The organism is Streptomyces sp. TRM68416, from assembly GCF_014596915.1.
Lineage (GTDB): Bacteria > Actinomycetota > Actinomycetes > Streptomycetales > Streptomycetaceae > Streptomyces.
The window spans coordinates 113,167-568,670 of record NZ_JACVWU010000001.1; the positions used below are offsets into that span (position 1 = coordinate 113,167).

413 protein-coding genes, 4 tRNA genes, 1 other RNA gene, 10 pseudogenes and 1 riboswitch (2 of these 429 only partly in view) are annotated in these 455,504 nt (G+C 71.2%); of the genes and pseudogenes, 207 read left to right on the forward strand and 221 right to left on the reverse strand.

Annotation, left to right across the window (positions count from 1 at the left end; all coding sequences use genetic code 11):
• From ICC28_RS00520 to ICC28_RS00530, 3 genes are all read left to right on the forward strand, one after another.
• On the forward strand, nt 1-1,056 hold the 3' portion of the coding sequence (locus ICC28_RS00520; protein ID WP_223188170.1) for a sensor histidine kinase. Its footprint begins 201 nt before the window's first position; the window shows 1,056 of its 1,257 coding nt (coding positions 202-1,257); its start codon lies beyond the left edge, outside the window; it ends in the stop codon at nt 1,054-1,056.
• Nucleotides 1,041-1,697: a response regulator gene (locus ICC28_RS00525; RefSeq protein ID WP_188286325.1), complete on the forward strand. Its 657-nt coding sequence runs from the start codon at nt 1,041-1,043 to the stop codon at nt 1,695-1,697. Before ICC28_RS00520 ends, ICC28_RS00525 begins: the two co-directional genes overlap by 16 nt.
• 137 nt (nt 1,698-1,834) lie before the next feature.
• Entirely contained in the window at nt 1,835-3,367 is a 1,533-nt protein-coding gene (locus tag ICC28_RS00530) for a DUF1996 domain-containing protein (RefSeq protein WP_188286326.1), read from the forward strand.
• A gap of 59 nt (nt 3,368-3,426) precedes the next feature.
• Here the strand turns inward: ICC28_RS00530 and ICC28_RS00535 are convergent, their stop codons facing one another.
• Nucleotides 3,427-3,843 carry a hypothetical protein gene (locus tag ICC28_RS00535; protein WP_188286327.1) on the reverse strand — a complete coding sequence of 139 codons (417 nt, stop codon included), beginning with the start codon at nt 3,841-3,843 and terminating at the stop codon, nt 3,427-3,429.
• A 124-nt stretch (nt 3,844-3,967) separates the two neighbouring features.
• Here ICC28_RS00535 and ICC28_RS00540 point away from each other — a divergent pair, with 124 nt between their 5' ends.
• The 4 genes from ICC28_RS00540 (at nt 3,968) to ICC28_RS00555 (ending at nt 8,660) form a co-directional block, all read left to right on the forward strand.
• Nucleotides 3,968-5,890: a hypothetical protein gene (locus tag ICC28_RS00540; protein ID WP_188286328.1), complete on the forward strand. Its 1,923-nt coding sequence runs from the start codon at nt 3,968-3,970 to the stop codon at nt 5,888-5,890.
• A 65-nt stretch (nt 5,891-5,955) separates the two neighbouring features.
• Nucleotides 5,956-6,870, forward strand: a complete 915-nt coding sequence (locus ICC28_RS00545; RefSeq protein WP_188286329.1) for a metal-dependent hydrolase — start codon at nt 5,956-5,958, stop codon at nt 6,868-6,870.
• Nucleotides 6,870-7,913: a PDR/VanB family oxidoreductase gene (locus ICC28_RS00550; RefSeq protein ID WP_188286330.1), complete on the forward strand. Its 1,044-nt coding sequence runs from the start codon at nt 6,870-6,872 to the stop codon at nt 7,911-7,913. Before ICC28_RS00545 ends, ICC28_RS00550 begins: the two co-directional genes overlap by 1 nt.
• Before the next feature lie 57 nt (nt 7,914-7,970).
• Nucleotides 7,971-8,660 (forward strand): TetR/AcrR family transcriptional regulator, encoded by a 690-nt coding sequence (locus ICC28_RS00555; protein ID WP_188286331.1) that lies wholly within the window; start codon nt 7,971-7,973, stop codon nt 8,658-8,660.
• On the opposite strand, the gene ICC28_RS00560 is transcribed toward ICC28_RS00555, so the two are convergent.
• From ICC28_RS00560 to ICC28_RS00595, 8 genes are all read right to left on the reverse strand, one after another.
• On the reverse strand, nt 8,657-9,025 hold the full coding sequence (locus ICC28_RS00560) for a 5-carboxymethyl-2-hydroxymuconate Delta-isomerase (RefSeq protein ID WP_188286332.1): 369 nt from the start codon (nt 9,023-9,025) through the stop codon (nt 8,657-8,659). The genes ICC28_RS00555 and ICC28_RS00560 overlap by 4 nt on opposite strands.
• Nucleotides 9,026-9,055: 30 nt before the next feature.
• A complete protein-coding gene (locus tag ICC28_RS00565; RefSeq protein WP_188286333.1) occupies nt 9,056-10,672 on the reverse strand; it encodes a fused response regulator/phosphatase in 1,617 nt (538 codons plus the stop codon).
• A gap of 77 nt (nt 10,673-10,749) precedes the next feature.
• Nucleotides 10,750-16,143: a pullulanase-type alpha-1,6-glucosidase gene (gene pulA / locus ICC28_RS00570; protein WP_188286334.1), complete on the reverse strand. Its 5,394-nt coding sequence runs from the start codon at nt 16,141-16,143 to the stop codon at nt 10,750-10,752.
• Nucleotides 16,144-16,249: 106 nt separating this feature from the next.
• A complete protein-coding gene (locus ICC28_RS00575; protein ID WP_188286335.1) occupies nt 16,250-17,638 on the reverse strand; it encodes an alpha-amylase in 1,389 nt (462 codons plus the stop codon).
• A gap of 119 nt (nt 17,639-17,757) precedes the next feature.
• Complete coding sequence (locus tag ICC28_RS00580; protein ID WP_188286336.1) at nt 17,758-19,428, reverse strand: glycoside hydrolase family 13 protein; 1,671 nt, start codon at nt 19,426-19,428, stop codon at nt 17,758-17,760.
• Nucleotides 19,429-19,544: 116 nt separating this feature from the next.
• Complete coding sequence (locus ICC28_RS00585) at nt 19,545-20,453, reverse strand: sugar ABC transporter permease (RefSeq protein WP_188286337.1); 909 nt, start codon at nt 20,451-20,453, stop codon at nt 19,545-19,547.
• A 13-nt stretch (nt 20,454-20,466) separates the two neighbouring features.
• Nucleotides 20,467-21,471, reverse strand: coding sequence for a carbohydrate ABC transporter permease (locus ICC28_RS00590; protein WP_188286338.1), 1,005 nt, complete (start codon nt 21,469-21,471; stop codon nt 20,467-20,469).
• 98 nt (nt 21,472-21,569) lie between these two features.
• Entirely contained in the window at nt 21,570-22,838 is a 1,269-nt protein-coding gene (locus ICC28_RS00595) for an extracellular solute-binding protein (RefSeq protein WP_188286339.1), read from the reverse strand.
• 448 nt (nt 22,839-23,286) lie between these two features.
• Between ICC28_RS00595 and ICC28_RS00600 the strand changes: the two genes are divergently transcribed.
• Nucleotides 23,287-24,321, forward strand: a complete 1,035-nt coding sequence (locus tag ICC28_RS00600; RefSeq protein ID WP_282702232.1) for a LacI family DNA-binding transcriptional regulator — start codon at nt 23,287-23,289, stop codon at nt 24,319-24,321.
• Between the two features lie 130 nt (nt 24,322-24,451).
• The gene (locus tag ICC28_RS00605) at nt 24,452-25,321 is read left to right on the forward strand and encodes a phosphatase PAP2 family protein (RefSeq protein WP_188286341.1); all 870 of its coding nucleotides are present in this window, start codon (nt 24,452-24,454) and stop codon (nt 25,319-25,321) included.
• A gap of 121 nt (nt 25,322-25,442) precedes the next feature.
• On the opposite strand, the gene ICC28_RS00610 is transcribed toward ICC28_RS00605, so the two are convergent.
• Nucleotides 25,443-28,439 carry a bifunctional [glutamine synthetase] adenylyltransferase/[glutamine synthetase]-adenylyl-L-tyrosine phosphorylase gene (locus ICC28_RS00610; protein ID WP_188286342.1) on the reverse strand — a complete coding sequence of 999 codons (2,997 nt, stop codon included), beginning with the start codon at nt 28,437-28,439 and terminating at the stop codon, nt 25,443-25,445.
• Between the two features lie 517 nt (nt 28,440-28,956).
• Between ICC28_RS00610 and ICC28_RS00615 the strand changes: the two genes are divergently transcribed.
• The gene (locus ICC28_RS00615; protein WP_188286343.1) at nt 28,957-29,397 is read left to right on the forward strand and encodes a VOC family protein; all 441 of its coding nucleotides are present in this window, start codon (nt 28,957-28,959) and stop codon (nt 29,395-29,397) included.
• A gap of 55 nt (nt 29,398-29,452) precedes the next feature.
• Here ICC28_RS00615 and ICC28_RS00620 read toward each other — a convergent pair whose 3' ends face one another.
• Entirely contained in the window at nt 29,453-30,814 is a 1,362-nt protein-coding gene (locus tag ICC28_RS00620; protein ID WP_188286344.1) for a glutamine synthetase family protein, read from the reverse strand.
• A 342-nt stretch (nt 30,815-31,156) separates the two neighbouring features.
• Between ICC28_RS00620 and ICC28_RS00625 the strand changes: the two genes are divergently transcribed.
• Nucleotides 31,157-31,819, forward strand: a complete 663-nt coding sequence (locus ICC28_RS00625; RefSeq protein WP_188286345.1) for a DUF3105 domain-containing protein — start codon at nt 31,157-31,159, stop codon at nt 31,817-31,819.
• The gene (locus tag ICC28_RS00630; protein ID WP_188286346.1) at nt 31,816-32,433 is read left to right on the forward strand and encodes a DUF305 domain-containing protein; all 618 of its coding nucleotides are present in this window, start codon (nt 31,816-31,818) and stop codon (nt 32,431-32,433) included. Before ICC28_RS00625 ends, ICC28_RS00630 begins: the two co-directional genes overlap by 4 nt.
• A 168-nt stretch (nt 32,434-32,601) precedes the next feature.
• On the opposite strand, the gene ICC28_RS00635 is transcribed toward ICC28_RS00630, so the two are convergent.
• From ICC28_RS00635 to ICC28_RS00650, 4 genes are all read right to left on the reverse strand, one after another.
• Complete coding sequence (locus tag ICC28_RS00635; RefSeq protein ID WP_188286347.1) at nt 32,602-33,822, reverse strand: MFS transporter; 1,221 nt, start codon at nt 33,820-33,822, stop codon at nt 32,602-32,604.
• A 114-nt stretch (nt 33,823-33,936) separates the two neighbouring features.
• On the reverse strand, nt 33,937-34,989 hold the full coding sequence (locus tag ICC28_RS00640; protein WP_188286348.1) for an endonuclease/exonuclease/phosphatase family protein: 1,053 nt from the start codon (nt 34,987-34,989) through the stop codon (nt 33,937-33,939).
• A gap of 185 nt (nt 34,990-35,174) precedes the next feature.
• Nucleotides 35,175-35,819, reverse strand: coding sequence for a TetR/AcrR family transcriptional regulator (locus ICC28_RS00645; protein WP_188286349.1), 645 nt, complete (start codon nt 35,817-35,819; stop codon nt 35,175-35,177).
• Nucleotides 35,816-37,453 (reverse strand): MFS transporter, encoded by a 1,638-nt coding sequence (locus ICC28_RS00650; protein WP_188286350.1) that lies wholly within the window; start codon nt 37,451-37,453, stop codon nt 35,816-35,818. Before ICC28_RS00650 ends, ICC28_RS00645 begins: the two co-directional genes overlap by 4 nt.
• Before the next feature lie 242 nt (nt 37,454-37,695).
• Here ICC28_RS00650 and panB point away from each other — a divergent pair, with 242 nt between their 5' ends.
• Both panB and ICC28_RS00660 read left to right on the forward strand, forming a co-directional pair.
• The gene (gene panB, locus ICC28_RS00655) at nt 37,696-38,586 is read left to right on the forward strand and encodes a 3-methyl-2-oxobutanoate hydroxymethyltransferase (protein ID WP_188286351.1); all 891 of its coding nucleotides are present in this window, start codon (nt 37,696-37,698) and stop codon (nt 38,584-38,586) included.
• 308 nt (nt 38,587-38,894) lie between these two features.
• Nucleotides 38,895-42,146, forward strand: a complete 3,252-nt coding sequence (locus tag ICC28_RS00660; RefSeq protein ID WP_188286802.1) for a BTAD domain-containing putative transcriptional regulator — start codon at nt 38,895-38,897, stop codon at nt 42,144-42,146.
• Nucleotides 42,147-42,157: 11 nt separating this feature from the next.
• On the opposite strand, the gene ICC28_RS00665 is transcribed toward ICC28_RS00660, so the two are convergent.
• The gene (locus tag ICC28_RS00665) at nt 42,158-42,985 is read right to left on the reverse strand and encodes an ABC transporter permease (protein WP_282702226.1); all 828 of its coding nucleotides are present in this window, start codon (nt 42,983-42,985) and stop codon (nt 42,158-42,160) included.
• Nucleotides 42,982-44,010 (reverse strand): ATP-binding cassette domain-containing protein, encoded by a 1,029-nt coding sequence (locus ICC28_RS00670; protein WP_188286352.1) that lies wholly within the window; start codon nt 44,008-44,010, stop codon nt 42,982-42,984. The genes ICC28_RS00665 and ICC28_RS00670 overlap by 4 nt, the downstream gene beginning before the upstream one ends.
• A 242-nt stretch (nt 44,011-44,252) precedes the next feature.
• Here ICC28_RS00670 and ICC28_RS00675 point away from each other — a divergent pair, with 242 nt between their 5' ends.
• Together ICC28_RS00675 and ICC28_RS00680 are read left to right on the forward strand one after the other, a co-directional pair.
• On the forward strand, nt 44,253-45,668 hold the full coding sequence (locus ICC28_RS00675; protein WP_188286353.1) for a recombinase family protein: 1,416 nt from the start codon (nt 44,253-44,255) through the stop codon (nt 45,666-45,668).
• A gap of 72 nt (nt 45,669-45,740) precedes the next feature.
• On the forward strand, nt 45,741-46,538 hold the full coding sequence (locus ICC28_RS00680) for a site-2 protease family protein (protein ID WP_188286354.1): 798 nt from the start codon (nt 45,741-45,743) through the stop codon (nt 46,536-46,538).
• On the opposite strand, the gene ICC28_RS00685 is transcribed toward ICC28_RS00680, so the two are convergent.
• Together ICC28_RS00685 and npdG are read right to left on the reverse strand one after the other, a co-directional pair.
• Complete coding sequence (locus ICC28_RS00685; protein ID WP_188286355.1) at nt 46,528-46,710, reverse strand: hypothetical protein; 183 nt, start codon at nt 46,708-46,710, stop codon at nt 46,528-46,530. The genes ICC28_RS00680 and ICC28_RS00685 overlap by 11 nt on opposite strands.
• 54 nt (nt 46,711-46,764) lie before the next feature.
• The gene (gene npdG / locus ICC28_RS00690) at nt 46,765-47,472 is read right to left on the reverse strand and encodes an NADPH-dependent F420 reductase (RefSeq protein ID WP_188286356.1); all 708 of its coding nucleotides are present in this window, start codon (nt 47,470-47,472) and stop codon (nt 46,765-46,767) included.
• Nucleotides 47,473-47,616: 144 nt separating this feature from the next.
• On the opposite strand from npdG, the gene ICC28_RS00695 reads away from it, so the two are divergent.
• Together ICC28_RS00695 and ICC28_RS00700 are read left to right on the forward strand one after the other, a co-directional pair.
• Nucleotides 47,617-48,219: a hypothetical protein gene (locus ICC28_RS00695; protein WP_188286357.1), complete on the forward strand. Its 603-nt coding sequence runs from the start codon at nt 47,617-47,619 to the stop codon at nt 48,217-48,219.
• A gap of 370 nt (nt 48,220-48,589) precedes the next feature.
• Nucleotides 48,590-49,843 (forward strand): annotated as a pseudogene (locus ICC28_RS00700) (MFS transporter); the annotation flags it as partial.
• A 29-nt stretch (nt 49,844-49,872) separates the two neighbouring features.
• On the opposite strand, the gene ICC28_RS41210 reads toward ICC28_RS00700, so the two are convergent.
• A complete protein-coding gene (locus ICC28_RS41210) occupies nt 49,873-50,103 on the reverse strand; it encodes a hypothetical protein (protein ID WP_282702224.1) in 231 nt (76 codons plus the stop codon).
• Between the two features lie 58 nt (nt 50,104-50,161).
• Here ICC28_RS41210 and map point away from each other — a divergent pair, with 58 nt between their 5' ends.
• Together map and ICC28_RS00710 are read left to right on the forward strand one after the other, a co-directional pair.
• Nucleotides 50,162-51,019, forward strand: coding sequence for a type I methionyl aminopeptidase (gene map / locus ICC28_RS00705; protein ID WP_188286358.1), 858 nt, complete (start codon nt 50,162-50,164; stop codon nt 51,017-51,019).
• A 119-nt stretch (nt 51,020-51,138) separates the two neighbouring features.
• On the forward strand, nt 51,139-51,786 hold the full coding sequence (locus tag ICC28_RS00710; protein ID WP_188286359.1) for a heme oxygenase (biliverdin-producing): 648 nt from the start codon (nt 51,139-51,141) through the stop codon (nt 51,784-51,786).
• 82 nt (nt 51,787-51,868) lie between these two features.
• Here the strand turns inward: ICC28_RS00710 and ICC28_RS00715 are convergent, their stop codons facing one another.
• Nucleotides 51,869-52,552 (reverse strand): PhzF family phenazine biosynthesis protein, encoded by a 684-nt coding sequence (locus ICC28_RS00715; protein WP_188286360.1) that lies wholly within the window; start codon nt 52,550-52,552, stop codon nt 51,869-51,871.
• A 248-nt stretch (nt 52,553-52,800) separates the two neighbouring features.
• Here ICC28_RS00715 and ICC28_RS00720 point away from each other — a divergent pair, with 248 nt between their 5' ends.
• From ICC28_RS00720 to ICC28_RS00735, 4 genes and pseudogenes are all read left to right on the forward strand, one after another.
• Complete coding sequence (locus ICC28_RS00720; RefSeq protein ID WP_411158564.1) at nt 52,801-53,886, forward strand: FecCD family ABC transporter permease; 1,086 nt, start codon at nt 52,801-52,803, stop codon at nt 53,884-53,886.
• A gap of 393 nt (nt 53,887-54,279) precedes the next feature.
• Nucleotides 54,280-55,101: a heme ABC transporter ATP-binding protein gene (locus ICC28_RS00725; RefSeq protein ID WP_188286361.1), complete on the forward strand. Its 822-nt coding sequence runs from the start codon at nt 54,280-54,282 to the stop codon at nt 55,099-55,101.
• Nucleotides 55,102-55,137: 36 nt separating this feature from the next.
• Nucleotides 55,138-55,239 (forward strand): annotated as a pseudogene (locus ICC28_RS00730) (iron transporter); the annotation flags it as partial.
• 13 nt (nt 55,240-55,252) lie between these two features.
• On the forward strand, nt 55,253-56,233 hold the full coding sequence (locus ICC28_RS00735; RefSeq protein ID WP_188286362.1) for a hypothetical protein: 981 nt from the start codon (nt 55,253-55,255) through the stop codon (nt 56,231-56,233).
• An 87-nt stretch (nt 56,234-56,320) separates the two neighbouring features.
• Here the strand turns inward: ICC28_RS00735 and ICC28_RS00740 are convergent, their stop codons facing one another.
• Both ICC28_RS00740 and ICC28_RS00745 read right to left on the reverse strand, forming a co-directional pair.
• On the reverse strand, nt 56,321-57,055 hold the full coding sequence (locus tag ICC28_RS00740; RefSeq protein ID WP_188286363.1) for a bifunctional DNA primase/polymerase: 735 nt from the start codon (nt 57,053-57,055) through the stop codon (nt 56,321-56,323).
• Between the two features lie 204 nt (nt 57,056-57,259).
• Entirely contained in the window at nt 57,260-57,880 is a 621-nt protein-coding gene (locus ICC28_RS00745; protein ID WP_188286364.1) for a TetR/AcrR family transcriptional regulator, read from the reverse strand.
• Nucleotides 57,881-58,019: 139 nt separating this feature from the next.
• Here ICC28_RS00745 and ICC28_RS00750 point away from each other — a divergent pair, with 139 nt between their 5' ends.
• Nucleotides 58,020-58,202 (forward strand): DUF6243 family protein, encoded by a 183-nt coding sequence (locus ICC28_RS00750; protein WP_188286836.1) that lies wholly within the window; start codon nt 58,020-58,022, stop codon nt 58,200-58,202.
• Between the two features lie 7 nt (nt 58,203-58,209).
• Here ICC28_RS00750 and ICC28_RS00755 read toward each other — a convergent pair whose 3' ends face one another.
• From ICC28_RS00755 to ICC28_RS00765, 3 genes are all read right to left on the reverse strand, one after another.
• Nucleotides 58,210-59,220, reverse strand: a complete 1,011-nt coding sequence (locus ICC28_RS00755; RefSeq protein WP_188286365.1) for a small ribosomal subunit Rsm22 family protein — start codon at nt 59,218-59,220, stop codon at nt 58,210-58,212.
• Nucleotides 59,221-59,475: 255 nt separating this feature from the next.
• Complete coding sequence (locus ICC28_RS00760) at nt 59,476-60,645, reverse strand: serine hydrolase domain-containing protein (protein ID WP_188286366.1); 1,170 nt, start codon at nt 60,643-60,645, stop codon at nt 59,476-59,478.
• Entirely contained in the window at nt 60,603-61,907 is a 1,305-nt protein-coding gene (locus ICC28_RS00765) for a multidrug effflux MFS transporter (protein WP_188286367.1), read from the reverse strand. Before ICC28_RS00765 ends, ICC28_RS00760 begins: the two co-directional genes overlap by 43 nt.
• Nucleotides 61,908-61,994: 87 nt before the next feature.
• Here ICC28_RS00765 and ICC28_RS00770 point away from each other — a divergent pair, with 87 nt between their 5' ends.
• Both ICC28_RS00770 and ICC28_RS00775 read left to right on the forward strand, forming a co-directional pair.
• On the forward strand, nt 61,995-63,011 hold the full coding sequence (locus ICC28_RS00770; RefSeq protein WP_188286368.1) for a Gfo/Idh/MocA family protein: 1,017 nt from the start codon (nt 61,995-61,997) through the stop codon (nt 63,009-63,011).
• A gap of 132 nt (nt 63,012-63,143) precedes the next feature.
• The gene (locus ICC28_RS00775; RefSeq protein WP_223188171.1) at nt 63,144-63,902 is read left to right on the forward strand and encodes an SDR family oxidoreductase; all 759 of its coding nucleotides are present in this window, start codon (nt 63,144-63,146) and stop codon (nt 63,900-63,902) included.
• Nucleotides 63,903-64,185: 283 nt separating this feature from the next.
• On the opposite strand, the gene ICC28_RS00780 is transcribed toward ICC28_RS00775, so the two are convergent.
• Complete coding sequence (locus ICC28_RS00780; RefSeq protein ID WP_188286370.1) at nt 64,186-64,512, reverse strand: nuclear transport factor 2 family protein; 327 nt, start codon at nt 64,510-64,512, stop codon at nt 64,186-64,188.
• Between the two features lie 132 nt (nt 64,513-64,644).
• Here ICC28_RS00780 and ICC28_RS00785 point away from each other — a divergent pair, with 132 nt between their 5' ends.
• The 3 genes from ICC28_RS00785 to ICC28_RS00795 all read left to right on the forward strand — a co-directional run bounded on the left by ICC28_RS00785 (nt 64,645) and on the right by ICC28_RS00795 (nt 67,251).
• Nucleotides 64,645-65,202 carry a DoxX family membrane protein gene (locus tag ICC28_RS00785; RefSeq protein ID WP_188286371.1) on the forward strand — a complete coding sequence of 186 codons (558 nt, stop codon included), beginning with the start codon at nt 64,645-64,647 and terminating at the stop codon, nt 65,200-65,202.
• Between the two features lie 97 nt (nt 65,203-65,299).
• Nucleotides 65,300-65,641: a MazG-like family protein gene (locus ICC28_RS00790; RefSeq protein WP_188286372.1), complete on the forward strand. Its 342-nt coding sequence runs from the start codon at nt 65,300-65,302 to the stop codon at nt 65,639-65,641.
• Between the two features lie 101 nt (nt 65,642-65,742).
• Complete coding sequence (locus tag ICC28_RS00795; protein WP_188286373.1) at nt 65,743-67,251, forward strand: DUF4246 domain-containing protein; 1,509 nt, start codon at nt 65,743-65,745, stop codon at nt 67,249-67,251.
• A 53-nt stretch (nt 67,252-67,304) separates the two neighbouring features.
• On the opposite strand, the gene ICC28_RS00800 is transcribed toward ICC28_RS00795, so the two are convergent.
• The 3 genes from ICC28_RS00800 to ICC28_RS41425 all read right to left on the reverse strand — a co-directional run bounded on the left by ICC28_RS00800 (nt 67,305) and on the right by ICC28_RS41425 (nt 69,511).
• Complete coding sequence (locus ICC28_RS00800; protein ID WP_188286374.1) at nt 67,305-67,715, reverse strand: four-helix bundle copper-binding protein; 411 nt, start codon at nt 67,713-67,715, stop codon at nt 67,305-67,307.
• Between the two features lie 139 nt (nt 67,716-67,854).
• The gene (locus ICC28_RS00805) at nt 67,855-68,934 is read right to left on the reverse strand and encodes an FUSC family protein (RefSeq protein WP_188286375.1); all 1,080 of its coding nucleotides are present in this window, start codon (nt 68,932-68,934) and stop codon (nt 67,855-67,857) included.
• Nucleotides 68,935-69,076: 142 nt separating this feature from the next.
• Nucleotides 69,077-69,511, reverse strand: coding sequence for an ATP-binding protein (locus tag ICC28_RS41425; protein ID WP_411158558.1), 435 nt, complete (start codon nt 69,509-69,511; stop codon nt 69,077-69,079).
• Nucleotides 69,512-69,727: 216 nt separating this feature from the next.
• Here ICC28_RS41425 and ICC28_RS00810 point away from each other — a divergent pair.
• The 9 genes and pseudogenes from ICC28_RS00810 to ICC28_RS00850 form a co-directional block, all read left to right on the forward strand.
• A pseudogene (locus ICC28_RS00810) lies at nt 69,728-70,045 on the forward strand (helix-turn-helix domain-containing protein); the annotation flags it as partial.
• Between the two features lie 725 nt (nt 70,046-70,770).
• Nucleotides 70,771-77,079 (forward strand): protein kinase domain-containing protein, encoded by a 6,309-nt coding sequence (locus ICC28_RS00815; protein WP_188286376.1) that lies wholly within the window; start codon nt 70,771-70,773, stop codon nt 77,077-77,079.
• 35 nt (nt 77,080-77,114) lie between these two features.
• Entirely contained in the window at nt 77,115-80,051 is a 2,937-nt protein-coding gene (locus ICC28_RS00820; protein ID WP_188286377.1) for a helicase-related protein, read from the forward strand.
• Nucleotides 80,051-84,196 carry an Eco57I restriction-modification methylase domain-containing protein gene (locus ICC28_RS00825; protein ID WP_188286378.1) on the forward strand — a complete coding sequence of 1,382 codons (4,146 nt, stop codon included), beginning with the start codon at nt 80,051-80,053 and terminating at the stop codon, nt 84,194-84,196. The genes ICC28_RS00820 and ICC28_RS00825 overlap by 1 nt, the downstream gene beginning before the upstream one ends.
• Nucleotides 84,193-85,848, forward strand: coding sequence for a hypothetical protein (locus ICC28_RS00830; protein WP_188286379.1), 1,656 nt, complete (start codon nt 84,193-84,195; stop codon nt 85,846-85,848). Before ICC28_RS00825 ends, ICC28_RS00830 begins: the two co-directional genes overlap by 4 nt.
• 5 nt (nt 85,849-85,853) lie before the next feature.
• A complete protein-coding gene (locus ICC28_RS00835; RefSeq protein ID WP_188286380.1) occupies nt 85,854-86,456 on the forward strand; it encodes a hypothetical protein in 603 nt (200 codons plus the stop codon).
• Entirely contained in the window at nt 86,453-88,570 is a 2,118-nt protein-coding gene (locus tag ICC28_RS00840; RefSeq protein WP_188286381.1) for an Hsp70 family protein, read from the forward strand. Before ICC28_RS00835 ends, ICC28_RS00840 begins: the two co-directional genes overlap by 4 nt.
• 2 nt (nt 88,571-88,572) lie before the next feature.
• Nucleotides 88,573-91,524 carry a GTPase gene (locus tag ICC28_RS00845; RefSeq protein ID WP_188286382.1) on the forward strand — a complete coding sequence of 984 codons (2,952 nt, stop codon included), beginning with the start codon at nt 88,573-88,575 and terminating at the stop codon, nt 91,522-91,524.
• The gene (locus tag ICC28_RS00850) at nt 91,499-93,211 is read left to right on the forward strand and encodes a GTPase (protein ID WP_188286383.1); all 1,713 of its coding nucleotides are present in this window, start codon (nt 91,499-91,501) and stop codon (nt 93,209-93,211) included. Before ICC28_RS00845 ends, ICC28_RS00850 begins: the two co-directional genes overlap by 26 nt.
• A gap of 62 nt (nt 93,212-93,273) precedes the next feature.
• Here the strand turns inward: ICC28_RS00850 and ICC28_RS00855 are convergent, their stop codons facing one another.
• The 8 genes from ICC28_RS00855 to ICC28_RS40240 all read right to left on the reverse strand — a co-directional run bounded on the left by ICC28_RS00855 (nt 93,274) and on the right by ICC28_RS40240 (nt 98,034).
• Nucleotides 93,274-93,459 (reverse strand): DUF397 domain-containing protein, encoded by a 186-nt coding sequence (locus ICC28_RS00855; protein WP_188286384.1) that lies wholly within the window; start codon nt 93,457-93,459, stop codon nt 93,274-93,276.
• A complete protein-coding gene (locus tag ICC28_RS00860; RefSeq protein WP_188286385.1) occupies nt 93,456-94,343 on the reverse strand; it encodes a helix-turn-helix domain-containing protein in 888 nt (295 codons plus the stop codon). Before ICC28_RS00860 ends, ICC28_RS00855 begins: the two co-directional genes overlap by 4 nt.
• A 293-nt stretch (nt 94,344-94,636) precedes the next feature.
• Nucleotides 94,637-95,080 (reverse strand): NUDIX hydrolase, encoded by a 444-nt coding sequence (locus tag ICC28_RS00865; protein ID WP_188286386.1) that lies wholly within the window; start codon nt 95,078-95,080, stop codon nt 94,637-94,639.
• A 19-nt stretch (nt 95,081-95,099) separates the two neighbouring features.
• Nucleotides 95,100-95,894 (reverse strand): STM4013/SEN3800 family hydrolase, encoded by a 795-nt coding sequence (locus ICC28_RS00870; protein ID WP_188286387.1) that lies wholly within the window; start codon nt 95,892-95,894, stop codon nt 95,100-95,102.
• Nucleotides 95,891-96,388, reverse strand: coding sequence for a hypothetical protein (locus ICC28_RS41215; RefSeq protein WP_188286388.1), 498 nt, complete (start codon nt 96,386-96,388; stop codon nt 95,891-95,893). Before ICC28_RS41215 ends, ICC28_RS00870 begins: the two co-directional genes overlap by 4 nt.
• Nucleotides 96,366-97,019, reverse strand: coding sequence for a dTMP kinase (locus ICC28_RS00880; RefSeq protein WP_188286389.1), 654 nt, complete (start codon nt 97,017-97,019; stop codon nt 96,366-96,368). The genes ICC28_RS41215 and ICC28_RS00880 overlap by 23 nt, the downstream gene beginning before the upstream one ends.
• Nucleotides 97,016-97,624 carry a hypothetical protein gene (locus tag ICC28_RS40235; RefSeq protein ID WP_223188172.1) on the reverse strand — a complete coding sequence of 203 codons (609 nt, stop codon included), beginning with the start codon at nt 97,622-97,624 and terminating at the stop codon, nt 97,016-97,018. Before ICC28_RS40235 ends, ICC28_RS00880 begins: the two co-directional genes overlap by 4 nt.
• Nucleotides 97,621-98,034 carry a radical SAM protein gene (locus ICC28_RS40240; RefSeq protein WP_223188173.1) on the reverse strand — a complete coding sequence of 138 codons (414 nt, stop codon included), beginning with the start codon at nt 98,032-98,034 and terminating at the stop codon, nt 97,621-97,623. Before ICC28_RS40240 ends, ICC28_RS40235 begins: the two co-directional genes overlap by 4 nt.
• Before the next feature lie 206 nt (nt 98,035-98,240).
• Here ICC28_RS40240 and ICC28_RS00890 point away from each other — a divergent pair, with 206 nt between their 5' ends.
• From ICC28_RS00890 to ICC28_RS00900, 3 genes are all read left to right on the forward strand, one after another.
• A complete protein-coding gene (locus ICC28_RS00890; protein WP_188286390.1) occupies nt 98,241-98,999 on the forward strand; it encodes a DUF6879 family protein in 759 nt (252 codons plus the stop codon).
• A gap of 15 nt (nt 99,000-99,014) precedes the next feature.
• The gene (locus ICC28_RS00895; RefSeq protein WP_188286391.1) at nt 99,015-99,860 is read left to right on the forward strand and encodes a helix-turn-helix domain-containing protein; all 846 of its coding nucleotides are present in this window, start codon (nt 99,015-99,017) and stop codon (nt 99,858-99,860) included.
• Nucleotides 99,861-100,272: 412 nt separating this feature from the next.
• Complete coding sequence (locus ICC28_RS00900; protein ID WP_223188174.1) at nt 100,273-101,091, forward strand: phosphotransferase family protein; 819 nt, start codon at nt 100,273-100,275, stop codon at nt 101,089-101,091.
• 75 nt (nt 101,092-101,166) lie between these two features.
• Here ICC28_RS00900 and ICC28_RS00905 read toward each other — a convergent pair whose 3' ends face one another.
• Nucleotides 101,167-101,304, reverse strand: coding sequence for a hypothetical protein (locus ICC28_RS00905; protein WP_188286393.1), 138 nt, complete (start codon nt 101,302-101,304; stop codon nt 101,167-101,169).
• Between the two features lie 338 nt (nt 101,305-101,642).
• Here ICC28_RS00905 and ICC28_RS00910 point away from each other — a divergent pair, with 338 nt between their 5' ends.
• Together ICC28_RS00910 and ICC28_RS00915 are read left to right on the forward strand one after the other, a co-directional pair.
• A complete protein-coding gene (locus tag ICC28_RS00910; protein ID WP_188286394.1) occupies nt 101,643-105,029 on the forward strand; it encodes a type ISP restriction/modification enzyme in 3,387 nt (1,128 codons plus the stop codon).
• Nucleotides 105,030-105,127: 98 nt separating this feature from the next.
• Nucleotides 105,128-105,391, forward strand: a complete 264-nt coding sequence (locus ICC28_RS00915) for a hypothetical protein (protein WP_188286395.1) — start codon at nt 105,128-105,130, stop codon at nt 105,389-105,391.
• 30 nt (nt 105,392-105,421) lie between these two features.
• Here the strand turns inward: ICC28_RS00915 and ICC28_RS00920 are convergent, their stop codons facing one another.
• The 3 genes from ICC28_RS00920 to ICC28_RS00930 all read right to left on the reverse strand — a co-directional run bounded on the left by ICC28_RS00920 (nt 105,422) and on the right by ICC28_RS00930 (nt 107,504).
• Complete coding sequence (locus ICC28_RS00920; protein WP_188286396.1) at nt 105,422-105,649, reverse strand: hypothetical protein; 228 nt, start codon at nt 105,647-105,649, stop codon at nt 105,422-105,424.
• Between the two features lie 167 nt (nt 105,650-105,816).
• Nucleotides 105,817-106,362 carry a hypothetical protein gene (locus ICC28_RS00925; RefSeq protein WP_188286397.1) on the reverse strand — a complete coding sequence of 182 codons (546 nt, stop codon included), beginning with the start codon at nt 106,360-106,362 and terminating at the stop codon, nt 105,817-105,819.
• A complete protein-coding gene (locus ICC28_RS00930; protein ID WP_223188175.1) occupies nt 106,359-107,504 on the reverse strand; it encodes a helix-turn-helix domain-containing protein in 1,146 nt (381 codons plus the stop codon). Before ICC28_RS00930 ends, ICC28_RS00925 begins: the two co-directional genes overlap by 4 nt.
• Nucleotides 107,505-107,661: 157 nt before the next feature.
• Between ICC28_RS00930 and ICC28_RS00935 the strand changes: the two genes are divergently transcribed.
• From ICC28_RS00935 to ICC28_RS00965, 7 genes are all read left to right on the forward strand, one after another.
• Nucleotides 107,662-108,141 carry a hypothetical protein gene (locus ICC28_RS00935; protein WP_188286398.1) on the forward strand — a complete coding sequence of 160 codons (480 nt, stop codon included), beginning with the start codon at nt 107,662-107,664 and terminating at the stop codon, nt 108,139-108,141.
• Nucleotides 108,138-108,497, forward strand: coding sequence for a hypothetical protein (locus ICC28_RS00940; protein WP_188286399.1), 360 nt, complete (start codon nt 108,138-108,140; stop codon nt 108,495-108,497). The genes ICC28_RS00935 and ICC28_RS00940 overlap by 4 nt, the downstream gene beginning before the upstream one ends.
• A 645-nt stretch (nt 108,498-109,142) precedes the next feature.
• Nucleotides 109,143-111,560 (forward strand): AAA family ATPase, encoded by a 2,418-nt coding sequence (locus ICC28_RS00945; protein WP_188286400.1) that lies wholly within the window; start codon nt 109,143-109,145, stop codon nt 111,558-111,560.
• Nucleotides 111,557-111,934, forward strand: a complete 378-nt coding sequence (locus ICC28_RS00950) for a hypothetical protein (RefSeq protein WP_188286401.1) — start codon at nt 111,557-111,559, stop codon at nt 111,932-111,934. The genes ICC28_RS00945 and ICC28_RS00950 overlap by 4 nt, the downstream gene beginning before the upstream one ends.
• Before the next feature lie 90 nt (nt 111,935-112,024).
• Nucleotides 112,025-113,842, forward strand: coding sequence for a DUF4357 domain-containing protein (locus ICC28_RS00955; RefSeq protein WP_188286402.1), 1,818 nt, complete (start codon nt 112,025-112,027; stop codon nt 113,840-113,842).
• Nucleotides 113,839-115,050, forward strand: coding sequence for an McrC family protein (locus tag ICC28_RS00960; RefSeq protein WP_188286403.1), 1,212 nt, complete (start codon nt 113,839-113,841; stop codon nt 115,048-115,050). The genes ICC28_RS00955 and ICC28_RS00960 overlap by 4 nt, the downstream gene beginning before the upstream one ends.
• Nucleotides 115,051-115,090: 40 nt before the next feature.
• Entirely contained in the window at nt 115,091-117,226 is a 2,136-nt protein-coding gene (locus ICC28_RS00965) for a UvrD-helicase domain-containing protein (protein WP_188286404.1), read from the forward strand.
• A 33-nt stretch (nt 117,227-117,259) separates the two neighbouring features.
• Here the strand turns inward: ICC28_RS00965 and ICC28_RS00970 are convergent, their stop codons facing one another.
• The 5 genes and pseudogenes from ICC28_RS00970 to ICC28_RS00990 form a co-directional block, all read right to left on the reverse strand.
• Nucleotides 117,260-118,921: an N-6 DNA methylase gene (locus ICC28_RS00970; RefSeq protein WP_188286405.1), complete on the reverse strand. Its 1,662-nt coding sequence runs from the start codon at nt 118,919-118,921 to the stop codon at nt 117,260-117,262.
• 435 nt (nt 118,922-119,356) lie between these two features.
• Nucleotides 119,357-119,759, reverse strand: an RNA gene (rnpB, locus tag ICC28_RS00975) — RNase P RNA component class A.
• 103 nt (nt 119,760-119,862) lie between these two features.
• Nucleotides 119,863-120,645, reverse strand: a pseudogene (locus ICC28_RS41430) (DMT family transporter); the annotation flags it as partial.
• Nucleotides 120,646-120,664: 19 nt separating this feature from the next.
• Nucleotides 120,665-121,480 (reverse strand): AraC family transcriptional regulator, encoded by an 816-nt coding sequence (locus ICC28_RS00985; protein WP_188286406.1) that lies wholly within the window; start codon nt 121,478-121,480, stop codon nt 120,665-120,667.
• Between the two features lie 70 nt (nt 121,481-121,550).
• Nucleotides 121,551-122,990, reverse strand: a complete 1,440-nt coding sequence (locus tag ICC28_RS00990; protein ID WP_188286407.1) for an RNB domain-containing ribonuclease — start codon at nt 122,988-122,990, stop codon at nt 121,551-121,553.
• Nucleotides 122,991-123,066: 76 nt separating this feature from the next.
• Between ICC28_RS00990 and yaaA the strand changes: the two genes are divergently transcribed.
• Together yaaA and eda are read left to right on the forward strand one after the other, a co-directional pair.
• On the forward strand, nt 123,067-123,849 hold the full coding sequence (gene yaaA / locus ICC28_RS00995) for a peroxide stress protein YaaA (RefSeq protein WP_188286408.1): 783 nt from the start codon (nt 123,067-123,069) through the stop codon (nt 123,847-123,849).
• A 62-nt stretch (nt 123,850-123,911) separates the two neighbouring features.
• Nucleotides 123,912-124,544, forward strand: coding sequence for a bifunctional 4-hydroxy-2-oxoglutarate aldolase/2-dehydro-3-deoxy-phosphogluconate aldolase (gene eda / locus ICC28_RS01000; protein ID WP_188286409.1), 633 nt, complete (start codon nt 123,912-123,914; stop codon nt 124,542-124,544).
• Here the strand turns inward: eda and ICC28_RS01005 are convergent.
• From ICC28_RS01005 to ICC28_RS01015, 3 genes are read right to left on the reverse strand one after another with little or no spacing between them, the layout of a single operon-like run.
• Nucleotides 124,519-126,012 carry a bifunctional RNase H/acid phosphatase gene (locus ICC28_RS01005; RefSeq protein WP_188286410.1) on the reverse strand — a complete coding sequence of 498 codons (1,494 nt, stop codon included), beginning with the start codon at nt 126,010-126,012 and terminating at the stop codon, nt 124,519-124,521. The two genes, eda and ICC28_RS01005, sit on opposite strands and share 26 nt — an antisense overlap.
• Nucleotides 126,013-126,023: 11 nt before the next feature.
• Nucleotides 126,024-126,767, reverse strand: a complete 744-nt coding sequence (locus ICC28_RS01010; protein WP_188286806.1) for a zinc ribbon domain-containing protein — start codon at nt 126,765-126,767, stop codon at nt 126,024-126,026.
• Nucleotides 126,764-127,603: a Nif3-like dinuclear metal center hexameric protein gene (locus ICC28_RS01015; protein WP_188286411.1), complete on the reverse strand. Its 840-nt coding sequence runs from the start codon at nt 127,601-127,603 to the stop codon at nt 126,764-126,766. Before ICC28_RS01015 ends, ICC28_RS01010 begins: the two co-directional genes overlap by 4 nt.
• A gap of 188 nt (nt 127,604-127,791) precedes the next feature.
• On the opposite strand from ICC28_RS01015, the gene ICC28_RS01020 reads away from it, so the two are divergent.
• Together ICC28_RS01020 and ICC28_RS01025 are read left to right on the forward strand one after the other, a co-directional pair.
• Nucleotides 127,792-129,201 (forward strand): hypothetical protein, encoded by a 1,410-nt coding sequence (locus ICC28_RS01020; RefSeq protein ID WP_188286807.1) that lies wholly within the window; start codon nt 127,792-127,794, stop codon nt 129,199-129,201.
• 97 nt (nt 129,202-129,298) lie between these two features.
• The gene (locus ICC28_RS01025) at nt 129,299-129,454 is read left to right on the forward strand and encodes a hypothetical protein (protein ID WP_188286412.1); all 156 of its coding nucleotides are present in this window, start codon (nt 129,299-129,301) and stop codon (nt 129,452-129,454) included.
• Nucleotides 129,455-129,540: 86 nt separating this feature from the next.
• On the opposite strand, the gene ICC28_RS01030 is transcribed toward ICC28_RS01025, so the two are convergent.
• The 3 genes from ICC28_RS01030 to ICC28_RS01040 are packed head-to-tail and all read right to left on the reverse strand — an operon-like array spanning nt 129,541 to nt 132,461.
• On the reverse strand, nt 129,541-130,485 hold the full coding sequence (locus tag ICC28_RS01030; RefSeq protein ID WP_188286413.1) for a 3-oxoacyl-ACP reductase: 945 nt from the start codon (nt 130,483-130,485) through the stop codon (nt 129,541-129,543).
• 8 nt (nt 130,486-130,493) lie between these two features.
• On the reverse strand, nt 130,494-131,570 hold the full coding sequence (locus ICC28_RS01035) for a Zn-dependent alcohol dehydrogenase (protein WP_188286414.1): 1,077 nt from the start codon (nt 131,568-131,570) through the stop codon (nt 130,494-130,496).
• Between the two features lie 30 nt (nt 131,571-131,600).
• Nucleotides 131,601-132,461 (reverse strand): MaoC/PaaZ C-terminal domain-containing protein, encoded by an 861-nt coding sequence (locus ICC28_RS01040; protein ID WP_188286415.1) that lies wholly within the window; start codon nt 132,459-132,461, stop codon nt 131,601-131,603.
• A gap of 252 nt (nt 132,462-132,713) precedes the next feature.
• Here ICC28_RS01040 and ICC28_RS01045 point away from each other — a divergent pair.
• Nucleotides 132,714-133,124 (forward strand): annotated as a pseudogene (locus ICC28_RS01045) (response regulator); the annotation flags it as partial.
• Between the two features lie 19 nt (nt 133,125-133,143).
• Here ICC28_RS01045 and ICC28_RS01050 read toward each other — a convergent pair.
• The 3 genes from ICC28_RS01050 to ICC28_RS01060 are packed head-to-tail and all read right to left on the reverse strand — an operon-like array spanning nt 133,144 to nt 135,968.
• Complete coding sequence (locus ICC28_RS01050; RefSeq protein WP_223188176.1) at nt 133,144-133,920, reverse strand: hypothetical protein; 777 nt, start codon at nt 133,918-133,920, stop codon at nt 133,144-133,146.
• 29 nt (nt 133,921-133,949) lie between these two features.
• Nucleotides 133,950-134,489: a SigE family RNA polymerase sigma factor gene (locus ICC28_RS01055; RefSeq protein WP_188286417.1), complete on the reverse strand. Its 540-nt coding sequence runs from the start codon at nt 134,487-134,489 to the stop codon at nt 133,950-133,952.
• Between the two features lie 51 nt (nt 134,490-134,540).
• The gene (locus ICC28_RS01060) at nt 134,541-135,968 is read right to left on the reverse strand and encodes an MFS transporter (protein ID WP_188286418.1); all 1,428 of its coding nucleotides are present in this window, start codon (nt 135,966-135,968) and stop codon (nt 134,541-134,543) included.
• Between the two features lie 143 nt (nt 135,969-136,111).
• Here ICC28_RS01060 and ICC28_RS01065 point away from each other — a divergent pair.
• From ICC28_RS01065 to ICC28_RS01085, 5 genes and pseudogenes are all read left to right on the forward strand, one after another.
• Nucleotides 136,112-137,839 (forward strand): annotated as a pseudogene (locus ICC28_RS01065) (MFS transporter).
• Nucleotides 137,836-138,486, forward strand: coding sequence for a class I SAM-dependent methyltransferase (locus ICC28_RS01070; protein WP_188286419.1), 651 nt, complete (start codon nt 137,836-137,838; stop codon nt 138,484-138,486). Before ICC28_RS01065 ends, ICC28_RS01070 begins: the two are co-directional and overlap by 4 nt.
• Nucleotides 138,487-138,508: 22 nt before the next feature.
• A complete protein-coding gene (locus ICC28_RS01075; protein ID WP_188286420.1) occupies nt 138,509-139,468 on the forward strand; it encodes an N-acetylmuramoyl-L-alanine amidase in 960 nt (319 codons plus the stop codon).
• Between the two features lie 159 nt (nt 139,469-139,627).
• On the forward strand, nt 139,628-140,470 hold the full coding sequence (locus ICC28_RS01080) for a DUF5336 domain-containing protein (RefSeq protein ID WP_188286421.1): 843 nt from the start codon (nt 139,628-139,630) through the stop codon (nt 140,468-140,470).
• A 99-nt stretch (nt 140,471-140,569) separates the two neighbouring features.
• Nucleotides 140,570-141,574, forward strand: coding sequence for an LLM class F420-dependent oxidoreductase (locus ICC28_RS01085; protein ID WP_188286422.1), 1,005 nt, complete (start codon nt 140,570-140,572; stop codon nt 141,572-141,574).
• A gap of 4 nt (nt 141,575-141,578) precedes the next feature.
• Here ICC28_RS01085 and ICC28_RS01090 read toward each other — a convergent pair.
• Nucleotides 141,579-141,869: pseudogene (locus tag ICC28_RS01090) on the reverse strand (hypothetical protein); the annotation flags it as partial.
• Nucleotides 141,870-141,872: 3 nt separating this feature from the next.
• Here ICC28_RS01090 and ICC28_RS01095 point away from each other — a divergent pair.
• Nucleotides 141,873-142,070: pseudogene (locus tag ICC28_RS01095) on the forward strand (hypothetical protein); the annotation flags it as partial.
• Nucleotide 142,071: 1 nt separating this feature from the next.
• On the opposite strand, the gene ICC28_RS01100 reads toward ICC28_RS01095, so the two are convergent.
• Genes ICC28_RS01100 through ICC28_RS01110 form a run of 3 tightly spaced genes read right to left on the reverse strand, consistent with a single transcriptional unit; the run spans nt 142,072 to nt 145,279 of the window.
• Nucleotides 142,072-143,142 (reverse strand): prenyltransferase/squalene oxidase repeat-containing protein, encoded by a 1,071-nt coding sequence (locus ICC28_RS01100; RefSeq protein WP_188286423.1) that lies wholly within the window; start codon nt 143,140-143,142, stop codon nt 142,072-142,074.
• Entirely contained in the window at nt 143,139-143,882 is a 744-nt protein-coding gene (locus ICC28_RS01105; protein WP_188286424.1) for a class I SAM-dependent methyltransferase, read from the reverse strand. Before ICC28_RS01105 ends, ICC28_RS01100 begins: the two co-directional genes overlap by 4 nt.
• Nucleotides 143,876-145,279: a glycosyltransferase family 4 protein gene (locus ICC28_RS01110; RefSeq protein ID WP_188286425.1), complete on the reverse strand. Its 1,404-nt coding sequence runs from the start codon at nt 145,277-145,279 to the stop codon at nt 143,876-143,878. Before ICC28_RS01110 ends, ICC28_RS01105 begins: the two co-directional genes overlap by 7 nt.
• Nucleotides 145,280-145,488: 209 nt before the next feature.
• Here ICC28_RS01110 and ICC28_RS01115 point away from each other — a divergent pair, with 209 nt between their 5' ends.
• On the forward strand, nt 145,489-146,112 hold the full coding sequence (locus tag ICC28_RS01115) for a TetR family transcriptional regulator (RefSeq protein WP_188286426.1): 624 nt from the start codon (nt 145,489-145,491) through the stop codon (nt 146,110-146,112).
• Nucleotides 146,113-146,255: 143 nt separating this feature from the next.
• Here ICC28_RS01115 and ICC28_RS01120 read toward each other — a convergent pair whose 3' ends face one another.
• From ICC28_RS01120 to ICC28_RS01180, 13 genes are all read right to left on the reverse strand, one after another.
• Nucleotides 146,256-146,489, reverse strand: coding sequence for a ferredoxin (locus tag ICC28_RS01120; protein ID WP_188286427.1), 234 nt, complete (start codon nt 146,487-146,489; stop codon nt 146,256-146,258).
• A gap of 5 nt (nt 146,490-146,494) precedes the next feature.
• Nucleotides 146,495-147,952, reverse strand: coding sequence for an aldehyde dehydrogenase (locus ICC28_RS01125; protein WP_188286428.1), 1,458 nt, complete (start codon nt 147,950-147,952; stop codon nt 146,495-146,497).
• A 229-nt stretch (nt 147,953-148,181) separates the two neighbouring features.
• The gene (locus ICC28_RS01130) at nt 148,182-149,429 is read right to left on the reverse strand and encodes a tyrosine-type recombinase/integrase (protein WP_188286429.1); all 1,248 of its coding nucleotides are present in this window, start codon (nt 149,427-149,429) and stop codon (nt 148,182-148,184) included.
• Nucleotides 149,429-149,626, reverse strand: a complete 198-nt coding sequence (locus ICC28_RS01135) for a helix-turn-helix transcriptional regulator (protein ID WP_188286430.1) — start codon at nt 149,624-149,626, stop codon at nt 149,429-149,431. The genes ICC28_RS01130 and ICC28_RS01135 overlap by 1 nt, the downstream gene beginning before the upstream one ends.
• Entirely contained in the window at nt 149,623-151,014 is a 1,392-nt protein-coding gene (repSA, locus tag ICC28_RS01140) for a replication initiator protein RepSA (protein ID WP_188286431.1), read from the reverse strand. Before repSA ends, ICC28_RS01135 begins: the two co-directional genes overlap by 4 nt.
• The gene (locus ICC28_RS01145) at nt 151,011-151,709 is read right to left on the reverse strand and encodes a DNA cytosine methyltransferase (protein ID WP_188286432.1); all 699 of its coding nucleotides are present in this window, start codon (nt 151,707-151,709) and stop codon (nt 151,011-151,013) included. The genes repSA and ICC28_RS01145 overlap by 4 nt, the downstream gene beginning before the upstream one ends.
• Complete coding sequence (locus ICC28_RS01150; protein ID WP_317453943.1) at nt 151,706-151,954, reverse strand: hypothetical protein; 249 nt, start codon at nt 151,952-151,954, stop codon at nt 151,706-151,708. The genes ICC28_RS01145 and ICC28_RS01150 overlap by 4 nt, the downstream gene beginning before the upstream one ends.
• Nucleotides 151,955-152,232: 278 nt before the next feature.
• Nucleotides 152,233-152,607 (reverse strand): hypothetical protein, encoded by a 375-nt coding sequence (locus ICC28_RS01155; protein ID WP_223188179.1) that lies wholly within the window; start codon nt 152,605-152,607, stop codon nt 152,233-152,235.
• Between the two features lie 17 nt (nt 152,608-152,624).
• Nucleotides 152,625-152,810, reverse strand: coding sequence for a mobile element transfer protein (locus tag ICC28_RS01160; RefSeq protein WP_188286434.1), 186 nt, complete (start codon nt 152,808-152,810; stop codon nt 152,625-152,627).
• 20 nt (nt 152,811-152,830) lie between these two features.
• Complete coding sequence (locus ICC28_RS01165; RefSeq protein WP_188286435.1) at nt 152,831-153,475, reverse strand: DUF2637 domain-containing protein; 645 nt, start codon at nt 153,473-153,475, stop codon at nt 152,831-152,833.
• Between the two features lie 76 nt (nt 153,476-153,551).
• Nucleotides 153,552-153,728 carry a hypothetical protein gene (locus ICC28_RS01170; RefSeq protein ID WP_188286436.1) on the reverse strand — a complete coding sequence of 59 codons (177 nt, stop codon included), beginning with the start codon at nt 153,726-153,728 and terminating at the stop codon, nt 153,552-153,554.
• A 23-nt stretch (nt 153,729-153,751) separates the two neighbouring features.
• The gene (locus ICC28_RS01175) at nt 153,752-155,089 is read right to left on the reverse strand and encodes an FtsK/SpoIIIE domain-containing protein (protein ID WP_188286437.1); all 1,338 of its coding nucleotides are present in this window, start codon (nt 155,087-155,089) and stop codon (nt 153,752-153,754) included.
• Between the two features lie 2 nt (nt 155,090-155,091).
• A complete protein-coding gene (locus ICC28_RS01180) occupies nt 155,092-155,421 on the reverse strand; it encodes a hypothetical protein (RefSeq protein ID WP_188286438.1) in 330 nt (109 codons plus the stop codon).
• 228 nt (nt 155,422-155,649) lie between these two features.
• On the opposite strand from ICC28_RS01180, the gene ICC28_RS01185 reads away from it, so the two are divergent.
• The 3 genes from ICC28_RS01185 (at nt 155,650) to ICC28_RS01195 (ending at nt 159,478) form a co-directional block, all read left to right on the forward strand.
• Entirely contained in the window at nt 155,650-156,387 is a 738-nt protein-coding gene (locus ICC28_RS01185) for a GntR family transcriptional regulator (protein WP_188286439.1), read from the forward strand.
• Between the two features lie 935 nt (nt 156,388-157,322).
• Complete coding sequence (locus ICC28_RS01190) at nt 157,323-157,673, forward strand: hypothetical protein (RefSeq protein WP_188286440.1); 351 nt, start codon at nt 157,323-157,325, stop codon at nt 157,671-157,673.
• 779 nt (nt 157,674-158,452) lie between these two features.
• The gene (locus ICC28_RS01195) at nt 158,453-159,478 is read left to right on the forward strand and encodes an MBL fold metallo-hydrolase (protein WP_188286441.1); all 1,026 of its coding nucleotides are present in this window, start codon (nt 158,453-158,455) and stop codon (nt 159,476-159,478) included.
• A 7-nt stretch (nt 159,479-159,485) separates the two neighbouring features.
• On the opposite strand, the gene ICC28_RS01200 is transcribed toward ICC28_RS01195, so the two are convergent.
• On the reverse strand, nt 159,486-161,930 hold the full coding sequence (locus ICC28_RS01200; protein ID WP_188286442.1) for an ATP-binding protein: 2,445 nt from the start codon (nt 161,928-161,930) through the stop codon (nt 159,486-159,488).
• 184 nt (nt 161,931-162,114) lie between these two features.
• Here ICC28_RS01200 and ICC28_RS01205 point away from each other — a divergent pair, with 184 nt between their 5' ends.
• Nucleotides 162,115-163,134, forward strand: coding sequence for a PP2C family protein-serine/threonine phosphatase (locus tag ICC28_RS01205; RefSeq protein WP_188286443.1), 1,020 nt, complete (start codon nt 162,115-162,117; stop codon nt 163,132-163,134).
• Here the strand turns inward: ICC28_RS01205 and ICC28_RS01210 are convergent.
• Nucleotides 163,131-163,793 carry a phosphotransferase gene (locus ICC28_RS01210; RefSeq protein ID WP_188286444.1) on the reverse strand — a complete coding sequence of 221 codons (663 nt, stop codon included), beginning with the start codon at nt 163,791-163,793 and terminating at the stop codon, nt 163,131-163,133. The genes ICC28_RS01205 and ICC28_RS01210 overlap by 4 nt on opposite strands.
• A 29-nt stretch (nt 163,794-163,822) precedes the next feature.
• Nucleotides 163,823-163,958: riboswitch (cobalamin riboswitch) on the forward strand.
• Nucleotides 163,959-164,073: 115 nt separating this feature from the next.
• Here ICC28_RS01210 and ICC28_RS01215 point away from each other — a divergent pair.
• The 6 genes from ICC28_RS01215 to ICC28_RS01240 all read left to right on the forward strand — a co-directional run bounded on the left by ICC28_RS01215 (nt 164,074) and on the right by ICC28_RS01240 (nt 170,589).
• Nucleotides 164,074-165,279 carry a prenyltransferase/squalene oxidase repeat-containing protein gene (locus ICC28_RS01215; RefSeq protein WP_188286445.1) on the forward strand — a complete coding sequence of 402 codons (1,206 nt, stop codon included), beginning with the start codon at nt 164,074-164,076 and terminating at the stop codon, nt 165,277-165,279.
• A complete protein-coding gene (locus ICC28_RS01220) occupies nt 165,276-165,914 on the forward strand; it encodes an SCO2322 family protein (RefSeq protein WP_188286446.1) in 639 nt (212 codons plus the stop codon). Before ICC28_RS01215 ends, ICC28_RS01220 begins: the two co-directional genes overlap by 4 nt.
• Nucleotides 165,915-166,005: 91 nt before the next feature.
• Nucleotides 166,006-167,163 carry an energy-coupling factor transporter transmembrane component T gene (locus tag ICC28_RS01225; protein ID WP_188286447.1) on the forward strand — a complete coding sequence of 386 codons (1,158 nt, stop codon included), beginning with the start codon at nt 166,006-166,008 and terminating at the stop codon, nt 167,161-167,163.
• Nucleotides 167,160-168,992: an ABC transporter ATP-binding protein gene (locus ICC28_RS01230; protein WP_188286448.1), complete on the forward strand. Its 1,833-nt coding sequence runs from the start codon at nt 167,160-167,162 to the stop codon at nt 168,990-168,992. The genes ICC28_RS01225 and ICC28_RS01230 overlap by 4 nt, the downstream gene beginning before the upstream one ends.
• Nucleotides 168,989-169,837, forward strand: a complete 849-nt coding sequence (locus ICC28_RS01235; RefSeq protein WP_188286449.1) for an ECF transporter S component — start codon at nt 168,989-168,991, stop codon at nt 169,835-169,837. The genes ICC28_RS01230 and ICC28_RS01235 overlap by 4 nt, the downstream gene beginning before the upstream one ends.
• Before the next feature lie 335 nt (nt 169,838-170,172).
• On the forward strand, nt 170,173-170,589 hold the full coding sequence (locus ICC28_RS01240) for a transglycosylase SLT domain-containing protein (RefSeq protein ID WP_188286450.1): 417 nt from the start codon (nt 170,173-170,175) through the stop codon (nt 170,587-170,589).
• Between the two features lie 100 nt (nt 170,590-170,689).
• On the opposite strand, the gene ICC28_RS01245 is transcribed toward ICC28_RS01240, so the two are convergent.
• A complete protein-coding gene (locus ICC28_RS01245; protein WP_188286451.1) occupies nt 170,690-171,067 on the reverse strand; it encodes a hypothetical protein in 378 nt (125 codons plus the stop codon).
• Between the two features lie 302 nt (nt 171,068-171,369).
• Here ICC28_RS01245 and ICC28_RS40250 point away from each other — a divergent pair.
• Together ICC28_RS40250 and ICC28_RS01250 are read left to right on the forward strand one after the other, a co-directional pair.
• Nucleotides 171,370-171,474, forward strand: a pseudogene (locus ICC28_RS40250) (lytic transglycosylase domain-containing protein); the annotation flags it as partial.
• Nucleotides 171,475-171,656: 182 nt separating this feature from the next.
• Nucleotides 171,657-172,052: an RICIN domain-containing protein gene (locus tag ICC28_RS01250; RefSeq protein WP_188286452.1), complete on the forward strand. Its 396-nt coding sequence runs from the start codon at nt 171,657-171,659 to the stop codon at nt 172,050-172,052.
• Nucleotides 172,053-172,199: 147 nt separating this feature from the next.
• On the opposite strand, the gene ICC28_RS01255 is transcribed toward ICC28_RS01250, so the two are convergent.
• Nucleotides 172,200-172,568, reverse strand: a complete 369-nt coding sequence (locus ICC28_RS01255) for an ATP-binding protein (RefSeq protein WP_188286809.1) — start codon at nt 172,566-172,568, stop codon at nt 172,200-172,202.
• Nucleotides 172,569-172,669: 101 nt separating this feature from the next.
• Between ICC28_RS01255 and ICC28_RS01260 the strand changes: the two genes are divergently transcribed.
• Both ICC28_RS01260 and ICC28_RS01265 read left to right on the forward strand, forming a co-directional pair.
• Complete coding sequence (locus ICC28_RS01260; RefSeq protein WP_188286453.1) at nt 172,670-173,497, forward strand: Scr1 family TA system antitoxin-like transcriptional regulator; 828 nt, start codon at nt 172,670-172,672, stop codon at nt 173,495-173,497.
• Nucleotides 173,478-173,657: a DUF397 domain-containing protein gene (locus ICC28_RS01265; protein WP_188286454.1), complete on the forward strand. Its 180-nt coding sequence runs from the start codon at nt 173,478-173,480 to the stop codon at nt 173,655-173,657. The genes ICC28_RS01260 and ICC28_RS01265 overlap by 20 nt, the downstream gene beginning before the upstream one ends.
• On the opposite strand, the gene ICC28_RS01270 is transcribed toward ICC28_RS01265, so the two are convergent.
• Nucleotides 173,641-174,810 carry a steroid 3-ketoacyl-CoA thiolase gene (locus ICC28_RS01270; protein WP_188286455.1) on the reverse strand — a complete coding sequence of 390 codons (1,170 nt, stop codon included), beginning with the start codon at nt 174,808-174,810 and terminating at the stop codon, nt 173,641-173,643. The two genes, ICC28_RS01265 and ICC28_RS01270, sit on opposite strands and share 17 nt — an antisense overlap.
• A gap of 201 nt (nt 174,811-175,011) precedes the next feature.
• Here ICC28_RS01270 and ICC28_RS01275 point away from each other — a divergent pair, with 201 nt between their 5' ends.
• Both ICC28_RS01275 and ICC28_RS01280 read left to right on the forward strand, forming a co-directional pair.
• Nucleotides 175,012-176,247, forward strand: a complete 1,236-nt coding sequence (locus ICC28_RS01275; RefSeq protein ID WP_188286456.1) for a cytochrome P450 — start codon at nt 175,012-175,014, stop codon at nt 176,245-176,247.
• 173 nt (nt 176,248-176,420) lie between these two features.
• Nucleotides 176,421-178,025 (forward strand): hypothetical protein, encoded by a 1,605-nt coding sequence (locus ICC28_RS01280; protein WP_188286457.1) that lies wholly within the window; start codon nt 176,421-176,423, stop codon nt 178,023-178,025.
• On the opposite strand, the gene ICC28_RS01285 is transcribed toward ICC28_RS01280, so the two are convergent.
• Nucleotides 177,982-180,027 carry a bifunctional glycosyltransferase 87/phosphatase PAP2 family protein gene (locus ICC28_RS01285; RefSeq protein ID WP_188286458.1) on the reverse strand — a complete coding sequence of 682 codons (2,046 nt, stop codon included), beginning with the start codon at nt 180,025-180,027 and terminating at the stop codon, nt 177,982-177,984. The two genes, ICC28_RS01280 and ICC28_RS01285, sit on opposite strands and share 44 nt — an antisense overlap.
• Before the next feature lie 244 nt (nt 180,028-180,271).
• Between ICC28_RS01285 and ICC28_RS01290 the strand changes: the two genes are divergently transcribed.
• The gene (locus ICC28_RS01290) at nt 180,272-180,943 is read left to right on the forward strand and encodes an O-methyltransferase (protein ID WP_188286459.1); all 672 of its coding nucleotides are present in this window, start codon (nt 180,272-180,274) and stop codon (nt 180,941-180,943) included.
• 18 nt (nt 180,944-180,961) lie between these two features.
• Here the strand turns inward: ICC28_RS01290 and ICC28_RS01295 are convergent, their stop codons facing one another.
• Entirely contained in the window at nt 180,962-181,354 is a 393-nt protein-coding gene (locus ICC28_RS01295; protein WP_188286460.1) for an FHA domain-containing protein, read from the reverse strand.
• Nucleotides 181,355-181,456: 102 nt separating this feature from the next.
• Here ICC28_RS01295 and ICC28_RS01300 point away from each other — a divergent pair, with 102 nt between their 5' ends.
• On the forward strand, nt 181,457-181,876 hold the full coding sequence (locus ICC28_RS01300) for a DUF1992 domain-containing protein (RefSeq protein WP_188286461.1): 420 nt from the start codon (nt 181,457-181,459) through the stop codon (nt 181,874-181,876).
• Here ICC28_RS01300 and ICC28_RS01305 read toward each other — a convergent pair.
• Both ICC28_RS01305 and ICC28_RS01310 read right to left on the reverse strand, forming a co-directional pair.
• Complete coding sequence (locus ICC28_RS01305) at nt 181,865-182,293, reverse strand: hypothetical protein (protein ID WP_188286462.1); 429 nt, start codon at nt 182,291-182,293, stop codon at nt 181,865-181,867. The two genes, ICC28_RS01300 and ICC28_RS01305, sit on opposite strands and share 12 nt — an antisense overlap.
• A 5-nt stretch (nt 182,294-182,298) precedes the next feature.
• Complete coding sequence (locus tag ICC28_RS01310; protein ID WP_188286463.1) at nt 182,299-182,988, reverse strand: hypothetical protein; 690 nt, start codon at nt 182,986-182,988, stop codon at nt 182,299-182,301.
• Nucleotides 182,989-183,111: 123 nt separating this feature from the next.
• On the opposite strand from ICC28_RS01310, the gene ICC28_RS01315 reads away from it, so the two are divergent.
• Nucleotides 183,112-183,618: a GNAT family N-acetyltransferase gene (locus ICC28_RS01315; protein WP_188286464.1), complete on the forward strand. Its 507-nt coding sequence runs from the start codon at nt 183,112-183,114 to the stop codon at nt 183,616-183,618.
• Here ICC28_RS01315 and ICC28_RS01320 read toward each other — a convergent pair.
• Nucleotides 183,611-185,647 carry an MDR family MFS transporter gene (locus ICC28_RS01320; protein ID WP_188286465.1) on the reverse strand — a complete coding sequence of 679 codons (2,037 nt, stop codon included), beginning with the start codon at nt 185,645-185,647 and terminating at the stop codon, nt 183,611-183,613. The genes ICC28_RS01315 and ICC28_RS01320 overlap by 8 nt on opposite strands.
• Nucleotides 185,648-185,903: 256 nt before the next feature.
• Here ICC28_RS01320 and ICC28_RS01325 point away from each other — a divergent pair, with 256 nt between their 5' ends.
• Nucleotides 185,904-186,809, forward strand: a complete 906-nt coding sequence (locus ICC28_RS01325) for a peptidoglycan-binding domain-containing protein (RefSeq protein WP_188286466.1) — start codon at nt 185,904-185,906, stop codon at nt 186,807-186,809.
• Between the two features lie 133 nt (nt 186,810-186,942).
• On the opposite strand, the gene ICC28_RS01330 is transcribed toward ICC28_RS01325, so the two are convergent.
• Both ICC28_RS01330 and ICC28_RS01335 read right to left on the reverse strand, forming a co-directional pair.
• Nucleotides 186,943-187,611, reverse strand: a complete 669-nt coding sequence (locus ICC28_RS01330; RefSeq protein WP_188286467.1) for an HAD family hydrolase — start codon at nt 187,609-187,611, stop codon at nt 186,943-186,945.
• A gap of 149 nt (nt 187,612-187,760) precedes the next feature.
• The gene (locus tag ICC28_RS01335) at nt 187,761-188,324 is read right to left on the reverse strand and encodes a TMEM165/GDT1 family protein (protein WP_411158559.1); all 564 of its coding nucleotides are present in this window, start codon (nt 188,322-188,324) and stop codon (nt 187,761-187,763) included.
• 480 nt (nt 188,325-188,804) lie between these two features.
• On the opposite strand from ICC28_RS01335, the gene ICC28_RS01340 reads away from it, so the two are divergent.
• Complete coding sequence (locus ICC28_RS01340; protein ID WP_188286469.1) at nt 188,805-189,041, forward strand: helix-turn-helix domain-containing protein; 237 nt, start codon at nt 188,805-188,807, stop codon at nt 189,039-189,041.
• A gap of 120 nt (nt 189,042-189,161) precedes the next feature.
• On the opposite strand, the gene ICC28_RS01345 is transcribed toward ICC28_RS01340, so the two are convergent.
• Nucleotides 189,162-189,323, reverse strand: a complete 162-nt coding sequence (locus ICC28_RS01345) for a hypothetical protein (protein WP_188286470.1) — start codon at nt 189,321-189,323, stop codon at nt 189,162-189,164.
• A 187-nt stretch (nt 189,324-189,510) separates the two neighbouring features.
• Nucleotides 189,511-189,912, reverse strand: coding sequence for a hypothetical protein (locus ICC28_RS01350; protein WP_188286471.1), 402 nt, complete (start codon nt 189,910-189,912; stop codon nt 189,511-189,513).
• A 190-nt stretch (nt 189,913-190,102) separates the two neighbouring features.
• On the opposite strand from ICC28_RS01350, the gene ICC28_RS01355 reads away from it, so the two are divergent.
• Entirely contained in the window at nt 190,103-191,329 is a 1,227-nt protein-coding gene (locus ICC28_RS01355) for a helix-turn-helix transcriptional regulator (protein ID WP_188286472.1), read from the forward strand.
• Here the strand turns inward: ICC28_RS01355 and ICC28_RS01360 are convergent.
• The 48 genes from ICC28_RS01360 to ICC28_RS01590 all read right to left on the reverse strand — a co-directional run bounded on the left by ICC28_RS01360 (nt 191,310) and on the right by ICC28_RS01590 (nt 224,863).
• Complete coding sequence (locus ICC28_RS01360; protein ID WP_188286473.1) at nt 191,310-191,972, reverse strand: HAD family hydrolase; 663 nt, start codon at nt 191,970-191,972, stop codon at nt 191,310-191,312. The two genes, ICC28_RS01355 and ICC28_RS01360, sit on opposite strands and share 20 nt — an antisense overlap.
• Before the next feature lie 77 nt (nt 191,973-192,049).
• Nucleotides 192,050-192,364: a hypothetical protein gene (locus ICC28_RS01365; RefSeq protein WP_188286474.1), complete on the reverse strand. Its 315-nt coding sequence runs from the start codon at nt 192,362-192,364 to the stop codon at nt 192,050-192,052.
• On the reverse strand, nt 192,361-192,729 hold the full coding sequence (locus ICC28_RS01370) for a hypothetical protein (RefSeq protein WP_188286475.1): 369 nt from the start codon (nt 192,727-192,729) through the stop codon (nt 192,361-192,363). Before ICC28_RS01370 ends, ICC28_RS01365 begins: the two co-directional genes overlap by 4 nt.
• Nucleotides 192,729-193,646, reverse strand: coding sequence for an N-acetylmuramoyl-L-alanine amidase (locus tag ICC28_RS01375; protein ID WP_188286476.1), 918 nt, complete (start codon nt 193,644-193,646; stop codon nt 192,729-192,731). The genes ICC28_RS01370 and ICC28_RS01375 overlap by 1 nt, the downstream gene beginning before the upstream one ends.
• On the reverse strand, nt 193,639-193,875 hold the full coding sequence (locus ICC28_RS01380) for a hypothetical protein (RefSeq protein ID WP_188286477.1): 237 nt from the start codon (nt 193,873-193,875) through the stop codon (nt 193,639-193,641). Before ICC28_RS01380 ends, ICC28_RS01375 begins: the two co-directional genes overlap by 8 nt.
• Before the next feature lie 71 nt (nt 193,876-193,946).
• Nucleotides 193,947-195,749, reverse strand: coding sequence for a right-handed parallel beta-helix repeat-containing protein (locus tag ICC28_RS41045; RefSeq protein WP_188286478.1), 1,803 nt, complete (start codon nt 195,747-195,749; stop codon nt 193,947-193,949).
• A 3-nt stretch (nt 195,750-195,752) separates the two neighbouring features.
• Nucleotides 195,753-196,691, reverse strand: coding sequence for a hypothetical protein (locus ICC28_RS01390; protein ID WP_188286479.1), 939 nt, complete (start codon nt 196,689-196,691; stop codon nt 195,753-195,755).
• A gap of 5 nt (nt 196,692-196,696) precedes the next feature.
• On the reverse strand, nt 196,697-197,860 hold the full coding sequence (locus ICC28_RS01395; RefSeq protein ID WP_188286480.1) for a siphovirus ReqiPepy6 Gp37-like family protein: 1,164 nt from the start codon (nt 197,858-197,860) through the stop codon (nt 196,697-196,699).
• Nucleotides 197,861-197,872: 12 nt separating this feature from the next.
• The gene (locus ICC28_RS01400) at nt 197,873-198,835 is read right to left on the reverse strand and encodes a phage tail domain-containing protein (RefSeq protein WP_188286481.1); all 963 of its coding nucleotides are present in this window, start codon (nt 198,833-198,835) and stop codon (nt 197,873-197,875) included.
• Nucleotides 198,836-201,652, reverse strand: coding sequence for a hypothetical protein (locus ICC28_RS01405; RefSeq protein ID WP_188286482.1), 2,817 nt, complete (start codon nt 201,650-201,652; stop codon nt 198,836-198,838).
• 139 nt (nt 201,653-201,791) lie between these two features.
• The gene (locus ICC28_RS01410; protein ID WP_188286483.1) at nt 201,792-202,238 is read right to left on the reverse strand and encodes a hypothetical protein; all 447 of its coding nucleotides are present in this window, start codon (nt 202,236-202,238) and stop codon (nt 201,792-201,794) included.
• Nucleotides 202,239-202,250: 12 nt separating this feature from the next.
• A complete protein-coding gene (locus tag ICC28_RS01415) occupies nt 202,251-202,757 on the reverse strand; it encodes a hypothetical protein (RefSeq protein ID WP_188286484.1) in 507 nt (168 codons plus the stop codon).
• Nucleotides 202,758-202,773: 16 nt separating this feature from the next.
• The gene (locus tag ICC28_RS01420; protein ID WP_188286485.1) at nt 202,774-203,253 is read right to left on the reverse strand and encodes a hypothetical protein; all 480 of its coding nucleotides are present in this window, start codon (nt 203,251-203,253) and stop codon (nt 202,774-202,776) included.
• A complete protein-coding gene (locus tag ICC28_RS01425; RefSeq protein ID WP_188286486.1) occupies nt 203,253-203,417 on the reverse strand; it encodes a hypothetical protein in 165 nt (54 codons plus the stop codon). The genes ICC28_RS01420 and ICC28_RS01425 overlap by 1 nt, the downstream gene beginning before the upstream one ends.
• Nucleotides 203,414-203,746: a hypothetical protein gene (locus ICC28_RS01430; protein ID WP_188286487.1), complete on the reverse strand. Its 333-nt coding sequence runs from the start codon at nt 203,744-203,746 to the stop codon at nt 203,414-203,416. The genes ICC28_RS01425 and ICC28_RS01430 overlap by 4 nt, the downstream gene beginning before the upstream one ends.
• A gap of 14 nt (nt 203,747-203,760) precedes the next feature.
• Nucleotides 203,761-204,219 (reverse strand): hypothetical protein, encoded by a 459-nt coding sequence (locus ICC28_RS01435; protein WP_188286488.1) that lies wholly within the window; start codon nt 204,217-204,219, stop codon nt 203,761-203,763.
• Complete coding sequence (locus ICC28_RS01440; RefSeq protein WP_188286489.1) at nt 204,220-205,047, reverse strand: hypothetical protein; 828 nt, start codon at nt 205,045-205,047, stop codon at nt 204,220-204,222.
• Between the two features lie 16 nt (nt 205,048-205,063).
• Nucleotides 205,064-205,639, reverse strand: coding sequence for a hypothetical protein (locus ICC28_RS01445; protein ID WP_188286490.1), 576 nt, complete (start codon nt 205,637-205,639; stop codon nt 205,064-205,066).
• The gene (locus ICC28_RS01450; RefSeq protein WP_188286491.1) at nt 205,639-206,049 is read right to left on the reverse strand and encodes a hypothetical protein; all 411 of its coding nucleotides are present in this window, start codon (nt 206,047-206,049) and stop codon (nt 205,639-205,641) included. The genes ICC28_RS01445 and ICC28_RS01450 overlap by 1 nt, the downstream gene beginning before the upstream one ends.
• A gap of 91 nt (nt 206,050-206,140) precedes the next feature.
• Nucleotides 206,141-207,394, reverse strand: coding sequence for a phage major capsid protein (locus ICC28_RS01455; RefSeq protein ID WP_188286492.1), 1,254 nt, complete (start codon nt 207,392-207,394; stop codon nt 206,141-206,143).
• Between the two features lie 68 nt (nt 207,395-207,462).
• Complete coding sequence (locus ICC28_RS01460) at nt 207,463-208,248, reverse strand: HK97 family phage prohead protease (RefSeq protein ID WP_188286493.1); 786 nt, start codon at nt 208,246-208,248, stop codon at nt 207,463-207,465.
• Entirely contained in the window at nt 208,220-209,566 is a 1,347-nt protein-coding gene (locus ICC28_RS01465; RefSeq protein ID WP_188286494.1) for a phage portal protein, read from the reverse strand. The genes ICC28_RS01460 and ICC28_RS01465 overlap by 29 nt, the downstream gene beginning before the upstream one ends.
• Nucleotides 209,563-209,760, reverse strand: coding sequence for a hypothetical protein (locus ICC28_RS01470; protein WP_188286495.1), 198 nt, complete (start codon nt 209,758-209,760; stop codon nt 209,563-209,565). Before ICC28_RS01470 ends, ICC28_RS01465 begins: the two co-directional genes overlap by 4 nt.
• The gene (locus tag ICC28_RS01475) at nt 209,754-211,307 is read right to left on the reverse strand and encodes a terminase (RefSeq protein ID WP_188286496.1); all 1,554 of its coding nucleotides are present in this window, start codon (nt 211,305-211,307) and stop codon (nt 209,754-209,756) included. The genes ICC28_RS01470 and ICC28_RS01475 overlap by 7 nt, the downstream gene beginning before the upstream one ends.
• The gene (locus tag ICC28_RS01480) at nt 211,304-211,609 is read right to left on the reverse strand and encodes a hypothetical protein (protein ID WP_188286497.1); all 306 of its coding nucleotides are present in this window, start codon (nt 211,607-211,609) and stop codon (nt 211,304-211,306) included. The genes ICC28_RS01475 and ICC28_RS01480 overlap by 4 nt, the downstream gene beginning before the upstream one ends.
• Nucleotides 211,610-211,907: 298 nt before the next feature.
• Nucleotides 211,908-212,348, reverse strand: coding sequence for an AAA family ATPase (locus tag ICC28_RS01485; RefSeq protein WP_188286498.1), 441 nt, complete (start codon nt 212,346-212,348; stop codon nt 211,908-211,910).
• A 23-nt stretch (nt 212,349-212,371) separates the two neighbouring features.
• Entirely contained in the window at nt 212,372-212,686 is a 315-nt protein-coding gene (locus ICC28_RS01490) for a hypothetical protein (protein WP_188286499.1), read from the reverse strand.
• A gap of 4 nt (nt 212,687-212,690) precedes the next feature.
• Nucleotides 212,691-212,975, reverse strand: coding sequence for an HNH endonuclease (locus ICC28_RS01495; protein ID WP_188286500.1), 285 nt, complete (start codon nt 212,973-212,975; stop codon nt 212,691-212,693).
• 15 nt (nt 212,976-212,990) lie between these two features.
• Entirely contained in the window at nt 212,991-213,245 is a 255-nt protein-coding gene (locus tag ICC28_RS01500) for a hypothetical protein (RefSeq protein WP_188286501.1), read from the reverse strand.
• A gap of 167 nt (nt 213,246-213,412) precedes the next feature.
• On the reverse strand, nt 213,413-213,658 hold the full coding sequence (locus ICC28_RS01505) for a MerR family transcriptional regulator (RefSeq protein WP_188286502.1): 246 nt from the start codon (nt 213,656-213,658) through the stop codon (nt 213,413-213,415).
• 257 nt (nt 213,659-213,915) lie between these two features.
• A complete protein-coding gene (locus tag ICC28_RS01510) occupies nt 213,916-214,638 on the reverse strand; it encodes a DNA-methyltransferase (RefSeq protein WP_188286810.1) in 723 nt (240 codons plus the stop codon).
• 113 nt (nt 214,639-214,751) lie between these two features.
• A complete protein-coding gene (locus ICC28_RS01515; RefSeq protein ID WP_188286503.1) occupies nt 214,752-215,477 on the reverse strand; it encodes a hypothetical protein in 726 nt (241 codons plus the stop codon).
• Between the two features lie 88 nt (nt 215,478-215,565).
• Nucleotides 215,566-215,868 carry a hypothetical protein gene (locus ICC28_RS01520; RefSeq protein WP_188286504.1) on the reverse strand — a complete coding sequence of 101 codons (303 nt, stop codon included), beginning with the start codon at nt 215,866-215,868 and terminating at the stop codon, nt 215,566-215,568.
• 100 nt (nt 215,869-215,968) lie between these two features.
• A complete protein-coding gene (locus ICC28_RS01525) occupies nt 215,969-216,586 on the reverse strand; it encodes a Trp family transcriptional regulator (protein ID WP_188286505.1) in 618 nt (205 codons plus the stop codon).
• A complete protein-coding gene (locus tag ICC28_RS01530) occupies nt 216,583-216,930 on the reverse strand; it encodes a hypothetical protein (RefSeq protein ID WP_188286506.1) in 348 nt (115 codons plus the stop codon). The genes ICC28_RS01525 and ICC28_RS01530 overlap by 4 nt, the downstream gene beginning before the upstream one ends.
• Before the next feature lie 25 nt (nt 216,931-216,955).
• Nucleotides 216,956-218,311, reverse strand: coding sequence for a hypothetical protein (locus ICC28_RS01535; RefSeq protein WP_188286507.1), 1,356 nt, complete (start codon nt 218,309-218,311; stop codon nt 216,956-216,958).
• Between the two features lie 137 nt (nt 218,312-218,448).
• A complete protein-coding gene (locus ICC28_RS01540; RefSeq protein ID WP_188286508.1) occupies nt 218,449-218,877 on the reverse strand; it encodes a hypothetical protein in 429 nt (142 codons plus the stop codon).
• Between the two features lie 199 nt (nt 218,878-219,076).
• Nucleotides 219,077-219,211, reverse strand: a complete 135-nt coding sequence (locus ICC28_RS41050; RefSeq protein ID WP_262928450.1) for a hypothetical protein — start codon at nt 219,209-219,211, stop codon at nt 219,077-219,079.
• An 81-nt stretch (nt 219,212-219,292) separates the two neighbouring features.
• The gene (locus tag ICC28_RS01545) at nt 219,293-219,775 is read right to left on the reverse strand and encodes a hypothetical protein (RefSeq protein ID WP_188286509.1); all 483 of its coding nucleotides are present in this window, start codon (nt 219,773-219,775) and stop codon (nt 219,293-219,295) included.
• On the reverse strand, nt 219,772-220,971 hold the full coding sequence (locus ICC28_RS01550; protein ID WP_188286510.1) for a hypothetical protein: 1,200 nt from the start codon (nt 220,969-220,971) through the stop codon (nt 219,772-219,774). Before ICC28_RS01550 ends, ICC28_RS01545 begins: the two co-directional genes overlap by 4 nt.
• A gap of 82 nt (nt 220,972-221,053) precedes the next feature.
• The gene (locus ICC28_RS01555) at nt 221,054-221,434 is read right to left on the reverse strand and encodes a hypothetical protein (protein WP_188286511.1); all 381 of its coding nucleotides are present in this window, start codon (nt 221,432-221,434) and stop codon (nt 221,054-221,056) included.
• The gene (locus tag ICC28_RS01560; RefSeq protein WP_188286512.1) at nt 221,431-221,646 is read right to left on the reverse strand and encodes a hypothetical protein; all 216 of its coding nucleotides are present in this window, start codon (nt 221,644-221,646) and stop codon (nt 221,431-221,433) included. Before ICC28_RS01560 ends, ICC28_RS01555 begins: the two co-directional genes overlap by 4 nt.
• A complete protein-coding gene (locus ICC28_RS01565; RefSeq protein ID WP_188286513.1) occupies nt 221,643-222,131 on the reverse strand; it encodes a helix-turn-helix transcriptional regulator in 489 nt (162 codons plus the stop codon). Before ICC28_RS01565 ends, ICC28_RS01560 begins: the two co-directional genes overlap by 4 nt.
• On the reverse strand, nt 222,128-222,646 hold the full coding sequence (locus tag ICC28_RS01570; RefSeq protein ID WP_188286514.1) for a hypothetical protein: 519 nt from the start codon (nt 222,644-222,646) through the stop codon (nt 222,128-222,130). The genes ICC28_RS01565 and ICC28_RS01570 overlap by 4 nt, the downstream gene beginning before the upstream one ends.
• Nucleotides 222,643-223,275: a hypothetical protein gene (locus tag ICC28_RS01575; protein ID WP_188286515.1), complete on the reverse strand. Its 633-nt coding sequence runs from the start codon at nt 223,273-223,275 to the stop codon at nt 222,643-222,645. The genes ICC28_RS01570 and ICC28_RS01575 overlap by 4 nt, the downstream gene beginning before the upstream one ends.
• Nucleotides 223,272-224,333 carry a hypothetical protein gene (locus ICC28_RS01580; protein ID WP_188286516.1) on the reverse strand — a complete coding sequence of 354 codons (1,062 nt, stop codon included), beginning with the start codon at nt 224,331-224,333 and terminating at the stop codon, nt 223,272-223,274. The genes ICC28_RS01575 and ICC28_RS01580 overlap by 4 nt, the downstream gene beginning before the upstream one ends.
• A 90-nt stretch (nt 224,334-224,423) precedes the next feature.
• On the reverse strand, nt 224,424-224,615 hold the full coding sequence (locus tag ICC28_RS01585; RefSeq protein ID WP_188286517.1) for a hypothetical protein: 192 nt from the start codon (nt 224,613-224,615) through the stop codon (nt 224,424-224,426).
• The gene (locus tag ICC28_RS01590) at nt 224,612-224,863 is read right to left on the reverse strand and encodes a helix-turn-helix transcriptional regulator (RefSeq protein WP_188286518.1); all 252 of its coding nucleotides are present in this window, start codon (nt 224,861-224,863) and stop codon (nt 224,612-224,614) included. The genes ICC28_RS01585 and ICC28_RS01590 overlap by 4 nt, the downstream gene beginning before the upstream one ends.
• Nucleotides 224,864-224,991: 128 nt before the next feature.
• On the opposite strand from ICC28_RS01590, the gene ICC28_RS01595 reads away from it, so the two are divergent.
• Nucleotides 224,992-225,828: a helix-turn-helix domain-containing protein gene (locus ICC28_RS01595; protein WP_188286519.1), complete on the forward strand. Its 837-nt coding sequence runs from the start codon at nt 224,992-224,994 to the stop codon at nt 225,826-225,828.
• Nucleotides 225,829-226,037: 209 nt separating this feature from the next.
• On the forward strand, nt 226,038-226,532 hold the full coding sequence (locus tag ICC28_RS01600) for a hypothetical protein (RefSeq protein WP_188286520.1): 495 nt from the start codon (nt 226,038-226,040) through the stop codon (nt 226,530-226,532).
• A gap of 3 nt (nt 226,533-226,535) precedes the next feature.
• On the opposite strand, the gene ICC28_RS01605 is transcribed toward ICC28_RS01600, so the two are convergent.
• Nucleotides 226,536-228,059, reverse strand: coding sequence for a recombinase family protein (locus ICC28_RS01605; protein WP_188286521.1), 1,524 nt, complete (start codon nt 228,057-228,059; stop codon nt 226,536-226,538).
• Nucleotides 228,060-228,303: 244 nt separating this feature from the next.
• Here ICC28_RS01605 and ICC28_RS01610 point away from each other — a divergent pair, with 244 nt between their 5' ends.
• The 3 genes from ICC28_RS01610 to ICC28_RS01620 all read left to right on the forward strand — a co-directional run bounded on the left by ICC28_RS01610 (nt 228,304) and on the right by ICC28_RS01620 (nt 231,362).
• Nucleotides 228,304-228,948: an HNH endonuclease family protein gene (locus ICC28_RS01610; protein WP_188286522.1), complete on the forward strand. Its 645-nt coding sequence runs from the start codon at nt 228,304-228,306 to the stop codon at nt 228,946-228,948.
• 77 nt (nt 228,949-229,025) lie between these two features.
• The gene (locus tag ICC28_RS01615) at nt 229,026-230,666 is read left to right on the forward strand and encodes an alkaline phosphatase D family protein (protein ID WP_188286523.1); all 1,641 of its coding nucleotides are present in this window, start codon (nt 229,026-229,028) and stop codon (nt 230,664-230,666) included.
• Between the two features lie 258 nt (nt 230,667-230,924).
• On the forward strand, nt 230,925-231,362 hold the full coding sequence (locus ICC28_RS01620) for a DoxX family protein (protein ID WP_188286524.1): 438 nt from the start codon (nt 230,925-230,927) through the stop codon (nt 231,360-231,362).
• A 4-nt stretch (nt 231,363-231,366) separates the two neighbouring features.
• On the opposite strand, the gene ICC28_RS01625 is transcribed toward ICC28_RS01620, so the two are convergent.
• On the reverse strand, nt 231,367-231,906 hold the full coding sequence (locus ICC28_RS01625; RefSeq protein ID WP_188286525.1) for a superoxide dismutase family protein: 540 nt from the start codon (nt 231,904-231,906) through the stop codon (nt 231,367-231,369).
• A gap of 182 nt (nt 231,907-232,088) precedes the next feature.
• On the opposite strand from ICC28_RS01625, the gene ICC28_RS01630 reads away from it, so the two are divergent.
• Nucleotides 232,089-232,691, forward strand: coding sequence for a DedA family protein (locus ICC28_RS01630; protein WP_188286526.1), 603 nt, complete (start codon nt 232,089-232,091; stop codon nt 232,689-232,691).
• A gap of 11 nt (nt 232,692-232,702) precedes the next feature.
• Here ICC28_RS01630 and ICC28_RS01635 read toward each other — a convergent pair whose 3' ends face one another.
• The gene (locus ICC28_RS01635; protein ID WP_188286527.1) at nt 232,703-233,029 is read right to left on the reverse strand and encodes a hypothetical protein; all 327 of its coding nucleotides are present in this window, start codon (nt 233,027-233,029) and stop codon (nt 232,703-232,705) included.
• Between the two features lie 65 nt (nt 233,030-233,094).
• Between ICC28_RS01635 and ICC28_RS40260 the strand changes: the two genes are divergently transcribed.
• The gene (locus tag ICC28_RS40260; protein ID WP_223188181.1) at nt 233,095-233,283 is read left to right on the forward strand and encodes a hypothetical protein; all 189 of its coding nucleotides are present in this window, start codon (nt 233,095-233,097) and stop codon (nt 233,281-233,283) included.
• 140 nt (nt 233,284-233,423) lie between these two features.
• On the opposite strand, the gene ICC28_RS01640 is transcribed toward ICC28_RS40260, so the two are convergent.
• Nucleotides 233,424-234,344 (reverse strand): ketopantoate reductase family protein, encoded by a 921-nt coding sequence (locus ICC28_RS01640; protein ID WP_188286528.1) that lies wholly within the window; start codon nt 234,342-234,344, stop codon nt 233,424-233,426.
• Between the two features lie 115 nt (nt 234,345-234,459).
• Between ICC28_RS01640 and ICC28_RS01645 the strand changes: the two genes are divergently transcribed.
• Nucleotides 234,460-234,690, forward strand: coding sequence for a DUF2277 domain-containing protein (locus tag ICC28_RS01645; RefSeq protein ID WP_188286529.1), 231 nt, complete (start codon nt 234,460-234,462; stop codon nt 234,688-234,690).
• A gap of 220 nt (nt 234,691-234,910) precedes the next feature.
• A complete protein-coding gene (locus tag ICC28_RS40265) occupies nt 234,911-235,354 on the forward strand; it encodes a PASTA domain-containing protein (protein WP_223188182.1) in 444 nt (147 codons plus the stop codon).
• A 42-nt stretch (nt 235,355-235,396) separates the two neighbouring features.
• On the opposite strand, the gene ICC28_RS01655 is transcribed toward ICC28_RS40265, so the two are convergent.
• The gene (locus ICC28_RS01655; RefSeq protein ID WP_188286530.1) at nt 235,397-236,380 is read right to left on the reverse strand and encodes a phosphotransferase family protein; all 984 of its coding nucleotides are present in this window, start codon (nt 236,378-236,380) and stop codon (nt 235,397-235,399) included.
• Nucleotides 236,381-236,427: 47 nt separating this feature from the next.
• Nucleotides 236,428-236,499, reverse strand: a tRNA-Val gene (locus ICC28_RS01660).
• 187 nt (nt 236,500-236,686) lie between these two features.
• On the opposite strand from ICC28_RS01660, the gene ICC28_RS01665 reads away from it, so the two are divergent.
• From ICC28_RS01665 to ICC28_RS01675, 3 genes are all read left to right on the forward strand, one after another.
• Nucleotides 236,687-237,454, forward strand: a complete 768-nt coding sequence (locus ICC28_RS01665; protein ID WP_188286531.1) for a DUF4097 family beta strand repeat-containing protein — start codon at nt 236,687-236,689, stop codon at nt 237,452-237,454.
• Nucleotides 237,455-237,526: 72 nt separating this feature from the next.
• Nucleotides 237,527-238,903, forward strand: a complete 1,377-nt coding sequence (locus ICC28_RS01670; RefSeq protein ID WP_188286532.1) for a hypothetical protein — start codon at nt 237,527-237,529, stop codon at nt 238,901-238,903.
• A gap of 146 nt (nt 238,904-239,049) precedes the next feature.
• Complete coding sequence (locus ICC28_RS01675) at nt 239,050-239,265, forward strand: FmdB family zinc ribbon protein (RefSeq protein WP_188286533.1); 216 nt, start codon at nt 239,050-239,052, stop codon at nt 239,263-239,265.
• A 12-nt stretch (nt 239,266-239,277) separates the two neighbouring features.
• On the opposite strand, the gene ICC28_RS01680 is transcribed toward ICC28_RS01675, so the two are convergent.
• The 3 genes from ICC28_RS01680 to ICC28_RS01690 are packed head-to-tail and all read right to left on the reverse strand — an operon-like array spanning nt 239,278 to nt 243,762.
• On the reverse strand, nt 239,278-240,090 hold the full coding sequence (locus ICC28_RS01680) for an HAD family hydrolase (RefSeq protein WP_188286534.1): 813 nt from the start codon (nt 240,088-240,090) through the stop codon (nt 239,278-239,280).
• On the reverse strand, nt 240,090-242,573 hold the full coding sequence (locus tag ICC28_RS01685) for a phosphoribosyltransferase (protein WP_188286535.1): 2,484 nt from the start codon (nt 242,571-242,573) through the stop codon (nt 240,090-240,092). Before ICC28_RS01685 ends, ICC28_RS01680 begins: the two co-directional genes overlap by 1 nt.
• 22 nt (nt 242,574-242,595) lie before the next feature.
• Complete coding sequence (locus ICC28_RS01690) at nt 242,596-243,762, reverse strand: HpcH/HpaI aldolase/citrate lyase family protein (RefSeq protein WP_188286536.1); 1,167 nt, start codon at nt 243,760-243,762, stop codon at nt 242,596-242,598.
• Nucleotides 243,763-243,946: 184 nt separating this feature from the next.
• On the opposite strand from ICC28_RS01690, the gene ICC28_RS01695 reads away from it, so the two are divergent.
• Complete coding sequence (locus ICC28_RS01695) at nt 243,947-244,762, forward strand: TerD family protein (protein ID WP_188286537.1); 816 nt, start codon at nt 243,947-243,949, stop codon at nt 244,760-244,762.
• A gap of 21 nt (nt 244,763-244,783) precedes the next feature.
• Here ICC28_RS01695 and ICC28_RS01700 read toward each other — a convergent pair whose 3' ends face one another.
• The 6 genes from ICC28_RS01700 to ICC28_RS01725 all read right to left on the reverse strand — a co-directional run bounded on the left by ICC28_RS01700 (nt 244,784) and on the right by ICC28_RS01725 (nt 249,347).
• Nucleotides 244,784-245,524: a Tellurium resistance gene (locus tag ICC28_RS01700; RefSeq protein ID WP_188286538.1), complete on the reverse strand. Its 741-nt coding sequence runs from the start codon at nt 245,522-245,524 to the stop codon at nt 244,784-244,786.
• A gap of 86 nt (nt 245,525-245,610) precedes the next feature.
• Nucleotides 245,611-246,756 carry a DUF475 domain-containing protein gene (locus ICC28_RS01705; RefSeq protein WP_188286539.1) on the reverse strand — a complete coding sequence of 382 codons (1,146 nt, stop codon included), beginning with the start codon at nt 246,754-246,756 and terminating at the stop codon, nt 245,611-245,613.
• Nucleotides 246,757-246,881: 125 nt separating this feature from the next.
• Complete coding sequence (locus tag ICC28_RS01710; protein WP_188286540.1) at nt 246,882-247,457, reverse strand: TerD family protein; 576 nt, start codon at nt 247,455-247,457, stop codon at nt 246,882-246,884.
• A 169-nt stretch (nt 247,458-247,626) separates the two neighbouring features.
• Nucleotides 247,627-248,202, reverse strand: a complete 576-nt coding sequence (locus tag ICC28_RS01715) for a calcium homeostasis/redox stress adaptation protein (protein ID WP_188286541.1) — start codon at nt 248,200-248,202, stop codon at nt 247,627-247,629.
• A 113-nt stretch (nt 248,203-248,315) separates the two neighbouring features.
• Entirely contained in the window at nt 248,316-248,774 is a 459-nt protein-coding gene (locus tag ICC28_RS01720) for a peroxiredoxin (RefSeq protein ID WP_188286542.1), read from the reverse strand.
• 132 nt (nt 248,775-248,906) lie between these two features.
• A complete protein-coding gene (locus tag ICC28_RS01725; protein ID WP_188286543.1) occupies nt 248,907-249,347 on the reverse strand; it encodes a DUF3052 domain-containing protein in 441 nt (146 codons plus the stop codon).
• Nucleotides 249,348-249,719: 372 nt separating this feature from the next.
• Here ICC28_RS01725 and aceE point away from each other — a divergent pair, with 372 nt between their 5' ends.
• Together aceE and ICC28_RS01735 are read left to right on the forward strand one after the other, a co-directional pair.
• Nucleotides 249,720-252,467, forward strand: a complete 2,748-nt coding sequence (gene aceE, locus ICC28_RS01730; RefSeq protein ID WP_188286544.1) for a pyruvate dehydrogenase (acetyl-transferring), homodimeric type — start codon at nt 249,720-249,722, stop codon at nt 252,465-252,467.
• An 86-nt stretch (nt 252,468-252,553) separates the two neighbouring features.
• Nucleotides 252,554-253,318 (forward strand): potassium channel family protein, encoded by a 765-nt coding sequence (locus ICC28_RS01735; RefSeq protein WP_188286545.1) that lies wholly within the window; start codon nt 252,554-252,556, stop codon nt 253,316-253,318.
• 231 nt (nt 253,319-253,549) lie between these two features.
• Here the strand turns inward: ICC28_RS01735 and ICC28_RS01740 are convergent, their stop codons facing one another.
• Both ICC28_RS01740 and ICC28_RS01745 read right to left on the reverse strand, forming a co-directional pair.
• Entirely contained in the window at nt 253,550-253,852 is a 303-nt protein-coding gene (locus ICC28_RS01740) for a small hydrophobic protein (protein WP_188286546.1), read from the reverse strand.
• A 260-nt stretch (nt 253,853-254,112) separates the two neighbouring features.
• Nucleotides 254,113-255,732 carry an MFS transporter gene (locus ICC28_RS01745; RefSeq protein ID WP_188286547.1) on the reverse strand — a complete coding sequence of 540 codons (1,620 nt, stop codon included), beginning with the start codon at nt 255,730-255,732 and terminating at the stop codon, nt 254,113-254,115.
• 92 nt (nt 255,733-255,824) lie between these two features.
• Here ICC28_RS01745 and ICC28_RS01750 point away from each other — a divergent pair, with 92 nt between their 5' ends.
• The 3 genes from ICC28_RS01750 (at nt 255,825) to ICC28_RS01760 (ending at nt 258,656) form a co-directional block, all read left to right on the forward strand.
• A complete protein-coding gene (locus tag ICC28_RS01750; RefSeq protein WP_188286548.1) occupies nt 255,825-256,454 on the forward strand; it encodes a TetR family transcriptional regulator in 630 nt (209 codons plus the stop codon).
• Nucleotides 256,455-256,531: 77 nt separating this feature from the next.
• Nucleotides 256,532-257,749 (forward strand): alpha/beta hydrolase, encoded by a 1,218-nt coding sequence (locus ICC28_RS01755; protein WP_188286549.1) that lies wholly within the window; start codon nt 256,532-256,534, stop codon nt 257,747-257,749.
• Nucleotides 257,750-257,807: 58 nt separating this feature from the next.
• Nucleotides 257,808-258,656 carry a DUF4429 domain-containing protein gene (locus tag ICC28_RS01760; RefSeq protein ID WP_188286812.1) on the forward strand — a complete coding sequence of 283 codons (849 nt, stop codon included), beginning with the start codon at nt 257,808-257,810 and terminating at the stop codon, nt 258,654-258,656.
• 3 nt (nt 258,657-258,659) lie between these two features.
• Here the strand turns inward: ICC28_RS01760 and ICC28_RS01765 are convergent, their stop codons facing one another.
• Complete coding sequence (locus ICC28_RS01765; RefSeq protein ID WP_188286550.1) at nt 258,660-259,676, reverse strand: aldo/keto reductase; 1,017 nt, start codon at nt 259,674-259,676, stop codon at nt 258,660-258,662.
• Entirely contained in the window at nt 259,673-260,137 is a 465-nt protein-coding gene (locus tag ICC28_RS01770) for a MerR family transcriptional regulator (RefSeq protein WP_188286551.1), read from the reverse strand. Before ICC28_RS01770 ends, ICC28_RS01765 begins: the two co-directional genes overlap by 4 nt.
• Before the next feature lie 97 nt (nt 260,138-260,234).
• On the opposite strand from ICC28_RS01770, the gene ICC28_RS01775 reads away from it, so the two are divergent.
• Together ICC28_RS01775 and ICC28_RS01780 are read left to right on the forward strand one after the other, a co-directional pair.
• Nucleotides 260,235-260,705: a GNAT family N-acetyltransferase gene (locus tag ICC28_RS01775; RefSeq protein WP_188286552.1), complete on the forward strand. Its 471-nt coding sequence runs from the start codon at nt 260,235-260,237 to the stop codon at nt 260,703-260,705.
• Between the two features lie 19 nt (nt 260,706-260,724).
• A complete protein-coding gene (locus tag ICC28_RS01780) occupies nt 260,725-261,534 on the forward strand; it encodes a serine hydrolase domain-containing protein (RefSeq protein WP_188286553.1) in 810 nt (269 codons plus the stop codon).
• Nucleotides 261,535-261,752: 218 nt separating this feature from the next.
• Here the strand turns inward: ICC28_RS01780 and ICC28_RS01785 are convergent, their stop codons facing one another.
• Nucleotides 261,753-262,403: a pirin family protein gene (locus ICC28_RS01785; protein ID WP_188286813.1), complete on the reverse strand. Its 651-nt coding sequence runs from the start codon at nt 262,401-262,403 to the stop codon at nt 261,753-261,755.
• A gap of 63 nt (nt 262,404-262,466) precedes the next feature.
• Between ICC28_RS01785 and fasR the strand changes: the two genes are divergently transcribed.
• The 5 genes from fasR to fabF all read left to right on the forward strand — a co-directional run bounded on the left by fasR (nt 262,467) and on the right by fabF (nt 267,375).
• Nucleotides 262,467-263,672 carry a fatty acid biosynthesis transcriptional regulator FasR gene (gene fasR / locus ICC28_RS01790; RefSeq protein WP_188286554.1) on the forward strand — a complete coding sequence of 402 codons (1,206 nt, stop codon included), beginning with the start codon at nt 262,467-262,469 and terminating at the stop codon, nt 263,670-263,672.
• A gap of 89 nt (nt 263,673-263,761) precedes the next feature.
• A complete protein-coding gene (locus ICC28_RS01795) occupies nt 263,762-264,676 on the forward strand; it encodes an ACP S-malonyltransferase (RefSeq protein WP_188286814.1) in 915 nt (304 codons plus the stop codon).
• A gap of 16 nt (nt 264,677-264,692) precedes the next feature.
• The gene (locus tag ICC28_RS01800) at nt 264,693-265,694 is read left to right on the forward strand and encodes a ketoacyl-ACP synthase III (protein WP_188286555.1); all 1,002 of its coding nucleotides are present in this window, start codon (nt 264,693-264,695) and stop codon (nt 265,692-265,694) included.
• Between the two features lie 74 nt (nt 265,695-265,768).
• Complete coding sequence (locus tag ICC28_RS01805) at nt 265,769-266,017, forward strand: acyl carrier protein (protein ID WP_015660680.1); 249 nt, start codon at nt 265,769-265,771, stop codon at nt 266,015-266,017.
• 86 nt (nt 266,018-266,103) lie between these two features.
• A complete protein-coding gene (gene fabF, locus ICC28_RS01810) occupies nt 266,104-267,375 on the forward strand; it encodes a beta-ketoacyl-ACP synthase II (protein WP_188286556.1) in 1,272 nt (423 codons plus the stop codon).
• Nucleotides 267,376-267,441: 66 nt separating this feature from the next.
• Here the strand turns inward: fabF and ICC28_RS01815 are convergent, their stop codons facing one another.
• Nucleotides 267,442-267,936, reverse strand: a complete 495-nt coding sequence (locus tag ICC28_RS01815) for a DUF3145 domain-containing protein (RefSeq protein ID WP_037704450.1) — start codon at nt 267,934-267,936, stop codon at nt 267,442-267,444.
• 257 nt (nt 267,937-268,193) lie between these two features.
• Here ICC28_RS01815 and ICC28_RS01820 point away from each other — a divergent pair, with 257 nt between their 5' ends.
• From ICC28_RS01820 to ICC28_RS01830, 3 genes are all read left to right on the forward strand, one after another.
• Nucleotides 268,194-269,093, forward strand: a complete 900-nt coding sequence (locus ICC28_RS01820) for an SGNH/GDSL hydrolase family protein (protein ID WP_188286557.1) — start codon at nt 268,194-268,196, stop codon at nt 269,091-269,093.
• A 46-nt stretch (nt 269,094-269,139) separates the two neighbouring features.
• The gene (locus tag ICC28_RS01825; RefSeq protein ID WP_188286558.1) at nt 269,140-270,108 is read left to right on the forward strand and encodes an aldose epimerase family protein; all 969 of its coding nucleotides are present in this window, start codon (nt 269,140-269,142) and stop codon (nt 270,106-270,108) included.
• Between the two features lie 266 nt (nt 270,109-270,374).
• Nucleotides 270,375-271,616 carry a pyroglutamyl peptidase gene (locus tag ICC28_RS01830; RefSeq protein ID WP_188286559.1) on the forward strand — a complete coding sequence of 414 codons (1,242 nt, stop codon included), beginning with the start codon at nt 270,375-270,377 and terminating at the stop codon, nt 271,614-271,616.
• On the opposite strand, the gene ICC28_RS01835 is transcribed toward ICC28_RS01830, so the two are convergent.
• Nucleotides 271,606-272,418: an EI24 domain-containing protein gene (locus tag ICC28_RS01835; RefSeq protein WP_188286560.1), complete on the reverse strand. Its 813-nt coding sequence runs from the start codon at nt 272,416-272,418 to the stop codon at nt 271,606-271,608. The genes ICC28_RS01830 and ICC28_RS01835 overlap by 11 nt on opposite strands.
• A 256-nt stretch (nt 272,419-272,674) precedes the next feature.
• Nucleotides 272,675-273,538 carry a hypothetical protein gene (locus ICC28_RS01840; RefSeq protein ID WP_188286561.1) on the reverse strand — a complete coding sequence of 288 codons (864 nt, stop codon included), beginning with the start codon at nt 273,536-273,538 and terminating at the stop codon, nt 272,675-272,677.
• Between the two features lie 170 nt (nt 273,539-273,708).
• Here ICC28_RS01840 and ICC28_RS01845 point away from each other — a divergent pair, with 170 nt between their 5' ends.
• Complete coding sequence (locus ICC28_RS01845; protein ID WP_188286562.1) at nt 273,709-276,258, forward strand: M14 family zinc carboxypeptidase; 2,550 nt, start codon at nt 273,709-273,711, stop codon at nt 276,256-276,258.
• A 15-nt stretch (nt 276,259-276,273) separates the two neighbouring features.
• Nucleotides 276,274-277,443 (forward strand): serine hydrolase domain-containing protein, encoded by a 1,170-nt coding sequence (locus tag ICC28_RS01850; RefSeq protein ID WP_188286563.1) that lies wholly within the window; start codon nt 276,274-276,276, stop codon nt 277,441-277,443.
• Between the two features lie 124 nt (nt 277,444-277,567).
• On the opposite strand, the gene ICC28_RS01855 is transcribed toward ICC28_RS01850, so the two are convergent.
• A complete protein-coding gene (locus ICC28_RS01855) occupies nt 277,568-277,987 on the reverse strand; it encodes an organic hydroperoxide resistance protein (RefSeq protein WP_188286564.1) in 420 nt (139 codons plus the stop codon).
• Between the two features lie 104 nt (nt 277,988-278,091).
• Nucleotides 278,092-279,102 (reverse strand): NADP-dependent oxidoreductase, encoded by a 1,011-nt coding sequence (locus tag ICC28_RS01860; protein WP_188286565.1) that lies wholly within the window; start codon nt 279,100-279,102, stop codon nt 278,092-278,094.
• 105 nt (nt 279,103-279,207) lie between these two features.
• On the opposite strand from ICC28_RS01860, the gene ICC28_RS01865 reads away from it, so the two are divergent.
• Nucleotides 279,208-279,642 carry a MarR family winged helix-turn-helix transcriptional regulator gene (locus tag ICC28_RS01865; protein ID WP_188286566.1) on the forward strand — a complete coding sequence of 145 codons (435 nt, stop codon included), beginning with the start codon at nt 279,208-279,210 and terminating at the stop codon, nt 279,640-279,642.
• Nucleotides 279,643-279,784: 142 nt separating this feature from the next.
• On the opposite strand, the gene ICC28_RS01870 is transcribed toward ICC28_RS01865, so the two are convergent.
• The gene (locus tag ICC28_RS01870) at nt 279,785-280,570 is read right to left on the reverse strand and encodes a hypothetical protein (RefSeq protein ID WP_188286567.1); all 786 of its coding nucleotides are present in this window, start codon (nt 280,568-280,570) and stop codon (nt 279,785-279,787) included.
• A 277-nt stretch (nt 280,571-280,847) separates the two neighbouring features.
• Between ICC28_RS01870 and ICC28_RS01875 the strand changes: the two genes are divergently transcribed.
• From ICC28_RS01875 to ICC28_RS01910, 8 genes are all read left to right on the forward strand, one after another.
• On the forward strand, nt 280,848-282,011 hold the full coding sequence (locus ICC28_RS01875; protein WP_188286568.1) for a mandelate racemase/muconate lactonizing enzyme family protein: 1,164 nt from the start codon (nt 280,848-280,850) through the stop codon (nt 282,009-282,011).
• Nucleotides 282,008-283,012 carry a zinc-dependent alcohol dehydrogenase gene (locus ICC28_RS01880; protein WP_188286569.1) on the forward strand — a complete coding sequence of 335 codons (1,005 nt, stop codon included), beginning with the start codon at nt 282,008-282,010 and terminating at the stop codon, nt 283,010-283,012. The genes ICC28_RS01875 and ICC28_RS01880 overlap by 4 nt, the downstream gene beginning before the upstream one ends.
• Before the next feature lie 133 nt (nt 283,013-283,145).
• The gene (locus ICC28_RS01885; protein ID WP_188286570.1) at nt 283,146-284,108 is read left to right on the forward strand and encodes a hypothetical protein; all 963 of its coding nucleotides are present in this window, start codon (nt 283,146-283,148) and stop codon (nt 284,106-284,108) included.
• A 142-nt stretch (nt 284,109-284,250) separates the two neighbouring features.
• Nucleotides 284,251-285,363, forward strand: a complete 1,113-nt coding sequence (chvE, locus tag ICC28_RS01890) for a multiple monosaccharide ABC transporter substrate-binding protein (protein WP_188286571.1) — start codon at nt 284,251-284,253, stop codon at nt 285,361-285,363.
• A 39-nt stretch (nt 285,364-285,402) separates the two neighbouring features.
• Complete coding sequence (gene mmsA, locus ICC28_RS01895; protein WP_188286572.1) at nt 285,403-286,953, forward strand: multiple monosaccharide ABC transporter ATP-binding protein; 1,551 nt, start codon at nt 285,403-285,405, stop codon at nt 286,951-286,953.
• On the forward strand, nt 286,950-288,194 hold the full coding sequence (gene mmsB / locus ICC28_RS01900; RefSeq protein ID WP_188286573.1) for a multiple monosaccharide ABC transporter permease: 1,245 nt from the start codon (nt 286,950-286,952) through the stop codon (nt 288,192-288,194). The genes mmsA and mmsB overlap by 4 nt, the downstream gene beginning before the upstream one ends.
• 54 nt (nt 288,195-288,248) lie before the next feature.
• Nucleotides 288,249-289,394: an aldose epimerase family protein gene (locus tag ICC28_RS01905; protein ID WP_188286574.1), complete on the forward strand. Its 1,146-nt coding sequence runs from the start codon at nt 288,249-288,251 to the stop codon at nt 289,392-289,394.
• Nucleotides 289,395-289,531: 137 nt separating this feature from the next.
• Nucleotides 289,532-291,172 (forward strand): pyridoxal phosphate-dependent aminotransferase, encoded by a 1,641-nt coding sequence (locus tag ICC28_RS01910; RefSeq protein ID WP_188286575.1) that lies wholly within the window; start codon nt 289,532-289,534, stop codon nt 291,170-291,172.
• An 18-nt stretch (nt 291,173-291,190) separates the two neighbouring features.
• Here ICC28_RS01910 and ICC28_RS01915 read toward each other — a convergent pair whose 3' ends face one another.
• Nucleotides 291,191-291,646 (reverse strand): ATP-binding protein, encoded by a 456-nt coding sequence (locus tag ICC28_RS01915; RefSeq protein WP_188286576.1) that lies wholly within the window; start codon nt 291,644-291,646, stop codon nt 291,191-291,193.
• Nucleotides 291,647-291,787: 141 nt separating this feature from the next.
• Between ICC28_RS01915 and ICC28_RS01920 the strand changes: the two genes are divergently transcribed.
• Nucleotides 291,788-292,603: a helix-turn-helix domain-containing protein gene (locus ICC28_RS01920; RefSeq protein ID WP_188286815.1), complete on the forward strand. Its 816-nt coding sequence runs from the start codon at nt 291,788-291,790 to the stop codon at nt 292,601-292,603.
• A 14-nt stretch (nt 292,604-292,617) separates the two neighbouring features.
• A complete protein-coding gene (locus ICC28_RS01925) occupies nt 292,618-292,827 on the forward strand; it encodes a DUF397 domain-containing protein (protein WP_411158565.1) in 210 nt (69 codons plus the stop codon).
• On the opposite strand, the gene ICC28_RS01930 is transcribed toward ICC28_RS01925, so the two are convergent.
• A complete protein-coding gene (locus tag ICC28_RS01930; RefSeq protein ID WP_188286578.1) occupies nt 292,778-293,431 on the reverse strand; it encodes a DUF4360 domain-containing protein in 654 nt (217 codons plus the stop codon). The two genes, ICC28_RS01925 and ICC28_RS01930, sit on opposite strands and share 50 nt — an antisense overlap.
• A 194-nt stretch (nt 293,432-293,625) precedes the next feature.
• Here ICC28_RS01930 and ICC28_RS01935 point away from each other — a divergent pair, with 194 nt between their 5' ends.
• Nucleotides 293,626-294,153: a hypothetical protein gene (locus ICC28_RS01935; protein WP_188286579.1), complete on the forward strand. Its 528-nt coding sequence runs from the start codon at nt 293,626-293,628 to the stop codon at nt 294,151-294,153.
• A gap of 25 nt (nt 294,154-294,178) precedes the next feature.
• Here ICC28_RS01935 and ICC28_RS01940 read toward each other — a convergent pair whose 3' ends face one another.
• Nucleotides 294,179-295,069: a hypothetical protein gene (locus ICC28_RS01940; RefSeq protein ID WP_188286580.1), complete on the reverse strand. Its 891-nt coding sequence runs from the start codon at nt 295,067-295,069 to the stop codon at nt 294,179-294,181.
• Between the two features lie 184 nt (nt 295,070-295,253).
• On the opposite strand from ICC28_RS01940, the gene ICC28_RS01945 reads away from it, so the two are divergent.
• Nucleotides 295,254-295,652 (forward strand): effector-associated constant component EACC1, encoded by a 399-nt coding sequence (locus tag ICC28_RS01945; protein WP_188286581.1) that lies wholly within the window; start codon nt 295,254-295,256, stop codon nt 295,650-295,652.
• On the forward strand, nt 295,649-297,556 hold the full coding sequence (locus tag ICC28_RS01950) for a caspase, EACC1-associated type (RefSeq protein ID WP_188286582.1): 1,908 nt from the start codon (nt 295,649-295,651) through the stop codon (nt 297,554-297,556). The genes ICC28_RS01945 and ICC28_RS01950 overlap by 4 nt, the downstream gene beginning before the upstream one ends.
• 39 nt (nt 297,557-297,595) lie before the next feature.
• Here ICC28_RS01950 and ICC28_RS01955 read toward each other — a convergent pair whose 3' ends face one another.
• Both ICC28_RS01955 and ICC28_RS01960 read right to left on the reverse strand, forming a co-directional pair.
• Nucleotides 297,596-298,054, reverse strand: coding sequence for an RrF2 family transcriptional regulator (locus tag ICC28_RS01955; RefSeq protein WP_188286583.1), 459 nt, complete (start codon nt 298,052-298,054; stop codon nt 297,596-297,598).
• Between the two features lie 35 nt (nt 298,055-298,089).
• Complete coding sequence (locus tag ICC28_RS01960; protein WP_188286584.1) at nt 298,090-299,595, reverse strand: alpha-N-arabinofuranosidase; 1,506 nt, start codon at nt 299,593-299,595, stop codon at nt 298,090-298,092.
• A 263-nt stretch (nt 299,596-299,858) separates the two neighbouring features.
• On the opposite strand from ICC28_RS01960, the gene ICC28_RS01965 reads away from it, so the two are divergent.
• Genes ICC28_RS01965 through ICC28_RS01975 form a run of 3 tightly spaced genes read left to right on the forward strand, consistent with a single transcriptional unit; the run spans nt 299,859 to nt 303,116 of the window.
• The gene (locus ICC28_RS01965; protein ID WP_188286585.1) at nt 299,859-300,473 is read left to right on the forward strand and encodes a toxin-antitoxin system, toxin component family protein; all 615 of its coding nucleotides are present in this window, start codon (nt 299,859-299,861) and stop codon (nt 300,471-300,473) included.
• Complete coding sequence (locus ICC28_RS01970) at nt 300,470-301,729, forward strand: MAB_1171c family putative transporter (RefSeq protein ID WP_188286586.1); 1,260 nt, start codon at nt 300,470-300,472, stop codon at nt 301,727-301,729. Before ICC28_RS01965 ends, ICC28_RS01970 begins: the two co-directional genes overlap by 4 nt.
• On the forward strand, nt 301,722-303,116 hold the full coding sequence (locus ICC28_RS01975) for an FAD-dependent oxidoreductase (RefSeq protein ID WP_188286587.1): 1,395 nt from the start codon (nt 301,722-301,724) through the stop codon (nt 303,114-303,116). Before ICC28_RS01970 ends, ICC28_RS01975 begins: the two co-directional genes overlap by 8 nt.
• Here ICC28_RS01975 and ICC28_RS01980 read toward each other — a convergent pair whose 3' ends face one another.
• The 3 genes from ICC28_RS01980 to ICC28_RS01990 all read right to left on the reverse strand — a co-directional run bounded on the left by ICC28_RS01980 (nt 303,117) and on the right by ICC28_RS01990 (nt 305,502).
• A complete protein-coding gene (locus ICC28_RS01980) occupies nt 303,117-303,962 on the reverse strand; it encodes an SMP-30/gluconolactonase/LRE family protein (RefSeq protein WP_411158566.1) in 846 nt (281 codons plus the stop codon).
• Between the two features lie 11 nt (nt 303,963-303,973).
• Nucleotides 303,974-304,747, reverse strand: coding sequence for an IclR family transcriptional regulator (locus tag ICC28_RS01985; protein ID WP_188286589.1), 774 nt, complete (start codon nt 304,745-304,747; stop codon nt 303,974-303,976).
• Nucleotides 304,748-304,881: 134 nt separating this feature from the next.
• Nucleotides 304,882-305,502, reverse strand: a complete 621-nt coding sequence (locus tag ICC28_RS01990) for a TetR/AcrR family transcriptional regulator (RefSeq protein ID WP_188286590.1) — start codon at nt 305,500-305,502, stop codon at nt 304,882-304,884.
• A 74-nt stretch (nt 305,503-305,576) separates the two neighbouring features.
• Here ICC28_RS01990 and ICC28_RS01995 point away from each other — a divergent pair, with 74 nt between their 5' ends.
• The 12 genes from ICC28_RS01995 to ICC28_RS02050 all read left to right on the forward strand — a co-directional run bounded on the left by ICC28_RS01995 (nt 305,577) and on the right by ICC28_RS02050 (nt 319,815).
• Nucleotides 305,577-306,302: a DUF2993 domain-containing protein gene (locus ICC28_RS01995; RefSeq protein WP_188286591.1), complete on the forward strand. Its 726-nt coding sequence runs from the start codon at nt 305,577-305,579 to the stop codon at nt 306,300-306,302.
• Nucleotides 306,303-306,370: 68 nt separating this feature from the next.
• Nucleotides 306,371-308,593: an MMPL family transporter gene (locus ICC28_RS02000; protein WP_188286592.1), complete on the forward strand. Its 2,223-nt coding sequence runs from the start codon at nt 306,371-306,373 to the stop codon at nt 308,591-308,593.
• Between the two features lie 379 nt (nt 308,594-308,972).
• A complete protein-coding gene (locus tag ICC28_RS02005; RefSeq protein WP_188286593.1) occupies nt 308,973-310,058 on the forward strand; it encodes a type III polyketide synthase in 1,086 nt (361 codons plus the stop codon).
• Nucleotides 310,059-310,194: 136 nt separating this feature from the next.
• On the forward strand, nt 310,195-311,307 hold the full coding sequence (locus tag ICC28_RS02010) for a sulfotransferase family protein (RefSeq protein WP_188286594.1): 1,113 nt from the start codon (nt 310,195-310,197) through the stop codon (nt 311,305-311,307).
• Nucleotides 311,304-311,852: an adenylyl-sulfate kinase gene (cysC, locus tag ICC28_RS02015; protein ID WP_188286595.1), complete on the forward strand. Its 549-nt coding sequence runs from the start codon at nt 311,304-311,306 to the stop codon at nt 311,850-311,852. The genes ICC28_RS02010 and cysC overlap by 4 nt, the downstream gene beginning before the upstream one ends.
• On the forward strand, nt 311,849-312,757 hold the full coding sequence (gene cysD, locus ICC28_RS02020; RefSeq protein WP_188286596.1) for a sulfate adenylyltransferase subunit CysD: 909 nt from the start codon (nt 311,849-311,851) through the stop codon (nt 312,755-312,757). Before cysC ends, cysD begins: the two co-directional genes overlap by 4 nt.
• Before the next feature lie 133 nt (nt 312,758-312,890).
• Nucleotides 312,891-314,144, forward strand: a complete 1,254-nt coding sequence (locus ICC28_RS02025; protein WP_188286816.1) for a sulfate adenylyltransferase subunit 1 — start codon at nt 312,891-312,893, stop codon at nt 314,142-314,144.
• Nucleotides 314,131-315,300 carry an ABC transporter substrate-binding protein gene (locus ICC28_RS02030; RefSeq protein ID WP_188286597.1) on the forward strand — a complete coding sequence of 390 codons (1,170 nt, stop codon included), beginning with the start codon at nt 314,131-314,133 and terminating at the stop codon, nt 315,298-315,300. The genes ICC28_RS02025 and ICC28_RS02030 overlap by 14 nt, the downstream gene beginning before the upstream one ends.
• Nucleotides 315,301-315,319: 19 nt before the next feature.
• The gene (locus ICC28_RS02035; protein WP_188286598.1) at nt 315,320-316,108 is read left to right on the forward strand and encodes an ABC transporter ATP-binding protein; all 789 of its coding nucleotides are present in this window, start codon (nt 315,320-315,322) and stop codon (nt 316,106-316,108) included.
• Nucleotides 316,095-316,988, forward strand: coding sequence for an ABC transporter permease (locus ICC28_RS02040; protein ID WP_188286599.1), 894 nt, complete (start codon nt 316,095-316,097; stop codon nt 316,986-316,988). The genes ICC28_RS02035 and ICC28_RS02040 overlap by 14 nt, the downstream gene beginning before the upstream one ends.
• A gap of 233 nt (nt 316,989-317,221) precedes the next feature.
• On the forward strand, nt 317,222-318,505 hold the full coding sequence (locus tag ICC28_RS02045) for a PucR family transcriptional regulator (RefSeq protein ID WP_282699561.1): 1,284 nt from the start codon (nt 317,222-317,224) through the stop codon (nt 318,503-318,505).
• 206 nt (nt 318,506-318,711) lie between these two features.
• The gene (locus tag ICC28_RS02050; RefSeq protein WP_188286601.1) at nt 318,712-319,815 is read left to right on the forward strand and encodes an MBL fold metallo-hydrolase; all 1,104 of its coding nucleotides are present in this window, start codon (nt 318,712-318,714) and stop codon (nt 319,813-319,815) included.
• 20 nt (nt 319,816-319,835) lie between these two features.
• On the opposite strand, the gene ICC28_RS02055 is transcribed toward ICC28_RS02050, so the two are convergent.
• Both ICC28_RS02055 and ICC28_RS02060 read right to left on the reverse strand, forming a co-directional pair.
• The gene (locus tag ICC28_RS02055; RefSeq protein WP_188286602.1) at nt 319,836-321,077 is read right to left on the reverse strand and encodes a PucR family transcriptional regulator; all 1,242 of its coding nucleotides are present in this window, start codon (nt 321,075-321,077) and stop codon (nt 319,836-319,838) included.
• Nucleotides 321,078-321,080: 3 nt separating this feature from the next.
• Nucleotides 321,081-321,233, reverse strand: coding sequence for a hypothetical protein (locus ICC28_RS02060; protein WP_188286603.1), 153 nt, complete (start codon nt 321,231-321,233; stop codon nt 321,081-321,083).
• Nucleotides 321,234-321,410: 177 nt separating this feature from the next.
• Between ICC28_RS02060 and ICC28_RS02065 the strand changes: the two genes are divergently transcribed.
• From ICC28_RS02065 to ICC28_RS02115, 11 genes are all read left to right on the forward strand, one after another.
• Nucleotides 321,411-322,388 (forward strand): DUF3068 domain-containing protein, encoded by a 978-nt coding sequence (locus ICC28_RS02065; RefSeq protein ID WP_188286604.1) that lies wholly within the window; start codon nt 321,411-321,413, stop codon nt 322,386-322,388.
• A 223-nt stretch (nt 322,389-322,611) separates the two neighbouring features.
• The gene (locus tag ICC28_RS02070; protein WP_188286605.1) at nt 322,612-323,763 is read left to right on the forward strand and encodes a glycosyltransferase family 4 protein; all 1,152 of its coding nucleotides are present in this window, start codon (nt 322,612-322,614) and stop codon (nt 323,761-323,763) included.
• Complete coding sequence (locus ICC28_RS02075; protein ID WP_188286606.1) at nt 323,760-324,494, forward strand: class I SAM-dependent methyltransferase; 735 nt, start codon at nt 323,760-323,762, stop codon at nt 324,492-324,494. Before ICC28_RS02070 ends, ICC28_RS02075 begins: the two co-directional genes overlap by 4 nt.
• Nucleotides 324,491-328,855, forward strand: a complete 4,365-nt coding sequence (locus tag ICC28_RS02080) for an alpha-(1->3)-arabinofuranosyltransferase family protein (RefSeq protein ID WP_188286817.1) — start codon at nt 324,491-324,493, stop codon at nt 328,853-328,855. Before ICC28_RS02075 ends, ICC28_RS02080 begins: the two co-directional genes overlap by 4 nt.
• Entirely contained in the window at nt 328,852-330,357 is a 1,506-nt protein-coding gene (locus ICC28_RS02085; RefSeq protein WP_223188183.1) for a condensation protein, read from the forward strand. The genes ICC28_RS02080 and ICC28_RS02085 overlap by 4 nt, the downstream gene beginning before the upstream one ends.
• A 5-nt stretch (nt 330,358-330,362) precedes the next feature.
• Nucleotides 330,363-331,091: a class I SAM-dependent methyltransferase gene (locus tag ICC28_RS02090; RefSeq protein WP_188286607.1), complete on the forward strand. Its 729-nt coding sequence runs from the start codon at nt 330,363-330,365 to the stop codon at nt 331,089-331,091.
• Nucleotides 331,092-331,120: 29 nt separating this feature from the next.
• Complete coding sequence (locus tag ICC28_RS02095) at nt 331,121-332,032, forward strand: hypothetical protein (RefSeq protein WP_188286818.1); 912 nt, start codon at nt 331,121-331,123, stop codon at nt 332,030-332,032.
• On the forward strand, nt 332,029-332,256 hold the full coding sequence (locus ICC28_RS02100; protein ID WP_188286608.1) for a Trm112 family protein: 228 nt from the start codon (nt 332,029-332,031) through the stop codon (nt 332,254-332,256). Before ICC28_RS02095 ends, ICC28_RS02100 begins: the two co-directional genes overlap by 4 nt.
• Nucleotides 332,253-333,056, forward strand: a complete 804-nt coding sequence (locus ICC28_RS02105; protein WP_188286609.1) for an FkbM family methyltransferase — start codon at nt 332,253-332,255, stop codon at nt 333,054-333,056. The genes ICC28_RS02100 and ICC28_RS02105 overlap by 4 nt, the downstream gene beginning before the upstream one ends.
• Complete coding sequence (locus ICC28_RS02110; protein WP_188286610.1) at nt 333,034-333,624, forward strand: hypothetical protein; 591 nt, start codon at nt 333,034-333,036, stop codon at nt 333,622-333,624. The genes ICC28_RS02105 and ICC28_RS02110 overlap by 23 nt, the downstream gene beginning before the upstream one ends.
• Nucleotides 333,625-333,811: 187 nt before the next feature.
• Nucleotides 333,812-334,732 (forward strand): MEDS domain-containing protein, encoded by a 921-nt coding sequence (locus ICC28_RS02115; RefSeq protein WP_188286611.1) that lies wholly within the window; start codon nt 333,812-333,814, stop codon nt 334,730-334,732.
• A 188-nt stretch (nt 334,733-334,920) separates the two neighbouring features.
• On the opposite strand, the gene ICC28_RS02120 is transcribed toward ICC28_RS02115, so the two are convergent.
• Nucleotides 334,921-337,200 (reverse strand): ATP-binding protein, encoded by a 2,280-nt coding sequence (locus tag ICC28_RS02120; protein ID WP_188286612.1) that lies wholly within the window; start codon nt 337,198-337,200, stop codon nt 334,921-334,923.
• 175 nt (nt 337,201-337,375) lie between these two features.
• Entirely contained in the window at nt 337,376-338,257 is an 882-nt protein-coding gene (locus tag ICC28_RS02125) for a RimK family alpha-L-glutamate ligase (protein ID WP_188286613.1), read from the reverse strand.
• Nucleotides 338,258-338,513: 256 nt separating this feature from the next.
• Here ICC28_RS02125 and ICC28_RS02130 point away from each other — a divergent pair, with 256 nt between their 5' ends.
• From ICC28_RS02130 to ICC28_RS02145, 4 genes are all read left to right on the forward strand, one after another.
• Nucleotides 338,514-340,154, forward strand: coding sequence for an acyl-CoA synthetase (locus ICC28_RS02130; protein ID WP_223188272.1), 1,641 nt, complete (start codon nt 338,514-338,516; stop codon nt 340,152-340,154).
• The gene (locus ICC28_RS02135; RefSeq protein ID WP_188286615.1) at nt 340,147-341,514 is read left to right on the forward strand and encodes a carboxyl transferase domain-containing protein; all 1,368 of its coding nucleotides are present in this window, start codon (nt 340,147-340,149) and stop codon (nt 341,512-341,514) included. Before ICC28_RS02130 ends, ICC28_RS02135 begins: the two co-directional genes overlap by 8 nt.
• Before the next feature lie 303 nt (nt 341,515-341,817).
• Nucleotides 341,818-342,855: a rod shape-determining protein gene (locus ICC28_RS02140; RefSeq protein WP_188286616.1), complete on the forward strand. Its 1,038-nt coding sequence runs from the start codon at nt 341,818-341,820 to the stop codon at nt 342,853-342,855.
• A 7-nt stretch (nt 342,856-342,862) separates the two neighbouring features.
• Nucleotides 342,863-344,317: a GAF domain-containing protein gene (locus tag ICC28_RS02145; RefSeq protein WP_317453944.1), complete on the forward strand. Its 1,455-nt coding sequence runs from the start codon at nt 342,863-342,865 to the stop codon at nt 344,315-344,317.
• Nucleotides 344,318-344,337: 20 nt separating this feature from the next.
• On the opposite strand, the gene ICC28_RS02150 is transcribed toward ICC28_RS02145, so the two are convergent.
• Together ICC28_RS02150 and ICC28_RS02155 are read right to left on the reverse strand one after the other, a co-directional pair.
• Nucleotides 344,338-354,960, reverse strand: a complete 10,623-nt coding sequence (locus ICC28_RS02150; RefSeq protein WP_188286617.1) for a non-ribosomal peptide synthetase/type I polyketide synthase — start codon at nt 354,958-354,960, stop codon at nt 344,338-344,340.
• A gap of 8 nt (nt 354,961-354,968) precedes the next feature.
• Nucleotides 354,969-356,297: an MFS transporter gene (locus ICC28_RS02155; RefSeq protein ID WP_317453945.1), complete on the reverse strand. Its 1,329-nt coding sequence runs from the start codon at nt 356,295-356,297 to the stop codon at nt 354,969-354,971.
• 205 nt (nt 356,298-356,502) lie between these two features.
• Here ICC28_RS02155 and ICC28_RS02160 point away from each other — a divergent pair, with 205 nt between their 5' ends.
• From ICC28_RS02160 to ICC28_RS02175, 4 genes are all read left to right on the forward strand, one after another.
• Nucleotides 356,503-357,783, forward strand: a complete 1,281-nt coding sequence (locus ICC28_RS02160) for a deoxyguanosinetriphosphate triphosphohydrolase (RefSeq protein WP_188286618.1) — start codon at nt 356,503-356,505, stop codon at nt 357,781-357,783.
• Between the two features lie 146 nt (nt 357,784-357,929).
• Nucleotides 357,930-359,195 (forward strand): NAD(P)/FAD-dependent oxidoreductase, encoded by a 1,266-nt coding sequence (locus tag ICC28_RS02165; RefSeq protein ID WP_188286619.1) that lies wholly within the window; start codon nt 357,930-357,932, stop codon nt 359,193-359,195.
• A 29-nt stretch (nt 359,196-359,224) separates the two neighbouring features.
• Nucleotides 359,225-361,126 carry a DNA primase gene (gene dnaG, locus ICC28_RS02170; protein ID WP_188286620.1) on the forward strand — a complete coding sequence of 634 codons (1,902 nt, stop codon included), beginning with the start codon at nt 359,225-359,227 and terminating at the stop codon, nt 361,124-361,126.
• Nucleotides 361,127-361,229: 103 nt separating this feature from the next.
• On the forward strand, nt 361,230-362,522 hold the full coding sequence (locus ICC28_RS02175) for an RNA polymerase sigma factor (RefSeq protein ID WP_188286621.1): 1,293 nt from the start codon (nt 361,230-361,232) through the stop codon (nt 362,520-362,522).
• A gap of 233 nt (nt 362,523-362,755) precedes the next feature.
• On the opposite strand, the gene ICC28_RS02180 is transcribed toward ICC28_RS02175, so the two are convergent.
• The 4 genes from ICC28_RS02180 to ICC28_RS02195 all read right to left on the reverse strand — a co-directional run bounded on the left by ICC28_RS02180 (nt 362,756) and on the right by ICC28_RS02195 (nt 368,419).
• Nucleotides 362,756-364,684, reverse strand: coding sequence for an ABC transporter ATP-binding protein (locus ICC28_RS02180; RefSeq protein WP_188286622.1), 1,929 nt, complete (start codon nt 364,682-364,684; stop codon nt 362,756-362,758).
• Nucleotides 364,684-366,417 (reverse strand): ABC transporter ATP-binding protein, encoded by a 1,734-nt coding sequence (locus ICC28_RS02185; protein WP_188286623.1) that lies wholly within the window; start codon nt 366,415-366,417, stop codon nt 364,684-364,686. Before ICC28_RS02185 ends, ICC28_RS02180 begins: the two co-directional genes overlap by 1 nt.
• Nucleotides 366,418-366,633: 216 nt before the next feature.
• Nucleotides 366,634-368,073: an FGGY family carbohydrate kinase gene (locus tag ICC28_RS02190; protein ID WP_188286624.1), complete on the reverse strand. Its 1,440-nt coding sequence runs from the start codon at nt 368,071-368,073 to the stop codon at nt 366,634-366,636.
• 40 nt (nt 368,074-368,113) lie between these two features.
• Nucleotides 368,114-368,419: a YtxH domain-containing protein gene (locus ICC28_RS02195; RefSeq protein WP_188286625.1), complete on the reverse strand. Its 306-nt coding sequence runs from the start codon at nt 368,417-368,419 to the stop codon at nt 368,114-368,116.
• A gap of 140 nt (nt 368,420-368,559) precedes the next feature.
• Here ICC28_RS02195 and ICC28_RS02200 point away from each other — a divergent pair.
• The 3 genes from ICC28_RS02200 (at nt 368,560) to ICC28_RS02210 (ending at nt 368,954) form a co-directional block, all read left to right on the forward strand.
• Nucleotides 368,560-368,632 (forward strand) — tRNA-Asn (locus ICC28_RS02200).
• A gap of 5 nt (nt 368,633-368,637) precedes the next feature.
• Nucleotides 368,638-368,710, forward strand: a tRNA-Asn gene (locus ICC28_RS02205).
• Nucleotides 368,711-368,877: 167 nt separating this feature from the next.
• Nucleotides 368,878-368,954, forward strand: a tRNA-Ile gene (locus ICC28_RS02210).
• Nucleotides 368,955-369,133: 179 nt separating this feature from the next.
• Here the strand turns inward: ICC28_RS02210 and ICC28_RS02215 are convergent.
• Complete coding sequence (locus tag ICC28_RS02215; RefSeq protein WP_188286626.1) at nt 369,134-369,787, reverse strand: class I SAM-dependent methyltransferase; 654 nt, start codon at nt 369,785-369,787, stop codon at nt 369,134-369,136.
• A 78-nt stretch (nt 369,788-369,865) separates the two neighbouring features.
• On the reverse strand, nt 369,866-370,366 hold the full coding sequence (locus tag ICC28_RS02220; RefSeq protein ID WP_188286627.1) for a hypothetical protein: 501 nt from the start codon (nt 370,364-370,366) through the stop codon (nt 369,866-369,868).
• Between the two features lie 61 nt (nt 370,367-370,427).
• Between ICC28_RS02220 and ICC28_RS02225 the strand changes: the two genes are divergently transcribed.
• From ICC28_RS02225 to cyaB, 3 genes are all read left to right on the forward strand, one after another.
• Complete coding sequence (locus ICC28_RS02225) at nt 370,428-370,619, forward strand: hypothetical protein (protein ID WP_188286628.1); 192 nt, start codon at nt 370,428-370,430, stop codon at nt 370,617-370,619.
• Between the two features lie 409 nt (nt 370,620-371,028).
• Entirely contained in the window at nt 371,029-371,880 is an 852-nt protein-coding gene (locus ICC28_RS02230) for a helix-turn-helix domain-containing protein (RefSeq protein ID WP_188286629.1), read from the forward strand.
• Nucleotides 371,881-371,896: 16 nt separating this feature from the next.
• On the forward strand, nt 371,897-372,451 hold the full coding sequence (gene cyaB, locus ICC28_RS02235; RefSeq protein WP_188286630.1) for a class IV adenylate cyclase: 555 nt from the start codon (nt 371,897-371,899) through the stop codon (nt 372,449-372,451).
• A gap of 64 nt (nt 372,452-372,515) precedes the next feature.
• Here cyaB and ICC28_RS02240 read toward each other — a convergent pair whose 3' ends face one another.
• From ICC28_RS02240 to ICC28_RS02250, 3 genes are all read right to left on the reverse strand, one after another.
• On the reverse strand, nt 372,516-373,196 hold the full coding sequence (locus ICC28_RS02240) for a DUF4352 domain-containing protein (RefSeq protein ID WP_188286631.1): 681 nt from the start codon (nt 373,194-373,196) through the stop codon (nt 372,516-372,518).
• Between the two features lie 288 nt (nt 373,197-373,484).
• Entirely contained in the window at nt 373,485-373,652 is a 168-nt protein-coding gene (locus ICC28_RS02245) for a hypothetical protein (RefSeq protein WP_188286632.1), read from the reverse strand.
• A gap of 55 nt (nt 373,653-373,707) precedes the next feature.
• A complete protein-coding gene (locus tag ICC28_RS02250; RefSeq protein WP_188286633.1) occupies nt 373,708-374,577 on the reverse strand; it encodes a sirohydrochlorin chelatase in 870 nt (289 codons plus the stop codon).
• Nucleotides 374,578-374,778: 201 nt separating this feature from the next.
• Here ICC28_RS02250 and ICC28_RS02255 point away from each other — a divergent pair, with 201 nt between their 5' ends.
• On the forward strand, nt 374,779-375,456 hold the full coding sequence (locus ICC28_RS02255) for a vancomycin high temperature exclusion protein (RefSeq protein ID WP_188286634.1): 678 nt from the start codon (nt 374,779-374,781) through the stop codon (nt 375,454-375,456).
• Here the strand turns inward: ICC28_RS02255 and ICC28_RS02260 are convergent.
• Genes ICC28_RS02260 through ICC28_RS02270 form a run of 3 tightly spaced genes read right to left on the reverse strand, consistent with a single transcriptional unit; the run spans nt 375,443 to nt 378,972 of the window.
• Nucleotides 375,443-376,210, reverse strand: coding sequence for an enoyl-CoA hydratase-related protein (locus ICC28_RS02260; RefSeq protein WP_188286635.1), 768 nt, complete (start codon nt 376,208-376,210; stop codon nt 375,443-375,445). The two genes, ICC28_RS02255 and ICC28_RS02260, sit on opposite strands and share 14 nt — an antisense overlap.
• Nucleotides 376,211-376,222: 12 nt before the next feature.
• The gene (locus ICC28_RS02265; RefSeq protein ID WP_188286636.1) at nt 376,223-377,470 is read right to left on the reverse strand and encodes a hypothetical protein; all 1,248 of its coding nucleotides are present in this window, start codon (nt 377,468-377,470) and stop codon (nt 376,223-376,225) included.
• On the reverse strand, nt 377,467-378,972 hold the full coding sequence (locus ICC28_RS02270) for an amino acid adenylation domain-containing protein (RefSeq protein WP_188286637.1): 1,506 nt from the start codon (nt 378,970-378,972) through the stop codon (nt 377,467-377,469). The genes ICC28_RS02265 and ICC28_RS02270 overlap by 4 nt, the downstream gene beginning before the upstream one ends.
• A 414-nt stretch (nt 378,973-379,386) precedes the next feature.
• On the opposite strand from ICC28_RS02270, the gene ICC28_RS02275 reads away from it, so the two are divergent.
• Nucleotides 379,387-381,561: a molybdopterin oxidoreductase family protein gene (locus tag ICC28_RS02275; protein WP_188286638.1), complete on the forward strand. Its 2,175-nt coding sequence runs from the start codon at nt 379,387-379,389 to the stop codon at nt 381,559-381,561.
• On the opposite strand, the gene ICC28_RS02280 is transcribed toward ICC28_RS02275, so the two are convergent.
• The gene (locus ICC28_RS02280; RefSeq protein ID WP_188286639.1) at nt 381,491-381,949 is read right to left on the reverse strand and encodes a gamma-glutamylcyclotransferase family protein; all 459 of its coding nucleotides are present in this window, start codon (nt 381,947-381,949) and stop codon (nt 381,491-381,493) included. The two genes, ICC28_RS02275 and ICC28_RS02280, sit on opposite strands and share 71 nt — an antisense overlap.
• 107 nt (nt 381,950-382,056) lie before the next feature.
• Between ICC28_RS02280 and ICC28_RS02285 the strand changes: the two genes are divergently transcribed.
• A complete protein-coding gene (locus ICC28_RS02285) occupies nt 382,057-383,790 on the forward strand; it encodes a M4 family metallopeptidase (protein WP_188286640.1) in 1,734 nt (577 codons plus the stop codon).
• 39 nt (nt 383,791-383,829) lie between these two features.
• On the opposite strand, the gene ICC28_RS02290 is transcribed toward ICC28_RS02285, so the two are convergent.
• A complete protein-coding gene (locus ICC28_RS02290; RefSeq protein WP_188286641.1) occupies nt 383,830-384,423 on the reverse strand; it encodes an NADPH-dependent FMN reductase in 594 nt (197 codons plus the stop codon).
• A gap of 259 nt (nt 384,424-384,682) precedes the next feature.
• Between ICC28_RS02290 and ICC28_RS02295 the strand changes: the two genes are divergently transcribed.
• On the forward strand, nt 384,683-385,198 hold the full coding sequence (locus ICC28_RS02295) for a hypothetical protein (RefSeq protein WP_188286642.1): 516 nt from the start codon (nt 384,683-384,685) through the stop codon (nt 385,196-385,198).
• Between the two features lie 111 nt (nt 385,199-385,309).
• Nucleotides 385,310-385,933, forward strand: coding sequence for a class F sortase (locus ICC28_RS02300; protein ID WP_188286643.1), 624 nt, complete (start codon nt 385,310-385,312; stop codon nt 385,931-385,933).
• Here the strand turns inward: ICC28_RS02300 and ICC28_RS02305 are convergent.
• Entirely contained in the window at nt 385,871-386,260 is a 390-nt protein-coding gene (locus tag ICC28_RS02305) for a winged helix-turn-helix transcriptional regulator (RefSeq protein ID WP_188286644.1), read from the reverse strand. The two genes, ICC28_RS02300 and ICC28_RS02305, sit on opposite strands and share 63 nt — an antisense overlap.
• A 105-nt stretch (nt 386,261-386,365) precedes the next feature.
• Between ICC28_RS02305 and ICC28_RS02310 the strand changes: the two genes are divergently transcribed.
• Nucleotides 386,366-387,259, forward strand: a complete 894-nt coding sequence (locus tag ICC28_RS02310) for an NAD(P)-dependent oxidoreductase (protein WP_188286645.1) — start codon at nt 386,366-386,368, stop codon at nt 387,257-387,259.
• A gap of 15 nt (nt 387,260-387,274) precedes the next feature.
• Here ICC28_RS02310 and ICC28_RS02315 read toward each other — a convergent pair.
• A pseudogene (locus ICC28_RS02315) lies at nt 387,275-388,047 on the reverse strand (sulfite exporter TauE/SafE family protein).
• Between the two features lie 315 nt (nt 388,048-388,362).
• Here ICC28_RS02315 and ICC28_RS02320 point away from each other — a divergent pair.
• The 5 genes from ICC28_RS02320 to ICC28_RS02340 all read left to right on the forward strand — a co-directional run bounded on the left by ICC28_RS02320 (nt 388,363) and on the right by ICC28_RS02340 (nt 394,251).
• Nucleotides 388,363-389,592, forward strand: a complete 1,230-nt coding sequence (locus ICC28_RS02320; RefSeq protein ID WP_188286646.1) for an NAD(P)/FAD-dependent oxidoreductase — start codon at nt 388,363-388,365, stop codon at nt 389,590-389,592.
• On the forward strand, nt 389,592-392,195 hold the full coding sequence (gene nirB, locus ICC28_RS02325) for a nitrite reductase large subunit NirB (RefSeq protein ID WP_188286647.1): 2,604 nt from the start codon (nt 389,592-389,594) through the stop codon (nt 392,193-392,195). The genes ICC28_RS02320 and nirB overlap by 1 nt, the downstream gene beginning before the upstream one ends.
• Nucleotides 392,192-392,542, forward strand: a complete 351-nt coding sequence (gene nirD / locus ICC28_RS02330) for a nitrite reductase small subunit NirD (protein ID WP_188286648.1) — start codon at nt 392,192-392,194, stop codon at nt 392,540-392,542. The genes nirB and nirD overlap by 4 nt, the downstream gene beginning before the upstream one ends.
• A 202-nt stretch (nt 392,543-392,744) precedes the next feature.
• Entirely contained in the window at nt 392,745-393,386 is a 642-nt protein-coding gene (locus tag ICC28_RS02335; protein WP_188286649.1) for a LysE family translocator, read from the forward strand.
• A gap of 97 nt (nt 393,387-393,483) precedes the next feature.
• Nucleotides 393,484-394,251, forward strand: coding sequence for a calcium-binding protein (locus ICC28_RS02340; protein ID WP_188286650.1), 768 nt, complete (start codon nt 393,484-393,486; stop codon nt 394,249-394,251).
• 53 nt (nt 394,252-394,304) lie between these two features.
• Here the strand turns inward: ICC28_RS02340 and ICC28_RS02345 are convergent, their stop codons facing one another.
• The gene (locus ICC28_RS02345; RefSeq protein ID WP_188286651.1) at nt 394,305-395,465 is read right to left on the reverse strand and encodes an alkaline phosphatase PhoX; all 1,161 of its coding nucleotides are present in this window, start codon (nt 395,463-395,465) and stop codon (nt 394,305-394,307) included.
• A gap of 191 nt (nt 395,466-395,656) precedes the next feature.
• Between ICC28_RS02345 and ICC28_RS02350 the strand changes: the two genes are divergently transcribed.
• Together ICC28_RS02350 and ICC28_RS02355 are read left to right on the forward strand one after the other, a co-directional pair.
• Nucleotides 395,657-396,184, forward strand: a complete 528-nt coding sequence (locus ICC28_RS02350; protein WP_188286652.1) for a hypothetical protein — start codon at nt 395,657-395,659, stop codon at nt 396,182-396,184.
• 225 nt (nt 396,185-396,409) lie between these two features.
• The gene (locus ICC28_RS02355; RefSeq protein WP_188286653.1) at nt 396,410-396,817 is read left to right on the forward strand and encodes an excalibur calcium-binding domain-containing protein; all 408 of its coding nucleotides are present in this window, start codon (nt 396,410-396,412) and stop codon (nt 396,815-396,817) included.
• Between the two features lie 109 nt (nt 396,818-396,926).
• Here ICC28_RS02355 and ppdK read toward each other — a convergent pair whose 3' ends face one another.
• A complete protein-coding gene (gene ppdK, locus ICC28_RS02360; RefSeq protein WP_188286654.1) occupies nt 396,927-399,647 on the reverse strand; it encodes a pyruvate, phosphate dikinase in 2,721 nt (906 codons plus the stop codon).
• A gap of 431 nt (nt 399,648-400,078) precedes the next feature.
• Nucleotides 400,079-401,275 (reverse strand): ROK family protein, encoded by a 1,197-nt coding sequence (locus tag ICC28_RS02365; protein WP_188286655.1) that lies wholly within the window; start codon nt 401,273-401,275, stop codon nt 400,079-400,081.
• A 120-nt stretch (nt 401,276-401,395) separates the two neighbouring features.
• Here ICC28_RS02365 and ICC28_RS02370 point away from each other — a divergent pair, with 120 nt between their 5' ends.
• From ICC28_RS02370 to ICC28_RS02380, 3 genes are all read left to right on the forward strand, one after another.
• Nucleotides 401,396-402,811 carry an MGH1-like glycoside hydrolase domain-containing protein gene (locus tag ICC28_RS02370; RefSeq protein ID WP_188286656.1) on the forward strand — a complete coding sequence of 472 codons (1,416 nt, stop codon included), beginning with the start codon at nt 401,396-401,398 and terminating at the stop codon, nt 402,809-402,811.
• 94 nt (nt 402,812-402,905) lie between these two features.
• Nucleotides 402,906-404,843, forward strand: a complete 1,938-nt coding sequence (locus ICC28_RS02375; RefSeq protein WP_188286657.1) for a glycogen debranching N-terminal domain-containing protein — start codon at nt 402,906-402,908, stop codon at nt 404,841-404,843.
• 133 nt (nt 404,844-404,976) lie between these two features.
• The gene (locus ICC28_RS02380) at nt 404,977-406,704 is read left to right on the forward strand and encodes a CDP-alcohol phosphatidyltransferase (protein ID WP_188286658.1); all 1,728 of its coding nucleotides are present in this window, start codon (nt 404,977-404,979) and stop codon (nt 406,702-406,704) included.
• 512 nt (nt 406,705-407,216) lie between these two features.
• Here the strand turns inward: ICC28_RS02380 and dusB are convergent.
• Nucleotides 407,217-408,356, reverse strand: coding sequence for a tRNA dihydrouridine synthase DusB (gene dusB, locus ICC28_RS02385; RefSeq protein WP_188286659.1), 1,140 nt, complete (start codon nt 408,354-408,356; stop codon nt 407,217-407,219).
• Nucleotides 408,357-408,427: 71 nt separating this feature from the next.
• Between dusB and ICC28_RS02390 the strand changes: the two genes are divergently transcribed.
• Nucleotides 408,428-408,634 (forward strand): hypothetical protein, encoded by a 207-nt coding sequence (locus ICC28_RS02390; protein WP_188286660.1) that lies wholly within the window; start codon nt 408,428-408,430, stop codon nt 408,632-408,634.
• 47 nt (nt 408,635-408,681) lie between these two features.
• A complete protein-coding gene (locus ICC28_RS02395; protein WP_188286661.1) occupies nt 408,682-409,305 on the forward strand; it encodes a GNAT family N-acetyltransferase in 624 nt (207 codons plus the stop codon).
• A 4-nt stretch (nt 409,306-409,309) separates the two neighbouring features.
• On the opposite strand, the gene ICC28_RS02400 is transcribed toward ICC28_RS02395, so the two are convergent.
• The 4 genes from ICC28_RS02400 to ICC28_RS02415 all read right to left on the reverse strand — a co-directional run bounded on the left by ICC28_RS02400 (nt 409,310) and on the right by ICC28_RS02415 (nt 413,159).
• On the reverse strand, nt 409,310-409,900 hold the full coding sequence (locus ICC28_RS02400; RefSeq protein WP_188286662.1) for a TetR family transcriptional regulator: 591 nt from the start codon (nt 409,898-409,900) through the stop codon (nt 409,310-409,312).
• A gap of 29 nt (nt 409,901-409,929) precedes the next feature.
• The gene (locus tag ICC28_RS02405) at nt 409,930-410,937 is read right to left on the reverse strand and encodes an aldo/keto reductase (RefSeq protein ID WP_188286663.1); all 1,008 of its coding nucleotides are present in this window, start codon (nt 410,935-410,937) and stop codon (nt 409,930-409,932) included.
• A gap of 122 nt (nt 410,938-411,059) precedes the next feature.
• Nucleotides 411,060-411,671, reverse strand: coding sequence for a LysE family translocator (locus tag ICC28_RS02410; RefSeq protein ID WP_188286664.1), 612 nt, complete (start codon nt 411,669-411,671; stop codon nt 411,060-411,062).
• Nucleotides 411,672-411,776: 105 nt separating this feature from the next.
• The gene (locus ICC28_RS02415; RefSeq protein ID WP_188286665.1) at nt 411,777-413,159 is read right to left on the reverse strand and encodes a glycine--tRNA ligase; all 1,383 of its coding nucleotides are present in this window, start codon (nt 413,157-413,159) and stop codon (nt 411,777-411,779) included.
• A 230-nt stretch (nt 413,160-413,389) separates the two neighbouring features.
• Here ICC28_RS02415 and ICC28_RS02420 point away from each other — a divergent pair, with 230 nt between their 5' ends.
• The 4 genes from ICC28_RS02420 (at nt 413,390) to ICC28_RS02435 (ending at nt 416,535) form a co-directional block, all read left to right on the forward strand.
• Nucleotides 413,390-414,361 (forward strand): metal ABC transporter substrate-binding protein, encoded by a 972-nt coding sequence (locus ICC28_RS02420; RefSeq protein ID WP_188286666.1) that lies wholly within the window; start codon nt 413,390-413,392, stop codon nt 414,359-414,361.
• 25 nt (nt 414,362-414,386) lie between these two features.
• Entirely contained in the window at nt 414,387-415,154 is a 768-nt protein-coding gene (locus tag ICC28_RS02425; RefSeq protein ID WP_188286667.1) for a metal ABC transporter ATP-binding protein, read from the forward strand.
• Nucleotides 415,154-416,056, forward strand: coding sequence for a metal ABC transporter permease (locus tag ICC28_RS02430; RefSeq protein ID WP_188286668.1), 903 nt, complete (start codon nt 415,154-415,156; stop codon nt 416,054-416,056). Before ICC28_RS02425 ends, ICC28_RS02430 begins: the two co-directional genes overlap by 1 nt.
• A gap of 68 nt (nt 416,057-416,124) precedes the next feature.
• Nucleotides 416,125-416,535, forward strand: coding sequence for a Fur family transcriptional regulator (locus ICC28_RS02435; RefSeq protein WP_188286669.1), 411 nt, complete (start codon nt 416,125-416,127; stop codon nt 416,533-416,535).
• A gap of 55 nt (nt 416,536-416,590) precedes the next feature.
• Here ICC28_RS02435 and ICC28_RS02440 read toward each other — a convergent pair whose 3' ends face one another.
• The 8 genes from ICC28_RS02440 to ICC28_RS02475 all read right to left on the reverse strand — a co-directional run bounded on the left by ICC28_RS02440 (nt 416,591) and on the right by ICC28_RS02475 (nt 425,006).
• Nucleotides 416,591-417,424 carry an isoprenyl transferase gene (locus ICC28_RS02440; protein WP_188286670.1) on the reverse strand — a complete coding sequence of 278 codons (834 nt, stop codon included), beginning with the start codon at nt 417,422-417,424 and terminating at the stop codon, nt 416,591-416,593.
• 16 nt (nt 417,425-417,440) lie between these two features.
• Nucleotides 417,441-418,187, reverse strand: a complete 747-nt coding sequence (gene recO / locus ICC28_RS02445) for a DNA repair protein RecO (RefSeq protein ID WP_188286671.1) — start codon at nt 418,185-418,187, stop codon at nt 417,441-417,443.
• 38 nt (nt 418,188-418,225) lie between these two features.
• On the reverse strand, nt 418,226-419,287 hold the full coding sequence (locus ICC28_RS02450; protein ID WP_188286672.1) for a DUF6879 family protein: 1,062 nt from the start codon (nt 419,285-419,287) through the stop codon (nt 418,226-418,228).
• Nucleotides 419,288-419,321: 34 nt separating this feature from the next.
• Nucleotides 419,322-420,293: an SCO2521 family protein gene (locus tag ICC28_RS02455; RefSeq protein ID WP_188286673.1), complete on the reverse strand. Its 972-nt coding sequence runs from the start codon at nt 420,291-420,293 to the stop codon at nt 419,322-419,324.
• Nucleotide 420,294: 1 nt separating this feature from the next.
• Nucleotides 420,295-421,275 carry an SCO2522 family protein gene (locus ICC28_RS02460; protein WP_188286674.1) on the reverse strand — a complete coding sequence of 327 codons (981 nt, stop codon included), beginning with the start codon at nt 421,273-421,275 and terminating at the stop codon, nt 420,295-420,297.
• Nucleotides 421,272-422,189 (reverse strand): SCO2523 family variant P-loop protein, encoded by a 918-nt coding sequence (locus tag ICC28_RS02465; RefSeq protein ID WP_188286675.1) that lies wholly within the window; start codon nt 422,187-422,189, stop codon nt 421,272-421,274. Before ICC28_RS02465 ends, ICC28_RS02460 begins: the two co-directional genes overlap by 4 nt.
• Before the next feature lie 2 nt (nt 422,190-422,191).
• Nucleotides 422,192-424,042 carry an SCO2524 family protein gene (locus tag ICC28_RS02470; protein WP_188286676.1) on the reverse strand — a complete coding sequence of 617 codons (1,851 nt, stop codon included), beginning with the start codon at nt 424,040-424,042 and terminating at the stop codon, nt 422,192-422,194.
• A gap of 169 nt (nt 424,043-424,211) precedes the next feature.
• Complete coding sequence (locus tag ICC28_RS02475) at nt 424,212-425,006, reverse strand: SCO2525 family SAM-dependent methyltransferase (protein WP_188286677.1); 795 nt, start codon at nt 425,004-425,006, stop codon at nt 424,212-424,214.
• 260 nt (nt 425,007-425,266) lie between these two features.
• Here ICC28_RS02475 and ICC28_RS02480 point away from each other — a divergent pair, with 260 nt between their 5' ends.
• From ICC28_RS02480 to bla, 3 genes are all read left to right on the forward strand, one after another.
• Complete coding sequence (locus ICC28_RS02480) at nt 425,267-425,800, forward strand: GNAT family N-acetyltransferase (RefSeq protein WP_188286678.1); 534 nt, start codon at nt 425,267-425,269, stop codon at nt 425,798-425,800.
• Between the two features lie 129 nt (nt 425,801-425,929).
• A complete protein-coding gene (locus ICC28_RS02485; protein WP_188286679.1) occupies nt 425,930-427,411 on the forward strand; it encodes an alpha/beta hydrolase in 1,482 nt (493 codons plus the stop codon).
• Nucleotides 427,412-427,533: 122 nt separating this feature from the next.
• The gene (bla, locus tag ICC28_RS02490) at nt 427,534-428,412 is read left to right on the forward strand and encodes a class A beta-lactamase (RefSeq protein WP_188286680.1); all 879 of its coding nucleotides are present in this window, start codon (nt 427,534-427,536) and stop codon (nt 428,410-428,412) included.
• On the opposite strand, the gene ICC28_RS02495 is transcribed toward bla, so the two are convergent.
• Complete coding sequence (locus tag ICC28_RS02495; RefSeq protein WP_188286681.1) at nt 428,405-428,842, reverse strand: protein-tyrosine phosphatase family protein; 438 nt, start codon at nt 428,840-428,842, stop codon at nt 428,405-428,407. The genes bla and ICC28_RS02495 overlap by 8 nt on opposite strands.
• Nucleotides 428,843-428,923: 81 nt before the next feature.
• Here ICC28_RS02495 and ICC28_RS02500 point away from each other — a divergent pair, with 81 nt between their 5' ends.
• The 3 genes from ICC28_RS02500 to ICC28_RS02510 all read left to right on the forward strand — a co-directional run bounded on the left by ICC28_RS02500 (nt 428,924) and on the right by ICC28_RS02510 (nt 432,097).
• Complete coding sequence (locus ICC28_RS02500; RefSeq protein ID WP_188286682.1) at nt 428,924-429,469, forward strand: SigE family RNA polymerase sigma factor; 546 nt, start codon at nt 428,924-428,926, stop codon at nt 429,467-429,469.
• A complete protein-coding gene (locus ICC28_RS02505) occupies nt 429,466-430,386 on the forward strand; it encodes a hypothetical protein (protein WP_188286683.1) in 921 nt (306 codons plus the stop codon). Before ICC28_RS02500 ends, ICC28_RS02505 begins: the two co-directional genes overlap by 4 nt.
• A gap of 205 nt (nt 430,387-430,591) precedes the next feature.
• Entirely contained in the window at nt 430,592-432,097 is a 1,506-nt protein-coding gene (locus tag ICC28_RS02510) for an FG-GAP-like repeat-containing protein (RefSeq protein ID WP_188286684.1), read from the forward strand.
• A gap of 30 nt (nt 432,098-432,127) precedes the next feature.
• Here the strand turns inward: ICC28_RS02510 and ICC28_RS02515 are convergent, their stop codons facing one another.
• The 5 genes from ICC28_RS02515 to leuA all read right to left on the reverse strand — a co-directional run bounded on the left by ICC28_RS02515 (nt 432,128) and on the right by leuA (nt 438,973).
• A complete protein-coding gene (locus ICC28_RS02515; protein WP_188286685.1) occupies nt 432,128-432,793 on the reverse strand; it encodes a response regulator transcription factor in 666 nt (221 codons plus the stop codon).
• Nucleotides 432,790-434,019, reverse strand: a complete 1,230-nt coding sequence (locus tag ICC28_RS02520; protein WP_223188189.1) for a sensor histidine kinase — start codon at nt 434,017-434,019, stop codon at nt 432,790-432,792. The genes ICC28_RS02515 and ICC28_RS02520 overlap by 4 nt, the downstream gene beginning before the upstream one ends.
• 62 nt (nt 434,020-434,081) lie before the next feature.
• Nucleotides 434,082-436,169 (reverse strand): MMPL family transporter, encoded by a 2,088-nt coding sequence (locus ICC28_RS02525; RefSeq protein WP_188286687.1) that lies wholly within the window; start codon nt 436,167-436,169, stop codon nt 434,082-434,084.
• Between the two features lie 148 nt (nt 436,170-436,317).
• Entirely contained in the window at nt 436,318-437,013 is a 696-nt protein-coding gene (locus ICC28_RS02530; RefSeq protein ID WP_188286688.1) for a TerB family tellurite resistance protein, read from the reverse strand.
• A gap of 229 nt (nt 437,014-437,242) precedes the next feature.
• Nucleotides 437,243-438,973: a 2-isopropylmalate synthase gene (leuA, locus tag ICC28_RS02535; RefSeq protein WP_188286689.1), complete on the reverse strand. Its 1,731-nt coding sequence runs from the start codon at nt 438,971-438,973 to the stop codon at nt 437,243-437,245.
• A gap of 348 nt (nt 438,974-439,321) precedes the next feature.
• On the opposite strand from leuA, the gene ICC28_RS02540 reads away from it, so the two are divergent.
• From ICC28_RS02540 to ICC28_RS02580, 9 genes are all read left to right on the forward strand, one after another.
• The gene (locus ICC28_RS02540) at nt 439,322-440,395 is read left to right on the forward strand and encodes a M4 family metallopeptidase (protein WP_188286690.1); all 1,074 of its coding nucleotides are present in this window, start codon (nt 439,322-439,324) and stop codon (nt 440,393-440,395) included.
• 21 nt (nt 440,396-440,416) lie between these two features.
• On the forward strand, nt 440,417-440,683 hold the full coding sequence (locus ICC28_RS02545; protein ID WP_188286691.1) for a protealysin inhibitor emfourin: 267 nt from the start codon (nt 440,417-440,419) through the stop codon (nt 440,681-440,683).
• A gap of 71 nt (nt 440,684-440,754) precedes the next feature.
• A complete protein-coding gene (locus ICC28_RS02550) occupies nt 440,755-442,062 on the forward strand; it encodes a GH1 family beta-glucosidase (RefSeq protein ID WP_223188190.1) in 1,308 nt (435 codons plus the stop codon).
• Between the two features lie 802 nt (nt 442,063-442,864).
• Complete coding sequence (locus ICC28_RS02555; RefSeq protein ID WP_188286693.1) at nt 442,865-443,932, forward strand: PhoH family protein; 1,068 nt, start codon at nt 442,865-442,867, stop codon at nt 443,930-443,932.
• A 14-nt stretch (nt 443,933-443,946) separates the two neighbouring features.
• Nucleotides 443,947-444,444, forward strand: a complete 498-nt coding sequence (gene ybeY, locus ICC28_RS02560) for an rRNA maturation RNase YbeY (protein WP_188286694.1) — start codon at nt 443,947-443,949, stop codon at nt 444,442-444,444.
• Complete coding sequence (locus ICC28_RS02565; RefSeq protein WP_188286695.1) at nt 444,441-445,739, forward strand: hemolysin family protein; 1,299 nt, start codon at nt 444,441-444,443, stop codon at nt 445,737-445,739. The genes ybeY and ICC28_RS02565 overlap by 4 nt, the downstream gene beginning before the upstream one ends.
• On the forward strand, nt 445,736-446,095 hold the full coding sequence (locus tag ICC28_RS02570; protein ID WP_188286696.1) for an MmcQ/YjbR family DNA-binding protein: 360 nt from the start codon (nt 445,736-445,738) through the stop codon (nt 446,093-446,095). Before ICC28_RS02565 ends, ICC28_RS02570 begins: the two co-directional genes overlap by 4 nt.
• Before the next feature lie 23 nt (nt 446,096-446,118).
• The gene (locus tag ICC28_RS02575; protein ID WP_188286697.1) at nt 446,119-446,472 is read left to right on the forward strand and encodes a cytidine deaminase; all 354 of its coding nucleotides are present in this window, start codon (nt 446,119-446,121) and stop codon (nt 446,470-446,472) included.
• Between the two features lie 154 nt (nt 446,473-446,626).
• Nucleotides 446,627-447,103, forward strand: a complete 477-nt coding sequence (locus tag ICC28_RS02580; RefSeq protein ID WP_188286698.1) for a hypothetical protein — start codon at nt 446,627-446,629, stop codon at nt 447,101-447,103.
• 30 nt (nt 447,104-447,133) lie between these two features.
• Here ICC28_RS02580 and ICC28_RS02585 read toward each other — a convergent pair whose 3' ends face one another.
• A complete protein-coding gene (locus ICC28_RS02585) occupies nt 447,134-447,472 on the reverse strand; it encodes a P-II family nitrogen regulator (protein ID WP_188286699.1) in 339 nt (112 codons plus the stop codon).
• A 132-nt stretch (nt 447,473-447,604) separates the two neighbouring features.
• Between ICC28_RS02585 and era the strand changes: the two genes are divergently transcribed.
• Nucleotides 447,605-448,558 (forward strand): GTPase Era, encoded by a 954-nt coding sequence (gene era, locus ICC28_RS02590; protein WP_188286700.1) that lies wholly within the window; start codon nt 447,605-447,607, stop codon nt 448,556-448,558.
• 37 nt (nt 448,559-448,595) lie between these two features.
• Here era and ICC28_RS02595 read toward each other — a convergent pair whose 3' ends face one another.
• The 7 genes from ICC28_RS02595 to ICC28_RS02625 form a co-directional block, all read right to left on the reverse strand.
• A complete protein-coding gene (locus ICC28_RS02595; protein WP_188286701.1) occupies nt 448,596-449,741 on the reverse strand; it encodes a carbohydrate kinase family protein in 1,146 nt (381 codons plus the stop codon).
• A 128-nt stretch (nt 449,742-449,869) separates the two neighbouring features.
• Nucleotides 449,870-451,159 carry a glucarate dehydratase family protein gene (locus ICC28_RS02600; protein WP_188286702.1) on the reverse strand — a complete coding sequence of 430 codons (1,290 nt, stop codon included), beginning with the start codon at nt 451,157-451,159 and terminating at the stop codon, nt 449,870-449,872.
• Complete coding sequence (locus ICC28_RS02605) at nt 451,156-452,052, reverse strand: 5-dehydro-4-deoxyglucarate dehydratase (protein ID WP_223188291.1); 897 nt, start codon at nt 452,050-452,052, stop codon at nt 451,156-451,158. Before ICC28_RS02605 ends, ICC28_RS02600 begins: the two co-directional genes overlap by 4 nt.
• Nucleotides 452,053-452,202: 150 nt before the next feature.
• Complete coding sequence (locus ICC28_RS02610; protein WP_188286704.1) at nt 452,203-453,192, reverse strand: adenosine deaminase; 990 nt, start codon at nt 453,190-453,192, stop codon at nt 452,203-452,205.
• Between the two features lie 20 nt (nt 453,193-453,212).
• The gene (locus ICC28_RS02615; RefSeq protein ID WP_188286705.1) at nt 453,213-454,118 is read right to left on the reverse strand and encodes a ribonuclease Z; all 906 of its coding nucleotides are present in this window, start codon (nt 454,116-454,118) and stop codon (nt 453,213-453,215) included.
• A gap of 6 nt (nt 454,119-454,124) precedes the next feature.
• Nucleotides 454,125-454,478 (reverse strand): histidine triad nucleotide-binding protein, encoded by a 354-nt coding sequence (locus tag ICC28_RS02620; RefSeq protein WP_188286706.1) that lies wholly within the window; start codon nt 454,476-454,478, stop codon nt 454,125-454,127.
• A 52-nt stretch (nt 454,479-454,530) separates the two neighbouring features.
• A protein-coding gene (locus ICC28_RS02625) for a S41 family peptidase (protein ID WP_188286707.1) crosses the window boundary here: on the reverse strand, nt 454,531-455,504 show its 3' portion. It continues 2,245 nt past the right edge of the window; only the last 974 of its 3,219 coding nucleotides appear in the window; the start codon falls outside the window, past its right edge — the gene reads right to left on this strand; it ends in the stop codon at nt 454,531-454,533.

Genomic DNA, 455,504 nt, shown 5'->3' on the forward strand with positions numbered 1-455,504 from the left:
TGGCGGCGGATGCTCGCCGCCGAGTGGGCCGGGGTGCGGATTCCGTCGGCGTACCGGCCGATGCCCGAGGGCGCCAACCCCTGGGCGCGCACCTTCGCGATGCTGCGCGACCCGGCGACCTGGCGGGATCTCAGGTGGCTGCCGGTGGACATGACGGCCGGGTTCGTCACGGCGCTGCTGCCCGCGGTGCTGGTGCTGTATCCGCTGGAGGGGTTCGCGCTGGCGGTGGGGCTGTGGCGGGTGTTCCCCGACGAGTACTGGTACGGGTTCGTGCCGATCAGCGACCAGGCGTCCGCGCTCGGGGCGGGCGTGCTGGCCGCCGTGTTCCTGCTGCTCGCCCACCTCTACAGCACCCGGCTGCTGCACGCCCACTTCGCGCTCACCCGCGCCCTCCTCACCCCCAGCCAGGCCGAACTCGCCGAGCGCGTCCGTGTGTTGACCGAGACCCGGCGCGACGCCGTCGACACCTCCGCCGCGGAACTGCGCCGCATCGAGCGCGACCTGCACGACGGGGCGCAGGCCCGGCTGGTGGCGATGGGCATGGACCTCGGCACCATCGAGATGCTCCTGGACAAGGACCCGGAGCAGGCGAAGCGGCTCCTCGCGCAGGCCCGCAAGTCCTCCGTCGACGCGCTCGCCGAACTGCGCGACCTGGTGCGCGGCATCCACCCGCCGGTGCTGGCCGAACGCGGACTCGGCGACGCCGTCAGGGCGTTGGCACTGCGGCTGCCCGTGGCCACCGAGGTGAGCGTGGAGCTGCCGGGCCGCGCGGAGGCGCCGGTGGAGTCGGCCGCGTACTTCGCCGTCAGCGAGGTCCTCACCAACGCGGTCAAGCACTCGGGCGCCGACCGGATCTGGATCGACCTGCACCACGGCGACGGCATGCTGCGGGCGACGGTCACCGACAACGGCAAGGGCGGCGCGGTGATCGGTGCCGGCTCGGGGCTGGCCGGGGTCGAACGCCGGCTGGGTACATTCGACGGCGTCCTGGCCGTCAGCAGCCCCGCGGGCGGTCCCACCATGGTCACCATGGAGATCCCTTGCGCGTTGTCCTAGCCGAAGACCTGTTCCTGCTGCGCGACGGCCTCGTCCGGCTCCTCGAGGCCTACGACTTCGAGATCGCCGCGGCCGTGGAGAGCGGCCCCGAGCTGGCCGAGGCCCTGTCCGCACAGCGGCCCGACGTGGCGGTGGTGGACGTACGCCTGCCGCCGACGCACACCGACGAAGGGCTCCAGTGCGCGCTGCGGGCCCGCCGGGAGAGACCCGGGCTCCCGGTGCTGGTGCTGTCGCAGCACGTGGAGCAGTTGTACGCGCGCGAGCTGCTCGCCGACGGCGAGGGCGGGGTGGGCTATCTGCTCAAGGACCGGGTGTTCGACGCGGAGCAGTTCGTGGACGCCGTACGGCGGGTGGCGGCCGGCGGCACCGCGATGGACCCGCAGGTGATCCAGCAGTTGCTGAGCCGGCGGGCGGCGGACGACCGGCGGCCGCTGGCCCGGCTGACGCCGCGGGAGCTGGAGGTGCTGGACCTGATGGCGCAGGGCCGGTCCAACGCGGCCATCGCGGGCCAGCTCGTGGTGACGGAACGGGCGATTGCCAAACACACCTCCAACATCTTCGCCAAACTGGATCTGGAGGTCTCGGACGACGACAATCGCCGCGTCCTGGCAGTTCTCGCCTATCTGGACCAGGACCGCTGAAATGACAAGCCCCGAACGGCAGTTGCCGCGAAAATTCTGAGACGGCTGAACACCCGTGGGACTCCGCCCGTATGGAAGGGAGCCGCTTCAATCCTGTCGGGCGCCTCGATGCCCCGCAAGGAAGCCAGAGGAGTTCCATGGGACGCAACACAAGAAAACGCCGTATGCCGCTGGCCACCAAGGCCGTAGCCGCGTCGGCTGCCCTAGCGCTCGGTGGGGGCGGGCTGATCTGGGCAAACTTCTACGCATCCGCGCATGAATCGAGCTCGGACCAGAACCGGACGAAGGCCACGGCGAACCAGATCGCCACGATCCAGTGTCCGGACGTCGGCCAGCAGCTCACCGACGTACCGGACGGCGCCCGTTCGGGTGTCGACCGGGAGCTGGCGAACCTCGACAAGCAGATCACCGAGGCCTACGCCCGGCTCGCGTCCACGCGCCAGGCCCAGTCCGGTGACGCGGGCTTCGTCCAGAACGCGATCCTCGGCCCGCTGAAGGACAAGCGGGTCGCGACGATCGACCGGATCCGCATCAACATCCAGCGGTCCGGGGGCACCTTCGCCGAGTCGCTGAAGCAGAGCGCACCCTGCGCCGGGGTCCCGGCCGAGCAGCCGCAGATCAACGACGGCGAGGCCGACCAGAACGGCGACGGCCAACAGGACGGAGGCCAGCAGGACAACGGCGGGGAGCAGGGCCAGGACCCGGGGCAGGACCAGGGTCAGGGCCAGGACAACGGCAACGGCGCCGCGGGTCCGTTCGCCGACGACTTCGTCAACATCAACGACGTCCAGCCCAACTCCCGCGATCTGCAGAACGGTCTGGCCGCCAACGGGAACTCCGGCTCCCGCGGGTCGTTCGTCACGAAGTGCGGTGTCAACGAGAACAACCTGTTCAACAGCGACAACATCATCGTCGCCCCGGGTGTCGACAACGGTGCGCACCACACGCACGACTACGTCGGCAACCAGAACAACACCGCGTTCGCGAGCGACCAGGACCTGGCCAACGCCGCCACCACCTGCCGTAACCAGGCGGACAAGTCCACCTACTACTGGCCGGTGCTCCGTCTCCAGGACGGTACGCAGGAGTTCGACGCGAACGAGCTCGGCGGTGGCGCCGAGGGCAACGTCGGCAAGATCCTGAAGGCCCGGCAGGCGGAGATCAAGTTCGTCGGCAACAAGGCGGGCCCGGTCGTGGCGATGCCGAAGTTCCTGCGCATCATCACCGGTGACGCCAAGGCCTTCACCAACGGCCTCGCCAACGCCAACACCTCGTTCAGCTGCACCGGCTTCGAGGACCGGCAGGTGACGGACAAGTACGTGATCTGCCCCCAGGGCAGCTCGGTGGTACGCACGTCCAACTTCCAGAGCTGCTGGGACGGACAGAACATCGACAGCGCCAACCACCGTGACCACGTGGCGTACGTCCAGGCCGACGGCTCCTGCCCCAACGGCTTCAAGGCGATCCCGCAGCTCCAGGTCCGCCTGGTCTACGACGTACCCGCCCCGACCATCGAGAACGGTCAGGTGCGCAACCCCTACGCCGTGGACGGCTTCCCGGAGCAGCTGCACAAGCCGATCACCGACCACAACGACTTCATCAACGTCATGAGCAACCGACTGATGAACAAGGTGGTCAACTGCATCAACTCCGGTAACAACTGCCGGTGACCCCGTGCGAAGGCCGGCGGTGAGGAGCCCTCACCGCCGGCCTTCGGCTGTCCGGGGTGTCAGTGACCGGAGTGCGTGGCGTCGTCGCCGGAGTGCGTGGCGTGGTTGAGGCCCACCTCGATGTCGCCGCCGAGGGTGGTGCGCAGGGTGGTGAGCACGTCCTCGTGGCCGACCGCGACCCACTTGCGGCCGACGAGGTAGTAACCGCCGTAGTCCTTGGCCGTGTTGATCCACTCCCGCTGGCCCCGGTCGGTGGAGAAGGTGGCGAGGACGTACTTCCCCTTGCCCTTGCCGCACAGGGCCTGGCGGATGGTGTCGGCGTCCGTCTGCATGTCCGGCCTGCACTTCGCCTCCGCCGCCAGTTGCTCCAGGCTGCCGGTCGCCGTGTCCGGTACGGCGTCCTCGGCGCCGCCGGATCCGCACCCCGCGAGCACCAGTGCCGCGGCCACGGCGAGCATCGGTCGGGTCAGCTTCATCTCTTCCTCCTGCCAGGGGCCTCCCGGTGGATACGGCTCCCGCGCGCGCGGCGCTCAAATGCCGCGCGCGCCCGCGTCACCCGGGCGGGGGTGACCAACCAACGGCCGGCTCGTTTGGCTGGACGTGCAGTCACAGGATGTCGCCCCGCGCCCCCCAGCCGCCTCCGCCGCCGACCCTGTCGTGGACGTCGAGCAGGCCGAGGCCGCACTCGTCGAGCACTATCCCCGGCTGGTCCGGCTCGCCTATCTGGTGCTGCCGCCGGGGCTCGGCCGCAACCGGCGCGTCCTGAGCGCCCACGCCCTCGTCCAGCGCGCCCTGCCACGGGGCCGGACGTCCACGCCGGTGATCCCGGCGCAGGCGGCCGGGCACGAGGGCGACCCGGGGTACGCGCTGGTCCGGCTCCGGGTGGTGCGCTCGGCACTGGAGGCGGCGCTGCCGCTGCGGCGGAGGGCCTGGCCCAAGCGGTCCCAGTTGCCGCCGCTGCTGCCCCAGGTGTGGGGGCTGCGGCTCTTCCCGCGCTCGGGCGGCGCCGACGAACTCGCCCTGGACCAGCGGCTGTCGGCGCTCTCCGGCCCGGCGCGGGCGGCGTACGTGCTGCGCGGCCTGGAGAAGCTGCCCGACGGCGACGTGCGCAAGGTCCTGGCGGCGGCCGAGGTGACCACGGTGGACGCGGCGCTGAAGGAGGCCGACGGGCTCGCCGCGCAGTACGCGCTCCTGGACTCCCCCGAGTTCGACCCCTGTTCGCTCCAGGCCCGGCCCACCGATCTGATGCGGCGCCGTCAGCACACCAGGGCCGCGCTCGTGGCCGGGGCCGCGCTGGTGGTGTGCGGGGCGCTGCTCGGGCTGCCCGGGGAGGGGTGGGCGCCGGACGGGGCGGCGGCACCGCCGTACGCGCAGAACCCGGCGGCGCAGGCGGCGCTCGACCCGAGCAGGCTGACGAAGGTCGCCCCCGCCGCCTGGGAGGCCGCCTCGCGCCGCGACTTCTCCGTCTGGCCCGCGCGCGGCGAACTCACCTCCGACCGGGCCCTGTTGCGGCGCGCGCTCGCGGTGTGGGCGCGCCCCGGCGAGACGGTCCGCGTCTCGGCCACCCCCGGCACCCCGTCCGGCGGCCCCTCCGGCCCACCCCAGCTGCTGTACGCGGGGGTCGTCGACAACGCCCGCCTGGTGATCCTCTACGACGGTCTGCGCATCGCCCGCTACGCCGAGCCGAAGGACGGCACGGCCGGGGCCGCGCTGGACTTCGCGCGGGTCGACGGCGCGACCGGCGCCGAGGCGAGCGCGGTGGTGCTGGGCCGGGCGGACGGCAACGTCCGTTATCTGATGGCTCCGTGGGTGAAGAAGGCGGCCGAGCGCGACCTGATGAAGCCGGCCTCGGGGGCGATGGCCCTGACGCTGACCGACGGGGTGGCCTCGCCGCTGTCCGGTCCGGCCGCCCAGCAGTCGGGCTGCACCTCGTGGAACGTCCTTCAGGTGTCGGACGGCACGGGCACGCGGCTGCTGTCGGACCTCGGCGAGCTGGTCCCGGCCCGGCTGACCCTCGGCCGCCCCGGCTCGGTCCGGGACGCCTCCGGCGCGAAGGAACTGCGCGCCTGGTCGCCGTACGCCTGCTCGCTGGCCGCCATGCGCGGGCAGGGTGTGCGGACGGTGAACGCCTGGCAGTACGCGCGGCAGCCGCTGCCCGGGGCGAGCGGGTCGGCGGACTGGGTGTGCACGCGCGCCGAGACCTGGCGCGGCGGCGGCACCCGGGTGCTGGCGCAGTTCCACACCCCGGGCGGGGTCTACGGGGCGGTCACGGCGCAGGCGGAGAACGTCCCGGCGTGCGGTCCCCGTGATCCGCATGTGCTGGCCGGGGTGTTGTGGAAGTCGGAGGCGGGGTCCTGGTACCTGCTGGCGGCCGGCAGCAAGGACACGGCGTCGATCCGGACGACGGGCGGGGTGAAGGCCTCGGGCGAGGGCCCCCTGCTGACCGCACCGGCCGAGCAGGGCGCGCAGGCCGAGCTGAGCGGGACGCTGGAGAGCGGGCGGGTGATCGACGGACTGCGTTAGAAAGGTCGTCAACAAGTGCGCGCACGGGGGTTCACGCGGGACTTACCCATCAGTACATTGACGCCATGTCTAACAAGCAGGCCCGGGGGGCCCTACCCGTCGAGGACGAGCGGATACCGCTCAAGGCGCGCAAGGTGTCCTTCTCGTGGGAGGACACCCCGTTGCACTGGGTGCCGGGTGATCCCTTCACCACGCACACCATCAACGTGCTGCATCTGCTGCTGCCCGCCGGCGAGCGCTGGTTCGTGCACGTCTACCAGCAGGTCCTGCCGTACATCCGGGACGATCGGCTGCGCGCGGACGTCATCGGGTTCATCGGGCAGGAGGCGATGCACTCCCAGGCCCATGACGAGGTGCTGCCGCACCTGAAGGAACTGGGACTCGATCCGACGCCGTACACCGCACAGGTGGACTGGCTCTTCGAGAAGCTGCTCGGGGACCGGACCCTGCCGCCGGGGCGGGCGCGCCGGTGGTGGCTGATGGAACGGGTGGCGCTGATCGCGGCCATCGAGCACTACACCGCCTTCCTCGGCGACTGGGTACTCAACGCCGAGGAGCTGGACCGGCGCGGCGCCGACCCCACCATGCTGGACCTGCTGCGCTGGCACGGCGCCGAGGAGGTCGAGCACCGGTCCGTCGCCTTCGACCTGTTCCTGCACGTCGACGGCGGCTACCGGCGGCGGGTGCGGACCTGGGCGACCGCGTTCACGGCACTGGTGTTCCTGTGGCAGCGCGGGGTGCGGTTCTTCATGGAGAACGACCCGACCCTCCTCGACGGCAAGGCGAGCTTCCGCGCCTTCTACGAGCGGGGCCGGCGCGGGGTGCTGCCCTCGACCGGGCAGACGCTGCGGTCCGTCCCGACGTACCTGAGCCGTACGTACCACCCCTCCCAGGAGGGCTCCACCGAGCAGGCGGTCGCCTATCTGGCCTCCTCCCCCGCCGCGATCGCCGCCCTCGCCGCGGAGAAGGGAGCCAGGTGATGGCCCGCTTGAGGACGGTCGCGGTCGTCGCGGGGGCCGCGCTGCTCGTGCGGCGGGCCCTGCGGCGGCGGATCCAGGCCGCGCCGCTGTGGCCGCTGCCCGCGCTGGACGAGCCGGTCTCCGGGCGGCCCCGGTCGCGGGCGCTGCGGCTGCTGGTGACCGCGCACGAGGAGGTCGCCGACGGGGTCGTACGGCTGCGGCTCGAAGGACACGACCTGCCGCGGTGGGAGCCCGGCGCGCATCTGGACCTGGCGCTGCCCTCGGGGCTGGTCCGGCAGTACTCGCTGTGCGGGGACCCTGCGGACACCTCGTCGTACACCGTGGCCACGCGGCTGGTCGAGGACGGGCGGGGCGGCTCGCGCGAGGTCCACGAGCAGGTGCGGGAGGGGATGGAACTGGAGGTGCGCGGGCCCCGGAACCGCTTCCCGCTCGTCGAGGCCCCCGCATACGTCTTCGTGGCGGGCGGCATCGGCATCACGCCGGTGCTGCCGATGCTGCGGGCGCTGCCCGAGGGCGCGGACTGGCGGCTGCTGTACGGCGGGCGGACGCGGGCCTCGATGCCGTTCCTGGAGGACGTCGAGAAGCTCGACGCCGGGCGGGGGCGGGTGACCGTGGTCGCCGAGGACGAGGACGGACGGCCCGATCTGGACGCCCTGTTCGCGGACCTGCCCGAGGACACGGCCGTCTACTGCTGCGGGCCGGAGGGGCTCATGGCCGCGGTGGAGGAGCGGGTGCCGCGGGTCCGTCTGGAGCGGTTCGCGCCACGCGCCTCGGCCGAGGGCGGCGCCTTCGAGGTCGAACTGCGGCGCAGCGGGCGGGTGTTGGCGGTACCGGCCGACTCCAGCGTGCTGGCCGCCGTACGCAAGGAGCTGCCCGACACCCTGTACTCCTGTGAGCAGGGGTTCTGCGGGACCTGCCAACAGCGGGTACTGGAGGGCGAGGTGGATCACCGGGACGAGCTGCTGACGGACGCGGAGCGTGACGACTCCATGCTGATCTGTGTTTCGCGGGCGCGAGGTGATCGTCTGGTGTTGGACATGTGAACACCCATGGCCGGTCCGGCCCGTTCGAGGGCCGGATCCGATCGGTAAGGTGTTCGCATGAGTACCGGGGTACGCCGCAGGATGGGCGTCGAGGAGCGACGGCAGCAGCTGATCGGCGTCGCCCTCGAACTCTTCAGCCGCCGCTCGCCCGACGAGGTCTCCATCGACGAGATAGCGTCGGCCGCCGGCATCTCACGCCCGCTGGTCTACCACTACTTCCCCGGCAAACTCAGCCTGTACGAAGCCGCGTTGAAGCGCGCCTCGGACGATCTGGCGTCCCGGTTCGCGGAGCCGCACGAGGGTCCGCTGGGCGGGCGGCTGCTGCGGGTGATGCGCCGGTACTTCGACTTCGTCGACGAGCACGGCCCCGGTTTCTCGGCGCTGATGCGGGGCGGCCCTGCGGTCGGCTCCTCCACCACCAACGCCCTCATCGACTCCGTACGGCAGGCCGCCTACGAGCAGATCCTCTCCCACCTGGGCGTGCAGAACCCGCCCGCGCGGCTGGAACTGGTCGTCCGCTCCTGGATCTCCCTCGCCGAGTCGACGGCACTGATCTGGCTGGACGGCCGGCGCATCCCGCGCGCCGAGCTGGAAGTGCAGCTGGTCCACGACTTCGCCGCCCTGGCCGCCGTGAGCGCCGCCTACGACGAGGAGATGACGGCGCTGCTGCGGCACATGGTCAGGGACGAGCCCTCCGACGGCCCGTTCAGCGACCTGGTGGCCCGGCTGATCTCGCTGGCGTCCTAGATATCGGCCTTGCGGTAGGAGGCGTCGAGGTCGCGGACCTCGGCCGACAGGTGCAGGGTGAGGTGGTCGGCGGGGCCGACGTACTTGGGGAGGAGTGCGAGCACGGCCTCCGTGAGCTTCGCCTTCGTCTCCTCGGTGCGTCCGGCGAGGAGGCCGACGGTCACGTGCACGATGGCGTGCGGGAGGTTCTCCATGTCCTCGTAGGCGTAGGCGCCGTACGCCTCCCGGAACAGGGTCTTGCAGGCCTCCGGCCTGGCCGCCGCGATCTCCACGACCGCCTCGTGCAGCGCCCGCGCGAGGCCCTGCGCGTCGAAGGCGTCCGCGAAGTCCAGCGAGTTGGTGTAGTCGACGGTGATCTGCGGCATGGGCACTCCTGTTCGGGATGGCAACACGGGTCACCCTAGCTTCAGGGCCAGCATCGCGATGTCGTCCTCCCGGTCGTGGCCGAAGCAGCCGAGGAGCGTGTCGCACAGGGACGCCAGGTCCGGCGGGGTGTCGGCGGCGGCCGCGCGCAGTTGTTCCAGGGAGACGGCGAGGTCGGTGCCGCGGGTCTCGATCAGCCCGTCGGTGACCATGAGCAGACGGTCGGTGGGCGCCAGGAACAGCTCGGTGGGCTCGGACCGCTCCAGGCCGAGGCCGAGCAGCGGGCCGTTCGCCTTCACGTACTCGGCGTGGTTCCCTTCCCGCACGATCAGCGGCGGGATGTGGCCGGCGTTCGCGATCCTGGTGTGCCCGGTGTCCGGGCCGACCAGGGCCAGGCAGACGGTCGCCGTGACGTCGGGGTGGTAGTGCTGGAGCATCCGGTCCAGCCGCTCGGCGAGCACCCCGGGGTCGCTCTCGTGCACGCAGTAGGCGCGCAGCGCGTGCCGGATCTCGACCATGACGGTGGCCGCCTCCAGCGAGTGCCCGACCACGTCCCCGACCGCCACGAGCGTGCCGCCCCCGGTGCGCAGGGCGGCGTAGAAGTCCCCGCCGATCTCGGTCTGCCGGGAGGCGGGCACGTACCGCACGGCCAGGTCGACGCCGGGCAGGTGGGGCAGGCTCTGCGGCTGGGGCAGGAAGCTGTGCTGGAGGGTGAGCGCGATGTGCCGCTCCACCTGGTACATCAGCAGCGGTTCGGCGGCGAGCGCGGTGGCCTGGGCGAGCCGGACGACGGGTTCGTCCGCCGCCCGGCCGATCTGCGGGGTGCCGCGCACCGGCGTGGCGATGCACACCGGCGTCCGGCCCTCCTGGGTGAACGCCAGCACCACGCGCGCGTCGTCCGCCCGGCCGGGCCGGAAGAACCCGGCCGGCCACAGCGGCGCGGGAACGACCGTGGTGTGCACGCCGGTCCGCCCCTGCCCGATCCGGGTGATCAGCCGGGTCACCTCCTCGTGCGCACCGGCGTCCGGCAGCGCGAGCCGGCTCCTGGACGTGCCCACGCTCAGCTCGCCGTCCGGGCCGAGTACGAAGACGGCGGCGGGGCCGCCGGTGAGCCGGGCCGCGCCCTTGGCGGCCGCGTCGGCCAGCTCCTGCGTGCAGCGGGCGGCCTGCACCGTGACGATCGCCTCGGACAGCAGGTTCAGCCGGTGCGCCAGGGTCTCGGCGTCGGCGCCGCGCCGGGCCGCGCGCACCGCCGCCCGTACCACGGCCTGGATCTCCCGGGGTTCGGCGGGCACGGTCAGATAGGCGTCCCCGCCCGCGTCGAGTCCCTGGCACCGCTCCGCCGCCCCGCGGGGCGCGGCGGAGAAGTGCACGACGGGCAGCGCCGCGGTGGAGGGCTGGGCCCTGACCCGGCGGCACAGTTCGTAGCCGCTCATGTCCGGCAGCCCGACGTCCACGAGCGCCACGTCGGGCAGCACGCCGCCGTGCAGCCGTGTGTCGAGCTCCACGAGGGCCTCGCCGCCGCTGGCGACCGGGACGACCCGGTGTCCGGCGCGGCGCAGCACGGCGCCCATGGCGTAGCGGTTCGCCGCCACGTCGTCGACGACCATCACCGTCGTCGCAGCCGTGTCCTGGTCGTAGCCGTCCATCTCCGACAGTCCCTCGGGGTGAACACAAGGATGGAGCGGACCCGGGACCGGGTCCGCTCCATCAAGGTAATGCCGTATCAGGCAGTTCGGGAGAACACTGCGACAGTGCGCCCCGGAACGGCGAACGTGCCCGATACCCGCTCGTAGGACGAGGACCGGACGATAGAGTCCGCCCCCGAGGCCTGCACCTCGTGCAGTCGGTACCCCTGGCCTGCGAGAGAAACGATCCGCTGCTCCTGGGTGTCCGGCGTCGCGTTGAAGACGACCACCAGGTCCCCGAGCGTCATGGTGATCACGCCGGGCGTCTCGTCCTTCCCGGACAGCGGGAACGCCAGCCGCGACTGCACCCGGTCCGCGGTGCCGAGCGAGAAGACGCTCTCCGTCGTACGGATCCGCAGCAGGTCCCGGTACGCGGCCGAGGCCCCGTCGATCTGCTCGCAGCCCACCTTCACCGCGCCCAGCAGGGGCTTGGCGTACGGCCACTTGGACTGGTTGTCGGCGGCGATGGGCAGGCCGCGGCCGAAGCCGTTGCCGTCGGCGCAGTTCCAGTGGATGGCGTTGAACCAGTCACCGCTGTCGTAGGAGTTGCGGTCCAGCGACTTGGAGCGCAGCAGGTCGGTGCCGGCCTGGGAGAGCGCCGGGCCCTGCGAGAGGGTCGCGGTCGCCATGGCCAGGACCTGCATACGGGCCCGGTCGTCCGCGCTCACCGACGTGGGCAGCTTGAAGGCGAGCGCGTCGAACAGCGACTCGTTGTCGTGCGCGTCGGCGTAGGCGAGGGCGTCGCCGGGGGCGGCCGCGTAGCCGGCCGGTGCGCCGTTGTAGTCGACCTCGGCGCCCCTGACCTCCTTTCCGCTGGTGTCGGTGAAGCGGTAGTCGGCGAGGTTGCCGGACAGGCCCACCTTGATCAGGTCCTGGTAGTGCAGGAGGCGGGCCTTCTGCTCGGCCTCGGTGCCGTTGTTCTCCGAGGAGTTGGGCTCGGTGTACAGCCCGGACGCGAAGCCCTGGACGCCGGGGTCCTCGTCGAAGGGGCCGCCGCCGCGCACCGCGTCACGGGCGCGGTCGGAGAAGGTGGCGATGCCGGTGCCGGCCATGTTCTCTTGTGTGGCCTGCACGAACCGGGCGTCGTCGGCGACCTCGCCGAAGTTCCAGCCCTCGCCGTAGAGGATGATCTTCTTGCCGTCGACGCCGTCCTTGCGGAGGGTGAGCGCGTCGAGGGCCTTGCGGACGGCCAGGATGTTGGCCTTCGGGTGGTGGCCCATCAGGTCGAAGCGGAAGCCGTCGACCTTGTACTCCTTGGCCCAGGTGACGACCGAGTCCACGACGAGCTTGCCCATCATGGCGTTCTCGGTGGCCGTGTTGGCGCAGCAGGTGCTGTTGGCCACGGAGCCGTCGGCGAGGAGGCGCTGGTAGTAGCCGGGCACGATCCGGTCCAGGACGGAGGTGTCCGCCTGGCCGCTGGCCGCGGTGTGGTTGTAGACGACGTCCATGACGACCCGCAGGCCGCCCTCGTTGAGCGCCTTGACCATCTCACGGAACTCGACCGTACGGGCGGTGCCGTCGGGGTCGGTGGCGTAGGAGCCCTCCGGGACCGTGTAGTGGTACGGGTCGTAGCCCCAGTTGTAGGCGTCCTTCGCGGCGACCTTCGCCACGCACTCCTGCTGCTTGTCGGAGTCGGCCGGGAAGGCGGCGAGGTCGCAGTCGACGGTCGCCTGGTCGGACTTCCGCTCGGGGATGGTGGCGATGTCGAACGCGGGCAGCAGATGCACGTACGAGGTGCCCGCCTCCGCCAGCTTCCGCAGGTGCTTGGAGCCGTCGCTGAGCTTGTCGGTGAAGGCCCGGTAGGTGCCCGGGTGCGAGGCGGTGGCGTCCTCGACGGAGAAGTCCCGGACGTGCAGCTCCTGGATCTGCGCGTCCTTCAGCGGGACGGCCTTCGGCTTGGTGTACGTCGACCAGCCCGCCGGGGCCAGGGACTTGTCGCCCAGGTCGACGACGAGGCTGCGCTCGGAGTCCGCGGTCAGGGCGAGCGCGTAGGGGTCGGTGACCTTGTTGGTGACGACCTTGCGCACGCTGGGCGCCCACACCTTCACGACGTACCGGTAGGGCTTGCCCTTCCACGACTTCGGGCCGGTCACGGACCAGACGCCGGTGGCGGGGTCGCGCTTCATGGCGGCGGTGGAGCCACCGATCTCCAGCTTGACCGACTGCGCGGTCGGCGCCCAGACGGCCAGCGTCGGACGGCCCTTGTGGAAGGTCGGTCCGAGGTCGGCCTTCGTCCCGTCGTACAGGTCGTCGAGCACGCCCGCGATCTGCACGCCGGTCGCGGCGAGGACCGCCCCGTTGGCCGCGCGCTGGGAGGCGACGACCTGGCCGCGCAGGGCCTCGCGGACCCGGTCGCGGTCACGGGGGTCGACGGACCAGGCGGTGTACTCCTTCAGGTGCGGGAACTTCGCCTTCTGGGCGTCGGTGAGGGAGGCCCTCGACAGCCGCAGCCAGCGCTGGTCGGCACCGGTCAGGGCGCCGTCCGCGACGGCGATCGAGCCGGTGCGCGAGTACAGCAGCTGGGTGGAGGCCGCCGTGTCGGAGCCGTTCCAGGCGACGGTGTTCCGGTCGATCCAGACCGCCTTGGAGGTGGTCAGGTCGAGGGCGGCCGCGCTGCCCGCGGGCTGCGGCAGCAGGTACTTCTCCTGGCCGTTCAACAGCCACACCTCGTGGCCGTTCGCCCGGAGATCGAGCGACTGGTCGGACGGCAGGTCCTTCTCGTCGCCCTTGTGGATGATGTAGCTGAGGCTGGTGGCACCCTCGGTGAGCGGCACCTCGAAGACCGCGCCATAGGCATCAGTGTCCACCGGCTTCAGGGGGTTCGACCACTCGGTGGGGTTCGCGGCGCCGGTCCAGACGTGCAGGCCCCAGCCGTCGTAGTCGCCGTCGGCGCGGTGGTAGTGCAGGACGGCCTTGCTCTTGTCCTGCGCGGGGTACTCGGGCCGCTCGGTGAGCACGTCCTCCTTGCCCTGCTCGATCCAGATCTCGCCGGCCCTGGTGACGTCGATCGTGCGGTCGGCGGAGACGTCCTTGTTGCCGTCCTTGTCGATGACGAGGAAGCCGACGTCCGAGGCGCCGGGCTTCAACTTGACGTAGGCGAAGGCGCCGTAGGCGTCACGGCCGATGAACGGGTGGCTGTCCGGCCACTCCGTCGCCTCACCCTCGGCGAGGTCGCCCCAGGCGTACAGGCCCCAGTTCGCGTAGTCGCCGTCGGTGCGCTTGTAGTGGACGATCGCGTAGTCCCGGGCGGAGGCGGTGGGCGTCTCCTCGGCGGGCGGGGTGCCGGTGGCGGACGCCGCGGTGGCCGAGGCGGTCCGTCCGGCGGAGTCGATCACGACGGCCTTGTAGCGCAGGGCGGTGCCGGGCGGTACGTCCTTGCCGATGAACTGCGTGACCTTGTAGGGGGCGTGGTCGGCGGAGCCGAGGGTGCGCCACTTGCCGTTGCCGGTCTGGGCCGCGAAGACGACCCGGTTGAGCTGGCCGCCGTCGACGTCGGCGGAGATCTCCACCGTGCCGGTGGCACCGGTGTCCGGGGCCTTGAGGGTGATCGTCGGCTTGGCGGCGGGGGCGGCGAGCCTGCCGTCGGCCTTGAGGACGATCGCGGAACGGGCCGGGACGGTGACGGTGATCTTCTTGTCGGCGCCGGACTTCAGGTAGCGGTCGGTTCCATAGATGCCGTCGAAGCCCATGCGTGCGGAACCGGTCGCGAAGGTCGCCGTCTTCGCCTCGGCGGCGTTGTTGAAGGCGACGACGTACTCGGTGCGCGTCTTGGCGTCGGTGCGGGAGAAGGCGTAGACGCCGGCGCCGTCCTCGGCGTAGCGCTCGGTCTGGATGCCGTCGGTCAGGGCCGGGTGGGCCTTGCGGAGCTTGGCGAGAGCGCTGATCTGCCGGTAGAGCGGTGCGCTCGGGTCGTAGGCGTCGCTCGCGTGGGTGCGGTCGGTGCCGATCTGGTCGTCGTCCAGGTAGTCGGCGGTCTTGGAGGCGAACAGCGTCTGGCGGGCGTCCTTGTCGCCGCCGGAGCCGGTGAAGCCCTGCTCGTCGCCGTAGTAGACGACCGGGTTGCCGCGGCTGAGGAACATCAGCTCGTTGGCTAGCTTCGCCTTCTTCAGCAGCCGGGCGTCGGTGGCGCCCTTGTCGTCCTGGTTCAGGAAGTAGCCGATGCGGCCCATGTCGTGGTTGCCGAGGAAGGTGACCTGCTCGTACGCGTTGGCCGTGCCGGTCGTGTACTTGTAGTCGTCGGCGAAGACGTCCGCGAGCCGCTGCGCGCTGCCGCCCTGGGAGGCGTACTGGCGGGCCGCCTCCTGGAAGGGGAAGTCCAGCGTGGCGTCGAGGCCGCCCCGGGTGACGTACGGGGAGGTGATGTCGGTGTCGGCGGAGTAGACCTCGCCGAACATGAAGAAGTCGTCCCGGCCCCGCTTGGCCGCGTAGGCGTCCAGGGCGGTGGCCCACTGGGTCCAGAACTCCATGTTGACGTGCTTGACGGTGTCGACGCGGAAGCCGTCGATGTCGAAGTCCTTGACCCACCGCTGGTAGATCTTCTGCATTCCTCGCACGACCTCGGGACGCTCGGTCCACAGGTCGTCGAGGCCGGAGAAGTCGCCGTGCTCGGAGCTCTCGCCGGCGAAGGTGGAGTCACCCCGGTTGTGGTACATCGTCGGGTCGTTGAGCCACGACGGGACCTTGTTGTTCCTGGTGGCCTTCGGGGTGCGGGGGAAGGAGTCGGCGTCGACGGCCGGGAACCCGGACTTCCCGTCCGCGTAGTCGGCGTCGTCGAAGGGCTCGCCGTCCTTGGTCAGGTACGGGAAGGCGCCCTGGGAGAGGTAGTCGTAGGACTTCTCCGCGTAGTCGACGACGTCGGCGGTGTGGTTGGTGATGACGTCGAAGTAGACCTTCATGCCCTTGGCGTGCGCCTTGGAGATGAGGGTCTTCAGGTCCTTGTTGGTGCCGAAGTGCGGGTCGACCTGGGTGAAGTCGGTGATCCAGTAGCCGTGGTAGCCGGCCGAGGCGTCGGCCCCGGTGCCCTGCACGGGCTGGTTCTTGAAGATCGGCGCCATCCAGATGGAGGTGGTGCCGAGGCCCTTGATGTAGTCGAGCTTCTTGGTCAGGCCCTTGAGGTCGCCACCCTGGTAGAAGCCCTTGTCGGTGGGGTCGTAGCCGGTGGACAGCCGCGAACCGGTGAGGCCGCCCCTGTCGTTGGACTTGTCCCCGTTGGCGAAACGGTCCGGCAGGACGAAGTAGAACTGCTCACGCGTGGCATCGTGCCGGGCGGGCTCCGAGGCGAGCTTCGCGTCGGAGGGGGGCGCCGGCGGAGTGGCTGCCCCGGCGGCGAGGGGCTGGACGAGCGCTGCGGCCAGCGCGGTCGCGGTGACCGCGGCGACCCGTCCAGCTCTGATGGTGCGGCGCCTGAAGGGCGCGGGCCCTCTCGGTATCACGGACGTGGACTCCTTGCGACGACGGCTCTCTTGGGTCCGACCCCGCGCGACCGTATCGCCGCCGAAAGGATTACAGCAAGAGTCCTGAAACGATTAGCAAGAAGTTTCAGCAGCCCGTTTTGCCGGTGTAGATCGCCAGGGCGGTGCGGGCGCCCAGAGTGGCGGTGAACTGGCCGCCGGCGTTCACGGTCACCGGCGTGTTGTTCTGCACGTTGCAGTACGTACCGGCGGGCAGCGACGTCTGGAAGGTGCGGGTCAGCGAGCCGGACTCGTGGTTGATGGCCACGTAGCCCTTGTTGCCCCGACCGAAGGCGATGGCGTTGTTGCCGTTGTCCCACCAGTTGGTGACCGACTCACCGCGCGTGGCGTTGCGGAAGGCGACCATGCGCTGGATCTCCGGCCAGGCGTGCTGGCACTTCCAGCCGTCCTGCCAGCAGGCGTTGACGGTACCGCCGTTGGGCGGTCCTGCGTCGTGGTCGGTGAACTCGTAGCCGGAGTTGATGTCCGGGGCGCCGTAGGGCCAGGCCAGCATGAAGACGTTGGCCAGCGTGTAGGTGGCGCCGTCCTTGTAGTTGAGGGTGGAGCCGTTGCGCTCGGTGTCGTGGTTGTCGACGAAGACGCCGGCGACGCCGCTGTTCAGGTAGCCCCAGCCCTCGCCGTAGTTCTTCAGGTAGGCGAGCTTCTCGTTGTGGAAGACGCGCTTGAGGTCGTAGGCGTAGCGGAACTCCTGGACGTCGCCGTTGCCGGTGTACTCGGTGGGCTGGACGGCCTCTCCGCTGCCGTAGATGACCTCCTGCTTCCAGTACGCCGACGGGTTGCTCAGCCGGGACTTGATGTCGGCGAGGTCGGCGGCGTCCATGTGCTTGGCGGCGTCGATGCGGAAGCCGTCGACGCCGAGCGAGAGGAGGTCGTTCAGGTACCCGGCGATGGCGCCGCGGACGTACGGCTCGCCGGTGTCCAGGTCGGCCAGGCCCACCAGTTCGCAGCGCTGGACGTTCCAGCGGTCCTGGTAGTTGGTTATCTGGCTGGTGCAGTCGTCGAAGTCGAACGACGAGTACAGGCCCGGGTAGTTGTACTTCGTGTACGACGAACCGCCGGTGCCGGTGCCGTTGCCCGCGGACATGTGGTTGATGACGGCGTCGACGACGACCTTCACGCCGGCCGCGTGGCAGGTGTTCACCATGTTCCGGAAGGCGGCGCGGTCACCGAGACGTCCGGCGATCTTGTAGCTGACGGGCTGGTACGAGGTCCACCACTGCGCGCCCTGTATGTGCTCGGCAGGCGGGGAAACCTGCACGTAGCCGTAGCCGGCGGGGCCCAGGCGGTTGGTGCACTCGGCGGCGACGGAGGCGAACTTCCACTCGAAGAGCACCGCGGTGACGTCCTTGGTGCCGGGCGGGGAGGCCTGGGCGGTGCCGGGGGCGAGGACGGCGGCCGTGGCGGCGAGCGCGAGTGCGGCGGCGCCCGAGAGAGCTCTGGTTCTGGTTCTGGCCATGTGGGGTTCCTTCATCTTTGAAGGGGATGGTTGAAATCTTGCAGAAACCTTGCGGTGGCCAGATGTTAAAGGCCCGCTGCCCAAAAGGGCAGCGGGCCGTGGGAAGTTGCTGCAAGAAGTTACACGCCCGTGCTGAACCAGACGGTCGTGTCCGCCGGAACCTTCGTCTCGCCGTCCGCCTCGGTGACCTCGTCGCTGGCGAGCAGCACGCGGCCGTGGGCGGGGGTCGTCACCGACTCGCCGCTGGTGTTGGCCACGCAGACGAACTCCCCGCGCCGGAAGGCGAGAACGCCCTCGGGGGCCTTCAGCCACTCCACCTCGTCGCCGGCGCCCAGGTCGGGGTGGTCACGGCGGGCGGCCAGGGCGGAGCGGTACAGCTCCAGGGTCGAGCCCGCGACGCCGGTCTGGGCCTCCACGCTCAGGTCCGCCCAGTCCGCCGGCTGCGGGAGCCAGCTGCCGCCCGTGCCGAAGCCGTAGGAGGAGCCCTCGCGGGTCCACGGGATCGGGACGCGGCAGCCGTCACGGAAGCCGTCCTGGCCCGCGCCGCGGAAGTAGGCGGGGTCCTGGCGGACCTCGTCGGGCAGGTCGACGACGTCCGGCAGGCCGAGTTCCTCGCCCTGGTAGACGTACGCCGAACCCGGCAGCGCCAGCATCAGGAGCGTGGCGGCGCGGGCGCGGCGCAGGCCCAGGGCGCGGTCGCCCGCGGTGCGGATCTGGGTGCCCAGGCCCGGCGGGTTGGCGAAGCGGGTCGCGTGCCGGGTCACGTCGTGGTTGGACAGGACCCAGGTGGCGGGGGCGCCGACCGGGCGCATGGCGTCCAGCGTGCGGTCGATGACCGTGCGCAGCTCCTCGGCGTCCCATTCGGTGCCCAGGTACTGGAAGTTGAAGGCCTGGTGCAGCTCGTCGGGGCGGACGTAGTTGGCGGTGCGCTCGACGGTGGGGGTCCATGCCTCGGCGACGAAGATGCGCTCGCCCGCGTACTCGTCGAGGATGGTGCGCCACTGCCGGTAGATGGCGTGCACGCCGTCCTGGTCGAAGAACGGCATGACATCGTTGCCCAGCAGCTTGAGCTGATCGCCGGCCCCGCCGATGTCCGGCAGGCCCTCCGCCTTCACCATGCCGTGGGCCACGTCGATGCGGAAGCCGTCGACGCCCATGTCCAGCCAGAAGCGCAGGATGGAGCGGAACTCGTCGCCGACCGCCGGGTGTTCCCAGTTGAAGTCGGGCTGCTCGGGGGCGAAGAGGTGCAGGTACCACTCGCCGTCCTCGACCCGGGTCCAGGCGGGGCCGCCGAAGATGGACTCCCAGTCGTTGGGCGGCAGTTCGCCGTTCTCGCCCTTGCCGGGGCGGAAGTGGTAGCGGGCGCGGGCCGGCGAGCCGGGGCCCTCGCGCAGGGCGCGCTGGAACCACTCGTGCTGGTCGGAGGAGTGGTTGGGGACCAGGTCGACGATGATCCGGAGACCGAGCTCGTGGGCGTCGCGGATCAGCGCGTCGGCGTCCAGCAGGTTGCCGAACATCGGGTCCACGGCCCGGTAGTCGGCGACGTCGTAGCCGGCGTCGGCCTGTGGGGAGGCGTAGAACGGGCTGAGCCACACGGCGTCCACGCCGAGGTCGCGCAGGTACGGGAGTCGGGAGCGTACGCCTTCCAGGTCGCCCATGCCGTCGCCGTTGCTGTCGGCGAAGCTGCGCGGATAGACCTGGTAGATCACCGCGTCTCTCCACCAGTCGCGGCGGTGGGCGACGGTGGCGACGGCGGAGTTCTGGGCCGGGTCGGCGGAGTGCTGGCTCATGGCTTCCTTGATGCGTAAAGGAGTCATCGGGTGGGGGTTCGGGGGCGGCTGGCGAGGCGGCCGCGATGACAGCGGGGTCGGATGGACACCGCGGCCGCCTCGGGTCGTGGGGGCGTCTAGCCCTTGGTGCCGCCGGCGGTCAGGCCGGTCACCAGGTTCTTCTGCACGACGTAGAAGAACGCGGTGACGGGTATGGCGACGAGTACCGCGGTGGCGGCCATGAGATGACGCTGGGCGTCGTGCTCGCTGACGAAGGTCTGCAGGGCGACGGCGAAGGTGTACTTCGTGTCGGACAGCATGAACGTCGAGGCGAAGGCGACCTCGCCGAACGCGGTGATGAAGCTGTAGAAGCCGGCGACCGCCAGGCCCGGCTTGGCGAGCGGCAGGATCAGCCGGACGAACGTGCCGAAGGGCGACAGTCCGTCGACGCGGCCGGCCTCGTCGATCTCGAACGGAATGGTGTCGAAGTAGCCCTTGAGCAGCCAGGCGCAGTACGGCACCGCGGTCGAGCAGTAGACCAGGATCAGACCGAGGTAGCTGTCGACCAGCTGGAGTTCGGAGAGGATCTGGTACATCGGCACGATGAGGACGGCGATCGGGAACATCTGGGTGACCAGGAGGACCCACATGAACCTCTTGTAGCCCGGGAACCGCATCCGGGAGACCGCGTAGCCGGTGGTGGCGGCGATGATGACGCCGATGACCGTGGTGCCGAGCGAGACGACGAGCGTGCTCCACAGCCAGTGGAAGAAGTTCGTCTCCGTCAGGACGAAGGAGTAGTTGTCCAGGGTCATCTTCCCCCAGATGCCGCCCGGGTGGAGGTAGTCGTCCTTGTCCGGGCCGAGCGAGAGGAAGATCAGCCAGGCGATCGGGAAGAGGGCGGCGAGGCTCGCGACGGTCAGGATGCCGTGGGAGAGCAGCGAGGCTGCCGGGCTGCGCTCGCCGCGGCGGCGCACCTTGCCCTGCGGTTCCATCGGGCGCTCCTCGGGCGCGTGGGCGGAGGTCTCAACGGTAGTGGTGCTCATGGGAACTCCTGCCTCAGATCGCGAGCTGCTGGTCATTGCGGTTCAGCCAGCGGCGGTAGAAGGAGGTGAAGACGACCAGGATGGCGAGCAGCAGCATGCCGTAGGCGGCCGACTGGGCGAAGTCGCGCGGCTGCTGGCCGAAGCCGAGGTAGTAGGCCCAGGTGACCAGGATCTGGGCGTCGGGCGCGGTGTCGCCGAACAGCAGGAAGATGATGGCGAACTGGTTGAAGGTCCAGATGATGCCGAGCAGGACCACCGTGGAGCTGACCGAGCGCAGGCCGGGCAGGGTGACGTAGCGGAACTGCTGCCACTTGCTCGCGCCGTCCATCTCGGCGGCCTCGTAGAGCGTGGAGTCGATGGACTGCAGTCCGCCGAGCAGCGAGAGCATCATGAACGGCACACCGCACCAGGTGTTGACCATGATCGCGGCGAACCGCTGCCAGAAGGTGTCCTCCAGCCACAGTGGGGTCGGCAGGTGGAGGGTCTCCAGGAAGGAGTTGATGACGCCGCCGTCGGCGAGCATGAAGCGCCAGCCGAAGACGGTGACGAAGGTCGGCACGGCCCACGGCAGGATGAGGATCAGCCGGTACAGGGTGCGGCCGCGCAGCTTCTGGTTGAGCAGCAGCGCGAGGCCGAGGCCGATGGAGTAGTGCAGGGCGACACAGGCGGCCGTCCAGAAGATCGTCCAGAGGAAGTGCGACCAGAAGCGTTCGTAGGCGGTCTCGCCCCACAGGATGTCGGCGTAGTTGTCGAGGCCGATGAACTTGTAGGTCGCCTCGATCTCGTTGGCGCCGATGGTGCGCGCGGTGTTGAGGCTGTTGGCGTCCGTGAGCGTGAGGTAGAAGCCGTACGCCAGGGGGTACAGCACCAGGACGCCGAGCACGACGACCACGGGCGTGATCATCGCGTAGGCGTACCAGTGCTTCTGGTAGGCACGCTTCAGACGCTGGCCCGTCCCGGGCCGCGGCGCACGGTCACCGCGGCGCTTGCCGGTGGCGCGGTCGATGGCGACTGTCATGGTTCTCGACACCTTCTGGAAGATCTGGGTGGGCCTGCGCAGGCCGGCGGCCGCCGGGTCCCGTCCCCACCTTCAGCGGGACCCGGCGGCCACTGGCATTACTTGCTGAAGTCCGGCACCAGCTTGGCGATGGACGTCTCAGCGCTGCTCAGGCCCTTGTCCAGGGACTTCTTGCCGCCGGCGACGGCGAGCAGCTCGGAGTCCAGCGGGCCCCACAGGGAGCTGTACTCGGGCAGGGCCGGGCGCGGCTGGGCCACGGACAGGACGTCCTGGTAGCCGGCGATGCCCGGGTCGGCGACGACCTTGACGGTGTAGGCGTCGTCACGCGTGGGCAGCGTGTTGTTCTTCAGCGCGATGGTCTCCTGGGCGTGCGCGGAGGTCATGAAGTTGACGAACTTCAGGGCCGCCTCCTGGTGCGCGGCGTCGGAGCCGGCGTAGACCGACAGGTTGTGGCCGCCCGTCGGGGCGCCCTGACCGGCCGAGCCGCCCGGAACCTTGGCGATGCCGAGGTTGTTCTTGTCCTTGAAGGCCGAGCCCTTGTAGAAGTTGGTGATCTCCCACGGGCCCTGGATGATCGCGGCGACCTTGCCGCTGACGAACGCCTCCTGGATGTGGGCGTAGGCGTCGGCGGTGGTGTCGGCCTTGTGCAGGCCCTTGCCGTCGAAGAGCTCCAGCCAGGTGCCGTACGCCTTCTTGGCCTCCGGGGAGTTCACGGTGATCTTCTTGGCGTCGGCGTCGACGGTGTCGGTGCCCTCGCCGTGCAGGAAGGACTGGGCGTAGTAGGCCTGGGTGGAGCCCCAGTAGCCGTCGACGCCGGTCTTGTCCTTGATCGTGGCGGCGGCCTTCTTCAGGTCGTCCCAGGTCTCGGGGGCCTTGACACCGGCCTTGGCGAAGAGCTCCTTGTTGTAGACGAGCGCCAGGGTGTCCGTGGTGAACGGCACGCCGTAGGTCTTGCCCTCGTACTTGGCCTGCTCCAGCAGGTTGGGCTTGAACTTGCTCTCGTCCTTGAGCGCCTCCGTGCCGTCCAGCGGCAGGAAGAAGCCCTTCTTGGCGAAGGCGGGGGTCCAGCCGACCTCGGAGCGCAGGATGTCCGGGGCACCCTTGGAACCGGCGGCGGTGTCGAACTTGTTCTGCGCCTGGTCGAAGGGGACGTTGACGTACTTGACCTTGATGTTCTTGTTGGCGGCCTCGAACTCCTTGACCAGGGCCTTGTACGTCGGCGCCTCGTTGGTGGCGTTGGAGGTGTCCCACCAGGTGAGGGTGACCGGACCGCCGGCCTTGTCGCCGCTGTCGCTGTCTCCGCCGCAGGCCGTCGCCGCGAGGGCGAGGGACGCCACCAGCGCGGTGGCCGCTATGCCACGCCGCATGAGTTCTCCTTGAGGGTGAAAGCCCGTGTGGTGCAGGGTCCGGACCCGTCGTCCCGTCCCTGCTGTGCAGGATCCGGACCCGTCGTTCCGTACCCGCTGTGCAGGGGGCGGTCCCGTCGTCCGTCCCTGCGACTTGCCGACTGCGCCGTTGCGGCCGCCGGGCGACGTGAACGTAACAGCGATGTAAGCGTTGCGAAAGACCTTGCAGAAAAAAAGTGCAAGGCGTCTCAGAAGTTACTCGGGCGTGACCTCTCGTCGACCGCCGTGAGACCGTTGTTCCGCGGGGTTGAGCGGCGGCGGCGACTGCTGTGCAAGACTCTGCAAGCTCTTGCCATCCGTTTCACGAGGGGACGCCATGACGCAGCAAGGCGCACCGCGCCGGTCAACCGCCCGCACCCGGCGTCCGATTGGTGTGCAAGGCGCGATACGACCGGTACAGTCCGGTGCCGTGACCACACGGCTTGCTGACATCGCTGCGCAAGCGGGGGTGAGCGAAGCGACAGTCAGCCGGGTGCTGAACGGAAAGCCGGGCGTCGCCGCCACCACCCGCCAGTCCGTGCTCGCCGCACTCGACGTGCTGGGCTACGAACGCCCCGTCCGGCTGCGGCAGCGCAGCGAGGGCCTGGTGGGCCTGATCACCCCGGAGCTGGAGAACCCGATATTCCCGGCCCTCGCCCAGGTCATCGGCCAGGCGCTGACCCGGCAGGGCTACACCCCGGTGCTCGCCACCCAGACCCCGGGCGGCTCCACCGAGGACGAGCTGACCGAGATGCTGGTGGACCGCGGGGTCGCGGGCATCATCTACGTCTCCGGACTGCACGCGGACACCACCGCCGACATGCAGCGCTACGAGCGGCTGCGCGCCCAGGGCGTCCCGTTCGTGCTGGTGGACGGCTTCTCCCCCAAGGTGCAGGCGCCGTTCATCTCCCCCGACGACCGGGCCGCGATGACCCTGGCCGTCACACACCTCGCCTCCCTCGGCCACACCCGGATCGGCCTGGCCCTCGGCCCCAAGCGATTCGTGCCGGTCCAGCGCAAGATCGAGGGCTTCGTGCGCGCGATGCAGGACCAGGTGAGCCTCGCCGCGGAGGTCATAGAGACCGAACTCGTCCAGCACTCCCTGTACACCCTGGAGGGCGGCCAGGCAGCCGCCACGGCGCTCATCGACCGCGACTGCACCGCGGTGGTCTGCGCGAGCGACATGATGGCCCTCGGCGCGATACGGGCGGCCCGGCAGCGGGGCCTCGAGGTACCCACGGACTTCTCCGTCGTCGGCTTCGACGACTCCCCCCTGATCGCCTTCACCGACCCGCCCCTGACGACCGTCCGCAAGCCGGTCCCCGCGATGGGCCAGGCCGCGGTGCGCACGTTGCTGGAGGAGATCGGCGGGACTCCCGCACCGCACAGTGAATTCGTGTTCATGCCGGAGCTGGTGGTGCGCGGTTCGACCGCTTCGGCCCCTGGGGACCGAAATCGTCCCTAGGGCGGAGAATGATCGGCCGCCGCCGGTACAGCCGTAGGAGAGGCGGACGTCCCGCCGTCGTAGGACGTGCGAGGAGAACCCGACCAGGGGACGATCGAGGGGTAAGGCATTTCTGGCAGACTCTGTGCCTATGGGTGAAGCGACCGTGACCGAGTTGGGAGACCGCACACAGGCGGCCGTTCCGCACTCCGTCACGGACCCGGACAGGCCGGGCCTGCGGGACCGGCTGCGCACCCCGCGCCGCCCCCGGCTGTGGTTCGAGATCCTGCTGATCGCGGTGAGTTACTGGACGTACTCACTGATCCGCAACGCCGTCCCCGAGCAGCGGGCCGAGGCGCTGCGCAACGCCGACTGGATCTGGCAGGCGGAACGCACCCTCGGGCTCGCCGTCGAGCAGTCGTTCAACCACGCGGTGAACTCGGTGACCTGGCTCATCGTGGCCATGAACTACTACTACGCCACGCTGCACTTCGTGGTGACACTGGGTGTCCTGGTGTGGCTCTACCGCAGCCATCCCGGACGCTACGCGGCGACCCGCACCGTCCTCTTCGCGACCACCGGCGTCGCCCTCCTCGGCTACTACCTGTATCCGCTGGCGCCGCCCCGGCTGATGACCGGCGAGCACTTCATCGACACCGTCATGGTCCACGAGACCTGGGGCTCGATGGCCTCCGGCGACCTGAAGAACATGTCGAACCAGTACGCCGCGATGCCGTCCATGCACATCGGCTGGTCCCTGTGGTGCGGCCTGACGATCTTCGCGCTCGCCTCCGTGCCCTGGGCGAAGGTCCTCGGCCTGCTCTACCCGGCGGCCACCCTCGTCGTGATCGTCGCCACGGCCAACCACTTCTGGCTGGACGCGGTGGGCGGCGTCCTGTGCCTGGGCTTCGGGTACGCCGTGGCGCGGGCCTGGTACGGGGCGCTGCCGCATGCGCTGCCGCGGCTGGTGCCGGGCGACGGCCGGGGCGAACCTGCGGCGTCCGGGGCTCACGCGCCGTAGAGCAGGTCGGCTGGTGTTGGGGGGCGGGGGCTCGCGTCTTGTGGGACGGGTCGGCTGGTGTTGGGGGGCCGGGGCTCGCGTCTTGTAGAACGGGTCGGCTGGGGTCCGGGGGGGCCGAGGCTCACGCGCTGTAGAACAGCTCGTCCACCACGTTCCGTGCCCGTCGTGCGGTGCGTCGGTAGTCGTCCAGCATGTCCCCCACGTGTCCGGGGCCGTACCCGAGGTAGCGGCCTACGGCGGCCAGTTCGCGCGCGTCGGACGGGAAGGTGTCCCCGGCCCGGCCGCGCACCAGCATCACCGCGTTGCGCACGCGGGTGGCCAGCACCCAGGCCTCGTCGAGGATCGCGGCGTCCTCGGCGGTGACGAGCCCCGCCGCGCGGGCGGCGGCGAGGGCCTCGCGGGTCCGGGTGGTGCGCAGGCCCGGCTCGGTCGCGCCGTGGCGCATCTGCAGGAGCTGCACCGTCCACTCGACGTCGGACAGGCCCCCGGGGCCGAGCTTGGTGTGCAGCTTCGGGTCGGCGCCGCGCGGGAGGCGCTCGGTCTCCATACGGGCCTTCAGGCGCCGGATCTCGCGCGCCGCGTCCTCGCCGAGTCCGGCCGCCGGGTAGCGCAGCGGGTCGATCAGCTCGACGAACCTGCGGCCCAAATCCTCGTCCCCGGCGACCGGCTCGGCCCGCAGCAGCGCCTGCGCCTCCCACACCAGCGACCAGCGGCGGTAGTAGGCCTCGTAGGAGTTCAGCGTGCGCACCAGCGGACCCGACTTGCCCTCCGGGCGCAGGTCGGCGTCGATCAGCAGGGGCGGGTCGGCGCTGGGAAGCTGGAGCAGGCGTCGCATCTCGGCGACGACGCGGTTCGCCGCCTGCGCCGCCTCGTGGTCGTCGACGCCCTCTCGGGGCTCGTGCACGAACAGCACGTCGGCGTCGGAGCCGTAGCCCAGCTCGTGGCCGCCGAAGCGGCCCATGCCGATGATCGCGAACCGGGCGGGCAGCTCCTCGCCCCAGCCCTCGCGCACGACCGCCCGCAGGGTGCCGGCGAGGGTCGCGGCGGTGAGGTCGGACACCGCGCCGCCGACCCGGTCCACCAGCGCGCCCTGGTCGGCCTCGGCGGGCCGGGTCTCGGTGCCGTAGGAGCCGACGATGTCGGCGGCGGCCGTACGGAACAGTTCGCGGCGGCGGACGCCGCGGGCGGCGGTGACCGCCTGGACGGCGCCGTCGGCGCGGCCGACCGCGGCGAGGATCTCCTGTTCCAGGTGGGCGTGGGAGCGCGGAGCGAGGCCGCCGCCGTCCCCCTCGCCGAGCAGCGCCACCGCCTCCGGCGCGCGCATCAGCAGGTCCGGGGCGAGCCGGCCGGCCGACAGCACGCGCGCGAGGTTCTCGGCGGCGGCGCCCTCGTCCCGCAGCAACCGCAGGTACCAAGGCGTCTTGCCGAGCGCGTCGGACACCTTGCGGAAGTTCAGCAGACCGGCGTCCGGGTCGGCCGAGTCCGCGAACCAGCCCAGCAGGACCGGCAGCAGCGTGCGCTGGATCGCCGCCTTGCGGGTGACGCCGGAGGCCAGCGCCTCCAGGTGGCGCAGGGCGGCGGCCGGGTCGGCGTAGCCGAGGGCCACCAGCCGTTCGCGGGCCGCCTCGGTGCTCAGGCGGGCCTCGCCGGGGGCGAGCTGGGCGACCGCGTCGAGCAGCGGGCGGTAGAAGAGCTTCTCGTGCAGACGGCGTACGACGCCGGCGTGCCGCTTCCACTCGCGGTTCAGCTCGGCGACCGGGTCGCTGCGCAGGCCCAGCGAGCGGCCGATGCGGCGCAGGTCGGCCTCGTCCTCGGGGACGAGGTGGGTGCGGCGCAGCCGGTACAGCTGGATGCGGTGCTCCATGGAGCGCAGAAAGCGGTAGGCGGCGTCGAGCTGGGCGGCGTCGGCGCGGCCCACGTAGCCGCCGGCGGCGAGCGCCTGGAGGGCGTGCAGCGTGGTGCCGCTGCGCAGTGAGGCGTCGGCCCGTCCGTGCACCAGCTGCAGGAGCTGTACGGCGAACTCGACGTCCCGGAGTCCGCCGGGGCCGAGCTTGAGCTGGCGGTCGAGCTCGGCGACCGGGATGTTCTCGACGACCCGGCGGCGCATCTTCTGTACGTCCGCGACGAAGTTCTCCCGCTCGGCGGCCTTCCAGACCAGGGGTTCGAGGGCGGCGACGTACTCTTCGCCGAGCCCGATGTCGCCGGCCACCGGACGGGCCTTGAGCAGGGCCTGGAACTCCCAGGTCTTGGCCCAGCGCTGGTAGTAGGCGAGGTGGCTGGAGAGCGTGCGCACGAGCGGGCCGTTGCGGCCCTCGGGGCGCAGGTTGGCGTCCACCGGCCAGATCGAGCCCTCTACGGTGGTCTCGGAGCAGATCCGCATCATGTGCGAGGCGAGTCGGGTGGCCGCCCTGATGGCCTTGGTCTCGTCGGCGCCGTCCGTCGCCTCGCCGACGAAGATGACGTCGACGTCGGAGACGTAGTTGAGCTCGTGGCCCCCGCACTTGCCCATCGCGATCACCGCGAGCCGGCACAGGGCCGCGTCCTCGGGGGCTGCGGCGCGGGCGAGGGCGAGCGCGGCGCGCAGGGTGGCGGTGGCGAGGTCGGCGAGTTCGGCGGCGGACTCGGCGACGTCCGTGGTGCCGCACACGTCCCGGGCGGCGATGGACAGCAGGCAGCGGCGGTAGGCGATGCGCAGCGAGACGGGGTCGGTGGCCGCGGCCAGGCCCCGCTCGAACTCCTCCACGCCCGGGTGCAGGTCCCGCGGCTCGTAGGTGACGAGGGCCTGCCAGTCGGCGGAATGGCGGGCCAGGTGGTCGGCGAGCGCGGCGGAGGCGCCGAGGACGCCGAGCAGGCGGTCGCGCAGGGGCTTGGCCGCTATCACCGTGTCGAGCAGCTCGCGGCGCGCCGTGTCGGTGGGCTGCGCCTCCAGCAGCCGTACGAGTCCGTGCAGCGCCAGGTCGGGGTCCGCGGTCGCGCCCAGCGCCTCCAGGAGCACCGGGTCGTCGCGTACGGCGGTCAGTTCCGGGCTCTGCAGGAGGCGCTCGGCGGCGGAGGGGTCGGTGAAGCCGTGCCGCAGCAGCCGCGTGAAGGTACTGCTTCTGCGCCCCGGCGCCGTCATCCTGGGCCTCCTGTCCGACTGTCCGATCAAGGTCGTACCGGGTCGAGCCTAGCCGCTGGGCTGGGCCTGGGCGGGATGCCTGCGGCGGCCCGTTGCGGTGGGGCGGGGTGCGCGTGGCGCCCTCGGTGGGGTGCGTGGGGCGGGGCCGCGCCGGGGGGTGTCCGTCCTCGGTCCGCCGGTCCGGTTGTTTGGCGGGTGCCGTTTCTCGGCGCCGTCCGCTGCGGGCGGACACCCCCCGACACGTCCCCTTCCCGCCGTGGGCGGCTGCGGCGCCGCGGGGGTGCGGCCGTGGCCGGTGCGGCGCCTCGGGGGTGCGGCCGTGGCCGGTGCGGCGCCTCGGGGGTGCGGCCGTGTCTGGTGCGGCGCCTCGGGGGTAGGGCGGTGGCTGGTGCGGCGCCTCGGGGGGGGTGCGTTCCTTGCGGTCGTCCGTGGCGGAACCCTGCCTTCTGGTGGCGGTGGGGGGCGTTTTCGGCTTCGGTGAGGGGGGACCACCATCCGCTGACTTGGAGGACCATCGATGGACTTCACACTCGAAGTGATTCCGCTGCCGGTGAGCGACATCGACCGGGCCCGGGACTTCTACCGGGACAAGGTCGGCTTCCACGTCGACATCGACACCGAGGTGATGCCCGGCATGCGGATCGTCCAGCTGACCCCGCCGGGCTCCGGCTGCTCGATCGCGCTCGGCGACTCCATCTGGGAGATGGCCGGGGACGACCGTCCGGCGCCGGGCTCCTACCAGGGACTCCAGCTGTGCGTCTCCGACATCAAGGCGGCCCACGCGGAGCTGGTCGAGCGGGGGCTGGAGGTCTCGGAGCCGGTGCAGTACACGCCGGAGGACGGCGCGACGTTCATGTACTTCAAGGATCCGGACGGCAACGGCTGGTCCATCCAGGAGTACCGGCGCAGGGAGGCGGAGCCGCTGCACAAGGTGCTGACGGACCTGGCCCGGGAGTAACGGGCGCGGCGGGGGCGGCGGTCCGTGACCGTCGGCCCCGCCGCGGAGTCGGCGGCTACAGCACCGGCAGGTTCTTGCGCAGTTCGAAGGCCGTGACCTCGCTGCGGTACTCCTCCCACTCCTGGCGCTTGTTGCGGAGGAAGAAGTCGAAGACGTGTTCGCCGAGGGTTTCGGCTACCAGGTCGCTGCGCTCCATCAGGGTCAGGGCCTCGCCGAGGTTCTGCGGGAGGGGCTCGATACCCATCGCGCGGCGCTCGGCGTCGGAGAGGGCCCAGACGTCGTCCTCGGCGCCCGGGGGCAGTTCGTAGCCCTCTTCGATGCCCTTGAGGCCGGCGGCGAGGAGGACGGCGTAGGCCAGGTACGGGTTGGCGCCGGAGTCGATGGAGCGGACCTCGATGCGGGCCGAGCCGGTCTTGCCGGGCTTGTACATCGGGACGCGGACCAGGGCGGAGCGGTTGTTGTGGCCCCAGCAGATGTAGGAGGGGGCCTCGCCGCCGGCGCCCGCCGTGCGCTCCGAGCCGCCCCAGATGCGCTTGTAGGAGTTGACCCACTGGTTGGTGACGGCGGACAGCTCGGCGGAGTGCTTGAGCAGACCGGCGATGAAGGAGCGGCCGACCTTGGAGAGCTGGTACTCGGCGCCCGACTCGTAGAACGCGTTGCGGTCGCCCTCGAAGAGGGAGAGGTGGGTGTGCATGCCCGAGCCGGGGTATTCGGAGAACGGCTTCGGCATGAACGTCGCCTGGACGCCCTGTTCCAGCGCCACCTGCTTCATGACCAGGCGGAAGGTCATGATGTTGTCGGCCGTGGAGAGGGCGTCGGCGTAGCGGAGGTCGATCTCCTGCTGGCCGGGGGCGCCCTCGTGGTGGGAGAACTCGACCGAGATGCCCATCGACTCCAGCATGGTGATCGCCTGGCGGCGGAAGTCCATGCCGATGTTCTGCGGGGTGTGGTCGAAGTAGCCGGAGTTGTCGGCGGGGGTGGGGCGTGAGCCGTCGAGCGGCTTGTCCTTCAGGAGGAAGAACTCGATCTCGGGGTGGGTGTAGAAGGTGAAGCCCAGGTCGGAGGTGCGGGCGAGGGCGCGCTTGAGGACGTAGCGCGGGTCCGCGAAGGACGGGGAGCCGTCCGGCATGAGGATGTCGCAGAACATGCGGGCCGTGCCCGGGGCCTCGGCGCGCCAGGGCAGGATCTGGAAGGTGGACGGATCCGGCTTGGCGATCATGTCGGACTCGTAGACGCGGGCGAAGCCCTCGATGGCCGAGCCGTCGAAGCCGATGCCCTCGTCGAAGGCCTGTTCCAGTTCGGCCGGGGCCACGGCCACGGACTTGAGGAAGCCCAGTACGTCCGTGAACCACAGGCGCACGAACCGGATGTCGCGCTCCTCCAACGTACGGAGCACGAACTCCTGCTGCTTGTCCATCTTCCGCTTCCCCATCCTTGCTGGTCAGGCCGCCTTCCCCTCGCGCCACGGGAGGCGGTCGGGCACCTGAGCATCCCACCACAACACCATTTCGTGCGCGTTGCCGACCTTGATCGGCGGACCGACCTCGGCCTGAACGGCTCGCGACCGGCGGGTGTACGGCTCTGGTGCCCATCTTGCCTGCTCGGACTGACATCCGTAATGCCCGGCCCTCGCCGTCCGGCGCACCTGTCGATTCCGTACCGATCCGGCCCTTTCCCGTGACCTCTCTTCGAACTGCCGCTCACTCCCCATTACGATCAGCGGACTCGACCGTCCCTTTCCCCAGAAGGACATCACGCCATGGGATCCGCCAAGAAGAACTCCGCGGCGCGCAAGGCCCGCATAGAAGAGATGCGGCGCGCCGAGCAGGCTCGTGAGCGCCGCAACCGGATCCTCACGATCGGCGCCAGCGTGGTGGTCGTCGTCGGCCTGGTCGTCGGCGGTGTGGTGCTGGTCCAGTCGCAGGACGACGACAGTGACTCGGTGGCCGACTCCAAGACCACCGGCTCCCTCGTCGCGGGCGCGGACGGGGTGAGCACGTGGCAGGGCGGCAAGCTCTCCCAGACCCACGTCTCCAAGAAGGTGAAGTACCCGGTCGAGCCGCCGGTCGGCGGGGACCACAACGCGGTCTGGGCGAACTGCAACGGCGACGTCTACACCGAGCCCGTGCAGAACGAGAACGCCGTGCACTCCCTGGAGCACGGCGCGGTCTGGGTGACGTACACCAGCAAGGCCTCCGAGGCCGATGTGAAGGCGCTGGCGGCGAAGGTGAAGAAGACGCCGTACACGCTGATGAGCCCGTACGAGAACCAGAAGGACCCGATCATGCTGTCGGCGTGGGGTGCGCAGCGCACGGTGACCGGCGCGGACGACCCGGACCTCGACAAGTTCTTCGAGAAGTACGTCCAGGGCGAGCAGACGCCCGAGCCGGGTGCCGCGTGCACCGGCGGGGCGATGAAGTGAGGAAGCACGTCGGCTGGATCGCCGGGACCGCGGCGGCGGTGCTCGTCGCGGGCGGCGCGATCACCTACGCCGTCGCCGAGGACGGGGGGTCGGACCAGGTCCCCGCCGCCGACTCGGCGGACGCCGGCTTCGCGCGCGACATGGCCGTCCACCATCAGCAGGCCGTGGAGATGTCGTACATCGTGCGCGACCGCACCGACGACACCGAGGTGCGGCGCCTGGCCTACGACATCGCGCAGACCCAGGCCAACCAGCGCGGCATGATGCTGGGCTGGCTGGACCTGTGGAAGCTGCCGAAGGTGTCGTCCGAGGCGCCGATGGCCTGGATGGGCATGAGCGGCATGGCCTCCGGCGAGGACGGCGCCCTGATGCCCGGCATGGCCACCAACGCCGACATGAAGAAGCTGGAGAGCCTCGACGGCAAGGCCGCCGAGGTCTTCTTCCTCCAGCTCATGACCGAGCACCACAAGGGCGGCATCCACATGGCCGAGGGCTGTGTCGAGCGGTGCACGGTGGAGGTGGAGAAGCGGCTCGCGCAGGGCATGGTCGACGGGCAGGAGTCCGAGATCCGGCTCATGGCGGACATGCTGCGGGCCCGGGGCGCGAAGCCGTAACCCTCCGGGTGGCGGCGGTTCCGGGCACTTCGGGCACTTTTAGTGCTTCGGGCGGGGGCTCCGGGCACCAAGGGTGCACCCCCAGTCCTTCCGGGCCCTCACCACCAGCCGCGCGTCCCGGCCCCGGCGTCGCCGACCGCCGGGGCCCGGCTTCGGTGCCGGCCGTCGTCAGCCCCGTACCGGCTCCGCCTCCTGCGGTACGTGACCCGTGACCAGTAGTTCCCGGCCGGTCCGCGGGGCGGTGCCGCGGCGGTCCACGGCGTACGCCGCCGTGGCGACCGCCAGGCCGAGTACGGCCAGGGCGGCGCCGGCGACCGCCGGGGAGGTGACGCCGAAGCCGGCCGCCAGGGCGAGGCCGCCGATCCAGGCGCCGCCGGCGTTGGCGAGGTTGAAGGCGGCCTGGTTGGCGGAGGAGGCCAGGGAGGGGGCCGTGGAGGCCTTCTCCATGACCATCAGCTGGAGGGGGGAGCCGGTGACGAAGGCCGCGGTGCCGAGGAGGACGACCGCGAGGGCTGCGCTCCAGGCCGTCTGCATCAGCAGCGGGAACAGGGCGAGGATCAGCGCCAGTGAGGCCAGGCCGGAGAAGAGCGTGGCCCGCATGGCGTGGTCGGCGAGGCGGCCGCCGAGCAGGTTGCCCGCCGTGGCGCCGACGCCGAACAGCGCGAGGAGCAGGGTCACGCTGGCGTCGGCGTAGCCGGCGGCGTCGGTGAGCATCGGGGTGATGTAGCTGTACGCGGCGAAGAGCGCGCCGAAGCCGGCCACCGTGGTGCCGAGGGCCAGCCAGACCGGGAGGGACCGGAGGGCGGCGAGTTCGCCGCGCAGGCCGGTGGCCGGGGTGTGGGTGTCGTCGTGCGGGATCAGCAAGGTGAGCGAGGCGATCGCGGCGACGCCGATGGCGCTGACGGCGAGGAAGGTGGCACGCCAGCCCAGGTGCTGGCCCATGAGCGTGGCGGCGGGGACGCCGATGACGTTGGCGACGGTCAGGCCGAGGAACATCAGGGAGACCGAGCGGGCCTTGCGCTCCGGCGGGACCATGCTCGTGGCGACGACCGCGCCGACGCCGAAGAAGGCGCCGTGCGGCAGGCCGCTGAGGAAGCGGGCGGCGAGCAGCCAGCCGTGGTCGGGGGCGAGGGCCGACAGGGCGTTGCCGGCCACGAACAGCGCCATCAGGGCGATCAGGACCCGGCGGCGGGGCAGCCGGGCCGTGACGGCCGCGAGGAGGGGGGCGCCGATGACGACGCCGAGGGCGTAGGCCGAGACCAGGTGGCCGGCGGTCGGGATCGAGATGCCGAGGTCGTCGGCGACGTCGGGCAGCAGGCCCATCATCACGAACTCGGTGGTGCCGATGCCGAAGGCGCCGACGGCCAGGGCGAGCAGGGCCAGGGGCATGGAGGGGGCCTGTGCCTTTCGAGGAGCGGAGTTCCGTACATCTTATGTTCACGTACGGAACAAAGCCTCTCAGGTGCAGTATTCCCCGAGGTTAAGAGCGGGTTGCCAGGGGCTTTACGACGCCGATGTGTCGACTTTCACACGCGCGGCGAGCGGCAGATGGTCGCTCCCGGTCTCCGGCAGCGTCCACGAGCTCACCGGCTCGATGCCCTTCACCAGGATCTGGTCGATCCGCGCCATCGGGAACGACGCCGGCCAGCTGAACCCGAACCCGCTGCCCGCCGCGCCCTGCGTGGAGCGCATCTGGGAGGTGACGGCGTTCAGCGCGCGGTCGTTCATCGTGCCGTTCAGGTCGCCGAGCAGCACGCTGTGCGGCAGCTTCTCGTCGGCGATGGCCTCACCGAGGGCGTCGGCGCTCTTGTCGCGCTGCCGGGCGGTGAACCCGGCCTCCATCTTCACCCGCACCGACGGCAGGTGGGCGACGTACACCGCGACCTGCCCGGCCGGCGTGGCCACCGCCGCGCGCATGGCCCGGGTCCAGCCCAGCTCGATGTCGACGGCCCTGACCCCGCTGAGCGGGTACTTGCTCCACAGCCCGACCGTGCCCTGCACCGAGTGGTACTTGTACGTCGACGCCAGCGCCCGCTCGTACACCGGCACCGCCGACGCGGTCAGCTCCTCCAGCGCCAGCACGTCCGCGCCGGAGGCGGCCACGTCACGGGCGGTGCCGGCCGGGTCCGGGTTCTCGGCGTTGACGTTGTGCGTGGCGACCGTGAGGTCGCCGCCCGGGGCGGTCTTGTCGCTGACGAGCCCGCCGAAGAGGTTCAGCCACACCGTCGCCGGCAGCAGCACCGCGATCAGCGCGGTCGCGGACCTGCGGACCAGGGCCAGCAGGAGCAGCAGCGGGATGAAGGCGCCCAGCCAGGGCAGGAAGGTCTCGGTGAGGCTGCCGAGGTTGCCGATCCGGTTCGGGATCTGCGCGTGCAGCAGCATCACCAGGGCGAGGACCACCGCGAGCGCGGCGACGACGATCCCCCGGCGCCAGATTCTCGGATCCCCGCGCCAGCCCGCGACCAGCCGCTCCAGCAGGCGCCGGAAGCGGTTTCCCCGACGCTCGGACCCCGAGCCGCCGTTGTCCGTCTCCGTCATGTACGCCTGCTGCGCCATACCGTCGCCTCACTGCCTGCCGTGCACACCATCGTCCCCCCGAGGCCTACGACCCTAGGGGATGATCGGTTCTCTTCCTGCCGCCCCATGGCGGCCGTACTGGCACGAGGACGAACAAGTCGGCTTTGCGAGTTCCGGATACGGGGTCGGAAAGCGCCCTCTGTGACGAAACGCGCACATGAACGCTACGGGGGCGGAGAACTGACGGACGGTGAGCTGACGGGTCGTAGGCCCGCGAGCACCGTGTCGACGATCTGTTCGGCCAGGTCCTCGGGGAGGTCGATGTCCGGGCGCATGACGGCACGCAGCAGCATGGGGCCCACGAACAGGTCGTTGACCAGTTCGAGGTCGACGTCCGGGCGCAGTTCGCCGTTCTCCCGGCCGCGGCGCAGGACGTCCAGGCTGAGCCGCCTACGGGGTGCGACGACGCTGCTGTGGTACGCGGCCCAGAGCTTCGGGCTGCTCTTCATCTGGACGTAGACGTTGTGCAGCATCGCCGACGAACGGCTGGCCAGTCCGCGCCTGCGCAGCGACTCCAGGAGCACCACGAGGTCGTCGCGCATCGAGGTGCCGGGGAGTTCGGGGTCGTCCGGTTCGGTGCTGCGGACGATGTCGACGAAGAGTTCCTCCTTGCCGCTCCAGCGGCGGTAGATGGTGGCCTTGCCGACGCCGGCGGTGCGGGCGATGCGCTCGATGGAGAGCTCGGCGAGGGGGACGCCGTCCTCCAGGAGTTTCATGACGCCCTCGACGATGGCACGCTCCACGGCCTCGCTGCGGGGGCGGCCCCTCGGGGGGCCCTCTGTCTTCTCGGGTGCGTCGGCGAGGTTCACGTGTCCTTCGGTCCTTCTGTGGGCTGAGGCGATTGTCCACGTCCGCGGGCCGGTGGGGCTTGCTCGGACCGTTCCCCCTGCTCCTGGCGGGGCGCCTGTCTGCCCGGCAGGAACAGGGCTACGACCACGGCGCCGACGACCGCCGTGCCCGCCCCCCACAGGGCCGTCATGTGCATGGCGTGCAGGAAGGCGTCGTCGGCCGCGGCGATGAGGGGACGGCCGGTCGGACCGAGCTTCTCGGCGATGCCGAGAGTGGCTTCGATGGATTCGCCGGCGGTGTGGCGGAGGTCCGGGGGCAGGGCGGTGAGGTCGTCCTCGATCGCCCCGCGGTACGCCGTCGACAGGACCGAGCCGAGGACCGCGACCCCCAGCGCCCCGCCGACCTGGCGGAAGGTGTTGCTGAGGGCGGAGGCGGAACCGGCCTTCTCCCGGGGCAGGGACTGCATGATGACGACGCTGACCGGGGTCATGATGTGCGCCATGGCGGTGCCCATCAGGAAGAAGATCACTTCCAGGAGCCAGATCGGGGTGTCCGTGTCGAGCCCGGCGAAGGCGGCCAGCGTGGCGGCGAGGAGCAGCATGCCGACGGTGGTGGTGGCGCGGTTGCCGAAACGGTCGACGAGCAGGCGGGCACGCGGGGCGAAGATCATCTGGGCGGCGGCGAGCGGGAGCATCAGCAGGCCGGTCTCCAGGGGCGAGTAGCCGCGCACGCTCTGGGTGTAGAAGACCGAGAAGAACGTCACGCCCATCAGCGCGAAGAAGACCAGCGCGATGGCGGCGATCGCGGCCGAGAAGACCTTGTCGCGGAAGTACCTCACGTCGACGGAGGGGTGGTCGCTGCGCTTCTCGAAGAGGACGAAGGCGACGAGGACGGCCAGTCCGGCGGCGATCGCCGCGACCACGGTGACGTCCGTGAAGTCGGCCAGTTCGCCGCCCCGGATGATGCCGTAGACCAGCAGGACGAGGCCCACGACGGACAGGACCACGCCGACGGGGTCGACCCGGCCGGGGTTGGGGTCGCGGGAGTCGGGCACCAGCCACAGCATCAGCACGAGGGCGAGGGCGACGATCGGGACGTTGATGAGGAAGACGGAGCCCCACCAGAAGTGGTCGAGGAGGACACCGCCGGTGACCGGGCCGATGGCGATGGCGAGGCCGACGCCGCCGGCCCAGATGCCGATGGCCTTGGGCTGTTCGTCGCGCTCGAAGACGTGCATGAGGACGGCGAGGGTGGCGGGCATCACGAAGGCGCCGCCCAGGCCCATGACGGCACGGAAGGCGATGAGCTCGCCCGGCGAACCGGCGAAGGCGGCCAGCGCGGAGCCGATGCCGAAGACGACGAGACCGCCGAGCAGGGCCTTCTTGCGGCCGAGCCGGTCGCCGAGGAGGCCGGCGCTGAGCAGCAGGCCGGCGAAGACGAGGGTGTAGGAGTTGATCGCCCACTCCAGCTCGCTCTGCGTGGCGCCGAGGCCGGTCGGGGCGGGGGTCGAGATCGTCTTGATGGCGACGTTCAGGATCGAGTTGTCCAGGACGATGATCAGCAGGCTGAGCATCAGGACACCGAGGATGGCCCAGCGGCGGCGGTGCACCGCCTCGGGTATCCGGGGAGCGGGCGGGGCGGAGGTGGAAGCCATGCGGGCAAGCGTAGGCAATTTACGATACGAGACCGACTCGTATCGTAATTCTTTACCGGGCTCTTACGTCCGGATTGTGCTGCCGCCTCTTGCGTCCGGATTCTGCTGCCGGCTCGTACGTCCGCTCGGGTTCCGCTCGACGTGACGGGGGTCCTCTGGCCTCGGCTGGCACGAGGTGCCACCATGGAGGGGATCCGGGGACGCCGTCAGGGCGCCTCGAGATGACGTAAGGAGCCGTTGCCATGACGCAGCTTTCGGCTGCCCAGAGCCCGCAGGACGCCCAGGCGAAGCAGACCACCTCCGACGGCAGCAAGGCGCTGTACGGGGGGAAGGGCACCCGCCGCATCACCGTTCGCGACATCGCCGCCGCCAAGGAGCGGGGCGAGAAGTGGCCCATGCTCACCGCGTACGACGCGATGACCGCGTCCGTCTTCGACGAGGCCGGGATCCCGGTCATGCTCGTCGGCGACTCGGCGGGCAACTGCCACCTCGGGTACGAGTCGACCGTGCCCGTCACCCTCGACCAGATGACCATGCTGTCCGCGGCCGTCGTACGGGGCACCTCGCGCGCCCTGATCGTCGGCGACCTGCCCTTCGGGTCCTACCAGGAGGGTCCCGTGCAGGCGCTGCGGTCGGCGACCCGGCTGGTGAAGGAGGCCGGGGTGCAGGCCGTGAAGCTGGAGGGCGGCGAGCGGTCGTACGACCAGATCCGGCTGCTGGTGGAGTCCGGGATCCCGGTGATGGCCCACATCGGGCTGACGCCGCAGTCCGTGAACGCGATGGGGTACCGCGTGCAGGGGCGTGGCGAGGAGGCGGCCGCGCAGTTGCTGCGGGACGCGAAGGCGGTCCAGGACGCGGGGGCGTTCGCGGTCGTCCTGGAGCTGGTTCCGGCGGAGCTGGCGGCCGAGGTGACGCGGGTGCTGCACATTCCCACGGTGGGGATCGGGGCCGGGGCCGCCACGGATGCGCAGGTCCTGGTCTGGACGGACATGCTCGGGCTGACCGGGGGGCGGGTGCCGAAGTTCGTGAAGCAGTACGCCGATCTCCGTGCCGTCATGGGCGACGCGGCGAAGGCGTTTGCGGAGGATGTCGTCGGCGGAACGTTCCCTCTTGAGGAGCACTCCGTCCACTAGAGCCAATGCGGCACAGAGGCAGCCCGCCGATTTCCCCCGTCGGCGGGCTGCCGTTGTTCTTCCCTCGCCCCCGCCGCCCCTACCCGTCCCGTCCCTGGGGGCTCCGCCCCCGGGCCCCCGGCCTTTGCCCACCCACCGCCCGACTCGGTGGGGTGAAGGGTTCACCTCTTGGCCGACCGTAAACGGGTGGTGGGTGGGCAACGTCGGTGGGCTGGGAGCTTCACCTCTTGGCCGACCGGCAACGGGTGGCGGGTAGACAGAGGTCGGAGTCCGGGGGCGTGTGCCTCCGGGGTGGGGGGCGGGTGAGAATGGACCCCGTGCGCTATCGCATCCTCGGCACCACACAGGCGTTCCGGACCGACGGCGCCCCCGTCCCGGTCGGCGGGGCGCGCCTGCGTGCTCTGCTGACCGTGCTCGCCCTGCGGCCCGGCCGTACCGTCCTCGCGCAGACGCTCGTGGACGAGGTCTGGGACGGTGATCCGCCCGCCGACGCGCCGGGCGCGCTGCAGGCGCTCGTGGGCAGGCTGCGCAGGGCTCTCGGAGCGGAGGCGGTCGAATCCGTGGACGGCGGTTACCGTCTCGCCGCCGTCCCCGACGCCGTGGACCTGCACCGCTTCGAGCGGCTCACCGCCGACGGCACCCGCGCCCTCGCCGACGCAGACCCCGCCAAGGCCGCCGGTGTCCTCGACGACGCGCTGTCCCTGTGGCACGGTCCCGCCCTCGCCGATCTCCCCGACCGCACCGCCGAGGCGGCCCGCTGGGAGGCCCGGCGTCTGGACGCGCTGCGCGCCCGGCACGCCGCCGCCCTCGCCCTCGGCCAGGCCGAACGGGCGCTGCCGGAGCTGGCCGCCCTGTGCGACGCCCATCCCCTGGACGAACCGCTCCAGGTCCTGCGGTTGCGCGCCCTGCGCGACGCGGGCCGCCCGGCCGAGGCACTGGCCGCCTACGACGCCGTACGACGCCTGCTCGCCGACCGGCTCGGCTCCGACCCGGGGCCCGAACTGCGGGCACTGCACGGCGAGTTGCTGGAGCCGAAGGAGCGCAGACCCGCCCCGGCCGCCGCGCCGCCGGGCAACCTCCGCGCCCGTCTCACCTCCTTCGTCGGCCGGAAGGCGGACATCGAGGCCATCCGCGGTGACCTCGCCGCGGCCCGGCTGGTGACGCTGCTCGGACCGGGCGGGGCCGGGAAGACCCGGCTGTCGCAGGAGGCCGCCGAGGCGGTGCGGGACACCGCTCCGGACGGGATCTGGCTGGCCGAACTCGCCCCCGTCGACGGCCCGGACGCCGTACCGGAGGCGGTGCTCACCGCCGTCGGTGGACGCGAGACCGTCCTCTACGGCGCCGGAGCCGAGCAGGTGCGCAGTGTCGGCGACCGCAACGACGACCCCGTCGACCGCCTCGTCGAGCACTGCGGCCGACGCCGCATGCTGATCGTCCTCGACAACTGCGAGCACGTCGTCGAGGCCGCCGCCCGCCTCGCCGAGGAACTGCTCGCCCGCTGCCCCGACGTCACCGTGCTCGCGACCAGCCGCGAACCCCTCGGCGTGCCGGGGGAGGTACTGCGGCCCGTGGAACCACTGCCGCAGCCGTACGCGCTGCTGCTGCTCGCCGACCGCGGGGCCGCCGCCCGGCCCGGCTTCCGCACCGACGACGACCCCGAGGCGTGCGCGGAGATCTGCCGCCGCCTCGACGGCCTGCCCCTGGCCATCGAACTGGCCGCCGCCCGGCTGCGCATGCTCACGCCCCGGCAGATCGCCGACCGGCTCGACGACCGCTTCCGCCTCCTCACCTCCGGCAGCCGTACCGTCCTGCCCCGCCAGCAGACGCTGCGGGCCGTCGTGGACTGGTCCTGGGGCCTGCTCGACGAGGACGAACGCGAGGTGCTGAGCCGGCTGTCGGTGTTCGCGGGCGGCTGCGACCTCACCGCCGCCGAGGCCGTGTGCGGGCCCGCCGCCCTGGAAGCGCTCGGCTCCCTCGTCGACAAGTCCCTTGTCGTGGCCGCCCCTTCGGGCGACGGCGAGATGCGCTACCGGCTGCTGGAGACCGTCGCCGAGTACGCGGGCGAACGGCTCGACGAGTCCGGGCAGCGCCCCGGGACCGAGCGCGCGCATCTGACGTACTACCGCGAACTCGCCCGCACCACCGACCCGTTACTGCGCGGCCCCGGCCAACTCGCCGCCGTGGAACGGTTCCAGCGCGAGTACGAGAACCTGCGCACCGCCCTCCGGCACGCCCTCGCCGCACGCGACGAGCAGGAGGCGCTGGCCCTGGTGCTCTCCCTGGGCTGGTACGGGCAGCTGCGGGCCCTGCGCATCGACTGCCGCAACTGGTGCAAGGAGGTCATGGCACTCGGCCCCGACCCCTTCACCGAGCCCGTCGTCCCGGCCGGGCCGGTCTGGCAGCGCTGCACCGAGGAGCCGCCCCCGTACACCGGCGAGGTGCTGCGGGAGGCGCGGCGGGGCGTCCACCTGCTGCACATGTCCTGCATGGACACCGAAATGGAGGCCTGGCAGACCCCGGAGGCCCAGCGGAAACTGCGCGTCATCACCGAGGTGTACGAACCGGGACTCCCGCAGACCTGCCGCAGCCCCGGCATGCTCGCTCTCTACGCCGTCATGCTGTCCGGCGCGATGGACCGGTTGGACACGATGATGGACGCCGCCGTGAAGACCTGCCGGCAGGCCCCGGACGGCTTCGAGTGGGAGCTGGCCGCCACCCTCCAGATGCGCGCCAACCTCATGTCCAACCGGCCCGACCTTGCGGACGACACCTTCCGGGACGCCGACGAGTCCCTGGAGATCTACCGGCGTCTCGGTGACTTGTGGGGAACCGCCGAAGCGCTCTCCGCACGCGCCGAGTCCTACGAGCGCAAGGGCGCCTACCTCAAGGCCGCCGCCGACTACGAGGCGGCCATCGAACACGCCAAGCAGCTCGACGCCCGCGCCCACCAGGCCGTCCTGTCCGCGCGGCTGGCCTCCGCGCTGCTGGAGGCCGGCGAGGAGGAGCGGGGCGAGCGGCTGCTGCGCGAGGTGCTCGCCAGCCTGGACGGCGGCCACAACGAGGCGATGCCGTTCTGCCGGATGATCCTCGCCGGATGGCTCGGCCTCACCGGCCGCATCGCCGAGGCGCGCGAGCACCTCCGGCTGCTACGCCGGGACTTCACGATCGCCTACTTCGTCGTCTTCGACGCGTTCATCCTCTCGGGGGAGGCCTGGCTGGACACCTGCGAGGGTCTGCACGCGGAGGCCCGGGAGAAGATCCGGCGCGGCATGGTGCATGCCGACGACCCGCTGACCCGGGCCATGGCACCGCAACTGGCCTCGTCGTTCCTGGTGATCGCCGCGCTGGCCCTGGTCGGTAGCGACGCCCGCGACGCCGCCCGCTGCCTCGGGGCCGCCGACGCGGCCCTGCCCCCGGCGCATCTGCGCTCGCGCCTGGAGCGCGAGGGACGCCGACGGGCGGTGGCCGCGGTGCGCGCCGAACTCGACGACGAGGCCTACGAGTCCGCCTACGCCGAGGGCGGCCGCCTCACCACGAAGGAGGCGGCCGCCCTGGTGTGACCGCACGGGGGTCAGCTCTTGGTGCGGAACTTGTGGATCGCGATCGGCCCCATCACCGCCGTGAGCCCCACCGACCAGGCGAGCGTCACCCACAGGTCGTGCGCGACCGGGCCGCCCGCCATCAGCCCGCGCGCGGCGTCCGCCAGCGAGGACAGCGGGTTGTAGTCGGTGAAGCTCTGCAGCCAGCCCGGCATCGCGTCGGTCGGCGCGAAGATCGACGAGCCGAACTGCAGCGGCATCAGCACCAGGAAGCCCATGGCCTGCACGGACTGGGCGTTCTGCAGCACCACGCCGAGAGTGAGGAACACCCACATCAGGGCCGAACCGAACACGGCGGCCAGCGCCACGGCCGCCAGCAGGCCGCCCCAGTCGGTGATGTCGAAGCCGACCAGGACACCGACGACCAGCATGATCACGATCGCCACCAGCATGCGCAGCAGCTCCACCGAGATCTTCGCGAAGAGCACCGAGCCGCGGCCGATCGGCAGGGAGCGGAAGCGGTCCATGACACCGGAGTTGAAGTCCTGGTTGAAGCCGGTCCCGACCGCCATGGCCATGCTCATGCCCATCATGGCCATCATGCCCGGCACGACGTACTGGACGTACTCGTCCTGTCCACCGCCCAGCGCCTGACCGATCGAGCCGCCGAAGACGTACACGAACAGCAGGGTGAAGACGATCGGCATCAGGATGGCGTCGAACATCGACTCCGGGTTCTGCCGGACCCACAGGAGGTTGCGGCGGACGAGCGCCCCGGTGTGCCGCAGGTGCGACCGCAGCGGAATACGGACGTCGGTGGGGGTGGGGGTGGGGGTGGCGGTTGTCGTCGCGGTGCTCACGCGGCGACCTCCTCGCGGGTGTCGGCGGGCGCGGTGTCCTGCGGGGCACTGGCACGGTGGCCGGTGAGGGACAGGAACACCTCGTCCAGGCTGGGGAGTTCGGTGGTGACGGAGGACAGGGTGACGCCGCGCGTGGTGATCGCGGCGACGACGGCCGTGAGCTGCTCGTCGCTGAGGACCGGCACCAGCAGGGAGTCCCGTTCGGTGTCCACGGTGGTGGCGGCGAGACCGGTGATGCCGAGGTCGTCGAGGAAGGCGGCGAGCGGGCGCAGCTGAAGCGGATCGGCCGGCCGTACGCGCAGGGTCCGTCCGCCCACCTTCCCCTTCAGCTCGTCGATGCCGCCCTTGGCGATGACCTGGCCGCGGTCCACCACGGTCAGCTCGGAGGCGAGCTGCTCGGCCTCCTCCATGTACTGGGTGGTGAGCAGGACGGTGACTCCGCCGCCGACCATGGTCTTGACCTCGGCCCACACCTCGTTGCGGGTGCGCGGGTCGAGGCCGGTGGTGGGCTCGTCGAGGAAGAGGACGGCGGGGCGGCCGATCATCGAGGCGGCGAGGTCGAGCCGGCGCCGCATGCCGCCGGAGTACGTGCCCGCCGGCCGCTTGGCGGCGTCGGTGAGCGAGAACCGCTCCAGCAGCTCGTCGGCGCGGGCCCGGGCGTCCTTCCTCGACAGGTCGAGGAGCCGTCCGATGAGGTACAGGTTCTCCCAGCCGGGGAGCTTCTCGTCCACGGAGGCGTACTGGCCGGTCAGCCCGATCACCCGGCGCAGGTGCCGGGGCTGCCGGACGACGTCGTACCCGGCGACGACCGCCTCGCCGGCGTCCGGGGTGAGCAGGGTGGACAGAATCCGGACGAGGGTGGTCTTCCCGGCCCCGTTCGGTCCGAGCACCCCCATCACGGTGCCCTCCCGTACGTCCAGATCGACGCCGTCCAGCGCCTTGGTCTCGCCGTAGTGCTTGACCAGCCCCCGCACGGTGACGGCGCTGCCCGCGCCGGCCCTGGGGTTCATGTCGATTCGCGTCATGTCCCCGACGGTTCCATTCCCGACCGACAAACCACCGACAGCCGTCCGACAGCCGCCGACAGGTTGCCGACAGGGGGGCGTACAAGGGTTGTCCTCGCCCGGCCGCCCCTGCCCGTGCCCTCCTCCAGAGGCTGCTGCCCCTTCGACCCCGCCCAAAGGGCTCCGCACCTGTAGCCGACGAGATATCACATGGGTTTACCTAACTCTCAATTTGTTAGATACAAACACGCTACCGTCGGATCATGGAACGACCGTCGCGGGCCCTCATCACCATCCGATTGACCGTCCAGACCGACTCGACGACCAGCCCTGAGCGGCAACTCGAAGCGTGCAAGTCGTTCTGCGAGCAGCGCGGTTGGGAGATCGTCGGTGTTGCCGCAGATGTCTCAGTCTCGGCCACCGCGGTGCCGCCGTGGGAGCGTCCAGAACTGTCCCGGTGGCTCGATGACCGTGCACCGGACTTCGATGTCATCGTCTTCTGGCGACTCGATCGGTTCGTTCGCCGAGTCGGTGACCTGCACCGGATGATCCAGTGGGCTCAGAGTCACGGTGGCAAAGCGCTGGTTTCCGCCACCGAACCGTTCGATCTCACGAGTCCGACAGGGAGGGGGACGGCCACCATGATCGCCACATTCGCGCAGATGGAATCCCGCGCCGCCGCGGAAAGAGTCGCGTCATCGCGCGCACACCTGCTCACGTCCACACGATGGGGTGGCGGTTCACCACCTTTCGGATATCGCACCTACGCGAAGGAGGGTGCACGCTACCTGGAGATCAATCCGGAGACGGCAGACGTCGTCCGTGAAGCCGCTCGACGCGTCATCGACGGCGAGCCGGTCAATGCCATATGCCGAGACTTCGAAGAACGAGGGCTCCCGTCTCCCGCGGACACGTATCAACGGAACAAGTCCGGAAAGGACTTCGTCTGGTACCCCCGCACGCTGAAGGGAATCCTCACCTCGCCCACCCTGCTGGGCTGGAAGACGCGCAGTGAGGACGTCCCGGGCAAGAAGTACAGGCGGCGCGTCCTGGTGCACGACGCCAGCGGGGCCCCTGTGCGTGTAGCCGAAGCAGTGCTGGATCAAGATGTCTTCGACACCCTTCAGGATGCCCTGACCCGTTCCGCCTCCCCGGTCGGCAAGCGCTCCACAACACCGAGGACCCCGCTTCTCGGCGTGATCAAGTGCGGAGGCTGCGGCAAGAACCTTCAGCTCCACACGACCCGGAAGCGACGTAAGGACGGGACGTACCGGGTCACCGAGAAGGTCCGCTGCCTTGCACGAATCGGCTCCCCCGCGTGCCCCGGCTATGTGTTCCTGCCCGACGAGGAAATCGTCACCCCCGTGCTGCGTCGGCTGGTCGAGGCAGTCGGCGATCTACCTGTCACTCGTCGTGTGTACGTCCAAAGCGCCCGCGAGGAGCCCGCTCCGAACACTCCTTCATGTGATGCCAACGGGGATCACTGGCGGTTCGAGCCGCTTGGGACCACCTTCGCCGAACGGTGGACGAGTATGGAAGTCACTGCGCTCGGCGAGGATCTGATCCACGCCGGCGTCACAGCCAGATGTCACCCCCGAGACCGCGGCGGTCCCCTTCTGGAAATCCCCGAAGACTTCCGGGAGCGCCTTGCGAAGTCGCTCGGACAGTCGCGGCTTTGAGATGTCGTCCGTACGCTGACCATCACGCCGAAGCCCCCGGCTGGGCCGCTATGCACCAGGAGAACCTCACCCATGACCACCGCCTCTCGAACGAGCGAACAGCGGATCAGCCCTGTCTTCCTCGGGATCACTGCCATCGCGGCGGTCACCGGGTGGGCGGTGTGGACAGACTTCGCATCATCCCCCGGGCTTGCCGTGTTCCTCTTCGTCACCTCGGCCTGGGTGATCTCCCTGTGCCTGCACGAGTACGCGCACGCGCGCACGGCCCTGCACAGCGGAGACATCTCCATCGGCGCGAAGGGTTACTTGAGCCTCAATCCTCTCGCTTATACCCATGCGCTGCTGAGCATCGTGCTCCCGGTGCTCTTCGTGATCATGGGCGGGATCGGTCTGCCCGGTGGTGCCGTGTTCATCGAGCGCGGGCGGATCCAGGGGCGGTGGAAGCACAGTCTGATCTCGGCGGCCGGTCCGCTCACGAACGTGCTGTTCGCGATCGTGTGCACCGCGCCGTTCTGGCTCGACGCGCTCGACGGCGTCCCCGCGCACTTCCGGTTCGCGCTCGCCTTCCTCGCCCTGCTCCAGGTCACGGCGGCGATCCTGAACTTCCTGCCGGTGCCCGGCCTGGACGGCTACGGCGTGGTCGAGCCCTGGCTGTCGTACAGCGTCCGGCGCCAGGTGGAGCCGTTCGCGCCGTTCGGCCTGCTGTTCGTGTTCGCGCTGCTGTGGCTGCCGGCGGTGAACGGTGTCTTCTTCGACATGGTCGACGCGATCCTGCGCGGCCTCGGGATCAGCGAGGCGGAGACGTACTGCGGCTACGACCTCTTTCGCTTCTGGCGCGAGGCCGACTCCTACTGCTCGGTCAGCCCGTGACGGACGACCGGCGCATCTTCTCGCGCTTCACGTAGTACCAGCACATGTTGGACGACAGCCCCGCGAGCAGCACCCAGACGATCCCCAGCAGGCTGCCCTGCGCGAAGGAGACGACGGCGGCCGCGACGGCGAGGACGCAGACGACGAGGGCGTAGAGGGCGAGGCGCGGCATGGGGACTTTCTCCTGTCGGGGGACACTGGTGCCTTCCCAGTGTCCCCCATCCCCTCATACGTCCGTGATGCGGAGTCCCGCGTGCGCCTTGTAGCGGCGGTTCACCGAGATCAGGTTGGCGACCAGGGACTCGACCTGGTGGGCGTTGCGCAGCCGGCCGGCGAAGATGCCGCGCATGCCGGGGATACGTCCGGCGAGCGCCTGGACGATCTCGACGTCGGCGCGAACCTCGCCGAGGACCATCACGTCGGTGTCGATCTCGTCGATCTCCGGGTCCTGGAGCAGCACCGCGGACAGGTGGTGGAAGGCGGCGGTGACCCGGGAGTCCGGGAGCAGGGCCGCCGCCTGCTCGGCCGCGCTGCCCTCCTCCGGCTTGAGGGCGTAGGCGCCCTTCTTGTCGAAGCCGAGCGGGTTGACGCAGTCGACGACGAGCTTCCCGGCCAGTTCCTCGCGCAGCGACTCCAGCGTCTTGCCGTGGCCCTCCCACGGTACGGCGACGATGACGATGTCGCTGCGGCGGGCGGTCTCGGCGTTGTCGGCGCCCTCGACTCCGTGGCCGAGTTCCTCGGCAGCGGCCTGCGCGCGGTCCGCGGCCCGCGAGCCGATGATCACCTTCTGGCCGGCCTTGGCGAGCCGGTAGGCCAGGCCCTTGCCCTGCGGGCCGGTCCCGCCGAGCACGCCGACGACGAGCCCGGAGACGTCGGGGAGGTCCCAGGGGTCCTTGGCGGGGGCCTTCTGTGCAGCACTGTCGCTAGAGGTCATGGGCCGACTGTACGTCCGCCCCGCCCACCCCTGCCGGTCGGGGGACGGTCCGCCCACGGGTGCCGGGGCGGCGGTTGCCCAGGTCGGGCGAATTCAGGCTGAACCGCCCGCTCCGGGTGACGGATTGCGGCAGGATGCGGTCGCATGGATGCCGTACGGGTGGCGTTGCTGCGTGAAGTGCTGGCCGGGACCGAGTGGTTGGGGGCCACGCGGCGGTTCGCGGGTGCCCTGCGGGGCTCGGTGGTCGCGCACGGCGGCGGCCTGCTGCTCGTCGGCACCGCCGACTACGAGCCGTGGCATCTCGCGGCGCATCTGGTGGACGAGGCCGCGTGGTCGGGGACGCCGGAGCTGGTCCCGACGCTGGTCCGGCACGACGCGCGGGCCTCCGATCCGGCCCATCTGGCGGTCGGGCCGGGGCGGTTGGCGGCGGCGCGGCGGGGCGAGACGCTGCTGGTGGTCTCACCGGAGGCGACGGAGGCGCGTCTGCTGGAGCGGGTGCACGACGCCCGGCGGGCCGGAGTGACGGTCCTGGCACTCGGCCCCGGCGAGGGCGAGCTGGCGGCGATGGCCCACGACTCACTGCCGGTACCGGAGGGCACGGACCTCGACCTCGACACCGTGCAGCACCTGGTGAGCGCGGCGGCCGGGGAGAACTCGGTTCCCTCCCCGCGGGCGCCCCGCCGCTTCCGCGACCGCCTGTCGGCCCTGGCCGACCACCTGACGGCACCACCACCGCCACGCTGGTGACCTTCGCGCGCCGACCCCCGAACACCGTCGACTGCCACGCACTCGGCCGCCACACGCCACCGGCCGCCACACGCCTCAGACCTCTGCGCACCTCCGGCCGCCACACGCCTCAGACCTCTGCGCACCTCCGGCCGCCACACGCCTCGGCCCCCGCGTGCCCCCGTCCGCCACGCACCTCGGCCCCGCGCCCCTCCGTCCGCCGCGCACCTCGGCCCCCGCGTGCCTCCGGCCCCCGCGTGCCTCCGGCCTCAGCGCACCTCCGACCCCCGCCCGCCTAGGGCGCTGCCCCAGCCGCCCGGCCCGCGGGATCTCCCCTCCCCACCGAAAAGCAGTTGCCCCGAGCTCCCGCCTCTGTCGACCATGGCTGCTCGTGACTCCCCGTGGCCTGCTTCCCGACCTCACGCCCTGGCGGGCCTCCGCCGACTTCCGGCGGCTGTGGCTGTCGGGGCTGATCTCCAACTTCGGCAGCTTCCTGACGTTCGTGGCGCTGCCGGTGCAGATCAAGGAGCTGACCGGCTCCGCGGCGGCCGTCGGGGCGATCGGCGCGGTGGAGCTGCTGCCGCTGATCGTCTTCGGGCTGTACGGCGGTGCCCTCGCCGACGCGCTCGACAAGCGCGCGCTGATCGTGTGGACGGAGGCGGGGCAGGGGCTGCTGAGCGCGGCGCTGCTGGTGAACGCGCTGCTGCCGAACCCGGCCGTGTGGCCGCTGTACGTGGTCGCCGCCCTGTCCTCGGCGCTCGTCTCGGTGCAGCGCCCGGCGCTCGACTCACTCTGGCCGCGGATCGTCGCCCACGAGCACCTGCCGGCCGCGGCCTCCCTGAACAGCTTCCGCTGGACGCTCGGCGGGGTGGCGGGCCCGGCCGTGGCGGGCCTGGTGGTGGCGTACGCGGGACTCGGCTGGGCGTATGCGGCCGACCTGCTCACCTTCGTCCTCTCGGTCGTCCTGATCCTGCCCATCGCCTCCTCGCCCGCCGCTCACGAGGCGGCGAAGCCGTCGCTGAGGGCGATCGCCGAGGGCGCGAAGTACGCCTGGGGCCGCAAGGAGCTGCTCGGCACCTACGCCGTGGACCTCGCGGCGATGTTCCTGGCGATGCCGCTGGCGCTGCTGCCGTTCCTGGCGGACGAGATGGACGCTGAGTGGTCGCTGGGCCTGATGTACGCGGCGATTCCGCTGGGGTCGCTCCTGGTGAGCGTGACCAGCGGCTGGACGGCGCGGGTCCACCGGCACGGGCGGATGGTGGTGCTGGCGGCGGCGCTGTGGGGCGCGGCGATCGCGGCCGCGGGGGTCGTCGGCGACGTGTGGCTGGTGCTGCTGTTCCTGACCGTGGCCGGGGGCTGCGACATGGTGAGCGGGATCTTCCGCGGGATCATGTGGAACCAGACGATCCCGGACGAGCTGCGCGGCCGGCTCGCCGGGATCGAGCTGCTGTCGTACTCGGTCGGCCCGACCCTCGGCCAGGTCAGGTCGGGCGGTTTCGCCGCCTGGTGGGGGGTGCGGGCGTCGGTGTGGTCGGGCGGGCTGTTGTGCGTCGGCGCGGTGGGGCTGCTGGCGCTGTGCCTGCCGAAGCTGATGACGTACGACGCCCGGACGAGCGAGCACGCGAAGAGTGTCCGGGCCCAGCGCGATCGGCCCGGACGTCGTCACCGGCCTGATCAGTCGTCGTCCCTGGTCGTCGTCGGCGCGTCGTGCCACTTGGGGTCGTTCTCCCACTGGAGGTTGCGCTCGCGGGCGGTCTCCATCGCCTGCTCGGCCTCCCGGCGGGAGGCGTACGGGCCGAAGCGGTCCTTGCCGGGGCAGTCCGGACCCTCCTCGACCTTCTTGTGTTCCAGGCAGTAGTACCACTCGCCCGGCTTGCCGACCGTGCGCTTCTTGAACAAGGCCATGACCTGCTCCTCTCGCCACCGACATGTTCCCCTACGCCCGCTGGTTAGACTCGCTGGCATGTCTGGCCAGTCGCTGCTCGTACCAGGGGAGCTGTCTCCCACCCGTTCCGTGCCCGGAAACATCCGTCGTCCCGAGTACGTCGGCAAGCCCGCGCCGACGCCGTACACCGGTCCGGAGGTGCAGACCCCGGAGACCGTGGAGGCGATGCGCGTCGCGGGCCGTATCGCGGCCCGGGCGATGGCGGAGGCCGCGAAGCTGATCGCGCCGGGCGTCACGACCGACGAGCTGGACAAGGTGGCGCACGAGTACATGTGCGACCACGGCGCCTACCCCTCGACGCTCGGCTACCGCGGCTTCCCCAAGTCCCTGTGCACGAGTGTCAACGAGGTGATCTGCCACGGCATCCCGGACTCGACGGTGCTCCGGGACGGCGACATCGTCAACCTCGACGTGACGGCGTACATCGGCGGCGTGCACGGCGACAACAACGCCACGTACCTGGTCGGGGACGTCGACGAGGAGAGCCGGCTGCTGGTGGAGCGCACCCGCGAGTCGCTCGCCCGCGCGATCAAGGCGGTCAAGCCGGGCCGGCAGATCAATGTCATCGGCCGCGTCATCGAGTCGTACGCCAAGCGCTTCGGTTACGGCGTCGTCCGTGACTTCACGGGACACGGCATCAACTCGTCGTTCCACTCGGGCCTGATCATCCCGCACTACGACAGCCCGCACGCGACGACGGTGATCCAGCCCGGCATGACGTTCACCATCGAGCCGATGCTGACGCTCGGCACGCACGAGTACGACATGTGGGACGACGGCTGGACGGTGGTGACCAAGGACCGCAAGCGGACGGCCCAGTTCGAGCACACGCTGGTGGTGACGGAGTCGGGAGCGGAGATTCTGACGCTGCCGTAGCGCCCTCACTCGTGCGACCCGCCCCCTGCTGGGGGCGGGTCTTTTCTTGTACGCTTTTACCGACAGAGCGTCGGGAAACCTATTGACTTAGGTAAGCCTTACCTTAAAGGATGTGCTGCATGGACTCCTTCTCGACAGTCATCCGCACCGCGTCCCACGAGCAGCACATGGAGGCGGAGACCTCGACGTTCATGAGCGACCTGCTCGGCGGCCGACTCGGCGTCGACGCGTACGCGCGCTACACCGAGCAACTGTGGTTCGTCTACGAGGCTCTTGAGACCGGGGTCGAGCGGCTGGCGTCAGATCCGGTGGCGGGGCCGTTCATCCGGCCCGAGCTGTTCCGGCTGCGCGCGCTGGAGGCGGATCTGGCGCACCTGCGCGGGCCCGGGTGGCGGGCGGGCGTCACCGCGCTGCCGGCGACACGGGCGTACGCGGACCGGGTGCGGGAGTGCGCGGAGCAGTGGCCGGCGGGGTACATCGCCCACCACTACACCCGTTACCTCGGCGACCTGTCCGGCGGTCAGATCATCCGCGACAAGGCGGAGAAGACCTGGGGGTTCGAGAAGAAGGGCGACGGCGTCCGCTTCTACGTCTTCGAGGAGATCACCAACCCGGCGGCCTTCAAGCGGAGTTACCGCGAACTGCTGGACGCGGTGCGCGCGGACGACCTGGAGAAGAAGCGGATCGTGAGCGAGTGCAAGAAGGCGTTCGCCCTGAACACGGGCGTCTTCCATGCCCTGGGCGAAGAGTTCCCCCTGTCGGCGTGACCGCCACTGGGGGCTACCGCCCTCAGACCCCCGCTCCGGCCTGAACGGCCTTGCCCTCAAACGCCGGACGGGCTGGATGATGTCAGCGCTCCAGGAACACCCTGCCGCCGACCTCCACCCAACCCCCCGGCTGCGGTGCCGTCAGGATCTGCGAACCCGCGCCCTGCGTGATGTTCAGGGCGCGGCCCAGTCGGTCGGTCAGCAGCAGCGCCGCCGCCCCCGTCGCCTCGTCCTCGTCGACGCCGTCACCCCGGCCCGGAAAGCCGCGCGCCCTGATCCGGCCCGCCGGCTCGTCCTCCCAGGCCCAGGCGTACACCCTCCCCCAGACTTCGTCCGGGGGGACCCCCATCTCGCTTCGCTCGCCCGGCGGCGGTACGGCCAGGTCGTCGACCTCCGCGGCCGTCGCGTACTGGCGGAACGTCATCGGCGGCGCCCACTCCGCCCGCGCCTCGATCCAGCTGAACTCCCCGTCCTGCCGCGCCCCGACCACACCGGCCTGCGTGACCAGTTCGGGCACGTCGAGCAGCCAGGCGGCGCCGACGCAGGGGGAACCGGCGAACGGCAGCCGCACGCTGGGCGTGTAGATGTCGATGACCCCGCGCTCGGGGTCGTCCACGAACACGGTCTCGCTGAACCCCAGCTTCGCGGCGAACTCCTGCCGGTCCGCGCGCTCGGGCATGACCGATCCCTCGCGGACGACGCCGAGTTCGTTGCCGTAGCCGCCGTTCGCTCCGCAGAAGACGCGGAGCACGTCGTAGTCACTCACGGGGGCATTGAAGCATCATGCGCGCGGCGCCTGCGTACGCCGCCTCCTAGCCAAGCAAGGTAAGGCTAACCTAAACTTCGGCGAGCCACTGGGTGGGCCAGGGCGTGAACCCAACCCACGCACAAGGAGAAGCGCACGTCAGACGGGCGCGGAGAGGAACGGCCGACCGTGCGACGCTTGCGCACACGACGGGCGGGAGCGCTGCCGGCTGTGCTCGCCCCGCTCCATGAGGGCGGTGCCGCGTGACGGTGTTGGAGAAGGCCGCGCGGGACGCACCCGCCACGGAGACCCCCGTACGCGGGCCTCGCCGCACCACCCCCTGGCTGCTGACCGCCGGACTGGTCGTCGCGCTGCTCGTGCTGGTGCCGGTCGCGGCGGGCATCGGCGCCTATCCGGTGCCGGTCGGTGACGTACTCGCCTCCGTGCAGCACCGGATCGGGCCGGGCGGGCGGGAGTTGGACCGGGTCGCGGAGTCGGTGCTCTGGAACGTCCGCTTCCCGCGTATCGTCCTCGCGCTGCTCATCGGCGCCTCGCTGGGGTGTGCCGGGGCGCTCATGCAGGGCGTGTTCGGCAATCCGCTCGCCGAGCCCGGCGTCATCGGCATCTCCTCCGGCGCGGCGGTGGGCGCGGTCGCCTCCATCGCGCTCGGCCTCAACTTCCTCGGGAACTGGACGGTTTCGGTCGCCGCGTTCGTCTCCGGCCTGGCGACGGTGCTGCTCGTGTACGTGATGTCACGGTCCGGCGGCCGTACGGAGGTCGTGACGCTGATCCTCACCGGCATCGCCGTGAACGCCTTCGCGGGCGCGCTGATCGGGCTGTTCCTGTTCTTCGCGGACGCCGCCGCCATCCAGCAGATCACCTTCTGGCAGCTCGGTTCGCTCTCCCAGGCGACCTGGCCGAAGGTGCTGGCGGTACTGCCGTGCGCGGCGATCGGGCTCACCGTGGCGCCGCTCTACGCCCGCCGCCTGGACCTGCTGGCGCTCGGCGAACGGCCCGCCCGGCACCTGGGCGTGGAGGTCGAGCGCCTCCGCGTCACGCTCGTGTTCGTCATCGCCCTCCTCACCGCGGCCGCCGTGAGCGTCTCCGGCATCATCAGCTTCGTCGGCCTGGTCGTCCCGCACCTGCTCCGGATGGCGGCGGGGCCGGGGCACCGCTTCCTGGTGCCGGGTGCTGCGCTGCTCGGGGCGGTCTGCCTCCTGGCGGCGGACCTCGCCTCCCGCACGCTGGCCGCGCCGGCGGAGCTGCCCCTGGGCGTCCTCACGGCACTGCTGGGCAGCCCGTTCTTCTTCTGGCTGCTGCGGCGGACGCGGCGGCGGCAAGGGGGGTGGGCGTAAGGGGTGGTATGCGGCCTGGGGGTGCGTATGCGGACTGCGGGTGCGGACTGCGGACTGCGGACTGCGGGTGCGTATGCCGTCTGCGGGTGCGTGGGGGCTGGTCGCGCAGTTCCCCGCGCCCCTAACTCCGTTGCCCTCGCCGCCGATTACATCGCGCCCTGCCCCTGTCCGCCCTCTCCTCTCCGCCCCGCCTCCTTCCTCCGCCGCCCCTTCTCTCTCCGCCACCCGCTTCCTTCCTCCGCCCCCCTCTCTCCTCCACCCGCCTCCCTCTCCCCTCCACCCGCCTCCCTCCTCCGCCGCCCCCTTCCCTCTCCGCCGCAACGGTGCTCCGCCGCCGCGGTGCTGGTCGGCGGTGGCGAACTGTCCTCAGCCTTCCGCCTCAAGGACCCCGTCATGAGACTTCTCCGGCCCCGTCCCACTCCCCCGCCTCCCGCCGCGCCCGGAGAGGTGCTGGCCGCGGCCGAAGGGCTCCGTGTCCGGCTCGGTGGGCGAGACGTTCTGCGCGGGGTGGACGTCGATGTCCGTGCAGGTGAGGTGCTCGCGCTCGTCGGGCCCAACGGCGCCGGCAAGTCCACGCTCCTCGGCGCCCTCGCCGCCGACATCCCGGCCGCCGAGGGAGTCGTACGGATTCATGGGCGGCCCGCGCCGCAGTGGTCCGCGCCCGAACTCGCCCTGCGGCGGGCGGTGTTGCCGCAGGCCGCCGCGCTCTCCTTCCCCTTCTCGGTGGAGGAGGTCGTCAGGATGGGCCGCGCGCCCTGGGCGGCTCTGGGGATGGAGGACGACGACGACGCCGTTGCCGGGGCGATGGCCGCCACCGAGGTGGGCGGGTTCGCGGCGCGCCCGTTCTCCGCGCTCAGCGGCGGCGAGCGGGCCCGGGTCGCGCTGGCCCGGGTGCTCGCCCAGCGGGCCCCGCTGCTGCTGCTCGACGAGCCGACCGCCGCCCTGGACCTCAAGCACCAGGAGCTGGTGCTGCGACTGTGCCGGGAGCGGGCGCGGGCCGGGGACGCGGTGGTGGTCGTCCTGCACGACCTGGGGCTCGCGGCGGCCTACGCGCACCGCGTCGCGATCCTGCGAGTCGGCCGGATCTCGGCCGACGGACCGCCGGCCGAGGTGTTCTCCGAGGAACTGCTGTCGGAGGTGTACGACCAGCCGGTCGACGTGCTGCCGCATCCGCGGGCGGACACGATCCTGGTGACCCCCCGCCGGAACCTCTGACCACCATGCGACCTGCCGGTGCCCCGGGTCGGCCTCCCCGTGACGACCGTCCGCCAGGTCACGGTGTGGCCGCTGTACCCGGTCCCGGCGCTCGCGCTGTTCCTCTCCCCGGTAGGGTTCGCCTCCGGGAAGGGGTAGGTGAAGGGACCCGATGAGCAGGGATCGCAGACTCCGCAGGCTTGACCGGAGGGTGCTGATAGCGGCCTCAGTGACCGCTTTGTCGTTGACGGCGAGCGGATGCGTGGTGGTGCACGGGGAACGGGAGTTGATCCCCGCGACCACCCGGGCCGAGGCCGCCGAGGCCCTGAAGGAGTTCACGGCCGCGTACAACGCCGCCGACAAGGCCTACGACAGCTCCCTGGACGCCGACCATGTCACCGGCGCGCTCGGTGACATCGACGAGGCGCGCCTGAAGGCGGGCCGGGCCAACAGCCCGGAGGGCAACGCGGCGCACAGCCCGCTGGAGTTCACCGACGCCGAGTTCACCATCCCCAAGAAGGCGGGCTGGCCGCGCTGGTTCCTGGCCGACGCCCAGGGCAACCGGGGCGGCGACTCGCGCTGGCTGCTGGTGTTCACCCGAGACGGGCTCGCCGAGCCCTGGGAGGCGGCGTACCTGACGCTGGTGGCGCCGGACGACCTGCCGGAGTTCCGCAAGGACGAGGACGGCTGGGCCGAGGCCGTAGACCCGAACTCCTCCGAACTGGCCGTCCCTCCGGCCGACTTGAGCAAGGACTACACGAGCTATCTCCAGGACGGCTCGGAGGTTTTCGCGGACGGCAGCCACACCTCCGGCTGGCGGGAGAAGCGCGCGAAGAACGCCAAGAAGCCGGGCCTGGTCACCCAGTACATCGACGAGCCGCTCACCGAGGGCGACTACGCGCCGGTGGCACTGCGCACCGCGGACGGCGGAGCGCTGGTCTTCTTCACCACCCGCCACTTCCAGAAGCAGACCGCGGCGGCGGGCACGTCCGTGCCCACGCCGAACTCCTCGGTGCGGGCCCTGACGAAGGGCGAGATCAAGCAGTCGCTGACGATGGAGTTCGTGTCGAACGAGGTGGCGCTGAACCCGGTGCGGGGGCAGGTGTCGATCCTGGGCCGGATCGAGGGTCTGACCGGCGCGAAGGGCGAGTAAGCGTCCCGAAGGGGAAGGGGCGCGGGGAACTGCGCGACAAGCCACGACGAACCCGCAGAAGCACTACGCCGAACCCACGGCCACGCACTAGCGACGCAAAGGCCAACCCGAGTGCGCCCCGTCGGGCTCCTGACCGGCGTAGCGGCCGCAGGCGTCCGTGAGGATCTCCAGCAACGTCAGCGGATCCGGCAGCGGATGCTCAAGTCCGCGTACCCAGTGCACGGTCTGCCCGTCGTCGCCGGGCAGGCGGGCGGGCGGGACGAGGACGTACGAGCCGCGGCAGTGCCAGCGCAGCCCCGGATGCTCGTCCATCGTCTCGGGGTGGCAGTCCAGTTCGCACGGCCACCACTCGTCCTCGTCCTCGGGGGTACCGCGGGTGAGGGTGAAGAAGAGGAGCCGCCCGTCGTCGCTCTCGGCGACGGGCCCGACGTCGATCCCGGCGGCGAGCAGCCGCTCCAGGGCCTCCCGCCCGGCCTCAAGGGGCACGTCGAGGACGTCGTGCACCATGCCGGTCGCGGTGATGAAATTGGCCTGCGGCTGGTGCCGGGCCCAGCGCTCGATCTGCCCGCGGTCGGTGGTGGACTGCGTCTGCCAGGCGAAGGACACCGGATGCCGGGCGGGCGTGGGGCAGCCGACGCGATCGCAGGAACAGCGGTACCCGGCGGCGGGGTGGGCGGCGGGCGCGAGCGGCAGTCCCGCGGCCGCGGCGGCGAGCAGCAGGTCTTCGCGGCCGCCGTCGTCGGCGGTCTGCCGGGGGCGGCGTCCACGCAGCCACCGGGAGAGTCTGCCCTGCAGGCCTTGGTCGCCGAACTCCGCGCTCATCTATCCCCTCGCCTCGCTGTCGTGCGGAACAGCATGCCTCATGGTCCCACCATCCTGCGCTCCGGGGGGCCGGAGCCGACAACAGGGGCAGGTGGGACGAGCCACAGCGCGCACCCGGATCAGGGGTCATTGCATGCTTTAGCGGGATATACCCACCTGGTCGGGGTGGCCATGGTCACGTGGAACGGACCACCGGACGGCTGCTCAGCGGGGAGCGAGGCCGTGGAGGGCGTAGTCGACGAGGGTGTCGGTGTAGTCGTAGGAGATGGGGCCCGTGTACTGGAGCCAGCGCTGGGCGAGGGGTGAGACGAAGAGTTCGAGGGCGATGCGCGGGTCGACCTCGGGGCGTACGTCGCCGGCGTCCTGGGCGGCGCGCAGCCGGTCGACGTAGAGCTGGAGCGAGGGCTCCATGAGCTGGGCCACGAACCGCCGCCCGAGTTCCTCGTTGACCAGGCCCTCGGCGGCCAGCGCCCGGGAAGGGACTTCGAACTTGGGATCGCACATCTGGTCGACGGTGGCCCGCAGCACGCCCTTGATATCGGCGGCAAGGTCCCCGGTGTCGGGGATGGCGTACGGCATCTCCTGCCCCGTCGCCCTGCTGGCCTGCTCGCTCAGGTCGAGGAACGCCTCCAGCAGGACGTCCGCCTTCGACGGCCACCACCGGTAGATCGTCTGCTTGCCGACGCCGGCACGGGCGGCGATGCCCTCGATGGTGGTCTTGGGGTAGCCGACCTCTCCGACGAGCGCGAGGGCGGCGTCGTAGATGGCGCGGCGGGACTTCTCGCTGCGGCGGGCGGTGTCGGGGGCGGTCCTCTGAGCGGTCATGTACCGAATTTACCAGGTTGACAAGACGGTGCGTCTCGCCGGAGAGTGGAGGGGAGCGAGGACGAGACGATACGTCTCGTACCGAGAATGTCGATGCCCGAACCGACCCATCCCCCGGAACCGGAACAGGAGAACCCCCATGGCCCGAAGCGGATCAGGAAACATGCTCGGAGTCGGCGGCACCCGCCAGAACCTCGGCCGCCAGGCGATCCGAGGCGGCAGGCGCGGCGGCCGGATCGGCGGCGGCGCGGACGCGCAGGCCCAGAAGCGGGAGCTGCTGCGCAGGCTCCAGGAGAAGCGCGGCGGGCCGGCGGCGGATTGAGGCAGGACTACGGCCGGGCCGGCCAGGCCGGATTCTGCGCCGGCGGCCAGGCGTCGCCCCAGTCCGCGTCGCGGGCCGCCTTGTACAGGTCGCCGTGGCGCTTGGTGACCGTGGTGCGGGTGAGGGCCGGGTCCGTCTCGCAGAGGTCGAGGAGGACCTGGCCCTTGCGGATCTGGGGCTTGCGTACGACGCGGGAGGGGGCGGGGTCGACCGGCAGGCGGGTGGCGGCGACGTAGGCGAACTTCTCGTCCTCGTAGGCGAGGGAGCCGCCCTTGACCTGGCGGTGCAGCGAGGAACGGCTGACCCGCGCCGAGAAGTGGCACCAGTCCTGGCCCGGGACGATGGGGCAGGCGGCGCTGTGCGGGCAGGGGGCGGCGACGTGGAAGCCGGTGGTGATCAGGCGGTCGCGGGCCTCGATGATCCGGGCGTAGCCGTCGGGGGTGCCGGGTTCGACGATCACGACGGCCTGCGCGGCGGACGCGACGGCGTCGACGAGGGCGGTGCGGTCGGGGACGGTCAGCTCGTTGAGGACGTACGAGACCGTCACGAGATCGGCGCTCTCGATGGTGAGCGCCGCTCCGATCCGAGAACGCTGCCAGCGGACGTCGCGCAGGGCGGGGTTGGCGGCGGCGATCTCCCGGCCGAGGGCGAGGGCGGGTTCCGCCCAGTCGAGCACGGTGACCTTCCGAGGACCCGGCCAAGTGGCGCCGACCGCCCAGGTCGCGGCGCCGGTGCCGCCGCCGACGTCGACATGGCTCTCCGGCACCCACCCCGGGGCGGCGTCCGCGAACGCCTCCAGCGCGGCGTGCACGGCCTCGAAGGTCGCCGGCATGCGGTAGGCGGCGTACGCGGCGACGTCCGCGCGGTCGCGCAGAATGGGCGCGTCGGTCGGGGTCGCCCCGCGGTAGTTGGCGATCAGCCGGTCCACGGCCGCCGCGGCCTGCCGGGGCGGAAGCCCGTCGAGAAGACCGGCAAGCCTGCGCCGAAGGGTTTCCGCCGGGGATACGGGGTCGTTCACCCGGCGATTCTACGTTCGCGAAGTCCCTACCCGTCCCGTCCCCTGGGGGCTCCGCCCCCAGACCCCCGGGCCTTTGCCCACCCACCACCCGACTCGGTGAGTTGAGAGGTTCACTTTTCAGCCCACTGGAAACGGGTGGTTGGGTGGGCAAAGGCCCAGGGGTCCAGGGGGCAGAGCCCCCTGGGCGGGGCCGAAGGGGCAGCAGCCCCTGGGGACGGGAAGGGAAGGGGCGGCGGGGGCGAAACCAACCCCCCGTCACATCCCCCGCACCGCCCGCGCCACCCGCGACCCCGCCGCAGCCCTCGGCCGACTGTCCGCCGCCCGCCGCCGCGGATGCACCGTATTCGCCAGCAGCACCAGAAACGTGTCCGTCGCCCGGTCGAGCACCAGCATCGTCCCGGTGAACCCCGTATGCCCCGCAGCCCCCCGCCCCGCCAACTCCCCCATGAACCACTCCTGGTCCAGCGCGAACCCCAACCCCGGCGGCGTCAGCAGCAGTTCCACGAAGTCCGGCCCGAGAATCCGCGCCGGCCCGTACGAGCCCCCCGCCAGCAGCGTCCGGCAGAACACCGCCAGATCCCGCGCCGTGGAGAACAGCCCCGCATGCCCGGCCACCCCACCCAACGCCCACGCGTTCTCGTCGTGCACCACCCCCCGCAGCATCCCCCGGTCCGCCTTCGCCCACGGCCGCCGCTGATCCTCCGTGGCCGCCGCCCCCGGACAGGGCCCGAAGCGGGTCGCGGCCATCCCGAGCGGCCGGGTGATGCCGTCCCGCACCAGGACGTCGAGCCCCCGCCCCGTGATCCGCTCCAGCACATGCTGAAGCACCAGCGGATTCAGGTCCGAGTAGCAGTACGTGCCGGGCACCCCCAACGGCACCTCCGCCCGCAGCCGCGCCACCCGCTCGGTGTCGTCGGCGCAGTCGTACAGAGGCAACTCCGGCCGCAGCCCCGAGGTGTGGGTGAGCAGTTGCCGTACCGTCACCCCGTACCGCGCCGCCCCGCGGAAGTCCGGCAGATACGCCCCGACCTCGGCGTCGATACCGAGTGTGCCGCGCTCGATCTGCTGCACGGCGGCGACGGCCGTGAACAGCTTCGTCAGGGAGGCGAGGTCGAAGGGGGTGCCCACGGTCATCGGCACACGCTCCGACGCCGGCAGCTCCACCCCCGTGTCACGCGCCGCGTCGTAGGAGGCGTACCGCACGGCCCACCCGGCCGCCTCCTCGACGGCCACACAGGGGCCGCGCCCGGCGATCACGACGGTGCCCGCCGCCCAGGGGCGCTCGCCGGTGGTGAGATCGTGGACCTCACGGGTCAGCCGCCGGAGTTCCTCCGGGTCGAGCCCGGCCCGTTCGGGTGTGCCGCTGCGCAGTCTCGGCGCGCTCAGTTCTCCGCTCCCTCCGCATGTTTGTGCCAGGGACGGCACATTCCCACGAAGCAGGCCGAGGCCACCAGTACGGCGGCCAGTTGGACCACGGCCATGGGAACGGCGGTGTCCTCTCCGGCGACCCCGACCAGCGGCGAGGCGACCGCGCCGATCAGGAAGGACGACGTGCCGAGCAGCGCGGACGCCGATCCGGCCGCCCGCTTGGTGCGCAGCAGGGCGAGGGTCTGGGTGTTGGGCAGGATGATGCCCATCGCGGACATCAGGACGAACAGCGCGGCGGCCACCGGCACCAGACCGACCTCGCCGAAGACCCCCAGGGACATCAGCAGCAGCGCACCCGCGGCCAGCACGACCACCCCGAGACCCACCGCGAGCACTGCGTCCAGACGGGCCCGCCCGACCAGTACCTTGCCGTTGATCTGACCGACCAGGACCAGGCCGACGGAGTTCAGGCCGAACAGCAGGCTGAAGGCCTGCGGGGAGGCACCGTAGATCTCCTGGATCACGAACGGCGAGGCCGCGACGTAGGCGAACAGCGTGGCGAAGGCGAAGCCGCCGGTGAGCATGTAGCCGGAGAAGGCGCGGTCGGCGAGCAGGCCGCGCATCGAGCGCAGGGCCTGCCCCACCCCGCCGTCGTGCCGGTCGGCGGGCGGGAGTGTCTCCGGGAGCTTCGCCCACACGACCCCGGCGAGCAGCAGCCCAATGGCCGTCAGGACGACGAACACGCCCCGCCAGTCCGTCACCCGCAGGACCTGTCCGCCGATGAGGGGCGCGACGATCGGTGCGGCCCCGGAGATCAGCATGAGGGTGGAGAAGAAGCGGGCCATGGCCACGCCGTCGTACAGGTCGCGGACGACGGCCCGGGCGATCGCGATGCCGGCCGCGCCGGAGAGGCCCTGCGCGAGGCGGAAGGCGACGAGTGCCTCGACGGTGGGTGCGAACGCGCACAGGGCGGTGGCGACGACGTAGACGGCGAGGCCGATGAGCAGCGGGCGGCGGCGGCCCCACTTGTCGCTCATCGGGCCGACGACGAGCTGGCCGAGGGCCATGCCGGCGAGGCAGGCGGTGAGGGTGAGCTGGACGGTCGCGGCGGGGGCGTGCAGGGACTCGGTGACCTGCGGCAGGGAGGGCAGGTACATGTCCATCGCCAGCGGGGGCGTGGCGGTCAGGCCGCCGAGGATGAGGGTGACGAGGAGGCTGGTGCGGCGCAGGGAACGGGCGGCCGGTTCCGTTCCCGGTGCGGCCGCCCGCGCCTCGCTCGTGTTCGATATGGATGCCCTGGACGCCCCGCTGTCGGGCATGTGCCCCTCCCTCTCCTCGCGCTTCGGCCCCTATGCTCTCAGCCCGAACAGACTGCCGAAGGTCACTGGAACGAGGGTGGGGCCGGGATGACGGAGAAGAAGGTGCGCTGGGGGATCCTGGCGACCGGTGGGATCGCGGCCGCGTTCACGGCCGATCTGGTGGACCTGCCGGACGCGGAGGTCGTGGCGGTGGCCTCGCGCTCGCAGGAGTCGGCGGACGCGTTCGCGGAGCGGTTCGGGATCGGGCGGGCGTACGGCGAGTGGGGTGCGCTGGCCGCGGACGAGGACATCGATGTCGTCTACGTCGCCACCCCGCACTCGGCGCACCGGGCGGCCGCCGGTCTGTGCCTGGAGGCCGGGCGGAACGTGCTGTGCGAGAAGGCGTTCACGCTGAACGCGCGCGAGGCGGAGGAGCTGGTCGCGCTGGCGAAGGGGCGCGGGAGCTTCCTGATGGAAGCGATGTGGATGTACTGCAACCCCGTGATCAGGAAGCTCAAGGGGCTGGTGGCGGACGGGGCGATCGGCGAGGTGCGCAGCGTCCAGGCGGACTTCGGACTCGCGGGGCCCTTCCCGCCCGCGCACCGGCTGCGCGACCCGCTCCAGGGCGGGGGCGCGCTGCTGGACCTCGGCGTCTACCCGGTGTCCTTCGCCCACCTCCTGCTCGGCGAGCCCTCCGACCTCACCGCGAGAGCGGTGCTCTCGGACGAGGGCGTCGATCTCCAGACGGGAGCGCTGCTCTCCTGGGAGAGCGGCGCACTCGCTTCGGTGCACTGCTCCATCATCGGCGGTACGGCGACCTCGGCGTCCGTCACCGGTTCGCTCGGCCGGATCGACCTCCCGTCCGGCTTCTTCCACCCGGACCACTTCGTCCTGCACCGGGACGGCCGCGACCCCGAGAAGTTCCTCGCCGACCCCGCCGACGGCCCGCGCAGCACCCTGCGCCACGAGGCCACCGAGGTGATGCGCGCCCTGCGGGCCGGCGAGACCGAGTCCCCGCTGGTCCCGTTGGACGGCACGCTCGCGGTGATGCGGACGCTGGACGCGATCCGCGAGCGGGTCGGGGTCCGCTATCCGATGGAGGCCGCGTCGGAGGACCACACCTGAGAGCACCCCTGACACCGCACCTGACACCACCCCTGACAGCGCACTTGACACCGCACCTGAGACCACACCGGTCGTCCAGATACCGGACGTTTGAGTTCCACGGACTGGATGGCCCCCGTACGCTGCGGTCCCATGACTGACAGTGGATCGAAGATCGCGGTCGTGACCGGTGCCGGTTCCGGGATCGGACGGGCGGTCGCCGTGGAACTGCTGCGGGCCGGCTGGTCCGTGGCGCTGGCCGGGCGCCGCCCCGAGACCCTGGAGGAGACGGCGGCGCTCGTACCGCAGAGCGCCTTTCTCACCGTACGGACGGACGTGTCGAAGCCGGAGGACGTGGCCGCGCTGTTCGCCGCGACCGTGGACCGCTTCGGCCGACTGGACCTGCTGTTCAACAACGCGGGGACGTTCGGCCCCGGCGGGGTGCCGGTGGAGGAACTGCCCTACGACGCCTGGCGGCACGTGGTGGACACCAACCTCAACGGGGCGTTCCTGTGCGCGCAGGCGGCGTACCGGCAGATGAAGGAGCAGGATCCGCAGGGCGGCCGGATCATCAACAACGGGTCCATCTCCGCCCATACGCCCCGCCCGCACTCCGTCGCCTACACGGCGACCAAGCACGCACTGACCGGCCTGACCAAGTCGCTGTCGCTGGACGGGCGGCCGTACGGCATCGCGGTCGGGCAGATCGACATCGGCAACGCGGCCACCGACATGACCGCGCGCATGCAGACCGGTGCGCTCCAGGCCAACGGGGCAGTCGCCCCGGAACCGGTGATGGACGTGGCGGACGTGGCACGCACGGTCCGGCACATGGCGGAGCTGCCGCTGGAGGCGAACGTGCAGTTCGCGACGGTGTTGGCGACGGCGATGCCGTACGTGGGGCGCGGCTGAGCGTCCCCACGAGGCCCGCGCTCCACAACTTGCACAACCGGAATTTAACCGTCCGCTCCATTGCGGCCGGTCGGCGGCTTATGCTCAACTCTCCTCCACAAGAACTTCACAGTCGGAGTGGAGGACTTCGGGCTACGAGGCTTCGGACTTCGGACTTCGGACCAAACCGAGGGGGGAGACGGCAGCCGTCCACGACACCGGGTGGGGGTGGGCCTCGCGTGGGACCGCGGGGCACGCACCGGGACGTGGGCGGCTGCCGTACATGCACGTGAGGCGTGCGGGCCTACGCCTGTCCCGTCTCGAACCGGGAGATGCGGCCGTCGTCCTCGACCTCGAAGTGCCAGCGGGTGCGCATCTCGCCCCAGGTGTCGTTGCGGTAGCGGGCGAGGAGGTCGCGGCCGCCGCGGGACTCGTTGTCGACCTCCAGGTGGCCGTTGGAGGAGAAGATCTCCCGGTCGATCCAGTCGGTGAGGTCACGGTCGGAGCCGTCGTCCGACATCGTCGCGCCGGGCACCAGCAGGCTCATGAAGGCCTCGCGGTCATGGGCGTTGACGGCGCTGACGAATGCCCGGACGGCCGGATCGCTGAGTTTGGCGGTCTGAATCGTCATGTCCGCCAGACTCACACCGCTCCCGGACCCCCGCCACCCGAACGGCCGCGCGGGGAGCCCGGCCGGGTGTCGACAGTGCGACGGTGGAAACGCGGGAGGGGACTGTTCCTGCTGTCAGTTACGGGAGACACCGTGAGCGCTTACGACCGACGTGATCTGGGCCTGCTCCTGCTCCGGCTGGGTACCGGCGGGGTACTCGCCGCGCACGGCGCGCAGAAGCTGTTCGGCTGGTTCGGCGGCGGAGGCATCGAGGGCACCGGCCAGTTCATGGAGTCCGTCGGCTACCGCCCCGGTCGCACCAACGCGACGATGGCCGGCCTGGCGGAGGCGGGCGGCGGCACCCTGCTGGCCCTCGGCCTCGCCACCCCCGCCGCGGGCGCGGCCGCGGCGGGCGCGATGACCGGCGCGACCGCGGTCCACACCCCGAACGGCTTCTTCAACCAGAGCGGCGGCTACGAGTACGCCGCCACGCTCGCCCTCGCCGCCACCGGCCTGGCCGTCGCCGGTCCCGGCCGCCTCTCCCTCGACCACGCCCTCGGCCACGTCTTCGACCGCGGCTGGATGGTCCCGGCAGCCCTGGCGGCCACCGCGGCCGGCACGGCAGTCGTCGTAGGAACCCGCAACAAGCGACTGCGGGAGGAACGGGAGGGCGAGCAGGAGGCGCTGTTCGAGGAGGAGTTCGCGAGGTAGGCAAGTCCCTGGGGAGCCGTGGGCGCCGTGCGGGCCGTGCGGGCCGTGCGGGCCGTGCGGGCCGTGCGGGCCGTGCGGGCCGTGAAAGGCTGCCCCCATGACGGATCAGGCCACCTCCCCCGACACCCTATGGACCGACATCGACGCCCTGTGGGCCTGGCTGGAGGCCAACGCCCCGGTCACCGGCCACGACGCCCTCCTCCTCCGCATCCTGAAACTCTCCGAGGAGGTCGGCGAGGTCTCCGAGGCGGTGATCGGCGTGACCGGCCAGAACCTCCGCAAGGGCATCACCCACTCCTGGGACGACGTCCAGGCCGAACTCTGCGACGTGGTCATCACCGCCCTGATCGCCCTGCGCACCCTCACTCCCGACGCCCGCGAGGTCTTCGCCCGCCATCTGGCGCGGGTGGCGGAGCGGTCGCTGGGGACGGGGACCTGACGTGTGAGGCGCACGCCGCAGCATCGCGCGCCCCGGAGCCACTGTCAGTCCGCTGACGTATCCTTCCCGCCGCCGCACACCGACTGGAAGGATCAAGAGAATTGACTGGCCTGCCCGCTTTCCCGCTGCCGTTTCAAGCTTCCCCTTCCCTGCCGTTCGCAACGCCCCGGACGCTGCGGGAACTTCAGATGATGCAGTGCAGCGCCCATATACGGGCGAAGCCGCGGTGGTTCGACAAGTTGAAGGACGCCGACATCGTCGCCAGGTGGACGCGGGAGGCGGTCGACCAGGGCCTCACCGAGGCGCAGGTCAGGTATGTGATGGCCGAACTCACGCACTACGCCGCGCTGCGAGACGGGCGAACAGGCATCGAGGTGTCGGCAGTTGACGGAGTGTGGCAGTCGGACACCCTGATCGACGACGAGCTCGGATCCCGGTTGCGTGAGGCGGTTCGGGTTCTGGAGGAGGTCCCGGAGGCGGAACAGGACTGGCACCCCGGATCGGACGGCCAGGTACTGGACCTGGTCCACCCCTCACTGTTCTGCCTGGTGCGCGAGGTGAGCGGCGGCCCCGAGCGGGCTTGGCAGAACCCGACGAACAGCTACTCGCGGTACGAGTTCTCGGAGAGGTTCCAGTGGCTGCCCACGGACGTCGACGTCAGCGAGGACGGCGAGGTCGCCTTCCGTTCGTACGTCAACAACGTCCACCCCGACAGGCACCGCGAACTGGCCGCCGTACTCCCGGAGTTGTTCGCCCGCATGCGCCCGCTGCTGGAGAACGTACTCACCGACCTGCACCACCCGCGCCCCCTGCGGATCGAGGCCGACCCCTACGGCTGGTACGACTCGAAGCCGGAGCACCCGGACAGGGCTTCCTACAGCGACGACGAGGCCTACGCGGAAGCCGTCCGCACCTGGGGAACGGCCTCGGACGACTGGTGGGAGAACCGCCGCCCGGTCATCCCGGACGCCCCGGCCTTCACCCCGCCCGAGCTGCCCGACGAGTCCGCCCGGGTCGACCTGCGCGGCCGCCGTCTCCAGGTCATCGTCAAACTCGCCACCATCCACCTCACCCCGGACAAGCCCGAATACCCCGGCGGTTCCTGGCACGTCGAGGGCATGCTGAACGAGCGGATCGTCTCGACCGGCATCTACTACTGGGACAGCGAGAACATCACCGAGAGCCACCTGAGCTTCCGGACGGCGCTGGACGATCCCGACTACGAGCAGAACGACGACAACGGCATGCGCCACGTCTACGGCCTGGAGGACGAGGACGCGCTGAACCAGGTACTGGGATCCGCCCCGACCCCGGCGGGCCGCTGCCTGGCGTTCCCGAACATCCTGCAGCACCGCGTCAGCCCATTCCGCCTCACGGACGACACCCGCCCGGGCTACCGCAAGATCCTCGCGTTCTTCCTGGTCGACCCCTCGGAAACGATCGTCTCGACCTCCGACGTACCCCCGCAGCAGCCCTGGTCCGACACCACGACCATGACGCTGAACCAAGCCAAGAAGTACCGCGAAGAACTCATGCAGGAACGCAAGTTCTTCGTCGACGAACACAACGAGCAGCTCTACGAACGGGAATTCTCCCTCTGCGAGCACTGAAGTGCGTTCTGGAACGTGAGCACTGGGATGTGCCCCGAGAAGGGCCGCCGCCGTCAGCCGAGCGAGCCGATTAGGTCATGGCACGCCTCCTCGCAGCGACGGCACGCCTCGGCGCAGACCCGGCAGTGCTCGTGCCGCTCGGCATGGCGTCGGCACTCGTCACCGCAGGCCTTGCAGACGGTCGCGCAGGCTTGGAGGATCGCTCGGGTGACATTGGCGTCGTAACCGGTGTGCCGGGAGAGAACGGCGGCGGTGGCGTTGCAGATGTCGGCGCAGTCGGCGTCGGTCCGCATGCACTTGGTCAGCTCGCTGACCATCTCCTCCGACATGCAGGCGTCGGCGCACGCGGTGCAGGCCTGTGCGCAGGCGACGCATTCCTCGATGCAGCGGGCGAGCTTGTCGCGGTCGACCCGGCCCAGGTCGGCGGGGTAGGTGGCGAGCATGTCCTTCACGGCTGTGGTCATGGAAGCCTCCAGGTCATGGTGGAGCCCGGGGCGTACGGGCATCCGAACGTCCCGTAACGGGTAACACCGGGACCTGCGCGGGAAACCCGGCAGGCAGCCGCCGTCGGCGAACGGACAGCGCCCCTGCCGCCCCCTCGGATCAACGGGCCGGCTCCTGGGGACCGTGCGGTTGCGGGGGCTCGGGCAGCAGCTGGTCGGCGAGCCGTCGTGCGTCGGTCAGCAGCGCCCCGTTCAGGGCCACCCATTCCGCGTCCCCACCGTCCGTGTCGAGAAGCGCCTGCCGCAGGCGGTCATGGGCCAGCCGGACACCGTGGACTCTCCGGTCGAGACACGCGCGCGCGGCGGCCGGATCGTCCCCCGTGACGGCCTGGCCGTAGGCGTCGACGGCCGCGGCGATCTCCCGTAGGAAGCGCGCGTACGAGGCGAGGGTGTCGCTGCCGGGTCGCGGAGGGGCGAAGTCGTCGTCGGCCACTTCCGCGAACGTACGGGCCAGGTCGGCGACGTAGTCCGTCAGCTGCTCCAGCACAGAGACAACGTGCCGATAGGGCTCACGGATCCGCCGCAGATGATCACGCCGACGACGGTCGGGGTTCCACCGCGCACTCTCCGTGCCGTGCTCCAGCGCGGCCCGCGCCTGATCGATCAGGCGGAACAGCCTCCGGGCCTGCTGCTGCCAGTTCCGAGCCTGGTGCCGGTCCCAGGAGTCCTCCAGTCCGTCCGCGATGGCGCGGAGCGTCCGCCCGGCCTCCTCGACGACCTGCCGGACGGTGGCCTCGGCGTCACGCAGATGCACCGGAGGAAAAACGAGCATGTTCACCCCGACCCCGACCGCCGCCCCCAGCAGCGACTCCAGCACCCTGGCCACGGCCGCGTCGAGGTCCGGCTCACCGGCGGTCAGCACGAAGAGCGCCGCGGTCGCACCGTAGACGCCCTGATCCCCCAGCCTGGGCCAGTTCCCCACCAGCAGCACCAGCGGCAGGACCACCGCCATGGCCAGGGCCGGAACACCCAGAGCCATGCCGCACGCGGTGGCCACCACGGTCCCCAAGGCGATCGCACCCATCTGCTGGATCGCCTGCGCCAAGGACCGGTACACCGTGGACCGCACCAGAACCACCGCCACCCACGGCGCGATGAACGCCATCGGAGCCCGCAGCACCTGGTCAGCGACCACCCAAGCCACCACAGCGGCCAGCGCCGACTTGAACGCCTGCAGCACAAGATCCCGTTCCCGCCCCGGCCCCGCCCAGACCCGCCGAACGGCCCCACCCACCGCCACGACCTCGTCCCGCACCACCGCACTCCCACGAATCCGCCACACCATGCCGGACCAAGTGCCACGTCCCGCGACCACTCACGCATCAACGACCGATATCGACGACCTGGGGGGGACAGACAGCCCCACTAGGACATGCCTGTTCGCCCCACCAGCTCGCACTCCGCCCACACCGTCTTGCCAGGTCCGTCCGTGCGCGGGTGTCGGTGACCTCTACGCGGACGGTGCGGCCGTCGGCCAGTGCCTGCACGCGGAGACGGAAGTCCCTGCCGGGGACGTGTCCATGACGTACGGCATTCGCAGCGAGCTCAGCGACGACCAGCGCGATTCCGTCGTGGGGTTCGGTGCCGTACAGGGTGCCCCACGCGTCCAGGCGAAGGCCTGCCAGGCGGCGGGCCAGGCGCGCCCCTCTGGGAGTAGAGGTGAAACGCATCTCGAAGCTTCGGAGGGCGGTGCCCAAGGGCTCAGCGAGGGTGGCGGGTTGGCTGGTGCCGGTGGGGCCCGCGGGTTGAGTCGTCATACCGACAACGGTGTCCCCGGTCGCGTAGCGTGACCAGCGGTGACGCACCGACGCGGACCGGCTGTACGCGCGGTGTCGGTACGGGTACGAGGCGCGCGGCGTTACGGCGTCCGGCGGACGGGCGTTGGGCTGGGGAGGCGGTGGTCGGTGTCGGAGCATACGGCGGGTACGGCGACGGACGACGGGGCGGTCCCGCACACCGAGGGCGGCCGGGTCGTGAGGCTCGGAGACGGGTGGGAGAACGACGCCGAAGGCGGACCGCGACCGGAGGACGGCGCCGGGAAGGGCCTCGTCGTCGCCTTCGGGCAAACCCTGAAGGCCCTGCGGTTACGGGCGGGGATGGACCGGGAGGACTTCGGGCGGCGGATCGGCTACTCGGCGTCGACGGTGGCGTCGTTCGAGCAGGGGCGGAGGATCCCGTCACCGAGGACGATCGACCGGGCGGACGAAGTGGTGGGCGCGGAAGGGTTGTTGAGCGTATGGAAGGAGGAGGTGGAGAGGGCTCAGTATCCGGTCTCCTTTCAGGGGATGGCGGCCCATGTGAGACGTGATCCTCAGTTCACCGGGCGGCACCCTGATCGATCCCTCCGCGTCGGACTCCCGCCTCAAGGAAACGGTTCCCCGGACAACAGAAACGATCCCCCCCCCGGCACGGCCAGCGCCGCGACCAGGGCGGCTCAGGCCTTCAACCCAGCCACCTGCCGTGTGCCGAGTCGCCCCAGCCAGGCGACGCCGTCCACCGCTCTGGGTCATGTATCCGCCGATGTCCACGTAGCCCGGCAGCAGCGCTTGCGCCACGACAGCACCGAGGAACACACTTCCTCACCAATACGTGCAACCTTTTCCATATCCGGAGGGTCTGCGTCTACATGCACATGCACGTCCTGGTCATGCAGACCCAACCAGGCCGACTTGTATCGCAGCCGGCCCCACTCGACCTCGCCGAACCTCACGGGCTGCAGGATCTGCACATGGACCAACTCAGGCACGACACCGTTCACGGCGGCCCGCCTCAAGCCGGGCACAGTCGCGTCACCGGCGGTTCGAACTCGCACGCCACCCCACTCCGCTCACAACGAGACTGAAGAAGACGCGTTGACGATGTCAACAAACATAAGCCTATAAAGTCTGAGTCAATTCGTGTACGGTAACGGCTGCCTCACTGTCCGTTCTGACACGATGGGCCGTGCGGCAGCAGATCAGGGGGCGCGTTCCGGTTCGAAACCGCGAGAACGCGAGTAGTAGGCAGAGGAGCGGCAGTGAGCCACGAGCTCGTCGACGGCAGATTCCGCATCGGGCGCGTCATCGGCAGGGGCAACATGGGGGAGGTCCACCAGGCCGAGGACCTGCGCGCTCCCGAGGGCTCGCCGGAGCGCACCGTCGCCGTGAAGACGATCCTGCGCCGCCGCACCGGGGGCCGGATCAACACCGGCGGCGACACCAAAGCCGTGGAGCGCTTCGCCCGCGAAGTGGGCATCATGCGGCACCTGGACCACCACCCCAACCTCGCCCGGCTCATCGAGGGCGGCATCGCCTCGGACCGTGACGATCTGCCCTACCTCGCCATGGAGTTGCTGGACGGCGAGTCGCTGCGCGACCTCATCGAGGAGGAACCGCAGCTCCCGATCCCGTGGGTCGCCGCCATCGGCGCGCAGATCGCCGCCGGCCTCGCCGCAGCGCACGCGAAGGGCGTGGTCCACCGGGACCTGAAGCCCGCCAACGTCATGCTTACGCAGGGCGGCACCGTCAAGGTGCTCGACTTCGGCATGGGCAGCATCGTCGACGACCCGGACCAGACCCGCCTGACCAGCACGGGCGTCAGCGTGGGCACGGCCCGCTACATGGCGCCGGAGCAGTGCCAAGCCAAGCAGGTGACCCAGGCCGCCGACCTGTACGCCCTGGGTTGCGTGCTGTACGAGATGCTCGTCGGCGTCCCCCCGTTCACGAGCGAGTCGGCGTACGAACTCGCCGAGCGCCACGTCCACCAGGAGCCCAGCCCGGTCCGCGCGATCCGCAGCGAGACCCCCGCCGAGCTCGCCCGTCTCGTCGACCGCCTGTTGGCCAAGGACCCGGCGAACCGCCCGGCAGACGCCGTGACCGTACGGGACGCCCTGCTCCCCCTCGCCGTACCGTCGGACGACACCAGCCTCGTCCCCACCTGGAGCGGACAGGACCCGACGCTCCCCCTGCGCGAAGCCACCCCGGCCCCGGCACCCGTCGCCCCTGAGCAGCCCGCCCTGGTGACCGGCTCCGGCGCCGGCATGGACGTCTTCGGCGTCCACCAGGCGCTGATCCGCGACTACCGCTCCTTCACCGAGGGCGGCACCGTCATCCGCGACGAACGCATCAAGGCGTACGTCGAGAAGGACCTCGACGACAAGTCTCAGTGGCCGAACCCCTGGCTGTCGCTCAACCCGTTCTTCCAGGGCGGCGGCACCGTGGTCGAGCTCGCCCAGCAGAAGGTGCTGCACCCCGAGTGCGCCCGTATCTTCCAGGCGAAGAAGACCGAGGGCGGCACCGTCTGCGACGGCCGGCCGCTGCTCCTTCACCGGCACCAGCGGGACGCCATCGACGCTGCCGCCTCCGGGGCGTCGTACGTCCTGACGACCGGCACCGGCTCCGGCAAGTCGCTCTCCTACATCGTCCCGATCGTCGACAAAGTGCTGCGCCAGCGAGACGAGGAGGGCCCGAACGCCGCGAAGCGGGTGCGGGCGATCATCGTGTATCCGATGAACGCGCTCGCCAACAGCCAGCTGCGCGAACTGGAGAAGTACCTGCGCGACGGCTACGGCGCGGGCCGTGAGCCGGTCACCTTCGCCCGTTACACGGGCCAGGAGGACGACGCGAAGCGCAAGGAGATCCGCGACAACCCGCCGGACATCCTGCTCACCAACTACGTGATGCTGGAGCTGATGCTGACCCGCCCGGCCGACCGGGCGAGCCTCATCAAGATGGCGCGGGGCCTGGAGTTCCTCGTCTTCGACGAACTCCACACCTACCGCGGCCGTCAGGGCGCCGACGTGGCCCTGCTGATCCGCCGGGTCCGCGAGGCCTGCCAGGCGGAGGACCTCCAGTGCATCGGCACCTCGGCCACCATGTCCACGGAGGGCACGCTGGAGGACCAGCGGCAGGTGGTCGCCGGAGTGGCGAGCACACTGTTCGGTACGACGGTCCGGCCCGAGCACGTCATCGGCGAGACCCTGGTCCGGGCGACCGGCGAGGCGCCCGCCACCGTACCCGCCGAGCGCCTCACCTCACCCGCCCCGCGCGCCTACGACGACCTGGCACAGGACCCCCTGGCCCGCTGGATCGAGGACCGCTTCGGCCTCGTCGAGGACGACGCCACGGGCCGCCTCGTACGCCGGCCTCCGACGCAGATCGAGGTCGCGGCACGCAAGTTGCACGAGACGTCGGGCGTCGCGGAGGAGCTGTGCGCGGAGGCGATCCGCGCCACCCTGGAGGCCGGCTCCCAGGCACTCAACCCGCGCAACGAACGGCCGCTCTTCGCGTTCCGCCTGCACCAGTTCCTCTCCAAGGGCGACACGGTCTACGTCACCCTGGAGAACAAGTCCTCCCGCCACCTCACCCGTTCCTACCAGCTCGAACAGCCGGGCAGCGGCGGCAAGTTGCTGATGCCGCTCGCCTTCTGCCGGGAGTGCGGCCAGGAGTACCTGACGGTGTGGCGCACCGAGAAGGACGGCGAGGTGCGCTACGAGGCCCGCCGTGACACCTCGGCGACCGGCGGCAGGCAGGGCGACGGCTATCTGTACGTGGACCATGAGCGCGAGTGGCCGTCCAACGTCCAGTACGCCGTCGACGACCGCCGACTGCCCGAGTCCTGGCTGGAGTTGGACGACAAGGGACAGGAGGTCGTCAAGCGCGCGTACCGCGACCGCGTCCCGAAGTCCGTCACCGTCGACCCGTTCGGCCGAGAAGGCCGGGGCGGCCAGGGCGGCGGGCTGAAGGCCGCGTTCATCCCCTCTCCCTTCCTCTTCTGTCTGCACTGTGGCGTGGCGTACGAGCAGACGCGCGGCCGGGACTTCGCCAAGCTGGCCACGCTGGACCAGGAGGGCCGTTCGTCGGCGACCTCCCTGGTCTCGGCGTCGATCGTGCGCTCGCTGAAGTCGGTGCCGGAGGAGGCCCTGGACAAGGAGGCGCGCAAGCTCCTCACGTTCGTCGACAACCGGCAGGACGCCTCCCTCCAGGCGGGCCACTTCAACGACTTCGTGCAGATCACCCAGTTGCGCGGCGCCCTGTACCGGGCGGCCCTGGACGTCGGTGAGGACGGCCTGCACCACGAGGAGCTGGCCTCCGCCGTGACCAACGCGCTCGCCGTCTCCCCCGTCGACTACACCGGCGAGTCCGACCTGCCCCCGTCCCTGGCCCGCAACGCCGCCCGCACCCTGCGGGACGTGATCGCCTTCCGGCTCTACCTCGACCTGGAGCGCGGCTGGCGCATCACCATGCCCAACCTGGAGCAGACCGGCCTGCTGGAGATCGACTACGAGGACCTGGACTGGATCGCCGCCAAGCAGGACCGCTGGGAGGGCACCCACCAGGCGCTGCGGGACGCCGACCCGGCACTGCGGGCCGAGGTGATGAGGGCGCTGCTGGACGAGATGCGCCGCTCGCTTGCCATCGACGTGTCGTACTTCCGCGACGACACCTTCGAATCCCTCCAGCGGGCGAGCGAGGAGCGGCTCGTGGACCCGTGGATCCTGTCCGCCGCCGACAAGCCCCGCGTCGGCACCGCCTACCCGCACCCCTCCCGTCCGGGCATGGACCGCGCCGGCCTGTTCCTGTCCGCGCGCGGCAAGTACGGCAAGTACCTCAGGCGCGCCGACCGCACCTTCCGGGACCTCGACCAGGACGACCTCCAGCTAATCATCACGGAGCTGCTGAAGGTGCTGACCAAGGCGGGCCTGGTGAAGGAGGTGGAGGCGGCGCCGCAGCGGGCCGGCCGCTTCCGCCGGACGTCGTCCGTCACCACGACCGGGTACCGGGTGGCCGCCCAGTCGCTGGTGTGGCGCGCCGGCAAGGGCGAGTCGGGCGCGCACGACCCGCTGACCCGCACCTACCAGAGCGGCGACGGCCCGCGCATCAACACGTTCTTCCTCAAGCTGTACCGGGAGACCGCCGACGCCCTGTCCGGCCTGTACGCCCGCGAGCACACCGCGCAGGTGTCCCCGGAGGACCGTGAGGCACGTGAAGAGGCCTTCCGCAAGGCCGAGTTGAAGCTGCTGTACTGCTCCCCCACCATGGAGCTGGGCGTCGACATCTCCTCGCTCAACGCGGTGATGATGCGCAACGTGCCGCCCACGCCCGCCAATTACGCCCAGCGTTCGGGCCGCGCGGGCCGCAGCGGTCAGCCTGCCCTGGTGACGACGTACTGCGCGACCGGCAACAGCCACGACCAGTACTACTTCCGCCGCTCCGAGCGCATGGTGGCGGGCGCGGTCGCCCCGCCCCGCCTGGACCTCGCCAACGAGGACCTGGTTCTCTCCCACCTCCAGGGCATCTGGATCGCCGAGGCCGGCCTGCGCCTGGGCCGCTCCCTGCCCGAGGTGCTCGACGTGTCGTACCCGGACACGGGCGACCGCCCGAACCCCGCCCTGCACCTGCTGCCCGACATCAGGGACGCGGCCCACGACGACGGCGCCCAGCGGCGCACGGTCGCCGCGGCCCTGCGGGTCCTCGGCCCGCTGTTCAGGGACTTCACCGAGACCACGTGGTGGCACGACGACTGGATCGACGACAAGGTCCGCACCGTCGCCGAGCGCTTCGACCGCGCCTTCGACCGCTGGCGCAGCCTGTTCCGCGCCGCGCTCGACGACCAGTACGTCCAGAACAAGCGGCGCCTGGACTACAGCCTCACCGAGGGCGACCGCAACCGGGCCAACGCGCGCCGCCGCGAGGCGGAGACCCAGCTCAACCTGCTGATGAACGAGAGCGTCGACAGCAAGTCGGTCCTCTCCGACTTCAACCCGTACCGCTACCTGGCCTCCGAGGGCTTCCTGCCCGGCTACAGCTTCCCGCGCCTGCCGCTGGCCGCGTACATCCCGACGATCGGCCGCCGCCGCGGAGACGGCGACTACCTCCAGCGCCCCCGTTTCCTCGCCATCCGCGAGTTCGGCCCCGGTTCGCTGATCTACCACGAGGGCGCCCGCTACCAGGTGACCCGCATCCAGCTGCCCCCGGACTCGTCCGGCGAGCTGACCACGGGCGAGGCGCGCCGCTGCGCGAACTGCGGCTACCACCACGAGCCCAAGGAGCGCGAGGACCGCTGCGGTTTCTGCGACGAGACGCTGGGCGCGGCGACGTATGGCCTCCTCCACCTGCACACCGTGTACACCACGCGCCGGGAGCGGATCTCCTCGGACGAGGAGGAGCGGCGCCGGGCCGGTTTCCGGCTGGAGACGTCGTACCGCTTCCACGACCACGGTGTCCGCAAGGGCCGCCTGAACGCCACGGTCGCCGACGCGGCGGGACAGCTCGCGCAGATCGCGTACGGCGACTCCGCGACCGTCCGCATCACCAACACCGGCCGGGTACGCGCCCGTACGGACGAGCCGCCGGGCTACTGGCTGGACCTGGCCGACGGCCGCTGGATGAACGACAAGGACGCGTCCGAGGCGTCCGGCGACTCCAGCGAGCTGCCGATCGTGGACGCGGACGGTAACGAGCGGCGCCGCAAGAAGCGGGTCATCCCGTTCGTGGAGGACCGCCGCAACATCCTCGTCGTCACCCTCGACGAGGCGCTGCCCGAGCCGGTCGCGCTCACGCTGATGTACGCCCTGGAGCGGGGCATCGAGGCGGAGTTCGAGCTGGAGGACGCCGAACTGTCCAGCGAGCTGCTGCCGCCGGACGAGGGCCCGAGGCGCCGCATCCTGTTCATGGAGGCCGCGGAGGGCGGCGCCGGCGTACTGCGCCGCCTCCAGGCGGAGGACGACGCCCTCGCCAAGGCGGCCCGCCGCGCCCTGGAGATCTGCCACTTCTCCGCGGACGGCAAGGACGAGGGCGGCGAGGCACACCGCCCGGGACGCGCCTGCGCGCTCGGCTGCTACGACTGCCTCCTCACGTACGGCAACCAGCTCGACCACGCCCAGATCAACCGGCACACGGTGGCGGGCCTACTGGTGCGGTTCGCGTCGGCGGCGGCGAGCCGTGAGGCGCGGGGCGAATCCCGCTCGGAGCAGTTCCGGCGACTGGTGGCCGAAACCCCCGCCGATCCCACGCCGGTTGAGGCGACGGCGTCCGAACTCGCCGCGCAGGGCGACTTCCTGAGCTGGGTGAAGGCATGCGGGCTGCGCCTCCCGGACGAGAAGGACGTCTTCCTGACGGAGGCGAACGCGGCACCGGACTTCGTGTACCGGCTGCCGGGCGCCAACGTCGCCGTGTTCGTCGACGGCCCCTCCGGCGCGGAGGAGAACGCGCTGCGTGACGCCGACGCGGAGGAGCGGCTGTTCGACGCCACCTGGGACGTGGTCCGCTTCCCGCACGGCGCCGACTGGGCTGCCATCGCCGCCGCCCATTCCCGCTACTTCGGCTCTCCCGCCAAGACCAACTGACGCACCGGCCGGACGAAGAGGATTTGACGATCGATATGGCATTCACGTTCTCCGCCGGATCCCTGGTGAAGGCCCGTGGCCGCGAGTGGGTGGTGCTCCCCGAGAGCGAGCCCGACCTGCTCGTCCTGCGCCCGCTGGGTGGCTCGGACGACGACATCGCGGCGGTGTTCCCGTTCGAGCCGGTGGAGGAGGCCCGTTTCGCGCCGCCGGAGCCGACGGACCTCGGCGACCAGCGGGCGGCAGGGCTGTTGCGTACGGCGCTGCGGGTCGGCTTCCGCTCCGGGGCGGGCCCGTTCCGCTCCCTTGCCGGGATCGCGGTGGAGCCGCGCGCGTACCAGCTCGTACCGCTGCTGATGGCGCTGCGCCAGAGGACGGTCCGCATGCTGATCTCGGACGACGTCGGTATCGGCAAGACGATCGAGGCAGGCCTGATCGCGAGCGAGATGCTGGCGCAGGGCGAGGCGAGCGGCCTGGCGGTGCTCTGCTCCCCGGCCCTGGCCGAGCAGTGGCAGCAGGAGCTGCGCGGCAAGTTCGGCATCGACGCGGAGCTGGTGCTGGCGTCGACGGTGTCACGGCTGGAGCGCGGCCTGGACCTCGGCCAGTCGCTCTTCGACAAGTACCCGAACGTGATCGTCTCGACGGACTTCATCAAGTCCCCGCGCCACCGCGACGACTTCGTGCGCCACTGCCCCGACCTGGTGATCGTCGACGAGGCGCACACCTGCGTGGCGGCCGACGACACGTCGACGAGCGCGCAGAGCCAGCTGCGGTACGAGCTGCTGCGCCGGGTGGCGGAGGACGCGGAACGGCATCTGCTGCTGGTCACGGCGACCCCGCACAGCGGCAAGGAGTCGGCGTTCCGGAACCTGCTCGGGCTGGTCAAGCCGGAGTTGGCGCACGTGAACCTGGAGTCGGAGGCGGGCAGGAAGCTGCTCGCCCAGCACTTCGTGGCCCGCAAGCGGGCGGACGTACGCCAGTACCTGACGAAGGAGGACGGCCTGGCGGACGACTCCCTCGCCGAGCGCACAGCCTTCCCTTCGGACCGCTTCTTCAAGGACGAGACGTACAAGCTGTCCCCCGAGTACCGGGCCCTGCTGGACGACGCGATCGCGTACGCGAGTGAGCGGGTCGAGGAGGCCGGCAGCCAGGGCAGGCGGGAGGCCCGTATCGCCTGGTGGTCGGCGATCGCGCTGCTGCGTTCGCTGGTGTCGTCGCCGAGGGCGGCTGCCCAGACCCTGACGACGCGCTCGGCGGCGGCCATCGCGGCTTCGGCGGAGGAGGCCGACAAGCTGGGCGCCCCGCTGAACAGCGACGCGGCGGACAGCGACGCCATGGAGGGCATGGACGTGGCGCCGGGGGCGGAGACGACGGCGGGCTCCCCGCTGGCCGAACTCGCGGAGCTGGCCTCGCAGTTGGAGGACCCGGAGAAGGACCTCAAGCTGAAGGCGCTGATCAAGCACCTCAAGGCGCTGCTGGCGGACGGCTACAACCCGATCGTCTTCTGCCGCTACATCCCGACGGCGAAGTACCTGGCCGAGCATCTGGCGAACGACCCGGAGACGAAGAAACGCGGCCCGCTGGGCGCGAAGACGGTGGTGAAGGCGGTGACGGGCGAACTGTCCCCGCAGCAACGCATCGAGCGCATCGAGGAGTTGGCCACGGAGGCCGGCGAGGACGCGGCGGCCCGCCGGGTCCTGATCGCGACGGACTGCCTGTCGGAGGGCGTCAACCTCCAGCACTACTTCGACGCCGTCGTCCACTACGACCTCGCCTGGAACCCCACCCGCCACGACCAGCGCGAGGGCCGCGTCGACCGCTACGGCCAGCGCCGCGACGAGGTCCGCGTCATCACCCTCTACGGCGACGACAACGGCATCGACGGCAAGGTCCTGGAGGTGCTGATCAAGAAGCACCGCCAGATCAAGAAGGACCTCGGCATCTCGGTCTCCGTCCCCGACGAACTGTCGACGGGCGTGACGGACGCCATCGTGGAGTGGCTGCTGATGCGCGGCCGGGAGAACGAGGACGCCCTCTTCAGCGCGGACGCGTTCAGGGTGAGCACCGAGAAGCTGGACAGCGACTGGAACTCGGCGGCGGAGCGCGAGCGGGCGTCCCGTTCCCGTTTCGCGCAGCGCTCGATCCACCCGGAGGAGGTGGCCCGGGAGGTCACCTCGATCCGGGAGGCGCTGGGCGGAGCGGGCGAGATCAGGACGTTCGTACGGGAGTCGCTGGGCGCCCTGAACGCGGTGCTGCGCGGCGCCGACGGCGAGTCCGGGGACTTCACGGCCCAGGTGGGCGGCACACCGGCGGGCCTGCGGGACGCGCTCGCGCCGGTGGTGGGCGCGGAGGTCGTCGAGAAGGACCGGGAGATCCCGTTCCGCAGCGATCCGGCGGTGGCGCGGGGCGAGGCAGCCCTGGTCCGTACGGACCCGGTGGTGGGCGCGCTGGCGTCCCATGTGCTCAACGCCGCGCTGGATACGCAGGCGGAGGGTGCGCGCCCGGCGCGTCGCTGCGGTGTCATTACGACGGACGCGGTGACTACGAGGACGACGTTGCTGTTGGTCCGGTACCGCTTCCACCTCACGCTGCCGTCGCGGAGTGGTGAGCGGCAGTTGGTGGCGGAGGACGCGCGGCTGCTGGCCTTCGAGGGGGCGCCGCGGAGTGCGGTGTGGCTGCCGCCGGAGCGGGCGGTGGGCCTGCTGGACGCGACGGCGTCGGGGAACACTGACCCGCACTTCGGGGAGCGGACGATGACGCGAATCCTGGACCAGCTTCCGGATGTGAACGACCACTTGGAGACGTACGGCGACGAGCTGGCGGCCGAGCTGGACGCGGCCCACCGCCGGGTGCGGGCCGCGTCCGGCGAGATCGTCCGCGGTCTGTCGGTGACGGCCCAGAAGCCGGCCGACATCCTGGGCGCCTACGTCTACCTGCCCGCTACCGCTTCCGTCCCTGCCGGAGTGTCCGCCTGATGTCCGCCACCACTCGCAACCAGGTGTTCACCGCCGTCCACACGGTGGGGGGGCTGCTGCCGGCCGACATGCTGGTACGGATCTCCGAGGGCAAGGTCACCAAGGACCTCAAGGGCCTCGCCCCCGCCGACTACCGCATCCCCGGTTCCCGTTCCGTGCGGGACGAGGCAGAGCGGCACTGGGACAACCTCAAGTCGCTCTGGCGCGAGCTGCGCGAGAAACTGCCCGCCGCCCCTGAGGCGTCCGTGCCGCCCGACAGCACCGGCTACGCCCAGGCCAACTGGGTGGAGCCGCTGTTCGAGGCGCTCGGCTTCGGTCACCTCACCGCGGTCGGCGCGGCGGGCATCGCGGCGGACGACGGCACGAAGACGTTCCCCGTCAGCCACCGCCGCGACGACACCCTCGTCCACGTCACCGCGTGGAACGCCTCGCTCAACAAGCACCAGGGCGCCGGCTCCCCCGCCCCGCAGTCCCTGCTTCAGGAGGCCCTCAACCGCACCGACGCCCACCTGTGGGCCCTGCTCACCAACGGCCGCCAGCTGCGGCTGCTGCGCGACTCCAACGCGCTGGCCACGGCCTCGTACGTCGAGTTCGATCTGGAAGCGATCTTCGACGGTGAGCTGTTCAGCGAGTTCGTGATCATGTACCGGCTGCTGCACGCCTCTCGGTTCGAGGCCCGTGACGGCGGCACCCAGTGGACGTGCTGGCTGGAGGTGTGGCGGGACGCCGCGCTGCGCCTGGGCGCCCGCTTCCTCGACGACATCGGGGAGGGCGTACGCCTCGCGATCAGGGAGCTGGGCACGGGCTTCCTCCGGCACCCCGCCAACACGGCCCTCCGCGAGAACTTCGACCGCCACACCTACCACGCGGCGCTGCTCCGCCTGGTCTACCGCCTGCTGTTCGTCTTCGTCGCCGAGGACCGCGACGCCCTCCACCCGCCGACCGCGACCCCGGAGGCACGCGACCGATACGCCAAGTACTTCTCGACGGCCCGGCTCCGCGAACAGTCCCGCCGCCGCCGAGGCACCTCGCACGCGGACCGCTGGGAGGCCCTCCGCCTGGTCCTGTCCGCCCTGGGCGACGAGGCCGGCCGGCCGGAGCTGGGCCTGCCCGGACTCGGCGGCCTCTTCGACGCCACGGAGGCCGACGAGCCACTGCGCGGCCTCACCCTCTCGAACGAGCACCTCATGGCCGCCATACGGCACCTCGCGGTCGTCCGCGACACCGAGGCCAAGCGCTGGCGGACCGTCGACTACCGCACCCTGGACGCCGAGGAACTCGGTGCCATCTACGAGTCGCTGCTCGCCCTCGTCCCCGAGTACAGCGCGACGGACCGCACCTTCGAGCTCGCGATCCGCGCGGGCAACGAACGCAAGAAGACCGGTTCGTACTACACCCCGAGCTCCCTGGTCGACGTGCTGCTCGATTCCACGCTCGACCCGGTGATCGACGAGGCGCAGCGGCGCGGTGAGCGGGCGGCTGCCGAGGCGGGACGGTCCGACGCCCGGGAAGACATCGTCTCCGAGCTGCTGTCGCTGACCGTGTGCGACCCGGCCTGCGGTTCCGGCCACTTCCTGGTGGCCGCCGCACGTCGTATCGCCAAGCGGGTGGCCGCGGTACGGGAGCGCACACCTGAGCCCCCGCCGGAGAAGGTCCGGCACGCGCTGCACGAGGTCATCGCCCGCTGCGTGTACGGGGTGGACCTGAACCCGATGGCTGTCGAGCTGGCCAAGGTGTCGCTGTGGATGGAGGCGCTGGAGCCGGGGAAGGCACTGGGCTTCCTGGACGCCCATGTGAAGCTGGGCAACGGTCTAATCGGGGCCACGCCCGCACTGCTTCGGGGCGGAATTCCGGAGCAGGCGTTCAAGGTCGTCGAGGGTGACGACAAGTCGGTGGCCAACGACTGGCTCAAGCGCAACAAGCTGGAGCACGAGGGCGTCTACACGCTGGACGCGGCCCTCGACGACCAGGTGAGCGTCACCAACGACACGTTCGCGGCCGAGTTGCGTGACGTCGTGGAGAAGGACGAGGACCCCACGGCGAAGCTGGGCCGGGTGCGGGCGCTCGCCGAGCGGTACAGGACGTGGCAGGAGTCCCCCGCGTACCTCAACGCCCTGCACATCGCGGATGCGTGGTGTGCCGCGTTCATGTGGGAGAAAACGGAGGACGCGCCCGCGCCGGTGACACAGCGCGTCTTCCTGTCGCTGCAGAGTGCCGAAAGCGAGGGGGCGCTGCAGGAGACCCACCAGGAGATCGTGCGGCTCAGCCGGGAGTACCGGTTCTTCCACTGGCATCTGGAGTTTCCGGATGTGTTCAGCGTGCCTGACCATCCGTCGGCGGCGGTGGGGGTTGATCCGGTTACCGGGTGGGCCGGGGGGTTCGATTGTGTGTTGGGGAATCCGCCATGGGACAAGGTCGACTTCGAGGACAAGAAGTACTTCAGTGTGGTCGAGCCGTCGCTGGCGGAGATCTCGGGCACGGCTCGGCGTACGGCAATCGCGAAGTGGGCTTCCGAGCATCCCGAGGACGGGGCACGGTATCAGGCGGCTCGGCGGAGGGTGAAGTCGTCGTTCCTGTTCCTGGGGTCTTCGGGAGCTTATCCGCACCTGCGTAAGGGACTGTCCATCAAGGGCGTCAACTCCCTCCAAACCGACCAACTGTTCACCGAGCGGTTCGTGTCCATCACGGCGCCAGAGGGGCGATGCGGCACGGTCGTACCGACGCAGATCGCCACGGGTGCGGGAGCACAGTTCCTGTTCCAGGACCTGACACAGCGCGGCGCGGTGAAGCACCTGTACGACTTCGAGAACGGCAGGCGGGAGAAGCTGTTCCCGGCAGTGGACTCCCGCTACTCGTTCTCGCTGATCTCCCTCGTTGGGCGCGACCTGACGGAGCCCGCCGCACAGTTTGCGTTCTTCCTCGGTCATCCCGATGAACTCGCCGACGGGCAGGCCGTGTTCGCGCTGTCCCCCGAGGAGATCGCACTGATCAACCCGAATACGGGGACGCTGCCGGTGTTCCGGAGGCGGAAGGATGCCGACCTTACGGTTGCCATTCAGCGGCGGGTCCCGGTCCTTGTCACAGAGGGACGCGTGGGTGGTGATCCGTGGAACATCACCTTCAAGAACTTCTTCAACGTGACTGATGACTCCGACCTGTTCCATGACCACGGAAGGCTGGAAGCCGCAGGATGGGAGCTTGAGGGGAACGTCTTCGTACGGGACGGGGAGCGGATGCTGCCGCTCTACGAAGGCAAGATGGCTCACATCTTCGACCACCGATGGAACCGCTACTACGACCTCGGCAACGACGACTACGAGCGCGTTCCGCTGGAAGACAAGAAGGACGCTCACGGCGTGACGCTGCCGCGCCAGTGGATCAAGGAGAGCGGCCGCATTCCGACGGTACGCAAGGGCAAGGAGGTCGCGATCGCGGGCGTCGACCTCCGCCTGCAGGAGCTGGAATGGGAGAGAGACTGGCTGCTGGGTTGGCGTGATGTCGCCCGGACGACGGATGAACGGACCGCGATCCCGGCGTTTCTACCGAAGGTCGCCGTGGGCCACACCTTCCCGCTCATGTTCCCAGAAGTCCCCGTGGAGCTGGTAGCCGCCATGGTCGCCGCACAAAGCTCCCTGGTCTTCGACTTCGTCGCCCGCCAAAAGGTCGGGGGCATCCACATGGCCCTCATGACCTGGAAGCAACTCCCTGTCCCCCACCCTGACGACCTCGCCCACCACACACCATTCCTCACGCCCCGCACACTCGAACTCGTCTACACCGCCTGGGACATGGAGCCCCTCGCCAAGGACCTCGGCGACACCGGCGCCCCCTTCACCTGGAACGAGGACCGCCGAGCCCAGCTCCGCGCCGAACTGGACGCGTACTTCCTCCGCCTGTACGGGGTGAGCCGAGAGGACGCCGACTACATCCTGGAGTCCTTCCAGACCGAGAACGGTGGCCTCAAGAACAACGAGATCGCCAAGTACGGCGAGTACCGCACCAAGCGCCTGGTCCTCGCCGAGTACGACCGCATGGCCACGGCCGGACTCACCATGGAGAACCCCCTCGTGGACGGCGAAACCTACACGTCCACGCTCACGCCACCCCCGGGCCACGGCCCCCGCCACGAAAGAGCCGGAGAGTGACGAGTCCGCCGCCGGCCGGCGGGCCGGGGCAGCCGGTGTCGGGACCGCGGGCCGCGGCGGTCGCACGGGAGCGGGAGCGGCTGAGGGCGCTCAGGGAGCGCCGGGACGCCCAGAGCACGGACGCGGGGGTCGACGGGTTCACCGTACGCAGGTGGCGGAAGGTGGGAGTCTTCGGTGCCGAGGCGGTACTGCAGGCTCTCGCTCTGCTCCAGCAGCTCGCCTCCCTCGCACAGGACGCGACGCACGACGCCCTGGCCGACGCCCTGCGCAACGAACCGGACGACCGGCTACTGCCTGCTGTGCGGACCGTCCTCGAACGGGCAGACCCAGCCACGATCGCCGTGACGCTCACGGCGATCCACGCGGGCGGCTTCCTGTGGCTGTCCGAGGTCGGGGAGCAACGGCTCGCCGCCCTGGCAGAGGGCGACACGCTCGCCGTCTCTGGGAGCGAGGACCCCTACGGTGCTTTCGCCCTCCTCGGTGCGTTCGCGACGGATGGTACGGCCGTCTTCCCCCCTCGGATGCTGCCGCGTGTGCTTCCCTGGGTACCGCTGAGCATCCTCGACGACCTCATCGACGCCGGGGTGGTCGGCCCCGAGCACCAGCCCTGGCAGTACCGGGCCGAGGAGACGGAGCACGCGTACCTCATAGCCCGGTTGGTACCCGAGCAGGTGACCACCGAGCAGGCAGCTGCACTGGAGTGGACGGCCCCGCAGCGACGACGCGCGTTCCTCGCTGGAGGCGAGCCCCTGCCCTCCGTCGGCGACATCTACGACCTCTTGGAGCGAGTTGCCGACGGTGACGCCTCGGTGGTGAAGGAACTCGAAGGGATGCTGCCCCGCGATCTGGTGCTCCGGCTGCGCCGGCTCCTGGACGGGGTCGATGTCGGCAACTGGGACCGTGACCTTTGGGAAGACAAGGGGTTGTGGCGACTCATATTCTCTCTGTGGGAGCCCAAGGCAGCCGTCAATCCGTCGCGTTCGCCCCTGCATGCGCTCATGGCCCTGCGTCAGGCCTACGACCTGCTGTGCCTAAACGACCTCACCCGTGCGTCGTCCCAGATAGACAAGTTGGTGTCGTTCGAGACCGCTGCCCCGGCCTACCGAGCAGAGGCCCTCAACTTCCATGCGTACACGCTGTTGCTCCGGGAGGAACTGAACGCGGCGGCCGTCGTCCTGAAGGGGATCAGCGGATCGCACGAGCTGGCCGAGTCCAACCTCCGCATGGTCGAGCAGCGTCGGGCGGTTCCCCGTAATGGCAGACCGGCAGCGTCCAACCCCTATCTGGATCTCGGACTGCCGCACGGCGCGCCGAGCTGGGAGACCCGGTACCGGGACCTCCGCCGGGAGCATGTGCACGACGTGGACATGAGTGCGCGGCTCAACAGCGCGATGAAACGCATCAGAGACGCCGAGCGAGACGAGGACTGGTCCGGCTTCTTCGTGCTACCGCTCGATCTGGACGTGTTCGAGCTTCCGAACGAGGTGCCCGTCACGCTGGTCCCGCCCTTGGCCCCGCTGACCAGACGAACGACGCCTCGCTCCCCCGCCAGTCTGGCGCTCGTACGGCAGCGGGCGGTGGCGGATCTGCTGCCCCACCTGCTCAACGCGCCCCGGCGCCCCGATCGCAACGCAAGGATGCACACACAGTGAAAAAGGTGCCCCGCAGCCAGCGGAAGACCACGGCGGCCCCCAAGCGGGTCACCCCCAAGGGGAACAACGGTCTCAAACATCGTCGGGAGAAGCGGCGGGCGGCGGCCGACGTCCCCAAGGACTCCCCGCGCACCTACCGCCCCGAGGAACTGCTCAGCCCTCCCATGCTCCTCTCCCGTTTCACCGAGCGGGCGACCGACCTTCTGAATGCTCTTCCAGAAGAGGGGCGACCCACTCAAGCCGCTGTTACGGCTGCCTTGCGCCAGGCCGTTCTGGAGGCATTTCGCTCGCGGGAGGAGTACGTGGCCCGGATGGTCGAGGTCGACCTGCTCGCCGGCGCGCCCAACCAGAGTGCCAGTTCACTTCGGAAGGGCATCCGTACCGCCTTGCTGGACCAGGGCGTGCGGTGCGTGGACGCGCCAGACGGCGAACGCGAGCTCTTCGTGGTGGTGGAAGGCGACGGTGAGGCGTTCGAGGTGTTGCGTCCGGCCTACGTCGACCAGGCCACCGGCAAGCTGGTGCTCTCCGGACAGCTGCGTCGCCTGCCCGGGTCAGACGGAGGAAACCACTCTGCCGGGGACGAGGCGACGAACGGGGAGGGCATGTGACCGCCACCGGGATCGACTTCGGGACCACCAACTCCGTGGTGGCCCAGTGGCTGGGCAATGAGGCTGACGTACTGCTGCTGGACGCCCACCACATCGACGCCGACTGGCGCCATCCCGGCTTCGAATACCTCTTCCCGTCGGTGGTGGGCATGAGTTCGCTGCGCCGGGGAGCGTTGTTCGGCTGGGAGGCCAAGCTCCGCTCCGAAGAGGCGGCCGAGGCCTGCAAGCGACTCCTCAAGAGCGACGAGTACGTCACGATCCAGGACCGCAGATTCGCGGCCACGGCGGTGGCCGCCGGTGTTTTCCAGGCCATGCGGAAGGGCGCGGAGCACAACCTCACCGCCATCGACCAGGCCGTGATCACCGTCCCCGCGAACGCTACGGGAGCCGCGCGCTATCGCACCCGCGCCGCCGCGCAGTTCGCGGGCATCAGTGTCCTGGCGCTGCTCAACGAGCCGACGGCAGCCGCGATCTCGTACGCGCACGATCTACGAAATGACCTGCATGAGCTGAAGAAGGACCCCACCATCCTGGTCTTCGACTGGGGCGGCGGAACGATCGACGTCACCGTGCTCGATTACCAGGACGGGTTCTTCGAGGAGCTTGCGTCACGGGGTGTGACCGAGCTGGGCGGTCTGGAGATCGACCGCCGTCTGCGTGACCTCGTCCTCGAACGGGCTCCGGCACGATCGGCGTGGACGCCCGCGCAGGAGCGACAGTTCAAGCTGGACGTGGAGCGCAGCAAGATCCGTCTGTCCTCCGAGGACTCCGTCACCATCATGACTCCGGACGGCGACACCGTCGAAGTGTGGCAGGAGGAGCTGGAGGACGCCATCACCGACCTCGTGGACCGCGCTCTCGCACCGCTCCAGCAGTGTCTCACCGACCTGCACATGGCGCCTCTGGACGTGGACGCGGTGCTGATGATCGGCGGTACGAGCCAGATCCCGAGCGTCCGGGCGGCGGTCGCCGAGGTCATGCAGCAGCAGCCCGTCGAGGTCGATCTCTGCGATCCCATGACGGCGGTCGCCCGCGGCGCTTCCATCGCGGCGGCAGTGCTGTCGGGGGAGGTTGACGGCGTGATCCAGGTGGCGACGAGCCATGCCTTGGGCACAGTCGTCAAGGATGACGCCGGACAGAAGAAGTTCAGTGAGATCATTCCGCGCAACTCGCCACTGCCGTGGAAGGAGCGCAAGAGCTACACGCCACGCGAGGACAACGCACGCAGTCTCACCGTGGAGATCTGGGAGGGTGACCCGGACCGGCCCCTGGACCACCCCGACAACGTGAAGCTGACAGACCTCCCGCTCACCTATCAGGACCCCCGTGCTCGTGAGGACTCCCGCTTCCTGCTGGAGTACACGTACGACACGAACGGGCTCCTGCATGTCAAGGCGACCCTTGAACGCACCGGCGAGGAGGTGCTGAACGAGGAGATCAAGAGTTTCAGTTCTGGTGGTCCGACGCCGGCAGTGCGCAAGGAACTCGGTGATCTGCTCGCAGGCAACACGGTCACCAGGCCGCTGGCGGCGCAGCCCCGGAAGCAAGCCACGGGTTCAGCACCCGCAGTGCTCGTGGTGGACGGCTCCAACCTGGCGTGGATCGGCAGGTCACCGCGGCGACCTGGTGTGTACGACAGCGACGACCGGCCGTCCTTCGCCCAACTGCTGTCCGCCCGTGACGCCCTGACATCGCGGTATCCCGACGCCGTACTCCACGTTGTCGTCGACGCCACTTTCAGACACAAGGTCGTGGAGGAAGAACGCGCAGCAGTGGACTCGGCGCTCAGCAAAGGGGACCTCATCCAGCCTCCAGCTGGAACCGAGGGCAAGGGCGACGCTCTTGTCACAGCGATCGCGGAGGACACCGGCGGGACCGTCGTCACCAACGACAACTATGTCGAGTTGCAGAACAGATATCCCTGGCTGCGGGACAAGGAACGGGTCCTCGGGGTCACCTTGTCGAAAGGCATGTGGGTTTTCACACCGCGCACCTGCGTGCCGCCTCGCCACCAGGTCGTACGAGCGGAGGTTCCTCCGCAGTCGAGGGCTCTGATTCCCCCGAGCTCCGGCCCCCTCCCCGAGTTCAGATACCACCGCCCTCACGAGGAGTAGTGGTGAATGACACGGCACTGAATGACACGGGGAGTCTCAGAGCTGAGGTGCTTGCCCTCCTGCTCGAACCATTGGGCGTCGACGCCACGGGCGGGTCCGCACCACTCCAGCGGCTGGCCAAGGGCGTGGAGGCGGTTGCCCAAGCATGTGGGTGTCCCGGTCAGCCACCGTCCGGGACCACCCTCCCGTGGATATCCGACGCCGTGGCGGCGTGCGCCGAGGAACAGGAATTGGTCCGTCTGGCAACGGCTCAGGGGCGGACTCTGACGCCGAGCGAGGCCAGAGCCCTCCGAGAGTTGATGCGGCTCGAAGGACTGCGTTCTCATCTCCAGGCGCTCGAGGGCGTGACGACGGAGGCGCTCAGGGCAGACCTTGCGGCTGTGGCGCTCGCGGAACGGACACTGCCTGGAGTCCTTGAGCAGTGTCGTCGTGCGGATCAGGGGTGGCCCGAGGAGATCTGGCGTTCGATCTTTGAGATCGACATCGATCGCGCGGTGACCGACTTGAGTCGCCGCCGACGTAGTCGGCAGGCGTCAGGCGCACGTGAGCTCGTGCTCAAACACAGTGTCTCCACAGCGCGGGATCTGCGGAACCAGGATCTGGTGACACGGCTTGAGAAGGTGCAGGACTTCATCGCCGCGAGTGAGTCGTACGAGGCGGTTTTGTCCGTGCAACCGGAATGGTGGCGCTGGCTCGGGCCGGACGTGCCGTTCAAGTTCAGAGCGGATCGGCGTGATGCCCTGGTCTGGGCGATCGGGGCTCGTGACACCGGCGTCGTTTCGGAAGGCACTCTGGAAATGCTCGCGGACGGCCGCGCGCGGGCAGTGATCGAGCATGGGCTCTCGACGGCGCTCGTGAGCCCGACCGCTTCCCTCGAAGCGCCGGCCACGAGTTCGGCCGCGCGGCTCGCGACGGGGCTACTGGCGGTCGCCTCCCAGACCGACATCGACAAGCTGCGTGCTCTTGAGTCCTGGTACACGGAGAACGTGGAGTCGTTCGACCGCGTGGCCGCCGCGATGGACGCGCGACGAACCGAACCGGGTCTCGGCGAGGCCCTGAAGTCCCTGGTCGGCGAGCTCGCGCTTCCGCCCGGGGCGGTGGACGTGAGTCGCTCGGCCTACCGTAATGTCCAGTCCATCCTCCGGGCCAAGGTCGAAGCCGGCCTTCAGCGGACGTCGTACTCCCCGTACGCGATCGAGAGCGAGGATCTCGTCCGGTCCATCAGCCGTATCGGCTCGCTCGAACGCGAACTGCACGATGCCGTGCGGACCGTGCCCGCGGTGGGTGGCAGACTGCTTGTGGCCATCGCCGGAAGAACCAAGTCCGGGAAGACCACGCTCCGCAAGGCCCTCATGGGCGATGCGGACCGAACCGGGATCGGGCGAGGCGCACACCGCACCACACGGAAGACCTCCGCGTTCGATGTCGGCTCCGTGACCTACCTCGACACACCCGGCGTCGCCGCGAAGGACGACGACTTCGACGCCCAGCATGCCCGAGACGCGTGCGATGGCGCCGACGCCGTCATATGGAACTACGCCGACACGCTGCGCGACGAGGATTCCGCCGAACTCCAGCGACTTCTCCTCTCGGGGAAACCTCTGCTGGCTGTCGTCAATGTGAAGGGGCTGGTCAACACACCTGTCCGTCTTGAGCTCTTCGCCGATCACCCGAACAGAGAGTTCAAGTCAGCGCCGGAGCACGCCGTCCGGATCGAACAGGTCGCCAGAGCGGTCGGGGTCGCGCCGCCCATCATCCTCGCGGTCCACTCCGGCGCCGCGCACGAGGCGCTGTCCACGGAGGATCGCGAGCTGGGAGACAAGGCCCTTCGGGCGAGCAGGCTGCCCGAGCTGGAGCGGTCCCTCCAACAGCTCCTGGCCGAGCGCGCGATTCCCCTTCGCGCTGTCCGGCTGGCCGAAAACGTACGGGGGCCGCTCGCCGCGATCCACGACCGGCTGACCGTGGAACTCCCCCGGATCGACCTCGCGCTTGGCGAACTCGAACGCTCGGCGCCGAGTGAACGGGCCGCGTTGCTCGAAGCTTTTCAGACCGCGGGCCGGAACACGCGCGACCGGCTCGAAGCGGAGCGGCACCGTGCCAAAGAGCGGTTGCCGGGTGTGGTTCGGGAGCTGGGCGGCGCGGATCACGCGCAGCGGTGGAGCGACTTCGTCACCGGTCTCGAATTGGAGGCACTTGTCTCAGGTATCGAAAGCGAGCTCGATCAGGAGACGCGGAAACGGGGGAAGGTTCTGCGCGCGCGGGCACACGGCCCAGAGTCGCAGGACGACGAGCAGTTGGAAGTGCGGCCGCGTCCTAACGCGAAGCCCGGCAGTGTGAGCACGGCTGCTGCCAAGGGGGCGGCGACAGCCCTCATGGGCTCCGTCGCCGCCAAGGGAATCCCCAAGAAGCTCGCTCCCCCTCCCGTGGTGGTGGCGGACTACGTACTGACGCCTCTGGCCGGAGCGGCGAAAGCAGTGAGCGGCGAAGTTGATCGCCTGCGACGGGCGCGGGACGAGTGGACCGGCGAGATCACGGCCGCAGCCGAGGCCAGGCTCGATGAGCTGTTCGACGGGCGCGAAGCGCAGGTGGCTCGTGTCGTCGACGACACAACGGCTCAAATCAATGCTCAGTTCGAAGCTCAGTCCGCAGACATCGGTCGCACGCGGGAGCGGTTCGAGCAGCTCCGCCGACTGAGGTCGGCCGTGCGCTCCGCCCTTGACGCGATCGACCTCGTACTGGTGCGCCGGCTCCTGGCCCTTGCGGGCGGTGACCCGGCGACCGTCCGCTCGGCACGTCGAACGCCAGGAGTCGAACTTCGCGTCTGGACCGACGCGTCCAGCGTCGCGGACGTGCGGGCGTGCTTGCAGGAGCGAATCGTGGACGTCCTCACCGAGCGGATCGAGATCTGCTCTGATTCTATGAGCGGAGATGGAGATGGGACCGCGCATGACTGACGGGAGGCTGGACGCCCGCGTCCTCGCGCTGAGTGCACAGGCGAAGGAGATCCTGAACGCTCACCCTCGTACCCGAGGCCTGACAGCGAGTCTGCCCCAGGCGGACACAAGCCCGCTGCGGATCGCCCTCCTGGGGCCGTACAGCGCCGGGAAGTCGATGCTCATCGCGGCACTGCGTCGACTTCCGGCGGCCGAGGTCGAAAAGCTCGTCGACGCGGCACCCAAGACGCAGGAGGCGACGCCGTATCCGTGGAACGGGGTGATGCTGGTCGACCTACCGGGAACACTGTCCGGCAACGACGAGCACTCCGCGGCAGCCCGGCGTGGAGTGCGCGGCGCGGACGCGCTGATGATCGTGACAACGAGCGAGCTGCCGGGCGAGGCGGAGACCGAGGCGATCTTGCAGGCGCTCGATGCCGACGGGTTCGCTGACCGCAGTGTCGTCGTCGTCAACAAGATGAGCGCCGAGAACAGCGACCGCGGGGTCATCCTTGACGAGATCCGCAAACGGCTCGGGCCCTTCGCCGATCGTGTCCCGGTCGTCCCGACTGACGCGCGCGACTATGTCGACGCGGGCAACGAACCCGAGCTCACTGATGAACACCGTAAGTTGCTCGTGGCGGAGAGTGGCATCGACGCCCTCACCGCCGAGTTGCGGAGAATCACGGCACCTGGTGTCGAGGGAATGCGGCCCAAGGCGCAGGCGCACGAACTCATCCGGGTTCTGGAGGACGCCGAGCAGCGGTGGGAACTGGACGAAGAGGAACTCGACGCAGCGCGGACCACGAAGAAGGCCGAGGAGTCGATCTCCCGAGCGAAGGCGGCGGTGCTGGACACCCTGGAGCGGGAGAGCGAGATCGTCGCCTCCAGGGTCAGAACGGCGGGAGGCAGAGCCGCCGACGGCGTCTCCGAGAAGAACGGCGCCGTCCCCGTCGACATCGCTACTGCCGTCACCGGGGAACTGATCGATGCCCGCACCGACTTCGACGTCAGGTTCTCCTCGTCGGTGAGGGCGGCGTTCGATGCGCTGGTCGCCGAGTACGGCGATGCCGTACCCGAGCCCGAGGTCTGGGTGAACGAAGTCGACGCCCCCGAGGCGACACTCGCCGCGCCCACGCAGTCACCGTACGAACGAGCCATCAGGGAAGCCGCCGAAAAGGCCGAGAAGGCGGGCGCCAAGAAACTGCACGCGTTGATCGAGAAGGTCGCAGGAGAGCCGGAAGCGGCAGCCAAGATCGCGAACTGGCTCAACAAGACCCGCGCGGGCCAGAAGGTGCTCGACGCCGGCGGGAAGATCACCAACGGCGTCGACAAGTTCAAGCCGTGGGGCAGGATCAAAGCAACCAAGAAGGTCGCCGGTGCGGCCGGAAAGGTGCAGTGGGCTGTGGCGGTCATGGGCCCGTTGATGGACGTGAAGAGCATCGCGCAGGACCAGAGCAGGTGGAAGGCGATCAAGAAACGCCGACAGGCGCTCCGGGATCACTTCGCCGACGTGGCGCTCAGACAGCGGACCGACCTCAATGACACCGGTGAGCAGCACCTCAGCGAGTGGATCGCCGAGGTGGAGCAGTCGCTCAGCGGTCTCACGAAGCAGGGTGCGGAGATCAGCGCTGCGCGTGAAACAGCGCTGGAAGGAATCAGGAGCCTCCGCGACGAGGCAGAGAAGCTTGTCAGGGCGGGCGACTGAGACGGCGGCGGGCCGATGTCCCGGCGGTGGTTGTCATCACGCGACCGCCGGGACGAACGTACTCAGGCCCCTGCCGCGAACTCCACGAACCGCGACCAGCCATCCCGGCCGACGGCGAAGTGGGGGCGGGTCACGTCCTTGGAGTCCCTGACGCATACGGCCCGTTCGGTGGTGGCGACCTCAACGCAGTCGTCGCCCTGAGTACCGCTGTAGCTGGACTTGAACCAGGCGAGTTCCGATGTGCTCATAGCTCTCCTCGCAGTCGCTCCAGCAGACCCCGTGAGTCTTTGGGGTTCAGGGCCTGCGAGCGCAGTGTGTCATAGCGCTGATAGAGGAGGCTCGCCTCATTCGGGTCGGAGATCAGGCGCCCGTTCTGCTGCCCTTCGGAGTACCCAAGCCGATGCCGCTTCGGCGTTTCCAGAAGTCGCACCGGACCGTCCAAGCAGGCATGGAACTCCGTATCCACCGGCATGATCTGCAACGTCACGTTGCGCGGCGCGGTCAGCTCCAGTACGTGGTCGTACAGGCCCCGCATCACATCCGATCCGCCGAGCCGACGCCGGAAGACGTGCTCCTCGACGATGAAGCTGAAGGGGACGTTCGGCCGCTCACGCAACAGCCTCTGCCGATCGAGACGCGCGACGAGCTGGTCCTCCAACTCCTGGTCCGACAGCAAGGGGATGCTGTTGTCGAACACCGCACGCGCATACCCCTCCGACTGCAGCAACCCCGGCACCAGCCTGCACTCATACGTGCACAGAGTCACCGCCACCCGCTCCAGCCGAGCCCACTGCCGAAACCAGGCCGCGAGCCCCACATCCCCCCGCCCCCGCGTCACGTACTTCGACGACTTCCGCAGCGCCCCGGTGTTCCCGAGGAGTTCCTCCGACCGCACCACGTACGACTCGTCGGGCATCCGCCGCCCCAGCTCCACCGACTCCACGGTGTGCTTGGAGAAGCGCACTAGGTCCGCGAACTCGGCCCTGCTGTACCCCGCGTGCTCGCGCAGCGCCTGCTGGACGGCTCCCCAGGTCCGCAGACTGTCGGAGGGGTCGGGCTCACGATCCGGCTCACCGCCGACGGCCTCCCCGTCGCCGCAGCCCTCGGCCATGATGTCGATGCCGCCCGTCATACGCGGCCACCTCCCCGTTCCGTACACGTGACACGAACTGTCCGTCGCTCCACACCCGACAGCACCCAGCGTGACGGAGGACCCGGCGTACCGTCCACGGAATGTGTCCGTACGCTGACGCACCGTACGGGCGTCACTCCTGGAACACGCCCCCGCACGCCCGCCACATTGGCCCCATGAACGCAGCCACCCTCGAAGACGGCAAGGAGCTGTCCGACACCGACTCCGTGAAGGTCGCCTGGGTCGAGCGCATGGCCCTCGCCAACCGACCCGTCGCCCGGGATCGGCTCCTCTCAGGTGGCGATGGCCTGATGGGCCAGCAGCAGCGCGAGCGGTCCCCCCTGAAGCAGGAAGCGTCCCTCGGTGGCGGCGTGGATCGCTTCAGGCATGGGCCACCACATGAGCTTGAAGCCCTCTTCGCTGGGCGTGAGCTGCTGCGGGCCGCAGGTGAGACGTTCGGCCAGGAACAGGTGGATGCGGGCGGTGGAGTTCAGGGTGATGGCGTACGAGCCGAGTGGCCGCCAGGTCTGGGCGATGACGCCGGCTTCCTCACGTAGCTCGCGCCGCGCGCACTCTTCCGGTGTCTCGCCGTCCTCCCGGCGTCCTCCGGGCAGAAACACGTACTCGCCGCCGTGCCGGGGAAATTCGGCGGTCAGGACGGCAACCATGCCTTCCGTTTCTCGGGCCACGATGACGGAGGCGTCGTGCTCTGTCCCTCGCCGGGATGTGTCGCTCATGGCCGGGGAGCGTAGCCGCCTACTCCGACAGCCAGGCCGCGAACGGCACGTTCAGCACGGTCGGGTGGGCGATGCCACGGCCGCGGTAGCCGTCCTCGCCGAAGGCGTCGCCGTGGTCGGCGCACATGATGATCAGCCATCTCTGCTTGTCCGTGAGCCCGTCGACCAGGCGGCCGAGGTGTTCGTCGGTGTACGCGAGTGCTGCGGCCTGGGACTGCCAGGAGTCGCCGCTGTCGCCGGTGTAGTGGCCGTGAGGGACGTGGGTGGCGGAGACGTTGACGAACAGGAACAGCGGCCGGTCGGCGTACTGCTCGGCGACGGTCAGGGCGTGGTCGACCTGGTGGCGGGTGGAGTCGGGCTCCGGGGAACAGAACTCGGGCCGCCAGTGGTCCTCGTCGAACATGTCGGGCAGCACCGACCCGAGCGGTGTCTCCCGCGAGAAGTAGGTCACGCCGCCGATACACACGGTGCGGTAGCCGTGCTGGGCGAGCCCGGTGAGGAAGTTCGACGCGTCGAAGACGAACGTGCCCGCGTCGACCGTCTTGAACGCGGGCGGGCGGCACTCCCACAGCCGCGGCGGCTGTGCGGGCTGCGGGAGCTTGGGCAGGAAGCCGGAGAAGAACGCGATGTGCGCGGGGAGGGTGAACGTGCCGGGGGTGCGGCGTTCCTCCCACGCCCCGCCCGGCAGGATTTTCGCCAGGCACGGGGTCTGCCCGGCGTGCAGAACCGCACGGGCGACGTCGTAGCGCAGGGAGTCCAGGGTGACGAACAGGATGCTGGTGCCGCTGCGGATGACCTCTGCCGCGTCAATCACAACTCCTCCACCAGATCGGCGCGTTCGGTGATACTGCCCTTCGCCTGGTCGTTCACAGGGATGGGCACCCGATCGGAGGCGATCATCTGCCGCAGTCCGGCCAGGCCGGTGTCCTCGGTGACCGGCTGGCCGTCCACGTCGTAGAGGCGGATCGTGACGGTCTGCCGCCCACCGCCGTCGGTCGTGGTCAGCAGGGCACCGGGGACGCCCCCGAGTTGTTTCATGGCGTGCAGGAGCTGGGATTCGTCGGCCGTGCCGAAGGTGGAGACCTGGCAGCCGAAGTGCTCGGCGTTGATGGCCCCGCGGCAGAACCGCTGGTGAAACTCGGTCGTGGTGGGGTGGTCATCGTGGGCCACGGCCATCTGCCGGGCACGGCTGATCACGACGAAGCAGGCGGCGACCCACCAGGCGACGCCCTCGTGAATCTCGTCCGGGAACACGCCGGCGACACGGCCGTCACGGATGACGGCATCAGTATCGATCGGGCTGAGCACGCATGCCCTCCAGATGCTTGACGATGATGTCGGCCAGATCGTCTGGGCTGCGGCCGTCGGTGGGGAGCATGACCATGCTCAGATCGGTCTCCGCGACGGACTGGAAGTTCTCCCGGAGCCGGGCGAGGCGTCCGGGGACGTCGAACAGGTCGGTGTCGTCCCGCCTCACGTCCGTCTTGCTGCTCATCCGCTGCTTCAGCGAGCTGTCGGAACTGATGAGGCAGAAGGTGGCGTCCGGCGCCACGAGATAGGGCAGGAACGGGGCGATCAGCTCTCGCACCCGGTCCAGGCCCACTTGATTGACTGCGGCATGGCATGCCATGACCGAGGAGATGTACCGATCCGCGACCACCGGCCCCGCGCAAAGGTGCTGCCGTACGACGTCGGAGACGTGCAGGAGGCCGGAGAGGTAGAAGGCGAACTGCGGAAGCGGTCGAAGCTCCCGGTTGACCGTGTCGGACCAACCGGTGTGCGGATCGGTGAGGGTGTGGATCTCCGTGGCGTCGAGCCGCTCGGCAAGCAGACGGGCGAGCGTCGACTTCCCGACCCCTGAGACGCCTTCCAGGACGACGAACGGCCCCAGGCGGCCTTCGTCCGTCCCGGGCGTGTACGGGGACAACAGGGCGCTCACAGCATGCCCTCGGTGAAGGCGGACACGTGCTGGGCCACGGCCGCGGGGATCTGCTCCGGATCGGCCAGCAGGGGCCGGATGTCCATGCGGAGGTCGTCCCGCAACAGGCAGGGCTGGACTCCGCCCGCGTGGTCCAAGCGCAGGGCCCAGAAGCCCTCCACGCACTTGGCCTTCACTGGGCAAGTGCCGCACTGGCCGACGTGGTGGCGCCCGAGTTGGCGTTGGATGACGTCGATCTCGATGCCGTCGATACGGAAGATCCGTCGCCCCTGCCCCGTGCCGGAGACTTCTGTCTCCTCTTCGCTGGTAAGGGTGCGCAGGTGGTCGACGATGCCACGTGCCCCGACGGCTGAGGACTTCCGGTCGGCGTTGAAGTCGGTGTCCACCAACTCGATGAACTGCAACGGCAGCCTGCGCTCCAGGGCGAAGGCGAGGATGTCGTGCAGCTCGTGCTCGTTCTCACGCTGGATGAGCGTGTTCAGCTCCACCCGCTCGAACATCTCGCGGGCGGCCTCGATGCCGTCCAGGACGGTTGCGATGCCGGCGCGGGTCTGGGCAATGATCCGGAAGGAGTCGTCGGAGAAGTAGTGCAGGGAGACCTTCACCTTGTCCAGAGGCCGGTCGTGGCAAACCAGTCCTGATGTGTGCGCACCAGCAGACCGTTCGTGATCAGCGTGTAGGACACGTCTGGACCGTGGACGGGAAGCCGAGTGAGGACCGGCCGTGCCAGCTTCGACGCCAGCGGCTCGCCGCCCGTGAAGTAGACCCGTTTCAGACCGGCGCCGATCAGCTCGCGCAGGAGATTCACGTAGTCATCGGCGGTCAGTTCGCGGGCCCGGGGCCTGGCGTCCCGGTGCAGGTGAGTGAACGGCGGCGGCACGTCCCCCTCGTTATGGCAGAACCAGCACTTCAGATTGCAGACGGGGGTCAACGAGACCCTGAGCTGCCTTCGCAGTGCCGCGAAGTTCCGCAGCGCGGTCCAGTCCACGTCGGTTTTCGGGAGCGGAACGGTCAAGACCTACTCCTTTCGCCTGGTGAGCTCCAGCCGTGAACGCGACGGTAGGGATCAGGTGTTGTGAGGAGCCAGGAGAGTTGCGCGAAGTTGCGCTATCACTCGACGAGGTTGCGTAAAGTTGCTGATTGAGGCTGCCCAGAACCCGGCGCCAGGGCTTGGTTTCGTGGACGCTTGGGAGATCGGTCCCCAAGGCAAAGGACGTGATCATGAGCCGACGACTGCGTTTCAATGGCACGGGCAGCGGCGTCAACGGGTGCCCGTCCATTCATGAAGACCTCGACACGGGTGAGGTCATCGTGCACGGCCCCGCCCTGACCGACCCCGACGACATCGCCCGGCTTCAGCACCTGAACAAGGGCGAGGTGCCCATCGTGGTGCCGCGCGAACTGCTGGTCGACTTCGGCCCGAAGGAGGTCGTCCGAGTGCCGGACATCATCGGGCTGGACGAGTTCGACCGACTCTTCACACAGTTCGAGCACACGGCGTGGCGTCTGGAGACGCGCCGCCGATACGCGTCGGACGAGCGCACCGACACTTACGCCCAGTTCACGCGTGGCGAGCCCGTCAACTGGCAAGGCGTCGACGCGGAGTGGTGTGCCGAGCGCCGCGAGCAGAGCGCGCTCGGCAAGCGGTTCGAACGTGTCCGCATCGTCGACAACCCGCCTACAGCAGGCCAGCTGTATCTACTCGACAACGCGCGTCGCAACAGCGCCGTCGGCGAGAAGATCCTCAATCTGTCGCGCGAGGATGCCGACCGCCTCAGCCTGCCTGCGGAAGATTTCTGGATCTTCGACTCCCGGCTGGTCGCGCTACTCAACTTCGACGACGCCGACAATCTGGTCAGCGTCGAGCTGATCACCGAGCCTGCCGCAGTACTGCGGTACGTCATGGCACGGGACGCGGCGCTGCATCATGCCATCCCGTACGAGGAGTTCGCGGCCCGGTTGACCGCGCAAGAGGATTGAGGCAGGTGTACTCCGGTGAGCACGGACTACCAGCAGGCACGGGAAGCACTCGGGGTACGGCTGCGCGAACTCCGGCTCTCCGCCCCTGACGGCCGGCTCACCGGTACACAGCTCGCCGAGCAGTCCGGGTGGAACAAGTCCAAGGTCAGCAGACTGGAGAACGGCAGGCAGACGCCCACACCCGATGACCTGCGCAGGTGGACGGAGGCAACCGGCCGCCCCGAAGCGTATGACGAACTACTCGCGCGCCTGAGGGGCTTCGAGTCGCACATCCGCTCATGGCGGCGTCAACTGGCTTCGGGACACAAGGCGGTCCAGGACACTCACCTGAGCGCCCACGCCGACGCCTCCGTGTTCCGTGGCTGGGAGTCCTCCATGGTCTTCGGGATCCTCCAGACTCCGGACTACGCGCGGTCGGTCTTCACGAGATACGCGGAGCTTCAACGATCGCCGCGCGACACCGAGGAGGCTGTCCGGTCCCGCATGAAGCGGCAGGAGGCGCTGTACGACTCGTCGAAGCGATTCCACCTCATCCTTTGGGAAGCCGCACTTCACGCCCTGGTCTGTCCGCCGTCCGTACTCACCGCACAGCTCGATCGCCTCGCAGGAGCAATCGACCTGGACACGGTGGAGTTGGGGATCATCCCCCTGTCCGCTTCGCTCAAAATCCCCCCGGCCACCGCCTTCTGGATCTACGACGACCGCCAGGTGATCGTCGAGAACTGGCACGCGGAGTTGTGGATCGACGACGGACCCAGCGTGGACACGCATCTGCGCACCTGGAAGACGCTCCGGGAGTCCGCCGTGTACGACATTGACGCCCACCGTCTCATCCGTGCGGCACAACGGGCGCTGCACTGATCCGTCGGAACGACAGGCCACGCTTCATGTCGCGTCGCCCGCCCCCCCAGAAACCCTGCCGGAGCTCAATCCCGGCGTGGGACGGCGGAGTGAGACTCCGGCCCCTACGCAGGCTCACCGCCACCCGCTCCAACCGAGCCCACTGCCGAAACCAAGCCGCCGGCCGCCTCCCCGTCGCCGCAGCCCTCGGCCATGATGTCGATGCCGCCCGTCATACGCGGCCCCCTCCCGTTCCGTACCCGCACCACGCGCTGTCCGTCACTCCACACCCGACAGCATCCAGCGTGACCCTGATGAGGCTTCCTGAATCCGGCCAGAGATGCTCCTGCTCCTCGCTTGATTCGGTTTTGGACAGTGTGGGGAGTGTGGGGAACAAGAGCGCGAGTGGCATGGCCTGGCAGGATTACTTCCCATGAGCTCTGGCCGGTGGGGCACCCATGGGATCGAGATGACCGCGGACCGCGTGATCAAGCGGTTCGCCTCGGGGGACGATGGCCGTGCCGAGCGTGAGTGGCGGGGGCTGACGCTGCTGTCTGCTCACGCTCCGGGGCTGGTGCCTGAGCCGTGCGAAGCAGATTTTGCAGTTGAAGGTCCTGTGGTGGCGATGTCTCGCCTCGTGGGGGTCCCCCTGCGTGGAACTGCTTTGGGCAAGAGAGAACTTGAGGCACTGGTTGAGGCCCTGGCCGCGCTGTATGCGGCCGTGCCATCTGATGTGGTTCGTAAGGTTCCGCTCAGACCCGGACGGCCGAGCGAGCTCGTCGGCCATCTCGGCATGTGGGCGGTGGAGATGCGGCCCCGGGCCGGAGGGCTGGTGAGGCGGGCCATGGATGCCGGGCTGGGCTGGGTAGCTCATTCCGGGCTTGAAGCCGACGCCTCGCAGGAGGTGCCCGAGGTGTTCGGCCCGGGCGATGGCAATCTTGCCAACTATCTGTGGGACGGAACCAGGGTCCAAGTTGTGGACTTCGAGGATTCAGGCCGCAGTGATCGTGCCTTTGAGCTGGCGGAGATCACCGAGCATGTGGGCAGTTGGGTCGAGCACCCGTTGGATGTCCCGGCGTTCTTGGGGCAGTTCGACCTTTCTCCTGCGGAGACGGCGCGGTTGCACGAGTGCAGGAGACTGCTGGCTCTGGTCTGGCTGTTCCTGCTCGCGAGAGATGATCCGGAGCATCCCCGAAACCCTCCCGGCACTGCGGAGAAACAGGCTGGCCGCCTGCTGGAACTGCTGGAATGAACGACGAGGCCCGCCGCCGGAGGGAATCCTGCCGGCCGCGGGCTCATATCGGTTCGGTGCCCGCTCAGGAACGCGTCAGGGCAGTCTGCGCATCGGGATGACATCCGGACCGGTGGGCATGGCGGGTCTGGCGGCTTCTGGGGTGGCCAGCAGGGCGACGATGGTCACTGGCTGCTGGCAGTGCGGGCAGTTGCGGGTCGCTGTGGGCTCCAACGGGTCGCGTTCTGCGGTGATTTGGCGGCCGGTGCCGCGTCGGTGCGGGGGTTTGGGCGGTGGCGGAAGCTCGGGCAGTGCAGGCGGTGTCTCGCCGAGGCGGCGGGCTCGTGCCTCGTCGCGTTCCTGTTCTCGTTGCCGCTCGGCGTGCCGGCGGCAGACCGGCGAGCAGTAGATCCGTGTTAGCGCTCCGCCGCATACCGCCCTAGTGCCCCCTACGTGCCGGGGTTCAGGGCATGCCTCCTATCAGCCCACATGTATCTGTGTTTGCCGCTTGCCATGTCATGGGCATTCTGTATGGGTCTGATCACCTGCGTGGGTGCGGCCTTGGGGGGCGGATGTCACGAGGGGACGTCTCGACGGGAAAAGGCACCACCAGATCGGTCGCAGACCTCGTCGCGCAGTTCGGGCAGGAGGTCAGAGCAAAGCGGCAAGGTCCGGCAGGGGCGGACAGCGGCAAAGAGGAGAGCCTCACCGCACCGGTGGAGCATCTGCTGCGCGGCATGGCCTTGCGGCAACGGCTCAAACTCATCGCCCACGGTCAGACTCGCGTCAAGAAGCTCAGGATCCGCCCTGACTTCGCCATCAGCTGCGGCGGCAGGACTATCGGGCACGTCGAGCTGAAGCAGCCGGGGAGAGGGGTCGACCCGGAGAAGTGGTCCGCGAAGAGCCACGACCGTAAGCAGTGGGGGAAGATCAAGGCCCTCCACAACGTCCTGTACACCGACGGATATCAGTGGGCGGTCTACCGCTTCGGCGAGCGAGTCGGCCCTGTCGGACGCCTCGTCGGAGATCTGGAGTCCGGGAGTCGGAGTCGGCAACTCGTCGTCGCGGACTCCGGGTTCGAGCGCGCCCTCACGCACTTCTTCTTACCGGCGCCCATCGTCCACGGCAGCATCGACGAACTGGTCAAGCGCATCGCGGGAATCTGCGCCCTGCTGCGCGACGAGGTCACCGAACGTCTCACCCGCGAGGAAAGTGGAGAGGCCGATGCGGCGTTCTCGATCCTGGCCGGGAACTGGAAGGATCTGCTCTTTCCCGACGCCCGTCCAGAGGAGTTCGCGGACCATTACAGCCAGACGCTCACCTTCGCCGTCCTGCTGGCCCGCCTCCATCACATCGACCTGGACAAGCTCTCCCTCCCCGATGTCGCGACCCGATTGGGTAAACGCCACTCCCTGATGGGCAAGGCGCTGGCGGTACTGACGGACGACGCCCTCGACGACCTACGAGGGATCATCGATCCGCTGATCGACGTGATGTCCGCCGTCGACCCCGAGATGTTCAAGGACGAGACAGGAGACGCCTACCTCCACCTGTACGAGGGCTTTCTCAGCGCCTACGACCCGGAACTGCGGCGGCGGACGGGGACGTACTACACACCCGGCGAAGCCGTCCGTTTCATGGTGCGGTTCACCGACGAGGTGCTGCGTGACCGACTCGGCCAGGAAGACGGGTACGGAAGCCAGGACGTCACCGTGGTCGATCCGGCCATGGGTACCGGAACCTTCCTCATCAACATCATCGACCACGTGGCCAAGAACTTCGCGCTGAAGCACGGCAGGCACCTCAAACCCGGACTTCTGCGGGAACTCTCGAAGCGGATCGTCGGGCTGGAGAAACAGACCGGGCCGTATGCGGTGGCCGAACTCCGTGTGCACCATGCCTTCCAGGCCCACGAGACCGATGTGACACGTCACCCACCAAGGCTTCTGGTTGCCGACACGCTCGACGATCCAGCCGTCGAGCACCACTTGGGGCTGATGTACGAGGCGATCGCCCGACACCGCCGTATGGCCAACAAGGTCAAAGCGGACGAGAAAGTCATGGTGGTCATCGGAAACCCGCCCTATCTGCGGGGCGCGAAGCAGTCAGGTGTCGGACGGTGGGTCACCGAAGGCAATCCGAACGACCAAGGCCCGATCCTCGCGCGCTTCCACCCGGAGGACAACGGCCGCATCGGCTACGCCCTGGACAACCTCTACGTGTATTTCTGGGCGTGGTCCACCTGGAAGGTCTTCGACCAGGTGACAGCTTCGGGCACGCCGAAAGCGCCGAGCGGAATCGTCGCCCTCATCACCAACTCCGGCTTTCTGGACAGTAAGGGCGCGGCCGGCATGCGCCACTACTTACGCGAGGCGGCCGACGAGGGCTGGGTCATCGGCCTCTCCCCCGAGGGTCCTTACCCCGACCCACGGACCCGTGTCTTCCAGGACGTGAAGCGCGAGGTCTGTATCGCCGTATTCGTCCGCCGGGGGTCGCCGGACCCGCAGCATCCGGCACGCATATGGCGACTCGACGTACCGGCGGGAACACGGGAGGAGAAGTTCGACTGGCTGGAGGAACTGGGGATCGAGGGCCATCACGAGGGCACTCCCTGGCAGCTGTGTCCGACGCAGTGGACTGCTCCCTTTCAGATCACTGCGGGTGCTGAGTGGGCGGCCATGCCCACCGTGGACGTGTTGCTTCCGTGGATGACGTCCGGCAACAAGAACAACCGCAGTTGGCCCGTCTCGCCCAGCCAGGACGTACTGCGAATGCGTTGGCGCGTGCTCGTGCAAGCTCGGGCAGCGGACAAAGCGGCTCTGCTGAAACAGACCCGAGACCGCCGACCGGACAAACCGGAACCACCACTGCCGGGCCAGCAGGAAAGGGGCAGTCTTGCCGAGGAAAAGGAAACGGAGCCGACCATCGTCCCGTACGGACGGATGACCCTCGACCGGCAGCACCTCATCGCGGACCGCAGGGTGATCGACTATCCGCGACCAGCCTTGTGGTTCGCCCACAACGACCGCCGTCAGATCTATCTGTCCGAACTGCACACGGAGTCAGGCCGCTCCGGACCGGCAGTGAGCTTCACCGCCCTCATACCCGACATGCATCATTTCAAGGGCACGGAAGGCGGCCGCATCGCACCCCTCTACCGCCACCCCCACCTCCCCGAACCGAACGTGACACCCGGACTGCTACAACTGCTCACCAAAATGCATGGAGTGCCGGTTACCGCCGAAGACCTCTTCGCGTACATCGCAGGGATAGCCGGCCACAGCGGCTACACCCGCCGTTTCGCCACGTACCTGGCCGAACGGGGCGCCCGCATCCCCCTGACGCGTGACTCGGCGTTATGGGCAGATGTGGTGGAAGTCGGTCGTCGCACGATATGGATCCACACCTACGGCCGACGCTTCGCTTCTCACCACCGCGACAGCGCATCCGATTCGACTCCGAGACTGCCCCTGGCAGAGCGACCCGAATGTGACCGCGAGATCGGAGAGGACGCCGGGCTGCCGGACAGCATCTCCTACGACGTGACGACGCGAATTCTCACCGTGGGCACCGGCTCCATACGCAATGTGGCGCCGGAAGTCTGGGAGTACCGGATCGGCGGCGTGCAGGTGATCCGCAAGTGGTTCAGTTTCCGCAAGCTCAAACCGGATGTGGAACGGCAGACCCCGTTGAACGACATCCTGCCCCCGACCTGGACTTCCCAATGGACCGTCGACCTGCTGGACCTCATCAACGCGCTCGGGCTCCTCGTAGCTCTTGAGCCCCGACAGGCCCGGCTCCTGGACTCGGTGAGCAACGGCCCGCTCATCACCACCGACGACCTCCGCCACGAGGGCATCCTGCCCGTGCCCACCTACGCGACGAAGGAACCGAGGCCGCCGCGGCAGTCTCGACGCACCCCCGGCCCTGGTCAAGAGGCCCTCGACTTCCCGAACTGACCAACCAGCTCAGGACCCGAGGCGGCGGGGCGGGTGTTCATGCGGGCATCGGACGGCACGTAAGCGGCCCGCGAAGCCACGTTGTTACTCTCCCCGCCATGCCTCATACAGCAGCACGGGAGATGCGCTCTCCGATCCTGTCGATCCACCCGTACGTGCCGGCCGTTGAACAACAGGGGGATGTGATCTGCTCGATGGCGTCGCGCGGCGAGTGCGACCACAAGCTCGTCGCGGAAGTACGCCCCGAGTTCAGCGATGGCACCTCTCCCCGCTGGCGGGTGTGCGGCGAGTGGCTGACCAGCCACCCGTCAGCCATCGCCCACATCACCACGAACGGCTTCCAGGAGCCCGTCGTCCCCTGACCGGCCGGTGCCGCACCGCTGCGACGGCGACTACGCCGGCCGATACACGGCCTGATCCGGGTCCGGCCGCACGATCAGACCGTCCTTGGCAAGCTCGCGCAGGTTGTGGCGGGCTTCCTTACCCGCGGCTTCGTCGCTCACCGGCTGATACCCGGCAACTCGTAGAGCCAGTACGGCACGTTCCGTGTCCCAGGTGCCACCCAGCGCCTGGATCACCGCGGCGAGCGCCTGCTTGTGCGTCAGCGGCTTCTCAGTCATCTCACCCTCCCCTTCGAAGACCGCCACAGCATGGCACGCAACGGCAGGGCTCCTGCCGGGCGGTCCGACTCTGAGAACGAACCGGGCCTCACCGGCGATCTGACCTGCTGAACGTCACTGCGCGCGGGTCGCCGTGCAGGGGCTCGGGGATCACGCGCGTACCCCCCTCAGCACAGCAGATCCCCCGCTCGGCGTGGAATGCCCCGTAGGTGGCGCCCGGCTTGCTCCATGCCCAGGAGGAGACGATGGCCGTCCTCGGCCGTGACCAGACCGCCTACGGCGGCTTCACGCATCATGTCGACGCTGTCCTTCACACAGATGCCCTTGCGGTGCGCGTACCGGCCCGCTTCGCCGTCGTCCGTGATCCACACCGAGTCGGCGAAACCGCTGCGATGCTCGATGACGACCAGGGTCTCTGCCTCGCCCAGGTGTTGCAGCGGACGGGTCGGGGAGCCCGCGAAGACGACTCGGCGGACACGGTCGACCAAGGCGGTTTCGGCGGGATCGTCGATCTCGATGGGATCACCGAGCCAGCCATCGACCGGCACCTGGTGCAGCTTCGGCCAGAACCGCGCAGACTGCTCGGCCTCGGCGGCCACGGCCTGTGTCCAACGGCCCCGACCGTCAAGCACCTTCTCCAGGAGACTCAGCCGGTCGACCGAGGCGAAGTTGCACAGCACGGTGTTGTCGGGGAACCAGCAGTGGCGCGTCATGGCTGGAAGACCAGGTCCCCTTCGTCCATGTCACTGCCGGACGGCACATCCTCCGGCGGAGCCGGTTCGGGTTCCAGCAATTCCCGCATTCTGTCCACGTCCTGGCCCGTGTAGGCGGCCAGCGGGCGCAGTGTCGTGTCCCCCGCGAGGTAGGCCTCGTAGAGCAACTGAGCGGGACGGAAAGGCAGTCGTCTGGCCAGCGACCACGTCTTGCGAGCCTCGAACAGATCGCTCTGTCCGGTCAGCCAATGACAGTCCTGCGTCGTGAGTCCGCGCAGCCTGTCCGCTGTCTCCGAGGTGATCAGGCCCAACTGCGTGAGCCGTGCCGCGAGAGCACTGGGGGACACCTGGAAGTGCACGACCATTGAGGTGAGCTGCTCGTCGGTGATGCCCTTCTCCCCTGTCCACGAAGCGATCTCACTGCGCGGCATCAGGAAGTGAGCGGCGAACACATTGGCCCGCACCTCGGTCAGGTCTTTCTGGCGTCCGGGCGACAGATGGGTCTCTGTCAGCAGATCCTGGGCGTCCCTGGCAAGGATGTGACCGAACTCGTGGGCGAGGGTGAAGCGCTGGCGGGTCGGCACCTTCGTCCGGGCGATCATGATGAGCCGGAACCCGTCCGCCTGCCAGGCCGCGCCGTCGATTCCGTCCGGCAGCCCGAGCTTCGCGACGTCGATGCCGAAGGCACGCTCCAAAGCGTGCACCAGATCGGCCGTGCCCAGATCGCTGACGGTCGGTGAGCCTGCGGCGGCGAGTGCGGCAAGGGCGTCCTCCGCGAGAGCCGCACCCTGGTCGACGTAACGCTTCAAGTCCGCGCGGACGCCAGGCAGTTCGGGCAGTCGCGGCGAAAGACCCAGTAGGTCGATCACTTCGTGCGCCGTGGTGAACCTCTCGACGAGATCCTTGAGCTGACTGCGCCCCCGCTCGTCCACCGACGAGGCGCTGGTGCGGGCCGCGACGTCGGGGCGCAACGGTTCGCGACCGGTCAGCAGCCAGTCGACCGTGGTGCCGCCGAAATCCGCGATCCGGGCGAGGTCGTACGAGGTGAACCTGCGGACGCCACTGAGAGATTTCGACAGCTTGTCAGGCGACAACCCGACGACCTCGGCGAACGCCGCTTGGCTGATCGAGGCCGCCGTCATGACCTTGCGTACACGATCGATTACGGACTCACTCATAGGTTCACAGTAGGGGTGAGTTGCGAAAATCGCAACGCGCAGGGCGGTGATCGGTTCACCACGCCGCGTCCCTACTTCTGGGCGATGGCGCCAGGGCGAGTTTCGAAGTAGTTTCAAAGTCATGAGTGCCGAGAGTGCAGCCGTGAACTTCTCCGAGCTGGTGAACAAGAACAAGCAGACGCTTGCCCGGCTCCAGGAATCGCCGAGACTGCTCCTGCACCGCAGAGACGGTGAGGATCTGGTCCTCACTACTGCCGCCCGGGCCGAGCAGGACCAGACCGTGGTGTCGGCAGCCACCCGGATGCTGGCCGCGATGGCTCGCCGGGAGCCCGGCAGCATGGAACTGCTCCTCGACATACTGCCGGACGCGTTCCCCTGGGTCCGCTTCCTGCCCGAGCCCGATCTCCACGCCTTCGCCGTCGAACTCGTCGACACCATGCGAGCCGCCGACTCCGTCGGCAACAGTGCGTCCATCGCCCAGCTGCTCATCGCCTGGCAGCACACCGCCGAGGTCTACTCCGACCCCGAACTGCTGGCCGCGCTGACCAGGGATCACGGCGAGGACTACGGCCCGGCACCAGACCCTCGGGACGTCACATGACCGCGGGCCGCGGCGACCGCGCCGCACCTCCAGCACCGGACGGCCACTGGGAAGTCCGCTTCTCCGACGCGGCCTCGGCCAAGGGCTGGGAGAGCCTCGCTCAGCAGGCCCGCGAGAACACCTACCGCGCCTGGATCACTATGCGCACCGCCCCCAGACCGGCCACCGAGACACCCCGGCACCACCGTCTCAAGGGCGGCCTGGCGCATGGCACCCACCGCGGGCAGACCTGCGAGCAGTGGCAGATCGAGGTGACCGGCGCCGGCCGAATCTGGTACCTCCTCGACACCGTCCGGGAGACTTGCTGGATCACCTTCGCAAGTACGGGGCACCCGCGAGCCACAGACCGACGCTGACCCGGGACAGCCGGGTGGGGGCGGAACAGGACGGCGAGGAGCGACCTCCTTGTTCCGCCCCTTGGCCGTTCAACGTGGCCGGTACACCGATATGACGAACTCCTGCGGTTCGAGGTTCTTGTTCACAGCCCCTCGTTCCCCGGATCTGGTTCGTCATCCGGCACGGCAGCCGAGGCATCCCGTGTATCCACGGCCTGTTCCGCGGAATCCGCCGCCCCCAGCAGGGCGGTGAGGCGCTGCCGCATGCGTGTATGGCGGGCCTCGCAGAACTCCGGGAAACCGGTCACATCCTCGGGCAGGCCGGTGGCGTCGTACTCCCTCAGCCAACTCTCGCGCGGGGCATCCGAGGCGAAGTGCTTCCGAAGCCAGGCAGCGGGCAGGTCGGCCTGCTTCGCGATGTTCTCGGGTCCCCTCAGCAGTTGCAGGTTCGCCGCCCTGTCGACGCGGTCCTCGACGAGCGACAGCGCATCCCGCGGGCTGGGTCGACCGGTCCGACATCTCCAGTGCGTACACAGTTTCGAATATCGGGAATCTTAAATATACGTTGACAGTGCTAACAAGATGTCGCCATGCTGAAAGCGCCAACAAGACGCATCATCAGTCCGCGTGGCCCCTTCTCCCACGCCCCGACAACGGGAACAGACCATGACCGATCAGCCCCCTGCCTCCCTCCGCACCCTCCTCCTCGACCGACTGCGCCACTCGGACCTCGCGCCTCAGGTGCAGGAGCTGCTGCGCGAGCTGGTCCCCGACGAACCGGCCACGAGCAGTGGAGGGCGCGCCGGGCCCGTGCAGCTCCGGTCCATCACAGCGGCCGGCTGGCGCGGTGTCGGTCCGCGGACCACTCTCGAACTGCCGCCCGGGCCCGGGCTGGTCGTCGTCGCGGGTCCCAACGGCTCCGGGAAGTCGAGCTTCGCCGAGGCCGCCGAGACCGCGCTGACGGGACGCAACTCCCGGTGGGACGGGCGACGGGCCACCGACTGGCAGAAGGGTTGGCGCAACCTGCACAGTCCCGACGTCACCCCCGAGGTCTGCGTCGAGCTGGCCGTCGGCGAGCGGGGCGAGGCGGTCACCGTGCGGCGGACCTGGCACGGGCTCAAGGTCGACGAGGCGCGCACCAAGGTCGAGGGACCGGACGGCTCGGAGCGGAAGCTGGAGGAGGTCGTCGACGCCGAGGCGCTGGACCTCGCCCGGCCGTTCCTGCCGTACAGCGAACTCGGGTCGATGATCAACGGCACGCTCGGCGGCCTGCACGACGCCTTCTTCAAGCTTCTCGGGCTCGAACTGCTCGCCGAGTTCGACGGCCGGGTCAAGGACACGGCAGGCGAGTGCGAGCAGGCGATCAAGCACGCGGACGCCCTCACCGCGCAACTCCTCGACGCGCTGGGCACGCTCGACGACCCCAGGTCCCGCGAGGCCACCCAGGCGCTGTCGGGAGCCAAGCGCGACCTCGGCCGGGTGCGTGCGCTGCTGGGGAGCCGTACCCCGGCCGCCGAGGCCGAGCTGGCCCGGCTGCGACAGCACGCGAGCCTCGCCGGGCCGGATCTGGCGGAGGTCGGCGGGGCTGTCGGAAGGCTGCGGGAGGCCGCCGCCGCTGCAGAGGAGGCCCGGTACGGCAGTGCCGAGGAGGCGCGCCGCCTGGCCCGGCTGCTGGAGGCGGCGATCGAGCACCAGCGGCGCTCGGGGAGCGCGGACTGCCCGGTCTGCGGCGCCGAGCAGCGGCTGGACCGGGCGTGGGCCGAGCAGGCGCGGACGGAGGTGGAACGGCTCCAGACGGAGGCAGCCGAGGCCGAGGCCGCCCGGCAGGAGGTGGCGGTGGCCGTGCGGGCCGTGCACGACCTCGTACAGCCGGTTCCGGTGTGGCTGCGCGGCGAGAACTCCCCGCTCACGGTGGTGTGGCAGGAGTGGGTCCAGTGCCGGGATGTCATCCACCCCCGCGAGCTGGCGGACCGCGTCGAGCGTGCCGCGGCGACCCTGGACGACGCCTGCCGGCAGGTACGGGAGGAAGCCGTTCAGCGGCTCTCCGCGCATGACGTCGCCTGGCAGCCGTTCGCCGTACGGCTGGCCGAGTGGCTCGGTGCCGAGGAAGCGGCCGAGGTCGCGCGCGAGCGCCGCAAGCACGCGCGCAAGGCACGGGCCTGGCTGCGGCCGATCATCGACGAGCTGCGCGACGAGCGCCTGCGGCCGTTCGCCCAGCGGTCGCAGGAGGTGTGGCAGAAGCTGTGCGAGCACAGCAGTGTCACGCTCGGATCCGTCACTCTCGCGGGCACTCCCGGTCGTGGCAAGGTCGAGCTCGACGTCTCCGTGGACGACATGTCCGCCCCCGCCTACAGCGTGATGAGCCAGGGCGAGCTGCACTCACTCGCGCTCTCGCTCTTCCTGCCCCGTGCCACGCACGCGGACAGTCCGTTCGGGTTCCTCGTCATCGACGACCCCGTGCAGTCCATGGACCCCGAGAAGGTCGAGGGTCTGGCCCGGGTGCTCGACGTGTACGCCCAGGACCGGCAGGTGATCGTCTTCACCCATGACACCCGGCTCCAGCAGGCCGTCGCACACCTCGGCATCAGCGCGACCGTCCTGCGCGTGAGCCGCCAGACCGACTCCGTGGTGGGCGTGGAGACGCTCACCGACCCGGTGGAACAGGCTCTCGCGGAGGCGCGGGCCGTCTCTCTGGACCGCGGCCTGCCGCAGGACGTGGCCGACCATGTGCTCCCCGCCATGTGCAGGGTGGCGGTGGAAGCCGCCTGTCTGGAGACGGCACGGCGCAGGCTCCGCGACGAGGAGGGGCTCGGGCTTCGGGCCGTGGAGGAGCGCGTGGAGTCCCTCGATCGCACCAAGTCGTACGTGTCGCTCGCCCTCCTCGGCGACGAGCAGCAGCCTGCCCGTGCAGCCGTCGAGCGGATCTGTCCCGGTGGCTGGGCGCTGATCGAGGCCTTCAACTCGGGTGCCCACACGCCCCTGCCGACCGTGGACGACCGTAAGGATCTCGTCCGCCGCACCAAGGCGCTCGCGGCGGCGATCCGGAACAATGCTGGGACCCAGAGCACCGGGGGCGCCCGATGAGCGCGTCCGCAGAGGGCCTGGTGACCGCCGCCGCCCGCCTCCTCCTGCCCGCCCCCGGCACCGTGACCACCCTGCCTCCCGGCCTCCGCGCCCGTGCCGCCGCGGTCCTGCTCCGCATGGCGCTCGACCAGGCCCTGGACGCCTACTGGCGGCGGGTCACACCCTCGATGACGCGGGTCGGCAAGCACCGCATGCTGTGCCTGGAGTGGTACGCGGGCCACGACACCGCCCGCCGATGCCGCACCACCTGGTCGGCGCTGAGCGCGGCATGCCACTACCGCACGTACGAGCTGCCGCCACGTCCGGAGGAGATCCACGGGCGACTGCGGGAGGTCACCAGCCTCCTGACGGTCCTCCGTGCCACAGGCAGCTGAGCCGAAAATCTCCCGGCATTTCCTGCGGGGCTGTCGGTGCCGGCCCGTACGCTGCAATCAAGATCGCACCAGCTGTGCAAGGGGGAACCCATGGCCGACGACGGCCCGCAGTACCCGGAGTTCCGGCTCCGGTTGCCCAACGGCGGCCCCGAGGCCCGGGGGCGGCTGCTGACCGAGAAGGGGACGAACGGAAGTCAGAAGTTCGTCGTCCTGGCCGGTTCTCCCGGCCGGTCCGAGGTGGTGCCGTCGTTCCCCGTGCGCATGCCCTCGTCCTATCGGCTGAGGCAGCGGCTGATCGACGAAGGGGTCCTTACCCAATCAGCCAAGTGGCCGGGCTGGTTGGAGACGATGCGGGACGTCGAGTGCAACTCGCCGTCTGCCGCCGCCGAGATCCTGGTCGGTCGCAGTGCCAATGGCTGGCTGGAGTGGAAGACGGACGACGGCCATCCGCTCTCCGACTATCTCGACCAGGTGTGGTGGGGGCCCAACCGGGCCTGGCTGGTACGCGGCTCCAATGTCTCGGGCCTCGACCTTGTCCGGCGTCTGTGGCTGTCCGAGGGGTTGGTGACCCTGCGCGCACGCCACTTGCGGCAAGGTGTCGAGCAGGGCGTCAGCAAGGACCGGCTGCGCACCGCCGTCGAGGAGGACTACGCCTCCACCGCGACGTACAACCAGAAGGTGCAGCTGGTGGAGGAACTGCACATGTTCCTCTCCCGGATGAGGCCCGGCGACACCATGTGCACCATCTCGGGCGGTCGTCTGTACGTCGGCAAGATCACGGGCGACGCAGAGCAGCTCGCTTCCGAGGACGGCCGGTCGGATCTGCGCCGGCCCGTGGACTGGGCGGACGACGGGCACGCGTACGAGGGCCTGCCCGAGGCACTCCAGCAGAAGCTTTCCGCGCAGCATGACGTCGTCGACCTGACCGCGGTGAAGGACCTTATCGACGGCCTGGGGATAAGCGACGAGGACCTGATCGAGGAGGCCGAGGCCGCCGATCGGGACCCGAGCGCGGAGATCCCCGCGCTCACCGCCCGGCGTGAGCTGGAGCTGCCCGAACCTACGGACGAGTTGGCCGAGGAGCTCCTCGTACACGACACGGACTGGCTGCGTGAGGTCCGTGATCTGCTGTGGGACGAACGGCAGTTGGTGCTGTACGGTCCGCCCGGGACCGGTAAGACGTATCTCGCCCTGAAGCTCGCCGAATTCCTCGGCGGCGGGCCCGAGCAGGTCAAGCTCGTCCAGTTCCATCCGTCGTACGCGTACGAGGACTTCTTCGAGGGCTTCCGGCCCCAGGAGGATCCGCAGACCCGTGAGGTCGCCTTCCGGCTCACCGCCGGTCCACTGCGCGAACTCGCCGATCTGGCCTCCCGCGAGGGCAACCGGCACATCCCGCACTTCCTGATCATCGACGAGATCAACCGCGCCAACCTGGCCAAGGTCTTCGGTGAGTTGTACTTCCTGCTGGAGTACCGCAACAAGTCGGTCCGGCTGACGTACTCCGGCGACGACTTCGCTCTGCCGCCCAACCTCTTCGTGATCGGCACGATGAACACCGCCGACCGGTCGATCGCCCTCGTCGACGCAGCGATGCGCCGCCGCTTCGCCTTCGTCGAACTGTCCCCGCGCACCGAGCCGACCAGCGGACTGCTGCGCCGCTGGCTCACCCGCGAGGGCCACGACGCCGAGCCGGCCGACCTGCTCGACGCGCTCAACTCCCGTATCGACGACGCCGACTTCCGTATCGGGCCCTCGTATCTGATGAAGCGGGGCGTCTATCGGGAGGGTGGTCTCGAACGGACCTGGCGGACCAAGATCCTGCCGCTGTTGGAGGAGTACCACTACGGGGAGGGCGTGGACGTCGAGAAGCGGTACGGGCTCGCCGCCCTGCGGGAGTCGTCGAGGTGACCCGTGTCGTCGAACTCGTCGAGCACGCGGCGGCCGTAGGCGTCACCCTGCCGGACGCGGTCGGGCGAGCTCTGGCGGCCGGGGACATCGTGGACGCGACTCCTGACCCGTATGTCCCGGGGCACTGGTCCCTGCGAGCCGGCAGCAAGGTCGGCGCGGTGGCGGTCGCGGTGCCGGGGGACGACGAGCCGGTCACCGTACGCGTCACCCCCAAAGTTCCCATCGCCCGCCTCTTCTTCCTCCTCGGGTACGGCCTCGACCCGAAGGGCGGTTGGCGGGACGGGGACGTCAATGTCACCGGGCACCGCGATCTGCTGCCCGCCCTCGCCCATGCCGTGGAGCGGCAGATCGACCGCGCCCTGCGGCAGGGGCTCCTCCAGGGATATCGGGCGACCGAGGAGACGTCCCTGGTCGTCCGGGGCCGCATCCGGGAAGCCGAGCAGATACGGCGTCGGTTCGGCGCGACGCTGCCGGTGGAGGTGGAGTACGACGAGTTCACCACCGACATCGCGGAGAACCGCCTGCTGCGCGCCGCCGTCGAGCGCCTCCTGCGGCTGTCCGGCGTACCCCACGACGTGCGTCGCGGGTTGCTCCACCAACGTGCCCGCCTGGCCGAGGTCACGGTGATCGTGCCGGGTCAGCCGCTGCCTGCCTGGCAGCCGAGCCGGCTCAACTCGCGCTACCAGCACGCCCTGCACCTGGCCCGGGTCGTCCTGGACAACGCCTCCGTCGAGCACCCGCCCGGTGAACTGCGCATCGACGGCTTCCTGTTCGACATGAACAAGCTCTTCGAGGACTTCGTGACGGTGGCACTGCGCGAGGCGTGCCGTGGCCTCGGGCACTCGGCGCGGCTCCAGGATCCGCATCACCTCGACGAGGCGTCCGCGATCCGCATGAAGCCCGACTTCGTGCTCTACGGGCCGCACGGCGCCCCATGCGCCGTCGTGGACGCCAAGTACAAGGCCGAGAAGCGGGAAGGTTTTCCGGACGCCGACCTCTACCAGATGCTGGCGTACTGCACCGCCCTCGGTCTGCGCGAAGGTCACCTGGTGTACGCCAAGGGCAACGCCCCACACGAGGCCCACGTGGTCCGGCACGCGGGCATCGTCATCCACCAGCACGCCCTCGACCTCGACCAGGAACCCTCCGGGCTGCTCTCGGACGTGGCGAGAGTGGCCGACCGGCTGGTGAGCACCCCGCGCGTATGATCGACTGCGGAGTGTCCGTTCAGGGTGGGGAGTGCGCCTCATGCCGCAGCTCGCGTTCGCCAACAGCTTCTGGGAGAGCTACGACGTCCTGGAACGGCCCGTCAAAGCCGGTGTGCGCAAGGCGATGCAGAAGTTCCAGCAGCTCACCGTGCCCGAACTGCACGCGGACAAGGGCCTGCACCTGGAGTCCGTGGAGAACGCGCGCGACCCCCGCATGCGGACCATCCGCATCAACGACTTCTGGCGCGGCGTCGTCCTCGCCCCCGACGACGGCAGTGATGTCTTCCTGCTCGTCAACGTCGTCCCGCACGACGACGCCTACACCTGGGCCGCGAAGCGGCTGTACACCACGAACTCCGCGACCCGGGCGCTGGAGGTCCGCAACGTCGCGGCGATCGAGCAGCTGACCCCGGCCCTGGAGAAGGCCGCCGCGACCGCCGACGCGCTGCTCTTCGCGACGTACTCGGACACGGTCCTGCGCGAACTCGGCATCGACGACCAGGTGCTCAGGGCCGTGCGGACCATCGTCGACAGGGCGCAGCTGCGGGCCTTCGAGACACTGCTGCCGGAGGACCAGTGCGAGGTGCTGCAGTACCTCGCCGAGGGCTTCAGCCCCGAAGAGGTCTACCGGGACGTGGTCGCCGTTCGGCGGCCTGTCGACGCGGGGCCCGACCCGGACGAGAGCCTGGCCGTCGTCATCGCCAACACCCAGAGCCGCATCACCCTGGTCACCGGCCCGGAGGAACTCGCCGACATCCTGGAGAAGCCGTTCACGGCCTGGCGGGTGTTCCTGCACCCCTCCCAGCGCCGCATCGCATACCGGACGTCGTACGGCGGCCCGGTGCAGGTCTCCGGCGGCCCGGGGACCGGCAAGACGGTCGCGGCACTGCACCGGGTCAAGCACCTGCTCACCCGCTCCCCGGACACCCGCGTGCTGCTCACCACGTTCACCAACGCGCTGGCCGGGTCGTTGCGGGAGAACCTGGCCGTCCTCCTGGACGACGACGAGTCGCTGCTCCGCCGCGTCGAGGTGACCACGGTCAACGCCTACGCGCACGGCATCGTGACTCGTCTGGACGGCCGGGCGCCCTCCCCGATCGGCGACCGGGAGGAGAGGCAGGTGTGGCAGCGGATCGTCAAAAGGCTCGGCCTGCCCTGGACGGAGCAGTTCCTGGCCCAAGAGTACCGCCACGTCGTCCTCGCCCAGGATCTGCGCACCCTGGACGACTACCGCGCGGCCTCGCGCCGCGGTCGCGGCAGCGCGCTCTCGCCGACCAGGCGGGAGCAACTGTGGCCCGCCGTCGAGCTGTTCGAGTCCATGCTGCGCGACCAGAAGGCCACGACCCACCTCAGGGTGTGCGCCCGCGCGGCCGAGCTCCTGGCCGCTTCCGCCCCCACGCACGACCACGTCGTGGTCGACGAGGCACAGGACCTGCACCCGGCCCAGTGGCGCGTCCTGCGCGGTGCGGTGCCGGCCGGCAGCGACGACCTGTTCATCACCGGAGACCCGCACCAGCGGATCTACGACTCGAAGGTCTCCCTCGGTTCGCTCGGCATCTCGGTGACTGGACGCACTCACCGCCTGCGCATCAACTACCGCAGCACGGAGGAGATCCTCGCCTGGTCGACGGGCATCCTCAGCCCGGTGTCGGTCGACGATCTGGGCGGCGAGGGCTGCGACACCCTGGCGGGTTACCGGTCGCTCCTGCACGGTCGTAGACCGCACGTGGACGGGTACGGCTCGGAACAGGCGGAGATCGCGGCGCTGGTCGAGCGCGTCGAGGGCTGGATCGCGCAGGGCATCCGCCCGTCGGAGATCGGCGTCTGTGCCCGCTTCAACGTGCTGCTCGACAAGGCGTACGACAAACTGGCCGCAGCCCGGGTGCCGGTGGTGCGGGTCAGAGACAATCCGGGGCCGGACACGGACGGCGTACGGCTGGCCACCATGCACGCCATGAAGGGACTGGAGTTCCGGTGTGTCGCCGTCCTCGGAGCGACGGCGAGCGCGCTGCCCTTCGCCCGCGAAGTGACGCCGGCGTCCGTGGACGCGCTGCAGCACGACTCCGACCTGCTCCGGGAGCGGTGTCTGCTGTTCGTGGCGTGCACCCGGGCGCGGGAGGCGTTGGCGGTGTCGTGGAGCGGATCGCCCAGTGCGTTCGTTCCGCAGGCGGGGTGACGTACAGCTCTTCCTTTGTGATGTGCCTGCCCGTCAATCTCCTGGCGCGAGCGCCCCGTTGCCGAGTCCGTCCCGGGCCAGCGCCGACGCCTGCTTACCGAGTTCGGCCACCCTCCGCACCCGCTCCTCGAACTCCTGCAGTGCGCGGAATGCTGCCCCGTATCGACGCTGCTCGGAGATGTCCATCTGTGGGATACGGGCACCTTTGCCGTCGAGCCGGTAGGTGCCGCTGGCGCTGGTGGAGCGACGGGTGTTGGCCGCGCTGCGCAGGAAGCCCTGGAGGTAGTCGGTGTCGAGTTGATCGCTCACCGACACCGGCTCTGGATCGCCGTACTCGACCAGCCCGGCCCGCGCGAGGTCGGCAACGCTGACGGACGGCCCATCCAAAGCGCTGGGGCCGTCGCCTCCCGTCAAGGTCGGCAGCAGGTCGGCCAGCACACGCACCTGTTCGGCCATCTCCTGTCGCAGCGCCCGGTATTCGGTCGCGTAGTCGCGGTGGGACTCCTCGACGTGGCGGCCGGGAGTCAGATCCACGGTGTCGTCGAGGAGTTCGATCAGGGGTACGTCCGCCATCTGGTCGGGCCCTGGCTCCAACGGGCCGTCGGGATTGTTCGCCGTCAGATCGACCATGCGCACCCTGGTGACGGCGTCATCCGGGGATTGCGGGCGGCGCAGATGCCAGAGGTGCACGGGGAGCGCGTGCGACACAGCGCTTCCAGGTGGGAGGGCGATGATGTCCGTGAGGAGGCCGCGCCGGACGAGCTCGGCCCTGATACGGCGACCGGCCTTGCGGTAGGCGACCGAAGCAGGCATGACCATGAGGACGCGCCCACCCGGCGCGGTGTGTGCGTAAGCGTGTTGCAGCCAGGCAAGTTCAGCTTCGGCACGTGACGGTGTACCGAGTTCCCACCGAGGGTCGAGCAACAGATCCTCGCGGCCCCAGTCCGTGGCGCCGACGGGCGGATCACAGACGACGAGATCGGCCTTGAGGTTGGGCCAGTGGTCGTCGCGCAAGGAATCTCCGGTACGGATGTCGACGCCGGTGCGTCCTGTGAGATCGGCCCGCAACTGCGCAAATCGAGCACTGCGGGTGTCGACCTCCTGACCACACCGCTGGGGGCCGACCTCGGGTCCAACCGCCAAGAGCAGCGTTCCGATTCCACAAGCCGGATCGAAGAGGGTCGTATCGCTGCGTACCTCGCCGGCGAAGTGCCGCACCGCGTTGACAATGCGGGGTGAGGTGACCTGGTCGGACCCGGCCCGGCGCACCGAGTCGGTGAAGCGCTCGGTAAGCGCGCTCACCACGTCGCCGGGTGATCCACCGTCGCTGAGTTGCCGCGCCAGTCGGATGGCGCCTGTCGGCAGACCTTCCGGGGCCTCGTCCTCGGCACCGGCGAACAGCTGGGCCACGTCGGCGAGCCCGCCGATCATGTCGTCACCGTAGGCCGCTCGCAGGGCCTGCCACAGCTGCACCTCCACCGAGACGTCCTGGCCCTTGCGCTGATTGTCCAGCCATGCCTGCACCGCGGCAAGGTCGAACAACGGGCTGTTCGCGCCGCCACCTGCGGGCGCGGGGAAATCCTCGTACCGGCGCCTCCAGTTGGAGACGGCGGCACGCGTGACGCCTGCAAGCCGAGCGATCTCGGAGCCGGTGACAAGCGGTCCGCCGACTGGCGGAGCGGGATGGTCTGCCATGGGCGCCACCGTACACGTACACCATTACTCCATCAACGAATAGAGCATGTTGACGTCGTACACACATATCTGTTGCCGCAGCGGGTACACCTCATGGAGCGGCCGCACATCAGGAACTCGCCGACCAAGGATTCGTTACTCACCCCGAGAGCGTCGGCATCAATTAGGTCTCGGCGGTTGTATGTAGAGGTCACAGGCCGCTGCCTGCCTCACGGCCGGGCCGAGGATAAGTGACTGTACTGGGACGAGTTGAGCCATCCAGATCTGTCCTAGGACCACGGCGGCTGTGCGGACTAGTTCCAACCTCACACGCCATGGCTACGTACGTAGCCGGGCAGCCCCATTTTGATCGGTACAAAGCGGGGTTTATTCCGGCCCTCAGCCAGAGGAGAAGGGAGTATCCGAGCAGCACCCGATAGCCAAAGCCCTTAGCGGCAGACGAGTCGGGCTGTACGCCGGGTTCTGTTCCCCGGTTCCCTCGCGGGAGCCGGGGTGACGGCCATCCATCTAGGACCGGTGTTGCCACCGGCCTCGTGCGGTCTACCCGCGGACTTGGGCGGGCAGCCCTCGAACGTCCGCGCAGAAACACCGGAGTGTTTCCTCTTGACCTTGCTCCGGGTGGGGTTTACCTAGCTGCTCAGGTCGCCCTGGGCACTGGTGGTCTCTTACACCACCGTTTCACCCTTACCGGGGACCGAGGTCCCCGGCGGTTTGCTTTCTGTGGCACTGTCCCGCGGGTCACCCCGGGTGGCCGTTAGCCATCACCCTGCCCTGTGGAGCCCGGACGTTCCTCGGGAAGCCCCCTAGGGGGACTCCACGCGGCCGTCCGCCCGGCTCGTCTGCCGTGGCGACCATGTTACCGGCCTGCGCGGGGCCGCGGTCGCCAGGACCGAGCCCGCGAGGATCAGGGCGAAGGCCGCCGCGATGGTGGGGGTGAGCGGCTCGTTCAGGAACACCGCTCCCGCCGCCACTGCGATGGCCGGGTTGACGTACGTGATCACCGTGGCGCGGGTGGGGCCCGCCTCCTTGATCAGTTCCAGGAAGGCGACAAAAGCGACTGCCGTGCAGATCACGCCCAAAGCCGCAAGCGCCATCAGGACCGAGGTGGGTGGGAGGGAAGGAGGCCACGTCGCGGCCGCCCCCGGCGCGTAGACCAGCGCCGCCAGCGCCAGGCACGGGGCCGTCAGGTGCAGGGACGGGACGTCCCTGAGCCAACGCGCCGCGATCAAGGGTGCCGTGGCGTAGCCCAGTACCGTCAGCAGGACCTCGGCCAGCGACTTCGCGTCGCCGCCGGTCAGGTGCGGGACCGTGAGGGTGCCGACGCCGGCGAGGCCCAGGGCCAGGCCGGTCATCCGCCGTATGCCCAGCCGCTCCGTGTCGCCGAAGAAGCGGGCCAGGGCGACGCCGACGATGGGGACGCCCGCGATCAGCAGGCCGGCGGTGGAGCTGGAGAGGTGGCGTTCGGCGTCCGTCAGTGTGTACCAGGGGCCGATGATCTCGATCACCGCGAAGGCCAGCATGGGGCGCCAGTGCGTCCGTACGGTCCGGGGCAGGCCGCCCTGGCGCAGGGCGAACGGCAGCAGGAGCGCGGCGCCGAGGGCGCAGCGTACGAACACCACCACGGAGGCGGACAGCGGGGCGTCCACCGCCACCTTGATCAGCAGGTAGGGGATGCCCCAGACCACTCCCATCAGGGAGAACAGGAACCAGCCACGTGCACTCATGCGGCGAGTCTCGGCCGGGTCAGCGCCGCCCGTCTTGAACGCTGTTGCGGTACGCCGCCGGTGTCACCCCCAGCACCCGCCGGAACCAGCGGGTCAGATGCGCCTGGTCGGCGAAGCCGACGCGTGCGGCGACCTCGGCCGGGCGCAGTCCGCGCTCCAGCAGGCCGCGCGCCCGCTGCACCCGGTGCTGGGCTAGCCAGGCGTACGGCGGCACCCCGGTCGCCGTACGGAAGGCGCGCAGGAGCTGGTAGCGGGACAGGCCCAGGTCGGCGGCGAGGGCGGCGAGGGAGGGCGGGTCGGTGAGTTCGTCGGCCAGGCGGTCGCGGACCGTGCGGGCGATGCGGTCGGCGCCGGGGACCGGGGTGGTGACCAGGCGGGCCGTGGAGTGGCGGTGGGTCAGGGCCGCCAGCAGCCAGGGGAGGCGGGACTCGGTCTCCAGGGGGTCGGGGCAGGCGCTCAGCTCGGTGTGCGTGACGCGCAGGGCGGCGGCCAGTTCGGGGTCGTCGAGGAGGGGCTCGCGGAAGTGGGGCAGGCCGCAGCCGTCGGCCAGCAGCGAGGGCTCGGCGTACAGGGCGCGGTAGGCGTAGCCGTCGGTGGGGCTGCCGGGGCCGCCCGTGTGCATCTCGCCCGGGGCCAGCACGACGACGGAACCGGGTCCCGTACGGATGTGGCCGCCGCGGTAGTCGATGACCTCCGAGCCGCCCACGCACACGCCGATCGTGTACTCCTCGTGTGCGTGCGGGGCGTAGACGTGCTTGTCGAAGCGGGCGGTGAGCAGGTCGAGCGGGGGGCCGCAGCGGCCCACCCGTGCTCTGGTCCACAGTGCCTGTTCCATGCCCCCGCCGCCCTCTGTCCGTCGTCGTCAGGGTGCAACACCCGGCGGCCCGGAGAAAGTCCGGCCGCGATCACGCCGGCACGAAGCGCACCTTCGCCGTTCCCGGGTCCGCCTGGGTCAGGCGGACGCGCAGGCGCTCGCCCAGCGGGAGCGGGGCGGTGTCGCCGTCGATGCGGCCGATCACCGCCGGGGTGTCCAACTGCACGGTTCCGACGGTCGGTTGCTGGTCCCGTACGTCCACCACGCAGCCGTCGAACTCCGCCCCCACGCTGTCCTTCAGCAGCGCCGCCTCGACGATGTCGACGCATTCGCGTTCGACGGTTCCGGCGCGGCGGCCGCCCTCCGCCATCTCCTCCGGCAGGGCGTCCAGGGCGGCGAGGACCCAGTCGGGCGGGGGTTCCTCCGCCACGGCGGCCATGCACAACTCCGAGGTGTAGCGGTCGGCGAGGCGGCGGAGGGGGGCGGTGCAGTGGGCGTAGGGGGCGGCCACCGCCGAGTGGGTGGTGATCTCCGGGAGGCGGCCGTCCCTGAACACCGTGTAGCGCGCGCCGCGCAGCAGCGTCGTGCACTCCTGGAGGAAGGCCGCGTGGCGCGGGAGCCCCGGGTCCAGGGAACGCACGAGTGCCGCGTACGAGACGTGGTGCGGCCAGTCGATGTGCAGGGCGCGGGCGGTGCGGCGCAGGCGGCCGACGGCGCCGTCGGGGGCTGCGGGGAGGGTACGGAGGACGCCGGTGCCGTAGGCGAGCATCAGGTCCGCCGCGGCCATGCCGGTCAGCAGGGAGATCTGGGCGTTCCAGCCGTCGGCGGGGAGCGGGGCGCGGTACGACAGCTCGTACGTGCCGTTCCGCTCGGTGATCTCCTGCTCGGGGACGTTGAGGGAGATGCCGCCGCGGTCCGCCTCCAGGGCCTCCCGCAGGCGGCCGATCTCCGCCAGCAGGGCCAGCGGTTCCTCGGCCGTCTTCGTGTCGATCTCCCGCTGTACGCCCGCGTAGTCGAGCTTGGCCCGGCTGCGGACCAGGGCGCGGCGGACATCGACGGCGAGCGGGTTGCCGTCCGTGTCGAGGTCGATCGTCCACAGGGCGGCCGGGCGGGTCTGGCCCGGGAGCAGGCTCGCGGCGCCCTCGCCGAGGACGGCCGGGTGCAGGGGCGTGCGCTCGTCCGGGAAGTACAGGGTGAGCACGCGCCGGTGGGTCTCGGCGTCCAGCACGGATTCCGGTACGACGAAGGCGGCGACGTCGGCGATGGCGTACCGGACGCGGTAGCCGGTGCCCAGCCGGGACAGGTGCATCGCCTGGTCGAGGTCGGTGGAGGTGGGCGGGTCGACGGTGAACAGGGGGATGTCGGTGGCGTCGGTCGGCGGGAGGGCGGGGTCGCGGGCGGCTCGTTCGGCCTCCGCGAGCACCTCGGGCGGGAAGGTCGCGGCGATGCCGAGTTCGGTGCGCAGGGCGGTGAGGGCGGCCCGGAGGGGGGCTTCGGGGGCGCCGGTCACGCGGATGTGGCGGCGGGGCATACAGCGAGCGTAGGGCGGGGGCCGTCCGGTGGCACGCCGTACGCTGTGGCCGAGCTCTACCGAAGGAGATCCGCACGTGCTTGTCCTGCTGCCGCCGTCCGAAGGCAAGGCCTCCTCCGGCCGTGGCGCCCCGCTGAAGCCGGAGTCGCTGTCACTGCCGGGGCTGACCGCCGCCCGCGAGGCCGTCCTCGGCGAACTCGTGGAGCTGTGCGCCGGTGACGAGGACAAGGCGCGCGAGGTGCTCGGGCTGAGCGAGGGACTGCGCGGCGAGGTCGCGAAGAACGCCGCGCTGCTGACCGCCGGGGCGCGGCCCGCCGGGGAGATCTACACGGGTGTCCTCTACGACGCCCTCGGCCTGGCCACCCTGGACGCCGCCGCGAAGAGGCGGGCCGCCCGGTCGCTGCTGGTGTTCTCCGGGCTGTGGGGCGCGGTCCGGGTGACCGACAGGATCCCCTCGTACCGCTGCTCGATGGGGGTGAAGCTGCCGGGGCTCGGGGCGCTGGGCGCGCACTGGCGTACGCCGATGGCGGCCGTGATGCCCGAGGTGGCCGGGGACGGGCTGGTGCTGGACCTGCGGTCGGCGGCGTACGCGGCGGCGTGGAAGCCGAAGGGCGAGGTCGCCGGGCGCACGGCGAGCGTGCGGGTGCTGCACGCGCCGACGCGGAAGGTGGTCAGCCACTTCAACAAGGCGACGAAGGGGCGGATCGTACGCGCCCTGCTGTCGTCCGGGGTGGCTCCGGCGGGGCCTGCCGAGCTGGTGGAGGCGCTGCGGGACCTCGGGTACGCGGTGGAGGCCGAGGCGCCGCGGAAGGCGGGGGCGGCCTGGTCGCTGGATGTGCTGGTGGACGAGATCCACTAGCGCGCATTGCACTCTGCGCAACAGCCTTTGTGCAGGGTGCACAGCGGCGGCAGGATGTCCGCATGACCTCCGTGCTGGACCTGGCTCCCGTCGTCCCCGTCGTCGTGATCGAGGATCCGGCCGACGCCGTGCCGCTGGCGCGGGCGCTGGTCGCGGGCGGGCTGCCCGCGATCGAGGTGACCCTGCGGACGCCCGGTGCGCTCGACGCGATCCGGGCGGTCGGCGAGGAGGTGCCGGGCGCGGTGGTCGGTGCGGGGACGGTGATCGCGCCGGAGCAGGTGACGGCGTCGGTCGGGGCCGGGGCGCGGTTCCTCGTCAGTCCGGGGTGGACGGACGTACTGCTGGCGGCGATGCGGGCGTCGGGGGTGCCGTTCCTGCCGGGGGTGTCGACGACGTCGGAGGTCGTGGCGCTGCTGGAACGCGGGGTGCGGGAGATGAAGTTCTTCCCGGCGCAGGCCGCGGGCGGGACGGCGTATCTGCGGTCCCTGTCGGGGCCGTTGCCGCAGGCGCGGTTCTGTCCGACCGGGGGGATCGGGCCGGACTCCGCGCCGGAGTATCTGGCGTTGCCCAACGTGGGCTGTGTGGGCGGCAGTTGGATGCTGCCCGCGGAGGCGGTCGCCGCCCGCGACTGGGCCCGGATCGAGGCCCTGGCCCGGGCGGCGGCCGGGCTCAGCGCAGGTGCGAGGTGTCGTTGAACAGCCGTACACTCGCGTTGCCGTCGGCGTAGTACGCCACCGCCGACAGGGAGGCCGCCGACAGTTCCATGCGGAACAGGGACTCGGCCGGGGCGCCCAGGGCGAGCCGTACGAACGTCTTGATCGGCGTGACATGGCTGACCAGCAGGACCGTCCGGCCCGCGTACGTGGCGACCAGCTTGTCGCGGGTCGCGGCGATGCGGGCGGCCGTCTCGGCGAAGCTCTCGCCGCCGCCGGTGGGACGGGCCTCGGGGTCGGCCAGCCAGGCGTTCAGGTCGTCCGGGTAGCGCTCGCGGACCTCACCGAAGGTGAGGCCCTCCCAGGCGCCGAAGTCGGTCTCGCGCAGACCTTCGTCGGTGGCCACCTCAAGACCCAGGCGGGCCGCCACGGCGGCGGCGGTCTCGCGGGTACGGGCGAGCGGCGACGCCACGATCGCCTGGATCGTCCCGCGCCTGGCCAGCGCCTCCGCCACCCGCTCCGCCTGCTCCCGGCCGATCTCCGAGAGAGACGGATCGTTGCTGCCGCCGCTTCCGGAGAACCGCTTCTGCGGGGTGAGCGGCGTCTCCCCGTGCCGCAGCAGCACGAAGGTCGCGGGCGCGCCCATGTCGGGGGCGCCCCAACCCGGGGTCGCGACTACTCGGGCGGCCCGGACGTCAGCTTCGGCCTTGGCAGCCGCGCTGTCCTGGGGGGTGGTGGGGGTGGGGGTGGGGGTGGGAGCGCAGGTGGAGGCGGGGGCGGGAGAAGAGGCGGGGGTGGAGGTGGAGGCGGGCGCGACGGATGCGGCCCGCTCCGCGGATGAGGCGGGCGTGGTTGAAGCAGTCCGCTCCGCGGAGGAGGCCGGCGTGGCTGAAGCAGCCCGCCCCGCGGAAGAAGCCGACGTGGCTGACGCAGCCCGCCCCGCGGGCGAGGTCGACGCCGCTCCGCGGCTCGCCGCCGCGTCCGGCCCCGCCGTAGAGACCACCGCGTCCGGCCCCGCCGTAGAAACCACCGCGTCCGCCGCCGCTCCGGAAACCTCCGCGTCCAGCTCCGCCGTAGAAGCCGAAGGCTCCCACGGTTCGCCTCGGGCGCCCGCGTCCATGGCCTCGTTGGCGAGGCGGTCCGCGTGCTTGTTCTGCTCGCGGGGGATCCACTCGTACGTCACGCGGTCGGGCGGGAAGATGCCCGATGCCTGCAGGGCGAGCGGCTTCATGTCAGGGTGCTTGATCTTCCAGCGGCCCGACATCTGCTCGACGACCAGCTTGGAGTCCATGCGGACGTGGACCGAGGCGGCCGGGTCCAGTTCGTGGGCGGCGCGCAGGCCCGCCAGCAGGCCCCGGTACTCGGCGACGTTGTTGGTGACGACGCCGAGGTACTCGGCCCGCTCCGCCAGCGTCTGTCCCGTCGCCGCGTCGATCACCACGGCCCCGTAGCCCGCGGGCCCCGGGTTGCCCCGCGACCCGCCGTCGGCCTCGACGATGAACTCCCTCACCGCGAGAACCCCTACAGGCCCGACTCGGCCGTACGCACCAGGATGCGGCGGCAGTTCTCGCAGCGGACCACCGTGTCGGGGGCCGCCGAGCGGACCTCGTTGAGCTCGGTGATCGCCAGTTCCTGGCGGCAGCCCTGGCAGGTGCGCGCGTACAGCTTGGCCGCGCCGATGCCGCCCTGCTGCTCGCGCAGCTTGTCGTAGAGCTTCAGCAGGTCCGCGGGTACGGCCCCGGCGACCACCTCGCGCTCCTTCGTCACCGAGGCCGCCTCGCGGTCGATCTCCTCGAACGCGGCGTCCCGGCGCCCGGTCGCGTCGTCGATCTTCGCCTGCACGGAGCCGACCCGCTCGGTCAGCTCGGCGACCCGCTCCTGCACGGACTCGCGGCGCTCCATGACCTCCAGGACGATGTCCTCCAGGTCGCCCTGCCGCTTGGCGAGGGAGGCGATCTCGCGCTGGAGGTTCTCCAGGTCCTTGGGGGAGGTGATGGCACCGGAGTCCAGGCGCTGCTGGTCGCGGGTGGCGCGCTGGCGCACCTGGTCGACGTCCTGCTCGGCCTTGGTCTGCTCGCGGGCGGTGTCGCTCTCCTCGGTCTGCGCGGCCACGAGCAGGTCGCGCAGCTGGGTGAGGTCCTTGGTCAGCGACTCGATCTCGGCGTGCTCGGGCAGCGAGCGGCGCTTGTGCGCGAGCTGCTGGAGGCGGACGTCGAGGGCCTGGACGTCGAGAAGTCGGATCTGGTCGGCGGGCGCGGCGTTCAGTTGGGGGCTCCAGGTGAAGGGGAGTGACTGGTCCAGGGGTCGGTGACCGTCTTCGAGACGTGGACGCGCAGGTCCCATCCGTGTCGGTCGGAGATCTCGTCGAGCTGGGCGGCGGCCTGCTCGCACCAGGGCCACTCGGTGGCCCAGTGCGCCGCGTCGAGCAGCGCGAGGGGACTGTGGGCGCGGGCCTCGGACGCCGGGTGGTGGCGCAGGTCCGCGGTGAGGAAGGCGTCGACCCCGGCCGCACGGACCTGGTCGAACAGGCTGTCGCCGGAGCCGCCGCTCACGGCGACCGTGCGGACGACCGCCTCGGGGTCGCCGGCGACGCGGATGCCCTGCGCGGTGGCGGGCAGGCGCTCGGCGGCCCGCCGGGCGAGCTCGCGGACGGTCCGCGGGTGGTCCAGCTCGCAGATCCTGCCGAGACCGCGGCGCCCGGACGGGTCCGTCGGGTCCGGCACCAGCGGCCGTACGACTCTCAGGTCCAGCGCGCCGGCGAGGGCGTCGCTGACGCCGGGGTCGGCGGTGTCCGCGTTCGTGTGGGCCACGTGCAGCGCGATGTCGTTCTTGATCAGGGTGTGCACGACCCGGCCCTTGAAGTGCGAGGCCGCGACCGTCGTCGTGCCGCGCAGGTAGAGCGGGTGGTGGGTGACCAGCAGGTCGGCGCCCAGCTTCAGCGCCTCGTCGACGATCTCCTGGACCGGGTCGACGGCGAACAGGACCCGGGTGACCTCCTGGTCGGGGTCGCCCACGACCGTGCCGACCGCGTCCCAGGACTCGGCCCGCTCGGCGGGCCACAGGTTCTCCAGCGCGGCGATGACTTCAGACAGACGGGGCACGGGGAAAAGGCTACCTGGCCGTTCTCTTCCGCTGAACCGTCCCGGTGCCCGGCCCTCCCGCTCAGCACAGCGACCCCTGTTTCCTCAGACGAATCGTTCCTGGGCCACCCTTATGTGTGAAGCGGAAGCCTCCCGGTCCCCCGTCTGTGCGTGCGAAAACTAGCTTCGTGGCCGGAGGTGACCAGACGATGACGGCCTGTGCCATCGAAACGGCGGCGGGAGACTCGGACGGAGCCCCGACGGAAGCGGACGCGGTCGCGGGGGCGGGCGGGGACGCGGGGGGCGGCGAAGGTGCCGGGACCGGCGGGGACACACGCGCCGGCGAGGGCGCGAAGGCCGGCGAAGGCGCCGGGACCAGCGGAGACACAGGGGCCGGCGAAAGCGCCGGGACCGGCGGAGGCGCGAAGGCCGGCGGAGGCGCCGTAGCCCCGTCCCCGCACCGGTCGTGCAGCATCACCGCCGACGGCGTCTACGCCGCCCGGCTCGCGTCGGCCGGTGACTGCTGGTTCCCGGAGCGCTGGACGCTGGACGGCCCGGAGCCCTACGCGGTGCCGCTGCCCGGCAACCAGCCCGAGGAGCCCGGCACCGAGCTGCAGCCCATGGGCGACGGCCGGGTCCTGATCCGCCGGCCCACCGCCGGACGGCATGTCTTCTCGCTGCTCTACCCGTCGGGACCCGGCACCGGCGAGCTGCTGCTGGGCGCGGTCGAGTGCCCCGACGCCGACACCCGGCTGCGGCTGCTGCCGCCCGCGCCGTGCGGGCAGAAGGCGTACGCCCTCGCCGTCGGCCCGCACTTCAGCACGGTGTGGCTGGTGGCGGGCGGCGCCTTCGGGCCCGAGCACATCGGGGAGATCCCCGGGCGGTGCTCGGGCGGGGTGTGGCTGGACCGCACGGGGCGGATGCTGGTCCTGGACCGGGAGGTCGGCGGCCGGACCAAGGCGGTCGTGGTGGATCTGGAGCGCGGCTGCGAGGTGTCGCCGCTGCTGCAGATCACGGCGGAGAGCGACGACCGGCTGCTGCTCGCGGACCCGGACAGCGGGCTGCTGCTGATCGGCTCGGACGCGCCGTCGCCGGGGCGGGAACGGCTGGGCTGGGGGGTGCTGGGCAGCACGCTGCCGGTGCGGTTCCCGGAGTGCCTGAAGGTGCCGGGCTGCACGGTGACGCCGTTCGCGATCCAGCCGGGGCAGGTGCTGATGCCGGAGAGCTGCGGGGTGGCGCTGCGGGTGGACGGTCCGCTCGGCAGCTGGGTCGGCGTGTGGCGGCCCGCCGACCGGCAGATGCATCACCTGCCGGCGCCGGCGGGCTGGTTGGCGGGGGCCGGGCTGTGGACACGGGACGGGGTGCTGCAACTGCCGTACTCCACCGCGGAGATGCCCTGTGGAGTGGCTCGGGTGGCGGCGGCCTCGGGGGCGGCGGGGCAGGGAGGCGCAGGGGACACGGATGCCTCGGGCGACGCGGCTTCGGGGGCGGACGCCACGGCGGTCGCCGACACCGCGGCGGCGGCGGAACCAGCCGCGGAGACGGACCCCCCGGCGCCCGCCGTGGCACGTCCGGTGCCGTTGCAGCAAGCGCCGTTGGGACGTCTTGTAACGAACTAGTGGCAGTTGGCGTGTGCGGCTGGATTCGGCCCGCGGTACGACGGTTAAACTCGCCCGGCTGTATGAAAGATCATGTTGACGGGGTGAATTTCTTCCGATGAGCGACGCCACTACGACCCAGCAGCCCGCTGAGGCCCAGGAGCACGCCGGTCACGGCAGGCACCGCGGTCCGGTCTCGTCCCACGACGGTGAAGGGGCCCCGCGCGGCCGTCACCGCAAGCCGGTGGAGCAGACCGAGACGGCGGCGGCCTGAACGACGGAAAAGCGGCCCTGCTCCTCGCGCGAAGGCGAGGAGCAGGGCCGCTTTTCCGTGTCGATGCCCGCTTCGGCTTCGCGTGCCTACGCCCGCCTGAGCCCCAGCACCTCCGCCGCCGCGAACGTCTCCCCCGCCGGCCGGTCCGCGTAGTGCGGGCCGAGCAGGGCGTCCAGCTCGTCGTAGGTGAAGGTGTCCTGCTTGCTGTCGAACTGGGCCCGCACTCGGGGTCGTTCGACGACCGCCACCATGCCGCCGTGCACGACGAACAGTTGGCCGTTGATGCGCGCGGCGGCGGGCGAGGCCAGATAGCCGACGAGCGGGGCGACATGCTCGGGGGCGAGCGGGTCGAGCCCTCCGTGTGATCCGTCGGCGGGGCGGTCGGGGAACACGTCCTCCGTCATCCGGGTGCGGGCGCGCGGGCAGATGGCGTTCGCCGTCACGCCGTACTTGGCGAGCGCGAGGGCCGTGGAGGTGGTCAGGCCGACGATTCCGCCTTTCGCGGCCGCGTAGTTGGGCTGTCCGGCGGAACCGGCGAGGAACGCCTCCGAGGAGGTGTTCACGATCCTCCCGTACACCGGCCCGCCCGCGGCCTTGGCCCGCTCGCGCCAGTGCGCGGCCGCGAAGCGGATGGTGTTGAAGTGACCCTTGAGGTGGACGCGGATCACCGAGTCCCACTCGCCCTCGGTCATGGAGAAGACCATGCGGTCGCGCAGGATGCCGGCGTTGTTGACCAGGATGTCCAGTCTGCCGAACTCCGACACGGCCGACTCGACGAGTTCGGAGGCCTGTTGGAAGTCCCCGACGTCCCCGGCGTGGGCGAGCGCCCGGCCGCCCGCCGCCCGGATCTCGGCGACGACCTGCTCGGCGGGTCCGGCGGAGGACTCGCCCGAGCCGTCGCGGCCGGACTGTCCGTGGTCGTTGACGACGACGGCCGCGCCGAGCCGGGCCAGCTCCAGCGCCTCGGCCCGGCCGAGCCCGCGTCCGGCGCCGGTGACGATCGCGGTGAGCCCCTCAAGTGGCGTGGTCATGGACGACCTCAGATCTCTATGCACGTGCGCAGCGCTGTGCCCGTGCGCATCTGGTCGAGCGCCTCGTTGATCCCGGTCAGGGGGACCCGGTGGGTGATCAGGCCGTCCAGGTCGATGCGGCCCGCCCGCCACAGGGCGACGGTCCGCTCGTAGGAGCGCAGGACGTCTCCCCCGCCGTACATCGACGGCAGGATCCGCTTCTCGTCGAAGAACAGCTCGAACATGTTGAGTTGCAGGAAGTCGTCCATGGCTCCGGCGCCGACGATGACGAGGGTGCCGCCGCGGCGGGTGTTCTCGTAGGCCGTGCGGGCGGTGGCGGACTTGCCGACCACCTCGAAGACGTAGTCGAAGCCCTCGCCGCCGGTGACCGTCTGTTTGGCGTCCGCCAGTTCCTCGGGCGAGACGGCCCTGGTGGCACCGAACTTGAGCGCGGACTCGCGGCGCGATACGACGGGGTCGACGGCGACGATCTCCGCGGCCCCCTTGAGCCGGGCGCCCTGGATCGCGGAGATGCCGACGCCGCCGCAGCCGATGACCGCGACCGACGAACCGGCCTCCACGTCCGCGGTGTTGAGCGCGGCGCCCAGGCCGGTGGTGACACCGCAGCCGATGAGCGCGGCAATGTCGAAGGGCACGTCGTCGGGGACCGGCACCGCGCAGCCGGCGTCGACGACGACCTCCTCGGCGAAGGTGCCGGTGCCGGCGAAGCCGAACACATCGCCGCCGGGGCGCCTGAAGTTGGGGGTGCCGGCGTTCATGAAACCGGCCAGGCACAGTTGGGTCTGGCCGCGCTTGCAGGCGGGGCAGGCGCCGCAGGCGGGCAGCCAGCACACGACGACCCGGTCGCCGGGCTTGAGGGCGCTGACGCCTTCGCCGACTTCGAGGATCTCCCCCGCGCCCTCGTGGCCGGGCACGAACGGCGTCGGCTGCGGCAGTACGCCGCTCATCGCGGACAGGTCCGAGTGGCACAGCCCGGTGGCGCGCACCCGGACCCTGACCCGGCCGGGGCCGAAGCCCACCGCCTCGACGTCGTCGAGGACCTCCAGCTTGTCCTGGCCGGTCTCCTGCAGTACGGCTGCGCGCATGGTGCGGCTCCCCTCGGACGTCGGTCTGGCTCAGGAGTGTTGGACGACGGTGTCGGTGAGGACGGGTGCGTCGTCCCTCTCGACGGCGCTGACGGCTGCCCGGACCTCGGTGCCGGAGGTCCGCCACAGCCGGATGCGCAGGGTCTCGCCCGGGTACACGACCCCGGCGAACCGCGTGGTGTAGGAGCGCACCCGGCCCACCTCGCCGTCGAGCAGGGTGTCGACGACGGCCTTCAGGGTCATGCCGTAGGTGCACAGTCCGTGCAGGATGGGCCGGTCGAAGCCGGCCTTCGCGGCGAACTCGGGGTCGGCGTGCAGCGGGTTCCAGTCGCCGGACAGCCGGTAGAGCAGGGCCTGGTCCTCACGGACGGGCCGCTCGACGGTCTTGTCCGGCTCGCCCGTCGGCGGTTCCGGGCGGGCGGACGGGCCCCGGTCGCCGCCCCAGCCGCCTTCTCCGCGTACGAAGATCTGGGCGTCGTTGGTCCACAACGGCCCGTCCGCGTCGGCGACTTCGGTGCGCAGGACGAGGACGGCGGCCTTGCCCTTGTCGTAGACGGCGGCGACGCGGGAGGTGGCGGTCGCCGTGCCCTCGGTGGGGAGGGGGCGGTGGATCTCCAGGCTCTGGCCGCCGTGCAGGACGCGGGCGAGGTCGACCTCGATGCCGGGCATGGACAGGCCACTGATCACGCCGGGGGATCCGGCGCCGGCGACGGTGGCGAAGCTGGGCAGGACGTGCAGCCGGGACTCCAGGGTGTAGCGCAGCTCGTGCGGGTCGGTCGCCGGGGTGCCCGCGCCGATGCCGAGGTGGTAGAGCTGCACGTCCTTGGAGGTCCAGGTGATCTCGCCGGTCCGGGGTGCGGCCGCGAGGGCCTTGGCTGCGTCGATGGGCATGGGGCTCCTGACGGGGCGGGGGCGGGGGCAGGGGCAGGACAGGGGGGCCGAGACCCCGGTGCGGCCGTCCGCACCGTCGGTCGCACCAGGGTCGTCACGGGGCCGCGGAACCCGCCCGTTCTAGAACGCGTTCCAGTACGGCGACCCTCTGTATAGCCCAGCCCGGATGACTTGTGAAGACTCCTGACGGCATGTCAGAAATGTGGACGGGCGGACCCCGACCACCGGACCTACGCTTGCCCCGTGAACGAGATGCCCCGGGACCACCGGCCCGCCAAGTCCATCAGGGTGCTGCTCGCCGGGGACCGAGCGATGACGCACGGAACGCTCGCGGTCCTGCTGGGGATGGAGCCGGACCTCCAGGTCGTGGCACGCGTGGGGACGAGGGAGGCGATCGTGGACGCCGCGCTCACCCACCGGCCGGACGTCGCCCTCCTCGACGTCGACTCCCTGGACGCCGCCGCCGAGCTGCGCGAGCAGGCGCCCGACTGCCGGGTACTGGTCCTGGCCACCTCCGCCCGGCCCGGTCACCTGCGCCGGGCCATGGCGGCGGGGGCCGCGGGCTTCCTGGTGAAGGACGGCCCCGTGGCCGAGCTGACCGCCGCGATCCGCCGGGTGCTGACCGGGGAGACGGTGATCGATCCGGCGCTGGCGCCGCCCGCCGCAGAAGGTTCGTGAGCGCCTACCGCGTCACCTCCGCGTTCCGGAACTCCGTCCCCTTGGGCGCCAGGCAGACGAACCAGTCGAAGGGGGAGCCCTCGGCAGGCCGGATCGCCAGATGGTCCGTGCCGGTCACCGTGCCGGCCGGGTCCCTCTGCACCACGGTCCGCGTGCCGTCCTTCCAGGCGCAGCCGACACGCTGGGCGCTCTTGGCGACGCTGCCGATGGCAAGGCGGACGGGCCCGTCCTCGCGGGGCTCCAGCGTGACCGCACCGCCGACGAGGTCCCTCCCGGAGTGGGTCTCCGACTCGGGAACCGTGTTCTCCATCACCGTCGTCTGCTCGTCGCCGTAGCGGCGGTGCACGAAGTACGTGATCCTGCCGATCAGCTCCGAGGGCACCTTGGCCTCCGGGGGGTGCTGGCCGAAGTCCGCCATCGCATTCCACACGGTGTCCGCCTCCGCCTCGTTGCGCGGCGCCGGCCACACGTCCACCATCACCCTCCACCCCTTCCCGTCCTCCGTCCCGGTCGCCAGTGTGGTGCGCTCCGGAAACGACAGGTTCCGCCGCTCCGGCGAAGGCTCGGTGGCCACTTGTCCCGGCTCCCCGCCGCCCGGCAGCCCCGCCACCGCCACCGCCCCGCTCGTCCCCGCGATCACCAGTGCCGTGGCCGTCGCCACCGCCCAGCGGCGGGCCCTGCGGCGGCGGCCGCCTCTCAGGACGGCCTGGGTGGGGGCTATGCCGATCTCGACCTCGTCCGCGGCGTCGGCCAGCAGGAGGGCGATGTCCCTGTGTGTCATGTCGACGTCTGTCTCCCGGTCCGCGCTCATCACTTCCGCCCTCCGTGTGTCACCGTCTCGGCCAGACCCGGTATGGCGCGCAGTTTCGCGATCCCCTTGGCCGCGTTGCTCTTCACCGTGCCGACGGAACAGCCCATCGCCTCCGCCGCCTGGGCCTCGGTGAGGTCCTCCCAGTAGCGCAGGACCACCGCCTCCCGCTGGCGGGGCGGGAGTTGGGCCAGGGCCGTCAGCAGGACGCCCCGGTCGTCGGCCTGGGCGATGCGGTCACCGGCGTCGGCCACCTCCCGCACCAGGCCCGAGTCGTCCTTGGGCGCCAGGAACTCCTTGAGCCGTCTGCGGTGCTTGCGCGCATGCGCGTTGATCATCACGCGCCGTACGTACGCGTCCGGTTCGTCGGCAGCGCCGACCTTGCGCCAGGCCACGTAGACCTGTTCCAGCGTCGACTGGACCAGGTCCTCCGCGGCGTGCTGCTCCCCCGTGAGGAGAAATGCCGTGCGCATCAGCCGCGGCCAGCGGCCGGTGACGAAGTGCTGGAACTCCTCGTCCCGAGCCCGTGTCCGTTCCCCCATGGGCACCTCCTAGATGAAAGAAGGAGTCCACGAGCCGCCCGAACCGTTGCCTCACTCCGCAGGAATTCTCCGCGGCAGCCACACCAGCATCAGCACCACCCCCGCCACCAGCACCCCGGTCCCCACCCGGAACACCAGCGCGTACCCCTCGGTCAGCGCCTGCGGCGTCGGGCTTCCCCCGGTCCGCGACGCCGCGACGGTCGACATGGCGGCGAGTCCGAGCGAGCCGCCCATGGTGCGGGAGGTGTTGACCAGGCCGGACAGCAGGCCCGCCTCCTGCGGGGGCGCTCCCGCCGTGGCGAGGGCGGCCAGCGGGGTCGCCGTCAGGCCCGCGCCCAGCATCATCAGGATCCCCGGGAACAGGATCGCCGTGAGATAGCCGCCGTCCGCCGTCATCGTCGACTGCCAGCCGAAGCCGACGGCCGCCACCAGGGTGCCGAGCGCCGCCAGCCGACGGGCCCCGAGCAGCGGCATGAACCGGGGCGCGAGCTTGGAGCCGACGACGACGGCCAGCGAGCTCGGCACCAGGGCGAGCCCGGCCTCCGTCGGCGTGTAGCCGAGCACGTTCTGGGCGTACAGGGTCATGAAGAACCACATGCAGAACATCGCGGACCCGCACAGGAACATCGCCACGTTCGCCGAGGCCACCGGCCGCCGCGCGAGCAGTCCGAGCGGCATCAGCGGCGCCGCCGTACGCGCCTCCACCGCGACGAAGCCCGCCAGCAGCAGGAGCCCGGCGCCCAGCGGCACCAGCGCGGCCGCGGCCGTCCACCCCTCGGCCTCGCTCTGCGAGATGCCGTAGGCGAGGGTCGCGAGACCCGCCGTGACCAGCACCGCGCCCGGCAGATCGAGCCTGCGCCGGTCCCCGTTCCGGCTCTCGGCCAGGTAACGGGCCGCCCCGAACAGGACTACGGCGCCGATGGGCACGTTGATCAGCAGCACCCACCGCCAGGACAGCAGGTCGACCAGTACGCCGCCGACGAAGCCGCCGGCCGCGCCGCCGCCCGCGCCCACGGCGGTCCAGGTGGCGATGGCCCGCGCCCGGGCGGCGCCCTCCGGCACGGCCGAGGTGAGGATGGTCAGCGTGGACGGCGCCAGCACGGCGGCGCCCAGACCCTGCACGGCCCGCGCGAGCAGCAGCTGCCAGTCGTCCTGGGCCAGTCCGCCGCCCAGCGAGGCCAGCGTGAACAGGCCGAGCCCGACCAGGAACATGCGCTTGCGCCCGTAGAGGTCACCGGCCCGGCCGCCCAGCAGCATGAACCCGGCGAAGGCGATCGCGTAGGCGTTCACCACCCACTGCAGCCCCTGCTCGCTCAGGCCGAGGCCGGTGCGCATGGACGGCAGGGCCACGTTCACGACGGACACGTCGAGCACGACCAGGAACTGCCCGGCGCAGGCGAGCGCCACCACCAGCCAGGTGGGCGGCGCGGTACGGCGGGGCAGATCGGTGGTGTCGGCGGCTCGCAGCATGCCTGTCATGCTCTCAACCGCCGGACGCTCCTGGCATCGGAATTTGGGACTAGGCCGGCCGCCTAGGCCCGTTGTTCAAGACCAGGTCAAGAAATAGTTAGCTGGCCAAAGCATCGGAATAGTTGCCCCGGCGCACCGAGTTCAAGTTGCACATGACACGAACGACCACCGACCGGCCCGCCCTCGTCCCCGTCCTCGCCTTCGCGGGCATCGTGGTCGCGGTGATGCAGACCCTGCTCGTCCCGGTCATCAAGGACCTGCCGCGGCTGCTGGACACCTCCCCCTCCAACGCCACCTGGGTCCTCACCTCCACCCTGCTCTCCGGCGCCGTGGCCACCCCGATCATGGGCCGCCTCGGCGACCTGTACGGCAAGCGGCGCATGCTGGTCCTCAGCCTCGCCGTGATGGTGGTCGGCGCGCTGGTCAGCGCCGTCACCAGCGCACTGCTCCCGATGATCACCGGCCGTACGCTCCAGGGCTTCGCGATGGGTGCCATCCCGCTGGGCATCGGCCTGATGCGCGACTTGCTGCCCCGCGAGCGGCTCGGCTCGGCGATGGCCCTGATGAGCTCCTCGATCGGCGTCGGCGGCGGACTCGCGCTGCCCGCGGCGGCCCTGGTCGCCCAGCACACCGACTGGCACGCCCTCTTCTACGGCGCGGCCGGCCTCGGCGTCCTCGCCATCGCCCTCACCCTCCTCGTCGTACCGGAGTCCGAGACCCGCGCCGAGGGCTCCTTCGACCTGCCCGGCGCGCTCGGCCTCTCCGCCGGCCTGGTCCTCTTCCTCCTGCCCATCACCAAGGGCAGCGACTGGGGCTGGACCTCGGCCACCACGCTCGGCCTGTTCGCCGCCTCCGCCGCGGTCCTGCTCCTCTGGGGCCTGTACGAGCTGCGCGTCGCCGCCCCGCTGGTCGACCTGCGCACCACGGCGCGCCCCGCCGTCCTCTTCACCAACCTCGCCTCGATCATGGTCGGCGTCTCCTTCTACGTCGTCTCCCTGGTCCTCCCCCAGCTCCTCCAGCTGCCCACCGCCACCGGCTACGGCCTCGGCCAGTCGATGGTCACCGCCGGTCTGCTCGTCGCGCCGCTCGGCCTGACGATGATGCTCACGGCACCCGTCTACGCCCGCCTGTCGGCGAAGTACGGCCCCAAGTCCACCCTGATCCTCGGCCTGCTGATCATCGCCATCGGCTACGGCGCCGGCCTCGGCCTGATGAGCGCCGCCTGGCAGAGCCTGGTCATCGCGGTGCTGCTCGGTGCGGGCATCGGGCTGGCGTACTCCTCGCTGCCCGCCCTGATCGTCGGCGCGGTCCCGGCCTCGGAGACGGGCGCGGCCAACGGCCTCAACACCCTGATGCGGTCCATCGGTACGTCCGTCTCCAGCGCCGTCGTCGGCATGGTGCTGGCCAACACGGCGAACACCGTGAACGGCGTGGCGATCCCGACCATGCACGGCTTCCGCGTCTCCTTCCTCATCGCCACGGCCGCGGTCGCCGTGGGCCTGGTCCTGGCCCTGTTCCTGCCCGGCCGCCGCCCGTCCGCCCACCTCCAGTTGCGCGCCAGCAGCGAGGAGGACGCCCACCTGGTCCGCGCGTAAGCGCTCCGCTGGAAGTGCGGCGATGGAGCGTCAGTCGTCTGCGGCGTCGCGGTGGCTGGTCGCGCAGTTCCCCGCGCCCCTTCACGGCCCGCTGACGGCCACGGCCCGCACGCCTCCTCCGCGACCCACGCGGGCGACGACGGTGCGGTCGACACGGACCTCACCCTCCCGGCCACCAGGCCCACCCCGGCCCGACCCCACCCCCCCGGTCGCCCGGCGGACCGGGGGTGTGGTGCACCATGGGGCGCCGACACGTCCGTACGACCGGAAGGCCCCGCTCCATGACACCGGCCCCCAAGCCCGAGATCCTGGCCGCGTTCGAGGCGGCGAAGGGGTTCATGCCGGCCGGTGAGGGGCTGGCCCTGTACGCGGCGGCCGTGGAGGCGGGCAGGCTGGGCCTGCCTCTCCTGGAGGTCGGTACCTACTGCGGCCGTTCCACGATCCTGCTCGCCGACGCGGCCCGCGCCGCCGGCGTGACGGTCCTCACCGTCGACCACCACCGCGGCAGCGAGGAGCAGCAGCCGGGCTGGGAGTACCACGACCCGGAGACGGTCGACCCCGAGTTGGGCCTGATGGACACGCTGCCCACCTTCCGGCGCACCCTGCACCGGGCGGGCCTGGAGGAGCACGTCATCGCCCTCGTCGGCCGTTCCCCGCAGGTGGCGCGGATCTGGGGCGCCCCGCTCGGCCTGGTCTTCGTCGACGGCGGCCACACCGACGAGCACGCCACCGCCGACTACGAGGGCTGGGCCCCCCATGTGGCGCCGGGCGGCCTGCTCGTCATCCACGACGTCTTCCCGGACCCGGTGGACGAGTTCACCGGCCAGGCCCCGTACCGCATCTACCGCAGGGCCCTCGCGTCCGGCGCCTTCACCGAGGTCTCCGCGACCGACTCACTGCGCGTCCTGCGGCGAACGGGGCCGGGGGTCTGAGGCCCCGGTTAGAGTCGCAGACGTGTCGTACACAGGCCCCGACCTCGATCCGCCCCGCCGCCCCAGGCGCCGCCCCCTGACCGTGGCGCTCGCCGCGCTCGTGCCGGGCGCGCTGCTCGGATGGGGGGTGTACGCGGCGACCGGCGGCCCGGGTGACGGGTCCGGGCCGGAGACGGCGGCGGTGCGAACGCCGTCGGACACCACGGCGAGCACCCCGCCGGCCACGTCCGCCACGCCCCCCACGTCCGCCCCGGCCGACGACGAGAAGACCGGCCCGAGCCCCACGGCCTCCGCCCCGGCCGCCGCCGGTCCGCTCAAGGGCAAGGTCGTCGTCATCGACCCCGGCCACAACCCCAGCAACTTCCAGCACACCGCCGAGATCAACCGCAAGGTGAACATCGGCACCGCCTGGAAGGAGTGCGACACCACCGGCACGGCCACGAACTCCGGTGACACCGAGGCCGCGTTCACCCTGGACGTCGCCCACCGCCTGCGCGCGCTGCTGGAGGAGCAGGGCGCCACGGTGAAGCTGACCCAGGACGGCGACCGCGCCTACGGCCCCTGCATCGACGAGCGGGCCCGGATCGGCAACGAGGCGAACGCCGACGCGGTCGTCTCGGTGCACGCCGACGGCTCGGGCGCCGGCAACCGCGGCTTCCACGTCATCCTCCCCGGCCCGGTCAACTCCGGCGCCGCCGACACCCGCCCGATCGTCGCCCCCTCCCGCGACCTCGGCGAGCGCATCGCGGGCAGCTTCGTCCGCGTCACCGGCAGCGCCCCCTCCAACTACGTCGGCGACGGCACCGGCCTCGTCACGCGGAAGGATCTCGGCGGTCTCAATCTGTCAACGGTTCCCAAGGTGTTCATCGAGTGCGGCAACATGCGCGATACGAAGGACGCGGCACTGCTCACCAGCGGTGCGTGGCGGCAGAAAGCGGCGCGAGGGATCTCTGAGGGAATCGTGAGTTTCCTGCGCGGGTAGCGATCAGCGCGCGGATCCCGGCGGACACCCTGTCGGGGCGGACGATAGTGTCGTCCCTACGATGAGGGGCCACCCCCGCGCTTCGCACCGGGGCCTGACGGCGACACGGTGACAGCGGCGCCTCCCACGATGACGAGACGACCTACGAAGGACCTTGAAGTGAATATCCGCTCCCTCACTAGAGGCGACGGCGTGGTGATCGGAGCAGCGGTGTTGCTCTTCATCGCGTCGTTCCTCGATCTGTACTCGATCGATGATGTTCCCGACAGCTTCGACCTCCCCAACCTGTGGGAGAGCGGGCCGGTCCTGTTCGGGGTCGTCCTGGCGGGCATCATCGGCGCCGCGCTCGTTGTCATCGCTCGGGGTATGCCGCAGGTTCCGAAGGTCGCCGGGCTCGACCTCGGCCAGTTCGGTGTCGCCTTCACGGTGTTCGCCGCGTGGTGCGCCCTGGGCAACATCTTCGACGTGCCCGGCGGCTTCGACAACTTCGGCGGCTCGAACGACGGTGCCCCCACCGCCGGTATGGGCCTGATCCTCGCGCTGGTCGCCACCCTGCTCATGGCGGCCGCCGCCGTGGCCACCCCGCTGGTCCCCGCCCTCCAGGCCGGTCTCCTCCCGGCCGCGCGCCCCGCCGCCCCCCAGCCCTACGGCGGTCAGCCGCAGGGCGGTTACGGCTACCCGGGCGCCCAGCAGCCGCAGCCGGGCCAGCCGCAGCCGTACGGTGGTCAGCCGCAGGCCGGGCAGCCGTTCGGCGGGCAGCCGCAGCCGGGGCAGCCGCAGGCGCCCGCGCCGCAGCCGGCCGGGGACTTCTCCCCGTTCTGGTTCGCCGTTCCGGTGCCGCGTCCGCTGTTCGCGGAGGACGGTTCGCCGACGCCGATCGCCGAACTGGCGCCGGGCACCTGGTACCTGGCCGTGGAGCAGCGCGGCGCGCAGCTCGTCGCGCAGACGCAGGACGGGCGTCGCGGTGTGCTCCAGGACACGAGCGGCATCCAGCGCGGCTGACCCCGCCTGGGAGTCACGGCCCCTCGCCCTTCCGGGCGGGGGGCCGTTGTCGTACAGTCACAGCCCCCCCGTTAACTGACGTACCGTCAGGAGGCAGGTATGCGGCTCGGTCTCGCGCTCGGCTACTGGGGCCGCGGCCCCAACCCCGGCCATCTGCCGCTGGCCCGGGAGGCGGAGCGGCTCGGGTACGACTCGGTGTGGACGGCCGAGAGCTGGGGCTCGGACGCCTTCACCCCGCTCACCTGGATCGCCGCGCACACCTCACGGATCAGGCTCGGTACGGCGGTCGCGCAGATGGCCGCCCGGTCGCCGACCACGACCGCCATGCACGCCCTCACCCTCGACCACCTCTCCGGCGGGCGCGTGCTGCTGGGCCTCGGGCTGTCCGGGCCGCAGGTGGTGGAGGGCTGGTACGGCCGCCCGTTCCCGAAGTCGCCGCTGACCGCGACGCGGGAGTACGTCGACGTCGTGCGGCAGGTGCTCCGGCGGGAGGCGCCCGTCGCGCTGGACGGCCGCTTCCACCCCCTGCCCTACGACGGGCCGGACGCCACCGGCCTCGGCAAACCCCTCAAGTCCATCACCCACCCCCTCCGCGCCGACCTCCCCGTCCTCCTCGGCGCCGAGGGCCCGAAGAACGTCGCCCAGACCACCCGTATCGCCGACGGCTGGCTGCCGTTGTACTGGTCCCCCACCCGCCCGGACGCGTACGCGCTCCCCGACCTCCCGCCCGGGTTCCTCGTCGCCCCGATGGCCCAGGTGCGGGTCTGCGACGACGTCACCGAGGGGCTCCTGCCGGTGAAGGCCATGCTCGGCTTCTACATCGGCGGCATGGGCCACGCGTCCCGCAACTTCCACGCCGACCTGATGGCCCGCATGGGCTACGAGGAGGAGGCCCGCCGTATCCAGCGCCTGTTCCTCGAAGGCCGCCGCGAGGAGGCGGTGCTCGCCGTGCCGGACGCCTTCGCCGACGAGATCTCCCTCGTCGGCCCGCGCGAACGCATCGCGGAACGGCTGGAGTTGTGGCGCAAGGGCCCGGTGACGGACCTGCTGGCCCTGGCCCCGGACCCGCCCACCCTCCGGGTGCTGGCCGAGCTGAACTCATAGCGCCCTACGGCGCCCGCATCAGACGCAGATCCTCACCCCAGGCGTCCAGCACCGCACCGTGCCCGGCCCGCCGGGCCACCGCCTCGACCCGGACGAAGAGCCGCCGCTGCGCGCTCACGTCGCCCGTGCCCGCGATGTGACCCACGGCGTCGAGCAGCGCGGCGGTGTCCCAGCCGGGCAGCGGGAACCGGGCCAACTCCCACTCCAGGTACTTGTTGTAGGGGCGGGGCCGGCGGTCCAGGGCGAAGAGCGTCTCCAGCAGGAACCCGATGGCGTCGGCGGCGTCGAGCCGGGCCGGGACTTCGTGCGGTTCATCCATGACGCGGCCCGCCGGCCGGCGGGCTGGTCCCACGATCACGGGGGTGCGGGGGTGTCTTCCGCAGAACGCAGCACGTTCGACGAGGAGTGGGCGCGGGTCGTGGCCGGGTACGGGTCGGCGGCCGTGGTGCACCTGTTCGTCGGGCACGCCATCACGGACCGGGTGCACCGCCACTGAGTCAGTCGCAGCAGTCGGGGTCCAGGCCGGTCGGCAGGTGCTCTCCGCCGAACACCTGGCACGTCGCCTCGTGGCCGCCCAGCGCGGCGACGGCCAGCAGCACCGACCCCGCCGTCCAGGTGGTCAGCTCGCGCGGCCAGATCGCGTCGTCCTCGAAGACGTATCCCGTCCAGTACAGCCCGCTCTCCGGGTCCCGCAGGTGCTGGATGGACTGGAGGATCTCCAGCGCCCGGTCGGACTCGCCCACCGCCCACAGGGCCAGGGCGAGTTCGGCCGACTCCCCGCCCGTCACCCACGGGTTGGGGACGACGCAGCGCACGCCGAGGCCGGGGACGACGAAGGCGTCCCAGGACTCCTCGATCCGCGCCTTCGCCTCGGCGCCGGTGAGCGCTCCGCCGAGCACCGGGTAGTACCAGTCCATCGAGTAGCGGTCCTTGTCCAGGAACCGCTCGGGGTGCCGCCGGATCGCGTGCCGCAGGGCGCCCGCCGCCAACTCCCAGTCCGGCTGCGGCTCTTCGCGCTGCTCGGCGATGGCGAGCGCGCACCGCAGCGCGTGGTGGATCGAGGACGACCCGGTCAGCAGCGCGTCCGCCGTCGCCGTACCGTCGTCGTCCTGCCGCCAGCCGATCTGCCCGCCGGGCTGCTGGAGCCGCAGCACGAACTCGGTCGCCGCGTACACGGTCGGCCACATCCGGTCCAGGAACACGTCGTCCCCGGTGGACAGGTAGTGGTGCCACACGCCCACGGCCGCGTAGGCGACGAAGTTCGTCTCCCGGCCCCGGTCGGTGACGTCGTCGAACGCGCCGTCCCGGTACGCCGCGTACCAGGAGCCGTCCTCGTTCTGGTGCCGGGCCAGCCAGTCGTAGGCCCGCTCGGCGGCGTCGTGCTCGCCGGCCGCGTCCAGGCCCATGGCGGCCTCGACGTGGTCCCACGGGTCGAGGTGGTGGCCCCGGAACCACGGGATCGCGCCGTCCTCGCGCTGCACGGCGAGCAGTCCGGCGACGGTGGCGGCGGCCTGCTCGGCGGTGAGGACCCCGGGCAGGACGAGGTGTTCCGTCCGCGGGGTGGTCACCGGGCGTCCGCCTCGGGGAGCTTGGGCAGGTGGGGCTTGGTCGCGTAGGCCACGAAGCTCTTGCCGATCAGCGGGTTCAGGGCCTGCTCGGCGACCCGGGTGGCCAGCGGCTTCTTCATGATGTCCCAGACCAGCAGCTTGTGGTACGCCCGCACCGGCAGCGCCTTGTCGTTGTCGACGCCGAACGCGCACTTCAGCCACCAGTACGGGGAGTGCAGCGCGTGGGCGTGGTGCGTGCCGTACGGCTTGAGGCCGGCCTCGCGGATCTTCGCGAGCAGTTCGTCCGCCTTGTAGATGCGGATGTGGCCGCCCTCGACCTCGTGGTAGGCGTCGGACAGCGTCCAGCACACCTTCTCGGGGCCGTAGCGGGGGACGGTGATGGCGATCCGGCCGCCGGGCCTGAGCACGCGGACCATCTCGGCGAGGACGCCCTTGTCGTCCGGGATGTGCTCCATGACCTCGGAGATGATCACGACGTCGAAGGACTCGTCGGGGAACGGCAGGGCCAGGGCGTCGCCCTCCATCGCGGTGGCCGTGGCGCCCTCGGGGGCCTCGCCGGCCTCCTTCATCGCCGCGAACCACTTGGCGACCTCGCGGATCTCCTCGCCGTTCTGGTCGAGGGCCACGACCTGGGCGCCGCGCCGGTAGCACTCGAAGGCGTGCCGGCCGGCTCCGCAGCCGAGATCGAGGACTCGGTCGCCCGGGGCGAGCGGGAACCGGGAGAAGTCGACGGTCAGCACGTGGCCCTGCTTTCGCGATCGGATACATCGGGTTCAACGTCAACAACTTCTGGAGCACCCGCGGCGGCGGGCGCGCCCCCCGTAGGAGCCGCGGCCGCGCCTCCCGTCGAACGGGCGACGGCCTCGCGGTAGTGGGCCACCGTGCCCTCCGCCGCCCGCGCCCAGGTGAAGTGCCGCAGGACCCGCTCGCGCCCGGCGGAGCCCAGTCGCAGCCGCAGGTCCGGGTCGCCGAGGAGCCGACTCAGGCCGGCGGCCAGCGCGCCCGCGTCCCCCGGCGGGACCGCCAGGCACGTCTCCCCGTCCCGCCCGGCGACCTCCGGGATCGCCCCGCCGGTCGTGGCGAGCAGCGGCGTTCCCGTGGCCATGGCCTCGGCGGCGGGGAGGGAGAAGCCCTCGTAGAGGGAGGGCACGCAGGCGACCTCGGCCGAGCGGATCAGGTCGACGAGTTCGCCGTCGGAGATGCCCTTGACGAAGCGGACGGCGCCTTCGAGGCCGTAGCGCTCGACGGTCTGGGCGACCGGGCCCTCGGTGGGCCGCTTGCCGACGACGACGAGGTGGGCGTCGGGGTGCTCGGTGCGCGTCTTGGCGAGGGCCTCGACGAGGAAGACCAGGCCCTTGAGCGGCACGTCCGCGCTGGAGGTCGTCACGATCCGGCCCGGCACCACCGGCACCGACGGATCCGGCTTGAACAGGTCCGTGTCGGCGCCGATGTGGACGACGTGGACGCGGTCCTCGCGGACGCCGAGGTGGTCGACGATCTCCGCGCGCGAGGTGCCGGAGACGGTGAGCACGGAGGGCAGCCGCCGGGCGACGCGCTTCTGCATCCGGGTGAAGGCGTACCAGCGGCGTACGGAGTAGCCGCGCCGCCATCCCTCGGCGGCGTCCAGCTCCAACTGCCGGTCCACGGTGATGGGGTGGTGGATGGTGGTGACCAGGGGGGCGCCGATGTCGCCCAACAGGCCGTAGCCGAGGGTCTGGTTGTCGTGCACGACGTCGAACCGGCCGCGCAGGGCGCGCAGATGGCGGCGGGCGCGCAGCGAGAAGGTGAGCGGTTCGGGGAAGCCGCCGGTCCACATCGTCGCCACTTCGAGGGCGTCGATCCAGTCGCGGTACTCGTCCCTCTTCGGGGTGCGGAAGGGGTCGGGCGAGCGGTACAGGTCGAGGCTGGGCAACTCGACCAGCGGGACCCCTTCGTCGAGCACGGGGTAGGGCTGGGCGCCGATGACCTCGACCCGGTGGCCGAGGCGGGCCAGCTCGCGGGAGAGGTGGCGGACGTAGACGCCCTGGCCGCCGCAGAACGGGTTCCCTTTGTAGGTGAGAAGCGCGATGTCGAGCGGTCGCCCGCCGTCCGCGGCGGGGCCCTCGGGGGAACCCGCCTGACTGGCCTCAGCGGTCACTCCGGGCCCCCTTCTCCCTGCACTGTCCCGCGAGATTACGCCGGGACGCTAATCTAGAACAAGTTACAGACTTGATCGTTCAAGAGGCTCTGAATCTACCGGCAGGTAGCGGCGCTGGGAGCGGTGGATCGGGTGATTCACGCCACGGCCGAGGCCTGGCATGCTCTGTGTGATCACCAGGCCTCACCGACTGTCACGGAACGGGATCCATGCCTGCGGAAGCAAGTAGCGCACGCCCCGCCACTCCGCCGCTCACCGAGCGGCAGGAGGCGCGCCGCCGCCGCATCCTGCACGCGAGCGCGCAGCTCGCCAGCCGGGGTGGTTTCGACGCCGTGCAGATGCGCGAGGTGGCCGAGTCCTCCCAGGTGGCCCTCGGTACGCTCTACCGCTACTTCCCGTCCAAGATCCATCTGCTGGTCGCCACGATGCAGGACCAGCTGGAGCACATGCACGGCACGCTGCGCAAGAAGCCGCCAGCCGGGGACACGGCCGCGCAGCGGGTGGCGGAGACGCTGATGCGGGCCTTCCGGGCACTGCAGCGCGAGCCGCACCTCGCGGACGCCATGGTCCGCGCCCTGACCTTCGCGGACCGCAGCGTCTCCCCCGAGGTGGACCAGGTATCCCGGCAGACGACCGCGATCATCCTGGACGCGATGGGCCAGGAGAACCCGACACCGCAGCAGCTCTCCGCGGTCCGCGTCATCGAGCACACCTGGCACTCGGCGCTGATCACCTGGTTGTCGGGGCGGGCCTCGATCGCCCAGGTGAAGATCGACATCGAGACGGTGTGCCGCCTGATCGACCTGACGGCCCCCGAGGGCCGGGACATGTGAAGGACCTACGAGACGGGTTTCCGGACCGTCGACGTCGACATCGACGTCGGCATCGGCATCGGCATCGGCATCGGCATCGGCATCGGCATGCTGGGATTTCTCCGGACAAAATCCGGATAGACCGGAACGGATCGAGACGAAGGCTATTCCTCCGGCGGGAACACCGGTTCCCCGCTCCCCAGCAGACTGATCACGATCGCCTCCACGGGGCAGTTCTCCGCCGCCGCCAGGATCCGCTCGTTCGCGTCGGTCTCCGCCTCGACCGGGTGGGACTGCCGGCCGGTGTCGAGGCGGAAGCCGTCGGGGGCGTGGTGGACGCACTGGGCCGAGCCGATGCACACCGACCGGTCGACCTTGACGTGCCAGCGGTCTCCCATCCTCCCTACCCTTCCCAGCCCGCCGGGAGATGGATCATCTTGTGCTCCAGGTACTCGCCGTACCCCTCCGGCCCGAACTCCCGCCCCAGCCCGGAGTCCTTGTAGCCGCCGAACGGGCCGAGCATGTCGAGGCTGAAGGTGTTGACCGAGTAGGTGCCGGTACGGACCCGGCGGGCGACCTCGATGCCGCGCTCGACGTCGGCCGTCCACACGCTGCCGCTGAGCCCGTAGTCGGAGTCGTTGGCGATCTTCACGGCCTCGGTCTCGTCGCCGTAGGGCAGCAGGCAGATGACCGGGCCGAAGATCTCCTCGCGGGCGATCCGCATGGAGTTGTCGACGTCGCCGAAGAGGGTCGGTTCGACGTACCAGCCCTTCTCCAGGCCCGGCGGGCGTCCGCCGCCCGTGAGGATCTTCGCGCCCTCCTCCTGGCCGATGCGGATGTAGTCGAGGTTCCTGCGCTGCTGGCGCCGCGCCACCAGCGGGCCGACCTGCGTCGCCGGGTCCAGCGGGTCGCCGACCACCAGGGCGCCCGCCGCCGCGGCGAAGGCCTCGGCGAACTCGTCGTAGCGCGAGCGCGGCAGCAGGATGCGCGTCTGGGCCACGCACGCCTGTCCGTTGTTCATCCAGGCGGCCGGTACGACCCCGGCGACCGTCGACTCGACGTCCGCGTCCGGCAGGACGACCGCGGCCGACTTGCCGCCCAACTCCAGCGTCACCCGGGTGAGATGGCGGGCGGCCACCTCCATGACCCGCTTCCCCGCCGCCACCGACCCGGTGAAGGAGACCTTGTCGACACCCGGGTGCCCGACCAGGTACTCGCTGACCTCACGGTCCGCCGGGAGGATCGACAGCACGCCCTCGGGCAGCCCCGCGTCCTGCGCGATCTCGGCGAGCAGGTAGGCGTCCAGCGGCGACTCGGGGGACGGCTTGAGCACGACCGTGCAGCCGGTGAGCAGCGCGGGCGCGAGCTTGGCGGCGGCGATGAACTGCGGGACGTTCCAGGGCACTACGGCCGCCACGACCCCGACCGGCTCGCGGCGCACGAGGATCTTCCCGAGGACTCCGTCGCGCTGCTCCTCGTAGGTGAAGTTCCGTGCGACCGTGATCGCCGCGTCCCACACCATCATCGCGCCGAGCGCCTGGGCGAGGACGCTCCAGGAGTACGGGGAGCCGTTCTCGGCGGAGATGACGCGGGCGATCTCCTCGTGGCGGGCGAGGATGCCGTCCTTGATGCGGGTGACGACCTCGATGCGCTCGTCGAGGCTCGCGTGCGGCCAGGGCCCCTCGTCGAACGCCCGGCGCGCCGCCGCGACCGCCCGGTCCACGTCCGCGGGCGAGGCGTGCGGGACGCGCCCGATGACCTCCTCGGTGTGCGGGGAGATCACCTCGATGACGTCCGTGCCGAGGGGGTCGGTCAACTCCCCGCCGATGAACAGCTGTCCGTGTTCCACGAGCTCGGTCATGCCCGACGCCTCCTGCGGAGCTGGAGCGGGTTTCTTGATCTGCCTGGTTCTGCTTGGTTCCTGGTTCTACTTGGTTCCTGGCCCTGCTTGGTTCCTGTCGCCGCTTTGGTTTCTGACGTTGTTTCAGAACTGATACCAGTTCTAGTTAAAGTAGTCCACGGATGGGACGAGAATGCCCCTGACCAGCGGTTTCCCGGTGATCAGGGGCAGGCTCAGCACGCGTGGGCCGTCAGGGGGCCGTCGGGGGCTTTCGGGCCGTGCGGTACATCGCGTCGACAGCCTTCCGCGTGCGCGTCTCGCTGGTCGGCATGAGGTGGGTGTAGGTCCGGAGCGTGAAGCCGGCGTCCGCGTGACCGAGGTACGCGCTCAGGGCCTTGATGCTCTCCCCCGCGTCGAGGAGAACCGAGGCGTAGAAGTGCCGCAGCGCGTGCATGCCGTCTTCGCGGGCTTCCTTGTACCGCTCCCCCGGTCCGGGCTTGGGGATCACTCCCGCAGCGGCAAGGGCAGGCTTCCAGGCGTGCGCGTTGAAGGCGTTGCGCCAGACTGCCCCGCCCTCAACGCCTGTGAAGTACAACAGCTTGGTCACCGGCTCTCCGTCGGGGCGCATCCACGGAAGCGTGACCTCTGCCGGTGGGAAGGCCGTCATGTGTTCTGCGAGCGCGAAGGCGACCGAGTCCGGCAACGGCACGTCACGGAGCTTGCCGTTCTTCGGCGGAGCGAAGACCAACTTCCGGTCCACGATCTTGACCTGTTGGGTCACGTGCAGGATCCCGGACAACGGGTCCGCCTCGTCAACGGGCAGCCCGAAGATCTCCCCTTGCCGAAGGCCGCAGCCGGCGCCGACGTCGACCATCACCCGGAACCGGTCAGGCAGCCCCCGCCGCACAGTGAACACACGGTCAGCAGACCAAGGAGTGACACGCCCCGGCGAGGGCTTCGGACGCCGGACCGAGCCCGCTCGGCAGGGATTGCGCGCGAGACGGCCGTCATCAACGGCGGCTGAGAGCACCGCCGATACGTTTCCGAAGATCACGCGCCGAGACGAGCCGGCGCTTCCCGCATCCTCCAGCTTGCGCACCCAGGCCCGAATGTCAGACGGCTGGAGCGAGGAGAGCGGACGATTTCCGAGGTACGGGAAGGCATGCAGCCGAAGGCGACGCTCCGTGTGCTCACGAGTCGTCGGGTCGGTTGTCTGCCCCGTCAGCCACTCGGTGGCGTACTGCTGAAACGTGACCTTCCCGGCCACGGGGTCGACGTACTGACCGCGCGACATGTCGGACTCGATGTTGGTGAGCCACGTCTCGGCAAGCCGCTTCTTGCCATCGGGGAAGCTCTTGGACTTCTCACTCCCGTCGGGGGCGACGTAGCGCGCGCGGTAGCGCATACCGGTTCCATGGCGCTCGGTCTTGACCTTGGCCGACTTGCCGTTAGGCCCGGTCTCGGTCTTGTACCAGCGGTCTTGGATGTGTCCGGCCATCAGGCAGCCCCTTCCGTCCGGGACTCGACCCAGGCCCGTACGACCTCGGGGTCGAAGCGGAGGTAGCGGCCGACGCGGAAGCCTCGCGGCCCGATGCCCTTGCGGCGCCACTGGTAGACGGTCTCGACGCTGGGCAGGCGGAACAGGGTCACGAGATCTTCCGGCATCAGGTACTTATCAGGCAGCGATCCCTTCATGCGGCCACCTCCCGCTCGTCCAGGTCTGCGAGGGCTTCACGGGCGGCCTCGCGGTTGAGTTGGATCTCGCGGCGGATGTTGGCGGCGAGCCAGGATTCGCCGGGGGTGTGGCCGTGGCCGGCGTAGGCCCAATGGGCGAGGGTCAGCGTGGTCGCCTCGGTCTCGTCGTCGGGGTCGGGCAGGCCGAGGGCCTCGCGTTGCTGCTGCGCGCGGTAGTCGGCGCGGACCTGGCGCAGCGCGCCCAGGGTGGTGGAGTAGCGGCGGGACTTGGTGGAGAAGTGGCCCCGGAAGCCGAGCATGTGAGCCCAGTCCAGGAGCTTGCGATCCGGATAGAGGGAGTGCAGGTCCAAGCACGCTTCGATGAGCCGGCGGGGGTGATCCGGGACGCCCAGCAGGATCAGGGCTTCCTTGTTGCCGACCCGGCGGTCCACCGTGCCCGTGGTCTCCGCTGCCTTGGTGGCGTACTTGGCCACGTAGGAGGCGACGGCCTGTTCGGTGATCTCCTCGCCGTGACCGAAGGCGCCGATCGGCTGTACGTCAAGCTGGGTGCCCCAGCGCAGAACGCGGGCCGGTTGGTCCCTGGCCGGGGGGACGTCGACCGCGACACGGGCGGCGGCGGCACGGATGGCGTCGGTGAGCAGGTCGAGGGTGGCCCAGGCCGGCGGGGGTGAGTCGGGCCCGTCCGGTCCGTCGAAGCGGATCACGGCATGGAAGTGCACGGCCCCGCGCTTCTGGTACTCGGCGACCTTGCCGAAGGAGACGCGGGACTGTTCCCGGGCGTCCTTCTGCGTGAGCCCGGCTCTCTTGGCGATCTCGCGGCGCAGGTAGATCGTGAAGTAGCGCCACAGCTCGGAGGCGTGGTTGTTCCACAGCACCGCGCCCGCGTAGTCGTAGGAGGCGGGGTCGAGCGGGGTGCCGAGTTCGGGGGCGTCCTCGCGGTGCTTCTGGCCGCAGCGGCAGGGCCGGTTGCCGGGGCGGTTGTGGACGGGGCCGAAGCTCGGTGCGGTGAGGGTGGCGAAGACGCGGGGGTGGTCCCGGATCGTGTGCGGGGTGCCCTTGTCCGGGTCTCCGACCAGGCCGGCGCGGATGAGGTGGTAGGTGTCGCCGGCGTAGGTCCAGGCGCACGAGGGGCAGCGGGAGGCACGCCGGTTACCGCAGGCCAGGCGGAGCCGGCCGCCGGGTTCGGTGTCGGTGCTGTAGGCGTGCAGGATCTGTCCGGTGGCCCGGTCGCGGGTGACGGTCGAGCCGGTGAGGTGGATCGGGTCGGAGCAGCCGCCGGTGCGGCGGATCTGTTCCTGGATGCGGTCGAAGCCGGGAGACCCGGCCAGCCTCAGCACGTCGGTGAGGGTGGCCGGGTCCAGGCCCGCCAGGGTGGCGGTGTCGGTCACGCGAACACCTCCTGACGGGAGGTCAGGAAGGCCGTGCCGATCCACTTGGTGTAGGCGGGCGGGATCGCCTCGGTCAGCTCCTCGGGGACGTCGGTCCAGGTGATGCCCATGGCGGCCTGCATCTCCGGCACGGTGGCCTTGCCGCCGCCATCGCCGTACGCGGCCACATAGGGGCCGTCACGGTAGACGCCGTGGCGCCAGCCACGCACGTAGCCCCGATGCCGGGGGTGGGCCGGCTGCACGGCACCCCAGCCGCCGAGTTCGAAGTTGCGGTGGCGCAGCACGCCGAGGCCGAACATCTCACCGCACAGGGTCAGGTCTTTGCGGATCTCGGCACGACCGTTGGGCTGTTCGATCACATACGGCAGGCCCGTTCGGTCGAGCAGGGCCCGGGTGGGGGCGACGAGGTCGGTGTGCGTGCCGCCCCAGCCTTGAGAGGCGTTGGTGCCCACGGTCAGGGCGCATCCGGCCTGACAGGGCGGGGAGGCGTGCACGAGCGTGTACCGGTCGATCTCGCCGGTGGTGATCAGGTGGACGAGGTATGCGAGGGCGTCACCCCGGTGGTACGGGAACGGGTAGCGGGGACGGTCAACGATGTCGCAGCCGTCGACCGCGAACCCAGCGCGGTGGTAGCCCATCCCAGCCCCGCCGGCGCAGGAGAACAGGTCGAGAACTCGGCCCACTACGGCGGTCATCGGGCACCCCCCTTGCGCTTCTTCGCGCTGGGGATGTCGGAGTGGAAGCGACTGGTACCGAGGTCATGCCCCTTGTGCTCGAACCGGGGGGCGTTCGGGTTGCGGTCGTTCCACGCTTCCGCGCACACCTTGTGGACGGGTTCGCCAGCGTGGGAGCGCAGCGGGGTGGGCTTGCCGCACTGCGTGCAGCGGCAGTTCTCTCCGTGTTCGAAGTGCTCGCCGGAGCGCCAGTTCAGAAGTCCCACGGCCGTCACCTCCCGGCCTGAGCAGAGGTGACGGGGAGGGACCGGCCGGTGCCCTGGCAGGCGTGACAGACGACGCGGAGCAAGACGCGGGAGCCGTCGCGGCGGCGGTCGCTGATAGCGATCGAGACGACCGAGAAGCCCTTGCAGTTGCGGCACTTCGGACGGTTCGAGGCGTGAACGTGCATGATGGTGTCTCCCTTTCGGGTCCGTTGGATCAGGAAGGTGAAAGGCCGTCCGGGGCGGCGGATACTTGGCGGTAGAGGCCGCCCCGGAGGGCGCTACTTGCGGTAGCGGGGCTTGGACCGGACGGTCCGAGAGCGCAGCGCGTGCGGCGAGCGGGAGCGCCGGCGGGTGGCCGCGCGGGCTAACTCCCGCTTCTTCTTCGACGTGCGGTTGATCGTGTAGCCCACACCGCAGGTCGCGGACAGCACCGCGACGGCCGCACTCGCGATCATCTGGACGACGAAGGCAATCACCAGCAGCACCGCGACCGATCCCGCGATGACCAGCAGAGTCAGCACGATGGGGCCGGTGTAGGAGCGCGGGGCTTCCTGGACGATGACGACCTTGCGCAGGTCCGCGTCGGGCGGGATCTGCCGGTAGAGGTCGGCGGGGATGTGACCGGCGCGGAGCTGGTCTCCGGGTAACTGCACGGGACTGTCCTTCCTGGTCAGGCGGTGCAGCGGTGGGTGCGGGCGGTGAGTTCAGCGGCCGACCGGTCGCTGTGTTCGGTGGAGAACCCGCACTTCGGGGCGGTGCAGGCGGCGGTGTGCCGGATCTGTCCCCGGCCGTTGTTGAACGTGCCGACCTTGACCGGGCCGATGCGGATCACGTTGTAGAAGCGGTTCGGTCGCACGGGTGGAACCTCCTTGCCTGTCAGGCGAGTTGGGCGACGATCGCGCCGGCGAGGTCTTCCGGGATGCCGAGGCGGACGCGCAGTGTGGCGGTGTCGATGTCGGTGCCGGTGCGGGTGCGGTGTTCGGTGGCGACCTTGCGGGCGTGGTCGACCAGCGCCGGCGGCACGTTCACCGCCGGAGCGGTCGCTTCGGGCAGCGCCGGGGCCGGATCCGGTCGGGTGATCTCCGGGGCCGGGGCGGGCGGTTCGGGGCGGTCGACCACGGGCGTAGGCCGGGGCTCCGGGGCCGCCGGGGCGGGCGTAGAAGTGGCTGGTTGGTGGGCGAGCAGGGTGCCGCCGAGGAAGGCCAGCGCGGGCCAGCCGGCGACGACGATGCGCAGCCAGGCCGGGACGTTCTCCAGGTCGAGCAGTCCGGCGGTGGCGACGTTCGCGCCGAGCGAGGCCACCAGAGCGACCAGGAACCAGAACCAGGCCAGCCCAGATGCTTCGGTGCGCAGTCGACGCCACACGGCGACCAACAGCAGGTCGACGGAGATCGGGTAGGCCCAGGCCTTCCAACCGGTCTGCCCGGCCGCCTCGGCAAGGTCGTGCAGGTGGGCAAAGGACAGCGCACCGGCGATCACGGCCTGAACGAGCACGGCGTCAATCCGGAACGAGCGGGACATGTCCTCACCTCCTTCGGGGAGTTGAGCCAGGACCCGAGCGGGGAGCGTGGTCCGGCCGCCCGGCCCCGGCGGGCGTTCAGCCGTCGCCGGTGGTCTCGCCGGTGCCCCAGCAGGTGAGGCACACGGCGGACTGTTGGTGATCGGTGGCACGGCCCTTGCGAGGCCCGACGCGGACGGTTTCGGTGATCTCGCCCTTGCCGTCGCAGTCCGGGCACTTGATGACCTTGGGCTTTGCGGTCTTGCGCGGAGCCATGAGCGATCTCCTTCCGGCCCGGCCTACGGCTGCGACTGCACGAGCGGCGGCACCGCGGGCATCGGCGGCACGGCCATCTGGCCGACCGGGCGGAACGGGGCCAGGAACGGCAACTGCGGGGTCAGGTGCGCGAATTCACGGCAGACCGTCATCACCTGAGCCGGAGTGATCTCGGGGGTGCGGATGCGGGACCAGTAGCCGGAGGCGTCGCCGGCCACGGCCACCCCGGGACGGTCGGCGCGGATCCCAAGCACGGACACCACCGCGTCCGGGGCGACATCGCCCAGGCCCATGTCGGCGGTCTGCTTGTCGTTGACGCGGTGCACCACCCGGCCGGTGAGCTGGGCACGCAGGGCGGTCGCGCCCTTGCCCAGATCGGAGCCGAAGCGCTGCCCGCACACCTCCAGATAGATCCCGATCGCACGGGCCATCTGGCCCAGCCGGACCAGTTGCATGACCGTGTGGTCCCGGGCCGGCTCATCCTTCTTCGAGGTGACCAGGAACAGTTCCGCCACCTCGTCGATCAACACGACCAAGGGCACCGGCCGCAGCTCAGCAGGCAGTTCCCACAGGTCGGAGACGCCGTAGAGGGCGAGCAGGTCGAAGCGGTCTTCCATCTCCGTGACCAACGCGTCGATCAACTGCCCGGCCAGAGCCGGAGTCGTGGCCAGGGCCGACAGCCGGGGCGCGTAGCGGCTGTGCTCCACCCCGCGCTTGCAGTCGATCCCGACCAACCCCACCGGCAGCTTCGCGAGCCCCTTGATCAGGTTGCGCTGATACATCGACTTGCCGGAGGAATTCGCCCCCAGCGTCAGCGCCATCGGGATCTTGCGGTAGTCCCGCTCAAAGACCGAACCGTCCTCCCGCAGCGCGACCGGAACAACCAGATCACGCGGTACCGCCCTGCGCGGCATCCGCACCCGGCGCAGCACGTCGTAGCCGGTCATCCGCAGCTCGACATAGCCGGGCTTGGTCTCCCGCACCGTCACCGACTGCACACCCCACGCATGGCGCAGGCGCTCGGAGGACGCGCCGAGGTCGGCGGGCTCCAGGCCGGCGGGAAGCCGGAGCGTGACGCGCAGACCGGTCGAGGTCGGACGGACCCGACGCACCTTCGGCGGCACCGGCCGCACCTCACGGCGAGCGACGCTCCGGGTCACGAAGGCGCGCAGGCCGGACGGCTGAACCGTCAGCCCGCACACCTCCATCGTCGAGGAGTAGGTGCAAGTGAACCGGCCCCAAGTGACCGGCAGGCCCACCAGCGACCAATACACGCGGGGCGCCCGGTACTTCGCGTAGCCGAGCCCACCGGCGCCGGCCGCAGCACTCCCCGCCTCTAACCAGGTGGCCAGGTCGGTCATGGTCAGGCCCCTGCCGTGACCGCGACCGCGCGGAACGAGATCCCGTGCCGCTTCTGACCGTTGAACTCGTTCTCCCAGTCACGCGCCTTGAGCCCGACCACCCGCACCGGCATGCCCGGCGCCAGACCGTCGGGGATCCCGGTCTCGGGAACGGTGACCTGGTAGAGGTTGCCCTCTCCCTCGTCCGAGATCAGCAGACCCAGCGTCGACAGGCCGGCGCCGGTCTCCCGGTCCATGGCCCGCTCCCCGGTCTGCTTGTTGGCGAGCTTCGGCGTCGGCGCGGTCGCCACGAACACCACAGCGGTCGACAGGTCGATCTTGAAAGACGGCATCTCAGCCTCTTCTCGTAGACGGAGTGTGCTAGGTCGCGCTTCGAGAGCGCGTACTAGCTTGCATTGATAGTGCGCGTGCTAGTACGCGATTGTCAAGGGGTCCGTCTTGGCAGGTCGACCGACAACTGACTGAGCGAGCAAGGGCGCTGCGGCCTACCATGGAGTTGCGAGCTAGAACGCGGCGAAATCGGGAACTAGCACGCTGACAAGGAAGGTGAGGGAGACACCATGACGCCGAAGGTGCAGCGAGCCGCACCGCCGTTCCTGCAAATCGCGGATCACTTCCGCACGAAGATCAACGAAGGTGTCCTGCCGCAAGACTCGAAGCTTCCTTCGATCGCAGACATCGCGCGAGACTGGGGAGTCGCCACCGCAACAGCAGCCAAGGCGATCAAGCAGCTTCAAGACGAGAGCTATGTTCGGTCCTCGTCGCAGGGAACCTTCGTCGATCTCGGCAAGAAGCTAACCAGCGGCCCAGATCGACTTCAGATGCTCCGAGCGACTGGAAGCGGATTCCGCCGTGGCGAGCGGGTGGACATCCTGAGTGCCGAGCTCATCCCGGCCCCCGAGGATGTCGCGATGGGGCTGGAGATCAACGAAGGCGACGAAGTGGTTCAGCGGCGACGGGTCTACCGCGACGATCAAGGCGTAGTAGCCGTGTCTACGTCGTACCTGACTGGTCAGCTTGCTGTCGCTGCACCTGAGCTACTCGAAGTCGGCCCCCTGCCCAAGATGACCTTTGGTTTGGTAGAGGAGCGAACAGGCCGACGAGCGGTCCGCCGGCGGGACGTAGTCGCCATGCGCCCGGTTCCGGAGGACATTGCCGACGTACTCGGAGTAGAAGCCGGAACGATGGCACTGACCGTGACCAACCAGTACCGGGACCAGAACGGCGACCCGACCGAGTACGCCCGAGACTACCTCGGGACCGATCGTGAACTCTCCGCCGAGTACGCGCTTGACTGATCAACGCGGCATCCCGGAAGCCCTGTTACAGGTTTCTCTACCTCATCAAGCCCCGCCGTTCCGGCGGGGACGGGTGATCCCTGGGACCACGGCCCGCATGGTCCAACGAAGCCCAAGCCGTCGCGCACCTTGGAATAACAGGACTCGACAGCTCACCCCGGGAACCTCAGCTCTCCCATGCTTCACGGACCCCCAGGGCTTCATCCTCCATCCCCGGCGGACACGGGCCCACGGCGCCATGGTCCATGGTCGGGGGGCTCTTGCCTTCGGCATCCGGTCGCGCTGACCCTACCGGCGTCCGGCCGTCGCTGCGTAGATCACACCCCACCGGCCCCCACGGGGGCCGGCGCGGGCTCGGGGCTCGGGGCTTCGCTCCTGCCTTCGGCCCGCGCCGCCCCGGCCCCGGCCCCGCGCCACTCACGATGCCCCGGGGTGATCACGCTTCACGCTCTGTCCACGCCAATGGGTCGATGCACCTGACCGATCCTGATTCCCCTTCCTGACCCACACCGCCAGGCCCGCCCCTGGGGGAAGACGGCATTGCCCACAGGTCCGCACGCAAGGTGCCTCCACGGACCCAAAAGACGCTTTGTGCTCCACAAGCAGGTGCGCGACGGCTTGGGCTTCGTTGGACCATGCGGGCCGTGGTCGGGGGGACCGTGGGGGCTGAGGCGATCAACTCCGCGACTTTAGCCAGCCACTTTGGGGGGAGCCTCGAAGATCATGGCCCCAACGTCGTGCTTTAACGGGCAGGTCCACAGACTGCCCGACGCGCCGGAAGCTTACGGGGCCATGATCACTCCCCCCAAAGCAGCTCCCGGCCAAAGTCGCTCCGTTGATCGTGTGGACGAGTGCACCAACAGGCAAGCGCCACAAGAAGGCCCCCGGAGTCGGAAGCCGCCGCGAGTAACGAGCAGTTCCGGCATCCTGCTGATGTGGATGCGACTAGATGGCCTCAGTTCAAACGGCCCGAGCAGTTTCACGAGCTCTTAGCTGAGATCGGCGAAGAGCACCGCAAGATCAGAGAGGCCGAACTGAAGCTCAAGGCGGAAGCCGAACAGGTGGTCGTACGGGCAATCCAGCTTGGAGTGCCTCAAGAAGAAGCCGCCCGGCTCACCGGCTACAGCGCGGGGACCCTGGGGAAATGGGTGGATTCGTCCGCTGCTCGGCGAGCTCACGAAATCGCCCAACAGGTGCGCGACGAGGCCAAAGCACGAGCTCGCGAGAAGCGACTAAAAGCACAAAAGATCAAAAAAGACCCATCCATTAAGCCCGAGCAGATGTGATCTGCACCACGTATATACTGGTTCGCGCGCGCGCCCGGGCGGGAGCGGGAAGACATGAACTGGTGTGGCTATCTGTCCCGATTTGCTCCCCCGGTGCGGCGCAATTCGCGTGCCTCATCCACGGCCGGCGAAGGTCTACGGTTTTCAGCGTGTCGACACGCCAACCACCAACGACCAAGCCCTCAAGGGGGATTGATGACAGCCTGGATGAATGTGATCCGCTGGAACGTGACCGTGAACGTTCGTCAGGGTCATGCGCACGCAATTGGTGGGGACCCATGGGGCGGGGATCGCTACCCGATCCTGTGGGCACTCATTGCGGCGGTTCTGGGGGGAGTCGCCTCCGGAGCATCCGAGATGGCCGCTGGCGTACTGCTCGGCCGTTGACATGACGAGGGCCCTCGCCAACCCATGCGGCGAGGGCCCTCGTCCACCATGGCACATCAGTGCGCCACGACAGGTAACGCAAGGCAGCCCAGGGCATCTGCGCCGGCCACAAAGCCGGGGTGGCCGGATGTCGCAACGGGAAACCTTCAACGACTCAGTCAAGTCGATGGTGCGCCGCCCATCAGTCAATCTAGTGCCGCACGGCGGAATGGCACCGCTCGAACGACTGGGCCGTCCCTGGGCCGTCCGACAGTGACCAACGTCGACAGGCGATGACGACCAGCGAGCACATCAGCGCAGGTCACCTCAACTCCCCGCAGCGTCAGTCGACTTGGGCGCCCACTGCAACCAGTTCTAGTTATAGTGGGCAATGGCCGGGAGGCGGAGGGCAGATGACGGAGACGTACGATCACGGCGGGGGCGTACGGTCGGTGCGGGTTCCCATCCCGGACAACCCCCTGGGGCACACGCTGGTGTACGTGGTCGACACCGATCGCGGCCCGGTGCTGGTGGACACCGGCTGGGACGATCCGGCCTCCTGGGACACACTCGCCGAGGGGCTGCGGGCCTGCGGCACCTCACCCGGTGAGGTCCATGGTGTGGTGATCACCCACCATCACCCCGACCACCACGGGCTGTCGGGCCGGGTGCGCGAGGCGTCCGGGGCGTGGATCGCGATGCACGAGGCGGACCTGTCGATCGTGCGCAGGACACGTGCGACCCGGCCCGAGCGCTGGTTCACGTACATGGCGGACAAGCTGGCCGCGGCCGGCGCCCCCGAGGAGCACGTCTCGCCCCTGCGCACGGCCCGCCGCCGTACGCTGCCCGGCCTGTCCCCCGCCCTGCCGGACCGCGAGATCGTCCCCGGCGAACTCCTCGACCTGCCGGGCCGCCGCCTGCGGGCGATCTGGACCCCGGGCCACACGCCCGGCCATGTCTGTCTGCACCTGGAGGAGGATCATCCGGGCCGACTGCCGGGCCGCGGGCGCCTGTTCTCCGGTGACCATCTGCTCCCCGGGATCACCCCGCACATCGGCCTGTACGAGGACCCGGACGACACCACCGTCACCGATCCCCTCGGCGACTACCTCGACTCCCTGGAGCGGATCGGCCGACTCGCCCCCGCCGAGATCCTCCCGGCCCACCAGCACGCCTTCACCGACGCCCCCGCGCGCGTACGGGAGTTGCTCGACCACCACGAGGACCGCCTCACCGGGCTGCTCGCGCTCCTCGCCGAGCCCCTCACCCCCTGGCAGCTCGCCGAGCGCATGGAGTGGAACCGGCCCTGGGCCGACATCCCCTACGGCTCACGGAACATCGCCATCGCGGAGGCCGAGTCCCATCTGCGCCGCCTGGTGAAGCTGGGGCGGGCCGAGGCGGTGACGGGGAGCGAGCCGGTGGCGTACGTGGCCGTCTGACCGCAGGTCACGTCCCGCCCGTCGCGTACCGCAGCGCCTCCTCGTACGGCAGGGTGCGGCCCTCGGCGTACTCCTTGTCGTAGGCAGCGTCGCCGATCGCGCCGCGGGCGCCGAGTTCGCAGGCGCGGCGGGCGGCGATCAGGTCGGGGGAGCTCATCTGTTCGCCGCCGGTCAGGTCCCAGATCCGGTGGGCGATGCCGTGCAGGCGTGCGGCGCGCGTGCCGTCCCCGAGGGCGACGGACGCGGCGGCCAGCGTGTCGAGGGCAGTGGCGAGACCGACGGCGTTGTGCATGAGGTCGTGCTTGCGGATCGCGGTGCGCAGGCCCCGGGCGGCGGCGTGCGCGTCACCCTGGGCCAGGTCGATCTGGGCGATCACGTAGTCGGCGAAGGCCCCCGCCCAGCACTCGCCGCGCTGCGCGCAGGCGTCACGCAGCCGCACGGCCGCGGCGCGGGCGGCCTCCGGCGCGCCGAGCATCAGGTGCGCGTAGGACAGCACGAGCCACGTCTGGAGCTGAGCGGTCCCGAACCCGTCCTCGCGCAGCGCCGGCCACGGCTCGGCGGCGAGCACCGGAACCGCCTCCGCCGGCCGCCCGCACAACACCAGCCACCCCCCTTCCAGATACCGAACTCCCATCCGCGCCGCCGGATCTCCCTGCTCCCGAGCCGAGTCCGCCGCGAGGCCCGCGCACGCGGCCAACGTCTCCAGGTCCCCCTGGAACAACGCCGTCGCCCCCAGGGCCCACAGGGCCCGGGTACGGGCCTCACCGGGCGGCACGTCACCGGCCGACGCACGGGTACGGGGCTCGCCGGGCGGCACGTCACCGGTCTTCGCAGGGATACGGGCCTCACCGGGCAGCACGTCACCGGTCTTCGCAGGGGTACTGGCCTCACCGGGCGGCGCATCCCCCGCCGGCCCCCGGGAACCGGCCTCACCCGACGACACACCCCCCGCCATCCCCCGCGCCCGACCGTCGCCAGACGACGCATCCCCCGCCACCCCCCGGGAACCGGCCTCACCCGGGGGCGGATCCCCCGCCAGCCCCCGCACACGCCCCTCACCAGGCGGCGCACCCCCCACCACCCCCCGGCCGCCGCCTCCACCAGACGGCATCTCCCCCGCCAGCGCCCGTTCGAGGACGTGGCGGGCGTCGCGCAGGGGGCCGCAGTGGCGCCACAGGAAGCCGGCGTTGGCTGCCATTTCCAGGGCGAGGGGGCGGTCGGTGCCGTCGAGGGCGTGGTGGACGGCGGCGCGGACGTTGGCGTGTTCGGACAGGAGGCGTTCGCACCAGGTCACTTGGCGGCCGGTGTTCCACTCCGCCCAGGCCTGCCGGAGCAGCCGCCGGTAATGGTCGCGGTGGCGTTGCCGTACGGCTTCCTCCTCGCCCAGCTCGCGCAGCCAGTCGGCGCCGTACTCGCGGACCGTGTCGAGCATCCGGAAGCGGGTGGGGTCGGCGCGGCCGGGCTGCACGATCGAGCAGGCCACCAGCCGGTCCAGGCCTTCGCCCACCTGGTCGGCGGGCAGCGGGCCGCCCGCGCAGACCCAGGTCGCGGCCTCCGGGGTGAAGCTTCCCGCGAAGACGGACAGCCGGGCCCACAGCAGGCGTTCCAGCGGGGCGCACAGCTCATGGCTCCAGCCGATCGTGGTCCGCAGGGCGTGATGGCGTGACAGGTTCTCGTCGTCATCGCCGTCGGCGGTCAGCAGGTCCAGCCGGGCGGAACGGGCGCCGAGGCGGGACTCCAGTTCGCCGAGGGTGAGCCCGGAGAGCCGGGCGGCGGCGAGTTCGATCGCGAGCGGCATGCCGTCGAGGCTGCGGCAGACGGCGGCGACCTGCCGCCGGGTGGCGGCGTCGAGGGCGAAGCCGGGTACGACGGCCGCGGCCCGCTCGGCGAACAGGGCGTCCGCGTCGCCCGGTTGCCCGGTCTCCGGATCACTCACCGGCAGCGGCTCGACGGTCAGCGTGCGCTCCCCCGGCAGCCCCGGCCGCACCCGGCTGGTGGCGAGGACGCGCACCCCGGGCGCGGCCGCCGTGAGGTCGGCGACCAGGTCGGCGCAGCCCGCGAGCAGGTGTTCGCAGGAGTCGAGGATCAGCAGCAGCCGCTTGTCGCGCGCCCAGGCGAGAACGGCCGCGGTGGCAGGGCCCGTGGTGCGGTCGGCGAGCCCGAGCGCCTCCATGACGGCGAGCGGTACGAGCCCGTCGGCGCGCAGCGCGGACAGCTCCACCAGCCAGACGCCGTCCGGGTACGCCTCCCGCGCACGGCCCGCGGCGCGCAGCGCGAGGCCCGTCTTGCCGACCCCGCCGGCGCCCACGAGACTCAGCGGCCGCCCTTCCCCTCCGGACGACAACTCCGCTGTCAGCCAGGTGAGTTCGGCGGAGCGCCCGATGAATCGGCGCGTCTCCGGCGGCAGGTTCCCCGGCCTCGGTTCCCACTGTTCCCTCTGCTTCCCCGACACCCCGGACAGTCTGTCGCCCGCCAGGGCCCGGTTGGCGCGTTGTGCGTGAACCGGAAGCAAGCGGCACGAAAGACGGCAGGCCCGTACCCATTCGATCGATGACGGTCAAGTCACTCTCCGTGAGGGGCGGATGGGGGATATTCGGTCAACGCGTGCGGGGCGAGAGGGAGCGAAGGAACAGCCAATGGGTGCCAGTGCCAGTGCCAGTGCCATGGACACGGGATCGGGTGTGCACGTGTTCACCCTGGTCGCGCTGCTGCTGATCGGCCCGCTGCTGGCCTGCGCGTGGCTCAGCGTCCGGCAGACCGCCCTCGTCTCCTGCGCCGCGCTGGCCCTCGCGGTGGCGGCGAGCCTCGGTCACGGTGTGCCGCCGGGCGCCGACACCGCGCTGCGCCTCGGCGGACTCCTGCTGGGCTGCGCGCTCACCGTCTACGCTGCGCACCGCCGCACCAGCCTCGAATCGGCGCTCGACAGCGCCCGCGAGGTCGCCCGGATCACCCAGCGGGTCATCATGCGCCCCATCTCCCGCGACCTGTCCGGCACACACGTGTGCACGCGCTACGTGAGCGCCGCCCCCGAGTCGACGCTGGGCGGGGATCTCTACGACGTCGCCATGACGCCGTTCGGCCTCCGGATCCTCGTCGGGGACGTCCGCGGCCACGACCTTGAGGCGCTGCGGCTGACCGCGGCGACCCTCACGGCGTTCCGCGAGGTGGCCTACACGGCACCCGACCTGCCCGCGGTCGTCACCGGCCTGGACAAGCGGCTGGCCCCGGAACTAGGCCCGGAGGACTTCGTGACGGCCCTGCTCGCCGAGTTCGCCCCGGGCGAGGTCCGCCTGGTCAACTGCGGCCACCCGGCGCCCGTACGGTCCGGGCGGCGCGCCGAGCTGCTCGAACCGGCCGTGCCGAGCCCGCCGTTGGGACTCCACCCCGACCCGCCCCAGTACCGCGTACGCCTCCAGCCCGGCGACCGGCTCCTGCTGCACACCGACGGCCTGACCGAGGCCCGTGCCCCCGACGGCACCCCGTTCCCCCTCCTCCCCGAGGTGACCCGGGCCCTGCGCGAGCCCCTCCCCGACGACGCCCTCCACCGCCTGCACACCAGCGTCCTCGCCCACACCACCGGCGGCGCCCCCTACGACGACCTCACCCTGGTCCTCTGCCAGGCGACGGAGGTCACGTCCCCGGTGCCGGTGTCCTAGGGGAGGAACGCGCGGATCAGGTCCTCCGCCGCCCCGAGGACCTCAACCTCCCGCGCGCTCATCGTCGGGTTCACGGCACGTCGGCGCCGCGCCTCGGCCAGCCCCTCCTCGGTAAGCGCGCAGGGGTCGGCGAGCAGTCCGGCGAGGCCCGCGCGGGCGACTCCGGCGAACTCCTCGTCACCGACGGCGACCTGGGCCAGGATCACCGCGGACGTGCCCCAGTCCAGGCCGGGGTCGCCCTCCTCGGTGTTGCTCCAGTCGATCACCCGGGGGCCGTCGGGGGTCAGCATGACGTTGTCGGGATGGAGGTCCAGGTGCAGGATCCGGCCGCGGCCCGACTGCCGGGGCGGAACCGCGTGCAGCTTCCGCAGCAGCCCGGCCAGCAGCTCCCCCGCCTCGCGCGGAGCGATCAGCCCCTCACCGACCGCCTGGAGCATCGTCGGCCCCGACAGCCGCTCCATCACCAGTTCCGTACGCGAGGAGTCCGCGAGCCGCACCCGCGGCACCGGGTAGTCGTGCGCCCGTACGTGCTCCATCACGGCGCCTTCCGCGAGCGCGTCGCCCCACCCCTCGCGGTCGCGGCGCAGCACCCACGCCCCGTCGATCTCGTACACGTCCGCCGCGCGCCCCGAGCCGAGCAGTCTCCCCGTGATCGCCATGGGCACGAACCTAACCGCCCCACAGCCGCTTCCCTACGGGCCGGTAGAGTGGCCGCGTCGTCATCACGCCCGTACGGGGGGAAGCCGGTGCAAATCCGGCGCTGACCCGCAACCGTGAGCAGATCCCGTCTGCCAAGCCGGACTGCCCTGTACGGATCGTGAAGGGCTCACGTGCGCCGGCATCCGTCGGCGCGCGGCACCGTCGAGGTCTACGGAGCCGAGCCGCCCGGGGTGTGTCCCGTGCTGCCCGGCTCCCATCAGGGAGAGGCATCCGCCGATCATGAACGTCCGCCGCAGCGCCGCGGTCCTGGCCGCCACCGTCGTGATCGGCACGGCCACGCCCGCCATGGCCGCCGACTCGTCCCCGTCGCCGTCACCGTCCGTGGCGCTCCCGTCCGGTCTGTACGGCGACTCCGACCCCACGTACGACGGGGTCTGGCGCCAGTCCCTCGCGCTGATCGCGCAGCACCGCACGAAGGTGAAGCCCGCCGACAAGGCCGTCGACTGGCTGCTGGGGCAGCAGTGCAAGAACGGGGCGTTCGCCGCGTTCCGGGCCGAGCCCGCCAAGGCCTGCGACGCCGAGGTCATGGTCGACACCAACAGCACGGCGGTCGCGGCCCAGGCCCTGTCGGTGCTGGACGACGACCGGCACATGGACCGGGCCGTCAAGGCCGCGGACTGGCTGAAGAGCGTCCAGAACAAGGACGGCGGGTGGGGCTACACCCCCGGCAGCCCCACCGACGCCAACTCGACCTCCCTCGTCGTCGGCGCCCTCGCCGCCGTCGGCCAGGACCCCGGCACGGTGGTGACCGGCGGCAAGTCGCCCCTCGACGCCCTGGGGAAGCTGGACATCCCCTGCGCCGACGGCGGCGGCTTCGCCTACCAGCCGGACAAGAAGGGCAAGTTGACGGCCAACGGAGACGCGACGGCGGCGGCCGTGGTCGGTGTCCTGGGCCTGAGCATGGTCTCGGCGCAGGCCGACGACAAGGCGGGCACCGGCTGCGACGACGCGGCCCCCGCCGCCAACGGCGCCTCCTACCTCGCCGCGACGCTGAAGAAGGACGGCCACCTGAAGTCCGCCCTCGCCGGTTCCGAGGACCAGCCCGACTACGGCAACACCGCCGACGCGGTCGTCGCGCTCGCCGTGACGGGCGGGAAGAAGGCGGCGCAGAAGCCGCTGACCTGGCTGGAGCAGAACTCCGCGGACTGGGCGAAGGCGAACGGCCCGGCCGCCTACGCCCAGCTCGTCCTCGCGGCCGAGGCGGCGGGCGCCGACCCGCGCGCCTTCGGCGGCACCGACCTGGTGAAGCAGCTGAACGCGACGGGCCCGGCCCCGAAGACGGAGACGAAGGCCGCCGCCGAGGAGAAGAAGAAGGACGACGAGGACGGCGGCGTCAGCGTCTGGTGGATCATCGGCGTCGGCCTCGTCGGCGGCATCGGCGTCGGCTTCCTGATCAGCGGCCGCAACAAGGGGCGGCAGGCGTGATCCGGCGCGGCTGCGCACTGCTCCTGGCCACGCTCGTCCTCTGGGCGGGCGCGGCCGAGGCGCAGGCCGTCGGCTACCGCTACTGGTCCTTCTGGGACCGCGACGGCGACCGGTGGACGTACGCCAGTCAGGGCCCGTCCACCGCCGTACCCTCCGACGGCGATGTCCAGGGCTTCCGTTTCGCGGTGAGCGAGGACTCCGCCGACGCGACCCAACCGCGCGGTACGGCGACCTTCGCGACGATCTGCGCCAGGACCCCGGCGCGGGAGGACCGCAAGCGGGTGGCCCTCGTCATCGACTTCGGCACGCCCAAGGACGCCCCGTCCGGCGAGACCCCGCCGCCGCAGCGCACGGCCTGCGCCACGGTCGCCCCCGACGCGACGACGGCGGAGGCGCTGGCCTCGGTCGCCAAACCCCTGCGCTACGACACCAACGCCCTGCTCTGCGCCATCTCGGGGTACCCGAGGAAGGGCTGCGGAGAACCCGTCTCCACGCAGGAGAAGCCCTCCAAGGGGAACAACACCGACGAGGAGGACAGCGGCGGCCCCTCGGTGGGCCTGTGGGCGGGAGCAGCAGGAGTGGCGGCACTAGGAGCGGCGGCAGTCTGGCAGTCCCGCCGACGCAGGCATGGATAGCCCACCCCCTGCACCGGCCGCCGCGAACACCCCGACCGCCCCGGCCGGCCGCCAACCCGCCGCAGCTGCGGGCAGTCGCGCCGCTGGGGCGATGGGGGTCCCCCCGCGCGAGCGAAGCCGAGCGTGGGGGAGGGCGGGCGCAGCGGCACCCGGTCGCGCCGGGCTGCGCACCCACTCCCACGGCCACACCCCTCTCCACCCCGGCGCCTGGTGGCTCTGGTCCCTCGCCCTCGGCACCGCGGCCACCCGCACCACCAACCCCCTCCTCCTCGCCCTCCTCATCGCCACGTCCGCCTACGTCGTGGCCGCCTGCCGCCGCCCCACCCCCTGGTCCCGCTCCTACGGCGCCTTCGCCAAGCTCGCCCTCGCCGTCCTCCTCATCCGCCTGGCCTTCGCGGTCGTCCTCGGCTCCCCCGTCCCCGGCACGCACGTGGTCGTGACCCTTCCGGAAGTCCCCCTCCCCGACTGGGCCCAGGGCATCCGCCTGGGCGGCAAGGTCACCGCAGAGGGCCTCCTCTTCGCGTTCTACGACGCCCTGAAACTGGCCACCCTCCTGATCTGCGTGGGCGCCGCGAACGCCCTCGCCAACCCCTCCCGCCTCCTGAAGTCCCTGCCCGGCGCCCTCTACGAGATGGGTGTGGCCGTGGTCGTGGCGCTCACCTTCGCCCCCCACCTCATCGCCGACGTCCAGCGCCTGCGCGCCGCCCGCCGTCTGCGGGGCCGCCCGGACCGCGGCATCCGCGGCCTGCTGCACGTGGGGCTCCCGGCCCTGGAGGGCGCCCTGGAGCGCTCGGTCTCCCTCGCCGCCGCGATGGACGCCCGCGGCTACGGCCGTACCGCCGAGGTTCCCGCCCGCGTCCGCCGTACGACCGCCGCCCTCACCCTCGGCGGCCTGCTCGGCGTCTGCGCGGGCACGTACGGACTGCTGACGGCGGAGGGCGGCACGTACGGCATGCCGGTACTCCTCGTCGGCGTCGCCGCGGCCCTCGCCGGCCTGCGCCTGGGCGGCCGACGCACCCCGCGCACCCGCTACCGCCCCGACCCCTGGGACCTGCGCGCGTGGCTGGTCACGGCGTCCGGCGCCGCGGTGGCCGCACTCCTCGCCCTCGCCTCCTCCCTCGACCCCGAGGCGCTGCACCCGGGCGTGATCCCGCTGGTCGCCCCCACCCTCCCCCTCTGGCCCGCGGCGGCGATCCTGCTGGGCCTGCTCCCCGCGTTCCTCGTCCCCGCCCCCAAGGAGCCGTCGTGATCCGCTTCGAGAACGTCTCCGTGACGTACGACGGTGCCGCCGAACCCACCGTCCAGGGCGTGGACTTCGAGGTCCCGGAAGGCGAACTCGTCCTCCTCGTCGGCCCGTCCGGTGTCGGCAAGTCCACGATCCTCGGCGCGGTCAGCGGCCTCGTCCCGCACTTCACCGGCGGCACCCTGCGCGGCCGCGTCACGGTGGCCGGCCGCGACACCCGCACCCACAAGCCGCGTGAACTGGCCGACGTGGTGGGCACGGTGGGCCAGGACCCGCTCGCCCACTTCGTGACGGACACCGTCGAGGACGAACTCGCCTACGGCATGGAGTCGTTGGGCCTGGCCCCGGCCGTGATGCGCCGCCGCGTGGAGGAGACCCTGGACCTGCTCGGCCTCGCCGACCTGCGCGGCCGCCCCATCGCCACCCTCTCCGGCGGCCAGCAGCAGCGGGTGGCGATCGGCTCGGTCCTCACCCCGCACCCCAAGGTCCTGGTCCTCGACGAACCGACGTCGGCCCTGGACCCGGCGGCCGCGGAGGAGGTCCTGGCGGTCCTCCAACGCCTGGTCCACGACCTCGGCACCACCGTCCTCATGGCAGAACACCGCCTGGAACGCGTCATCCAGTACGCCGACCAGGTCGCCCTCCTCCCATCCCCCGGCACACCCCCCACCCTCGACACCCCGGCATCCATCATGGCCGTCTCCCCGGTCTACCCCCCGGTCGTAGCCCTGGGCCGCCTGGCCTCCTGGACCCCCCTCCCCCTAACAATCCGAGACGCCCGCCGCCAGGCAGCCCCCCTCCGAACCCGCCTGGCAGCCCTGAACCCGCCAACCCCAACACAACCTGCGCAGCCTGCGGGCAGTCGTGCCGCTGGGGCGATGGGGGTCCCCCCGCGCGAGCGAAGTCGAGCGTGGGGGAGGGTGGGCGCAGGCGGCACCCCGCAAGCGCGGGCAAGCGCACCCACCCCCGGCCAGCCCCAGCCCACGGCACAGGAACACACCACCCCCCGCCGCCGACCGTTCCTCCGCCGCACGCAGTCCCCGGACCCCACCACCCCCACCACACCCACCACACCCCCCACCCCCCACACCGCAGAACTCCGCTCCCTGGCCGTCCGCCGCGACACCGTCCAGGCCCTCCGCCACGTCGACCTCACCCTCACCCCCGGCGAAACGGTCGCCCTCATGGGCCGCAACGGCGCCGGAAAGTCCACGCTGCTCGCCTCCCTCGTAGGCCTCGTACAACCGTCCGCCGGCGCCGTACGCGTAGGCGACGCCGTACCGCACAGAACAGCCCCCCGAGACCTCGTCCGCAGAGTCGGCCTAGTCCCGCAGGACCCCCGCGACCTCCTCTACACCGACACGGTCGCCGCCGAGTGCACCGCCGCCGACCGCGACGCCCACGCGGAACCCGGCACCTGCCGCCACCTGGTCTCCGAACTGCTCCCGGGCGTCGCCGACGACACCCACCCCCGCGACCTCTCCGAGGGCCAGCGCCTCGCCCTCGCCCTGGCGGTCGTCCTCACGGCCCGCCCGCCCCTGCTCCTCCTCGACGAACCCACCCGCGGCCTGGACTACGCGGCGAAGGCCCGCCTGGTCACCCACCTGCGCGCACTGGCCGCCGAGGGCCACACCGTCCTCCTGGCCACCCACGACGTGGAACTCGCCGCCGAGCTGGCCGACCGCGTGGTGCTCCTGGCCGACGGAGAGGTGATCGCCGACGGCCCGGCCGCGGACGTAGTGGTGACGTCCCCCTCCTACGCCCCCCAGGTCAGCAAGATCCTCGCCCCCCAGAAGTGGCTGACGGTCGCCCAGGTCAGAGAGGCCCTGGCATGACGAGGCCCCCCACAACACCCTCGAAGGCCGACCGCGCCGTCCACGCCATCCGCCTCGGCCCGCGTTCCGTCGCCGCCCTCGCCCTGGTCAGCACCGTGGGCGTCGTGGCGTTCGGCTGGCCCTTCCTCGCCCCGCCCACCTCCACCCTCGGCACCCACACCCAGGACGCCCCGTGGCTCTTCGCGGGCCTGCTGATCCTGCTGGTCGCCGTCGTCGCCGCGGCGATCTCGGAGTCCGGACTCGGCCCGAAGGCGGTCGCCATGCTGGGGGTGCTCGCCGCGACGGGGGCCGCCCTGCGCCCGATCGGCGGGGGGACGGCGGGCATCGAGCCGATGTTTTTCCTGATGGTGCTCAGCGGCCGGGTGCTCGGTCCGGGCTTCGGCTTCGCCCTGGGCAACGTCACGATGTTCGCGTCCGCGCTGCTCACCGGCGGGGTCGGCCCTTGGATGCCGTTCCAGATGCTGGCGATGGGCTGGTTCACGATGGGCGCGGGCCTGCTCCCGGGGGCCGCCCGGCTGCGCGGCCGCGCCGAGGCCTGGCTGCTGGCGGCGTACGGCTTCGCGGCCGCGTTCGCCTACGGCACCGCGATGAACATGGCGGGCTGGCCCTTCATGGGCGCCCTCGCCTCGAACATCGCCTTCGACCCGGAGGCCGGCGTGCCCGCGAACCTGGCCCGTTTCGTCGCGTACTGCCTGGCCACCTCCCTCGGCTGGGACCTGGGCCGGGCGGTGGTCACGGTCGTCCTCACGCTCGTCGTCGGTCCGACGCTCCTGCGGGGTCTGCGCCGGGCCACCCGCCGGGCGGCCTTCGAGGCGCCGGTCACCTTCGACGCACCCTCTGCGTAAGGCGGCACGCACAGCCCGTAAGGATCATGGTGAACCACCCCACATGACCCACATCACCTACGATCCCCCTTAGTTGGACAAATCGGACGCCATGTCCACGCCATAACGGCTCCTGACCTGCACTTTGAGAGCCAGATCACACAAAACACGTGTACCCCACATACGACCACAACTAGCAAAAGGGGTCATTGCGGACCCCTCCCCGACCTGTTTCTCTGGATGACGTCGCACGGCGCCGACGTGCCCCACGGGCCTCGGCGCCGACGCATGTCCCCGCCACGCACCGCGTGGTCACGGCACGCAGCGACCTACTGTCCCCGACGAAAGGTCACCCCTTGTCCGCCGCTTCCTTCCTCCGCCGCATCGCCTCCCCGAAGAAGGCCCTCGCCGGTGCCGCCGTGGCCACCGCCGCCGTCGGCTCGATCGTCGCCGCGGCGCCCGCACAGGCCGCCACGACCGGGGCCTCCGAGGCGCAGGCGATCGCGAAGAAGATGGTCGGCGACTCGGCCCAGTACCAGTGCTTCGCGAAGATCGTCGACCACGAGAGCGACTGGAACGTGAACGCCACCAACGCCTCCTCCGGCGCCTACGGCCTCGTCCAGGCCCTCCCGGGCTCGAAGATGGCCTCCGCCGGCTCCGACTGGCAGACCAACGCCGCCACCCAGATCGAGTGGGGCCTGGACTACATGAAGGACCGCTACGGCAGCGCCTGCGGCGCCTGGAACTTCTGGCAGTCCAACGGCTGGTACTGAGCCGAGCCACGACCAACGAAGACGCACCCGTGTCCGCACGGGTGCGTCTTCGTTTCCGCAAACGTCTCTCCAGGACCGCTGCAGCGCGTCAAAAGGCAGCTCATCCGGCTGAATCCAGGAGAAGCGAGATCCTGATCCACTCCACTCCCGGAATACTCATGGTCGCGCTGCGATGATCCGCAATGGCGACGAACTCCCACCCCGGCACATACGGCTCCCCCACACTCAGCACCGTCCACGGGCCGCCCAACGACCAGGCGGCGGCCAAAAGTCGGCACATCATGCCTTCGGGGCTCAGCCCTTCCTCCAGCAGCACCGGGAATCTCACATCCCGCAGCCCCTCGTCCTTCCAGTACTCGCGACTCTTGGCCTCATCGAGCTCCAGAGGAGTCTCGCGAAGGATCCTAGAGGTCAGGCGCCCCAGGCTCCTCTCGTTCGAAACACGAAGCATGGCTTGAAATTCCGCCGCGCCGCGCATGCGTCTTCCAGAATCGCCAGTTCTCAGGATCTATGCCTTTCCGGAGTTGTTCTCGATCCGTTCCCGTGCTACTTCTCGGACAGCGCTCCACTCGTCCGAGCGGAGCTCTTCAAGCACAGACCTCGGAACCCGCTGGTGCCGAGCAACAGCCATCCTGACCGTATCGTCAGTGTCTGCCGCAAGTCGCGCGAGGATTTCCAGCGGGACCGATTTATTGCTCGCAACCCAGAAGCGAAGATCCGGGCATCGCCGCTTCCTTCCTCCGCCGCATCGCCTCCCCGAAAAAGGCCCTCGCCGGTGCCACCAACGCCGCCACCCAGATCGAGTGGGGCCTGGACTACATGAAGGACCGCTACGGCAGCGCCTGCGGCGCCTGGAACTTCTGGCAGTCCAACGGCTGGTACTGAGCCGAGCCACGCCCCCTGTGACTCACCTCACGCACCGAACCGTGAACCCGTAGGCCACCCCCTCAGTCTCCTTCACCGAATTCCCTCTCGCGCCACTCAGCTACCGAGAAACCGGAGCAAGCGTGAAGCAGACAATCAAGCGATCCTTACAAGCCATCACAGTGACGCTCACGGCCTCCGCCGTGAGCGTCGGGCTTTCCGCACCGAACGCCTTCGCGGCCGAGAACACCTGGATCAAGAACCTGTCGAGCGGGAACTGTGTCACCGCCCGCAGCGACGGCAACGTAATGGCCCTGAGCTGCAACTTCGGTGATCTGACGCAGCTGTGGGACCGGCGGGACGACAGAACCATCCGCCGGGCCTACTCGAACCAGTGCCTCGACAGCAATTCCTCCGGCGACGTCTACTGGCTGGAATGCAACGGCGGAAATTACCAGAAGTGGCTCTACGAGGGCCGCAAGGTCAAGAACCTGGCCACGGGCCGGTACCTCGCCCATCGACCGGGCTACTACTGGGTCGTCACCAGCAGTAGCAGCAGCGCCAACCGGTCGGACTGGGAGTTCTTCGGCGGCTCGTAAGCGGTAAGCCGCAAGCCGCAAGCCGGACGCCGGAATTGGCAGATTTGGGCCACCCGGACCCGCCCGAGCCCCAGTCACAAGGGCTCTCCACGGCCCAAATCTGCCAATCACCCCGCCTGCAACCGCCCACACCCAGCACCGGGAAGATCACGCAGACGTGCCGCACTCGAACCACACCGTCTTCCCACCCCCGCTCCGCCGGTCCACCCCCCACTTCGAGGCCACCGCATCCAGCAACACCAGCCCGCGCCCACCCTCGGCCTCCGCCGCCAACCCGAGCCCCAGGAGCGGCGGTTGATCCACCCCGTCCGCCACCTCCACCCGCACCCCCGCACCCTGCCGCAGCACCAGCACCCGGCAGCGGCGGTCCGGAACGTGGCGCACGACGTTGGAGACCAGCTCCGTCACCCCGAGCGCCGCAGCGTCGTACAGCTCCGGCAGTTCCCACGAGTCGAGCAGCGAGCGGACGATACGGCGGATGTGCCGCGCGGAGTGCTCACCGACCGTGAGCTGCATGCCGTACTGGCGAATGTATTCGTTCACGGTACGAGGCTGACCTTGCGCAACTACTCTGGGCTACGGGTTGAACACAACACGCTCCGGAGTGGAGGCAGTTCGTGACCAACATCAACACCCTGGATCCAGGCGCCTCGCCGCTCGACTACTACGGCTACGAGCTGCGCCGGTACCGGGAAACCGCCGGGCTGACCCAGAAGCAGCTCGGGGACATCGTCAACTACACCGCCTCGCTGGTGGGGCAGATCGAGACGGCGAGAAAGATCCCGACGCCGGAGTTCAGCGAACGCGTGGACGCGGCGCTGGGGACGGGCGGGTTACTGTCCCGGCTGGTCGATCTGGTGCTGCGGAGCCAGCTTCCGGCCTGGTTCCAGCAGGTGGCGGAGCTGGAGGTGCGGGCGGCCGAGATCTGCACGTTCCAGATGGGCATGGTTCACGGGCTGTTGCAGACGCCCGCGTACGTCCGTGCCGTGCTCGGCGCGCTGGACGACACCGACCTCGACGACCGCAGTGCCGTACGCCTGGCCCGTCAGCGCATCTTCGAGAAGGAGCAGCCGCCGGTGTTCTGGCTGGTCCTCAGCGAGGCGGCGCTGCGGCAGGAAATCGGCGGCCCCGAGGTCATGCGCGGACAACTGGCCCACCTGACGAGCTTCGAGAACAACCCCCGGATCAACATCCAGGTGCTGCCTTACACGGCCGGGGCGCACGCGGGACTGACCGGCTCATTCAACCTCTACCGCTTCACGGGTGATCCCACCATCGTCTACACCGAGGGATACGGCAGCGGCCACCCGACCGCAAACCCGGACACGGTCAAGGACTGTTCACTCCGTTACGATCATCTCCGGGCCGCCGCACTCTCACTGAGGGACTCGGCGGAGCTGATCCGGCGTGTGATGGAGGACCGCTATGGAGAGCAACTGGCGTAAGTCCAGCTACAGCAGCGACCAGGGCGGCGATTGCGTCGAAGTCGCGGAGAGCACCACCATCGCCATCCGCGACTCGAAGAACCCGGCGGGGCCGATCCTCACCATCGACCCCGCCACCTTCACCACGTTCCTCAACTGGGCCGCTACAGACGCTGAATGATCGTGCCGGTGGCCAGTCCGCCACCGGCGCACATCGTCACCAGCGCGAACTCCTTGTCGGCGCGCTCCAGTTCATGCAGAGCCGTCGTGATCAGGCGTGCCCCCGTCGCCCCCACCGGGTGCCCGAGCGCAATCGCGCCGCCGTTCACATTCACCTTCGCCAGGTCCTGTTCGAAGACCTGCGCCCAGCTCAACACCACGGACGCGAACGCCTCGTTGATCTCGACGACGTCGATGTCCTTCATCGACATCCCCGCCTTGCCGAGCACCGCCTTGGTCGCGTCGATGGGGCCGTCGAGGTGGAAGTGCGGGTCGGACCCGACCAGCGCCTGGGCGACGATCCGTGCCCGCGGCCGTAGCTTCAGCGCGCGTGCCATGCGCTTCGAGGCCCACATGAGCGCCGCCGAACCGTCGCTGATCTGGGACGAGTTGCCCGCCGTATGGACAGCGGTCGGCATGATCGGCTTCAGGCCGGCCAGCGCGTCCATGGAGGTGTCGCGCAGGCCCTCGTCGCGGTCGACGAGGCGCCACATGCCCTGGCCCGCCCGCTGCTCGTCCTCCGTGGTGGGCACCTGTACCGCGAACGTCTCGCGCTTGAAGCGTTCCTCGGCCCAGGCGACGGCCGCCCGCTCCTGGGAGAGGAGGCCGAGAGCGTCGACGTTCTCGCGCGTCAGACCCCGGTGCCGTGCGATGCGTTCGGCCGCCTCGAACTGGTTGGGGAGGTCCACGTTCCATTCGTCGGGGAACGGCTTTCCCGGCCCGTGCTTCGAACCCGCCCCCAGCGGCACCCGGGACATCGCCTCGACGCCGGAGGAGATGCCGACGTCGATCACGCCCGAGGCAATCATGTTCGCGACCATGTGGGCCGCCTGCTGCGAGGAGCCGCACTGGCAGTTGACGGTGGTCGCAGCCGTCTCGTAGGGCAGGCCCATGGCGAGCCAGGCCGTGCGCGCGGGGTTGGCGGACTGTTCGCCGGCCTGGGTCACCGTGCCGCTGACGATCTGTTCCACGCAGTCGGCCGGGATGCCGGTGCGGCCGAGGAGTTCTCGGTAGGTCTCACCCAGGAGGTAGGCGGGGTGCAGGTTGGCCAGCGCGCCACCGCGCTTGCCGATCGGGGTGCGGACGGCTTCGACGATCACGGGTTCGGCGGCCATGGGGGATGGTCCTCTCGTCCAGAACCAGCTGACCTGACAACTAGTACGTGTTCTAGTTCTGCTTGCAGTCTGCGGACGTGACGCCCATCACCGCAAGGGTCTTGCAGTCTTCGGGACCCCCCGTTACTTTGCGCAATAACTGATGGTCCGTCAGATAGCCGTTCAGACAGCCCGCAAAGATGGCCGACTGCTGGAGCCGCCATGCCCTGCCCAGCGCTTCCCGACGGATTCGACTTCACCGACCCCGACCTGCTGCAACACCGCGTCCCGCTGCCGGAGTTCGCCGAGCTGCGCCGGGCCGAACCGGTCCGCTGGATCCCCCAGTCGGGCAACGTCGCCGGTTTCCGGGACGAGGGGTACTGGGCCGTCACGCGCCACGCGGACGTCAAGTACGTCTCCACGCACCCCGAGCTCTACTCCTCCACCCTCAACACCGCCATCATCCGCTTCAACGAGCACATCGAGCGCGACGCCATCGACGCCCAGCGGCTGATCCTGCTCAACATGGACCCGCCGGAACACACGCGGGTCCGGCAGATCGTGCAGCGGATCTTCACCCCGCGCGCGATACGGGCGCTGGAGGAGCGGCTGCGCAACCGCGCCCGGAAGATCACCGAGGAGGCCCGTGCCCACCCCGGCCCCTTCGACTTCGTCACGCAGGTCGCCTGCGAACTGCCGCTCCAGGCCATCGCCGAGCTGATCGGCATCCCGCAGGACGACCGCGCCAAGATCTTCGACTGGTCCAACAAGATGATCTCGTACGACGACCCGGAGTACGCGATCACCGAGGAGGTCGGGCAGCAGTCCGCCGTCGAACTCATCGCCTACGCGATGAACATGGCCGCCGACCGCAAGCAGTGCCCGGCCAAGGACATCGTCACCACGCTGGTCGCCGCCGAGGACGAAGGCAACCTGAACTCCGACGAGTTCGGCTTCTTCGTGCTGATGCTGGCCGTCGCGGGCAACGAGACCACCCGCAACGCCATCACCCACGGCATGCACGCCTTCCTCACCCATCCCGAGCAGTGGGAGCTGTACAAGAGGGAGCGGCCGCGGACGGCGGCGGAGGAGATCGTCCGCTGGGCCACCCCGGTCAACGCCTTCCAGCGCACCGCCACCCAGGACACCGAGCTGGGCGGCAAACTGATCCGCAAGGGCGACCGGGTCGGCGTCTTCTACGCCGCCGCCAACCACGACCCGGAGGTCTTCACCGACCCCGACGCCTTCGACATCCTCCGCGACCCCAATCCGCACCTCGGCTTCGGCGGCGGAGGCCCGCACTACTGCCTGGGCAAGTCCCTGGCCGTGCTGGAGATCGACCTCATCTTCAACGCCATCGCGGACGCGATGCCGGACCTGCGGCTCGCCGGCGACCCGGACCGGCTGCGCTCCGCCTGGATCAACGGCGTCAAGCACCTCCAGGTCAGCCTGGGCTGACAGGACTGACAGGACTGACAGGACTGACAGGACCGACAGACCCGGGGGAGGCAGGGGCACCCCCATCCCTGCGCCCCGCTCCTGCCTCCCCCGTGACCGCCGACGAACGCGCAGGCGCGATGAACCCGCGGGCGCGATGAACGCGAGGGCGCGGTACGGCGTCTTCGCTCGTGATGCTGCTGCCTGCCGGGACGACCGCCACCCGACCCGAAGCCCGTGCGCCCGTCTCGCGGAGCAGCCCCTTCCGCCTCCCGCTGCTCGCCACCCTGCCCCTGCTGCCCCTGTACGCCCTGTGGTGGTTCGCCCTCGCCACCGGCGGCGGCGATCTCGCGGCGCAGGAGGCCTGGGCGGACTTCGCCTCCCGGCACGGCGGATCGGCGTACGGCCTGTTCTGGTACGGCGGGACGCACACCGCGAACTACAGCCTGATCTCGCCGTACCTGATGGCGGCGCTCGGGGTGCGCACAGTCACCGTGGTGTCCGGGATCGCCGCGTCCTGGCTGGCCGCCGTCCTCATCGGCCGCGCGGGCGTGCGCCGACCGCTCGGTCCGGCGCTGCTGGCGTCCCTCGCCCTGTGGTGCAACGTCGCCTCCGGCCGGACGACCTTCGCGCTCGGTGTCGCCTTCGGCCTCGCGGCCTGTCTGCTGCTCACCCGTGAGCGGCGGATCGCCCCGGCGGTGGCGTACGCGGCGCTGGCGACGGCGGCGAGCCCGGTGGCGGGTCTGTTCCTGGCGGTCGTGGGCGGCGCCCTGCTCCTCGTACGGGACTGGGCGCGGGCGTCCGCGCTGCTGCTGCCGCCGGTCGCCGTCGTCGGGGCGACGACGCTGCTCTTCCCGTACACCGGGGAGCAGTTGATGCCGCCGGCCCGCGTGTGGCCGCCCGTGGTGCTGGGGCTCGCCGTGACCGTGCTGGCCCCGCGCGCCTGGCGCGTGGCCCGGTGGAGCGGTGCGGTGTACGCGGCCGGGACGGTCCTGACGTATCTGGTGCCCTCGCCGGTCGGCACGAACGTGGAGCGGTTCGCGGAGCTGTTCGCGCCGGCGGTCCTGCTGGCGGCGCTGCTCGGCACCACGCGAACCGTGCGCCGGGCCCTGCTGGTCGTGGCGCTGGTGTTCTCCGTCGCCTGGGTCGGCGAGAAGACCGCCGACGATCTGAGGGTGTCCACCGTCGTGCCCGCCTGGGCGGCGGAGACGCGCGGGGTGGTACGGGCCCTGGAGGGCCTCGGCGCCGACCGCACCCGGGTCGAGGTGGTCCCGGCCCGCAACCACCGCGAGGCCACCGCACTCGCCCCGCACGTCAACATGGCCCGCGGCTGGAACCGCCAGCTCGACATGGAACGCGCCCGCCTGTTCTACGACGGCACCTTCTCCGCCGCCACCTACCGGGCCTGGCTGGACCGCTGGGCCGTGGGCCTGGTCGTCCTGCCCCTCGGCAAGCCCGACGGCTACGCCGAGGAAGAGGCCCGCCTGATCAGAGAGCGGCGGCCCGACTGGCTGGAGCCGGTGTGGCAGGACCGGCACTGGCGGATCTTCCGGGTGCGGGATGCCGTACCGCTGGTGTCACCGCCCGCGGACGTCGTCCGTACGACCGGCGCCGAGCTCGTCGTCCGCATGCCGCGCGCGGGCACAGTGACCGTGCGGGTGGTGTACTCCCCGTGGCTGCGGGCGGAGCGCGGATGCCTGTCCCGCCAGGGCGAGTTCACCCGCCTCACGGTCACCGCCCCCGGCACGTACCGGATCAGCTCGGAGTACGGTCCTTCACGGGCTCCGGCTCGCTGCTGACCGCCGCTTCCTCGGTCGGGCGGGCGCGGGGGCCCTGGAGCAGGTACGTCAGTCCGAAGCCGGCCGCGACGACGGCCGCGCCACCGACCGCGTCCAGGATCCAGTGGTTGCCGGTGACGACGATCGCGGTGAGCGTGAAGAACGGGTGCAGCAGGCCGAGGCACTTCATCCACGCCTTCGGCGCGACGATCGCGATGACCAGACCGCACCACAGCGACCAGCCGAAGTGCAGCGAGGGCATCGCCGCGTACTGGTTGGTCAGCGCGGTCAGGGTGCCGTAGTCCGGCTTGGAGAAGTCCTGCACGCCGTGCACGGTGTCGATGATGCCGAGGCCGGGCATCAGGCGCGGTGGGGCCAGCGGGTAGAGCCAGAAGCCGACCAGGGCGAGCAGGGTGGCGAAGCCGAGGGCGGAACGGGCCCAGCGGTAGTCGACCGGCCGGCGCCAGTACAGCACGCCGAGCACGGTCAGCGGGACGGCGAAGTGGAAGGACGTGTAGTAGAAGTCGAAGAAGTTCCGCAGGAAGTCGACCTTGACCACGGCGTGGTTGAGGGCGTACTCGATGTCGAGGTGCAGGAAGCGTTCGAGGTCGAGGATCTGCTGTCCGTGCGCCTCGGCCCGCGCCCGCCCGGCCGAGTTGCTGCCCCCGGTCGCCGCGAGCCGGACCTTCTGGTAGGCGGCGTAGGTGACCCGGATGAGGAGCAGCTCCAGCAGCAGGTTCGGGCGGGTCAGCACCCGGCGCAGGAACGGCACCAGCGGCACGTGCTTGAAGCGGGCGGGCACGGGCGCCGCGTACTGCGTGGGGACCGGCGACCGGTAGTACGGCGAGGTGCGCGACAGGAACGGTACGAAGGTGGCGGCGGCGAGCGCGGCCAGCAGCACCGTGTTGTCCCGCAGCGGGTACAGGAGCGTCATGTTCGGCAGCAGCATCTTCGCCGGGAGCGTCATCACCAGGACGACGGCGACCGGCCACACGTACCGGTCGGAGGCCTTCCGGCCGACCCGGCCGACGACCGCGAGCAGCACCCACAGCAGCTGGTGCTGCCAGGCCGTGGGCGTCACGACGATGGCGGTGCAGCCGGTGACGGCCACCGCGAGCAGCAGCTGGCCGTCACGGGCGTAGCGCACGGCCCGGCGGACGCCGAGCACGGCGACGGCCGCGGACAGCACCAGGAAGAGGGCGATCTCCGGCGGCCCGTCCACGCCCAGCCGCAGCAGAGCGCCGTGCAGGGACTGGTTGGCGAGGTCGTCGGCGCGCCCGCCGAGCCCGGCGCCCGCCATGTGGTGCACCCAGTAGGTGTACGAGTCGTGCGGCATCGCCGCCCAGGCCAGCAGTGTGGCTCCGGCGAACGTGACGCCGGTCGCGGCGGCTGCCCGTCTGCGGCCGGTGAACCACAGCAGCGGCGCGAACAGCAGCAGCGGCGGCTGGAGCGCGGCGGCGACGCCGATGAGCGCGCCGCTGCCGCGCTGCCCGCGCACGGCGAAGCAGCCCAGCAGGACGAGCAGGACCGGGATGATGCTGGTCTGGCCGAGCCAGAAGCTGTTGCGCACCGGCAGCGACAGCATCAGCAGGCTGACCGCGACCGGCGCGGCCAGCAGGGAGGTCCGCCGGCTCACCGGCTGCGGCAGGGCGCGGGCGGCGACCAGGCCGAGGGCGACGACGAGCAGCAGCGTGCCGAAGGTCCAGCCCCAGCCGAGGGCCTGTTCGGCGGACTTGGTCAGGGGTTTGAGCACCAGTCCCCCGAAAGGGGTGCCCGTGAACCGCGTCGAGTCGTACAGCGAGCCGTTCACATGCAGGACGCCCTCGGGGCCGACCCAGGTCTCCAGGTCCGTCAGCCGCTCTCCGCTGGGCGTGCGGAGGGGTACGGCCACCTGCCGGACGGCGAGGACGGCGGCGATCAGCCACAGCCCGACACGGGCCGCGCGCAGGCGTGCCCCGGCCGCGCCGACGGCCGTCGCTCCGAATGCATCCGCCGGTCGCCCGCTGTGCTCTGCATTCGCCACGCCTCGTAGGCCTCCCGCCCCGTCCGGCCCACGCGTCCCCGCGTGGGGCTCTTCCAGAACCCTATGGGGCTCGCACCGCCCCGGACAGAGACGCAGGCAACCCCCGCTTCACCTGACGTCTGCTCTCCTTTTGTCCGAATGACGATAGTCGGGTGAGGAGCCCGATGGCCCGCGCACCGCGCGGAGTATGTTTCATAGCGCAGCTATCAGGGTCTCCGACCAGCCGTACGGAAGGCACAGGTGGATGAGCGACTCGCGGACCTGGGACGACGTCGACGCCTACTTCACGACCCATCTCTCCCCCGAGGACGACGCGCTGCGAGCGGCCGTCCGCGACAGTGAGGCGGCCGGACTCCCGTCCATCGCCGTCACCGCACCGCAGGGCAAGCTCCTGCACCTCCTCGCCCTGATCCAGGGCGCCCGCACCATTCTGGAGATCGGCACCCTCGGCGGCTACAGCACCATCTGGCTGGCCCGCGCCCTGCCTGCCGACGGCCGGATGATCTCCCTGGAGTACAGCCCGAAGCACGCCGAGGTCGCCGCCCGTAACCTCGCCCGCGCGGGTCTGGACAAGCAGGTCGAGATCAGGGTGGGCCCGGCCCTCGACTCCCTGCCCCGGCTCGCCGCCGAGCACCCGGCCCCCTTCGACCTCGTCTTCATCGACGCCGACAAGGCCAACAACCCGCACTACGTCGAGTGGGCGCTGAAGCTCACCGCCGAGGGCAGCCTGATCATCGTCGACAACGTGGTCCGCGGCGGCCGGGTGGCCGACCCCGGCAGCACGGACCCCGACGTGCGGGGCACGAGGGCCGCGATCGAGCTGATCGGCAGCCACCCGCGCCTCGCCGCCACGGCGATCCAGACGGTCGGGGCAAAGAGCTACGACGGCTTCGCGCTGGCGCGGGTGGTGCGCTAGGCCCGTCGGCCTGTCGGCCTAAACCTCGTGGTAGAAGCCCACGTTGACGCTGCGCGGCGCGGAGCGGTCCTGGACGACGACCTCTCCGCTGCTGCCGCGCGGCAGCGGCATCGTGCCGCCGTAGGCGAGGGCCTGCGCGTACTCGCCGATGGCGATCCGCACGTCGGAGGAGGGCTCGGCCTGGGAGCCCCGCAGCCAGGTGATCTGCCAGGTGCCCTCGGGCCCGCACAGGAACTCCAGGTGCACCCGGGAGACGAACAGCCAGTCGTCGGGCGTCACAAGCCGGCACACGGACTTGTCGCGGCCCACCCGCAGCACCGCCCCCGGCTCGCTGGGCGCGTCGGCCATGAGCATGCCGGCCGTGGCACCCTCCTCCGCCGAGGTGACGGCGGCCATGGTGAGTTCGAGCACGTGCGGTCCTCCTGAAATGGGCTTACTCAGCGGCTGAAATGGGCTTACTCAGCGGCCGCATGATAGAGCGCCCGGCCCCGCCGCGTCCGGCACAATGGACGCATGACCGAGCGAAAGCCACCAGGTGTTCCGTTCGAGTCCTGGGTGGACCAGCAGATCCGCGACGCCGAGCGGCGCGGCGAGTTCGCCCGACTCGCGGGCGCGGGAAAGCCGTTGCCGCCCGGGACCGACACCACCTACGACGAACTGTGGTGGGTCAGACAGAAGATGGCCCGCGAGGGCCTGGCCGTGCTGCCGCCGACGCTCGCGCTGCGCAAGGAGGCGGAGGACACGCTCGCCGCGGCCCTGGAGGCGCCCTCGGAGCGGATCGTCCGCAAGCTCCTGACGGACGTCAACGCCAAGATCCGCGACATGATGTTCAAGCCGCCGCCCGGCCCTCCGCTGGGCATGAAGCCGTACGACGTCGAGGACGTCGTACGGCAGTGGCGGGAGCGCCGGGCGGCCGGCGGATCAGACGCGTAGCAGCCGTTCGGCCAGCTCGCGGTAGTCCCGCAGGGCCAGGCGGAGTTGCTCGGTGTCGGTGGTCGAGGCGGGCTTGTCCTCGCCCGTCTCAGCCTCCTGCCAGGAGCCGCGCAGGGTGCGCCGGCGTCGGCTGACGGCCTCCGTGAACCGTCCGGCGACCTCCTCCAGGACGCGGTCGGCCTCCTCCACGGCGGCGCGCGGACCGTCGACGAAGCCGGACAGGGCGTGCTGGAGACGCGTCTCCAGCTTGTCGCACTCGTCGCGCGGGAGGAGCGGGGTGGTGGTGCCGGTGGTGGCGGTGGTGCCGGTGCGGCCGGTGTCCGCCGTACGCTCGCCTGCCGCCGTACGCTCCCCGGTCGCCGCGCGCTCCGCCGCCGCCCCGGCGCCGGTGCCCATGCCTGGCGTGGCTTCGGTCATGTCACTCAACTCCCCTTTGCGTGACGTCGGTTGAACGCCCACGGGGTGTGGTGGGCGCGGCTCTCCGCGGGCTTCCCGGACTGGTCGGGCTGCTGGTCGCGCCCCGCCCGGTGCCGGTGCCGTTCGGCCGGGCCCACCAGCTCCTCGAAGAGCTGCCGGGCCTCGATCATGGCCTCGCGCATCTCCTCGGTGCCGGGCCCGCCGTTCTGCCCGGCGGTCGTCCCCGCGACGCTGTCCGCGTGGGCGGCGCGGTGCACGCGCCGGTAGCCGTCCACGTGACCCGCGTGGTGGACGGAGAGCGCGGCGAGCTGCTCCTCGTAGCGGCCGCCGTCGGGGAAGCCGCGGGCGCCGGCCAGCTCCGCGAGCAGCCGGTCCGCCTCGACGACGGCCTCCCGCGGCGATTCGACGAAGCGTTCCTGGGCCGCCGTCCAGCGTGTCTCGTACTGTTGGCGCTGCGCGGGCTCCAGCGGGCGTTCCCGCAGCGATCCGTGGCGCTCCACGCGCTCGGCGAGCTCCCGCTCGGCCGCCTTGGTGTCACCGTCGTGCCGGGCCACGGCCCGGTCGTATTCGGGCCCGAAGCGGCGGCGCAGGCTCCGGCCCTTCTGCGGGCCGCGGGTGCGCAGGGCGAGAACGGCGGCGATGACGAGTACGGCCGCCGCTATGACGATCAGAGCGATGATCAGGCCTGTGGACATGAGTGCCTTCCCGGGTTCTCCGAACCGGTACGGGGGTCGGGTAGCCGCGGGCAGGCAGTTCAAACGGCTACGGCACGGGGGCGCGGCTCCCCGGGCTTCTGCGGGGCCGCCACAATGGGGCCCATGATCTGGAACGTCGCCCCGGAACCCGCCGACTCGGCCGTCGCCGCCGCCCTGTGGCGGGACTACTACACAGAGGTCAGCGACCGCTACTACCTGCTCCACGAGGGGCGCCGGACCGACCCGGACGAGTTGGAGCGGGAGATCGGGGCCGCGACGGGCGACGATCTCGCGCCGCCGAAGGGCCGGCTGCTGGTGGCGTGGTGTGCGGGCGAGCCCGGCGGCAGTGCCGGGGTGCGGCTGCTGGACGCCGACACCGCCGAGCTGACGCGGGTGTTCGTGCGGGAGCCGCTGCGCGGCAAGGGCGCGGCCCCGCTCCTCGTCCGGGCCGCCGAGGACGCCGCCCGCGCGATGGGTGCCGTACGGATGATCCTCGACACCCGGAACGACCTGGTGGAGGCGAGGGCCTTGTACGCGCGGCTCGGGTACGCGGAGACCGAGCCGCACAACGACGACGTGTACGCCGAGCACTGGTTCGCGAAGGACCTGCGCAGCGGCGACCTCAACTGATCCTTTTCGCAGACCCGTTGTGGGGCTGCTCGCGGACCGAGCCGCACAGTTCGCCGTTGAGTTCCCGGACCAGTTGCACCAGGTCGGTCGGGCGGTCCGGGCCCCACCAGTCGCCGAGGAGTTCGGCCAGGGACTCCTCGCGGGCCTGGGCGAGGCGGTCGGCCATGGTGCGTCCCTCGTCGGTGAGGACGAGGTCGAGGCCCTCGCGCACGGCGAGCCGCCGCTCCTCGACCTGCCGGGCGGCGGCGAGGATCACCGGCAGCGGCACCGCGCTGCGCTCCGCGAGCTGTCCGGGCTCCACCCACCCGTACTTCCTGATCCGCAGGAGCAGCCAACTGGCCCCGGGCAGCAGGTCGTACCCGGCCCGCTCGGTGATCTTCCGGTAGATCTCGCGCCGCCCCTCCCGCGTGCCGAGCACGGACAGCGCCCGGCACACCTCGTCGTACGACGAGCGTTCCACGGGGTTGCTGGCGAGGGTCTCGGTGACGTCGGGCGCGGTGACGGACGCGCGCAGCCGGTCCTCCTTCAGGAACCAGGCCAGCACGAAGCCGACGAGGGCGACGGGGACGGCGTAGAGGAAGACGTCGGTGATGGCGGTGGCGTACGCGTGCAGGGCCGGGGGCTGCAGTGCGTCGGGCAGTTCGGCGATGCCGCGCGGGTCGGCCTCCAGGGCCCGCGGCGAGAGGCCGGCGGGGAGTTCGGTGCCCCGGAAGGCGTCGGTGAGCTGGTCGCCCAGGCGGTTCGCGAAGATCGTGCCGAAGACGGCGACGCCGAACGAGGCGCCGATGGACCGGAAGAAGGTCGCCCCCGAGGTGGCGACGCCGAGATCCTCGTAGGGCACGGCGTTCTGCACGATCAGCACGAGGACCTGCATGACGAGGCCGAGGCCGAGGCCGAAGACGAAGAAGAAGCTGCTCATCACGGCGGTGGAGCTGTGCTCGTCGAGCTGGTGCAGGAGCAGCAGTCCGAGGGCGGTCACGCCGGTGCCGAGGACGGGGAACACCTTCCAGCGGCCGGTGCGGCTGACGATCTGCCCGGAGACGGTGGAGGACAGCAGCAGCCCGAGCACCATCGGCAGCATGTGCACCCCGGACATGGTCGGGCTGACGCCCTGCACGACCTGGAGGAACGTCGGCAGGTAGGTCATCGCGCCGAACATCGCGAAGCCGACGACGAAGCTGATGACGGCCGACAGCGTGAAGGTGCGGACGCGGAACAGCTTCAGCGGCAGTACGGGCTCGGCGGCCCTGCGCTCCACGGCCACGAAGGCGACGACGAGGACCGCGGCGAGGACCGCGAGCCCGACGATCTGCGGGGAGCCCCAGGCCCACGTGGTGCCGCCGAGCGAGGCGACCAGGACCAGGCAGGTGGCGACGGAGGCGATGAGGAAGGTGCCGAGGTAGTCGATGACGTGGTGCGCGGTCCGCCGCGGGATGTGCAGGGCGGCGGCGATCACCGCGAGCGCGACGACTCCGACGGGGAGGTTGACGTAGAACACCCAACGCCAGCTGAGGTGTTCGGTGAACAGACCGCCCAACAGGGGTCCGAGGACACTGGTCGCGCCGAACACGGCGCCGAACAGCCCTTGGTAGCGCCCGCGTTCGCGGGGCGACACGAGGTCGCCCACGATCGCCATGGACAGCACGATCAGCCCGCCGCCGCCGAGGCCCTGCAGCGCGCGGAAGGCGATGAGCTGGGTCATGTCCTGTGCCATGCCGCACAGGGCCGACCCGACGAGGAAGATGACGATCGCGATCTGGAAGAGCCGCTTGCGCCCGTACTGGTCGCCGAGTTTGCCCCACAGCGGGGTGGCGGCGGTGGACGCCAGCAGATACGCGGTGACCACCCACGACAGATGCTCCATGCCGCCCAGTTCGCTGACGATGGTGGGCAGCGCGGTCGACACGATGGTCTGGTCGAGGGCCGCGAGCAGCATCCCGAGCAGCAGGGCCCCGATCGGGACCAGGACGTTGCCCGGCACGTTCTCCCGGACGGCGGTGCCGTGCCGGGCGCGGGTGTCATCGGCCATGGGACCTCCCGGACGTCTCGTATTCGCCCATGCCATCTTCCATCGTGATCGGTGTGACCGGTTATGGCCTGTTGAGTCCCCCGGGAAGCCGGTATTCAGGGGGCTGCCGGAGAGAGTGTGAAGAAGATCTGCATAATCTCTGGAGTCTTGGACTTCTGAGGTCCTGGAGTTCCGGAGTCCTGGAGTTCCGGAGTCCTGGAGTTCCGGAGTTCCGGAGTCCTGAAGTTCCGGAGTTCGCGAGGGGAGGGACGAACCCATGACGGACCCGAAGGGCCATACGTGCCCGGAGTGCGGCGCACCACGAGGTGCGGACAACACCCCGTCCTGCGACTGCACCCAGCGGGCGTCCGAGGCCCTGCGCGACGCCCGTACGGCGGAGGCGGCAGCGGCGGAGGACTTCGACCCGCTGCGCATACGGCCGTACGTGGAGCTGGAGGGCACCGCACCGGAGGACACGACGCGGCCCCTCGCCGTGGCGCCGGACCTCAACCTGTTCGAAACGCCGGGTGCCCCTGAGCCAGGGCCGAAACCGGAACCCGAAGGGAACGAGGAGCCCCCTGCCCCCCGGGGAAGCCGCCGCCGCAGGTTGGTCCTGGCGAGCGCAGCGGCCGCCGTCGCGATACTCGGGGCGGCCGGGATGGCGAGCGGCCTGTTCGACTACGACACCCCGACCCGGAACACGGCCCTCCCGGAGGACGTACGGGCGGGCGTGCCGGACACGACCACATCGCCCCCCGCGTCGAAGCAGCCCTCGCCCACCGCGAGCGCCTCAACGCCGCTGCCTCCTTCCCCCGCCCCCACGTCCGCGCCCCCGCCCACGTCGGCGCTCCCCACCCCCGCGTCCCCCTCGGCCTCCGGCACCCCCTCCCCCGCCCAGTCGGCACCCACAGCCCGAGCCTCGGACCCCCAGGCCCCGCAGACCGGCGCCCCGTCCACACCCCCCGTCCTGCGCCGAGGCGACCGCGGCCCCGAGGTAACCGAACTCCAACTCCGCCTGAACCAGCTCTACCTGTACTTCGGCGACGCCCACGGCACCTTCGACAATCAGGTCGAGGACGCGCTGAAGAACTACCAGTGGACCCGCGGGGTGGGCGTCGACGAACTCGGTGTGTACAACGCCGAGACGCGGACGAGCCTGGAGTCCGAGACGTCCGAGCCGTAGGGCCCGCCCGGCCCGGCCGTCACCTGATCGGGGCGGGCCCGCATCGCTTCGGCCCCGTCCGGCGTTCGAGGACGGGGCCGTTCAGGCCGACGGCGGTGCGGGGACCACGAGGGCGAGCACTGCGGCCGGCATGTCAACCGACGTGCACGCGCACTCCCCCGTCCGCCTCCTCCACCCGCACCTCGCTCAGATCCCGCACCACCACGTCCGGCCCGTGGAACCCGGCCCGCGGCCCGATCCCCACGACCCGCATCCCGGCCGCGCGCCCCGCCTGGATCCCGGCCGCCGAGTCCTCGAAGACGAGGCAGTCGGCGGGGGCGATGCCGAGCTCTGCGGCGCCCTTCAGGAAACCCTCCGGGTCGGGCTTGCTGGCGCCGACCGACTCCGCGGTGACGCGGACGTCCGGCAGGGCGAGCCCCGCCGCGGCCATCCGGGCCGTGGAGAGGGCGACGTCCGCGGAGGTGACCAGGGCGTGCGGGACGCCCATGCGCACCAGGGAGGCGAGGAACTCCGCCGCCCCCGGGATCGCCACGACGCCGTCCATGTCCGCCGTCTCCTCGGCGAGCATGCGGGCGTTGTCCGCGTGGTTCTGCTCCATCGGCCGCCCGGGCAGCAGCATCGCCATCGAGGCGTACCCCTGCCGCCCGTGGACGATCTTCATGACCTCGTCCCCGTCGAGACCGTGCCGGTCGGCCCAGCGGCGCCAGATGCGTTCGACGACGGCGTCCGAGTTGACGAGGGTGCCGTCCATGTCCAGGAGGAGGGCACGGGCGGTGAGCACGGTGGTGGCGGTGGCCGTCATCGGCAGCAGCTCCAAACACGGGAGGAAAGACCAAGGTGGCCCCGCCCGCCGGTCAGGGAAAACGGGCGGGAGCCACTTTGTTCCTCCACGGTACAAAACAGAACCATGATCACGCCACCGTCACGGCCACCGTTCACCCGGCGTTCAGCTCAGCCGGTGACCGCCTCCCAGAGGCTCCAGACCCCAAGACCCAGCATCAGCAGTGCCGCGACCTGCGTGATCAACCCCAACGGCACCCGCTTCATCAGCGCCTTCCCGCCGACGATCCCGAGCCCCGCCACGGCCCACAGCGCCAGCACGGCTCCCAGTCCCACCGACAGCGGATCGTCGTACCGGGCCGCGAGATTCGCCGTCATGATCTGCGTGAGATCACCGAACTCGGCGACGAGGATCAGCATGAACCCGGCCCCGGAGACCTTCCAGAACGACTGGTTCTCCGGCCTGCGGACCTCCTCCTCGTCCTCGCCCTTCTTCAGCAGCAGCATCGCCGCACCCCCGAGGAACAGCACCCCGGTCAGCGCGTGCACGATCTGCTGCGGCAGCAGCGTCAGCACACTGCCGGCCGCCACGGCGAGCGTGACATGCAGCGCGAACGCGGCGGCGACACCGGCGAAGACGTACGAGGCGCGATAGCGCGTACCGAGGACGAGCCCGGCGAGTGCCGTCTTGTCGGGCAGCTCGGCCAGGAAGACGACGCCGAACGTGAGCGCCATAACGCTGAAGGTGATCAAGATTCCTCAATCGGTCGGGGCTGCCCCACCGAGAGTTCCTACCGTTGCACGGCGACACCTCGGCACGGCAGCACACGGTCAGTGCACTGCTTGGCCGAAGGTCTCGCTGGCCGACCCGAGTCGTACGGGCCTGCCTCCGGGCGCCGGCTCAGACGAGCTGAGCAGTATGTCGACGGTCCGGCGAGAACCTCACGTACCCACTGACGTGACCCCCCGGCTGGCACCTACAGCATGCATGCCTGGAGAGATGGGATGGATGTGGGCCCATCTTCTCGCACAGAACAGCGCCCCCAGTCCGAGAACCAGGGGCGCTGCGACCCTGCCCCACCGCGTGGCAGCTGGTATTGGGGCGGGTCGTCCATGGGGTGGCGAGCTCCGTCCAGATGCCCACTCCTCTTCAAGATCACACAAATTAGGGTTGGCCCTAATCACTATTGATCATGAGGTCGGGAACTTGGACGGGTGCCACGCCCCACTCAGCCCGACGACCGGGTCATCGCCCGCCGCCGACGAGTGGGTGAACAGGTTCGCCGCGTCCGCGAGCACCACAACCTCACCCAGCTCGATGTGTGCGGGCGGTCGGGCGTCGACGTCGCCACGTATAGCCGCATCGAGCAAGGCCACTCGTCGCCCAAGCTGGACACGCTCATCCGCATCGCTGATGCCATCGGCTGCGAACTCGTCGACTTCTTTCGGTGACCTGCCGCTGGCGCGAGGTCCCGGCGCCGTCAGCGGGTTGGCGGCCGCCCCAACGGGGGCGTAGGAGCGGCCGCTCCTCCACCGCTGGTGCCATCGCCGTCAACAGCGACCAGCGGAGGTTTAGTGGCGCCTGGGGACCGGCGCGGTCTGGGTCGGCACCGGCTGGCAAGGGGCGACATGCCGGTAGTCCGTCCGGCCGGCGCCGGAGGCCGAGTGGATGTCGTGCGTGGTGTATTCCTCGTCGGGCTTGATCTGCTTGCCGCAGCGTCCGCAGAACTTCATGACGCAGCCTTCTTGCACGCGTTGCTCCAGGCCTGCCGCAGATCCTTCGCTGTCGGGCATTGCCGGGAGGGATCGTCGGCGGTGGTCCGGCACTGCGAGCACCTGGTGCAGTGATCCATCAGCTTCCGGTAGGCCGCACCCGCCTTGCCCACCAGCGCTTGCTCTGCTCTGTGCACCATGCCACCGTTCACGACGCACTCTCCGCGGCGTGCTCCGTGCCGGTGCGGGGGCTGAGCACGTCCTGGATCGCGGCGCGCAGCGCGGCGGGATCGGTGATCCAGCGGTCCTCACCGGGGCACATGCGCCAGTGGGGGCCCGGTCCCTCGGTACGCCTGGCCGGCGGTATGGCCACGGTGGAACCGGCGCCGAGCGCGCGCGTGTTCCCCACACCCCACTCCTCGACGGTCCCGGTTGGCACGAAGAAGTAGAGGACAGCGCTCAGAGCGTCATCGACAACCGCACCGCACCGCGCGCCGAGGATCTCCATGGCGGCAAGGCCGATGCTGCGCGGTACGCGGATGGCGTCCCATTCGTGTCCGGCGTCGTGCAGGGTGCAGCCCGCGGCGGACGGTAAAGAAGGAGTGGGCATGTAGGGCTCCTCGGGTGCCTGTCGTGATCAGGTGCGTAACAGAGTGGCCCTATTGAGGGCTTCATCCGAGGACTTCCAGAGGTCTCTTCGCGGACGAAAAGGGGACTTTCGTTGGGTCGTGCGGGTGATGACTGGTCACCGGCAGGGCTTGCGGCGACACTTGCCGCAGTGCTCGACATGGAGGTGCGAAGTGGCACGGCCCGCAGGCAACACCCGCCTCAAGTCCGCCCGCGTGGCGGCTGGATATCACTCTCAGCAGGCTCTCGCGGATGCCCTGGACGTCGGCGTACGGCAGGTCCGAAGGTGGGAGTCCGACACCCCGCCGTGGCCCCACCCCGAGATCGGACAGGCTCTCACACAACTCCTCGGCCAAGACCTCGCTTCGCTGGGCTTCACCCCGCCCGCAGGAGCCAGCCCGGACCGAGGCCGCCGCTCCGTGCTCGCAGCGACCGCCGCCGCCGTCGGCCTTGCCACCGTGCCCACCCAGGCAGTGGCCATGCAGCCCGCCACCGCCGCCGAGGACTACATGTCCGTCACCAGGTCGCACCGCCGCCTGTACTGGTCCGTCGCCCCTGCCACCCTGCACCCGGCCGCGCTCGCACACGCCACACTCGGCTGCGAGCTGCTCCCGGAAACCGCCGGCCAGACGCGGAAGCGGATCGCGGCCGCCCTTGCCGAGACATGGCTTCTCGCCGGGCGCATCGAATTCTTCGACCTGCGCGACGCCGACCGTGCTCAGCAGACCCTGCTTCGAGCGCTCCAGGCCGCCGGCGAGGCTGACGATTCGCTGCTCGGTGCTGCAGTTCTCGCGCACACCGCGTTCATCCCGGGTTGGGCAGGTGACCGGGAAGCCGCGGTCGAGAGGATGGTGGCCGCGCGCACCTACGCCCGCCGGGGCCCGGCGTCGGCTGAACTGTTCGCGTGGCTGGACGCGGTCGAGGCAGAGTGCGAGACCCGGTGTGGGCACACACGTACGGCGCTGCACCTGATCGGGCACGCCGAGGATGTGCTGGCGGTCGGCAGTGACCACGCCACCCCGGAGTGGCTCGACTGGTTCAGCGCCGTCCGGCTCGCTGCGTTCAAGGGCAACACCCAGCTGAAGGCGGGACACCTTCCGCAGGCGCGCGAGACCTTGCGCGATGTGCTCGATGCGCTCGGCCCGGCTGACGAGAAACAGGTCACGGTCGTCCTCGGCGACCTGGCCGCCGTCGAGGCCGCGGCCGGCGACCCCGAGGCCGCCTGCAGGTATGCGGTGCGCGCGCTCGACCAGCTGGAGCGCACCTGGTACGCGATGGGCATGGACCGGGTGCGGGAGGTGCGGCGCAATCTGGCGCCGCACCAGCACGAGCGGTGTGTACGAGAGCTGGACGATCGACTGTACGGGTGGTCGACGACGGTCAGCGCTCTTGCTCGTTGAACCGCTTGATCCGCGGGGACAGGTCGAGGAGGCTCTCGACCCTGAAGGTCGGGAGCTTCTCCGCTTCCTCGGTACGCCACTGGATCGTCGCCCACGGCCCGCGATGGACGAGCGCAGTGTGCATACCCGCGGCGACGGCCGGGCGGATGTCGTTGTCGACGCGGTCACCGACGTACAGCATCTCGTCCGCCTCGGCCGGGACAACCTCGGCGACGCGGTCGAAGAAGGCACGGTCCGGCTTGCTGGCACCCCAGTCGTCGGAGGTACCGATCAGATCCACGTCCGCGGAGAAGAGCTCGCGCAGGATCCGGCCCGCGCGCACGGTCTGGTTCCCGGCGATGCCCAGCCACAGACCGTCCGCCCGAAGCGTGGCGAGCGCGTCGCGGACGTCCGGATACAGGTCGTCCTCTCCGAAGTGCTCCGGCTTCCCCGCCTCTGCACGCTTATCGCGCTCGGCGTACAGGTCGAAACCCGGCCGGAACTCCTGGAAGGTCTCTCGGTAGTCGCGGCCCTGGGCAATGACCGCGCCGAACATGGCGTGGAAGGTGTGACGGGGTACGCCAAGCCAGTCTGCCCAGGTGCCGTACTCGGTTGTCTCGTCTACGAGGCACTCGCCAACGTCGAAGATCACAGCGCGAATCATGCGGCCGAGCGTACCCGGGCATGACGAAACGCCCCCTTGCACAGCCCGTGGTGGGCCGTGCAAGGGGGCTTGGTGGTTCAGGGGCTGGTGTCGGGAATCCGGGTTTCGACTCGTGTGATGCGCTGCTCGTGGTCGTCCAGGCGGTGGTCGTGGTCGTCCAGGCGGTGGTCATGGTCGCCGAGGCGGGACATAACGCCGGGACGTGCCGGGACACCTGGGCGGCCCTCCGATCCCGCCCAGTCCTCCCAGGCCTCGTCAACCCGGTCAGCGATCCGCAGCACCGCCCGCAGCACCCTCCACAGCAAGGCTCCAAGCCCCGAGAGCGCAGCGATGGCCACCGACCAGGCCACCATGGAATCGACGGCACCCATGCCGGTCGCTCCCGCACTCATCTCGGCTCCTGGCCGTCGAGCTTCTCGCCCAGGCGCCGCACGAACTCGTCCATGTCCGCCCGCATCGCAGCCTTGTCCAGCTTCAACCGGACCGGCACCTGCACCGGCTCCTCATACGCCGGCGGCCGCGCCCACCCCAGCAGCACCCCCGCAGCGGTCTGCAGGGGCTGCCAGGCCAGCCGCTGCGCCACCCACTCCAGACCGCGGAAGGCAAGGTAGTAGGCGCCGGCCAGGACGAAGTACACGACGATCACGGCTGTCTCGCTGTCGGCGGGGATCCCCAGCCGCCCGGACAGGGACAGCACCGCGCCGGCCCCCAACGGCACGAGCGTGCGCATCGCGGAAACGAACAGGTTGCTCTGCATCAGTCCACCACCTTGAATCCGGCCTTCAGGCCGAGCCGTCTGAGGGAGTCGCGGCCGGGGATGCCGTCCGCATCGCTGCCGCGGTAGCCGCCGCCGGCCTTGGAGCGCTGCCAGCCCGCATACGCGCGCACGGTCGCGGTACCGAAGTGCCCGTCCAGGTAGGGCTTGGCGAGCAGGCCGCGGTCGACCAGGGCCGCCTCGACGGTCTTCGTCCCGCCGTACGACACCGGGGTGCCTGGCTTCTTCGGGTCGCTCACCGCGGCCGCACGCAGTCGCTTCAGGCTCACGGTCGGCGTCGACGGCGCCGGCGTCGACCTCGGCGGCGGCGTGCCGAGCCGCTCGGCGATCCGGGCCCGCATCGCCTTCCAGTCGATGCCCCGCGGGTCGACCTTGCCGGGCTGCCAGTCCAGGTGCCGGATCACGGACGCGGCCGTCCAGCCGTGGTGCCGGCAGATCGCCGCGGCCGCCCGCTCGATCGCCTCCAGCTGCGCCTCGGGCCACGGGTCGACCCCGTCGCCGAGGTTCTCGCACTCGAAGCCGTAGAAGTGCCGGTTGCCGTCGACGCTCGCCTCGTCGTCGACCGGCAGCGCGCGCTCGGCGATGACGGCCTGGAGCACGTCGCCGTCGCCGAGGCCGGCATGGTTGGCGCGGCCGTAGCCGACGAGGTGGATCCGGCCGTCCTTGGTGATGACGCCGTGGCACAGCGGCCCGGGCAGACCCGCGTAGCCGTCGCGGCAGATCCTCACCGTGGCGGCCGATCCCTTGGTGACGGTGTGGTGGATCATCACCCCGTGCACCGGCCCCCACGGACCCATGTGGTTGCGGTTGTGGTGCTCCCAGCCGCCGACCTCGACAACCGTCGCGCCCTCCGCCCTCAGCGCGGCCAGCATCTTCGCCGGGCTCATCGGGTCAGCCATCGCCGCGCACCCCCTCGGTCGCGGCCAGGAGGACGGCGCAGTCCTTGGCCTCGCGCAGCTTCCGCAGAGCCATGGTGAGTTCGGGGTCGTCGGGCAGCAGCGTGAGGAGCTCGGCCGCAGTGTCGTAGAAGACGCGGGCCACGGGCTGCAGCTCGGCGGGCAGGTGCTTGTAGGAGAAGCCACGGCAGGCCTGCACGGTACTGACGTGACGTCCAACGGTGGCATCCATGAAGGCCTCCAAGGGCATGAAGAAGCCCCGGGCCAGGGTGGCGCGGGGCGTACGGGGTGAAACGGCTCTGCTCAGGCGGGTTCGACGATCAGGTACTCCACGGTGGAGGTGTCGCCCGCGTCGGAGCTGGTGATGGTGAAGCCCACGCCCGGATCGCGGGTGTAGGACAGGTGGCCGAGGGTTCCGCCAGGCGCCTGGCGGGTGAGGAAGACCCGGCTGGTGGCCGTGATCGAGGTGTTGGCGATCGTGGCTGTGCCGGCTGCGAGCGTCGCGGCGCCCAGGCGTGCGTCTGTGCCCTCGGCGATCGCGATCCCTCCGCCGGGGGTGCCGAGTCTGAGGGCGTCGGCGGTGCCGTCGAAGATGTTCCATGCGCCGTTGGACTGTCCGGCATCGGTGACGAAGTAGCCGCTGAAAGTGGCGTTGCCCGCAGCCGCCCAGGGCTGTGCGAAGGCGTCGACGGGGGCGGCGGTGGTGCCGGTGCGCTCGCCGATGTTCGGGCCGCGGCGCAGGATCGTGTTGCCGCCGCCGTCGGACCAGCCCGCGTCGTTGGCGTGCAGGAACCCGGACGTCACGGACACGTAGGTGCAGCCGGTGAAGCGGGCCCCGTACTGGGGGCTGTTGGTCTGGGTGCCGTCGTCATCGACGCCGGGGTAGCAGGTGACCATGCCGACCAGCACGGGCATCGTGGCGCCGTTGCAGTGCAGGCCTGCGTATCCGCCGCCGCCGGCGCCGTTGTTGCGGCCGTCGCGGCGGGTGTGGAGGTTCTCGATCTGGATCGGCGGGTTGCCGGTGGCGTCGACGAGGACGCCGTTGTGGCCGTTGCGGTCGGTGGAGCAGTCGCCCAGGAGCATGCCGCCGGAGCCGGTGCCGGTGGCCCAGTCGCCGGTGATGTGGATGCCGTTGTTGTCGTTCCACTCGGCGCGGCAGCCGATCATCTGCGAGTTCGCGGCATTGTTGATCTCGAACCCGTTGGCGCCGTTGCCGATGGCCTGGCAGTCGACCATGGTGATGTCGGTCATCACCTGCACGGCGAAGCCGTGCCAGCCACAGTTGTCGATCATCACCCGGTGCAGGCGCCAGCTGTAGGGGAAGAACCCGGCGTTGAACTGGGTGTTGAGGCCGGCGCCGGTGACCCGGCGGATGGTGACGTCGCGCAGGCCGACGTTCTGGATGTTGCCCTTGGCCAGGATGCCGTCGATGCCCGGGTCGACGAGGTCGGACCCGTCGATCATCACGTTGAGGATGCGGTGCTCGGCGGAGATGGTGGAGTAGCCGCCCTCGGCCTGGTCGAGGAACGTGATGACGGAGGCGCCGGCGAACGATGCCAGCGGCTTGATGTAGCAGGGCGGATCGACGAGGCCGACCACCGCCATCAGGTTGGTGTGCGTGCCCATCAGCGTGACGGCGGGCGGGATCGTCAGCGGAGCCGAGGTGCGGTAGGCGCCGGCGGGCAGGTAGACGATGCCGCCCATCGGGCAGGCGGCGAGCGCGGCCTGGATCGCCGCGGTGTCGTCGGTGACGTTGTCGCCCACGGCCCCGTAGTCGCGGACGTTGAGCCAGTCCCGCACGGACACGGTGACCTGCTCGCCGCTGGTCACGCTGCGCGCCTCGATCCAGGCCCGCGTGTCCGCGCCGGCGTCCGCCCACATCCCGGTCACCCCGTCCGGGCCCTGGAACTCAGGGATCGCCCCGTACTCGTCCGCGGTGATCTGGGTGGCGGGCAGGCCCTGGGCGTCGAGGAGATCGGTGTACTGGGTGCCGGTGTCGGGGTCGTCCCAGAAGGTGATGGTGGCGCCGGAGGCCACGGCCCACAGGCCGTCGGAGGGCTGCACCACGTAGTCGGCCAGCGACGCGCCGAACGTCGAGCGTGCCATCAGCTAGCTCACCACCCAACTCGTGCTGGTGCCCAGAATCAACTGCCCGGTCGGCACGGTCCCGTGCTGGGTCAGCCACACCTGCCCGGCCTTGGACGAGTTCGCGGGGTAGATCGTGCAGCGCCCGACTGCGGAGCCGCTGATGTAGAAGAGCCCGAAGTAGTGGTGGCTGGGGTGCCGGTAGGTGCTCGGGATCAGCACCGGCAGCCGGCTGTCGGTGCCTGCCGACAGGTTCCCGGCCTTCCGCTCGAAGGACCCCAGCCTGAAGTGCACGTTCCCGCCGCGCTCCTCGATGACCGGGTTGGTCTCGACGGCCCATGCCGACAGCGGCGAGTCGACGTTCACGACCCCGGAGTTGGAGTGGACGACGCTCCAGGCGCTGCCGTCCCACTGCCGGGTGATGCCGGTGTTCGTCTCGAACGCCAGCTCACCCGGGACGGGGAGCGGGTTGCGGGTCGTCGACGTCGCCGGCCGCACACGGGACCCGACATACAGCTCCTTGCGGACCACCGTCACCGACCCCGCGCCGGACAGGACGGTGACCTCGGCGAGCGGGATCTCGTACGTGCCGGTGTCCCCCGTCGACTGCGACAGCGAGGGGACGCCCGAGCCGGGGGTTCCCTGCTTGACGGCCGCGCGGACGTCCCAGGTGGAGCGGTCCAGGCGCAGCACCACTCGGTCCACTCGCGTCTGCCCGGAGGCGTTGGCGGTGACGGCGAGGGTGTCGCCGGAGGTGCCGGAGGTCCAGGCGTGCCCGCGCACGGAGGCGTACACGTCCGCGCGCACGGTGACGGACAGGCCGACCCCGGCCGATACGACCGCGGTGTCGGCGGGGGTGCCGTACACCCCGTCGTCGGAGAAGCGGGCGGCCAGCTTCTCGTACTCCAGGTCGGTGACGTTGCGGGAGTTGTAGTTGGGCGACGGCCAGGAGTTCTGAGCCACGCGCGTTACCTCGCTTCCAGTCGGCCCAGCCGTCGGCCGAGCTCGCGGACCAGCCGCACCATCTGCGGATCGCTGGTGGCTTCCGGTGAGCCGACCAGGCTCGTGACGTACTCGCCGCTGTCGGGGGTTGCCTGCAGGTGGATGGAGCGGACCAGGTCGGCCACCTCCAGCCCGGTCGGCAGGGCGACCGTGACGCGGTCGCCGAGGCCGTAGTCCCGGCCCGCTTTGAGGTCGCTGGTGTCGACGGTGACCGTGGCGAGCTCCACCGGTGCGGCCCCTTCGGCGAGGGCCTCGGTGCCGTCCTGGGTGAGTTCGCCGTTGGTGTCGTCATCGGCGGTGCCGCTGACGAGCTGCTCGACGCGCCACCAGGCGGCGGCCGCCCCGGGGTCGGCGGCCTCCACGAAGACGCGGCTCGCCGGCGCCTCGACCTCCGAGCCCTGCACCAGGGCGTGGGTGACGGTCGGCGCCGACCGCTTGTAGGTCAGGGCCCGCAGGTTTCCCAGGCCCGCGCTGAAGCGGGCCGTCGCGGTCAGATCGGCGGGCGCGTACACCTCGAACTCGATCTGGGACGCGGTCTGACGGGTGCGGAAGCCGAGGCCTCCGCCGTCGATCGCCACCCTGCGGCAGGCGGCGAGGAGCCCCTCGAAGCGGGTGGTGACGCTCGTCGTCGTGCCGACTCCCGTGACGGCGGCGAGGGCGAAGTTCGGGATCTGACGGTCGGCCAGGGCGCCGGGCCCGCAGTTGACGTTCACCAGGGTGCGGATGATCGTCTCGGCGTTCGTGCTCGTGAGCGAGTACGAGGCGGTGTCGGGCTGGTTGGTCCAGGTGACGGCCGGGTCGGCGAAGGTGATGTAGCCGGCGGGTACGGCCAGGTCGTCGCTGAAGTTCACCCGCACCCGGCCCGGCGGGGCCTCGCCCTCGCCGCCGATGCCCCAGGAGAAGTCCTGGCTGATCTCCATGGGGCCGGCCATCCAGATGTCGTCGTCGCGGATGACGACCAGGCGGTTGCCGGGCTGCAGCTGCGCGATGACGTACGGGTGGGCGACCAGGTCCACGCTGCCGGATCCGGGCTCGTTGAACCGCATGGTGGCGTCCAGCGACGTCCAGTCGGCGAGCGGGTCACCCTGCACCGTGAGGTTCTCGTCGGTGACGAGGAGCTGGATCGTCAACGCCCCACCCCCTCACGCGGTCTCGTAGCGGGGGTTGAAGGTGAGGTCTACGGCCGATCCCGGGCCGCTGCCGTCGAGCTGGAAGGTGACCGGGGTGTCGCCCGGGTCCAGGCCCCACAGGGTCGCGTCGGGCCAGTTGAGGGCGCCGACCCAGTTGTCACCGTTCTGGTAGCGCACCTGCGGCGGGTCGGTGCGGACGGTGACCTGCTGCCCGGGCAGCAGGCTGCCGTGCCCGATCGACGGATCGTTGGGGTCCAGCACGAAGGACTCGCCCGTATCGGTGCGGGTGAAGGTGACCAGTGATGCCGGGCCGGTGATCGTCCATGCGGGCCACACCACCACATCACCGGGGTTGGTGACCGTGGTCGCGCCGAGCACCTGCGACGAGCTCACGGACGGGTAGGGCTGCAGGAAGTCCTCTCCGCTGCCCTGCTCGCGGTGGACCATGACCGTCTCGGCGTCCACCCAGTACGGGTCCTCGCACCACAGCGTGACGACCGCACTGTCCCAGGTGATGCCGGTCGCCACCCGGCCGCGCCCGTCCCACCCGTCCTGGTAGTGGACGGCGATGGTGCGCCGGGTGCCGTCCGGCCGGGCCACTTCCAGCAACCCGGGCCCGTCCCGCAGGGTGCGGGTGAACGCCCTCGCCAAGGCTCGCCAGTTCGCCGTGAACGCCAGATGATCGGCGCCCTTCACCAGCACCGGCCACACGATCGTGCGCGGCTGCGGCTGCACGTGCCTGAGCCTGGCCCCGCCGCGCGGATGCGGGTCCGACGTCAGCGTGTAAGGCGCCGCCCCGAGGCCGGACACCCCCTCGGCGAGGGCGTACCAGTCGGCGGCCAGGTCGGTCATCGGCCACCGGGTCCCGGCGGGGTCGACGTACGTGATCGACGCGTAGCCGATCTCGGGCAGGTCGACCGGCGGCGGTGTCTCGGGCTGTGGCGGGGTGAGGACCGGTGCTGTGATCAGGGGCATCTACCGGGGCCTCCCCACGCGCTGCCGCGCCTCTTCCTGCCGCTGCAGCAGCCGCAGGTCCTCCACGCTGATCACCGACCGGCGCGGGTAGACGTTGTACGTGACCCGAGGTGCCCCATCGCTGCCGGCCGTCGACGCGGCCGCAGGGGCAAGACGTCCCGAGGCCGCTGCCCGGGCTGTGGGCAGGGGAAGCATCTTGGCGTTGAGGGCGTCGAAGAGTGCTTCGCCGTAGTGCTCGACGGCCGCCGCCTTGATCATGTACTCGCCGGTCGATCCCCACAGCAGGATGGAGTCCGACGTGGGGGTGCCCGGGCCCCGCAGCAGTCCGCCGTCGGGGAAGCCCGGGATGGGGCCGCCGTGCGCACGGCGGATCGGGCCGCCCTGCGCCCTGAACATGTTGGCCTGCTGCTCCAGCAGGTTCGCGGTCGTGGACGGCGCCGACCCGATGGTCTGGAACACCGACGTGTACGTCACGGTCACCGAGGCCGAGGCGCTCTTGCCGTCGAACTTCTTCAGCCGCGCCTCGGCGTCCGCGATCTTCTTCTTCAGGTCCTCGATCTCGCCCTTGAGGTACGCCTTCTTCTCCGAGGGCGCCTTCCTCAGCCGTTCCTTGGCCTCGGCCAGCTTCTGCTTGAGGTCTTCCAGGTTTCCCTTGAGCTTGGCCGTCTTGTCGGGGGTCTTGAGGATCTGGTCTGCCAGCGCCCTGGCCTCTTCGCGGTTGAGGCCCATCTGCATGGCGTTGGCGATGAGCTGCTGGCGGCCGCGCTCGTAGATGCCGTTGACCGTCTCCCACGACTCGCCCGACTCGCGTGCTGCCGCGGCGGCCTCGTCGGTCTTCGCCGCAAGGTCGGTCAGGGAACTCGCTGCGGCCCGCTGCTTTTCGGTGTTGAGGACGAGTTTCCCGCGCTGCATGTCGAGGACGCCGGCGTTCTCCTGCGCCGCCTTTGATGCGGCGTCGATGGCGGCCTCGAAGCCGATCATCCCCGACAGGCCGGCGCGGTTGACGTCGTTGAGGGCGACGAGGCTCTGACGCAGCCCGTCGGCGCTGGCCTTCTGCGCGTCGAGCTGGCCCTGCACCTTCTGGGCCTGCTCGCCGAACAGGCCCATGCTCTGCGCCGCCAGCTCCTGCTCCAGGCGCTGCCCGGCCAGGGCGTCCTCGTAGTCGTCGAGCTTCTCGCGCAGCCCGTCGGTGCTCTTGCCCTGCGCCTCCAGCTGCTTGATGGTGCGTTCCAGCGCGGCCGCGGCCAGGTCGGCGTTGCCGTTGGACACCATGGACGCGAGCGCCTTGTCGAACGCGTCCAGGTCCTTCTTCGCGTTCTTGACTGGCGTGGAGTCCATGCCGAAGAACGACACGATGGACTGCTGCACCTGGTCCAGGCCCTCGGGGTCGACAACCTTCTGCAGGCTGTCGCCGAGCCCGGCCAGGTCCTTGCCGTAGACGCGCAGAGCCTCGCCGCTGACCTTGCCGGACTGGGCGAGCTCCGTGAGCGAGGTGGACAGTTTGTCGACGTCCGGCTTGGGTTTCTCGCTCTTGGACGCCAGGGAGTCCAGGCCGATGAGCAGCAGGCCCAGGCCGGTGCCGGCCATGGCGAGTTTCGCGGTGCGGGACAGGCCGCTGATGGCCGCGCCGACCCCGGCGAGCGCGCCGGGTGTGCCGGCGGCGGCCGCGCGCATGGCGCCGATCTGGACGCCGAGTGCGGCCATCGCGGCGCGGGCGGCGTCGGCGCCTGCGGCGGCGAGCTTGACGGCCTTGATGGCGATGGCCAGCTGCAGGAGCGTGGCGATTGCCTCGGGCGGTACGGCCGCCGCGATCCCCGACAGGCCGTTGACGACCTCCAGCATGCTGACGCCGACCCCGGATCCGGCCTCCAGGACGTGCAGCAGCGCATCGGCGACGTTCTCCAGTGTGTCGAACACGACCGGCCCGGCCTGCTGGGTGTAGTCCCACCACTGGCTCAGCTCGGAGTTGTCGAACTCGCCGGACTCCAGCTTGGCCAGGAACACGGTCAGCCGGTCGATGCCGTGGTCGAGGGTCTGGTTCGTGAACCGCTCGAACCGGCCGGTCATCGCGTCGAACCCGGGGGTGCTGATGGCGCCGCCGACCAGGGTGATCAGCCGGTCGAACTGGGCCGAGGTGCCTTTCACCAGGCCCGTGGTGTGCGGCAGCAGGGCGTTGGTGACGGCGATGCCCTTGGTGAACGGGGCCATCACGTCGTCGGCCAGGGCGTCGGACCACTCCTGGTAGTTGTCCTTCAGGATGCCGACGGCGACCGCTGCTTCCCGCGTGGCCGGGGGGAGTTTCTCCAGCTGCCGCTGGTACTCCGCTTGCGCCTTGACAGCCTCCTGCGAGCCGGCGCCCGAGGACCTGACGGCCTCCTCGTACTTCTCCTGGGCGTCGACGGCCTCGCCGATGGCGGAGATCTGCGGGCCCAGGGCGAGCGCGTAGGCGCCGGCCGCCACGGCGACGGCGCCGAGCTGCCCGGCGACCGCGGCCGCCGATCCCGCCAGGCCCGCGGCCGCCGGGATCGCCGCCGGCAGCAGGCTGATCAGGTTCGCCTTGAGGGACTCGCCGAGCCGGTCGGAGGCGTCCGAGAGATCGCCCATGCTGCGCCGGACGATGGAGGTCCGGTCGTCGACGAGACGCTGGGCGTCGGCCAGGGTGAGGAACCGGCCCTGCAGGTCCCGCAGGCTTCCGTCGGCGCCCGCGGCGATGCCGGCCAGCCGCAGCCTGAGCCGGTCCGCCGAGTCGGCGGTGCCGTCCATGACCCGGCTCAGCTCATCGCGCCCGGCAAGGGTGAAGGTAAGGCGCTCCGCCACCGGTCACCCCCTCTTCACCGTGCAGCGATGTGATGCTGCAGCCAGACGACCGCCGACTCGAACTCCTCGACGGACAGCCGCCGGATCTCCCAGGGCCTGATGTGCAGGTAGTGCGCGAGCAGCCACCGGTACTCGTGGATCAGTCCGCGGAGGTTTTCCGCCGGCGCACCAAGTGGCCTTTTCCCAGCGCGTCGAGCGCGGCGTCGACGTCGGCGGGGTCCTGCGCGAGCTTGCGCAGGTGCGGGGTGAGCACGTCGATCGTGCTGTCCTCGTTCTTGGCGAGGGCCTCGCGCATCACGTTGGTCAGCGCCTCGTCGATCTCGGCGCGCTCGATGCGTGCCCGCAGGCGGCGGCGCCAGCCGGGGACGTCGAACGTGGCGAAGTCGAGGCCGGGTTCGTCGCGGCGGCGGAACGCCCACATGACGGCGCGCATGGCGGTGGGGTCCTGGTTCTGCAGCCGCGCCTCGACTCCCCGCCAGGGGACGTCGCCCATGGCCTCCTCGATCGCGGCCGCCTCCAGGGCCGACAGATCGTCGGTCGACACCCGCTGCTCGGTGCCGTCGTCCTGCACGTGAGTAATGATCATGGTTGCCCTTTCTTACTGAAGATCCCGGCGGACGTCGTCGAGGATCCGTGCGACCTCGGCACGCATCCGCGGCGTGCCGGCCTGCACGGTGCGCGACCACCAGCCGGTGGGCCGGGCCCACTGCGTCACCCACCGCTTGCGGTTGCCGAACACCGGATGCCGCACCCGCCCGTTCTCGATCACCCACGGCATGTTCCGCAGGTCCTCGGGCAAGCGGGAGCGGTCCAGCCACACCCGGGCGCCCGGCGCGGTGCCCTGGCGGACGCTGATTCGCACCGCGCCCGCCAGCGTGGCGCGCAGCGGCCTGGTGGTTGGCGACGGGCCGCCGCGGACCTTGCGGCCCGGGCCCGGCAGCTGCACGCCGCGGATGGCCGTCTGCAGGTCTTTCTGCAGGGGTTCGGCCGCCCGCCGGATCCGGCGGGACATGTTGCGACGCACGCGCGGGCCGCCCGCCCTGCGCAGGCGGCGGGACAGCTCCACCAGCTGGCCCGTGCCGGTGATCTGGACCGAGCTCGGCATCGTCCCTCCCTCGGGCTCAGGCGGGGATGGTGACGTTCTCGGCGGGCTCGCTGGTGATGGCGAACTGGGCCATGATCTGCGCCGCCTGGTCGAGTTCGCGGACCTTGGCCTGCGAGGTGACCGTGACGGGGTAGACGTCCATCGTCTGCCCCGCGACGTCGCCCTCGTCCATCCACACGATGAACCCCGTGGCCTCACGCACCAGGAGGGTGCGCACGTCGTCGCCGTCCTTGGACGCCCAGAACGTCAGAGACGAGTCGGCGGCGGTGATCTCTCCGCCCACGACCGGCGTGAACCTGCTGCCGAGGGCGGGGGTGGGCACAGTGCCGGAGGTGGTCTGCCAGCCCGCCATGGCGCCGGTCTCGCCCTCCAGCGCCGTGCCCGCGTTGATCTCGGAGCGGGTCGGCGCGCTCTTGTTGGCGACCGCCGGCAGCCACAGCACCTTCGTGATGCCGCGCCGGTAGTAGCGGGTGGACGCGTTGATCGGAGTGGACATCAGCCCTCACTTCCCTTCCGCCGACGGCCCTTCGCCGCGGCCGTCGTCGTCTTGTCCTGCCGGCTGGTGACCTGCCAGCCGGACGCCTGGTAGTGAGGCACCGACACCTCCTCCACCTCGATCTGCTGGTCTACCTCGGGATGCGTCATCGTCACGCGGCTCATGAGACGGGCACCCGGATCACGGCGACGTCGAGGGACGTGACGGCGTCGTAGGTGATGGACGCCCGGCCCGTGGCGGGATCCCGGTAGTCGTTGGTGACGGGGATCGCCTCCACAGCGCCCGCCGCCACCGGCACCGGGCGGTCGGCGATCGCCAGACCGTTCACCGTGCCCGGGGTTACCAGCGTCACCGTGTGGGAGCTGGCGTCGCCGTTACGCACCAGCAGCACCACACCTGCCCCGGTCTGGCAGTCGTCTCCGCCTGCCGCTGCCGGACCGTACGGCACTTCTGCGCCCGCCAGTCCCACCACAGTTGTGGTCAGTGCACCCATGCGCTTGGTCCTCTCTACGTGAAGGCGCGGCCGGCCACCGTCAGCAGCAGCAGTGCCTGTACGCCGTCGTCGGTCTGGTCCTGCGTGAGCTGGCTCGCCTCGATCGCCGCCTCCAGCTCCGGCAGGCCGAGGGTCGGGTCCTTGCTCAGCCACGCCTCCACCCGCGCGCCGATCTCGTACGCGCGTTTGCGGGCGGCCGGCACGTCGCCGTCGCCCCGGGCGGCGATCGCCGCGACGGTGATCTGGAACTGTTCCTCGCGGCGGGTGCCCAGTCCGCTCCAGCCGCCGAGGGTCTGGGCAGCCTGCATGTCGCCGGCCGGGTCGCCGTCGAAGCCGATGATCAGCCAGTCCGGCGCGTCGTCGTCAGTGACCTCCGGGCCGTCCGCCACCACGACACCCGCCAGCTCGGCCTTGGTCTCCGCGTTGCCCAGCACCACCAGGGCGTCGATCACATCAGGTACTCGGGATCCCATCTATGCCATCCCTGGGGGTAGTTGGTCGGGCGCCAGGAGCTCCAGGGCCCGGTTGGGTACGGCGTAGCCGAGGCCGGGGATCGGCTCCGTCACGCTGTAGTCGTCGCCGCCGCCGGCCACGCCGCCGCGGCGGCCGGGACGCTGTGTGCGCCACAGGTGCTGCAGGATGATCCGCGCACCGCCGGTGATGTTCTCCTCGACGACCGGACGCCCGGCGGTGTAGGCGGCCCGCAGCGGACCGCACAGCAGGCCGCCGTCCTTGCGGCGGACGATGCCGGTCTCACCGTCCAGGTCCAGATCGGTGACGTCGTAGGTGGTGCCGCCGTCCAGGACCGGCGTCACGCTGGTCAGTGAGCGGGCCGGGGTCTGGCGCAGCGCGAGCAGCTCCACCGGGCCGACGTCGTGGTCCTCCGTCACCGGCCGCACCACGACCGGGCCCACGTAGTACTCCACCGCCCGCGTGGTGACGTTGTTCCAGTACCGGACCTCGTCGTCGTCCCGGTCGCTGTCCTTGATGTTGAGGTGGGCCTTGGCGTCGGCCAGCGACAGGATCGCCGGCGGTGCCTCGGGCCAGACGTCGAAGACGTCCGTGTAGGCGTGCACCGGGCCGGTGAACAGCCAGCGCACCGTGTGACGGCCGGGCTGCGTGGTGACGTAGTCGGCCAGATACCGGCCGGTGGTTGCGGGCGGGTTGGTCACGGCCGGGGTGGCGGTGGTGCCGTCCGGCAGGGTGATGGTGACGGCCGCCGTGTCGGCGTCGGTGAGGGTGCCGCCGGGGTCCCGGCACGGCGCGGTCAGGCGGGCGGTGGTTCCGAGGTCGTACGGCACGGCTCACCTCCCGCGCTCAGCGGGTCTCCATGCCGTCGCCGCGGCCGCCGCCACGCGAGGCCTCGGCCGCCTTCTCGGCGCGCTCCCGGTCGTTCGCCCGGGCCCGTTCGAGGATCTCCTGCCGCTGGCCGGTGATGCCCTTGCGCGGGGTCTCGGCGCCGTCCTCCAGGTGCAGCACGCGCATCGCTTCCTCCTCGCCGGCGTCCTGCAGGTATGCGAGGACGTCCTTGATTGGGTGCTGGCTCGGGTCGTACGGCCCGTCGTCGGCGGCGGGGGGCGTGAACGGGGGCAGGCGTACGGTGACCTGCCACCGCACCCACCGGCCGGCGTCCTCGGCGCCGGCGGGCGGCTCGATGTCCTCGACGGTCGCGGCGAGGACCTCAAGCTCCTGGCCGTCCTCGCCGACGACCTGGGGCTGCTGGTGCACGACCGACGGCGCGGCCTGCGCGCCCGGCTCTTCGTCGTCGACGAGCTCGGCGCGTTCGCCGTCCACCCACACGGCGGCCTCGTCGTCGGGGAGGTCGACGAGCTCGCCGGGCGCCCAGGAGAACGCGGCGCCGCTGATGCCCTGCAGGACACGGATGCGGGCCATCAGGCGCGCACCACCGGGGCACGGCGCGGGTTGGACAGCACGACGGCCGCGCCGTAGACACCGCCGGTCGCCGGACCGCCGGTCACGGTGACCGCCACGCGGACGTAGCGCTTGGCGCCGAGGTAGCCGATCTCGTAGACGGTGTCGTCGTTGGCGGCCGTGACCGCGGGCTCCGCGCCCTGCAGGTCCTCATCGGCGGCCGCCGACCAGGACGCGCCGTCGTCGGACTCCTGGACCTCGAAGGTGTGGGTGCCGTCGGTGACAACGCCGGCGTCGATGACGACCAGGGCGTCCTGGAACATGGCGTCGTCCTCGGCGCGGTCGACGGTCGTTCCGTTCGCGGACGCGGTCCGCGCGGCCGGTGCCAGCGACCGCTTGGCCAGCAGGTTGTTGTACGGGTTGGGGTGCATGACGCTTCCCTTTCCGGGGGCTTGCGAGGGACGGGGGACGTCCGGGGCCGCGGCGTGGGGCGGGCGGCCCCGGACGGATCAGCAGCCAGCTTTAGGCGGCGGCGTGCTGGTAGGCGGCGAGCGCGGAGCCGTCGTCGACCATCCCGTCGATGCGGGAGTAGCCGAAGAACCCGGTCTGCAGCCGGTCGGCGTAGCGCTCGTTGAGGCGGATCGACTGCACGCCGCGGACCTGGCGCACGATGTAGCCGGCCGTGAAGTCCCCGAACACGATGGTCTTGTTGGAAGCGCCGGGCTCCGGCATGGAGTTGTCGACGGTGTACGCCCAGCCGTTGACGGTCGCCGGGAACCCGGGCGCGGGGACCGGCACCCACAGCGGGCGGCCGTCGCCGTCCTTCAGCTTCCGGATCACCTTCAGCGTCTGGTCGTGCCACAGGTACCGGCAGTTCGGCCCGCGGTAGGCGGGGTCGACGCTGTGCTCCAGGTCGATGAGGTCGTCGTAGACGACCGATGTGGTCTGCCCGCCGGCGCCCTGCTTGCCCACCCGCACCGCGGTCGTCAGGCCCTCCGGCTGCTTCACGCCCGTGCCGGTGCACACGTAGCGGGCGACCGCACGGCCGATCCGCTCGCCGAGCTTCCTGGGCAGCCACGCCTCGACGTCGAAGGCGGCGTCCTGCAGCAGCTGCCAGTTCACCCGCACCAGCTTCGAGGTGAACGTGTACGCGCCGAGCTCACGCTCGCCGACCGTCAGGTCCTGCTCGGGGACCTGCACTGCCTCCGACAGCAGGTCGCCCTCGTTGGAGGTGTCGTCGTTGGTGGGCCAGCTCAGGTCGGCGCCGGTGTCGGTGGTGATGACGTTGCAGATGTTCAGCAGTCCGCCGAACGCCTTCATCGTCTCCGTCATGGTGTTGCGGAAGGCGTCCGGCACCAGGTACCCGGCAGCGGAGTCCGGGGCGGTGCCCAGCGCGCGGGTCTGTCCCGCCTGCAGCTGGCTCCAGCCGCCGCGCAGAATCTGCCGGTCCTCGCTCTCCAGGCCCTCCATGCCGTAGCGCATGTACCGGTGGAAGGCTTCGGCGTACCGCTGTGCCTCGGCGTCCGGGTCGTCGCCGCGGTCGGAGGTGGTGATGATCTGGCTGCGGTCGACGCTGCCGAGCTGGGCCATGCGCTCCAGCCGCTCCAGGTCGCCGGAGATCCGCGTCAGGTCGGCCTCGGCCGCGTCCCAGTTGGTCCGCTCCTCGTCGGTGAGGTCGCGGCCCTCCGAGCCGGTCATGATCTCCTGCATGCGGTGCCAGATGGTGTTCTGCTCGTCGACCAGGCGCTGTCGCCGGGCCAGGGTCTCTGTGGTCATGTGGGGCTCCTCGCGGGCATGCCGAGCACTCCCGGACCGCGAGGGTCGGGGGTCGGCGGGTGAGTGGGTCAGCGGGCCAGCCGGTAACGCGCGGCCAGGGCCTGCATCCTGCGGTCGACCGAGGTGCGTGACAGCCGAGTGACGTCCGTCGGCTCGGTGTCGGTGTCGGTGCCGCGAGTGGACTCACCCGGCTCGCGGTCGATCGTCTGCAGCAGGTCGAGCAGCTCGGGCCGGTACTGGGCCCGCTGCTCGATGGCGGCCTTGTCGCCGCGGCGTACGAGCGCGGCCGCGACGGCACGCAGGCCTGCCTCGGTGTCCTCGTACGCGGGGAAGGTGACGGCGGAGACCTCGAACAGCTTGACCTCGCGCAGGATCCGCAGCTCGGCCTGGACGGTGTCACCGCCCTTGGTCTCGACGTCGATCAGCTGCCAGTCGTCCTTGACGACCTGGAAGCCGAAGCTCATGCCGGTGATGTTCTTGTTGCGGATGTTGGCCTTCAGGTCGTTCACGTACGACAGGGCCGGGTCCAGGGCCGAGTCGACGGGCAGGCCCTTGTCGTCCTCGGCCAGTTCGAGCGTGCCGGCCGAGACGCGGGAGACGACGTAGTAGGAGTCGTGGTCGATCAGGAACCGTGCGTCGCCCTCGTCCAGGGTCTTGGTGAAGGCGCCGTCGGCGACTTCCTCGTAGAAGCCCCAGCGCAGCGGGTTGCCGATGCTGGTGCGGGAGTTGAACTTGGCGGCGTAGCCGACGAACCGCTCCGCGCCGTTGTCTCCGTCGGCGCGGATGGCGAGGCCTGCCGTGGACAGCGGCAGGCGACGGCGCTCCTCAGTCGTTGTCCTCGTCAGGATCCCCATCGGTGCCTTCCTCGGGTGCAGGGGCGGGTGTCAGCTGCCGCGGCTCCTCGGCCGGGGCCAGCAGCCGCTGGGCCTCGGCGAGCAGCGCGGCCGCGCGTACGGGCGCCGGAACCTCGTCCGGCGCGAGCGGGTTGGTGCCCAGCGGCGCCATGTAGGTGGGCTGCAGGTAGACGTCGCCCTCGGGGCCGATGGGCGGCAGGTCCTCCAGGGCGCGGATGTCGTTGCCGCTGAAGGCGCCGACGTCGCGCATCGCCCGGTAGAACGTGGCCCTGGCCGAGCTGTCGCCGCGCAGCAGGCCCTGCACGGCGTACTTGCTGTACTGGCTGGCAGGCAGCAGCTCCTTGTTGATGCGCTGCTCGGTCGGCGTCAGCCACGTCGGGGCGAGGTCGAAGGTGATCCAGCCCTGCGCCTGCTGCTCCAGCCCGGTCCCCCACGACGTGCTCTTCTCCGTGGACATCAGCAGGAACTGCGGCACCCCGAACATGCGGGCGATCTCGACGACCTGGAACTCCCTCGACTCCAGGAACTGGGCGTCCTTGTAGGGCATCGTGACGGGCTTGAAGGCGGCGCCGGCGTCCAGGACGGCGATCTCCTGGCTGTTGCGGAAGCCGCCCATCTTCGCCCGCCACTGGGCTTTGAGCTTGTTGGCCTGGTCCGGGTTCAGGCGCTGCTCGGTCTGCAGCACGCCGGACATGATGTTGCCCTTGCCGAACTGGCGGGCCGCTGTCTTCTCCGCGGCCTGGGCCAGGCCGATGCCCTCGGCGGCGAGCCGCACCGGGGAGCAGCCGGTCACGCCGTCGTAGCCGAGGCCGGGGATGTGCAGGATCTCCCGCGAGGTGAGCGCGTGCACGGTGCCCCAGTCGTCGGTGACCTCGAACACCTTCCCCGAGGGCAGCAGTTCGTCGGGCTGGACCTTGCCCACGCGGACACGGTCCGGCATCAGCGGGTGCAGCTCGGCGATGACGCCGGCGCGGTTGCGGATCTTCTGCTGGTAGCCGTTGCCCCACAGCACCCGGTGCACATACGCCAGCCGCCACAGCTCCAGCGGCGTCAGCTCCGGGTGCGGGTTAGCCAGCAGCGGGGATGTGGTGCGGTCCTTGGTGCCCGTGAAGTAGGTGTGCAGCGGCAGCGCCGAGGACACCCCGGAGATCAGCGCGACCGACCGCCACACCGCCGGCATGTGCAGCGAGGACCGCTCCGTGACCGGCATCCCCGACTCGTTGGGCACCGCGCCGAGGTACTCGGCCACTGCCTCCGCCGTCAGCGGCTGCGCGGGGTTCTCCAGGCTGCGTCGCTCGTACAGACCGAACAGGCTCACGTCTCACGCCCCTTCCCGCGCGCCTGGGCGGGCGTGTGCCGGGCCATCTGCCGCTCGACGACGACGACCCCCAGCACGCCGCCGAGGATCAGCGCAGCAGGCACGTAGACCATTCCGACCCCGGCCAGGAACACGAGCACGAACGCGACCTCGACCGCCAGCAGCACCTGCGGCACCTTCGCGATCTTCACCATACGTTCGGCGCCCCCTCGTCCTCGTCGTCGTGGTGCATCTCCCACCCCCACACCGCGTACGTCCCCGCCACCAGCGGGCTCACGTCGACGCCGTCCGACCTGCGCGTCCACAGCCACGCGTCACCCACCTCCCGCTTGCGCGCCCCGGCGAGCGCAACCGTCACGTTCGCCTGGCCGAGATGGGCGAGCGTGCCCTCTTCGACGCGGTCGTAGAACTGCCCGCAGGCCTGCGTGAGCTCCCGCACCTTCGGGCAGAACACCAGCTCAGAGCGGTCCTCGCGGTCCTCGTCGTCCTCGTACTCCAGTGCCTTGCGCAGGCCAGGCACCAGAGAGCCGGCCGGGCCGCCTTCGTCGATCACCCACGCACACGGCGACCACTTCATGTCGAGCTCCTTGGCCCGCTCGATCACCCAGTCCGTCCCCGGCCGGTGGTCGACGACCTCGAAGTGCACGCCTTCACCGGATGCTCCGGCCACGGAGATCGACGACCAGGTCCGCTCGGGGTTGGTGTCGATGGCGAAGCCCACCGGGTCCGCGGGCTTGGAGGAGGCGTCCTCGAGGGCCTCCCACTTGTCCTTGGCGATGACCTGCCAGGTCTCGTCGGTGACCTCGGGGTAGTCGCCCACGCCCAGGCGCTCGCGGTCGAACAGGTCCGGGCGCATGCTGCGCATCTCCCGCTCGACATACGCGGGCCGGATCCGGATACCCAGCGCGGGGTTGGCCCGGGCCCAGGACCGTACGACCTCGCGGTTGTCGTGCAGCTCGCACACGATCCGGCCGTCGGCGTCCGTTGGGCACTCCTTGACGTGCTGGTCGATCGAGTACTCGAGGTACGTGAGCGAGGGGTCCGGGTCGCCCTCGGCCAGGGCCCGGGCCCGCAGCAGCGCCAGTTGCTCACTCTCGTCGCCAAGACCGGCGCTGCCGGTGAACACGAGCTGCGGGTTGGGGCGGGCGGAGAGGACCGGCATGAGGGCGCCGATGGGCGCCGCCCGCAGCTTCATCGCCTCGTCCATCAGGACCAGGTCGCCGGAGAAGCCGCGGCCGGAGTCCCCGCCGCGGGCCAGGAACCGGATCCGGGCCCCGTTGAAGAACTCGAACCCCTCCTCGCCGTGGGAGCGGCGTACGCGCTTGACGCGACGGCTGAGCGCGTACGAGCCCTCGATGACCTGGTCCAGGCGCAGGAACGACTCCTGCGCGGTGTTGAACTGGTGGGCGGTGTGGATGACCAGCTTCCCGCCGAACAGGATGACCTCGCCCAGCTGGCGGGCCTCCAGGAAGCCGCCCTTGCCGTTCTGCCGGGCGACGTTGAGGACAACGTCCAGGGACGCCCACCGGCCCTCGTCGTCCTCGACGAGGGAGTGGTGCAGGGCGAGTTGCTGCCACGGGTCCAGGTAGAGGCCGGCGTCCTCGGCGAGCTCGATGCACTCCTGGCCTGCGGGCGACCGGAAGTCGAGCGCTTCCTGGTCTTCGGTGCCGTCCCACCGGCCGGTGTCGACGCGCCGGCGCCACGGCACGGACAGGATCCGCGGGGTCTGGCAGCCGATCACCCGGCACCCTTACCGGCCCGAGGAGAGAGGCGCCTCTCACGCCGCGCGGCGATCTCGTCGACCTTGTCGCCACGCTCCTTCGGGGGAGCGGCCGCGCGCACCACCTGCATGGCCTGGCGCAGTTCGCGAGCGGCGGTGGCGGCTGCTTTCGGGTCGGGGGCGGAGTCGAGCTCGGCGGCCAGGCGCAGCGCGGCCGCGGCCTGAGCATTCGCCGCAGGATCGACGCCGAGCTCGGCGAGCTCGGCCGTGGTCGCGGCCGCGACGGCGCCGCGGCGCAGGCGCCGCTTCGGGGCATCACCCATTCGGACATCACCCCCCGTAACAAGACAGACAGTGACTATCCGTAACAAGCACTTAGTAACGGAACGTAATCACCTGTATGGTGACAGAGCGTTACTAATTCACTGGAGTGCGGTTCGGCGGATCAGGGAGCGCCGCGGCGGGGAGAGAAGCGGGCGACAAGGGCTTTTGGGTCGCCCGCCTGCGTTCTGAACTTTGGACCCACTCCTCCGCCCTCGCGCACGATCGCACTGCCTGCGCAGCGCTTCCGAAGATCGTTTTACGACGTTTCGTCACGCTCGTCGCTGGTGTGGCGCTGCGTCACCAGTCGCGGGACGTCTGGGCGGTGACGGGGCGTGACCCACCCTTCCGGTACGCCCCGTACCAGCGGGTGACCACGCGGTCCATGCCGTCGGAGCGCATCGCCTTCACGCGCTCACGCACGACCGCTTCGCCGGGATCGACCACGACGATGCGCGCGCCGAGCCGCTTGTACTTGGCCCGGGCCTTGGGGCTGGGCATGGTGTGGATCAGGTAGACGTCCACGTCGTCGAGGTGCTTCACGGCCTCGTCGATGGCGGCGAACCGTGCGCGCTGGGCGACGCGCTGCACGAGCGGGTCGTGGTTCCACTGCGGTGCGCCCGGGCCGGTGAGCGCCGTGGCGATGCGGTCCAGGTCGATGACGATGTCACGTGCTGTGGCGTGCGCCTGAATCCACGTGGACTTGCCCGCGGCGGGTGGACCGGTGATGACGTACAGCACGCTGCGTCACCTCCGCTGTGGCGTCACTCCGGGTGAGCGTGGGCCAGCTCCGGTTGGTCTGCGTCGGCCAGGGCGTGGGCGACGCGTGCCCACATCTCGGCGAGCTTGAGGGCTTCGGTGGACCGTACGCCGTGGAACTGGGCGAGCTGGCGTTCCTCGGTCGCGCGGTCGTGCTGCCATCCGACGTCGGTCCGGGCGCGGGCGCGGTCCTCGTACCGGATGGCCTGGCCGTATTCGGCGCTCGCGCGCTCGGCCCAGGCGAAGGCGTGGGCCTGGGCGCGGTGTTGCTGCTCGGCGCGCCATGCTCCGTAGTCCTGCTCGTCGTTGCTCACCGTCACGCTGTCACCATCTCCTTGACGCTCGGGGCTGCGGCTGGTGGGTGCGGTTGCCGCGCTGGCTGTTGCAGCGGCGGTGTGCGCTGCGGGCGTTGGCGGGGTCGAGGAGGTCGCCGCCGCGGCTGAGCGGTAGGGCGTGGTCGAGGGTGAAGGCCCAGGGGCTGCGCTGGGCTGCGTAGCCGGTGAGGGTGTAGTCGATGTCGTGGCCGCACCACCAGCAGGGCAGGCGCTTGGCGCGCTGCTGCTTGCAGAGGGTGCGGTAGGGGCGCCCGTTGCGGGGGTTGCCGGCCACGGGCGCCTCCTGCGATTACACGTCGTCGCCGAGGACTGTCCGGCGCTTGGCTGCGGCCTTGCGGTTCAGGGCGTTGGTCATCCGTATGGCGGTGAAGGTGAGCAGGAGGAAGAGGACGACGAGCAGTACTTGGGTGATGACGCTGACGATGTGGACGTTCTGCGTGGCACGGGCGATGAGGAGCATGATCACGTTTCCGGTCAGCCAGGCGAACCAGATGCGGAACTTCTCGACTCTCACGGCCGACTGGATGTCTCTGTACTCGCTCACGGTCCCCCCAAGGACTGTTGACGCTGACGGGACATCATTGCCCGGCGTGCTGGCCGCGTGTCGGGGGTGTGGCTGTTCTGTGACGCATGGGCGGCGGCGCGGCCCGGTTCCTTCCCGGGACGCTGACGGTGTTGCCCGTCCTCCGCGCCGCCGCCGGTTCGGCGAGGTTACCGGGTGCTGATGCCGACGAGGCGGAGGGCACGGGCGCGGGTGGCCTTCTCGGCGCGGGCGAGGGCGGTGCGGGCGTACAGGGGGCGGCGGTTGTGGTCGAGGCCTGCTGGGGGGAGGTGGCCTCGGTGGGCCCAGGAGCGGATGGTGTTGGGGGTGACGGCGGCGGCGCCGGCGGAGACCAGGCGGCGCCAGGTGGTGGCGAGGGCGGCGGCTTCGTCGGCGGTGTAGAGGGGATCGGTCACGCCTGCCACCTCCCTGGGATGCGCCGCAGCCCCAGAGCGCGTCCGGGGCTGCGGCTTCATGTGGGTCGGGGTGACAGGGGCCGGTCTTCAGGCTTGCGGCAGCCTCGCCGACTCAAAGGGGCCCGTGGGCCCGGGTCGGCTCCCATCCCTGTGTGTCACCCCTGATGTGGGAATCCTGGGGGTGGGCACACGTGTGCCGTTGGCACGAGTGTTGCGCTAAGTGAGGGATCTTGTCCAGCAGGAACGCCGCGGCCCAGTCAGGCGACGGCCGCGGAGAGCCGGGTGCAGGCGGTGTCGGCGATCGGGGCGGACTGTTCGATGCCGATGAACGACCGTCCGGAGGCGAGGGCGGCGACGCCGGTGGAGCCGGAGCCGGTGAACGGGTCCAGAACAGTGCCCTCGGGGACGCAGACTTTGACGAGTTCGGCCATGAGCTCGTCGGGCTTCTGGGTGATGTGGTGCCGCTTGGAGCCGCGGGGCTGGCTGGCGGAGTACAGGCCGGGCAGGCAGACGGGGTTGCGGGCGGCGTCGACGGGGCCCTTGGTGGCCCACAGGATGTATTCGCAAGCCCGGTTGAAGCCGCCCTTGAAGGGGCGGGAGATGGGCTTGTGCCAGGGCACGATGCCGCGCCAGGTCCAGCCGGCGGCCTGCAGGGCGTCGGAGGTGGCGGGGAGCTGGCGGAAGTCGGTGAAGACCAGGAGCGGGCCGCCGCGTTCGGTGATGCGGTAGCACTCGGTGAGGATCAGGGTGAGCCACAGGGTGTAGCTGCGCTGGTCGCGGTTGTCGCCGTCGAAGTCGGGGAGCTGGTGCTGGGCGTCGCCGCTGACGTACTTGCCGCGGGCGGTGTCGCTGGTGCGGGCCGTGGTGGTGGTGCCGCCGGAGTTGTAGGGCGGGTCGGTGATCGTCGCGCTGGCCGAGGCGTCGGGGAGCGCGCGCAGGAGGGTGAGGGCGTCTCCTCGGTGGAGCGTCCAGGTGGGCATGGTGGCCTCGTTTCCGTGCGGGTCGCGTACGCCGCTGGGTGCGGCGAGCAAGTCGGTGCACTGTCCACCGAGTGTCTGATGGGAACGAACGTTCGTACAGGGGGTATTGGGGCCTACGCGGCGGCCCCGTCGGCGGCGGCCCCCTCCTGGTAGGCGCGCAGGAGGCGTGCGGCGTGTTCGTCGTACGCGTCGAGGGTGAGGTGATGCCCGCAGTCCTGGCAGGTGACGCCGTCCTGCCCGTCGGTGCGGGCGAGATCGAACTCGCCGCACCCGGGGCAGGGCGCGGTCATGTAGTGGCGGCGGGGCACCGCGTGGGTGAGGTCGCGGACGTGGTCGATGAGGTCGCCGAGCTGGCGGTGGAAGTCCGCGATGAGCGGGAGGGTGAGGGCGTACGGCAGGTAGGCGAGCAGCCAGTTGCACCAGCCGGTGATGGTCTCGCCTCCTCGTCTGGGCCAGGCCTGGGCGCAGGGCACGGTGTGGGCGGTGCCGTAGGGGTCGCGGGTGGCGGCCGGGTAGTGGTAAGCGATGTGGCCGGCCCAGGCGCCGAGTCTGGCGGCGATGGGGGGCTGGCCGTCGTCGTCGCTGCCGGGGACGGGCTCGTAGTGGCCGGGGCCGACGAGGAGGTTGAGGACGCGGAGGTCGACGGGGACGGGTGCGGTGGCGCGGCCGGTACCGCCGAGGCGTCCGGCGTGAGGGCGTGAGGCGGGCGCCAGGAACAGGCTCAGCAGCTTCTCCTGCCGGGGCAGTTCGGTGAGCCAGGCGCGGAGTTCGGCGGCGTGCCGCGGGCAGGCGTGCTGTCCGTCGTCGGCGCTACGGGGGCAGATGCTGCAGGTGCTCATGGTGGGGCGTCCTTCTGGTGGGTGTGGTGGTTTCGCGCGCGTGCCTGCGGTTACCGCGCACGCGTTCGCAGGCGCGCGCGTGAGGCGGTCACGCTTCCTTGCGGGTGTGGTGGGGGCAGGTGGGGTCGTGGTGGAAGCCGCAGGAGGTCCACCAGGCCTCGCAGCAGGCCTCATTGAGGGCGACGGTGACGGCGTCCTCGATGGCGGTGTCGGCGGCGGTGCGGGCGTGGGTGTGGCGGGCGCGTGCGGCTTGGCGTGCGCGGCGGTCGGTGCGGGTGTCCAGGGCGCGGCAGACGGCGTTGTAGGCGGTGGCGGCGAGGATGACGAGGACCAGGAGCGCGCCGAGGACGAGGGCGATGTTCAGGCTGGTGACGGTGCGGTCGAAGGTCATCGGCGGTTCCGTATGCGGTGCAGGGCGACGTACGTGGTGAGGGCGAGGGCGGCGATCAGGTAGAGGGCTGGGAGGAGGAGGCCGGGGAGGCGGTCGGGGTTCATGCGTCTGTTCCGAAGATGTGGGGGAAGGCCTTGTCGGCGCGTTTGTGGGCCTGGCGGATGAGTGCGTCGGTGTGGTGGGCGCCGGCGATGCAGTCGGGCTGGTTGCAGGTGCGCCAGACGCGGCCTTGGGGTTCGCGTCCGTGGTGCTTGTGGAAGGCGATGTGGCGGGCGTTGTGTTTGCGGCCGGAGGCGATGAGGTCGAGGCCGCGGCCGCTGCGGGGGCCGGTCCACAGCAGGTGTCCGCCGCTGGCGGTGGGGCGGGTGTGGAGGGTGAAGGCTTCGTCGATGGTGCGGCGCTGGCCGGCCCAGACGTCCCGGTGGGGGACAGGGATGTGGTGCTGTTTACGCAGGTGGCAGATGCGGTTGGGGCTGATGCGGAGGGTGCTGCGGATCTCCTGGGTGGTGGCGCCCGCGCGGAGCAGGACGAGGGCCTGGGCGTCGATGGCGGCGCGTTCGGCGGGGGTGTGCTTGGCGCGGCCGGGCGGGAGCGGGATGTCGAGGGTGCGCCGGGTACGGATGATCGTGTGGTTGCTGACGCCGAGCTCGCGCATGATCTGCCGGTAGGTGTGGCCCGCGTGGAGCAGGGCGGCGACGTCGTCGCGTACGGCGGTCATGAGCGGCCCCACAGGGGTGCCTGGACGGTGGGGCGGCGCCGGGCGGGCCGTGACCGTGGCGGTGCGGGCGGGGCCTGCTGCTCGCTGCCGGTGCAGGAGTCCCAGTGCGCGACGGCCTTCCATTCCAGGAGTTCGGGGTTCGGACGGTCCGCGTCGAGTTCGCGCACGACCAGGCCGCCGAGGCCGGTGGTGTGGGCGGCGAGCCCGCCCGCTGGGGAGGGCAGCGCGTTGAGCGGGACGCGCCGGCCCTTGTTGTAGCCGGAGGTGCAGGTGGCCCAGCGGATACGGGCGCCGCACCGGGTGCAGGTGGTGACGCCTTGGGTGGGGTGCGGGACGGTGGGCATCGGGTGACTCCTCTCAGGGGCCGGGTCAGGCGGGCCTGCAGGTGGCGCAGAGGCCGTGTGGGAGGGGCTGGCGGGACGGCGCGTAGCAGTGGGCGCACTCGTGCCGGAACGCTGAGGGCGGGTGAGCGGCCCGGATCCGCTCAGTGGTGAGTTCGGCGCAGGCCTTGCAGGGGGTGCCGGTGAAGCGCTGGTAGCCGTAGTGGCAGTCGGTGGTGCCGCAGTGGCCGGGGCGGTCGGGCAGGGCGGCGCCGAGGATCCACCGGCCGGGGTCTCGGATGGTGTCGGTGGGGGTCCAGGCGCGGAGGCGGGTGAGCTGGTCGCGGATGTCCTCGGCGAACACGCCCTGGTCGAGCTGGCGCCCGACCTCACGGGCGATGCGCCGGACGGTGAACGGTGTGCAGGCGGGCAGGAGATCCGCCACGGGGGCCAGGACGTGCCAGACGCGGGGGCTGAGGGTCAGCGGCGGTCCGGCGTACGCGGGGCGCTGTGGGGGGCGCACGGCGCCCCGGAGGGCCGGGGGCACATCGACCTCGTTACCTGCGGTATCCACAGGATCGGGCCCGTAACTACGGTGATCTCGCCTACGGCGGAAGGAACCACGCTCGGGCGTGCTTCCCCGGTCGTTCAGTTGTAGGTCTTCCTTATACGCGGGGGATCCGTCATCAAGATCGGGACCCGATCCGTCACCAGGATGAGGAGTCGGCGTCTCCTCGGTGGCGGGGTGGACGGGGTCGTCGTGGACGGTGATGAGGTGGCGGCCGCGGTAGCCGGCGCGCTTGTCGAGGCTGATCCAGCCGAGCGCGGCCAGGCGGTCCAGGAGGCGGGCGACGGAGGCCTCAGCGAGCGGCTGTCCGGTGAGCTTGCCGCCGTGGTGGCGCAGCAGCCGGGCGAGTTCGGTGAGGGTGGGCTGGTGGCCCTTGACGAGGATGGCGTAGCGCAGGCCGAGGTAGAGGCGGTGCTCGATGCCGCGGAGGGTGTCCGCGGCCCGTACCGGCCCGCACACGTACGGCTCGCCCGCGTCGAGGTCGCGGCACCAGCGCTCGGCGGTCTGCCCCGTGCCGGTGATCTTGTGGGTCTGGCGCTTGGTGAAAAGTTCCTGCACGCCGTCCGTCGGCGCCGGTCGCCCCAGGCGGCGCGCCGCGCGCTCTCCACTGGACTTCGAGACGCCCAGGTAGTCGGCGATCTTCTCCATGGACGCCGTGGCCCGGCGCCCCTTCGACAGGGCCTTGACCTTGCCGTAGAAGTTCGTGTCACCCGGCGCGTACGCATCCGCGTCGACGACCACGCGCAGCGGGTAGCGGACCCACTGCCCGCGGCCCGCGCCACCGGCCCCGCCGCGGGTGCGGCGGGGCTCGGCAGGGGACGCGGGCAGGTGGGTCACGGAGTCCTAGCTGGTGTCGTCGGCGACCTGGTCGCCTGCGGGAGTGGTGGAGGTGGCGCCGCAGGGGCCGCGGCGGATGCCGGGCCCGTCAGGGCGGGACGGGTTGGCGGGTAGCGGGGGTAACCGCTCCGGGCCGTTCACCGGGCCTGGCCGGTACTGGGCGGCACCCGGCGCGCGGCGGCCGCCGGGAGGGTGAGGGTGATCGGGCGCGTGAGGCCGTCCGCCTGCCAGGTGTGGACGTCCGGGCGCCGGATCAGTCCGGCGGCCTCGAGCTGCACCAGGGACAGCCGGATCTGCTTGGGGCTCAGGCGCAGCGTGCGGGCCAGATGCCCCTTCTCCTGGGGGCCGAGGTGTCCGGTGGTGCCGGCGACGTGGGCCAGGCCCCAGCCGAGCATGCGGGCGGCGTGGTGCGGCAGCGGGGTGGCGATCAGGGCCTGCTCCCACCGGTGCCGGTCGAACGGCGAGGCCGGGGCGGCCGGGGCCGGTGCGGGTGCCGCGCCAGGGCGGCGCAGGGCGGTGGCGAGGTCGCGCGGGGTGGGCACCGCTCCGGTCGATGGCTGCGTCATCAGGTCTCTCCTGTCGGGGTGGTGGGTGTGCGGCGCGCGGGCCAGCCGGGGCCGGGCTCGGGCGCCTCCTGGCCGGCTATGGCCCAGGGGCTGTGGCGGTCGCAGCGCCAGCCGCACGGATACGGGCGGGCGCGGGTCAGGGCGTGCGGCAGCCACGGCACATCGCACGGCCTGCGCCCGCGCGGGCCCGGCCCGGGCATCACGGCCGCCCGGCGATCGGGGCCGGGTTGGGGCCCGGACGGGGAACGGCCCCCGAGGACGGGCCGCCGCAGCCGGCCGCCCACAGCAGCGCGGCAAGCGCGGCCGCGGCCAGCACGCCCCAGACACGGATCAACAACACGGCCACCTCCAAGGGAGTCGTACGGGGAGTGGGCCGCCCGCCCTGCCTCCAACTACGGGGCGGACGGCCCGGTCATCAGGCGGCCCGGCCGGCCGTGGCCGGTGTGGCGGGCCGGATACGGGTCTGCACCTCGTACGGCTGGCCGGGGACCAGCTCGCCGCGGATGACGGCCTGGTGGTAGGCGCGGGCGAACGCGCGCACAGCGACGTCTACGGCCACCGGCGCCCGCATCCCCAGCTGCAGCAGCGTCGCCAGGGCGCGCCACAGCCGCGGCCGCTGCGACAGGTTCAGCCGCAGCCACGGCCCCGGCGGCCGGGTGTCCAGGCCGTCGGCCACCACCCCGGCCGGCGGGAGCGCGGCGGCCGCCGGATCGCCGGGCGGCTCAGCCAGCGGCCGCTCGCCCGCAGCCACCTCGGCCACCGGCTCAGCCAGTGGCCGCTTCAGCAACTGCTCGGCCGCGTACCGGCTCACCCCGAGCTCGGCCGCGATCCGGCGCGCGCCCCAGCCCAGCTCCCTCTTCAGCCGGTGCGCCTCCACGTGCGGGTCGACGGCGCTCACTCGTCCACGTCCCGGAAGTCGTCGGCGTAGTCCTCCGCGGTCAGGGCCGTGGCCATGCCCTCGGCCGCCCACTCGTCCTCCGCGCGCGGGTCGGGCAGCACCGACAGCGGCACCACGACCGCCAACTGCACACCAGTCGCGGCGAGCTCGTGCTGGGCGGGGAGAGTGAGGATCGTCTCGCCGGGCAGGCCGGGCGCGGGCTGCACGTACCGCTCGGTGTGTGCCTGGTCGTAGCCGGCGTACCCGGTGCAGTGGTCGACGGCCGCCTCGCGGTCCTCGTACAGGCCGGCGAAGTGGACGTCGGTGACCTTCGCGCCGATGGTGACGACGGCGTGCAGCTGCTCGGGCAGGGCCGGGCACGCGTGCGGCGGCTCGACGTACGCGGGATTGTCGCTGCAGGCGCCGCGGTGGCCGCGCGGCCGCGCACAGTCCGGCTGGCCCGCGGTGAAGCCCGGGGCGCCGCACGCGGGCAGCGGCCCGGGCGACTTCAGCCGGGCGAGGGCGAGTTCCGGTTCCCCGCGCCGCAGGTAGTCCTCCGCCTGGTTGACGGCCGCGGCCAGAGCCCTGGCCGCCGTGCGCGCGCCCGCGGCCGCCGTGCTGCCGCGGGGGCCGTCGTGCACGACCTGCCCGTCCCGGACGATGGTCAGCCGGTGCGGGCCTGCCTCCATCCACATCTCCACCAACGGGTCGGGGTCGTCGGCGCAGGCGAACACGCCCGCCGAGCCCTCGAAGTCCTCGCCCTCGGGGTGGCTGTGGGCGAGCAGGCGCAGGTTGAAGCAGCCGTCGTGCTCGCCGCGTTCGACCACGTACGTCTGGCCCATCGCGGCCTCGCTGCCCGCGCGCTCGTAGTGGAGGTGGACGACGTCGCCGTGACGTGCCGGGTACCAGGGGGCGGACTTGAGCGCGGTGTAGCCGGAGTTGAGGGCCTCCACCTCGCCGACCAGGTCCCGGCGGCGCTTGGCATCCCCGGCCTGGGCGAGCGGGCTGAGCTGCTCACCGTCCTGCGGGCGGCCGTACAGACGGGTGAAGACGTGCACGGCCAGGTCGTGGATGTCGGCGGCCCACACGTTGCCTTGAGCGCCCTGGTCCATGGTGGCGCTGCTGCTGCGCCCCCAAATCCGATGGGCGCGGCGGTTGTTGCCGGGCCCGGTCTGCAGGGCCTCGGTGATGGTCCTCAGTCGCGAGTCGCGACGCATAAGCGTGGTCCTTCGGTGTGGTGCCCGGGCGGGCGGGACGGTTGTCAGGGCACGTCCCGCCCGCCCGGAGATTCGGATGGGGTCAGGCGCTCGCGCGGGCGTGGGCGGGGCTGATGTGGCGCTCCCAGGGCACGGCGAGCGCGTCCAGCGCCGCGCCGGGGCGGACGCGGCCCACGGGCCTGCCGCACTGGCACACGCCGACCAGGTCCGCGCCCTGGTACTGGATGACCAGGGCGTGCCCGGCCGCCACGGTCCCCGCCGAGGCCGCCGCGGTGATGACGTCGTGCACGGTCAGCGCGGTGTCGAGGGCGTCGGCGAGCTGCGGCACGGTCGCCGTCCACTCCGCGGCCGTCGACCCCGCGCCGAGCCCCTGCACCAGGCGCTCGCGCAGCTCGCGCCCGAGGACGGGCCGGTCAAGGACGGGATGGTGCAGGACGCCGGCGATGATCTCCGCGCGGGTCACAGGCGGCCTCCGGGGCGGTGGGTGCGGGCAGGGCCGGACCGGGCGCGGGCCAGGTTGCCGCGCGCCCGGGAGGGCAGCGGCGGCACCGCGTGGCGTACGGGCTGGCCGATGCGCGCCGGCGGGCGGCGGGCGGCCCGGTGGTCGGCGATCCCGAGGACCGCCCAGGCCACCGCCCAGGCCGCGGCCATGCAGATGATCAGGTGCAGGATCACGGCGTGGCACCTCCCTCCGTCTGCGCGGCGGTGATCCATCCCGCGGCGGTGCACACCTCGACCGCCTGCTCGATGTCCCGCGCGTCGAGCCGCTTCATCGCACGCTGGCGGTGCGAGCGGACCGTCTCGAACGACAGGGACAGCCGGCGCGCGGTGGCGTGCACGGACTCCCCGGCGGCCGCGGCCTCGATCGCCTTCAGCTGGGCCGGGGCCAGCGGGCACGCCTTCAGCCGCTCCGCCTCCCGGGCCGCGGCCGCCAGCTGCTCCGCGCGCGAGGGCACTGTCGCCTGCTGCCGGAGCTGGCCGATCTCCTCCAGGAGCAGCAGGCAGTTCCGGTACAGGCGCTGCGCCTCGCCGAGCAGGTGGTGCTCGGCCGGGGTACGCGGTGTCCACGGCTGCCCCGGGACAGTGGTGCGGGGCAGGCGCAGGCCCGCACGCCGCACCTGGACCAGGTCCACGCCCTTCGTCGTCGGTGGCTTCGTCATCGGTTCACCTCCCGCTCAGCGAAGGCGTCCAGCGCCGCATCGAGGCCGTCGGCGTGCACCCAGCGGCCGCCGACCGGGGGCACCCATGGGACGTGCAGGCCGTGGACAGCGAGATGGAGGACGGCGTCGGCGATGAGCACCGGGGGCGCAAGGTCGTCCAGGTCGTCATCGAGGGTGCGGACGGTGTCGCCGTCGTGGGTGGACCAGCCGGTCAGATGCGACCAGGCCAGGGTCAGCCCGTCCGGCCACACCTCACGGTCGAGGTCGGCGTGCCCGGGCGACCAGGAGACGGTCAGGAACAGCTCCCGCGTGCACCCCGGCTCGCGGCGTACCCCAGCCTCGACCACGTCGGGCTCCAGCCCGGACGCGGTGAGCTCGGCGTGCACCGCGTCCCCGTACGGCAGGTGCGGCAGGGCCAGGTCCGGGTGAACGCCGCCGGCAGACGGCTGGAGGCCGCCGCCGGTGTCCTTCCCGACCCCCTGCGCCTGGCGCACGCTGCTCTCGCGGGCGCTCACCGGCCCTCACCCGCCGACTCCGCCGGGGGGAGCTGCGCGGCAATCCACTTGGCGGCCGCGGTCACCGATCGCAGCGTGGCGTCGTCGCCACTGCGCCGGGACCAGTCGATCCGGCCCCGCGAGTACTTGCTGTCGCGCGGGCCAGCGGCCGCCGACCACGTGACGGCGTGGCGCTTGCCGCGGGACTGCATGATCACACCGACGACGTCCGCGCGGGTAACACGGGTGATGCCGGGGCGGGTGACGAGGAAGTCGTACGGCTCGTCACTGCTCAGGCGCCCGAAGTCGAGGAACGGCTCGCCCGGCCACAGCCACAGACCGGCCACCTTCCGAGGCGGCAGACCGTAGCCGTACGTGGTGTTCGCCGTCATCCCCCGGCTGGTGCCGCAGTCCTCGCCGCGGACGACGACGGCGGCCTGGCACGACGGGCACACGATGCGGACCGTGGTGCGCGGGTACCGGTCACGGTGACCGCACTCGTCGTTGGGGCAGGAGTGCGCGTCACCGCCGAACCGCTCGCGGAACTCGTCCTCGTCCGTGCGGAAGTCGACGTTCCACGCGGGCCGCTTGCAGCCCGCGAGATGCGCCGGCTCCTCCCAGCCCAGATAGGTGTCCTGAACCGTCGTCACCAGGCACCACCCGGCATCGCCTCGGGCGCGTCCGTCACGAGCCGGTAGGGCACCTGCTGGTCGGGGTCGGTCGCGGCCAGCTGGTCGGCGGCCGCGAGCTCGGCGCGGGCCGCGGCGAGCGCGGCCGACGAGCACCAGGGGCTGCACCACCAGCGCGGTCCGCTGTCGGTACCGGCGACGTCGAGGAGAATCCAGCCGGACACCGTCGGGTCCGAGGCGTCGAGGTCCTCACCCGCCATGCCGCACCCCGGGGTCGTGCAGGTCTCGGCGGGCTGCAGGTGGTTCAGCAGGTGCTCGCCGAGGCGGAGACGCTCGCCGTCGTCCAGGACCAGGACGGCGCGGCCGCCGCGCGCGGTCGTGCACGCGACCAGGGTCACCTCCCCCGGACCGTCACCGGCCGGGTCGGACACCGCGCCGTTGTCCCACGTGAGCGTGAGCGGCAGCGCGGCGGGGGTGCGGCCGTCGACGGCCGCCAGGACCTCGCCCACCCTCAGCGTGTCGTCCAGGGCGCGGTCGTCGCACAGGCGGCCGACCGCCCGGCACCGCTCGTGGAACCAGGCCAGGGCCTCGCGGTCCTGCGACGCACCGACGAGCTCGGCGCGGAACTCTGCGCGGGCCTGCTCACGCTCGGCGGTCCGTACGGCCTCGATGCGCTTGGCGTCGAACGCGACGCCGGCGGTGAGTTCCGCGGCCGCGATGTCGCGCGGGGTGACGGGCTCGTCCTTGGCCATCTCCGCCGCGACGACCGCGGCGACGGCCTCCTCGGGCGTGGCGTCGGGGACGCAGGTGCCGCAGAACACGACCGGCGTGCCGGAGGCGTAGCGGCGGCCCGACGAGTCCGGGTAGAGGTGGCCCGGGCGGCCACAGCTGAAGCACTCCGGCAGCGGCCGCTCGGGCACGTCGACGACCAGGCCCCCGGGCACAGCCGGGCCCACCGGTGCCCCCTCGGGCGCGGGGAACACCGTGGCGTACGAGGCGACGGCCGCCTGCAACGGACGCGGGTCTTGCTGGGGCTCGGGGGGCCAGGGGCCCATGGGGGTCTGAGATGATGCGGTCAAGGTGATCCACTCCTGGATTGGGTTTGGGTGTGGATGTGCCGAGGGGTCGTGCTCCGGGTGAGGCCGGGGCCGGCCCCGTTCTTGTGCGGGCTAAGCCGCGGTGGCCGCCTCGATAGCGGCGTCTTCGGCCGCCAGGGCTGCGGCGGCAGGGGCGAGGATCGGCCGCAGCGCGTCGATCAACTCGGGTGGGATGCCGACCGTGTTCAGCGCGCGTTCGGCCTGGGCGCGGGCATCCGCGATCTCAGCCGGGCTGAGGATCCGGTACCGCTCCTCGCGCGTCACGCCGCACTCCCGGACATCTCGATGTCCGGCTGGCGAATCTGCTCGAAGTCGTCGATGTCGAGCTCCAGAAGCTCGGCCAGGACGGCTCGAAGACGTGGACGCGGCATGAAGATGCCGCGCTCAATCCGGCTGATTTGCGACTCATCTACGGACACGCCGGCCTGTGCGCACTTATCGGCCAGATCCTGCTGGGTCATGCCGCGCCGGAGCCGCTGCTGCTTCACTCGACTTGTCACTTCGCTTGGCATGCCCCACAAGCTAACGCAAGTAAGCACAACTGAGCAAGCAAGTGGCAGCAGGTAGACACAAACAACGTCGGCTGACGCATTGCGTTAAGTTGCGCTAGCCTGTGTTTTGCTGGTCAGAAGGGGTGCCAATGCCGGAACCGCACGAGCGGTTGGACGAGGCGATGAATCAGCGCCGCCTCGAACTCCGCCTGAATTGGCGCGACGTCGCGAAGGGTGCAGGCATCTCGTACGAGGCGCTGCGAGCAATCCGTCGCGGCGATTCCAAGCCAACGGAGCTCACCGCGCGGGCTCTCGACGAGATCCTCCGTTGGATGCCCGGCAGCGTGTACGCGGTACTGAACGGCGGCATGCCGACCACGGTTGAGGCCTGGGAGGCCGAGCACGAGTCGCCATCCGCCGAGGCGATCTCACCCAGCGAGGCCTTGCGGCGCATGGTGCGCGCCTCGGCGAAGGAGCTGGGGATGAAACCCGACGACGTGAACGAGGCAATGCGGCTCGTGCGTCAGGACCTCGACGCCGAGCGGCCGTTCGAGAGCGAGCAGCCCTCGCCGAATGCGGGTAGCACACCCCGCGCCAGATCGCGCCGCACGGACCTCTCCGACCTGGTTCGCTTGGGCCGCGCCGAAGCTGGGTTGAGTTTGGAGGCGGTGGCGGCCGCGACGGTCGACGCCAAGGGAGAGCGCCTGGTCGAGGCGGACTGGCTGGATCGCCTGGAGCGGGCGGCGCTAGCGCCGGACGAGCACCCGGAGTACCCCCAGTTGGATGCGCTGGTCGCCGTTCTGCATCTGGATCCGAACCAGGCACAGGAAGCGGCCGGCGTTCAGTTCACGGACGTTCACACGGTATGGAGTGGCGACGGTCAGGTCCGGGGCCTGATGGAGGGCGACCCCAGCGCCGAGGACGCCGCGAAGATGCAGGAGCTAATGCGCCTGTACCGCAAGTCTCCGCAGCGACGGGATGGCTGAAAATCTTCGCAGCTCCCAACTCGTCACCGCATCAACGCAGTTGAGGGCACCTCCATAACAGAGCGTGAAGAAATTGTGGCCAAAAGTGTTCGCCCTGTGCATGATGGTGCCCCGCGTGGCAGCGGAAGGATTGATTCCCGCGCTGCCGCACGCCTTGCGGCAGCGCGGCGCACATGGGGGGACGAATGTCCTACAGGCCACACATACAGGTGAGCTACCGGACCGCGGCGCGCGGTGAGATTCCGGACGGTTGCGTCGCTGACATCCGGGACCTGCCAGGCAATCAAGCCGAGGTCCTGTTCGCGCCCGGGCACGGCAGCCGAAGGCTTGTCGCCGGGATCACGCGGCTGGCCAGTCACCAGGTCGTTCACGGCTCCTGGCGGCAAAGATGGACCGGTAGTAACCAGGCGCGGCGCCCGGCTCAAGGGCTCATGAAGGCTGTCTCGCGCTGGGAACGCGTCCCAGGTCACATGTTGCCCTCGGGCCGGGTCGTCGTCTGCATCGAGGAGGACGGCAGTTGCGTCATGCTCGTCGACGAGGACGCATGCACCCCGCAGCTGCAGAACGCCATGAACGATCTCCACCTCAGACTGGCCGGAGACGGACTCTGGATCCAGTGCTGGTTCAATCGCCGGCCCATGCCGACCGCCACCAGTCCGGCGCCGGTCCTCACCATGCCGGGAAGCCCGCTGGCGGCGGCGTAACGGTCATGCCCGGCTTCTCGCCGCCGGCTTGAAGCCGGGCTCGCCGAAGAACGACAGCGTGATCCGGCCCGGCTCGATCGTCCGCACACCGCGGCGGCTCGCTTTGAACAATCGGACGGTCACGACGAGCCGAAGGATCATGCGGCGCTGCGGCAGCGTGAGCTTGAGGTTCCAGGCGCGGTCGACGTCGGGCCGCGGCTTGCCGATCAGCTCCCGGAGGATCTCGGGTACGTGCGCCGGCTGGGATGCGGTCCGCGCCTTCTCGATCTGAGGAGTGAGTTCGGCTTCGAGTTCGGCCAGGGAGTCGATGGACAGCAGCATCCCCTTCCCGTCCTCGCGCAGGGTCCGGGCCTTCTTGCGTGCGTCCTTCAGCTGGCCCTCAAGGGCCTTCAGCCGGATCCGGGCTCTGCGGGCCTTTTCGTCGTCACCGGCATCGTCGAAAGCAGCTACAGCCCGTTCGGAGCTGAGCCAGGTAATGACGGACTCCTCGACATAGGCGTCCATGCGGTCCTCGCGCAGCGCGACGTCGTAGCGGGCCGAGCAGTTGTAGTTGGTGCGGCCGCGGATGGTGACGGAGCGCAGCGGCGGTTCCTCGGGGCATTCGCCGCACAAAGCGATGCTCGTCTGCAGGTGCCGCGCTTGGGGGCCGGGGGACAACTGGCGGCCGGGTAGCGCCAGGATCTCCTGGACCGTCCGGAACGTCTCCGGGAAGTCCTTGTCGTCGCAGATGGGTGCCCACAGGCCTTTGCCGGTGTCGACGCCCAGGTGGCGGCGGTGCCCGATGTAGGCGGGGTTACGCAGGATGGCGTGCAGGTGGTGACGCGCCCAGGGCTTGCCCCGGTGAGTCGTTTCACCTCTCTCGTTGAGGTCGCGGCAGATGGCGGCCAGCGGTTCCGCGGCCGCGGCGCGCTGGAAGATCTCGGTGATCAGCGCGGCCCGTTCGGGGTGGGGTACCTGGTCGATGAGGTCCCCGGAGTCCGGGTCGTAGCGGCGCTTGTAGCCGTCGGGGACCGGCCCATGCACTCCGCCACGCTTGGCGTTCTGGCGGGTGGTGCGCAGGTTGCGTTCGCGGATGTCGTCAGCTTCGCCTTCCGCGGCGACCGCGTCACGGGCAGTGGCCTTGCGGTCGGCCCCCTTGGACAGGTCGTAGACCTCGCCGTTGTAGCAGAGCAGTACGCCGGTCTCCTTGCAAACACGGCGCAGGCGTACGTACGCCTCAAGGTCGCGGTAGTAGCGGGAGGCCTCGAAGGCTACGAGGATGCGGCACTCGCCCTTCTCGATGCCCTCGATCATCTCCTCGAATTCGTCGCGTTTCCTGCGCGCGTAAGCAGAGGCCGAGCGGTCGACGTCCTTGAACTCGCCGGCGATGGGCCAGTTGTTGTCGAGGCAGAGGGTGCGGCCTTCTTCGAGCTGGGACTTGACGCTGCGCCCCTTGCGCTTCGGGTCGCGGGAGGCGCGACCGTACAGGTAGGCGGGGAACTCCTGGTCCGGATAGGCGAGGTGCAGGAACTCGGGCGCGATGGGCATGGCGCGACGGTAGCCGAGAACAGTGGTAAACGAAAGTTGTCGGGCGAAGAGCTACTCCCCTTCACGCGTCATCCATCGTACGTGATCGTTTCACGCAGACTTTGTCATGAACCTTGTCATCAGCCTTGGCATGTCATGTCCGCGTCATTAACTTCTCACGCGACGCATACCTCCCCGCAATACGGCGTGGCGAGCATGTCCATGCCCCTCACGCCCAACACCCCCACCGCTCAAGGGAGTTCGCATGCCCAGGTTCTACGCGCGTCAACGGCTGAGCATACTCGCGGCCCTGACCGGCCTCATAGCCTCCGTCGGGCTCTTCAACGGCCCGACCGCCTCCGCCGCCCTGCCCACCCCGGTCAGCGCCGCCACCGCCCGCGGCTACCTCGCCTCGCTCACCGTGGCGACCGAGAACCGCACCGGTTACAGCCGCGACCTCTTCCCGCACTGGATCACCATCAGCGGCACCTGCAACACCCGCGAGACGGTTCTCGTGCGCGACGGCTCCAATGTCGTCACCGACTCGGAGTGCCGTTCCGTCAGCGGCAGTTGGTACTCCCCCTTCGAGGGAGCCACCCAGACCGCCGCCTCGGACATCGACATCGACCACCTCGTCCCGCTCGCCGAGGCCTGGGACTCCGGCGCCGGCGCCTGGACCACCACACAGCGCCGGGCCTTCGGCAACGACCTCACCCGCCCCCAGCTCATCGCCGTCACCGACAGGGTGAACCAGGCCAAGGGCGACAAGGACCCGGCCGAGTGGATGCCGTCCCGCACGGCCTACCACTGCACCTACGTCCGCGCCTGGGTCCAGGTGAAGTACTACTACGGCCTCTCGGTCGACTCCGCCGAGAAGAGCGCGCTCACCGGCTACCTCAACGCCTGCTGATCCCGCCCGTCCCGGAACCTCCCCACCGGCCTCCGTCGTTCCGTACCGTACGGGGCGACGGAGTGAGGGGGATCACCATGGCCGATCTGCGCCTGGGACCGCTGCTGAGATACGCCGACCACTCGTCCGCCACCGTGTGGGTCGAGGCGAGCCGCCCGTGCACCGCCGAGGTACGCGGCGCGCACGGCGCCCACGGCACGTCCCGCACCTTCCAGATCGCCGGCCATCACTACGCGCTGATCGAGGTGACCGGCCTCGCACCGGGCACCTCGCAGGCGTACGAGGTGTTCCTGGACGGCACGCGCGCGTGGCCGCCGCCCGACTCCCGTTTCCCGCCCTCCGAGATCCGCACGCCGGCCGTGGACGCCCCGGTCCGCGTCACCTTCGGCTCGTGCCACTGGGCCGCCTCGCCGGACGGCGGGGAGGACCCGGTGGGACCCGACGCCCTGGCCACCCTGGCGGCCCGTATGACGGCCGACCCGGATGCCCCCCGCCCGGACGTCCTGCTGCTGCTCGGCGACCAGGTGTACGCCGACGAGGTCTCCGAGGCCACCCGCCGCTGGCTCGCCGCCCGCCGCGACCTGCGCGACCCGCCGGGCGACGAGGTGGCGGACTACGAGGAGTACACCCGCCTCTACTACGAGTCCTGGCTCGCCCCCGGCGTCCGCTGGCTGCTGTCCACCGTGCCCAGTTGCATGATCTTCGACGACCACGACGTGATCGACGACTGGAACACCTCCGCCGCCTGGCTCGCCGACATGCGGGCCACCCCGTGGTGGCGCGAGCGGCTGCTGAGCGGCCTGATGTCGTACTGGGTCCACCAGCACCTGGGGAACCTCTCCCCGGCCGAGCTGGCCGCCGACCCCCTCTACGCCGCCGTACGCCGGAGCCCGGACGGCACCGACGCGCTGCGCGCCTTCGCCTGCCGGGCCGACGCCGACCCGGCCTCCGTCCGCTGGAGCTACCGCCGCGACTTCGGGCGCGTACGGCTGCTGATGGTGGACACCCGGGCGGCCCGCGTCCTCGACGAGGAGCGACGGGCGATGCTCGACCCGGCCGAGGCCGCGTGGCTGCGCACACAGACGCTGACGGGAGCCGGTTCCTACGACCATCTCCTCGTCGGCACCTCGCTGCCCTGGCTGCTGCCGCATCTGGTGCACGACGCCGAGGCGTGGGACGCGGCGCTGTGCCGGGGTGAACGGGGCGCGCGCTGGGCGCGGTTCGGGGAGGATCTGCGGCGTCGGGCGGACCTGGAGCACTGGGCCGCGTTTCCGGCGTCGTTCGACGCGCTCGCGGAGCTGGTCCGCGAGGCGGGGTCGGGTCCCGGGGCGCCGGCGACGGTGTGCGTGCTGTCGGGCGACGTCCATCACGCCTACGTGGCGGAGCCGACGTGGTCCGAGGGGGTGCCCGACGCCCGGGTCGTGCAGCTCACCTGCTCTCCCGTGCACAACTCCGTGCCGCTGTGGATCCGGCTCGGCTTCCGCTTCGGCTGGAGCGCGCCGGCGCGGGCGCTGGGCCGCTGGATCGCCGGGCACGGCGGGGTGCAGCGCCCGGCCGTCGAGTGGCGGCGCACGGGCGGACCGTGGTTCGGCAACCAACTGATGACGCTGACGCTGCGCGGACGTTCGGCGTCGCTGCGGCTGGAGCGGGCCAGGGCGCGGCGGGGCGGCGCGGGGCCGCGGCTGCGGACGGTCATGGAGTCCGAACTCGCCCCGTGATCCGGCCGGTTCGTCCGGCCGCCCCACCGGGTGCCGGGCTCCGACCAGCGTGGATTTCGGACACACTTTCGGTCGTCGATGTGCCGGTGAGAACCGCTCCACGTGCGGCGATGACCACGAGGGCGCCGTAGTCCGGGGCTCATTCGCGACCGAATGTTGAACTAGCAAGCATCGGTGGGGCCTGCCTAGCGTGGAGGGCCCCACCAGGAACGTCCCTCCCCACGTCCCCCGTTCCTACGTCCCCAAGGAGCCCTCCACATGACCGGACGCCTCAACAGCGCCCAGCCGTACGCCCTCGGGCTGTTCCGCATCGTCGTCGGCCTGCTCTTCGCCTGCCACGGCGCGTCCAAGCTCTTCGGTGCGTTCGGCGGCCGGACCGTCGACGCGGGTGCCTGGCCCAACTGGTACGCGGCGGTCATCGAGTTGGTCGGTGGCAGCCTCGTCCTGCTCGGCCTGGGCACCCGCGCCGCCGCGTTCATCTCCTCCGGCGCGATGGCCTACGCCTACTTCAAGGTTCACCAGCCGAGCGCCCTGTGGCCGATCGAGAACAGCGGTGAGGGTGCCGCGATGTACTGCTGGGCGATGTTCCTGCTGATCTTCACCGGCTCCGGCGCGTTCGGCCTGGACCGCCTGTTCGCGAAGCGCCGGACGCCGGTGCGGCGGGAGGAGCGGGCGGCGGAACCCGTGGCGGCCTGACGCGTCAGGCGACCCAGCCGAAGGGCACCGTGAAGCAGCCCACGCGTGTGCCCTTGCCGCCCGGCTCGTCGTGGAGGACGACGGAGGCGGCCTCGCCCTGCCGGAAGCCCCATCCGTGCCGGGCGCGGGCCGCACCCGCGCCGTGCTCGTCGGCGGTGAAGTCGAGCCAGACCTCGTTCTCGGGGTTGACGTGGTCGGCGTGCGAGGAGATCACGTGCTGGTAGTGGCCGCCGGCGGCGGCCGGGTCGGCGCCGCAGGGGTGGGTGTGCACATGGACGCCGTACGCGTGTCCGGGCTTCATGCCCGTGACCCGCAGCCCGACGGTCGTCGCACCGCCGACCGGCGCCATGTGCTGCCTCACCTCGATCCACGAGGCGGCCGGGACGAGCTCCATGTCGTACGTCACCGCCGCCGACGGAACGAAGGCGCCGGGCGGCGCGAACCGGGCGTCCGTCCGCATCGAGTACCCGCCGGTGCCGCCGTTGTCGGCACCGGCGGCGAGCACGGCCGCGACCAGGGCGCCCGCGCATATGCCTGCCACCATGATGAGTTCCTCACGTCTGTGTGCGCCCCCTGCTCCCGTGCTACGGGAGAGTCGCGGCCCGCGCTCCCCGGGGACCGGCAGCCGGGTGAACATCACGTGTTGAACACACGGGCCCCCCATGAACCATCCGTCACTCCCGTACGGCGTACGCTGTACAGCCGCGGGGGAAACGGGGAGTCGGGGTGCTGGAAAGTTTCGAAAGTGTTGGATCACTGGCCACAAGCCCATGGATCTATGGGTTGGTGGCCCTGTCGATCCTGCTGGACGTGTTCCTGCCCGTCCTGCCGAGCGGCGTCCTGGTGATCATGGCCGCGACGGCGGCGGCAGCGGGTACGGGGGCGGAGGTCCCCGACATCCTGGCGCTGACGCTCTGCGCGGCCACGGCATCCGTCCTCGGCGACCTGGTGGCCTACCGCCTCGCCTGGCACGGCGGCGCCCACGCCATCGCCCGCTCCCGGCGGGTCAGATCCGCGCAGGAACGTCTCGGCGCGGCCCTCGCCCGCGGTGGCGGCGCCCTCGTCGTGGTGGCCCGCTTCGCCCCGGCCGGCCGCTCGGTGGTCTCCCTCTGCGCGGGCGCCGCCCATCGCCGCGCCCGCGACTTCCTGCCCTGGTCCGCCCTAGCGGGCCTCTCCTGGGCCACGTACAGCGTGGCGCTGGGCTACTTCGGCGCCCAGTGGATGGGCAAGGGCTGGCTGGCCACGGCGGTGTCGGTGGGCGCGCTGGCCGTCGCGGGCGCGGGGGCTACGTACGTGGTCCGGCGGCGTCCGGCCCAGCCCCAGCCGTAGCCGCCCCTCCGTCAGCTCTCGTGCGCGTGCTTGAGCCGCGTACGGGCCTCCACGCGCTCGGCCGCGGCGACCTCCGCCCAGAACCTGTGTCCGCTCACGAACACCGCCAGCTCGTGCTCGCGCCGCCGCAGCTTCTCCACCTCGGCCTGCTCGTCGGCCGTCCACCCGGGTGAGGCGGGACGCTCGACCTTGCGCCAGCCGTTGTCGTCACTGAAACCGTCCAGCGGCTCGACCGACCAGGGCAGCCGCTTCAACAGGGCCGACAACTCGGCCCGAACCTGATGCAGCTCCTCCTGACCGGCGAGGAGGTCACTCGGAAAGTCATAGGTCGTAGCCACGCCGCAATGCTACGTCTGTTCGATTTCGAGAGGCGAGCCGCTTCGAGTGGTTCACGCGTACGGGTGTGACCGAGCGCCGCCCCTTGGTCCCGACGGCCCGGCGGGCCTTCCGCGATGTGCGCAGCCGGCGGGGTTCTCCGGCGGCGCGCGCCATGCTGTTCGTGCTGCTCGCGCCGCTGGTCTTCCCCGGTCCGGTGCTGTTCGGACGACTGAACTCCCGCGACGACGTCGGCCACAGCGGCTTTCGGCCGTAGGCGGCCACGGTCTCGTTCTCCTTCACCGTCCGGATCGCCCTGTTGGGCGGGGCCTCAAGGCGATCCGGGGGCTTCCCTCCTCGTGGCGGCAACGGCGACGGTGGTGGCTGCCGTCGCTCGTGCACCGCCGGGCGCCGGGGTCAGTGCCCGGCGGCCCGCAGCTCCCGCACCAGGCGGGTGGTGACCGGCACGGCGACGCCGTGGCGCTCGGCCGCGCGCAGCAACGCGCCGCCGATCGCGTCCAGTTCGAGCGGGCGCCCCGCCTCGGCGTCGCGCTGCATGGAGGACTTGGTCTGCGGCGGGAAGGCGTCGTAGCGGGCGAGGGCCTGGGCCGGGTCGGCCGGTCCGCCGCACGCGCGGCTCACCGCCGCCGTCTCCTCCACCAGGGCCGTCAGCTCCTCGCGGTGCCGGGTGCGCACGTCGCCCAGCGGCAGCGCATGACGGGTCGTCAGCAGGGCGAGGGGCGCGAGGAACGACATCTTCGCCCACAGTGCCGCCGTCTCGTCCTCCAGGACGCGCGTGGTCGGACCGGCCGCCCCCAGGGCTGCGGCCAGCGCGTCGAGCCGCGCGCGGGGGACCCCGTCACCGGTCAGGTCGATCTCCGCGAAGGGGCTGGGGTGCTCGATCACGCCGGGGGCGACCCGGTGCGACTCGGCGCGGATGACCGCCGGGGCCACCAGGTCGCCGCGGTGGTGGGCGCGCAGGGCGGCGGGGTGTTCGACGCCGTTGAGGAACGGTACGAGGAGGGCGTCGCCCAGCGCCTCGGCCGGTACGCGTTCCAGCGCCGCGTCCAGGGCCGTGTGCTTGACGGCGACCAGACATGCGTCCACGGGCTCCCGCAGCTCCGTGTCCGCCTCGACGCCCGCCCGGAAGTCCCCGTAGAGCCCACTGCGCACCCGCACCCCGTCCGCGCGCAGGGTAAGGACCGTCTCCTCGCCGGCCAGGCAGATCACCCGGTGGCCGGACCGCGAGAGGAGTCCGGCGAGGAGCCCTCCGATGCCGCCGGGCCCGAGAATCGCCACGGTGAGGTTCTTGCCGTCCAGGTTCTTGCCTTCGGACATGGTTGTCCATCCCTTCGTCGGTCGACCCCGGTTCGGTGGCCGCCTCGAAGCGATCATGACAGAGGCCGGCGGCGGCCGGGAGCGGATTGTCAGACCCGGGGTCCAGACTGAAGACATGTGCCGCAGCATCAAGACACTCCGCCCGCCCGCCCTGCCCGAAGAGGCCACGGATGACGAGATCCGCGCCGCCGCCCTGCAGTACGTACGCAAGGTCTCCGGCTTCCGGGCCCCCGCCGCCCACAACCAGGAGGTCTTCGACCACGCCGTCGACACCATCGCCCAGGCCACCGCGGAACTGCTCTCCGGCCTGGAGATACGCGGCCGGACACCCCGCAACGCGGGCTAGCGGGACGCACGGAAGGCCCCGGCCGCCGCCACGGCGTCCGGATCCACCCGGCCGCACCTCCGGCGTACCCGGCCCCAGAACCCTCGAAGGCCCGCCACCGTGCGGATGTTCGCCTCCTTCGACACTCATTCGTGTCACAGGGGCGCCACTCCATCCGCACGCGATCCGCACACGGCCCATGCTGGCCCCATAGGTCACACACCGTCCGTGGGGGGACACCATGCGCATCCGCACCATCGCCGCCGCACTCGCCGCAGCAGCACTGCTCGCACTCACCGCCTGCGCGAGCACCGACGAGGGTCCCAGCAAGCCGGAGACCACCGCCGAGGACACCAGCGCCGAGGACACCAGCGGCCGGACCGAGCAGGACGGCGGCGCCACCGGGACCGACACGGAAGCCCCCTCGGACGCCCCCGGCACCGACGAGACCGAGGCGGACACCGCGACGCTGCCCAACCTCGTCGGCATGGACCTCCAGGCCGCGCAGGACGAAGCACAGGCCGCCGGTTTCTACGCCCTCGACGACCAGGACGCCAGCGGCCAGGGCCGCCTCCAGGTCCTCGACCGCAACTGGACCGTGTGCAGCCAGGACCCCGAGCCCGGCAACCACCCCACGGACACGCTCGTAACCCTGTACGCGGTCAAGGACACCGAGACCTGCTGAACCACTGCGGGATCATCCCGACCAACCCGCAGCTACGGCCCTTCAGGCGTAGCGGCTGAAAAGGGAGGCGATGTATCCCTCCAGCCGTTGAGCCAGGACACCGGCTGTCAGATCGAGGCGGCCCAGTTCCCGCCAGGGGACAGCGACCTTCTCCGCGTCCGGCGCGAAACCCAGCGCATCCAGCAGCCGCCAGTAGAGATGCGCGGTGCCGTCTTCGGCCAGGGTTCCTCCCGCGGCGACGTAGCGATCGGCGAAGCTCATCCCCGCGGGAACCCCGTGCAGCAGGGCGAGAGCCGTCGAGCAATGAGCCACGTCCAAGTCGGCCGGCCCCCAGGAAGTCTCGACCCAGTCGACGACCCCGCTGATCCGAGGATCGTCGTCGGTGCCGGTGAAGAGGACATTGCCGGGATGGAAGTCCCGGTGCAGGAAGCACCCCTGATAGGCCGGGGGTTCGCGGCGGATGACGTGGACGGCCCGCTGCCAGAGCTCAGGCCGTTCGGTGGCGGCGGGCGGAGTCACTCGCTCGGGAGAGGCCCAAGCCTGGTAGGTGCGAGGCCGTTGTTGCGTGGTCACCGGCAGCCGGTGGATACGCACCAGCTGCCGCGCCAGCAGCTCAGCACGTTCATCGGCACCCGCATCGCCCAAGCGCACGGTCCCCGGCAGAAGAGACATCAGCAAGGAGGGGTGGTCGCAGTACTGCGCCGTCGCGTCCACCGCCACGAGTGCGGCCGCGGGCACGTCCGTGTCACCGAGCAAGCGCAGAATGGTCGCCTCACGGGTCAGCAGGCCCTCCGCATGCCGAACGAAGAACGGCTTGACGAAGGATCGCAGGACGAGTGAGCGTCGGCCAGCCGGGCCACGGAGGTCCAAGCGGCGCATCTGCGACGTCCAGCCGCCGCGCAACAGCACGACCTTCTCGATGTGCTCGGCCTCGGACAGCCCCTTCTCCACCCAGGAGCGCGTGGCACCCCAGTCCTGCCGGTCAAGATCCGTGCCGGTGTCCTCGGCCCTCTCGCGCGAACCCACGGAGGGCCTCCCCTGATGAGGGCCTTTGACCTGCTGTTCGGTGTCTGTGGGCGCGGACGGTTTCGAACCGCCGACATCCTGCTTGTAAGGCAGGCGCTCTACCCCTGAGCTACGCACCCGTGGCCCGGGCTGTGTGCCCAGGACGAGTCGACAGCCTACATTGCCGGGGGCGCTGTCCGGCAAACCCGTTCTCGGGGATCGACCTGGGGTTAGCCCCACCCTTGTTCCGGGAGCGTCCCGGATGCCCTCGGGCTCGCCGGGTCCATACGGTCGGAGTACCGCCGCAGCCATCAGGGGGAGACCGTCATGACCCGTACCGTTCCTGCCCGTGCCGTCGCCGTCACCGGGGTCGTCGCGCTGCTCTTCGTCGGGCTCGCCGCCTGTTCGAGCGCCGAGGACGACAAGCATCCCGATCGCCGCGGCTTCGCCCTGGAGGGTCGTACGCTCACGGTCGACGCCGACGACTCGGCGGTGGAGATCGTCGCCGTGGCGGACGCCCCGGAGGGGAAGGTCGAGGTCACCCGCTGGTTCAAGGGCAAGGTGATCGCCGGCGACGAGCCGGGGGTGAGCTGGAAGATGGCGGACGACCGGCTGACGCTGCGCATGAACTGCTCCGGTGTGATCGCCGACTGCTCCGCCAGGCACCGGATCGAGGTGCCGCGCGGCATCGCCGTCACCGTGCGGAGCGACGACGGCAGCGTGCGGGCGTCCGGCTTCGAGGACGCGCTGAGCATCCACACCAAGGACGGTTCCGTACGGGTCGCCGACTCCAGCGGGCCGCTGGACCTGCGCAGCGACGACGGTTCCGTCCGCGCCGCCGTCGACTCGCGCGAGGTGCGCGCCCGCAGCGGTGACGGCTCGGTCCACCTCGAACTGGGCGTCGTACCGGACCTGGTGGAGTCCCGCAGCAACGACGGTTCCGTGACCGTCGAGCTGCCGCGCGCGGCCTACCGGGTGACCGCCACGACGGACGACGGCGCGGTCGATGTGTCCGTTCCGCGGGACGAGAACAGTGCCCATGTGGTGAGCGCGCGTTCCGCCGACGGGAAAGTCACCGTCAGAACCGCGAACTAACAGGCCCGTGTGTTCGTCCTAAACCGGTGGGAGAATGAACCGGCAGGGCTGACCACAGCACGGGAGAGGGATGTGACGGCGACACCTTCGCAGTCGGACTCGCCGTTGGTGCCGCGCGCACGCCTCCGGGTGCTCGGTGATGCCGTCGCCCTCGTCGCCCTCCCCCTCCTGGCCGCCCTCGCGCTGCCCGCCGCGTTCGCCGGCGGCGGCACCCGGCGCTGGTTCGGCGGACGGGCGGAGAACCAGCGGGCGGAGGCTCAGGCCGCGAAGGACGCCGCCGCGGCCGCGTTCTACGAACTCGACACCGCCCAGCGCGATCTGCGGATCTCGATAGAGACCATCACGGCCGTCGACGACTCCCCCGCCGCCCGCCGCGCGGTCAGCGACTTCCAGGCGATCAGCGGGCGGATCGACGAGGCCAGCCACCAGTACATCCAGGCGGTCGACGCCCACGACCTCGACCGTGACGACCTGGACGCCTCGGCCGCCGCGCAGGCGCGGACCGCGCTGAGCCGGGCCAAGGAGGAGCTGAGCCGGGTCAAGCAGGAGCTGGACCGCTTCGCCGACGGGCTCGGGCCGCTGCTGGGCAAGGCCGAGACGCAGCTGGCCCGGCTGGCGCCCGCGGTGGAGCGCGCCCGGCAGGGCCTGCTGGCCGCCTCCGACGCCCTGGACGCCGTACGCGGCTCGGGGCTGAAGGCGGACGACCTCGCCGCCCGGCTCGCCGCGCTCGGGCCGGAGCTGACCAAGCTGAACCAGGGCGCGGGGCAGCACGGCGTGCCGCAGACCCTGGAGCGCGCCGAGCGGGTCGCGCGGGAGGCCGGGGCGGTCCGCGCGGAGGCCGAGCGGCTGCCGGAGCGGGCCGCGGAGATCGACCACCGGCTGGTCTCCCTGCGCACCCGCGCCCAGGCCCTGACCACCCGGTCCGAGCAGGTCGAGCCGGTGCTGAGCGAGCTGCGCCGGCGGTTCACGGCGGCCTGCTGGCAGGACCTCCAGTCGGTGCCGGACCATGCCGCCGAGAACGTCCGGCAGGCGGAGCTGAAGCTGAGGGAGGCGCAGGCCGCGCGGGACGAGCAGCGCTGGCCGGACGCCACCGCCCTGCTGTCGACGGTCCGGGCGCTGCTGAACGCCACCGACGAATCGGTGTCGGCCGCGGGCGACCGGCTCCAGCGGCTGAACGCCGTGCAGAAGGATCCGCAGCAGGAGATCGACCGGACCCGGTTCGCGATCCGCGACGCGCAGCGGCTGGCCATGGCCGGACGGCATACCCCGGATCCCCGGCACGCCCGGCCGCTGGACGACTCGGTGGCCCGCCTGGAGCGCGCGATCGGCACGCTGGAGGGCCGCCACCCGGACTACTGGCACTTCCTGACCGAGACGGAAGCGGTACGCCGGACGGTGGCCCGGGTGGTCGCGCAGATCCGCGAGGAGCGGGGGGCCTCCGGCGGCTAGGCGGACCGGCGAAGCAGTCGACTGCGGTTCGGCAGCGCTCCCATAGGGGCGCGGGGAACTGCGCGACCAGCCACGACGCGCCCGCAGCCGAACGACGACACATCACGGCACCTCCAGCGAAGCGCCAGGCGGTTAACCTGTTCGGCATGCCTCGCTATGAGTTTCGCTGCCGAAGCTGCGGTGACACGTTCGAAGTCAGTCGGCCGATGGCTCGGTCGTCCGAGCCCGCGGTGTGTCCTGCCGGGCATGAGGACACGGTGAAGTTGTTGTCGGCGGTGGCGGTGGGCGGGACGGCCGCGGGCCCCGCCGCGCCCGCACCCCAGGCGGGTGGCGGGTGTTGCGGCGGGGGCTGCTGCGGCTGATCGGGGTCGGTCCTACGTGGGCGTCCTCGACGCCCTGAGAAACTCCCGCAGGATCCTCTCCCCCGCCAGTACCCCCCGCTCCGGCAGTGCCGTGATCGCCGGGGCCGTCCAGCCGTCGTCGGCCAGTTCGCCGTGACCCGGGCGCCAGCCGCGGTCCGCCGCCAGGAGCAGGTCGGCGTCGAGGAGGGAGTCGCCGGCGGCCAGCGTGAGGTCGGCTCCGGTCCGCCGCGCGACCTCGCGCATGGCCGCGCTCTTGGTCAGCGGCTTGGGGACGGCGTAGAGCTTGCGGCCCTGGAGTGAGACCGTCCAGCCGCGGTTCTCCGCCCACACCGCGAGCTCCTTCACCCAGTCCCCGGGCAGCAGTTCGCGCTCGACGACGAGGTAGGCGAAGAGGTCCTCGGCGACCCGGTGCTTGCGCACCCACATCGGGTCGGCCGTCGCCATCAGGTGGTCGCGCACCTCCGCCAGCGGCGCGCACTCCTCGGCGAGGCGCGCCTGCACGCGCGCGTGCCAGTCGGCGTCCGAGACACCGTCCACCAGCAGGTGCCCGCCGTTGGCGCAGATCGCGTAAGTCGGCGCGGGACCGGGCAGGTTGATGCGCTGGTACTGCTTACGGGTCCGGGTCGTCGTCGGCACGAACACGGCCGCGTCCCCCAGTTCCGTGAGCAGCCCGGCGGCCGTCTCGGTCATGTACGACAGCGGCTTGCTCTCGTGCACCTCGACGCAGAGCAGCCGGGGCGCCCGCGCGTCCGGCATGGTCAGCGCGAGGGCCGCCGAGGAGTAGATGAGCGTACGGTCGAGGTCGCTCGCCACCAGCACCGGCATCAGACCATCACCGCCCTGCCGTCGGCGCCCGTCGCGCCCCGCGTGTACTTGGGGTGGATCAACCCCACGCAGGTGTACGGCAGTTCGGCCACCTCTTCCACCGGAACCCCTCTCTGTTCGGCCAGCAGGCGTACGTGGTCCAGGTCGGCGCCCGCTCCGGCGCGCGCCAGGATCTTCCACGGGACGCGGCGCAGCAGGACCCGGGTGGTCTCGCCGACGCCGGGCTTGACGAGGTTCACGTCGTGGATGCCGTACTCCTCGCTGATGCGCTCGACGGCCGCCCAGCCCTCCCAGGTCGGGGTGCGGTCGGCGGAGAGCAGCTCCTTGGCCTGTGCGTCCACCGCGTCGGCGACCTCGGTGAAGCGGGCGGAGACGGCGTCGAGGAAGTCGACCGACACATCGGCGCCGGCGAGTTCGCGGTAGAACTTGGCGCCGTGGAAGTCGTGCGGGCCGACCAGGTCCGCGCGCAGGACCGTGCGGGAAATCAGGCCGGAGACGGTGGAGTTGAGGCAGGCGGAGGGGATGAGGTAGTCCTCGCGGGTGCCGTACGTGCGCACGCAGGAGCCCGGGTCGGCGAGCACCGCGATCTCGGGGTCGAAGCCGGTGACGCCCTCGGCGGCCTCGAACTCCTCGATGGCCGCGGCCAGTTCGCGGGTGATGGCGCCCTTGCCGGTCCAGCCGTCGACGAAGACGACGTCGCGGGGGTCGTGGTGGGCGGCCAGCCAGCGCAGGGCGTTGGCGTCGATGCCGCGGCCGCGCACGATGGACACCGCGTAGTGCGGCAGGTCCAGGCCGTGGCGGTGCTCGGCCCAGCGGCGCATCAGCACGCCGACCGGCGTGCCGGCGCGGGCCAGCGAGACCAGCACCGGGTGCGGGGACCGCTCGGCGAGGACGACCTCGGTGACCGCGCCGACGGCCTGGGCGAGGCGGGCCGCGGACGCCTCCAGCGCCGCCTGGAACAGCTCCTGGTACTGCGCGCTCGGCTGGTATTCCACCGGCAGCGACTCGGCGTAGTGCGCGCCGCCGCTCTGGATGGCCTCCTCGCGCTCCTCGGTGGGCGCCTCCAGGGTCACCTCCGAGAGGTCCTGGAGCAGCCAGCCGACCTCCTCGGGCGGGTACGAGGAGAAGGCGGGGCCGCGGAGGGGCTCGGGCAGCATCGAGGGCCTTTCGGGTACGTACGAGGGGACGACCGCGAGGACGACCCGGGGGGTGTGCGCCGCGAGCTGCGCGAGCAGGCCGTCGGGGGCGTGCAGGTGCGGGGTGTCGGCGGCCGAGTCGACCACGGCGACCACGGCGTCGAAGCCGGCGCCGGCGACGTTGTAGGCGTAGCGGTCGCCGGGGCCGTCGGCCGGGTCGTCGTGGGCGGGGAAGACGAGGCGGCTGCGGATCGCGTAGCCGGGGTCGTCGACCGCGAGGACGGGTGAGCGGGTGGTGGTGGAGTAGGTGACCTCGGCGTCGGTGATCTGCTCCAGCTCGCGGGCGAGGCGGAGGGGGGCGTACATCAGCTCTTCGAAGCCCAGGATGTGCACTCGGTGCGCATTTTTGGGGAGTGCCTCTGCGAGGCGGGCTGTCATGGTGGGGAGGGCGGTTTCCAGGCGTATTCGGTGGTGTGGGGTGAAGCCGTGGCGGCCGCCGTCCGGTAGGCCGGGGGGCCAGCGGAGGTCTACTCGCATGGTCGTTGGCTGCGGGCCGGTGGGGGCTTGTCGCGCCCGCGCGGCGGTAGCCGCAGATTCAACACAGCCCCGCGCCCCTGGGCGGGACATGTCCTCGTACTCCGCAACGAGCCGTTGGCCCTTCTCCAGGACCCCCTCCGGCAGCCGTACCGTCCCCCTCGCCGCCGCCACCAGGTCCACCCTCGCGCCGATCTCCCGCGCGAAGTCCTCCAGCCGGCCCGCGTCCGCCGCCGAGCGCATGTCCACGAGGGCGACCACGACGTACCGGCGTCGCGGGTACCGCTCGTGCAGGTCCCGGATGGTGTTGAGGACCGTGTTGCCGGTCGAGAACTCGTCGTCGACCAGGACGAGGGGGCCGTCACCGGCCAGCAGGGTGGGGTCCTCGGGCAGCAGCAGGTGGGAGGTGGCGTGGCTGTGGGACTCCTCGAAGCCGCCCGCCTGGGGCACGCCCGCCACCGGGCGGCGGGTGGAGTGCAGGTAGGGGGCGAGAGCGAGGCCGTCGGCGACGGAGTGGCCGAGGCCGGTGGCGGTCTCCGCGTAGCCGAGGACGACCGCCGAGGCCGCCGCGCGGTCGCCCAGCAGGTCGCGCACGCGTCGGCCGAGGGTGAATCCGTAGCCGTAGACCACGGAGGGTGACTGCGGTACGTGTTTGCCGAGGACGTGGGAGACGAGCAGGTGGGCCCGCTTGGGGTTGCGGCGCAGCGCGAGTCCCAGCAGGTCCGTCAGCTGTTCGTCGCCGTCGAGTGCGACGCCGAGTCGCTCGGCGACCCAGCTGCCGGACCAGACCCCGTTGTTCACTGCCTTGTTCATGCGTCCCTTGGGTTGTCGGGTGTCAGTCGGCGATGCCGGCGGCGAGCAGCTCGACGAATCCGACGTCCTCGTTGGCCACACCGAAGACCTCGGCGCGGAGCATGGTGCGCTCGGCCCAGGCGCGGTGCGGCTTCACCTCGTTCATCTTGTTGGTGTACTGCGAGCGCAGGACGCCTCCGCCGCCCTGCTCGGGCCGCAGGATGTCCTGCGCGTCGCTGAACTCCTCGTGGCTGACCACGGACAGCGCGTGCACGGGCAGTACGTGGGAGGGGTGGATGCAGGTCTTGCCGGTCAGGCCGTTGGCCTGGTCGAGGGCGATCTCGCGGAGCAGGCCGTCCATGGCGTGCTCGATGAGGGCCTCGCGCAGTTCCTCCGCCTGGCCCTCGAGGAAGGGGCTGCGGCGCAGCTGGGGCTTGAACATGCGCTCCTGGACGCGGAAGTACTCCCACACCGGTCCGGTGACGGTGAAGCCGGTGCCGTCGGCGCGGCCGAGCATGTTGACCACGTCGGCGATGACGGAGGCGACGATCTGGACGTCGTAGGCCGTCATGTCGGGGGCGCGGCGCAGGCCGTAGGAGGAGCAGAAGTCGGTGACGCCGAGCCGGAGCGCGAGCACTCTCTCACGGTACTTGTCGACGGCCCGGAAGATCCCCTCCAGGGTCTCCACGCGGGACTCGCGGTAGAGCAGCTCGGGGGACTCCAGCACGGGCATGGCGAACAGGCGCCGTCCGCTCGCCGTCTCGGCGGCCGTCAGCGCCTCCAGGAAGGGGATGCCGCGTTCCTCGGTGAACTTCGGCAGCACGAACCCGGACAGCAGCCGGACCGCGGGGCCGAGACGTCGTGCGAGGTCGGGTATCTGTTCGGGGTGGCGGACCCGGATGAACAGCAGGGGCAGCTCGTCCCGGTCGCGGCCGGCGAGGTCGGTGAACTGGCGGACGAGGTTCTCCTCGCCGGCCGGCACGTCCTGGTCGCCGATGGAGTCCTCCAGGCACAGCACCATCGAGACCACGCCTCGGTCGGCCTGCTTGAGGATGTCGTCCGCCAGCCGCGGCCGGGTGGCGGGGCTGTAGAGGGTGGCACCCAGGGCGGTGGAGAGCAGGCGGGCCGGGGAGTCCGCGTCGAAGACGCAGGGCTCCTGGTGGAAGAGGCGCTGCCGCACCCCAGGGGCGATGTGCCCGAAATGACGCATAAGACTCCCCCGTGGCGGCTGAGTGATTCCTGTGATCCGTTCACAGGTGGCCGGTAATAGTACGTAGAGACCCGTGTCAGGGGTTCCCGCAGGGCATGAATTCCTGGTAACGCGGTTGCGGACAGTCAGGTGATCATGTACCCCCGCGTTGTCGTGATCACTACCGAGAGGGCAGGATGACGGCATGACGCACGCCATGTTGAAAGGGTCGAACGTCCCGCTCGAAGCCGCGGCCGTACGGGCCGTGCTGCGCTGGACGCCCGGGCAGGGGGTCCCGGAGGTCGACGCCTCGGCGCTGCTCCTCGGCCCCGACGGACGTGTGCGCTCCGACGAGGACTTCGTCTTCTACAACCAGCCCCGGCATCCCTCCGGGCAGGTACGGCGGCTCGGCATGAAGCGGGACGCCGAAGGCCCCACCGATACGATCCAGACAGATCTGGCCGGTGTCGAGCCCGACGTCAGCCAGATTCTGCTGGTCGCTTCGGCGGAGGACGTCACCTTCGACCGCGTACCCGGGCTGCGCATCCTGCTGTACGACGCGGCCGTCGCCGACGGCGAGCCGCTGGCCTACTTCGACATCAAGCCGGAGACGGGCGAGGAGACCGCCCTGATCTGCGGCGAGCTGTACCGGCGTGGGGAGGGCTGGAAGTTCCGGGCCCTGGGCGAGGGCTACTCGAACGGTCTGAAGGGCCTGGCGACCGATTTCGGCATCTCGGTGGACGAGTCGGAGACGGCGGCCCAGGAGGAGGAGCCCCTGTCGCAGCCGCTCCCTCCGGAGGCGCCGACGACGGCCGTCCCGTCCCAGCCCGCCTACGGCTATCCGCAGGCCCCGCAGGCCCCGCAAACCCCGCCGACGGCCCAGCCCGCCTACGGCTACCCCCAGCCCACCGGGCAGCCCGCCTACGGCGGCTACGGCTACCCGCCCGCCGCGGCCCCGGCCGCTGCCCCGGCGGGCGACTTCCGGATGCCGCCGCAGGGGCCGCAGTTCATCGGGCGGTAGAGGGGCGCGTCGGGGGCGGGGTCAGCGGTCCGCCTTCGTCTTGTAGCCGCGCCCCCACTGCAGTCCCCATCCGTAGAGGCGGTCCAGCTCCGCCTGGAATCCGTACACGAACTTCACCTCGCGCCGGACGAGGATCTCGCCCTTCACGTTCTCGATCATCACCACGGCGCAGGAGCGGGCCTGCGGCTGCCGCTCGTCCAGGCCGATCTCGATGCGCGGCCCGTTGCTCGGGTACAGGGTGACGATCGCGTGTGTGCGATCGAACGCCGGTGTCTGGTCGTAGATGTACACGAAGACCAGCAGGCGCTTGATGCTCTCCCGCTGGTCGAGGTTGACGTACATGGTCTCGCCGGACGCCGACCCGAACCGGTCGTCCCCGCTGAGCTTCACGTACGGCGGTGAGTTGATGTCCCCCAGGAGGCCGCCGAGCGGCTGGACGACGCCCTTCGTGCCGTCGGCCAGCTCGTACAGGCAGCCGAGGTCCAGGTCGACGTTGACCATGCTCTGGCTGTGTCCGACGACCTCCGGCGGCTTCAGCGCCTTGAACGGGTGCCGCAGCAGACTCTCCCGCTGCGGCCCGCCTATGTCGGAGCTGCGCATCCGCCAGTTGAGGTTGACCCGGAGGTGGCCGGTGGCCGCGTCCTGCTTGGTGAGGGAGACCTGGCCGTGCCGCTTGGTCAGTTCGATCGCGTTGGTCGACGCGCTGCCCGAGTCGAACTGGGCGGCGCGCCCGCTCCAGAGCAGTCCGTCCAACAAGCCCATTCCCGCCCCCACGTTCCCTTGGAAAACCGGCGGGGCGGCCAGAGGCCCGGCCGCCCCGCACAGAGCGTTCCTCACTCGGAGGGCTGTCACACCCCGGACGACACCTCGGTCTTCTCGTCCGAGGTCTCAGCTTTTCCCTCGGCCGCCGCGATCGCGCGGTTGCGGCGCACGGAGGACCAGAAGGAGGCGCCGATCAGGAAGACGCCGATGAGGCCGGTGATGACCTCGTGGATCTCGTACTGGATGGTGATCAGCAGGAGCGCGGCGAGGGCGCCGATGGCGTAGTGCGCGCCGTGCTCCAGGTAGACGTAGTCGTCGAGGGTGCCCTGGCGGACCAGGTAGACCGTCAGCGAACGGACGTACATGGCGCCGATGCCGAGGCCGAGCGCCATCAGCACGATGTCGTTGGTGATGGCGAAGGCGCCGATGACTCCGTCGAAGGAGAAGGACGCGTCCAGGACCTCGAGGTAGAGGAACATGAAGAACGCGGCCTTGCCGGCGAGGGCGACGGCCGAGCGCGGCTTGCCGGAGCGGGCGGCCTCTTCCTCCTCCTCGTGCTCGCGCTCCTCCTCTTCCTCCAGCTTGTCCTCGAAGTAGCCGGAGAGACCGCCGACGATCATGTACGTGATGAGACCGGCGATACCGGAGAGGAGAACCGTCTCTGCCTTGTCGGCGGGGCCGGCGTGCAGGTGGGCGTGGGTCGCGAAGGTCATCGACGTGATCAGCAGGACGATCAGCGCGACGCAGACCGACAGCATGTCGACCTTGCCGAGCTTGGACAGCGGCCGCTCCAGCCAGCCGAGCCACTTGATGTCCCGGTCCTCGAAGATGAAGTCGAGGAAGATCATCAGCAGGAACATGCCACCGAAGGCCGCGATGGACGGGTGGGCGTCGGTGACGAGCTGCTCGTACCGGTCCTTGTCGGTGAGCGCGAGGTCGACGGCCTCGATCGGGCCCATCGAGGCCGTGACGGCGACGATGACGACGGGGAAGACCAGTCGCATGCCGAAGACGGCGATCAGGATGCCGATGGTGAGGAAGATCTTCTGCCAGAAGGCATTCATCTTCTTCAGGATCCCGGCGTTGACCACCGCGTTGTCGAAGGACAGCGAGATTTCGAGGATGGAGAGGATCGCCACGACACCGAAGGCGGTCCACCCCCCGAAGAGGAACGCGGCGACGAGGCCGAGCGCGGTGACCGCGAACGACCAGCCGAACGTTTTCAGAACCACTGGCTACCCAATCCTGTGTGTACGGGTATCCCCCGTGCCGTACTCGGCTTTACGAACTTTTGAAGCCGGAGTCTAGTCGGCCCCGCCGCCCGTCCCGCCGGGTACCTGCTTTTGCTCATAACGCGTTATGAGACGTTGACCCCGAAGTCCAGGGCGATGCCCCTCAGCCCGGACGCGTATCCCTGCCCCACGGCGCGGAACTTCCACTCGCCCTGGTAGCGGTAGACCTCACCGAAGATCATCGCCGTCTCGGTGGAGGCGTCCTCGCTGAGGTCGTAGCGGGCGAGCTCCTGGCCGTCGGCCTGGTTCACCACCCGGATGAAGGCGTTGCTGACCTGCCCGAAGGTCTGGCCGCGCTCGTCGGCCATATGGATGGAGACCGGGAAGACGATCTTGTCGCACTGGGCGGGCACCTTGGAGAGGTCGATCAGCAGCGACTCGTCGTCGCCGTCGCCCTCGCCGGTGAGGTTGTCGCCGGTGTGCTCCACCGAGCCGTCCGGGCTCTTGAGCTGGTTGTAGAACACGAACCACTCGTCCCCCATCACCCGCCCGCCGTTGCACATCAGGGCGCTGGCGTCGAGGTCGAAGGGGGCTCCGGTGGTGGAGCGCGCGTCCCAGCCGAGCCCGATCATCACCTGAGTGAGGTTCGGTGCGGCCTTGGAGAGGGAGACATTGCCTCCCTTGGCGAGCGTGACGCCCATGATGCTGGTCCTCCCCGGTGATGCTTCTTTGGTTGTTTCCCTGTACGGCCCACAGCGCGCGCAAACCAGGTGGTCCCCGTACGGTCCGCAGCGCACGCGAACCGTCCGGCCCCCTGCGCGTCCGGCGCCGCACGCGTACCGTGCGGCGCCGGGCGGTGGGTGTGGTGGCTCAGACGTTGACGCCGAAGTCCTGGGCGATGCCGCGCAGGCCCGAGGCGTAGCCCTGGCCGATGGCGCGGAACTTCCACTCCGCGCCGTGGCGGTAGAGCTCGCCGAAGACCATGGCGGTCTCCGTGGAGGCGTCCTCGGAGAGGTCGTAGCGGGCGATCTCGGCGCCGCCGGCCTGGTTGGCGACGCGGATGAACGCGTTGCGCACCTGGCCGAAGGACTGCTGGCGGTTCTCGGCGTCGTAGATCGAGACCGGGAAGACGATCTTCTCGACGTCGGCCGGGACGGACGCCAGGTCGACCTTGATCTGCTCGTCGTCGCCCTCGCCCTCACCGGTGAGGTTGTCGCCGGTGTGCTCCACCGAGCCGTCGGGGCTCTTGAGGTTGTTGAAGAAGATGAAGTGCGCGTCGCTGGCGACCTTGCCGGACGAGTTCAGCAGCAGTGCGCTGGCGTCCAGGTCGAAGTCGGTGCCGGTGGTGGTGCGGATGTCCCACCCCAGACCGACGATGACCGCGGTCAGGCCCGGGGCCTCCTTGGTCAGCGATACGTTGCCGCCCTTGCTGAGGCTGACTCCCACGAGTCCTCCATTGGTGTCCAGGGGCGGGGAGCCCCGCCGTGCTTGTGATACCGGATCAACGTCTCGATCCTAGTAACGGGTTCCCGAAGCTCGCAGGCCTTGGTACCGAAGAATCACAGGGTGTCGAGTGCCGTGACGTACTCGTTCGGGTCACGCGCGTCCGGCATGCCGTTGACGACCGTCCAGCGCACGATGCCCTCTTTGTCGATGACGAAGGTCCCACGGACCGCGCACCCCTTGTCCTCGGCGAAGACGCCGTAGGCGCGGGAGGCCTCGCCGTGCGGCCAGAAGTCGCTCAGCAGCGGGAACTCCAGGCCCTCCTGCTCGCCGAAGACGCGCAGGGTGGGCACGGAGTCGTTGGAGACGGCGAGGACCTGCGTGTCGCGGTCGGAGAACTTCGGCAGGTTCTCCCGCAGCTCGCCCAGCTCGCCGGTGCAGACACCGGTGAAGGCGAACGGGTAGAAGACCAGCAGGACGTTCTTCCGGCCGCGGAAGTCGGACAGCTTCACGGTCGCGCCGTGGTTGTCCCTGAGCTCGAAGTCGGGGGCCTTGTCGCCGACCTGGATGGCCATCTCCGGCAGATCCCTTCGGTGGAGGCTGTTCGGGTGGTCGGGACCACCCTACGCAGCGTCCACCGAGGGACCACGGACGGGCCGACGGAAGCCGGCCCGTCCCGTGGTTCGGCGGAGGTCACCCCTTGAGGGTCACTTCTTGGCGGACTTGGCCCCCTTCGGCGTCACCAGCCGGCTGCCGCTCCAGTCCTTGCCGACGCTGACGCTCTTGGACGCCGACAGTCCGGCCGTCGTGGCGGCTTCGGAGATGTCGCTCGGCTCGACGTAGCCGTCACGGCCCGTCTTCGGCGTCAGAAGCAGGATCGAGCCGCCCTCTTCGATGTACGTGGTGGCGTCCACCAGCGCATCCGTCAGGTCGCCGTCCTCGTCGCGGAACCACAGCACCACGGCATCGGCGACGTCGTCGTACTCCTCGTCCATCAGCTCGTTGCCGATGACTTCTTCAATCGCCTCGCGGAGTTCCTGGTCGACGTCGTCGTCGTAGCCGATCTCCTGGACCACCTGCTCGGGCTGGAACCCCAGCCTTGCGGCAGGGTTCGTCCGCTCCTCCGCGTGGTCCGCGGTCGCGCTCACGGGTTGCCTCCTGATCATGTATTTGGGAATAACTCAGCCACGCGCGTGCGCGAAGCATTGGCCGTAGTCCACACGGGCGGGGCGGATCGCGCAAGTACCCGGCCGTTCAGACCGCCGAAACGGTGACGTTCCGGGCCGTGTCACCGCAACTGCCGTCATGGCGCCATGTCCCAAGGTGACACACGCCACACCGTTCTGCCCTCTTTGCGCTTTTGAGAACCCTCCTGGGGCAGCACGCTTGGATTACCTCGCAGTAGACACGCAGTAGAGATGACGTTTGCCGTCCCGCGGTACACGATGGGGAGCGGCGCAGGCAACAGCGGACCTCGACACCCAGCCCGAAAACCAGCCCTCTGACAGGTAAGGACCAGCGTGGCTTCCGGATCCGATCGCAATCCGATCATCATTGGCGGCCTTCCGAGTCAGGTTCCTGACTTCGACCCCGAGGAAACCCAGGAGTGGCTCGACTCCCTCGACGCCGCAGTGGACGAGCGCGGCCGCGAGCGGGCCCGCTACCTGATGCTCCGGCTGATCGAGCGGGCCCGCGAGAAGCGCGTGGCCGTGCCCGAGATGCGCAGCACGGACTACGTCAACACGATCGCGACCAAGGACGAGCCGTTCTTCCCCGGCAACGAGGAGATCGAGCGCAAGGTCCTCAACGCGACCCGGTGGAACGCCGCCGTCATGGTCTCCAGGGCGCAGCGGCCCGGCATCGGCGTGGGCGGCCACATCGCCACCTTCGCCTCCTCCGCCTCCCTCTACGACGTCGGCTTCAACCACTTCTTCCGCGGCAAGGACGAGGGCGACGGCGGCGACCAGGTCTTCTTCCAGGGCCATGCCTCGCCGGGCATCTACGCGCGCGCGTTCCTGCTGGACCGGCTCAGCGAGCAGAACCTGGACGCGTTCCGCCAGGAGAAGTCGAAGGCGCCGTACGGGCTGTCGTCGTACCCGCACCCGCGGCTCATGCCGGACTTCTGGGAGTTCCCGACCGTGTCGATGGGGCTCGGCCCGATCGGCGCGATCTACCAGGCGCGGATGAACCGCTACATGCACGCGCGCGGGATCGCCGACACCTCCAAGTCGCATGTGTGGGCGTTCCTCGGCGACGGCGAGATGGACGAGCCGGAGTCGCTCGGCCAGCTGTCCATCGCCGCCCGTGAGGGCCTGGACAACCTCACCTTCGTGGTGAACTGCAACCTGCAGCGGCTGGACGGCCCGGTGCGCGGCAACGGCAAGATCATCCAGGAGCTGGAGTCGATCTTCCGGGGCGCCGGGTGGAACGTGATCAAGCTGGTCTGGGACCGCTCCTGGGACCCGCTGCTGGCCCAGGACCGGGACGGCGTGCTGGTCAACAAGATGAACACGACCCCGGACGGCCAGTTCCAGACATACGCCACCGAGACCGGCGCGTACATCCGGGACCACTTCTTCGGGGACGACCACCGGCTGCGCGCGATGGTCGAGAACATGACCGACGACCAGATCCTGCACCTGGGCCGCGGTGGTCACGACCACAAGAAGATCTTCGCGGCCTTCTCGGCGGCCAAGGCGCACAAGGGCCAGCCGACGGTGATCCTGGCCAAGACGATCAAGGGCTGGACGCTGGGTCCGAACTTCGAGGGCCGCAACGCCACGCACCAGATGAAGAAGCTGACGGTCGACGACCTCAAGCGCTTCCGCGACCGGCTGCACCTGCCGATCTCCGACAAGGAGCTGGAGTCCGGCGCGCCGCCGTACTACCACCCCGGGCGGGACTCGGAGGAGATCCAGTACATGCACGACCGCCGCCAGGGGCTCGGCGGGTACGTCCCGACGCGTGTCGTGCGCGCCAAGCCGCTTCCGCTGCCGGACGACAAGACGTACGCGACCGTGAAGAAGGGCTCGGGTCAGCAGTCGATCGCCACCACCATGGCGTTCGTACGGCTGCTCAAGGACCTCATGCGGGACAAGGAGATCGGCAAGCGGTTCGTACTGATCGCGCCGGACGAGTACCGCACGTTCGGCATGGACTCGTTCTTCCCGAGCGCGAAGATCTACAACCCGCTCGGGCAGCAGTACGAGGCCGTGGACCGCGATCTGCTGCTGGCCTACAAGGAGGCGCCGAACGGGCAGATGCTGCACGACGGCATCTCCGAGGCCGGCTGCACGGCCTCGCTGATCGCGGCGGGCTCGGCCTACGCCACGCACGGCGAGCCGCTCATCCCGGTCTACGTCTTCTACTCGATGTTCGGTTTCCAGCGCACCGGTGACCAGTTCTGGCAGATGGCCGATCAGCTCTCGCGCGGCTTCGTGCTCGGTGCGACCGCCGGGCGCACGACCCTGACCGGCGAGGGGCTCCAGCACGCGGACGGCCACTCGCAGCTGCTGGCCTCCACCAACCCGGGCTGTGTGGCGTACGACCCGGCGTTCGGCTTCGAGATCGCGCACATCGTGCAGGACGGTCTGCGCCGGATGTACGGGCCCACGGCGGACGGCAGGCCCGGCGAGGACGTCTTCTACTACCTGACCGTCTACAACGAGCCGATCCAGCACCCCGCCGAGCCGGAGAACGTCGACGTCGAGGGCATCCTCAAGGGCGTCTACCGGTTCAGCGAGGGGACGGCGGGCTCGATCCCGGCGCAGATCATCGCGTCGGGCGTGGCGGTGCCGTGGGCGGTGGAGGCGCAGAGGATCCTCGCCGAGGAGTGGAACGTCAGGGCCGACGTGTGGTCGGCGACCTCCTTCAACGAGCTGCGGCGCGAGGCCGTGGCGTGCGAGGAGCACAACCTGCTGCACCCCGAGGAGGAGCAGCGCGTGCCGTACGTCACACGCAAGCTGACCGGGGCGCAGGGTCCGTTCGTGGCCGTGTCCGACTGGATGCGATCGGTTCCGGACCAGATCGCGCGGTGGGTGCCGGGGACGTACCAGTCGCTGGGCGCGGACGGCTTCGGCTTCGCGGACACGCGCGGTGCGGCGCGGCGGTTCTTCCACATCGACGCGCAGTCGATCGTGGTGGGCGTGCTGACCGAGCTGGCCAAGGAGGGCAAGGTCGACCGTTCGGCGCTGAAGCAGGCGATCGACCGGTACCAGCTGCTCGACGTCGCGGCGGCCGACCCGGGCGCCGCGGGCGGCGACGCGTAGCGCTCCGCGGGCGGCCGGAGGCGACATCGACGGAGGGCTGAGGGGCCCGGCTCCTCGGCCCTCCGGCGTTTTTCTACGATGCGGGCATGAAGCGACAATCCGTGCAGGTCCGTTGGGAGCACTACACGCAGCGGCCTCTGCTGGTGCTGGCCGTGCTGTTCGCCGTCGCCTACGCCGTGCCGATCCTGGACACCTCGGCGAGCAAGGCGCTGACGCGGGCCTGCGCGATCGTCGAGTGGGTGGTGTGGGCGGCCTTCGCCACGGACTATCTGGTGCGGCTGGGGCTGGCGGAGCGCCGGTGGGAGTTCGTACGGCGGCACTGGCTGGACCTGTTCGCGGTGCTGCTGCCGTTGATCCAGCCGTTGCGGCTGCTGCGGCTGGTCTCCACGTTGATGCTGGCGGGGCGGCGGGCGCGGATGGCGTCGCAGGTGCGGCTGACCACGTATGTGGTGGGGTCGGTGGCCGGTCTGCTGATGTTCGGTTCGCTGGCGGTCCTGTCCGTGGAGCGGGACGCGCCGGATGGGAACATCAAGACGCTGGGTGACGCGGTGTGGTGGTCCTTCACGACGATGACGACCGTGGGGTACGGCGACCACTCCCCCACGACCGGGCTGGGGCGGTTGCTCGCGGTGGGGCTGATGCTGTCCGGGATCGCGCTGCTCGGTGTCGTGACCGCGAACATCGCGGCCTGGTTCATCTCCCGGTTCGAGATGGACGACCGCGTCGAGCGTCGGCAGACGGAAGCGATCCATCTCCTCACGGAGGAGGTCCGCATGCTCCGCGCGGAGGTGGCGTCCCTGTCCTCGTCCCGGGCCCCGATCCCGAACCCGGCAACCGAGGAACGGGCCTAGCGGGGCACCGCGGGTTGCGCTGGCCGGGGGTGGGTCGCGCGGCCCGGCGCCACCGGGGTGCCGCCTGCGCCCACCCGTGCCGCCCCAGGCGGCACGCATGCCCGCAGGGTGGCGCTACTCAGCCCGTCCGGCGTTTGAGGACGAGGCCGTTCAGGCCGATGCGGGGGGCTGGGGGCGGCAGCCCCCAGGGATGGGACGGGTAGGGGCGGCGGGGGCGAAGGGAACGACGCGTCAGAGGAAGCCGTTGCCCGCCGTCGCGTTGGTGAGCCAGATCAGGGCCAGCAACGTGTCGATCGCGCCGAGGACGATCGCCACCAGCGCCGTGACCGGGCGAGCACCGGACCAGGTGCGCCCCATGGCCAGCCATCCGCAGACGATCGCCACCGGCCCCAGGATGATCCCGAGGACGAAGAAGCCGGCGACCGCACAGATGACACCGATGATGCCGAGCGACGCGCGATCCGGCCCGGTACCTGACCACGTCCGGCCACGTGAACGGGGGTGCCTGCGCGTGCCGTGTCCGAAGCCCGCCATGGTGGAACTCAACTCCCTTAAACCGTCAGTCGGTTCAACGGACGAGTACCCGGCGGGCACGGAGTATGCGTGCGGGCTGCCGGCGCGCTGCCCCCCTCCGGCAGCGCGCCGCAGCACCGTCCCCCCTCCCATGCCGTACGAACGTGCCCGAGGAACATGCCGTACGGAGGGCTTGACCCACTGTGACCTGCGGCGCCTGCCGAGGACGAGGAATCTTTAGCGAAGTCACCCTGATAGGGGAAATCGCCGCTGGCCCACGGTCAGATGTGGGCCGCCCCCGCCCCCGCCTCCGCGTTGGCCCCCCGCTTGGTGAGGAACGCGACGCCGATCGCCACCGCGGCCACCCCCGCCGCCACCAGCGAGGCCAGGCTCATGCCCGAGAGGAAGGTGTCGTGGGCCACGCCAGTGATCTTCGCGGCGATCTCCTCCGGCGTGCCCTTGGCCACCGGCGCCACACCGACCTGCACCGCCTCGGAGGCCTGGGCCTGCTGCTCTGCGGTGAGCGCCGGAAGCCCCGCGTCCGTCCAGTTGCCCGCCAGGTCGCGGTCAACCTTGGAGGCCATCACGGCGCCCAGCACGGCCGTACCGAGGCTGCCGCCGATCTGCATCGCGGCCTGCTGCAGACCACCGGCGACACCGGACAGCTCCATGGGCGCGTTGCCCACGATGACCTCGGTGGCGCCGACCATGACGGGCGCGAGGCCGAGGCCGAGCAGGGCGAACCAGAGGGACATCACGCCGCTGCCGGTGTCCGTCTCAAGCGTGGACATGCCGTACATGGCGAGCGCGGTGCACGCCATACCGCCGGCCAGCGGGATGCGCGGACCCACCTTGGTGATCACCGCGCCCGCCAGCGGGGAGCCGACGATCATCATGCCGGTGAGGGGCAGCAGGTGCAGACCGGCGTCGACGGGGCTCATGCCGTGCACGTTCTGGAGGTAGAACGTGACGAAGAACAGCCCGCCCATGAAGGCGATGGCCATCAGGACCATCAGCACCACACCCGCCGACAGCGGGACCGAGCGGAACAGGCCCAGCGGGATCAGCGGCTCCTTGACCTTCGTCTCCCAGAACGCGAAGCCCGCGAAGAGCGCCACCGACACGAGGATGAACAGCCACGTCTGTCCGTCGCCCCAGCCCCATTCCGGGGCCTTGATGAGCGCCCACACCAGGCAGAACATCGCGCTCGACAGCAGGGCGATGCCGAGGAGGTCGAAGGAGCGCGGGGCGTTCTCCGCCCGGTGGTCGAGCAGGATCAGCGCGCCGAGCCCGAGGGCGAGGATGCCGACCGGCACGTTGATGAAGAACACCGACTGCCAGTTGACGTGCTCGACGAGGACACCGCCGAGGATCGGGCCGCCGGCGGTGGAGGCGCCGATGACCATGCCCCAGATGCCGATGGCCATGTTCAGCTTCTCGGCCGGGAAGGTCGCCCGCAGCAGGCCGAGCGCGGCCGGCATCAGCAGCGCGCCGAACAGACCCTGGAAGACCCGGAAGGTGATGACCATCCCGATGCTGCTCGACAGGCCGATCGCGCCGGAGGCGGCGGCGAAGCCCACCACGCCGATCAGGAAGGTCTGGCGGTGGCCGAACCGGTCGCCGAGCTTGCCCGCGGTGATCAGGGAGACCGCGAGGGCCAGGAAGTAGGAGTTGGTGATCCACTGCACCTGGGCGAAGGTGGCCCCCAGGTCGTCGGCGATGGCCGGGTTGGCGATGGCCACGATGGTGCCGTCGAGGGCCACCATCATGACGCCGACGGCCACGGTGATGAGGGTGAGCCAGGGGTGGCCGCGCAGGCCCGAGCCGGCGGGCCGGTCCGACGGGGTTGCCGGGACCTTGTCCCCGGGCCCTGTCGTGTCGATGGTGGTCTGACTAGTCATACGCGCGAGGCTAATGACAGCCACTGACAATTGACAATCCGATTCATACGCCGGTAACTGACGGATACCGAACGACACGGATACTGAACCGCATGGAAACTCTGCGCGAGCGCAAGAAGCAGCGGACCCGCGAGGCGCTGCTGCGGGCCGCGCTCGAACTGTTCACCACCCGCGGCTACGAGCAGACGACGGTCGACGACATCGTCGCGGCCGTCGAGGTCTCCCAGCGGACCTTCTTCCGCTACTTCGCCAGCAAGGAGGAGGTGGCGTTCGGCGTCCAGGAGATGGCCGAGGCCTACTTCGTCGAGGCCGTGCGCCGACGGCCCGCGGACGAGGCCCCGCTGGAGGCGCTGCGCCGGTCGGTCCTGGAGGGCTGGGACGGACTCGGCGAGATCATCGAGTCCGTCGTGCCGATCGAGCTGCATCTGCGCATGTACCAGCAGATCGAGTCGGTGCCGGTGCTGCTCGCCGCGCATCTGCGGCGCTCCGCGGAGACGGAGGAGGCCATCGCGCGCGTACTCGCCGAACGCGAGGGGCTCGACGTGGACGCCGACCCCCGGCCGCGGCTGGCCGTGGCCGTCTTCGGCGGGGTGATGCGGGTGACGGAACGGCAGTGGAGCCTGCGCGAGGACTTCAGCCTGGAGGCGATCCGCGCGCTCACCGTCGCCTACCTGGAACAGGTGGGACCGGCACTGACGGAGAGCTGGCGCGACGCTCGGTGACCGGCGCCCGCCTCGAAACGTGATACGCGTCACTCGGTTAACGCGAGACCCGTTCGTTCTCCTAGTGTGTCCTCCCAGTGACTTCCTTCGATACCTCCCCCCAACTGAACGTCTGGCGCGCACTGCTCGCGCTGGCCGTGGTGTTCGTGATGCTCGCGACCACCGGCTGGACCGCCCTGCGCAACCAGCGGACCACCCCGGCGCTGCAGGCCTCGCTCTCCGCCTGGGAGCACGGCCGGTTCGCCGGCCGGCCGCTGCCCGACCCGGACGCCTCCCCGGCGCGCCTGGCGTACTTCTTCGCCACGCTCAACGCCCAGCAGCAGCTCTCCCTGGCGCGCCGCTACCCGCTCGCGGTCGGCAACATGAACGGCGCCCCCGTCGAGCTGCGCTACCGCGCCAACCGCGTCGCGCTGGGGCAGGCCCGCAAGGTCGAGCGGAAACGCATGCACGACACCCGGCTCACGCCGGAGGGGCAGCGGGAGGCGGAGCGCCGTATGCACCGCTACGAGTCGCTGATGAGGCACGACCGGAAGATCCTCGCCTTCGACCCGGAGGGCTCGGGCCGGGTGGCCGAGGTGTTCGGCAACCTCGGCCGGGCCGAGCGGGTCTCGGTGATCGTCCCCGGCGTCGACACCGACGTCCTCACCTTCCAGCGCACGGCCCGCAAGTACACGGCCCCCGTCGGCATGGCGAAGGCCCTGTACGCGGCGGAGCGTGCGGTGAGCCCGTCGACGCCCACGGCCGTGATCGCCTGGGCCGACTACACCGCGCCCGGCGGCCTCGGCCTCGACTCGGCCACCGCCATGCGCGCCCGCGACGGTGCCGTCCGGCTGGACGCGCTGGTGCGCGCGCTGCCCGGCGACTCGGCCGTCTCCCTCTTCTGCCACAGCTACGGCTCGGTGGTGTGCGGAGTCGCCGCGGACCGGCTCCCGGAGCGGGTCGCCGACATCGCGGTGGCGGGCAGCCCCGGCATGCGGGTCGCCAAGGCCTCGCACCTGGGGACCTCGGCGCACGTGTGGGCGATGCGGGACGCGGACGACTGGATCCAGGACGTGCCGTACCTGGAGCTGGGCGGGCTGGGGCACGGAGCCGATCCGGTGTCGTCCGGGTTCGGGGCGCGCGTGCTGTCGGCGCGGGACGCGAAGGGGCACGGCGGTTACTTCGAACCGGGCACGGACAGTCTGCTGAACTTCGCGGGGATCGGGGTTGGCGCGTACCGCTCGGTGCGGTGCGCGGGAGAGGACGCGGCATGCCGGGAGGGTTTGTCCGGCACCGCCACGGCCGGACGCGCGTAGAGACCAGAAGAAGCGCGGGCTGCGCAGGGAGGCGACGGAGGAACTCGTGCCGCATACGATGAGCCGCATGGGTGACGTACTGGCCGGATTTCATGCCGCCTGGGAGTTCGAGTCCGACTCCGTGCTCATCCGATACGAGCGGGGGATTCGAACACCCAAACTCCATCAGGCGCTGGGGGAACGGCGTATCCCCCTGGCCGCGATCTCCGCGGTGACCCTCACCCCGGGCAAGCGCGGGACCGTGGTGCTGCGGCTGGAGCCGCGACCGGGCGCCGATCCGCTGATGGAGGCGGCCGCGGGACAGCTGAAGGAGAGCGGCGACCCGTACCGGCTGGTGCTGCCCGCCGACCGGGAGACGCTGGCGGAGTACTACGCCGACGAACTGCGGGCGCACCTGACGGAGTCCGGTCCCGCGGACCGGTTCCTGGTGGCCGCGCCCGAGGCGCCGTTGCAGTTCAAGGCCTACGACGCCAAGGCGTCCTTCGACGGGCGGACCGTGCGCTTCCGCTGGTTCTGGACGGGTGCGTCGTCCACGAAGTGGAAGGCCGGGGACCAGTCCTTCCAGGTGGGTGACCTGAGCGGGGTGGAGTGGCGCTCGCCCGAGGTCTTCGAGGGGCATCTACGGCTGCTGCGGCGCGGGGAGGACGCGCCGGCGCAGGCCGACCAGGATCCGGCGGCCGTGGTGTTCGGGCTGGGGTACGGGCCGGTGCACGAGTCGCTGCCGTTCGCCGCGGCGGTCCTGACGGCCGTACGGGAGTCGGGGCCGGCGCAGGTCGCGGCGGCACCGCGCCGCGACCCGGCCGACATCGCCGAGCGGATCCGCCATCTCGGGGAGCTGCATCAGGCCGGGCTGGTCACCGATGAGGAGTTCTCGTCCAAGAAGGCGGAGTTGCTGGCGGAGCTGTGAGCCCTACTCCCGGCCCGCCGACGTGAACGTCATGTCCGCGTACCGGTCCCCCGCCACCTTCCCCGCGATCGGCTCCAGCAGGTCCAGTTGCTCCTGCGTCAGCTCGATGCGGGTGGCGGCCGTGTTCTCCTCGACGCGGCCCGGCTTGCGGGTGCCCGGGATGGGGACGACGGGGAGGCCGTGGACGGTGGCCCGCTGCTGGGCCCAGGCCAGGGCGATCTGGCCGAGGGAGGCGCCGTGGGCGTCGGCGACCGTGCGGACCGGGTCCAGCAGGGCCGTGTTGGCCGCCGCGTTCTCGCCGGTGAAGCGGGGCTGCCGGCGGCGGAAGTCGTCGGCCGTCAGGTCCTCGGCCTTCGCGAAGGAGCCGGTGAGGAAGCCCCGGCCGAGCGGCGAGTACGGCACGAGCGTCACGCCCAGGTCGCGGGCGGCGGGCACCACGTGCGCCTCGATGTCGCGGCTGAACAGCGACCACTCCGACTGTACGGCGGCGATGGGGTGGACGGCGTGCGCGGCCCGCAGCTCGGCGGCCGTGACCTCGCTCAGGCCCAACTGCTTCACCTTGCCCTCGCGGACCAGGTCGGCCATGACGCCGACGGTCTCCTCGATGGGGATGTTCACGTCCCGGCGGTGCATGTAATAGAGGTCGATCACATCGACGTCCAGGCGCTTCAGGCTCGCCTCGACGCACGCGCGGATGTAGGGCGCGTCGTTGCGGATGATCCGCTTCGTCGGGTCCTCGGGGTGGATCGCCAGGGCGAACTTGGTGGCGATCACCAGCTCGTCCCGGTGCTGCTTGAAGAACGGCGACAGGAAGCGCTCGTTCTCCCCCGCGCCGTAGGCGTCCGCGGTGTCGTACAGCGTGACGCCCAGTTCCAGGGCCCGCTCCAGGGTCGCCCGGGACTCCGTGGCGTCCGAGGGGCCGTAGGCGAAGCTCATGCCCATGCAGCCGAGGCCCTGGACGCCCACTTCGGGCCCGCCCTCGCCCAGTCGTGCGGTCCGGATCCTGCCGTTGTCGGTCATCGGGGCCTTTCCGACGCCAGGGCGTGCCCGGCGTCACCGTAGAAAGCGATCTTGCGGTCGAGCACGGCGAGCGTGTCCTGGAGTTCCGCGATCCGGGCCAGGACGTCCCGGCGGGTCGTCTCCAGGAGTGCGTAGCGCTCGCCGTAGGTGTGGTCGCCCGCACGCACCATCTCTGCGTACCGCACCATGTCGGCGACCGGCATGCCGGTGAGCCGCAGCTTGCCGACGAGGTCGAGCCAGTCGAGGTCGCGGTTGCTGTAGCGGCGCTGGCCGGTGTGCGAGCGGTCGATGTGCGGCATCAGGCCGATGCGCTCGTACCAGCGCAGCGTGTGCGCGGTCAGGCCGGTGAAGGCGGCGACCTCGCTGATCGTGTAGCTGTCCTGGCCGTCCGGCCGCCGGTCGGGCCGGGGCGGTCCGGCACAGGTGTCGGTCCTGGTGGTGGTGGTCTCCGTCACCGTCATGACCTCAACGCTATGACCTTCGAGCGCACTCCAAGCAAGCGGAACCGGTAAGAAATCCACGGGACATGACGTGATCGCCGTGGTTAGCGTGCGGGGCATGAGTCTCGTACGTCGTGCCACGGTCGAGGATGCCCGAGAGGTGATCCGGCTGCGTCAGGTGATGCTCGATGCGATCCCGGGGGGCGACCCGTCCACCGAGTGGCAGGCGGCCGGTCTGCCACGTCTGGGGGCGCGGCTGGCGGAGCCGGACGGGGACTTCGCGGCCTTCGTCGTGGACCACCCGGACCGGCCGGAGGCGCTGGCCGCGCTGGCGGTGGGGACGGTGGAGTACCGGATCGGCAAGGCGGCCAATCCGGGCGGGCTCGCCGGGTACGTCTTCAGCGTGGCGACCGATCCGGACGCGCGGCGCCGTGGGTACGCGCGCGCGTGCATGGAGTCGCTGCTGGAGTGGTTCCGGGAGCGGGGCGTCGGCCAGGTCGACCTCACGGCGTCTCCCGAGGCCGAGCCGCTGTACGCCTCGCTGGGCTTCGCGCGCACGCCGGTACCCTTCATGCGGCTGCCCCTGTGAGCACCTTTAGGCTCGTGCCATGAACAGCCTCGCGTTGATCGAGAACTGGCCGGTTCCCACCGCCGCGGCGGCCGTCGTACGAGCCGACGGCACGGTCCTCGGAACCCACGGGCCGGTCGACCACCGCTTCCCGCTCGCCTCCGTCACCAAGCCGCTCGCGGCCTACGCGGCGCTCGTCGCCTACGAGGAGGGCGCGATCGAGCTCGACGAGCCGGCGGGGCCGCCCGGGGCGACGGTCCGCCATCTCCTCGCCCACACCTCGGGGCTGGCCTTCGACGAGCACCGGGTGACCGCGGCGCCCGGGGAGCGGCGGCTGTACTCAAACGCCGGGTTCGAGCAGCTCGGGGACCATATCGCCAAGGCCGCGGACATGTCGTTCGCGGAGTATCTGCGGCAGGGGGTGCTGGAGCCGCTGGGGATGACGTCGACGTCCCTGGAGGGGTCCCCCGCGAAGGACGGCGTCTCGACGGTGGCGGACCTGGTGCGGTTCGCGGCGGAGGTGCAGGCGCCGCGGCTGCTGGATCCGCGGACGGTGGCGGAGGCGATGACGGTGCAGTACCCGGGTACGAAGGGGGTGCTTCCGGGGTACGGCCACCAGAACCCCAACGACTGGGGGCTCGGCTTCGAGATCCGCGACTCCAAGTCACCCCACTGGACCGGGGCTTCCTCCTCCCCGCGTACCTTCGGCCACTTCGGCCAGTCCGGTACGTTCCTGTGGATCGACCCGGCCGCGGGGCTGGCCTGCGTCGCCCTGACGGACCGGGCGTTCGGGCCCTGGGCGGTGGAGGCTTGGCCGGTGTTCACGGACGCGGTGCTGGCGGAGGCGTAGGGGCACCGCGGGGTGGGACGCGCAGCCCGGCGCGACCGGGTTGCCGCCTCTCTTTGGCAGCGGGCGCCGCCCCAGCGGCACGACTGCCCGCAGCCTGAGCGCCCCAAAGGGGCGCGGGGAACTGCGCGACCAGCCCCCGCCCACCCGCAGACAAACCACAGCAGGCAGCACCCCAAGGGGCGCGGGGAACTGCGCGATCAACCCCCACCCACCCGCGGCTAAGTCATCTCCCACAGCAGCAGTTCCGTCTCGGTGGAGGCCACTGCCTCCAGGTCCCCGGGGTGGGTGAGGCGGGCCGCGTCGCCGGGGCCCAGGTGCTCGGCACCGAGGGTCAGCTCGCCGCGTACGACGTGGACGTACACGTACCGCCCGTCCGGCAACGCCGTTCGCTCGCCCGCGGCCAGCCGCCGTACGTGCAGCAGCGCGCCCGCCTCCGGGATGGCGTACGGGGTGGAGTCCGCGATGCCGTGGACGATCTCGTAGGCGGGGTCGCCGCCGGGGGTCAGCGGGGCCAGCCAGGTCTGGACGAAGGTGAGGGGGACGGTCGCGTCGTTGCGTTCGACGTGACGGACGCCCGCCGCCGAGCTGAGGCGCTGGACGTCACCGGGGCGGACGACCGTTTCGTGGCCGGTGGAGTCGCGGTGGGTCAGTTCGCCCTCGACCACCCAGGTCACGATCTCCGTGTGGCTGTGCGGATGTTCGTCGAAGCCGGCGCCGGGGGCGAGACGCTCCTCGTTGCAGGCGATCATCGCGCCGAAGCGGAGGTTGTCGGGGTCGTAGTGGGGGCCGAAGGAAAAGGCGTGCCGGGTCTCGATGCCCGCCGCCGCGTCGCCCCCCGGGTAGCGCTCGTCGGCGCGCCGTACATCCATCACGGATCCCACCGTAGACCCCGACGGCACACGCTCCCGTCCGGATAAGGCAGTCTTGTCCCCGTGCCCGAACCCGAAACCGGCAATGCCGAAGCCCCAGCGCATGACCTCCACCCGCACTCCGCGACCCTGAAGCGGCTGGAGAAGTCCTCCGGCAGCCTCGCCGCGCAGGCCATCGCGCGGATGGACGAGACGCTGCCGTGGTACCGGGCCATGCCCCCGGAGAACCGTTCCTGGATCGGCCTCGTCGCCCAGGCCGGTATCGCCGCCTTCACCGAGTGGTTCCGGCACCCGGACGCCCCGCAGGCCATCTCCACCGACGTCTTCGGCACCGCTCCGCGCGAGCTGACCCGGGCCATCACGCTGCGGCAGACCGTCGAGATGGTGCGGACCACCATCGAGGTCATGGAGTCCGCCATCGACGAGGTGGCGGCCCCCGGCGACGAGTCCGTGCTGCGCGAGGCCCTGCTCGTCTACGCCCGCGAGATCGCCTTCGCCACCGCCCAGGTCTACGCCCAGGCCGCCGAGGCACGCGGTGCCTGGGACGCGCGGCTCGAGTCGCTGGTGGTGAACGCCGTGCTCAGCGGGGAGGCCGACGAGGGGGCCGTCAGCCGGGCCGCCGCGCTCGGCTGGAACTCCCCCGAGCACGTGTGCGTGGTGCTCGGGACCGCGCCGAACGGTGACTCCGAGTTGACCGTCGAGGCCATCCGGCGGGCCGCCCGGCACGCCAAGCTCCAGGTGCTCACCGGTGTCCTCGGGGACCGGCTCGTCGTGATCGCGGGCGGCAGCGACAACCCGCTGGCGGTGGCCAAGTCGCTGATCGGGCCCTACGCCGCCGGGCCCGTCGTGGCCGGTCCGATCGTGCCGGACCTGCTCGCCGCCACCCGCTCCGCACAGGCCGCCGCGGCCGGTCTGAAGGCGTGTTCTGCCTGGCAGGACGCCCCCCGGCCGGTGCTGGCGGACGATCTGCTTCCGGAGCGCGCGATCGCGGGTGACCCCAGCGCGCGCGAGCAGTTGGTGGAGGAGATCTACAGACCGCTGGAGGAGGCCGGCTCCGCGCTCCTGGAGACGCTGTCGGTCTATCTCGAACAGGCGAGCAGTCTGGAGGGCGCGGCCCGGATGCTCTTCGTGCATCCCAACACCGTGCGCTACCGGCTCCGACGTGTGACTGACGTCACCGGCTGGTCGCCGTCCGATGTACGCTCCGCGTTCACGCTCCGGATCGCGCTGATCCTGGGGCGTCTGGTCGACGGCGATCCCCAGCCGTAGGGTTTTGTCGGGGGCCCACAAAACCCCCTCGTGTTCTTCGTCCCTGTCCCCACGGGCGGCCGTGGCCGTCCCCAAGAGAGAGTGTGAGAGTGCTCGTACTCGTCGCTCCCGGCCAGGGCGCCCAGACGCCCGGCTTCCTGACTCCCTGGCTCGACCTGCCCGGTGCCGCGGACCGCGTCGCCGCGTGGTCGGACGCCATCGGACTGGACCTCGCCCACTGCGGCACCAAGGCCGACGCGGACGAGATCCGCGACACCTCGGTGGCGCAGCCGCTGCTGGTCGCCGCCGGGATCCTCTCGGCCGCGGCACTCGGTGACGTGGCACCCGGTGCCGTCGCGGGACACAGCGTCGGTGAGATCACCGCCGCCGCCTTCGCGGGCGTCCTCGACGACACCGCCGCGCTGACCCTCGTACGCAAGCGGGGTCTGGCGATGGCCGAGGCCGCCGCGATCACCGAGACCGGTATGTCGGCGCTGCTCGGCGGCGACCCGGAGACCTCCGTGGCGCACCTGGAGAAGCTCGGTCTGACCCCGGCCAACATCAACGGCGCCGGTCAGATCGTCGCCGCGGGCACGCTGGAGCAGCTCGCCGCGCTGAACGAGGACAAGCCCGAGGGCGTGCGCAAGGTCGTCCCGCTGAAGGTCGCGGGCGCCTTCCACACGCACCACATGGGTCCCGCCGTCGAGAGGCTGGCCGAGGCCGCCGAGTCGATCGCGCCCGCCGACCCCACGGTCACCTACGTCTCCAACAAGGACGGCAAGGCCGTGGCCACCGGCACCGAGGTGCTCGACCGGCTGGTCGGCCAGGTCGCCAACCCGGTCCGCTGGGACCTGTGCATGGAGACCTTCAAGGAACTCGGCGTCACCGCGCTGCTGGAGGTGTGCCCCGGCGGCACGCTGACCGGCCTCGCCAAGCGTGCGCTGCCCGGCGTGAAGACGCTGGCCCTGAAGACACCCGACGACCTCGACGCGGCTCGCGAGCTCATCGCCGAGCACACCGCCTGACAAGGAGCCCTGGAGCATGGCGAAGCTGAAGCCCAGCAAGGGCGCCCCGTACGCGCGCATCCTCGGCGTCGGCGGCTACCGTCCGACCCGGGTGGTGCCCAACGAGGTGATCCTGGAGACGATCGACTCGTCCGACGAATGGATCCGCTCGCGCTCCGGCATCGAGACCCGGCACTGGGCGAACGACGAGGAGACCGTCGCCGCGATGTCGATCGAGGCGTCCGGCAAGGCGATCGCCGACGCCGGGATCTCCGCCGAGCAGATCGGCGGTGTGATCGTCTCGACGGTCTCGCACTTCAAGCAGACGCCTGCCGTGGCCACCGAGATCGCCGACAAGCTCGGCACGGCCAAGGCCGCCGCCTTCGACATCTCGGCCGGCTGCGCGGGCTTCGGCTACGGCCTCACCCTCGCCAAGGGCATGATCGTCGAGGGCAGCGCGGAGTACGTCCTCGTCATCGGCGTGGAGCGGCTCAGCGACCTGACCGACCTGGAGGACCGGGCGACGGCCTTCCTGTTCGGCGACGGCGCCGGCGCGGTCGTGGTCGGACCGTCCCAGGAACCCGCGATCGGCCCGACCGTGTGGGGTTCCGAGGGCGACAAGTCCGAGACCATCAAGCAGACCGTGCCGTGGACGGACTACCGCGAGGGCGCGGTCGACAAGTTCCCTGCGATCACGCAGGAGGGCCAGGCGGTGTTCCGCTGGGCCGTGTTCGAGATGGCGAAGGTCGCCCAGCAGGCGCTGGACGCGGCCGGGATCACCCCGGACGACCTGGACGTCTTCATTCCCCACCAGGCCAACGAGCGGATCATCGACTCGATGGTGAAGACGCTGAAACTGCCGGAGCACGTCACGGTCGCCCGCGATGTGCGCACCACCGGCAACACATCGGCCGCCTCGATTCCGCTCGCGATGGAGCGGCTTCTGGCGACCGGCGAGGCGAAGAGCGGCGACACCGCGCTCGTCATCGGCTTCGGGGCGGGTCTCGTTTACGCCGCCACGGTCGTTACCCTCCCCTAGGCACTCCGTGCCGGATCCCCGGATCCGACGCGGGACAGCCAAACCCTCTGGATTACTACGAAGGAGCGCCTGACATGGCCGCCACTCAGGAAGAGATCGTCGCCGGTCTCGCCGACATCGTGAACGAGATCGCCGGCATCCCGGTCGAGGACGTCCAGCTGGACAAGTCCTTCACCGACGACCTGGACGTCGACTCCCTGTCCATGGTCGAGGTCGTCGTCGCCGCCGAAGAGCGCTTCGACGTCAAGATCCCGGACGAGGACGTGAAGAACCTCAAGACGGTCGGCGACGCGACCGACTACATCCTCAAGCACCAGGCCTGAGTTCCCGCTTAGGCCGGATGTGCCCGGCCCCGCCACCCGGCGGTGGCGCCGCTGAATCCTCGTATCCCGTTGGAGAAAGAATTCCCGTGAGCTCGACCAATCGCACCGTGGTCGTCACCGGTATCGGCGCAACCACACCGCTGGGTGGCGACGCGGCCTCTACCTGGGAGGGCCTCGTCGCCGGACGTTCCGGCGTCAAGCCCCTGGAGCAGGAATGGGCCGCCGAACAGGCGGTCCGCATCGCCGCGCCGGTCGCCGTGGAGCCGACCGAGGTGATCCCGCGCCCGCAGGCCCGCCGGCTGGACCGCTCGGCGCAGTTCGCGCTGATCGCGGCTCAGGAGGCGTGGAAGGACGCCGGCTTCGAGGCGAAGGCCGGGGAGGACCCGAGCGTCGACCCGGACCGGCTCGGTGCGGTCATCGCCTCCGGCATCGGTGGCGTGACGACCCTGCTGGACCAGTACGACGTGCTGAAGGAGAAGGGCGTCCGCCGCGTCTCCCCGCACACCGTTCCGATGCTGATGCCGAACAGCCCCTCCGCGAACGTGGGTCTGGCCGTGGGCGCCCGTGCGGGTGTGCACACGCCGGTCTCCGCCTGCGCGTCGGGCGCCGAGGCCATCGGCTACGCCATCGAGATGATCCGTACCGGCCGCGCCGACATCGTCGTCGCCGGTGGCACGGAGGCGGCGATCCACCCGCTGCCCATCGCCGCGTTCGGCAACATGATGGCGATGTCCAAGAACAACGACGACCCGCAGGGCGCGTCCCGCCCGTACGACCAGGGCCGTGACGGCTTCGTCCTGGGCGAGGGCGCCGGCGTGATCGTCCTGGAGTCCGCCGAGCACGCCGCCAAGCGCGGTGCGCGGGTGTACGCCGAGGCGGTCGGCCAGGGCATCTCCGCCGACAGCCACGACATCGTGCAGCCGGAGCCGGAGGGCCGCGGCATCGCGCACGCCCTGCAGAACCTGCTGGACCGCACCGACCTGAACCCGGCGGAGATCGTGCACGTGAACGCGCACGCGACCTCCACGCCGGCCGGTGACATCGCCGAGCTGAAGGCGCTGCGGAAGGTGTTCGGCGACGACACCGACCACATGGCGGTGTCCGCGACCAAGTCCATGACCGGGCATCTGCTCGGTGGCGCCGGTGGTGTCGAGACGGTCGCGACCGTGCTCGCGCTGTACCACCGGGTGGCGCCGCCGACCATCAACGTCGAGAACATCGACCCGGAGGCCGAGGCCAACGCCGACGTCGTCCGCGGCGAGGCGCGCAAGCTGCCCGTCGAGGGACGGATCGCGGCGCTGAACGACTCGTTCGGGTTCGGTGGGCACAACGTGGTTCTGGCATTCCGTACGGTCTGAGAAGCGTCTGTACGTACGTGAAGGGGCCCCCACCTCGATGGTGGGGGCCCCTTCGCGCGTCCGTCGTCAGACCACCTGGTGCAGCCAGCGGACCGGGGCTCCCTCGCCCGCGTACCGGAACGGCTCCAGTTCGTCGTCCCAGGGCTTGCCGAGGAGCTTGGCGATCTCGGCCTCCAGGTCGGTCTCGCCGCGCTGGGAGCGGGTCAGGGCGGCGCGCAGGCGGTCCTCGGGGATGAGGATGTCGCCGTGGATGCCGGTGACGGCGTGGAAGATGCCGAGGTCGGGGGTGCAGCTGTAGCGCTCGCCCTCGGCGGTGGCGCAGGGCTCGGCGGTCACCTCGAAGCGCAGCAGGTGCCAGCCGCGCAGGGCGGAGGCGAGTTTGGAGGCCGTACCGGCCTGGCCCTGCCAGGAGAACTCCGAGCGCCAGGTGCCGGGGGCGGCGGGCTGCCGGATCCAGTCGAGGTTGACGCGTGTGCCGAGCACCCCGGCGACGGCCCACTCGACGTGCGGGCACAGCGCGCGCGGCGCGGAGTGCACGTACAGAACTCCACGTGTCGTCACCGGGACCTCCGGGCAGAGCGGGACATCTTGCGAACTGGCGGACGGCCGTGGCGGGGCAGCCACGTTGATGGCGAGGCTACCGTGCGGCGGCGCAAGGAGTGTGACGTACCGTCGGTCCCAGTGCCGTGAAACGCCCGCCATTCACCCGGCAGGACGCCTGTACGGGTGGGAAGCGTTGCATCGTGCGCGGTCGGGAACTCCCGCACGTTGTCATGGAAGGGGGAGTTCTGTCCGGCGACCGAGGGGATCAGCTGCGGATGCGGAAGCCAAGCCATCGCTCGACGGCCGTTGTCGCTGCCCTGTCCGCGGCCGTCCTGGGCGTCGCCGGCTGTGATGCCACCGGCGGCAACGCGCCGGGGCCCGGCGGGACGGGCGCCATGAGTGCGAAGCCGTCGCCGAGCCCGACTCCGGTGTGGAACAGCAGCCCGGGGTCCCTGGCGGCCGTGGGCGACTCGATCACGCGCGGCTTCGACGCCTGCTCGGTGCTGGAGGACTGCCCCGAGGTGTCGTGGGCGACGGGCAGCAGCAAGGAGGTGGACAGTCTCGCCGTACGGCTGCTGGGCGAGGCGAGGGCCGGGCAGCGGAGCTGGAACTACGCGGTGACCGGGGCGCGGATGGCGGACCTGCCCGGTCAGATGGCGCAGGCGGTGACGCGGAAGCCGGAGCTGGTGGCGGTGATGGCGGGGGCGAACGACGCCTGCCGGGCCTCCACCTCGACGATGACGCCGGTGGCGGACTTCCGCGCCCAGTTCGAGGACGCTATGAGCACGCTGCGCGAGGCGCTGCCCAAGGCGCAGGTGTACGTGGCGAGCGTGCCGAACCTGAAGCGGCTGTGGTCGGAGGGGCGGACCAATCCGCTGGGCAAGCAGGTGTGGAAGCTGGGCATCTGCCCGTCGATGCTCGGTGACCCGGACGCCCTGGACGCGGCGGCGACGCTGCGCCGGGACACGGTGCAGAAGCGGGTGGAGGACTACAACAAGGCCCTGGAGGAGGTCTGCGCCAAGGACAAGCGGTGCCGGTTCGACGGCGGCGCGGTCTACGAGTTCCGGTTCGGCACGGACCACCTCAGCCGCTGGGACTGGTTCCATCCGAGCGTGGACGGGCAGGCGCGGCTGGCGGAGATCGCCTACCGGACGGTGACCGCGAAGACGGGGTGACCGGGCCGCGGGCGGGTGACTTAGGGTTTCGCCCATGGTTTCGCACATGAACGAACTCTTCGGAACACTTTCCGACGGCACCCCGGTGCACCGCTGGACCCTGGAGCGGGCGGGCGTGCGGGTGCGGGTCCTGACGTACGGCGGGATCGTTCAGTCGGTGGAGGTCCCGGACCGCGAGGGCGTCGCCGGGAACGTGGTGCTGGGGTTCGCGGAACTGACCGGCTACCTCGCGCATCCGGGGCCGTACCTCGGCGCCCTGGTCGGCCGGTTCGCCAACCGGATCGCCGGTGGCCGCTTCCCGCTGGACGGCCGGACGTACGCGCTCGCGCGGAACAACGGCCCCAACTGTCTGCACGGCGGCGAGCGCGGCTTCGACAAGCGCGTGTGGGACGCGGAGCCGGTCGAGCACGGGGTGCGCCTGTCCCGGGTGGCCCCGCACGGCGAGGAGGGCTTCCCGGGCCGTCTGGAGGTCTCGGCGACGTACACACTGGACGCGTCCGGCGCGCTGCGGATCGCCTACGAGGCGGTGACCGACGCGCCGACCGTGGTGAACCTGACCAACCACAGCTACTTCAACCTCGCGGGCTCGGGGCACGCGGGCGGGCACGAACTGCGGCTGGACGCCTCGCGGTACACCCCGGTCGACGCGGATCTGATCCCGACCGGTGTCGAGTCCGTCCACGGAACGGATGTCGACTTCCGGGCGGCGCGCAAGGTCGGATCGGGGTACGACCACAACTTCGCGCTCGACAAGGGCGTGACCGAGGCGCCGGTCGAGGTCGCCGAGCTGTACGACCCGTCGACCGGGCGGGTGCTGACGGTGGCGACCACCGAACCGGGCCTCCAGCTGTACACCGCCGACCACTTGGAGGAGCCGTTCGCGCCCGGCGAGGGCATCGCCCTGGAGACCCAGCACTTCCCCGACTCCCCCAACCGGCCGGACTTCCCGAGCACGGTCCTGCGGCGGGGCGGGGTCTTCCGCTCGCAGACCGTGTACGGCTTCACCACCCGCTGACCAGCAAGCCCCGGTCCAGGGGTCAGGTCCCGGACCGGGGCTGTCCATGGGGAACGCGTCCCGGCCCAGACGGTAACCGCCCCGGTGAACCCGCGACCGGCGATCGGCCGACTTGCCTGAACCCCGTACGAACCCTTCACAAACGGCCATGAGCGCCTCCTCTTGGCCCGGGGCCCGGCCGGCGGGCACGCGGCCACGGAGGTTCCGGTGCCCCGAAGCGGGGTATCACCACGCTTCTCCCCCGCAACGGAAGGACCGGAACTCCCTTGAACCTCATACGTGTTCGGATCGGCGTGCTCGGACTCGCGCTGGCGGCGGGACTGGCGTCCCCCACGGCCGCGACCGCCGACGAGGCGGCCCCCTCGCCCACCGTCGAGGAGCAGCGCCTGGACCGGGCGGTCCCCCAGGAGATCCTGAAGCGATCCGGATTCGACACCGTGACACCGCGGTTCGTGCGCGCGCTCGGCTCGGCGCAGTCCTACGCGCAGGCCCGCGCCGTCGTCGTACGCGAAGGGTCCGCGCTGTGGCGGCGGGCCGTGGAGCGGGCGCAGGGGCGGGGGCCCGCGGGCGGGGAGCTGAGCCGGGACGACGACCGGCCGCTGTACTGGGCGCGGCTGGGGATGACGCGGGAGGTGCGGACCTGGGAGCCGGGGTTCGGTCTGACCGAGGGGCAGCGGTCGGCGCTCATCGGCGCGTTGGAGCGGACCTCGCGCGGGCAGAGCGCCGTCCGCTATCCGCACGGGAAGGGCGTGAAGCGGATCCTGCTCACCGGGTTCGATCCGTTCACGCTCGACCGGGACGTGCGGATCTCCAACCCGTCCGGGGCCACCGCGCTCGCGCTCGACGGCACGGTGATCGAGACCGCGGACGGTCCGGCGCGGATCGAGACCGTCGTGTTCCCGGTGCGCTGGCAGGACTTCACCGACGGCACGGTGGAGCGGACGCTGCGGCCGCACCTGCCCCACGTGGACCTGCTGACCACGGTGAGCCAGGGCCGGGTCGGGCGGTTCGACATCGAGCGGACCAACGGGGCCTGGCGGGGCGGCTTCCCGGACAACGACAACATCGGCAGGACCGGGACCGTCCCGGTCGGCGACCCGGCCTCGCAGCCGCAGTGGACGACGACGACCCTGCCGTACGAGGAGATCGTGGCGGCGGGCGGCGGGCGGTTCCCGGTGTACGACAACACGAGTGTGACCGAGATTCCGGCGGGCGGCACCGAGCCCGTCGTACGGCCCGAGGGGCCCACGCCGGGGTCGGCCGCGCGGGCCGGGGGCGGTGGGGACTACCTCTCCAACGAGGTCGCCTACCGGGCGACGCTGCTGCGGGACCGGCTCGGGCTGCACGACGTGCTGCCGGCCGGGCATGTGCACACGCCCGTGCTCCAGTTCGGGGCCGGGAACACCACCGAGGTCTCCGACCCCGAGTTCGTGCGCAACCGGCTGGACATCGTCGCCCAGGTGCGGGCGATTCTGACGGTCGCGGGCGGCGGCCCGGTCACCGGGTGATGTGGTCGGTCTTCTTCGCGCCGTCCTCGGCGTTTTCCTCGGCGTTTTCCTCGGCGTTTTCCTCGTCGAGCATGGCGCGGGTCATGAGGGTGGCGCCCGCGACCGCGCCCGGCATGAGGAACACCGCGACGAACGGGACCAGGAAGGCCACGGCGAGGGGGGCGCCGAAGCCCCAGGCGAGGGGCTTGCGGGAGCGCAGGAGGGTGAGGCGGTCGCGGAGTTCGACGCCGCGGCGCTGCATCGCCACCGCGGTCAGCTCCTCGGCGAGGAAGAAGCCGGTGACGAGGAAGCCGAGGACCGGGACGACCGTCTGGCCGACGACCGGGATGAAGCCGAGGCCGAAGAGCAGCACGCCCCACAGCCCGGCGCGGACCAGGATGCGGAGGCTGTCGCGGGCCGAGATCCACAGGTCCCGCCAGAGCGGCAGGTCGGACTCGGGGGCCGTGCCGTCCGGCGAGACGTCACGGTCGACCTTCTCGGAGAGGCTCTCGTAGAAGGGCTGGCCGATCAGGAGTGTGACCGCGGTGAAGGTGAGGACGGCCAGGAGCAGCGCGAGCGCGAACAGCACGACGGTGAGGAAGCCGCGGAAGAGGCCGGCCCAGGGGTTCGACCAGTCGTCGGCGAAGGGGGTGGCCCAGGCCACGAAGTCCTCGCCCCACAGGGCCAGGGCGACGAGCGCCGCGACATAGAGGACGAGTGTGATCAGGCCCGGGACAAGTCCGAAGCCGTACTGCTTGCCGTGCCGGGCCACCCACCGCTGGCCCTTCAGTAGGTACTGGAACCCCACCCCGAGATCGCGCATGGCGGAAACCCTATCGGGCTTGCGTGATCACTCCGCTCGGGCCCGCACGGTTGCCTCGGTCGGGCCCGGGGGGATCGCCTCGATCGGGCCTGCGCGATCACCCCGATCGGGCCCGGGGGCGCCTCGGTTGGGCCCGCGCGATCACCCCGGTCGGGCCCGGGTGGTCACCCCGACCGACCTGAGTGGTCACCCCGACGCCCCGGTGGTCACCCCGACCCGCCCCGCACGATCACCCCGGTCACCCCGGTCACCCCGGTCACCCCGGTGCCACCGTCACCACCACGCCCGGCTCCGCCGCGGGTGACACCGCCGCCTGTACCCGTACGGCTGCCGCGCGGGCGACGCGGCCGGTGCGGGAGGCCGTGGCCAGGAGGAGGGGTTGGAGGCGTTCCAGGCCGGAGACCAGCAGCTCCTCCCCGGCGACGAGCGCCGGGCGGGCCGCCTTCGTGGTGGCCGCGGCCGCCTCCGTGAGGTCGGCCAGCGGGGGCAGCGTGGCGCGTACGACGTTGGCGCCGGCGACGGCCGCGCGCTCGGCCAGGGCCACCTGGAGCGGCATCAGCGGGGCGAGCGCGGCCGTCAGCGCGTCGGCGATGCGCCGGAGTTCGGGGGTGCCCTCGCGCAGCACCTCGGCCGCCGAGCGCAGGAACGGGGTGAGGGCGAGCAGCACGCCCGCGACGAGCCCGGCACCGGCCGGCAGCAGCGGGGACGTCGCCTCGACCAGCTCGCCGAGGGCCGTGGCGAACTCCTCCACCGCCGGTTCCACCGCGTCCAGCACCGGCAGCAGACTGTCGCCGAGGGCCGTCAGCAGGGCCTGGGCCGGCTCGCTGACCGGGTGCACGGCGAGCGGGGCGCCGCTGGTGCCGAGGCGGGTGAGCGTGTCGACGATGCGGTAGAAGGCCTCCTGGGCCTGCGGGGAGGCGCTGGCCTCGGCGAGTTCGGCCGTGGTCTGGCGCAGGACACGCAGCACCTCCGCGCCCGAACCGTCCCTGGGGTCGAAGGTGTTGATGGCGATTCTGGTGAGGTTTCCGGCCGTGTCCAGCAGCTGGCCGGTGATGTCCGTCGTGTTGCGTGCCATGCGCAGTACGTCGTCCCTGCTGGGCAGCGGAGGGATCGTTGCCATGGGCTCTCCACCCTTGTCCGTCGGGCACCCGGTGGACTCAGGATGCCCTCTCCCGGCCCCCGGAGGTACGCCATCCGGGGCATCGGTGACACGAACTCCCTCTTGTTGCAGTTGAGTCGAACAGGTACACCTCGCCGTACCGATCTCAGGAAGCCCCGGAGGAGGTACGCGTGCGCACCACAAGGACCGTTCCCGCGAGACCCGTTCCGTTCGTCGCCCTCACCTTCGTCCTCACCCTCGCCACGGCGGGGTCCCTGTTCCTCGCCCCGCAACCGGCCGGCGCGGATCCGCAGCCGCCGACCCGGGAGCGCGCGGCACCCGGCGACCGCGCCGCCCGCGCGCCGGAGAGCGCCGCCCGGCGGGCCCTGACCGCCGACGCCACCCTGTCCGACGCCGTCCGCGGCTACCCGCGCGAGCAGACGCTCGCCCCCGACCCGGAGAACCCCGCCGACAAGTCGATCAAGCTGGGGCTCACCCCGTACCACGCGATCGCCCCGAAGCTGAACCGACTCCAGAAGCTCGGCGACCGGGTGAGCGTGGAGGTCGCGGGCCGGTCGGCCGGCGGGCACCGCCTCTTCCTCGTCACCGTCACCGCGCCGGAGACCGACCGCCAGGCGCGCGACCAGGAACGGATGCGCGCGCTCATCGAGAACGCGCCCGCGAAGGCCGCCAAGTCACCTCACATAAAGAAGAGTTACAAGACACCCGTCTTCTTCAACAACAACATCCACGGCAACGAGTGGGAGGGCACCGACGCCTCCCTGGAGCTGATCGAGCGGCTCGCCACCGCGAACGACGCGAGGACGAAGAGCCTGCTGGCCCGCAGCCGCCTGTACTTCAACATCACCGCCAACCCGGACGGCCGGATCGCCGGCACCCGCGCCAACGCCAACGGCTTCGACATGAACCGGGACTTCGTCACCGCCTCGCAGCCCGAGGTGAGGGTGATGCGGCAGATCATGGCCGACAAGCAGCCCGCGGTCATGCTCGACCTGCACGGGTACGTCAACGGCACCCTCATCGAGCCCACCACTCCCCCGCACGGGGAGAACTACGAGTACGACCTGTTCCTGAAGAACACCTACGCCAACGCCCTCGGCATGGAGGCCGCCGTCAACGGCCTCGGCTACACGCCGGCGAAGGACGGCGTCGAGCCCGTGCAGATCCCGTTCCGCGACCAGGAGGAGGGCTGGGACGACTGGCCGCCGATCTTCACCCCGCAGTACGCGGCCTTCCACGGCACGGTCGCCGCGCACACCGTGGAGATCCCGCTGCGGGTGAACAACGCGGCCTACGACACCCTGCCCGTCGCCGAGCTGCGGCGCCGGGCGGCGGTCAACACGGACGTGGCCGGTGCCGCGTTGCGCGCCACCCTCGACTTCGTGGCGGAGCGCGGGAGTTCGCTGGTCGCCGACCAGATCGAGGTGTTCCGGCGCGGGGCCGCGGGCGCGGCACAGGTGCCGGTGTCGGCGGAGACCGTGCCGGGGGTGCCGGGCATCGGCCCCGAGGACGTCTACACCACCACCTTCCCGCGCGCCTACGTCATCACAGGCGGTACTACTGCCGCGGCCCGCCTCGTCGACCATCTGATCGCCAACGACGTCCGCGTCAGCCGCGCGGGCCACGCCTTCCGGCTGGGCGGGAGGACGTACCCGAAGGGCAGTTACGTCGTCGACATGCGCCAGGCCAAGCGCGGGATGGCGAACGTGCTGCTGGCCGACGGGCGGGACATCAGCGACAGGGTGTCGGTGATGTACGACATCTCGGGCTGGAGCCTGGGGCGGCTGTGGGGCGCCACGGTGGAGTCCGTGCCGCGCGGCAGCCTGGCCGGGCTGCCGCTGCGCCGGGTCTCCGAGGCCGCGCCCGCCGGTTACGTCGCCCCGCGCGGCGACCTGCGGCTGCGGCTGACCGACCCGAACGAGGTGGCCGCCCTCAACTCGCTGCTGGCCAAGGGAGTTGCGGTTCGGCGGGCCGCGGACGGCAGTGCGCTCGTGCCGGGTTCGGCGCGGGCCGCGGCGGCGGTCGCGGCACGGACGTACGACGTCGCCTTCGACGCGACCCGGCTCACCGGTGGCAGCGAGCTGCGCCGGGTGCGGGTGGCGGCGGCGGTGACGCCGGGCGAACTGTTCGCGCTGCGGGAGATGAACTTCGACGTCACTCCGGTGTCCACGGCGGTGTTGAACGCGGGCTTCGACTGGTCGACGGCGGATGTGCTGTTCGTGTCGGCGGGACTGCGGTACGAGGGCCTGTCCCCGGCCGCGCGGACCGCGCTGGACGCCTTCCTCGGCGAGCGCGGTCTCGTCGGGCGGGGGGCCGCGGGCGCGTCGGTGAGCTCGGCGGCCGGGCTGCTGGCGGCCAAGGCCGTCGAGGGCAACGGGGACGCCAACGGCGTGGTCCGGGTGGTCAACGTGGGCGGTGCCGTCACCGGCGGCGCCCCGGACCACTCCTTCGTCTACGCGCCGGTGTGGTTCACCGACCTGGGTCCCGGGGTGCGGGTGGAGCAGTCGTACGCGACCGGCAACCCGCTCGTCTCCGGGCACTGGCGGCCCGCGCGGGACGGTTCGGGCGGACCGGCTGACGCGGCGGGACAGGCCTCCGTGGTCAGCGGCGCGCACGCGGTGCTGTTCGGCACCGAGCCGCTTTTCAGAGATCATCCGAAGGGAGAATTCGCCCAGGTGGCACGGGCGTTGTTCACCATGGCACACGCGCACAGCGGTTAGTAACGAGGAGAGCGGATGACGACGCTGGAGATCCACGGCACCGTCGCGGACGGGTTCGAGGCGGTACGTGAGGAGTTCGCCGCCTTCGTGGCGCAGGAACGGCCCGACTACGAAGGCCAGTTGTGCGCGTACGTGCACGGGCGCAGGGTCGTCGACCTGTGGGCGGGGGACGGCGCCGACGCGGAGTCGCTGTACGGCGTGTTCTCGTCGACCAAGGGCGCCGCCCACCTCGTCGTCGCCCTGCTGGTCCAGGACGGCACCCTGGAGCTGGACCGCAGGGTGACGTACTACTGGCCGGAGTTCGGGGCCGAGGGCAAGGGCGCGCTGACCCTGCGCGACCTGCTCGCGCACCGGGCCGGTCTGGTGGGGCTGGACGCCGGGTTCTCCGCGGAGGAGCTGGCCGACGACCGGCTGATCGCCGAACGGCTCGCGGACCAGCGGCCGTTCTGGCGGCCGGGCACGGCGTTCGGCTACCACGCGCTGGTCATCGGCGCGCTCACGGGCGAGGTGGTGCGCCGGGCCACCGGCCGCACCCTCCAGGAGGTCTACGAGGATCGGATTCGCGCCCCGTACAGCCTGGACTTCTTCCTGGGGCTGCCCGAGGCGCTGGAGCCGCGGTTCCGTTCGGTGCTGCCGATGGTGCCGACGCCGAAGCAGCAGGCGCTGCTGGACGCGAACCCGACCGGCCCGCACACGCTCTCCTCGATCGCGTTCAACACGCATGTGCCGAACCCGGGTGAGCTGGTGGACCACGCCAACTCCCGTCTGGTGCGGGCCAAGGGTCCGGCGTCGGCGGGCGGGGTGGCCGCCGCGCGCGGGCTCGCCGGGATGTATGCGGCGGCGATCAGTGACGTGGCGGACCGGCCGCCGCTGCTGAAGCCGGACACGATCGCCGAGTTCGGGCAGATCCACTCGGTCGGCTACGACCTGGTGGCGCGGGCGCACAAGGCGTTCGGGCTCGGCTTCCAGGCGACGGCGGACGTCTGGTACCCGTTCCTGGGCGCCGGCACCATCGGCCACAGCGGCGCGGGCGGCTCGCAGGCCTTCGCCGACCCGCGCAGCGGACTGGCGTACGGGTACACCCGGCGGCGGTGTGCGTTCCCTGGCGGGGCGGCGCCGGAGAACGTGGGGTTGGTGCGGGCGGTTCATGGGGCGGCGCTGGCCTTTGCCGGGTCCGCCCAGTAGCTCGGGGGATCGGTTATGGCGCGGGTGCGGGTTGGTGGGGGCTTGTCCCGCAGTTCCCCGCGCCCCTAAAGGCGGGTGGGCCGCACCCCTGTTCATCGGGGGTGCGGCCCTTGTCGTACTGCGCTCAGGCCAACGTGACCGTGATGTTGCCCCTGGTGGCCTTCGAGTACGGGCAGACCTCATGGGCCTTCTTGAGCAGGGTGCGGGCCGATTCCGCGTCGAGGTTCGGGATCGTTGCCGAGATCTCGACGATGAGGCCGAAACCGTCGTCGTTCTTGCCGATGCCGACCTTCGCGGTGACGGTCGAGCCGGTGATGTCGGCGTTCTCCTGGCGGGCCACGACGCCGAGGGCGCCCTGGAAGCAGGCGCTGTAGCCGGCGGCGAAGAGCTGCTCCGGGTTGGTGCCGGTGCCGCTGCCGCCCAGTTCCACGGGCGGGTTGACGACGACGTCGAGCTTGCCGTCGTCGGTGGCCACGCGGCCGTCGCGGCCGTTCTCGGCGGTGGCGACGGCGGTGTACAGGACGTCGGACTGTTGAATGGGCATGCGGTTGTCTTCCTCCTCGGTCCGCCGTGACTCGCGCCCACGATCGACGGCGGATTTCGGAAAGAAGTTACCGCATGCCGGAAATCCCAGAAAGTCCGTAGCGCTCAGAGCTTGACGATCATCTTGCCGGTGTTGTCGCCGCGCAGGACGCCGAGGAACGCCTCCAGGTTGTTCTCGATGCCCTCGACGACCGTCTCGCGGTACTTCAGCTCCCCCGAGGCGACCCAGGGGCCGACCTCCTGGACGAACTGCGACTGGAGGTCGTAGTGGTCGCCGACCAGGAAGCCCTCGATACGGCCGCGGGTCTGGATGAGGCGGGCGAGGTTCCGCGGGCCGGGGGCGGGCTCGGTGTTGTTGTAGACGGAGATCATTCCGCAGACCGCGATACGGCCGCCGCGGTTGAGGCGGCCGATGGCGGCCTCCAGGTGGTCGCCGCCGACGTTGTCGAAGTACACGTCGATGCCGTCGGGGGCGGCCTCCTTCAGCTGCCGGCTCACCGGGCCGTTCTTGTAGTTGAAGGCCGCGTCGAAGCCGTACTCCTCGACGAGGAGCTTGACCTTGTCGTCGGAGCCGGCCGAGCCGATGACCCGGGAGGCGCCCTTGAGCCGGGCGATCTGGCCGACCTGGCTGCCCACGGCACCGGCCGCGCCGGAGACGAAGACCGCGTCGCCCTCCTGGAAGGCGGCGGTGCGCAGGAGGCCGGCGTAGGCGGTGAGGCCGGTCATGCCGAGGACGCCGAGGTACGTGGAGAGGGGGGCGGCGTCCGGGTCGACCTTGACGGCGGTCTTCGCGTCGACCGCGGCGTACTCGCGCCAGCCGAGGAAGTGCAGGACGTGGTCGCCGGGGTTCAGGCCCTCGGCGTTGGAGGCGATGACCTCGCCGACCGCGCCGCCCTGCATGACCTTGCCGAGTTCGAAGGGGGCGACGTAGGACTTCGCGTCGCTCATACGGCCGCGCATGTACGGGTCGACGGAGAGGTACTTGTTCCGGACCAGGACCTGACCCTCGCCCGGGGTCGGGGCCTCGGCCTCCACCAGGGCGAAGTCCTCGGGCTTCGGCCAGCCGACGGGACGGCTGAGCAGGTGCCACTCGCGGTTGGTCGTGGGGGATGCCATCAGGGGTCCTTCCGGTTCTTCGTTTACTTCAGGTTACTTCAGTACCTGAAACAACCATGCTCCTGAATATTTCAGGTTGTCAAGTAATGGCGGTAGAATGGGGGCATGTCCACTCCCCAGAAGCCCCGGCCCGACGAGCTGACGATGGAGGTCGTCGATCTCATCGGGTCGGTGGTGGCGCGGTATCACGAGGAGTACGAGGAGGCCGCGGGCGAGCATGCGTTGACCGGGGCGCAGGCGCGGTTGCTCGGGTTGTTGTCGCTGGAGCCGTTGCCGATGCGGAAGCTGGCGCAGCGGTTGAAGTGCGAGCCGTCGAACGTGACCGGGATCGTGGATCGGCTGGAGGCGCGGGGGCTGGTGGAGCGGCGGCCGGATCCTGCGGATCGGCGAGTGAAGGTCGCGGCGGCTACGGAGGAGGGGCGGCGGGTGGCTCGGGGGTTGCGGGAGTCGCTGCGGTTTGCCCGGGAGCCGTTGGCCGGGCTGTCGGAGACGGAGCGGTTGGCTTTGCGGGATTTGCTGCGGCGGATGCTGTCCGCGTAGGCGGGGCACGGCCCTTTTTTCGCCCCCGCCGCCCCTACCCGTCCCGTCCCTGGGGGCTGCCGCCCCCAGACCCCCGCTTCGGCCTGAACGGCCTCGTCCTCAAACGCCGGACGGGCTGAGTAGCGCCACCCTGCGCGAGCCCCTACGTGCACCACCACAAGAAGCGGTTGCAGGTTTCCGAGGGGGTCGGGTCCGGGGTCGGGGGGTCCGTGGTGGGGTCGTCGTCCGTGGGATCCGGGGTGGGAGGTGCCGGGGTCGGGGCCGGGGCGGCAGTCGTGTCCGGGGTCGTTCCGTCGGCCTCGGAGGCCTGGGCCTCCTGGGTCGGCGTTTCGCTCGGGTCCTTGGACTTCTTGTCCTTCGGAGACTTCGACGCCGAGGGGGACGTCGAGGCATCCGGGAACTTGGCGTCCTTCGTCGGGGGTGTCGCCGCGGTCACGGGCTCCGTCGACTCGTCGCCCGTCTCCTCCGTTCCCGCGCCGTTCGCCGAGGACTTGCCCGCGGCCGCCGGGGGCGTGGAGGAGCCAGGCACGGCGTCCATGCCGAGTTCGGCCAGGCTGAGGCCGCCGGCCGCCAGGATGAAGCCCGCCGTGATCAGCAGGGCGCGGCGACGCCTGCGCCGGTGTGCGGCGGCCTTGCGATCGCGACGGCTGAGACCCGCCGCCGAGTCAGCCGGATCAACCTGATTGGCCGGATCAGCCGGTTCCGAGGCCTGTTCGACGTCGTCGTGGGTGTGGTCCTCCACCCCGCGTCTCCGCCTCCGCGCCGCCCTGCCCTCCGTGGGCGCGATCTCCGGCGCCTCCGGCGCGGCCGCCTCCTCGCCGCCCTCGAGCGGGGGCTCGTACGCGCGGAGTTCTTCGATCGCGGCGCCGCAGCCCGGGCAGGCGAGGGCGCCATTGAGGTGCCGTCGGCACGGGTGGCAGTAGTCCATGACGCGGGAAGACTAGGTTCCGCACAGGTGGCGTTCATAGACACGGCCGTGAAAGTTTTGTGTAGAACTATCTGTTCCCGCCCGCCGAGTCGAGGCGTACGCCCCGTAGCCGCCCATGGCACCGAAAGCCGTATCGAAAGCCCCATCGAAACTGTTATGTGTTCGACCCATTGACACTCCGCCCGCCCCCTCCTTACTGTCACGCCAGCATTTCGAACGTGTGACGAAATTTCGAACACACACTTATGAGCCGACGACGCAGCAAGGGGCAACCGCCGTGCGCATCACCGGAATCAGCACACACGTGGTCGGAACGCCGTGGCGCAACCTGACCTATGTCCAGGTGCACACCGACGAGGGGATCACGGGAGTCGGCGAGACCCGGATGCTGGGTCACACCGACGCGCTGATCGGCTATCTGCGAGAGGCCGAGACCAATCACATTCTCGGTTCCGACCCGTTCGCCGTGGAAGACCTCGTGCGCCGGATGAAGTACGGCGACTACGGCCGCGCGGGTGAGATCGTCATGTCCGGCATCGCCGTGATCGAGATGGCCTGCTGGGACATCAAGGGCAAGGCGCTGGGCGTGCCGGTCTGGCAGCTCCTCGGCGGGAAGGTGACCGACAAGGTCAAGGCCTACGCCAACGGCTGGTACACCACCGAGCGGACGCCCGAGGCGTACCACAAGGCCGCCCAGGGGGTCATGGAGCGCGGGTACAAGGCTCTCAAGATCGACCCCTTCGGGACCGGGCACTTCGAACTCGACCACGAGCAGACGCTGTACGCCGTCTCCCTCATCGAGGCCGTGCGCGACGCCATCGGCCCCGAGGCCGAGCTGATGCTGGAGATGCACGGGCGGTTCTCGCCCGCCACCGCCGTCCGGCTCGCCCACGAACTCGCCCCCTTCAAGCCGGCCTGGCTGGAGGAGCCCTGCCCGCCCGAGAACCTCAAGGCGCTGGAGAAGGTCGCCGCCAAGGTCGACATGCCGATCGCCACGGGCGAGCGGATCCACGACCGGATCGAGTTCCGCGAGCTGTTCGAGAGCCAGGCCGTCGACATCATCCAGCCGGACGTCGGCCACATCGGCGGCATCTGGGAGACGCGGAAGCTGGCCGCCACCGCGGAGACGCACTACATGCTCGTCGCCCCGCACAACGTCGGCGGCCCGGTGCTGACCGCCGCCTCCCTCCAGGTCGGCTTCACCTCCCCCAACTTCAAGATCCTTGAACACTTCAACGATTTCGCCGACGCGGAGATCAAGAAGGTCGTCAAGGGTGCGCCGCAGGTGGATCCGGAGGACGGGTGCTTCCACCTGTCCGACGCGCCCGGTCTCGGGGTCGAGCTGGACGTCGACGCCGCCGCCGAGTTCCCGCAGCAGCAGGCCCGCTTCGACCTGTGGGCCGAGGGCTGGGAACAGCGGAAGCCGAAGGGCAGCAAGTGAGCACCGCCGTCGTCGTCGAGGCGCCCGGCGAGCACCGGCTCGCCGCGCACACGCCTCGGGAGCCCGGCCCGGGCGAGGCCCTCGTACGGGTGCACGCGGTGGGCATCTGCGGCAGCGACCGCGAGGTCTACCAGGGCAACCGGCCCGAGGGGTACGTGCGTTACCCGCTCACGCCGGGCCACGAGTGGTCCGGGACCGTGCGGGCGGTCGGTGCCGGGGTGCCGGAGTCCCTCGTCGGCCGCAAGGTCGTCGGTGAGGGCTTCCGCAACTGCCAGGTGTGCGACCGCTGCCACGCCGGCGAGACCACGCTGTGCACGGCCGGGTACGAGGAGACCGGGTTCACCCAGCCGGGCGCGATGGCGACCACGCTCACCCTGCCGGCCCGGCTGCTGCACGTCCTGCCGGAGGACTGCGACCTGACCGCGGCCGCCCTGCTGGAGCCGGCCGCCTGCATCGCCGCCGCGGCGATCAAGGCGAACGCGCGGCCCGGCGAGCGGGTGGCCGTCGTGGGCACCGGGACGCTCGGCATGTTCGCGGTGCAGTTCCTGCGGGCCGGGTCGCCGGGCGAGCTGCTGGTCGTGGGCACCCGGCCGGACCGGGCGGAGCTGTCCCGGGACTTCGGCGCCACCGACTTCCGTACGAAGGACGAGGAACTCCCGGACGACTTCGACGTCGTCATCGAGACCGCCGGATCCGCGTCCGCCGCGCGCACGGCCGCCTCGCTGCTCCGGCGCGGCGGACGCCTGGTCCTTACGGGGATCCCGGCACCGGGCGCCGACGGTCTCGACCCCACCGACCTGGTCGTACGGCAGTTGGAGGTGCACACCGTCTTCGGTGCGCCGCCGGACGCCTGGGCGCACACGGTGCGGGTGTTCGCGGCCGGGCTGCTGGATCCGCTGCCGCTGGTCACGCACGAGCTGCCGCTCGACGGGTTCCCGCGCGCCATCGAGCTGGTCGGGTCCGGTGATCCCAAGGTCGGCAAGGTCCTCCTCCGGCCATAACCGCCCCCAGCCGTACTCAGTCGTACGCCGGTACGGGGGTTACCTGACGAGCTCCCGTACCGGCGTACCACCAGAGCCCCCCGCACCCTGAGCCGCGAACCTCGTCCGAAATATCGAACACGAAGGACAGCTTGTGACCGACGCTTCAGCAGCCCGGCGACCCGGCGAGCCCGCTCTCGCCGCCCTCGGCCTGGGCGCACCCGACCCCTCCCCCGCCGACGCCTCGCCCCACTCCTTCCCGGGCGGCGGCCGCTGGCGCACCGAGATCCCCTCGTGCGAGGGCCCCGAAGCGCTGGCCGTCGTCCTGAAGGAAGCCTCGCGCCTGGACGTGCCGATCCACCGGATCAGCCAGGGCAGCGGCGTGTGGATGCTCACCGACGCCGAGATCACCGAGATGGTCGAGGCCACCGGTGAACGCGACATCGAGCTCTGCCTGTTCACCGGACCGCGCGGCACCTGGGACATCGGCGGCTCGACGCGCACCGACTCGCGGGGGGCCGGACTGCGCGCCCGGGGCCACGACTCCGTCGCCGGCTGTGTCGAAGACGCCGTACGGGCCACGGAGTTGGGCGTGAAGTGCCTGCTCGTCGCCGACGAGGGCGTGCTGTGGACGCTGCACCGGGCACGGGCCGCGGGGATCATCCCGGCCGACACCACGCTCAAGGTGAGCGCGCTCATCGGCCCGGTGAACCCGGCCGCGTACGCCGTCTACGAGCAGCTCGGCGCCGACTCGATCAACGTGCCCAGCGATCTGACGCTGGATCACCTCACCGAGATCCGGCGGGTGTCGGCCGCCCCCATGGACATGTACATCGAGGCCCCCGACGACCTCGGCGGCTATGTGCGGATGTACGAGGTGGCCGAGCTGATCCGGCGCGGCGCGCCGCTCTACCTGAAGTTCGGCCTGTCGAAGACGCCCGGGATCTACCCGTACGGCCACCACTTGCGCGAACTGACCCTGTCCACGGCCAAGGAGCGGGTGCGGCGCGGCCGGCTCGCCCTCGATCTGCTGGCGCGGCACGGAGCGGACGGCGACATGGCGCCGCTCGGCACCCGACTGCCCGGCGAACTCCGTCGCTTCGGAACGCCCTCATAACGTTCCGGACAACGCCCCTTCACAGAAGTCGACGCAGCCCCACACAATCCGACACACCTGCTCTCGGTCGAACGTGGCCAGCCTCTCGCTCCACCAGCAACTCCCAAGACCGAGCCCGGCCCCAACATCAAGGATGATGATCATGCGCACTCGCCGAGCCGCACTCGCCGCCATAGCGACCGCCGCCTCCCTCGCCCTCACCCTGACCGCCTGCGGCCAGGACTCCGAGGGCGGCAGCGAGGAGAAGAAGGGCAGCACCGAGGGGGCCACCATCGGCATCGCGATGCCGACCAAGTCCTCCGAGCGGTGGATCGCCGACGGCAACAACGTCGTCAAGGACCTGGAGTCCAAGGGCTACAAGACCCGGCTGGTCTACGGCGAGGACGACCCCGACCAGCAGGTCTCGCAGATCGAGAACCTGATCACGCAGGGCGTGAAGGCCCTGATCGTCGCGGCCATCGACAACAAGTCGATGAACAACGTGCTCCAGCAGGCCAAGGACGCCGACATCCCGGTCATCTCCTACGACCGCCTGATCCTCGGCACCGAGAACGTCGACTACTACGCCTCCTTCGACAACGAGAAGGTCGGCGAGCTCCAGGGCACCTACATCGTCGAGAAGCTCGGCCTGAAGGACGGCTCCAAGAAGGGCCCCTTCAACATCGAGCTGTTCGCGGGCTCCAACGACGACAACAACACCCGCTACTTCTTCCAGGGCGCGATGAACGTCCTGCAGCCCTACATCGACAAGAAGCAGCTCGTCGTCCGCTCCGGCCAGACCAACCTCACCCAGGTCACCACCCTGCGCTGGGACGGCGGCACCGCCCAGAAGCGCATGGACGACATCCTGACCTCCTCGTACAAGCGCGAGCGGGTCGACGCGGTGCTCTCGCCGTACGACGGCATCTCCATCGGCATCCTCTCGGCGCTGAAGTCGGACGACTACGGCTCCAAGAACAAGCCGCTGCCGATCGTCACCGGCCAGGACGCCGAGGTCGCCTCGGTGAAGTCGATCATCGCCGACGAGCAGTCGATGACCGTCTACAAGGACACCCGCGAACTCGCCAAGGTGGCCTCGAACATGGTCGACGCGGTGCTCAACGACAAGAAGCCCGAGGTCAACGACGAGAAGACCTACGACAACGGCTCCAAGGTCGTCCCCGCCTACCTGCTCACGCCGGTCAGCGTCGACAAGACCAACTACAAGGAGACGGTCGTCGACTCCGGCTACATCAAGGAAAGCGACCTCAACTAACCCCCACCGCCGTCACCCTAGGGATTGGAAGGCACGACCATGGCGGGACCCGTCCTGGAAATGCGCTCGATCGTCAAGACCTTTCCCGGCGTCAAGGCGCTGTCGGACGTCACGCTGACCGTCCGCCAGGGCGAGGTCCACGCCATCTGCGGCGAGAACGGCGCCGGCAAGTCGACCCTCATGAAGGTCCTCTCCGGCGTCCACCCGCACGGCACCTACGAAGGGGAGATCCTCTTCGAGGGGGAGGTCTGCCAGTTCAAGGACATCAGGGCCAGTGAGCATCACGGCATCGTGATCATCCATCAGGAACTGGCCCTGATCCCCTACCTCTCCATCGCGGAGAACATCTTCCTCGGCAACGAGCACGCCACCCGGGGGGTCATCAGCTGGACCGAGACGCTGCGGCACGCCACCGAGCTGCTGCGGCGGGTCGGCCTCGGCGACCACCCGGACACCCGCGTGGCCGACATCGGCGTGGGCAAGCAGCAGCTGGTCGAGATCGCCAAGGCGCTGTCGAAGAAGGTGAAGCTGCTCATCCTCGACGAGCCGACCGCCGCCCTGAACGACGAGGACAGCGGCAAACTCCTGGATCTGATCCTGGAGTTGAAGAAGCAGGGCATCACCTCGATCATCATCTCGCACAAGCTGAACGAGATCCGCAAGGTCGCCGACTCGGTGACCATCCTGCGCGACGGGCGGACCATCGAGACGCTGGACGTGAAGGCCGAGGAAACGACCGAGGACCGGATCATCAGCGGGATGGTCGGCCGCGACCTGGAGCACCGCTTCCCGGAGCGGACCCCGCACCACCCGGAGGAGGGCGCGGCCCCGGCCCTGGAGATCCGCAACTGGACCGTGCACCACCCGATCGACCAGCAGCGCAAGGTCGTCGACGATGTGTCGATCGAGGTGCGGCGCGGCGAGATCGTCGGTATCGCGGGCCTGATGGGCGCCGGCCGCACCGAACTCGCGATGAGCGTCTTCGGCCGCACCTACGGCCGGTACGCGGGCGGCACGGTCCTGAAGGACGGCAAGGAGATCCGCACCAAGTCCGTTCCGGAGGCGGTCGGGCACGGCATCGCCTACGTCACCGAGGACCGCAAGCACTACGGCCTGAACCTCATCGACACCATCAACCGCAACATCTCGCTCAGCGCGCTGGGCAAGGTCGCCAAGCGGGGCGTGGTGGACGAGCACGAGGAGCGGCAGGTCGCCGAGGGCTTCCGCAAGTCCATGAACATCAAGGCCCCGACCGTCTTCGAACCGGTCGGCAAGCTCTCCGGCGGCAACCAGCAGAAGGTCGTCCTCAGCAAGTGGATCTTCGCGGGTCCCGATGTGCTGATCCTGGACGAGCCGACGCGCGGTATCGACGTCGGCGCCAAGTACGAGATCTACACCGTCATCGACCAGCTGGCCGCCGAGGGCAAGGCGGTCGTCTTCATCTCCTCCGAGCTGCCCGAGCTGCTCGGCATGTGTGACCGCATCTACACGATGGCCGCCGGGCGGCTGACCGGCGAGTTCTCCCGGGAAGAGGCCTCGCAGGAATCGCTGATGCGCCAGATGACCAAGGACAAAGAGGTATCCCGATGAGCACGGATGTGACCGCCAAGACGCCGGCCCCGGCGCCGCCCGGCAAGGGCGGTGCGGGCACCGGGGACGGACTGCTCCAGCTGGTGATCGACGGCATGCGCCGCAACATGCGCCAGTACGGCATGCTGATCGCCCTCGGTCTGATCGTGGCGCTGTTCGCCGTGTGGACCGACGGCGACCTGCTGCTGCCGCGCAACGTCTCCAACCTGGTCCTGCAGAACAGCTACATCCTGATCCTCGCGATCGGCATGATGCTCGTCATCATCGCGGGCCACATCGACCTCTCGGTCGGCTCGCTGACGGCGTTCATCGGCTCGATGGCCGCCGTGTTCATGGTGAAGAACGATCTGCCCTGGCCGGTCGCGGTCATCCTCTGTCTCGCCATGGGCGCGGTCGCGGGCGCGGTACAAGGGTTCTTCATCGCCTACGGAGGCATGCCCTCGTTCATCGTCACCCTCGCGGGCATGCTGATCTTCCGCGGTCTGACGGAGATCTTCCTGGAGGGCCAGACCCTCGGCCCGTTCCCGGAGGGCCTGCAGAAGGTGTCCAACGGCTTCATGCCCGAGGTCGGCCCGGACACCAACTACCACAATCTCACCCTGCTGCTCGGGTTCGGGCTGATCGCGTTCGTGGTCTTCCAGGAGTTCCGTGACCGGCGCCGCCAGCAGGAGTTCGCGCTGGAGGTCCCGCCGCTCAACCTCTTCCTGCTGAAGCTGGTCGCGATCGGCGCGGCGATCCTCACGGTGACGATGCTGCTCGCCAGCTACAAGGGCGCCCCGTACGTCCTGCTGGTCCTCGGTGTGCTGCTGGTCGGCTTCGGCTACGTCATGCGCAACGTGGTCATCGGCCGCCACATCTACGCCATCGGCGGCAATCTTCCCGCGGCCAAGCTGTCGGGTGTGAAGGACAAGAAGGTCACCTTCCTGGTCTTCATGAACATGGGCATGCTCGCGGCCCTGGCGGGTCTGGTCTTCGCCGCCCGCTTCAACGCGGCCTCGCCCAAGGCCGGCCTCAACTTCGAACTGGAGGCGATCGCGGCCTCGTTCATCGGCGGCGCGTCGATGAGCGGCGGTGTCGGCACCGTCCTCGGTGCGATCATCGGCGGTCTGGTCCTGGGTGTGCTGAACAACGGTATGAACCTCGTCGGCATCGGCACCGACTGGCAGCAGGTCATCAAGGGCATGGTGCTGCTGGCCGCGGTCGGGTTCGACGTGTGGAACAAGCGCAAGGTCGGTTCATAAGTCGCTCGGGCCCCGCCAGAAGGCGGGGCCCGCTTCCTTTGCAGGAGCCGCAACATGGAACTGAGCAGACGTACCGTCATGGCCGGGGCCGCCGCCGCCGGTGTCACCGCCGCCGTCAGCGGCACCGCCCACGCGACGGGAGGCAAGAAGCCGGTGAAGTCGCTCTTCGGCAAACTCGCCGACGGCACCAAGATCTACCGCTGGTCCCTGGAGAACGGCGGCACTCGCCTGAAGGTCCTCTCCTACGGCGGAATCGTCCAGTCCCTGGAGATCCCCGACCGGCGCGGCCGGTACGCGAACGTCTCCCTGGGCTTCGACAACATCGAGGACTACGTCGCGAACAGCCCGTACTTCGGGGCGCTGATCGGCCGCTTCGGCAACCGGATCGCCAACGGCCGCTTCACCCTCGACGGCAAGACCTACCAACTGTCCGTGAACGACGGCGAGAACAGCCTGCACGGCGGCGCCCAGGGCTTCGACAAGCGGGTCTGGGACATCGAGCCGTTCACCAAGGGCTCGGACGTCGGCCTGCACCTGTACTACACGAGCGTCGACGGCGAGATGGGCTACCCCGGCACGCTGCGCACCAAGGTCACCTACACCCTGACCCGGCACGGCGACTGGCGCATCGACTACGCGGCCACCACCGACAAGGCCACCGTCGTCAACCTCACCAGCCACGTCTACTGGAACCTGGCCGGCGAGTCCAGCGGCACGATCTACGACCACGAGCTGTCCATCGCCGGATCCCGCTACACGCCCGTCGACTCGGGCCTGATCCCCACCGGCGAGCTGGCCAAGGTGGCGGGCACCCCCTTCGACTTCCGCAGCACCAAGACCGTCGGCAAGGACATCCGGGTCGCCCACCAGCAACTGCTGTACGGCAAGGGCATCGACCACAACTGGGTGCTCGACAAGGGGATCACCCGCAAGCCGGAGTGGGTGTCGACCCTGCGCGACCCGTCCTCCGGCCGCACCATGAAGATCGCGACCACCGAGCCGGGCCTGCAGTTCTACTCGGGCAACTTCCTCGACGGCACCCTCGTCGGCACGGGCGGCACGATCTACCGGCAGGGCGACGCCCTGTGCCTGGAGACCCAGCACTACCCGGACTCCCCCAACCAGCCGTCGTTCCCCTCGACCGTGCTGCGGCCGGGGCAGACGTACCGTTCCACGACGGTTCACTCGTTCCGCGCGTGACCCGAGTGTGATCAACCCTCACAGCGGGTACACAACTTCTCAACATTTTCACAGAGGTTGAACGGCGACCCAAAGCCGTCCGTATGTACGGGTGGCCCGCGCTCCCCCGCGCGGGCCACCCACAGACGGAGGTTGCCTTGGCTGAGAACGTCACCTCGCTGTTCCGCAGCACGGCGGCGCACAGCCCCTCGATGGCCGCGCTGACCCGCGAGGGCGGTGACGGATCCGGGCCGATCGACTTCTGCATCCCGTGCAACCCGTACTTCCCCACGCCCGCCATGTTCGACGACATGGCGGGCCGGTTGCGCGACATCATCACGTACTACCCCAGCAGCGCGGACACGATCACGGCCGAGCTGTGCAACCTCCTCCAACTCCCGCCGCAGGCCGTGGCGATGGGCAACGGCTCGACCGAACTGATCACCTGGATCGACCACCTGCTCGTCCGCGAGTCCCTCGCCGTCCCCGTCCCCACCTTCGGCCGCTGGACCGACCAGCCCATGGAGACCGGCAAGCGGGTCGACATGTTCCCGCTCCAGGAGTCCAGCGGCTTCGCCCTCGACCTCGCCCAGTACGCCGAGTTCATCCGCGCCAGGGGCACCCGGGTCGCGGTGATCTGCAACCCGAACAACCCCGACGGCGGCTTCCTGCACAAGCATGCCCTCGTGCAGTTCATGGACGCCATGGCCGACCTCGACCTGGTCGTCATCGACGAGTCCTTCCTGGAGTTCGCCGACGCGGAGGCCGAGCCGTCGGTGGTCCAGGAGGCCATGCTGCGTCCCAACGTGATCGTGCTGCGCAGCCTGGGCAAGAACTTCGGCCTGCACGGCATACGGTTCGGCTACCTCGTCGCCAACCCGGCACTCGCGGGCCGGGTCCGCTCGATGCTGCCCAAGTGGAACCTCAACGCCTTCGCCGAGCACGTCGTCTTCATGCTCAAGAACCACGGCCAGGAGTACGCGGAGAGCCTCCACCAAGTGCGCCGCGACCGCCTGGACATGGCGAGCCAGCTCGCCGCCCTCCCCGGCCTCACCGTCTATCCCTCCCAGGGCAACTTCCTCTTCGTACGCCTCCCCGTGGGCGCCGAGGGCACCGTGGTCCGCGACCGGCTCCTCACCGAACACCGCATCCTCGTCCGCGAGTGCGGCAACAAGATCGGCTCGTCCAGCCGCTTCCTGAGACTCGTGGTGCGCCCCCAGACGGACGTGCGTCGCCTGGTGTCCGGCCTGGAACAGGTGCTCTACGGGACCAGGAGGGGAGCCGCCGTACCCGAGCTGGCTACCGGGACCAGCTACAGCTCGGGTACGGCGGCCGTGGACCGGTTGGTCAGCTCGACGAACGGGGCGGGGATCCAGGGGCTCGCGGCGCAGGCGGTGGGGGGCGGGGGCGGGACGCCGATGCCGACGCCCGCACCGACGCCGACGCCCGTACCTGCGCCGACGCCGATGCCGACGCCTTCTCCGACCCCGGCCCCGGCGCCGATGCCCGCCGCGGCTGCTCCGGCATCGGTGGCCTTTCCCGCACCGGCGGCCTATCCGACGCCGATGCCCCCGGCACCGGCCCCGATTCCGGCACCGGCCCCCGCTCCGGCTCCGGCCGCGGTTCCGGCCGCGGCGGCGGCGACCGGCCCGACACCGCCCGGTGTCCCGGCCCGCGGGGGCCTCACGGCCGCCCAGGTCCGCGGCACGACCGGCCCCGGCCTGACCCCCGCCCCCGCCACCGGCTGGCCCAACAACCCCCGCTGGCCGAACGCGGCGGGAATGGGACAGACCGGCTGACGAGGAGCCAAGAGGGAGTCACAGCCACTTCGGTACGTCGACCTCCGCCCGGACGGTCTTGCCGGGCGACGGGTCCCGGTCCACCACCTCCCAGCGGTCGGCGAACGCCTGGACGAGGACGAGGCCACGCCCGTACTCGTCCAGGAGCCGGGGCGGCCGTACGTCCGCGGGGGCGGGCGGACGCCCGTCGGCGTAGGTGTCACTGACCTCGACGCGGACACTCCCGGTGACGAGGGACAGCCGCAGTTCGAAGTCCCGGCCGGGAACACGGGCGTGCGTCACGGCATTCGCGGCCAACTCCGCGACGATCGCCGCGACGGCCTCCGACACGTCCGTACCGTGCGGGATGCCCCAGAGGTCGAGCTGACTCCGGGCCAGATGGCGAGCGAGGCGGGCCCCTCGCGGCGTGGCGGTGAGGCGCTGCGTGAACACACGTACGGTGACCGGCGACTGAGGGATGCGCGGAGCGTGCATGCGCCCAATCTGGCCTCCGCACGGGCCCCTTCACCAGGTCGGCGATGCGTACGCTGGCGGGCGTACGCGGTGACGGACTGGACAGTACGCGTGACCCACCGTAACCATAGCCGGGGGAGGTGATCGGCAGTGGTCGATGGCATGGGTGGCGAACCGGAGTCCTCCGACAGTCTGCGGACTTTCGGAGCCGTCGTACAAGCCCTGCGGGAACACGCCGGGTTGAGCCGGGAGGAGTTCGGGGAGCGGGTGGGGCTCTCCAAGCACACGGTGGCATCGATCGAGCAGGGACGGCGGATGCCGGACCCGCGGTTCGGGGAGCGGGCGGAGGGGGCGCTGGGGAACACGGGCGCGCTGACGAGGGCGGAGCGGCATCTGGCTCGTCAGCCGGGGTTGGCGACTTGGTTCCGGCAATGGGCTCGGCTGGAGGCTACGGCCATCACGCTCTGCACGTACGAATGCCGGTTGATTCCGGGGCTGTTGCAGACGGAGGCGTACGCACGCCAGCTGTTCGACGATGAGCTGCCGCCGCTGAGCGACGAGCAGATCGAGGCTCAGTGGGTGGCACGGGCCGAACGGCAACGACTGCTGCGGGAACGGCCGAACACCGAGTTCAGCTTCATTCTCGAAGAGCACCTGTTTCTGCGGCATACAGGCGGCGTTGACGTCACACGGGAACTCATCGACCACGTGCTGGAGATCAGCGCCCTCCGGAACATCGAAATCCAGATCATGCCGGTGATGCGGGAGTCACATGCCGGGCTGCATGGGCCCATGCAGTTGCTGGAGAGCCCCGACAACAAGTGGTTCGCGTACATCGAGGGCCCGGAATGCGGCCAGTTCATCTCCGACCCGAAGGTGGTGGGCATCCTCCAGAGGCGGTATGCCAGGATGCGTGCGCAGGCTCTCTCACCCGAAGACTCCGTGAGCCTGCTGCGGCAGTTGCGAGGAGACGTATGAGCACCAGCGAACTGATGTGGTTCAAGTCGAGCTACAGCAGCAGTGGTTCGGGCGACTGCGTCGAGGTCGCCCGAACCCCCGCCACCATCCACGTCCGCGACTCCAAGAACACCCAGAGCGGCCAGCTCATGCTATCTCTCACCGCCTGGGCCGGTTTCCTGGCCTACGCGGGCGCTACGACTTCCGCGGGCACTCCTTCCACGCCATGTGGTACACGGTGCTGATGTCGCCGTCGGTGGAGTCCATGGTCATGAAGCTGACCTTGTCCGGCGAGGAGGAGCCGGCGTTGACGCGAAGCTCGGTGTTGATGTTGAAGTTGCGCTGAACTCCGCAGGGTGCCCAGACGAGTTGGGCCCAGTCGGTGCTGTCGGTGGCCTGCCAGTTGTCGTTGAGCGGGCCGTTGAAGGGGTGGTTGCGGAACGCCGTCTGCGGTGAGCCCTGGAAGTAGTACGAGGCTCGCTGAATGGCGCTGGCGCCGGGCTGGAGCGAGGCGAAGCCCCGGTAGTCGGCGCTGGCGATGGCGTAGGTGAAGCCCTGGGGGACGTGCACGATCAGGTTGAGCTGGCAGTTCTTGCGGAAGGCGGTGGGGTCGGAGTTGCCGCCGACCTGGGCGAGGTAGTCGCTGTAGGTCACGGTGAAGGCTGTGTTGTCCTCCGAGACGGCGACGGCGGCCGTGCCCTGGGGGCAGCCGGAGCCGTTGACGGTGGCGACCTTGATGATGATCTTGTCCGGTGGCGGGTCGTCGAACGGGTCCGCCGCCTCCGCGGGCAGTGCGGCAACGACGAGAGCGGCGAGCGCGGCGCCGCTCAACAGAAGTCCACGCGCCATGGCTCCTCCTTGAGTTGGGGGGTGGCTACGCCTCCGACCGATGGTTCACCTTTGAAGGAATGGTGAGCTTCCTGTGGAGACCGGAGGCGTTCGCATCGTAGGAATCCCTCCTTGACATGAACAGGTCGAACTCCAGCCATTCACAGGAACCCCAAAAAGGAAGATCACCAACCAGCAGGAAGCCACCACTACCCATGACACTTCTCGCCGAACACAACATCACCGCCACCCCCGGCCGCCGCGTGCTGGAGGTCTACGACGCGGACGCCTACCTCGGCGACGAAGCAGCCCTGGATGCCGCGGAGGTACAGGTGGTAGCGGGCAACGGCTACCACCTGTACCTCCTCAGCCTGCAGCCGGACATGAAAGTCCAGATCACCATCCTCATCTGGGACTCCCCGCCCGCCCCGCCCGCCGAGGCCGAAGGCCACACCGACGTCAGCCTGGAATCCGAAACAGGCATCCTGGTCATCGGCCAACTCGACCGCGGCCCCGCCGACGAGATCACCCTGCCCCGCCCCGGCGTCTACGAAGGCCACGCTTGGTGGCAGAACCGCCAAGCGGCAGCCGACTACCACGCCACCGCCCTCGATCAACTCACCGACGACTCCCCGGACGGTCAGCTCACCGAAGCCTGGAACAACTGCCCCGTCACCGAACGCTACGTTCTCGACCTCGCCTACACCCGCGAGCCCGAACCCCTCGACGACGATGATCAATAAATGGGGCTGCGCGGAGGGAAGGGCCTCACTCGATGAAGACCTTCACCGAGTCGGGCCTCCCCTCGTTTCGGTTGACGCCGATGAAGAAGTCGCTCCCGATGTGGGTGATGTCTTCGATCTCGTCGACCAGGTTGTTCCCCGGAATTCCGATATCGCTCTCCACGTCTTTTCCGGACCAGTTGTACTGGTACACCCAGTTCCATCCCGTAGTGGGCGTTGAAGTGTTGATGGACTTGGTGTTCCAGATGTAGTTCGCGGAGCAGTCGAGTCCTTGGTCGGAGCGGTTGTCGTGGCTCGTCAGGTTGCTGTTCACGAGTGTCCAGCCGCTCGTCAGGGAGCCGGAACCGGGGTGGGTCCACAGCTTGCCCAGGCGGCGGGCGGCATATTTGCCGGCTCCGCCGGCCGCCGTCGCGCTGTAGCAGAGGCCGCTGATGTTGCCGATGGGCAGGCGGACCACCTCGCTTGAGCCGATGGCTCCCGACGAGTTCAGGTGAATGATCGTCACATCAGGGCTTGGGAACGCCGATTGACTTCCTTGGGTGGCGATCAGGGCAGGGCCCTGGCCCCGATAGTCCCGGTTGTAGGCAAGGTCGTTGCCGTGGCCGAGGGCGGGTATGGAGGTCGGCGCCCCGGCACAGGTCCAGCTGGTGCCATCCCAGGTCGAGCCGTCGCGCACCCACCTGGACAGGACCGGCTCTGCCCCGCCCGCCTTGGTGAAGATGATGTAGAGCTGGCCGCCCGAACCCGCGACCATACCTTGCATGACGGTGCGGCCCGCCTTGCACGGGCTGCTGTTCGGGATGCTCAGCCGCTCCGCCCCGCTCCTGTCCGTAGCGGCGTGGGCGGACGTTGTCGAGGTGGCGGCGATTGCGGTCAAGAGGGCCAGCACGGACGCGATACTCGGCAGTTTTTTCACTCGGTGCCTCTCCTTGGTGGACGTCGGGAGGAGGCTAGCCCAACCACGCGAGGCGGGATCTTGGTGCGCAGGTGCACCCTACGAACGTATGCTGGTCACTGAGGTCAACCTCCCGTGGCAGGCGGGGAGTTGATCACTCACACGATCCAGTACGGCCCGACCCGGCAGGGGGCGAAGGTAGGGCATGGACGTCCAGCTCAGACTGCCCGACGATTCCGATCACGGCGAACTCAAGCAGCTCTACGACTGGTTGCTCGCGGAACGCGAACTGGGTCTTGATGCGGAGATCAGGCTCCGTGCTCAACTTCCGCCCGCCGAGGGTCCCGACGGCGATTCCACGATGGGCGATGCCTTCGACATCGTGCAGTTGGTCCTGGAGTCTGCGTTCCAGCTGACCTCGCTGGGGTTCATCATCATCGAGTTCCGCAGGGCCCGTCGGCCCCGGTCACACGTGATCGTCGAACGGGACGGGCGCCGCGCCGTCCTGCGGCCCGACGCGAGCCCCGAGGAGGTCGAAGCGTTTCTGCGGGAGCTCGACGCCATGAGCGACCCGCCCGAGGACCCGCCGGACGGCGCCAGGTGACCGAGGCGCTGCCGGACCCCGGTGCCTCCGCCGCCGTACTGATCGGTGTCGCCGCGTACAAGACCATGCCGAAGCTGCCCACGGTGGCGCGCAACCTCACCCGGCTGAAGGAGGCGCTCACCGACCGGGCGATCTGGGGGCTGCCCGCGGACAAGTGCGTCGTCGTGCTCGACCCGAGTTCCCCGGACGACCTGATCGACCCGGTCGTGCAGGCGGCCCGGTCCGCCCGGGACACCCTGATCGTGTACTACGCCGGACACGGCTTCGTCGATCCGCTGGGCGCGCTGCGGCTGACCATGATCGGGTCGATGGAGGAACTCCCGCACAAGGCGGTGCTGTACAGCGAGTTGCGCGAGGCGCTGCGCCAGCACAACCGGGCCCGGCGGCGGGTCATCATCCTGGACTGCTGCTACAGCGGACGTGCCCTCGGCGACATGGACGCCCAGACGCGCACCCCGCTCAGGACGGTCGCGGACGTCAAGGGCATGGCGGGGAGCTATCTGCTGACGTCCGCCGCCTCCAACGTACGGGCGCTGGCGCCCCGGGGCGAGGAATGCACGGCGTTCACGGGCGAGTTCGTCCGGGTGCTGCGCGAGGGGATACCCGGCCGGGAGGGGCAGCCGATACGGCCGTACCTGACCCTGGACGCGATCTACCGGGAGGTCCGCGGCTCCCTTGAGCACCGCGGCAGACCCACCCCGCGCCAGCAGGACAACAACCAGGTCGGCCAGCTCCCCTTCGTGCGCAACCTCGCCCACCCGCTGCCGCCCGACCGGTTCCTGCCGCCTCCGCCGCGCCCCCGCTGGCAGCGTCGTACGGCCTTCGTGCTGGCCGCGCTCGCCCCGGTCGCCGTGCTCGCCGCCGACAGCGGCAGGCCGCCCTCCGACGTCTGCTCGGCGCGCGCCTCCCTGATCGGTTTCTCCGACCGGTTGGACAAGGTCACCTTCCAGGGCCGCCGTCTCGTCGGCCTGTCCGCGCTCGCCCTCACCTCCGAGGGCCCCACCGGTGCCACGGCCCTCTCCCTGACCGACAACTCCTCCCCGGTGCTGTACCGGCTGTCCCTGGGCCCGCCGGGGAAGTCCCCGAAACCCGAGATCGCCGGGGCTACAGCGCTGGTGCGCCGGGACGGGCGGCCGTACGGCGGCGAGCAGGGCTTCGACGGAGAGGCCATCGCCGTGGAGGAGGGTGGCCGCACGGTCCTCGTGGCCTCCGAGCACGCGCCCTCGATCGGCCGCTACAGCCTCGCCACCGGCGAGTTGCTGTACGAGCTGCCGGTCCCGGAGCCCTTCCGCACCGACTCCCCCGGCGGCGACGCCCAGCGCGGCGCGATCTTCGAGTCCCTCGCCCTCTCCCCCGACGGGCGGCGGCTCTACGTCGGTCTTGAGCAGCCCCTGGGCCGGGACGGTACCTACCGCGGCGGCAACCGCATCCGCATCCTGCGCTACACCGGCGAGCCGGGCGGCGCGTACCGCGTCGACGGTCAACTCGCCTACCAGACCGACTCCGGACTGCGCCTCGCCGAGTTCGCGCCGATCGGCGACGGCCGCTTCCTGGCGCTGGAGCGCGGCTACACCGAGGGCCAGGGCAACAGCATCCGCGTCTACGAGGTGTCCCTGACCGGCCTGAAGGACGTCAGCGGGGAGCGGTCGCTGGAGCGGACGCCCGCCTCCGCGTTCGTGGTCAAGCGGGAGCTGGTCGACCTCGGGGACTGTCCGCCCTCCGGCGCCCGCGCCCGGCAGCCCCAGGTCAATCCGCTGCTGGACAACGCCGAGGGGATGGCGCTGGGCCGTCCGCTGACCGAAGGGCCCCACCAGGGGCGGCGGGTGCTGTACCTGGTGACGGACGACAACGACAACCCCGAGCAGATCACCCGCTTCTACACGCTCGCGGTCGACGTCTCCTGAGCCGGGGTCAGGCGGACCGGGCGGGGCGGGCGGGGCGGGTCAGGGGTTCTCCCAGGCCGCCGGTTCCGCGGCCAGTTCCTGTACCGGCTCGGGGAGTTTGCCCGTCGCGATGTCGGCGATCGTGACGCCCTCAAGGATGCGGCGGACGTTGGCTCGTAGGGCGATCCAGAGTGGGAGGAGAGGCTCAGCCGAGCCGGCGTAGGTGAGGCCGGTGGGGCGGACGCCGCGTACCGAGACGATGGGGCCGTCTACGCCCCGGATGACGTCGGCGACGGTGATCTCCGCGGGGTCGCGGGCCAGCATGTAGCCGCCGTTGCCGCCGCGCCGGCTCTCGACCAGTCCGGCGCGGCGGAGGTCACCGAGGATCCCTTCCAGGAACTTGTGCGGAATGTCCTGCGTGGCGGCGATGGCCTCCGCCTTCACCGGTTCGCCGCCCTGTCGTACGGCGAGTTCCAGTACCGCCCGTACCGCGTAGTCCGCCCGTGCCGAGATCCTCATACGACCATTGTCACCGCTGGACGCGGCAGGATGGGTCAGCCCAGCCGGATCACGTTCCAGGACAGCGGCTCCAGTACGGCGGTGAGGGTGCCGTCCGCCAGTGCTGTGCCCTCGCCCGGGTGCGGCGTGACGCGCTCGGGGTCGTCCAGGGTGTTGCGGGCGTCGGGGTCGCCGTCCGCGAGGACGCTGTGCTCCACGACCCGCGTCAAGTCCAGTGCGCCCAGGGCGACTTCGAGCGGCAGCGGCTCGGTGCGGCTGCGGTTGACCGCGAAGACGGTGACCGTGCCGTCCTCGGCGCGTACGGCGGTGGCGTGCAGCAGATCGGTCTCGCCGTACTTCTTCGTCTCGTACGTCGGCGAGTCGACGCGGACGTCGAGGACCTCGCCGCGGCCGTACTGGGAGGCCTGGGCGAAGGGGAAGAACGTGGTCTGCCGCCAGGCCGGGCCGCCGGGCTCGGTCATGATCGGGGCGATGACGTTGACCAGCTGGGCGAGGCAGGCGACCGTCACCCGGTCCGCGTGCCTCAGCAGCGCGATCAGCAGGGAGCCGAAGACCACCGCGTCGGTGACGCTGTAGTTGTCCTCCAGCAGGCGGGGCGCCTCCGGCCAGTCCAGGGCGCTGACCTCGGTCTGGCTGCGGGACATGTACCAGACGTTCCACTCGTCGAAGGAGAGGTTGATCTTCTTCTTCGACTTCAGGCGGGCGCCGACGTGGTCGCAGGTGGCCACGACGTTGTCGATGAAGGACTCCATGTCGACGGCCGAGGCCAGGAAGGAGTCGATGTCGCCGTCGAGCGGCTCGTAGTAGGCGTGCAGCGAGATGTGGTCGACGAGGTCGTACGTCTCCTGCAGGACCGTCGCCTCCCACGCGGCGAAGGTCTCCATGCCCTGGCCGGAGCTGCCGCAGGCGACGAGTTCCACGGTCGGGTCGACCTGGCGCATGGCGCGGGCCGTCTCGGCGGCGACCCGGCCGTACTCCTCGGCCGTCTTGTGGCCGGTCTGCCAGGGGCCGTCCATCTCGTTGCCCAGGCACCAGAGCTTGATGCCGAAGGGGTCCTTGTCGCCGTGGGCCACGCGCAGGTCGGAGAGTGCGGTGCCGGCGGGGTGGTTGGCGTACTCCTGGAGTTCGATGGCCTCCGCGACGCCCCGGGTGCCGAGGTTGACGGCCATCATCGGCTCGGCCTGGGGGCCGACCTTCCGGAGGAAGTCGATGTACTCGGAGAGGCCGAAGCGGTTGGACTCCGTCGTGCGCCAGGCGAGGTCGAGGCGGCGGGGGCGGTCCTCCACCGGGCCGACGGAGTCCTCCCACTTGTAGCCCGAGACGAAGTTGCCGCCGGGGTAGCGGACGGCGGTGACGCCGAGTTCGCGGACCAGGTCCAGGACGTCCTGGCGCAGGCCCGCCTCGTCCGCGGTGGGGTGGTCCGGTTCGAAGATGCCGGTGTAGACGCAGCGGCCGAGGTGTTCCACGAAGCTGCCGAACAGGCGGGGGTTGACCTCGGCGACCCTGAACGCCGGGTCGAGGGTGAAGCGGGCGGTACGCATGGTTCCCTTTCGTCTGCGGTAGTACGTGGCCGGTCGTCCGTTCGACATTTCGTATGGCACTCGTAACTTCGAACGGGACCGTAAAGTTGATGCGCCCGCACGTCAATGGGGTGCGCGGGATGTCGCGATCGTTCCCGGCCGGTCAACCGGTCGTTCTCGGTTGAACTACGGTCGCCGGATCGCATGACGCGGACAGTTGTGGCCGCGTACTCTCGAACGGCCCGCTGTGCGACTCCGGGACGGCGGCGAGACGAGGGGGAACGATGGACATCGCGGGCGCGCGGAGGAGGGCGTCCCGGGTCGCGGCGGCGCTGCGGCGCTCACGCGGCGGCCCCGCCATGCGCGGCATCGCCATGCGCGGCCTCGCGGCCGACCTCGCCACCGCCCTGCGGGCCAGACCCCGCCCCCCTGCCGACGTCCGCGAACTGTGCGCCGCCCTGTGCGAGGAGATGACCGCCAGGCGTGGCGGGCGGCGGGTGGAGTTGCGCTTCGAGCGGTTTCCCGACGAGTTCGAAGTGACCGGCCTGTGGCTGGAGTTCCAGGACTTCGACCTGGTCATCGTCGAGGAGCGGGCCGAGGCCGTCCAGCAACTCGTCATCCTCGGCCACGAGTTGTGGCACCTGCACGCCGGGCACCGCCACCACCGCCAGGCGGGCTCCGCCGCGGCCGGCGCGCTGGCCGACGGGCCCGGACTGCGCGACGCCCTCGCCATCGCCGCCCGCAACGGCTCCCGGGAACGCGAGGAGGCCGAGGCGGACGACTTCGGGCACCGGCTGGCGGCGCTGTTCCGGCCGCTCCTCTCCGCAGTGGCTCAGGGCCCCCTCGACCCTCTGCAACGGGCCCTCGGCTACCGCGGGCGCGGAGGGCCGGCGCGGTGACGACGTACGCTCTGAACCCCTCAGACCTGCTCAGCGACTTCTACATCTCCTTCTGGATCCCCACCGCGGTGCTGTCCGCCGCCCTGGCGATCAAGCTGCCCACCATCATCCGGCTCTGGAAGGATCCCCTGCTGCGCGCGGTCGGCGGACTGCTGCTGCTCGCCTGCGGGGTGTTCGTGTTCTGCTCGCCCTCCACCATCGCCTGGGTCAACGACCTCGTCGGCGTGCCCAACATCTCGGCCCCCTGGTGCTACTCGCTCCTGACGGCCTTCTGCGGCTCCTGCCTGATGCTGATCATCGCGTGGCGCAACGGGCTGTACGACCGCTCCGCCGCCACCCGCCGCGCCATGCGCTGGGTGGTCTCCGTCTACTCCGGCGTGATCGTCGCCCTGTGGGTGCTGTTCGCCCTCGCCGACGCGCCCGTGGAACGGCTGCGGGACCTGGACACGTACTACGCCAACACCCCGTTCATGCGCGAGGAGATCCTGCTCTACCTGCTCGCGCACACCGTGGCCGTCCTGATCACCTCGCGGCTGATCTGGAACTGGGTGCGCACCGACGGACTCGACGCCTGGCTGCGCTGGGGACTGAAGCTGCTGGGCGTGGGCTACGGGGTGAACCTCGTCTTCGACGGCGCCAAGCTCACCGCCGTGGTCGCCCGTTGGACCGGCCACGACCTGGACTGGCTCAGCACCGACCTGGCGCCGACCGTGGCCGCCGGGTCGGCCATCCTGATCGCGGTCGGCTTCATCCTGCCGCACGCCGGCCAGTACCTGCAGGACCGCTGGCGCGTCCGCCTCGCACACCGCCAACTGCGGCCCCTGTACCTGCTGATGCGCTCCGTGCACGGCAGCCGCGTCCCCTTCGTGCTGCGGGCCACCCCCGAACTGCGGCTGATCCGCCGGGAGACGTTCATCCGCGACGTCCTGCTGCCACTGGCCCGCCACCTCGACGAGGACCTGCGCCGGCGGGCGTACGACGCCGCCCTCGGCCTCGGCCACGAACCGGCGCGGGCCCGGGCCCTGGCGGCCGCGGTGGCCATCCAGGACGCCGTGGAGGCGAAGCGGCGGGCGCCGGAGAGTGACGGGTCGGGCGACCCGGACACGACAGAGCTGCTGCGGGAGATCGGGGCGGTGTCCCGCGCGCTGCGCCGGCCGGAGGAGCTGGAGGCGGTGCGCGCGAGGGCGGCGGCGCCCGCGTCTCCTTCTACGACCCCCCGTCCTGTTTCCGCAGAGAGCGTGTCCGCACATGAGTGATCGCAAGTCCACCGCCGTCGTGCTCGGCGGCTCGCTGGCCGGGATGCTCGCCGCCCGCGCGCTGGCCTCCCTCGGCGCCCGGGTCACGGTCGTCGAGCGCGACGCGCTGCCCTCCGGCCCCGAACCGCGCAAGGGCCTGCCGCAGGCCCGGCACGTCCACCAGCTGTGGTCCGGGGGCGCGCACGCGTTGGAGGAGCTGCTGCCGGGCATCGGCGCGCGGCTGCGGGAGGCCGGCGCCCACCGGCTGCCGATCACCACGGACATGGTCGGCCTGTCACCGCGCGGCTGGTACCGGCGGTGGGCCGAGTCGCACTTCATGGTGCTGTGCAGCCGGGACCTGCTGGACGCGACGGTACGGGCGCAGGTGCTCGCCGACGAGCGGATCGCCCTCGTGGAGCGGGCCGAGGTGCTCGGCCTGGACGGCACGGGTGCCGCGGTCACCGGCGTGCGCGTGCGGGCGCACGACGACACGCGCCGCACCCTGCCCGCGGACCTGGTCGTCGACGCCACCGGACGCGGCTCCCGCACGCCCCACTGGTTGGCCGCACTCGGGCTGCCGGAGCCCGAGGTGCGCGAGGTCGACTCGGGCCTGGCGTACGCCAGCCGCCTGTACCGTGCGCCCGAGGCCGCCCGGGACGGCTTCCCCGTCGTCAACGTCCAGCCCGCCCCGCGGACCGAGAGCGCCGGCCAGGGCGGCGTACTGCTGCCGATCGAGAACGGCCGGTGGCTGGTCACCCTGTTCGGCAGCCGGGACGACCGGCCCTCGCCGGACACGGCCGACTTCGACGCCTACGCCCGCACCCGGCTGCGGCACCCCGTCCTGGCCGACCTGATCGCGCGGGCGGAGCCGCTGACGGAGGTCGCCTTCACGCGGACGACGGCGAACCGCCGCCACTTCTACGAGCGGATGCCGGCCTGGCCGGAGAACTTCGTGGTCGTCGGCGACGCGCTCGCCGCGTTCAATCCGGTCTACGGGCACGGCATGTCGGTGGCGGCGCAGGAGGCGGTGGCCCTGCGGTCCACGGTCGCGAAGCTCGGGTGGGGTACGCCGGGGCTGTCCCGACGGCTCCAGCGGGCGGTGGCGCGGCGGGCTCAGCAGGCGTGGGACCTGGCCATCGGGCAGGACGTGTTCTACCCCGGGGCGTCGGAAACGGCCCCCACGCGCGCGGAACGCCTCATCGCCGCCTACGTCGACCGTCTGGTCCACACGGCCACGGGCAACGGGCGGGTCGCTCGGGCGGTGACGGACGTGATGTCCCTGGAGCGGGGGGCGGGCGCGCTGCTGACGCCGGGGGTGCTGCTGGCGGCGGTGGCGGGCCCGCTCAAGCCTGCGCTCGGCGGGCCGCCGTTCACCGCGGAGGAGCTGAAACGGGCGGAGCTGCAGTAGTCACCCGGCGAACGCCGGCTGCTCCAACCCCTTGCCCGCGCCCGGTACCACCAGCAGGGAGCCCGCCACCGGGTGGGGGGCCGTCAGGCCCACGCGGGCCGTGGTGACGTAGAGGTCGGTGAGGTCGGGGCCGCCGAAGGCGCAGGCCGTGACGCGCGGGGTGGGGAGGGTGAGGACGCGGTCGAGGTCGCCGGCCGGGGTGTAGCGGCGTACCGCGCCTCCGTCCCACAGGGCGACCCAGACGCAGCCGTCGGCGTCGACGGTGAGGCCGTCGGGGAAGCCGGCGCCGTCCTCGATCCGGGCGAGGGTGCGGCGGTTGGTGATGCGTCCGTCCGCGTGGTCGAAGACGTCGATCCGGCGGGTGGGCGAGTCGATGTAGTACATGAGCCGGCCGTCGGGGCTGAAGCCGGTGCCGTTGCTGACGGCGACGTCGTCCAGGACCGGCTCGACCGTGCCGTCCCCGGTGACACGGGAGAGCGTGCCGCCGCCCGCGGCCTCGTCGTAGCGCATGGTGCCCGCCCACAGGGAGCCGTCGGGGGCGACGGCGGCGTCGTTGGCGCGGCGGCCGGGGACGGGTTCGCGGTGGAGCCAGCGGAAGGAGCCGTCGGGGTCGAGGAGGGCCACTCCGTCGCGGAGGTTGAGCACGAGGCCGCCGCCGGAACGGGGCTTCACCGCGCCGATGTGCTGGTCCGTCGTCCGGACGGTCCGGCGCCCCGAGGACGGGTCGTAGGTGTGGATCCGCGCGCCCAGGATGTCGATCCAGAGCAGCCGCCCGGTCGCCGGGTCCCAGGTCGGCCCCTCGCCGAGGGTCGCCTCGGCCCGTACCGCCACCTCGTAGGAGCTCATCCCGTGGGCGCTCATGCCGCGCTCCGGTGGCCGAGCCGCTCCGACAGTTCGGCGGCGCCCTTGGCGGCGAGCTGCTCCAGCTCCGCCTTGCGGTCCTCGCTCCAGCGGATCATCGGTACGGAGATGGAGAGCGCGGCGACGACCCGTCCGGTGCGGTCGCGCACCGGCGCGGCCACGCAGGAGACGTCCGGGTTGGACTCGCGGCTCTCCACCGCGATCCCCCGCTCCCGGATCTCGGCGAGGGCCTCGCGCAGCGCGCCCGGTTCGGTGATGCTGTTGGGGGTCATCGCGGCCAGCTCGGCGTCGTCCGGGATGCGCGAGGCGAGCTCGGGCTCGGGCAGCGAGGCCAGCAGCATCTTGCCGACGGAGGTGCAGTGGGCGGGCAGGCGGCGGCCGGCCGCGGACACCATGCGCACGGCGTGCGTGGAGTCGACCTTGGCGATGTAGATGACGTCGGTGCCCTCCAGGATCGCCACGTGCACCGTCTCGTCGCAGGTCTCGGCGACCGACCGGGCCACCTGCTGGCCCTCGGCGGCGAGGTCGAGCTGCTCGGCGTACCGGCTGCCGAGCTGGTAGGGGCGCACGCCGAGCCGGTACCGTCCGGGCTGTCCGGGCACGGGGGTGATGTAGGACCGGGCGGCGAGTGTGGTGACCAGCTCGTGCACGGTGGTGCGCGGGAGCTGGAGCTTGCGCACGATGTCGGGGGCGGAGAGCGTGCCGTCCCCGTCGAGGAAGAGCTCAAGGATGTCGAGAGCCCGGGTCACGGCAGGTACGAGGCGTCCCACGTCCGTCCCCTCCTAAAGTCAGGCTGTGTTCGAAATTTCAACAGCCGATCGGAATGGCGAACACAGGCTACTCAAATTCCGTTTCCCCGGGCAATGGCCCTGCACCACCGACCTGACGGCCGCCCGCCGTGCGCTCACGCCTCCCGGAGGCAGTCGAACGCGGTGCGCAGCAGGTCGTGCGCCACGGCCGGGGTGCGCTCCTCCTCCGGCAGACCGGCGTAGGCGAACAGCGCGGAGCGCATCGCGCCGACGGCGGCCCGGGCCAGCACGGCCGCGCGCAGCGGCGTGGCCGCGTCGGGATCGCGCGCGGCGAGCCGCTCCCGCAGCGCGGCGGCGAGGCCGTCCTCGAACTGGCTCAGCACCGGCAGGAACTGGCGCACCGGCTGGCCGGGGAAGCGCTGCGGGGGCCCGCTGAACATCAGTCCGGGCCCGCCGTCGGCGATCAGTTCGAGACAGGCGCCGAGGACGGCGGTGTAGGGATCCTCGGCGGCGGGGCGGGCGACGACATGGGCCCGCATGACCGGAATGAGGTCCAGGACCTCGTCGAGGACCAGGTCCTCCTTGGAGGGGAAGTAGCGGAAGAAGGTCCGCTCGGTGACCCCGGCGGCCGCCGCGATGTCCCGCACGGTGGTCTGCGCGTAGCCGCGCTCCTCGAACATGCGGTGGGCGGCCTCCTGGAGGGCCTTGCGCGTCGCCGCCTTGTGGGCCTCGCGGCGCCCGTGCGGCTCCGCCGAGGGAGTGTCGAGGGTTGCCATGCCCGGAGTATCTCAGGCGGAAAACCGACGGTACAGAATCTGTCAGTCCTGACAGATTCTGTATGGTGTCAGTCATGACACTTTTTCGGAGGGGGCGTGCGCTCCGCGGGCGGGTCTCCCGCAGGGCCCGTCTGATCACCCTGGGCGTGGTCGGCGGTCTGCTGGTCGTCGCGGGTGCCGCCGAGGCGGTGGCACGTCATCAGGCGGCCGGCCGGTTCGCGGACCGCATGGAAGAGCGCCTGCACACCGGCCTCGACGTGGGCTTCGGGCCGACACCGGTGATGCTGCAACTGGCCCGCGGGTCCTTCCCCCGCGTGGAGGTCTCCGGCGAGGGCGCGACCTTCCGCCGGTTCTCCGGGGTGGACCTGCACGCCGAACTGGCCGACGTGGTCCGCACCGGCGACGGGCTGTCGGTGGCCGACAGCCGGGTCAGCGCCGAACTGACGGACGCCGCCCTGGCCGGCGCCGTGGCCACGATGACCGACGGCGCCATCGGCGTCGCGGGGGTGAGCACCGACCAGGAGAACGGCGAACTGACCGTGCACGCCGGGCCGGCCGGACGGATCGCCGTCGGTTTCCGGCCGGTCCTGCAGAAGGAGGGCATCCGGTTCGAGCGCACCACCGTGCGCGTCGGCGAGCGCACGGTCCCCGACGCCCTCGCCGGCCAACTGCTCGGAGACACCCCGCAGGAGGTCGACCTGTCCGGACTCCCACTGGACCTGGAGCCGGAACGGCTCGCCGTCACCGCCGACGGGCTGCGCCTGGAACTCGCGGGAGGCAGCACCACCGTGAAGGCCTGACCCACCCGGCTTTCCGGTGGCCCCCGTCCCACCACCGCACATGCCACTACTGCACGAGGAGCATCTCCGTGGCGACTTGGCTCTACCGGCTCGGTCTCGGCGCCTACCGCCGTCGGCGGCTCGTCCTGGCGGCCTGGCTGGCCGTGCTGGCCGGCGCCGTCTGCGCGCTGGTCGTCGTGGGCGGCAAGCTCGACAACGAGTTCACGATTCCCGGCTCCGAATCCCAGCGGGCGCAGGACACGATGGCCGAGGACTTCCCGGCCGCCGCGGGCACCAGCGCCCAGATCGTGTTCACCGCGCCCGAGGGCACGAGGATCACCGATCCACGGGCCACACAGGGCATCCAGCGCACCCTGGCCGCCGCGCAGGACGCCCCGCAGGTCGCCGCGGTCATCCCACCGGACCGGGCCGGAACCGTCACCCCCGACGGGCGCACCGCACTCGCCCAGGTCAACTACGACGTCACCCGCTCCGGCCTGGACGACGGCAGCCTCGACGCGCTGGAGGAGACCACCCGGGCCGCCGAGGAGGCGGGCCTCGAGGTCTCCGTCGGCGGTCAGGCGTACGGAAACGGCGTGCTCACCCCCACCGTCCTCGAACTGCTCGGCGTGGTCGTCGCGTTGGCGGTGCTCGCCCTCACCTTCGGCTCGCTGCTCGCCGCCGGGATGCCGCTGCTGACCGCCTTCGTCGGCATCGGCACCGGGCTCGCCGGGCTGCTGGCGGTGTCCTCGGGGGTGACGGTGTCGTCGACCGCGCTGAGCCTGGCGCTGATGCTCGGGCTCGCCGTCGGCATCGACTACGCCCTGTTCGTGCTCTCCCGGCACCGGGCCCAGCTCGCCCGGGGCATGGAGCCGCGCGAGTCGGCGGGACGCGCGGTCGGCACGGCCGGCAGCGCGGTGGCCTTCGCCGGGACGACGGTCGTCATCGCGCTGGTCGGACTGGCCGTGGTGCGGATCCCGTTCCTGACGGTCATGGGCCTGAGCGCGGCGGCGACGGTGCTCATCGCCGTGCTGGTGGCGGTGACGCTGCTGCCGGCGCTGTTCGGCCTCGCGGGGGCGCGGCTCGCGCCGCGTCCGGGGTCGCGGGCGGCGCGACGGGCGGCCGCGAGCGCCGGCGGGGAGGAGGCCGGGAAGGTCATGGGGCGGCGCTGGGCCCGGCTCGTCACCCGGCGCCCGCTGCTCGTCGTCGTCGGCGCGGTCGCCGCGCTGGTGACCCTCGCGCTGCCCGCCGCCGATCTGCGGCTCGCGCTGCCCGACAACGGCACGGCGGCGCACGGAACCTCGCAGCGCGAGACGTACGACACCGTCGGCGAGGCCTTCGGGCCCGGCTTCAACGGGCCGCTGCTCGTGCTCGTCGAGGCGGACTCCCCCGGCGAGGCCGGGCAGGGGCAGGCGGCCGCGGTCGCGGGGCGGCTGCAGGAGCTGCCGGGCGTGGTGAAGGTCGGCCAACCGCAGTACGCGGCCGAGTCCGGGCGGGCGGTGATCCAGGTCGTGCCCGAGGGCGGACCGCAGGACGAGTCCACCCAGGACCTGGTGGACGCCGTCCGCGACGACGCGCCCGCCGTCGAGCGGGAGACCGGCGCCGCCGTCTCGGTCACCGGCACCACGGCGATCGGCATCGACGTCTCCGACCGGCTGAGCTCCTCGCTGCTGCCGTTCGCGGCCGTGGTCGTCGGGCTCTGTCTCGTGCTTCTGCTGCTGGTGTTCCGTTCCCTGGTCGTGCCCGTCAAGGCGACCGTCGGCTTCCTGCTGTCGGTCGCGGCGTCCTTCGGCGCGGTCGTGGCCGTCTTCCAGTGGGGCTGGCTCGCCGACGCGCTGGACGTGGCCCGGACCGGACCCGTCGTCAGCTTCCTGCCGATCGTGCTGATGGCGGTGCTCTTCGGCCTGGCGATGGACTACGAGGTGTTCCTGGTGTCCGGCATGCGCGAGGAGTGGGTGCGTACCGGGCGGGCCAAGGACGCGGTGGTCGACGGGGCGGGGCATGCCTCGCGGGTGGTGACGGCGGCGGCGCTCATCATGTTCTTCGTCTTCGCCAGCTTCGTGACGACGGAGGACGCCATCGTCAAACCCATCGCGTTCTCCCTGGCGTTCGGCGTGCTGGTGGACGCGTTCGTCGTGCGGATGACCCTCGTGCCGGCGGTCCTGGCGATGGTGGGACGCGGCGCCTGGTGGCTGCCACGCGGCCTCGACCGGCTGCTGCCGGACCTGGACATCGAGGGCGCCCGGCTGCACGAGCCGGACCGGGCCGAACCCGCGCGACCGCTGACCGAAATCAACGCCGGCTCTGGCTGAATTAGCCAAGGACTCTTTTCCAGACATCGAAACCGGGCCGGAAAACACGGCGCCGGTCCGCCTGCCGGGTTTACCGGGAGGTGGACCGGCGTTTTTGCGTCGCTCAATGTTACCGGCGAGGAAATTTACTCCGGAATATTTGATTCCACTAGAAGGCCTGTGTTTGACTGAAGTCACCGGATGAACACGACATCCGGATCGAACGGGGGAGAGCAAGACCATTCTTCTTTCCATCTCCATGCGCCCTTGAGGCGCATTTCACCTGACCGTCTGACCTGCGCAAAGGTGCCTTGTCAGAGGTCATCGGCACGCACGATTCCCTCTCCCGCCGTCGGAACCACGCGGCTGTTTCACGCTGCCCGAAAACAAGGGAACACGCATGCATCTCGAAGAGAAAATCGCCCCTGCCCGCCATGGACTGCGCGCCGCCGCGCGTCCTGTCATCACCGGCTCCTCCCATTCATTTCCGGATACCCGGAGCAGCCAGGACGACCTGTGGCAGGAATTCTTCCTGGACCACTACGACGGTTTTCCGCTGGCCCGCCGGATATTCGAGAATTCCGGAATCAGCTCCCGCTCCACGGCCGTGGACCCGCGCGCCGAGAAGGAGGTGTCCGGCTGGAGCACCGGACAGCGCATGGAGCGCTACATCGAGGAGGCCGTGCCCCTCGGCAGGCGCACCGTCGAGAACGCGCTCGAGTCCGCGGGCCTCTCCCCCTCGGACGTGGGCCTGCTGGCCGTCGCCTCCTGCACCGGCTACACCACCCCCGGCCTGGACTTAAGGCTCGCCGACGAGCTGGGCATGAGCAGCAAGGTCCAGCGGCTGTTCATCGGCCACATGGGCTGCTACGCCGCCGTCCCCTCGCTCGGCGCCGTCTCCGACTTCGTCGCCTCGCGCGGCCGGCCGGCGGTACTGCTCTGCCTGGAGCTGACCTCGCTGCACGTCCAGCCGCCCAGCCGGGACATCGAGCAGATCGTGGCGCACGCGCTGTTCGCCGACGCCGCGGCGGCCGTCGTCCTGGAGCCGGACGCCGGCAGCGGCTTCGAGGTCATCGACGTCGTCGCGGTCACCGACCACAGCACCGCCGACCACATGAGCTGGCAGATCACCGACCTCGGCTTCAAGATGGGCCTGTCCCCGAAGGTCCCGGACGTGCTCGCCCAGCACGTCGGCGAGGTGGTCCGCGACCAGCTCCTCGCGCCGCACGGGCTCACGCCCGAGGAGGTCACCGGCTGGGCCGTCCACCCGGGCGGCAAGCGCATCCTCGAAGTCGTCGGCGAGCGGCTCGACCTGCCCGCCGGGGCACTGGACGCCTCCTACGGCGTCCTCGACGAATGCGGCAACTGCTCCTCCCCCACCGTCCTGATGGTCCTCCAGCGCCTCCCGCGCACCGACGGCCCGGTGGTCGCCATGGCCTTCGGCCCGGGCCTCACCCTCTACGCGGCCCTGCTGCGCCGGTCCTGACACCGGCCGGGGCACCCACGGCCGGCACCGCCGCCGGCCCGCCCGAAGCACCTTCCCGCACGACCCACGGACATCGACTCACGGTCATCGACGCACCGTCATCGCCCCAAGGACGCACGGAAGGAACAGCTGCGCCATGCCCATACCGACCCCACCGGGCCAGGTCTTCGTCACCGGCACCGGACGCTGCGGCTCGACGCTGGTCTCCGAGCTGCTGCGCGAGCACCCGCAGGTGCTCAGCCTGTCGGAGCTCTTCAACCACCTCACGGACATGTACCGGATCACCGCCCGGGTCTTCCCCGAAGGCCCCCTCACGGCCGCGGAGTTCTGGGACGTCCTGTCCTCCCGCAACACCGTCAACCGGCTGCTGACCGCGAACGGCCTCGCCCCCCGGGAGGTCCTCTACCGCCCCTCCCCGGCCACCCGCTTCCAGGCCGACACCGGCATCCCGGCCGTCCTGCTGACCACGCTCCCCCACCTCACCGACACCCCCGACGAGCTGTACGACGAACTGGAGACGGCCGTCGCCGAGTTCCCGGACGCCCGGGCCGGCGAGCACTACCTGCGCCTGTTCGGCTGGCTGTGCGCCCGCTTCGGCAAGACGCTGTGGGCCGAGCGCAGCGGCGGCTCGCTCATCCTCGCCGGGCAGTTCCGCGAGCACTTCCCCGACGCCCGCTATCTGCACATCGTGCGCGACGGCCGCGACACCGCGCTGTCGATGAGCCGCCACACCGGCTTCCGGATGGCGGCGGTGGTGATGGCACTGCACCTCACCCTCGGCCACGACCCGTACGCCGAGACGCCCGCGCTGGACGCCGAACGGGACCTGGGCTTCGTACCGGACGAACTGGTGCCGTTCCTGCCGGACCGCTTCGACGCCGACGCCGTACGCGACTACCGGCTGCCCGTCTCGCTGTTCGGCACCTACTGGGCCGACGAGATGCAGCGGGGCATGGAGGCGATGGCCGCGCTGCCGCAGGAGAACGTGCTGCACGTCTGGTACGAGGACCTGCTCGCCGCGCCCGAGGAGTCCCTGCACCGCATCGGCGAGTTCCTCGGCGCGGACTTCGTGGACAGCGACTGGGAGCGCCGGAGCGCGGCCAAGGTGAACGCGCCCTCGTCCTCCTGGCGTGACCTGCCCGACGCCGAGCGCGAGGAGCTGGACCAGGCGTGCGCCGCCGGGTTCTCGGTGCTCGCCGCGCACGGTGTCGTCCCCATGGCCACCGCGACGGCAAGGAGCAGCGCATGAGGACCCCGCCCACCCCGGGCGCCACGGTGTGGCTGACCGGGCTGCCCAGCTCCGGCAAGACGACCCTGGCCCAGGCCCTGGCCAGCCGCCTCACCCGGGAAGGGCACCGGGTCGAAGTCCTCGACGGTGACGAGATACGCACCTTCCTCAGCGCGGGCCTCGGCTTCACCCGCGAGGACCGGGACACCAACGTGCAGCGCATCGGCCTGGTCGCCGAGGTGCTGGCGCGCAACGGCATCCTGGTGCTGGTCCCGGTCATCGCGCCGTACGCCGACAGCCGGGAGGCGGTCCGCAAACGGCACGAGGCGAGCGCCACCCCGTATCTGGAGGTGCATGTCGCCACCCCGCTCCAGGTGTGCGCCGTACGCGATGTGAAGGGCCTGTACGCGCAGGCCCGCGCCGGACGGCTGTCCGGCCTCACCGGCATCGACGACCCCTACGAGCCGCCGCAGACGCCGGACGCGAAGGTGGAGACCCAGATGCAGTCCGTGGACGAGTCGGTGGACGCCGTGCACGCGCTGATGGCCGAAAGGGGGCTGCTGTGACGGCGGTGGCCGCCCGGCTGGGGCACACCGACGTCCTGGAGTCGGAGGCGGCGTACATCTTCCGCGAGGTGGCCGGCGAGTTCGAGCGGCCGGTGCTGCTGTTCTCCGGCGGCAAGGACTCCGTGGTGATGCTGCACCTGGCGCTGAAGGCGTTCGCGCCCGCGCCGCCGCCGTTCGCGCTGCTGCACGTGGACACCGGGCACAACTTCCCGGAGGTCCTCGCCTACCGCGACCGGGTGGTGGCCACCCACGGGCTCACCCTCCACGTGGCGTCCGTGCAGGACTACATCGACCGCGGTGTGCTGCGCGAACGTCCCGACGGCACCCGCAACCCGCTCCAGACGCTGCCGCTGCTGGAGGCCATCAGCGGCGGCGGGTTCGACGCGGTGTTCGGCGGCGGGCGGCGCGACGAGGAGAAGGCCCGCGCCAAGGAGCGGGTGTTCTCCCTGCGGGACGAGTTCGGCACCTGGGACCCGCGCCGCCAGCGGCCGGAGCTGTGGCAGCTGTACAACGGCCGCCACCTGCCCGGCGAGCACGTGCGCGTCTTCCCGCTGTCCAACTGGACCGAGCTGGACGTGTGGCAGTACATCGCCCGCGAGGGCATCGAGCTGCCGTCCATCTACTTCGCGCACGAGCGGGAGGTGTTCCTGCGGTCCGGGATGTGGCTGGCGCCGGGCGACTGGGGCGGCCCGAAGGACGGCGAGCCGGTGGAGAAGCGCCGGGTGCGCTACCGCACCGTCGGCGACATGTCCTGCACCGGCGCCGTGCTGTCCGAGGCGTCCTCGGTCGACGAGGTGATCGTCGAGATCACCGCCTCCCGGCTCACCGAGCGCGGCGCCACCCGCGCCGACGACCGGCTGTCGGAGGCCGCGATGGAGGACCGCAAACGCGAGGGGTACTTCTGACATGACCGTGGACGTGACCGCCCCGGGCCATCCCCCTCATTTCACCGCAGCCCTGATGGTGCGCGACATCTTCCAGGAAGCCAGGTCCCGGCTGACCGCCGGGCCGGGCGCGCAGAAAGGACGCGTGAACCCCATGTCCACCGCCCTGCCCTCCGAGACGACCGCGGCCGAGGCCGACCTGCTGCGCTGGGCCACCGCCGGCTCGGTGGACGACGGCAAGTCCACCCTCGTGGGCCGGCTGCTGCACGACTCCAAGTCCGTCCTCGCCGACCAACTGGAGGCCGTCGCCCGCGTGTCCTCCGGCGAGGGCCCCGACCTGGCCCTGCTCACCGACGGGCTGCGCGCCGAGCGCGAGCAGGGCATCACCATCGACGTCGCCTACCGCTACTTCGCCACGCCCCGGCGCCGGTTCATCCTGGCCGACACCCCCGGGCACGTGCAGTACACCCGGAACATGGTCACCGGCGCCTCCACGGCCACGCTGACCGTGATCCTCGTCGACGCCCGCAAGGGCGTGGTGGAGCAGACCCGGCGGCACGCGGCCGTGGCGGCGCTGCTGCGGGTGCCGCACGTGGTCCTCGCCGTCAACAAGATGGACCTCGTCGGCTACGAGCGGCCCGTGTTCGAGGAGATCGCCGGGGAATTCGCCCGGCTCGCCGCCGGGCTCGGCATCCCCGAGGTCACCGCGATCCCGATCTCCGCGCTCGCCGGTGACAACGTCGTCGAGCCGTCCACCCGCATGGACTGGTACGCCGGCCCGACCGTCCTCGCCCACCTGGAGAACGTCCCCGTCACCGACGAGGCACCCGACGGACCCGCCCGGTTCCCGGTCCAGTACGTCATCCGCTCCGGCGACACACGCCTCTACGCCGGCCAGGTCGCCGCCGGTGCGCTGCGGGTCGGCGACCGGGTCACCGTGCTGCCGTCGGGGCGCACCACCACCGTCGCGGGCATCGACGTACTGGGCGCACCGGCCGAGCGGCTCCGCTCGCCGCAGTCCGGGGCGCTGCGGCTCGCCGACGACCTGGACGTCTCCCGGGGCGACCTGATCGTGCCGGCGGCGGCGCCGCCGACGATGTCCCGGGACGTCGAGGCCGCCGTGTGCCATCTGCACGAGCGGCCGCTCGAACCCGGTGACCAGGTGCTGCTGAAGCACACCACGCGCACCGTGCGCGCGGTGGTGCGCCGGGTCCCCGGGGCGGAGCGGCTGGAGCTGAACGAGATCGGACAGGTCCAGCTGCGCACCGCCGAACGGCTGGCCTTCGACCGGTACGAGGACAGCAGGCGCACCGGCTCCTTCGTACTGATCGACCCGGCCGACGGCGCCACGCTGAGCGCCGGCATGGTCGGCGCGACCGCTCCGGGACCCCCCGATGCGGCTGCCTGAGCACCGCCCGGCCCGCCCCCGCTCCCGGCGTCCGCTCCGCGCGGCCCTCGCGCTGCTCCTGCTGCTGTTCCTGGCGGCGGGCTGCGGCTACGGGTCCCGGGCGCCGGGGGTGGCGGCCGCGCCGGCCGTGGGCACGGGGCCGCCCCTGTCGGCGGAGGAGGTCTCCGTCGGCTACTTCGCCAACGTCACCCACGCCACCGCGCTGGCCGGGGTGCAGAAGGGGTACTTCACCCGCGAGCTGGGCGGCACCCGGCTGCGCACGCAGGTCTTCAACGGCGGCCCGTCGGCGCTGGAGGCGCTCAACGCGGGCGCCGTGGACATCGCGTGGATGGGGCCGTCACCGGCCGTCAACGGCTTCCTGCGGTCCGGCGGGCGCGGTGTGCGGATCGTCTCCGGTGCCTCCTCGGGAGGGGTCGCACTGGTCGTCGACGCCGATACGAAGGTGCGCGGCGCCGACGTCCGGGGGCTCAGGATCGCCACGCCGGAGGCGGGCAACACCCAGGACGTCGCGCTGCTGCACTGGATCCGCGAGCAGGGCTGGGAGGTGGACCCGCGCACCGGGCGCGGTGATGTCACGGTGGTGCGGCAGTCGCCCAAGGAGATCCCGACCAGCTTCCGGCGGGGCACGATCGACGGGGCGTGGGTGCCGGAGCCGGTGGCCGCGCAGCTCGTCGCCGCCGGCGGCCGGGTGCTGCTCGACGAGTCGGACCTGTGGGACGGCGGCGCGTTCGTCACCGCCGTGGTGGTGGTCTCCCCGTCGTTCCTGGCCGACCATCCGGACGTCGTCGAGGCCGTACTGCGCGCCTCGGTCCGCACGAACGCCTGGCTCAAGAGCCACCCGGCGCAGGGGAAGCAGGCCGTCAACGACGCCATCGAGAACCTGACCGGCAGACCGCTGGAGAGCGGCGTCCTCGACGCGGCCTGGCGGCGGGTGGGCCTGACCGACGATCCGCTCGCCGCGACGCTCGCCACGGAGGCCGAGCGGGCCGACCGGCTGGGGCTGCTGCACGGCGCCGACGGCACCGAGGACGCGGGTGCGCTGGCGGCCCTGCGCGGGATCTTCGACCTGCGCCCCCTCAACCGGGTCCTCGCCCAGCGGGGCGAGCCGGCCGTGGACGACGCCGGGCTCGGCGTCGCGGCCACTCCAACCACCTGAACCGTAAGGATTTGATCCCATGTCAGAAACGGTGCTGCGGGCCGGCGCACCGGCCCGCCCCGTCCTCGTGGCCGCGGCGGAGCAACCCGCCGTACGCCTCACCCACGTCTCCAAGTGGTTCGACACCGCGGGGAGCCGCCAGACGGTCCTCGACGACATCGGACTGACCGTCGGCCGCGGCGAGTTCGTCTGTGTGCTGGGCGCCTCCGGCTGCGGCAAGTCCACGCTGCTCAACCTGGTGGCCGGCCTGGACCGGCCGTCCACGGGCACCATCGACGTGCCCGGCGGGCGGCGGCCCGCGCTGATGTTCCAGGACCACGCCCTCTTCCCCTGGCTCACCGCCGGGCGCAACGTCGAACTGGCCCTGCGGCTGCGCGGGGTGCCCCGGCGCGAACGCCCCGAGCGGGCGCGGCACCTGCTCGACCTGGTCCGGCTGAAGGACGCCTACGGCAAGCGGACCCACGAGCTGTCCGGCGGGATGCGCCAGCGCGTCGCCCTGGCCCGCGCGCTCGCCCAGGACGCCGACGTGCTGCTGATGGACGAGCCGTTCGCCGCGCTGGACGCCATCACGCGCGATGTGCTGCACGAGGAACTCACCCGTATCTGGGCCGAGAACAAGCTGACCGTGCTGTTCGTCACCCACAACGTCCGCGAGGCGGTGCGGCTGGGGCAGCGGGTCGTCCTGCTGTCCTCCCGGCCGGGCCGGGTCGCCCACGAGTGGGCCGTCGACGGCACCCCGGAGGCGTCCCTGACGTCCCTGGTCACCGACGCGTTACGGGAGGAGATACGCCGCCATGGCCGCCGGTGAGACAACCGCGCCCCCCGCGACCACCGCGACCGTCGAGGCCGGGCTCGACGCGCTGGACAGCGCGCCCGCCGGGCCCGCCCGCACCCCCGTGCGGCAGATCCTGCGCGAGCGGGTGCTGCCGCCCGTGGTCGCGGCCGTGCTCGTCCTGCTCGCCTGGCAGGCCGCGTACGAGGCCGAGCTCAAGCCGGACTACCTGCTGCCGTCACCGGCCGACGTGTGGCGGGCGCTGTCCGACCAGTGGTACGAGGGCACGCTGTTCTCCACGGTGTGGACGAGCACGCAGCGCGGCGCCCTCGGGTTCGCGGCGGCTGTCGTCCTCGGCACGGCGCTGGGGCTGCTGCTCGGTGCGGTGCGGTCACTGCGTGTCGGGATCGGGCCGGTGCTGTCGGGGCTCCAGTCGCTGCCGTCCGTGGCGTGGGTGCCGGCGGCCGTGGTGTGGTTCGGGCTCACCGACGCCACGATCTACGCCGTGGTGCTGCTGGGTGCGGTGCCGTCCATCGCGAACGGGCTGCTGGCGGGCGTCGACCAGGTGCCGCCGCTGTATCTGCGGGCGGGGCGGGTCCTCGGCGCCACCGGCACGGCGCGCCTCCGGCACATCCTCCTTCCCGCCGCTCTTCCCGGCTATCTCGCCGGCCTCAAACAGGGCTGGGCGTTCTCCTGGCGTTCTCTGATGGCCGCCGAGCTCATCGCCAGCTCCCCTGAATTGGGCCTCGGCCTCGGTCAGTTGCTGGAGAACGCCCGCTCCTACCAGGACATGGCCCTGGTCCTCGCCACCATCGGCGAGATCCTGGTCATCGGCATCGCCGTGGACCTGCTGATCTTCGCCCCACTGGAGCGGAGAGTGCTACGGGCCCGGGGCTTGGCGGGGGTACGGGGGTGACCCGCGGGCCGGTGGGGGCTGTTCGCGCAGTTCCCCGCGCCCCTTCGGGGCGCTGCCCCACCACCCCGTCCAGCCTGCGGGCATGCGTGCCGCCTGGGGCGGCACGGGTGGGCGCAGGCGGTACCCCGGTAGCGCCGGGCTGCGCGTCCCACCCCCGGTCGGCGCCATTCGCTGCGCGTGGGTGGAGGGGGTGTTGGATCGGGCGGGGCGACTGTTGTACTGGGGCGGTGAGTGTGGGCGCTGGGTCAGAGGGCTCGTGGTTGTTGCGGCTGGCGCCCGGCGCCGGGCCGCTGGAGCCGGTGTGCCCACCGGAGACGCTGGCCGTGGCCGAGCGGGCGTTGGGCGCGGACCCGGTGGCCTGGGCCGTGGAGGTGGCCCGGGACATGGCGGCGCACATCGTGCGGCAGGTGCCCGAGCACGGGGCGCCCGGCGCGTACCCGCCGTTCCAGCGGGCGGTGGAGGCCACCGTACTGACGGCCCTGCGGGGCCTGGCCACCGAGCCGGAGCCGACCGCCGCGCTGGTCGCGCCGGAGGCCGTGTCCGGCAACGCCGAACTGGCCCGCCGCAACATCCCGTTGGACCGGGTGCTGCGCGGCGTACGGCTCGGTCACGCCTATCTGCACGCCCGGCTGATGGAGGCGCTGGACAAGGAACCGGAGGACGTCCGCGCCCAGGAGGCCCACCGAATCAGCGAGTTGCTCTTCGTGTACGCCGACGTCCAGGCCAGCCGGCTGGCCGAGGAGTACGTCGCCGAACGGGACCGGTGGCGGCGCAGCACCGAGGCCGCACGCCGCCGCACGGTGGACGAGCTGCTCGCCGGACGGCCGGTCGGCGGGGCCGTCGCCGCCCGCGCCCTCGGGTACGAACTGGCCCGGTACCACGCGGCGTTCGTCGTCACCTCCGGCTCCCAGGAAGCCGTCGGCGAACTGCGGCAACTGGCCGCCGAGTTGTGCCGCGCGGCCGGCGGAGAGGGCCTGCTGACGGTGACGGCGGGATCGACGGAGCTGTGGGCGTGGGTCTGCTGGTCGGCCGAGCCGGCCCGCGACGCACTGGCCGGGCTGGCCCGGCTGGTTCCCGAACGCAGGCCCCTGCGGGTGGCCGTGGGGCCGGTGGGGCACGGCACGGAGGGCTTCCGGCGCAGCCACCGCGGCGCCCGGGAGGCGGAGCGGGTGGCCCGCCTCGGCGCTACGGGCTGGCTGTGCGACTACGCCGACGTCAGCACGCTGGCCCTGCTCACGGCCGATCCGGAGCATGCGCGGTGGTTCGCCGCACGGGTGCTGGGCGCCTTGGGCGCCGACGATCCACGCGTGCGTGAGCTGCGGGAGACGCTGCGGGTCTACCTCGCCGAGGGACGCAGCCCCCAGAACGCGGCCGAACGTCTCTTCGTCGCCCGCAACACGGTGACCTACCGGGTGCGGCGGGCCCTGGACCTGCTGGGGCGACCACTCGACCAGGACGCGCTGGAGCTGCGAACCGCCCTGGAGATCGCCCGCCTGCTGGGCCCGGGCCGGAGGTGAGCCCCGCGCTCCGGCCGCCGTGCGGCTGTCGGCAGGCTGGGCCCGGGTCCCAAAAAGCGGTCGGAGTTCGGGCTGTCGGACCAAAGCGCGGGACGCGCGAGCGCCGTTCACTGCAACAGAAGAACGAACGGAAGAACAACAGCACCTGACCGCGCGCCCCCACCGCGTACCCGCAGCCGTACCCCTTCACCACTCCGGGATCAGTCATGCCCTCTTCTCCCACTCGGCGCACTCTGCTGCGCTCGGCCGCTGCCGCCTCCGCTCTCACCACGGCGGCCGCGCTGCCCTCGGGCCCCGCCTCCGCGAGCGCCGCCCCCGGGTCGACCCGTGGTACCGAGCTGATCCTGCTCGGTACCAGCGGCGGCCCCGTTCCGATGCACGGGCGTGCCGGGATCGCGTCCGCGCTGGTCGTGGACGGGCGGGCGTACCTCGTGGACTGCGGTCCCGGTACGTTCGGCCGGTACGCGCAGGCCTGGCTGACGGCCGCCCAGCTCACGGCGGTCTTCGTCACCCATCTGCACTCCGACCACCTGTCGGACCTGTACGCCCTGCTGTGGCTGCGGTTCGGCGGGTTCCAGCCGCTGGAGAACCCGGTGCACGTCTACGGGCCGGGCTCCGCGGGGACCCTGCCCGCCGTCTGGCCCAAGGGGCGTTCGGTGCGGACCGTCTGCCCCTCCGAACCCGCGCCCGGCATCGAGGATCTGATCGACGGTCACATCGCCGCCACGGCCTACGACATCAACGTACGGATGCGCAGCGAGGGCTGGCCCGACATCCGCACCCTGGTCCGGGCGCACGACGTGCGGTTCCCGCTGCCGAAGGGGGCGGGGCCGCGCAAGCTGATGGCGCCGCCGATGGAGCCGTTCGAGGTGATGCGGGACGACCGGGTCCGGGTGACCGCGGTGCTCGTCGAGCATCCGCCGGTCTTCCCCTCCTTCGCCTTCCGCTTCGACACCGCCGACGGCTCGGTGGTGTTCAGCGGCGACACCGCGCCGTGCGGGAACGTGGCGCGGCTGGCCAGGGGCGCGGACATCCTCGTGCACGAGGTGATGGACCGGGACACGCTGGCGCTGGGCGGTCTGCGGCCCGCGCAGTTGCGGCACATGGAGATCAGCCACACGGACGCGACCCAGGTGGGCGCGCTCGCCGAACGCGCCGGCGTGGGCACGCTGGTGCTCAGCCACCTGGTCCCCGGCGCCACCAACGTGGTCCCCGACTCCACCTGGCACGCCAAGGCGAGCAAGGGCTACTCGGGCCGTGTGATCGTGGGCAACGACCTCGCCCGCCTGCCGGTGGGATCCCGGCGCTGACCGCCCCCGCGCGCCTCGGCTCAGCCGCGCACCTCCCCCAGGACGCCCCTCAACCGCTGGGCCCGCAGGACCAGTTCCAGTTCGAAGCGGCGGTCGGGGTCGTCGATCTCGTCGCCCCACAGCTCGCGGATCTGGCGCAGCCGGTAGCGGACGGTCTGGGGGTGGACGCCCAGCCGGGCCGCCACCTCCGGGGCCCCGCCCCGGGTCTCCAGCCAGGCCAGCAGCGTCTCGGCGAGGCGGCGGCCGTGGGCCGGGCCGCAGTGGGCCAGGGGGGCCAGGCAGCGCAGGGCCAGGTCGTCGATGAGTTCCTCGGGCTGGAGGAGGACCAGCGCTTCGGTGTGCTCGGTGCAGTAGAGGACCTCGCCGGCCGGTAACAGGCCGCGTTCCATCAGCCGTACGGCCGCCTCCGCCCAGCGCAGCGACTTCGCCGCGTCGGCGAGCGGGACCGGGGGGCCGATGGCGCCCGTCCAGCCGGTCAGGGCGCGGTGGAGCAGCTCCGAGCGGCCCGCCGCGTCCGGTTCGGGGACGACCATCCTCGGCTGTTCGTACTCCATGTCCAGCAGGACGCCCTGGCCGACCGCCGGGGCGACCGCTTCCCGGGCCGGGCGCAGGATGACGCCGACGGCGACCTTCGTCGGCAGCGGCCAGCCGATGCGGGCGGCGCGTTCGGAGAGGGCGTCGGCCGGGTCGCCACGGTGGTGTTCGGCGAGCAGGAGTTCCATCAGGCGGCGCTGCAGGCGCAGGCGTTCGCCGGCCTGCCGGGCCGCCGCCTCCGCGTAGCCGCGGACCGACTGGTCGACGAGGCCGTCGAGGTACTCGTAGCCCGCGTCGACGAGTTCGTACATGGCCGGCGGCGGGATCTCCACGCGCTGGCCGATGTCGGCGAAGCGGCGCCAGGCCAGGCGGACGCCCATGCGGTAGATCGCCTGGAGCGAGTCGAGGCTGCGGCCGTTGAGGCCCTCGCCGCGGCCGAACTCCTGGAAGACGCCCGGCGGGACCGTCGGGCGGCCCTCGGCGGTCTCCAGGTGCTGGACGAAGACCTCGATGGCGCGGCGGATGCCGACCAGGGCCATGGGCTCGCCCGACTCGTCCAGGACCACGGGCAGATGGGGGTACTCGCGGCGGATCTCGCGCAGGATCTCCTCGGCGAGTTCGGGCGCCTCGGCCATGGCGATCGCCGCGAAGCGGCGGACCTGGAGGCGGGGGACGTCGTGCCAGGCCGAGCGGGTCGTCACGGAGTCGGTGCGGGCGGCGGGCGGCACGGATCAACTCCCCTGGCCTGCTTGTTCGTACGTGATCAGCGGGGTGTTGGGCTGGTCGGGCGTCGCTTCGAGCAGGGCGACCACGCCGAGCGCGGCACCCACCGCCAGGGCGGCGGCGAGCGCGACGGTCAGCACGGCGGCGAGCAGTCTGGACATCGCAGGGTCAGCCTCTCTGTACGGCCGTTGATCGGTCGTCCCCACCCGGGCTTCCCGTCCCTGCCTGTCGGCCCCCAGTGTCGACAGGACATTGACACTCCGTCAAGGGGCGCCTACGGTTCCCGGCCCATAGAGCGGCCCGAACTCCGCCATCTCACCCTCTCCTGGAGTGCCCGGATGCGCCGAACCGCCTCACCACTCTCACTGGTCCTGCTGGGACTCGGCACGTTTCTGCTGGTCCTGGCCCCCATGCTCGCCTGGTACGTCGAGCCACGGGCCGCCGTGAACCCGATCGACATCGACACCACCGCCGTCTACGAAGGCACCGGCAGCGTCTTCGACACCGAGCGGATCGAGACAGTGCCGGACCGGAAGATCACCGTCACGCAGCGTGTGCGGGGCAATGTGGCGGAGAGCGAGCGCAGCGGCAACGCCGTGTGGGACGTCACGACGACCGTGGACACCGACAAGACGTTGCCGGCCGCGGATCCGCACGACGCCCTGGACTTCGTGCCGCACCGCTGGGTGATGGACCGCAAGACCACCGAGCCGGTGCACTGCTGCGAGGAGAAGCCGTACATCCAGGGCGAGGCGTACCTGAAGTTCCCCTTCGACGTGCAGAAGCGCTCCTACCGGTGGTGGGACAACACGCTGGGCGGGACGGTCACGATGCGTTACCGGGGTACCGAGAAGGTTCAGGGGTACACCGGATACCGGTTCACGGCCTCGGTGCCGGCCACGAAGACCGGGACGCGTCTGGTGCCGGGGACCATCGTCGACCGGCCGGACGTGCCGCAGGTGCTGGCGGAGGAGTGGTACGCCAACCACGGGGTCGAGCTGATCGTCGACCAGGCCACGGGCCGTGTGCTGTACGCGCAGACCGGGCCGCGCCGCACCCTGCGCGCGCCGGGCGGCGAGAAGGACGAGGCGGTGCTGCTGGACGCCCGGAAGATCGCGTTCACCACCGAGACGCAGAAGGAGGCGGTACGGCAGGCGGAGCAGGACTCCGGCCAACTGCGCATGGTGGGAACGACGTTGCCCATTGGTGCGGCTGTGGCGGGATTCGTCCTGGCCGTAGTGGGGGGCGTTTTGGTGGTACGCGGGAGGCGGCGTCCCGATTCTTCCGAATCGCCCCAGCCTCCGCTCACGATATGACGTGACGTCAGCTCTAATAAAGCCGGAAATTGTCACCTCGGTGAGTAGCCGTGGCGAACGGCGGGGCGAAAACTGTCCACCCCACCCGAGCACAGCCCGTCCACGTCCGTTCACAGCAAGCGCCTGGTTCCCCCACGGAAACGCCCGTTCCGTCCCCGCCGTACCCAGTCGGCGCCTCCTCCCCCACGCTGAGTTCCGCACCCCGAGACGAGTTGGAGCACCGATGCCCCAGCACGTGCCGTCCTCGCTGCACGCACCGTTCCCCACGGTGCCGCAGCCTCCTCCGGCGCTCCCCCCGCAACCGCGCCGAATCGTTTTCCTCGCCCACCGTGACCTCGGCAACCGGTCCGCCGGGGGCTCCGAACTGCTCGTCGACCGGCTCGCCGACGGCCTGACCCGCCTCGGCCACCAGGTCACCCTCCTGTGCGGCGGCCCCGCCTCCTATCGCGACTACCGGGTCGTCTCCGCCGGCGGCGCCTACGGCCACTACCTGCGCGCCCGTTCCGCCTTCGCCCGTCAGGTCGGCGAGGCGGATCTGCTGGTCGAGGTCTGCAACGGGATGCCGTATCTGGCGCCCCTGTGGCACCGCGGTCCCACGCTGTGCCTGGTCAACCACGTCCACACCGACCTGTGGCGGATGCGGTTCTCGGGGCCGCTGGCCCCCGCCGCCCGGATCGGCCGAAGACTCGAGCACTGGGCGCTGACGGGTGCGCGCCGAAAGGGCCTGCTGGTGGCCGTGTCGCCGTCCACCGCGCATGCCCTCCGGGCGATCGGGGTGGAGCGGGAGCGGATACGGGTCGTCCACAACGGAGTCGAGGAGCCCGGCCCCCGCGGGGACCGCTCGCCCGAACCGCTCTTCGTCGCCGTGGGGCGGCTGGTCGAGTACAAGCGGATCGATCTGCTGCTGCGGCTGTGGGAGCGGGTGCGGCCGGTCACGGGTGGCCGGCTGGTGATCGTGGGAGACGGCCCCGAGCGGGGGCGGCTTGAGCAACTCGCCGGGCCCGGGGTCGAGTTCGCGGGACATGTGACCGAGGCCGAGAAGCACCGGCTGCTGTGCGCCGCCTGGCTGCTGCTGCATCCCTCCGCGGTGGAGGGATGGGGTCTCGTGGTCACCGAGGCCGCGGCCCGGGAGACCCCGACGATCGCCTTCGACGTGCCGGGGCTGCGGGACTCCGTGATCGACGGCGAGACCGGGGTGCTGGCCTCCGGCGAGTCCTCCTTCGCCGCCGCGTGGTGCACGCTGGCGCTGTCCGGGCATCGGCGGGAGCTGATGGGGAAGGCGGCGCGGGACCATGCGGCAGGGTATCGGTGGGACCGGACGGTCAGACAGTTCCGGGCGGTCGCGGCGGAGGCCGTGCGGGGTCGGGTGTCATGACCGCGGTGAAGGACCCGTCGTTCCGCCGCTCCCTGGGCCTGTTCCGGGCCTTCATGCGGGAGCAGGACGACCCCGAGTCCTGCTATTCCCTGCTCGCCCGTGACGCCGTCGACCAGGTCGAGCGCTACGACAGGCCCGTCGCCGGGCGCACCGTGGTCGATGTCGGCGGCGGCAGCGGGTACTTCACCGAGGAGTTCCGGCGGCGGGGTGCGCACGCGTACCTCTTCGAACCCGACCTGCACGAGCTCGGCGAGAAGCCGCCCGGCGGGAGCGTGGTCGCCGACGGCTATCTGCTGCCGCTGTACGACGGGGTCGCCGACGTCACCTTCTCCTCCAACGTCCTGGAGCACGTGGCCGACCCGCAGACCTTCCTCAGCGAGCTGGTGCGGGTGACCCGGCCCGGCGGGCTGATCTACGTGTCGTTCACCAACTGGCTCTCACCCTGGGGCGGTCACGAGTGGGCCCCCTGGCACTACCTGGGTGCCGAGCGGGCCCGCGCCCGCTATCGGCGCCGTACCGGCAGGCCCGCGAAGCACACCCTCGGCGAGAACCTGTTCGCCGTGCACATCGGGCCCACCCTGCGGCAGGTCCGCGCCCGCGACGACGTCACGCTCGTCTCGGCGCGCTCCCGCTACTGGCCGTTCCTCGCCGAGGCCGTCGTCAAGGCGCCCGGCATCCGCGAGGTAGCCACCTGGAATCTCCTCCTCATCCTCCGGCGGTGTCCACCATGACGACCACGGTCCAGGCTCCCCCTCCGGCAGCCGTCCCCACCACCGCGGCCACCTCGGGCCCTCCCGAGGGGCCGCGGTCGCGGCGTTGGCTGCTGGGCTTCTGGGCCGTGGTGTTCGTGCTGTTCCTCGCGGTGCATCCGGGCCGGCAGACCTTCGACACCAAGCTGGGCGTCACCGTCGACCCGGGACGGTTCTTCTCCGACCTGGGCCAGCTCTGGCAGGACCAGGGCGGCTTCGGCGGGATATCCGACCAGTACGCGGGCTACCTGTTCCCGATGCTGCCGTTCTACTGGCTGGCCGACGCCGTGCAGTTGCCGGTGTGGCTGGCCGAGCGGCTGTGGATGTCGCTGATCGTGACCGTCGCCTTCTGGGGGGCGCTGCGGCTGGCCGAGCGGATGCGGATCGGCAGCGGCGCCTCCCGGCTGCTGGCCGGTGCGGCGTACGCGCTGTGGCCGGTGTTCACGATCGTCGTCGGCTCGACGTCCGCGGCCGCGCTGCCCGGCGCCGTGCTGCCGTGGGTGCTGCTGCCGCTGGTCGACGAGCGGTACACCGCCCGGGTCGCGGCCCTGCGGTCGGCGCTGGTCGTCCCGTTCATGGGCGGGGTGAACGCGGCCTCGACACTGGCCTCGCTGCTGCCGGTCGGGCTGTACCTGCTGTCCCGGCCGCCGGGACCACGGCAGCGCAAACTGCTCGCCTGGTGGGTGCCGGGGGTGATCCTGGCCACCGCGTGGTGGTGGATCCCGCTGCTGCTGCTCGGCACGTACGGCGAGAACTTCCTTCCGTACGTGGAAAGTTCACAGACCACGACGGAGACCATGGCGGCCACCGAGGCGCTGCGCGGGGCCGGGAACTGGGTCGCCTATCTGCACTTCGGGGAGGCCTGGCTGCCGGCCGGCTGGGTGGTCGCCTCCTCGGTCGTGGTGATCGTCTGCTCGGTGCTGGCGGCCGGTCTCGGGCTGGCCGGCCTCGCCAGACGTGACCTGCCGGAGCGCCGCTGGCTGGTGCTGACCGTGCTGACGACCGCGCTGGTCCTGCTCGCCGGGTACGGCGGCGCGTTCGGCGCCCCCTTCCACGGGGTGGTGCAGGACTGGCTGGACGGCTGGCTCGTCCCCTTCCGCAACATCTACAAGTTCCAGCCCGGCCTCGCCCTCGCACTCGTCCTCGGCCTCGCCCACCTGGTGGGTGTGGCGGCCCAGGACCGCGGGGCGCGCCGGGTGCGCGGCCGGCGCTTCGCCACGCTGGTCGCGGCCGTACTGATCCTGCCGGGGCTGATGTGGCCGTACCTCAACGGCTCGATCCTCAACGGGGGTTCGTTCCGGGAGATCCCCGACTACTGGAAGGCCACGGCGGGCTGGCTGGAGGAGTTCTCCCCGGACGCGCGTGCCCTCGTCGTCCCGGCGACCGCGCACGGCATCCACACCTGGGGCTCCACCATCGACCAGCCGCTCGACGTGGTCGCCGAGTCCCGCTGGGCGCAGCGCGACTACGTCCCCTTCGGCACCCCCGGCAACCGGCGCGCCATGGACGCCGTACAGCAGGCGCTGACCAGCGGCGCCGCGGTGCCGGGGCTCGCCGACTACCTGAGCCGGGCGGGCGTGTACTACGTCGTCGTCCGCAACGACCTCGACCCCGACCAGATCGGCAACGTGCCGACGACGGTCGTCAAGCGCACCCTGGAACAGTCCGGCTACGAGCGGGTCAAGGGCTACGGGCCGGTCATGACCGGCGGGACGATCGCCCCCGACACCCCGCTGCAGGTGGAGGGGTTGTACCCGCGGCAGCGGGCGGTGGAGATCTACCAGCCGCCCGAGGACGTGCCGCGGCCGCGGCAGGCCGGGCTGAGCGCGGTCGCCGACACCGCCGTGGTCTCGGGCGGTCCGGAGGCGCTGCTGCCGGTCGCCGGTGAGCTGCGCGGCCGGGCGAGCGTGCTGACCGGTGACAACCACCCGGGGCTCGGCACGCCGCCGGTGCAGCTCCGCGGCGACGGGCTGCGGCGCGCGGACACGCGGTTCGGGCTGGTCAACGCCAACACCTCGTACACGTACACGCGCGACGAGCGCAACGCCTCCGGCGCCCTGCAGGACCCCGGTGAGAAGCCGCACCAGATCCTGCCGACGGAGGGCCGCGAGCACCAGACGGTGGCCGAGCTGCGCGGCGCCCGCTCGGTGACGGCCTCCAGTTACGGCAGCTGGCTGTTCCACCTGCCGCAGTACGACCCGGTGAACGCCTTCGACGGCAACCCGGACACCGCCTGGGCGGAGGGCTCGCCGGGCTCGCCGGACGGGGAGTGGCTGCGGATCGCGTTCACCGACAAGTACGACATGCCGCGCTCGTTCAAGGTGGCGCCGCTGCCGCAGGAGGGCGTGCGGCCGACCCCGACGCGGGTACGGGTGGAGACGGAACGCGGCAGCGAGACGTCCTACCTCCAGCCCGGCGGCGGGACGCAGAGCGTCAGGGCGCCGGCCGGTCCGACGGACTGGATGAAGCTGACGATCCTCGACTCGGTGGCCCGCCGCGCGGGGCTGACCGGCGCGGGCTTCTCCGAGATCGCCCTGCCGGACGTCCAGGTGACCCGCATGCTGCGGCTGCCCACCGACGCCGACGACTCCCGGGCCGCCACCGAGATCGTCTCCCTGTCCCGCCCGGCCGACCCCACCGGCCTGTCCGCCACGGGCACCGAGGCGGGGCTGCACCGGCGCTTCGCCACGGCCGGACCGGGGACGTACGAGGTGCGGGCGAGTGCGGTACCGGTGCCCGGCGAGGCGCTCGACCGGCTGCTGTTCGAGGTGGCGCCCGAGCAGCAGAACCGGATCGTCGCGACCGCCGACTCCACGGCCCGGCTCGGCGCGGGCCTGTCCCCGCGCAACCTCACCGACGGCGACCTGACCACCGCGTGGATCGCGGGCGACCGGCCCACCATCCACCTGAGCTGGGAGGGCAAGGTCCCGGTCGGCGAAGTGGTGCTGCCGCCCGCCGGGGGCCTGTCCACCCGGGCCACCGAGGTGCACATCTCCTCCCCGGACGGCGCGGCGGTCGCCGGCGTCGACGAGAACGGCAACGTCCGCTTCCCGTCGATCACCACCGACCGCCTCGACATCACCATCACCGACACCGCCCCGCTGACCCTGCACAACCCGTTCGTCGACGAGGACATGCAGCTCCCGGTGGGCCTGACCGAGGCCTACGTCCCCGCCCTCGACGACCTCTACCGCACCCCGCAGCCGCGGGAGGGCCGGACGTTCTCCCTGCCGTGCGGCCGGGGTCCGGTGCTGGCGGTGGACGGCGAGCTGTACGAGACGAGCGTCAGGGGGACCGTACGGGACCTGACGGAACGCCGGCCGGTCGAAGTGACGCTCTGCCAGGAGGGGCGCACCGACGGCGAGTTGGAGCTGGGGTCGGGAGCGCACCGGGTCGAGGCCGGGGACGCCGGGCCGCTGGCCGTGACCGAGGTGACGCTGACCCGCGGGACGGTGGCCGAACCCTCCGCCAACCAGCGCGAGCTGGGCATCGAGGACTGGCTGGGCGACCGCCGCAAGGTCACCGTCGGCTCCGGCGCGGCCTCCTACCTGACCATGTACGAGAACTACAACGACGGCTGGAAGGCCACCCTGGACGGCAAGGAGCTGTCCACGGTCCGGCTGGACGGCTGGCAGCAGGGCTGGCGGATCCCGGCCGGGGAGGGCGGCACGGTCGAGCTGTCGTACGAGCCCGCGGTCGTCTACGACGCCGGGCTGATCGGCAGCGCGGTGGCGCTCGCGGTGCTGGTGGGCCTGGTGCTGTGGCGCCGGCGCGCCCCCAACCCCGACGAGCCGCAGCCGCTCCCGCCGGCGCCGGGTCTGTGGCTCGGCACGGTGGCGCTGACGCTGGTCGCCGCGGTGATCGCGGGCTGGTTCGCCCTGCTGGTACCGGCGCTGGCCCTGCTGTCCCGGCGGCGCCACGAGCTGCTCGTGCCGATCGCGTTCGTGGCACTCGCGGCGGCGGGCGTGGTCGCGGCGTTCGGGGCCGGGGAACCGGCGAGTGAGGAGACGGGCGCGTTCGGACCGGCGGCTCAACTGCTGGCGCTGATCGGGCTGTTCGCGGCGCTGGTGAGCGTGGGCGAGCGGGGCCGGCGGGGCGAGGGGGGCCGGGACGGCGAGGAGGCGCCGGACGGGCCCGGTTCCACGGCCGTACTGCCGCCGGTTCCCGCGGCGCAGCAGCCGCCCGGCCCGGGGACGCAGCCACCGCCGCCGCCCGGCCCGGGGACGCAGCCACCGCCGCCCGGCTCGGAGGAGCCCACGCGGCGGCTGCCGGAAGCCGATCCCCTGCGGAAGGGGGAGCCGATGAGGAAGGGGGAGCCGATGAGGAAGGGGGAGCCGACATGACCGCGGTGGACCACCCGGCGCGCGACGCCGCGCCGAGGCGGATCCCGTTCCCGGTCGTGGACGAGGTCGCCCGGCACTGCCTCCAGGAGGAGGAGCCGGAGACGGTCCACATCGAGGTGCACCTGCCCGGCCGGCTGGACCCCGGCCGGCTGCGCACGGCGTTCGCCGAGGCGCTGCGCCGCCACCCGAGGATCCTCGTGCGGGAGGCCCCGGGGCGCTGGTACCGGCGGCGCTACGAGTGGGAGCTGACGGCGGAGCCCGACGTGGAGATGGTGAGCTTTCCGGCGCCGGGCCCGGACGCGCTGCGCAACGCGCGGACGCGGGCGCTGACGGCCGTACCGCCGCTGTCGGCGTCGCCGCCGATCCGCCTCGAGGTGGTGGAGGGGGCGGGTCCGGTGGAGGGCAGCGAGGCGACGGACGCGGTCGGCGCACACACCGCCGCGGCGGTACCGCGCCCCCGCGAGGGCCACGCCGACCACACGGTCCTGTTCCTCACCATCAACCACACCGCCCTCGACGGCCCCGCCTGCCTCCGCGTCCTCGCCACCGCCGCGGAGCTGTACGGCGGCCGGGACAACTCCCCCGCCGCACCCCCCGTACGGCCTCCGGAAACCCCCCAGCCCGAGGCCGGCACCCCCTCCAACTGGGCCCGCCCCGCCCGGGTGGCGCCCGGCACCCCCGAGCCCTCCCCCGGCAACGGCATGCTGGTCTGCGAACTGCCGCTGCCGCACCGCCCCAAGGGCTCCCCCTACACCGTGAACGACCAGCTCATGGTCGCCACGGCACTCACCCTCGCGCACTGGAACCGGGAGCACGGCGAGCCACCCCGCCCGCTGCGCATCACGATGCCCGTGGACGACCGCCCCCGTGACACCACGATGCCCATCGGCAACGGCACCCGGCTCGTCGAAGTCCCCTTCTCCCCGGAGGAGTTGGACCCAGCCGACCTGCCCGGCCTGCTGCGCCGCACGGCCGCCCGCACCCGGGCCCTGAAGTCCCTCCCGCGCCCCCAGCTCGGCCGCGGCGCCGCCCTGCTCACCGCCCCGGTCACCCCCGTCGCCTGGCGGGCCGCGCTCACCCGGGGGCTGCGCCGCGCCGCGGCACCGTGGACGTCGACGACCCTGCTCAGCAACATCGGCCGGATCCCGTACCCGCTGGACTTCGGCGAGGAGGCCGGGCGGGCGTACGCGGTGTGGTTCTCGGCGCCGGCCCGGATGCCGCGCGGCCTCACCGTCACCACCGCCTCCACCGCCGGCCGGCTGCACCTCGCCCTGCGCTGGTCACGGGCGCTGCTCAGCCACGGCGACGGCGCGCATCTGCGGGACCTGTTCGAGCACTACCTGCACACGACGGACACCACGAAATCCACCACCCGTCCGACGACCGAGACCACGAAATCCACCACCGGCCCTACGACCGACACCGCGAAACCCACCACCGGCCCTACGACCGACAGCGCGAAACCCACGACAATGACGGAGCCGACGGAAACCACGGGGTGACCCCGATGACCACCACCGCACCTCCCCGCCACCTGCGGGACTTCTACGAGGATCCCGCCGTTCCCGTCTCCTCCGGCACCCCGCGCAGCCTCCGCCAGGCCCGTATGCTGGCCGCCGCCCTGGGCCGCGGGGCGGGCGGGGCGACCGTGCTGGACATCGGCTGCGGCGACGGCACCGCGGCGGCCGTGGCCGCCCCGCTGCTGCCCGGCCACCGCATCGTCGGCGTCGACTGGTCCCAGGACGCGCTGCGCCGGGCCCGCACCCGGGTGCCGTACGCCGTGCGCGGCGAACTCACCGACGGCGGGCTGCCGTTCCGGGACGGGGCGGCCGACGCCGTGCTGTTCAGCGAGGTGATCGAGCACCTCGTGGACCCGGACTCCGCCCTGGAGGAGATCCGCCGGGTGCTGCGGCCGGGCGGCCATCTGATGCTGTCCACGCCCAACCTGGCCGCCTGGTACAACCGCGCCCTGCTGCTGGCCGGGGTCCAGCCCGTCTTCTCCGAGGTCAGCCTGCGCGCCATCCACGGCCGCCCGGGCACGGAGGTGGTGGGGCATCTGCGGCTCTACACCGCCCGCGCCCTGCGGGAGTTCGTCGCCGCGTCCGGCTTCGACGTCGTACGGCTGGCAGGGGCCCCCTTCCACGGCGTACCGCGCCCGCTCAGACCGTTCGACCGGCTGGCCTGTGCCAGACCCCAACTCGCTTCGATCCTGCTGCTGCACGCGCGGAAGACCTAGAGGGAAGGGGGGCGACCATGTGGTGGGGAGTGGCCGCGGCCCTGTTGGCGAACGTCCTGTACAGCAGCGGATTCGTGCTGGAGAAGCGGGCGCTGGCCGCCCTGCCCGAGGTGACGATCCGTCAACCGGCGCGGCTGCTGCGGCTGGTGCTCGGCAGCCCGCTGTGGATCGGCGGCTCGCTCGCGCTCGCGGCGGGGTTCGCGGCCCAGCTCGCCGTGTACCGGACGCTGCCGATCGCCGCCGCCCAGGGCATCTTCGTCTCCGGCCTGGTCCTGCTGGTGCTGCTGTCCGCCCGGCTGCTGGGCGAGGAGACCACCGGGCGCGAGCGGTACGCGCTCGCCGCGATCCTCGCCGCGCTGCTGATGGTGGTGCTGTCGCTGCGGGAGGGTTCGGACACGGTGAGCCAGTCGGCCCCGTACCCGCTGATCCTGCTGGTGTGCGTGCCGTCGCTGGCGGCCGGGGTGTGGCTGTACAACTCCGCCGAGCGGCGCGCCCGGCACCGGCACCGGCTGCCGACCACCGGCGTGGAGTACGGGGTGGCGGTGGGCCTGCTGTACGGGGTCAGCTCGCTCGCGATCAAGGGCGTGTCGAGCTATCTGACGACCAGCGGGATGGGTGGTGCGCTGCTCGATCTGCTGCGGTCGCCGTATCCGTATCTGCTGCTGTTCACCGGCGCGTTCGGTCTGGTGATGTCGCAGGCGGCGCTGCAGCGCTGCCGGGCGTCACTGATCGTGCCGGTGTGCACCACCGTGACCTGCCTGTACACGGCCGTGCTCGGCACGCTCTCGTTCGGCGAGGCGCTGCCGGAGGATCCGCTGCGGCTGACGCTGCGGGTCGCGGGCACGGCCCTCGCCGTCGCCGTACTGCTGTCCATGCCCCGGCACGACCCGCCGGCGCACAACCAAGCCCCGCTCGGGGCCAAGGAGTTGACTCCGCCATGAAGCCCGACGACCCACTGCTGCAGATCCTGGCGTGCCCGCTGGACAAGGGCCCCCTGCACCTGATCGTCCCGGACGGGCCGGCCGATCCCGGCGAGGCGCTGTACAACCCGCGGCTGCGCCGCCGCTATCCGGTCCTCGACGGCATCCCGCAACTGCTGCCGTCCTCCGGGGAGCAGGTCTCCGACGACGAGCACGAGGCGCTCCTCAAGCGGATGGTCCCATGACGACCCTCACGGCCCGTGTGGCCCCGTTCCTGCCCGTCCGGCTGGTCGCCGCGACCGCCCGGGCCGTCTATCCGCGCTTCGAGCCCGAACTGGCCAGGCTCGCCGACCTCTGTCCGTCCCCGTGCGGCACGGCGGTCGACGTCGGCGGCTGGTACGGCCCCTGGACGCACCGGCTGGCCGGCCTGGCCCGGCAGGTGGTGACCGTGGAGCCGGTGCCGCGGCTGGCCCGGCTGCTGGCCTCGGGCACCCCGCCGAACGTACGCGTGATCCAGGCCGCCGCCTCCGACCGGCCCGGCACGGCCCGACTGTGGCTGCCGTCCGGCGACGAGGGCGACCGCGGGGTGTCCTCGCTGGTCCGCCGGGACATCCACGGCCGTACCCTGGACGTCCGCTGCGTCACCCTGGACGAACTGGCGCTGCGGGACGTCGGGTTCGTCAAGATCGACGTGGACGGCAGCGAACTGGCCGTACTGCGCGGCGCGACCGGCATCCTCTCCCGCGACCGGCCGGCGCTCTTCGTCGAACTGGAGTCCCGGATCCAGCCGATCGCGCCGGTGGTGACGTACCTGTCCCTGCTGGGCTACGACGGCTGGGTGCTGCCCGGCACCTCGTGGGTGCCGCTGGCGTCCTTCCCGCTGGAGGCCCACCAGGCGGAGGTGTCGTACGTGGTGACCCAGGGGCTGCTGCGCCGGGTCCTGCCGTTCAGGAGCCCGCGCTACGTGAACTCCGTGCTGTTCCTGCCGGACGGGCGGCTGCCGGGCGGGCCGGTGCGCGACGATGGGTCGCATGCCGTCCGCTAGCCCCTTCACCCCGCTCCACTTCCAACTGGTGCTGCTGCGCCGCATGGCCGACCACAATCCGGACCTGGTGGAGGACGCCCGCCGTGAACTGGGCGCCTCCATCGCCGAGATGCGCGAGGCGAACAAGCGGTGGCAGGCGATGGTGCGCTCCCCCCGCTCCCGTGCGGCGGCCTCGCGCTACCGCTCCGTCCTCGGCGTGCCCGAGTCGGTCCTCACGCGCAAGGTCGGCGATCTGGAGTGCGAGGCGTGGCTGTGGCCGGTGCCCCTCTGGCCCACCCTGCGCTTCGAGGTGCTGCTCGCCCCGAACGGCGCGGTCTGGAACGAGTGGCTGGTGCGCGCCCCCGGCGCCCAGGCCCCGCCGCTGCGCACTCTGTCCGACCTCGCCCCCTGGTCCTGCACGGTCGACGAGGCGGCCCGCGCCTTCGCCCCGGCCCGCCCGCTGGAGGGCTCGGCCCCGACCCGGTGGGGGCTGGCCTTCCACGCGCCGGACGACGACGGCGTACGGCACGCGGTGGCCGCCGAGTTCACGTGGGGGCTGTTGCAGCGGACGGCTGTGGACGGCCCCTGAACCGGACAACGGTCGAATCCAGGCACTTTTCGGTCACTTTTGCTCGCACGCGCGCTCTCCCGCCCCCGGACCGATCGGCGGACCGAACATCGACGATCACCCGCGAGGACGTCCCACCCCTGCGCCTAATGTCGTCGTCCCGTCGTCCGTCCGCTCCCGTCCCGCGACCCGACTCCGGAGGCACCCCATGTCCGAGCCGAGCCCGGCCGTGCCCGTCGAGCAACTGCGGCTGGGCGACCACGCCTGCATGGGGCCGGGCGACGGGGACGACGACGATTCGCCGTGGACCGTCTTCACCGCGTACACCCGCACCAGCCTCGCCCGCCGGGAGAAGGTCCTGCTCGTCATGGACCCCGACGACCTGCACGACGACGAGGTCGTCGCCCTCCTCGACGGCGGCAGCGGAGCGGTCGCGGAGGCCGTGGAGAGCGGGCAGTTGTCCCTCCGACGCACCACCGAGATGTACGTGCCGGACGGCCGGTTCCGTGAGGAGCGGACGATCGCGGCGTACACCGCGGAGGTCGACCGCGCCTACGACGAGGGCTGGGCGGGGCTGCGGCTCACCGCCGACATGAGCTGGGCGGCGCGGGCGGGGGTGGACCACGAGCGGCTGCTGGACTACGAGGCGGCGGTGGCGCCGCTGTTCGCGGACCCGCTGTTCACGGCGATCTGCTGGTACGACCGGCAGCGCTTCGGGGAGGGTCTGCTGCACGACGTGGGCAGGGTCCACCCACTGCGGGTCCGGGACGGCCTCGACGCCCTTGAGGTGACCGGCACGCCGACCGGCAGCCGCATCACGGGCGCGGCCGACCTGGGCACGCGGGCCGAGTTCATCGAGGCGCTGCGGGAGACCTTGTCCCGGGGGGACGACACGGGCCCCACCCGCATCGTCCTCGACCTCCGCGACCTCTGCTTCATGGAAGCCCACTGCGCCTGGCAACTCCTCACCCTCGCGGGCGCCTTGCCGGCGGGGAGCGAGGTGACCGTGCGGTGCGGGGAGCTTCTGGGGCTGGTCCTACGGCAACTGGGCGCGGAGAGCGTGCCGCAGCTGGAGCTGGAGGTGGCGTCGGAGGAGGCCGGTGACCAGGTGCGGCCGAGCGGGGGCTGACCGCGCAGTTCCCCGCGCCCCTGTCGGGGCGCCGCAGCGCCGGCGCCAGCAGGCGGCGCTCCGCCCACGCCGCTGAGCCTGCGGGCATGCGTGCCGCCTGGGGCGGCACGGGTGGGCGCAGGCGGCACCCCGGTAGCGCCGGGCCGCGTGACCCACCCCGACGGCAACCCCGACTCCCCGCACCTCCGTCACCCCGTCCGCGACGCGTACCACGCCGCCACCTGACTCCGCTTGCTGAACCCCAGTTTCACCAGGATCCGTTCGACATGGCCCTCGGCGGTCCGCTGGGCGATGACGAGGGCCTCGGCGATCTGCCGGTTGGTCAGCCCCCGCGCAACCAGCGCCGCCACCTCCACCTCCCGCCGCGTCAACGGCCCCACGTCGACGACCGCCCCACTCCCCGCCCCACCCCGCGCCGACTTCCCCAGCGCGTACGCGAGAACCTCACCCCCGGACAGGGCCCCACCCCGCCGGTACGCCCGCTCGTACGCCTCGTCCCCCAGCAGCCGCCGCGCATGCCGCTCGGCCACCCGCGCCCGCCCCACCCGCCCCACCCGCCGCCCCTCCACCGGATTCCCCCCGATCTCGCTCCAGATCCGGTCGACCGCCCCCCGCAGCACCCCCGCCCGCTCCCCCCGCCCGCACAACGCCTCCGCCGCGGCGAGCAGATCGAGCGTGCGGGCCAGACTCTGCCGCTGCTGACCGGTGTACGGCAGCCGCAGACACGCCCGCGCCTGCTCGGCGGCCCGCTCGTACTCGCCCGCCGACCAGTACGCCAGCCCCAGCGTCCGTAGCGCCCACGCCCGCGCCCACTGCTCCCGGTGCGCCTCGCACAGCGCGACGGCCTCGGTGCACAGGGGTATGGCCTCCCGCGCGCGCCCCCGGGAGACCAGCGTGCAGGCGAGTTCGACACGGGTGAGGACGACGAAACCGACGGTGGAGGCCGAGGAACGCCCCCCGGGCCCGTAGGCACCGGCCGGAACCGGCGGAGGCGTCGGCACCGGCAGCTCCGCGTCCGCGGGCGGCACCCCGTGCGGAGGGTCGGCGCCGGTGAGGACCGCGTCGCAGCGGCTGTGGACCAGCGACATCAGCGCGCCCGCCCACATGGCGCGGGTCAGCAGGGCGTCGGGCCGGGCGCCCCCGTGCAGCGCCCGGTCCATCCAGTGCCGACCCTCGCCCCAGCGGCCGCTGGTCACCCAGTGGAACCACAGCGCCGACGCCAGCCGCAGCCCGTGCTGCACCTCCCCGGGCGTGCCGAGGCAGAAGTCCAGCGCGGCCCGGAAGTTGTCCTGGTCGATGCGCAGCCGTTCGGCGAGGGCGACCTGGTCGGGCCCGAACCAGCGCTGCTCGTACTCGGCGGCCAGCCGGGCGAAGTGGTCCCGGTGCCGACGCCGGGTCGCGGTCACCTCGCCGAGGTCCGCCAGCTTCTCCAGGCCGTAGTCGCGCAGCGAGACCAGCAGCCGGTAGCGCACCTGCCCGCCGCGTTCCTCCCGTACCAGCACCGACTTGTCGACGAGACCGGCGACGGCGTCCAGCACGTGTGCCGCGTCCAGGCCCTCCCCGGCGCACACGGCCTCCGCGGCGGCCAGGTCGAAGCCGCCGACGAACACCGACAGCCACGCCCACACCAACTGCTCGCGGGGCGTGCACAGTTCATGGCTCCAGTCGACGGCCGAGCGCAGCGTCCGGTGCCGGGGCGCCGAGGCGGGGCTGCCCCCGGTGAGCAGCCGGTACCGGTCGTCGAGCCGTTCGACGAGCTGGTCCACGCCGAGCGCCCGCACCCGTACCGCCGCCAGTTCGATGGCGAGCGGCAGCCCGTCCAGCCGTCGGCACAGCCGGGCCACCGCCTGCTGGTTGGCCGCGCCGACGGTGAAGCCGGGGACCACGGCCGCCGCCCGGTCGGCGAACAGCCGGAGCGCGGGGTACCGTTCGGCGGCGTCCGTGCTCCCGGCGAGGTCGGCCGCCTCGGGCGCGGGCAGCGGCGGCACCTCGTAGAGCTGTTCGCCGGGCAGGCCCAGCCGGTGCCGGCTGGTGGCGAGGACGCGGACGCCCTCGGTGGCGGCGAGGACGGCCGCCGTGAGGACCGCGCAACCGCGCAGGACGTGCTCGCAGTTGTCGAGGACGAGAAGCAGTCTGCGGGCCTGCAGGTGCTCGACGAGGACGTCCAGCGGCGGCCGCCCGGTCTCGTTGTGCACGCCGAGGGCGTCGTTCACGGCGTGCGGCACGAGGCTCTCGTCGCCCAGCGCGGCCAGCGGCACCAGCCACACCCCGTCGGGGTAGGTGCGCGCGACCCGCCGCGCCACCTGCGCGGCGAGCCGGGTCTTGCCGACACCGCCCGGCCCGGTCAGCGTCAGCAGCCTGCCCTCCGACAGCAGCCGTCTGACGTCCGCAGACTCCTCCCGCCGCCCCACGAAGCTGGTCAGCTCCGCCGGGAAGCCGGACGTGCGCCGCGCCTCCGATCCACCCACGACCCCGTCACGCCCTCTGCTGTGGTCCCACGCACGCGTTGTCGTTCTTCCGCAGGGTAGGCAGCTGATCGGGACGGGGCGCCGGATTCGGGGAATTCCCGCCTCCAAGGGTGACCCGTCGCCTACGGGTGACCCGTCGACTACAGCTGCCCCGTCGCCTACAGGTGACCGTCGACTACGGGTGCCCCTTCCCCGCCTCCGCCAGCACCGCCCGCACCACCCGGGCGGTCGACTCCGGATGCAGGAACAGGAAGAGGTTGGGCTCGACCAGCTCCAGCTCCATCAGCTGCGGTCGGCCGTCCTCCCCGTCGACGAGGTCCACGCGCGCGTACAGCACCTCGGGCGCGTCCGGTACGGCGGCCAGGGCGCGCTCGGCGACGGCCAGCTCGGCCGGGGTCGGGGTCCACGGTTCCAGGCCCGGGTGGGCGACCTTGTCCGCGTCGAAGGCCGTACCGGGCGCGAGGACGGCCTGCTTGCGGCTGGCGTGCAGCAGCCGCCCGCCGAAGAACTGCAGCGCCCGTTCGCCCGTGGCGTCGATGCTCCGGACGTAGGGCTGCACCATGGCGGTGAACCCTTCCTCGTGCATCCGCGCCAGATGCGCCACGGCCGTGTCGTGCCGGTCGGGGGTGTAGCGGGCGGCGTACCGGGCGCCCGCGCCGGAGGTGGGCTTGACGACGTACTCGTGGTCGCGGGGCAGGTCGGCGGGGTCGCCCGGCGCGAGGTAGCGGGTGGGCACGACGGGCACGCCCGCCTCCGCCAGCTCCCCGAGGTACCGCTTGTCGGTGTTCCACCGCACGACCTCGGCCGGGTTGGCGAGCCGGGTGAGCGAGGCGCACTTGTGCGCCCACGCCACGAACTCGGCGCTGCGCATGCTGTAGTCCCAGGTCGAGCGGATCAGCGCGAGGTCGTAGCCGCCCCAGTCGACGCCGGCGTCGTCCCAGAACACGACGTCCGCCTCGGCCCCGGCCGCCGTCAGCGCCTCCCGCAGCACGGGAAGGTCGCGGTCGCGGCTGGGCTCGGGCCGGGGATCGTAGGTGACCAGGGCTATTCGGGGCACGGCGGGCTCCAGGGTCGTACGGAGGACGGATGAACCGGTCGGCGCAGGCTAACCGGGTCGGCCGCGAGCGCGGCAATCCGTACGGGCCGGGACGGCCGCCGGTCGTGCGCGGTGCCGTTGCGGCCGGTCGCGCAGTTCCTCGCGCCCCTTGACGTGGTGGAGGGCACAGCCCGAGGGGTGCCGGGTACGGCAGGATCGTGATCGACGGTTCCGCCCCAGTGAAGGAGTTCGGCTCGTGTCCTCTCTCTTCCCGGCCCTGGCGGCCGGTCCGGCGGGGCGGGTGGCCCTGCGGTTCGGTGACCGGTCCCTGACGTACGCGGAGCTGGCCGCCGCGACCGGCGCCCTGGCGGGCCGGCTCGCGGGGCGCGGCCGGGTCGCCGTGTGGGCGACGCCGACGCTGGAGACGGCGGTCGCGGTGGTGGCGGCGCTGGAGGCCGGTATCGCCGCCGTACCGCTCAATCCGAAGTCGGGCGGGAAGGAGCTCGGGCACATCCTGTCCGACAGCGCCCCGGGGCTCGTGCTGGCCGCGCCGGGCGAGGAACTGCCTTCGGCGCTCGCCGAATTGGAGCGCCTGGACGTCGACGTGCGGGCGGGTGGCGCCCGCCCGGACGAGCGGGCCGCCGCGGAGGGTCCCGAGGGCGCGGACCTCAGCGACGGACCGACCTCCGCGCCCGCCGCGCCCGGCCGTCCTCCCGCCGACTCCGGCCGCTCGGACCCCGCCCCCGGCCTCTCGGCCCCCGACCCCGGCCGTCCAGACGCCGACCTTGGCGACCCCGGCTCCGGCCGCCCGGCCCCCGACTCCGGGGCGACCGGCGCCCGCCCCGGCGAACAGGCCTCCGAGGAGGACCCGGCGCTGATCGTCTACACCTCCGGCACCACCGGCCCGCCCAAGGGCGCGGTGCTGCCGCGGCGGGCGCTCGCCCACACTCTGGACGCGCTGGCGGACGCCTGGGGGTGGACCGGTGACGACGTGCTGGTGCACGGGCTGCCGCTGTTCCATGTGCACGGTCTTGCCCTGGGCATCCTCGGCCCGCTGCGCCGCGGCGGGTCCGTCCGGCACCTGGGCCGGTTCGGGACGGACGGGGTGACGCGCGAGCTGAACGACGGCGCGACCATGATGTTCGGCGTGCCGACGATGTACCACCGCATCGCCCAGGCCCTGCCCGACGACCCGGCACTGGCGAAGGCGCTGGCCGGGGCGCGGCTGCTGGTGTCGGGTTCGGCCGCGCTGCCCGTGCACGACCACGAGCGGATCACGGCGGCGACCGGGCAGCGGGTGGTGGAGCGGTACGGCATGACGGAGACGCTCATGAACACCAGCGTCCGGGCGGACGGCGAGCGCCGGGCCGGGACGGTCGGCGTGCCGCTGCCGGGCGTGGAGCTGCGGCTGGTGGAGGAGGACGGGGCGCCGATCGCCTCGTACGACGGGGAGACAGTGGGCGAGATCCAGGTGCGCGGGCCGAACCTGTTCACCGGGTACCTCAACCGGCCCGACGCCACGGCGGCCGCGTTCACGGCGGACGGCTGGTTCCGCACGGGCGACATGGCGGTGCGTGATCCCGACGGGTACGTGCGGATCGTGGGCCGCAAGGCCACCGACCTGATCAAGAGCGGGGGTTACAAGATCGGGGCGGGTGAGATCGAGAACGCGTTGCTGGAGCATCCGGGGGTGCGGGAGGCCGCGGTCACCGGGGAGCCGGACGTCGATCTCGGCGAGCGGATCGTGGCCTGGGTGGTGCCCGCCGACCCCCAGTCGCCGCCCACGGACGGGGAGTTGGCGGACCACGTGGCCGACCGCCTCGCCCCGCACAAGCGGCCGCGCGTCGTGCGCCACCTGGACGCGCTCCCCCGCAACGACATGGGGAAGATCATGAAGCGGGCGCTGGGCCGTGACTGACCGACTCTCCGCCCGTCTCTCCGCACGGGACGTCCTCGCGCTCGTCGCCGACCCGTCCTCGTTCACCGAACTCCCGCACCGGGAGAGGGAGTCCGCCCCGGACGGACCGCTCGGCTGGCAGGGCTACGACGGCTCGCGGCTGCGCGCCGCCGAACGCACCGGCGAGGAGGAGTCGGTGGTCTGCGGCACCGCGACCGTCGGCGGCACCCGGGCCGTGCTGATCGCGTTCGAGTTCGGCTACCTCGGCGGCTCGCTCGGCGAACGCACCGGAGACCGGCTGGAAGGCGCGTACGAGCATGCGCGCGGGCACCGGCTGCCGGTCGTGCCACTGATCGCCACGGGTGGCAGCCGGATGCAGGAGGGCATGCTCGCGCTGACCCAACTCCAGCGCGTGGCCCGGCAGTCCGCGCTGACCCGGGAGGCCGGGCTGCCACAGATCGCGGTGTTGCGGGACCCGACGACGGGCGGCGGCTGGGCCACGCTGGGCGCGGGCGCGGACGTGATCCTCGCGCTGCCCGGTGCCCAGGTCGGCTTCGCGGGCTCCCGGGTCCGGCCCCCCGACGCGGATCCGGCGGCGTACACGGCGGAGGCACAGGTCACGGCGGGCGCGGCCGACGCGGTCGTGGCGCCGCGGGAGCTGCGCGGGACGCTGGGCCGGTGGCTGCGGCTGCTGACCCGGACGTCGGACGCCCCGGCCCCGGTCCCGGCGGCACTCGGCGACACGGACCTCCCGGCCACCGGCTGGGACGCGGTACGGCGGGCCCGCTCGCCCGAACGTCCGCGCGCCGCAGACTACTTGGACGCCTACTTCACCGACCGGGTCACGGTCAGCGGCGACCGCTGCGGCGGCACGGACCCCGAGGGCATGCTGTGCGGCTTCGGCGAGCACAAGGGCCGTACGGTCGCCTACGCCGCCCAGACCGGGACGGCGACCCGTCCGGCCGGTTACCGCACGGCCGCCCGACTGATCCGGCTCGCGGACCGGCTCGGCATCCCGGTGCTGACCCTGGTGGACACACCGGGCGCCGCCAACGACGCCGAGGCGGAACGGCAGGGCGCGGGCGCGGCCATCGCGGACGTGTTCTCGGCGGTGGCCGCCGCGCGCACACCGGTGACCACGCTGGTGATCGGCGAGGGCGGCTCGGGCGGCGCACTGGCCCTCGCCGCCCCCGACAACACCTGGGCCACCCCGGACAGCTACTTCTCCGTGATCGCCCCGGAACTGGCCGCGGCCATCCTGAAGCGTCCGGCGTCCCAGGTGGAGACGACGGCAGATCAACTCCGCATCCGGCCGCAGGACTTGGCGGAGCTGGGAGTGGCCCGGACGAGGGAGCGGAGGCTCCCCGACGGTGACGCGTGAGCGGGGGCGCGGTCCGCGCCCCCGCGAGGGGGACACCGGAACAGGCCCCCGGCGCCGTCCGGACGGCGAGGAGATCGAGTTCGGGGCGAGGAGGAGCACGGATACTCGAACTCCCGACCGAAACACCCCGTACACTCCGAAACTTATCTCTTCTTTACTTAGGACATAAGCGACAAAAACCCCCATTCAGCGGCACCCCGCCCGGCCCACCACAACACGCGCCCCCTCCCCCGCCCCCCGCACGATGCCAGTGAGGCCCGCCAAACCGGCGGCCCACGGTCTGTGCTCTCGGGAGGACCTGCCATGACCGCCAGTCTGGAGCAGCTGCGCCGCTGCCACTTCGCCGTCGACCTGGGTGCGGCGAGGACGCGGGTGTACGTGAAGGGGGCCGGGCTCGTCGTCGACCAGCCCTCCGCCGCCGCCGTGAACACCCGTACCGGCGCGCTGATCGCGGTCGGCGAGTTCGCGGAGAAGATGACGGGCCGCACCCCGAGCTACATCCGCGTCGTGCGCCCGGTCTCCGGCGGCACGGTCGTCGACATCGAGATGGCGCAGCGCATGCTGCGGCATCTGCTCGGCGACAAGATCCGCCGTACCCTGCGCCGCAAGCCGCGCCTGCGGGCCGCCGCCTGCACCCCGCACGACGCCGATCCGCTGGCGCAGCGGGCGGCGATCGAGACGCTCGTCGGGCTCGGGGCGCGCCGGGTGGAGCTGGTGGACACGCTGATCGCCGCGGCCGTCGGCTGCGGACTGCCCGTGGAGCGGCCGGAGGCGACCATGATCATGGTGTGCGGGGCCGCCGCGACGCAGGTCGCCGTACTCTCGCTGGGGTCCATCGTGACCGCGGAGCGGATCGCGGTGGGCGGCGAGGCCGTGGACCACGCGATCGTGCAGCACCTGCGCCACCAGCACGAACTGGTGCTGCCCAGCCAGTCCGTACGGCCGCTCCAGCTCGCCCTGTCCGGCAACGGGCTCACCCCGCACGGCCCGGCGTCGACGGAGATCCACGGCCGGGACGTGGCCACCGGGCTGGCCCGTTCCGTCCAGGTCGACACCGCCGCCGTACGGGACGCCATCCAGACGCCGCTGACGGCCGTCCTCGACGGCATCGGCAAGGTGCTGCGGGACTGCCCGCCCGACCTGGTGGCCGACCTCGCCGACCGCGGAATCATGATGGTCGGCGGCAGCGCGCTGCTGCCCGGCTTCGACCAGATGCTGCGGCAGGCCACGGGGATGCCGGTGCACATCGCGGAACGGCCGGACGTGTGCGCGGTCCAGGGCCTCGGCACCATGCTGGAGGGCAAGATCGCACCGCTGGAGCTGGACCCGCTGGCCACCTGAATCCACCGTGACCGTCCCCCCTCTCCCGCCCCTGCCTCCCCTCCCGCCGCTCCTCGAAGCCGTCCTCGGCGTCGGCACCGACCTCGACCTGCGCACCACCCTGCAGCGCATCGTGGACGGCGCCGCCGAGCTGACCGGCGCCCGGTACGCGGCGCTCGGCACGGCCGATCCCGGGCAGGACGGACTCGCGGAAGTGCGCACGCCCGGCGCCGAGCCCCCGTACCCGGTGAGCGTGCCGATCCCGGTGGACGACGAGGTCTTCGGCCACCTGTACCTGGCCGGAAAGCCCGGCGACGCCCCCTTCACGGCCGAGGACGAGGAGCTGCTGGGCATGCTCGCCGCGCAGGCCGGCATCGCGATCGGCAACGCCCGGCTGTACGAGGCGGCCCGGCAGCGCGAGCGGTGGATCGAGGGCGCGGCGGCCGTGACGACGGCCCTGCTCGGCGGGGAGGGCGCGGCCGACGCGCTGATGACGGTCGCGGAACGGGCCCGCCTCCTCGCCGACGCCTCGGCGGGCGTCATCCTCCAGCCCACCCCGGAGGGCGGCATGGAGATCGTGACGGCCTCGACGTACGAGGACCCGGGCGACATCGTCGGTACGACCATCGCCCCCGGCAGCCCGGTTCTCGAACAACTCCTGGGCGGGGAACCGGTCTTCGTCGACGACTCGGCGACCGACCCGCGGATGACGACCCACGTACGGCACCGCTTCGGCCCGAGCATGATGCTGCCGTTGCAGGCGGGCGGACGTCTGATCGGCACGCTGGCGCTGCCCCGCCGCCGCGGCGACCGCCCGTACACGTCCGTGGAACGGCTGCTGGCCACCCAGTTCGCCTCGCAGGCCGCGGCCGCCCTCGTCCTCGCCGACGCCCGGCACAGCCGTGAGCTCCTCGCCGTGTTCGAGGACCGCGACCGCATCGCCCGGGACCTGCACGACCTGGTCGTCCAACGGCTGTTCGCCACCGGCATGATGCTGGAGTCCACCCAGCGGCGCAGCGGGGCGGCGGACGTGCGGGAGACCCTCGGCCGGGCGGTGGACGAACTCCAGTCGACGATCCAGGAGGTCCGTACGACGATCTTCGCGCTGCAGCAGCCGCCCGCTGAGGCGCCCGCCACCTTCCGGGGCAGGGTGCTGCGGGAGACGGCAGGGGCCGCGGCGGTCCTCGGTTTCCAGCCGTCGGCCCACTTCAGGGGCGCGGTGGAGTCCCGCGTCCCGGAGGACACCGCCGCCCCTCTCCTGACCGCCCTGCGCCGGGCCCTCGCCGCCGCCTCCCGCCGCCCCGCGGTCACCCGTATCGAGGTCACGGTCGACGCGACGGCCACCCTCCCCGACGGCCGGGACGCCGTACGCCTGACGGTCCACGACGACGGCAGGACGACCGACGGCGGCAGGGCGACCGGCGACGGCACGACGCCCGACGGCGGCACGGGGACGACGGTGACCTGGCAGGCGCCCCTCTGATCACCGCCCGGAGTCCTCCGCTACGACACCTCCTCCAGCGCCGCCGTGAAGCTCCTGGCCCACTCCTCGACCGTCGCCGCCGTCAACAGGTCCGTCGAGTACTCGAAGGTGACCGTGATCTCCTCCTCCCCGGGCACCAGCACCACGTACAGCTCGTTGCGGGCCACGCCCCGCATCGCCAGGCTCTCCACCCGCGTCCGCAGGCCCGCGAGTTCGAGGGTCGGCGGCGGGGTGGTGACCACGGTGAAGAGGACCGTCGGGAACAGCTCCTGGGACGTGCCGGGCGCAACCAGTTCCACCACCTCGGTCAGCGGCAGGTCCTGGTGGTCCAGGGCCGTGAACAGGGTCGCGGCCACCTGCGCCGCCAGGTCGCCGAAGGTGGCGGCCTCGGACAGGCGGGCCCGCACCAGGACCGCGTCGCCGATCAGGCCGACCGTGCCCGCGCGGTCGCGGCGGGTGCGGTTGGCGCTGGAGGCCGCCAGCACCACGTCCCCGGCGTCCCCGCACAGCCGGCCCGCCCAGCGGGCGAACGCCGCCGCCAGCACCGCGTACGGGGTCACCCCCAGGCGGGCGGCCGTCGCCGCGATCCGCGCGGGCGTGCCCGCGCCGACCGTCCAGGTGTGCAGGGCGCCACGGCCGGACAGGACGGCCGGGCGGGGGTGGTCGTAAGGCAGGGGCAACCGCAGGGGAACGCCGGTGAGTTCGGACCGCCAGTAGCGTTCGAGTTCCGCGCGGCGTGCGGCGGGCAGGGCGTGTTCGTCGCGGGCGAGGTCGGTGAACTGGACGGTCGCCTCCGGGAGTTCGCGACCCCCGTACAGATCTGCCAGCTCCTGCCGGACCACGCCGAGCGACCAGCCGTCGCAGACCGCGTGGTGGAAGACCGTCAGCAGGATCCAGTGGTCCGGGGCGAGCCGGGCCAGCCGGAAGCGGAACAGCGGGGCGCGGTCGAGGGCGAAGGGGCGGCGGGCGTGCTCCGCGCACCAGCGGTCGGCGTCGTCGACGTCCTCCACCGGCACCTCCACCGGCACGTCGGCCAGGATCTCCAGGGTCTGCCCGGTGCACCTGGCGCGCAGCGCGTCGTGCCGCCGCACCAGCCGCGTCAGCGCGCCCCTGAGCCGCTCCACGTCCAACTGGCCGTGCAGGTCGATGCGGTGGGCGACGTTGTAGACGGACGGGTCGGGGTGTTCGTGGTGCCGTCGCCACAGTCGGCGCAGGGAGGAGGTGAGAGGCACACGCTGCTCGGTGCGGGAGGCGATCCCGCGGATCGTCGGCGTGCGGAAGAAGTCGGCCATCGTCACCTCGACGTCCAGCTCCTCCGCCATGCGGTGCAGCAGCCGGATCGCGCCGAGCGAGTGCCCGCCGAGCTCGAAGAAGGGCCGCGTCACCGGCACTTGGGCGACCCCCAGCTCCTCGCACCACAGCTCGTGCAGCGCCTTCTCCAGCGGGGAGGCCGGTTCCGCCTCCGGCTGTCCGTCGCCCGTGGGCTCGGGCAGCCGGGCGCGGTCCAGCTTGCCCGAGGCGTTCACCGGCAGCCGGTCCAGAACCATCCAACGCCCGGGCACGAGGTGGTCGGGGAGCGCACCGGCCAGCGCGGCCCGCAGCGGGTCCGGGTCCTCCGCTACGACATAGGCGACCAGCTCGCTCTCCCCGTGCCGGTCCCGACGCGCCACGACCGCCGCCTCCCGCACCCCGGGCAGCGCTGCCAACGCGGCCTGCACCTCGGCGGGTTCGACCCGGTGGCCGCGGATCTTGACCTGGTCGTCGGCGCGTCCGAGGTACTGGAGGGTGCCGTCGGTGCGCCAGCGGGCCAGGTCGCCGGTGCGGTACAGCGTGCCGCCGTCCACGAAGGCGGCGGCGGTCTCCTCGGGCCGGCCGAGGTATCCGAGCGCTACGGGAGCGCCGCCCACGCAGATCTCGCCGACCGCCCCCACCGGGACCGGCCGCCCGTCGGCGTCCCGCAGCAGGATGCGCGCGCCCGGCACCGGCCGGCCGATCGGCGGCAGCGTCTCCCCCTCGGGGTCGACCCGGTGCGAGGTGACGATGATCGACGTCTCGGTGGGCCCGTACTGGTTGTACAGCGCGCATCCGAGGTGCGCGGCGAGGAAGCGGCGGAAGGCGTCGGTGAGGTGCAGGGCCTCGCCCGCGGAGTACAGCTCCCGCAGCGCGGGCAGCCGCGGCCCGGTCTCCATCAGGTACCGCAGCGGCGTGCAGGGCATGAACATCCGCTGCACCTCGTACCGGCGCACCGCCTCCGCCACGGCCGCCGGGTCGTAGCGCACCTCGTCGTCGATCAGCACGAGTTCGGCGCCGGAGGCCAGCGTGGTGAAGATCTCCTGCACGCTGACGTCGAAGGTCGGCGCCGTCCACTGGAGGGTGCGCAGCGCCGGGTGCTCGTCGAGGTGGGCGCGGACCAGATTGGCCGGGCCCCGGTGCGGGACGACGACCGCCTTGGGGCGGCCGGTGGAGCCCGAGGTGTGGATGCAGTAGGCCGGGTCCTCGGGGCGCGCGCCGCTGTCCGGCGGGTCGGCGGGCAGCGCCGGGTCGATGTCCGCCACCAGCAGGGTGGTGTCGTCGGCGGCCAGGCCCGGGTGCCGGTCCCGCAGTTCGCCGCAGGTCAGCAGCAGGACCGGGGCCGCGTCGGCGAGCAGCGCGGAAAGACGTGGGGTGGGCGAGGCCGGGTCGAGCGGCACGTAGGCGGCGCCGCTCTTGAGGACGCCCAGCAGCGCGGTGATCAGCTCCGGGCCGCGCGGCAGCAGCACGGCCACCCGTTGCCCGCGGGCCGCGCCCCGGCCGCGCAGGAGGTGCGCCAGCCGGTTGGCGGACGCCTCCAACTCGCCGTAGGACACCTGCTGTTCGCCCGCCACGAGGGCGACGGCGTGCGGGGTGCTGCGCGCCTGCCGCTCGACCAGGCCGTGCAGGGTGTCCCCGGCGGGCGGCTGCGGCTCGTCGAGGCGTCCCAGCCGGGCGAGGGCGGCCCGGTCGGCGTCGGTGACGGCGGTCAGCTCGGGCAGGGGGGTGCCGGGGCTGTCCAGCGCCCGGCGCAGCACCTGCTCGACGTGGTCCACCAGACGGCGCACGGTGGACTCGTCGAACAGGGCCGTGTCGTACTCGACCATGAACCGCAGGCCGTCGCGGTGGTGGGTGAGGTAGACGCTGAGGTCGAAGGGGGCCCGCTCGCTCGGCACGTCGAGCAGGGTGGCGGTCAGCCGGGGTGGGTCGAAGTCGGCCTCGCCCTCGTTCTCGTACTCCACCATCACCTGGAACAGCGGGTTGCGGCCCGGGTCCCGGTGCGGGTTGAGGGCGCCGACCAGTTCGTCGAAGGGGACGCGGCGGTGCTCGTAGGCCGTCATGCTGCCGTCGCGGACCCGGCGCAGCAGGGTGGGGAAGTCGGGGGCGCCGGTGAGGTCCACGCGCAGCGGCACGGTGTCGAGGAAGAGGCCTACGTGGTGTTCGGCGCCCGCGGGACGGGCGGCCACGGCGGTGCCGAGGACCACGTCCCGCTGTCCGGCGTACCGGCCGAGGACGGCGCCGATCGCGCCGGTCAGGGTCATGAAGAGGGTGGCGCGGTGGGTGGCGGCGAACGCGCGGAGCCTGCCGGTGAGTTCGGCGTCCAGCGCGTGGGTGAGGCTCGCGCCCGCGCCGGTCCTGACCGGCGGGCGGGGGCGGTCGGATGGCAGGTCGAGGTCGGGGGCGTCGCCGAGTGCGCGCCGCCAGAAGTCGAGCGAGGCGGCCAGTTCGGCGGGCTCGGGGCGGGCGGGCGCGGGCGGCTCGGGGAGCGCGGGCGGCTCCTCGCCGCGGTAGTAGGCGGCGAGGTCACGGACGAGGACGGCCGTGGAGGAGGAGTCGAAGACGATGTGGTGGGCCAGCAGGAAGAGCAGGTGCCGCTCGTCCGACAACCTCAGCAACCGGGCGATGACCAGCGGCCCTTCGGCGAGATCCATACCGCCCCGCCCCTCGGCGGCGAGCACGGCCCGCAGCGCCTCCTCCTCGGTCGCCCCGCCGAAGTCCTCGACCGGACAGTCCAGGACCACCCGGTCGCGCACCTCCTGGTACGGGACGCCGTCGGCCTCCCCGAACACCGTGCGCAGCGCCGGATGCCGGTCCGCGACCCGCTGCAGCGCCCGGCGCAGGGCGGGCACGTCGAGCGGCCCGTCGAGTCGTACGGCCTTCGGCTCGCAGTACATGGTCGTGCCCGGGTGCAGCCGCTCCAGGAACCAGATGCGGCGCTGGGCGGCCGACAACGGCATACGACGGCCCACGGCCGCCACCGGCGCCGTCCCGTACTCCCGTCGGCGCACCCGGTCCAGCACCGGCAGCGCGGCCAGCACCTTCTCCTTCGGCACGCCGAAGTCCACGAAGCAGGCGATCTCGTCCGCCCCGGCCGCCACCAGCCGCCCGACCGCCTCGGCCGCCGTGCGCTCGTCGCCGATCAGCGCCCGGGAACCGCAGTAGCGCTCGTACGCCCGCCCGAGCAGGAACTCCACGTCGTCCTCGGGGGTGTTCTCCAGGTCGACGTCGAAGCCGAGGCTGTTGGTGACCTGGTCGAAGAGGGACAGCGAGGAACGCAGGTACGACACGAAGGGCCGGTAGGCCTCGGCGCGGGCGCGCTCGGCGTCCTCGTCCAGATAGGTGTGCACCAGCACCACCACCCGGCCGGACGCGGGGTCGAGGCCGTGCTCGGCGCGGGTGCGCCGGTACAGGGCGATGTTCCGCGCGAGCTGCTCGACGGTCTGCGTCATCAGGTTGGTGACCACGCCGAGCCCCTCGGCGGCGGCCCGCCGGTAGCTGTCCGGGTTTCCCACCACGGCCGCGTACAGCGGCAGTTCGGCCTGGACCGGGCGCGGGTGCAGCGTCACGTCGACCAGGGACCCGTCACCGGCGGTCACGGAAACGGGCTCACCGGACCACAACCGGCGTACGGTGCCCAGCCGTTCGTACATCACCTCGCGGTGCCGGCCGTAGTTCTCCGGCGCGAGCGCGAAGTCCGTCGCATGCCAGCCGCTCGCGACGCACAGCCCCGCCCGGCCGCCGGAGATGTTGTCGACGACCGACCACTCCTCGGCGACCCGCACCGGATGGTGCAACGGCAGCACGACGGAACCGGCGTTGAGACGGATCCGGCTGGTACGGGACGCGAGCGCGGCGGCGAGCACGGAGGGGTTGGGAAAGAGCGCGCCGAAGGAATTGAAGTGCCGCTCCGGGAACCACAGTCCGTGGAAGCCCTGCCGGTCGGCGAACTCGGCGGCGTCCATGATGAGGCCGTACTTGTCCTGGGCGGCGTCCTCGGGGTAGTCGCCGAAGAAGTAGAGGCTGAAGTCGGGTCCGGTGGTGGGGGTGAAGGGGGTGGCGGGCGGGGTGGGGGCGGGCGTGGGGGTGGGGGTGGGGGCGGGCGTGAGGGTCGGTTCGGCCTTGGCCAGCAGGTCGAGCTGACGGTTGATCACGCCGGTGACTTGATCGGCGAGTTGCTGAGCGATCCTGAGCTGCTGGCCGAAGAGACCGTGCAGGTCGGGGGCCTCTGGCACGGCAGGTAACTCAGGTACCGCTGCTGGCACCTCCGGTATCGCTGCTGGCACCTCTGGCACCGCCGGCTCCGCCGCCGCCCCGGTCGCCCCGAGCCGCTCGGCCAGCTTCCGGGGTGTGTCGGCGGAGTCGAAGAGTTCACGGACCGGCACACGCACCCCGTAGCGCTGCTCCAGCTTGGTCGTCATGCCCATCAGGGCGAGGGAGTCGGCGCCGAGCTCGAAGAAGGACCGGTCGGGGGCGACCTCGGCGACGGGCCTGCCCAGCGCCTCGGCCGCCAGCTCCCGCACACCACCGAGGACCCCGCCAAAGGAACCGCTCACGGCAGCGGCCCCGACCACAGCGCCGGAGCGGGGCACGGAGGCCAAACCGTCGCCGGACGCGGAGCCGGGGCCACCGGCGGAGCCGGGCGCAGCCGCGGAGCCGGGCGCGGATGGGCCGCCCGTCGGGCGTCGGCGCAAGGGGTGTCCCGGCAGGGGGATCCGGCCCCCGCCTGCCGTGACCGTCCGCCAGTCCAGCTCCGCGCCCCGCTCGTAGGCCTCGCCCAGCGCCCGGAGCAGCCCGGCCGTCTGCTCGGCGGCGTCCGCTCCGCCGCCCTGCGCGGCCAGCCAGCGGCTCGTGGGGGCGCAGTGTCGCCCGAGGCCGGTGAGGGTCTCTCCGGCGCCGATCTCGACGAAGTCTCCGTGTCCGTGCGCGGTCGCCGTGGCCATGGCGAGGTCGAAGCGCACCGGCTGCCGCGCCTGTCGGAGCAGGTACCCGGCGTCCACGGTCCAGCCCTCGGGCCGCAGTCCGCCGTCGGCGGTGGTGATCAGCGGGGTGTCGACGGGCCGGTACGCCACCTGCTCGGCGTAGGCGGAGAACGCGCTCAGCGCCTCCTCCAGCGCGGCCGAGTGGAACGCCCGGTCCACGGGCAGCGTCCGCCGGTCCAGCCCTTCGGCGTCGAGCAGGCGTGCCGCCGCTTCGAGGGCGTCGGGCGGGCCCGAAATGACGTGGGAGCGCGGCCCGTTGACGGCGGCGAGTTCGGCACCGGCGGCCCGCGCGACGCGTTCGGCGTCCGCTCGCGTGGCACGTACGGCGAGCATGCCGCCGGGCGGGCACAGGGCGTGCATCAGCCGTCCGCGCCGGGCGGTGAGCCGCAGCCCGTCCTCGACGGTGATCGCCCCGGCCGCGCACAGGGCCGCGTACTCGCCGACGCTGTGCCCGAACAGCAGCGCGGGGCGGACGCCGGCCGACCGCCAGACCTCGGCGAGCGCGACCTGGTGGGCGAAGAGGGCGGCCTGGGCGGTCTCGGTGGGCCAGATCCCGCCGTCGGCGTCGGCCGCCCCGTCCAGCAGGAGGGGCAGCAGGGCGGGGCCGTCGAACTCGTCGGTGTGGACCTCGGCGCAGCGGTCGAGGATCCGCCGGGCGGCGGGATGAGCGGCGTACAGCCCGCTCGCCATGCCGCGCCGGGCGCTGCCCTGCCCGGCGAACGCGAAGGCGACGGACCCCAGGGGCGCCGCCGTACCGCCCGTCCGGGCCTCCAGCGCCCGGACGAGTTCGTGCGCCGTACGCCCGACCGCCGTGACGCGTGCCGGGCGGTGCGGTCGGCCCAGGGCCAGGGTGGCCGCGACGTCGGCGGCCGACAGGCCGGGCTGCCGCCGCAGCCGGTCGGCGAGCGCTGCGGCCAGCTCGTCCAGGGCCTGTCCGTCGGTGGCCGACACCGGTACGAGCACCGGGAGCCGGGGCGGTTCGGCGGGGTCGCGTACGGGGGCCTCCTCCAGGATCACGTGGGCGTTGGTGCCGCCGACGCCGAGGGCGCTGACGCCCGCCCGGCGCGGGGTGCCGTCGGGGGACGGCCAGGGGCGCAGCTCCGTCGCCAGGGTCAACGGGCTTCTGTCCAGGCGGAGTTCGGGGTTGGGGCGGGTCAGGTGGAGCGTGGGGACCAGGGTGCGGTGGCGGAGCATGAGGACCGTCTTGATCAACCCCGCCATACCGGCGCAGCTGTCCAGATGGCCGACGTTCGGCTTGACCGACCCGACCGCGCAGAACCCGGTGCGCCGGGTGCCCTCGCCGAGGGCACGGCCGAGCGCCTCGAACTCCACCGGGTCACCGAGCCGGGTTCCGGTCCCGTGCGCCTCCACGTACGAGATCGTGTCTCCGGCGACCCCGGCGCGGCGCAGCGCCTGCCGCACCACGTCCACCTGTCCGACGACGCCGGGGGCGGTGAAACCGACCTTGCCCGCGCCGTCGTTGTTGACCGCGGAGCCCAGGATGACCGCGTGGACGGTGTCCCCGTCGGCGAGTGCCCGGTCGAGCCGTTTGAGCAGGACGGCGGCGACCCCGTTCCCGCCGACCGTGCCGTCGGCGTCCGCGTCGAAGGGCCGGCACCGCCCGGTGGGCGACAGGATGGAGCCGGGGTGACTGCGGTACCCGCTCTCCTGCGGCAGGTGCACGGCCGCGGCACCGGCCAGGGCCAGCTCCGCCTCGCCGGAGAGCAGCGACTGCGCGGCCAGGTGCACGGCGACGAGCGAGGTCGAACAGGCGGTCTGCACACCGATCGCGGGCCCGGTGAGCCCGAGCCGGTAGGCGACCCGGGTGGCGAGGAAGTCCGGCTGCCGACCGATGGCGCTCTGCATGCCGGTGGCGGGATCCGACTCCGACTCGGGCGGCACCGCGCCCCGGCCCTGCTGATGGCCGTAGAGGTTCATCCCCGACCCGGCGAACACACCGATCCTGTCCCCGGATTCACCCCCGGCGTACCCCCCGTCCTCCAGCGCCCGCAGACAGCACTCCAGGAACAACCGGTGGGCGGGATGCGTCAGTTCGGCCTCCTTCGGGCTGATCCCGAAGAACTCGGCATCGAACCCGTCGACCCCGTCGAGAACCCCACCGACCGGCACCCGACCACCAACACCGCCGACACCGATGTCACCGAAGACGCGAACACTGTCGACCCCGTCCCGCAGGTTCCCCCAGAACCCGTCCACCGAATCGGCCCCGGGAAACCGAAGTGCCATACCGACCACGGCGATACGGCGATCGAGGCCGGAGTCCGCTACGACCTCGCCGCGTACGTCCACCTCCGGACCGCCCGCGAGATACGCGCCCAGCGCCGCGGCCGTCGGATGCTCGAAGAACGCCGTCTGTGCGACATCCACCCCCAGCCGCTCCCGAAGCCGCCCCCGCAACCGCACCACAAGAACGGACGTCAGCCCCAACTCGTAGAACGGCACCCGCACATCAACATCCCGCCCCAGAAGCCCGGCGACCTCTTCCCGCACAACCTGCGCCACAAGACCGGCATCCACCGACAAGCCCGCCCCAAGAGAACCGCCTCCCGCACCCGCCGACGGCGAATCCGCCTCACCAGGGCCACCCGCACCCGACAACGAAAGTTGCACGGGTGGTGCGGGTGGGAACACTCCCGCCGAAGGCGAAGCCGAGGCGCCCAACCGCTCCCGCAACACCCCCCGCCGCACCTTCCCCGCAGGCGTCCGCGGAAATTCCTCCCCCGGCACGGCCACCACCCACCCCGCGCTCAACCGCAGCCGCCGGAACAGCTCCGCCCGCACCTCCCCCGCGATCCGCGCGTCCTCCTCGTCCCCCCGGCTGACGAAGAACACCGCCAACTCCTCGGTCCCCCGCTCCACCCGAGGAACCCCACACGCGGCAACCTCCCCCTGCCGCACCCCCCGAACAGCGCTCGCAGCCTCCTCCACCTCATGGGCGTACACGTTGTGCCCATTCAGAATGATCAGATCCTTGCGCCGCCCGGTGATCACCACCTGCCCACCGTCGAAGAAGGCGAGGTCCCCGGTGTCCAACCACTCCCGCCCGTCGGGAAACGCCTCCGCGTCCGCCTCGGGATCATCGACGTACCCCGGAGTCACCCGCGCGGCGGACCGCACCTGAAGCCGCCCGATCCGCCCCTCCCCCGCAAGCTCCCCCCGCTCGTCGACCACCCGCAACGTCACCCCGTGCGCGGGCGCACCGGCCGCGACGAACGTGACGACCTCCTCGTCCGATGCCCCGGCCTCACCACCAACCCGCACCAACTCCCCACCCAGACTGCTCTTCCGCAGCCGCTGCACGGTCCCGGGCCGGTCAAGTCGCCCGTACGTCACGGCCGTGACCGTCTCCGCCATCCCCCAGGCCGGAACGACATGCCCTTCCCGCACCCCGTACTCCGCAGTCGCGTCGAGAAAGCCCCGCATCACCGGAAGGACGATCTGCTCACCCCCGCACACCAGGGTCTTCAGCCCGCCCAACTCCCACTCCCGCCCCGGCTCTTCGGCCAGCGCGTCGGCGACGAGCCGATACGCGAACGTCGGCGCCCAACTGTGCCCGGCCCGGTACTCGTGCAGCAGATCGAGCCAGCGCAGCGGATCCGCGAGGACCCACTCCGTCGGCGCGTGGACGTTGGTGGATCCGGTGAACACGGCGAGCAGGTGGTAGAGCAGGAAGGCCCCGCTGTGGTCCACCGGCAGCCAGTTCACCAGCGTGTCCTCGCCGCGCACGTCCAGGATCCGCCGACTGCTGGCGGCGAAGTCGGCGAGCCCGGCATGGGTGAGGCGTGCGGCCTTGGGCGCGCCCGTGCTGCCCGAGGACAGCATCAGCAGCGCGTCGTCGCTCCCCACCGGCTCGACGTGCTCGTGCACCTCGGCGGCCGCCAGGCACGCACGCACGTCGGCGGCCCTCACGCCGGGCGCCGACCGCGTCAGTCCTACGACCCCGGACGCGTCCGTGAGCACCAGGGGCCCGCGCAGCAACGCGCAGGCGTGCAGCAGCCGTTCGTGCGCGGGCGCCCCCGGCACCGGGGCCTCGGCGATGGCGACCGGCCGCACCCCGCCGAGCACGCAGGCCCAGAAGGCGGGGAAGAAGTCGACGAGGGGCAGCCCGCAGAGCACCACGGTGTCGCCGCGCCCCACCCCGCGCTCGCGCAGCCCGCCGAGCAACCGGCGGGCACGGGAGAGCAGTTCGGGGTACGTCAGGGTCCGCGCGCGTCCGTCCGCGTCGAGGGCGACCACGGTTCCGCCCGCGGAGTCGGCCGCCCGCAGCAGCGCCTGCACGGCGTCCCGCGGATCGTCGGCGTCCCGCTCTGGCTCGGGCCCCCTGCACAGCGACGCTCCCCGTACCCGTTCCATGCGTGCCCTCATCCCTTTCCCGGCGACCCGGAGGCCCGTGGTTCTCTCGTGTGACGCACGTCTACAGCAGCGCCCTCGACGCGTCCTCGGCGGCCCGCGAGCAGGAGCAGCACCAGCGCCCCGCACACCGCCGTACCGTGGAACAGCGCGACCACGGTCAGCGGGGCCAGCGCCTCCAGGGCCGCCGCCGCTGCGACGGTTCCCAGGGCGAATCCGGACTGCTCCGCCGTGGCGGACAGCCCGAACAGCCGTCCGCGTTCGCGGTCCGGGGCGGCCTGGAGGCGCGTGGTGTAGACGATCTCGGTCCAGCCGTCCGCGAACCCGGCCGCCGCGGCCGCGAGGACCAGCGCGAGGGCGGGCAGCCCGGTGAAGGCCAGGACGAAGGCGCACGACATCGCACAGGTGCCCAGCGCGAACCCGCGTTCGCCCCAGGCGGACCCGTCCTTCGTCCGCACCCGCTTGAGCACCTGGTGGGCGAGGACGGTGCCGACCGCCCAGGCCGCCCAGAAGCGGCTCATGAACAGGGCGGGGTGCGAGGGGTCGGCGAGGTCGGCCACGACCGGCAGGGCGACGTTGTGCGAGGAGGAGGCCAGCGCGTCGGTGCCGCGCAGCAGGACCATGCCGAGCAGCAGAGCGGGCACACCGGCCCAGACCCGCCACCGCACGCGCCGCTGCCCACCGCCGGTCGCACCACCCACCCCCTCCGCGCCCGCACCCGCCTCCGCACCCGACCCCGCACCCGCACCCGCGCGCGCCCCCGCCCCCTCCCCCGTCTCCCCCGCCTCCTCCGTACGCGGCCGCAGCACCACCAGCGCCGCCCCGGACACCACGAAGCTCGCGGCGTTGAGCGTGAACGCGGCGGCATAGCCGCCGTAGCCGATGACGGGGGCCGCGGAGGCGAAGCCGAGGACCGTGGCGAGGGAGCGGGCGGTGACGAGGAGGCCGTTGGCGTGGGCGCGCCGGTCCTGGCCGACCATGGCGGGAACCGCGCTGCGCAGGGCCACGGTGAAGAAGGTGTTCCCGGCGCCCAGCACCACGACCGCGAGGCCGAGCAGCCACAGCGGTGTCGCCGTGGCGGTGAGCGCCAGGACGGTCATCGCGGCGGCCTGGGCGGCGTCGGTGCAGATCATCACGGTACGGCGGCCGACCCGCCCGGTCAGCGCTCCGGCGGCCGGCCCGGACAGGACCCCGGCGAAGAGCCGCAGCGCCATCACGGCGCCGATGCCGAAGGCGGTGCCGGTGACCTCGTAGGAGAACAGGCTCAGCGCGATGAGGTTGAGATAGTTGCCGTAGGCGGAGACGGCGTAGGCGGTCGCGAGAAGCCGGAACCTCGGCACGCTGATCACTCGAACCCCCGTTCTGTGACGGCTCACCCTAAGCACCGCGCGAGGCAGGGACCGCCATGATCCGGCCAAGGCGGCGGAATCGCTGCGGTGTTGGCCGAGAACGTTCGGGACCGCTCGGTGATTGTTTCCGCACACGCCGGACATCCGGGCGCGAAGCAGACCCCCGATTGTCACTGCCTGCGCTTACTGTCGATCCATGGCGCACGAGAACCACATCCCACCGCCCGGCTACGACCCGATGTCCGTCGAGCGCTGGGCGCACGAGCCGGACAAGCGCCCGGGCCGTACGGCCTTCCAGCGCGACCGCGCCCGCGTGCTGCACTCCGCGGCCCTCAGAAGGCTCGCAGGCAAGACCCAGGTGGTGACGCCGGGCACGTACAGCCAGGCGTGGGACGCCAGCCCGCGCACCCGGCTCACCCACTCCCTGGAGTGCGCGCAGGTGGGCCGGGAGCTGGGCGCGGCCCTCGGCTGCGACCCCGACCTGGTGGAGGCGGCCTGCCTCTCGCACGACCTCGGCCATCCGCCCTTCGGTCACAACGGCGAGCAGGCGCTCAACGAGTTCGCCGAGGACTGCGGCGGCTTCGAGGGCAACGCCCAGTCGCTGCGGCTGCTGACCCGCATCGAGCCCAAGCGGTTCACCCCGGAGGGCTCCGTCGGCCTCAACCTCACCCGCGCCGCCCTGGACGCCGCCACCAAGTACCCGTGGCCGCGCGGCGCCCACCCCACCGACCCCAAGTCCCCGAAGTTCGGTGTCTACGACGACGACCGTCCCGTGTTCGAGTGGGTCCGCAAGGGCGCCCCCGGCTCCCGCGCCACCTTCGAGGCCCAGGTCATGGACTGGTCGGACGACGTGGCGTACTCGGTGCACGACGTCGAGGACGGCCTGCACGCCGGCCACATCGACCCGGGCCATCTGCACGCCGAGCCCGAACGCCAGGCGGTCTTCGCGGTGGCCGTCGGCCGGTACGTGCCCGCGGACACCGACCCGGCGGAGCTGTCCGCCGCCCTGGACCGGCTCCAGGAGGAACCCTGGTGGCCGCACGGCTACGACGGCAGCGCGGTCGCCCAGGCCCGTCTGAAGGACGCCACCAGCCAGCTCATCGGCCGCTTCTGCCTCGCCGCCGAGGGCGCCACACGCGCGGCCTACGGCACGGGCCGGCTCACCCGGTACGGCGCCGAGCTCGTCGTACCGCGGGAGACGCGCCTGGAGTGCGCGGTGCTCAAGGCCGTCGCCGACCGGTACGTCATGCAGCGCGCCGAGCAGGAGCGGCTCCGGGCCGACCAGCGGATCGTCGTCGCCGAGCTGGCGCAGGCGCTCACCGCGCGCGCTCCGGTCGGTCTCGACCCGCAGTTCCGCGCGCTGTTCGACCGGGCGCCCGAGGACCGGGCCCGCAAGCGGGTGATCGTGGACCAGATCGCGTCCCTCACCGACGCCTCGGCGCGTTCGCTTCACGCACGCCTGACCGGGCACCCGTGAGAAAGGTGTGAGACAGCAGGGACGAGGGCGGCACCGAAAGGCCCCGAACGTGACCCTCCGTGGCCTGATCGGGCCACTCCCTCTTCCCCCATCACGCTGCGTGCGGGACGCTCCCATGTGGCGGCACCCTGACGAGGAGGCATCAAGTGGTCGACGCGGATCAGACATTCGTCATCGTCGGAGGCGGACTGGCCGGCGCCAAGGCGGCCGAGACGCTCCGGGCGGAGGGCTTCACCGGGCGCGTGATACTGATCTGCGACGAGCGCGACCACCCCTACGAGCGCCCGCCGCTCTCCAAGGGCTACCTGCTCGGCAAGGAGGAGCGCGACAGCGTCTTCGTGCACGAGCCCGCCTGGTACGCGCGCAACGACATCGAGCTGCACCTCGGCCAGACCGTCGACGCCGTCGACCGCGGGGCGAAGACGGTCCGCTTCGGGGAGGACGGCACGGTCGTCCACTACGACAAGCTCCTGCTCGCGACCGGTGCCGAGCCCCGCCGCCTGGACATCCCGGGCACCGACCTCGCGGGCGTCCACCATCTGCGCAGGCTCGCCCACGCCGAGCGCCTGCGGCACGTCCTGACCGCGCTCGGCCGGGACAACGGCCACATCGTGATCGCGGGGGCGGGCTGGATCGGCCTGGAGGTCGCGGCGGCCGCCCGGGAGTACGGCGCCGAGGTCACCGTCGTGGAGCCGGAGCCGACCCCGCTGCACGGCGTCCTCGGCCCCGAGCTGGGCGGCCTCTTCGCCGAGCTGCACCGCGAGCACGGCGTCCGCTTCCACTTCGGGGCACGGCTGACGGAGATCGTCGGCCAGGACGGCATGGTGCTGGCGGCCCGTACGGACGACGGCGAGGAGCATCCGGCGCACGACGTGCTGGCCGCGATCGGCGCCGCCCCACGGATCGCGCTCGCAGAGACGGCGGGCCTGGAGATCGCCGACCGCGCGCACGGCGGCGGTGTGGTGGTCGACGAGCGGCTGCGCACCTCCGACCCCGACATCTACGCGGCGGGCGACGTGGCCTCCTTCCCGCACACGCTGTTCGACACCCGGGTGCGGGTCGAGCACTGGGCGAACGCCCTGAACGGCGGCCCGGCGGCCGCGCGGGCCATGCTGGGCCGTGACGTCGTCTACGACCGCGTCCCGTACTTCTTCTCCGACCAGTACGACCTCGGCATGGAGTACTCCGGCTGGGCGCCCCCCGGCTCCTACGACCAGGTGGTGATCCGGGGCGACGCGGGCAAGCGCGAGTTCATCGCGTTCTGGGTGAAGGAGGACCGGGTGCTGGCCGGGATGAACGTCAATGTGTGGGACGTCACAGAGCCCATCCAGCAGCTGATTCGCACCAAGGCCCAGGTGAACACGGAGTCGCTGGCAGACCCGCACGTTCCGCTGGAAAACCTCATCCCTTAGCTGTCAGTCCACCACCGTAGAATTCACGCGTGGCAGGACGGATCAACGACGAGGACGTGAAGGCGGTACGGGACGCGGTCCCGATCGACGCCGTGGTGTCCGAGTACCTCCAGCTGCGCAACGCGGGCGGTGGCAACCTCAAGGGGCTCTGTCCGTTCCACGACGAGAAGTCGCCCTCCTTCCAGGTCAGCCCGAGCAAGGGGCTCTTCCACTGCTTCGGCTGCCAGGAGGGCGGCGACACCATCACCTTTGTGATGAAGGTCGACCACCTCTCCTTCTCCGAGGCGGTCGAGCGCCTGGCCGCCCAGGCGGGCATCACCCTGCGCTACGAGGAGGGCGGGTACAACCCGTCCCACCAGCGCGGCGAACGCATCCGCCTGGTCGAGGCCCACAAGATCGCCGCCGAGTGGTACGCCGAGCAGCTCGCCACCGGCCCCGAGGCCGAGACCGGCCGGGTCTTCCTCGCCGAGCGCGGCTTCGACCAGGCCGCCGCCGTCCACTTCGGCGTCGGCTACAGCCCGCAAGGGTGGGACCACCTCACCCGCTACCTGCGCGGCAAGGGCTTCACCGACAAGGAACTGATCCTCTCCGGCCTCTCCCAGGAGGGCCGCCGCGGCCCCATCGACCGCTTCCGCGGCCGGCTGATGTGGCCGATCCGCGACATCGGCGGCGAGGTCGTCGGCTTCGGCGCCCGCAAGCTGTACGAGGCGGACAACGGCCCCAAGTACCTCAACACCCCCGACACGGCGATCTACAAGAAGTCCCAGGTCCTCTACGGCATCGACCTGGCGAAGAAGGACATCGCCAAGGCGTCCCGGGCGGTCGTCGTCGAGGGCTACACCGACGTCATGGCCTGCCACCTCGCCGGGGTCACCACCGCCATCGCGACCTGCGGCACCGCCTTCGGCGGCGACCACATCAAGATCCTGCGCCGGCTGCTCATGGACAACGGCTCGGCCCGGGTGATCTTCACCTTCGACGGCGACGCGGCCGGCCAGAAGGCGGCCCTGCGCGCCTTCGAGGACGACCAGAAGTTCGCCGCCGAGACCTACATCGCCATCGCCCCCGACGGCATGGACCCCTGCGACCTGCGCCTGGCCAAGGGCGACGACGCGGTCGCCGACCTGGTCGAACCCCGTACCCCGCTCTTCGAGTTCGCGCTGCGCCAGATCGTCGTCCGCTACGACCTGGACACGCCCGCGGGCCGCGCCGCCGCCTTGGACGAGGCGGCCCCGATCGTCGCCCGGATCAAGAACAGCGGCGCCCAGCACGAGGTGGCCGTCCAGCTCGCCGGCATGCTCGGCATCCTCGACACCCAGTTCGTGGTCAAGCGGGTGGCCCAGCTGGCGCGTTGGGCGCGCGAGCGCGGCGGCAAGGGCCCCGCCCCGGCGCGCGGCCCGCAGCAGCCGTACGACGCCGCCCCGCGGCCCTCCGCGGCCGGTCCGGCCCTCAACCTGCGCAACCCGGTGTACGCCACCGAGCGGGAGCTGCTCAAGCTCGCCCTGCAGCGCCCGGAGCTGGTCTCCCCGGCCTTCGACGCGTACGGCGTCGACGAGTTCACGGCCGCCCCCTACGCCGCCGTACGCCAGGCGATCATGGAGGCGGGCGGCGCCGAGTACGGCGTACAGGATCCGCAGGACTATCTGGTGCGGGTGCGGGACGCGGCGCCCGACGACGCGGTCCGCGCGATGGTCACCGAGCTGGCCGTGGAGGCGATCATGCGCCGCACGGTCGACGAGAACTACGCGGGCGACCAACTCGTCACCGTGCGCCGCAGAGCCGTGGAGCGGCGCGTCCGCGACATCCAGTCCACTCTGACCCGCCTCGGTTCGCACGGGGACGCGGCCCAACTGGCCGGTGTGCAGAACGAACTGTGGGTACTCCAGCAGTACGACCAGGCGCTGCGGGAGCACGGAGCCGCAGCTCTGTAGGGGCGTTCGGGCCGCCGGATAACCACCCGGTCACGGGTCGGACGCAAAAAGTCACCGCACGCCCCTCGTGGCGGTGATGTGTCGTACTCCACACTGGGTTCCGGTGCCTGAGTCCTCGGAGCGCGGCCGATCCGTCCCCCACGGGTCCATCACCCCCGCGGTTCCGCTCATCGCGTACGGGACGGACAGCGGCGAGGCCGCCGACTCCGCCCTCGAAGCAGCGCTGCCGCACACCTCAGCAGCGATCATCCTGGAGGTCGCCCCCGTGCAGACCCAGACCCTCACCCAGACCGACAGCACTACCGCCGGCGGGACGGAGAACCCGGAGCCGGACGCCGAGACCGACGTCCTGGTCGCGGTTCCGCCGCAGAGCCGTGCCGTGCACCACCCCGAGGCGGAGCCGGAGAGTCCGCCCGCCGAGGCGCTGGAGGCCGTCGAGCCCTCCGAACCCCCGGAGCCGCCCCGCGGGCGCGCCGACACCGGCGGCCCGTCCTCCGACCTGTTCCGCCAGTACCTGCGGGAGATCGGCCGCATCCCGCTGCTCACGGCCGCCGAGGAGGTCGAGCTCGCGCGTCGCGTCGAGGCCGGCCTGTTCGCCGAGGAGAAGCTGCGCAACACCCCTGACACGGAAAGCCAGTTGGCGCTCGACCTGGACCGTCTGGTGGTCATGGGCCGGATGGCCAAGCGCCGTCTGATCGAGGCGAACCTCCGGCTCGTCGTCTCGGTCGCCAAGCGCTACGTGGGCCGCGGCCTGACCATGCTGGACCTGGTCCAGGAGGGCAACCTCGGGCTGATCCGGGCGGTGGAGAAGTTCGACTACGCCCGGGGCTACAAGTTCTCCACGTACGCCACGTGGTGGATCCGCCAGGCCATGTCCCGGGCCCTCGCCGACCAGGCCCGCACGATCCGCGTCCCGGTCCATGTCGTGGAGCTGATCAACCGGGTCGTCCGGGTCCAGCGCCGCATGCTCCAGGAACGCGGGTACGAGCCCACCCCGGAGGAAGTGGCCGCCCACCTCGACCTCCCGCCGGAACGCGTCAGCGAGGTCCTCCGCCTCGCCCAGGAGCCGGTCTCCCTGCACGCCCCGGTGGGCGAGGAGGACGATGTGGCCCTCGGCGACCTCATCGAGGACGGCGACGCGGCCAGCCCCGTAGAGTCGGCGGCCTTCCTCCTGCTCAGGGAGCACCTGGAAGCGGTCCTCTCCACCCTCGGCGAACGCGAACGCAAGGTCGTCCAGCTCCGCTACGGCCTGGCCGACGGCCGCCCCCGCACGCTGGAGGAGATAGGCCGCATCTTCGGCGTCACGAGGGAACGCATCCGCCAGATCGAGTCCAAGACCCTCAACAAACTCCGGGACCACGCCTTCGCAGACCAACTGAGGGGCTACCTGGACTGACTGACACCGACTGCGGACCACTGAGCCTGCGGGCACGCACACCGCTCAGCCTGCGGGCACGCACACCGCACAGCCTGCGGGCACGCACGCCGCTCAGCCTGCGGGCAGTCGTGCCGCTGGGGCGGCACGGGTGGGCGCAGGCGGCACCCCGCAAGCGCGGGCGAGCGCACCCACCCCGACGCCGGCCCCAGCACAGGGCCGCGCGCCCCACCCCCCGTACCGGCCCCAGCCGTTCAGTCCACCTCGGCCACCGCCTCCGCGAACTGCGCCTGATACAGCCGTGCGTAGGCACCCCCCGCGGCCAACAGCTCCGCATGCGCCCCCTGTTCCACGATCGCCCCGTTCTCCATCACGAGGATCGTGTCCGCGTCCCGGATCGTGGACAGCCGGTGCGCGATCACGAACGACGTCCGCCCGTGCGCCAGCTTCGCCATCGCCTTCTGGATCAGCACCTCCGTCCGGGTGTCGACGGAGGACGTCGCCTCGTCCAGCACCAGGATCACCGGATCCGACAGAAACGCCCGCGCGATGGTGATCAGCTGCTTCTCCCCCGCACTGACCCCGGCCCCGTCGTCGTCGATCACCGTGTCGTACCCGTCGGGCAACGTCCGCACGAACCGGTCCGCGTGCGCCGCCCGCGCCGCCTCCTCGATCTCCCCCCGCGTGACCTCCCGCGCGGCCCCGTACGCGATGTTCTCCGCGATCGTGCCGCCGAACAGCCAGGTGTCCTGGAGCACCATCCCGATCCCGGCCCGCAGCTCGTCCCGGGACATCTTCGCGATGTCCACGCCGTCCAGGGTGATCCGCCCGCCGGAGACCTCGTAGAACCGCATCAGCAGGTTCACCAGCGTGGTCTTCCCCGCACCCGTAGGCCCGACGATCGCGACCGTCTGCCCGGGTTCCACCGTCAGCGACAGATCCTCGATGAGCGGCTTCTCGGGCTCGTACCGGAAGGACACACCCTCCAGCGCCACCCGCCCCCGCAGCTCCTCCGGCCGCACCCCCGGCACGGGATCCGCCGACTGCTCCTCCGCGTCGAGCAGTTCGAAGATCCGCTCAGCCGAGGCCACACCCGACTGCACGAGGTTCGCCATCGAGGCGACCTGGGTCAGCGGCATCGAGAACTGCCGTGAGTACTGGATGAAGGCCTGCACGTCACCGATGGACAGCGAGCCGGACGCGACCCGCAGCCCGCCCACCACCGCGACCAGCACGTAGTTGAGGTTGGACACGAACATCATCAGCGGCTGCATGATCCCGCTGTTGAACTGCGCCTTGAACCCGGCCTCGTACAGCGCCTCGTTCTGCTCGGCGAACTGCCGCGCCGACTCGTCCTGCCGCCCGAACACCTTCACCAGCGTGTGCCCGGTGTACATCTCCTCGACGTGCGCGTTGAGCGTGCCGGTGGACCGCCACTGCGCCACGAAGTGCGGCTGCGACCGCTTGCCGACGCGCGTGGCGACGTAGAACGACAGGGGTACGGTCACCAGCGCGACCAGTGCCAGCAGCCACGACACCCAGAACATCATCGCGAGCACGCCGATGATGGTGAGCACGGAGTTGATGAGCTGTCCCATCGACTGCTGGAGGGTCTGCCCGATGTTGTCGATGTCGTTGGTGGCCCGGGAGAGCACCTCACCGCGCTGCCGCTTGTCGAAGTACGACAGCGGCAGCCGCGACAGTTTCGTCTGGACGTCCTCCCGCATCCGGTACATGGTCCGGTTGACGGCCTGGTTCACCAGCCGTGTCGCCACCGCCATCAGCAGTCCGGCGACGGCGAACACGGCGAGCGCGAGCAGCAGCACGTTCCCGACGGCCGTGAAGTCGATGCCCTCGCCGGGGGTGAAGTCGGTGCTGCGGAGCATGTCGGCGATGTCGCCGTCGCCCCGCTCCCGCATGGCCGCGAGGACCTCTTCCTTGGTCGCCCCGGGCTCCATCTCCCGTCCGACGATGCCCGCGAACACCAGGTCGGTGGCCGCGCCGAGGATCTTCGGCCCGACGACCGAGAGTCCCACGCTCAGCACCACGCACAGCAGCAGCACGTACAGGGTGACCCGCTCCGGCCGGAACCGGGCGATCAGCCGTTTGCCGGACACCTTGAAGTCCAGCGACCGGTGGTCCGGTCCGGTGCCGGCCATCATCCGCCCCATGGGCCCGGCCATCAGGCGGCCTCCGCTTCCGTCAGCTGGGAGAGCACGATCTCCCGGTAGGTCTCGTTGTCCGCCATCAGTTCCCGGTGCCGTCCGGTGCCGACGACCCGTCCCTCGTCGAGCACCACGATCCGGTCGGCGTCCCGGATGGTCGCCACCCGCTGGGCGACGATCACGACGGTCGCCTCGGCCGTCTCGCGGGACAGCGCGGCGCGCAGGGCGGCGTCGGTGGCGTAGTCGAGGGCGGAGAAGGAGTCGTCGAAGAGGTAGATCTCGGGGCGCTGCACGAGCGTACGGGCGATGGCGAGCCGCTGCCGCTGGCCGCCGGAGACGTTGGTGCCGCCCTGGGCGATCGGCGCGTCGAGCCGGCCCTCCAGACCCTCGACGAACTCCTTGGCCTGCGCCACCTCCAGCGCGTGCCACAGGTCCTCGTCCGTGGCGTCGGGGTTGCCGTAGCGGAGGTTGGTCGCGACCGTCCCGGCGAACAGGTACGGCTTCTGCGGTACGAGCCCCACGGTCTTGGCCAGCGTCCGCGGGTCGATGCGCGCCACGTCCTCGCCGTCGACGAGCACCTCGCCCTCGGTGGCGTCGATCAGCCGCGGGACCAGGCCCAGCAGGGTGGACTTGCCGCTGCCGGTGGAGCCGATGACGGCCGTGGTCTCGCCCGGCCGCGCCACGAGGTCGATGTCCTTGAGCACCGGCTCCTCGGCACCGGGGTAGCGGAAGCCCGCGCCCCGGATCTCCAGGTGGCCGTGCCGGCGCAGCTCGCGCACGGGAGCGGTCGGCGGCACCACGCTCGACGACGTGTCCAGGACCTCCTGGATGCGCTCGGCGCACACCTCCGCGCGCGGCACCATCATGAACATGAAGGTGGCCATCATCACGGACATCACGATCTGCATCAGATAGGCGAGGAACGCGGTCAGGTCACCGATCTGCATCCCGCCGCTGTCGATCCGGTGGGCGCCGAACCACACCACCGCGATCGACGACAGGTTCACCACCGTCATCACGATCGGGAACATCAGCGCGAGCAGGTTGCCGGTGGCCAGCGACATCTCGGTGAGGTCGGTGTTGGACTTCCGGAAGCGCTCTTCCTCGTAGCCGTCGCGGACGAAGGCGCGGATCACCCGGTTGCCGGTGATCTGCTCGCGCAGCACCCGGTTCACGGTGTCCAGGCGTACCTGCATGGCCCGGAACAGCGGCCGCAGCCGCCGCACGATCAGGGTCACGCAGATGCCCAGCACGGGCACCACGGCGACCAGCACCGCCGACAGCGGTACGTCCAGGCCGAGCGCCAGCACGATGCCGCCCACGCACATGATCGGCGCCGACACCATCAGCGTGAACGTCATCAGCGCCAGCATCTGGACCTGCTGGACGTCGTTGGTGGTCCGGGTGATCAGCGAGGGCGCGCCGAAGTGGCCGACCTCGCGGGCCGAGAACGACTGCACCCGGTCGAAGACGGCGGCCCGCAGGTCCCTGCCCAGCGCCGCGGCGGTCCGGGCGCCGTAGTACACGGCACCGATGTTGCACACGACCTGCGCCAACGAGATGGCGATCATCAGCGCGCCGAAGGACAGGATGTAGCCGCTGTCACCCTTGACGACACCGTTGTCGATGATGTCGGCGTTCAGGGTCGGCAGGTAGAGGGTCGCGCAGGTCTGGAGGAACTGCAGCAGCACCAGCAGCGCGATGGGTTTTCGATAGGGCCTGAGATAGGTACGCAGGAGTCGTATGAGCACGCTGGTCTCTCGGGGTCGGCGGTGGGGGCGGTTGGTTGCCCCTGGCCCCTATCGTCGGACACCCCACCCGCGTTCCCTCAACCGATTAAGCCGACAGCAGTGCGCTTTACGGCCTTACGGGTACGGCTCCTACCGCGCTCTTACCTTCACCACGGCCGGAACGAGCCCTCCCCACGACCGAAACGAGCCCTCCCCCACGACCGGAACGCCCCGTCGCTACGGCCGGAACGCCCCCGGATGCGTCTGCTCCCGCACCGACACGAACTGCTGCCGCACGGCCTGCCCGACGGCGAGTTCCTCACCCGGCTCCAGCACCTGCGCCGCCGCGCCCTGCCAGGCCGGCGGGGTGCGCGGGTCGAGGGTGCCCTGCGAGGCGCCGAGCGCCCAGGCCGCCTGCCGGGCGGCACCGATCGCCGCGTAGTCCGCCGGCTGCGGTACGACGACCTGCGCACCGAACAGCGAGGGCGCCGAGGCCTGTACGGCCGGCAGCTCGGCCGCCGCGCCCAGCAGGAAGACCCGCCGCACCTCCACGCCCCGGCCGCGCAGCACGTCGAGCGCGTCGGCGAGCCCGCACAGCATGCCCTCGAACGCGGCCCGCGCCAGATGCTCCGGCTTCATCGCCTCCCGCCTGAGCCCCGCGAGCGTCCCCGCGGTGTGCGGCAGGTTCGGGGTGCGCTCGCCCTCCAGGTAGGGCAGCAGCACCAGCCCGTGCGCTCCGGGCGTCGACTTCATCGCCAGGTCGGACAGGCTCTCCAGATCCGGCAGCCCGAGCAGTTCGGCGGTGCCGCGCAGGGTGCGTACGGCGTTCAGGGTGGTGACGACCGGCAGGTGCATGCCGGTGGCGTCGGCCAGGGCGGTGATCATGCCGGTGGGGTCGTGGAGCGCCTCGGGGTGCACGGCCATCACGGAACCGGAGGCGCCGAGCGAGACGACCGCGTCGCCGAGCCCGATGCCGAGCCCGAACGCGGCGGCCATCGTCTCGCCGGTCCCGGCGGAGATCAGCAGCCCCTCCGGTGTCGTACCGGCCGCGTCGGACGGCCCGATCACCTCGGGCAGCATGACCTGGTGACCGAGCGCCAGCTCGACGAGGTCGGTGCGGTAGGCACCGCTGGCGGCGGACCAGTAGCCGGTGCCGGAGGCCCCGCCGCGGTCGGTGGTCCGGCGCACCGGGCGCCCGAGGAGCTGCCACACCAGCCAGTCGTGGGCCTGGAGGAGGACGGCGGTGCGGGCGGCGGCGTCGGGTTCGCTCTTGGCCAGCCAGCGCAGCTTGGTCACCGGGTGCGCGGCCTGCGGTACGCAGCCCACGGCCTGCGCCCAGGCCTCGCGCCCGCCGAACGCGTCGACCAGGTCGGCCGCGGCGACCTGCGCGCGCTTGTCGCCGCCGACCATGGCGAGGCGGACGGTGTTGCCCTGGGCGTCCAGGGGCACGACGGCGTTCTGCTGCGCGGACACGCCGATGGCCTGGACGCCTTCGAGGAGCCCGCCGCCGGCGGCTTCGCCGAGGGACAGCAGCCAGGCCTGCGGATCCACGTCGGAGGGGCGGCCCTCCACGGGGTGCTGGGCATACCCCTGCCGGAGCACGGCTCCGGTGTCCGCGTCGCAGACGACGATACGAGTGAACTCGGGCGAACTGTCCAGCCCGGCGACTATCCCCATGGCGAAAATTCTATGGGCCAGGCGCTACCGCGATGTGCGCTCAGGTGTTGCTGGTTCCCCAGTCGTCCTCCGCCTGCCCGTTGGTGTTCCGGTCCCGCAGGGAGCGGACCCGCTGGGCCACGGAGTCCGGGACGTGGTCGCCGACCTTGTCGCTGACGGCGTGGTACGCCTTCCCCGCGTACACCCGGCCCTGCTGGGCGGCCGTCTCGGCGGTGTTGCGGACCGCCGGGTTCTGCGCCACCTGGCGTGCCGACTTCTTCAACTGTTCGTAGCGTTCGCGCCCGGCACGCGTGCCCAGCACGTAACCGAGACCCAGCCCGACGACGAACGTGAGCTTGTAGCGCATTGGCGGCCAGCCTTCCCTCGTGGGCGTCGTGGGAGTACCGATTGGCGGAGCACCCCCCTGCTTGCGCTAATGTATGTGTCGCAGCGAGCGCCCGCCCCCTGGCGAATACCCAGGTAGGTACGTTCGATGCAACGAGGCATTCCTCCGTAGCTCAATTGGCAGAGCAGCCGGCTGTTAACCGGCAGGTTACTGGTTCGAGTCCAGTCGGGGGAGCTCGGTCCTCCGTAGCTCAATTGGCAGAGCAGCCGGCTGTTAACCGGCAGGTTACTGGTTCGAGTCCAGTCGGGGGAGCAGATGGAACGAGGACCCTTCGGGGTCCTTTTTCATGCCCCGGGGAACCGCGCCGCGCGCACGGAAGTCCTCAAGGGCGTGCGTAGTCGACCATCCGAAGCAGGAGATCGTATGAGCGGCTATGCTGCGGCAGACGGCGCGTACACATGTACGCGACACGCCGCTATGGGGCGGTAGCTCAGCCGGTTAGAGCAGCGGACTCATAATCCGTCGGCCGTGGGTTCGAGTCCCACCCGCCCCACCACTCGCTTCGATGCAGGAACGTTTTCACCTGCAGAAGCGGCTCGGCCCCTCCGTGGCGGAGGGGCTTTCGCCGTCTCTGAAGATCGTTAGCTCAGTCGGCGCTCAACCGAAGTACAGACGATCAAGACGTGGAGCGGCCCCGGCCGGGGCACAGGTACCAGCCGGGGCCGCGGTGGATGGTCAGGGACGGGCCTGGACGATGAGCGTGCCGATGTGCCCGGCCTTCGGGGCGTCCACGACCGTCGCCTCGGCCGCCGCGAATCCGGCCCGGAGCAGCAGGCGCTCCCACACGGCGGGCCGATAGCTGTACCGGTAGGTGAACATGGCCTTCCCCGCGAAGCCCCCCTTGTACATGCCCTGGGGCCCGTACGCGCCGGGAATAGCGGGCGGCTGGGAGAACACGAACACCCCGCCCGGGGCCAGATGCTTGCGGACCAGGGGGAAGAGGCGGGACGGGTCGGTGAACCAGGCTGCGCCGAAGATGGAGTACACGGCGTCGTACCGGCCGTCGTCGGCGGCGAGCCAGTCGAGGATCTCGCCCTGCTCGATCCGCACGCCGAGCGGCGCCCACTTCTCGCTCGCCCGCTGCACCATGCGCGGCGACAGGTCCACGCCGGTTACTTTGACGCCCTGCTGCGCGAGGTGCGCGAGGGCGCGGCCGGTGCCGCATCCGACCTCCAGCACGGACTTCGCGGCGCCCAGAAGTTCCGGTCCGGGGCCGTGGCCGGCGTACTGCGTCCAGCAGAACGACGGCTCGGCGTCCTCCTTGAACGCCGACTCGGCGAAGGCGTCCCACAGTTCGGTCTCGGCAGCGATGTCGTGCGGTACGGGCACAGCGTGTTCCTCTGGTCGTCGGGATGCGGGAGCCCCCGCCCTCGGGGAACCGTGAGGGCGGGGGCGACTGTAGCGGGGTCAGTGGCTGTCGGGGACCTTGTCGTCGCACGGGGAGCAGTTCGCCCCGTCGATGGCCCAGAGCTCTTCGTCGATCGCCCAGCCCTGGGAGCGGAGGAAGTCGCCGGTGCGCAGGCACAGGCCGTCGCGGCGGCGCTCGATGAACGGGGCGTGATGCTTGAATCGGCCGCCGTTGTACAGGCGGCAGATGCCCCACCAGACGGGCGTGTCGAGGATGAGCTGGTGGACACCGATGTCGACGAGCTTGCCCACGCCGAGGTGCTGGTCGGGGTTCTCGATGGAACCCATGACGTACATGACGGCGTTGCCGAGGATCCGTTCGGCCATGTCGCGGACCATGGTGTGGTCGCGCAGGAGCAGGGCGACCTCACGGTCCCACAGGCTCATGCCGGAGTCGAAGACGTTGGCCGTCAGCTCCGTGATGTGCGGGGCGACCGCGTTGAGGAGTTCCTGCGGGTCCCGGGTGCGCGTGACGGCGGGGTGTTCTAACGCGAGGCTCACGTGATTCCTCCTGCTGTGGTTGGGCGCCTCTGGTGGGAGGCGTCGGGGCCCGCCCGGCCCGATGGGTCACGAGGTGCTGGACGAGCGGGAGCTGTGTGTGGTGCTCTTCGGGCGGCGGGGCCGCTGCCTGCATCGGGGGCCGCAGGCGTACACCTCGACGCTCCAGCCGCGTCCGTTGCTCGACCGGCCCGCACTGACCACGCCGGGCCGTGTCATCAGAGACCTGCCGCACCAGCAGCACTCCCAGCCCTGAACCTGACGGAAGGTGAGGGAGTCGGCGTGCGGCGGCTCGGGGTTCCACTTCACGGCTGGTCGGCGAATGGCACCAGGTCGTAGGCCTGGCGGCAGGACGGGCAGGCAAACAGACCGGCACCGGGGCCGGAGCACTGCTCGACGGCGCTGATGAGGCGAACGCCCCGCGCGTTGCCCTGATGCCACGCACACCACCCGTATCCGGTGGGGGTGTTGGGGAGGGCTGCGGTCTGCGTATTCTCCGGCATGTCGACTCCAACCAGTCGGCCGCTCCCGGGACCGTTCGCGCGGTCGCCGGGGTTAACTGTCCTGGCCAGCGTCTTGTGACTCCTGGTGTCGAGTCGATCCCCCACCGGTAATCTCACGGTGAGATGGAATCCCATCCCGCACGCGATACCGGGGGCCACGCCATGGGGACCGCGCTGGAGCCGATCGAACTGCCCGACTGGGCATGGGAGCGCGCCGAGGTCCGCCAGTCGCTGCGAGCCCGCGACATGGGCGCCGTGTTCCGGCACGCGCAGCAGTACGCCGGCGCGAGCCAGGCCCGGATCGCCACTGCCACGGGCATGACGCAGGCCCGCGTCTCCGAGGTCATCAGCGGACGGCGGGAAGTGTCCCGGCTGGACGTGTACGAGCGGATCGCCGACGGCCTGCACATGCCCGACGACGCACGCCACCTCCTCGGCCTGGCCGCGAGCCGGGAACGGCGGGCGGGCGGGGCCGCCTTCGACCTGGCCGCGTTCCCGGAAGTGGTACGCGTGTACCAGGCGCAGAGCTCGGCAGCCGAGGAGATCCAGCAACAGGCCCGCGCAGCCACAGAGCTGGACGTGCTCGCCGTCCGTGGCCTCGGTCTGATCGGCCTCAATGATTCGCTGCTGCGCGCCTGCCTGCCGCGCGAACGGGGCGGCAAGGGTCTCAGCGTCCGGGTCGCGCTACTCGACCCCGACAGCGACGCCCTGGACCGTCGGGCGGCGGAAATCGGGGAGTCCGCCGAGTCCCTCGCGTCCGGGGTGCGGCTCGCCGAGGCGCGGCTGCGAGAGCTCGCCGACGTCGGCGACGTCAGTGTCTGGCGGTACCGGATGCTCCCGACGTGGCGGCTCATCCGTACCGACGGGACCCTGTTCGTCGGCGCGTTCGATGCCGGATGGGAAGGGCACGAGTCGGCGCTGTACAAGGTGATGGAGACCCCGCACGGCCCGCTGTACCGGGGGTTCAGGCGGATGTTCGAGGCGGTCATCGTCGGCGCGCGGCGCACGATCTGACGAGAGGGGAACGCAGATGATCGAAGCGGAGTTGAAAGCGCGCGTGCACGCACCCGAGGCCGTGATGCGGCAGCTGGACGAGCTCGCCACGGCGCGGGTCGAGGTGTACCGGGACACGTATTACGACCGGCCGGACGGCTCACTGGAGAAAGCCGGCGAGGAACTACGGCTGCGGACCGTGCACGGCGCGGACGGCACGCGCACGGTGCTCACGTACAAGGGCGCGGCGGTCGATGCCGATTCCGGATCCAAGCCCGAGCACGAGACGGTCGTTGAGGACGCCGACCAAGCTCACGCCATCCTCCGCGGACTTGGGCATGTGGAGCTGATCGCGTTCGAGAAGCGGTGCCGGAACTACGACTTCACCGCGCACGGCCGGCGGATGCTCGCCACGCTGGTGCGGGTGCCGGAGATCGACGGCACGTTCCTGGAAGTCGAGACCCTCGCCGACGAGGACGACGTCACGGCCGCGCTGGACGATGTGCGGGCGGTGCTCACCGAGCTCGGCATCAGTGCCGGGGATCTGACCCGGGAGACGTACACAGGCGCCGTCGCGGCGCAGCGCCGCTGACCCGCCTCCCTGGCATGCCCGAAGCCCTCAGCAGTCCGTCACGGCCATCCGGGGGACTTCGGGGCTACGCCTTTGGGACCGCCCACTCCACCACCTCGCCGCTCTCCAGTTCGTACACGAGGCGTTCGGGCCTCTTGTCGCCGGGCACAGGGAAGGCGATAACCCCCCGGGCGCAACGTTCGGGCTTCAGGGTCTTGTCCATTGGATACTCGGGCTTCGGCATGTCACCGCCAGACAATCCGGTCACCTCGATGAGGGTTCCGTCCTCGTAGGCCAGAGACCATTGGAACTGGCTGACAACGAGACCTGGCCCTTCTACATTGCACGTCTTGACGTCGGCGGTGGCCCACATGTCCCCGCCCTGGAAGGCTTCGGGCGTCTGGGGCTGAGGGCCCGCGTAGGGCTGCTCGTATCCGAGTGCCTGGACGGTTGTCTGGGCACTCTTCCCGGCCTCGACGAGCGTCTTCGTCGCGCCCATCTTGAGAACACCCGCATCGGCGTCAGGCGCAGTCTCGCTGTTCGCTGGGACACCGAGTGTCTGTGTGGTGGTGACCGTCGATGAGGGAGTGGTCTTGTCCGAGTTGGGATTGCCTGCGAGGCCGATCAGAACACCGACGGAGAGGCCGAGCAGGGCCGCGCCCGCATGCGTGAGGGCGCTCCGTCGGGAACGCGCCGCCTGGGGCGAGTTGTGGCCCTGGGGCCGTAGCGGCCCCTGTGGAGGGCCTGACGGTGTCCGGCTGTCCATGGTTTCAGCGTGCGTCCGCCGACCCGCATCCGCACTCGGGGAGGGAGGCAGTGTGCTGTGCTTGGCCTGCTCTTCTGTGGACCGATGGTATGGCCCCCCCTTTGCCGGGGAGGGCGCAGACTGGCTCCATGGGCACATACCAGGGCCACGCCACGGTCTTCGTCGGGGACACCGAGTACGACGTCGAAGTGGGTCTGACCTCGACCACCCAGCGGATGCAGGCCGGAGGCTCGGGGAGGACCACTTCGCTTGAAGGTCGGATTTCGTGGGATGGCGTCATCTAGTCATCTATACGAATGACGACACCGCGGCACGGGAGATGTTCAACGGCGGCGTCATGCGTATGCGGCTGCCGGACGGCACCGAGGGCGAGTTCTTGGTGATCGGCGGCTCGGCGGACAGGCCTGTGCGGATCTCGGGCAGCGGCGCCCCGCCGTTCTGAGCCACAGCTCTCATCCGATGGCCATCCCTGCGGGGGTGGAGGGGCTTTCGGTGTTCTGTGTGCGGCCGGCTACGCCGACGCGAGTGCGCGTGTGGTGGGGGCCGGGGTCGCCAGGGTCTGGTCGTAGCGGTGTAGGAGGAGGCGGGCCATGGCCGGGTGGGGGCCGAGGGGGGCCGAGGCGATCCAGGGGGCGGTGGTCGCGGCCTCCGTGGCGAAGCGGCCGGGGGCCGTGAAGTAGGAGGCGACGGCCACGCGGGTGCGGCCGTCGGCGGCCAGGGCGCGCAGGGCGTCGGGGACGGTGGGGGCGGCGGTGGTGGCGTAGGCCGGGACCACGGGGACGCCGAGGCGGGCGGAGAGCAGGGACGCCGTGCGGCCGGTGTCGACCTTCGACTCCGGGTCGCGGGAGCCCGCGGCGGCGAGGACCACCGCGGTGGTGCGGCGCGCGGCCTCGTCGGCCGGGGTGCGCCAACCCGCCTCCACGAGACGGTCGTAGAGCGCGTCCACGAGCAGCGGGTGCGGGCCGAGCGCGGCGGACAGGCGGGTGTGGGCCGGGGCGGCCGCGGCCATCTCGGGGATGTCCCGCTTCACGTGGTAGCCGCGGCTGAGCAGCAGCGGTACGAGGACGGCCTCGCCGGTGCCGAGGGCGGCGAGGGTGTCGGGGAGCAGGGGCTCGTTGAGCTCGATGTGGCCGAGGCGGACCGGCAGGCCGGGGCGGAGTTCGCGGACCTTGTCCAGGAGCGCGCGGACGGTGCTCAGGGCGCGCGGGTCACGGCTGCCGTGGGCCACGACGACGAGCGCGGGCGGGGCGGGTCGGCGCCGGCCGTCGAGCGACACGAGGCTGAGCTGGCTGGCGAGCTGGCTGCTGATCCGGTTCATGAGGTGCGCCGTACTGTCGGGGAAGGTCGTGGACTCGTCGCGAAGCTGGTTCGACGCCGTCATGGATCGATGGTGGTGGCCGGAGGTTGCCGCGGCGTTGCGCGGGCGTCACGGGTCTTTTCCGCGGGTTCACCGCCGGGCCCCGGGGTGGTGTGAGGTGGGGTGACCTGCGGTTTCAGGTCTTCCCGTGACGCTGGTCACGCAACCTGGGCGGGGCGCGGGGCGTCCTCCTGAGCGCAACCGACGTCTGCGAAGGGGCGCCCGATGGACTTCCGCCGACCCCGTCTGCCGCGCACCCGCACCGGGCAGCGGCGGCTGGTGCGGGCGCTGGTGGCGGTCTGCGTGCTGGCTCTGCTTCCGGCGACGTGGCTGCGCCTGTCCACGGGCGACCGGCTGCGGACCGTCGCCGACGCGCCCCGCACGGACGTGGCCGTGGTCTTCGGCGCCGGGCTGTGGAACGACGAGCCGTCGCCGTATCTGGCGTACCGGCTGGACGCGGCGGCGGAGCTGTACCGGACGGGCCGGGTCGAGGTCGTCCTGGTCACCGGCGACAACAGCCGCGAGGACTACGACGAACCGGACGCGATGCGCGCGTACCTCACCCGGCAGGGCGTGCCCGACGCGCGGATCGTCAGCGACTACGCGGGCTTCGACACCTGGGACTCCTGCGTCCGCGCGAAGAAGATCTTCGGAGTCGACGAGGCCGTCCTGATCAGCCAGGACTTCCACATCCGCCGTGCGGTCGCCCTGTGCCGGGCCGCGGGCGTGGAGTCGTACGGCGTCGGTGTGGCCGTGCGGCACGACGCGACCTGGTACTACGGCGGTGCCCGGGAGGTCTTCGCGGCGGGCAAGGCGGCGCTGGACGCGATGTTCCGGCCGGATCCCCGGTTCCTGGGGCCGCGGGAACCGGGGATCCGGGAGGCGCTCGCTAGCGGCCGGTGAAGCGCGGCGGGCGTTTCTCCAGGAACGCGGTCATGCCCTCCTTCTGGTCCTCGGTCGCGAACAGCGCGTGGAACACCCGGCGTTCGTAGCGGACCCCGTCGCGCAGGCCCGTCTCCAGCGCCCGGTCGACGCATTCGCGGGCGGCCCTGACCGCCGTACGGCTGTACGCGGCGATCGTCGTCGCCGCCTCCTGGGCGGCGGGGAGTACCTGGTCGTCGGGGACCACCCGGGAGACCAGGCCGGACGCTTCCGCCTCCCGCGCGTCCATCGTGCGGCCGGTGAGCACCAGGTCCATCGCCTTGGCGCGGCCGACCAGGCGGGTCAGGCGCTGGGTGCCGCCGATGCCCGGGATGACCCCGAGCTTGATCTCCGGCTGGCCGAAGACCGCCGACTCCCCCGCGATCACCAGGTCGCACATCATCGCCAGTTCGCAACCTCCGCCCAGGGCATGGCCGTTGACCGCGGCGATCTTCGGGGTGCGCAGGTCGGCGAAGTCCTCCCAGTCGGCGAAGTAGTCCTCCGCCGCCATCTCCACGGCCGACTTCCCGGCCATCTCCCTGATGTCGGCGCCCGCCGCGAAGACCCGCTCGGAGCCGGTGACGACGAAGCAGCCGACCTCCGGGTCCGCGTCCAACAGGCGCAGCGCGTCCAGGAGTTCGGCGAGCAGCTCGCTGCTGAGCGCGTTGCGGACGTGGGGGCGGTGCAGGCGGACGGTGACCACGCCGCCGTGGCGCTCCAGCTTCAGGTTGTTCATCGCAATCCCCTTCTACGAGTCCCAGATCGCGCCGTACGCCGGGATGCCCCGCCGTTCCAGGCCGTGCACCACCTGCCAGGTGAGCTTCTTGTTGGAGATGCAGATGACCGCCTCGGCGCCGAAGTCGCGGTACGCCTCGTAGGCGAGGCGCACCATGTCGGGCTTGCCGTGCCGGGAGGTGTCCCAGACCAGGGCCTGTGGCTGGACGGCGAGGATCTCGTCGACGAGGGCGTCGCCGTAGGTGGTGCGGGGGTCGCGGGTGGCCCAGACCAGGCGGGAGGGGACCTCGGCGGCGAGGAGATGGGGCAGGCAGGGGCCGATGCCGCTGCCGGTCGCCACGTAGATCACCTTCTTGAACAGGACCTCGATGTTGGCGACCCCGGCGGTGGTGATGCCCTTCACCCAGACCCGGGAGGGCATGTCGTCGATGAAGGAGCCGGTCCAGTCGCCGGCGCGGGAGATGGTGAGGCGGAAGCCGGGCCGGCCGGGTGCGGGGACGTTGGCGAAGGAGTGCCACTCCTTCAGCGGGCTGCGGCTGATGGCCGTGGAGGAGCCGGCGAAGGGGGTCTCGCCGTAGTCGAAGCGGGCCAACGCCACGTGTGGGGAGGGGCGTTCGACGCGGACGTCGACCTTGCGCAGCCGGAGCCAGGGCAGGGCGACGCTGAAGGTCGTCACCGCGAGGACGGCGAGCGGGACCGGTCCGCCCGCGGACAGCAGGGTGTGCGTCCAGAAGAGGGCGAGGGCGGTCCAGCCGCCGAAGCGGTGGATCTTCTCGAAGTGGTCGTGGTGACGGGCGCGGAAGGGCGGCAGGGCGGTGGCGACGATGACGGCGAGGAGGGCCACCAGGGTCCAACCCACCACGGCCGCCGGGCCGTTGTCGCCGGTGACGGTCGCGGCCAGGAACCAGGCCGAGCCCGCCAGTGCCCCGCCCACGTGGAGTCCGCCGAAGTGGTAGACCTTGCCGAGCGTCCAGCGGATCTTCAGCGGCCAGTGGGTCGGGGCGGAGGTCGCCAGCCGGAAGAAGAGGTTGATGACGTACTGCTGGCGGACGATCACGGCGAGGGCGAGGTTGGCGAGCGCGGCGTGGCTCATCGTGGCCGCCGAGGGGGTCCAACTCGCCCACAGAAAGACGGCGTTGACCGTGAGGACCAGGGCGGCGAGCCGGTTGTAGTGCATCAGGCGGGGGTGCTTGAGCAGACGGCGGGCGGCGGAGGTGAGCGGGGGGAGGTCGAGGGCCTCCCGGTCGAGGGACGTGGTCATCGGGCCGCCACCATCCGCAGCAGCGCCTGCTTGTCGATCTTTCCGCGGTCGGTCTCCGGCAGTGATGTCAAGGGCATGACACTCTCGGGTACGCAGTAGTAGGGAAGCGCGTCCGCCACCGCGCGCCGGGCCCGGTCGGGGTCGACGTCCGCCGGGCAGACGAAGGCCACCAGGGTCCGCGCGTCCCGCTTCAGCGTCACCGCGCGCACACAGCCCTCCACGGTCTCCAGCACCGAGGAGACGGAGTCGAGTTCGACGCGGAAGCCGCGGACCTTGACCTGGTCGTCGGTGCGGCCGAGGTGCTCCAGCGCGCCGTCGGCGGTCCATCGGCCCAGGTCACGGGTGCGGAACATGCGGCGGCCGGCGCCGAGGAAGGGATCGGGGGCGTACCTCTCGGCGTTGAGGGCGTCGTCGCCCAGATAGCCCGCCGAGACGCAGTCGCCGCCCGCCCACATCTCGCCGACCTCGCCGATGGGCAGGGGGCGGCGGTCGGCGTCGAGGACGTACACCGTGTTGTTGGGGGTGGGGCGGCCGATGGTCAGCAGGGGTGCGGACGGGTCGTGGCGGCCCATGGTGTTGACGATGGTCGTCTCGGTCGGGCCGCAGCAGTTGAAGAACGCGGCCCGCCAGGCCCAGCGGTCCGCGAGCGGGCGCGGGCACGGTTCCCCGGCGACGGCGACCGTGCGGACCCGGGGGCAGGTCGCGGGGTCGATGCCGGAGAGCACGGTCGGGGTGGCGACGAGGATGTCCGCCGTACGGGCGGCCGCCGCGATGTCCTTGCCGCGGATGACGAGGGTGCCGCCGTGCGCGAGGCAGCCGAGGATCTCCCAGGCGGCCATGTCGAAGGCGATGTTCAGCAGTTGGGCGACCCGGTCGCCGGGGCGGATGCCGAGGTCGCCGGGGGCGGTGAGCAGGATGTTGGCCAGGTTGCGATGGGTGATCTTCACACCGTTGGGCCGGCCGGTGGTGCCGGAGGTGAACAGGACGTAGGCCCCGTCGTCCGGGCCGGTCCCGGGCCGCGGGGCGGGGGCGTACGGCTGGGGCTCGTCCAGGGTGATCAGCAGGTGCCCGGCCGGCAGCGGTACGCGGTGGGCGTGCTCGGCGACGGTGAGGACGACGCGGGTGCGGGCGGCGCGGAGGACGTGGGTGAGCTGGGCCGGGGGCGCGAGGCCGATGTCCTGCGGGACGTAGGCGGCGCCCGCCTTCAGGATGCCGAGCAGGCCGACGAGCATCGGCAGGGAGCGGCGGACGAAGAGGCCGACGTGGTCGCCGGGGCGTACGCCCTCGCGGGCGAGGCGGGCGGCGAGGGCGTCGGACTGGCGGTCGAGCTCGCCGTAGGTGAGGTGCGCGCCCTCGTGCTCGGCGGCCACGGCGTGCGGTGCGGCGGCGGCCCGCCGGGCGACGGCGTGGTGGACGAGGGGATCCGGGACGCGGACGGTGGGGCCGTGGCCGTACTGACGGAAGAGGTGCCGGTCGCGGGGGGTGAGATGGCGCAGGGGCATGGTGACGAGGACCTCCTGGCTGGTTCGAGGGGGCGGTGGCCCGGCCGGGGGAAGCGGCGGGCATGCCTGGTGTGTCGAATGCCGTGCGGAAGTCGTGCGGCGGCGCCTGGCCGCACGTGGGCTCGACTGTAGCTCCGGCTGTTCAAGTCTCAACCAGGTGTGATGAGACAACTACGGAACGGAATGAGCCACATGTGACGACTTTCACACCGGAGGCAACTTTCGTCGCGGGCGGTGGCGACACGGGGTGGGGGGTGCTGTGTCCTGGGCCCTGCTGCCGGGGGGTGCCGTGTGCGAGGCGGCCCCAGGGAGTGCGGCCTCACGGCGGCCGGCCCGGAAGAAGGAGGCCGCCGTCCCTCCGGCGTAACAATCCGCCGACACGGCACGTAACACGGCCGAAGCACGCTGGAGGGCATGCAGAACTCCGCCACGCCCACGCACTGTCCGTACTGCGCCCTGCAGTGCGGGATGAATCTGACGCCCGCCCCCGAGGGGACGGTCGAGGTGAGCGAGCGGGCGGACTTCCCCGTGAACCGGGGTGCGCTGTGCGGCAAGGGCCGTACCGCGCCGGCGGTGCTCTCCTCCCGGGTGCGTCTGACCTCCCCGTTGGTGCGCTCCGAGGGCACGCTCGTGCCCGCCTCCTGGGAGGAGGCGCTGGACCGGATCGCCGAGAACGTCGTCCGCACGCGTACGGAACATGGCCCGGACGCGTGCGGGGTCTTCGGCGGCGGCGGGCTGACCAACGAGAAGGCGTACACGCTCGGCAAGTTCGCGCGGGTGGTGCTCGGCACCTCCCAGATCGACTACAACGGCCGCTTCTGCATGTCGTCGGCGGCGGCCGCGGGAATCAAGGCGTTCGGACTCGACCGTGGGCTGCCGTTCCCGCTGGAGGACATCCCGAAGACGGGCTGTGTCATCCTCGTCGGCTCGAACCTGGCGGAGACCATGCCTCCGTCGCTGCGCTTCTTCCACGAGCTGCGCGAGAACGGCGGCACCCTGATCGTCGTGGATCCGCGCCGCACCAAGACCGCCGAGCAGGCCGACCTGCACCTGGCCCCCCGGCCGGGCACCGACCTGGCCCTCGCGCTCGGGCTGCTGCACCTGGTCGTCGCCGAGGGCCGCACCGACGAGGAGTACATCCGCGAACGGACCACCGGCTGGGAGGACGCGCGCGCGGAGGCGCTCGCGCACTGGCCCGAGTACGTGGAGCGGATCACCGGCGTGGCCGTGCCCGAACTCCGCGAGGCGGTACGGATGTTCTGCGAGCCGGAGAACGCGATGGTGCTCACCGCGCGCGGCCCCGAGCAGCAGTCCAAGGGCACCGACACCGTCGGCGCCTGGATCAACCTGTGCCTGGCCACCGGCCGCGCGGGCCGCCCGCTGTCCGGCTACGGCTGTCTGACCGGACAGGGCAACGGACAGGGCGGACGCGAACACGGCCAGAAGGCCGACCAGTTGCCCGGCTACCGCAAGCTCGACGACCCGGCGGCGCGGGCCCACGTGGCGGAGGTGTGGGGCGTCGACCCCGACTCGCTGCCCGGCCCCGGCCGCAGCGCCTACGAACTGCTCGACGCCCTCGGTACGGACATCAAGTCGCTGTTGCTCATGGGCTCCAACCCGGTGGTGTCGGCGCCCCGCGCCGCGCACGTCGAAGAACGCCTCAAGTCCCTGGACTTCCTCGCCGTCTGCGATGTCGTGCTGTCCGAGACGGCGGCGCTCGCGGACGTCGTCCTGCCCGTCACGCAGTGGGCGGAGGAGACCGGGACCACGACCAACCTGGAGGGCCGCGTCCTGCTGCGCAGGCAGGCGATCACCCCGCCCGAGGGGATCCGCAGCGACCTGGAGGTCATGCACGAACTCGCCGGCCGGCTCGGGGTGGAGAAGGGATTCCCGACCGACCCCGAGGAGGTCTTCGAGGAACTGCGCCGGGCCAGCGCGGGCGGCGTGGCCGACTACTCCGGGATCACCTACCGCAGGCTGGTGGAGGAGAACGGGGTGTTCTGGCCGTGTCCGGCGGCCACGGCCGAGGAACCGGACGACGGCGAGGACTCGGCGCTGGACGCGCCGCCCGAGGACGTGGAGCCGCTCGGCGTCCATCCCGGCACGCCCCGCCTCTTCCTCGACCGGTTCGCCACGCCGGACGGCCGGGCCCGGTTCGTGCCGGTCGCGCACCGCGCCACGGCCGAGGAACCGGACGACGCGTATCCGGTGCTGCTGACCACCGGCCGGGTGGTGGCGCAGTACCAGTCCGGCGCCCAGACCCGCCGCGTGGACGAGCTCAACGCCGCCGCCCCCGGCCCCTTCGTCGAGCTGCACCCGCGGCTCGCGGCGCGGCTCGGCGCGGCCGAGGGCGACCCGGTGGCGGTCGTCTCCCGCCGCGGCCGCGCGGTGGCCCCGGCCCGCATCACCACGGGCATCCGCCCCGACACGGTCTTCATGCCCTTCCACTGGGCGGGCGAGGGCCGCGCGAACACCCTGACGAACCCGGCCCTGGACCCCACGTCACGGATGCCGGAGTTCAAGTCGTGTGCGGTGCGGCTGGAGGCGGTGGCGACTCCTGGCGGCGTGCCGTCCAGTCCCCGCCCCTGATGATCCTGCCGCGCACCCGTAGCCGGGCGGCGACGGGCGGGGCGGCCACGTACACCCAGGCCCGCACGGCCGTCCCGTCGGCGCCCCGGGTCACTTCACGGGCGACCCGCTCGTAGAGGTTGCGCGGGTCGCCGGGGGTGTACTCCTCCAACCGGTCGAGTACGGCGAGGAGTTGGGCGTAGGCCTCGGGGCGCGCGGTCACCAGGTCTCCGTGGACGGCGGCCTCCTGCTCCCCTTCCTCTACGAGGTACGGATAGCCGGGGCCGTCGTAGAGCAGGGCGCGCGGGAGCCGTGCCGGTTCCTCGCGCAGGGTGTGTCCGCGCAGGAAGAGGTCGTGGTTCGGCTCGCCGGGGCGCAGCGTGCCGTAGACGAAGAACGGAAGAGTCACAGAAACGATTCTGTCCTCTCACACACCTCCACGGGACGACCCTGGCCAGCGATATGTCATGACCCCTTAAATCGCAGGCAAGATCACCGCCCGTCCCGAGGAGATCCATGAGCCGGATACGGCCGCACGCCCGAGGTTCCCGTCTCGCCACCGCCGGTGTCGCCGCCACGGCTGTCGGCCTGCTCGCCGCGGCCACGCTGTCCCCGTCGGCGGGGGCGAGCGAGAGTACGACGCGGTCGGGCGCGGTAGGGAGTCCGACGCGGGCTGACGCGAGTGAGACTCCGACGCAGGCCGGCACGGTCGATCGTCCGACGCGGGCCGACGCGATCGAGGACGCGGCGGCGGCCCTCGTGGACCATGCCGCGGCCCTCGGGCTGACCTCCGCGCAGAAGACGACCGTCCGGGACGTGATCATCGACCCGGACGGCACCCGGCACGTCCGCTACGACCGGGCCTACCGCCAACTCCCCGTCCTGGGCGGCGACTTCGTCGTCCACCTGGCCGAGGACGGCACCTACCGCGGCGCCTCCCGCGCGACGAAGGGCTCCGTCGCACCGGCGAGCGTGACGCCCACGCTCTCCGCGCCGAAAGCGGCCGACCTCGCGGTGAGCGCGCTGCGCGCGGTCAACCTGGGCGAGGTACTGAAGAAGGTGACCGCCAAGCCCCGGCTGGTCGTCGACGCCCTGCACGGCGCACCGAAACTCGCCTGGCAGACCGACGTCCTCGCCCAGGACTCCCTCGGCAACCCGGTCGCCCGGACCGTGCTGACGGACGCCCGCACGGGCACGCAGATCGACGCGTGGGACGTCCTGGAGACGGCGACCGGCGACGGGCGCTCGCTGTACAGCGGAACGGTACCGCTGAACACGACGGCGTCGGGATCGACGTACCAGCTCAAGGACCCCACCCGCGGGGGCACGTACACGGGCGACGCGGCGAACCAGTCCGACCTGTGCCTGCTGGGCACCATCTGCGTCAGCCGCGCGCCGTCCACGGTCTTCACCGACGCCGACAACCACTGGGGCTCGGGAACGACGGACGACCGCGCGACGGCCGCGGTCGACGCACAGTACGGCACCGACGTGACCTGGGACTACTTCAAGAGCGCCCACGGCCGCAACGGCATCGCGGGCGACGGCAAGGGCTCGTACAGCCGCGTGCACTACGGCAACCGCTACAACAACGCCTTCTGGGACGACAGTTGCTTCTGCATGACCTACGGCGACGGTGACGGCACGAACCTCGGCCCGCTGGTGTCCCTGGACGTGGCCGGCCACGAGATGTCCCACGGCGTGACGTCCAAGACGGCGGCGCTGACGTACTCCGGCGAGAGCGGCGGCCTGAACGAGGCCACCTCGGACATCTTCGGCACACTGGTGGAGTTCCACGCGGCGAACGCCTCCGACCCCGGGGACTGGCTCATCGGCGAGAAGATCGTCCGCCCCGGCTTCGGCCGCAACGCCCTGCGCTACATGGACAAGCCGTCCAGGGACGGCAGTTCGGTCGACTGCTGGAGCGCGACGACGGGCACCCTCGACGTCCACTACTCCTCCGGCGTCGGCAACCACTTCGCGTACCTCCTCGCGGAGGGCAGCGGCGCCAAGACCATCAACGGCGTCCCCCACAACTCCCCCACCTGCAACGGCACTTCCCTCACCGGGATCGGCCGCGCCAAGCTGGGCGCGATCTGGTACCGGGCGCTGACGGTCTACATGACGTCGTCGACGAACTACGCGGGGGCACGGGCCGCGACGCTTCGCGCGGCGAAGGACCTGTACGGGGACGGGAGTGCGGAGTACGCGGCGGTGGGGGCGGCCTGGAGTGCGGTCAACGTGGGCTGATCGACGGTGGCCACGCCCGTCTTCACCGCACTCCAGCAACTATCCCCCGTACGGCCGCCTCTCCTTCGCCTCCCTCAACGCGCGGCCCCACCACACCAGTTGGTCCAGCATCGTCTTGGCGGCCGCGTCCGGGGCGGACGGGTCCTTGAGGCGGCCGGTGTCGTCGAAGGAGGTGCCGGCGTTGTGGAAGGAGACGGTGTCGCGGACGGTGACGGCGTGGAGTTCGGCGAAGACCTGGCGGAGGTGTTCGGCGGCGCGGAGGCCGCCGGCCATGCCGCCGTAGGAGATGAGGCCGACGGGCTTGGCGCGCCACTCGGCGTAGTGCCAGTCGATGAGGTTCTTCAGGCCCGCCGGGAAGGAGTGGTTGTACTCGGGGGTGAGGACGACGAAGGCGTCGGCGCGGGCGAGCTTCGGGGTGACGTCGGCCAGGGCCTCGGTGGCCTCGGGGGTGCGGGCGAAGGACATGGGCAGGGGGATGTCGGCGACGTCGACGACCTCGGCGGTGAGGTCCTCCCGGTCGCGGACGCGGGAGAGGAGCCAGTCGGCGACGACGGGGCCGAAGCGGCCGTGGCGGTTGCTGCCGATGACGACGGCGAGGTTGAGGGGGGCTTCGGGAGCGGTGTGTGTGGTCATGCCGTAGAGCGTGGTACCTCAACCTTTGTTGAGGTCAAGTGGTCGTGTCGGTCACCCGTTCACACGCGCCGCCTGCGCCCTTTGGGTGTTCTCCCTCCGGGTATCCGTGCGGTGGCTTTGACCTGGTGAAACGCGAGGGTGGGCGGGGCGTCTGACACCCGTTCATCCCAATTTCTGACGGCCCCTCAGCAAGCGGGTCCGGGCTCCTGCCACTTACCTCGGAAGGGCAGTCACCGCCGCTGACCTCCAGGGAGCACCGATGCGCCGTACCGCCCGTCTGCTGACCGGGAGCGTGCTCGCCGTGGCGGCCGCCGCTCCTGCCTACGCGGCCGACGGCCAGGGTCTGGAGGTGTATCCGTCCTCCGTCGTGCCGGGCGGGCAGGTCACGGTGAACACCTCGGCGTGCGCGGGCGGCGGTACGGCGGCCGGTGACGCCAGCGCGGTCGGCGCCGGTGCCTTCACGCTGGCGCCGAGCACCCACGAGGAGGACGCGATCGGGCAGTTCCGGGTGCCACCGAGCGCGCAGCCGGGGACGTACGAGATCACCGCGACCTGCGCGGAGGGCGGGCGGCGGGTGACGGTGACGGGTGACCTGGTGGTGACGCTGGCCTCCCAGCGGCAGCAGGTGCACCCGAGAGGAAGTGTGAAGACGGGGGTCGGCGGCGCACTCGGCCCCGACCCCGTGCAGACCGCGGCCGGCGTGGCGGCTCTCGCCGTCGCCGCCGCGGGCGGTACCTGGCTCCTGCATCGCCGGGCGAGAGGCGACGGGATCTGACGGACACCCTCCGCTGTCCGTCCGTCGGTACCGCATGTCCCCTCCCCCTCCGGGTCCGACGCCCCTCGCGGCCCGGAGGGGGAACCGGGGTCCGATGACGAGGAGGCGCCCGTGCGACGCGGGTTCGGCAACACCGCCATAGCGGCCGTGACTGTGGTGGCGCTGTGCTCCGGCGCGTGGCTGCTGCGCAGCGGCGCCGCGACGCACGCCCCGCCGCAGCCGTCCGCCGCCCAGGCCCACGCCGATCCGCGCACCCAGCGCTCCGCCGCCCCCGCGCTGCCGCCGTCTCCCCCGGACCGCGTCCGGATCCCCTCGATCCGCGTGGACGCCCCCCTGACGGGCCTCGGGCTCACCGCTACCGGCAGCCTCGACGTGCCGCCCGCCGCGCGGACGAACCTCGCCGGCTGGTACGAGGCCGGCACCACCCCCGGTGAGACGGGCACCGCGATCGTCGCCGGGCACGTCGACAACGCCGACGGCCCCGCCGTCTTCTACGACCTCGGCGCCCTGAAGAAGGGCGGCACGATCGAGGTGGACCGGCGCGACGGCACCACGGCCGTCTTCAGCGTCGACTCCGTCGAGGTGTACGACGCCCGGGACTTCCCCGACGAGAAGGTCTACGGCGCCGCGCCCCGGCCGGAGCTGCGGGTGATCACCTGCGGCGGCGGCTACTCACGCACGACCGGGTATCAGGGCAACGTCGTGGTCTTCGCGCATCTCACCGGCAGCCGCTGACGGCCCCAGCACGTGCTGCTTGCCCCACGCGCCCAGCGGCTCCAGCGCCGCGTTGAGGGTCACGCCCTTCGGCGTCAGCGAGTACTCCACCCTCGGCGGCACCTCGTCGTAATCCTCCCGGTGCACGATCCCGTCCGCCTCCAGCTCCCGCAGGTGGGCCGCGAGGACCTTCTCGGTCACCCCGGGCAGCTCGCGGCGCAGCTCTCCGAAGCGGTACGGGCGCAGATGCAGCGCCCAGAGGATGAGCACCTTCCACTTGCCGCCGATCACGTCCATCGCCGCGTCGATCCCGCAGACGTACGATCCCGGTCGTCGTCCCGTCGCCATGTCCCGCCACCCCGTTCCCACTGCCTGGACCCTTTCCCGGCGGTAACCACCCACTCTCAAGTACGTACTTGAGCAGGCCGATCCCCACGAACGAGCCTAGACGCCATGACTGACAACGCACCGACCCCTGCTCCTGTGACTCTCCTCGGCACCGGCGCCATGGGCACCGCGCTCGCCCGCGCCTGGCTCGCCGCCGGGCATCCCGTGACCGTCTGGAACCGCACGCCCGCCCGCGCCGAGGCGCTGGCCGCCGAGGGCGCCACGGTCGTCGACAGCGCGGACGCGGCCGTCGCCGCGAACCGGCTGGTCGTCGCCTGCCTGCTCGACGACGACTCCCTCGGCGAGGCGCTCGCCACGGCCGACCTGACCGGCCGCGACCTGGTGAACCTGACCACCGGCACGCCGGGCCAGGGCCGCGCCCGGGCCGCCTGGGCAGAGGCGCGCGGCGCCCGCTTCGTCGACGGCGGCATCATGGCCGTACCGCCGATGATCGGCAGTCCGGACAGCGGGGCCTTCGTCTTCTACAGCGGGTCCGCCGCGCTCTTCGAGGAGCACCGGGACGTCCTCGCCGTACCGGCGGGCACCGCCTACGCGGGCACGGACGCCGGGTTCGCGGCATTGCACGACGTGGCGCTGCTGAGCGCGATGAGCGGCATGTTCGCCGGGGTCTTCCACGCCTTCGCGCTGGTGCGCCGCGAGGACATCGCGCCGAAGGACTTCGCGTCGCTGCTGGAGGGGTGGCTCACCGCGATGGCGCACACCGTGCACCACACGGCCGACCAACTGGAGAGCGAGGACTACACGAAGAACGTCGTCTCCCATCTGGCCATGCAGGCGGCGGGCAACGCCACGCTGCTGCGCACCGCCGAGGAACAGGGGGTGGACCCCCGGCTGCTGACTCCGTACATGGAGCTGATGGATCGGCTGGTCGCCCAGGGACGCGGGGAGGAGGACACGACCGGGATCGTCGACCTCCTCGTCTCGGGGTCGCGTTCCTAGGCCAGCCACTGGTTCCTAGGCCAGCCACTGCTCGTACGCCATGTTCGCCACCAGCGCGAACACCACCGTCAGCAGGACGATCCGGACGAAGCCGCTGCCCTTCTTCAGCGCGGTACGGGCGCCGAGGGTGCCGCCCGCCAGGTTGAACACGGCCATCAGGGCGGCGAGCTGCCACAGGACCGTGCCCTGCCAGGCGAAGGTGGCCAGCGCGCCGGCGTTGGTACAGCAGTTGACGATCTTGGCGGTGGCGGAGGCGGTGACCAGGTCCAGGTGGAGGACGGCGGTGAGGGTGAGGACCAGGAAGGTGCCGGTGCCGGGGCCGATCAGTCCGTCGTAGAAGCCGATGCCGAGGCCCGCGAGGCCGATCGCGGCGAGGATCCGGCGGGGCCGGTGGCCGGGGCGGTGCCGAAGGCGGGGCGCAGGATCACGAAGGCGGCGACCGCGAGCAGCACCACCATGATCACGGGCTTGAGGACGTCCGTGCTCATGCCGGCCGCGAGGAAGGCGCCGCCCGACGATCCGGCCAGCGCCGCGAGGCCGATACGGACGGCGAGGCGGACGTCGACCGGGGCCTTGCGGGCGTAGGTCACCGCGGCGCCCGAGGTGCCGACGATCGCGACGGCCTTGTTGGTGCCGAGCGCGTACGCGGCGGGCGTGTTCGCGGGCAGGCCCAGCAGGAGTGCCGGGAGCAGCAGGAGCCCGCCGCCGCCGACCACGGCGTCGATCCAGCCGGCCGCGAGGGCCGCGACGCACAGGACGACGATCATGGTCAGCGATATGTCGGGCATGATCGCGACCCTATGGACGGGATGGATGTGGCGTCCATCGAGATGAGGGTCCTCTGAGGTTACGGCCCGTCGGCCCGCCGGTCCCCCGCTCCGGGCTCGCGCCCGCCCCCACCCCGCAGTCGTAGACGATGCCGCCTGCACCGAACCCCCGGTGTGACCGACCCCACCCCCAGTCCCCCCGCCCCTGCTCACAGCCCGCCCCACCCCACCCCCAGGAACCCTCACACCACCCCACTGCCCCTGCTGAGGGCAGCGTTCCTCACGGGAAACAAACGTGATGCGGTCGGGTAACACCGGCACCGCACGCTCAAGGGCATGACCTCGAATTCGCGTGTGGTGGTGATCGGCGCCGGCCTCGCGGGCGTACGGCTCGCCCGGCGGCTCGGTGAGCTCGGCACGCCCGTGACGCTGATCGGCGACGAGGAGCACCGGCCCTACAACCGGGTCCTGCTCGCCGAGGTGCTGGCCGGACGGTACAGCCCCGACGTGATCGCCCTTCCGGCGCCCGCGGAGCTGACGCGCGGCCGGGTCGCCCGTATCGACCGCGAGCTGCGAGCCGTGCATCTCGCGGACGGTTCGGTGATCGCATACGACACGCTCGTGCTGGCCACCGGCTCCAACCCGGTGCTGCCGCCGCTGCGCGGACTGTTCACGCCGGACCATGAGCTGCCGGAGGGTGTGCACGCGTTCCGCACCATGGACGACTGCCTGGGCCTGTCCAAGGCGGTACGGCCGGGGGTGCGGGCGGTCGTCATCGGCGGCGGGCTGCTCGGGGTGTCCGCGGCCCGCGCGCTCGCCGTGCGCGGGGCTCAGGTCGTCCTCGCCCAGCAGTCCGAGCGGCTCATGGAACGCCAGCTCGACCCGGGCGCCTCGAAGCTGGTGCTGCGGCACCTGAAGGACCTGGGCGTCGAGGTGCACACCGAGTGCCGGGTGCGTGACGTGCGCTGTGTCGGCGGGGCCGTTCGCTCGGTGGAGCTGGCCGACGGATACGCCCTCGACGCCGACCTCGTGGTCCTGGCCTGCGGGGTCCACCCCCGCGTGGGGCTTGCGCAGGCGGCGGGCCTCGAGGTGCGCAAGGGGGTCGTCGTCGACGACGAGCTGCGCACCTCCGACCCGCGCATCCGGGCCGTCGGCGACTGCGCACAGCACGACGGCACGCTGTACGGGCTGGCCACCCCGGCGCTGGAACAGGCCGAAGTGCTGGCTGAGTTGCTGGCCGGAGACCCGAACGCCCGCTACACCGGCACGCGTTCGCTGACCCGGCTGACGCTCAACGGCCACGCCGCCCACGACCGCACCGTGTTCGACCTCGCCGCGTTCGGCGAGACGGAGGCACTCCCGGGCGACGACGTCGTCCAGCTCACCGACGCCACCCGAGGCACCTACCGCAAGGTCGTCGTCCGCGACGACCGCGTGGTCGGCGGGGTGCTCGTCGGCGAACTCGGCACCGTCGGCGCGCTCGCCCGCGCCTGGGAGGGAGCAGAGCCGCTCCCCTCCGACGGCGGCCCTCTGCTCCACCTGCTCACCAACGATGGAGGCTCCTGATGACCGCCACCCCGGGGGCCACCCCCACGATCGTGCTCGTCGGCCACGGCATGGTCGGCCAGCGCTTTCTCGAAGCGCTCGCCGAGCGCGGCCTGACCGCCACGCACCGCGTGGTGGTGCTGTGCGAGGAGCCGCGTCCGGCCTACGACCGTGTGCAGCTCACCTCGTACTTCTCGGGCCGGACGCCCGAGGACCTGTCGATGACGGACCTGGAGTTCATCGAGAAGCACTCCATCGAACTGCACATCGGTGACCCGGCCGAGACGGTCGACCGCGAGGCACGCCGGGTGACGGCCCGCTCGGGCCTGGTCGTCGACTACGACGTCCTGGTCCTGGCCACCGGCTCCTACCCGTTCGTGCCGCCCGTGCCGAACAAGGACGCCGAGGGCTGCTTCGTCTACCGCACGATCGAGGACCTCCTCGCGATCGAGGAGTACGCCAAGACGGCGACGACCGGCACGGTGGTCGGCGGCGGTCTGCTCGGCCTTGAGGCGGCCGGCGCCCTGAAGGGGCTCGGACTCACCTCCCACATCGTGGAGTTCGCGCCGCGGCTGATGCCGGTGCAGGTCGACGAGGGCGGTGGCGCGGCGCTGCTGCGCACCATCGAGGAGATGGGCCTGTCCGTGCACACGGGCGTGGGCACGCAGGAGATCGTGGTCGGCGAGGACGGCGCGGTCACCGGCATGAAGCTGTCCGACGGCTCCGAACTCGCCACCGACATGGTGGTGTTCTCCGCCGGCGTGCGTCCCCGCGACCAACTGGCCCGCGACTGCGGTCTGGCGGTCGGCGAGCGCGGCGGCATCTCCGTCGACGAGCAGTGCCGCACGGTCACCGACCCGCACGTGTTCGCCATCGGCGAGTGCGCGCTGGCGGCGGACGGCCGGGTGTACGGCCTGGTGGCACCGGGCTACGAGCAGGCCGCGACGGCCGCCGCGACCATCGCCGCGGACGAGACCGATCAGTTGACGTTCACCGGCGCGGACCTGTCCACCAAGCTGAAGCTGCTCGGCGTCGACGTCGCCTCCTTCGGTGACGCGCACGGCGCCACCGAGGACTGCCTGGACGTCGTCTACTCCGACTCCCGCGCGGGCCTGTACAAGAAGCTGGTGATCGGCCGCGACGGCACGCTGCTCGGCGGCATCCTGGTCGGCGACGCGGAGGCCTACGGCACGCTGCGCGCGCTGACCGGTTCGGTTCCGCCGATCGCGCCGGAGTCGCTGGTGCTGCCGGCCGGCGCGGGCGCGCCCGCGCAGCTCGGCCCCTCCGCGCTCCCCGACGACGCGATCATCTGCTCCTGCCACAACGTCTCCAAGGGCACGATCCGCGGTGCGGTCACCGACCATCGGTGCACCACCGTGCCCGAGGTGAAGAAGTGCACCAAGGCCGGTACCGGCTGCGGCAGTTGCGTCAAGGTCCTCGGCCAGCTGGTCACCGCCGAGCTGGAGGCGTCCGGCGTCGAGGTCGACAAGGGCCTGTGCGGCTGCTTCGCGCAGACCCGCGAGGAGCTCTACGAGATCGTCCTCGCCCTGCGCATCAACACCTACCAGGATCTGCTGGACCGCTACGGCCGTGACGGCGCCAGGGGTGGCGACGGCTGCGAGATCTGCAAGCCGACGGTGGGCTCGATCATCGCGTCGCTGGCGCCCACGATCGGCGCGAGCGGCTATGTCCTCGACGGCGAGCAGGCGGCCCTCCAGGACAGCAACGACCACTTCCTGGCCAACCTCCAGAAGAACGGCTCGTACTCGGTCGTGCCGCGCATCCCCGGCGGCGAGGTCACCCCCGAGGGTCTGATCGTGATCGGCGAGATCGCCCGCGACTTCGGGCTCTACACGAAGATCACGGGCGGCCAGCGCATCGACATGTTCGGCGCGCGCGTCGAGCAACTGCCGCTGATCTGGGCGAGGTTGGTGGACGCCGGCTTCGAGTCGGGCCACGCGTACGGCAAGGCGCTGCGCACGGTGAAGTCCTGCGTGGGCCAGACCTGGTGCCGCTACGGCGTCCAGGACTCGGTCCGGATGGCCATCGAACTGGAGCTGCGCTACCGGGGTCTGAGGTCGCCGCACAAGCTGAAGTCGGCGGTCTCCGGCTGCCAGCGCGAGTGCGCCGAGGCCCAGTCGAAGGACTTCGGCGTGATCGCCACGGCCAACGGCTGGAACCTGTACGTCGGCGGCAACGGCGGCGCGACACCGCGCCACGCGGATCTGCTGGCGCAGGACCTGACGGACGCCGAACTGATCCGTCTGATCGACCGGTTCCTGATGTTCTACATCCGTACGGCGGACCGCCTGGAGCGCACGAGCGTGTGGCTGGAGCGGCTTCCCGGCGGCCTGGACCATGTGCGCGACGTGGTGGTGGAGGACTCCCTCGGCATCTGCGAGGAGCTGGAGTCCCTGATGGCGGCGCATGTCTCGAACTACCGCGACGAGTGGGCGGAGACCATCAACGACCCGGAGAAGCTGGCCCGGTTCGTCTCCTTCGTCAACGCGCCGGACACCCCCGACCCGGTCGTCGGCTTCGTCCCCGAGCGCGACCAGATCAAGCCCGACCTGCCGCTGCTCACCATCGGCCACCGTCCCCTGGAAGGAAGCGCCCAGCGATGACCCTGGCACCCGAGACGACCGACCTCAAGGTCCAACTCCAGTTGGCGGACGGCTGGTTCACCGTCTGCGACCTCAACCAGCTGCTCCCGGGGCGCGGCGTGGCGGCCCTGCTGCCGGACGGCCGCCAGGTGGCCCTCTTCCGCGACCGCGCCGGCACGCTCTACGCCATCGACAACCGCGACCCCTTCAGCGGCGCGGCCGTCATGTCCCGCGGCCTCACCGGCACCCACCAGGGCCGTCCCTTCGTGGCCTCCCCGCTGCTCAAGCAGCGCATCGACCTGGAATCGGGCCAGTGCCTGGACGACGAGGCGGTGCGGGTGGCGACGTACGAGATCCGGACGGCCTGACCCCACCCCCGGAACCGGCGGTCGGATGAGCGTGGCCCACCAGAGGACAGCCCGCGCTCACCCGACCGCCCAGCCATGCCGCTCGGGGCGGCGCCCGCTGCGGCGCCTCGCCCCGAAGAGGCAACCGAGACCAACCGAGACCAAGAACCAGCGCTCAAAAAGCGGATGACCCGTGCGGGCCGCCCCTGCTTCAATGGCCCGCATGGTGTCCACCGAACGGCTTCTCGCCTTCGCGGCGATGTCGTTCCTGCTGATCGCGGTCCCCGGCCCCAGTGTGCTGTTCGTCGTCGGCCGGGCGCTCGCCCAGGGCCGCCGCGCCGCCCTGATGACGGTGGCGGGCAACACGGCCGGCGCCTACGTGCTCATCGTGGCCGTGGCGTTCGGGATCGGCTCGGTCGTGGAGCGCTCGGTGCTGCTCTTCACGGCGCTCAAGCTCGCCGGCGCCGCCTACCTCGTATATCTGGGCGTCAGGGCGTGGCGGGACCGCGGGGCGCTGCGCGCGGCGTTCGCCGAGGACGGGGCGGCGCCGCACAGTGGGCTGCGCACGTTCTGGGAGGGGTTCGCGGTCGGCGTGAGCAATCCGAAGACCATCGTGTTCTTCGCCGCCGTGCTGCCCCAGTTCGTCGACCGCGGCGCCGGTCACGCGGCGGCGCAGATGCTGCTGCTCGGCCTGGTCTTCAACGCCATCGCGCTCGCCTCGGACAGCGTCTGGGGCCTGGCCGCGGCCACCGCCCGCGGCTGGTTCGCGCGCTCCCCGCGGCGTCTGTCCCTGGTCGGCGGGGTCGGCGGGATGACCATGATCGGGCTCGGTGTCACGGTCGCGGTGACGGGACGCAAGGACTGAGTCCGGACGGCATTCCGCGTCCGTACAACTCGTTGACGCCCTCGTGGGTCTCCCCCGTATCCGGACCATGATCCGGCCCCCTCGTGCTGGGAGAACCATGCGCAAGCGTTACGCGGCGGTCGTCACCGCCGCTCCCCTGGTCGCCCTCGCCGCCGTGGCGCCCGGCGCCCACGCCGACACGACCGTGGGCGACACCCGCATCACGTCCGTCACCTTCGGCAAGGCGACCACCGGGGTCGGCGCCACGCTCGGCACCTCGGTCGGCGTCACGCTGACCGCCACGGACGACTCCGGGATCGACAGCGTCGTCGGCCCCAAGGTGGTGGGCCCCGACGGGCTGGTCGTCCGGCCCACCCGCAAGGAGTGCAGTGCGCAGAGCGCGACCACGGTGAGCTGCGTCTACAGCTTCCCGCTCTCACCGGACGGCACGGACGCGCAGGACCTGCGGAACAGTTCGGCGGGCGGCTGGCACTTCAAGGCCAAGGCGGTGGCCGAGGACGGCGACTCCCACCACCTCTCGCCGGGCGCGCCGCTCAGTGTCAAGCGGCACGCCAAGCTGGAGTCCGCCCAGGCCACGCCCGAGCCGGTGGCGAAGGGCGGCAAGCTGACCGTCACCGGCTGGCTCCGGCGCGCCAACTGGGACACCAACGTCTGGGACGGCTACGCGGGCAAGTCCGTGGCCCTGCAGTTCCGCAAGTCCGGCACCGACACCTTCAAGACCGTCAAGAAGGTCACCACCGACAGTGCCGGCAAGCTGCGCACCACGGTCACCGCGGAGACCACCGGCACCTGGCGCTGGCGCTTCACCGCCAACGCCGTGTCGACGGGCGCGACTTCACAGGGGGACCGGGTCGAGGTGCGCTAGGTACGGGAGGGGCGGCGCCCGGAGGACGCCCGGAGGACGCCGCCCCGGCTCGGCTACGTCCGGAACGGGCCCGTCACCTCGTAGGTGATGCCGCCGGACGAACTCCCGCTGGTCCCCCGCTGGCTGGAGAAGTACAGCCGGCTGCCGTCCGGGGAGAACGCCGGTCCGGTGATCTCCGAGCCCGACTGGCCGTCGATGCGCAGGAACGGGGCGATGACGTCGTCCGGGGTGATGACGCAGATCTCCATGTTGCCGCCGTCCTCGGCCACGAAGAGGTCGCCGGAGGAGGAACCGGTGATGTTGTCGACGCCGGTGAGGGGTGCCGTGCCGGAGGTCACCAGGGAGTCGTCGTAGGCGAGTTCGTAGGTGTTGGTGGTCAGGTTCAGCTGCCAGACCCGGTTGTCGCCCTTGGTGGTGAACCACACGGTGTCGTCGGCGTAGTGGCAGCCCTCGCCGCCGTTGAAGGACTTCGACCCCGAGACCTGGGTGCGGGTGCTGGTCGGGGAGCCGTCCGGGTCGGGCACGTTCGCCCAGCTGAACGAGCCGGAGGTGGAGCTGCCGGCGACCATCACCTGGAGGGTGCCGGAGGAGAGGTTGCCCCAGGTCGTCGGCACGAAGCGGTAGAAGCGGCCGTTGGACTCGTCCTCGGTCAGGTAGATCACCTTGCGCACCGGGTCGGCGGCGGCCGCCTCGTGCTTGAAGCGGCCCATCGCGTCCCGGCGCACGGCCGCGTTCACGCCCCAGGGGTCGGTCTCGTAGACGTAGCCGCGGGAGACCTCCTCGCAGGACAGCCAGGTGTTCCAAGGCGTCTTCCCGCCCGCGCAGTTGGTGCGCGTGTTGGACAGGATGCGGTACGCGCCCGTGATCGCCCCGGTGGCGTTGAACTTCACCGCGCTCACCCCGCCGCCGGGGTTGATCTCCGAGTTGGAGACGTAGATCCAGCCCGAGCCGTCCGGGTAACAGGCGCCGCCGTCGGGGGCGTTGTGCCAGGTGTACGAGGTGCCGGGGACCGTCTGGCCGGAACGGGCGACGATCCTGCTGGTGAAGCCGCTCGGCAGCCTGATGCCGTTGGCGTCCGGCGAACCGAGCGGCCCGTAGGGTCCGGTGCCGGGCTGCGCCGGCGCGGCGTACGCGGCGCCGCGCCACAGGGTTCCGCCGAGCACGGCGGAGGTACCGCCGATCGCGGTCGCACGGAGGAAGGTACGACGTTCCACTGGTGCTCCAAAGGGTGCCGTGACCGCCCCGCCGCCGGTCGGGGGCGGGGTCGCGCGGGTGGGAACCTAGGCGAACGGGATGGAAAGGGCATGACCATGCCATGACCCGCAGGGGTACGGCGACGAGCCGCCCCGCTCCTTGCCGGGATACGGCAATGAATCGGCCGGGCGGTCATGCGATGCTCCTCGGCGTGAAGAGAAGCTTCAAGGTGCACGGGGCGATCGCGGGCGGCGCGAGTGCCCTCCTGCTGTCCCTCGCCGCGCTCACCTGCGTGCCGGGCGTGTCCCTGCCGGAGGACACCGCCGAGGCGGCCATGGGGCTCGGCGTGCTGCTCCTCTTCCCGGTGTTCGTCGCCGCGGTGGTGCGGGGAGTGCTGACCAAGGCGACCAAGTCCGAGATCTGGTCGGCCTTCCGGTGCCTCCCCGGCAATGTGCAGCTGGCCCTGGGGGCGCTGACCGTCGCGGGCTTCGCGCTGGCGTTCACCGGGGCGAGCACGACCTCGCTCCAGAACCCGGAGGTCATCAACGGCCGGTACTACGCCTACGACACCGCCGTGGGCCACCGCGGCAGGGCCGAGGTATCGCGCGAGGCGTACGAGACCGCCGTCGAGGGCGAGCAGCGGACGATGCTGAGCATCCCCGGCCTGCTCTTCGCCGCAGCCGCCTACTTCACCCTGGCCACGGGCGAACTGCGCCGCGCGGACGCCGCGAAGGCGTGAGCCGGGACCGGCGGACGGTGGCCAGGGCCGATACCTCCCGGCGCCGCTGCGTCGCGCGCGGAGAGCTACCTTCCGGTCACGTCACGCTTGCATCACAGGTCCGCCGAACCGCCCCGGCACCGGCGGCCTCTCAATACCGTCAACACCTCAAATCCGGCCGATCGCCTCGTAACGATCATGCGCATGGATATCAGTACGAATCTTGGGGGGTCCTCTGTGAACCCGGTGAACCTTTTCCGCACACCCGCCGCGCTGGCCGTCGCCACGCTCGCCCTGGCCGCGCTGCCCGCCACGGCCGTGGCGCACGACGGCGACCACCCGTTCAAGAACTGCACCGAGGCGTACGCCAACGGGTACGCCAACATCCAGAAGGGCGACGAGCACTACGGCAGCCACCTGGACCGGGACGCGGACGGCATCGGCTGCGACCAGCCACCGGCGGGCTTCGAACCGGCCAAGGACACCGCGGCCGACGACACCGCGGCCGACGACACGGCCGAGGACACCGACCTCGCCGCGACCGGCGGCAACGGCGCCACGCCGTTCCTCGCGGCCGGCGGCGCGACCGTCATCCTCGCCGGCGGCGGCGTCCTGCTGGCGGCCCGCCGTCGCCGTACGGGCGTACAGGGGTGAACGTGAAGGGGCGGCACCCCCGCACGGGTGCCGCCCCTCTCCTCGCGTTCCGGAGCCGCCGCGATCGGTGAGGGTCGGGGACCGACGACGGCTCCGGAGCCACAGAAGGTCAGCGGTGGTCGCTGCCCTCCGACTGGGTGGCCGCACGGCCCGCCTCGAGGCGCGCCACCGGGATCCGGAACGGCGAGCAGGAGACGTAGTCCAGACCGACCTCGTGGAAGAAGTGCACCGACTCCGGGTCACCGCCGTGCTCGCCGCAGACGCCGAGCTTCAGGTCCGGGCGGGTCTCACGGCCCGCCTTCGCCGCGGCCGCGACCAGCGAGCCCACGCCGTCCTTGTCGATCGTCTCGAACGGGCTGACGCCGAAGATGCCCTTCTCCAGGTACGCCGTGAAGAACGAGGCCTCCACGTCGTCCCGGCTGAAGCCCCACACGGTCTGGGTGAGGTCGTTCGTGCCGAAGGAGAAGAACTCCGCCGCCTCGGCGATCTGGCCGGCGGTCAGCGCGGCGCGCGGCAGCTCGATCATCGTGCCGATCGACAGCTTCAGCTGCGTGCCGGTCGCGGCCTCGACCTCGGCGATGACCTGGTCGGCCTCCTCGCGGACGATCTCCAGCTCCTGGACGGTGCCGACGAGCGGGATCATGATCTCCGCGCGCGGGTCGCCCTTGGCGTTCTTGCGCTCGGCCGCGGCCTCCGCGATGGCCCGTACCTGCATGGTGAACAGACCGGGGATGACCAGGCCGAGGCGCACACCGCGCAGACCCAGCATCGGGTTCTGCTCGTGCAGCCGGTGGACGGCCTGGAGCAGCCGCAGCTCGTTCTCGTGCGGGTCCTTGCGGGCCTCCGCCAGCGCCACGCGCACGGACAGCTCGGTGATGTCCGGCAGGAACTCGTGCAGCGGCGGGTCGAGGAGACGGATCGTCACCGGCAGGCCGTCCATCGCCGAGAACAGCTCGACGAAGTCCTGCTTCTGCAGCGGGAGCAGCTCCTTCAGGGACTCCTCGCGCTCGGTGTCCGTGTCGGCCAGGATCAGCCGCTCGACCAGCTCGCGCCGGTCACCGAGGAACATGTGCTCGGTGCGGCACAGGCCGATGCCCTGGGCGCCGAAGCGACGGGCGCGCAGCGCGTCCTCGGCGTTGTCCGCGTTGGCGCGCACCCGCAGGCGGCGCTTGCGGTCGGCGAACGCCATGATCCGGTGCACGGCCTCGACGAGCTCGTCGGCGTCGTTGGCGCCGGCGTGCATGCGGCCCTCGAAGTACTCCACGACCGGGGACGGGACGACCGGCACCTCGCCGAGGTACACCTTGCCGCTGGAGCCGTCGATGGAGATGAGGTCGCCCTCCTCCACGACGTGCCCGCCCGGGACGGTCATCCGGCGCCGCTTGGTGTCGACCTCCAGTTCCTCGGCGCCGCAGACACAGGTCTTGCCCATGCCGCGGGCGACGACGGCCGCGTGGGAGGTCTTGCCGCCACGGCTGGTCAGGATGCCCTCGGCCGCGATCATGCCGTCGAGGTCGTCGGGGTTGGTCTCCCGGCGGACCAGGATGACCTTCTCGCCCGAGCGCGACCACTTCACGGCGGTGTACGAGTCGAAGACCGCCTTGCCGACCGCCGCGCCCGGCGAGGCCGCGATGCCCCGGCCGACCTGCTCGACCTTGGCGTCCTCGTCGAACTTCGGGAACATCAGCTGGGCGAGCTGGGCGCCGTTGACGCGCTGGAGCGCCTCGGTCTCGTCGATGAGCCCCTGGTCCACGAGCTGGGTGGCGATACGGAAGGCCGCACCGGCCGTCCGCTTGCCGACGCGGGTCTGGAGCATCCACAGCCGGCCGCGCTCGATGGTGAACTCGATGTCGCAGAGATCCTTGTAGTGGTTCTCCAGGGTCTCCATGATCTGCATCAGCTGGTCGTACGACTTCTTGTCGATCGACTCCAGCTCCGCGAGCGGCACGGTGTTGCGGATACCCGCGACCACGTCCTCGCCCTGGGCGTTCTGGAGGTAGTCGCCGTACACGCCCTGGTGGCCGGAGGCGGGGTCGCGGGTGAACGCCACGCCCGTGCCGGAGTCCGGGCCGAGGTTGCCGAACACCATCGAGCAGACGTTGACGGCCGTGCCCAGGTCGTGCGGGATGCGCTCCTGGCGGCGGTAGAGCTTGGCGCGGTCGCCGTTCCAGGAGTCGAAGACCGCCTTGATGGCGAGGTCCATCTGCTCGCGCGGGTCCTGCGGGAAGTCCCGGCCGGCCTCGGTCTTGACGATCTTCTTGAACTTGGTGACCAGCTTCTTGAGGTCGGCGGCCTCCAGCTCGGTGTCGACCGTGACCTTCTTGGCGGCCTTCGCCGCGTCCAGCGCGTCCTCGAAGAGCTCGCCGTCGACGCCGAGGACGGTCTTGCCGAACATCTGGATGAGGCGCCGGTAGGAGTCCCAGGCGAAGCGGTCGTCGCCGGCCTGCTTGGCGAGGCCCTGGACCGACTTGTCGGAGAGGCCGATGTTCAGGACCGTGTCCATCATGCCGGGCATGGAGAACTTGGCGCCCGAGCGGACCGACACGAGGAGGGGGTTGTCGGCCTGGCCGAGCTTCTTGCCCATGCGCTGCTCCAGCGCGTCGAGGTGCGCACTCACCTCGTCACGCAGTGCCGCCGGCTCCTCGCCGCTGTCGAGGTAGACCTTGCAGGCCTCGGTGGTGATCGTGAAGCCCGGAGGCACCGGGAGACCGAGGTTGGTCATCTCGGCGAGGTTCGCGCCCTTGCCGCCGAGGAGGTCCTTGAGGTCCTTGTTTCCCTCGGTGAAGTCGTAGACGAACTTCGCTACGTGGGGTTCTTTGTTTTCCGACACGGTTCTCGACTCCCGAGGACGCGGTGGCTGCCCTGACGGCCAGGAACATACCCAGATCGAAGGCTCGTGGGTACGTCCACTTGCGCGTCATGCGCCCGTAACCGGCTGTCCGCCACTGGATCGAAAGTCAAGGCTTGGTAAGCCAAAGGCCCCGATTGTGTTCACCTCTTGAACTCGCGCACGCTCACACTCCCCGGATTCCGCTCAAACGAGCACCTCTCGGCACGCCTGATTTCGATCGATGAACGATCGAGGGGTGGCACTCGGTGCCACCCCTTGGAGAAGTGCAGCCGCCCAAGATCCGCTCATCTGAGCGAAACCCCTATCAAGCGTGGCGAGAATCACGCGCCCGCGCCCCCCGGAATTTCACCATCCGGACACCGCTCCGGACGGCCCCACAACGGAAACGCGCTCGTCACACGAGGCGGCCGTCAGACCCCGAGCGCCGCCAGCCGCTGCTCCGCCCGCTCCGGGGCGTACAGGTGCTCCACGACCATCGCCCCGGCGCCCACCAGCCCCGCCCGCTCGCCCAGTCGCGAGGTGACGACCTCCAGATGAGCGGTGGAGCGGGGCAGCGCCCGCTGGTAGAGCAGCTCACGCACACCCGTGAGGAAGGCGGTCCCGGCGAGATCCCCCGCGATCATCAGCACACCGGGGTTCAGCAGGGTGACCACGGTCGCGAGGACGTCCCCGACCTGCCGGCCCGCCTCCCGGGCGAGGCCCAGCGCCTCCGGATGCCCGGCCGTCAGCAGGTCCCGCACGTCCGAGCCGGAGGCGGCCGGCACCCCGGCCTCCGCCAGCCGCCGCGCCACGGCGCCGCCGCTCGCGACGGCGGCGAGACAGCCGTAGGACCCGCACCGGCACAGCGCCTCGGCGCCCACCCGGATGTGCCCGATGTCGCCCGCGCCGCCGTCGATGCCCCGGTACACCGTGCCGCCCACGACGACGCCCGCGCCGATGCCCGTGGACACCTTCACCAGCATGAACGCCGAGCAGTCCGGGTAGCCGACGCGCTGTTCGCCGTAGGCCATGAGGTTGGCGTCGTTGTCGACGAGGACCGGCACCGGGGCGGCCCCGGTGTGCTCGCGGAAGGATCTGGCGAGGCGGCCTCTTATGTCGTAGCCGTCCCAGCCCGGCATGATCGGCGGCTGGACGACCCGGCCGGTCTCGCTGTCGACCGGCCCGGGCACCGCGAGCCCGATGCCGCAGACCTCGTCCGCCCGGTGTCCCGCCTTCTCCAGCAGCTCGGCGAACCAGCGCCCCAGCTCCCCGAGGACCGCCTCCGGCCCGTCCTCGACCACCAGCGTGCCGCCGTGCTCGGCGAGGATCTCGCCGGTGAGCGTCAGGACGGCGGCGCGCGCGTGCCGGGTGTCGAGGTCGGCGGCGAGCACGACCGCGTGCGCGTCGTCGAACTCCAGCGTGATGGAGGGGCGCCCGCCGAGCGGCGAGTCCACCGGCCCGCCGGCCCCCTCGCGCAGCCAGCCCGCCCGGAAGAGCCGGTCCAGACGCTGCCCGACGGTGGCCCGGGACAAGCCGGTGACCTGTTGCAGGGCACCACGAGTCGTGGCCCGGCCGCTGCGCACCAGTTCGAGCAGATCGCCGGCGCTGACCTGACCGCGACCAGTCATGCGCACCCCCTTGTGTTTTCCAAGCCTGCATTACATATTGAGTTTTGCGTGTTAAATAGACGTAACCCTACGGTAGCCACTGCCGAACCGATCGGCCGACTCGTCTTCGGGGAGCCCCGAGTGGATCGCACCGCCCAGCTCATCGCCCGACCCACGCAGGGCGGCATTGCATACGATCCGGCCGTCGAGGCGCAGTCGCTGCACGCCAGAGCCGCCCGCGTCCTGGAGGACAACTGGACCGGCGCGTCGACCGTCCCCTCACGCGGCCTGTATCCGCACCAGTGGTCGTGGGACTCCGCGTTCATCGCGATCGGCCTGCGGCACCTGTCGCCGTTACGGGCCCAGACGGAGCTGGAGACGCTGCTGGACGCCCAGTGGGGCGACGGGCGCATCCCGCACATCGTCTTCAACCCCTCCGTACCGCTCGGCGCGTACTTCCCGAGCCCCGACTTCTGGCGCTCCTCGACCGCGGGGCGCGCTGCGGGCGCCCCGCGCACCGTCCAGACCTCCGGAATCGTGCAACCACCGGTGCACGCGCTGGCGGCCTGGCTGGTGCACTGCGCCGACCCGGGACTGTCCCGGGCGCGAGGGTTCCTCACCCGGGTCTATCCCCGACTGGCCGCCTGGCACCGCTATCTGCTGCACCGCCGCGACCTCGGCGGCGGGGGCCTCGCCTCCGTCGTGCACCCCTGGGAACAGGGTATGGACAACAGCCCCTGCTGGGACGCCCCCCTCACCCGCATCACGCCCGCACCGGCCCGCTCCTTCCGCCGCGCCGACCTGGACCACGGCGCCCCCGAGGACCGCCCGACGGACCTGGACTACGGCAGATACGTCCGCCTGGCGACGGACTACCGGGACGCCGAGTACGCGGACGGACGAGGCGAGTTCGCCGTGGAGGACCCGTCCTTCAACGCCCTCCTCATCGCCTCCGAGCACGCCCTCGCCCGCATCGCCCACGACCTGGGCGCGACGGGCACGGCCCGCCACGCCCGCGCGGAACGCCTGACGACGGCCCTGCTGGACCGCCTGTGGGACCCGGCCCGGGGCATGTTCTTCTGCCGGGACGTACGCAGCGGAGACCTCGTCCCGGAGCGCAGCGTCTCCGGCCTGATCCCCCTCCTGCTGCCCACGCTCCCCCGCGAGGTGACCGCCGCCCTGGTCCGCACCACCCGCGGCCCGCACTTCGGCCTCGGCGCCACCACCCGCCTCGTCCCGAGCTACGACCTGCTCGGCGAGGCCTTCGACCCGCACCGCTACTGGCGGGGCCCGGCCTGGTTCAACACCGCGTGGCTGCTGGAGCGCGGCCTGCGCACCCACGGCGAGCGACCCCTCGCCGAGGGCCTGCGGGAGGCGGTGCTGGAACTCGCCGACACATCCGGCTTCGCGGAGTACGTCGATCCGTACACCGGCGAGGCCTGCGGCACCGCCGACTTCGGCTGGACCGCCGCGCTCACGCTCGACCTGCTGCACGACGAGGGCCTGTCCGACGGACCGGGCCGCAGCGAAGAAACAGTGCCTGTTCCATGCCGGTGAGCGGGGCCGTGTGCCGGCGACATGAGCCGCCGGCCAGGACCTGCCCCGCAGGGAACATGCACGGCGTCAGGAAGTTCAAGGGAGGGGACCGGGGATGACGGACCGGCATCATCTGCTCGTGCACGGGGGGACGTTCGCCGCCGTCGGTGACGGCGGGGACATCAGCGGCGTCCGGGGCAGCGGCTCCCCGGACGGACTGTTCGTGCGGGACGCACGCCACCTGAGCCGCTGGCAGCTGACGGTCGACGGGGCGGTCCCGGAGGCCCTGACCCCCGTGGCGGACGGGGACACGGCCCGCTGCGTCCTGGTGCCGCGCGGCGGACGCCAGGAGCCGCCCGCGTACACGCTCTTCCGCGAACAGGCCGTAGGGGAAGGGGCGTTCGTCGAATCGCTCCGCGTGACGAGCAACCGCCCGGTGCCCACCACCCTCCGCCTCGCCATCACCGCCGACGCCGACTTCACCGACCAGTTCGAGCTGCGCTCGGACTACCGCACCTACCTCAAGACGGGCGCCACCCGCTCCCGTCAAGTCCTCGACCACGGCGTTGAGTTCACGTACCAGCGCGGCGAGTGGCGCTCGTGCACGACCGTCTCGGCGGAGCCCGCCCCGGACGGCGTCGAGGAGACCGGCACCGGCGCCCGCCGCCTCGTCTGGACCCTGGACCTGGAGCCGCACGGCACCGCCGAGCTGTCCCTACGGGTGATGGCCCGCCCGCACGGCGACAAACGGGCCCTGCGCGTCCCCCGCTCCCCCGCCGACCTGAACGAACAACTCCTCACCCTGGAAGGCGAGTTCGTCCAGGACGTGGCCTTCCCGACCGGCTGGCCCGAGCTGGCCGCCGCCTGCGCCCGCGGCCTGGCCGACCTGGCCTCGCTCCAGGTCACGGCGACGGGACCGGACGGCGAGGAGCTGCGCGTACCCGCCGCCGGAGCCCCCTGGTTCCTCACCCTCCTCGGCCGGGACGCCCTGCTCACCTCGCTCTTCGCCCTCCCCTACCGCCCGCACCTGGCCGCCGCCACGCTCCCCGCGCTGGCCGCGACACAGGCCACCGAGACCGGGGCGGCCTCGGTGGCCCAGCCCGGCAAGATCGTGCACGAGGTGCGCCACGGCGAGCTGGCCCACTTCGGCCAGGTCCCCTTCGGCCGCTACTACGGCTCGGTGGACGCGACCCCGCTCTTCCTCGTCCTGCTCGGCGCGTACGTGGAGCAGACCGGGGACGCCGCCATGGCCCGGCGCCTCCAGGCCCACGCCCGCGCGGCGATCGCCTGGATGCTGGACCACGGCGGCCTGACCTCCCGCGGCTACCTGGTGTACCGCGCCGACCAGGGCGGTCTGGCCAACCAGAACTGGAAGGACTCCCCCGGCGCCATCTGCTGGTCCGACGGCACCCGCGCAAGCGGTCCGGTGATGGCGGCGGGGGCCCAGGGCTACGCGTACGACGCCCTGCGCCGCACGGCCTGGCTCGCGCGCACGGTGTGGGAGGACGAGACGTACGCCGCCCTCCTCGAACAGGCGGCGGGCGACCTCCGCGACCGCTTCCAGCGGGACTTCTGGATGCCGGACCGCTCCTTCCCGGCCCTCGCGCTCGACGGCGAGGGCCGCCAGGTGGACGCGCTGGCCTCGGACGCCGGCCACCTGCTCTGGTCCGGCCTGCTGGACAAGGAGTACGGCGAGAAGGTGGGCCGCCGCCTCCTCGAACCGGACTTCTTCTCGGGCTGGGGCGTGCGCACGCTCGCGGCGGGCCAACCGGCGTACCACCCCCTCTCCTACCACCGCGGCTCGGTCTGGCCCCACGACAACGCCCTGATCACCCTGGGCCTGGCCCGCTACGGCCTGCACGACGAGGCCCGCGCGGTGGCCCACGCCCTGGTCGACGCCGCCACGGTGACCGGACACCGGCTCCCGGAAGTCCTCGCCGGCTACGGCCGCGATGTCCACGCCGAGCCGGTCCCGTACCCGCACGCGTGCGTACGCGAGTCAAGGTCGGCGGCGGCACCGCTGGCCCTGCTGACGGCGGTGGGAGGGGCGTAGACGGTCACCCCCCGTTTGCCGAGCGTTTCCCCGCCCCTGTGAACAGGGGCGGGCACGGACCCGTACGACATGACGACGGGCCCCGGGCCCGCCCCACGTTCCACCAACGGGTCACGCACGGAAGGACCTTCGGGTGCCGGTCTTCACGCGTCTACGCCAACCACAGGAAACCCCCGCACCCGAAAACCCCGCACCCGCACCCGAGGAACCCACCAACACCCCCACCCACCACCTCCGCATCCCCTGGCCCCTCATCCTCACCACCCTCTCCGCGGCCCTCGTCCTCGCCTCCCTCCTCCTCCCCAACAGCGTCGCCGCCCTGCGCCTCAACAGGTTCACCCGCATCCCCGGAGAGGCGATCATCGGCGCGGCGATCCTCCTGGCCCTCCCCCGCCGCCCCCGCACCGTCCTGGCCGCCGTCATGGGCACCACCCTCGGCGCGCTGACCGTCCTGAACCTCCTCGACATGGGCTTCCGCGCCTACCTGGGCCGCGGCTTCAACCTCGTCCTGGACTGGTCCCTCCTGGACGACGCCCAGACGTACATGGCGGACTCGATGGGCGGCACCACGGCGACGCTCGCCGCCATCGCCGCCGTAGCCCTGGTCGTACTCCTCCTCCTCGCCACGGCCCTGGCAACGGTCCGCCTGGCCCAAGTCCTGGCCGCCCACAAGCAGTCGGCAAGCAAGGCCACCCTCATCGCCGGCACCGTCTGGATCACCTGCACCACCCTCGGCCTCCAGCTGGCTGGCATGCCGATCGCCTCCGACCGCGCCGTGTCGGCCCTGACGATCCAGGCCCGCCGCGTCCAGGACACCCTCCGGGACGAGGCGGCCTTCGCGAAGGAGGCCAAGGAGGACACCTTCGGCGCCACCCCCGGCGCCCAGCTCGTCCCCGACCTGCGCGGCAAGGACGTCGTCTTCGCCTTCATCGAGAGCTACGGCCGCAGCGCGATCGAGGACGACATCATGGCGCCCGGCGTCGGCAGGACCCTCGACACCCGCACCGCGGCGCTGGAGAAGGCGGGCTACCGGGCCAAGAGCGGCTGGCTGACCTCGTCGACGTACGGCGGCAGCAGCTGGCTCGGCCACTCCACGTTCCTGTCGGGCCTGTGGATCGACAACCAGCAGCGCTACCGCACGGTCACGTCCGGCGACCACCTCACCCTCACCAAGGCGTTCCAGAAGACAGGCGCCTGGGACACCGTCGGCATCATGCCGGGCGTCCAGAAGGCCTGGCCGGAGGCCGACTTCCACGGCCTGGACAAGGTCTACAACGCCTTCCAACTCGGCTACGAGGGACCGAAGTTCAGCTGGTCCACAATGCCCGACCAGTACGCACTCGAGGCCTTCCAACGCCTGGTCAACAGCAAAAAACGCGACAAGCCGCTGATGTCGGAGATCATCCTCACCTCCAGCCACCAGCCGTGGGCCCCGATCCCGAAGCTGGTCGACTGGGACGACCTGGGCGACGGCTCCCTCTTCACCCCCATCCAGAAGGCGGGCAAGAACCCCCAGGACATCGTCTCCGACACCACCAAGTCCCGCGAGGAGTACGGCAAGTCGATCGAGTACTCGGTCACCGCCCTCACCCAGTGGCTGGAGCGCTACGGCACGAAGGACACGGTCCTGGTCTTCCTCGGCGACCACCAGCCGATCGCCCGCGTCAGCGGCAACAACGCCAGCAGGGACGTACCGGTGTCCATCGTCGCCAAGGACCCCGAGGTCCTGGACAACATCACCGCCTGGAACTGGACGGACGGCCTGAAGCCGGCCCCCGACGCCCCGGTCTGGAAGATGGACACCTTCCGAGACCGCTTCCTGAAGGCCTACGGCTCAACCCCGCACCCCGCGACCAACTGACCACCGAGGCTCCTCGCCCCCGCCGCCCCTACCCATCCCGTCCCCAGGGGCTGCCGCCCCTTCAACCCCGCCAGGAGCCGCTCCGACCGCGGGTGCGCGGGGGCTGATCGCGCAGTTCCCCGCGCCCCTGCCGCCCCTTCAACTCCGCCAGGAGCCGCTCTAACTGCGGGTGCGCGGGGGCTGGTCGCGCAGTTCCCCGCGCCCCTGCCGGGGCGCACCAGCACCCCCGCCGCACCCATCCCGCCCCCAGGGGCTGCCGCCCCTTCAACCCCGCCAAGAGCCGCTCTGACCGCGGGCGCGCGGGGGCTGATCGCGCAGTTCCCCGCGCCCCTGTCGGGGCGCACCAGCACCCGCGTACGGCGGGAAGGGGACGTGTCGGGGGGTGTCCGCCCGCAGCGGACGGCGAAAAGAAACGGCATCCCGCCAACAACCGGACCGGCGGACCGAGGACGGACACCCCCCGGCGCGGCCCCGACTCACCACCCCACCGAAGGCGCTACCCGCACCCCACCTCACCCCCCGGACGTGTCCAGCTCCGCATCCTCGCTCACGCCCGCGCAGTCGTACGGATCCTTCAGCCACCCGTCCGGCAGCACCACCCGATTGTTGCCGGACGTACGCCCACGGGGCCCGTCCGCACCAACCGGCCAGGCCTGATCCAGATCCAACTCGTCCAGCCCCGCCCGGAGTTCGGCCAGCGAAGACGTGACCGCCAGCCGCTTGCGCATCTCGGAACCGACCGCGAACCCCTTCAGGTACCAGGCCACGTGCTTGCGGAAGTCGATGACCCCGCGCGCCTCGTCGCCGATCCACTCCCCGAGCAGGGACGCGTGCCGGACCATGACGTCGGCGACCTCGCGGAGCACGGGACGCCGGAAGTCGGTACGGCCCTCGAACGCCGCCACCAGGTCCGCGAACAGCCACGGCCGCCCCAGACACCCGCGCCCGACCACGACCCCGTCGCACCCGGTCTCCCGCACCATCCGCACGGCGTCCTCCGCCGACCAGATGTCGCCGTTGCCGAGCACGGGAATCTCCGGAACGTGCTCCTTCAGCCGTGCGATGGCGTCCCAGTCGGCCGTGCCGCCGTAGTGCTGGGCGGCAGTACGGCCGTGCAGCGCGATGGCCGTGACCCCCTCCTCAACGGCGATCCGCCCGGCATCCAGATACGTGATGTGGTCATCGTCGATGCCCTTGCGCATCTTCATCGTGACCGGCAGATCCCCAGCCCCCGACACGGCCTCCCGGAGGATCGCCCGCAGCAGGTTCCGCTTGTACGGCAGCGCGGACCCCCCGCCCTTCCGCGTCACCTTCGGCACCGGGCACCCGAAGTTCAGGTCGATGTGATCGGCGAGACCCTCTTCCGCGATCATGCGGACGGCCTTGCCGACGGTCGCCGGATCCACGCCGTACAGCTGGATCGACCGAGGCTTCTCGCTCGCGTCGAAGTGGATCAGCTGCATGGTCTTCTCGTTGCGCTCGACCAGCGCCCGAGTCGTGATCATCTCGCTCACGAACAGCCCCTTGCCCCCGCTGAACTCCCGGCACAGCGTGCGGAAGGGCGCGTTGGTGATCCCGGCCATGGGAGCCAGGACGACGGGCGGCTGAACGGTGTGCGGCCCGATCTGCAGGGGCGAGGCGGTCGTGGACATTCCTCTATTGTGCCGTGCGACAGCCCGGCACAATTCATTAGTTAACCATACTATTGAACCCTGGAGACGTCATGCCGCCGATCGACACGAGCAAGGTCACCCGCTGGGACCAGCACGGACGCGAGCACACCGTGCGGGTGCAGCGAAGCGGAGTGCAGCGCACGATCAGATGCGAGACCTGTGGATGGCGGGCCTCGGCACAGTTCCTGCCGTGGCTGAAGGCGGAGGAGCATCTGGCGCAGGCGCACCAGGCGACGGTGGATCCGTCGGCAGCCTGACGGAGCCCCCTTGTGGGAGCGCTCCCAGACCCGGCACCATGCCAACCGTGACCCACATACCCGCCGTACGCCCCTACCACCCCGACGACCTCCCCGCCCTCGACGACATCTGCATCCGTACCGCCCACAACGGCGAGGACAGCCGCCCCTTCTACACGGACCCCGGCGTCTTCCCGGCCACCTTCGCGGTGCCGTACGTGCACCTGGAACCGGAGCTGGCCTTCGTTCTGGACAACGGCGAAGGGGAGGCCGTCGGATACATCCTCGGCACCGCCGACACGCCCCGTTTCGCAGCGGAGTTCCGGGCGAAGTGGCTGCCGACGGTCGCGGACAGCTACCCGGCGCCCGAGGGCCCGCCCCGCACCCCCGACGAGGAGATCGCCAAGCTGCTGCACGACCCCGAGCGAATGGTCCTGCCGGAGCTGGCGGCCTACCCGGCCCATCTGCACATCGACCTGTTGCCCGAGTGGCAGGGGAAGGGCCACGGCCGGGCCCTGATGCGGACGTTCCTCCGGGCCCTCCACGACGCCGGCGTCCCGGCCGTCCACCTGGTCATGGCGACGACCAACACCCGGGCCCGCGCCTTCTACGACCGTATGGGCTTCCACGAGATCGAGGTGCCGGAGCCGGGCGCGGCGACGTTCCTGGGGCGGGCGACCAGAAACGAGTGAACCGTCAGACCCGAAGCCCCCGTACCAGCAGCTCCACCACGGCCTCGAACTCGGCGTCGACCCCCGGCCGCACCCACTCCCGGTGGTAGCCGGGGTCGTGGAACCGGCCGGTGGCCTGGAAGACCGCGCGGGCCGCGGTGAGCGGGTCCGCCGCGGTGAAGTCCCCGGACTCCACCCCCGCGCGGACGATGTCGGCGAGCTGGCCGGTGAGGTCGGCGATGTGCTCGTCGACGGCGTCGCTGTGCTCCGTGGTGAGCACGGTGTAGGTGGCGAACAGCTCGGGGTCGTCGCCCGCCTTGTGACGCTTGGCGTCGAAGAGCGCCAGCAGCCAGGCGCGCAGCCGGTCCTCCGGGTCGCGGTCCGACGCGGCGACGATCCCGCACAGCACCTGCGAGGTGCGGTCCAGCCACCGCTTGGTCACCGCCTCGCGCAGCGCCGCCTTGGTACGGAAGTGGCGGTAGACGCTGCCGTGGCTGACGCCCAGCGCGCGGGCCACGTCGACCACGGTGGCCTTGGCCGGTCCGTGGCGGCGCAGCACCTCCTCGGTGGCTTCGAGGATGCGCTCGGCGGTCAGGGCTTCGGAGGTGGCGGCCATGAGGGAGACCGTACCTGGCCCCCGCGGCACTACTCGGTGCCGAGGTGGGACATCTGGGCGGCGGGGTAGCGGTCACCGGCGGCCGCGTCGGCCGGCACGGCCTGTTCGATCGCGGTGAGGTCGGCCGCGTCCAGCGTGACGTCGAGGGCGCCGAGCGACTCCGTCAACCGCTGCCGGGTGCGGGCGCCGACGAGCGGCACCACGTCCTCGCCCCGCGACAGCACCCAGGCGATGGCGCTCTGCGCGACGCTCACGCCCTTCTGCTCGGCGATCTTGCGCAGGGCCTCGACCAGGTTCAGGTTGTGCCGGAGGTTGTCGCCCTGGAAGCGGGGCGAGATCGCCCGGAAGTCGTTCGCGGCGAGCTGCCGCTCGGGGGTGAAGTGGCCGGAGATCAGCCCGCGGGACAGCACGCCGTACGCGGTGATGCCGATGCCCAGTTCGCGGGTGGTGGGCAGGATCTCCCCTTCGATGCCGCGGGAGATGAGCGAGTACTCGATCTGGAGGTCGGAGATCGGGGCGGTCGCGGCGGCCCGGCGGATCGTGTCGGCGCCGACCTCGCTGAGGCCGACGTGGCGGACGTACCCCTTCTCGACGAGTTCGGCGATGGCGCCGACGGTCTCCTCGATCGGCACGGCCGGGTCGAGGCGGGCGATCCGGTAGACGTCGATGTGGTCGACGCCGAGGCGCTGGAGGGAGTAGGCGGCGAAGTTCCTCACCGCGGCGGGCCGGCCGTCGTAGCCGCTCCAGCCGCCGTCGGGGTCGCGCAGGGCGCCGAACTTCACGCTGACGAGGGCCTGTTCGCGGCGGGCGGCGGGGGCGCTCCGCAGGGCCTCGCCGATCAGGAGTTCGTTGTGGCCCATGCCGTAGAAGTCGCCGGTGTCGAGCAGGGTGACGCCGGCTTCCAGGGCGGCGTGGATGGTCGCGACGGACTCGGCGCGGTCGGCCTCGCCGTACAGCGCGGACATGCCCATGCAGCCGAGGCCGAGGGCGGAGACCTGGGGGCCGGTGGTTCCGAGGATGCGGGTCTGTGTGGTCATGCATCCACCATGACATGACAGCTAACAGATTTCAATATCTGTCATCTGTCACCTGTCACGCCTCATGCGTCATTCGCCATGCGTCATTCGCCATGCGTCATTCGCCATGCGCCATGCGCCGATCACCGCTCGGCGGTCGCCAGCTTCGCCCCCAGCAGCAGGAACGACCCCGCGAAGCTCCGCCGCAGCCACGCCATCACCCGGGGCCGCGAGATCACCTGACTGCGCACCGACGCCGCGAGAACCCCGTACCCGGCGAACACCACGAACGTGGCGAGCATGAAGACACCGCTCAGCGCGAGCATCCGCGGGAGGGTGTGCGGGTCGCCCGGGCTCACGAACTGCGGCAGGAACGCGAAGAAGAAGATCGTCAGCTTCGGATTGAGCAGATTGATCAGCACGCCCTGGACGATCGTGCGCCCGGCGGAAAGGGGCGCGGCGGCCTCGTCGACCGCGATCGCCCGCTTGTCCCTGAGCGTGGCCCACGCCATGTACAGGAGGTAGGCGACACCGGCGTACTTGAGCATCTGGAAGGCCGCCGCACTGGCGTTCAGCAGGGCGGCGAGACCAGTGACGGTGGCCAGGACGTGCGGCACGATGCCGAGCGTGCAGGCGAACGCCGCGACGACGCTCGCACGGCGCCCGCGGGAGAGTCCGGCGGCGAGCGTGTAGACGACGCCGGTACCGGGCGTGGCGACCACGACGAGGGTGGTGAGGAGGAAGGCGAGGCTCATGCGCCCCAGCCTGGTGACACGAAGGCCCTCGATACAGGTCCACAAGGGGACCCGTATCAAGGGCCAATAGCCGTGCGAGAAGGAGCTAGGGGGAGCTAGGGGGAGCTAGCAGCCGATCAGACGCTGGGCCAGGTACCCCTCGATCTGGTCGAGGGACACCCGCTCCTGCTTCATCGAGTCACGCTCGCGCACCGTCACCGCGTTGTCCTCAAGGGTGTCGAAGTCGACCGTCACGCAGTACGGCGTGCCGATCTCGTCCTGGCGGCGGTAGCGGCGGCCGATGGCGCCGGCGTCGTCGAACTCGATGTTCCAGTTCTGCCGCAGCGCCTGGGCGAGGCCCTTGGCCTTCGGGGACAGCTCGGGGTTCCGCGACAGGGGAAGCACCGCGACCTTCACCGGGGCGAGGCGGTGGTCCAGGCGCAGCACCGTGCGCTTCTCCAGCTTGCCCTTGGCGTTCGGGGCCTCGTCCTCGACGTAGGCGTCGAGCAGGAAGGCGAGCATCGCGCGCCCGACACCGGCCGCCGGCTCGATGACGTACGGGGTCCAGCGCTCGCCGGCCTCCTGGTCGAAGTAGGAGAGGTCCTGGCCGGAGGCCTTGGAGTGGGCGCTGAGGTCGTAGTCCGTCCGGTTGGCGACACCCTCCAGCTCGCCCCACTCGTTGCCGCCGAACTGGAAGCGGTACTCGATGTCAGCGGTGCGCTTGGAGTAGTGGGAGAGCTTCTCCTTCGGATGCTCGTACCACCGCATGTTCTCCTCGCGCAGGCCGAGACCGGTGTACCAGTTCCAGCGCTGCTCCATCCAGTACTCCTGCCACTTCTCGTCCTCGCCCGGCTTGACGAAGAACTCCATCTCCATCTGCTCGAACTCACGGGTGCGGAAGATGAAGTTGCCGGGCGTGATCTCGTTGCGGAACGACTTGCCCATCTGGGCGATGCCGAACGGCGGCTTGCGGCGCGAAGTGGTCTGCACCTGCGAGAAGTTGGTGAAGATGCCCTGGGCGGTCTCGGGACGCAGGTAGGCGACGGAGCCGGAGTCCTGGGTCGGGCCGAGGTGGGTGGAGAGCAGGCCCGAGAACTGCTTGGGCTCGGTGAACTGGCCCTTGTTGCCGCAGTTGGGGCAGTTGATGTCGGCGAGGCCGTTCTCCGGGAGGTGGCCCTTCTTGGCCTCGTACGCCTCCTCCAAGTGGTCCGCGCGGAACCGCTTGTGACAGGACGTGCACTCGGTCAGCGGGTCCGTGAAGGTGGCGACGTGGCCGGACGCGACCCAGACCTCGGAAGCCAGGATGACGGACGAGTCGATACCGACCACGTCCTCGCGCGACGTCACCATGTAGCGCCACCACTGGCGCTTCAGGTTCTCCTTGAGCTCGACACCCAGCGGTCCGTAGTCCCAGGCGGCCCGCTGACCGCCGTAGATCTCACTGCAGGGGAATACGAAGCCACGGCGCTTGCTCAGGCTGACGATGGTGTCGATCTTGTCGGCGGCCACGGTGCTCTCTTCATTACGACGACGGGCGACGAAGCGAGTTGCTTCAGAGCGAATGCTTCAGGGTACCGGCGCCCTCTGCCCCTCAATCAAATCGGTAGCCCCCACCCGTCCGATCGGCAGCCCCTCACCCGCCCCATCGACAGCCCGTCGCCCGTCCGATCGGTAGCCCGCCGTGTGCGACCGCTCACGCTTGTTGACAATGGTTTCCATATTTGCTGAAAATGAGTGTCATGAACGTACGACGACAGCACATATCCGGGATCGCCATCGCGGCGGCCACCGCTCTCGGTCTCGGCTCGCTCTCCGCCTGCTCCTCCGACAGCGCGGCCGCGGGCAACACGGAGAAGTTCGACGTCGTCGCGTCGTTCTACCCGATGGCCTTCCTCGCCGAGCGCATCGGCGGCGACCACGTCAACGTCACCAGCCTCACCCAGCCCGGCCAGGAGCCGCACGACCTGGAGATCAGCGCCAAGCAGACCGCGCAGCTCCAGGAGTCCGACGCCGCCCTGTACCTCAAGGGCCTGCAGCCCTCCGTCGACGAGGCGATCTCGCAGTCCGGGGTCAAGACGAAGATCGACGCCGCCACGCTGACCACCCTGGAGGAGCACGGCACCGAGGTCGGCGGGCACGCCGAGGAGCACGAGGACGAGGAAGACGAGCACGGCCACGAGGAAGAGGGCGGCAAGGACCCCCACATCTGGCTCGACCCGGTGAAGTACGCCGAGGTCGCCGAGGGTGTCGGCAAGGCCTTCGAGAAGGCGGACCCGGACCACGCGGCCGACTACAAGAAGAACACCGCGGCCCTGGTCAAGGAGCTGGGCGAGCTCAACACCCGCTTCGAGGACGGCCTGAAGGACACCGACTCCAAGGTCTTCATCACCACGCACGCCGCCTTCGGCTACCTCGCCGAGCGCTACGGCCTGACCGAGGAGGCCATCAGCGGCCTCGACCCGGAGTCCGAGCCCAGCGCCGCCCGCGTCAAGGACCTTGAGAAGATGGCCAAGGCCGACGGCGTCACCACCGTGTTCTACGAGACGCTCGTCAGCGACAAGACCGCGAAGACCCTCGCCTCCGACGCGGACCTGGAGACGGACGTCCTCGACCCGATCGAGGGCATCACCGACAAGTCCAGGGGCGACGACTACTTCCAGGTCATGGACGCCAACCTCAAGGCCCTGCAGAAGGCCCTGGGAGCCAAGTGACCGCCACCCCGTTCCGGAGGACCTCGTGAGCGAGCCCGTCATATCCCTGCGTGGCGTACGCGCCGAGCTGGGCTCGCGCCCCGTCCTGCGCGGCATCGACCTCACCGTGTCCCGCGGTGAGGTCGTCGCGCTGCTCGGCGCCAACGGCTCGGGCAAGTCGACCGCCGTCCGCAGCGTCATCGGCCAGGTGCCGGTCAGCGACGGCGTCATCGAGCTGTTCGGCACCCCGCGCCGCCGCTTCCGCGACTGGCACCGCCTCGGCTACGTCCCGCAGCGCACGACCGCCGCGAGCGGCGTCCCGGCCACGGTCACCGAGGTCGTCTCCTCCGGCCGCCTCTCCCGCGCCCGCTTCGGCCTGCTGCGCAGGGCGGACCGCGAGGCGGTGCGCCGGGCCCTGGAGCTGGTGGGCATGGCCGACCGCGCGAAGGACCCGGTCGACGCGCTCTCCGGCGGCCAGCACCAGCGCGTCCTGATCGCCCGCGCGCTCGCCGCCGAACCCGAACTGCTGATCATGGACGAGCCGATGGCGGGCGTCGACCTGGCCAGCCAGGAGGTCCTGGCGCGGACGCTGCGCGAGCAGGTCGCGGCCGGTACGACGGTACTGCTCGTCCTGCACGAGCTGGGCCCCCTGGAGCCGCTGATCGACCGCGCGGTGGTCCTGCGCGACGGCTGCGTCGTCCACGACGGCCCGCCGCCGAAGGCCGTCGGCCAGCACGCGCTGCCCGGCCACGACCACGTCCACCCGCACGCACCGGCGGGCGCCGAACCGATTCGCACAGGACTGCTCAGCTGATGGAAATCCTGAACTACGCCTTCATGCAGCGGGCGCTCGTCGCGGCCGTCCTGGTCGGCATCACCGCCCCCGCGGTCGGCATCTACCTCGTCCAGCGCCGCCAGGCCCTCATGGGCGACGGCATCGGCCACGTCGCGATGACCGGCGTCGGCCTCGGCTTCCTGCTCTCCTGGTCCCCGGTGTGGATGGCGACCCTGGTGTCGGTCCTCGGCGCGGTCTGCATGGAGCTCATCCGCTGGTACGGCAAGACCCGCGGCGACATCGCCCTCGCGATGCTGTTCTACGGCGGCATGGCCGGCGGCGTGATGTTCATCAACCTCGCGCCGACGGGCTCCAACGCCAACCTGACGTCGTACCTCTTCGGCTCGCTGTCGACGGTCTCCGAGTCGGACGTCACGGCGATCTGCGTCCTGGCGGCCTTCGTGGTCCTCGTCACCGTCGGCCTGCGCCGCCAGTTGTTCGCGGTGAGCCAGGACGAGGAGTTCGCGCGGGTCACCGGCCTGCCGGTGCGTGCGCTGAACCTGCTCACCGCGGTGACGGCGGCGGTCACGGTCACGGTCGCGATGCGCGTGGTCGGCCTGCTGCTGGTCTCGGCGCTGATGGTGGTCCCGGTGGCCGCCGCCCAGCAGCTCAGCCGCAGCTTCGCGGCGACCTTCGCGATCGCGGTGGCCATCGGCGTGAGCGTGACCATCGGCGGCACGGTCACCTCGTACTACCAGGACGTGCCGCCCGGCGCGACGATCGTGCTGCTGACGATCGCGGCCTTCATCGTGCTGACCGCGCTCGCCGCACCGCTGGCCCGCCGCCGCGCGCGGGCACTGGCCGCCGCGCAGGACGCCGGCGACCCCACAGAGTGCACGATTCCGGCCGGTCGGGGAACCGGCGGAACGGTCGGCGTCTGACTCCTGCCGGGCCGGGCTGGCACAATGGCCACCCGGCAGGCAGGCAGACGGACGTGAGGAGGCACCCGGTGACGACCGCTGGACCGCCCGTGAAGGGCCGCTCCACCCGGCAGCGGGCCGCTGTGGCGGCGGCACTCGACGAGGTCGACGAGTTCCGCAGTGCGCAGGAACTCCACGACATGCTCAAGCACAAGGGCGACTCGGTCGGGCTGACCACGGTCTACCGCACGCTCCAGTCCCTGGCCGAGGCCGGCGAGGTCGACGTGCTGCGCACCTCCGACGGCGAGTCCGTCTACCGCCGCTGCTCGACCGGCGACCACCACCACCATCTGGTCTGCCGCGTCTGCGGCAAGGCGGTCGAGGTCGAGGGCCCGGCGGTGGAGAAGTGGGCCGACGCGATCGCGGCGGAGCACGGCTACGTCAACGTGGCCCACACCGTGGAGATCTTCGGCACGTGCGCGGAGTGCGCCGCGCGCTGACCGGGGGTGGATAGGCGGCCTGGGGGCCGAGCCCCCAGACCTCCTCGATCCTCGGTCAGTCCTGCTTGCCCTCCATGGCCAGCAGCTCCTCGTTCGGGACGGCCCCGCCGAACCGGCGGTCCCGGGAGGCGAACTCCACGCACGCCCGCCACAGATCACGGCGGTCGAAGTCCGGCCACAGCACGTCCTGGAAGACCATCTCGGCGTAGGCGCTCTGCCACAGCAGGTAGTTGGACGTCCGCTGCTCCCCGCTCGGCCGCAGGAACAGGTCCACGTCCGGCATGTCCGGGTAGTAGAGGTACCTCGCGAACGTCTTCTCGGTCACCTTCGACGGGTCGAGCCGCCCCGCCCGCACGTCCTCGGCCAGCGCCTGCGCCGCGTCCGCGATCTCCGCCCGGCCGCCGTAGTTCATGCAGAAGTACAGGGTCAGCCGGTCGTTGTCCTTGGTCTGCTCCTGGGAGATCTCCAGCTCCCTGGCGACCGACTTCCACAGCTTGGGCATCCGCCCGACCCACCGCACCCGGACGCCCAGCTCGTCGAGCTGGTCGCGGGTCTTGCGGATGAAGTCGCGGTTGAAGTTCATCAGGAAGCGCACCTCGTCGGGCGAGCGCTTCCAGTTCTCGGTGGAGAAGGCGTACAGGGAGATCGCCCCGACGCCCATCTCGATCGCCCCCTGGAGGACGTCCAGCACGCGCTCCGCGCCCACCTTGTGGCCCTCGGTGCGCGGCAGCCCCCGCTCCTTGGCCCAGCGGCCGTTCCCGTCCATGACGATCGCCACATGGCGGGGGATCAGCTCCCCGGGGAGCTTCGGCGCGCGGGCCCCGGACGGATGCGGTTCCGGCGCCTTGTACTCCCGGCGCTGCCGCCCCAGGATCCCGCGTACGACCATGTGCTCCTCGTCTCCCTTACTTTTCCACGTACCGAAGCGAACGCAGCCCGCGCTCCAGGTGCCAGTGCAGATAGGCGGACACCAGCCCGCTGCCCTCCCTGACGTGGCGCCCCTCGCAGGCGTCCGCCGTCTCCCAGTCTCCCGTAAGCAGCGCACCGAGCAGTTCCAGGGTCTGCGGGGAGGGCACGACGCTACCGGGCACCCGGCAGTCGACGCAGACGGAGCCTCCGGAGGCCACCGAGAAGAAGCGATTCGGCCCCGGCATTCCGCACTTCGCGCAGTCACTGAAGCTCGGGGCGTAGCCGTTGACGGCGAGGGAGCGCAGCAGGAAGGCGTCGAGCACGAGATGCGGCGCGTGCTCGCCCCGGGCGAGGGTCCGCAGCGCCCCGACGAGCAGCAGATACTGCTGGACGGCCGGTTCGCCCTCGTGGTCGGTGAACCGCTCGGCGGTCTCCAGCATGGCCGTCCCGGCGGTGTAGCGGGCGTAGTCGGTGACGATCCCGCCGCCGTACGGCGCGATCGTCTCGCTCTGGGTGCACAGCGGCAGCCCGCGTCCGACCAGTTCGCTGCCCCGCGCGAAGAACTGCACGTCCACATGGGAGAAGGGCTCCAGGCGCGCCCCGAACTTCGACTTCGTGCGCCGCACTCCGCGCGCCACGGCCCGCACCCGTCCGTGCCCGCGCGTGAGCAGCGTGATGATGCGATCGGCCTCACCGAGCTTCTGGGTACGCAGCACGATGCCGTCGTCGCGGAACAGGCTCATGGGCCCATTCTCCCGTATGCCGGCGGTTCCCCGGGGGCCTATACCCGGGAGGGGTCCTGCCCGGGTTCGGCCTCCGGTTCCTCCTCGGGTTCCTGCTCGGGTTCCTCCTCCGGTTCCGCGTCCGGGGTGCTGGCCTCCCAGAGGTCGTTGAAGCGTTCGACCCGTTCCGCGACATGGCCCGCGGTCGCCTTCAGCAGGGTCTTGCTCGGCGCGGCCCGTACGTCGGGTTCGATCTCGTAGCAGAGTTCGCCGTCGAAGATGATGAAGTCGTTCACCTCGGTCACCGGGACCCCGTCCAGTTGCGACTGGTCACAGATACGCGCGTCGATGCCGTACCTGCGCTGTCTCTCGCAGAGGTCGCGCAGGCTGTCGGTGATCTCGGAGGGGTCGTCCACGAGGAACAGCCGCCGTATCTCCACACCCCGTTTGCGGATGGCGTCGCCCTGCGCGACGAGGTAGCGCTTGCCGGGGCCGCTGGACCAGAAGTCACGGTCCACGGAGGTGCTGGTGGCGTAGAGCGTCTTCCGCGTGCACGCGGTCAGGGTGAGGATCCACTCGTTGTTCTCGCCGGGGCAGTCCGCGGTGCCGTTGCTGAGGCTCTCCATCAGCAGGGCGAGGCCGGCGATCTCCTCCTGCGCGAACCTCTTCACGATCTCCGAGCCGTGCTCGCCGACCTGGGTGTACTTGCGGGCCAGCCGGGTCACGCCGTCGGAACGCAGGACGGACCGGTCGACCTGGCTGAACAGCTCCGTCGCTGCGTTGATCTTGGCGAAGCTCTCGTCGACCGCCGACCGCATCTCGCGGTGGTGGTCGGACAGACTCTCCCGCATCCCGCGTATGCGGCGCTTCTGGGCCTCCTCCACGTTCTCCAGGCGTTCGCCGAAGTCCACCAGGTACTGCACGATCAGCACGGCGCTGCCGACCATGACGGACATCATCCACTGCCAGACATCGCTGGCGTCCGGCGTCAGCACGTTGGTCAGCACGAAGGTGCCCGCCGCCAGCGACAGCGTCACCAGTGTCTTGCGGAACAGCTTGGACCGGCGTTCCTCCGCGGGCTGTGGCAGTGTCCCTGCTTCCCCTGTCGTCGCTCCGTTCATGTCGCTCCCCCGTCGGGTGTCTTGTCCAGCCGCCTCAGCGCGAACCGCTCAGCGCCTCGTGCAGCAACGGAATGGCCTGGACGGCCAGTTGGTCTCGGATGCGCTGAACCAGGTTCCGCCACTGGCGGGTGAAGCCCGGCTCTCGTTCCAGTTCCTCCCACAGCGCTGCCAGCGTGCGGTCGACGTGCGCGTACGGCATCCACAGATGCAGCAGGTGATCGACGGCCGGGCGCAGGGCGAGGACGGCCGCGGGGCCGCTCGCCGCGCCGGGCCGGCTGTTCTCCAGCATGTGCTGGACGGTGGTGAGCAGCCAGTCGTGCAGGGCCAGGTCCTCGCACAGGCCCGCGGCATCGGCCGCCGGAATGTCCTCGGGCAGGCGCAGTTGCACGGTCCGCAGACCGTCCTCGGCCAGCGTGAACCGGGTCAGTGCCGGGGCTTCGCCGGCCGGGGCCCGGCGCACCACCCAACGCAGGTGGGTACGGCGGGACTTGAAGGGCGCCTTGTGGTCGAGCAGGGGGTGGCGCAGGAGCTGGGCGAGCAGCCCCTCGGCGATCATCCCGAGGTCGAGTTCGCCGCGCCCGGCGCCGCGCAGGACGCCGTCGGCGGTGGCCTGTTCCGGCAGTTTGCCGAAGGGTTCGACGAGGCCTGGCCGGACGAGGTAGTGGCCCCAGGGGCGGCGCAGGTCGGGGCCGGTGGCCGGGGCGCCGAACCAGGCGGTGGACTGCAGTACGCGGCCCTCGGTGAGCACGGCCCGGGCGGCCACCGTGCCCACGGCCCGGACGCGGGCGCCGTTGGCGGTGGGCAGCCGGCAGTCGACGCCGGTGAGGACGTGCGGGGAGCGGACGTAGAGGTTGGGGCGCTCGGAGACCCGGACGTGGTCGTCGGCGCGCAGCCTGAGCAGTCCGGCGGCGGCCCGGCCGTCCAGGGCGTGGAAGGAGGGCAGCAGACAGGTGCGCACCTCCCCGCAGGCGAGGACCGGGCGTGCCGGCCGTTCGGGGGCCGCCATCTCAGGTCCTCTCGCCGGAGGGGTCCGCGGGCTCCTCGTAGAAGACGTAGGAGGCGCGCTGGGCGACCGCGGCGGGGACGTGGACCCGCTCGGCGGCGGATCGTGCGGCGACCTGCTTCAGGGCTTCGGAGTCGACGTCGGTCTGGTCCAGGATCAGGCGTACGGCGTCCTCGACGGCGAGGAAACGGTTGGGCATCACGGTGCAGGTGCGGTAGGCGCTGAACGGGTCGGCCTCGGGGTTGAGCCTGAGCAGCGGCGGCAGCCGGTCCCAGTCGTGCGGGAAGTCGGCGCCGTCCCACGGCCTGGGGGTCAGCACGGGTTCGCCGAGGTGGCGCAGCAGGCCGAGGCGGGCCAGCTGCCATACGGCGGCGAGGAAGGGGCAGGACCACAGGCGCCGGCCGTCCCGCTCGGACCACAGCTCCACGTCCATGAAGACGGAGTGGTTGCGGGCGGCGGTCTCCTTCGGCGGCTGCCAGCCGGTGACCTCGGCGAGGGCGGCGGCCCGGCCGGGGCTGCGCTGCCCGTTGGCGAGCCAGCCGGTCTGGCTGACGGGCGGGCGGGAGCCGTAGGAGCCGGGCGGCGGGGACTCGACCAGGCGGTGCATGACGGACTCGGCGAGCTCGATCCGGTCGGCGACGGCACAGCCGGACTCGCGGGCCAGGTAGTCGATGGTCAGGCCGGCCTTCTCGGCCTCCTTGACGACGAGCGGGACGAGTTCGGCGGGGGTGGAGAAGCGGGTGAAGTAGTCGTCGACGAGGAAGCAGGTGCTGATCCGGGGCTGGTTGCCGCCGGCCCGCCGGGCGGCGGAGGCGCGGGCGGCCTCGGCCCAGACCCGCACCTCGGCGAAGTGCTCGCCCAGCCGCTCGGGTCCGGCCTCGAAGTCCTCCATGTAGAGGTGGCCCAGTTCCAGGGAGAGGTGGGACAGCGGCACGGACTGGGTGCGCGGCTCGGCGCTGGTCTCCCGGAAGACGGCGTCGCTCATGCCTGCTCCCAGTACTTGTCGTCGGTGAGCCGGCCGGCCAGTTCGCTCAGCGCCTGCCAGGTCTCCATGTTGGCGATCTGGCTGTCCAGCACGTCCTCGTCGGTGATCAGCTGCTCGCGCCACTGGAGCACGGGTTCGAGGGGTACGGCGCCCAGGACCTGGCTGTAGCCGATGCCGTGGGTGGAGGCGAGCTGCTTGAGGTCGCGGTCGCACTCGCGCATCCAGGCGGACTGGGTGGCCGACACCTGCGACCACAGCGCGGAGGACGGGTCGGGTACGGCGGCCCGGACGAAGCGGATGGCGGCGCGCAGGGCGTCCTCGTCGTGGCCGCGGGCGACTCCGCCGGCGACGATGCCGCGCTTGCCGAAGACCAGGCTCGCGGCGGCCGCCACATGCTGGCGGGTCCAGCGGTGGAAGACCAGCCAGCGGGCGTCGACGCCGCTCATCTCGGGCTGCGAGGTGGCTTCCAGGGCCATGTCGACGGCGTAGGAGCGGCCGGCGCTGAGGTCGACGACGATCAGGTCGAACTCGGAGTTGAGCCGCAGCAGCAGGTCCACGCAGCGGCGGAGGTTGTCGTCGGTGGTGGCGAACTCGCCGCCGCTGAGGTCGCCCGGCATCAGCACCAGCCGGCCGGAGCCGGGCGGCCGGTTGCGCAGCACCCGGTGCTCGGTGTCGGCCCAGACGTCGACCCGGACGGGTTCGCCGACCTCGCCGACCAGGTAGGAGTGGAGTCCGCGGTCCTCGGCGGCCTGGCGGGCGTCGGGCACGTCGAAGACGGCGGTGGCGGTGGGCGAGCCGAAGTCGAAGTCCAGGTAGCAGACGTCGTCCCCGGCCAGCGCCCGGTGGTAGGCGAGGTTGGCGCTGGTCACGGAGCGGCCCGTGCCTCCCTTGTCGGAGGCCGCGAAGATCAGCACGGTCACACTCCCTGGGACGCGGCGTCGCGTGCCCGGGCGAGGGCGTCGATCTGGCCCAGCACGTCGAGGGCCAACGAGTAGGAGGTGCCGGGCTGTTCGTCCACGAGGCTGCGGGCGCGGCGCAGCTTGACCTCGATGTTGCGCAGTTGCATGCCGTGCCGGCCGTCGTCCTTGGGCGCGGGTTCCATCTGCTCGTTGCCCAGCAGATGGGCGGCCTCGCTGAGCAACGCCTTGGACAGCTCGATGAGTTCAAGGCTGCGGATCGGCGGCTGCTGGTACATCTGGTGGGCCTGGACCATCACCTCGGTGACCCGCTCGGTGATGCTCCACGACACCGGGACGCGCCGCTTGAGGATGTCGGCCTCGGGGTAGGCGGCGTGGACGTTGTCCCAGAGGCCGACGCCCTCGCCGTCCCGGATACGGCGGCGCCACATGTGGTCGAAGATGCTCTCGGCGAGCCCGAGGAGCCGGTCGTGCGAGGCCAGGTTGCGGGAGAGCGTGCACAGTTGGACGGTCCGCTTCAGCAACTGCGCGGAGAAGTCGCTCATGGACCAGGTCATGGGCGGTCCGATGCGCTCGCTGCCCTGGAGGGGCAGGGCCACGCCCACGTTGTGCAGTTGGTGGACCATGGGGTCGTCGCGCGTCATCCGGCTGGTGATGCGGCCGCGTTCGGCGAGGCGTTCCATGACGGTGACGGTGCGGGTCAGCTCCTCGTCGGTGGCCCGGCGCCGCATGAGGTCGTGGACGAGGATGGCGGTGACGGAGAGGGAGAAGTACTCCGACTCCAGCTTCTGTCCCGTCGTACGCCAGGGGATGTCCTCCAGGGGCCAGCGGTCGGCGTCGAAGCGGGCGATGCGGGACCAGTACTGCTGGGTCAGCTCCCAGCGCAGCCGGAGCGCTTCGGCGAGCTTCTGCTGCTCGGTGTTGAGCAGGCCCAGGGTGAGGGTGCGGTCGGAGAACAGGTCCTGGATGCCGTCGAGGGCGACGACGGTGAAGTAGAGGTAGGGCACCGCGCTGGCGACGCCCTCGGGCTGGGGGCCGATGGGTTCGTCGGTCTCGACCTCGGGGGCGTCCTTGACCAGGCTCCAGGCCCAGCCGCACTCGAAGAGCTGGTTCTCGTCCTTGAGTCCTTCCTGGACGTCGATACCGAGCTGGAGGCTCTCGACGATCGCGGCCCGCAGCGGCCGGAAGCGTTCCTGGAATTTCTTCAGCACCTGGCGCTGTGACAGCCGTCCCTGGCCGAGGAGTTCGGCGAGGGTCTGCCCCTGGGAGGAGTCGGTGTCGAAGACGTTGACGGTGAAGGAGCGCAGCAGGCTGACCATGGCGGCGGTGAGGCGGTTGCTGGTGGCCGCGCGGAGTTCGGCGATCGTCTCCTTGATGTCGGTGCGCCGGGTCTTGGTCTCGTAGACCTTGAGGAAGCCGAGGGTGGCCAGGCACAGGGTGATGGACATCGAGAAGGAGTCGACCACGCCCAGGCGGCGCTGTTCCTCGCTGAGTTCCTGGTCGCTGTCCGCGCTGCCGAAGTAGTAACCCCCGGCGAACGTGGGCCGTTTGTCCTCGCCGGTGTGGGTACGCATGAACTCGGCGGCGGCCGTGACGAGGTTGGCCGGGACGTCGAGCCGGCCGCCCGCCTTCTTCATGGCCAGCTGGACGTCGTCCTGTGTGGTGTCGGGATCGTCCAGCCGGAAGGCGGGGATCTCCGTGGCGGGGTAGAGCAGGCAGAGCAGCCGCTCCGCGTCGGCGACGCTGCTGTCGCCGCCCCATTCGCCCCAGTTCCACGCTCCGCCCTCGAAGGAGTGGCGAGCGAGCGCCTGCCAGATGTCCAGCAGGTGCTGACGTGGCTTGATCTGCATCCCATGCCCCTCACACAGGCCGCACTGCCATCAATGGAGAAAAACCCTCTTCTGTTGTGCCCGAGGATCTGCTCGGACCCGAGGATCTGCTCGAATCCGAGGATCCGTTTTGGGCCCGAAGGTCTGTTTGGGCCCGAGCATTCGGTACCGGTACGGTGTCGGCGGCCGGTCAGCGACCGACCGGCGGAATACCGGAATCCGAATTCCGCCGCCCATAGGCGACGATCATTCCGGAATAGCCGTCGCGCACGGCGGCCGAGGATTTGAGCCGTGTGGTCTTGAAGTCGTCGGCGAAACGCTCAAGGCTCGCATACACCTCCGACTCCCCCACATCGCAGGCGGGGAAGAAATGCTCACCCGCGTGATAACCCTTCGAGTGCTCCATGAAGGCCGCCGCGAAGGGCGCGCCGGGAGCCAGGGCACGCAGGAAGCACTCGACGCCGCGGCGGAACTCCTCATGGGAGGAGGTCATCGACTCGGCGACGAAGAACATGGTGCCCAGCGACCACTCCCCCTCGTGCCGCACGAGGTCGAAGAGATCGCCCGGCCGGACCTTGACGACCTCGCGGAACCGGGCCCGCGGGTCGATGTCGAGGGCGGCGTAGGCGTCGTTCTTGCACAGCACGCGCCAGAACTGGTCCCAGTTGCCGTCGAAGGAGTCGACCTGACTCCTGAGATAGCGCACATTGGCGGACGAGCGCTCGTAGAGCGTGACCTCGTCGCACCAGGGCAGCATCGCGAGCGCGGGGTAGAGGTTCGCGCCGGCGCCCACGTCGATGCCCGAAACGGGTCCGACGGCCCGCTTCCGGAAATGCTCGCCGAAATGATCCCGGACGATGGAAAGGATCTCCGCGTCCTCGGCCTGTAAGTCGCGGTAATTGTGATCAACGTAGGCGATCGGGTCGAATGCCGCCCAGGACACGTCCGCATTAAGCTGGGCATCCCCCGACGATCTCAAGGTCATTCTTCAACGGTACCAACGCGGGGCGCACCTTGGCTCCCCCATGCGCCAATGTGACGTAACAGCGACGGGGGCGGGGCGCATCAGGGGCGCATCGTGGCGAATGGATTCCCACGAGCGACGCGGCCTTGAACGGCCGTATCGCCCCGCCCAAGATGGTCGGAACTCTGCCGAACACACCCTAAAGGCAGACATCTCGCGTCTCGCTCGCACCACCCGTACGAGTGTCAACGCACCATTGACTCCTTCCCGCAGGGGGCGCCATGGCGGCTTTTCCAGAGGAACGTTTCCCTTCGCGTGGCGGCCCCACCGGACCCGCCCTGTTCCGCGACCGGTCGTTCATCGACCGGCCCCTGACGATGAGAGGCGTCACCGAGGCCGACCTGCCCGAACTCGTCCGGGTGGACCGCGAGGCGTTCCCCGACGAGCCCTATCCCTACTTCGTGCTGCGCCAGTTGTACGACGTGCACGGCGACCGCATCCTCGTCCTGGACGACGGGCGGCAGTTGCACGGCTACGTCCTCTTCCTCACCACCTCGGACGGCTACCAGGGCTGGATCGTGAGCCTGGGCGTCACCCGCGACCAGCGGGGGCGGGGTCTTGGCCGGCGGCTGGTGCTGGAGGTGCTGCGCCGGATGCGCACCGAGGGCGTGCACGAGGTCCGGCTGACGGTGGAGCCGACGAACGCCGCGGCGATCATGCTGTACCGGTCGATCGGCTTCGGCTCCGACGAGGGCGTCCACAAGGGCTACTTCGGGCCCGGCGAGGACCGGCTGGTGATGACGCTGCGTCTGTGACCCGTCGGTGGCATCGCAAGGCGTGACCCGTCGGTGGCATCCCGAGGACCGGGCTTGGGGCAAACCCCCGGAAGGATCAGGCTGTTACCCGGATGTGACGGGTGGTCATGTTCCGTGAGGCTGCTGTGCATGAAGCAGATCACGAGAAACGCCGCCCTGATCGCCGCCACCGCCGGAGTCGTCCTCGGCCTGGCCACCCCGCTCACCGCGTCCGCCACCGACGCGCCCGCGCCGCTGAAGTGGACCGACTGCGAGGGGGACGGGCTCGATCCGCGCCAGCGGTGCGCGACCCTCTCCGTGCCGATGGACTACTCCGACCCGGACGGCCGGAAGATCGACATCGCCGTCTCCCGCATCCCCAGCGAGAAGCCGTCCGCCCGCCGCGGGGCGCTGCTGATGGTCGCCGGCGGACCCGGCGGCGACAGCCTCGGCGACCCCTCGGGGAAGGGGCAGAAGCTGCCGCAGGAGGTGCGGGACGCCTACGACCTGATCGGTTTCGCGCCGCGGGGCAACAGCCCGTCCACCGCCGTGAGTTGCGAGGCCGCACATGACGACCTCGCCCTGACGAAGCGGCTCCCCTGGCCCGCGCCGAACGGTTCGGTCACCGAGAGCATGGCCACCGCCCGGCGCATGTCGAAGGCCTGCGCCCGCAACGGCGGGGAGCTGATCCGGCACATCAGCACGCTGAACAACGCCCGCGACGTCGACCGCATCCGCGCCGCGCTCGGCGAACGCAAGCTGTCCGCCTGGGGCGTGTCGTACGGCAGCTACCTCGCCGCCGCCTACGGTGAGCTGTTCCCGCACCGCACCGACCGCGTCGTGCTGGACAGCACCGGCGACCCCGACCCGGTGCGGGCCGAGCGCACCTGGCTCCGGGCGTTCGAGGTGGGCGTCGAGGACAACTTCCCCGAGTTCGCCAAGTGGGCCTCCGCGCCCGGCAATCCGTACCGCGTCGCCGGCACGGCGGCTGAGGTGCGCCCGCTCTTCCTCCGCCTCGCCGCCCGTCTGGACCGTGAGCCCCTCCCCTGGCCCGGCGCCCACCCCGCGGAGCTGAACGGCAACGTCCTGCGCCAGACCATGCTGAGCAACCTCTACGACCCCGACGACTATCCGGTCCTGGCCCAGCTCGTACTGGCCGCCCGCGAGGGCACGGTGCCGCCCGCGCCGCCGAGCCCGCCGGAGTCGGCGCTGCAGAACTACACCGCGGTCGCCGCGGGCACCATCTGCAACGACGCGGCCTGGCCCAGGTCGGCCGGCGTGTACCGCAAGGGCGTCACCGAGAGCCGGGCCAAGTACCCGCTGACGGCGGGCATGCCGAGGAACGCGATGGTGTGCGCCGCCTGGCCCTGGCAGCCGAAGGAGGCACCCCTGCGGGTCACCGACCGCGGCCCGTCCAACGTCATGCTCATCCAGAACGCACGCGACGTCGCCACCCCGCTCAGCGCCGCCCGGAAGATGCGCGCGGCCCTCGGCGGCCGCGCGGTCATGGTCGTCAACGACTCCACCGGCCACGACGCCTACCTCGCCAACGGCACCGAGTGCGGCGACCGCCTGGTCTCCCGCTTCCTGTCCACAGGGGAACGGCCGGAGGGGGATGTGCACTGCAAGTGAGCGGACAGGGACGTCTCTTCTGAGCAACCGCGCACGGCCTCCACGGCGTCGGTCACTGGAGAAGATCGACGCCGTGAAACCGAGTGAAGGAGTCCGAGATCTTAAGCGCCGCCCAGTCCCCGATGACCCGCCGTACGCTTCTCGCGGCCGGTACCGCCACGGCCGCCGCCCTGCTCGCGGGCGGGCCCGCCCAGGCCGCCGCCCCCGCCGGCTCCGTCCACGCGCGCCTGCGCGAGCTGGAGGAGCGGCACGGAGCGCGCCTCGGCGTGTACGCCCACAACCTCGCCACGCGGCGCACGGTCCGGTACCGCGCCGACGAACTCTTCCCGATGTGCTCGCTGTTCAAGACGCTGGCGGCCGCCGCCGTCCTGCGGGACCTGGACCGCGACGGGGAGGTGCTGGCCCGCCGGATCCACTACACCGAGGCCGACCTGGTGGAGCCGGTCCCCGACCGGATCAGGGAGCACCTGGCCGACGGGATGACGGTCGCGGAGCTCTGCGAGTTCGCCATCACCCACAGCGACAACACCTCCGCCAACCTGGTGCTGCGCGAGCTGGGCGGCCCCACCGCGATCACCCGCTTCGCCCGTTCCCTCGGCGACCGGGTGACCCGTCTCGACCGCTGGGAGCCGGAGCTCAACTCGGCCGAGCCGTGGCGGATCACGGACACCACCAGCCCGGCGGCGATCGGCCGCACCTACGGCCGTCTCGTCCTCGGCGACGCGCTCGACCGCCCGGACCGGGCCCTGCTCACCGACTGGCTGCTCGCCAACACGACCAGCACCGCCCGCTTCCGCGCGGGCCTGCCGCCGGCCTGGACGCTCGCCGACAAGACGGGCTCCGGCTCCTACGGCACCGCCAACGACGCCGGCATCACCTGGACCGAGGACGGCACCCCGATCGTCCTGGCCGTCCTGACCACCAAGCCCGACCAGGACGCGGCCTGGGACAACGCCCTGGTCGCCGGTACGGCATCGGTGCTCGCCGAGACCCTCAGCTGAACCGTCGTACGTACCGCCGCTGCCACGGCGTCTCCACCGCGTGGCGGTCGTAGTGGCGGCGGACGTACGCGACGGCCTCGGCGGCCGGGACCCCGTCCAGAACCGCCACACAGGCCAGCGCCGTGCCCGTACGGCCGCGGCCGCCGCCGCAGGCGACCTCCACCCGCTCCGAGGCGGCCCGGCGCCACACCTCCGCCAGCATCGCGCGGGCCTGCGCGCGGTCGGCCGGGAGCCGGAAGTCGGGCCAGCGGATCCACCCGGATTCCCAGGGGACCTCGGGGGGTTCGGCACCGAGGAGATAGACACCGTACGAGGGGACGGGCGCCCCGGCCTCCAGGGGGCGGCGCAGGGCACGGCCCCGGATCAGGCGCCCCGAGGGCAACCGGAGTACGCCGGGGGCCTGTTCGTCCCACTCTTCGCTGTCCGTCATCCGCTCATTCCAAACCGGTCGCGGATCCCGGGCAACCGATTTCGCGGCAACGGTGGTCTGGGGGGCGAGGGAGGGTGCTTGATGCAGGCCGAACAAGAGGACCGGTTCCAGGAATTCGTCCGGGCGCGGTGGTCCCATCTCGTGCGGACCGCCTACTTGCTGACCGGCGACGCACACCACGCCGAGGATCTGACGCAGACGGCGCTGGCGAAGGCGTACCGGTCGTGGCGGCGCGTCTCGCGCAGCGACAACCCGGAGGCGTACGTCCGGCGGATGCTCGTCAGCTGCAACAGCGACCGGTTCCGCAAGCGGCGCGTCCGGGAGGCGCTGACGGCGGCGCCGCCGGAGCGGGCGGGCCGCGACGAGACCTACGCATGGGCCGACGAGCGCAGCGCCCTGCTGCCGGCCCTCGCCCAACTGCCGCCCCGGCAGCGGGCGGTGGTCGTCATGCGCTACTGGGAGGACCTGTCCGAGGCGGAGGTCGCCGAGGTGCTCGGCTGCTCCGCCGGCACGGTGAAGAGCCAGGCCTCGAAGGGGCTGGCGAAGTTGCGCGCGTATCCGGGGCTCGCGGGGGTCATGGGCGGGTCCGACCGCAGCCAGGTGTCGAACGGAGGGACACAGAGGTGACCGAGGAACAGCACGAGCGGGATTTCGAGGAGCAGGTGCGCGAGCTGCTCTCGCAGGACGCGTACACGATCCGTCCGTCCGCGGCGCCCTACCCGGCGATCCGCCGCCGGGGCGTGGTGGAGCGGCGGCGCAGGGTGGCGGCGGCCGGGGCGGTACTGGTGACGCTGGCGGCGATGCCCGTGGGGGCGTACGCGCTGAGCGGGGGCGGGGGCGGCTCGGACGTGGCGTCGCCGGCACCGACGGTCAGCGTTTCGCAGGCCGCTTCCCCCACACCGTCCCCCACGGCGTCCGGGCCCGCGCGCCCTGCCACGGACGGGCAGCTCCTGGACGGCATCACCTTCGAGCAGGCGGTGAGCGGCCTGGAGTCCTGCCTGACCTGGGAGTCCAGGGTCGGCTTCGGTGAGAGCGAGAACCTGGGGGCGGCCGAGGACTACCGGATCATCCTCGCGATGAACAGCACGGGCGACTCCAACGCGCCCGGTGACGGCATCTTCGTCGTCGCCGTGCAGCGGGACGACCCGGACCAGCAGCGGCTCATCTGCAACATCCGCGACGGCGAGGCCCAGGGCCTCAACGTCGGCGGTGGCGGCTGGGACGGGCCGGACGCTCCCGCGGTCGTGGTGGACTCCAACGGCGGCAAGCTGTACCAGCAGTCGTTCCTCGACCGCGGCAGCTGGAAGCTGCCCTTCCGTTGGGGGGTCATCGGCACGGTCGACCCCTCGGTGGCCCGGGTGACCGTCTCCTACGGCGAGGCGACCAGCGAGGCCGCCCTGGACCACGGCTGGTTCGTGGCCTCCGGCGTGCTGGACCGGCAGGTCACGGTGACGATGGCGCCCCGGATCAAGGGCTACGACGCGGACGGCAAGCTCCTCTACGACTCCGACCAGGACGAGACGTACGAGAAGAACCTGCCGTAGGGCGGCGGAAGCGCGCGGGAGGTGCCGTACGGGGGGCGGCACCTCCCGCGTCGACTCTGCCGAAGTCCCTGGTGGCGACCGGTCTGCCGGGAAGTGAACGGCGAGCGCATTGCGTACAACCATTCGGTTTCATCGTGGGTCTTGTGGGGTGTGAGGGGCTGATCTGACGGTCCGTCACATCATCGCACCCTGAGCAGGAGGCCCTGTGCGCAAGCGCACACTTCGCAGGACGGTGGCCACCGCCGTGGCGATCGCGGCGTCGGCCGCGATCGCCCCCGCGGCGCAGGCCGCCCCGGCCGCCGGGACCACCACCGGCCTGGCCAAGGCCGACTTCAACGGCGACGGCGTCGGCGACTCGGCCACGGCCGCGCCCGACGCCACCGTGAGCGGCAAGAAGGGCGCCGGATACGTCGCCGTGACGTACGGCAGCCGCACGCAGGCACTGAAGGACCAGACCCGCAAGGTCTACCACCAGAACACCACCGGGGTGCCCGGCACGGTCGAGTCCTACGACCGGTTCGGCTCCTCCCTGACGGCCGCGGACCTGAACGGCGACGGCTACACCGACCTGGTCGTCGGATCGTCCGGCGAGAGCATCGGATCCGTTGGCGCGGCGGGCTCGCTGACCGTTCTGTGGGGCGGCAGGAGCGGCCTCACCGGCGGCACCGTCGTCAAGGGCACGTCCTACCGCGAGAACCTCGGCGCAATGCTGACCGCCGGCGACTTCGACGGGGACGGCCACCAGGACCTGGCCACCGGCAGCACGGTCTCCTACGGCCCGTTCGACCGGACCACCGGTCCGGCCCGCACCGAGACGATGGACCTCCGGGGCGAATACGCGGAAGAGGATGTTCCGGGCTGGCATGCCTGGGACAACCCCGCGCTGGCCACCGGAGACGTCAACGGCGACGGCATCGACGACGTCGTGGGCGTCGTCTCGACCGGCATGGACGAGCTGAGTGACCACGGCCCCCGCCTGGTCCGCTACTTCGCGGGCAGCCGGGACGGGCTGAAGGCCGCGCAGACCCTGCGGGACGCCAAGACCGGCGAGCTCCTGGACGGCGGCGTCGACATCGCCGTGGGCGACCTCGACCGCGACGGCTACGCCGACATCGTGCTCGGCCGCGCCGACACCTACGACCGGCCCGGCGTCGGCGACGTCGAGCGGGTGGGCGGCGCCGTCGAGATCGTGCGCGGTACCGCCTCCGGCCCGGACACCGCGAACCCGCGCGTGCAGTTCCACCAGGACAGCCCGGGCGTCCCGGGCACCGCCGAGGAGGGGGACGGCTTCGGCAGCACGGTCTCCCTCGGCGACGTGAACGGCGACGGCCGCCTCGACCTCGCCATCGGAGCCCCCAGGGAGGCCGTCGGCACCCTGGCCGGAGCCGGTGGCGTGACCGTCCTGCTGGGGGGTGGCACGGGGATCACCACGACGGGTGCGAAGTCCTTCACCCAGAAGACCGCGTCGGTGCCCGGCACCGCCGAGAAGGGCGACGCCTTCGGCGCCGCCGTGCGCCTGGCCGACGTCACCGGCGACGGCCGCGCGGAGCTGTTCGCCGGAGCGCCGGGGGAGAACGCCGAAGCCGGTGGCGTCTGGGTGCTCAAGGGCACCTCCACCCAGGTGTCCGCCACCGGCTCGATCTCCTTCGGCTCGTCCAAGCTGGGGATGACCTCCTCGCCGGGCCGACTGGGCGACACCTTCAGCCGCTGACGCCCCCTCCCACCGCCGGGCGCCCCTCCCTCACCGGGCGCCCGGCGTCACCATTCCCGACTCGTACGCCACGATGACCAGTTGGGCCCGGTCCCGTGCGCCCAGCTTGCCCATGATGCGGCTGACGTGGGTCTTGGCCGTGAGCGGGCTCAGCCCCAACGCCTCGCCCACCTCGGTGTTGTTGAGGCCGCGCGCGACCAGCGTCAGCACCTCGCGCTCCCGTTCGGACAGGCACTCCGGCCCGCCCGCGGCCGGGGCGGCGGACGGGCCGCGCAGGAACCGCTCGATCAGCCGTGCCGTCGGCCCGGGCGACAGCAGCGCCTCCCCCGCCGCCACCGTGCGGATGGCGTCGAGGAGTTCGGCCGGCCGGGTGTCCTTGACCAGGAAGCCGGAGGCACCGGCGCGCAGCGCCTCCACGATGTGCTCGTCCGTGTCGTAGGTGGTGAGGACCAGGACCTTCACCTGAGCCAGCTCCGCGTCCGCGGCGATGAGGCGGGTCGCCTCGATGCCGTCCAGCTCGGGCATCCGGATGTCCATGACCACCAGGTCGGCCCGTTCGCCGCGGGCCAGCGCGACCGCCTCCCGGCCGGTGCCCGCCTGGCCGACGACCTCCATGTCCGGCGCCGACTCCACCAGCATCGCGAACGCGGCCCGTACCAGGGTCTGGTCGTCGGCGAGCAGTACACGGATGGTCATCGGGCCCCTTCCAGAAGCGTCAAGGGCAGTGCGGCGGTGACCTCGAAGCCGCCCTGCCCCCGCGGCCCGGCGTCGAGTGTGCCACCGACGCTGCGCGCCCGCTCCCGCATCCCCACCAGTCCGAACCCGGGCGAGCCGCCGGGCGTGGGCCCGATGCCCTCGTCGGCCACCGACAGGCGCAGGACGCCGCCCTCCTCGTACAGCTCGACGCGTACGGCCGGTTCGGGGCCCGCGTGCCGGACCGCGTTGGTCAGCGCCTCCTGCACGATGCGGTAGGCGGCGGCGCCGACGGCGGGCGGCAACTGCCTTACCCGTACGGACTGTTCGACCCGCGCGCCCGCGAGGCGGGCCGCCTCCACCAGGTCGGGCAGCCCGTCGAGGCCGGGCAGCGGGCCGCGCGTCTCGCCCACGGAGCCCTGCTCCCGCAGCACCTCCAGGGTGGTGCGCAGTTCGCCGCGGGCGGTCCGGCAGGTCTCGGCGATGTCGTCGAGCGCCTTGGCGACCGTCTCCCGGTCGAGCCGCTCGGGGTCGGCGGCCAGGACGTGCGCGGCGACGGAGGTCTGCACACCGATCAGGGTGATGCTGTGCGCGAGCAGGTCGTGCAGGTCCCGGGCGATGCGCAGGCGTTCCTCGGCGACCCGGCGGCGGGCCTCCTCCTCGCGGGTGCGTTCGGCGCGTTCGGCGCGTTCGACGATCGCGGCGATGTACTGGCGGTAGTAGCGGACGTCGATGCCGACGAAGATGACGGCGAAGACCCAGCCGTAGATGCGCAGCAGTTCGACGGCCTGCCTGTCCCCGCCGAAGGTGAGCATCGCGGCCAGGGACAGGCCGAGGCCCGCGCCGCTGACCACGAGGGTGCGCAGCGGGCGCTGGGTGACGGTGACCGTGTACAGCGCGATGAACGAGGCGGGGACGGGCGCGCTGTGGTTGTTGTCGAGGGCGTGGTACGGCAGCACCAGGGCCACCACCGCCGCGAACACCAGCAGCGGCCTGCGCCGCCGCCACACGAGCGGCACATGGGCGGCGATCAGCAGCGTCCAGCCGAGCGCGTCGGGCCGGCGGGCGTCGTCGGTGGACAGGGCCAGGCACACGGCGAGCGCGACGGCGGCCGCCGCGAGCAGGGCGTCGTTGCGGGTGCCGTGCGGGGCGGTCCGCGGATCGCGGTTGATCACGGCCATGATGCGCTCGCCGAGCCGGGGCCGCACCGGGGTGGTGGTGAGGTGCATGGGGGTCATCCTCTGCCGGGACGGCGCCCCTCCGGGAGAGGAGGGGCGCCGGTCGGTCGGGTTCAGCGGGTCATCACCGCCACGGGCTCCGGTTCCTTCGGCGGCACCGGCGCCTCGGGCTCCTTGGACAGGGCGCCCGGCCACCACAGTGTGCGGCGCAGCGCGACGGCGGCACTGGTCACGAGGTAGGTGCGGACCAGGAAGGTGTCGAGCAGGACGCCGACCGCGATGACGAAGCCGAGTTCGACGAGCTGCACCAGCGGCATGCTGGTGAGCACCGCGAAGGTGGCGGCCAGGACGAGCCCCGCGGAGGCGATGACCCCGCCGGTGGTGCGCAGCGCGGTGAGCGCGGCGGTGACGGGTTCGGCGCCGTGCAGGGACTCCTCGCGCATCCGGTGCATCAGGAAGATGCCGTAGTCGACGCCGAGGGCGACCAGGAAGACGAAGGAGAGCAGTCCGAGGCCGGGGTCGGTGCCCTCGAAGCCGAAGAGCGGCCCGAAGACGAGCCCGCCGATGCCGAGGGCGGCGCCCCACACGGCGACCACGGCCGACACCAGGATCAGCGGCGCGACGAGCGAGCGCAGCAGGGCGATCAGGATCAGCAGCACGGACACGAGCACCAGCGGTACGACGACCGTCCGGTCACGGGCGTTGGTGTCCTTCAGGTCGATCTGTTCGGCGCTGGGGCCGCCGACGTAGGAGCCGTCGAGGGTGTCGCGCAGTTCCTCGATGGTCCTGGTCTCCCCGGCGGACTGGGGGGCGTCCTTGGCGAGGACGGAGATCTCGGTCCAGCCGTCGCCGCTCCGTCCGGGCTCGGCGCTGTCGACTCCCTCGGTGCCGCGGATGTCGGCCAGGGTGGCCTCGGCGCGGTCGGCGGGGGTGAGGACGGTGATGGGCTGGGTGCCGCGCTCGGGGTAGGCGCGGTTGAGGGTCTCCATGGCGGCGACCGCGTCGGGCTTGCTGGTGAAGGAGTCCTCCTGCTTGACGGCGCCGGGCAGGTTGAGGGCGCCGAGCGCGAGGGCGCCCAGGAGGAGGGCGCCGCCGACCAGCACGGTCCGCGGGCGGCGTCCGGCGGAGCCGCCCATCGCCGCGAACAGGGAGCGGCGGGCCTTGGGGGTGCTGCCGTAGCGCGGGACCAGCGGCCAGAAGACGCGGCGGCCGAGCAGAACCAGCACGGCCGGCAGCAGGGTCAGCATGGCGACCAGCGCGCACAGCACGCCGACCGTGCCGAGCGGGCCCATGCCCCGGCTGGAGTTGAGGTCGGCGGCGAGCAGGCACAGCAGCCCGGCCGCCACCGTCCCGGAGGAGGCGAGCACGGCGGGCCCGCAGCCCCGGAGCGCGGCGATCATGGCCTCGTACGGGCGCTCGATGCGGCGCAGTTCCTCGCGGTAGCGGGAGACGAGCAGCAGCGCGTAGTCCGTGCCCGCGCCGAACACGAGGATCGTCATGATGCCGGCGCTCTGGCCGGTCACCGAGGTGTCGAACATCTGGTTGAGCGCGTAGGCCACGCCCCTCGACAGGAAGTTGGCCATGCCCGCGACGAAGAGCGGCACCAGCCAGAGGAACGGGCTGCGGTAGATCAGGATCAGCAGCAGCGCGACGACCGAGACGGTGGTGTAGAGCAGCGGTCCGTCGAGCGAGTTGTAGACCTCGGCGGCGTCGGTGGCGAGCGCTCCCTCGCCGCCGACCTCGACGCTCAGCCCGTCGCCGCCGACCGCCACGTCCCGCACGTCGTTGACGAGCTCGTCCCGCAGCTCCTCGTCCGTGCCGGGCTCGTTGCTGGCCACCGGGTACATCAGGGTGGAGCCGTCCTTGGACGGGACGCCGACCGGGTCGCCGGTGAGCCGGTGGGCCCCCGCGATCTCGGCGATCTGGTCGGCGGCGGTGGCCTCGTCGGCGGCCGTCAGCCCGCCCTCGCGGTGGTAGACCACGATCATCTGCGTGGTCTCGCCGCCCGGCAGCCGCTCCTGGACCTTCGCGACCTGCGTGGAGTCGGCACTGGCCGGCAGATAGTCGACGGCCCGGTCGCGCTGCACGTCCTCCAGCTTCGAGGCGAACGGCGAGGTGATGGCCAGCACGGCGATCCACAGCCCGAGCACAAGCCAGGGAACGCCCCGCCGACGTCGTACGGCTGTCCTTACGGCCCCCATGAGACGGGCCCCCTTCCGGTCGGGTGGTCTGGGTCGTCTCCAGACTCCCGGCGGGAGGGGGCGGGTTCGTCGGGCGTGAGGGCGAGTTGCGGGGTACTGCCCGGGGTGACGGCGCGGGCGCGTTACTCCCGCGGGAGTAACGGCGGGATCAGGACGGCGTACGCGCCGCCGCCAGCAGTCGGGTCACGTCGTCGCCGCAGATGGTGAGGGCCGCGCCGACCGTGCTGAGGACCTCGCGTTCGGCGGGGGTGTAGGGGCCGTCGGCCAGGGCGATGCGGGCGCCCTGGAGGAGGATCGACTCGCGGCCGGCGGGGGCCAGGTGCGGGGCGAGGGGGTCCAGGGCCTCGTGCAGCTCTATGGCCAGGCCCGCACCGCAGGGCTCGCCGGTGATCCGGCCGGTGTCCGCGGCCAGCGCCTCGACCAGGGCGTCGAGCTGGTCCTCGGTGCAGTCGTCGAAGCCGGCCGCGCGGACCGTGGCCGCCGCCGACTCCAGCGCCGTACGGGCGCAGGAGCCGCTCGCGGCGAGCACCGCGAGGGCGACGGTGTGGACGGCGTCCCGGAGCATCGCGGAGAAGCGGGTGGTGGTCGGATGGTCGAGGACGTCGGCGCCGAAGTGGCGGCGGCACGCGGCGCACTCCACGACCGGCCCGGTCTCGCCGCGCGGCAGCACGGGCACCCCGAGCAGGGTGAAGCGGCGGCGTCCGGTCAGCCGCTGGTAGTTGCGGTCGCCTCCGCAGCCCGGGCAGAAGAACTCGCCGTCCCCGACGGTCGTCCACGCGGTGCGGGTCCCCAGAATGCGGGCAGGCCTCGCGGCACGGCCGTTTCGTCCCCGTCCTGGCAGCACGTCGCACCTCCGCGAAACCCCGCGGCAACATCGCCGCGCTTGCGTGATGTTAGCCACATACGGGAGCCGGAGTCAGCACCCCGGACGAGACCTTTCCGTGACCTGGGGGCGGATTGGCCGATATACGACGCGTTCCCCGCGCCCCAAAGGGGCGCGGGGAACTGCGCGACAAGCCACGACGCAGCGGCAGCCGCTCGACGGCCTGTCGAGGCACCCCCGTAGGCGAATCTCAGCGAGCCGCCCGGTTGACGGCGGAGACGACCGCCTTCAGCGAGGCCCGCGTCGTGTTCGCGTCGATGCCGATGCCCCACAGCACCTTGTCCCCGATCGCACACTCGATGTACGACGCGGCCTGCGCGGACGCGCCCTCGCTCATCGTGTGCTCCTGGTAGTCCAGCAGGCGTACGTCGATCCCGATGGACTGCAGGGCGTCGAAGAAGGCGGAGATCGGGCCGTTGCCCGAGCCGGTCAGGACGGTGTCCTGACCGTCCACCGTGGCCTCCACCTTCAGCGTGTCCACGCCGTCGGTGTCGGTGGTCGACTGGTTGTTCTTGACCTGAATCCGACCCCACGGGTTCTCGGGGTTGGGCAGGTACTCGTCCTGGAACACGGCCCAGATGTCGCCGCCGGTGACCTCGCCGCCCTCGGCGTCCGTCTTCGCCTGGATGATCTTCGAGAACTCGATCTGCATCCGGCGCGGCAGGTCCAGCTTGTGGTCGTTCTTCAGGACGTACGCGATACCGCCCTTGCCGGACTGCGAGTTGACCCGGATGACCGCCTCGTAGGAGCGGCCGACGTCCTTGGGGTCGATCGGCAGGTACGGCACCGCCCACTCGATGTCGTCGACGGTGACGCCCTTGGCCTTCGCGTCGGCCTCCATCGCGTCGAAGCCCTTCTTGATGGCGTCCTGGTGGGAGCCGGAGAAGGACGTGTAGACCAGGTCGCCCACGTACGGGTGGCGCGGGTGGACCTCCATCTGGTTGCAGTACTCCCACGTACGACGGATCTCGTCGATGTCGGAGAAGTCGATCTGCGGGTCGACGCCCTGCGAGAACAGGTTCATGCCCAGGGTGACCAGGTCGACGTTGCCGGTGCGCTCGCCCTGCCCGAACAGACAGCCCTCCACCCGGTCCGCGCCGGCCATCAACGCCAGCTCGGCCGCCGCCACCGCCGTACCGCGGTCGTTGTGCGGGTGGACGGAGATGCAGACGTGCTCGCGACGGGAGAGGTTGCGGCTCATCCACTCGAAGCGGTCCGCGTGCGTGGACGGGGTCGAACGCTCCACCGTGGCGGGCAGGTTGAGGATGATCTCGCGGCCCGGACCGGGCTGGTAGACGTCCATCACCGCCTCGCAGACCTCCAGCGCGAAGTCCAGCTCGGTGTCGGTGAAGATCTCGGGGCTGTACTGGTAGCCGAACTCCGTGCCACCAGCCTCCGGACCCAGCAGCTTCTCCGCGTACTCCATCACCAGACGGGTGCCGTCCACCGCGATCTGCTTGATGTCGTCCTTGGAGCCGCGGAACACCACCCGGCGGAAGACGGGCGCGGTGGCGTTGTACAGGTGGACGGTGGCCCGCTTGGCGCCCTTCAGGGACTCCACCGTGCGCTCGATCAGGTCCTCGCGGGCCTGGGTCAGTACGGAGATGGTGACGTCGTCGGGGATCGCGCCCGGCTCCTCGATGATGGAGCGCACGAAGTCGAAGTCGGTCTGGCCCGACGCCGGGAAGCCGACCTCGATCTCCTTGTAGCCCATCTTGACCAGCTGGTCGAACATCCGGCGCTTGCGCTCGGGCGACATCGGGTCGATCAGGGCCTGGTTGCCGTCACGCAGGTCCGTGGAGAGCCAGCGGGGGGCGGCGGTGATCCGCCGGTTCGGCCACGTGCGGTCGGGGATGTCGACCTGCTCGTACTGGCCGTACTTGTGGATCGGCATGGGGCTGGGCTGCTGGCGGTTCGCCATGATGCTTCGGGCTCCTCGTGTGTCCGGGAAAATCCCGGTGTCCGGAAGGACGGCCGACGACGCAACGCCAAAGCACCGCGGGGAGGGGGTCGGCCTCGACTACAGGCCCTCGCCGCGGCAGCTAAGGAGGAGCAGCCCGAAATGCATGATGCTCCGCATGCTAGCCGAGCCCTCTCCTGTGCGGCGGTGCGTATCAGTATGCGGGACCGGTGGGATAAATAGGGCGAGGGGTTACCAAAAGTGCGCCATACCACTCCGCGGGCAGGCGCTGGCTGTCTTGTCGGCACATTTCACCAATCATGGTTGCGGGTAGTGACAGCCACGTAACGCAGTGCAAGGGTGCCGGGCATGACGACCAACGGGGGCCACGAGCCCGTCTTCTGCACCGTCGTACCGCCCCACGTCCTCGACAAGCTCGCCCAGGCCGAGGACCCCGTGCTCGCCGGACCGGCCCGCCGGACCCTCCAGCGCGACGCCTACGAGCGCACCCACCGCCGGCTGACCACCGTCCTCGGCGCACCCTCCGTCGCCCCGCCCGTCGGAGCGGAGCCCGGCAGGCCGCGGCGCACGATCCACGACGCCCGGCACGGCACCGACCTGCCCGGCCACAAGGTCCGCGGCGAGGGCGAGGAACCCGGCAAGGACGCCACCGTCAACCGCGCCTACGCCGGACTCGGCGCCACCTTCGAGCTGTTCCTCACCGCCTACGAGTGCGACTCGATCGACGGCAACGGTCTGCCGCTCACCGCGACCGTGCACTACTCCAAGGACTACAACAACGCCTTCTGGAACGGCGAGCAGATGGTGTTCGGCGACGGAGACGGCGAGATCTTCCTCGACTTCACCATTCCCATCGACGTCATCGGGCACGAACTCGCCCACGGCGTCACGCAGTACACCGCGAACCTGACGTACTTCGGCCAGCCCGGCGCGCTCAACGAGTCGATGTCCGATGTCTTCGGCGCGCTCATCAAGCAGTACACGCTCGGGCAGACCGCGGCCGAGGCCGACTGGCTGATCGGCGCGGGGCTGCTGGCCCCGCGGGTGACGGGCAAGGCGCTGCGCTCCATGAAGGAGCCGGGCACGGCCTACGACGACGACGTCCTCGGCAAGGACCCGCAGCCCGCGACCATGGACGACTACGTCCGCACCGGCCGCGACAACGGCGGCGTCCACATCAACTCCGGCATCCCCAACCACGCGTTCTACCTCGCGGCGACCGCCCTCGGCGGCCACGCCTGGGAGCGCGCGGGGCAGATCTGGTACGACGTGCTGACGGGGGGCGAGCTGAAGTCCCAGGCCCTGTTCGTCGACTTCGCCACGCTGACCGTCGCCGCCGCGCGGGCACGGTACGGCGACGGCAGCGAGGAGTTCCAGGCCGTTTCGAAGGCCTGGGAGCAGGTCGGGGTGCGCACCCTCTGAATCCGTACTAGACATTTCCCCATGCGTATTCAGGTGAGGCGCACAGGCGGATTCGCGGGCATCGAGCGGCATGCCGAGGTGGAGACCTCGGGGCGGGCCGACGCGTCCGAGTGGCACGCGCTGGCCGAGAAGGCGGTCGCGGCGGGCCGGGGGACGCCGCCCGTCGGGGTGCCGGACGGGTTCAGCTACCAGATCACGGTGGACGGGAAGACGGTGTACTGCTCGGATCCCCGGCTCACCGAGGAGCAGCGGAAGCTGATCACGAAGGTGCTGAAGGAAGGCGCGTAGGGAAAGCGCGTAACCGGTTCTTCACGCCGGGGCGTTGACTTCCGTTACCGGTGGTACGGATGATCCGGCGCATGGCGACTGATCCGATACCCCGGTTCCCCGACGGCTTCCTGTGGGGCGTTTCGACCTCGGCCCATCAGATCGAGGGCGCGGCGGAGCTTCGGGAGCCGTCCGTGTGGGATGTCTTCACCGGCCTTGAGGGGCGGGTGAAGGACGGCTCCACCGCCGCGGTCGCCTGCGACCACTACCACCGGTACCGGGAGGACGTGGGGCTGCTGGCGGAGCTGGGCGTGTCCGCGTACCGCTTCTCCGTGTCGTGGCCCCGGGTCCGGTCCGCGGGCGGTCTCGACTTCTACGACCGGTTGGTGGACGAGCTGTGCGCGGCGGGCGTCCGTCCGGTTCCGACCCTGTTCCACTGGGACCTGCCGGTCGGTCTTGACTGGCTGGACCGGGACACGGCCGCGCGGTTCGCGGAGTACGTGTCGGTGGTCGCCGACCGTCTCGGCGACCGTGTGAAGAAGTGGATCACCATCAACGAGCCTGCCGAGCACACCCTGTTCGGGCACGCGCTCGGCGCCCACGCGCCCGGTGAGCAGCTGATGTTCGACGCGCTGCCGGCTGCCCACCACCAGCTGCTGGCCCACGGTCTGGCGGTGCAGGCGTTGCGCGCGGCCGGGGCCGGTGACGTCGGGATCGCCAACTCGCACGGGCCGACGTGGGCCGCGTCGCGGGGGGCGGCGGACGTGGAGGCGGCCGACTTCTACGACCTGCTGCTGAACAGGATGTTCGCGGATCCGGTGCTGCTGGGTGAATACCCTTCGGGGATAGGCGAGTTGATGCCGGGCGACGTCGCGGCCGACTTGAAGGTCATCGGGGAGCCCTTGGACTTCTACGGCATCAACTACTACGCCCCGACCAAGGTGGGCGCCCCGCAGGGCACGGACATCGAGTTCGGCGGCATGACCATTCCGGCGGAACTCCCCTTCTCCGTAAGGGAGATCGAGGACGTCCCGGTGACGGACTTCGGCTGGCCGGTGGTCCCGGAGGCCCTGACGGAACTGCTCACCGGTTTCCGCGAACGCTACGGCGACCGGTTGCCGCCCATCGTCATCACCGAGAACGGCTGCTCGTACGAGGGTGTGGACGACCAGGCCCGGATCACCTACCTGGACGGCCACATCCGCGCCCTGCACCGAGCGACGGAGGCCGGAGTCGACGTCCGCGGCTACTTCGTCTGGTCCCTCCTCGACAACTTCGAGTGGGCGGAGGGCTACGCCCAGCGCTTCGGCCTGGTCCACGTGGATTTCTCCTCCTCCCTCGAACGAACTCCCAAGGCGTCGTACCACTGGTTCCGCGAGCAACTCCGCGCCCAACCCTGACGGAATGCCTGCGGCGGCCTGCCCGGGTGCGGTGGGGGTGCGCGTAGCGCCTGGGGCGGGTGGGTGAGTCGGGGCCGCGCCGGGGGGTATCCGTCCTCGGTCCGGCGCCCCGCACACCTACAGGTCCCCCACGTCAACGCCGGCCGCTGCGGGCGGACACCCCCCGACACGTCCCCTCCCCGCCGCGCGCGACCGCGGCCCCGTCCACCTTGCGGTAAGGGCGCGTCCGTCAACCGGTCCGCCGTCCGAGGACGAGACGAACACCGTCCCGAACCCCCACCACCCACCCGCGAGGGCTGCCCCGGGGCCTCCTACCGCCACCGGTCGCTACATCCAGCCCGTCCGCCGTTTGAGGACGAGACGAACACCATCCCGAACCCCCACCCACCCGCGAGGGCTGCCCCCGAGGCCTCCTACCACCGCCGGTCGCTATAGCCAGCCCGTCCGGCGTTTGAGGACGAGGCCCCTTCAGGGCCGATGGGGGTCCGGGGGCGGAGCCCCCGGGTGGGGTGCAGGGGCGGAGCCCCGTGGGGGTCCGGGGGCGGAGCCCCCGGGTGGGGTGCAGGGGCGGAGCCCCGTGGGGGTCCGGGGGCGGAGCACCCTGGCGGGGTTGAAGGGGCGGCAGCCCCTGGGGACGGGACGGGTAGGGGCGGCGGGGGCGAGATCTGGCTTGGGCGGGTGCGGGGCCGCGGGAAAAGGCCTACGACGTTGTCAGTCGCCCGGCGTACCCTTGAAACCGCCAGGCCGCCCCCGTGGCGGGCACCGTTTCGAGGAGGACGAGCAAGGCCTACAGAGCCGGCCCATGACTCAGACACCCACAGATCGCACACCCGCGCAGGGGCAGGCGAGAGCAGAGTTCACCGTCCCCGCCCAGCACCCCATGGTGACCGTACTGGGGTCCGGCGACTCCCTGCTGCGCGTGATCGAGAAGGCCTTCCCGGCGGTCGACATCCACGTCCGGGGCAACGAGATCAGCGCGGTCGGCGACACCGGGGAAGTCGCCCTCATCCAGCGCCTGTTCGACGAGATGATGCTGGTGCTCCGCACCGGACAGCCGATGACGGAGGACGCAGTGGAACGCTCGATCGCCATGCTCAGGGCGAGCGAGAACGGCGAGGGGGCTCCCGAGACCCCGGCCGAGGTGCTCACCCAGAACATCCTGTCGTCGAGAGGCCGCACGATCCGGCCCAAGACGCTCAACCAGAAGCGGTACGTCGACGCGATCGACAAGCACACGATCGTCTTCGGCATCGGCCCCGCCGGTACCGGCAAGACCTACCTCGCGATGGCCAAGGCCGTGCAGGCCCTGCAGTCGAAGCAGGTCAACCGCATCATCCTGACCCGCCCGGCGGTGGAGGCGGGAGAGCGGCTCGGCTTCCTGCCCGGCACGCTCTACGAGAAGATCGACCCGTACCTGCGTCCGCTGTACGACGCCCTGCACGACATGCTGGACCCGGACTCGATCCCGCGGCTGATGGCGGCGGGGACCATCGAGGTGGCGCCGCTGGCGTACATGCGCGGTCGCACGCTTAATGACGCCTTCATCATCCTGGACGAGGCCCAGAACACCAGCCCCGAGCAGATGAAGATGTTCCTCACGCGGCTCGGGTTCGACTCGAAGATCGTGATCACGGGTGATGTGACGCAGGTGGACCTGCCGAACGGCACGAAGTCGGGTCTGCGGCAGGTGCAGGACATTCTGGAGGGTGTGGACGACGTGCACTTCTCCCGGCTGTCGTCCCACGATGTCGTACGGCACAAGCTCGTCGGCCGTATCGTCGACGCGTACGAGCAGTACGACAGCGAGCACGGCACCGAGAACGGCACGCACAAGGGCGGCCGGGCGAAGTCCGCGCGCAAGGGGAAGTAGACAAGCACAGCGTCATGTCGATCGACGTCAACAACGAGTCCGGAACCGAGGTCGACGAGCAGGCGATCCTCGACATCGCCCGTTACGCACTCGCGCGGATGCGCATCCACCCGCTCTCCGAGCTCTCGGTGATCGTCGTGGACGCCGACGCCATGGAGCAGCTGCACATCCAGTGGATGGACCTGCCCGGGCCGACCGATGTCATGTCCTTCCCGATGGACGAGCTGCGGCCGCCGTCGAAGGACGACGACGAGCCGCCGCAGGGGCTGCTCGGGGACATCGTGCTGTGCCCGGAGGTCGCCAAGAAGCAGGGGGACGAGGCGCCCACCCGGCACTCCATGGACGAGGAGCTCCAGTTGCTCACCGTCCACGGAGTGCTGCACCTCCTCGGCTACGACCACGAGGAGCCGGACGAGAAGGCCGAGATGTTCGGCCTCCAGGCGGCCATCGTGGACGGCTGGCGCGCGGAGAAGGGCCTGACCGGCCCCTCGCCCGCTCCGACCGTGTCATGAGCCCGCAACTGGTCCTCGGCGCGGTCGCCCTGATCGTCGTCGCCTGGCTCGCCGCCTGCGCGGAGGCGGGCCTGGCACGCGTCTCCAGCTTCCGCGCCGAGGAGGCCGTACGGTCGGGGCGGCGGGGCAGCGAGAAGCTGGCCCAGGTGGCCGCCGACCCCACCCGCTATCTGAACGTGGCGCTGCTGGTGCGCGTGGCCTGCGAGATGGCGGCCGCCGCCCTGGTGACGTACGCGTGTCTGCGGTCGGTCGACGGGACCACGCAGGCGCTGCTCGCCGCGATCGGCGTGATGGTGCTGGTCAGCTATGTCGCGGTCGGTGTCTCGCCGCGCACCATCGGGCGCCAGCATCCGCTGAACACGGCGACGGCGGCCGCGTACGTGCTGCTGCCGCTGGCCCGGGTGATGGGTCCGGTCCCGTCGCTGCTGATCCTCATCGGCAACGCCCTCACCCCCGGCAAGGGCTTCCGCCGGGGTCCCTTCGCCTCCGAGGCCGAGTTGCGCGCGCTGGTCGACCTGGCCGAGAAGGAGTCGCTCATCGAGGACGAGGAGCGCCGCATGGTGCACTCGGTCTTCGAGCTGGGGGACACGCTGGTGCGGGAGGTGATGGTGCCGCGGACGGATCTCGTCGTCATCGAGCGGTACAAGACCATCCGGCAGGCGCTGACGCTGGCGCTCAGGTCGGGTTTCTCGCGCATCCCCGTCACCGGGGAGAGCGAGGACGACATCGTCGGGATCGTGTATCTCAAGGACCTGGCCCGCAAGACGCACATCAGCCGGGACGCCGAGAGCGAGCTGGTGTCCACGGCGATGCGGCCTGCGGCCTTCGTGCCGGACACCAAGAACGCCGGCGATCTGCTGCGCGAGATGCAGAAGGACCGTACGCACGTGGCCGTCGTCATCGACGAGTACGGCGGCACGGCGGGCATCGTCACCATCGAGGACATCCTCGAGGAGATCGTCGGTGAGATCACCGACGAGTACGACCGTGAGCTGCCGCCGGTGGAGGAGCTGGGCGAGGACCGCTACCGGGTCACCGCCCGCCTGGACATCACCGACCTGGGCGAGCTGTACGGCCTGGACGAGTACGACGACGAGGACGTGGAGACGGTCGGCGGGCTGCTGGCGAAGGCGTTGGGGCGGGTGCCCATCGCCGGGGCGTCGTCCGTGGTCGGGCTGCCCGACGGCCGGGAGCTGCGGCTGACGGCGGAGGCCGCGGCGGGCCGCCGGAACAAGATAGTGACCGTGCTGGTGGAGCCGGTGGGGAACCGGAAGGAAGACGTGGAGGACGGGTGACCCCGGGTGAGCTGCGTGACTTCTGTCTGTCGTTCAACGCGGCGGAGGAGGATTTTCCGTTCTCCCCGGAGGTCTCCGTGTTCAAGGTGCGGGGCAAGATGTTCGCGCTGAGCTGGCTCGGTGCCCGGCCCCTGAAGGTCAATCTCAAGTGCGACCCGGAGGACGCGGTCCGGCTGCGTGGCGAGTACGAGGGGCTGATCGCCCCCGGCTATCACATGAACAAGCGGCACTGGAACACGGTCACCGTCGACGGCGGTCTCCCGGACCGGCTGGTCAGGGAGCTGATCGAGGACTCCTACGATCTGGTGGTGGCCGGTCTGCCGCGGGCCGAGCGGCTCCGCCTGGACCGGCCCTGATCGCCACTTCGTATGCTTCCGGCATGACCGAGAGCAACGCGCTTGACCCCGATGACCGCAAGATCGTCACCCTGGCCCGTTCCGCGCGGGCGCGCAACGGTGTGCCGGAGGGTGCCGCCGTACGGGACGAGACGGGACGTACGTATGTCGCCGGGACCGTGGCGCTGGAGTCGCTGCGGCTGAGTGCCCTGCGGACGGCCGTGGCGATGGCCGTGGCGTCCGGGGCGAAGTCGCTGGAGGCGGCGGCGGTCGTGACGGAGGCGGAGTCGGTGGCGGCCGAGGACCTGGCGGCCGTACGGGATCTGGGCGGGGCGGGGACGCCGGTGCTGCTGGCCGGGCCCGACGGTGCGGTGCGGCTGACGGTTCCCGCGGAGTAGTCCGGAATTCATCCTTGCCGGGTTCCGTCTCTCGCGCATCAATGGAAACGTAAGTTCCGACGGACCGTCAGATTCGGCCCTCCCGCAGTGTGTCCGCACCCACCTGCCGAGGACGGGCCGTCGGTCCCCCACACCCGAAGGGATCCGGAACCCCATGAGAGGCACTCGCTCAGGCACCGGTGCGGCACTCGCGGCCGGGGCGCTCGCCCTGGCCGGGCTCGTCTTCGCACCGGCCGCCGTCGCCGTCGCCCCCACGACGGCGACGATCGAGGCGGACTGCGGCTTCTTCGGCGGCGGTGAGGCCACGCTCACCGCCACCCAGGACGGCACCGCCGCCACCATGACCCTCACCTCCTCCGCGATCACCGCGCCCGTCGGGCTCGGGGAGGACTCCATCGACTCCGCGCTGACCCTGGTGAACGCGGGCGGCGGCACCGTCGTCTTCTCCGGCACGGAGAACCCGGCGATGGAGGCCGGCGACCCCGTCCAGGTCGGCCCCCTCGACGGCACCGTGGCCTCCGGCGACAGCCTGGAGGCCTACGGCGGCTCGCTGACGATGACCGTCTTCGGCATCACCATCACGTGCACGGCGACCGGGCCGCAGTCGCCGGGCCCGTTCGTCTTCGACTGAGCCGCGGCCGGTCGGGGCGAGCGCGGTTCCTCAGAGCGCGTCGGGGCCGCGCTCGCCCGTCCGGACCCGTACGACGGTCTCGACGGGCAGCGCCCAGACCTTGCCGTCGCCGATCTTGCCGGTCTGCGCGGCCTTCACGATCGCCTCGATGACGGCGTCGCTGTCCGCGTCCTCGACGACGACCTCGATCCGGACCTTGGGCACCAGGTCGACCCGGTACTCGGCGCCGCGGTACACCTCGGTGTGGCCGCGCTGGCGGCCGTAGCCGCTGGCCTCGGTCACGGTCAGACCGTGCACGCCGATCTCCTGGAGGGCCGACTTCACCTCGTCGAGGCGGTAGGGCTTGACGATCGCGGTGATGAGCTTCATGCCTGGCTCTCGACTTCCGGATGAAGGGGGCGGACGGGGCGGCGGTGGGGATCGGGACGCCGTGATCGTATGCCGTCCCGGTGTCCTGGGCCATGGCGGCCACAGCGCTGTGAATCAGGGACAATGAACGCCATGAGCGTTCGTAGTCAGTCATCCCAGCAGCCGGCCGAGGAACTCCACCGGGCCGGCTTCGCCTGCTTCGTGGGGCGACCCAACGCGGGCAAGTCCACCCTCACGAACGCTCTGGTCGGGCAGAAGGTGGCGATCACCGCCAACCAGCCGCAGACCACCCGGCACACCGTGCGCGGCATCGTGCACCGCGAGGACGCCCAGCTGATCCTGGTCGACACCCCTGGCCTGCACAAGCCGCGCACGCTGCTGGGCGAGCGGCTGAACGACGTGGTGCGCACCACGTGGGCCGAGGTGGATGTGATCGGGTTCTGTCTGCCGGCGAACGAGAAGATCGGCCCCGGTGACCGGTTCATCGCCAAGGAGCTGGCGGGGATCAGGAAGACGCCGAAGGTCGCGATCGTCACCAAGACGGACCTGGTGGACTCCAAGGCCCTGGCCGAGCAGCTGATCGCGATCGACCAGTTGGGCAAGGAGCTGGGGATCACCTGGGCGGAGATCGTGCCGGTGTCGGCGACCGCGGGCAAGCAGGTGGACCTGCTGGCGGACCTGCTGGTCCCGCTGCTGCCGGAGGGCCCGGCGCTGTATCCCGAGGGCGACCTGACCGACGAGCCGGAGCAGGTCATGATCGCCGAGCTGATCCGTGAGGCGGCGCTGGAGGGCGTGCGCGACGAGCTGCCGCACTCCATCGCGGTGGTGGTCGAGGAGATGCTGCCGCGCGAGGACCGGCCCGCGGACAAGCCCCTGCTGGACATCCATGCCAATGTCTACATCGAGCGCCCCAGCCAGAAGGGCATCATCATCGGCCCCAAGGGCAAGCGGCTGAAGGACGTGGGCATCAAGTCCCGCAAGCAGATCGAGGCGCTGCTGGGGACGCCGGTCTTCCTGGACCTGCATGTGAAGGTCGCGAAGGACTGGCAGCGCGATCCGAAGCAGTTGCGGCGACTGGGCTTCTGAGAGACGTCACGAAGCGCTTCAGGACGTCGGCAGGCCTTCACGCCGACCTGCGGAACCCGATCGTCGGCACCGCCCGCCTCAGCGGCCACGGCCGCGCCGACTCCTCCGGCACCAGTCGGCCCAGGAAGGCGTATCTTCGCAGCGCCGTCGGGTCCTGCTCCTCGTAGGACTGGATGCGGCGCCACCACGCCCCGATCTCGGCCCAGCCGGGGGCGGAGAGGGAGCCGCCGAACTCCTGGACGGAGAGGGCGGCGGTGAGGCCCGCGAAGGCGAGCCGGTCGGGGAGCGGCCAGTCGGCCAGGGTGCCGGTGACGAATCCGGCCACGAAGACGTCTCCCGCGCCGGTGGGGTCCAGGGCCTCGACGGCGATGGCCGGGACCTCCGCGGTCTCCCCGGTCCGCCGGTCCACCGCGTAGGCGCCGTCCGCGCCGAGGGTGACCACGGCCAGCGGCACGTGTTCCGTCAGGCGGTGGGCCGCCTCGCGCGGGCAGGTCGTGCCGGTGTACCGCATCGCCTCCTCCGCGTTGGGCAGGAAGGCCTCGCAGTGTTCGAGGTCGGCGAGCCCGGCCAGGTCCCACGCCCCGGTGTCGTCCCAGCCGACGTCGCCGAAGATGCGCGTGCCCTTCGCCGCGGCCTGCGCGATCCACGGCGCCCGCCTGCCCGGCTCCAGGGAGGCGACGGCGGCACGCGCGCGGGGCGGGCAGTCGGGAGCGGGCTCCTCCGGGGGCGGCTCGTGGCCGTGGGAGACCATCGTGCGCTCGCCCTCGTAGGCCATGGAGACGGTGACCGGGGAGTGCCAGCCGGGGACCGTGCGCGACGGGGTGAGGTCGATGCCCTCGCCCTGCTCCAGCGCGTCCCAGCAGTACTCGCCGTAGTGGTCGTCGCCGAAGGCCGCCGCGAGGGAGGTGCGCAGGCCCAGGCGGGCCAGGGCCGTCGCCATGTTCGCCACGCCGCCGGGGCTCGATCCCATGCCGCGCGCCCAGGACTCGGTGCCGCGCACCGGGGCGGAGTCGAGGCCGGTGAAGATGATGTCGAGGAAGACGGTGCCCGTGAGGTAGACGTCCCAGGGCGGTTCGACGGGGGTGCGCAGCGCGGCCAGGGGGTCGACCTGGACCGGGCAGTGCGGCGGGCCCCCTACGACGGAGGACGGTCCCTTTCCGGTGGACGCGGCGGACGCGATCACGGTGCGCTCCCTGGCGTGGTGCGGTTCAGGCCAGTGTGCACCACGCCGCTGACAACCCGCCGCCCGTCACTCCGGAAGCATCCGTCCTCTCAGGTCGTCGCAGGTCACGGCCGTACGGGCCGGATCGCCTACCAGCGCGGTACGGCCGGGGTGACCCAGCCGGGTTCGGCCACCCGCATGGCCGCCGCGTCGTCGCGGTCGCGCAGCGGGCCGTCGTCGTCGAGCCACCGCCGGTGCAGCAGCGCCAGCCGGTCGCGGTCGAGTTCGACGCCCAGGCCGGGGGCGTCGGAGACGGTGAGCCTGCCGTCCCGGAACGTGTGCCGCCGGGTGAGGACGTCCTCCGACTGCCAGGGGTAGTGGGAGTCGCAGGCGTGGTGGAGGTTGGGCACCGTCGAGGCGACGTGGGTCATGGCGGCGAGGCTGATCCCCAGGTGGGTGTTGGAGTGCATGGAGACGCCGACGCCGAAGGTGCCGCAGACGGCGGCGAGGTGCTGGGTGTTGCGCAGCCCGCCCCAGTAGTGGTGGTCGGAGAGGACGACCTGGACGGCGTCGCGCGTGAACGCCTCCTTGATCTCGGCGAACGTGGTCACGCACATGTTGGTGGCGAGCGGCACGTCGGTGTGCGCGGCGATCTCGGCCATGGCGGGTGTGCCGAGCGCGGGGTCCTCCAGGTATTCGAGGACGTCACCGAGTTCCTTCGCCACCGTCAGCGAGGTCTGCACGCTCCAGGCGCCGTTGGGGTCCAGCCGCAGCGGGTGCCCGGGGAACGCCTCGGCGAGCGCCCGTACGGCGGCGATCTCCTCCTCGGGCGGGAAGACACCGCCCTTGAGCTTGAAGGAGGTGAAGCCGTACCGCTCCTTGAACCTGCGGGCCTGCTCGACGACGCCGGCCGGGTCGAGGGCGGCGCCCCAGTCGTCCCGCTCGGCGGCCACGCCCTCCGGGTGGTCGGCCCACTTGTAGAAGAGGTAGGCGCTGTACTCGACCGTGTCGCGCACCTTGCCGCCGAGCAGCGCGTGCACGGGCAGCCCGGCCGCCTTCCCCCACGCGTCCAGGCAGGCCACCTCGAACGCCGAGACCACGGACAGCCGCAGCTTGTCGGCGGTCTGGACGCCGCGCAGCCCGCCGACGTCGACCTGGTCCTCGACCCGCGCGGAGTCGACGGAGACCTCGTCGGCTATGCCGAACAGCCCGTTCAGGTCGGTCACCTGACGTCCGATCAGCCGCTCGGCGAACGGCCGGGCCAGCTCCAGGTACTTGGTGTCGCCGTACGTCTCGCCGAGGCCGGTGGTCCCGTCGGCGGTCTCCACCTCCACGATCAGCCGGGGCGTGTACGGCTGGTGCACACCTTGCGTGTTGAGCAGCGGCGGGTCGGCGACCAGGATCGGCGTGAGGCGGACGTCGGTGACGGCGAGGTTCACAGCGAGGCTCCTACGAGGTCGAGTCCGGCGGCCAGCAGGTTCTTCAGGTCGGCCAGGTCGGCGGCCGAGGGGTCGGTGAGCGGGGCGCGCACGGGTCCCACGGGTCCGCCGCGCAGTCGGGCCGCCGCCTTGACCAGGGAGACGGCGTATCCGGGGCGGCGGTCGCGGAGTTCGACGAGCGGGACGTAGAAGCCGCGCAGCAGCCGGTCGACCGTCTTGTGGTCGGCGTTCCGCAGGGCGGTGAAGAAGGCGTCGGCGATCTCGGGCGCGAAGGCGTGGACGGCGGAGGAGTAGGCGGGGACGCCGACGGCGGCGTAGGCGCGGGCCTGGATCTCGGCGGTGGCGGCGCCGTTGAAGAAGAGGAAGTCCTCGGGGGCGGCGAGGGTGAGGCGCTGGAGCCGGTCGAGGTCGCTGTGGCCGTCCTTGAGGCCGATGACGTTCGGGAGGGCGGCGATTCTTCGCAACGAGTCGGCGGTGAAGGCGACTTGGCCGCGCTGGTAGGCGATGAGCGGCAGCCGGGTTCCGGCGGCGATCCGCTCCGCCTGCCGGACGAGGCCCTCCTGCGGGGCGGCGACCAGGTAGTGCGGCAGGACCAGCAGGGCGTCGGCGCCCGCCTCCTCGGCGATGCGGGCGAAGCGCAGGGCCTGGGCCCAGCCGTAGCCGGTGCCGGCGACGACGGGCAGGCGGCCGGCCGCCTCCTCGACGGCGGTGGTGACGACCGTGCGGTACTCGTCCTCGTCGAGGGAGAAGAACTCGCCGGTGCCGCAGGCGGGGAAGAGGGCGCCGGGTCCGGTGGCGATCCGGTCGGCGACATGGGCGCGGAAGCCGTCCGGGTCGAGGGAGCCGTCGTCGTGGAAGCTCGTGAGCGGGAACGACAGCACGCCGCGCGCCATGCCGTCCCGGAGCCGCTGGACCGTATCCGTGCCCACGACTGTCTCCCCATGTAGACGTCGTCCATGTATGAAAATGGAGGCTAGATACGCGAACGGCGACCGTCAATGGCGCCGCCCCGCCCGCTGACGACACACGACCCCACCCGCCCCTCAGAACTCGTACGCCTCGACCTCCGCGAGGTACCGGGCCCGCCGCTCCTCGTCATGCTCCAGGAAACTGGCCAGGAAGGAGTTGCGGGCCAGCTCCCGCAGTTGCTCCTCGCTCAGGCCCAGCGCCGAGCGCACCGCGTCGAAGTTGTCCCCCGCGTAGCCCCCGAAGTAGGCGGGGTCGTCGGAGTTGACCGTGCACAGCAGCCCGGCCTCCAGCATCGCGGGAAGGGGATGCTCGGCCAGCACGTCGACCGTGCGCAGCCGCACGTTGGACAGCGGGCACAGCGTCAGCGGCACGCGCTCCCGCACCAGCCGCTCGACCAGCTCGGGCGACTCCACGCAGCGCAGCCCGTGGTCGATCCGCTCGACGCCGAGCACGTCCAGGGCCTCGGTGATGTACTCCGGCGGCCCCTCCTCCCCGGCGTGCGCCACCCGGCGCAGCCCGAGCCGGGCGGCGGCCTCGTAGACCTCCCGGAACTTCACCGGTGGGTGGCCGACCTCGGCGGAGTCGAGGCCGACCCCGACGATCCGGTCGAGGTGGGGGCGGGCGGCCTCGAGGGTCGCCATCGCCGACTCGGCGGACTCGTCCCGCAGGAAGCACATGATCAGCTGGGTGGAGACGCCGTGCCGCTCCTCGCTGCGCTCCAGCGCGCGGGAGAGTCCCTCGACGACCGTGCCCATGGCGACGCCCCGCGCGAGGTGGGCCTGCGGGTCGAAGAAGATCTCCGCGTGCCGGACGCCCTGCGCGGCGGCGCGGGCGAGGTAGGCGTCGGCGAGGTCCTCGAAGTCCCGCTCGGTGCGCAGCACCGCCATCAGCTCGTAGTACAGGTCCAGGAAGGACTGGAGGTCCTCGAACCGGTAGGCCTTGCGGAGCGCGTCGGTGTCGGCGTACGGCAGTTCGACGCTGTTGCGGGCGGCCAGCTCGAAGGCCAGCTCCGGCTCCAGGGTGCCTTCGATATGCAGGTGCAGTTCAGCTTTGGGGAGGGGCATCAAAGCATCGTACGGGCGTTTCAGCGACGTTTCGGAACCGGTACCCGCAGCAGATCGTGCGCCACCGTCAGCTCGCCCTCGAACCCGGCCGCCCGCGCCTGCCGTTCGAATTCGTCGGGATCGCTGTAGCGCTGGCTGAAGTGAGTGAGCACCAGGTGCCGTACGCCCGCGTCCTGGGCCGCCCGTGCCGCCTGCCCGGCGGTGAGGTGGCCGTGCTCGACCGCGAGGGCGGTGTCCTCCTCGAGGAAGGTGGACTCGATGACGAGCATGTCGCAGCCCTCGGCGAGGGCGTGCACGCCGTCGCACAGCCGGGTGTCCATGACGAACGCGAACCGCTGGCCGCGGCGGACCTCGCTGACGTCGTCCAGCGAGACACCGCGCAGGGAGCCCTCGCGCTGGATCCGGCCGACGTCCGGGCCCTTGATGCCGTGCGCGGCGAGCCGTTCGGGCAGCATGCGCCTGCCGTCGGGCTCGACGATCCGGTAGCCGTACGACTCGACGGGATGCGAGAGCTTGCGGGCCTCCAGCGTGTAGCCGGGCGCGGTGGCGAGGACGCCGTCCCGGCTCACCGGCGCCTGCCGGATGTCGACGGTCTCGCGGTAGGCGGTGGAGTACCGGAGGCGGTCGAAGAAGCGCTGCCCGGACTTCGGGTAGTGGGCGGTTATGTCGTGCGGCACCCGGTCGAGGTTGATGCGCTGGATGACCCCGGCGAGGCCGAGGGAGTGGTCCCCGTGGAAGTGCGTGACGCAGATCCGGTTGAGGTCGTGGGCGGCGACTCCGGCCCGCAGCATCTGCCGCTGGGTGCCCTCGCCGGGGTCGAAGAGGATGCCCTCGCCGTCCCAGCGCAGCAGGTAGCCGTTGTGGTTGCGGTGCCGGGTGGGCACCTGGCTCGCGGTGCCGAGGACCACCAGTTCACGTACGGACACGGCCGGCTACCCCGGCGGCCACTGCAGGCCACGGCCGCCGAGGACGTGCGCGTGGGCGTGCCAGACGGTCTGGCCGGCGCCGGAGCCGGTGTTGAAGACGATGCGGTAGCTCTCCGCCTTCTCCTCGTCGGCGACCGCCTGCGTCTCACGCAGCACGTCGGCGGCGATGTCCGGAGCGGCGGCGGCCAGCGCGGCGGCGTCCCTGTAGTGCGCCTTGGGGATGACCAGGACGTGCGTGGGCGCCTGGGGGTTGATGTCCCGGAAGGCGATGGTGGTCTCGGTCTCGCGGACGATCGTCGCCGGGATGGTGCCGGCGACGATCTTGCAGAACAGACAGTCGTCCTGGGGCTCCCCTGCCATGCGTGTGCCTCCTTCACGCTGGTGATCTCGTAGGGGCATGGTAGCGAGCCGGTCAGGGCAGCGACGGCGGTGTCTTCGCCGGGTTCCGGTCCAGCGACTCCAGCGCGATCCTGATCGCCTCGTCCAACTGCGCGTCCCGCCCGGCCACATGGTCCTGGGGGCGCTGTACGACCTCCACGTCCGGGTCCACGCCGTGGTTCTCCACGTCCCACCCGTAACCGTCGAGCCAGATCGCGTACTTCGGCTGGGTGACGAGCGTCCCGTCGACCAGCCGGTAGCGGCTGTCGATGCCGATGACACCGCCCCAGGTCCGCGTGCCCACCACCGGCCCGATCCCGAGCGCCTTGATCGCCGCGTTGACGATGTCCCCGTCGGACCCGGAGAACTCGTCGGCCACCGCCACGACCGGCCCGCGGGGCGCGTCCTCGGGGTAGCTCGACGCCCGCATCCCCCGCGGCACGGTCCACCCGACGATCCGGCGGGCCAGCTTCTCCACGACGAGCTGCGAGGTGTGCCCGCCGCGGTTCTCCCGGACGTCCACGACGAGCCCCTCCCGGGCCACCTCGATCCGCAGGTCCCGGTGGATCTGCGCCCAGCCCGGCGCCTGCATGTCGGGCACGTGCAGATAGCCCAGCCGCCCGCCGGACCGCTCATGGACGTACGCCCGTCGCCCGGCCACCCAGTCGTGGTAGCGCAGGGGTTCCTCGTCGGCGACGGGCACGACCACCGCGTGCCGCGGCTCGCCGCCGCCGGCCGGGGACACGGTCAGCTCGACCGGCTTGCCCGCCGTGCCGACGAGCAGCGGACCGGGCCCGGCCACCGGATCCACCGGCACCCCGCCCACCGCGACGATCGCGTCCCCGGCCCGCACGGCTACGCCGGGCGCGGCGAGCGGCGCCCGCGCCTTGGGGTCGGACGTCTCCGAGGGCAGGATGCGGTCGATGTGCCAACTGCCGTTCTCCCGGCGGGAGATGTCGGCCCCGAGCAGTCCCTGCCGGGCGCCGCCGCGGTGTCCGCCGCGCGGGA

Coding starts and splice junctions, on each gene's coding strand:
- ICC28_RS00530 (WP_188286326.1), top strand. CDS start 1,835: ATGGGACGCAACACAAGAAAACGCCGTATGCCGCTGGCCACCAAGGCC.
- ICC28_RS00535 (WP_188286327.1), bottom strand. CDS start 3,843: ATGAAGCTGACCCGACCGATGCTCGCCGTGGCCGCGGCACTGGTGCTC.
- ICC28_RS00545 (WP_188286329.1), top strand. CDS start 5,956: ATGTCTAACAAGCAGGCCCGGGGGGCCCTACCCGTCGAGGACGAGCGG.
- ICC28_RS00550 (WP_188286330.1), top strand. CDS start 6,870: ATGGCCCGCTTGAGGACGGTCGCGGTCGTCGCGGGGGCCGCGCTGCTC.
- ICC28_RS00555 (WP_188286331.1), top strand. CDS start 7,971: ATGAGTACCGGGGTACGCCGCAGGATGGGCGTCGAGGAGCGACGGCAG.
- ICC28_RS00560 (WP_188286332.1), bottom strand. CDS start 9,025: ATGCCGCAGATCACCGTCGACTACACCAACTCGCTGGACTTCGCGGAC.
- ICC28_RS00565 (WP_188286333.1), bottom strand. CDS start 10,672: ATGGACGGCTACGACCAGGACACGGCTGCGACGACGGTGATGGTCGTC.
- ICC28_RS00575 (WP_188286335.1), bottom strand. CDS start 17,638: ATGGCCAGAACCAGAACCAGAGCTCTCTCGGGCGCCGCCGCACTCGCG.
- ICC28_RS00580 (WP_188286336.1), bottom strand. CDS start 19,428: ATGAGCCAGCACTCCGCCGACCCGGCCCAGAACTCCGCCGTCGCCACC.
- ICC28_RS00585 (WP_188286337.1), bottom strand. CDS start 20,453: ATGAGCACCACTACCGTTGAGACCTCCGCCCACGCGCCCGAGGAGCGC.
- ICC28_RS00590 (WP_188286338.1), bottom strand. CDS start 21,471: ATGACAGTCGCCATCGACCGCGCCACCGGCAAGCGCCGCGGTGACCGT.
- ICC28_RS00595 (WP_188286339.1), bottom strand. CDS start 22,838: ATGCGGCGTGGCATAGCGGCCACCGCGCTGGTGGCGTCCCTCGCCCTC.
- ICC28_RS00605 (WP_188286341.1), top strand. CDS start 24,452: ATGGGTGAAGCGACCGTGACCGAGTTGGGAGACCGCACACAGGCGGCC.
- ICC28_RS00610 (WP_188286342.1), bottom strand. CDS start 28,439: ATGACGGCGCCGGGGCGCAGAAGCAGTACCTTCACGCGGCTGCTGCGG.
- ICC28_RS00615 (WP_188286343.1), top strand. CDS start 28,957: ATGGACTTCACACTCGAAGTGATTCCGCTGCCGGTGAGCGACATCGAC.
- ICC28_RS00620 (WP_188286344.1), bottom strand. CDS start 30,814: ATGGACAAGCAGCAGGAGTTCGTGCTCCGTACGTTGGAGGAGCGCGAC.
- ICC28_RS00625 (WP_188286345.1), top strand. CDS start 31,157: ATGGGATCCGCCAAGAAGAACTCCGCGGCGCGCAAGGCCCGCATAGAA.
- ICC28_RS00635 (WP_188286347.1), bottom strand. CDS start 33,822: ATGCCCCTGGCCCTGCTCGCCCTGGCCGTCGGCGCCTTCGGCATCGGC.
- ICC28_RS00640 (WP_188286348.1), bottom strand. CDS start 34,989: ATGGCGCAGCAGGCGTACATGACGGAGACGGACAACGGCGGCTCGGGG.
- ICC28_RS00650 (WP_188286350.1), bottom strand. CDS start 37,453: ATGGCTTCCACCTCCGCCCCGCCCGCTCCCCGGATACCCGAGGCGGTG.
- panB (WP_188286351.1), top strand. CDS start 37,696: ATGACGCAGCTTTCGGCTGCCCAGAGCCCGCAGGACGCCCAGGCGAAG.
- ICC28_RS00660 (WP_188286802.1), top strand. CDS start 38,895: ATGGACCCCGTGCGCTATCGCATCCTCGGCACCACACAGGCGTTCCGG.
- ICC28_RS00670 (WP_188286352.1), bottom strand. CDS start 44,010: ATGACGCGAATCGACATGAACCCCAGGGCCGGCGCGGGCAGCGCCGTC.
- ICC28_RS00675 (WP_188286353.1), top strand. CDS start 44,253: ATGGAACGACCGTCGCGGGCCCTCATCACCATCCGATTGACCGTCCAG.
- ICC28_RS00680 (WP_188286354.1), top strand. CDS start 45,741: ATGACCACCGCCTCTCGAACGAGCGAACAGCGGATCAGCCCTGTCTTC.
- ICC28_RS00685 (WP_188286355.1), bottom strand. CDS start 46,710: ATGCCGCGCCTCGCCCTCTACGCCCTCGTCGTCTGCGTCCTCGCCGTC.
- npdG (WP_188286356.1), bottom strand. CDS start 47,472: ATGACCTCTAGCGACAGTGCTGCACAGAAGGCCCCCGCCAAGGACCCC.
- ICC28_RS00695 (WP_188286357.1), top strand. CDS start 47,617: ATGGATGCCGTACGGGTGGCGTTGCTGCGTGAAGTGCTGGCCGGGACC.
- ICC28_RS41210 (WP_282702224.1), bottom strand. CDS start 50,103: ATGGCCTTGTTCAAGAAGCGCACGGTCGGCAAGCCGGGCGAGTGGTAC.
- map (WP_188286358.1), top strand. CDS start 50,162: ATGTCTGGCCAGTCGCTGCTCGTACCAGGGGAGCTGTCTCCCACCCGT.
- ICC28_RS00710 (WP_188286359.1), top strand. CDS start 51,139: ATGGACTCCTTCTCGACAGTCATCCGCACCGCGTCCCACGAGCAGCAC.
- ICC28_RS00725 (WP_188286361.1), top strand. CDS start 54,280: ATGAGACTTCTCCGGCCCCGTCCCACTCCCCCGCCTCCCGCCGCGCCC.
- ICC28_RS00735 (WP_188286362.1), top strand. CDS start 55,253: ATGAGCAGGGATCGCAGACTCCGCAGGCTTGACCGGAGGGTGCTGATA.
- ICC28_RS00740 (WP_188286363.1), bottom strand. CDS start 57,055: ATGAGCGCGGAGTTCGGCGACCAAGGCCTGCAGGGCAGACTCTCCCGG.
- ICC28_RS00745 (WP_188286364.1), bottom strand. CDS start 57,880: ATGACCGCTCAGAGGACCGCCCCCGACACCGCCCGCCGCAGCGAGAAG.
- ICC28_RS00750 (WP_188286836.1), top strand. CDS start 58,020: ATGGCCCGAAGCGGATCAGGAAACATGCTCGGAGTCGGCGGCACCCGC.
- ICC28_RS00765 (WP_188286367.1), bottom strand. CDS start 61,907: ATGCCCGACAGCGGGGCGTCCAGGGCATCCATATCGAACACGAGCGAG.
- ICC28_RS00770 (WP_188286368.1), top strand. CDS start 61,995: ATGACGGAGAAGAAGGTGCGCTGGGGGATCCTGGCGACCGGTGGGATC.
- ICC28_RS00775 (WP_223188171.1), top strand. CDS start 63,144: ATGACTGACAGTGGATCGAAGATCGCGGTCGTGACCGGTGCCGGTTCC.
- ICC28_RS00780 (WP_188286370.1), bottom strand. CDS start 64,512: ATGACGATTCAGACCGCCAAACTCAGCGATCCGGCCGTCCGGGCATTC.
- ICC28_RS00790 (WP_188286372.1), top strand. CDS start 65,300: ATGACGGATCAGGCCACCTCCCCCGACACCCTATGGACCGACATCGAC.
- ICC28_RS00800 (WP_188286374.1), bottom strand. CDS start 67,715: ATGACCACAGCCGTGAAGGACATGCTCGCCACCTACCCCGCCGACCTG.
- ICC28_RS41425 (WP_411158558.1), bottom strand. CDS start 69,511: ATGACGACTCAACCCGCGGGCCCCACCGGCACCAGCCAACCCGCCACC.
- ICC28_RS00820 (WP_188286377.1), top strand. CDS start 77,115: ATGGCATTCACGTTCTCCGCCGGATCCCTGGTGAAGGCCCGTGGCCGC.
- ICC28_RS00825 (WP_188286378.1), top strand. CDS start 80,051: ATGTCCGCCACCACTCGCAACCAGGTGTTCACCGCCGTCCACACGGTG.
- ICC28_RS00850 (WP_188286383.1), top strand. CDS start 91,499: ATGGAGATGGGACCGCGCATGACTGACGGGAGGCTGGACGCCCGCGTC.
- ICC28_RS00855 (WP_188286384.1), bottom strand. CDS start 93,459: ATGAGCACATCGGAACTCGCCTGGTTCAAGTCCAGCTACAGCGGTACT.
- ICC28_RS00860 (WP_188286385.1), bottom strand. CDS start 94,343: ATGACGGGCGGCATCGACATCATGGCCGAGGGCTGCGGCGACGGGGAG.
- ICC28_RS00865 (WP_188286386.1), bottom strand. CDS start 95,080: ATGAGCGACACATCCCGGCGAGGGACAGAGCACGACGCCTCCGTCATC.
- ICC28_RS00890 (WP_188286390.1), top strand. CDS start 98,241: ATGAGCCGACGACTGCGTTTCAATGGCACGGGCAGCGGCGTCAACGGG.
- ICC28_RS00900 (WP_223188174.1), top strand. CDS start 100,273: ATGAGCTCTGGCCGGTGGGGCACCCATGGGATCGAGATGACCGCGGAC.
- ICC28_RS00910 (WP_188286394.1), top strand. CDS start 101,643: ATGTCACGAGGGGACGTCTCGACGGGAAAAGGCACCACCAGATCGGTC.
- ICC28_RS00915 (WP_188286395.1), top strand. CDS start 105,128: ATGCCTCATACAGCAGCACGGGAGATGCGCTCTCCGATCCTGTCGATC.
- ICC28_RS00920 (WP_188286396.1), bottom strand. CDS start 105,649: ATGACTGAGAAGCCGCTGACGCACAAGCAGGCGCTCGCCGCGGTGATC.
- ICC28_RS00925 (WP_188286397.1), bottom strand. CDS start 106,362: ATGACGCGCCACTGCTGGTTCCCCGACAACACCGTGCTGTGCAACTTC.
- ICC28_RS00930 (WP_223188175.1), bottom strand. CDS start 107,504: ATGACGGCGGCCTCGATCAGCCAAGCGGCGTTCGCCGAGGTCGTCGGG.
- ICC28_RS00935 (WP_188286398.1), top strand. CDS start 107,662: ATGAGTGCCGAGAGTGCAGCCGTGAACTTCTCCGAGCTGGTGAACAAG.
- ICC28_RS00940 (WP_188286399.1), top strand. CDS start 108,138: ATGACCGCGGGCCGCGGCGACCGCGCCGCACCTCCAGCACCGGACGGC.
- ICC28_RS00945 (WP_188286400.1), top strand. CDS start 109,143: ATGACCGATCAGCCCCCTGCCTCCCTCCGCACCCTCCTCCTCGACCGA.
- ICC28_RS00950 (WP_188286401.1), top strand. CDS start 111,557: ATGAGCGCGTCCGCAGAGGGCCTGGTGACCGCCGCCGCCCGCCTCCTC.
- ICC28_RS00955 (WP_188286402.1), top strand. CDS start 112,025: ATGGCCGACGACGGCCCGCAGTACCCGGAGTTCCGGCTCCGGTTGCCC.
- ICC28_RS00965 (WP_188286404.1), top strand. CDS start 115,091: ATGCCGCAGCTCGCGTTCGCCAACAGCTTCTGGGAGAGCTACGACGTC.
- ICC28_RS00970 (WP_188286405.1), bottom strand. CDS start 118,921: ATGGCAGACCATCCCGCTCCGCCAGTCGGCGGACCGCTTGTCACCGGC.
- ICC28_RS00985 (WP_188286406.1), bottom strand. CDS start 121,480: ATGGAACAGGCACTGTGGACCAGAGCACGGGTGGGCCGCTGCGGCCCC.
- ICC28_RS00990 (WP_188286407.1), bottom strand. CDS start 122,990: ATGCCCCGCCGCCACATCCGCGTGACCGGCGCCCCCGAAGCCCCCCTC.
- eda (WP_188286409.1), top strand. CDS start 123,912: ATGACCTCCGTGCTGGACCTGGCTCCCGTCGTCCCCGTCGTCGTGATC.
- ICC28_RS01020 (WP_188286807.1), top strand. CDS start 127,792: ATGACGGCCTGTGCCATCGAAACGGCGGCGGGAGACTCGGACGGAGCC.
- ICC28_RS01025 (WP_188286412.1), top strand. CDS start 129,299: ATGAGCGACGCCACTACGACCCAGCAGCCCGCTGAGGCCCAGGAGCAC.
- ICC28_RS01030 (WP_188286413.1), bottom strand. CDS start 130,485: ATGACCACGCCACTTGAGGGGCTCACCGCGATCGTCACCGGCGCCGGA.
- ICC28_RS01035 (WP_188286414.1), bottom strand. CDS start 131,570: ATGCGCGCAGCCGTACTGCAGGAGACCGGCCAGGACAAGCTGGAGGTC.
- ICC28_RS01040 (WP_188286415.1), bottom strand. CDS start 132,461: ATGCCCATCGACGCAGCCAAGGCCCTCGCGGCCGCACCCCGGACCGGC.
- ICC28_RS01050 (WP_223188176.1), bottom strand. CDS start 133,920: ATGACACACAGGGACATCGCCCTCCTGCTGGCCGACGCCGCGGACGAG.
- ICC28_RS01055 (WP_188286417.1), bottom strand. CDS start 134,489: ATGGGGGAACGGACACGGGCTCGGGACGAGGAGTTCCAGCACTTCGTC.
- ICC28_RS01060 (WP_188286418.1), bottom strand. CDS start 135,968: ATGACAGGCATGCTGCGAGCCGCCGACACCACCGATCTGCCCCGCCGT.
- ICC28_RS01070 (WP_188286419.1), top strand. CDS start 137,836: ATGACACCGGCCCCCAAGCCCGAGATCCTGGCCGCGTTCGAGGCGGCG.
- ICC28_RS01085 (WP_188286422.1), top strand. CDS start 140,570: ATGCGGCTCGGTCTCGCGCTCGGCTACTGGGGCCGCGGCCCCAACCCC.
- ICC28_RS01115 (WP_188286426.1), top strand. CDS start 145,489: ATGCCTGCGGAAGCAAGTAGCGCACGCCCCGCCACTCCGCCGCTCACC.
- ICC28_RS01120 (WP_188286427.1), bottom strand. CDS start 146,489: ATGGGAGACCGCTGGCACGTCAAGGTCGACCGGTCGGTGTGCATCGGC.
- ICC28_RS01125 (WP_188286428.1), bottom strand. CDS start 147,952: ATGACCGAGCTCGTGGAACACGGACAGCTGTTCATCGGCGGGGAGTTG.
- ICC28_RS01130 (WP_188286429.1), bottom strand. CDS start 149,429: ATGGCCGGACACATCCAAGACCGCTGGTACAAGACCGAGACCGGGCCT.
- ICC28_RS01135 (WP_188286430.1), bottom strand. CDS start 149,626: ATGAAGGGATCGCTGCCTGATAAGTACCTGATGCCGGAAGATCTCGTG.
- ICC28_RS01145 (WP_188286432.1), bottom strand. CDS start 151,709: ATGACCGCCGTAGTGGGCCGAGTTCTCGACCTGTTCTCCTGCGCCGGC.
- ICC28_RS01165 (WP_188286435.1), bottom strand. CDS start 153,475: ATGTCCCGCTCGTTCCGGATTGACGCCGTGCTCGTTCAGGCCGTGATC.
- ICC28_RS01170 (WP_188286436.1), bottom strand. CDS start 153,728: ATGGCTCCGCGCAAGACCGCAAAGCCCAAGGTCATCAAGTGCCCGGAC.
- ICC28_RS01175 (WP_188286437.1), bottom strand. CDS start 155,089: ATGACCGACCTGGCCACCTGGTTAGAGGCGGGGAGTGCTGCGGCCGGC.
- ICC28_RS01180 (WP_188286438.1), bottom strand. CDS start 155,421: ATGCCGTCTTTCAAGATCGACCTGTCGACCGCTGTGGTGTTCGTGGCG.
- ICC28_RS01185 (WP_188286439.1), top strand. CDS start 155,650: ATGACGCCGAAGGTGCAGCGAGCCGCACCGCCGTTCCTGCAAATCGCG.
- ICC28_RS01195 (WP_188286441.1), top strand. CDS start 158,453: ATGACGGAGACGTACGATCACGGCGGGGGCGTACGGTCGGTGCGGGTT.
- ICC28_RS01205 (WP_188286443.1), top strand. CDS start 162,115: ATGGGTGCCAGTGCCAGTGCCAGTGCCATGGACACGGGATCGGGTGTG.
- ICC28_RS01210 (WP_188286444.1), bottom strand. CDS start 163,793: ATGGCGATCACGGGGAGACTGCTCGGCTCGGGGCGCGCGGCGGACGTG.
- ICC28_RS01215 (WP_188286445.1), top strand. CDS start 164,074: ATGAACGTCCGCCGCAGCGCCGCGGTCCTGGCCGCCACCGTCGTGATC.
- ICC28_RS01225 (WP_188286447.1), top strand. CDS start 166,006: ATGGGGGTCCCCCCGCGCGAGCGAAGCCGAGCGTGGGGGAGGGCGGGC.
- ICC28_RS01235 (WP_188286449.1), top strand. CDS start 168,989: ATGACGAGGCCCCCCACAACACCCTCGAAGGCCGACCGCGCCGTCCAC.
- ICC28_RS01245 (WP_188286451.1), bottom strand. CDS start 171,067: ATGCGCGGCGCGGCGGAATTTCAAGCCATGCTTCGTGTTTCGAACGAG.
- ICC28_RS01255 (WP_188286809.1), bottom strand. CDS start 172,568: ATGCAGCTCACGGTCGGTGAGCACTCCGCGCGGCACATCCGCCGTATC.
- ICC28_RS01265 (WP_188286454.1), top strand. CDS start 173,478: ATGGAGAGCAACTGGCGTAAGTCCAGCTACAGCAGCGACCAGGGCGGC.
- ICC28_RS01270 (WP_188286455.1), bottom strand. CDS start 174,810: ATGGCCGCCGAACCCGTGATCGTCGAAGCCGTCCGCACCCCGATCGGC.
- ICC28_RS01275 (WP_188286456.1), top strand. CDS start 175,012: ATGCCCTGCCCAGCGCTTCCCGACGGATTCGACTTCACCGACCCCGAC.
- ICC28_RS01280 (WP_188286457.1), top strand. CDS start 176,421: ATGCTGCTGCCTGCCGGGACGACCGCCACCCGACCCGAAGCCCGTGCG.
- ICC28_RS01290 (WP_188286459.1), top strand. CDS start 180,272: ATGAGCGACTCGCGGACCTGGGACGACGTCGACGCCTACTTCACGACC.
- ICC28_RS01300 (WP_188286461.1), top strand. CDS start 181,457: ATGACCGAGCGAAAGCCACCAGGTGTTCCGTTCGAGTCCTGGGTGGAC.
- ICC28_RS01305 (WP_188286462.1), bottom strand. CDS start 182,293: ATGACCGAAGCCACGCCAGGCATGGGCACCGGCGCCGGGGCGGCGGCG.
- ICC28_RS01310 (WP_188286463.1), bottom strand. CDS start 182,988: ATGTCCACAGGCCTGATCATCGCTCTGATCGTCATAGCGGCGGCCGTA.
- ICC28_RS01315 (WP_188286464.1), top strand. CDS start 183,112: ATGATCTGGAACGTCGCCCCGGAACCCGCCGACTCGGCCGTCGCCGCC.
- ICC28_RS01320 (WP_188286465.1), bottom strand. CDS start 185,647: ATGGCCGATGACACCCGCGCCCGGCACGGCACCGCCGTCCGGGAGAAC.
- ICC28_RS01325 (WP_188286466.1), top strand. CDS start 185,904: ATGACGGACCCGAAGGGCCATACGTGCCCGGAGTGCGGCGCACCACGA.
- ICC28_RS01330 (WP_188286467.1), bottom strand. CDS start 187,611: ATGACGGCCACCGCCACCACCGTGCTCACCGCCCGTGCCCTCCTCCTG.
- ICC28_RS01335 (WP_411158559.1), bottom strand. CDS start 188,324: ATGGCGCTCACGTTCGGCGTCGTCTTCCTGGCCGAGCTGCCCGACAAG.
- ICC28_RS01345 (WP_188286470.1), bottom strand. CDS start 189,323: ATGAAGTTCTGCGGACGCTGCGGCAAGCAGATCAAGCCCGACGAGGAA.
- ICC28_RS01350 (WP_188286471.1), bottom strand. CDS start 189,912: ATGCCCACTCCTTCTTTACCGTCCGCCGCGGGCTGCACCCTGCACGAC.
- ICC28_RS01360 (WP_188286473.1), bottom strand. CDS start 191,972: ATGATTCGCGCTGTGATCTTCGACGTTGGCGAGTGCCTCGTAGACGAG.
- ICC28_RS01365 (WP_188286474.1), bottom strand. CDS start 192,364: ATGAGTGCGGGAGCGACCGGCATGGGTGCCGTCGATTCCATGGTGGCC.
- ICC28_RS01370 (WP_188286475.1), bottom strand. CDS start 192,729: ATGCAGAGCAACCTGTTCGTTTCCGCGATGCGCACGCTCGTGCCGTTG.
- ICC28_RS01375 (WP_188286476.1), bottom strand. CDS start 193,646: ATGGCTGACCCGATGAGCCCGGCGAAGATGCTGGCCGCGCTGAGGGCG.
- ICC28_RS01380 (WP_188286477.1), bottom strand. CDS start 193,875: ATGGATGCCACCGTTGGACGTCACGTCAGTACCGTGCAGGCCTGCCGT.
- ICC28_RS41045 (WP_188286478.1), bottom strand. CDS start 195,749: ATGGCACGCTCGACGTTCGGCGCGTCGCTGGCCGACTACGTGGTGCAG.
- ICC28_RS01400 (WP_188286481.1), bottom strand. CDS start 198,835: ATGCCCCTGATCACAGCACCGGTCCTCACCCCGCCACAGCCCGAGACA.
- ICC28_RS01410 (WP_188286483.1), bottom strand. CDS start 202,238: ATGATCATTACTCACGTGCAGGACGACGGCACCGAGCAGCGGGTGTCG.
- ICC28_RS01415 (WP_188286484.1), bottom strand. CDS start 202,757: ATGCCGAGCTCGGTCCAGATCACCGGCACGGGCCAGCTGGTGGAGCTG.
- ICC28_RS01420 (WP_188286485.1), bottom strand. CDS start 203,253: ATGTCCACTCCGATCAACGCGTCCACCCGCTACTACCGGCGCGGCATC.
- ICC28_RS01425 (WP_188286486.1), bottom strand. CDS start 203,417: ATGAGCCGCGTGACGATGACGCATCCCGAGGTAGACCAGCAGATCGAG.
- ICC28_RS01430 (WP_188286487.1), bottom strand. CDS start 203,746: ATGGGTGCACTGACCACAACTGTGGTGGGACTGGCGGGCGCAGAAGTG.
- ICC28_RS01435 (WP_188286488.1), bottom strand. CDS start 204,219: ATGGGATCCCGAGTACCTGATGTGATCGACGCCCTGGTGGTGCTGGGC.
- ICC28_RS01445 (WP_188286490.1), bottom strand. CDS start 205,639: ATGGCCCGCATCCGTGTCCTGCAGGGCATCAGCGGCGCCGCGTTCTCC.
- ICC28_RS01450 (WP_188286491.1), bottom strand. CDS start 206,049: ATGCACCCCAACCCGTACAACAACCTGCTGGCCAAGCGGTCGCTGGCA.
- ICC28_RS01455 (WP_188286492.1), bottom strand. CDS start 207,394: ATGACCACAGAGACCCTGGCCCGGCGACAGCGCCTGGTCGACGAGCAG.
- ICC28_RS01460 (WP_188286493.1), bottom strand. CDS start 208,248: ATGGGGATCCTGACGAGGACAACGACTGAGGAGCGCCGTCGCCTGCCG.
- ICC28_RS01470 (WP_188286495.1), bottom strand. CDS start 209,760: ATGGTGAAGATCGCGAAGGTGCCGCAGGTGCTGCTGGCGGTCGAGGTC.
- ICC28_RS01480 (WP_188286497.1), bottom strand. CDS start 211,609: ATGGGTGATGCCCCGAAGCGGCGCCTGCGCCGCGGCGCCGTCGCGGCC.
- ICC28_RS01510 (WP_188286810.1), bottom strand. CDS start 214,638: ATGCCCACCTGGACGCTCCACCGAGGAGACGCCCTCACCCTCCTGCGC.
- ICC28_RS01515 (WP_188286503.1), bottom strand. CDS start 215,477: ATGAGCACCTGCAGCATCTGCCCCCGTAGCGCCGACGACGGACAGCAC.
- ICC28_RS01520 (WP_188286504.1), bottom strand. CDS start 215,868: ATGACCTTCGACCGCACCGTCACCAGCCTGAACATCGCCCTCGTCCTC.
- ICC28_RS01525 (WP_188286505.1), bottom strand. CDS start 216,586: ATGACCGCCGTACGCGACGACGTCGCCGCCCTGCTCCACGCGGGCCAC.
- ICC28_RS01530 (WP_188286506.1), bottom strand. CDS start 216,930: ATGCCCACCGTCCCGCACCCCACCCAAGGCGTCACCACCTGCACCCGG.
- ICC28_RS01540 (WP_188286508.1), bottom strand. CDS start 218,877: ATGACGCAGCCATCGACCGGAGCGGTGCCCACCCCGCGCGACCTCGCC.
- ICC28_RS01550 (WP_188286510.1), bottom strand. CDS start 220,971: ATGCGTCGCGACTCGCGACTGAGGACCATCACCGAGGCCCTGCAGACC.
- ICC28_RS01565 (WP_188286513.1), bottom strand. CDS start 222,131: ATGACGAAGCCACCGACGACGAAGGGCGTGGACCTGGTCCAGGTGCGG.
- ICC28_RS01590 (WP_188286518.1), bottom strand. CDS start 224,863: ATGCCAAGCGAAGTGACAAGTCGAGTGAAGCAGCAGCGGCTCCGGCGC.
- ICC28_RS01595 (WP_188286519.1), top strand. CDS start 224,992: ATGCCGGAACCGCACGAGCGGTTGGACGAGGCGATGAATCAGCGCCGC.
- ICC28_RS01605 (WP_188286521.1), bottom strand. CDS start 228,059: ATGCCCATCGCGCCCGAGTTCCTGCACCTCGCCTATCCGGACCAGGAG.
- ICC28_RS01610 (WP_188286522.1), top strand. CDS start 228,304: ATGCCCAGGTTCTACGCGCGTCAACGGCTGAGCATACTCGCGGCCCTG.
- ICC28_RS01615 (WP_188286523.1), top strand. CDS start 229,026: ATGGCCGATCTGCGCCTGGGACCGCTGCTGAGATACGCCGACCACTCG.
- ICC28_RS01620 (WP_188286524.1), top strand. CDS start 230,925: ATGACCGGACGCCTCAACAGCGCCCAGCCGTACGCCCTCGGGCTGTTC.
- ICC28_RS01625 (WP_188286525.1), bottom strand. CDS start 231,906: ATGGTGGCAGGCATATGCGCGGGCGCCCTGGTCGCGGCCGTGCTCGCC.
- ICC28_RS01640 (WP_188286528.1), bottom strand. CDS start 234,344: ATGTCCGAAGGCAAGAACCTGGACGGCAAGAACCTCACCGTGGCGATT.
- ICC28_RS01645 (WP_188286529.1), top strand. CDS start 234,460: ATGTGCCGCAGCATCAAGACACTCCGCCCGCCCGCCCTGCCCGAAGAG.
- ICC28_RS40265 (WP_223188182.1), top strand. CDS start 234,911: ATGCGCATCCGCACCATCGCCGCCGCACTCGCCGCAGCAGCACTGCTC.
- ICC28_RS01665 (WP_188286531.1), top strand. CDS start 236,687: ATGACCCGTACCGTTCCTGCCCGTGCCGTCGCCGTCACCGGGGTCGTC.
- ICC28_RS01675 (WP_188286533.1), top strand. CDS start 239,050: ATGCCTCGCTATGAGTTTCGCTGCCGAAGCTGCGGTGACACGTTCGAA.
- ICC28_RS01680 (WP_188286534.1), bottom strand. CDS start 240,090: ATGCCGGTGCTGGTGGCGAGCGACCTCGACCGTACGCTCATCTACTCC.
- ICC28_RS01685 (WP_188286535.1), bottom strand. CDS start 242,573: ATGAACAAGGCAGTGAACAACGGGGTCTGGTCCGGCAGCTGGGTCGCC.
- ICC28_RS01690 (WP_188286536.1), bottom strand. CDS start 243,762: ATGCGTCATTTCGGGCACATCGCCCCTGGGGTGCGGCAGCGCCTCTTC.
- ICC28_RS01695 (WP_188286537.1), top strand. CDS start 243,947: ATGACGCACGCCATGTTGAAAGGGTCGAACGTCCCGCTCGAAGCCGCG.
- ICC28_RS01700 (WP_188286538.1), bottom strand. CDS start 245,524: ATGGGCTTGTTGGACGGACTGCTCTGGAGCGGGCGCGCCGCCCAGTTC.
- ICC28_RS01710 (WP_188286540.1), bottom strand. CDS start 247,457: ATGGGCGTCACGCTCGCCAAGGGAGGCAATGTCTCCCTCTCCAAGGCC.
- ICC28_RS01720 (WP_188286542.1), bottom strand. CDS start 248,774: ATGGCCATCCAGGTCGGCGACAAGGCCCCCGACTTCGAGCTCAGGGAC.
- ICC28_RS01735 (WP_188286545.1), top strand. CDS start 252,554: ATGAAGCGACAATCCGTGCAGGTCCGTTGGGAGCACTACACGCAGCGG.
- ICC28_RS01740 (WP_188286546.1), bottom strand. CDS start 253,852: ATGGCGGGCTTCGGACACGGCACGCGCAGGCACCCCCGTTCACGTGGC.
- ICC28_RS01745 (WP_188286547.1), bottom strand. CDS start 255,732: ATGACTAGTCAGACCACCATCGACACGACAGGGCCCGGGGACAAGGTC.
- ICC28_RS01750 (WP_188286548.1), top strand. CDS start 255,825: ATGGAAACTCTGCGCGAGCGCAAGAAGCAGCGGACCCGCGAGGCGCTG.
- ICC28_RS01760 (WP_188286812.1), top strand. CDS start 257,808: ATGAGCCGCATGGGTGACGTACTGGCCGGATTTCATGCCGCCTGGGAG.
- ICC28_RS01765 (WP_188286550.1), bottom strand. CDS start 259,676: ATGACCGACAACGGCAGGATCCGGACCGCACGACTGGGCGAGGGCGGG.
- ICC28_RS01770 (WP_188286551.1), bottom strand. CDS start 260,137: ATGACGGTGACGGAGACCACCACCACCAGGACCGACACCTGTGCCGGA.
- ICC28_RS01775 (WP_188286552.1), top strand. CDS start 260,235: ATGAGTCTCGTACGTCGTGCCACGGTCGAGGATGCCCGAGAGGTGATC.
- ICC28_RS01780 (WP_188286553.1), top strand. CDS start 260,725: ATGAACAGCCTCGCGTTGATCGAGAACTGGCCGGTTCCCACCGCCGCG.
- ICC28_RS01785 (WP_188286813.1), bottom strand. CDS start 262,403: ATGGATGTACGGCGCGCCGACGAGCGCTACCCGGGGGGCGACGCGGCG.
- ICC28_RS01800 (WP_188286555.1), top strand. CDS start 264,693: ATGGCGAAGCTGAAGCCCAGCAAGGGCGCCCCGTACGCGCGCATCCTC.
- ICC28_RS01805 (WP_015660680.1), top strand. CDS start 265,769: ATGGCCGCCACTCAGGAAGAGATCGTCGCCGGTCTCGCCGACATCGTG.
- ICC28_RS01820 (WP_188286557.1), top strand. CDS start 268,194: ATGCGGAAGCCAAGCCATCGCTCGACGGCCGTTGTCGCTGCCCTGTCC.
- ICC28_RS01825 (WP_188286558.1), top strand. CDS start 269,140: ATGAACGAACTCTTCGGAACACTTTCCGACGGCACCCCGGTGCACCGC.
- ICC28_RS01835 (WP_188286560.1), bottom strand. CDS start 272,418: ATGCGCGATCTCGGGGTGGGGTTCCAGTACCTACTGAAGGGCCAGCGG.
- ICC28_RS01840 (WP_188286561.1), bottom strand. CDS start 273,538: ATGGCAACGATCCCTCCGCTGCCCAGCAGGGACGACGTACTGCGCATG.
- ICC28_RS01850 (WP_188286563.1), top strand. CDS start 276,274: ATGACGACGCTGGAGATCCACGGCACCGTCGCGGACGGGTTCGAGGCG.
- ICC28_RS01855 (WP_188286564.1), bottom strand. CDS start 277,987: ATGCCCATTCAACAGTCCGACGTCCTGTACACCGCCGTCGCCACCGCC.
- ICC28_RS01860 (WP_188286565.1), bottom strand. CDS start 279,102: ATGGCATCCCCCACGACCAACCGCGAGTGGCACCTGCTCAGCCGTCCC.
- ICC28_RS01865 (WP_188286566.1), top strand. CDS start 279,208: ATGTCCACTCCCCAGAAGCCCCGGCCCGACGAGCTGACGATGGAGGTC.
- ICC28_RS01870 (WP_188286567.1), bottom strand. CDS start 280,570: ATGGACTACTGCCACCCGTGCCGACGGCACCTCAATGGCGCCCTCGCC.
- chvE (WP_188286571.1), top strand. CDS start 284,251: ATGCGCACTCGCCGAGCCGCACTCGCCGCCATAGCGACCGCCGCCTCC.
- mmsA (WP_188286572.1), top strand. CDS start 285,403: ATGGCGGGACCCGTCCTGGAAATGCGCTCGATCGTCAAGACCTTTCCC.
- mmsB (WP_188286573.1), top strand. CDS start 286,950: ATGAGCACGGATGTGACCGCCAAGACGCCGGCCCCGGCGCCGCCCGGC.
- ICC28_RS01905 (WP_188286574.1), top strand. CDS start 288,249: ATGGAACTGAGCAGACGTACCGTCATGGCCGGGGCCGCCGCCGCCGGT.
- ICC28_RS01915 (WP_188286576.1), bottom strand. CDS start 291,646: ATGCACGCTCCGCGCATCCCTCAGTCGCCGGTCACCGTACGTGTGTTC.
- ICC28_RS01920 (WP_188286815.1), top strand. CDS start 291,788: ATGGGTGGCGAACCGGAGTCCTCCGACAGTCTGCGGACTTTCGGAGCC.
- ICC28_RS01925 (WP_411158565.1), top strand. CDS start 292,618: ATGTGGTTCAAGTCGAGCTACAGCAGCAGTGGTTCGGGCGACTGCGTC.
- ICC28_RS01930 (WP_188286578.1), bottom strand. CDS start 293,431: ATGGCGCGTGGACTTCTGTTGAGCGGCGCCGCGCTCGCCGCTCTCGTC.
- ICC28_RS01935 (WP_188286579.1), top strand. CDS start 293,626: ATGACACTTCTCGCCGAACACAACATCACCGCCACCCCCGGCCGCCGC.
- ICC28_RS01945 (WP_188286581.1), top strand. CDS start 295,254: ATGGACGTCCAGCTCAGACTGCCCGACGATTCCGATCACGGCGAACTC.
- ICC28_RS01955 (WP_188286583.1), bottom strand. CDS start 298,054: ATGAGGATCTCGGCACGGGCGGACTACGCGGTACGGGCGGTACTGGAA.
- ICC28_RS01960 (WP_188286584.1), bottom strand. CDS start 299,595: ATGCGTACCGCCCGCTTCACCCTCGACCCGGCGTTCAGGGTCGCCGAG.
- ICC28_RS01965 (WP_188286585.1), top strand. CDS start 299,859: ATGGACATCGCGGGCGCGCGGAGGAGGGCGTCCCGGGTCGCGGCGGCG.
- ICC28_RS01975 (WP_188286587.1), top strand. CDS start 301,722: ATGAGTGATCGCAAGTCCACCGCCGTCGTGCTCGGCGGCTCGCTGGCC.
- ICC28_RS01980 (WP_411158566.1), bottom strand. CDS start 303,962: ATGAGCTCCTACGAGGTGGCGGTACGGGCCGAGGCGACCCTCGGCGAG.
- ICC28_RS01990 (WP_188286590.1), bottom strand. CDS start 305,502: ATGGCAACCCTCGACACTCCCTCGGCGGAGCCGCACGGGCGCCGCGAG.
- ICC28_RS01995 (WP_188286591.1), top strand. CDS start 305,577: ATGACACTTTTTCGGAGGGGGCGTGCGCTCCGCGGGCGGGTCTCCCGC.
- ICC28_RS02005 (WP_188286593.1), top strand. CDS start 308,973: ATGCATCTCGAAGAGAAAATCGCCCCTGCCCGCCATGGACTGCGCGCC.
- ICC28_RS02010 (WP_188286594.1), top strand. CDS start 310,195: ATGCCCATACCGACCCCACCGGGCCAGGTCTTCGTCACCGGCACCGGA.
- cysC (WP_188286595.1), top strand. CDS start 311,304: ATGAGGACCCCGCCCACCCCGGGCGCCACGGTGTGGCTGACCGGGCTG.
- ICC28_RS02025 (WP_188286816.1), top strand. CDS start 312,891: ATGTCCACCGCCCTGCCCTCCGAGACGACCGCGGCCGAGGCCGACCTG.
- ICC28_RS02030 (WP_188286597.1), top strand. CDS start 314,131: ATGCGGCTGCCTGAGCACCGCCCGGCCCGCCCCCGCTCCCGGCGTCCG.
- ICC28_RS02035 (WP_188286598.1), top strand. CDS start 315,320: ATGTCAGAAACGGTGCTGCGGGCCGGCGCACCGGCCCGCCCCGTCCTC.
- ICC28_RS02040 (WP_188286599.1), top strand. CDS start 316,095: ATGGCCGCCGGTGAGACAACCGCGCCCCCCGCGACCACCGCGACCGTC.
- ICC28_RS02050 (WP_188286601.1), top strand. CDS start 318,712: ATGCCCTCTTCTCCCACTCGGCGCACTCTGCTGCGCTCGGCCGCTGCC.
- ICC28_RS02060 (WP_188286603.1), bottom strand. CDS start 321,233: ATGTCCAGACTGCTCGCCGCCGTGCTGACCGTCGCGCTCGCCGCCGCC.
- ICC28_RS02065 (WP_188286604.1), top strand. CDS start 321,411: ATGCGCCGAACCGCCTCACCACTCTCACTGGTCCTGCTGGGACTCGGC.
- ICC28_RS02070 (WP_188286605.1), top strand. CDS start 322,612: ATGCCCCAGCACGTGCCGTCCTCGCTGCACGCACCGTTCCCCACGGTG.
- ICC28_RS02075 (WP_188286606.1), top strand. CDS start 323,760: ATGACCGCGGTGAAGGACCCGTCGTTCCGCCGCTCCCTGGGCCTGTTC.
- ICC28_RS02080 (WP_188286817.1), top strand. CDS start 324,491: ATGACGACCACGGTCCAGGCTCCCCCTCCGGCAGCCGTCCCCACCACC.
- ICC28_RS02085 (WP_223188183.1), top strand. CDS start 328,852: ATGACCGCGGTGGACCACCCGGCGCGCGACGCCGCGCCGAGGCGGATC.
- ICC28_RS02090 (WP_188286607.1), top strand. CDS start 330,363: ATGACCACCACCGCACCTCCCCGCCACCTGCGGGACTTCTACGAGGAT.
- ICC28_RS02100 (WP_188286608.1), top strand. CDS start 332,029: ATGAAGCCCGACGACCCACTGCTGCAGATCCTGGCGTGCCCGCTGGAC.
- ICC28_RS02105 (WP_188286609.1), top strand. CDS start 332,253: ATGACGACCCTCACGGCCCGTGTGGCCCCGTTCCTGCCCGTCCGGCTG.
- ICC28_RS02110 (WP_188286610.1), top strand. CDS start 333,034: ATGGGTCGCATGCCGTCCGCTAGCCCCTTCACCCCGCTCCACTTCCAA.
- ICC28_RS02115 (WP_188286611.1), top strand. CDS start 333,812: ATGTCCGAGCCGAGCCCGGCCGTGCCCGTCGAGCAACTGCGGCTGGGC.
- ICC28_RS02140 (WP_188286616.1), top strand. CDS start 341,818: ATGACCGCCAGTCTGGAGCAGCTGCGCCGCTGCCACTTCGCCGTCGAC.
- ICC28_RS02150 (WP_188286617.1), bottom strand. CDS start 354,960: ATGGAACGGGTACGGGGAGCGTCGCTGTGCAGGGGGCCCGAGCCAGAG.
- ICC28_RS02160 (WP_188286618.1), top strand. CDS start 356,503: ATGGCGCACGAGAACCACATCCCACCGCCCGGCTACGACCCGATGTCC.
- ICC28_RS02180 (WP_188286622.1), bottom strand. CDS start 364,684: ATGGCCGGGCCCATGGGGCGGATGATGGCCGGCACCGGACCGGACCAC.
- ICC28_RS02190 (WP_188286624.1), bottom strand. CDS start 368,073: ATGGGGATAGTCGCCGGGCTGGACAGTTCGCCCGAGTTCACTCGTATC.
- ICC28_RS02195 (WP_188286625.1), bottom strand. CDS start 368,419: ATGCGCTACAAGCTCACGTTCGTCGTCGGGCTGGGTCTCGGTTACGTG.
- ICC28_RS02225 (WP_188286628.1), top strand. CDS start 370,428: ATGGGTCACGAGGTGCTGGACGAGCGGGAGCTGTGTGTGGTGCTCTTC.
- ICC28_RS02230 (WP_188286629.1), top strand. CDS start 371,029: ATGGGGACCGCGCTGGAGCCGATCGAACTGCCCGACTGGGCATGGGAG.
- cyaB (WP_188286630.1), top strand. CDS start 371,897: ATGATCGAAGCGGAGTTGAAAGCGCGCGTGCACGCACCCGAGGCCGTG.
- ICC28_RS02240 (WP_188286631.1), bottom strand. CDS start 373,196: ATGGACAGCCGGACACCGTCAGGCCCTCCACAGGGGCCGCTACGGCCC.
- ICC28_RS02245 (WP_188286632.1), bottom strand. CDS start 373,652: ATGAGAGCTGTGGCTCAGAACGGCGGGGCGCCGCTGCCCGAGATCCGC.
- ICC28_RS02250 (WP_188286633.1), bottom strand. CDS start 374,577: ATGACGGCGTCGAACCAGCTTCGCGACGAGTCCACGACCTTCCCCGAC.
- ICC28_RS02255 (WP_188286634.1), top strand. CDS start 374,779: ATGGACTTCCGCCGACCCCGTCTGCCGCGCACCCGCACCGGGCAGCGG.
- ICC28_RS02260 (WP_188286635.1), bottom strand. CDS start 376,210: ATGAACAACCTGAAGCTGGAGCGCCACGGCGGCGTGGTCACCGTCCGC.
- ICC28_RS02265 (WP_188286636.1), bottom strand. CDS start 377,470: ATGACCACGTCCCTCGACCGGGAGGCCCTCGACCTCCCCCCGCTCACC.
- ICC28_RS02270 (WP_188286637.1), bottom strand. CDS start 378,972: ATGCCCCTGCGCCATCTCACCCCCCGCGACCGGCACCTCTTCCGTCAG.
- ICC28_RS02275 (WP_188286638.1), top strand. CDS start 379,387: ATGCAGAACTCCGCCACGCCCACGCACTGTCCGTACTGCGCCCTGCAG.
- ICC28_RS02285 (WP_188286640.1), top strand. CDS start 382,057: ATGAGCCGGATACGGCCGCACGCCCGAGGTTCCCGTCTCGCCACCGCC.
- ICC28_RS02290 (WP_188286641.1), bottom strand. CDS start 384,423: ATGACCACACACACCGCTCCCGAAGCCCCCCTCAACCTCGCCGTCGTC.
- ICC28_RS02295 (WP_188286642.1), top strand. CDS start 384,683: ATGCGCCGTACCGCCCGTCTGCTGACCGGGAGCGTGCTCGCCGTGGCG.
- ICC28_RS02305 (WP_188286644.1), bottom strand. CDS start 386,260: ATGGCGACGGGACGACGACCGGGATCGTACGTCTGCGGGATCGACGCG.
- ICC28_RS02310 (WP_188286645.1), top strand. CDS start 386,366: ATGACTGACAACGCACCGACCCCTGCTCCTGTGACTCTCCTCGGCACC.
- ICC28_RS02320 (WP_188286646.1), top strand. CDS start 388,363: ATGACCTCGAATTCGCGTGTGGTGGTGATCGGCGCCGGCCTCGCGGGC.
- nirB (WP_188286647.1), top strand. CDS start 389,592: ATGACCGCCACCCCGGGGGCCACCCCCACGATCGTGCTCGTCGGCCAC.
- nirD (WP_188286648.1), top strand. CDS start 392,192: ATGACCCTGGCACCCGAGACGACCGACCTCAAGGTCCAACTCCAGTTG.
- ICC28_RS02335 (WP_188286649.1), top strand. CDS start 392,745: ATGGTGTCCACCGAACGGCTTCTCGCCTTCGCGGCGATGTCGTTCCTG.
- ICC28_RS02340 (WP_188286650.1), top strand. CDS start 393,484: ATGCGCAAGCGTTACGCGGCGGTCGTCACCGCCGCTCCCCTGGTCGCC.
- ICC28_RS02365 (WP_188286655.1), bottom strand. CDS start 401,275: ATGACTGGTCGCGGTCAGGTCAGCGCCGGCGATCTGCTCGAACTGGTG.
- ICC28_RS02375 (WP_188286657.1), top strand. CDS start 402,906: ATGACGGACCGGCATCATCTGCTCGTGCACGGGGGGACGTTCGCCGCC.
- dusB (WP_188286659.1), bottom strand. CDS start 408,356: ATGTCCACGACCGCCTCGCCCCTGCAGATCGGGCCGCACACCGTTCAG.
- ICC28_RS02390 (WP_188286660.1), top strand. CDS start 408,428: ATGCCGCCGATCGACACGAGCAAGGTCACCCGCTGGGACCAGCACGGA.
- ICC28_RS02400 (WP_188286662.1), bottom strand. CDS start 409,900: ATGGCCGCCACCTCCGAAGCCCTGACCGCCGAGCGCATCCTCGAAGCC.
- ICC28_RS02405 (WP_188286663.1), bottom strand. CDS start 410,937: ATGACCACACAGACCCGCATCCTCGGAACCACCGGCCCCCAGGTCTCC.
- ICC28_RS02410 (WP_188286664.1), bottom strand. CDS start 411,671: ATGAGCCTCGCCTTCCTCCTCACCACCCTCGTCGTGGTCGCCACGCCC.
- ICC28_RS02420 (WP_188286666.1), top strand. CDS start 413,390: ATGAACGTACGACGACAGCACATATCCGGGATCGCCATCGCGGCGGCC.
- ICC28_RS02430 (WP_188286668.1), top strand. CDS start 415,154: ATGGAAATCCTGAACTACGCCTTCATGCAGCGGGCGCTCGTCGCGGCC.
- ICC28_RS02440 (WP_188286670.1), bottom strand. CDS start 417,424: ATGGTCGTACGCGGGATCCTGGGGCGGCAGCGCCGGGAGTACAAGGCG.
- recO (WP_188286671.1), bottom strand. CDS start 418,187: ATGAGCCTGTTCCGCGACGACGGCATCGTGCTGCGTACCCAGAAGCTC.
- ICC28_RS02450 (WP_188286672.1), bottom strand. CDS start 419,287: ATGAACGGAGCGACGACAGGGGAAGCAGGGACACTGCCACAGCCCGCG.
- ICC28_RS02455 (WP_188286673.1), bottom strand. CDS start 420,293: ATGGCGGCCCCCGAACGGCCGGCACGCCCGGTCCTCGCCTGCGGGGAG.
- ICC28_RS02460 (WP_188286674.1), bottom strand. CDS start 421,275: ATGAGCGACGCCGTCTTCCGGGAGACCAGCGCCGAGCCGCGCACCCAG.
- ICC28_RS02470 (WP_188286676.1), bottom strand. CDS start 424,042: ATGCAGATCAAGCCACGTCAGCACCTGCTGGACATCTGGCAGGCGCTC.
- ICC28_RS02475 (WP_188286677.1), bottom strand. CDS start 425,006: ATGACCTTGAGATCGTCGGGGGATGCCCAGCTTAATGCGGACGTGTCC.
- ICC28_RS02480 (WP_188286678.1), top strand. CDS start 425,267: ATGGCGGCTTTTCCAGAGGAACGTTTCCCTTCGCGTGGCGGCCCCACC.
- ICC28_RS02485 (WP_188286679.1), top strand. CDS start 425,930: ATGAAGCAGATCACGAGAAACGCCGCCCTGATCGCCGCCACCGCCGGA.
- bla (WP_188286680.1), top strand. CDS start 427,534: ATGACCCGCCGTACGCTTCTCGCGGCCGGTACCGCCACGGCCGCCGCC.
- ICC28_RS02495 (WP_188286681.1), bottom strand. CDS start 428,842: ATGACGGACAGCGAAGAGTGGGACGAACAGGCCCCCGGCGTACTCCGG.
- ICC28_RS02500 (WP_188286682.1), top strand. CDS start 428,924: ATGCAGGCCGAACAAGAGGACCGGTTCCAGGAATTCGTCCGGGCGCGG.
- ICC28_RS02515 (WP_188286685.1), bottom strand. CDS start 432,793: ATGACCATCCGTGTACTGCTCGCCGACGACCAGACCCTGGTACGGGCC.
- ICC28_RS02520 (WP_223188189.1), bottom strand. CDS start 434,019: ATGCACCTCACCACCACCCCGGTGCGGCCCCGGCTCGGCGAGCGCATC.
- ICC28_RS02525 (WP_188286687.1), bottom strand. CDS start 436,169: ATGGGGGCCGTAAGGACAGCCGTACGACGTCGGCGGGGCGTTCCCTGG.
- leuA (WP_188286689.1), bottom strand. CDS start 438,973: ATGGCGAACCGCCAGCAGCCCAGCCCCATGCCGATCCACAAGTACGGC.
- ICC28_RS02540 (WP_188286690.1), top strand. CDS start 439,322: ATGACGACCAACGGGGGCCACGAGCCCGTCTTCTGCACCGTCGTACCG.
- ICC28_RS02545 (WP_188286691.1), top strand. CDS start 440,417: ATGCGTATTCAGGTGAGGCGCACAGGCGGATTCGCGGGCATCGAGCGG.
- ICC28_RS02550 (WP_223188190.1), top strand. CDS start 440,755: ATGGCGACTGATCCGATACCCCGGTTCCCCGACGGCTTCCTGTGGGGC.
- ICC28_RS02555 (WP_188286693.1), top strand. CDS start 442,865: ATGACTCAGACACCCACAGATCGCACACCCGCGCAGGGGCAGGCGAGA.
- ybeY (WP_188286694.1), top strand. CDS start 443,947: ATGTCGATCGACGTCAACAACGAGTCCGGAACCGAGGTCGACGAGCAG.
- ICC28_RS02565 (WP_188286695.1), top strand. CDS start 444,441: ATGAGCCCGCAACTGGTCCTCGGCGCGGTCGCCCTGATCGTCGTCGCC.
- ICC28_RS02575 (WP_188286697.1), top strand. CDS start 446,119: ATGACCGAGAGCAACGCGCTTGACCCCGATGACCGCAAGATCGTCACC.
- ICC28_RS02580 (WP_188286698.1), top strand. CDS start 446,627: ATGAGAGGCACTCGCTCAGGCACCGGTGCGGCACTCGCGGCCGGGGCG.
- ICC28_RS02585 (WP_188286699.1), bottom strand. CDS start 447,472: ATGAAGCTCATCACCGCGATCGTCAAGCCCTACCGCCTCGACGAGGTG.
- era (WP_188286700.1), top strand. CDS start 447,605: ATGAGCGTTCGTAGTCAGTCATCCCAGCAGCCGGCCGAGGAACTCCAC.
- ICC28_RS02605 (WP_223188291.1), bottom strand. CDS start 452,052: ATGGCGCGCGGCGTGCTGTCGTTCCCGCTCACGAGCTTCCACGACGAC.
- ICC28_RS02610 (WP_188286704.1), bottom strand. CDS start 453,192: ATGCCCCTCCCCAAAGCTGAACTGCACCTGCATATCGAAGGCACCCTG.
- ICC28_RS02620 (WP_188286706.1), bottom strand. CDS start 454,478: ATGGCAGGGGAGCCCCAGGACGACTGTCTGTTCTGCAAGATCGTCGCC.